This is a genomic window from Parahaliea mediterranea (genome assembly GCF_003402235.1).
Taxonomy (GTDB): domain Bacteria; phylum Pseudomonadota; class Gammaproteobacteria; order Pseudomonadales; family Halieaceae; genus Parahaliea; species Parahaliea mediterranea.
This window is the reverse complement of record NZ_QEWO01000001.1, coordinates 736,850-1,198,222: the sequence shown is the minus strand read 5'-3', so window position 1 is coordinate 1,198,222 and position 461,373 is coordinate 736,850. Positions and strand designations below refer to the sequence as shown.

At 64.3% G+C, this 461,373-nt stretch carries 374 protein-coding genes and 2 tRNA genes (2 of these 376 only partly in view); 227 read left to right on the top strand and 149 right to left on the bottom strand.

Translation table 11 applies throughout. The features are described from left to right. Positions 1-245: the start of an alpha/beta hydrolase gene (locus DDZ17_RS05085; RefSeq protein ID WP_116364814.1), read on the bottom strand. Its footprint begins 670 nt before the window's first position; the window shows 245 of its 915 coding nt (coding positions 1-245); the start codon lies at positions 243-245; its stop codon lies beyond the left edge, outside the window. Positions 246-379: 134 nt separating this feature from the next. Here DDZ17_RS05085 and DDZ17_RS05080 point away from each other — a divergent pair, with 134 nt between their 5' ends. From DDZ17_RS05080 to DDZ17_RS05055, 6 genes are all read left to right on the top strand, one after another. Further along, positions 380-1,297: a LysR family transcriptional regulator gene (locus tag DDZ17_RS05080; protein WP_116364813.1), complete on the top strand. Its 918-nt coding sequence runs from the start codon at positions 380-382 to the stop codon at positions 1,295-1,297. A 200-nt stretch (positions 1,298-1,497) separates the two neighbouring features. After that, positions 1,498-1,950 (top strand): MaoC family dehydratase, encoded by a 453-nt coding sequence (locus DDZ17_RS05075; RefSeq protein ID WP_116364812.1) that lies wholly within the window; start codon positions 1,498-1,500, stop codon positions 1,948-1,950. Positions 1,951-2,007: 57 nt separating this feature from the next. Then, complete coding sequence (locus DDZ17_RS05070; RefSeq protein ID WP_116364811.1) at positions 2,008-2,703, top strand: NUDIX hydrolase; 696 nt, start codon at positions 2,008-2,010, stop codon at positions 2,701-2,703. 43 nt (positions 2,704-2,746) lie between these two features. Beyond that, positions 2,747-4,300 carry an FAD-dependent oxidoreductase gene (locus tag DDZ17_RS05065; protein ID WP_116364810.1) on the top strand — a complete coding sequence of 518 codons (1,554 nt, stop codon included), beginning with the start codon at positions 2,747-2,749 and terminating at the stop codon, positions 4,298-4,300. Beyond that, the gene (locus tag DDZ17_RS22665) at positions 4,297-4,836 is read left to right on the top strand and encodes a c-type cytochrome (RefSeq protein ID WP_193940542.1); all 540 of its coding nucleotides are present in this window, start codon (positions 4,297-4,299) and stop codon (positions 4,834-4,836) included. Before DDZ17_RS05065 ends, DDZ17_RS22665 begins: the two co-directional genes overlap by 4 nt. Next, positions 4,829-5,692 (top strand): HpcH/HpaI aldolase/citrate lyase family protein, encoded by an 864-nt coding sequence (locus tag DDZ17_RS05055; RefSeq protein WP_241505786.1) that lies wholly within the window; start codon positions 4,829-4,831, stop codon positions 5,690-5,692. Before DDZ17_RS22665 ends, DDZ17_RS05055 begins: the two co-directional genes overlap by 8 nt. Before the next feature lie 78 nt (positions 5,693-5,770). On the opposite strand, the gene DDZ17_RS05050 is transcribed toward DDZ17_RS05055, so the two are convergent. Together DDZ17_RS05050 and DDZ17_RS05045 are read right to left on the bottom strand one after the other, a co-directional pair. Continuing rightward, positions 5,771-6,958 carry a lipid-transfer protein gene (locus DDZ17_RS05050; RefSeq protein WP_116364809.1) on the bottom strand — a complete coding sequence of 396 codons (1,188 nt, stop codon included), beginning with the start codon at positions 6,956-6,958 and terminating at the stop codon, positions 5,771-5,773. A gap of 27 nt (positions 6,959-6,985) precedes the next feature. Further along, entirely contained in the window at positions 6,986-7,429 is a 444-nt protein-coding gene (locus DDZ17_RS05045) for a Zn-ribbon domain-containing OB-fold protein (RefSeq protein ID WP_241505785.1), read from the bottom strand. 160 nt (positions 7,430-7,589) lie between these two features. Here DDZ17_RS05045 and DDZ17_RS05040 point away from each other — a divergent pair, with 160 nt between their 5' ends. From DDZ17_RS05040 to DDZ17_RS05030, 3 genes are all read left to right on the top strand, one after another. Then, positions 7,590-8,294 carry a TetR/AcrR family transcriptional regulator gene (locus tag DDZ17_RS05040; protein WP_116364983.1) on the top strand — a complete coding sequence of 235 codons (705 nt, stop codon included), beginning with the start codon at positions 7,590-7,592 and terminating at the stop codon, positions 8,292-8,294. 150 nt (positions 8,295-8,444) lie between these two features. Next, positions 8,445-10,946: a TonB-dependent receptor gene (locus tag DDZ17_RS05035; protein WP_116364808.1), complete on the top strand. Its 2,502-nt coding sequence runs from the start codon at positions 8,445-8,447 to the stop codon at positions 10,944-10,946. Between the two features lie 208 nt (positions 10,947-11,154). Then, the gene (locus DDZ17_RS05030) at positions 11,155-11,919 is read left to right on the top strand and encodes an SDR family oxidoreductase (protein ID WP_116364807.1); all 765 of its coding nucleotides are present in this window, start codon (positions 11,155-11,157) and stop codon (positions 11,917-11,919) included. Between the two features lie 25 nt (positions 11,920-11,944). Here DDZ17_RS05030 and DDZ17_RS05025 read toward each other — a convergent pair whose 3' ends face one another. The 5 genes from DDZ17_RS05025 to DDZ17_RS05005 all read right to left on the bottom strand — a co-directional run bounded on the left by DDZ17_RS05025 (position 11,945) and on the right by DDZ17_RS05005 (position 16,038). Next, entirely contained in the window at positions 11,945-12,553 is a 609-nt protein-coding gene (locus DDZ17_RS05025) for a PqiC family protein (RefSeq protein ID WP_116364806.1), read from the bottom strand. Continuing rightward, the gene (locus tag DDZ17_RS05020) at positions 12,550-13,518 is read right to left on the bottom strand and encodes an MlaD family protein (protein WP_116364805.1); all 969 of its coding nucleotides are present in this window, start codon (positions 13,516-13,518) and stop codon (positions 12,550-12,552) included. The genes DDZ17_RS05025 and DDZ17_RS05020 overlap by 4 nt, the downstream gene beginning before the upstream one ends. Then, entirely contained in the window at positions 13,515-14,288 is a 774-nt protein-coding gene (locus tag DDZ17_RS05015; protein WP_338322791.1) for an ABC transporter ATP-binding protein, read from the bottom strand. The genes DDZ17_RS05020 and DDZ17_RS05015 overlap by 4 nt, the downstream gene beginning before the upstream one ends. Before the next feature lies 1 nt (position 14,289). Continuing rightward, positions 14,290-15,420, bottom strand: a complete 1,131-nt coding sequence (locus tag DDZ17_RS05010; RefSeq protein WP_116364804.1) for an MlaE family ABC transporter permease — start codon at positions 15,418-15,420, stop codon at positions 14,290-14,292. 114 nt (positions 15,421-15,534) lie between these two features. Continuing rightward, positions 15,535-16,038: a DUF3806 domain-containing protein gene (locus tag DDZ17_RS05005; protein WP_116364803.1), complete on the bottom strand. Its 504-nt coding sequence runs from the start codon at positions 16,036-16,038 to the stop codon at positions 15,535-15,537. 209 nt (positions 16,039-16,247) lie between these two features. On the opposite strand from DDZ17_RS05005, the gene dapA reads away from it, so the two are divergent. Genes dapA through DDZ17_RS04990 form a run of 3 tightly spaced genes read left to right on the top strand, consistent with a single transcriptional unit; the run spans position 16,248 to position 18,985 of the window. After that, positions 16,248-17,120 (top strand): 4-hydroxy-tetrahydrodipicolinate synthase, encoded by an 873-nt coding sequence (gene dapA / locus DDZ17_RS05000; RefSeq protein WP_116364802.1) that lies wholly within the window; start codon positions 16,248-16,250, stop codon positions 17,118-17,120. Continuing rightward, positions 17,121-18,182, top strand: coding sequence for an outer membrane protein assembly factor BamC (gene bamC, locus DDZ17_RS04995; RefSeq protein ID WP_116364801.1), 1,062 nt, complete (start codon positions 17,121-17,123; stop codon positions 18,180-18,182). 44 nt (positions 18,183-18,226) lie between these two features. Beyond that, positions 18,227-18,985, top strand: coding sequence for an MBL fold metallo-hydrolase (locus DDZ17_RS04990; RefSeq protein WP_116364800.1), 759 nt, complete (start codon positions 18,227-18,229; stop codon positions 18,983-18,985). A 28-nt stretch (positions 18,986-19,013) separates the two neighbouring features. On the opposite strand, the gene DDZ17_RS04985 is transcribed toward DDZ17_RS04990, so the two are convergent. Together DDZ17_RS04985 and DDZ17_RS04980 are read right to left on the bottom strand one after the other, a co-directional pair. Further along, positions 19,014-19,892, bottom strand: coding sequence for a lysophospholipid acyltransferase family protein (locus DDZ17_RS04985; RefSeq protein WP_116364799.1), 879 nt, complete (start codon positions 19,890-19,892; stop codon positions 19,014-19,016). Positions 19,893-19,902: 10 nt separating this feature from the next. Continuing rightward, the gene (locus DDZ17_RS04980) at positions 19,903-20,406 is read right to left on the bottom strand and encodes a leucine-rich repeat domain-containing protein (RefSeq protein WP_157976451.1); all 504 of its coding nucleotides are present in this window, start codon (positions 20,404-20,406) and stop codon (positions 19,903-19,905) included. A gap of 169 nt (positions 20,407-20,575) precedes the next feature. On the opposite strand from DDZ17_RS04980, the gene DDZ17_RS04975 reads away from it, so the two are divergent. From DDZ17_RS04975 to DDZ17_RS04960, 4 genes are read left to right on the top strand one after another with little or no spacing between them, the layout of a single operon-like run. Beyond that, complete coding sequence (locus DDZ17_RS04975; protein WP_193940540.1) at positions 20,576-21,910, top strand: hypothetical protein; 1,335 nt, start codon at positions 20,576-20,578, stop codon at positions 21,908-21,910. Between the two features lies 1 nt (position 21,911). Further along, a complete protein-coding gene (locus DDZ17_RS04970) occupies positions 21,912-22,808 on the top strand; it encodes a hypothetical protein (RefSeq protein ID WP_116364797.1) in 897 nt (298 codons plus the stop codon). Between the two features lie 4 nt (positions 22,809-22,812). Next, positions 22,813-23,607, top strand: coding sequence for a class I SAM-dependent methyltransferase (locus tag DDZ17_RS04965; RefSeq protein ID WP_116364796.1), 795 nt, complete (start codon positions 22,813-22,815; stop codon positions 23,605-23,607). 32 nt (positions 23,608-23,639) lie between these two features. Further along, positions 23,640-24,389, top strand: a complete 750-nt coding sequence (locus DDZ17_RS04960) for an SDR family NAD(P)-dependent oxidoreductase (RefSeq protein WP_116364795.1) — start codon at positions 23,640-23,642, stop codon at positions 24,387-24,389. On the opposite strand, the gene dapE is transcribed toward DDZ17_RS04960, so the two are convergent. Genes dapE through DDZ17_RS04945 form a run of 3 tightly spaced genes read right to left on the bottom strand, consistent with a single transcriptional unit; the run spans position 24,378 to position 26,966 of the window. After that, a complete protein-coding gene (gene dapE / locus DDZ17_RS04955; RefSeq protein WP_116364794.1) occupies positions 24,378-25,517 on the bottom strand; it encodes a succinyl-diaminopimelate desuccinylase in 1,140 nt (379 codons plus the stop codon). The two genes, DDZ17_RS04960 and dapE, sit on opposite strands and share 12 nt — an antisense overlap. 13 nt (positions 25,518-25,530) lie before the next feature. Further along, on the bottom strand, positions 25,531-26,586 hold the full coding sequence (gene dapD, locus DDZ17_RS04950) for a 2,3,4,5-tetrahydropyridine-2,6-dicarboxylate N-succinyltransferase (RefSeq protein WP_116364793.1): 1,056 nt from the start codon (positions 26,584-26,586) through the stop codon (positions 25,531-25,533). 23 nt (positions 26,587-26,609) lie between these two features. After that, entirely contained in the window at positions 26,610-26,966 is a 357-nt protein-coding gene (locus tag DDZ17_RS04945) for an ArsC family reductase (RefSeq protein ID WP_206613441.1), read from the bottom strand. Positions 26,967-27,109: 143 nt separating this feature from the next. Between DDZ17_RS04945 and DDZ17_RS04940 the strand changes: the two genes are divergently transcribed. Together DDZ17_RS04940 and DDZ17_RS04935 are read left to right on the top strand one after the other, a co-directional pair. Beyond that, positions 27,110-27,541 carry an MAPEG family protein gene (locus DDZ17_RS04940; RefSeq protein WP_116364791.1) on the top strand — a complete coding sequence of 144 codons (432 nt, stop codon included), beginning with the start codon at positions 27,110-27,112 and terminating at the stop codon, positions 27,539-27,541. A gap of 56 nt (positions 27,542-27,597) precedes the next feature. Next, positions 27,598-27,930 (top strand): SMR family transporter, encoded by a 333-nt coding sequence (locus DDZ17_RS04935; protein ID WP_116364790.1) that lies wholly within the window; start codon positions 27,598-27,600, stop codon positions 27,928-27,930. A 76-nt stretch (positions 27,931-28,006) separates the two neighbouring features. On the opposite strand, the gene DDZ17_RS04930 is transcribed toward DDZ17_RS04935, so the two are convergent. The 6 genes from DDZ17_RS04930 to map all read right to left on the bottom strand — a co-directional run bounded on the left by DDZ17_RS04930 (position 28,007) and on the right by map (position 36,163). Next, a complete protein-coding gene (locus DDZ17_RS04930) occupies positions 28,007-28,657 on the bottom strand; it encodes an adenylate/guanylate cyclase domain-containing protein (protein ID WP_116364789.1) in 651 nt (216 codons plus the stop codon). A 123-nt stretch (positions 28,658-28,780) separates the two neighbouring features. Next, positions 28,781-30,769, bottom strand: a complete 1,989-nt coding sequence (locus tag DDZ17_RS04925; RefSeq protein WP_116364788.1) for a sodium-translocating pyrophosphatase — start codon at positions 30,767-30,769, stop codon at positions 28,781-28,783. A gap of 73 nt (positions 30,770-30,842) precedes the next feature. After that, positions 30,843-31,499 carry an endonuclease III gene (gene nth / locus DDZ17_RS04920; protein ID WP_170150150.1) on the bottom strand — a complete coding sequence of 219 codons (657 nt, stop codon included), beginning with the start codon at positions 31,497-31,499 and terminating at the stop codon, positions 30,843-30,845. Between the two features lie 3 nt (positions 31,500-31,502). Next, on the bottom strand, positions 31,503-32,693 hold the full coding sequence (dapC, locus tag DDZ17_RS04915) for a succinyldiaminopimelate transaminase (protein ID WP_116364787.1): 1,191 nt from the start codon (positions 32,691-32,693) through the stop codon (positions 31,503-31,505). Positions 32,694-32,706: 13 nt separating this feature from the next. Continuing rightward, positions 32,707-35,373, bottom strand: a complete 2,667-nt coding sequence (gene glnD / locus DDZ17_RS04910) for a [protein-PII] uridylyltransferase (RefSeq protein WP_241505784.1) — start codon at positions 35,371-35,373, stop codon at positions 32,707-32,709. Between the two features lie 16 nt (positions 35,374-35,389). Next, positions 35,390-36,163: a type I methionyl aminopeptidase gene (gene map, locus DDZ17_RS04905; RefSeq protein WP_116364786.1), complete on the bottom strand. Its 774-nt coding sequence runs from the start codon at positions 36,161-36,163 to the stop codon at positions 35,390-35,392. Between the two features lie 331 nt (positions 36,164-36,494). Between map and rpsB the strand changes: the two genes are divergently transcribed. The 16 genes from rpsB (at position 36,495) to dnaE (ending at position 54,779) form a co-directional block, all read left to right on the top strand. Continuing rightward, positions 36,495-37,241 carry a 30S ribosomal protein S2 gene (rpsB, locus tag DDZ17_RS04900; RefSeq protein WP_116364785.1) on the top strand — a complete coding sequence of 249 codons (747 nt, stop codon included), beginning with the start codon at positions 36,495-36,497 and terminating at the stop codon, positions 37,239-37,241. A gap of 126 nt (positions 37,242-37,367) precedes the next feature. Further along, positions 37,368-38,225 (top strand): translation elongation factor Ts, encoded by an 858-nt coding sequence (tsf, locus tag DDZ17_RS04895; RefSeq protein WP_116364784.1) that lies wholly within the window; start codon positions 37,368-37,370, stop codon positions 38,223-38,225. A gap of 188 nt (positions 38,226-38,413) precedes the next feature. Beyond that, on the top strand, positions 38,414-39,139 hold the full coding sequence (pyrH, locus tag DDZ17_RS04890; RefSeq protein ID WP_116364783.1) for a UMP kinase: 726 nt from the start codon (positions 38,414-38,416) through the stop codon (positions 39,137-39,139). 31 nt (positions 39,140-39,170) lie between these two features. Further along, positions 39,171-39,728, top strand: coding sequence for a ribosome recycling factor (frr, locus tag DDZ17_RS04885; RefSeq protein ID WP_116364782.1), 558 nt, complete (start codon positions 39,171-39,173; stop codon positions 39,726-39,728). A gap of 12 nt (positions 39,729-39,740) precedes the next feature. Continuing rightward, positions 39,741-40,520: a polyprenyl diphosphate synthase gene (uppS, locus tag DDZ17_RS04880; protein WP_116364781.1), complete on the top strand. Its 780-nt coding sequence runs from the start codon at positions 39,741-39,743 to the stop codon at positions 40,518-40,520. Then, positions 40,513-41,349 (top strand): phosphatidate cytidylyltransferase, encoded by an 837-nt coding sequence (locus tag DDZ17_RS04875; protein WP_116364780.1) that lies wholly within the window; start codon positions 40,513-40,515, stop codon positions 41,347-41,349. Before uppS ends, DDZ17_RS04875 begins: the two co-directional genes overlap by 8 nt. 7 nt (positions 41,350-41,356) lie before the next feature. After that, the gene (gene ispC, locus DDZ17_RS04870; protein WP_116364779.1) at positions 41,357-42,550 is read left to right on the top strand and encodes a 1-deoxy-D-xylulose-5-phosphate reductoisomerase; all 1,194 of its coding nucleotides are present in this window, start codon (positions 41,357-41,359) and stop codon (positions 42,548-42,550) included. Then, positions 42,550-43,905, top strand: a complete 1,356-nt coding sequence (gene rseP, locus DDZ17_RS04865) for an RIP metalloprotease RseP (RefSeq protein WP_116364778.1) — start codon at positions 42,550-42,552, stop codon at positions 43,903-43,905. The genes ispC and rseP overlap by 1 nt, the downstream gene beginning before the upstream one ends. Positions 43,906-44,032: 127 nt before the next feature. Further along, a complete protein-coding gene (bamA, locus tag DDZ17_RS04860; protein WP_241505796.1) occupies positions 44,033-46,609 on the top strand; it encodes an outer membrane protein assembly factor BamA in 2,577 nt (858 codons plus the stop codon). Between the two features lie 31 nt (positions 46,610-46,640). Further along, a complete protein-coding gene (locus DDZ17_RS04855; protein ID WP_241505783.1) occupies positions 46,641-47,159 on the top strand; it encodes an OmpH/Skp family outer membrane protein in 519 nt (172 codons plus the stop codon). A gap of 3 nt (positions 47,160-47,162) precedes the next feature. Then, positions 47,163-48,191 (top strand): UDP-3-O-(3-hydroxymyristoyl)glucosamine N-acyltransferase, encoded by a 1,029-nt coding sequence (gene lpxD / locus DDZ17_RS04850; protein WP_338322790.1) that lies wholly within the window; start codon positions 47,163-47,165, stop codon positions 48,189-48,191. Positions 48,192-48,214: 23 nt separating this feature from the next. Further along, positions 48,215-48,652, top strand: coding sequence for a 3-hydroxyacyl-ACP dehydratase FabZ (gene fabZ, locus DDZ17_RS04845; protein WP_116364977.1), 438 nt, complete (start codon positions 48,215-48,217; stop codon positions 48,650-48,652). Positions 48,653-48,660: 8 nt separating this feature from the next. Next, on the top strand, positions 48,661-49,431 hold the full coding sequence (gene lpxA, locus DDZ17_RS04840; RefSeq protein WP_116364776.1) for an acyl-ACP--UDP-N-acetylglucosamine O-acyltransferase: 771 nt from the start codon (positions 48,661-48,663) through the stop codon (positions 49,429-49,431). Between the two features lie 10 nt (positions 49,432-49,441). Further along, positions 49,442-50,620, top strand: a complete 1,179-nt coding sequence (gene lpxB / locus DDZ17_RS04835; RefSeq protein ID WP_116364775.1) for a lipid-A-disaccharide synthase — start codon at positions 49,442-49,444, stop codon at positions 50,618-50,620. Further along, positions 50,613-51,212, top strand: a complete 600-nt coding sequence (gene rnhB, locus DDZ17_RS04830) for a ribonuclease HII (RefSeq protein WP_170150121.1) — start codon at positions 50,613-50,615, stop codon at positions 51,210-51,212. The genes lpxB and rnhB overlap by 8 nt, the downstream gene beginning before the upstream one ends. Before the next feature lie 78 nt (positions 51,213-51,290). After that, on the top strand, positions 51,291-54,779 hold the full coding sequence (gene dnaE / locus DDZ17_RS04825) for a DNA polymerase III subunit alpha (protein WP_116364773.1): 3,489 nt from the start codon (positions 51,291-51,293) through the stop codon (positions 54,777-54,779). A 64-nt stretch (positions 54,780-54,843) separates the two neighbouring features. Here the strand turns inward: dnaE and DDZ17_RS04820 are convergent, their stop codons facing one another. Beyond that, a complete protein-coding gene (locus DDZ17_RS04820; protein ID WP_116364772.1) occupies positions 54,844-56,541 on the bottom strand; it encodes a hypothetical protein in 1,698 nt (565 codons plus the stop codon). 574 nt (positions 56,542-57,115) lie between these two features. Here DDZ17_RS04820 and DDZ17_RS04815 point away from each other — a divergent pair. From DDZ17_RS04815 to DDZ17_RS04775, 9 genes are all read left to right on the top strand, one after another. Beyond that, the gene (locus DDZ17_RS04815) at positions 57,116-58,057 is read left to right on the top strand and encodes an OmpA family protein (protein WP_157976450.1); all 942 of its coding nucleotides are present in this window, start codon (positions 57,116-57,118) and stop codon (positions 58,055-58,057) included. Between the two features lie 18 nt (positions 58,058-58,075). After that, positions 58,076-59,863, top strand: coding sequence for a serine/threonine-protein kinase (locus DDZ17_RS04810; RefSeq protein WP_116364770.1), 1,788 nt, complete (start codon positions 58,076-58,078; stop codon positions 59,861-59,863). A 128-nt stretch (positions 59,864-59,991) separates the two neighbouring features. Then, entirely contained in the window at positions 59,992-62,214 is a 2,223-nt protein-coding gene (locus DDZ17_RS04805; RefSeq protein ID WP_157976449.1) for a CHAT domain-containing protein, read from the top strand. A 21-nt stretch (positions 62,215-62,235) separates the two neighbouring features. Further along, positions 62,236-65,475, top strand: a complete 3,240-nt coding sequence (locus DDZ17_RS04800) for a two-partner secretion domain-containing protein (RefSeq protein WP_157976448.1) — start codon at positions 62,236-62,238, stop codon at positions 65,473-65,475. Continuing rightward, positions 65,457-67,301 (top strand): ShlB/FhaC/HecB family hemolysin secretion/activation protein, encoded by a 1,845-nt coding sequence (locus DDZ17_RS04795; protein ID WP_116364767.1) that lies wholly within the window; start codon positions 65,457-65,459, stop codon positions 67,299-67,301. The genes DDZ17_RS04800 and DDZ17_RS04795 overlap by 19 nt, the downstream gene beginning before the upstream one ends. A gap of 175 nt (positions 67,302-67,476) precedes the next feature. Next, positions 67,477-68,268 (top strand): SDR family oxidoreductase, encoded by a 792-nt coding sequence (locus DDZ17_RS04790; RefSeq protein ID WP_116364766.1) that lies wholly within the window; start codon positions 67,477-67,479, stop codon positions 68,266-68,268. Between the two features lie 69 nt (positions 68,269-68,337). Further along, positions 68,338-69,489, top strand: a complete 1,152-nt coding sequence (locus DDZ17_RS04785; RefSeq protein ID WP_157976447.1) for a helix-turn-helix transcriptional regulator — start codon at positions 68,338-68,340, stop codon at positions 69,487-69,489. Between the two features lie 91 nt (positions 69,490-69,580). Continuing rightward, entirely contained in the window at positions 69,581-69,820 is a 240-nt protein-coding gene (locus DDZ17_RS04780; protein ID WP_116364764.1) for a DUF1244 domain-containing protein, read from the top strand. Between the two features lie 9 nt (positions 69,821-69,829). Then, positions 69,830-71,029 carry a cytochrome P450 gene (locus DDZ17_RS04775; protein WP_116364763.1) on the top strand — a complete coding sequence of 400 codons (1,200 nt, stop codon included), beginning with the start codon at positions 69,830-69,832 and terminating at the stop codon, positions 71,027-71,029. 18 nt (positions 71,030-71,047) lie between these two features. On the opposite strand, the gene DDZ17_RS04770 is transcribed toward DDZ17_RS04775, so the two are convergent. Together DDZ17_RS04770 and DDZ17_RS04765 are read right to left on the bottom strand one after the other, a co-directional pair. Further along, the gene (locus DDZ17_RS04770; protein ID WP_116364762.1) at positions 71,048-71,443 is read right to left on the bottom strand and encodes a PilZ domain-containing protein; all 396 of its coding nucleotides are present in this window, start codon (positions 71,441-71,443) and stop codon (positions 71,048-71,050) included. Continuing rightward, on the bottom strand, positions 71,424-73,283 hold the full coding sequence (locus tag DDZ17_RS04765; RefSeq protein WP_116364761.1) for a DUF1631 family protein: 1,860 nt from the start codon (positions 73,281-73,283) through the stop codon (positions 71,424-71,426). Before DDZ17_RS04765 ends, DDZ17_RS04770 begins: the two co-directional genes overlap by 20 nt. 280 nt (positions 73,284-73,563) lie before the next feature. Between DDZ17_RS04765 and DDZ17_RS04760 the strand changes: the two genes are divergently transcribed. Continuing rightward, positions 73,564-75,333, top strand: a complete 1,770-nt coding sequence (locus DDZ17_RS04760; protein ID WP_116364760.1) for an amidohydrolase — start codon at positions 73,564-73,566, stop codon at positions 75,331-75,333. Between the two features lie 147 nt (positions 75,334-75,480). Here DDZ17_RS04760 and DDZ17_RS04755 read toward each other — a convergent pair whose 3' ends face one another. Further along, positions 75,481-75,939, bottom strand: a complete 459-nt coding sequence (locus tag DDZ17_RS04755; protein ID WP_116364759.1) for an Hsp20 family protein — start codon at positions 75,937-75,939, stop codon at positions 75,481-75,483. A 212-nt stretch (positions 75,940-76,151) separates the two neighbouring features. On the opposite strand from DDZ17_RS04755, the gene DDZ17_RS04750 reads away from it, so the two are divergent. Beyond that, entirely contained in the window at positions 76,152-78,554 is a 2,403-nt protein-coding gene (locus DDZ17_RS04750) for an acyl-CoA dehydrogenase (protein ID WP_116364758.1), read from the top strand. Between the two features lie 66 nt (positions 78,555-78,620). Here DDZ17_RS04750 and DDZ17_RS04745 read toward each other — a convergent pair whose 3' ends face one another. Together DDZ17_RS04745 and DDZ17_RS04740 are read right to left on the bottom strand one after the other, a co-directional pair. Further along, on the bottom strand, positions 78,621-79,871 hold the full coding sequence (locus DDZ17_RS04745; RefSeq protein WP_157976446.1) for an MFS transporter: 1,251 nt from the start codon (positions 79,869-79,871) through the stop codon (positions 78,621-78,623). A gap of 251 nt (positions 79,872-80,122) precedes the next feature. After that, positions 80,123-80,686, bottom strand: coding sequence for a PEP-CTERM sorting domain-containing protein (locus tag DDZ17_RS04740; protein WP_116364756.1), 564 nt, complete (start codon positions 80,684-80,686; stop codon positions 80,123-80,125). Positions 80,687-81,131: 445 nt separating this feature from the next. Here DDZ17_RS04740 and DDZ17_RS04735 point away from each other — a divergent pair, with 445 nt between their 5' ends. The 4 genes from DDZ17_RS04735 to DDZ17_RS04720 all read left to right on the top strand — a co-directional run bounded on the left by DDZ17_RS04735 (position 81,132) and on the right by DDZ17_RS04720 (position 86,473). After that, the gene (locus DDZ17_RS04735) at positions 81,132-82,040 is read left to right on the top strand and encodes a THxN family PEP-CTERM protein (RefSeq protein ID WP_116364755.1); all 909 of its coding nucleotides are present in this window, start codon (positions 81,132-81,134) and stop codon (positions 82,038-82,040) included. A gap of 287 nt (positions 82,041-82,327) precedes the next feature. After that, complete coding sequence (prsT, locus tag DDZ17_RS04730; RefSeq protein ID WP_116364754.1) at positions 82,328-85,108, top strand: XrtA/PEP-CTERM system TPR-repeat protein PrsT; 2,781 nt, start codon at positions 82,328-82,330, stop codon at positions 85,106-85,108. Between the two features lie 100 nt (positions 85,109-85,208). Next, positions 85,209-85,970: a S1C family serine protease gene (locus tag DDZ17_RS04725; RefSeq protein ID WP_157976445.1), complete on the top strand. Its 762-nt coding sequence runs from the start codon at positions 85,209-85,211 to the stop codon at positions 85,968-85,970. Next, positions 85,967-86,473 carry an arsenate reductase/protein-tyrosine-phosphatase family protein gene (locus DDZ17_RS04720; RefSeq protein ID WP_157976444.1) on the top strand — a complete coding sequence of 169 codons (507 nt, stop codon included), beginning with the start codon at positions 85,967-85,969 and terminating at the stop codon, positions 86,471-86,473. The genes DDZ17_RS04725 and DDZ17_RS04720 overlap by 4 nt, the downstream gene beginning before the upstream one ends. A gap of 9 nt (positions 86,474-86,482) precedes the next feature. Here the strand turns inward: DDZ17_RS04720 and prsR are convergent, their stop codons facing one another. Both prsR and prsK read right to left on the bottom strand, forming a co-directional pair. Beyond that, complete coding sequence (gene prsR / locus DDZ17_RS04715; protein ID WP_241505782.1) at positions 86,483-87,838, bottom strand: PEP-CTERM-box response regulator transcription factor; 1,356 nt, start codon at positions 87,836-87,838, stop codon at positions 86,483-86,485. 22 nt (positions 87,839-87,860) lie between these two features. After that, positions 87,861-89,951 (bottom strand): XrtA/PEP-CTERM system histidine kinase PrsK, encoded by a 2,091-nt coding sequence (prsK, locus tag DDZ17_RS04710; RefSeq protein WP_157976443.1) that lies wholly within the window; start codon positions 89,949-89,951, stop codon positions 87,861-87,863. A gap of 189 nt (positions 89,952-90,140) precedes the next feature. Between prsK and DDZ17_RS04705 the strand changes: the two genes are divergently transcribed. From DDZ17_RS04705 to DDZ17_RS04575, 27 genes are all read left to right on the top strand, one after another. After that, on the top strand, positions 90,141-91,187 hold the full coding sequence (locus tag DDZ17_RS04705) for an SDR family oxidoreductase (RefSeq protein ID WP_116364749.1): 1,047 nt from the start codon (positions 90,141-90,143) through the stop codon (positions 91,185-91,187). Then, complete coding sequence (locus tag DDZ17_RS04700) at positions 91,184-92,479, top strand: nucleotide sugar dehydrogenase (RefSeq protein ID WP_116364748.1); 1,296 nt, start codon at positions 91,184-91,186, stop codon at positions 92,477-92,479. The genes DDZ17_RS04705 and DDZ17_RS04700 overlap by 4 nt, the downstream gene beginning before the upstream one ends. Positions 92,480-92,711: 232 nt before the next feature. Beyond that, positions 92,712-93,224, top strand: coding sequence for a hypothetical protein (locus DDZ17_RS04695; protein WP_157976442.1), 513 nt, complete (start codon positions 92,712-92,714; stop codon positions 93,222-93,224). Between the two features lie 216 nt (positions 93,225-93,440). Beyond that, a complete protein-coding gene (locus DDZ17_RS04690) occupies positions 93,441-93,659 on the top strand; it encodes a hypothetical protein (protein ID WP_116364746.1) in 219 nt (72 codons plus the stop codon). Next, complete coding sequence (locus tag DDZ17_RS04685; RefSeq protein WP_206613440.1) at positions 93,656-94,576, top strand: HprK-related kinase A; 921 nt, start codon at positions 93,656-93,658, stop codon at positions 94,574-94,576. Before DDZ17_RS04690 ends, DDZ17_RS04685 begins: the two co-directional genes overlap by 4 nt. Position 94,577: 1 nt before the next feature. Then, positions 94,578-95,687: a nucleotidyltransferase domain-containing protein gene (locus DDZ17_RS04680; RefSeq protein ID WP_116364745.1), complete on the top strand. Its 1,110-nt coding sequence runs from the start codon at positions 94,578-94,580 to the stop codon at positions 95,685-95,687. Between the two features lie 133 nt (positions 95,688-95,820). Then, complete coding sequence (locus tag DDZ17_RS04675; RefSeq protein WP_116364744.1) at positions 95,821-96,894, top strand: ExeA family protein; 1,074 nt, start codon at positions 95,821-95,823, stop codon at positions 96,892-96,894. A gap of 215 nt (positions 96,895-97,109) precedes the next feature. Beyond that, positions 97,110-97,859 carry an OmpA family protein gene (locus tag DDZ17_RS04670; RefSeq protein WP_116364743.1) on the top strand — a complete coding sequence of 250 codons (750 nt, stop codon included), beginning with the start codon at positions 97,110-97,112 and terminating at the stop codon, positions 97,857-97,859. An 82-nt stretch (positions 97,860-97,941) separates the two neighbouring features. After that, positions 97,942-98,595 carry an XrtA/PEP-CTERM system exopolysaccharide export protein gene (locus tag DDZ17_RS04665; protein WP_241505781.1) on the top strand — a complete coding sequence of 218 codons (654 nt, stop codon included), beginning with the start codon at positions 97,942-97,944 and terminating at the stop codon, positions 98,593-98,595. Between the two features lie 25 nt (positions 98,596-98,620). Next, positions 98,621-100,162, top strand: coding sequence for an XrtA system polysaccharide chain length determinant (locus DDZ17_RS04660; protein ID WP_116364742.1), 1,542 nt, complete (start codon positions 98,621-98,623; stop codon positions 100,160-100,162). Between the two features lie 31 nt (positions 100,163-100,193). Continuing rightward, positions 100,194-101,204 carry an XrtA-associated tyrosine autokinase gene (locus DDZ17_RS04655; protein ID WP_116364741.1) on the top strand — a complete coding sequence of 337 codons (1,011 nt, stop codon included), beginning with the start codon at positions 100,194-100,196 and terminating at the stop codon, positions 101,202-101,204. Then, positions 101,201-102,706, top strand: coding sequence for a TIGR03016 family PEP-CTERM system-associated outer membrane protein (locus tag DDZ17_RS04650; RefSeq protein ID WP_116364740.1), 1,506 nt, complete (start codon positions 101,201-101,203; stop codon positions 102,704-102,706). The genes DDZ17_RS04655 and DDZ17_RS04650 overlap by 4 nt, the downstream gene beginning before the upstream one ends. Positions 102,707-102,716: 10 nt before the next feature. After that, complete coding sequence (wecB, locus tag DDZ17_RS04645) at positions 102,717-103,853, top strand: non-hydrolyzing UDP-N-acetylglucosamine 2-epimerase (protein ID WP_116364739.1); 1,137 nt, start codon at positions 102,717-102,719, stop codon at positions 103,851-103,853. A 29-nt stretch (positions 103,854-103,882) separates the two neighbouring features. Continuing rightward, on the top strand, positions 103,883-104,725 hold the full coding sequence (locus DDZ17_RS04640; RefSeq protein WP_241505780.1) for an XrtA system polysaccharide deacetylase: 843 nt from the start codon (positions 103,883-103,885) through the stop codon (positions 104,723-104,725). Beyond that, positions 104,722-105,753, top strand: coding sequence for a FemAB family XrtA/PEP-CTERM system-associated protein (locus DDZ17_RS04635; RefSeq protein ID WP_116364737.1), 1,032 nt, complete (start codon positions 104,722-104,724; stop codon positions 105,751-105,753). Before DDZ17_RS04640 ends, DDZ17_RS04635 begins: the two co-directional genes overlap by 4 nt. Before the next feature lie 10 nt (positions 105,754-105,763). Continuing rightward, a complete protein-coding gene (locus tag DDZ17_RS04630) occupies positions 105,764-107,017 on the top strand; it encodes a TIGR03087 family PEP-CTERM/XrtA system glycosyltransferase (RefSeq protein ID WP_116364736.1) in 1,254 nt (417 codons plus the stop codon). Further along, the gene (gene xrtA / locus DDZ17_RS04625) at positions 107,010-108,524 is read left to right on the top strand and encodes an exosortase A (protein WP_170150148.1); all 1,515 of its coding nucleotides are present in this window, start codon (positions 107,010-107,012) and stop codon (positions 108,522-108,524) included. The genes DDZ17_RS04630 and xrtA overlap by 8 nt, the downstream gene beginning before the upstream one ends. 1 nt (position 108,525) lies before the next feature. Next, positions 108,526-109,737: a TIGR03088 family PEP-CTERM/XrtA system glycosyltransferase gene (locus tag DDZ17_RS04620; RefSeq protein WP_116364734.1), complete on the top strand. Its 1,212-nt coding sequence runs from the start codon at positions 108,526-108,528 to the stop codon at positions 109,735-109,737. Between the two features lie 7 nt (positions 109,738-109,744). Beyond that, positions 109,745-111,649, top strand: coding sequence for an XrtA/PEP-CTERM system amidotransferase (locus tag DDZ17_RS04615; RefSeq protein WP_116364733.1), 1,905 nt, complete (start codon positions 109,745-109,747; stop codon positions 111,647-111,649). Further along, entirely contained in the window at positions 111,649-112,857 is a 1,209-nt protein-coding gene (locus DDZ17_RS04610; RefSeq protein ID WP_206613437.1) for a TIGR04063 family PEP-CTERM/XrtA system glycosyltransferase, read from the top strand. Before DDZ17_RS04615 ends, DDZ17_RS04610 begins: the two co-directional genes overlap by 1 nt. Further along, positions 112,854-113,927: a glycosyltransferase family 4 protein gene (locus tag DDZ17_RS04605; RefSeq protein ID WP_206613436.1), complete on the top strand. Its 1,074-nt coding sequence runs from the start codon at positions 112,854-112,856 to the stop codon at positions 113,925-113,927. The genes DDZ17_RS04610 and DDZ17_RS04605 overlap by 4 nt, the downstream gene beginning before the upstream one ends. Then, complete coding sequence (locus DDZ17_RS04600) at positions 113,888-115,273, top strand: phenylacetate--CoA ligase family protein (RefSeq protein ID WP_206613435.1); 1,386 nt, start codon at positions 113,888-113,890, stop codon at positions 115,271-115,273. Before DDZ17_RS04605 ends, DDZ17_RS04600 begins: the two co-directional genes overlap by 40 nt. A gap of 18 nt (positions 115,274-115,291) precedes the next feature. Beyond that, positions 115,292-116,623 carry a putative O-glycosylation ligase, exosortase A system-associated gene (locus DDZ17_RS04595; RefSeq protein ID WP_116364731.1) on the top strand — a complete coding sequence of 444 codons (1,332 nt, stop codon included), beginning with the start codon at positions 115,292-115,294 and terminating at the stop codon, positions 116,621-116,623. Positions 116,624-116,650: 27 nt separating this feature from the next. Continuing rightward, positions 116,651-117,619: a polysaccharide deacetylase family protein gene (locus DDZ17_RS04590; RefSeq protein ID WP_116364730.1), complete on the top strand. Its 969-nt coding sequence runs from the start codon at positions 116,651-116,653 to the stop codon at positions 117,617-117,619. A gap of 49 nt (positions 117,620-117,668) precedes the next feature. Further along, the gene (locus tag DDZ17_RS04585) at positions 117,669-118,709 is read left to right on the top strand and encodes a sulfotransferase domain-containing protein (RefSeq protein WP_116364729.1); all 1,041 of its coding nucleotides are present in this window, start codon (positions 117,669-117,671) and stop codon (positions 118,707-118,709) included. Between the two features lie 98 nt (positions 118,710-118,807). Beyond that, complete coding sequence (locus DDZ17_RS04580) at positions 118,808-119,869, top strand: sugar-transfer associated ATP-grasp domain-containing protein (RefSeq protein ID WP_157976441.1); 1,062 nt, start codon at positions 118,808-118,810, stop codon at positions 119,867-119,869. 60 nt (positions 119,870-119,929) lie between these two features. Further along, the gene (locus DDZ17_RS04575; protein WP_157976440.1) at positions 119,930-120,526 is read left to right on the top strand and encodes a GNAT family N-acetyltransferase; all 597 of its coding nucleotides are present in this window, start codon (positions 119,930-119,932) and stop codon (positions 120,524-120,526) included. 32 nt (positions 120,527-120,558) lie between these two features. Here DDZ17_RS04575 and DDZ17_RS04570 read toward each other — a convergent pair whose 3' ends face one another. The 4 genes from DDZ17_RS04570 to DDZ17_RS04555 all read right to left on the bottom strand — a co-directional run bounded on the left by DDZ17_RS04570 (position 120,559) and on the right by DDZ17_RS04555 (position 126,544). Further along, a complete protein-coding gene (locus DDZ17_RS04570; protein WP_116364726.1) occupies positions 120,559-121,443 on the bottom strand; it encodes a GNAT family N-acetyltransferase in 885 nt (294 codons plus the stop codon). Then, on the bottom strand, positions 121,440-122,444 hold the full coding sequence (locus DDZ17_RS04565; protein WP_116364725.1) for a polysaccharide deacetylase family protein: 1,005 nt from the start codon (positions 122,442-122,444) through the stop codon (positions 121,440-121,442). The genes DDZ17_RS04570 and DDZ17_RS04565 overlap by 4 nt, the downstream gene beginning before the upstream one ends. Further along, positions 122,441-124,282, bottom strand: a complete 1,842-nt coding sequence (locus DDZ17_RS04560) for an asparagine synthetase B family protein (protein WP_170150147.1) — start codon at positions 124,280-124,282, stop codon at positions 122,441-122,443. Before DDZ17_RS04560 ends, DDZ17_RS04565 begins: the two co-directional genes overlap by 4 nt. Positions 124,283-124,501: 219 nt before the next feature. Beyond that, a complete protein-coding gene (locus tag DDZ17_RS04555; RefSeq protein ID WP_170150146.1) occupies positions 124,502-126,544 on the bottom strand; it encodes an HzsA-related protein in 2,043 nt (680 codons plus the stop codon). Between the two features lie 782 nt (positions 126,545-127,326). Here DDZ17_RS04555 and DDZ17_RS04550 point away from each other — a divergent pair. The 4 genes from DDZ17_RS04550 to DDZ17_RS04535 are packed head-to-tail and all read left to right on the top strand — an operon-like array spanning position 127,327 to position 130,483. Further along, on the top strand, positions 127,327-128,355 hold the full coding sequence (locus DDZ17_RS04550; protein ID WP_157976439.1) for a glycosyltransferase family 2 protein: 1,029 nt from the start codon (positions 127,327-127,329) through the stop codon (positions 128,353-128,355). Positions 128,356-128,415: 60 nt separating this feature from the next. Further along, positions 128,416-128,661 (top strand): acyl carrier protein, encoded by a 246-nt coding sequence (locus DDZ17_RS04545; protein WP_116364721.1) that lies wholly within the window; start codon positions 128,416-128,418, stop codon positions 128,659-128,661. A gap of 47 nt (positions 128,662-128,708) precedes the next feature. Next, entirely contained in the window at positions 128,709-129,584 is an 876-nt protein-coding gene (locus tag DDZ17_RS04540) for a serine aminopeptidase domain-containing protein (protein WP_116364720.1), read from the top strand. After that, positions 129,581-130,483: a hydrolase 1, exosortase A system-associated gene (locus tag DDZ17_RS04535; protein WP_116364719.1), complete on the top strand. Its 903-nt coding sequence runs from the start codon at positions 129,581-129,583 to the stop codon at positions 130,481-130,483. Before DDZ17_RS04540 ends, DDZ17_RS04535 begins: the two co-directional genes overlap by 4 nt. Before the next feature lie 44 nt (positions 130,484-130,527). Here the strand turns inward: DDZ17_RS04535 and DDZ17_RS04530 are convergent, their stop codons facing one another. From DDZ17_RS04530 to DDZ17_RS04500, 7 genes are all read right to left on the bottom strand, one after another. Continuing rightward, a complete protein-coding gene (locus tag DDZ17_RS04530; RefSeq protein WP_116364718.1) occupies positions 130,528-131,316 on the bottom strand; it encodes a sulfotransferase family protein in 789 nt (262 codons plus the stop codon). 3 nt (positions 131,317-131,319) lie between these two features. Further along, entirely contained in the window at positions 131,320-132,168 is an 849-nt protein-coding gene (locus tag DDZ17_RS04525) for an alpha/beta hydrolase (protein ID WP_157976438.1), read from the bottom strand. Positions 132,169-132,247: 79 nt separating this feature from the next. After that, entirely contained in the window at positions 132,248-134,005 is a 1,758-nt protein-coding gene (locus DDZ17_RS04520; RefSeq protein WP_116364716.1) for an arsenate reductase/protein-tyrosine-phosphatase family protein, read from the bottom strand. Next, positions 133,986-134,864: a sulfotransferase domain-containing protein gene (locus DDZ17_RS04515; protein WP_157976437.1), complete on the bottom strand. Its 879-nt coding sequence runs from the start codon at positions 134,862-134,864 to the stop codon at positions 133,986-133,988. Before DDZ17_RS04515 ends, DDZ17_RS04520 begins: the two co-directional genes overlap by 20 nt. 1 nt (position 134,865) lies before the next feature. Continuing rightward, positions 134,866-136,329 (bottom strand): lipopolysaccharide biosynthesis protein, encoded by a 1,464-nt coding sequence (locus DDZ17_RS04510; RefSeq protein ID WP_116364714.1) that lies wholly within the window; start codon positions 136,327-136,329, stop codon positions 134,866-134,868. Between the two features lie 71 nt (positions 136,330-136,400). Beyond that, a complete protein-coding gene (locus tag DDZ17_RS04505; RefSeq protein WP_116364713.1) occupies positions 136,401-137,093 on the bottom strand; it encodes a tetratricopeptide repeat protein in 693 nt (230 codons plus the stop codon). 145 nt (positions 137,094-137,238) lie between these two features. Then, complete coding sequence (locus tag DDZ17_RS04500; RefSeq protein WP_157976436.1) at positions 137,239-139,170, bottom strand: hypothetical protein; 1,932 nt, start codon at positions 139,168-139,170, stop codon at positions 137,239-137,241. Between the two features lie 148 nt (positions 139,171-139,318). On the opposite strand from DDZ17_RS04500, the gene DDZ17_RS04495 reads away from it, so the two are divergent. The 5 genes from DDZ17_RS04495 to DDZ17_RS04480 all read left to right on the top strand — a co-directional run bounded on the left by DDZ17_RS04495 (position 139,319) and on the right by DDZ17_RS04480 (position 144,536). Further along, complete coding sequence (locus tag DDZ17_RS04495) at positions 139,319-140,956, top strand: acyl-CoA ligase (AMP-forming), exosortase A system-associated (RefSeq protein ID WP_206613434.1); 1,638 nt, start codon at positions 139,319-139,321, stop codon at positions 140,954-140,956. A gap of 2 nt (positions 140,957-140,958) precedes the next feature. After that, positions 140,959-142,197 carry a pyridoxal-dependent decarboxylase, exosortase A system-associated gene (locus DDZ17_RS04490; protein ID WP_116364710.1) on the top strand — a complete coding sequence of 413 codons (1,239 nt, stop codon included), beginning with the start codon at positions 140,959-140,961 and terminating at the stop codon, positions 142,195-142,197. Between the two features lie 40 nt (positions 142,198-142,237). Then, positions 142,238-143,644, top strand: coding sequence for a TIGR03013 family XrtA/PEP-CTERM system glycosyltransferase (locus tag DDZ17_RS04485; protein ID WP_116364709.1), 1,407 nt, complete (start codon positions 142,238-142,240; stop codon positions 143,642-143,644). A gap of 237 nt (positions 143,645-143,881) precedes the next feature. Beyond that, positions 143,882-144,145 carry a hypothetical protein gene (locus tag DDZ17_RS22245; RefSeq protein WP_157976435.1) on the top strand — a complete coding sequence of 88 codons (264 nt, stop codon included), beginning with the start codon at positions 143,882-143,884 and terminating at the stop codon, positions 144,143-144,145. 142 nt (positions 144,146-144,287) lie between these two features. Beyond that, the gene (locus DDZ17_RS04480; protein WP_116364708.1) at positions 144,288-144,536 is read left to right on the top strand and encodes a hypothetical protein; all 249 of its coding nucleotides are present in this window, start codon (positions 144,288-144,290) and stop codon (positions 144,534-144,536) included. 82 nt (positions 144,537-144,618) lie between these two features. Here DDZ17_RS04480 and DDZ17_RS04475 read toward each other — a convergent pair whose 3' ends face one another. Further along, a complete protein-coding gene (locus tag DDZ17_RS04475) occupies positions 144,619-145,137 on the bottom strand; it encodes a carboxymuconolactone decarboxylase family protein (protein WP_116364707.1) in 519 nt (172 codons plus the stop codon). Then, positions 145,134-145,583, bottom strand: a complete 450-nt coding sequence (locus tag DDZ17_RS04470; protein ID WP_116364706.1) for a carboxymuconolactone decarboxylase family protein — start codon at positions 145,581-145,583, stop codon at positions 145,134-145,136. Before DDZ17_RS04470 ends, DDZ17_RS04475 begins: the two co-directional genes overlap by 4 nt. Before the next feature lie 178 nt (positions 145,584-145,761). On the opposite strand from DDZ17_RS04470, the gene rarD reads away from it, so the two are divergent. Then, a complete protein-coding gene (gene rarD, locus DDZ17_RS04465; protein ID WP_116364705.1) occupies positions 145,762-146,664 on the top strand; it encodes an EamA family transporter RarD in 903 nt (300 codons plus the stop codon). Between the two features lie 152 nt (positions 146,665-146,816). Further along, a complete protein-coding gene (locus tag DDZ17_RS04460) occupies positions 146,817-148,241 on the top strand; it encodes a spinster family MFS transporter (RefSeq protein WP_116364704.1) in 1,425 nt (474 codons plus the stop codon). 61 nt (positions 148,242-148,302) lie between these two features. Here the strand turns inward: DDZ17_RS04460 and DDZ17_RS04455 are convergent, their stop codons facing one another. Continuing rightward, complete coding sequence (locus DDZ17_RS04455) at positions 148,303-149,091, bottom strand: SDR family NAD(P)-dependent oxidoreductase (protein WP_116364703.1); 789 nt, start codon at positions 149,089-149,091, stop codon at positions 148,303-148,305. 158 nt (positions 149,092-149,249) lie between these two features. Between DDZ17_RS04455 and DDZ17_RS04450 the strand changes: the two genes are divergently transcribed. Then, positions 149,250-149,792 carry a cupin domain-containing protein gene (locus DDZ17_RS04450; protein ID WP_116364702.1) on the top strand — a complete coding sequence of 181 codons (543 nt, stop codon included), beginning with the start codon at positions 149,250-149,252 and terminating at the stop codon, positions 149,790-149,792. Positions 149,793-149,817: 25 nt separating this feature from the next. Here DDZ17_RS04450 and DDZ17_RS04445 read toward each other — a convergent pair whose 3' ends face one another. Continuing rightward, entirely contained in the window at positions 149,818-150,822 is a 1,005-nt protein-coding gene (locus DDZ17_RS04445) for an AraC family transcriptional regulator (protein WP_116364701.1), read from the bottom strand. 135 nt (positions 150,823-150,957) lie between these two features. Between DDZ17_RS04445 and DDZ17_RS04440 the strand changes: the two genes are divergently transcribed. Together DDZ17_RS04440 and DDZ17_RS04435 are read left to right on the top strand one after the other, a co-directional pair. Further along, positions 150,958-152,469: a flavin-containing monooxygenase gene (locus DDZ17_RS04440; protein ID WP_116364700.1), complete on the top strand. Its 1,512-nt coding sequence runs from the start codon at positions 150,958-150,960 to the stop codon at positions 152,467-152,469. A 21-nt stretch (positions 152,470-152,490) separates the two neighbouring features. Then, a complete protein-coding gene (locus DDZ17_RS04435) occupies positions 152,491-153,447 on the top strand; it encodes a 3-hydroxyacyl-CoA dehydrogenase (protein ID WP_116364699.1) in 957 nt (318 codons plus the stop codon). Between the two features lie 79 nt (positions 153,448-153,526). On the opposite strand, the gene DDZ17_RS04430 is transcribed toward DDZ17_RS04435, so the two are convergent. The 3 genes from DDZ17_RS04430 to gcvP form a co-directional block, all read right to left on the bottom strand. After that, complete coding sequence (locus tag DDZ17_RS04430) at positions 153,527-155,032, bottom strand: VanZ family protein (protein ID WP_116364698.1); 1,506 nt, start codon at positions 155,030-155,032, stop codon at positions 153,527-153,529. 129 nt (positions 155,033-155,161) lie between these two features. Then, complete coding sequence (locus tag DDZ17_RS04425; protein ID WP_116364697.1) at positions 155,162-156,052, bottom strand: alpha/beta hydrolase fold domain-containing protein; 891 nt, start codon at positions 156,050-156,052, stop codon at positions 155,162-155,164. A gap of 36 nt (positions 156,053-156,088) precedes the next feature. After that, positions 156,089-158,980 carry an aminomethyl-transferring glycine dehydrogenase gene (gcvP, locus tag DDZ17_RS04420; protein ID WP_116364696.1) on the bottom strand — a complete coding sequence of 964 codons (2,892 nt, stop codon included), beginning with the start codon at positions 158,978-158,980 and terminating at the stop codon, positions 156,089-156,091. A gap of 135 nt (positions 158,981-159,115) precedes the next feature. Here gcvP and DDZ17_RS04415 point away from each other — a divergent pair, with 135 nt between their 5' ends. From DDZ17_RS04415 to DDZ17_RS04405, 3 genes are all read left to right on the top strand, one after another. Then, positions 159,116-159,715, top strand: a complete 600-nt coding sequence (locus tag DDZ17_RS04415; RefSeq protein ID WP_241505779.1) for a uracil-DNA glycosylase family protein — start codon at positions 159,116-159,118, stop codon at positions 159,713-159,715. 118 nt (positions 159,716-159,833) lie between these two features. Continuing rightward, entirely contained in the window at positions 159,834-161,051 is a 1,218-nt protein-coding gene (locus DDZ17_RS04410; protein WP_116364695.1) for a serine hydrolase domain-containing protein, read from the top strand. 163 nt (positions 161,052-161,214) lie between these two features. Further along, positions 161,215-163,329 (top strand): TonB-dependent receptor family protein, encoded by a 2,115-nt coding sequence (locus tag DDZ17_RS04405; RefSeq protein ID WP_116364694.1) that lies wholly within the window; start codon positions 161,215-161,217, stop codon positions 163,327-163,329. 51 nt (positions 163,330-163,380) lie between these two features. Here the strand turns inward: DDZ17_RS04405 and DDZ17_RS04400 are convergent, their stop codons facing one another. Beyond that, positions 163,381-164,709, bottom strand: coding sequence for a spinster family MFS transporter (locus DDZ17_RS04400; protein WP_116364693.1), 1,329 nt, complete (start codon positions 164,707-164,709; stop codon positions 163,381-163,383). A 43-nt stretch (positions 164,710-164,752) separates the two neighbouring features. Then, positions 164,753-165,256: a transcription elongation factor GreB gene (greB, locus tag DDZ17_RS04395; RefSeq protein WP_116364971.1), complete on the bottom strand. Its 504-nt coding sequence runs from the start codon at positions 165,254-165,256 to the stop codon at positions 164,753-164,755. A 100-nt stretch (positions 165,257-165,356) separates the two neighbouring features. On the opposite strand from greB, the gene DDZ17_RS04390 reads away from it, so the two are divergent. The 7 genes from DDZ17_RS04390 (at position 165,357) to DDZ17_RS04360 (ending at position 171,176) form a co-directional block, all read left to right on the top strand. Then, positions 165,357-166,025 (top strand): class I SAM-dependent methyltransferase, encoded by a 669-nt coding sequence (locus tag DDZ17_RS04390; protein ID WP_157976434.1) that lies wholly within the window; start codon positions 165,357-165,359, stop codon positions 166,023-166,025. A gap of 80 nt (positions 166,026-166,105) precedes the next feature. Next, a complete protein-coding gene (locus tag DDZ17_RS04385) occupies positions 166,106-166,291 on the top strand; it encodes a Trm112 family protein (protein WP_116364691.1) in 186 nt (61 codons plus the stop codon). Between the two features lie 10 nt (positions 166,292-166,301). Further along, a complete protein-coding gene (locus DDZ17_RS04380; RefSeq protein ID WP_116364690.1) occupies positions 166,302-166,649 on the top strand; it encodes a histidine triad nucleotide-binding protein in 348 nt (115 codons plus the stop codon). A gap of 31 nt (positions 166,650-166,680) precedes the next feature. Next, the gene (gene alaS / locus DDZ17_RS04375; RefSeq protein ID WP_116364689.1) at positions 166,681-169,284 is read left to right on the top strand and encodes an alanine--tRNA ligase; all 2,604 of its coding nucleotides are present in this window, start codon (positions 166,681-166,683) and stop codon (positions 169,282-169,284) included. 98 nt (positions 169,285-169,382) lie between these two features. Next, the gene (locus DDZ17_RS04370; RefSeq protein ID WP_116364688.1) at positions 169,383-170,624 is read left to right on the top strand and encodes an aspartate kinase; all 1,242 of its coding nucleotides are present in this window, start codon (positions 169,383-169,385) and stop codon (positions 170,622-170,624) included. Positions 170,625-170,794: 170 nt separating this feature from the next. Further along, positions 170,795-170,995 (top strand): carbon storage regulator CsrA, encoded by a 201-nt coding sequence (gene csrA, locus DDZ17_RS04365; RefSeq protein ID WP_116364687.1) that lies wholly within the window; start codon positions 170,795-170,797, stop codon positions 170,993-170,995. A gap of 90 nt (positions 170,996-171,085) precedes the next feature. Continuing rightward, a tRNA-Ser gene (locus DDZ17_RS04360) sits at positions 171,086-171,176 on the top strand. 383 nt (positions 171,177-171,559) lie between these two features. On the opposite strand, the gene DDZ17_RS04355 is transcribed toward DDZ17_RS04360, so the two are convergent. The 11 genes from DDZ17_RS04355 to DDZ17_RS04305 form a co-directional block, all read right to left on the bottom strand. Then, complete coding sequence (locus DDZ17_RS04355) at positions 171,560-173,806, bottom strand: PQQ-dependent dehydrogenase, methanol/ethanol family (protein ID WP_241505778.1); 2,247 nt, start codon at positions 173,804-173,806, stop codon at positions 171,560-171,562. A gap of 9 nt (positions 173,807-173,815) precedes the next feature. Further along, entirely contained in the window at positions 173,816-175,375 is a 1,560-nt protein-coding gene (locus DDZ17_RS04350) for a GMC family oxidoreductase (RefSeq protein ID WP_116364686.1), read from the bottom strand. Next, positions 175,372-175,911 carry a hypothetical protein gene (locus DDZ17_RS04345; protein WP_116364685.1) on the bottom strand — a complete coding sequence of 180 codons (540 nt, stop codon included), beginning with the start codon at positions 175,909-175,911 and terminating at the stop codon, positions 175,372-175,374. Before DDZ17_RS04345 ends, DDZ17_RS04350 begins: the two co-directional genes overlap by 4 nt. 10 nt (positions 175,912-175,921) lie before the next feature. Then, positions 175,922-176,860: a ketopantoate reductase family protein gene (locus DDZ17_RS04340; RefSeq protein WP_116364684.1), complete on the bottom strand. Its 939-nt coding sequence runs from the start codon at positions 176,858-176,860 to the stop codon at positions 175,922-175,924. A gap of 78 nt (positions 176,861-176,938) precedes the next feature. Next, positions 176,939-179,308, bottom strand: coding sequence for a TonB-dependent receptor (locus DDZ17_RS04335; RefSeq protein WP_116364683.1), 2,370 nt, complete (start codon positions 179,306-179,308; stop codon positions 176,939-176,941). Further along, positions 179,305-180,339, bottom strand: a complete 1,035-nt coding sequence (locus tag DDZ17_RS04330) for a 3-hydroxybutyryl-CoA dehydrogenase (RefSeq protein WP_116364682.1) — start codon at positions 180,337-180,339, stop codon at positions 179,305-179,307. The genes DDZ17_RS04335 and DDZ17_RS04330 overlap by 4 nt, the downstream gene beginning before the upstream one ends. A 15-nt stretch (positions 180,340-180,354) precedes the next feature. Then, entirely contained in the window at positions 180,355-181,443 is a 1,089-nt protein-coding gene (locus tag DDZ17_RS04325; RefSeq protein ID WP_116364681.1) for an NAD/NADP-dependent octopine/nopaline dehydrogenase family protein, read from the bottom strand. A gap of 49 nt (positions 181,444-181,492) precedes the next feature. Then, positions 181,493-182,878 carry a spinster family MFS transporter gene (locus tag DDZ17_RS04320; RefSeq protein WP_206613433.1) on the bottom strand — a complete coding sequence of 462 codons (1,386 nt, stop codon included), beginning with the start codon at positions 182,876-182,878 and terminating at the stop codon, positions 181,493-181,495. A gap of 260 nt (positions 182,879-183,138) precedes the next feature. Next, complete coding sequence (locus DDZ17_RS04315; RefSeq protein WP_170150145.1) at positions 183,139-184,044, bottom strand: LysR family transcriptional regulator; 906 nt, start codon at positions 184,042-184,044, stop codon at positions 183,139-183,141. A gap of 483 nt (positions 184,045-184,527) precedes the next feature. Then, a complete protein-coding gene (locus tag DDZ17_RS04310; protein WP_116364679.1) occupies positions 184,528-185,820 on the bottom strand; it encodes a type II toxin-antitoxin system HipA family toxin in 1,293 nt (430 codons plus the stop codon). Beyond that, positions 185,810-186,148: a helix-turn-helix transcriptional regulator gene (locus DDZ17_RS04305; protein WP_116364678.1), complete on the bottom strand. Its 339-nt coding sequence runs from the start codon at positions 186,146-186,148 to the stop codon at positions 185,810-185,812. Before DDZ17_RS04305 ends, DDZ17_RS04310 begins: the two co-directional genes overlap by 11 nt. Before the next feature lie 557 nt (positions 186,149-186,705). Here DDZ17_RS04305 and DDZ17_RS04300 point away from each other — a divergent pair. Beyond that, on the top strand, positions 186,706-187,167 hold the full coding sequence (locus DDZ17_RS04300; RefSeq protein WP_116364677.1) for a hypothetical protein: 462 nt from the start codon (positions 186,706-186,708) through the stop codon (positions 187,165-187,167). A 362-nt stretch (positions 187,168-187,529) separates the two neighbouring features. Next, on the top strand, positions 187,530-187,868 hold the full coding sequence (locus DDZ17_RS04295; protein ID WP_116364676.1) for a NirD/YgiW/YdeI family stress tolerance protein: 339 nt from the start codon (positions 187,530-187,532) through the stop codon (positions 187,866-187,868). Between the two features lie 34 nt (positions 187,869-187,902). On the opposite strand, the gene DDZ17_RS04290 is transcribed toward DDZ17_RS04295, so the two are convergent. Next, a complete protein-coding gene (locus DDZ17_RS04290) occupies positions 187,903-188,826 on the bottom strand; it encodes an oxygenase MpaB family protein (RefSeq protein WP_116364675.1) in 924 nt (307 codons plus the stop codon). 193 nt (positions 188,827-189,019) lie between these two features. Between DDZ17_RS04290 and DDZ17_RS04285 the strand changes: the two genes are divergently transcribed. The 4 genes from DDZ17_RS04285 (at position 189,020) to DDZ17_RS04270 (ending at position 194,228) form a co-directional block, all read left to right on the top strand. Then, entirely contained in the window at positions 189,020-189,700 is a 681-nt protein-coding gene (locus tag DDZ17_RS04285; RefSeq protein ID WP_116364674.1) for a CerR family C-terminal domain-containing protein, read from the top strand. Between the two features lie 195 nt (positions 189,701-189,895). Continuing rightward, positions 189,896-192,274, top strand: a complete 2,379-nt coding sequence (locus DDZ17_RS04280; RefSeq protein WP_116364969.1) for a glycoside hydrolase family 127 protein — start codon at positions 189,896-189,898, stop codon at positions 192,272-192,274. A 110-nt stretch (positions 192,275-192,384) separates the two neighbouring features. Continuing rightward, positions 192,385-193,752 carry a peptidase MATCAP family protein gene (locus DDZ17_RS04275; protein WP_116364673.1) on the top strand — a complete coding sequence of 456 codons (1,368 nt, stop codon included), beginning with the start codon at positions 192,385-192,387 and terminating at the stop codon, positions 193,750-193,752. Positions 193,753-193,868: 116 nt separating this feature from the next. Beyond that, entirely contained in the window at positions 193,869-194,228 is a 360-nt protein-coding gene (locus tag DDZ17_RS04270; protein ID WP_116364672.1) for a DUF3192 domain-containing protein, read from the top strand. Positions 194,229-194,287: 59 nt separating this feature from the next. Here the strand turns inward: DDZ17_RS04270 and DDZ17_RS04265 are convergent, their stop codons facing one another. Then, positions 194,288-194,707: an HIT domain-containing protein gene (locus DDZ17_RS04265; RefSeq protein WP_116364671.1), complete on the bottom strand. Its 420-nt coding sequence runs from the start codon at positions 194,705-194,707 to the stop codon at positions 194,288-194,290. Positions 194,708-194,876: 169 nt separating this feature from the next. On the opposite strand from DDZ17_RS04265, the gene DDZ17_RS04260 reads away from it, so the two are divergent. From DDZ17_RS04260 to DDZ17_RS04250, 3 genes are all read left to right on the top strand, one after another. Continuing rightward, a complete protein-coding gene (locus tag DDZ17_RS04260; RefSeq protein WP_116364670.1) occupies positions 194,877-196,289 on the top strand; it encodes an amidase in 1,413 nt (470 codons plus the stop codon). 13 nt (positions 196,290-196,302) lie between these two features. Continuing rightward, the gene (locus tag DDZ17_RS04255) at positions 196,303-197,502 is read left to right on the top strand and encodes a pyridoxal phosphate-dependent aminotransferase (protein WP_116364669.1); all 1,200 of its coding nucleotides are present in this window, start codon (positions 196,303-196,305) and stop codon (positions 197,500-197,502) included. Between the two features lie 178 nt (positions 197,503-197,680). Then, positions 197,681-198,130: a hypothetical protein gene (locus tag DDZ17_RS04250; protein ID WP_116364668.1), complete on the top strand. Its 450-nt coding sequence runs from the start codon at positions 197,681-197,683 to the stop codon at positions 198,128-198,130. Positions 198,131-198,340: 210 nt separating this feature from the next. Here DDZ17_RS04250 and DDZ17_RS04245 read toward each other — a convergent pair whose 3' ends face one another. Beyond that, entirely contained in the window at positions 198,341-199,420 is a 1,080-nt protein-coding gene (locus DDZ17_RS04245) for a CNNM domain-containing protein (RefSeq protein ID WP_116364667.1), read from the bottom strand. A gap of 114 nt (positions 199,421-199,534) precedes the next feature. Between DDZ17_RS04245 and DDZ17_RS04240 the strand changes: the two genes are divergently transcribed. The 3 genes from DDZ17_RS04240 to DDZ17_RS04230 all read left to right on the top strand — a co-directional run bounded on the left by DDZ17_RS04240 (position 199,535) and on the right by DDZ17_RS04230 (position 201,112). Beyond that, entirely contained in the window at positions 199,535-199,951 is a 417-nt protein-coding gene (locus DDZ17_RS04240) for a hypothetical protein (protein WP_157976433.1), read from the top strand. A 97-nt stretch (positions 199,952-200,048) separates the two neighbouring features. After that, a tRNA-Arg gene (locus DDZ17_RS04235) sits at positions 200,049-200,125 on the top strand. Between the two features lie 138 nt (positions 200,126-200,263). After that, the gene (locus tag DDZ17_RS04230) at positions 200,264-201,112 is read left to right on the top strand and encodes a phytanoyl-CoA dioxygenase family protein (protein ID WP_116364665.1); all 849 of its coding nucleotides are present in this window, start codon (positions 200,264-200,266) and stop codon (positions 201,110-201,112) included. Between the two features lie 21 nt (positions 201,113-201,133). Here DDZ17_RS04230 and DDZ17_RS04225 read toward each other — a convergent pair whose 3' ends face one another. Together DDZ17_RS04225 and DDZ17_RS04220 are read right to left on the bottom strand one after the other, a co-directional pair. Then, a complete protein-coding gene (locus DDZ17_RS04225; RefSeq protein ID WP_116364664.1) occupies positions 201,134-202,468 on the bottom strand; it encodes an aspartate kinase in 1,335 nt (444 codons plus the stop codon). Between the two features lie 160 nt (positions 202,469-202,628). Continuing rightward, entirely contained in the window at positions 202,629-203,045 is a 417-nt protein-coding gene (locus DDZ17_RS04220) for a group II truncated hemoglobin (RefSeq protein ID WP_116364663.1), read from the bottom strand. A 92-nt stretch (positions 203,046-203,137) separates the two neighbouring features. Between DDZ17_RS04220 and DDZ17_RS04215 the strand changes: the two genes are divergently transcribed. Together DDZ17_RS04215 and DDZ17_RS04210 are read left to right on the top strand one after the other, a co-directional pair. Next, entirely contained in the window at positions 203,138-203,815 is a 678-nt protein-coding gene (locus DDZ17_RS04215; protein WP_116364662.1) for an AzlC family ABC transporter permease, read from the top strand. Beyond that, complete coding sequence (locus DDZ17_RS04210) at positions 203,812-204,123, top strand: AzlD domain-containing protein (RefSeq protein WP_116364661.1); 312 nt, start codon at positions 203,812-203,814, stop codon at positions 204,121-204,123. Before DDZ17_RS04215 ends, DDZ17_RS04210 begins: the two co-directional genes overlap by 4 nt. A 10-nt stretch (positions 204,124-204,133) precedes the next feature. Here the strand turns inward: DDZ17_RS04210 and DDZ17_RS04205 are convergent, their stop codons facing one another. After that, entirely contained in the window at positions 204,134-206,422 is a 2,289-nt protein-coding gene (locus DDZ17_RS04205) for a diguanylate cyclase domain-containing protein (RefSeq protein WP_157976432.1), read from the bottom strand. A gap of 211 nt (positions 206,423-206,633) precedes the next feature. Here DDZ17_RS04205 and DDZ17_RS04200 point away from each other — a divergent pair, with 211 nt between their 5' ends. The 4 genes from DDZ17_RS04200 to roxA all read left to right on the top strand — a co-directional run bounded on the left by DDZ17_RS04200 (position 206,634) and on the right by roxA (position 211,323). Then, a complete protein-coding gene (locus DDZ17_RS04200) occupies positions 206,634-207,464 on the top strand; it encodes a M90 family metallopeptidase (protein WP_206613432.1) in 831 nt (276 codons plus the stop codon). Positions 207,465-207,644: 180 nt separating this feature from the next. Beyond that, positions 207,645-208,094, top strand: coding sequence for a DUF4334 domain-containing protein (locus tag DDZ17_RS04195; RefSeq protein ID WP_116364658.1), 450 nt, complete (start codon positions 207,645-207,647; stop codon positions 208,092-208,094). A 5-nt stretch (positions 208,095-208,099) separates the two neighbouring features. Beyond that, entirely contained in the window at positions 208,100-209,209 is a 1,110-nt protein-coding gene (locus DDZ17_RS04190; RefSeq protein ID WP_116364657.1) for an NAD(P)-dependent alcohol dehydrogenase, read from the top strand. A gap of 74 nt (positions 209,210-209,283) precedes the next feature. Beyond that, positions 209,284-211,323: a rubber dioxygenase RoxA gene (gene roxA / locus DDZ17_RS04185; RefSeq protein WP_206613431.1), complete on the top strand. Its 2,040-nt coding sequence runs from the start codon at positions 209,284-209,286 to the stop codon at positions 211,321-211,323. A 116-nt stretch (positions 211,324-211,439) separates the two neighbouring features. Here the strand turns inward: roxA and DDZ17_RS04180 are convergent, their stop codons facing one another. Then, positions 211,440-212,111 (bottom strand): TetR/AcrR family transcriptional regulator, encoded by a 672-nt coding sequence (locus DDZ17_RS04180; protein WP_170150144.1) that lies wholly within the window; start codon positions 212,109-212,111, stop codon positions 211,440-211,442. Between the two features lie 115 nt (positions 212,112-212,226). Between DDZ17_RS04180 and DDZ17_RS04175 the strand changes: the two genes are divergently transcribed. The 3 genes from DDZ17_RS04175 to DDZ17_RS04165 are packed head-to-tail and all read left to right on the top strand — an operon-like array spanning position 212,227 to position 216,372. After that, positions 212,227-213,324 (top strand): HlyD family secretion protein, encoded by a 1,098-nt coding sequence (locus tag DDZ17_RS04175; protein WP_206613430.1) that lies wholly within the window; start codon positions 212,227-212,229, stop codon positions 213,322-213,324. Then, a complete protein-coding gene (locus tag DDZ17_RS04170; protein WP_116364654.1) occupies positions 213,312-214,877 on the top strand; it encodes a DHA2 family efflux MFS transporter permease subunit in 1,566 nt (521 codons plus the stop codon). Before DDZ17_RS04175 ends, DDZ17_RS04170 begins: the two co-directional genes overlap by 13 nt. Before the next feature lies 1 nt (position 214,878). Next, on the top strand, positions 214,879-216,372 hold the full coding sequence (locus DDZ17_RS04165) for an efflux transporter outer membrane subunit (protein WP_116364653.1): 1,494 nt from the start codon (positions 214,879-214,881) through the stop codon (positions 216,370-216,372). A gap of 68 nt (positions 216,373-216,440) precedes the next feature. Here the strand turns inward: DDZ17_RS04165 and DDZ17_RS04160 are convergent, their stop codons facing one another. Beyond that, positions 216,441-218,306, bottom strand: a complete 1,866-nt coding sequence (locus tag DDZ17_RS04160) for a DUF3604 domain-containing protein (protein ID WP_157976431.1) — start codon at positions 218,304-218,306, stop codon at positions 216,441-216,443. Positions 218,307-218,570: 264 nt separating this feature from the next. Beyond that, a complete protein-coding gene (locus DDZ17_RS04155; RefSeq protein ID WP_116364651.1) occupies positions 218,571-220,700 on the bottom strand; it encodes a molybdopterin-containing oxidoreductase family protein in 2,130 nt (709 codons plus the stop codon). Between the two features lie 204 nt (positions 220,701-220,904). Here DDZ17_RS04155 and DDZ17_RS04150 point away from each other — a divergent pair, with 204 nt between their 5' ends. Next, positions 220,905-221,465 (top strand): outer membrane beta-barrel protein, encoded by a 561-nt coding sequence (locus DDZ17_RS04150; RefSeq protein WP_116364650.1) that lies wholly within the window; start codon positions 220,905-220,907, stop codon positions 221,463-221,465. Positions 221,466-221,480: 15 nt separating this feature from the next. On the opposite strand, the gene DDZ17_RS04145 is transcribed toward DDZ17_RS04150, so the two are convergent. After that, positions 221,481-222,668 carry an acyl-CoA dehydrogenase family protein gene (locus DDZ17_RS04145; protein WP_116364649.1) on the bottom strand — a complete coding sequence of 396 codons (1,188 nt, stop codon included), beginning with the start codon at positions 222,666-222,668 and terminating at the stop codon, positions 221,481-221,483. A 107-nt stretch (positions 222,669-222,775) separates the two neighbouring features. Between DDZ17_RS04145 and DDZ17_RS04140 the strand changes: the two genes are divergently transcribed. The 11 genes from DDZ17_RS04140 to DDZ17_RS04090 all read left to right on the top strand — a co-directional run bounded on the left by DDZ17_RS04140 (position 222,776) and on the right by DDZ17_RS04090 (position 239,440). After that, positions 222,776-223,474: a TetR/AcrR family transcriptional regulator gene (locus tag DDZ17_RS04140; protein ID WP_157976430.1), complete on the top strand. Its 699-nt coding sequence runs from the start codon at positions 222,776-222,778 to the stop codon at positions 223,472-223,474. Positions 223,475-223,476: 2 nt separating this feature from the next. Then, on the top strand, positions 223,477-224,439 hold the full coding sequence (locus DDZ17_RS04135; protein WP_206613429.1) for a bifunctional MaoC family dehydratase N-terminal/OB-fold nucleic acid binding domain-containing protein: 963 nt from the start codon (positions 223,477-223,479) through the stop codon (positions 224,437-224,439). Then, a complete protein-coding gene (locus tag DDZ17_RS04130; RefSeq protein WP_116364646.1) occupies positions 224,439-225,506 on the top strand; it encodes an acyl-CoA dehydrogenase family protein in 1,068 nt (355 codons plus the stop codon). Before DDZ17_RS04135 ends, DDZ17_RS04130 begins: the two co-directional genes overlap by 1 nt. Continuing rightward, positions 225,503-225,928, top strand: a complete 426-nt coding sequence (locus tag DDZ17_RS04125; RefSeq protein WP_241505777.1) for a MaoC family dehydratase — start codon at positions 225,503-225,505, stop codon at positions 225,926-225,928. The genes DDZ17_RS04130 and DDZ17_RS04125 overlap by 4 nt, the downstream gene beginning before the upstream one ends. Then, the gene (locus tag DDZ17_RS04120; RefSeq protein WP_116364645.1) at positions 225,925-227,121 is read left to right on the top strand and encodes a lipid-transfer protein; all 1,197 of its coding nucleotides are present in this window, start codon (positions 225,925-225,927) and stop codon (positions 227,119-227,121) included. The genes DDZ17_RS04125 and DDZ17_RS04120 overlap by 4 nt, the downstream gene beginning before the upstream one ends. Before the next feature lies 1 nt (position 227,122). Next, a complete protein-coding gene (locus DDZ17_RS04115) occupies positions 227,123-228,730 on the top strand; it encodes an AMP-binding protein (protein WP_116364644.1) in 1,608 nt (535 codons plus the stop codon). Positions 228,731-228,879: 149 nt separating this feature from the next. Then, a complete protein-coding gene (locus DDZ17_RS04110) occupies positions 228,880-231,327 on the top strand; it encodes a TonB-dependent receptor (protein WP_116364643.1) in 2,448 nt (815 codons plus the stop codon). A 298-nt stretch (positions 231,328-231,625) separates the two neighbouring features. Next, complete coding sequence (locus DDZ17_RS04105) at positions 231,626-234,454, top strand: autotransporter family protein (protein WP_116364642.1); 2,829 nt, start codon at positions 231,626-231,628, stop codon at positions 234,452-234,454. Between the two features lie 34 nt (positions 234,455-234,488). Continuing rightward, on the top strand, positions 234,489-236,342 hold the full coding sequence (locus DDZ17_RS04100) for a calcium-binding protein (RefSeq protein ID WP_116364641.1): 1,854 nt from the start codon (positions 234,489-234,491) through the stop codon (positions 236,340-236,342). 51 nt (positions 236,343-236,393) lie between these two features. Next, entirely contained in the window at positions 236,394-238,112 is a 1,719-nt protein-coding gene (locus DDZ17_RS04095) for a type I secretion system permease/ATPase (RefSeq protein WP_116364640.1), read from the top strand. Further along, the gene (locus tag DDZ17_RS04090) at positions 238,109-239,440 is read left to right on the top strand and encodes an HlyD family type I secretion periplasmic adaptor subunit (protein ID WP_116364639.1); all 1,332 of its coding nucleotides are present in this window, start codon (positions 238,109-238,111) and stop codon (positions 239,438-239,440) included. Before DDZ17_RS04095 ends, DDZ17_RS04090 begins: the two co-directional genes overlap by 4 nt. Before the next feature lie 3 nt (positions 239,441-239,443). Here DDZ17_RS04090 and DDZ17_RS04085 read toward each other — a convergent pair whose 3' ends face one another. The 9 genes from DDZ17_RS04085 to DDZ17_RS04045 all read right to left on the bottom strand — a co-directional run bounded on the left by DDZ17_RS04085 (position 239,444) and on the right by DDZ17_RS04045 (position 245,916). Further along, positions 239,444-240,607, bottom strand: coding sequence for a glycosyltransferase (locus DDZ17_RS04085; protein ID WP_116364638.1), 1,164 nt, complete (start codon positions 240,605-240,607; stop codon positions 239,444-239,446). A gap of 6 nt (positions 240,608-240,613) precedes the next feature. Then, entirely contained in the window at positions 240,614-241,339 is a 726-nt protein-coding gene (locus DDZ17_RS04080; protein WP_116364637.1) for an SIMPL domain-containing protein, read from the bottom strand. A 4-nt stretch (positions 241,340-241,343) separates the two neighbouring features. Then, positions 241,344-241,523, bottom strand: a complete 180-nt coding sequence (locus DDZ17_RS04075) for a PLDc N-terminal domain-containing protein (protein ID WP_116364636.1) — start codon at positions 241,521-241,523, stop codon at positions 241,344-241,346. Positions 241,524-241,636: 113 nt separating this feature from the next. After that, entirely contained in the window at positions 241,637-242,053 is a 417-nt protein-coding gene (gene arfB, locus DDZ17_RS04070) for an alternative ribosome rescue aminoacyl-tRNA hydrolase ArfB (RefSeq protein ID WP_116364635.1), read from the bottom strand. 44 nt (positions 242,054-242,097) lie between these two features. After that, the gene (locus DDZ17_RS04065; protein WP_116364634.1) at positions 242,098-242,784 is read right to left on the bottom strand and encodes a type II secretion system protein GspG; all 687 of its coding nucleotides are present in this window, start codon (positions 242,782-242,784) and stop codon (positions 242,098-242,100) included. A gap of 61 nt (positions 242,785-242,845) precedes the next feature. Further along, a complete protein-coding gene (locus DDZ17_RS04060; protein ID WP_116364633.1) occupies positions 242,846-243,292 on the bottom strand; it encodes a DUF2721 domain-containing protein in 447 nt (148 codons plus the stop codon). A 20-nt stretch (positions 243,293-243,312) separates the two neighbouring features. Further along, complete coding sequence (locus tag DDZ17_RS04055) at positions 243,313-245,205, bottom strand: DUF3604 domain-containing protein (RefSeq protein WP_116364632.1); 1,893 nt, start codon at positions 245,203-245,205, stop codon at positions 243,313-243,315. 68 nt (positions 245,206-245,273) lie between these two features. Beyond that, complete coding sequence (locus DDZ17_RS04050; protein WP_116364631.1) at positions 245,274-245,495, bottom strand: hypothetical protein; 222 nt, start codon at positions 245,493-245,495, stop codon at positions 245,274-245,276. Then, the gene (locus DDZ17_RS04045; RefSeq protein WP_157976429.1) at positions 245,473-245,916 is read right to left on the bottom strand and encodes a hypothetical protein; all 444 of its coding nucleotides are present in this window, start codon (positions 245,914-245,916) and stop codon (positions 245,473-245,475) included. Before DDZ17_RS04045 ends, DDZ17_RS04050 begins: the two co-directional genes overlap by 23 nt. A gap of 243 nt (positions 245,917-246,159) precedes the next feature. On the opposite strand from DDZ17_RS04045, the gene DDZ17_RS04040 reads away from it, so the two are divergent. From DDZ17_RS04040 to DDZ17_RS04005, 8 genes are all read left to right on the top strand, one after another. Further along, complete coding sequence (locus DDZ17_RS04040) at positions 246,160-246,441, top strand: hypothetical protein (RefSeq protein WP_116364629.1); 282 nt, start codon at positions 246,160-246,162, stop codon at positions 246,439-246,441. 102 nt (positions 246,442-246,543) lie between these two features. Beyond that, the gene (locus DDZ17_RS04035) at positions 246,544-247,104 is read left to right on the top strand and encodes a CBS domain-containing protein (RefSeq protein WP_116364628.1); all 561 of its coding nucleotides are present in this window, start codon (positions 246,544-246,546) and stop codon (positions 247,102-247,104) included. 201 nt (positions 247,105-247,305) lie between these two features. After that, on the top strand, positions 247,306-249,006 hold the full coding sequence (locus DDZ17_RS04030) for an acyl-CoA dehydrogenase family protein (RefSeq protein ID WP_116364627.1): 1,701 nt from the start codon (positions 247,306-247,308) through the stop codon (positions 249,004-249,006). 124 nt (positions 249,007-249,130) lie between these two features. After that, positions 249,131-249,472, top strand: coding sequence for a YegP family protein (locus DDZ17_RS04025; protein ID WP_116364626.1), 342 nt, complete (start codon positions 249,131-249,133; stop codon positions 249,470-249,472). A 232-nt stretch (positions 249,473-249,704) separates the two neighbouring features. After that, complete coding sequence (locus DDZ17_RS04020; protein WP_170150143.1) at positions 249,705-258,005, top strand: isopeptide-forming domain-containing fimbrial protein; 8,301 nt, start codon at positions 249,705-249,707, stop codon at positions 258,003-258,005. Positions 258,006-258,100: 95 nt separating this feature from the next. Continuing rightward, complete coding sequence (locus DDZ17_RS04015; RefSeq protein ID WP_157976428.1) at positions 258,101-258,751, top strand: putative ATP-dependent zinc protease; 651 nt, start codon at positions 258,101-258,103, stop codon at positions 258,749-258,751. A gap of 12 nt (positions 258,752-258,763) precedes the next feature. Then, positions 258,764-260,287: an inactive transglutaminase family protein gene (locus DDZ17_RS04010; protein ID WP_193940538.1), complete on the top strand. Its 1,524-nt coding sequence runs from the start codon at positions 258,764-258,766 to the stop codon at positions 260,285-260,287. Continuing rightward, entirely contained in the window at positions 260,284-261,270 is a 987-nt protein-coding gene (locus DDZ17_RS04005; RefSeq protein WP_193940536.1) for an alpha-L-glutamate ligase-like protein, read from the top strand. The genes DDZ17_RS04010 and DDZ17_RS04005 overlap by 4 nt, the downstream gene beginning before the upstream one ends. A gap of 111 nt (positions 261,271-261,381) precedes the next feature. On the opposite strand, the gene DDZ17_RS04000 is transcribed toward DDZ17_RS04005, so the two are convergent. Continuing rightward, the gene (locus DDZ17_RS04000; RefSeq protein WP_206613428.1) at positions 261,382-262,158 is read right to left on the bottom strand and encodes an SDR family NAD(P)-dependent oxidoreductase; all 777 of its coding nucleotides are present in this window, start codon (positions 262,156-262,158) and stop codon (positions 261,382-261,384) included. 279 nt (positions 262,159-262,437) lie between these two features. Here DDZ17_RS04000 and DDZ17_RS03995 point away from each other — a divergent pair, with 279 nt between their 5' ends. The 6 genes from DDZ17_RS03995 (at position 262,438) to DDZ17_RS03970 (ending at position 273,444) form a co-directional block, all read left to right on the top strand. Beyond that, positions 262,438-263,292: an endonuclease/exonuclease/phosphatase family protein gene (locus DDZ17_RS03995; RefSeq protein WP_116364622.1), complete on the top strand. Its 855-nt coding sequence runs from the start codon at positions 262,438-262,440 to the stop codon at positions 263,290-263,292. A gap of 178 nt (positions 263,293-263,470) precedes the next feature. Further along, positions 263,471-268,003 carry an EAL domain-containing protein gene (locus DDZ17_RS03990; protein WP_116364621.1) on the top strand — a complete coding sequence of 1,511 codons (4,533 nt, stop codon included), beginning with the start codon at positions 263,471-263,473 and terminating at the stop codon, positions 268,001-268,003. A gap of 208 nt (positions 268,004-268,211) precedes the next feature. Next, positions 268,212-269,603, top strand: coding sequence for a DEAD/DEAH box helicase (locus DDZ17_RS03985; RefSeq protein WP_116364620.1), 1,392 nt, complete (start codon positions 268,212-268,214; stop codon positions 269,601-269,603). 114 nt (positions 269,604-269,717) lie between these two features. Beyond that, entirely contained in the window at positions 269,718-271,178 is a 1,461-nt protein-coding gene (locus DDZ17_RS03980) for a glycosyl hydrolase family 79 N-terminal domain-containing protein (protein ID WP_116364619.1), read from the top strand. 159 nt (positions 271,179-271,337) lie between these two features. Further along, the gene (locus DDZ17_RS03975; protein WP_116364618.1) at positions 271,338-272,993 is read left to right on the top strand and encodes an AMP-binding protein; all 1,656 of its coding nucleotides are present in this window, start codon (positions 271,338-271,340) and stop codon (positions 272,991-272,993) included. A 4-nt stretch (positions 272,994-272,997) separates the two neighbouring features. Next, complete coding sequence (locus DDZ17_RS03970; RefSeq protein ID WP_116364617.1) at positions 272,998-273,444, top strand: YaiI/YqxD family protein; 447 nt, start codon at positions 272,998-273,000, stop codon at positions 273,442-273,444. A gap of 7 nt (positions 273,445-273,451) precedes the next feature. Here DDZ17_RS03970 and DDZ17_RS03965 read toward each other — a convergent pair whose 3' ends face one another. Continuing rightward, positions 273,452-274,822, bottom strand: coding sequence for an MFS transporter (locus DDZ17_RS03965; protein WP_116364616.1), 1,371 nt, complete (start codon positions 274,820-274,822; stop codon positions 273,452-273,454). Positions 274,823-274,972: 150 nt separating this feature from the next. Continuing rightward, on the bottom strand, positions 274,973-275,812 hold the full coding sequence (gene hexR / locus DDZ17_RS03960; RefSeq protein ID WP_206613427.1) for a transcriptional regulator HexR: 840 nt from the start codon (positions 275,810-275,812) through the stop codon (positions 274,973-274,975). 320 nt (positions 275,813-276,132) lie between these two features. Here hexR and DDZ17_RS03955 point away from each other — a divergent pair, with 320 nt between their 5' ends. From DDZ17_RS03955 to DDZ17_RS03910, 10 genes are all read left to right on the top strand, one after another. Further along, positions 276,133-276,768 carry a bifunctional 4-hydroxy-2-oxoglutarate aldolase/2-dehydro-3-deoxy-phosphogluconate aldolase gene (locus tag DDZ17_RS03955; RefSeq protein ID WP_116364615.1) on the top strand — a complete coding sequence of 212 codons (636 nt, stop codon included), beginning with the start codon at positions 276,133-276,135 and terminating at the stop codon, positions 276,766-276,768. Between the two features lie 15 nt (positions 276,769-276,783). Then, on the top strand, positions 276,784-277,806 hold the full coding sequence (locus tag DDZ17_RS03950) for a glyceraldehyde 3-phosphate dehydrogenase NAD-binding domain-containing protein (protein WP_116364614.1): 1,023 nt from the start codon (positions 276,784-276,786) through the stop codon (positions 277,804-277,806). Next, positions 277,807-278,805, top strand: a complete 999-nt coding sequence (gene gap, locus DDZ17_RS03945; protein ID WP_116364613.1) for a type I glyceraldehyde-3-phosphate dehydrogenase — start codon at positions 277,807-277,809, stop codon at positions 278,803-278,805. 13 nt (positions 278,806-278,818) lie between these two features. Continuing rightward, entirely contained in the window at positions 278,819-281,488 is a 2,670-nt protein-coding gene (ppc, locus tag DDZ17_RS03940) for a phosphoenolpyruvate carboxylase (RefSeq protein WP_116364612.1), read from the top strand. A 112-nt stretch (positions 281,489-281,600) separates the two neighbouring features. Further along, entirely contained in the window at positions 281,601-282,173 is a 573-nt protein-coding gene (locus DDZ17_RS03935; RefSeq protein WP_116364611.1) for a YSC84-related protein, read from the top strand. Positions 282,174-282,409: 236 nt separating this feature from the next. Next, positions 282,410-284,224, top strand: coding sequence for a M2 family metallopeptidase (locus DDZ17_RS03930; RefSeq protein WP_116364610.1), 1,815 nt, complete (start codon positions 282,410-282,412; stop codon positions 284,222-284,224). Between the two features lie 136 nt (positions 284,225-284,360). Further along, positions 284,361-286,517: a TonB-dependent siderophore receptor gene (locus DDZ17_RS03925; RefSeq protein WP_116364609.1), complete on the top strand. Its 2,157-nt coding sequence runs from the start codon at positions 284,361-284,363 to the stop codon at positions 286,515-286,517. Between the two features lie 33 nt (positions 286,518-286,550). Next, positions 286,551-287,261, top strand: a complete 711-nt coding sequence (locus DDZ17_RS03920; protein WP_116364608.1) for a response regulator transcription factor — start codon at positions 286,551-286,553, stop codon at positions 287,259-287,261. After that, complete coding sequence (locus tag DDZ17_RS03915) at positions 287,258-288,604, top strand: sensor histidine kinase (protein ID WP_116364607.1); 1,347 nt, start codon at positions 287,258-287,260, stop codon at positions 288,602-288,604. The genes DDZ17_RS03920 and DDZ17_RS03915 overlap by 4 nt, the downstream gene beginning before the upstream one ends. A 96-nt stretch (positions 288,605-288,700) precedes the next feature. Then, positions 288,701-290,668 carry a TonB-dependent receptor domain-containing protein gene (locus DDZ17_RS03910; RefSeq protein ID WP_116364606.1) on the top strand — a complete coding sequence of 656 codons (1,968 nt, stop codon included), beginning with the start codon at positions 288,701-288,703 and terminating at the stop codon, positions 290,666-290,668. A gap of 40 nt (positions 290,669-290,708) precedes the next feature. Here DDZ17_RS03910 and DDZ17_RS03905 read toward each other — a convergent pair whose 3' ends face one another. From DDZ17_RS03905 to DDZ17_RS03875, 7 genes are all read right to left on the bottom strand, one after another. Further along, positions 290,709-291,089 (bottom strand): DUF1428 domain-containing protein, encoded by a 381-nt coding sequence (locus tag DDZ17_RS03905; protein ID WP_116364605.1) that lies wholly within the window; start codon positions 291,087-291,089, stop codon positions 290,709-290,711. 190 nt (positions 291,090-291,279) lie between these two features. Continuing rightward, entirely contained in the window at positions 291,280-292,896 is a 1,617-nt protein-coding gene (locus DDZ17_RS03900) for a PepSY-associated TM helix domain-containing protein (RefSeq protein ID WP_116364604.1), read from the bottom strand. Beyond that, positions 292,893-293,156, bottom strand: a complete 264-nt coding sequence (locus DDZ17_RS03895) for a hypothetical protein (RefSeq protein WP_157976427.1) — start codon at positions 293,154-293,156, stop codon at positions 292,893-292,895. Before DDZ17_RS03895 ends, DDZ17_RS03900 begins: the two co-directional genes overlap by 4 nt. Next, on the bottom strand, positions 293,146-293,430 hold the full coding sequence (locus DDZ17_RS03890) for a hypothetical protein (RefSeq protein WP_116364602.1): 285 nt from the start codon (positions 293,428-293,430) through the stop codon (positions 293,146-293,148). The genes DDZ17_RS03895 and DDZ17_RS03890 overlap by 11 nt, the downstream gene beginning before the upstream one ends. 145 nt (positions 293,431-293,575) lie before the next feature. After that, positions 293,576-295,849 carry a hypothetical protein gene (locus tag DDZ17_RS03885; protein ID WP_116364601.1) on the bottom strand — a complete coding sequence of 758 codons (2,274 nt, stop codon included), beginning with the start codon at positions 295,847-295,849 and terminating at the stop codon, positions 293,576-293,578. Positions 295,850-295,942: 93 nt separating this feature from the next. Then, positions 295,943-298,717 (bottom strand): M1 family metallopeptidase, encoded by a 2,775-nt coding sequence (locus DDZ17_RS03880; protein WP_116364600.1) that lies wholly within the window; start codon positions 298,715-298,717, stop codon positions 295,943-295,945. A 113-nt stretch (positions 298,718-298,830) separates the two neighbouring features. Continuing rightward, on the bottom strand, positions 298,831-300,366 hold the full coding sequence (locus DDZ17_RS03875; protein ID WP_116364599.1) for a peptide MFS transporter: 1,536 nt from the start codon (positions 300,364-300,366) through the stop codon (positions 298,831-298,833). A gap of 288 nt (positions 300,367-300,654) precedes the next feature. Here DDZ17_RS03875 and DDZ17_RS03870 point away from each other — a divergent pair, with 288 nt between their 5' ends. The 3 genes from DDZ17_RS03870 to DDZ17_RS03860 all read left to right on the top strand — a co-directional run bounded on the left by DDZ17_RS03870 (position 300,655) and on the right by DDZ17_RS03860 (position 305,006). Further along, positions 300,655-302,769, top strand: coding sequence for a dipeptidyl-peptidase 3 family protein (locus tag DDZ17_RS03870; RefSeq protein ID WP_116364598.1), 2,115 nt, complete (start codon positions 300,655-300,657; stop codon positions 302,767-302,769). 204 nt (positions 302,770-302,973) lie between these two features. Beyond that, a complete protein-coding gene (locus tag DDZ17_RS03865) occupies positions 302,974-304,146 on the top strand; it encodes a TAXI family TRAP transporter solute-binding subunit (protein ID WP_157976426.1) in 1,173 nt (390 codons plus the stop codon). 104 nt (positions 304,147-304,250) lie between these two features. After that, entirely contained in the window at positions 304,251-305,006 is a 756-nt protein-coding gene (locus DDZ17_RS03860) for an SDR family NAD(P)-dependent oxidoreductase (protein WP_116364963.1), read from the top strand. A 19-nt stretch (positions 305,007-305,025) separates the two neighbouring features. Here DDZ17_RS03860 and DDZ17_RS03855 read toward each other — a convergent pair whose 3' ends face one another. The 4 genes from DDZ17_RS03855 to DDZ17_RS03840 all read right to left on the bottom strand — a co-directional run bounded on the left by DDZ17_RS03855 (position 305,026) and on the right by DDZ17_RS03840 (position 310,141). Further along, positions 305,026-305,649: a peptidylprolyl isomerase gene (locus tag DDZ17_RS03855; protein WP_241505776.1), complete on the bottom strand. Its 624-nt coding sequence runs from the start codon at positions 305,647-305,649 to the stop codon at positions 305,026-305,028. Between the two features lie 105 nt (positions 305,650-305,754). Next, on the bottom strand, positions 305,755-307,998 hold the full coding sequence (locus tag DDZ17_RS03850) for a TonB-dependent receptor (protein ID WP_116364961.1): 2,244 nt from the start codon (positions 307,996-307,998) through the stop codon (positions 305,755-305,757). 146 nt (positions 307,999-308,144) lie between these two features. After that, complete coding sequence (locus DDZ17_RS03845) at positions 308,145-309,173, bottom strand: helix-turn-helix transcriptional regulator (protein ID WP_116364596.1); 1,029 nt, start codon at positions 309,171-309,173, stop codon at positions 308,145-308,147. After that, the gene (locus DDZ17_RS03840) at positions 309,170-310,141 is read right to left on the bottom strand and encodes a tRNA dihydrouridine synthase (protein ID WP_116364595.1); all 972 of its coding nucleotides are present in this window, start codon (positions 310,139-310,141) and stop codon (positions 309,170-309,172) included. The genes DDZ17_RS03845 and DDZ17_RS03840 overlap by 4 nt, the downstream gene beginning before the upstream one ends. Positions 310,142-310,384: 243 nt before the next feature. On the opposite strand from DDZ17_RS03840, the gene DDZ17_RS03835 reads away from it, so the two are divergent. The 16 genes from DDZ17_RS03835 (at position 310,385) to rpoS (ending at position 326,585) form a co-directional block, all read left to right on the top strand. Further along, positions 310,385-310,639: an OadG family protein gene (locus DDZ17_RS03835; protein WP_116364594.1), complete on the top strand. Its 255-nt coding sequence runs from the start codon at positions 310,385-310,387 to the stop codon at positions 310,637-310,639. Positions 310,640-310,680: 41 nt separating this feature from the next. Beyond that, positions 310,681-312,483 carry a sodium-extruding oxaloacetate decarboxylase subunit alpha gene (gene oadA / locus DDZ17_RS03830; protein ID WP_116364593.1) on the top strand — a complete coding sequence of 601 codons (1,803 nt, stop codon included), beginning with the start codon at positions 310,681-310,683 and terminating at the stop codon, positions 312,481-312,483. A 6-nt stretch (positions 312,484-312,489) separates the two neighbouring features. Further along, positions 312,490-313,791, top strand: coding sequence for a sodium ion-translocating decarboxylase subunit beta (locus DDZ17_RS03825; RefSeq protein ID WP_116364592.1), 1,302 nt, complete (start codon positions 312,490-312,492; stop codon positions 313,789-313,791). A 97-nt stretch (positions 313,792-313,888) separates the two neighbouring features. Then, positions 313,889-314,836, top strand: coding sequence for an acetyl-CoA carboxylase carboxyl transferase subunit alpha (accA, locus tag DDZ17_RS03820; protein ID WP_116364591.1), 948 nt, complete (start codon positions 313,889-313,891; stop codon positions 314,834-314,836). A gap of 20 nt (positions 314,837-314,856) precedes the next feature. After that, a complete protein-coding gene (gene tilS / locus DDZ17_RS03815; protein ID WP_116364590.1) occupies positions 314,857-316,224 on the top strand; it encodes a tRNA lysidine(34) synthetase TilS in 1,368 nt (455 codons plus the stop codon). 129 nt (positions 316,225-316,353) lie between these two features. Beyond that, a complete protein-coding gene (locus DDZ17_RS03810; RefSeq protein ID WP_116364589.1) occupies positions 316,354-317,997 on the top strand; it encodes a CTP synthase in 1,644 nt (547 codons plus the stop codon). Positions 317,998-318,046: 49 nt separating this feature from the next. Then, a complete protein-coding gene (kdsA, locus tag DDZ17_RS03805) occupies positions 318,047-318,898 on the top strand; it encodes a 3-deoxy-8-phosphooctulonate synthase (RefSeq protein ID WP_116364588.1) in 852 nt (283 codons plus the stop codon). 37 nt (positions 318,899-318,935) lie between these two features. Continuing rightward, positions 318,936-320,222, top strand: coding sequence for a phosphopyruvate hydratase (eno, locus tag DDZ17_RS03800; protein WP_116364587.1), 1,287 nt, complete (start codon positions 318,936-318,938; stop codon positions 320,220-320,222). A gap of 11 nt (positions 320,223-320,233) precedes the next feature. Next, positions 320,234-320,626 carry a cell division protein FtsB gene (gene ftsB / locus DDZ17_RS03795; RefSeq protein ID WP_116364586.1) on the top strand — a complete coding sequence of 131 codons (393 nt, stop codon included), beginning with the start codon at positions 320,234-320,236 and terminating at the stop codon, positions 320,624-320,626. Continuing rightward, positions 320,623-321,327: a 2-C-methyl-D-erythritol 4-phosphate cytidylyltransferase gene (ispD, locus tag DDZ17_RS03790; RefSeq protein ID WP_116364585.1), complete on the top strand. Its 705-nt coding sequence runs from the start codon at positions 320,623-320,625 to the stop codon at positions 321,325-321,327. The genes ftsB and ispD overlap by 4 nt, the downstream gene beginning before the upstream one ends. 28 nt (positions 321,328-321,355) lie before the next feature. Continuing rightward, positions 321,356-321,829: a 2-C-methyl-D-erythritol 2,4-cyclodiphosphate synthase gene (gene ispF / locus DDZ17_RS03785; protein ID WP_116364584.1), complete on the top strand. Its 474-nt coding sequence runs from the start codon at positions 321,356-321,358 to the stop codon at positions 321,827-321,829. Then, the gene (gene truD, locus DDZ17_RS03780; protein WP_116364583.1) at positions 321,826-322,881 is read left to right on the top strand and encodes a tRNA pseudouridine(13) synthase TruD; all 1,056 of its coding nucleotides are present in this window, start codon (positions 321,826-321,828) and stop codon (positions 322,879-322,881) included. The genes ispF and truD overlap by 4 nt, the downstream gene beginning before the upstream one ends. After that, positions 322,874-323,536 (top strand): protein-L-isoaspartate(D-aspartate) O-methyltransferase, encoded by a 663-nt coding sequence (locus DDZ17_RS03775; protein ID WP_241505775.1) that lies wholly within the window; start codon positions 322,874-322,876, stop codon positions 323,534-323,536. The genes truD and DDZ17_RS03775 overlap by 8 nt, the downstream gene beginning before the upstream one ends. Before the next feature lie 6 nt (positions 323,537-323,542). Next, a complete protein-coding gene (locus DDZ17_RS03770; protein ID WP_206613426.1) occupies positions 323,543-324,460 on the top strand; it encodes a DUF368 domain-containing protein in 918 nt (305 codons plus the stop codon). Between the two features lie 38 nt (positions 324,461-324,498). Further along, positions 324,499-325,338 (top strand): peptidoglycan DD-metalloendopeptidase family protein, encoded by an 840-nt coding sequence (locus DDZ17_RS03765; RefSeq protein ID WP_206613425.1) that lies wholly within the window; start codon positions 324,499-324,501, stop codon positions 325,336-325,338. A gap of 167 nt (positions 325,339-325,505) precedes the next feature. Then, the gene (gene rpoS / locus DDZ17_RS03760) at positions 325,506-326,585 is read left to right on the top strand and encodes an RNA polymerase sigma factor RpoS (protein WP_241505774.1); all 1,080 of its coding nucleotides are present in this window, start codon (positions 325,506-325,508) and stop codon (positions 326,583-326,585) included. A gap of 64 nt (positions 326,586-326,649) precedes the next feature. Here the strand turns inward: rpoS and fdxA are convergent, their stop codons facing one another. Beyond that, complete coding sequence (gene fdxA, locus DDZ17_RS03755) at positions 326,650-326,973, bottom strand: ferredoxin FdxA (protein ID WP_116364582.1); 324 nt, start codon at positions 326,971-326,973, stop codon at positions 326,650-326,652. 125 nt (positions 326,974-327,098) lie between these two features. Further along, entirely contained in the window at positions 327,099-329,654 is a 2,556-nt protein-coding gene (gene mutS / locus DDZ17_RS03750) for a DNA mismatch repair protein MutS (RefSeq protein WP_116364581.1), read from the bottom strand. A 175-nt stretch (positions 329,655-329,829) separates the two neighbouring features. Between mutS and DDZ17_RS03745 the strand changes: the two genes are divergently transcribed. The 5 genes from DDZ17_RS03745 (at position 329,830) to DDZ17_RS03725 (ending at position 333,549) form a co-directional block, all read left to right on the top strand. Continuing rightward, positions 329,830-331,071 (top strand): RNA polymerase sigma factor, encoded by a 1,242-nt coding sequence (locus tag DDZ17_RS03745; RefSeq protein ID WP_116364580.1) that lies wholly within the window; start codon positions 329,830-329,832, stop codon positions 331,069-331,071. A gap of 91 nt (positions 331,072-331,162) precedes the next feature. Further along, entirely contained in the window at positions 331,163-331,960 is a 798-nt protein-coding gene (locus tag DDZ17_RS03740; protein ID WP_116364579.1) for a VOC family protein, read from the top strand. Between the two features lie 10 nt (positions 331,961-331,970). Further along, a complete protein-coding gene (locus DDZ17_RS03735) occupies positions 331,971-332,339 on the top strand; it encodes a YciI family protein (RefSeq protein ID WP_116364578.1) in 369 nt (122 codons plus the stop codon). A gap of 97 nt (positions 332,340-332,436) precedes the next feature. Beyond that, positions 332,437-333,096, top strand: a complete 660-nt coding sequence (locus tag DDZ17_RS03730; RefSeq protein WP_116364577.1) for an MBL fold metallo-hydrolase — start codon at positions 332,437-332,439, stop codon at positions 333,094-333,096. 48 nt (positions 333,097-333,144) lie between these two features. Next, the gene (locus DDZ17_RS03725; RefSeq protein ID WP_157976424.1) at positions 333,145-333,549 is read left to right on the top strand and encodes a YceK/YidQ family lipoprotein; all 405 of its coding nucleotides are present in this window, start codon (positions 333,145-333,147) and stop codon (positions 333,547-333,549) included. A 65-nt stretch (positions 333,550-333,614) separates the two neighbouring features. Here DDZ17_RS03725 and DDZ17_RS03720 read toward each other — a convergent pair whose 3' ends face one another. From DDZ17_RS03720 to DDZ17_RS03700, 5 genes are all read right to left on the bottom strand, one after another. Then, the gene (locus DDZ17_RS03720) at positions 333,615-334,727 is read right to left on the bottom strand and encodes a Wadjet anti-phage system protein JetD domain-containing protein (protein ID WP_116364575.1); all 1,113 of its coding nucleotides are present in this window, start codon (positions 334,725-334,727) and stop codon (positions 333,615-333,617) included. 3 nt (positions 334,728-334,730) lie between these two features. Continuing rightward, positions 334,731-338,378, bottom strand: a complete 3,648-nt coding sequence (locus tag DDZ17_RS03715) for an ATP-binding protein (protein ID WP_116364574.1) — start codon at positions 338,376-338,378, stop codon at positions 334,731-334,733. A gap of 9 nt (positions 338,379-338,387) precedes the next feature. Next, a complete protein-coding gene (locus DDZ17_RS03710; RefSeq protein ID WP_206613424.1) occupies positions 338,388-339,050 on the bottom strand; it encodes a DUF4194 domain-containing protein in 663 nt (220 codons plus the stop codon). Next, the gene (locus tag DDZ17_RS03705; RefSeq protein WP_116364572.1) at positions 339,034-340,473 is read right to left on the bottom strand and encodes a Wadjet anti-phage system protein JetA family protein; all 1,440 of its coding nucleotides are present in this window, start codon (positions 340,471-340,473) and stop codon (positions 339,034-339,036) included. Before DDZ17_RS03705 ends, DDZ17_RS03710 begins: the two co-directional genes overlap by 17 nt. A 108-nt stretch (positions 340,474-340,581) precedes the next feature. Then, complete coding sequence (locus DDZ17_RS03700) at positions 340,582-341,892, bottom strand: MFS transporter (protein WP_116364571.1); 1,311 nt, start codon at positions 341,890-341,892, stop codon at positions 340,582-340,584. 166 nt (positions 341,893-342,058) lie between these two features. On the opposite strand from DDZ17_RS03700, the gene DDZ17_RS03695 reads away from it, so the two are divergent. From DDZ17_RS03695 to DDZ17_RS03650, 10 genes are all read left to right on the top strand, one after another. Next, complete coding sequence (locus DDZ17_RS03695) at positions 342,059-342,907, top strand: hypothetical protein (protein ID WP_116364570.1); 849 nt, start codon at positions 342,059-342,061, stop codon at positions 342,905-342,907. Beyond that, entirely contained in the window at positions 342,904-344,145 is a 1,242-nt protein-coding gene (locus DDZ17_RS03690) for a hypothetical protein (RefSeq protein WP_157976423.1), read from the top strand. Before DDZ17_RS03695 ends, DDZ17_RS03690 begins: the two co-directional genes overlap by 4 nt. Positions 344,146-344,304: 159 nt before the next feature. Further along, positions 344,305-346,776: a TonB-dependent receptor gene (locus DDZ17_RS03685; RefSeq protein ID WP_116364568.1), complete on the top strand. Its 2,472-nt coding sequence runs from the start codon at positions 344,305-344,307 to the stop codon at positions 346,774-346,776. A 26-nt stretch (positions 346,777-346,802) separates the two neighbouring features. Next, a complete protein-coding gene (locus DDZ17_RS03680) occupies positions 346,803-347,693 on the top strand; it encodes a tyrosine-protein phosphatase (RefSeq protein ID WP_116364567.1) in 891 nt (296 codons plus the stop codon). A 189-nt stretch (positions 347,694-347,882) separates the two neighbouring features. Beyond that, positions 347,883-348,923, top strand: coding sequence for a recombinase RecA (gene recA, locus DDZ17_RS03675; protein ID WP_116364566.1), 1,041 nt, complete (start codon positions 347,883-347,885; stop codon positions 348,921-348,923). 202 nt (positions 348,924-349,125) lie between these two features. Then, on the top strand, positions 349,126-349,737 hold the full coding sequence (locus DDZ17_RS03670) for a regulatory protein RecX (RefSeq protein ID WP_241505773.1): 612 nt from the start codon (positions 349,126-349,128) through the stop codon (positions 349,735-349,737). Between the two features lie 137 nt (positions 349,738-349,874). Then, positions 349,875-350,324 carry a hypothetical protein gene (locus DDZ17_RS03665; protein WP_116364565.1) on the top strand — a complete coding sequence of 150 codons (450 nt, stop codon included), beginning with the start codon at positions 349,875-349,877 and terminating at the stop codon, positions 350,322-350,324. Between the two features lie 287 nt (positions 350,325-350,611). Beyond that, on the top strand, positions 350,612-351,895 hold the full coding sequence (locus DDZ17_RS03660; protein ID WP_116364564.1) for an alginate export family protein: 1,284 nt from the start codon (positions 350,612-350,614) through the stop codon (positions 351,893-351,895). A gap of 66 nt (positions 351,896-351,961) precedes the next feature. Next, the gene (locus DDZ17_RS03655; RefSeq protein WP_116364563.1) at positions 351,962-352,564 is read left to right on the top strand and encodes an ANTAR domain-containing response regulator; all 603 of its coding nucleotides are present in this window, start codon (positions 351,962-351,964) and stop codon (positions 352,562-352,564) included. A gap of 3 nt (positions 352,565-352,567) precedes the next feature. Further along, positions 352,568-353,770: a CmpA/NrtA family ABC transporter substrate-binding protein gene (locus DDZ17_RS03650; protein WP_116364562.1), complete on the top strand. Its 1,203-nt coding sequence runs from the start codon at positions 352,568-352,570 to the stop codon at positions 353,768-353,770. A gap of 49 nt (positions 353,771-353,819) precedes the next feature. Here DDZ17_RS03650 and DDZ17_RS03645 read toward each other — a convergent pair whose 3' ends face one another. Continuing rightward, on the bottom strand, positions 353,820-355,589 hold the full coding sequence (locus DDZ17_RS03645; RefSeq protein WP_116364561.1) for a bifunctional protein-serine/threonine kinase/phosphatase: 1,770 nt from the start codon (positions 355,587-355,589) through the stop codon (positions 353,820-353,822). Further along, entirely contained in the window at positions 355,589-357,055 is a 1,467-nt protein-coding gene (locus DDZ17_RS03640) for a NarK family nitrate/nitrite MFS transporter (RefSeq protein ID WP_116364560.1), read from the bottom strand. The genes DDZ17_RS03645 and DDZ17_RS03640 overlap by 1 nt, the downstream gene beginning before the upstream one ends. 592 nt (positions 357,056-357,647) lie before the next feature. On the opposite strand from DDZ17_RS03640, the gene nirB reads away from it, so the two are divergent. The 7 genes from nirB to DDZ17_RS03605 all read left to right on the top strand — a co-directional run bounded on the left by nirB (position 357,648) and on the right by DDZ17_RS03605 (position 369,152). Then, positions 357,648-360,173 (top strand): nitrite reductase large subunit NirB, encoded by a 2,526-nt coding sequence (nirB, locus tag DDZ17_RS03635; protein WP_116364559.1) that lies wholly within the window; start codon positions 357,648-357,650, stop codon positions 360,171-360,173. Between the two features lie 15 nt (positions 360,174-360,188). Next, a complete protein-coding gene (nirD, locus tag DDZ17_RS03630; protein ID WP_241505772.1) occupies positions 360,189-360,557 on the top strand; it encodes a nitrite reductase small subunit NirD in 369 nt (122 codons plus the stop codon). A 15-nt stretch (positions 360,558-360,572) separates the two neighbouring features. Beyond that, positions 360,573-362,771, top strand: coding sequence for a molybdopterin oxidoreductase family protein (locus tag DDZ17_RS03625; protein WP_116364557.1), 2,199 nt, complete (start codon positions 360,573-360,575; stop codon positions 362,769-362,771). Then, positions 362,771-364,684: a DmsC/YnfH family molybdoenzyme membrane anchor subunit gene (locus tag DDZ17_RS03620; RefSeq protein ID WP_116364556.1), complete on the top strand. Its 1,914-nt coding sequence runs from the start codon at positions 362,771-362,773 to the stop codon at positions 364,682-364,684. Before DDZ17_RS03625 ends, DDZ17_RS03620 begins: the two co-directional genes overlap by 1 nt. A gap of 369 nt (positions 364,685-365,053) precedes the next feature. Continuing rightward, a complete protein-coding gene (locus DDZ17_RS03615) occupies positions 365,054-366,571 on the top strand; it encodes a phospholipase D-like domain-containing protein (RefSeq protein WP_170150142.1) in 1,518 nt (505 codons plus the stop codon). A 2-nt stretch (positions 366,572-366,573) separates the two neighbouring features. Next, positions 366,574-367,881 (top strand): hypothetical protein, encoded by a 1,308-nt coding sequence (locus tag DDZ17_RS03610; RefSeq protein ID WP_116364554.1) that lies wholly within the window; start codon positions 366,574-366,576, stop codon positions 367,879-367,881. After that, positions 367,878-369,152, top strand: coding sequence for an LssY C-terminal domain-containing protein (locus tag DDZ17_RS03605; RefSeq protein WP_116364553.1), 1,275 nt, complete (start codon positions 367,878-367,880; stop codon positions 369,150-369,152). The genes DDZ17_RS03610 and DDZ17_RS03605 overlap by 4 nt, the downstream gene beginning before the upstream one ends. 24 nt (positions 369,153-369,176) lie before the next feature. On the opposite strand, the gene DDZ17_RS03600 is transcribed toward DDZ17_RS03605, so the two are convergent. Genes DDZ17_RS03600 through DDZ17_RS03590 form a run of 3 tightly spaced genes read right to left on the bottom strand, consistent with a single transcriptional unit; the run spans position 369,177 to position 371,977 of the window. Then, positions 369,177-370,067, bottom strand: a complete 891-nt coding sequence (locus tag DDZ17_RS03600; RefSeq protein ID WP_157976422.1) for a hypothetical protein — start codon at positions 370,065-370,067, stop codon at positions 369,177-369,179. An 8-nt stretch (positions 370,068-370,075) separates the two neighbouring features. Then, a complete protein-coding gene (locus tag DDZ17_RS03595; protein ID WP_116364551.1) occupies positions 370,076-371,017 on the bottom strand; it encodes a hypothetical protein in 942 nt (313 codons plus the stop codon). 39 nt (positions 371,018-371,056) lie between these two features. Next, positions 371,057-371,977 (bottom strand): glutathione S-transferase family protein, encoded by a 921-nt coding sequence (locus DDZ17_RS03590; RefSeq protein ID WP_116364550.1) that lies wholly within the window; start codon positions 371,975-371,977, stop codon positions 371,057-371,059. A gap of 256 nt (positions 371,978-372,233) precedes the next feature. Here DDZ17_RS03590 and DDZ17_RS03585 point away from each other — a divergent pair, with 256 nt between their 5' ends. From DDZ17_RS03585 to DDZ17_RS03570, 4 genes are all read left to right on the top strand, one after another. Continuing rightward, positions 372,234-373,739, top strand: coding sequence for a tetratricopeptide repeat protein (locus tag DDZ17_RS03585; RefSeq protein ID WP_157976421.1), 1,506 nt, complete (start codon positions 372,234-372,236; stop codon positions 373,737-373,739). A gap of 40 nt (positions 373,740-373,779) precedes the next feature. After that, on the top strand, positions 373,780-375,291 hold the full coding sequence (locus DDZ17_RS03580) for an FAD-binding oxidoreductase (RefSeq protein WP_116364955.1): 1,512 nt from the start codon (positions 373,780-373,782) through the stop codon (positions 375,289-375,291). Positions 375,292-375,378: 87 nt separating this feature from the next. Continuing rightward, positions 375,379-376,506 carry an Rv3169 family protein gene (locus DDZ17_RS03575; RefSeq protein ID WP_116364548.1) on the top strand — a complete coding sequence of 376 codons (1,128 nt, stop codon included), beginning with the start codon at positions 375,379-375,381 and terminating at the stop codon, positions 376,504-376,506. A gap of 21 nt (positions 376,507-376,527) precedes the next feature. After that, positions 376,528-377,406 carry a ThuA domain-containing protein gene (locus DDZ17_RS03570; protein ID WP_116364547.1) on the top strand — a complete coding sequence of 293 codons (879 nt, stop codon included), beginning with the start codon at positions 376,528-376,530 and terminating at the stop codon, positions 377,404-377,406. Here DDZ17_RS03570 and DDZ17_RS03565 read toward each other — a convergent pair whose 3' ends face one another. The 7 genes from DDZ17_RS03565 to DDZ17_RS03535 all read right to left on the bottom strand — a co-directional run bounded on the left by DDZ17_RS03565 (position 377,407) and on the right by DDZ17_RS03535 (position 386,900). After that, a complete protein-coding gene (locus DDZ17_RS03565; protein WP_116364546.1) occupies positions 377,407-377,829 on the bottom strand; it encodes a nuclear transport factor 2 family protein in 423 nt (140 codons plus the stop codon). It lies immediately after the preceding gene. 115 nt (positions 377,830-377,944) lie between these two features. Continuing rightward, complete coding sequence (locus DDZ17_RS03560) at positions 377,945-379,129, bottom strand: hydroxymethylglutaryl-CoA reductase (RefSeq protein ID WP_116364545.1); 1,185 nt, start codon at positions 379,127-379,129, stop codon at positions 377,945-377,947. Between the two features lie 239 nt (positions 379,130-379,368). Then, on the bottom strand, positions 379,369-381,180 hold the full coding sequence (gene recQ, locus DDZ17_RS03555; RefSeq protein WP_116364544.1) for a DNA helicase RecQ: 1,812 nt from the start codon (positions 381,178-381,180) through the stop codon (positions 379,369-379,371). A 77-nt stretch (positions 381,181-381,257) separates the two neighbouring features. Next, positions 381,258-382,739: an acyl-CoA carboxylase subunit beta gene (locus DDZ17_RS03550; protein ID WP_116364543.1), complete on the bottom strand. Its 1,482-nt coding sequence runs from the start codon at positions 382,737-382,739 to the stop codon at positions 381,258-381,260. A 92-nt stretch (positions 382,740-382,831) separates the two neighbouring features. After that, on the bottom strand, positions 382,832-384,112 hold the full coding sequence (locus DDZ17_RS03545; protein WP_116364542.1) for a sulfotransferase family protein: 1,281 nt from the start codon (positions 384,110-384,112) through the stop codon (positions 382,832-382,834). 18 nt (positions 384,113-384,130) lie between these two features. After that, positions 384,131-385,318: a DUF1214 domain-containing protein gene (locus DDZ17_RS03540; RefSeq protein WP_116364541.1), complete on the bottom strand. Its 1,188-nt coding sequence runs from the start codon at positions 385,316-385,318 to the stop codon at positions 384,131-384,133. Positions 385,319-385,421: 103 nt separating this feature from the next. Next, complete coding sequence (locus tag DDZ17_RS03535; RefSeq protein ID WP_116364540.1) at positions 385,422-386,900, bottom strand: flavin-containing monooxygenase; 1,479 nt, start codon at positions 386,898-386,900, stop codon at positions 385,422-385,424. Between the two features lie 149 nt (positions 386,901-387,049). On the opposite strand from DDZ17_RS03535, the gene DDZ17_RS03530 reads away from it, so the two are divergent. Then, a complete protein-coding gene (locus DDZ17_RS03530) occupies positions 387,050-388,102 on the top strand; it encodes a helix-turn-helix transcriptional regulator (RefSeq protein ID WP_116364539.1) in 1,053 nt (350 codons plus the stop codon). On the opposite strand, the gene DDZ17_RS03525 is transcribed toward DDZ17_RS03530, so the two are convergent. Next, positions 388,081-389,619 carry a DUF1254 domain-containing protein gene (locus DDZ17_RS03525; RefSeq protein WP_116364538.1) on the bottom strand — a complete coding sequence of 513 codons (1,539 nt, stop codon included), beginning with the start codon at positions 389,617-389,619 and terminating at the stop codon, positions 388,081-388,083. The genes DDZ17_RS03530 and DDZ17_RS03525 overlap by 22 nt on opposite strands. Before the next feature lie 233 nt (positions 389,620-389,852). Between DDZ17_RS03525 and DDZ17_RS03520 the strand changes: the two genes are divergently transcribed. After that, the gene (locus tag DDZ17_RS03520) at positions 389,853-390,308 is read left to right on the top strand and encodes an SRPBCC domain-containing protein (protein WP_116364537.1); all 456 of its coding nucleotides are present in this window, start codon (positions 389,853-389,855) and stop codon (positions 390,306-390,308) included. 9 nt (positions 390,309-390,317) lie between these two features. On the opposite strand, the gene DDZ17_RS03515 is transcribed toward DDZ17_RS03520, so the two are convergent. Then, positions 390,318-391,577 carry a serine hydrolase domain-containing protein gene (locus tag DDZ17_RS03515; protein WP_116364536.1) on the bottom strand — a complete coding sequence of 420 codons (1,260 nt, stop codon included), beginning with the start codon at positions 391,575-391,577 and terminating at the stop codon, positions 390,318-390,320. Between the two features lie 112 nt (positions 391,578-391,689). Here DDZ17_RS03515 and DDZ17_RS03510 point away from each other — a divergent pair, with 112 nt between their 5' ends. Beyond that, positions 391,690-392,292 (top strand): pyridoxamine 5'-phosphate oxidase family protein, encoded by a 603-nt coding sequence (locus DDZ17_RS03510; RefSeq protein ID WP_116364954.1) that lies wholly within the window; start codon positions 391,690-391,692, stop codon positions 392,290-392,292. Positions 392,293-392,411: 119 nt separating this feature from the next. On the opposite strand, the gene DDZ17_RS03505 is transcribed toward DDZ17_RS03510, so the two are convergent. Together DDZ17_RS03505 and DDZ17_RS03500 are read right to left on the bottom strand one after the other, a co-directional pair. Beyond that, positions 392,412-393,548 carry a hypothetical protein gene (locus DDZ17_RS03505; RefSeq protein WP_116364535.1) on the bottom strand — a complete coding sequence of 379 codons (1,137 nt, stop codon included), beginning with the start codon at positions 393,546-393,548 and terminating at the stop codon, positions 392,412-392,414. Beyond that, positions 393,545-395,020 (bottom strand): GMC oxidoreductase, encoded by a 1,476-nt coding sequence (locus DDZ17_RS03500; protein ID WP_116364534.1) that lies wholly within the window; start codon positions 395,018-395,020, stop codon positions 393,545-393,547. The genes DDZ17_RS03505 and DDZ17_RS03500 overlap by 4 nt, the downstream gene beginning before the upstream one ends. A 161-nt stretch (positions 395,021-395,181) precedes the next feature. Here DDZ17_RS03500 and DDZ17_RS03495 point away from each other — a divergent pair, with 161 nt between their 5' ends. Then, the gene (locus DDZ17_RS03495) at positions 395,182-395,490 is read left to right on the top strand and encodes an SET domain-containing protein (protein ID WP_116364533.1); all 309 of its coding nucleotides are present in this window, start codon (positions 395,182-395,184) and stop codon (positions 395,488-395,490) included. A 40-nt stretch (positions 395,491-395,530) separates the two neighbouring features. Here DDZ17_RS03495 and rapA read toward each other — a convergent pair whose 3' ends face one another. From rapA to DDZ17_RS03475, 4 genes are all read right to left on the bottom strand, one after another. Then, positions 395,531-398,293, bottom strand: a complete 2,763-nt coding sequence (rapA, locus tag DDZ17_RS03490) for an RNA polymerase-associated protein RapA (protein WP_116364532.1) — start codon at positions 398,291-398,293, stop codon at positions 395,531-395,533. A gap of 91 nt (positions 398,294-398,384) precedes the next feature. Next, on the bottom strand, positions 398,385-399,197 hold the full coding sequence (locus DDZ17_RS03485; RefSeq protein ID WP_116364531.1) for a TatD family hydrolase: 813 nt from the start codon (positions 399,195-399,197) through the stop codon (positions 398,385-398,387). Positions 399,198-399,305: 108 nt separating this feature from the next. Then, the gene (locus DDZ17_RS03480; protein ID WP_116364530.1) at positions 399,306-400,253 is read right to left on the bottom strand and encodes a LysR family transcriptional regulator; all 948 of its coding nucleotides are present in this window, start codon (positions 400,251-400,253) and stop codon (positions 399,306-399,308) included. A gap of 249 nt (positions 400,254-400,502) precedes the next feature. Beyond that, positions 400,503-401,495, bottom strand: a complete 993-nt coding sequence (locus tag DDZ17_RS03475; RefSeq protein ID WP_116364529.1) for an aromatic ring-hydroxylating oxygenase subunit alpha — start codon at positions 401,493-401,495, stop codon at positions 400,503-400,505. A gap of 243 nt (positions 401,496-401,738) precedes the next feature. Between DDZ17_RS03475 and DDZ17_RS03470 the strand changes: the two genes are divergently transcribed. The 3 genes from DDZ17_RS03470 to DDZ17_RS03460 are packed head-to-tail and all read left to right on the top strand — an operon-like array spanning position 401,739 to position 404,218. Next, positions 401,739-402,509 (top strand): SDR family NAD(P)-dependent oxidoreductase, encoded by a 771-nt coding sequence (locus tag DDZ17_RS03470; protein ID WP_116364528.1) that lies wholly within the window; start codon positions 401,739-401,741, stop codon positions 402,507-402,509. A gap of 3 nt (positions 402,510-402,512) precedes the next feature. Beyond that, complete coding sequence (locus DDZ17_RS03465; protein WP_116364527.1) at positions 402,513-403,154, top strand: nuclear transport factor 2 family protein; 642 nt, start codon at positions 402,513-402,515, stop codon at positions 403,152-403,154. Positions 403,155-403,156: 2 nt separating this feature from the next. Further along, on the top strand, positions 403,157-404,218 hold the full coding sequence (locus DDZ17_RS03460) for an alkene reductase (RefSeq protein WP_116364526.1): 1,062 nt from the start codon (positions 403,157-403,159) through the stop codon (positions 404,216-404,218). On the opposite strand, the gene DDZ17_RS03455 is transcribed toward DDZ17_RS03460, so the two are convergent. The 7 genes from DDZ17_RS03455 to DDZ17_RS03425 all read right to left on the bottom strand — a co-directional run bounded on the left by DDZ17_RS03455 (position 404,215) and on the right by DDZ17_RS03425 (position 412,392). Then, entirely contained in the window at positions 404,215-404,652 is a 438-nt protein-coding gene (locus DDZ17_RS03455; protein WP_116364525.1) for an ion channel, read from the bottom strand. The two genes, DDZ17_RS03460 and DDZ17_RS03455, sit on opposite strands and share 4 nt — an antisense overlap. Further along, positions 404,646-405,683, bottom strand: coding sequence for a DUF2955 domain-containing protein (locus DDZ17_RS03450; protein ID WP_116364524.1), 1,038 nt, complete (start codon positions 405,681-405,683; stop codon positions 404,646-404,648). The genes DDZ17_RS03455 and DDZ17_RS03450 overlap by 7 nt, the downstream gene beginning before the upstream one ends. Positions 405,684-405,685: 2 nt before the next feature. Continuing rightward, on the bottom strand, positions 405,686-406,801 hold the full coding sequence (locus DDZ17_RS03445; RefSeq protein WP_116364523.1) for an HlyD family secretion protein: 1,116 nt from the start codon (positions 406,799-406,801) through the stop codon (positions 405,686-405,688). Between the two features lie 14 nt (positions 406,802-406,815). Further along, the gene (locus tag DDZ17_RS03440) at positions 406,816-408,345 is read right to left on the bottom strand and encodes an efflux transporter outer membrane subunit (RefSeq protein ID WP_241505771.1); all 1,530 of its coding nucleotides are present in this window, start codon (positions 408,343-408,345) and stop codon (positions 406,816-406,818) included. Then, positions 408,342-409,445: an AI-2E family transporter gene (locus tag DDZ17_RS03435; RefSeq protein WP_116364522.1), complete on the bottom strand. Its 1,104-nt coding sequence runs from the start codon at positions 409,443-409,445 to the stop codon at positions 408,342-408,344. The genes DDZ17_RS03440 and DDZ17_RS03435 overlap by 4 nt, the downstream gene beginning before the upstream one ends. A 75-nt stretch (positions 409,446-409,520) precedes the next feature. After that, positions 409,521-411,650 carry an outer membrane protein assembly factor BamB family protein gene (locus tag DDZ17_RS03430; protein ID WP_206613423.1) on the bottom strand — a complete coding sequence of 710 codons (2,130 nt, stop codon included), beginning with the start codon at positions 411,648-411,650 and terminating at the stop codon, positions 409,521-409,523. Continuing rightward, positions 411,634-412,392, bottom strand: a complete 759-nt coding sequence (locus DDZ17_RS03425; protein WP_116364520.1) for an SDR family NAD(P)-dependent oxidoreductase — start codon at positions 412,390-412,392, stop codon at positions 411,634-411,636. The genes DDZ17_RS03430 and DDZ17_RS03425 overlap by 17 nt, the downstream gene beginning before the upstream one ends. Positions 412,393-412,509: 117 nt before the next feature. On the opposite strand from DDZ17_RS03425, the gene DDZ17_RS03420 reads away from it, so the two are divergent. The 4 genes from DDZ17_RS03420 to DDZ17_RS03405 all read left to right on the top strand — a co-directional run bounded on the left by DDZ17_RS03420 (position 412,510) and on the right by DDZ17_RS03405 (position 417,514). Further along, positions 412,510-413,610 carry an AraC family transcriptional regulator gene (locus DDZ17_RS03420; RefSeq protein ID WP_116364519.1) on the top strand — a complete coding sequence of 367 codons (1,101 nt, stop codon included), beginning with the start codon at positions 412,510-412,512 and terminating at the stop codon, positions 413,608-413,610. Between the two features lie 100 nt (positions 413,611-413,710). Beyond that, a complete protein-coding gene (locus DDZ17_RS03415) occupies positions 413,711-414,463 on the top strand; it encodes an SDR family NAD(P)-dependent oxidoreductase (RefSeq protein WP_116364518.1) in 753 nt (250 codons plus the stop codon). Between the two features lie 137 nt (positions 414,464-414,600). Further along, positions 414,601-416,955 carry a TonB-dependent receptor gene (locus DDZ17_RS03410; protein ID WP_116364517.1) on the top strand — a complete coding sequence of 785 codons (2,355 nt, stop codon included), beginning with the start codon at positions 414,601-414,603 and terminating at the stop codon, positions 416,953-416,955. A gap of 133 nt (positions 416,956-417,088) precedes the next feature. Further along, a complete protein-coding gene (locus DDZ17_RS03405; RefSeq protein ID WP_241505770.1) occupies positions 417,089-417,514 on the top strand; it encodes a PaaI family thioesterase in 426 nt (141 codons plus the stop codon). A 12-nt stretch (positions 417,515-417,526) separates the two neighbouring features. On the opposite strand, the gene tauD is transcribed toward DDZ17_RS03405, so the two are convergent. From tauD to DDZ17_RS03390, 3 genes are all read right to left on the bottom strand, one after another. Continuing rightward, the gene (gene tauD / locus DDZ17_RS03400; protein WP_116364516.1) at positions 417,527-418,351 is read right to left on the bottom strand and encodes a taurine dioxygenase; all 825 of its coding nucleotides are present in this window, start codon (positions 418,349-418,351) and stop codon (positions 417,527-417,529) included. Positions 418,352-418,434: 83 nt separating this feature from the next. Beyond that, positions 418,435-419,802 carry an ATP-binding protein gene (locus tag DDZ17_RS03395; protein ID WP_116364515.1) on the bottom strand — a complete coding sequence of 456 codons (1,368 nt, stop codon included), beginning with the start codon at positions 419,800-419,802 and terminating at the stop codon, positions 418,435-418,437. Next, on the bottom strand, positions 419,799-420,503 hold the full coding sequence (locus DDZ17_RS03390; RefSeq protein WP_116364514.1) for a response regulator transcription factor: 705 nt from the start codon (positions 420,501-420,503) through the stop codon (positions 419,799-419,801). The genes DDZ17_RS03395 and DDZ17_RS03390 overlap by 4 nt, the downstream gene beginning before the upstream one ends. A 186-nt stretch (positions 420,504-420,689) precedes the next feature. On the opposite strand from DDZ17_RS03390, the gene DDZ17_RS03385 reads away from it, so the two are divergent. Continuing rightward, on the top strand, positions 420,690-421,220 hold the full coding sequence (locus tag DDZ17_RS03385) for a Spy/CpxP family protein refolding chaperone (protein ID WP_116364513.1): 531 nt from the start codon (positions 420,690-420,692) through the stop codon (positions 421,218-421,220). Between the two features lie 68 nt (positions 421,221-421,288). Here DDZ17_RS03385 and DDZ17_RS03380 read toward each other — a convergent pair whose 3' ends face one another. The 3 genes from DDZ17_RS03380 to DDZ17_RS03370 are packed head-to-tail and all read right to left on the bottom strand — an operon-like array spanning position 421,289 to position 426,478. Next, positions 421,289-424,405 (bottom strand): error-prone DNA polymerase, encoded by a 3,117-nt coding sequence (locus DDZ17_RS03380; protein ID WP_241505769.1) that lies wholly within the window; start codon positions 424,403-424,405, stop codon positions 421,289-421,291. Between the two features lie 19 nt (positions 424,406-424,424). Then, positions 424,425-425,738 carry a Y-family DNA polymerase gene (locus DDZ17_RS03375; RefSeq protein WP_157976420.1) on the bottom strand — a complete coding sequence of 438 codons (1,314 nt, stop codon included), beginning with the start codon at positions 425,736-425,738 and terminating at the stop codon, positions 424,425-424,427. Further along, positions 425,738-426,478 (bottom strand): recombinase RecA, encoded by a 741-nt coding sequence (locus DDZ17_RS03370; RefSeq protein WP_116364510.1) that lies wholly within the window; start codon positions 426,476-426,478, stop codon positions 425,738-425,740. Before DDZ17_RS03370 ends, DDZ17_RS03375 begins: the two co-directional genes overlap by 1 nt. Before the next feature lie 101 nt (positions 426,479-426,579). Between DDZ17_RS03370 and DDZ17_RS03365 the strand changes: the two genes are divergently transcribed. Further along, the gene (locus DDZ17_RS03365; protein WP_116364509.1) at positions 426,580-426,879 is read left to right on the top strand and encodes a BrnT family toxin; all 300 of its coding nucleotides are present in this window, start codon (positions 426,580-426,582) and stop codon (positions 426,877-426,879) included. Further along, positions 426,866-427,135 (top strand): BrnA antitoxin family protein, encoded by a 270-nt coding sequence (locus DDZ17_RS03360; protein ID WP_116364508.1) that lies wholly within the window; start codon positions 426,866-426,868, stop codon positions 427,133-427,135. Before DDZ17_RS03365 ends, DDZ17_RS03360 begins: the two co-directional genes overlap by 14 nt. Positions 427,136-427,293: 158 nt before the next feature. Here the strand turns inward: DDZ17_RS03360 and DDZ17_RS03355 are convergent, their stop codons facing one another. The 8 genes from DDZ17_RS03355 to mnmC all read right to left on the bottom strand — a co-directional run bounded on the left by DDZ17_RS03355 (position 427,294) and on the right by mnmC (position 437,844). Beyond that, on the bottom strand, positions 427,294-427,974 hold the full coding sequence (locus DDZ17_RS03355; RefSeq protein WP_116364507.1) for a DUF899 domain-containing protein: 681 nt from the start codon (positions 427,972-427,974) through the stop codon (positions 427,294-427,296). A 360-nt stretch (positions 427,975-428,334) separates the two neighbouring features. Beyond that, entirely contained in the window at positions 428,335-428,622 is a 288-nt protein-coding gene (locus DDZ17_RS03350) for a HigA family addiction module antitoxin (RefSeq protein ID WP_116364506.1), read from the bottom strand. 590 nt (positions 428,623-429,212) lie between these two features. After that, the gene (locus DDZ17_RS22240) at positions 429,213-429,632 is read right to left on the bottom strand and encodes a hypothetical protein (RefSeq protein ID WP_157976419.1); all 420 of its coding nucleotides are present in this window, start codon (positions 429,630-429,632) and stop codon (positions 429,213-429,215) included. Between the two features lie 185 nt (positions 429,633-429,817). Beyond that, positions 429,818-430,993, bottom strand: a complete 1,176-nt coding sequence (locus DDZ17_RS03340; protein WP_116364505.1) for a hypothetical protein — start codon at positions 430,991-430,993, stop codon at positions 429,818-429,820. Positions 430,994-431,121: 128 nt separating this feature from the next. Beyond that, a complete protein-coding gene (locus tag DDZ17_RS03335) occupies positions 431,122-431,532 on the bottom strand; it encodes a hypothetical protein (protein WP_116364504.1) in 411 nt (136 codons plus the stop codon). Positions 431,533-431,953: 421 nt separating this feature from the next. Continuing rightward, positions 431,954-434,899, bottom strand: coding sequence for an insulinase family protein (locus DDZ17_RS03330; protein WP_116364503.1), 2,946 nt, complete (start codon positions 434,897-434,899; stop codon positions 431,954-431,956). Between the two features lie 48 nt (positions 434,900-434,947). Beyond that, positions 434,948-435,796: a glutaminyl-peptide cyclotransferase gene (locus DDZ17_RS03325; protein ID WP_157976418.1), complete on the bottom strand. Its 849-nt coding sequence runs from the start codon at positions 435,794-435,796 to the stop codon at positions 434,948-434,950. Further along, positions 435,793-437,844: a bifunctional tRNA (5-methylaminomethyl-2-thiouridine)(34)-methyltransferase MnmC2/FAD-dependent 5-carboxymethylaminomethyl-2-thiouridine(34) oxidoreductase MnmC1 gene (gene mnmC, locus DDZ17_RS03320; RefSeq protein ID WP_116364501.1), complete on the bottom strand. Its 2,052-nt coding sequence runs from the start codon at positions 437,842-437,844 to the stop codon at positions 435,793-435,795. Before mnmC ends, DDZ17_RS03325 begins: the two co-directional genes overlap by 4 nt. A gap of 224 nt (positions 437,845-438,068) precedes the next feature. Between mnmC and DDZ17_RS03315 the strand changes: the two genes are divergently transcribed. Continuing rightward, the gene (locus DDZ17_RS03315) at positions 438,069-438,596 is read left to right on the top strand and encodes a hypothetical protein (RefSeq protein WP_193940533.1); all 528 of its coding nucleotides are present in this window, start codon (positions 438,069-438,071) and stop codon (positions 438,594-438,596) included. 13 nt (positions 438,597-438,609) lie between these two features. On the opposite strand, the gene DDZ17_RS03310 is transcribed toward DDZ17_RS03315, so the two are convergent. Next, a complete protein-coding gene (locus tag DDZ17_RS03310) occupies positions 438,610-439,086 on the bottom strand; it encodes a MaoC family dehydratase (protein ID WP_116364500.1) in 477 nt (158 codons plus the stop codon). A 110-nt stretch (positions 439,087-439,196) separates the two neighbouring features. Here DDZ17_RS03310 and DDZ17_RS03305 point away from each other — a divergent pair, with 110 nt between their 5' ends. The 8 genes from DDZ17_RS03305 to DDZ17_RS03270 all read left to right on the top strand — a co-directional run bounded on the left by DDZ17_RS03305 (position 439,197) and on the right by DDZ17_RS03270 (position 449,518). Next, positions 439,197-440,888 (top strand): AMP-binding protein, encoded by a 1,692-nt coding sequence (locus tag DDZ17_RS03305; RefSeq protein WP_116364499.1) that lies wholly within the window; start codon positions 439,197-439,199, stop codon positions 440,886-440,888. Further along, positions 440,872-444,735, top strand: a complete 3,864-nt coding sequence (gene hrpA, locus DDZ17_RS03300) for an ATP-dependent RNA helicase HrpA (RefSeq protein ID WP_241505768.1) — start codon at positions 440,872-440,874, stop codon at positions 444,733-444,735. Before DDZ17_RS03305 ends, hrpA begins: the two co-directional genes overlap by 17 nt. A 221-nt stretch (positions 444,736-444,956) precedes the next feature. Beyond that, complete coding sequence (locus DDZ17_RS03295) at positions 444,957-445,313, top strand: HvfA family oxazolone/thioamide-modified RiPP metallophore (protein ID WP_116364497.1); 357 nt, start codon at positions 444,957-444,959, stop codon at positions 445,311-445,313. Continuing rightward, complete coding sequence (locus DDZ17_RS03290; protein WP_116364496.1) at positions 445,313-446,170, top strand: HvfB family MNIO-type RiPP peptide maturase; 858 nt, start codon at positions 445,313-445,315, stop codon at positions 446,168-446,170. The genes DDZ17_RS03295 and DDZ17_RS03290 overlap by 1 nt, the downstream gene beginning before the upstream one ends. Then, positions 446,170-446,940 carry an HvfC family RiPP maturation protein gene (locus tag DDZ17_RS03285; RefSeq protein ID WP_241505767.1) on the top strand — a complete coding sequence of 257 codons (771 nt, stop codon included), beginning with the start codon at positions 446,170-446,172 and terminating at the stop codon, positions 446,938-446,940. Before DDZ17_RS03290 ends, DDZ17_RS03285 begins: the two co-directional genes overlap by 1 nt. A gap of 46 nt (positions 446,941-446,986) precedes the next feature. Further along, positions 446,987-447,721, top strand: a complete 735-nt coding sequence (locus DDZ17_RS03280; RefSeq protein WP_116364495.1) for an MlaA family lipoprotein — start codon at positions 446,987-446,989, stop codon at positions 447,719-447,721. A 128-nt stretch (positions 447,722-447,849) separates the two neighbouring features. Continuing rightward, positions 447,850-449,034, top strand: coding sequence for a PP2C family protein-serine/threonine phosphatase (locus tag DDZ17_RS03275; protein ID WP_241505766.1), 1,185 nt, complete (start codon positions 447,850-447,852; stop codon positions 449,032-449,034). A gap of 1 nt (position 449,035) precedes the next feature. Next, positions 449,036-449,518, top strand: coding sequence for an STAS domain-containing protein (locus DDZ17_RS03270; RefSeq protein WP_116364494.1), 483 nt, complete (start codon positions 449,036-449,038; stop codon positions 449,516-449,518). A 61-nt stretch (positions 449,519-449,579) separates the two neighbouring features. Here DDZ17_RS03270 and DDZ17_RS03265 read toward each other — a convergent pair whose 3' ends face one another. The 3 genes from DDZ17_RS03265 to dusA form a co-directional block, all read right to left on the bottom strand. Beyond that, on the bottom strand, positions 449,580-450,032 hold the full coding sequence (locus DDZ17_RS03265; RefSeq protein WP_116364493.1) for a tellurite resistance TerB family protein: 453 nt from the start codon (positions 450,030-450,032) through the stop codon (positions 449,580-449,582). Continuing rightward, entirely contained in the window at positions 450,029-450,982 is a 954-nt protein-coding gene (gene tal, locus DDZ17_RS03260) for a transaldolase (protein WP_116364492.1), read from the bottom strand. Before tal ends, DDZ17_RS03265 begins: the two co-directional genes overlap by 4 nt. A gap of 77 nt (positions 450,983-451,059) precedes the next feature. After that, positions 451,060-452,052, bottom strand: a complete 993-nt coding sequence (gene dusA / locus DDZ17_RS03255; protein ID WP_116364491.1) for a tRNA dihydrouridine(20/20a) synthase DusA — start codon at positions 452,050-452,052, stop codon at positions 451,060-451,062. A gap of 119 nt (positions 452,053-452,171) precedes the next feature. Here dusA and DDZ17_RS03250 point away from each other — a divergent pair, with 119 nt between their 5' ends. Further along, complete coding sequence (locus DDZ17_RS03250; RefSeq protein WP_116364490.1) at positions 452,172-452,504, top strand: antibiotic biosynthesis monooxygenase family protein; 333 nt, start codon at positions 452,172-452,174, stop codon at positions 452,502-452,504. Positions 452,505-452,542: 38 nt separating this feature from the next. Continuing rightward, on the top strand, positions 452,543-453,595 hold the full coding sequence (locus DDZ17_RS03245) for a YncE family protein (RefSeq protein WP_157976417.1): 1,053 nt from the start codon (positions 452,543-452,545) through the stop codon (positions 453,593-453,595). On the opposite strand, the gene DDZ17_RS03240 is transcribed toward DDZ17_RS03245, so the two are convergent. From DDZ17_RS03240 to DDZ17_RS03215, 6 genes are all read right to left on the bottom strand, one after another. Continuing rightward, positions 453,588-454,646, bottom strand: coding sequence for an ABC transporter ATP-binding protein (locus tag DDZ17_RS03240; protein ID WP_116364488.1), 1,059 nt, complete (start codon positions 454,644-454,646; stop codon positions 453,588-453,590). The genes DDZ17_RS03245 and DDZ17_RS03240 overlap by 8 nt on opposite strands. A 20-nt stretch (positions 454,647-454,666) precedes the next feature. Beyond that, positions 454,667-456,265: an ABC transporter permease gene (locus tag DDZ17_RS03235; RefSeq protein ID WP_116364487.1), complete on the bottom strand. Its 1,599-nt coding sequence runs from the start codon at positions 456,263-456,265 to the stop codon at positions 454,667-454,669. Between the two features lie 65 nt (positions 456,266-456,330). After that, positions 456,331-457,359 carry a Fe(3+) ABC transporter substrate-binding protein gene (locus DDZ17_RS03230; RefSeq protein WP_116364486.1) on the bottom strand — a complete coding sequence of 343 codons (1,029 nt, stop codon included), beginning with the start codon at positions 457,357-457,359 and terminating at the stop codon, positions 456,331-456,333. Between the two features lie 111 nt (positions 457,360-457,470). Beyond that, a complete protein-coding gene (locus tag DDZ17_RS03225; protein ID WP_170150140.1) occupies positions 457,471-459,426 on the bottom strand; it encodes a pyrroloquinoline quinone-dependent dehydrogenase in 1,956 nt (651 codons plus the stop codon). 130 nt (positions 459,427-459,556) lie between these two features. Further along, positions 459,557-460,807 carry a sulfotransferase family protein gene (locus tag DDZ17_RS03220; RefSeq protein ID WP_116364484.1) on the bottom strand — a complete coding sequence of 417 codons (1,251 nt, stop codon included), beginning with the start codon at positions 460,805-460,807 and terminating at the stop codon, positions 459,557-459,559. A 13-nt stretch (positions 460,808-460,820) separates the two neighbouring features. Next, positions 460,821-461,373 carry the 3' portion of a TetR/AcrR family transcriptional regulator gene (locus DDZ17_RS03215; RefSeq protein ID WP_116364483.1) on the bottom strand. Its footprint extends 170 nt past the window's final position, so 553 of the gene's 723 nt are visible here — the last part of the coding sequence; the start codon falls outside the window, past its right edge; its stop codon occupies positions 460,821-460,823.

The following is a 461,373-nucleotide window of genomic DNA, read 5'->3' as shown; positions in this document are numbered from 1 at the left end:
TCCAGTTGCCGCGGCTCACCGCTGCTGGCCCCCTGGAAGGAGCGGTCAAAGGCAATGGTCACCAGCCCGTGCGAGGCCAGGTGTCTGGCGTACAGGCCCGCGGTTTGCTCCTTCACGCCACCACCGGGGTGAGAGACAACCAGCGCCGGGTATTGCTGCGTGCTGTCGAACGCATCGGGCAGGTAGAGATTGGCGGCGATGGTGGTGCCGTAGCCGTTCAGCGTGTTGATTTTAATGGTGTCCATGGAAAAGCTCCTTGTGGTGGGGCCGGGTAGTACGCGCTGCCCAGTGACTACAAGAATAGGTGAGCGACTGTTGTTGATAAATGTGGTAAAAGTAAATTGACTGTTAAGATTTTCTAAACAATAAAGCGATTTCAATGCCCATTGAACCGACCCAGTACCCCGCGCTCGCCTGGTTTTACCATATTGCGCGCCACTGCAGTATTACCCGGGCTGCCGCGGAGCTAGGTGTCTCTCGCGCTGCACTGTCGCAGCAGTTGAAGGCCCTTGAACAGCATCTGGGGGTGCGCCTGATGCACCGGACAACGCGACATATGTCGCTCACCGATGAGGGCCAGCGGTTGTTCGATGCCTTAAAACCCGCCCTGGGGGCGATCGAGTTGGCGGTGTCGGCAGTAGGCCAGGCGGCGGATCAGCCTACAGGAGTTCTCAGAATCAGCACCTCCCGAGTGGCCTCGCGGCTGCTGCTGGAGCCTCATCTGGCAACATTCCTGGGTATGTATCCGTCCCTTGGCATTGAACTCATTGCCAGTGACGGCCTAAGCAATATTGTCTTTGAAGGCGTTGATGCCGGGATCCGTCTGGGGGAGAGCCTGAACGAGCACATGGTAGCCGTGCCTGTCACACCGGCTATGGAGATGGCGGTAGTCGCCTCGCCGGCCTATTTACAGGCGCATGGCGAACCGCGTATGCCGTCGGAGCTTGCCCATCACCACTGCATGGGCTATCGCTTTTCATCCAGCGGCGCCATCGACCGCTGGCAATTCACCTCGCCCGAGGATGGCGGGGCGCAGTTCTTCGAGCCGAAGGGGCGGGCTGTTTTCAATGATGACGACAGCATGCTGTCCGCCGCGCTACAGGGGCTGGGTGTGATCAAGCACCTGGATCTGTGCATTAAAAAGCACCTCGATGACGGCTCGCTGGTGCGCGTGCTGCGCCCCTGGTGCAAGCCCTTTCCCGGCTTTTATCTCTATGTGCCATCGCGCGCGCAACTGCCCGCCAAGACGCGGGCGCTGATTGATTTTCTGGTGGAGCAGCGCTCCCGGTTTGTGTGAAAGGCGCCTTTTTAGGGTGCTGGAGCGGTTGTTTTATAGCGTTGGAGCCTGCGCAGCAAAAACGTGTATTGCCGCGCGGCTTCGCCCTTTCCCCGGAAACTGCCCACAGTGAACAGAGTTAAACCGCAACGGCTGCCCGCTGTGGGAGCCGGTGCTATAGTCCCCGCACGTTTTTTTGCCAACGACAATGGAAGACCGTCATGAAAAGCTTTGCCAACCCCGCCGCCCTGCTCGGTAGCGAGGGCACCCAACTCGGCCACAGTGAGTGGGTGGAAGTGACCCAGGAGCGCATCAATCAATTTGCCGACGCCACGGGCGATCACCAGTGGATTCACGTGGACCCGGTCAAGGCCGCCGATGGCCCCTTTGGCAAAACCATTGCCCATGGCTATCTCACCCTGTCGCTGGCCAACCTGTTCCTGCCGGAGGTGCTGCAGGTGGAGAACTTCTCCATGGGGGTGAACTACGGCTGCGAGAAGGTGCGCTTTCCGGCGCCGGTGCCGGTGGGCAGCCGCCTGCGCGGTGCGGGTGAGGTGGTCAGCGCCGAGGAAGTGAAAGGCGGTGTGCAGGTGGTGGTGCGCATGACAATTGAGGTGGAAGGCGGCGAGCGCCCGGCCTGCGTGGTTGATACCATCAGCCGTTTCTTCCCCTGAGTACCGCGGGGAAATAGCCACCGAAACGCCTGAACAGCGCACAAAGGAGAGTACAGGGTGATAGAAACCAGCGACGAGGTCACACCGGTCTACCCGGCCGCCACGGTAATCCTGATGCGCGATGCGCCCACCGGCCCGGAGGTGCTGCTGGTGCAGCGCAGCACCGCGGTGCGCCACATGGGCGGGCAGTGGGTGTTTCCCGGCGGGCGGGTGGACCCGGCGGACATCACGGTGCCCGGGGATGACTACCGCAGCGCGGTGAATGCCGCCATCCGCGAAACCCAGGAAGAGGCGGGCCTGGTCATCACCGAGGACCAACTGGAATACCTGTCTCACTGGACCACCCCGGAGGGCGCCAAGAAGCGCTTTTCCACCTGGTTCTTCCTGGCGGTGCTGGAGGATGACCAGGAGGTACAGGTGGATGGCGGCGAGATAGCCCTGCACCGCTGGGTATCGCCGGCCACGGCGCTGGCGGAAATTGACGACCCGGACAACCCCTTCAACCTGATGCCGCCCACCTTCGTCAGCTTGGTGGACTTGGCGTCGCACCTGGACTGCAACGCGGCGCGCTGCGTGGTACGCGAGCGCCAGGCGATGATCTACGCGCCCAACATGGTGTTTATCGACGGCGGCATCTGCTTTTTGTACGAGGGCGATGCCGGCTACGCCAGCGGCGACGAGCAGGCCACGGGCCCGCGCCATCGCACCTACATGGTCAACCAGAAGCTGCAGTACATCTGCGAATTGAACTAGCGAAAAGCTGGCCTCACGCAATAACAACACGGAGGGGCAGGGGATGGATAAACAGGGCAAGGGCGCAACGGCCATCGGCCGGCGGCGCGTGTTACAGGGGCTGGCGGGCGCCGCTGGCCTTGGGGTGGCGGCGGGCAGCGCGGCGGCGCCGGCGCTGCTGTCGCGCAGCGAGATAAAAAGCTGGGACGTCACCACCGATGTGCTGGTGGCCGGCTCCGGCTCGGCCGGTGTCAGCGCGGCGCTGGAGGCACGGCGAGCGGGGGTCGAGGTGCTGCTGATTGAATCGCTGCCGAAACTCGGGGGCTCCTCGGCCATGTCCGGCGGGGTGGTGTACGCCGGGGGCGGCACTGCCCTGCAGCGCGCCCTGGGGGTCGAAGACAGCGCCGAGGCCATGTACAACTTCATCGTATCCGCCGGTACCCTTCACCCCCAGCTCGATAAAATCCAGCTGTACTGCGAAGGCAGCCCGGCCCATTTCGACTGGCTGGTGGCGCAGGGCGTGCCGTACCAGGAGAAAATGACCAAGGCCAAGGGCCTGCCCTTTGGCGATGAGTCGCTCTACTACTCCGGCAACGAGCTTGCCTGGCCAGCGGTGGATGCCGCCCGTCCCGCGCCCCGGGGCCATGTGCCGGGGGTGTCCGGCATGAATGGCGGGCGCACCCTGATGGAGGCGCTGCTGGCGCGCCTGGCGGAATCCGGCGTGGCCACCCGTGCCGGGGTGTCTGGCCGCCAACTGGTGGTGGAGAGCGACGGGCGCATTGCCGGCATGGTGGTGCAGGACGATGCCGGCCGGTTCCAGCGCATTCGTGCCCGCCGCGGCGTGGTGCTGGCCTGCGGCGGCTTTATTCACAACCGCGAGATGTTGCGGCGCTACGCGCCGCAGCTTTACGACTGTTCGGTGCCCTGGGGCAACGCCGGCGACCTGGGCGCGGGCATCAACATGGGCATTGCCGCCGGGGCAGAGGCCCTGCGCATGCACCAGGGTTTTGCCATCGCCCCCATGTACCCGCCGGAGAATGTGCTGTCTGGCATTGTGGTCAACCAGTTTGGCCAGCGCTTTATCTCCGAGGAGTCCTATCACGGGGTGCTGGGCGATGCCATTGCCTTTCACCAGCAGGGCCGGGCCTACCTGATTACCGACGATGACAGCGCCTACAAAATGCACCAGGACAACTTTCCGCTGGTGGCCGAGAGCGCAACCATTGGCGATTTGGCCGCGCTGGCGGGCTTCCCCCAGGGGGCGCTGCAGCACACGGTGGCCTACTACAACCGCTTTGCCAGCGTCGGGCGCGACCCACTGTTCCACAAAAGCCACCATTACTTGCGGCCGCTACAGGGCCCGCCCTACCGGGTGTGGGATCTGTCGGTCAACCGCGCCTTCTTCCCGGCGCACACCTTTGGCGGCCTGCACACCGACGTGGACGGCCGCGTGATCAACAGCTTCGGCGAGGCGATCCCCGGCTTGTATGCCGCCGGCCGCACGGTGGCCGGCCTGCCCACCGCCCCTTATATCGCCAGCGGCCTGTCGGTGGGTGACTGCACCTTCTTCGGCCGCCGCGCCGGCCGCAGCGTGGCCCGCCAGGAGGTAAGCGCATGACCCTGTACCGATCCGTCCTGTTGCTGGCGTGCCTGCTGCCGCTGGGTTGTATTGCCCAGCCGGCGGAGCAGGGCGATGGCGCTGGCACCGTTACGCTCTCTGCCACGCCTAGCCAAACACCGCTCCCCACCAGCGCAGGCACCGCCCTGACCGGTGACGTGGAGCGCGGCCGGCTGGTGTTTGGCCCCTGCCGTACTTGCCACTACCCGGACCCGGCCCTGGGTCACAACAACGGCCCCAACCTGTACCGGATTTTTGGCCGGGTGGCGGGCAAGCAGCCGGGTTTTGACTATTATTCAGACACCTTCAAGAACGCCGAATTTGTGTGGACGCCACAGTTGCTGGATTTGTGGCTGGCCGACCCCCGCGCCATGTTCCCCGGCTCCACCATGATGAGCCTGGGGGTGCCCGACCCGCAGCGTCGCGCCGACCTGATTGCCTACCTGAAGCAGGCCAGCGTGCGCGGCAGCGCGGCGAATGACACCGGCGATGACATTAGCCATGACAGCGAAAACAGCGAGGATACCCGTGACTGAAACAGCCCTGCGCTCGGTACTGTACATGCCGGGCGCCAACCAGCGCGCCATGGACAAGGCCCGGGATTTGCCTTGCGACGCGGTGGTGTTCGACCTAGAAGACGCCGTGGCGCCGGATGCCAAGGCCGCCGCCCGCGACGCGGTGGTGGCGCAGCTTGCCGCCGGCGGTTATGGCAAGCGCCAGCTGGTGGTGCGCTGCAACGGCCTGAACACTCCCTGGGGGCGGGATGACCTGCGCGCCATGGCCGCAGCCGGCGTGGGCACCCTGTGCCTGCCCAAGGTGGAGAGCGACGAGGAGTTGGACAGCGTCGCCACCCTGCTGGCCGAGGCCGGGCGCCGCGACATTCGCCTGTGGGCCATGCTGGAAACCCCGGCGGGTATTGCCGCCGCCGACACCATTGCCCGTCATGCCGCGGTGAGCGTGCTGGTGATGGGCACCACCGACCTGGCCGCTGAGCTGCGCGTGCCGCACCGGCCGGATCGCCTGGGCCTGCAGTACGCCCTGGGCCGCGCCGTGATGGCGGCGCGTCTGGCCGGCGTGGCGGTGCTGGATGGCGTGTACCTGGATCTGCAGGACGCCGATGGCTTTCACGCCATTTGTGAGCAGGGCAGGGCGCTGGGCTTTGACGGCAAAACCCTTATCCACCCCAGCCAGATTGCCGCCGCCAACGCGGTATTTGGCCCCAGCGCCACCGCAGTGGACTGGGCCGAACGGGTACTGGCCGCCTGGGCCGAGGCGGAGCAGGCCGGCAAGGGCCTGGCGGTGCTGGATGGCAAACTGGTGGAAACCATGCACGTGGATGAAGCGCGGCGGGTACTGGCCACCGCGCGCTACATCGAGGACAACACGGCCTGAAGCAGACGTTCAGGCAGGGGTAAAGCAGGTGTAAGAGAGGGGCCGATGGCCGGCCCCCGGTGAGCAGATGCGCCCGGCTCAGCGCTTGATGATGACGGAGCTGCCGTGGCCGAACAGGCCCTGGTTGGCGGTAATGCCCACCTTCGCGCCCTGCACCTGGCGCTCGCCGCTCTGGCCGCGCAGCTGCCAGGTCAACTCACAGACCTGGGCCAGGGCCTGGGCCGGCACCGCCTCGCCAAAGCAGGCCAGGCCGCCGGAGGGGTTAACCGGAATGCGGCCGCCGATGCTGGTGTCGCCGGCGCGCAGCAGCTTGGCGGCGTCGCCGCGCTCGCACAGGCGCAGGTCTTCAATCCAGTCCAGCTCCAGGGCGGTGGACAGGTCGTACACTTCGGCCACGTCCACGTCTTCCGGGCCGATGCCCGCTTCCTCGTAGGCCTTGATCGGCAGGGCGGCGCGGAAGCTCTGGGCGTCAATGCCCTCGGCTGCGGCGGAGTCGGTGGCAATGTCGGGCATTTCCACCACGCCGCTGGCAAAGCTCGGGGTGACGGTGGAAATGGCGGCAATGCGCGGGGCGTCGCCCTTGCCGATACGCTTGGCGTAGTCGACGCTGGAGACGATCAGCGCCGCGCCGCCGTCGGAGGTGGCGCAGATGTCCATCAGCCGCAGCGGGTCCGCCACCATGGCCGAGGCCGCCACGTCTTCTTCGGTAAAGCATTTTTTGTAGCGCGCGCGGGGGTTCTTGCTGCCGGCGGCGGCGTTTTTCACCTTCACCTTGGCAAAGTCCGCCTGGGTGTCGCCGTAAAGGTCCATGCGGCGGCGGGCGTACAGGGCAAAGTAGGTGGGGTTGGTGATGCCGAGGTAAAAGCGCACCCAGTCCGGGTCCTCCGGGCGATAGCCGCCGGCCGGGGCCAGAAAGCCCTTGGGGGTGGTGTCGGCGCCAACCACCAGCGCCACTTCGCACTCGCCGGCCAGGATTTTGTTGCGCGCCGCCGCCAGGGCCTGGGAGCCCGAGGCGCAGGCGGCGTAGGAGGTGTTCACCTCGGCGCCCTGCCAGCCAAGCGCCTGGGCGAAGGTGGCGCCGGCCACATAGCCGGGGTAGCCGCAGCGCACGGTGGCGCCGCCGGACACAAAGCGCACGTCGCGCCACGGCACGCCGGCGTCTGCCAGTGCTTCGCGGGCGGCGGCCACGCCGTATTCGACAAAGTTGTGCCCCCACTTGCCCCAGGGGTGCATGCCGGCGCCGAGGATGGCGATTTCATTGGACATAATATTCTCCGCTTACCGTTGGCGCCCTCAGGCGACCGGCTTCCATTTCCAGGTGACTTTGATGTCGTCCTCTGTCTCGTGCAGGGTCTCCAGCACCAGCTCCATCGGCATGCCAACCTTCAGGTCTGCCGTCGAGACGCCTTCCACCACCTGGCCCAGCACCGTCATCTGCTCCTTCTCCAGTTGCACGGCGGCAATGGTGTAGGGCTCGAAGGGCTCGGCGGCCACAAAGGGCGCCGGCGGCTTGTAGCAGGCGTTGGTGTAGCTCCACACCGTGCCGGTGCGGCTCAGCTCCACTTCCTCGAACTCGCTGCTGTCGCAGTCCGGGTTCTTGCAGTAGTGGGTCTGCTTGGGGAAGAAGTAAGTACCGCAGCCACAGCAGCGGGTGCCGATCAGGTGGGGTTGTTCACCCAGGGTATGCCAGCCCTCAATGGCGGCTGCGTGGGGTTTGTTGCTCATCGGGTCGCTCATCGGGCTGCCTCCTGAAAAATCGCGGCACAGAGTACTACCGGGCCTGCCCCGGCGGAAGGTGCCGCCCAAGGCCCTGAGCCGGGGGTTTATCAATGCAGACCTGCCCCTGCCAACTTGCCCGCGCTTGCGCCACCGGGCGCTTCGCGGCACAGTGCGGGGCATGCCAGAAGCCAGTATCAAACGTAAACAGGGTGGCCGTCAGCGTCGCGCCGAGGGGCGCCTGCGCCACCAGCAAATTCTCGAAGCCACCCTGCGCCTGATTGCCCGGGAGGGTATTCGCGCCGTGCGCCACCGGGCGGTGGCCAGGGAGGCCGGCGTGCCACTGGCGGCCACCACCTATTACTTCAGCGATATCGGCCAGCTGCTCAGCGAGGCCTTCACCCAGTTTGCCAGGCAGCGCGCGGGAGCGGTGGTGGCCCTGCAGCAGCAGTTGCTCGACTGCCTGCAGCGCGCGGAGGCGGGCGAAGACGGGGGGCAGCAGCAGGAACCGCCGACGCAGCGAGAGCAGCGTGAGCAGCTGGTGCGGGAGATTGCCGGTGTGCTGGCGGAGCACGTGATCAGCCAGGCGGCGGCGGTGGAAGATCGCAGCATTGAGCTCGCCTTCAAGCACGAGGCCCGCCGCGACGCCGGCCTGCGCGCCCTGAGCGAGGCCCAGGAGCGGCAGTTTGCCAGCGAGGTCAGCGCCCTGCTGGAGCGGGCGGGCAGTGACGACCCCGCCTCCGACGCCCAGATTGGCCTGGGGCTGATCTATCGCCTGGAGGCGGAACTGACCTTCGGCGAGCTGGGCGAAGAAGAGGCCCGGCGGATTCTGCACCGCCATGTCAGTCTGCAGCTGGGGGCCCGGGGCGCCACCGGCAAAAGCTAGTACAAACGTACCAATTCCTGTTGCCGCCGCGCCCGGCTCTGGGGCAAACTGCGTTGGCAGCCGGCCACCCAGCGCGCCGCTGCGGCTGGCCGGCGGGCCGGCAATGAACTAAAAACAAGCGCCACAGGGCGCAAAAGCCAGGGGGTTGTCATGTCTGTATCCGCTCGCGGAAGCCGGCAGCGTACGCTGCTCGCCACCGCTGTTTTCGCTACGGTTTATTCCACCATCGCCGGCCCGGGGGCCTGGGCTCAGGGCCTGGAAGAGGTACTGGTAACCGCCCAGAAACGCGAAGAGGGCCTGCAGGATGTGCCTATTTCCGTCGAGGCCTTCGGCGAGCAGCGCATTGACAACCTCGCCGCCCGGGACATTGGCGACCTGGGCGCCTTTACCCCCAACGTGGATATTTCCGGCGGCGCCAACCAGCCCAACTACGCCATTCGCGGCATTGGCACCGACGACTTCGGCATCGGCGCCGACCCGGCGGTGGGCGTGTACGTGGATGGCGTGTATGTGGGGCGCTCCGGCGGCTCCAAGGTGGCCTTCAACGACATCGCCCGGGTGGAGATTCTGAACGGCCCTCAGGGCACCCTGTTCGGGCGCAACGCGGCGGCGGGCGCCATCCAGTACGTGACCAACAAGCCGGTGAACGAGACCGAGGGCTGGGCCCGGGCCACCCTTGGCAACTACGACCGCCGCCAGCTGGAGGGCGTGTTCAACCTGCCCCTGACCGATAGCCTCTACTTCCGCACGGGCCTTTTGTACGACAAGCGCGACGGCTGGGTGGACAACCTGTTCAACGGCGACGACCTGGCGCGGCGCTACAACAAGTCCGTGAACGCCCAGCTGCGCTGGTTGCCCACCGACAGCCTGGACATCATCCTGCGCGCGGAATACGACGAGGTGGACCAGGATTCCCGCCCCGCCTCCAGCGCCGTATGGGGGCCGCGGGACAACGGCCCGGGCTTCACCAAGGTAGAGAGCGAAGAGCGCCTGGCCGAAACCCGCTACCTGTTTGGCAGCTCGCTGCACGTCACCTGGGATTTGGGCGCCGCCACCCTCACCTCCATCACCGCCTGGCGCAAATACAGCACCTTCAACCCCGAAGAGAAAGACGGCTCCGCCGAGTTGCTGTACCGCTTTAACGACCTCAACCGCGAGCGCAACAAGCAGTTCAGCCAGGAATTCCGCTTGGACGGTGAATTCGGCGAGCGCTGGCGCTGGACCACCGGCGTCAACTACACCTGGGAGCACGCCCGCCAGCAGAGCGGCATTACCCTGGGGCCGGAGTCCCTCGACAAGCTGATTGCTGAGCGTGAAATTGGCCTGCCCTACAGCGCCCTGATGCCGGGCCAGCCGCTGGATATTGCCTTTCAGGTGATTGCCGACCCGTACAATCGCCGCGCCTTCGACAGCGGCTTTGACGCCTACAATTCCGGCGTCGATTTCAACGAGAACATCTTCATTGACGGCGAGTACGAATCCTACGCCGCCTTTGCCGACGCCACCTTCGACCTGACCGACACCCTCTCCCTGACCGCCGGCCTGCGCTACACCGACGACAACAAAGAGTTTGGCCGCTACGTGGAATTCAACGAGTACGTGCTGGCCTTTGCCTTCCCCACTGAAACCCGCATCGACGCCAACGGCAACTACGACCCGAACGGCGAGCTGGGCTACCTGGTGTCCGAGGAGAGCTGGTCCCAGGTAACGCCGCGCTTCGTGGTGGACTGGGCGGTGGCCGACGATGTGCTGCTTTACGCCTCCTACTCCGAAGGCTACAAGGCTGGGGGCTTTAACAGCGCCGGCGAAATCCTGGCCCCGGCCTTCGACCCGGAAGAGGTCACCAACTACGAAATCGGCATGAAATCCAGCTGGTTCGACAACACCCTGCGGGTGAACGCTGCGGTGTTCCGCTACGAATACGACAACCTGCAGGAACTGCGCTTTATCGAGGGCGCCTGCCTGAATTCAAGCACCGGCGCCTACCTGTTCGAGACCTCCGACGTGGAGGGCGACGGCGCCGAGATCAGCATCAGCTGGCTGCCCATTCCCGCGCTGGAGCTGTTCTTCAACACCGGCCTGCTGGATGCCGAATACACCCGCCGCGCCGACCGCACCGTGGTGGACGGCGCCTGCCAGGTGATCGACCGCTCCGGCGAGGACTTCGCCCGCTCCCCCGACCTGAACTTCAGTGTGGGCGGCAACTACACCTGGGACTTCGACAGCGGGGCGCGGCTGGAACTGTCCGCCGCCTACAGCTACGCCGACGGGGTGGAGCGCGACAGCTGCACCTTTGTGGTGAACAACGCTGCACAAGGGCGCTCCTCCGACATCTACCGCTTTACCGAAATCGACGGCCAACTGGTGCTGTCGGATGATTCCGCCACCGGCGACCTGGAGGGCCTGCCCTTCAGCAGCTGCCCGGATTCCGATGAAAAAGAACAGCTCAATGCCCGCCTCACCTACTACAGCCCGAGTGACCAGTGGGAAATGGGCGCGTTTGTGGTGAATGCCACCGACTGGGAGCCGGAGAACGTGGACCCGGGCGGCCTGGGTGGCGAAACCGCATCGGTCTTCTCCGATGGCTCCCCGTCCTGGGACCGGCGCAGCGAGCCGCGCATGTACGGGGTGGAGCTGCGCTACAACTTTTGATGCAACGCGGGGGCGGGCAGCGGTGGCGGAGGGCGCCGCTGCCACGCCCCGGGCCCGTGATGTGGATTAACGGTCATCGCGCGGCTGCCGGTACAACCACTTGAGCCAGCGTGATGGCGCCGCGCCGCGCCACCTGGGCCCCCTTCATCCCCCGCCCCGAATAGGCAACAATCCAGCCCTCAAAAACCAGGACATCAGGAGCAACACCATGGGCATCTATGCAATGACCGGCGGCGCCACCGGGATTGGCGGAGAACTGCGCAAGCAACTGGTCGAGGCCGGGCATCAGGTGATATCCGTGGATATCAAAGAGGGTGACATCATCGCCGACCTGTCCACCGCCGAGGGGCGCCAGGCGGCCGTGGCTGGCGTCACCGAGCGCGCGCCGGATGGCCTTGATGGCTTTATTGCCTGCGCCGGCCTGCCGCCAGTGGCCCGGCCCCTGAGCCTGATCGCCCAGGTGAATTACTTTGCCGCGGTGAAAACCATTGAGGGCCTCAAGGACCTGGTGGCCAAGCGGCGCGGCACGGTACTGATTGTTGCCTCCAACTCCGCGCCGATGATGCCGGCGGAGAACGCCTTTGTTGAAGCCTGCCTGTCGGGCGATGAAGCTGCCGCCTGCGCGGCGGTGGAGCAGGCCGACGGCCACACCGCCTACGCCGGCTCCAAGCGCGCCATTACCATGTGGATGCGGCGCAACGTGGTGGCCTACGCCAAGGCCGGGGTGCGCCTGAACGCGGTGGCGCCCGGCATTACCCAGACGCCCCTCACCGACCAGGTGTTTGCCGACGAGCAATTGGGCCAGACCATGCGCGACTTCCAGGCCAGTGTGCCCTGGGGCGGCATGGCCAGCCCGGCGCACATCGCCAATGTGATGCGCTTTATGCTGAGCCCGGAGGCGGATTTTGTCTGCGGGTCGGTGTTCTTTGTGGACGGCGGCTCGGACGCCATGCTGCGCCCGGACGCGTTCTAGTCGTAGCGGCAGATGCCGCCCGGTCTTACCGGGCGGCTGTTTCGCCGCTGTGCGCAGCAGCGGTGTCTGCGCGCACGGCGGCGGCGATGTCGTCGCTCAGGCGTTGCAGCAGGCGGCTGTAGGTGGCCGCCAGGGTGGCGCCGTCGTCGCTGCCGCTGTCTTCATAGCGCCCCATGCGGCGCACAATTTCCCGCTGCCGGGCCGGGTCGTGCAGGCGCCATTCGGCCACCAGGGTGGTGCGCTCGGCGCTGGCATCCAGCGCCAGCAGCCACACCTGCACGGCGTAGGCGGGCCGATCGCTGGCAGCCCAGGGGAAGGGGCGCACGTTCTGGGTGTCCAGGGCGCTGGCCAGGTTGAGGCCCAGCACCCGGGTAACACCTTCACCCAGGGGCTCGGCCCAGCGCTGGTAGCTGGCAATGCGCAGCTGGTTGTCGCCCCGGGCAAACACCAGGCTGTTGCGATCCAGATACTCCGGAATGGTCACCGGGCCAATGCCCAGCGACGGCGCATCGGCGCTGCCGCCCGTGCCTGTGGCGCTGAGCCGGTAGTAGTCGCTCTGGGGGGTGCTGCCGCAGGCGCTCAGCAGCAGCGACAACAGTAGCGCGCCCAGCAGGTGGGGTTTGGCAGCGGTCATGGGGCGTCCTCGTTCTTGCCGCGCAGCAGCGCTTCGGGTTGTTCTTCGAGTGTCTTGGCCAGCAGTTGCAGGGCGCGGCCGGCCTCGGCCAGCTCGGTCAGGGCCCGGTTCAGTTCGTAGGTGGTGGGGGAGTCCTCGGCGATCAGGTTGTCCACGCCCTTGAGGGTGCGGTCAAAGTTCTGCAGCGAGGCTTCCACCACGTCCAGTTTCTCTTCCACCAGGGTCACCAGCCGCGGCAGGTTGTCGTCCACGGTCACCAGGGTGCTGTTGGCGCTGGCCAGCAACTGGTTGATGTTGGGTTCGATACGCCCCAGGGTCTGGCGGATGTCCTCGCTGAGTTCGGTGATCGACAGGAAGGTGGCGTTGACCTGCCCCGGCAGGCTCTGGAACTTTTCGTCGGTGATCACCGACTTGAGCCCGGTGGCGATGGCGGTGAGATCGGATGCCACCTGGGCGAAATCAATGTCGTCAATCTGCCGGCTGAGTTTTTCCAGGTTGGTGGGAATGGTGGGAATCTGCAGGTGGGGCGAGTCTATCTCCGGCAGCTCGATGGCGGTGTCGGGGTGAAAATCCAGCTGCACGTACAGCAGGCCGGTGAGCAGGCTCTGGGTATTGAGCTGGGCGCGCATGCCGCGCTCAATCAGCATTTCGGTCAGCTCCTGGGGGTTGGAGCCGCGCTTTTGCACGTTGTCGGCATCCAGCACCGCCTCCACCAGCATGATCAGCTCGTCGTTGTCGCTGTCCAGGATCAGGTTGATGTCGGTCACCTGGCCAATCTGCACGCCGCGCAGGGCCACCGGGGCGCCCACCGACAGGCCCTTGACCGAGCCGTCGAACACCATCACCACCCGTTCCTGGCCGCTGCCGATACCGTTGCCCAGGATAAAAATGGCCGTGGTGACGGCAATCAGCAGCGCCCCGAGGATAAAGGCGCCGATGGCGACACTGTGGCTGTTTTCACTCATTGCGCGTTCTCCGCCGCTGCGCTGGCCTCTCTGGCCAGAAATTGTCGCACAACGGGCTGGTCACTGTGGTCGCGCAGTTCGCGCGGGTTGCCGTAGGCGATCATGGTTTTGCTGTTGGCGTCCAGGTACACGGAATTGCTGGCGATACTGAAAATGCTGGGCAGTTCGTGCGTCACCATCACCACGGTGGCGCCGATGGATTCCTTGAGCTGGACGATCAGTTCGTCCAGCAGGCTGGAGCTGATCGGGTCCAGGCCCGCCGAGGGTTCATCAAAGAACAGGATTTCCGGGTCCAGGGCGATGGCCCGCGCCAGGGCGGCCCGCTTGCGCATGCCGCCGCTGATCTCCGACGGGTAGTAGCCCTGGTAGCCGGACAGCCCCACCAGGGCCAGCTTGTAGTCCACCACCTCGCGGATTTCCGCCTCGCTGTAGTTGGTGTAGAGCTGCATCGGCAGGGTGACGTTCTCGCCCACGGTCATGGCGCTGAACAGCCCGCCGGACTGGTAGGTGATGCCCCAGCTGCGGCGCATGGCGTCGCGGGCGGCGGGGTTGGCGCGGGTGAAGCTTTGGCCGTTGAACAGGATGTCGCCGGCGGCGGGCTGGATCAGCCCCAGCATGTGCTTGAGCAGGGTGCTTTTGCCGCAGCCCGACCCGCCCATGATCACAAAGATATCGCCGCGATTGACGTCGAAGTTCAGGTCGCGCTGGATCAGTCGCGCGCCGTAGGCCATGGTGACCCCGCGGATGCTGATGTGGGCCTGTTCGCTCACCTCAGATACCCACCTGCTGGTAGAAGATGTTCATCGCCGCATCGGCCACGATCAGGTAGACGATGGCCGTTACCACCGCGTCGGTGGCGGCGTTGCCCACCGCCGCCGAGCCGCGCCCGGACTGCATGCCGGAGCGGCAGCCCGCCACGGCGATCAGAATGGCGAACACCACGCTCTTGGACAGCCCCACCAGCAGGTGGGTGAGGGAGATGGCGTCCTGTATCTGGGAGACATACTGCAGCATGGTAATGCCCATGCCGCCCGCCACAATGGCCCCGCCCAGCACACCCAGCAGGTCGGCGTAGATGGTCAGCAGCGGCAGCATCACCAGCAGGGCCAGCACCCGTGGCAGCACCAGGAATTCCACCGGCGACACGCCCATGGTGGTAATGGCGTCGATCTCTTCGTTGGTCTGCATGGTGCCGAGCTGGGCGGCGTAGGCGGCGCCGGTGCGCCCGGCCATGACCACGGCGGTCATCAGCACGCCCATCTCCCGCAGCATGCCGATCAGCACCAGGTCGGCCACGTAGATTTCCGCCCCCAGCAGCTTCAACTGCACCGCGCCCAGGTAGGCCAGGATCATGCCCACCAGGATGCTGGTGAGGCTGATGATGCCGAAGGCGTTGGGGCCGGCCTGGTAGCAGAAGTGGCGGAAGTCGCTGAAGCGGGTGTTGGCCCGCCCGGTGACCAGGCGGGCCAGGCCAATCCCCAGGTCACCGAGAAAGGCGATGGATTCGCGCAGGTCGCGCCACAGGGCTCTTAGCGCCTTGACCGGGTTGAGGCGTTCCAGCAGCGGGGCGCGCGCCTCCTGCGGGCGCTGGTGGGGCGGCACCGCGGTGGCCACCTCCAGCAGGCGGTTGGCGCTGCCCGGCAGGTGTTCGGCGTTGAAGGGAATGTGCTCGGCGCTGCACAGGCTGTGGCACTGCAGCAAAAAGGCCATCAGCAGCGAATCCCAGTCCCCCAGGCCGCTGCCATCCACCGTCAGCGCTTCCGGCGAGCAGGCCAGCAGTTCGCTGCGCAGGGTGGGAAAGTCGGGAATGGCCTGTGCCTGAACCCAGTCGCCCGTGAGGGCCAGCCGGAGGGCATGGGGAGCGTCTTCGATCAACTCATACGCGGGCGCTGTGGAATTCATGCCGTCGCTGTGACTCACTGGAAGCGGCCAGTCTACTGGCTGGCGCGCGGCACTGGCAACTGCCGCCCGGTTCTGGCGGAAGGGCCTTGGGGAAAGTGCTTTCGCAAAAGCGCCCTAGCGGAAGGGCAGTTCCTCCCGCAGCGGGTCGATGATGTCGTAGGCCTTTTGGTAGATATCCGCCACCGGCAGCTGGTTGCCGGCTTCCCGGCGCCGCGACACCATGGTCATCGGGAACAGGTAATTGTCGCTGTCGCGGTAGCGCAGGGCACGGCTGCGGCCAAGGTTGTCTTCATAGATGACCCAGTGCATGTCCAGCTCATTGGCCAGCAGGTCGCCCATCACCAGCCCCATGGCCTGCAGGTTGGCGGTGTCGTCGGTGCCAACCACGCGGTCGTCCAGCAGCCGTTGCAGCAGGGTTAAATCCTGCGCCCGCTGGCCACTGAAGCCTTGGCCGTAGTGGCGGCGGGCCAGGTCTTCCAGGTTCTTGCGCTGCTGTGTCATGAACTGGCGGTCGAGGAAGGAGAGGTCATCGATGCGGGGCGGCTCCTGGGCCAGGGCGGCGGCGCAGGCCAGCAGCCCGGCGAGCAGTACTGGCAGCGCGATTCGCGCGAGTGTCATAATGTCCTCCTCTTGCTTGCCTGTCCGGGTAGGGTCGCATACCCGGGATGTTCTTTCAGTTTAGCGTAATCAGGTTGTCATCCGGCCCCCTACATGGATAATTGCCCACTTTCCCGCCGGCACTGCCCGCCCGGTGCCCTCGGCGCCAGGCCAGCCCCGGCCGGCCCCCGCCAGCACCGGGGCCAAACCCGCAGATCTGGAGAGCACGCATGATAACCGGCAGTATTGTCGCCCTGGTCACCCCGATGCAGCCCGACGGCAGCCTGGACTGGGAGGGTTTGGCGCGACTGCTCGACCTGCATATAGAGGCTCGCACCAGCGCCATTGGCGCGGTGGGCACCACCGGCGAGAGCGCCACCCTGAGCGTGCCGGAGCACTGCGAGGTGATCCGCTACTGTGTGGATTACGTCAAAGGGCGCATTCCGATCATCGCCGGCACCGGCGCCAACTCCACCCGCGAGGCCATTGAGCTGACCGCCGCCGCCGCGGACAACGGCGCCGATGCCTGCCTGCTGGTGACGCCCTACTACAACCGCCCCACCCAGCGCGGCCTGCTGCAGCACTTCAGTGCCATTGCCGGCGCGGTGAAGGTGCCGCAGATCCTTTACAACGTGCCCGGGCGCACCGCGGTGGACATGCACAACGACGTGGTAGTGGAACTGGCCGGGCTCGACAACGTGATTGGCCTCAAGGACGCCACCGGCGACCTGGAGCGCCTGCCCGACCTCAAGGCCCGCTGCCCGGCGGATTTTGCCCTGTATTCGGGGGACGACCCCACCGCGCTGGAATTCATTCTCGGCGGCGGCCACGGCAATATCTCGGTGACCGCCAACGTGGCGCCCAAAATTGCCGCCGACCTGTGCCGCCTGGCTCTGGCTGGCGAGCGCGCGGCGGCGGCCGCCGAAGATGCCAGGCTGGCCGCCCTGAACGCGGCCCTGTTCCTGGAGGCCAACCCCATCCCGGTCAAGTGGGCCCTGCAGCAGCGCGGCCTGATCCAACGCGGCATTCGCCTGCCGTTGACCGAACTCGATGCCCAGTACCACGCCCAGGTGCTGGCTGCCCTGGAAACCGCGGGAGTCTGAATGAGCAAGTTCCTGACCATAACAGCGAAGGCCGGCCTGTGCGCCGCGCTGCTGGCGAGCGCCGGCTGTAGCTACCTGTTCGGTGACGGCGGCCCCTTCCGCGACAAGTCCGAGGACTACAAGCAGGCGCGGGAAACGCCGCAAATTCGCGTCCCCGAGGGGCGCGAGGCGGGCGGCATGGAGGAAATCTACCCCATTCCGCCGGTGAACGAAGAACTGGTGCTGGCGGGGGAATTTGAAGTGCCCCGGCCAACGCCGCTGGTGGCCGGCGCCGCCGATGAAGTGGTGCGCATCCAGTCCCTTGGCGATAACAGCTGGGCCCTGATTGCCATTCCCCCGGGGCAGCTCTGGCCCCAGGTGCGCGGCTTCCTGTCCGCCGCCGGCATTCAGGTGGGGCGCATGGATGCCCGCGCCGGGATCATGGAGAGCATCTGGGTGGAGCTGGAAGGCCAGCCGGTGCCCTCGCGCTTTCGCTATCGCATTGAGCAGGGCGTGCAGCGCGGCACCAGCGAGCTGCACGTGAAGCAGATGAACCAGCGCGGCGCCGCCCCGGCCGACAATGCCTGGCCGGAGGTGTCCGACAACGTGCCCCAGGAGCGCGAGATGCTCAAGGCCGTGGCCCAGTACATCGCCAACAGCGCGGATTCCGCCCCGGTGTCGATGATCGCCGACCAGGCCATGAGCGCCTCCGGCAAAATCGCCCTGCAGGAATCGCCAGAAGGTTACACCTACATTCACGTGGGCCTGCCCTTCGACCGCGCCTGGGCCTCGCTGGCCAAGGCACTGGAGGATTCCAGCTTCGAGATCACCGACCGCGACCGCAGCGCCGGCACCTACTACGTCACCTTCCTCGGCCCCCAGGGCGAAGAGGAAGACGGCTGGTTCGACTGGCTGTTTGGCGACGAAGAACACCCCCTGGCGGGGCAGCCCTTTGAAGTGCGGGTGGCGCAGGATGGCGACAACGCGGTCAACATTCGCCTGGTTCCCCAGGGTGATGCGGACGCCTACGACAAGCGCCAGGAACAGGCCCTGCTGGCCATCCTCAAAGGTAACATCAGCTAGGGCGCCTGCCGCCCAGGGCGCTCAAGCAGTGTGAGAAGCTCCTGATGCGATTCGCCTCCATCGGCAGCGGCAGCAAGGGCAATGCGACCCTGGTGTCCGTTGCCGACACCCTGCTGCTGGTGGACTGCGGTTTCTCGGTGCGCGAAACCGAACGCCGCCTGGCCCGCCTCGGAGTGAGTGCCGGCGATATCGACGCCATTCTGGTTACCCACGAGCACAGCGACCACAGCGCGGGTGTTGCCCGCCTGTCGCGCCGCCACCGCATTCCCGTCTATCTCACCCACGGCACCCTGGGCAGCGGCCGCCTGGAGGACTGCTTTGAAACCCGCTGCATTCACAGCGAGGCCGCGTTCCGGGTCGGGGTGATCGACGTGCAGCCGGTGGCGGTGCCCCACGATGCGCGTGAACCCTGCCAGTACCGTTTCTCCCACGCTGGCCGCTCGCTCGGCGTGCTGACCGACCTCGGCAGCATCACGCCCCATGTGGTGCGCCACTACCGCGGCTGCGACGGCCTGGTGCTGGAGTTCAACCACGACCTGGAGTTGCTGCAGGCGGGCAGTTATCCGCCCTCGCTCAAGCGGCGCGTGGCCGGCGACTGGGGCCACCTCAACAACCGCCAGGCGGCGGCCCTGCTGGGCGAGATTGGACACGCCGCCCTGCGCTACCTGGTGGTGGCTCACATCAGCGAGAACAACAATTGCCGTGATCGCGCCGCGGCGGCGCTGGCGGAGGTGTACGGCGAACTGGACGAGCGTGTGGTGTGGGCAGACCAGCAGGGCGGCTTCGGCTGGCTGGAGCTATAGCGTTAGCGCTGCCATCGTCTGAAGCCGGCTAGCGGGCATTGCCCGCCGGGCTGGCGGCTTCTTCCTGCTGGCGGTCGCGCTTCCAGCGGCGGTTGCTCCACAGCCAGCTCTCGGGCTCCTCGCGAATGGCCTGCTCGGCCAGCGCCACGTAGCGGTCGATGATGGTGTGGCTGCCCTTGTCGTAGGGCGGATCGCCCACCTCGTGGAAGGTGATGGCATAGTGCCCCGGGCGCTGGCGCCGGCACTGGGCGAACAGCACAGGGAAGCCGGTGAGCTGCGCCAGGCTCTCGGCGCCCTGGTAAAAGGCCGCCTCGCGGTTGAGGAAGGTGGTCCAGTAGCTGCGCTCGCTGCGAATGGGCGATTGGTCGGCCACCATTACAAACACGCGGAACTCCTTGCGCCGGCGCAGAATATCCCGGGTGGACTCATCCATGGCCAGCGGCCGCGAGCCGAACTGGCTGCGGATGCCGTAGATCAGCTCGTCCACGGTCTTGTTGTGCAGCGGTTTGTAAACCGGGTCGATGGGAATGCCCAGGGCCGTGGTGGCGCCGTGCAGCATCCACTCCCAGTTGCCCTGGTGAATGGTAAGCACAATCACCGAGCGGCTGCGGCCCTCGCTTTTTGCCAGCAGCAGTTCGGGATTGTTCAGCGTCACCCGCTGTTTGAAGTCCTGCGGCTGCATGCGCCTGGCCTTTACGATCTCCAGTGCCACCTGGCTCAGTTGCCGGTAGAACTTTTTTGCCAGAACTGTGATTTCTCTCGCGTTTTTCTCCGGAAAGGCGTGCCGCAGGTTCTGATAGACGACCGCTTTGCGATAGCCTGCGAGGTAATAGAGGATCAGGTATGCCAGCCAGGCCAGCGCGTACAGCAGCGGAAAGGGCAGGTAGGCAACAGCGCGGTAGAACACGTTCGGCGCGCTAGTTGTCGCAGTGTACCGGCAGGCGCAGGTGGCTCACCCGCAACAGGGCCTGCCGATCCGGGCAGCGCAGGCTGCGGTTGCCGGCCAGGTCAACGCTGTTGAGGGCCTGCAGTTCGGCCAGCGGCAGCGGGTCGACAATCTGGTTGTCGGAGAGATAGACCGACTCCAGGTTGAACACCTCGGCCAGCGGCGCAATGTTGTCGATCTGGTTGCCGCTGAGGTCCAGGCTGCGCAGGCTGCTGAAGGTGGCCAGCCCGTCGAGGCTGCGGATGCCCGCGCTGCGGCAGGACAGCTCCTGTAGCTGGCTGGCGCTGGAAATTTTATGGCTGTTGATGGTGCTCTCAAGGCAGCGTTGCAGTGACGGATCGGCGGCGCTGAAATCAGTGAACAGGGGCAGGGGTGTGTACACCCGACGCTCGTTGACGGTGACGTCGTACTGCTGGCAGGCGCCGAGCAGACAGGACAGAAGCAATACCAGAACGCCAGGGATGGGGTGTCGCATGAGGATACTCTTATTAAAAGCCTTGCAAGCATTGACAGCCTTGCACGTATTAACCGCTTTGCACGTGGCACCGGGATGAATGCCACCTGGCATGGTCAGGCGCATCGCAGCAGTGGCGGGCCGCTATGGCCAGTCGCCGCCGTGACGCCGCCGCCGGCCGGGTAATATAATGCTAGCTCTTCAGACGGCCAATTACGAGCACCCCATGGACGAGCAACCTGCAAAACCCAGGGCAAGCGACGCGCCGCGGAAGGACGGCCCGCCCGTCATCAGCCTGGTTCAGCGCGGCAACCTCAAATCACTGGAATCCACCCTGCGCAAGCAATGGCGACTGGGGCAGAACATCGTCCTGTGCTGGAGTGCCGACGAGCGCGGCCTGCTGGTGCTGTTTGTTCCTCATTACTTCCTTGGCAACTACTGCGCCCACCCCGGCGACGACGGCAGCGACAACGAACACTTTGTGCGCCAGCTGATTTCCGGCAACCGGCGTAAAAACCGCGAAGAACTGTTCGCCATTGCCGAACGGCTGGACGTGGCCCCCAGCTTCATCAAGCTCGACACCGCCCTGACGGAGGAACCTGCGGTGCAGGATGCGGTGGAGCAGCTGATCAAGCGCTATGGCATCAGCTACGTGGACTGCCGCGGTGTGCTGCTGTTCGATATTGCCGAGTTCTCCCTGTTCACGCCCTTTGAACAGGCCAGTCAGCTCAACAGCCTTTCCTACTCCATGAACTCGGCCTACAACAAGCTGCAGGGCAAGGGCGTGGACATCAACTTTGCCCGCACCACCACCGGTGACGGCTACTACGTGTGGAACCGCGACACCGGCCTGCACGCCAGCCAGGACCTGTTCACCTTCCTGCTGCTGGTGGTGGCCGACAACGCCGTGGCCCGGGCCGCGTCGCGTGGTAACACGGTGCCGGTGATTCGCTGCGCCTACCATGCCGGTAGCCACTACGAGCTGTACCAGGCCGAGGGCGTGAACCCCACGGTGTTCAGCTACATCGTGGGCGATGTCACTATCGACCTCGCACGCATGGTGGACCTGGCCCGGCCGCACCAGGTGCTGGTGGGCAACTTCAGCGCCCAGGTGCAGCGCGAGGATGGCCGTGTGGAGCCGGTGCAGGCACCGGCCTTTGTCAAACACTGCAGCCAGGCCCTGGCCACCGTGGAGGGTATCCAGCTGTCCGGCAAATCCATTGTCAGCATGCGCTGCGCGCTGACCGGCGAGGGCGAGGCGGGCGAGCGCCGCGCCGCGCGCCGCTTCCGTGTGACCGACAAACACGGCCTGTCGCGCACCGCCTACAACCTGGAATTGAATATCGAGTTTGCCGATGGCGAACTGCAACTGGGCCTGGCCGGGGACAACCTAGCCCTGGAAGATGGCCCCGGCGAGGAACTGACCGAGGCCCGGCGCCAGCCCGCGGCATCGGTTGACCAATCCATTGAAGACCTCGCCAGCCTGCTGCGCAGCCTGCCGAGGGACACGAGGCCAAACGACTAGCATGGCAAAACGTCGGGCCGCGCATCTGGACGTGACTGCCACCGTGGATGTGACGGATCCCGATGCCGTAGCGGGCGAGATTTGCCGCCTGTTCGGCCAGCGTTTTCCGCAGCTTGCACAGGCCACCATCCAAGCACTGGTGGGAGATTTTGTGCGCCTCTATCGCGGGGATTACCCCGGCTTTCGCGCCTGCGACGTGGGTTATCACGACATCCAGCATGTGCTGGATGTCACCCTGGCCATGGTGCGGCTGATCGACGGCCACGAGCAGAGCGTTGCCGAGCACGAGCGCCTGGGCGCCGACCTGGCGCTGGCCGGGCTGTGTGCCGCGCTGTTTCACGATGCGGGCTACATCCGCCGCACCCGCGATACCCGCCATCGCAACGGCGCGGCCTACACCCGGGTGCACGTCAACCGCAGCGCCCGCTGGCTGAAGGAGTACCTGCCCACCGTGGGGCTGGGGCATTTGGCGGAACCGGCGGCGCGGGCGGTGCAGTTCACCAATTGCTCACGCGCGCCTGACCAGATGCCAGCCCAGGCCGGGGGCGAGCGGCGGCTGGGAGAATTGCTGGGCACTGCCGATCTCATCGCCCAGCTGGCCGACGTCAACTACGTGGAGAAGTGCCGCGACCGGCTGTTTGCGGAGTTTGTTGAAGGCGGGCTGGCTGGCGTGCAGGCGGAGGGCTATCTGGGCGCCACCTACCGCACCCCGGACGACCTGCTGGATTCCACCCCGGCCTTCATGCGCTGGGTGATTCGCGAGCGCCTGGAAGATGGGTTTCACGGCGCCTACCACTACGCCGCGCAACACTTCGGCGGCACCAACCCCTACATGGATGCCATCGCCGCCAATTACGCCCGTCTGGAGTCACGCCAGGCGCGCGGCAACAAGGGCTGAGCCGGTGAGCACGCCGCGCCTTGCGGTTGTTTGCGACAGCGACGACGACCGCCAGCACCTGGCGCAGGTGGCCGCCGAACTGGGCCTGCCCCTGCTTGAATCCACCGACGCCCTGGCGGCGGACCTGCTGCTGCGCTTGGATCAGGGCCGGCTGGCCCTGGTGCAGGGCGGCCCGGCGGCGCCGGGGCCGGTGAGTGTCGATTTTGGCGGCGGGCGCATGCGCCAGCGCCGTCGCGGCGGCCACAACGAACTGCTCGGCAAGGCTCTGGGGGTGGGGCGCAAGTCGCCGCTTCGGGTGCTCGATGCCACCGCCGGCCTGGGCCGCGACAGCTTTGTGCTGGCGGATCTGGGGTGCGAGGTATTGCTGTGCGAGCGCCAGCCGGTGGTGGCGGCGCTGCTGGGGTCGGCGCTGGCGCAGGCCAGGGGCAGCGACGACGACTGGCTGTGTGCTACCGCACAGCGCATGCAACTGGCCCCCGGCGATGCGCGGCAATTGCCGGCGTCGTCGCTGGCGGGAATCGACGTGATCTACCTCGACCCGATGTTTCCCCATCGCGGCAAAAGCGCCGCGGTGAAGAAGGACATGGCCCTGTTCCAGCGCCTGATTGGCATACCCGAGGACGAGACCGACAGCGAGGCGTTGTTGCAATGGGCTCTGGCCCAGCCGGTGGCGCGGGTAGCGGTCAAGCGCCCACTCAAGGCACCGCCGCTGGCCGGGGGCAAGCCGTCACACCAGATTCGTGGCAAAGCCGTGCGCTTTGACGTGCATGTGCTCGCAGCCCTCGGCGCCAACGGGTAAGCTGGGCGTTTTCACCGCTTGGGATTATCACCATGGACAACAACTGCGCGCTGGTGACTGGCGCCTCTTCGGGCATTGGCGAACAGTACTGCCGGGTACTGGCAAACCGCTGCGATCGCATCATCGCCGTGGCGCGCCGCGCCGAACGGCTGCAAGCGCTGGCCGGGGAACTGGCTGACCAGTGCGAGATTGTCCCGGTGGTTGCCGACCTTGCGAGCGTGGAGGGGGTGGCCCGCACCATCGAGGCCCTGCGCCAGAAGGGGCCGGTGAACTACCTGATCAACAATGCCGGGTTCAGCACCCTGGGGCCTTTTGCCAGCGTGGCCATCGAGGACGAGATGGCCATGATTCGGGTACACGTGGACGCCAGTGTGCAGCTGTGCCGGGCGGCGCTGCCCTTCATGCAGGAAGCGGGACAGGGCAACGTCATCAACGTGGCCTCCATTGGCGGGCTGCTGCCCATGCGTAACACGGCGGTGTACGGCGCCTGCAAGGCCTTTCTGGCCAGTTTTTCCCGCTCCTTGCAGGAAGAAGTGGCGGGGCAGGGCATTCGCGTGCAGTGCCTGTGCCCGGGCTTCACCCACACCGAAATCCACCACACTGAACATTTTGCCGGCTTCGACAAGTCGCGCTTTCCCGAGGATATGTGGATGACGGTGGAAGAGGTGGTGGATATCAGCCTCGACCGCCTGGACGGCGGCGAGGTGGTGGTGGTGCCCGGCGAGATGAACGTGAACCTAGTGCGCAGTGCCCTGGCGCAGCAGCTGGACTCAGTTAAGTAGCAGCCGCTCGAGAATGCCCCGGTACATGGCCGCCAGCCGGGGCAGGTCGTCGGCGCGCACGCACTCGTCAATTTTGTGGATGGTGGCGTTCACTGGCCCCAGCTCCAGCACCTGGGCGCCGGTGGGGGCGATAAAACGCCCGTCGGAGGTGCCGCCGGCGGTGGACAACTGGGTATCGATGCCGGCTACCTCACGGATGCTCTCTACAGCGGCTTCCACCAGTGCGCCGCTGGGGGTGAGAAAGGCCTGGCCGCTCAGGTTCCAGTCGATGTCATAGTCCAGGCCGTGGGCGTCGAGGATGGCCTCGGTGCGTTGGCGCAGCTCGGTGTCGGTGACTTCCGTGGAGAAACGGAAGTTAAACAGCACCGTCACTTCACCGGGGATGACATTGGTGGCCCCGGTGCCGCCGTTGATGTTGGAGATCTGGAAGCTGGTGGCGGGGAAGAAGTCGTTGCCCTCGTCCCACACCTCCCGGGCCAGGGCATCCAGTGCCGGCAGCGCCCGGTGAATCGGGTTGTCCGCCAGGTGGGGGTAGGCGATATGGCCCTGCACGCCTTTGACCGTGAGGGTGGCGCCGAGGGAGCCGCGGCGGCCGTTCTTGACCACGTCGCCCAGTTCGCTGGTGCTGGAGGGCTCGCCCACGATGCACCAGTCGATGGCCTTGCCCTGGGCGCCGAGGGCCTCCATCACCTTTACTGTGCCGTTGACCGCGGGGCCTTCTTCGTCGGAGGTGATGAGAAAGCCAATGCGGCCCTGGTGATCGGGGTGGGCGGCGACAAAGGCTTCGCAGGCAACCACCATGGCCGCCAGGCTGCCTTTCATGTCGGCCGCGCCACGCCCGTAGAGCAGGCCGTCGCGCAGGGTCGGCTCAAAGGGGGGCGATTGCCACTGGGTCTCGGGGCCGGTGGGCACCACGTCGGTGTGGCCGGCGAAGACGACGATGGGGCCTTCGGCATTTGACCCGCTGCGCTCGGCCCACAGATTCCGCACGTCGCCGAAGGGCATGTCGGTGCAGGTAAAGCCGATGGCCGTCAGGCGCTCGCTCATCAGTTGCTGGCAGTCGGCGTCCTCGGGGGTAACCGAGGGACGGCGGATCAGTTCACAGGCCAGGGCCAGGGTTGCTTCCACGTCAGTATCCGCTTCAGTTGTGGGCGTGCAGCTCGTGGTTGAGCTCGATGGCGCTGCGGTTGGTCAGGCATTCCACCGCGCCGTTGGTGGAGTTGCGACGGAACAACAGGTCCGACTTGCCGGCCAGGTCCCGGGCCTTGGCGGTTTCCACCACCTTGCCCTCGGCGTCCAGCATCAGCACCTTGGTGCCGGCGGTGAGGTAGAGGCCGGCCTCCACTGTGCAGCGATCCCCCAGGGGGATGCCAATGCCGGCATTGGCGCCCAGCAGGCATTCCTTGCCGACGGAGATGATCACATTGCCACCGCCCGACAGGGTGCCCATGGTGGAGCAGCCGCCGCCGAGGTCGGAGCCCGCGCCCACGCTCACGCCGGCGGAGATGCGGCCCTCGATCATGCCCGGGCCTTCGGTGCCGGCGTTAAAGTTGACGAAGCCCTCGTGCATGATGGTGGTGCCCTCGCCGAGGTAGGCGCCCAGGCGCACGCGCGCGGTGTGGGCGATGCGCACACCGGTGGGCACCACGTAGTTGGTCATCTTGGGGAACTTATCCACGCAGCTCACCTCCAGGGTGTCGCCGCGCAGCCGCGCCGCCAGCTGGCGCGCCGGTAACTCGTCCACGGCAATGGCGCCCTCGCTGGTCCAGGCCACATTGGGGAGCACGCCGAACATGCCATCGAGCACGGTGCCGTGGGGCTTCACCAGCCGGTGCGACAGCAGGTGCAGCTTGAGGTAGGCCTCGGGCACGGTGGCTGGTGCGGCGTCCTCACGCAGCACCACCGCAACCACCGGGCGCTGGCTGAGTGCCAGTTGACCGGCCAGGGCGGCCTGCTCCGCTTCTCCGGCGGCGGCCAGCGCTTCCTGCAGGGTAGTCAGGGCGGCGCTGTCTAGGGTGCTCTGGTTGTCGCTATGGTTGTTGCTCTTGTTGTCACTAGGGTTGTCACTATCGTCCAACGCCTGTACCAGAGCGGCGGAGGGCTTGAGCAGAGGCTGGGGGAAGTAAACCTCCAGCCATTCGCCCTTGCTGTTGTGGGTGCCAATGCCGAGCCCGTAGGCGAAAGCCGAATCTGTCATGGTGCGGGGTGTCCTGTTCTGAATCAGAGGGTGTGGCGACTGAACAGCGCCTGGTAGTCGTCGGCCTTGAAGCCGGTGCGCCGCTCCTGGCCGGTGTCCAGCAGGGGGCGCTTGATCAGGGTGGGTTGCTCAAGCACGGCGGCCACGGCGCTGGCGTTGTCCATGCCCTCGCGCTGGGCCGGGCTCAGCGCCTTCCAGCTGGTGCTGCGCTTGTTGATCAGGTTTTCCCAGCCGAGTTCGCTGACCCACAGCGCCACCTGCGCCTGACTCAGCCCGTCTTCGCGAACATCGTGGAAGTGGTAGTCGATGTGGTGATCGTCCAGCCAGCGCCGGGCTTTCTGTACGGTGTCGCAGTTCTTGATGCCGTAGAGGGTAATCACGGGGAGCTCCTGCGGAAGTGGTCGGAAGGGGGTGCTGCAGCGGGCGCGTAGCATAGCAAATTGGCTTGGCCGGTTGTAGCGCGCCGGCGGCGCGCTTTGCTATCGTGGTGCCACCCGATCATAACCAGAATAAGGATCTACCGATGAACGCTTCCCTGCAGGGCCTGGCGGCCCCCATGATGGTCATGTTTTTGCTGACGATGGTGGTGTGGCTGGTGATGTTTGCGCGCCGCATGGCCTACCTGGGCGCCAACAAGATTGACGCCGAGCAGCTGAAGGCGCCGGGGGATGTGGAGTCCCTGCTGCCGGCCCAGGTGCAGGCCCCGGCCAACAACCTGCGCAACCTGGTGGAGTTGCCGGTTGTCTTCTACGCCCTGTGCCTGTACCTGACCTTCTATACCCAGGTGGATGGCTTTTACGTCGTATGCGCCTGGGTTTTTGTGGTATTTCGCTGCCTGCACAGCCTGGTGCACTGCAGCTACAACAGGGTGATGCACCGCTTCCTGGCCTACCTTATTGCCTCCCTGGCGTTGTGGGTAATGGTGATTCGGGCGGCGCTGGCGCTGCTGTTGTAGATGCCTGCTGGCGGGCGGGAACCTGCGCCCCGGCGGTAAAGCATGAGGATGTAAAAGTGAAGAACTGGCTGTTTCTGGGCGTCGCGATTGTCGCCGAGGTGGTGGCGACGTCCAGCCTGAAGGGGAGCGAGGGCTTTACCCGCTTCTGGCCCAGCCTGGTGGTGGTGGCTGGCTATGCCATTTCCTTTTACTTTTTGTCACTGACTCTCAGGGCCATTCCCATCGGCATCGCCTATGCGATCTGGTCGGGCCTTGGCATCGTGCTGATATCCCTCGCCGGCTGGCTGCTGTTCGGCCAGAAAATTGACGCCGCGAGCGCCCTGGGCATGGCGCTGATCATTCTCGGCGTGCTGGTGATCAACCTGTTTTCCCGAATGAGTGTGCATTGACCGGTGCGGCGGATGCTGCGCCTGGCCAATGCGGCTCACGACGGCGTGCGGCAAACGGCCCGCGGGTGCTGTGGCTTTAGCGGCCGCTCGCCCGCACTTCCCGCACACTCGGGGATGCCGGCTGGAAGCAGTAGCGGTAGTAGTTCAGGGTGATGCCCGAGATGTCGGTGTGGCAGGCCTTAAGGCCCTGGGGCATGGCTTCTCGCGCGGCCCGGTAGACTGCCTCCGACAGCAGTATTTCATCGCCGCAGGCAAGGTCTTCCCCGAGCTTGGAGGCGATGTTCATTTCCTCCCCGAAATAGCCTTCGAGGGTTTCCGAGTACAGGAGCCTGCCGTAACCGATACCCGCGCTGATGCGAAAGCGCTCGTTCTCGTTCAGCATCAGGCCAGAGCGGTAGACCGCCTGCTGCAGGGTGAGGGCGGCGCGTACTGCATCGGTGGGTGAATTGAAGGTGGCGAAGGCGTTGTCTGCCTCGAAGTGCAGGTGTTTGCAGTGGTGCTGCTCCATGATCGCCTCGCAGATGTGGCGCAGCTGCATGAGGCGGGCCAGGAAGTGCACAATGCCGTGGCTCTGGGAGGTGCGGGAAAAGCCGGACGAATCGATGATGAGAATGGCCACGGTTTCGCCGTAGCGATCCCAGAGCAGTTGCTCGTTTTCGGTGGGCTCGCAACCCTCGGCTATCATCCGTGACATGCACTGAAACAGGTTGTCACCGTCTACAATCATGGTGCCTCCTTGCCCGTTTATTATTCAAGGCTAGTCCAAAACCCCGATTCTAGACAGTCAGCGCGCTTTCTCCCGGAATCTGGCCGACGCTGGGGCCACTTTGGCCCCAGCTTGTGACCGGGTTCACAGTAAGGGGGCGATCACCAGGCTGACGATGGCCATGACGTTGATCAGGATGTTCATGGAGGGCCCCGAGGTGTCCTTGAAGGGGTCGCCCACGGTATCGCCCACCACGGCGGCGGCGTGGGTGCTGGAGCCCTTGCCGCCAAGGTTACCTTTTTCGATGTATTTCTTGGCGTTGTCCCAGGCGCCGCCGGCATTGGCCATCATCAGCGCCATCAGCACGCAGCCCAGCAGGGCGCCGCCGAGCATGCCGCCAAGGGACGCCGCCCCCAGCCCAAAACCCACCAGAATCGGCGCGCCCACGGCGATACTGCCGGGCAGGATCATGCGGCGCAGGGCGGCGCTGGTGGCAATATCCACACAGCGGGCGGTGTCCGGCTCCGCCTTGCCCTCCAGCAACCCGGGGATTTCGCGGAACTGCCGGCGAATCTCGTTGATCATGTCAAAGGCGGCGTCGCCCACCGCGGTCATGGTGATGGAAGCGATCAGGAAGGGAATGGTGCCGCCGATGAACATGCCCACCAGCACCGTGGGGTTGGACAGCTCCAGGGTGAAGCCCGGGTTGTGCACCTGCACGGTTTCCACAAAGGCGGCGATAATCGCCAGCGCCGCCAGGGCCGCGGCGCCGATGGCAAAGCCCTTGCCGATGGCGGCGGTGGTGTTGCCCACCTCGTCCAGCCCGTCGGTGATTTTGCGGGTTTCTTCCCCCATGCCGGCCATTTCGGCAATGCCGCCGGCGTTGTCCGCCACCGGCCCATAGGCGTCGATGGCCATGGTGATGCCCACCGTGGACAGCATGCCCACCGCCGCAATACCAACACCGTAAAGGCCCGACAGGTGGGTGGAAATAAAGATAATGGCGGCCAGGAACAGGATGGGCAGCACCACCGACTGCATGCCCACCGCCAGCCCGGTGATCATCACCGTGGCGGGGCCGGTTTCGCCGGAGCGGGCAATTTTGCGCACCGGCGCGGCGCCGGTGTAGTACTCGGTGATCAGGCCGATCAGCACGCCGCCCACCGCCCCGCACACCACCGACCACCAGATATTGCCTCCCAGCCCCATCGCGTCGATCAGCAGCCAGGCCAGGGCCACAAACACCACCGGCGCGAATATGGTGCCGGTGCGCAGGGCCGCCTCTGGCGCCGCGCTGCTGCGCAGGCGCACCAGGGCAATGCCGGCAAAGGATGACACAAGGCCCAGTGAGGCCAGCGCCAGGGGCAGGAACATCAGTTCATTGGCGTGGGCCACATGCAGGGTGGAGGCAATGGCGATACAGGCGATCATGGCGCCGCAGTAGGACTCGAAAATATCCGAGCCCATGCCGGCGATATCCCCGACATTGTCCCCCACATTGTCGGCGATCACCCCGGGGTTGCGCGGGTCGTCCTCGGGAATGCCGGCCTCCACCTTGCCCACCAGATCGGCCCCCACATCGGCGCTCTTGGTGTAGATGCCGCCGCCCACCCGGGAAAACAGCGCCACGGTGGAGGCGCCCATGCCAAAGCCGTGAATGGCGTGGGCGGTGGCCGGGTCGCCCCCGAAGTACCAGTACAGGCCCCCGAGCCCCACCAGCCCCAGCGAGGCCACGCACAGGCCCATCACCGAGCCGCCGTAGAAACTGATGGTCAGTGCCAGCGGCGCGCCGTGGGTATGCGCCGCCACCGCGGTGCGCACGTTGGCCTTGGTGGCGGAGAACATGCCGAGGTAGCCGGCGGTGGCAGAGGCCACGGCGCCCACCAGGAAGGACAGGGCGGTGTTGAAGCCCAGGGGGGAGACATACAGACCGATAAGCAAAACGAGGGCGAACAGGCCGAGCATTCGGTATTCGCGCTTCATGAAGACCATGGCGCCCAGGTGAATCTGGTCGCCGATCTTTTTGACTTGCCCCTCGCCATGGTTGTGCCGGGTCATTACGTGATAAATCACGAATGCCACCACCAGTCCCACGACGCCCAGTACCACGGGTATTGCAAGATACTCCGTCATAGCTGACACCCATTGTTATTTAGTTGGGAGGCCTACCGCATGCTAACCGGGTTGGTCGGGGCCTTACAAGGGGTCAGGGCTTCAGGGTTTTCTTCGGGTGCTTGCGCTCGGGGTAGCAGGTGCGGCAGATCTCACATACCCGGCCGTCGCAGCCGCGGGCGGTACAGTACTCCCGGCCGTAAAAAATAATCTGCAAATGCAGGCGGTTCCAGTACGCCTCGGGGAACAGGCGCTTCAGGTCGCGCTCGGTCTGCACCACATTCCTGCCGTTGGTCAGCCCCCAGCGCTGGGCCAGGCGGTGGATGTGGGTATCCACCGGAAACGCCGGCACGCCAAAGGCCTGGGACATTACCACGCTGGCGGTTTTGTGGCCCACGCCGGGCAGGCGCTCCAGGGCCTCCATGTCTGCCGGCACCTCGCCGTTGTGTTCTTCCAGCAATATTTCCGACAGGCGCTTGATGGCCTTGGACTTCTGCGGCGACAGGCCGCAGGGGCGGATGATCTCGCGAATCTGCTCTACTTCCAATGCGGCCATGTCGGTGGGATTGTCGGCAACGGCGAAAAGGGCCGGGGTCACCTGGTTGACGCGCTCATCGGTGCACTGGGCCGAGAGCAGCACCGCCACCAGCAGGGTGAAGGCGTCGCTATGGTCCAGGGGCACCGGGGTCTCGGGGTACAGTTGCTGCAGGCGCTCAAGAATGTAGGCAACCCGCTCGGCCTTTTTCAGCATGCTTTACAGGCCCCGGATGACGTCGATCATGCGCCGGGCGGCCTCGACACAGGCATCGGGCTCGGCCACCAGCGCCATGCGCACGCGGCCCTCGCCGGGGTTGCCGTTGCCGGCGTCCCGGGCCAGATAGCGGCCGGGCAGCACGGTCACGTTGGCATCGCGCAGCAGGGCGCGGGCAAAGTCGGTATCGGGCACCGGGGTGGCGGGCCAGAGGTAAAAGCCCGCGTCGGGCCGACTGACGTCAAGGTGCCCCGCAAGCACGTCCAGCACCGCGTCAAACTTTTGCCGGTACAGGCGGCGGTTTTCCACCACGTGGGCCTCGTCGCCCCAGGCGGCAATGCTGGCGTACTGGTGGTGCAGGGGCATGGCGCAGCCGTGGTAGGTGCGATAGCGCAGGAAGCTGGCAATCAGCTCGGCATCGCCGGCAACAAAGCCGGAGCGCAGCCCGGGCAGGTTGGAGCGCTTGGACAGGCTGTGGAACACCAGGCAGTTGGCGTAGCTGCTATCGCCCATCGCGGCGCAGGCCTGCAGCAGGCCGGGGGGCGGGTTGTTCTCGTCCGGGTAGATTTCCGAGTAGCACTCGTCGCTGGCAATCACGAAGTCGTGTTCTTTGGCCAGCCCTATCAAGCGCTGCAGGGTTGCCAGTGGCAGCACCGCGCCGCTCGGGTTGCCGGGGCTGCACAGGTAAAGCAGCTGGCAGCGCTGCCACTGCTCGGCGCTGATGCTGTCGAAGTCGGGCACAAAGTGGTTGTCGGGCCGGCAGTCGATGAACACCGGCTGCGCCCCCGCCAGCAGGGCCGCGCCCTCGTAAATCTGGTAGAAGGGATTGGGGCAGATCACGCTGGCGCCGGAGCCCGGTGCAATCACCGCCTGGGCGATGGCAAACAGCGCCTCCCGGGTGCCGTTCACCGGCAGGACTTGGCGCTCGGTATCCACGCCCGGCAACTGGAAGCGCCGTGTCAGCCAGCTGGCAATGGCTTCGCGCAGGGCGGCAATGCCCGCGGTAGCCGGGTAGTTGGCCAGCTTGTCCAGGTGCTCGGCCATGGCCTTTTGCACAAACGCCGGCGAGGTGTGGCGCGGCTCGCCAATGGACAGGGCGATCGGGCTGTGGGCGGTGCTGGGGGTGATGTCGGCGAACAGCGCGCGCAGTTTTTCAAAGGGGTAGGGGTGCAGCAGCTCTAGCTGTGGATTCATCGGTGGTGTTGCCTTAAAGCTGTTTGTCGAGGCGGTCGCGAATGGCCTGCTGGATGGCTTCGCAGCGCGCCGGGTCGGTAATGGGCTGGTCGTCTTCGTCGGTGATAAAGAACACGTCTTCCACCCGCTCGCCCAGGGTCTGGATCTTGGCCGCCTGCAGCACCACATCCTGCTCGACAAATACCTGGCCGATGCGCGCCAGCAGGCCGGGGCGATCCGGCGAGGCCACCTCAAGCACGCTGACATGCTTGATGCTGTCCACGCTCATGCGCGTTTCGGTGGGAATGGCGAAGGACTTCATCTGCCGCGGCGTCAGGCGCTGCACCACGCTGGGTTTGCCGCCCTCCGGGCCCAGGCTGTGGGACAGGTGCTCTTTGATGTGCCGCAGGCGCGCGCCGTCCTCGGCAATGGAGCCGCCGTCGGAATCCAGCACGAAGAAGGTGTCCAGGGTCATGTTGTCGTTGGCGTTGTAGATGCGCGCATCGTGTACGCTGAGGTCCAACTGTTCCAGTTCGGCGCACACGCGGGAGAATAACTGGGGGGTGTACACCGCGTGGATGAAAATCTGGGTGGCATTGGCCACGCTGGAATCATTGGACGAGCGGATCAGTACCAGCGGCTGGCTCTTGTCGTGGTGGCCGGCAATGGCCTCGGTGTGCCAGGCAATATCCTCGGCCCGCTCGCGCAGAAAGTAGTCCTCGCCGCGCTCCTGCCATAGCTCGTCCAGCTCCTCCAGGGTAAAGCCCCGGTATTCCAGAATATCGATGGCGGCGTTGCGCGCCTCGTCAATCCACACCTGCTTGTCCACCGGGTTTTCCAGGCCCCGGCGCAGGGCGCGCTTGGTTTCGGTGTAGAGCTGGCGCAGCAGGCTGCCGCGCCAGGCATTCCACAGGTTGGGATTGGTGCCGTTGATATCCGCCACGGTCAGGGAGAACAGGTAATCCAGCCGGTGCTGGTCGCCCACGTGCTGGGCAAACTGCTGGATCACCTCCGGGTCGGAGATGTCCTTGCGCTGGGCCACTGCCGACATCAGCAGGTGGTTCTGCACCAGCCACACCACCAAGTTGGTGTCGCGCTGCAGCAGGCCGTGTTGCTGGCAGAAGCGCTCGGCATCCACCGCGCCAAGCTCCGAGTGGTCGCCGCCGCGGCCCTTGCCGATATCGTGGTACAGGCCGGCAATGTACAGCAGTTCGATTTTCGGCAGCCGCCGCGCCACCCGGCTGGACACCGGAAAGCGCTCTTCATAGTCCGCCTTCTGAAAGCGGCGCATGTTCTGGATCACTTCCAGGGTGTGGGCGTCCACCGTGTAGGCATGGAAGAGGTCGTGCTGCATCTGGCCGACAATGCGCCCGAACTCCGGCAGGTAGGTGCCGAGGATGCCGTAGCGGGTCATGCGCCGCAGTTGTCGGGTGACCTTGTAGGGCGCGCGCAGAATGTCGAGAAACAACTGGTGGTTGCGCGGGTCGGCGCGGAAGTGGTCGTCAATCAGGTGGCGGTTGTCGCGGATCAGCCGGATGGTGGGCGCGCCGATGCCGAGAATGGATTTGTCCTGCGCCCCCAGCAGGAATACCTCCAGCAGGGCCGAAGGGTAGTGCTGGAACAGGTTGGGGTCGATCACCTCCAGGTAGCCGTTGCGGGTGCGAAAGCGCTCGTTGATCTCGCGCAGATCGTCGTCGCCGCTGGCGGCAAGGATGGACTGGTCGAAGTTCTGGATCAGCACTTCATTGAGCTGGCCCAGGGACAGGGCCCAGCGGTAGTAGAGCTGCATGAACTGCTCCACCGCCAGTTTGTCGCCGTCCTCAAAGCCCCACAGCTCGGCCAGGGCGCGCTGGTGGTCGAACAGCAGGCGGTCTTCCTCGCGGCCGGTGACCATGTGCAGGGCGTAGCGCACCCGCCACATGAACTCACGCCCGCGCTGCAGGATGCGGCGCTCGTCGGGGGTGAGGAATTCGCCGGAGGGAATGTCGTCGATACCCGCCACGCCCAGGTGGCGCTCGGCGATCCAGCCGATCACCTGCAGGTCGCGCAGGCCGCCAGGAGAGCCCTTCACATTGGGTTCCAGGTTGTACTCGGTGTCGGCGTACTTGTTGTGGCGCGCTTCCTGCTCCGCCATTTTGGCGCGGAAGAACTCGCCGATGGGCCACATGTTGTCCGGCGCGATGGCCTCGGCCACGGCCGCCATCAAGGCGTCGCTGCCGCGAATCACCCGGGCTTCCATCAGGTTGGTGAGGATGGTGATGTCGCCAGCGGCAGCCTCGCGGCACTCGGCCACGCTGCGCACGCTGTGGCCAATGTCCAGGCCGATGTCCCAGAGCAGGGTCAGAAAGGCTTCGATAGGTTCGCGGCAGTGTTCGCTGTCGTCGCCCACCAGCAGCAGGATGTCCACGTCCGAGCGCGGGTGCAATTCGCCGCGCCCGTAACCGCCCACTGCCACCAGGGCGAACTGTTCAGGCCACTGCTGGCGGTCGCAGAGAGTGCCGAGCAGGGCGTCCATAAAACGGGCGCGCAGGCGAATCAGGTCACCGGCTTCCACCCCAGCGTGAAACTGCCGGTCGAGATACGCGCCGGCATTTTTCAGCGCCGCCTTGCAGCGCGGGATGGGCTGGGCGCCCTCCAGGTCGGCGGTAAAGGCCGCCACATCGAACATTGCCTCGGGCAGTGAAGGGTGGGCGGCGGTCATCGGGGCTGGGTCTCCCTCAGAAGCTTTCGTTGCTGCGGCGGGTAAAAATTTCGCAGCCGTCCTCGGTCACCCCGATGGTGTGCTCCCACTGGGCCGACAGGCGGCCATCCTTGGTGGTGACCGTCCAGCCGTCCTTCTGGTTGAGCTTGGTGTGGCGGCGGCCGGCATTGATCATCGGCTCGATGGTAAAGGTCATGCCAGGCTCCAGCACCAGCCCGGCGCCGGGTTTGCCGTAGTGCAGCACCTGGGGGTCTTCGTGGAACACCTCGCCAATGCCGTGGCCGCAGTATTCGCGCACCACCGAATAGTAGTTTTTCTCGGCGTGTTGCTGGATGACGTGGCCGATATCGCCCAGGGTGGTGCCGGGGCGCACGATGTCCAGGGCCTTGTACAGGCACTCCTGGGTGACGCGCACCAGGCGCTGGGCGTGCTCCGGCACGTCGCCCACCAGCACCATGATGCTGGTGTCGCCGTGAAAGCCTTCTTTGATCACCGTGACATCAATGTTGATGATGTCGCCGCTTTTCAGCTTCTTGCTGTCGGAGGGAATGCCGTGGCACACCACCTCGTTGATGGAGGTGCAGATGGAGCGCGGAAAGCCGTGGTAGCCGAGGCAGGCGGGAATGGCGTTCTGGACCTGGGTGATGTGCTCGTGGCAGATGCGATCCAGCTCACCGGTGGTGATGCCGGGTTCCACGAGGGGTTCGATCATTTCCAGCACTTCCGCGGCCAGCCGGCCGGCCACCCGCATGTGTTCCAAGTCCTGGGCTGATTTAATGGATACCGCCATTGCTAACCTATTGAAAATTCAGACTTTAGTGCCGGGGCGCAGGCCGATGTGGCCGGGGCCTGGGCGGCAGAGGGCCGCTATTCTACCGCAAGCGGCCGACAAAAGCGCAGGCGTGTCGCCAGAAACGGCAGTTTGGCGCCAATTTCGCCTTTAATCGGGGGTGGCGCTGTGGTATAAAGCGCGCCTCGCTGCGGGCGGCCCTCTGGTTTGGGGTTGTCGACGCTGGCGGGAACTAACGCCGCACACATATCGCAACCTCTCCCAGGGTGCCGGTTCGCCGGTTTGGGGCGGGGGATATGTGGAGGACTAACCCAAATACAAGGTATTGATTATGTCGCAAGTAAGCATGCGCGACCTGCTGCAGGCGGGCGCACACTTTGGTCACCAGACCCGTTACTGGAACCCCAAGATGGGCAAGTTCATCTTTGGTGCCCGTAACAAGATCCACATCATCAACCTCGAGCACACCGTGCCGGCCTTCAACGAAGCGCTGACCCTGGTGAAGCAGATGGCTGGCAACAAGAACAAGATCCTGTTCGTGGGCACCAAGCGCGCCGCGGGCAAGATCATCAAGGAGCAGGCGGAGCGCGCCGGCATGCCTTACGTGAGCCACCGCTGGCTCGGCGGCATGCTGACCAACTACAAAACCATCCGCGCCTCCATCAAGCGTCTGCGCGAGTTGGAAGCCCAGCAGGCCGACGGCACCTTCGCCAAGCTGACCAAGAAAGAAGCCCTGATGCGCACCCGCGACATGGAGAAGCTCGAGCGCTCCATCGGTGGTATCAAGGACATGGGCGGCCTGCCTGATGCGCTGTTCGTTGTCGACGTTGACCACGAGCGCATTGCCATCTCCGAGGCCAACAAGCTGGGCATTCCGGTGATTGGCGTGGTGGACACCAACTCCAACCCGGACGGCGTGGACTACGTTATCCCCGGCAACGACGACGCCATCCGCGCGATCAAGCTCTACGTGACCGCCGTGGCCGACGCCTGTGTGGCCGGCCGCTCCGAAGCAGGTGAGGCCGTGGTAGCCAAAGACGAGTTCGTCGAAGAAACCGCCGAAGCCGCCGCCGAGTAAGTCTCGCCCGCCCCGGTCACGATACTGTCACCGGGGCCCCTCATCATCCCCGGTGGCCACAGCGTCAGGCGGGGATGTTTCGCATGACAGGAATTTTCCCCCGAGGGGGACAAGCAGGAGGACACTATGTCTGCAGCACTGGTTAAAGAACTCCGCGAGCGCACCGGACTGGGCTTGCTGGAATGTAAAAAAGCCCTGGCCGAAGCAGGTGGCGACGTTGAGAAAGCCATCGAAGAACTGCGCAAGTCCAGCGGCATGAAGGCCGCCAAGAAGGCTGGCCGCACCGCCGCCGACGGCGTGGTTGCCACCCGTGTGGCCGAAGACGGCTCCTACGGCATTGTGCTTGAAGTGAACAGCGAAACCGACTTCGTTGCCCGCGACGCTGGCTTCCTGGCCTTTGTCGGCAAGGTGGCCGAGGCCGCCTTCACCGCCAAGCAGACCGACGTTGCCGCGCTGATGGCCGGCGAGCTGGAAGCTGACCGTGAAGGCCTGGTGCAGAAAATCGGCGAGAACATTGGCGTGCGCCGTGTCGAGCTGATCACGGCCGATGCCGGCGTGGTTGGCCAGTACGTACACGGCAACAACCGCATCGCGGTACTGGTTGAGCTGAAAGGCGGCGACCAGGATCTGGCCAAAGACGTTGCCATGCACGTGGCCGCGGTCAACCCGCGCGTGGTATCCCCGGCTGACATGCCGGAAGAAACCATTGCCAAAGAGAAGGAAATCTACACCGCCCAGGCCGCCGAATCCGGCAAGCCGGCCGAAATCATCGAGAAGATGATTGGTGGTCGCGTGAAGAAATTCCTGGCCGAAAACTCCCTGGTGGAGCAGGCCTTCGTCAAGGACCCCGATATCACCGTTGGCAAGCTGGTTGCCAACGCCGGTGCCGAGGTAGTTTCCTTCGTTCGCTTTGAAGTGGGTGAGGGCATCGAGGTCGAGAAAGTCGACTTTGCCGACGAGGTGGCAGCCCAGCTCAAAGGCTGAGTCCACAGCGCGAATCCAACGGGGCCGAACGGCCCCGTTTTTCGTTGTGGGGGCGGGAGTGGGAAGTGGGATTGGAGAGAGAATGGAGCGTGAACGGAGCGTGGACGGAGCAAGAGAGGCGCCAAATAGCACTGGGGTGTAACACTAATGTCCTGTAATATACGCCCCCAGCTCAGGAGACCAGATTCATGCCCCAAGGCTCAGGCGACAAAAAGTACAAGCGTATCCTGCTGAAACTCAGCGGTGAGGCCCTCACCGGGTCGGAAAAATTCGGCATTGACCCCAAAGTCCTCGATCACATGGCCCTGGAAATCGGCCAGCTCGTCGGTATCGGCGTGCAGGTGGGGCTGGTGGTGGGCGGCGGTAACCTGTTCCGCGGCGCGGCACTGCAGGCGGCCGGTCTGGACAGGGTCACTGGCGACCACATGGGCATGCTGGCCACTGTGATGAACGCCCTTGCCCTGCGCGACGCGCTGGAGCGCTCCAACATTGCCACCCAGGTCATGTCCTCCATTCCCATGAGCGGGGTGGTGGATCACTACGACCGGCGCAAGGCGATTCGCGCCATGGGTAATGGCGATGTGGTGATTTTCAGCGCCGGTACCGGCAACCCCTTCTTTACCACCGATTCCTCCGCCTGCCTGCGTGGCATTGAAGTAGAGGCGGACCTTGTACTGAAGGCCACCAAAGTGGACGGCGTGTACTCCGCCGACCCCTTCAAGTACCCGGACGCGGTGAAGTACGAGCGCCTGAGCTACGACGAGGTGCTGGATAAAAAACTGGAAGTGATGGACCTGACCGCCATCTGCCTGTGCCGGGACCACAATATGCCGGTGCGAGTGTTCGAAATGGAAAAGCCCGGCGCGCTGCTGAACATCGTTCGCGGCGGCCAGGATGGCACCCTGATCGAATAAGCCCGCGCCAGGCATAAAACAGGAGAGAAACATGATTGAAGATATCAAATCGGAAGCGGCCGAGCGCATGGACAAGAGCCTGGAAGCGCTGACCCACAACTTCAACAAAATTCGCACCGGGCGCGCCCACCCCAGCCTGCTGGATGGCCTGAAGGTCAGCTATTACGGCGCCGAAACGCCGCTCAACCAGGTAGCGAACGTGAACGTTGAGGATGCCCGGACCCTGGTGCTGACCGCCTGGGACAAGAGCATGATCCCCGACATCGAGAAGGCCATCTACAAATCGGACCTGGGGCTCAACCCGGCCACCGCTGGTGAAGTGATCCGTATTCCCATGCCGATGCTGACCGAGGAAACCCGCAAGGGCTATATCCGCCAGGCCCGTGCCGAGGCGGAGGCTGCCCGGGTTTCCGTGCGCAACGCCCGCCGCGATGCCATGGGCATGCTGAAGGAAATGGTCAAGGAAAAGGAAATCAGCGAGGACGATGAGCGCCGTGGCCAGGACGTGGTGCAAAAGCTCACCGACCAGTACATCGCCAAGGTGGAGGCCATGCTCTCCACCAAAGAAGAAGACCTGATGGAAATCTAAGCCATCGCGTCCATGCCTACAGTTGAGGGGTCTGACAAGGGAAATTCCACATCAGACCGGGTCGTTCCCCGCCACGTTGCCATCATCATGGACGGCAACAACCGCTGGGCCCGTCGCAACGGTGTGCCGGGCCCCGCCGGCCACCGCGCCGGTGTTGAAGCGGTGCGGGGAGTGCTGCGCGCCTGCCGCGACAGCGGTGTGGAAGTACTGACCCTGTTCGCTTTTTCCAGCGAGAACTGGGGGCGCCCCCAGCCCGAGGTGCGGGCCCTGCTGGCCCTGCTGTCGCGCTACCTGCGCAATGAAGTGCGCGAACTCCACCGCGATAATGTGCGCCTGCGCTTTATCGGCCGGCGCGATCGTTTCAGCGAGCGCCTGCAACGCCTGATGCGCCAGAGTGAACAGCTCACTGGCAACAACACTGCGGCCACCATGGTGATTGCCGTCGACTACGGCGGCCAGTGGGATATCGCCCAGGCGGCACGCAAAGTGGCGGAGCAGGTGCAGCGCGGGGAACTGGCCGTTGACGCGGTAACGCCAGAGCACCTGGCGGCGCACATCGCGGTGGCAGACCTGCCGCCCCCGGATCTGTGCATTCGCACCGGCGGCGATGCCCGCATCAGCAACTTCATGTTGTGGCAGTTTGCCTACAGCGAGCTGTACTTCACCAATACCCTGTGGCCGGATTTTGGTGAACTCGAATTTGCCCGCGCCCTGTCGGATTACAACCGCCGCGAGCGGCGTTTTGGCCTGCGCCCCACCGGGGATCTGGTTGCCGGAGGTGGCGATGCTTAGACAGCGCGTGTTTACCGCCCTGGTGATGGCAGGTTTGTTTCTGGCGGCCATGGCCTTTTTGCCGCTGCCGGGTCTGGCGCTGTTTTTTGCCCTGGTGGTTTCGCTGGGCGCCTGGGAGTGGGCCCCGCTGGCGGGCTGGCGGCCGGCGCTGGCGCGCAGCGCCTATGTCCTTTTGAACCTGGGCCTGCTGGCCGGCCTGTACGTTTACTGCGGCCTCGGCCGCCAGCCAAGCCCTGACGATGTACAGCCGATTTTGGGGCTGGGCTGTTTGTGGTGGTCCTTCCTGCTGCTGTGGGTCAAGGGGTATCCCACCAGCGCGGTGCTCTGGGGCAGTGTGCCCGCGCGCACGCTCATGGGCTTGCTGGTGATGGCCTTTGCCTGGGTGGCGGCGGTCTATCTGCTGAGCTTCCCCCGCGGCGGCATCGTTATGGTATGCATGGTGTTGGTGGTGGCGGCGGCGGACATCGGCGCCTACTTTGCCGGCAAAACCTTTGGCAAGCACAAACTGGCGGCGGCGGTCAGCCCCGCCAAAACCTGGGAGGGCTTCTGGGGTGGCATGGCGTCGGCATTGCTGCTGGCGGTGGTGTTCTGGTATCTGCTGCCGCCGCAGATGGCCCACGTCAGCCTGACGGCGGTGATCGCGGTGACACTGTGCACCGCCCTGGCCTCGGTGGTGGGGGACCTCACCGTGAGCATGGTCAAGCGCGAGAGCGGGGTCAAAGACAGCGGTTCCATCCTGCCCGGCCACGGCGGCGTGCTGGACCGCCTGGACAGCATCTGCGGCGCCGCCCCGGTGTTTGCCCTCGGCCTGCTGCTGGCGGGCTGGTAGTTCGACTATGACCCACCCTGCGCAACAGGCCGTATCGGTGCTGGGTTCCACCGGCTCCATCGGTGTCAGCACCCTCGACGTGATTGCCCGCCACCCGGATCGCTACCGCGCCTGGGCGCTGGCGGCCCATACCTCGGTGGCGGCATTGCGCGACCAGTGCTTGGCCCACCGCCCTGAATACGCCGTGATGATGTGCCCCGACAGCGCTGAACAGCTGCGGGCCAGCCTGCCGGCGGAGCTTGGCACTACCGTCCTTGCCGGCGAAGAGGGCCTGCTGCGCATTGCCACAGACGCCGCGGTGGACGCCGTGATGGCGGCCGTGGTGGGTGCTGCCGGCCTGCCCTCGGCGCTGGCGGCGGCGCGGGCGGGCAAGCGGGTGCTGCTGGCCAACAAGGAATCGCTGGTGATGGCCGGCCACCTGTTTATGGAGGCGGTGCGTGAATCCGGTGCCCTGCTGCTGCCCATAGACAGCGAGCACAACGCCATCTTCCAGTGCCTGCCGGTGGATCGCGGCGGGCGTCCCGGTCGCGCCGGTGTCAGCAAAGTGCTGCTGACCGCATCCGGCGGGCCGTTTCGCACCTGGAGCGCGGCGCAGATTGCAGCGGCCACGCCGGCCCAGGCCTGCGCCCACCCCAACTGGGATATGGGACGCAAGATTTCGGTGGATTCCGCCACCCTGATGAACAAAGGGCTGGAGCTGATCGAGGCCTGCTGGCTGTTCGATCTGCCGGCGGAGCAGGTGGAGGTGGTGGTGCATCCCCAGAGCATTGTGCATTCCATGGTGCAGTACGATGACGGCTCGGTGCTGGCCCAGCTGGGCAACCCGGATATGCGCACGCCCATCGCCTATGGCCTGGCCTGGCCCGAGCGCATCGACGCCGGGGTGGCGCCGCTGGATTTGATCGCCCAGGGGCGGCTGGATTTCGAGGCGCCCGATACCGGGCGCTTCCCCTGCCTGCGCCTGGCGCGGGAGTCGGCCAGTGCCGGCGGCACGGCCATGGCGGTGTGCAACGCCGCCAATGAGGTGGCGGTGGCGGCCTTCCTGGCCGGGAAGGTGGGTTTTGACGCCATTCCTGCAATCATCGAGCAGACGCTGGCGGACATCCCGGTAGTTGAACCCGACTCACTGGCTGTGGTCGAATCTGCTGACGCGCAGGCCAGGGCCCGCGCGCAAGCCCTTGTGGGACAACGGAACCGTTAATGGAATTGCTGTATACCATCGCCATTACCCTCGCCACCCTGGCTGTGCTGGTGGCCGTGCACGAATACGGGCACTTCTGGGTGGCCCGGCGCTGCGGGGTGAAGGTGCTGCGCTTTTCCATCGGTTTTGGCAAGTCCCTGTGGACCTGGCGCGACCGCCAGGGCACCGAATACAGCGTGGCGGCCATTCCCCTTGGCGGCTACGTAAAAATGCTGGACGAGCGCGAGGGTGAGGTGGACCCGGCCGAGGTGCACCAGGCCTTCAACCGCAAGCCCGTATTGCAGCGCATCGCCGTGGTGGCCGCCGGCCCGCTGGCCAACTTCGCCCTGGCCATCGTCGCCTTCTGGTGTCTGTTCATGGCGGGGGAGAGTGGTTTTGCCCCGGTGATCGGCGAGGTCAAGCCCGGCTCGGTGGCCGATGTGGCCGGCCTTGAGGCGGGGCAGGAAATTATCGCCGTGGACGGCCGCGAGACCCCCACCTGGCAGGCGGTGAACTTCCAGCTGCTCGATCGCATTGGCGACAGCGGCCCGATTGCCTTCGCCGTCAAATACCCCGACTCCGATGTCATTTACGAATCCGAGGCCATCGTCAGCGAATGGCTGGCGGACCAGGAGCAGCCGGATCTGTTCGGCGGCCTGGGCCTGACCATGTACACCCCGGATATTCTGCCGGAAGTCGGGGAGATCACCCCGGACAGCCCCGCCGAGCGGGCCGGCCTGCAGAGCGGCGACGTGGTGCTCAGCGCCGACGGCATTGCCATGCCCCTGTGGCAGGACTGGGTGGAATACGTGCGCGCGCGGCCACAGCAGGCCATTGAACTCAGCCTGCGGCGTGGCGATGGCACGGTGGAAACCACCATCACGCCAGAGCGTATCCTCGACGAAGACGGCGAGGCCTTCGGCCGCGTTGGGGTGGCGGTGGTAATGCCGGAGATGCCGCCGGAACTGGTGCGCAGCTTCTCCCGCGGGCCGCTGGAAGCACTGGCCGCGGGTGCCCAGCGCACCGCCGACCTGACCGTGTTTACCCTCAATTCCATCAAGAAAATGCTGCAGGGGCTGATCTCGCCAAAAAACTTGAGCGGCCCCATCACCATTGCTAAAGTGGCCACCGCGTCCGCCAAGTCGGGCCTGGAGTCCTACATTAGCTTCCTGGCTTTGCTCAGCGTCAGTCTGGGTGTTCTCAACCTGTTGCCGATCCCGGTGCTCGATGGTGGACATCTCCTGTACTACACAGTGGAGCTGCTGGCCGGGCGCCCCGTACCAGAGAAAATACAAGTGCTGGGGTATCAACTGGGTCTGTTCCTGGTCCTCTCGATCATGGCGCTGGCCCTGTATAACGATTTCGCACGCCTTTAATCAGACCGAGTGTGGCGGGATAAAAGCAAAATCAATCAATTTGACTTCGGGCAGGCCCATACCGGTGTTTGACAAGACTACGAGCAAGCGACTCCCCCTCTGGCTGGCGCTCAAGCTGGCAATTGCTGTGCCGACGGCGACGGTGGCACCGCTTGCGGTGGCACAGACCTCGTCCTCCTTTATTGTCAGCGATATCCGCGTCGAGGGCCTGCAGCGTATTTCCGCCGGCAGCGTGTTTGCCGCCATGCCGCTGGCGGTGGGCGACATTGTCAACGAGGATGCCCTGCGCGCGGCCTCCCGCAGCCTGTTCGCCACCGGCAACTTTGACGACATCCGTATCGGGCGCGACGGCAACGTGCTGGTGATTGTGGTGGCCGAGCGCCCCAGCATCAGCGAGATCAACATCGAGGGCAACAAGGCCATCGAGACCGAGGCCCTGATGGACGGCCTGAAGAGCGCCGGCCTCGCCGTGGGCCAGGTGTTCCAGCGCTCCACCCTGGAAGGCATGCAGCTGGAACTGCAGCGCCAGTACGTGCAGCAGGGGCGCTACGACGCCAACATCGAAACCGAAGTACTGCCGGAGCCGCGCAACCGGGTGTCCATCAACATCGATGTGGACGAAGGCACCGTGGCCGCCATCAAGCACATCAACGTGGTGGGCAACGAGGTCTTCGACGACGAAGAACTCACCGACCTGTTCGCCCTGAAAACCACCGGCTGGTTTTCCTTCTTCACCAACGACGACAAATACTCGCGGGAAAAGCTCACCGGCGACCTGGAAACCCTGACCTCCTACTACATGGACCGGGGCTACCTGCAGTTCACCATCGACTCCACCCAGGTGTCGGTGTCGCCGAACAAGGAAGCCGTCTACATCACCGCCAACGTCACCGAGGGCGAGAAGTTCACCGTGGGCGAGGTGGACCTGTCCGGTGACCTGGTGCTGCCGGAATCGGACCTGCGCCGTTTCGTGCTGGTGTCCGAAGGGCAGACCTTCTCCCAGCAGCTGGTCACCTCCACCGAGGAATACCTGACCCGCCGCCTGGGCAACGAAGGCTACAGCTTCGCCAAGGTCACCGGTATTCCCGAGGTGAACGAAGACGACAACACCGTGGCGATGAAATTCTTCATCGACCCCGGCAAGCGCACCTACGTGCGGCGGGTGAACTTCAAGGGCAACATGAAGACCGCCGACGATGTACTGCGCCGGGAAATGCGCCAGATGGAAGGCGCGCCGGCATCGGCCGCCGCCATCGAGCAGTCGCGCGTGCGCCTTGAGCGCCTGGGCTACTTCAGCAAGGCCGAAGTGGAAACCCCGGAAGTACCCGGCCACGATGACCTGATCGACGTGGACTTTGCCGTAGAGGAGCAGTCCTCCGGCAGCATCGGCGCCAGCTTCGGCTACGCCCAGGATGCCGGCCTGATCCTCGGCCTGAACCTGCAGCAGGACAACTTCCTCGGCACCGGCCGGCGGGTGGGCATTGCCCTCAACAGCTCCCGCTACCAGGACCTGTACAACTTCAGCTACACCAACCCCTATTACACCGAAGACGGTGTGAGCCGCGGCTTCAACGTGTTCTACCGCTCCACCGACCTGTCGGAAGTGAACGTGGCCAGCTACACCACCGACACCCTCGGCGCGGCCCTGAACTTCGGCTACCCGATTGGCGAAACCCAGCGCCTGGGCTTCAGCTTTGGCGTGTCCAATACCGAGATTACCGCCGGCCGCTATGCGGTGCAGGAGATCAAGGCCAGCCCGCGCCTGATCGACGGCGTGGACTTCTACTACGACAGCACGGTGCAGGAAGACGGTACCTACGCCGCCATCGAAGAGCTGTACCCGATCGACGCCCTGCCGGACGGGTCACTTACCATTCCCACCGAACCGGGCTTCCTGGATATTCACGGCGATGAGTACCTGAACTGGACGGTAACCGGCAGCTGGACCCAGTCCACCCTGAACCGTGGCCGTCTGGCGACGCGTGGCGCCAGCCAGTCGGTAGCGCTGGAAGTGGCGGTGCCGGGCTCAGACCTTGAGTTCTACAAGCTGACCTACCGGGGCGAGATCTACTTCCCCATCGTCAATGAGTGGACCCTGCGCTTGCGTACCGAGCTGGGCTACGGCGATGGCTACGGCGACACCCAGGGCCTGCCCTTCTACGAAAACTTCTTCGCCGGCGGCTTTGGCTCCGTGCGCGGGTTTGAGAACAACACCCTGGGCCCGCGCAGTACCCCGCCCGAGATTTACGACGTGAACCAGCCGGTCACCGAGATCGACGAAGACGGCAATGCCACTGAGCGCGGTGGCCCCGACGGCCGCCAGTTCGGTTACGTGCGCGACCCGGAAACCGGCAAGCTGGTGTTCAACACCTATCGGCCCAACCGCGATTCCGATCCCTTCGGTGGCAACGTGCTGATCGAGGGCAGTGCCGAACTGCTGTTCCCATTGCCCTTTATCAAGGATCGCAGCAAACTGCGCTCCGCCTTCTTTGTGGATGCGGGTAACGTGTTCAATACCCAGTGCTCGTCGAACCAGATCAACTGCTTCGATATCGACGGCGACGAGTTCCGCTACTCGGTGGGTGTGGGCGTGAGCTGGATTACCGGCTTTGGCCCCATGACCTTCAGCCTTGCCAAGCCGCTGAACGCGGGCCCCGAGGACGAGGAAGAGGTCTTCCAGTTTACCCTCGGCCGCGGCTTCTGACCTTTTTTACTACTGATAATTGGAGTGTATTGTGTCCAGACTGTTGAAAATTGCCCTTGCCACCCTGGCTCTGAGCCTGCCCACCCTGGGCTGGGCGCAGGGCAAGATTGCCGTGGTCAACCTCGAGCAGGCCATCCTGCAAACCGACTATGCCCAGAAGCAACTGGCGGCGGTGCGCAACCAGGATGACTACAAGGCCGACAAGGCCGAGTACGACAAGCTCAAGGAAGAGTTCGACAAACTGCTGAAAGACTTCCAGAAAGACGCCGCGGTGATGAGCCCCGAGCAGCAGGTGGCCGCGCGCCAGAAGCTGCAGAGCAAGCAGTCCGACCTGGAGCATGTGACCGGCAAGCTGCAGAAGGCCGAGCAGGCCGCCGGCCAGGTGCTGTTGCAGGAAATGTCACCCAAGGTGCAGGAAGTGCTGCGCGAGCTGATCACCACCGAAGGCATTGGCCTGCTGCTGCAGCGCCAGTCTGTGATTCATGCCGACGCCGGCTACAGCATCACCGCCAAGGTTACCGACAAGCTGAACCAGCAGCCTGCGAACTAAGCTGTGATCACACTCGGGGAGCTCTCAGAGAAGCTGGGTCTGGCTTACTCGGGTGATGCGCAGCGCCAACTCAGGGGCCTGGCGACGCTCACTGCCGCCGGCCCCGACCAGCTGGCCTTTCTGGCCCAGCGCAAGTACCGCGACCAGCTGGCCGCCACCGGTGCCGGTGCCGTCATTGTGCCGCCGGATATGGCCGACGCCTGCCCGGTAGACTATCTGGTGGCGGACGACCCCTACCTTTGCTTTGCCAGAGTCAGCGGCCTGTTCGACCGCGCCCCGGTGCCACCTGCCGGCGTGCACCCGGCGGCGAGTGTGGCGGCGGATGCCCAGGTCGATGCCTCGGCGTCGGTGGGCCCCAATGCAGTGGTGGAAGCCGGCGCGGTGATAGGCGCCGGCGCGGTGATAGGCGCCAATGTCTACATCGGCCAGCGCAGCCGGGTGGGGGCGCGCAGTCGCGTGCATCCCAATGCCGTGCTCTACCACGATGTACGGGTGGGCGATGACTGCACCATCCACTCCCAGGCGGTGCTGGGCGGCGATGGCTTCGGCTTTGCGCCGGGCCCCCAGGGCTGGGAGAAAATCCACCAGCTCGGCGGGGTGTGGATCGGGGATCGCGTGGAAGTGGGGGCTTGTACCACTATCGATCGCGGTGCGATTGAAGATACGGTCATCGAAGACGGCGCCATCATCGATAATCTGGTGCAGATCGCGCACAACTGCCGCATCGGAAAAAATACCGCGATAGCCGGTTGCACCGGCCTCGCCGGTAGCACGATTATAGGGGCCAACTGCACCCTCGCCGGCGGCGTGGGTGTAGTGGGGCACGTCGAGATTTGCGACAACGTTCACGTGACGGGCATGACCATGGTCACCAAGTCCATCACCGAGGCGGGCTCGTATTCCTCCGGCACCCCGATGTCCACAACCAGGGACTGGAAGCGCAGCGCGGTTCGCTTCGCCCAGTTGGACGCCATCCAGCGGCGCCTGGCCAGCGTCGAGTCGCGGCTCGATGACGGGTCGGAACACAGTTAATACAGAGGACATCCTGCTTCATGTTGTTGGACATCGCAGACATTCGCAAATACCTGCCCCACCGTTACCCCTTCCTGCTGGTTGATCGCGTGGTGGAATTCAACCCCGGTGAATCCATCGTCGCCTACAAGAACCTCACCATCAACGAACCCTTCTTTGATGGCCACTTCCCCGACAAGCCGGTGTTTCCCGGCGTGTTGCTGGTGGAAGCCATGGCCCAGGCGGCGGGCATTCTGGGCTTTAAATCCCAGGAGAAAACCCCGGCGGACGGCTCCATCTACTACTTTGTCGGCGCCGACAACCTGCGTTTCAAGCGCCCCTGCGTGCCGGGGGACCGGGTAATGCTGCGGGCGAAAATCCTCGGCGACCGCCGCGGTATCTGGAAGTTTGAAGTCAGCTCCGACGTGGACGGAGAGCTGGCTGCCTCCGCCACCATTCTCTGCGCAGACCGCAAGGCCTGAGCCACGCCATGATTCACGAGCAGGCCATTGTCGATCCCGGTGCGAAACTGGCGGCGGACGTTCGCGTCGGCCCGTGGAGCTATATCGGCCCGGGGGTGGAAATTGGCCCCGGCACCATCGTGGAGAGCCATGTGGTGATCAAGGGGCCAACGACGATTGGCGAGCACAACCACATCTACCAGTTTTCCACCGTGGGCGAGGCGACGCCGGACCTCAAGTACCGCGACGAGCCCACGCGGCTGGTGATTGGCGACCACAACGTGATCCGCGAGAATGTGACTATTCACCGCGGCACCGTGCAGGACCGCTCCGAAACCACCATCGGCAGTCACAACCTCATCATGGCCTATGTACACATCGGCCACGATTGCGTGCTGGGCGACCACATCATCATGGTCAACAACGCCGCCCTGGCCGGGCATGTGCATGTGGGTGACTGGGCGATTCTGTCCGGCTACACGCTGGTGCACCAGTTCTGCAAGATCGGCGCTCACAGCTTCAGTGGCATGGCCACCGGCATCGGCAAGGACGTGCCGGCCTTTGTCACCGTCAGCGGCCAGCCCGCCGAGGCCAAGACCATCAATGTCGAGGGCCTGCGCCGGCGCGGTTTTTCCAACGAAACCATCAGCCAGTTGCGGCGCGCCTTCAAGATCCTCTATCGCCAGGGCCTGACCCTGGAACTGGCCCTGCAGCGCCTGGAAACGATGCTGCGGGAAACGCCGGAAGTGCAGATGCTGATCGACTCCGTACGCGCCTCGGAGCGCGGTATCGTCCGCTAGCGAGCCGCTGATGCGCATCGGCATCCTGGCCGGGGAGGCCTCCGGCGACATCCTCGGCTCCCGGCTTATTGCCGCGCTGCGTGAACGCCACCCGAATCTGGTGGTGGAGGGCATCGGTGGCCCGCTGATGGCGGAGCAGGGCCTGGACAGCCTCTTTCCCATGGAGCGCCTGTCGGTGATGGGGTTTGTGGAACCCCTCAAGCGCCTGCCGGAACTGCTGCGCATTCGCGGCACCGTCTACCGCCACTTCCGCGACAACCCGCCGGATTTGTTCCTTGGCATCGATTCCCCCGACTTCAACCTCCACCTGGAACGCAAACTGCGCCGGGCGGGGGTGACCACCGCCCACCTGGTAAGCCCCACGGTGTGGGCCTGGCGCGCGGGGCGCCTGAAGGGTATCGCCCGGGCGGTGGATCGCATGCTGTGCCTGTTTCCCTTTGAGCTGCCCATTTATGCCGGCCACGGCGTGGCCGCCAGTTTTGTTGGCCACCCGCTGGCCGATGAAATTCCACCCGAGGTGGATCGCGCAGCCGCCCGCGCTGCCCTGGGCCTTGCGCAGCAGGGGCGGCTGCTGGCCCTGTTGCCGGGCTCCCGTGGCGGCGAGGTGGGCCTGCTGGCGCCCCTGTTCCTGCAGGCGGCCTCGCAGCTCTCGCTGCTGCACCCGGATTTGCGCTTTGTGCTGCCTGGCGCCAATCGCGAGCGCGAGGCGCAGGTGCGCGAGCTGCTGGCGGCCTATCCGGGCCTGCCCTTGACGCTGGTCAGCGGGCGCTCGCGCGAAGTGATGGCGGCGGCCGATGCGGTGCTGCTCGCCTCCGGCACCGCCACCTTGGAAGCCACCCTGCTGAAGCGGCCAATGGTGGTGGCCTATCGCATGGCGCCACTGTCCTGGGCGCTGGTCCGGCGCCTGGTAAAAACCCCTTTTGCGGCGCTGCCCAACATTCTCGCAGGCCGGGCCCTGGTGCCGGAGCTGATTCAGGACGACGCCACCGCCCAGGCCATGGTGGAGGCCATCGAGCCGCTGCTGGCGGGGCAGGGGGCGGCCGCCGAGCAGCGCGAGGCCTTCGATGCCATTCACCGGGAGCTGGCGCTGGGTTTTGCCGGGCAGGCCGCCGAGGCCCTGCTGGCGACCATTCGCGACAAGGCCGGCCCTGCCGCGGCGAGCGCACCGGGGGGCAAAGGCCGTGGATGATCTGTTCCGGGTCGACTACGACGGCCCTGGCCTGGCCGGCGTCGACGAGGTGGGCCGGGGGCCGCTGGCCGGTGACGTGGTTGCCGCCGCCGTTATTCTCGACCCTGAGCGGCCCATTGCCGGGTTGCGCGATTCCAAGAAACTCAGCGAGGCCCGCCGCGAGGCCCTGGCCGAACTGATCCGCGAACATTCCCTGGCCTGGTGTGTGGCGCGGGCCAGCGTCGCCGAGATCGACGAGCTGAACATCCTCCACGCCTCGCTGCTGGCCATGCAGCGGGCGGTGGCCGGCCTGGCCGTGCAGCCGGGCTATGTGCTGGTGGACGGCAACCGGCTGCCGCGCTGGGACTATCCCTCCGAGCCGGTGGTGAAGGGCGACGACCGGGTGGCGGCTATTGCTGCCGCGTCGATCCTGGCCAAGGTGCAGCGCGATAGCGAACTGGTGGCGCTGGAGGCGCAGTACCCCGGCTACGGTTTCGCCAGCCATAAGGGCTACCCCACGGCAAAACACCTGGCGGCGCTGCGGGAACTGGGCGTAACGCCCGTGCACCGGCGCAGTTTTGCCCCGGTGCGGGCCTTGCTGGCGGGGCCGTAAGTCGCCATCGGCGGCCCCGCCGCGCAATAATCCGGCCGCTCAGTGGCCACACTCCAGCGCCGGCGTTAAACTCCCCCCATGACCGAATTCGTCCATCTCCGCGTCCACACCGAATACTCCCTCGTCGACGGCCTCGTCCGCGTCAAGCCCCTCATCAACCGCTGCGCCGAACTCGGCATGCCTGCGGTGGGCATCACCGACGTGGCCAATTTCTATGCGTTGATTAAAGTGCACAAGGCCGCCTTCGGCGCCGGCGTCAAGCCGGTGTTTGGCGTGGATCTGCACATTCGCGACAGCGAGGAAGACGAGCGCAGTGTGGTCATCAGCCTGTTCGCGATGAACGATACCGGCTATCGCAACCTCACCGAGCTGATCTCCCTGGCCTACCTGGAAGGGCAGTATCTCGGCCACCCCTATGTGAAACGCGAATGGCTGCAGCAGAAGGCCGAGGGCGTGCTGGCCCTGTCAGGTGGCGCCGCCGGTGACGTGGGGCAGGCGATTGTCGGCGGCAAGCCGGAGTTGGCCGAGCAGCGGGCGCGCTTCTGGATGCAGACCTACCCCGGGCGCTTTTACCTGGAGCTGCACCGCACCGGCCGCGCCGGCGACGAGACGGCCCTGCACGGGGCGGTGGCGCTGGCACAAACGCTGGAACTCCCGGTGGTGGCCACCAACGACGTGCGCTTTCTGGACACCGAAGAGTTTGAGGCCCACGAGGCGCGGGTGTGCATCCGCGAGGGGCGCACCCTGGACGACCCGCGGCGCCCGCGCAACTACACCGAGCAGCAGTACCTGCGCTCGCCGGAGGAGATGGCCGAGCTGTTTGCCGACATCCCCGAGGCGCTGGCCAATTCGGTGGCGATCGCCCGGCGCTGCAGTGTCACCCTGGAGCTGGGCAAGCCCTACCTGCCGGATTACCCGGTGCCGGAGGGGCTGACCATGGATGAGTACTTCCGCCAGTTGTCCCACGAAGGTCTGGATGCACGACTCGCGGTGTTGTTCGATACGGCGGCGCCGGATTTCGCGGCGACCCAGAAAACCTACCGCGAGCGCTTGGACTTTGAGCTGGACACCATCATCCAGATGGGCTTCCCGGGTTACTTCCTGATCGTGATGGACTTTATCCGCTGGGCCAAGCAGCACGACATTCCGGTGGGGCCGGGGCGGGGCTCGGGCGCCGGCTCGCTGGTGGCCTACGCCCTGGAGATTACTGATCTCGACCCGCTGGAATACGACCTGCTGTTCGAGCGCTTCCTGAACCCCGAGCGGGTGTCGATGCCCGACTTCGACGTCGACTTCTGCATGGAGAAGCGCGACAAGGTGATCGAGTACGTGGCCGACACCTACGGTCGCGACGCCGTATCGCAGATCATCACCTTCGGCACCATGGCCGCCAAGGCCGTGGTGCGCGACGTGGCCCGGGCCCAGGGCAAATCCTATGGCCTGGGTGACAAGCTGTCGAAGATGATTCCCTTCGAGGTGGGCATGACCCTCTCCAAGGCCATCGAGCAGGAGGAGGTGCTGCGGGACTTCCTGCAGGAGGACACCCAGGCCCAGGAAATCTGGGACATGGCAGTCCAGCTGGAAGGTATTACCCGCAACGTCGGCAAGCACGCCGGGGGCGTGGTGATCGCGCCGTCGAAGCTCACCGACTTCTCGCCCCTGTACTGCGACGAGACCGGCTCCGGCCTGGTGACCCAGTACGACAAAGGCGACGTGGAAGACGCCGGCCTGGTGAAGTTCGACTTCCTGGGCCTGCGCACCCTGACCATCATTCACTGGGCGGTGAAGATGATCGACGAGGTGCGCGCCGCCGCCGGTGAGGATCCGCTGGACATCATGCAGATTCCGCTGGACGACAAGCCCAGCTTTGACCTGCTGCAGTCGGCGGAGACCACCGCCGTGTTCCAGCTTGAATCCCGCGGCATGAAAGACCTGATCAAGCGCCTGCAGCCCGACTGCTTCGAGGACATTGTCGCCCTGGTGGCCCTGTTCCGCCCCGGGCCGCTGCAGTCGGGGATGGTGGACAACTTCATCAACCGCAAGCACGGCCGCGAGGCCATCTCCTACCCGGATGCCCAGTACCAGCACGAGTGGCTCCAGCCCATCCTGCAGCCCACCTACGGCATCATCCTGTATCAGGAGCAGGTGATGCAGATCGCCCAGGAACTGGCGGGTTACACCCTGGGTGGCGCCGACATGCTGCGCCGGGCCATGGGCAAGAAAAAGCCCGAGGAGATGGCCAAGCAGCGCAGCATCTTCGAGGAGGGTGCCAAGGCCAAGGGCGTCGATGGCGACCTGGCGATGAAAATCTTCGACCTGGTGGAGAAATTCGCCGGCTACGGTTTCAACAAGTCCCACTCGGCAGCCTACGCCCTGGTGTCCTACCAGACCGCCTGGCTCAAGGCCCACTACCCGGCGCCCTTCATGGCGGCGGTGATGAGTTCGGAACTGGACAACACCGATAAAATTGTCCTGTTTTATGAAGAGTGCAACCGCATGGGGCTCACGGTGAAGCTGCCTGACGTCAACGTCGGCCAGTACATGTTCACCGTCAACCCGGCGCAGGAAGTGATCTACGGCCTTGGCGCCATCAAAGGGCTGGGGGAGGGGCCGATCCTCAATATCCTCGCGGCACGGGAAGCGGGTGGCGCCTTCAGCGACCTGTTCGACTTCTGCGCCCGCACGGACCCGCGCAAGGTGAATCGCAAGGCCATCGAGGCCCTGATCAATGCCGGCGCCTTCGACGCCCTCGGTGTGGAGCGCTGGGTGCTGATTGACAGCGTGGACGATGCCCTGAAGGCGGCGGAGCAGAGCGCCAGCAACCGCGACAGCGGCATGACCGACCTGTTCGGCGAGGTGGTGCCGGCGGCGGGCAACAGTGATGAAGACGTGTACGCCGGCTTTCGCAACGCCCGCCCCTGGAATGGCAAAGAGCGGCTGGGGCGTGAAAAAGAGGCCCTGGGCCTGTTCTTCAGCGGCCACCCTATTGACGATTACGAAACCGAAGTGCGCAAGTTCGCCCCCACCCGCATTGCCGATGTGCGCGGCGACAAGCAGGGTAGCCAAGTGTTGGCGGGCTTGATTGTTGCCACCCGCACCATGAAAACCAAGCGCGGCGATACCATGGCGGTGATGCAACTGGATGATCGCTCGGCCCGTATTGAAGTCACTGTGTATGCCGACACCTACGCCGAATACCGCGACCTGCTGGTGAAAGACAGCATTGTGATTGCCGAGGGCAGCGTGGCCCACGACGATTACTCCGGCGGCCTGGCCATGCGCGCCAAGACAGTGCGCAGCCTGGAGCAGGCGCGGGAGGCCTATGCCTCGTCACTGACCATTGAGCTGCGCCAGGACATGGTCAACGACGCCTTCACTGAATGGCTGGCGCAAACCCTGCAGCAGGCAGGACGTGGTGCCTGCCCAGTGGCCCTGCATTACTTGCAGCCCGGCAACTGTGCCCGGGTGCGCCTGGGGGAGGTCTGGCAGGTCATGCCGTCGGATGAATTGCTGCAGGCCCTGCGGGACCGGGTTGGCGTGGAGCAGGTGGTGCTGGAATACGGCTGATGACCCCGTTCGGGGCCATCGCCGCTGGCGGGCCGTGAGGCGCCGGCAAGTGCCGGCGGGCGCGCTACTTGGCCTGGCGCGACCGGGCAGACCGGGCAGCAGTAGAGCGGCTGGCAAGGCCGGCCATCAAGGCCGCCAGCAGGGCCATGAGGGGCAGTGGCATCACCGGCACCGGCTTGGCCAGCGTTCCGCTTTCAGTTTCCGGTTCTTCTGGCTCCACCGGTGCCTGCCTGCTCTGCAGATACCAGTTCTGGCCATCCGCCTGAACCAGTGAATATTCAAAGCCATTGACCGTAAAGGGCGTCATGGTAAAGGCGCCGGGCGGCGAGCTGCCACTGACCTGAACCACTGGAATGCCAAGGCCCGTGGTCAGCGCACCCGCACCACCGGCATTGGTAATGCTGATGTCGACCGGCCCGCTGCCTTGCGCCACATCTTCCAACGTCAACAAATCGCTGGCGCTGCTGCCGTCACCTGCTACCACATCCAGTCGCAGCGAGCCCCCTTCAGTGGTAAAGGTGCCGGAAATCTGCAGGTTGTCGCCGGCCACCGGCGCCGCGCCGCCGCCGTCGGTGTCCAACAGGCTGATCACGCCGCCGGCAGCGAAGGCTTCCAGGGCCACGATACTGGCCGATTCAATGCCCGGTGAGGGGGCGATATCGAGGGAGGCCAGCACCAGGTTGCCGGTGTTCACGAAGCGATCGTCACCGCCGCCAAAGTCCACCTGAGGGTCGCTTTGGGTATCCCGCGTGCCGTCGAGGTCGTCGTCGGCGTAGTCCCGCAGCAGCAGGGTGCCGCTGTTGTTCAGCACATCGGCGTTGCCGTAGGTGTCGTCGCCATCCCCCAGCAGCAGCCAGCCGACGATACGGCCCTGGTTGTTGATGGTGGTGACCCCGCCCCCGGCCGTGGCACGCGAGCGCATATCCACAATCGCCAGATCATTGAGGCTTTCCACCACGCCGGTGGGGCCGATGTTCAGGATGGCCGCGCCGCTGGTGGCATCCAGCAGCACGCCGGTGGCCCAGGGCTTGAAGGGGTCGTTGCTGGGGTATTCAGTGCCGCCCATCACCGTGCCGTCCACGTTGATCACACTGTCGCCGCTGCCCTCGTTGCCCAGGTACAGCGCCTGGTTATCGCCGCGCGCGCTGGCGCCACTGCGCAGGTTGATGGTGGTCAGGGTGGTATCGGCGGTATTGTTGTTGGACAGGTGCACAGCGCGGGATACACCGGCGGTCAGGTTGCCCGACACATCCACTGTGCTCGGGCCGACGGACACATCCCGCAGCCACAGCGCTGTGGCGTTGCTGTTTACAACGCCGGTGGCGCCGACCACGATGCTGTGGGGCGCGGTGCTGTCGGCCAGGTTGGTCTGGTGCCGCACGCCGCCGCCCTGCAGGGTGCCGTTAACAAAGGCATCGGTGGTGCCGTAGCCGCGGTTGCGGATGTGAAAGATAAAACTGCTGCCCGTGATGGTGCCGGAATTGAACTGGATGGCGAGGTCGTGCGATTCCGCTACCGCGTTGTTGAACAGCCCGAAATTCGCCGTATCTGTCACGCTGTTGAGCACCAGGGTGTCGACGATCTCGGGTGCCTGGGCGTCGTAGCTGACGCTGCCCGGTGCGCCGGTACAGGTGGCGACCGTGCCTGCCACCGTGCACTGGCCCATTGCCGACTGGCCAAACAGGGCGCCTGCCACGCCCAACACCAGGGTGCAGACCCTGGCAAAGCGTGGTAGCGGGAGGCTGGTGTGGGTGTACTGCATAGTGTGTCCTTGCGCCGGGCGTGCGAGTGCCTGGCGGTGTCGCCCAGGCGAAATTAAGTGGTGATGGAAAGCGGGTTCGATAACAGGCCAGGGGCCTGTCAGCTACCGGTTGAATCTATGTGACGATTGGCTTGGGTCGCATAGGGGCCTTCACATTCGCTGTTAGCGGTTGGGTTTGTTGTCGTGTTTAAACGTGCCTGCCCGGTTGTCGGGGTCACCGGGCAGGCACCCGATGGCTGGAAGATTCATGGGGGAAGACCAGCCAGTCATCACGATGCACCAGTGCCCCGGCTGCTGGAAAGTAAGCGACAGTAATTTTTACAAAGTTACTACAATGCTTTATTTGTAGGCTTTGGTGAGATCGCGGTTGTGGGAGCGCCTGTGTTTTCCTTTGCAAAGGGAATGGAAATTCATGCGCGGCAGGATGCGGCAGGAAAAGGGCAAGCGCGCCGCCCCGGTGTGAGCGGTTAAAATTCCGCAAAGCGTTAACTGCGTCAAACTTTTCGCTTCCCCTGTGGGATTCCCCGGTGGTTAGAGCTAGGCTAATGGCATGTCACGCCCGCGGGGGTTGTTCATGCACAAGCATAATCTGGCGGGCCTGGCCCCTGTTCCTCAGCTGCTGTTCTCGCTGGCATTGATATTTCTGGCGCTCAGCAAGCCCGCGCTGGCCAGTCAGGCCGGTATTCCCTGTGACGATGGCAAGCGCTACTACGGGCTGGCCCAGCAGGCGGGTGCTGCCCAGGACTTCGACAAAGCAGCCGACTGGCTGCAAAAGTCCATCACAGCCTGCGATTCCTACGCCGCCTGGCACCTGCTGGGCACCGCCTACCAGAAGCAGCGCCGGCTGGAAGATGCCCTGGCTGCCTATGAGCAGGCCACCCTGCACGCTACCCGCCAGGACCAGGCCGCCCTGTCCATGGCGCGCTACGGCCAGGTGCTGGCGCTCAATGGGCAGCGGTTTGAAGCCCTCACCATGCTGGAGCGCGCCATTGAGGCCCACCCCAATCCGCCCTCGTGGATGCGCGAGAACGCAAGGGAGCTGGACCAGAGCCTGGTGGAATCACCCATCAGTAGTGACGCCATCAAGCGCAGCCTGGCGACCCAGCAATTTGGCCTGCTGGCGATGAATGCGATTGAGGGCCAGAACGGCCCGCAGCAGCAGGAAAAGGCGACGGTCCGCATTCCTATCAATTACAAGCTGGACAGTGTGGAGATGGACGAACTGACCGGCGGCAATATCGATGAACTGGGCAAGGTGCTCTCCAGCGCTGACTATGCCGACAAGACCTTTACCCTGGTGGGCCATACCGATGTGCGCGGCAGTTGGGATCACAACCTGACGCTGTCGCAGCAGCGCGCCGACGCGGCCAGGCAAGTGCTGGAGCGCCGCTACCCATCGCTGCAGGGGCGCCTGCGGGTGACCGGGGCGGGAGAGGCCCGGCCCAAATACCCCGGTGAACGCCTGCCGGAAGCTGACCACCGCCTGAATCGCCGGCTGGAGGTGATCGTCAACTAGTGTGACGCCGCGAATAGAATGACAATAACAGCAGCGCAAGACAGCCTGCCGTCCATTCCGGGCTACACCATCCAGCGCTTGCTGGGCGCAGGGGGGATGGCCCAGGTTTACCTGGCTATCCAGCAGGGCTTTGAGCGCCCTGTGGCCCTCAAGGTGATTCTTCAGGAACTGGCCAGCAACCCGGAGTTCGGGCGCCGCTTCCTGCGCGAGGCGCGCATTGTGGGTGGCCTGTCGCACCCGCATATCGTGTCGGTCTACGATGTGGGGGAGCACAACGGCTTCTATTATCTGGCTATGGAACTGCTCACCGCCGGCGACTTGCGCCAGCGCATGCGCTCGCCCATCAGCCAGCGCGAGGCCCTGGACATTGCCCGGCAGGTGGCCGCGGCCCTGGGCTTTGCCCACCAGCGCGGGTTTATCCACCGGGATATCAAGCCAGACAACGTCTTGTTCCGCGATTCTGGCGAAGCGGTGGTGACAGACTTCGGCATTGCCCGCCCGGCCCATGATTCCGGTGAGCTGACGGAAATCACCCAGGTGGAATCGGTGATTGGCTCCCCCAAGTACATGAGCCCCGAACAGTCGCTGGGCCAGCCACTGGATGGCCGCTCGGACATCTACAGCCTTGGCGTCGTGCTGTACCAGATGCTGGTGGGCGAATTGCCCTTCACCGGTCGCACTTTGGCGGAGCTTTCGCTGCAGCGTCTGCAGAAGCAGGTGCCAAACATGCCAAACCGACTGCAATACCTGCAGCCGCTGATCAATGGCATGCTGGCCTATGATCGCGAGCAACGTTTTGGTGACTGCGCTGCCCTGCAGACGGCGCTGGAGCAGGTGTTGCCCCAGGCGGGCGCGGCCGCAGGTGCCACCTCGGCTCCCGGCGCTGCCCCGTCCGCGGACCCGGATGCAGAAACCCTGGTGGATCAGGCATCCGCAATCGCATCGGCAACAGTCAGCCAAAGTGCGCCTGCCAAGTCGCCCATTACTGTGCTGGCCGTCATCGCGCTGCTGCTGGTGGGTGGCGCTCTGGCCTGGTACTTCGCCGCCACTGATGATGCCGGTAGCGTCCACCAGAGCGACAGCGCCGGGTCAGTGGCTGGTGCCGCTTCACCCGAACAGCCGCCGGAGTCACCGGCGGCCAGCGGCGTCCTAGACCTGCCTCCACCGGGGGAATTCTTTGCCTTCTACGACGCAGTGAACGCCGGGTTAGAGGACCGGGAACAGGACTTTGTGGCGGCCTTTCCGGACAGTGTTTTTACCCCGATGCTGCAATTCAAGCGGGGCCAGTCCCCGGAAGCTTTTGCCGCCCTGCGCCAACGGGCGATAGCGGGTGACAACCGGGCGCAGCTGATTGTGAGCGAGCTTTACGACACCGGCTGGGGCGTAGCCGAGGACCCAGCACAGGCGTTGCAATTCGCCAGGCAGGCCGCCGCCAGCGGCAATGCCTTTGCCCGCTACCACTACGCCATGTTGCAGCTGGCCCAGGCCCGCAACGACGAGCAGCGGCGCGAGGCCTTGGGCGCCCTGCAGGCCTCCGCTGATGCCGGGTTCTACCTGGCCCAGACCGTGCTTGGCAACGAGCGTCTGGAGGGGCGAATGCTGGGGCGGGATATCGACGATGGACTGGCCCTGTTGAGCAGGGCTGCCGAACAGGGTGATCGCAACGCCCTGTTTAACCTGGCCCGTATTCTGGACGGGGGGCTCTACGGGCAACCGGCCGACCCCGGGCGCGCCCGAGACTTTTTCCGGCAGGCGGCGGCCCTTGGCCATCCCGGCGCCAAAAGCTACCTGGAAGATCCCTTATGATTCCCTTTATGGCCTGGCCCCCGATTTTTTTTCATCCATTTGGGCTGCGAACGAGATGGGTGCGGCGTCTTCCTGATTGGGAGCAATGCTTCTGCACGCTATTTCTGGCCATCGTGCTGGCAGCGATTGTGGTCCCTGTCCGCGTAGCGCAGGCCGATCCGGCCCTGCCCCTGGGGCAAGCCCAGGCCCTGGCTGATCGCGGCGAACTGAACGCGGCACTGGCTGTGTTGGAGCAGTACCCCGCCGGCGAGTCTGGCGGTGAGGCGCAGCCCCTACCGCCCGCCGCCGCGCTGTTACGTGTGGATGTGTTGCGCCGGCTGGGCCGGGTGAGCCGTGCCGAGCTTGCTCTGTCGCAGCTGCAGGCGCAGCTGGCCGCCGGCGCCAGGCCAGAGCCCGCGCTCACCGCACAGGCCCTGCACCAGCAGGCCCTGCTGCATCTGCTCAAAGGCGAGCTGGCTCCGGCGGAGGGGGCCATTACCGAGGCCCTGCAGTGGCGGCAGGCGCTGGCGCCCACCCTGCGCGCCAGCCTGCTCAACGACGCGGCGATCATTCAGCAGCGCCGGGGCGACAGCGCCGGCGCGCTGGCGGACTTTGCCGCAGCGGCACAGGCTGTGGCGGGCACGCCCCAGGCGCTGGTTTACCGGGTCAATGCTGCCAGGGCCCTGCTGGAGGATGGGCAGGTGCCCGCGTTTCTGGACGCTGCCCAACGCCTGGCGGATGAGCTGCGTGCCGTTCCGTCGCAGCCGTCGCCACCGGCGCCGGTGCTGCACAGTCGCATTGCCCTAGCGGCCCTGTACCGGGAGGCAGTTAACCGCTTTGGCGCGGATCAGGGCTATCGCCTGCAGGCGCTGCAATTGCTCGAACAGGCCGGGCGCCAAAGCCCGCTGGCGGCGCGGGATGAATCGCTGGTCAAGGGTTACATGGCCGGGCTCTATGCGGATGATCGCCAGTTCGACAGCGCCCTGCGCCTGGCCCGCGGTGCGCTGTTGGCGGCCTCGCGGGCCGGGTCGCAGGATCTTGAATATCGCTGGGAGTGGTTGCTGGCTCAATCCTTCAGTAGCCTTGGTGACAACACTGCGGCCATCGACGCCTACGGGCGCGCAGTGGCGTCGCTGCAAACCTTGCGCGCCAACCTGGAGGTATTCGACCAGGCGTCGCTGGCCACGGTGATCCAGCCCCTGTACTACGAATACGCCGACCTGCTGCTGCAGCAGAGCATCGCCCTGGAAGAGGGCGCCGAGAAGCAGGCCCTGCTGCAAACCGCCAGAAGCGCCCTGGAAGGTTTGAAACTGGCGGAGGTGGAAGACTACTTCCAGCAGCAGTGCCTGGGTGACCAGGCGGTACAGTTGGATGCCCTGGCAGGGCGTACAGCGGTGCTGTATCCCGTGCTGCTGGAGGATCGCCTGGAGCTGCTGCTGAGCACCGGTGATGATATTCACCAGCTGGCGGTTGCCGTGGATCGCGCAACCCTGGTGACACTGGTGCGGGATTTTCGCCTTAACCTTGAAGCCGATACCGGCACCGACGACTATCTCGACCAGGCGCGTCGGCTCTACGGCTATCTGGTCGAGCCTTTACTGGCGACCTTGGAACAAGCTGGTGTGGATACGCTGGTGTTCGTGCCCGATGGCCCTCTGCGCACCATCCCCCTGGCGGCACTGCACGATGGCAAGCGCTTTCTTATCGAGCGCTTTGCCCTGGCCACGGCCCCGGGGCTCACCCTGATTGACCCCAAACCCTTCGCCGGGCGCAGCTACACCGCCCTGGCCGGGGGGCTGTCGGAATCGGTGCAGGGCTTTCCCGCCCTGCCGAGTGTGAGTACCGAACTCGACAACCTGAACCGGCTGGTGGATGCCAGTGTGCTCGCCAATGGCGCCTTTACCCTCAACCGCGTGGAGGGGGAGTTGGCCAGCGGCGATTACAGCGTGGTGCACTTTGCCACCCACGGCCAGTTCGGCGGCAGCTACGACGATTCCTTCCTGCTTACTTACGACAGCCGGCTGCGCATCAACGAACTGGGGCGCACCATCCAGTCCCGGGCTGGCAGCAGCGACCCTCTGGAATTGCTGGTGCTAAGCGCCTGCGAGACCGCCGCCGGGGATGACCGAGCGGCGCTTGGCCTGGCCGGCGTGGCCCTGAAGGCCGGTGCGCGCAGTGCCCTGGCCACCCTGTGGGAGGTGGATGACAAGGCCACCCTCGACATCATTACCGAGTTCTATCGTTTGCTGTCCACCGCCGGTGAGTCCAAGGCGCGCAGCCTGCAGCGGGCGCAACGCAAGTGGATTCAGGAGGGCGGCAACCCCCACCCCAGCCAATGGGCGCCGTTTTTGTTGATTGGCAACTGGCTGTAGCGCATGGCAAGGAGGCAGGACATGGCTGAGAGAAAACCGTTGGGCGCTGCGCTGCCGGGACAGCGCCTGATGCTACGGCGCGCAGGCCTTGGGCGGCTGCTGCCGTTGCTGGCGGCGGCCTGGGCCCACAGCGCCTGGCCGGATGCCGTGTTCGACGGCAGCATCGGCCCCAACGCGGCGGGCACCCTGCGGGGCGGCCAGTTCGAGATTCGCGAAGGCGACGGTGCGGTTGCCGGCAACAACCTGTTTCACAGCTTCTCCGCCTTTGGGGTGGGCCGCGACGAGGTGGCCACCTTTAGCCATCAGTCCGCCAACATCAACCACATCATTGCGCGGGTCAGCGGCAACACCGCAACGGAAATCTACGGCGGCATGCAGGTGCGCCAGGACCTCGGCAGCAGCCTGGTGCCCACCGCTGCGGCCCTGTGGCTGATCAACCCCAACGGTATTGTGGTGGGCGACGGCGCGCTCTTTGATACCCAGAGTACCTTTGTGCTTTCCACCGCCAACCGGCTGGGCTTTGCCAACGGCGAGAGCTTCTATTCCCACGAGCCGGTATTGTCCTCGGTCCTGTCGGTGGCAGAACCTTCAGCCTTTGGCTTTCTCGACCGGCAGGATTTGCCCGCCGGGGTTACCGCCCGGGGCATTACGGTGGCGATTGCCGACCCGGACAACACGAATATTCCGGTGCTGTTACCCAACCTGACCCTGGTGGGCACCAGCCTGGACCCCGCTACACCGGCCCTGCAACTTTCCGGCGACATTGGCCCTGCCTTCAGCGCCAGCGCCGGTTTGGCGCCTGAAGAGGGCACGTCCCTGCGCGCCAACAGCCTTGGCCTTGGGGCCCTGGCTGCCGGCGGGGTGATGCAGGTCGATGCCGCCATGCCGCATGTGTTAAGCGCCGAGGCGGGAGCGGCGCTGGGCGGTATCCGCATCGACGGCATACCGCTGGATGTTTCCGATTTTGGCTTTGCCGAGCGGGTTGGCCTGACCCTGCTGGCAGACAGTGTCGAGATGTCCAATACCTACATCAATGCGGTGTCGGCCACCCAAACGGTGCCGATCACCCTGCGCGCAACCAGTGGCACTGCCCTTCGCAATACCCTGCTGCAGAGTGGGGCCAGTGGTGAGTTGGCCGGCGGAGACATTCGCATCGACAGCCAGCAGGTGATGTTGAGCGACAGCATCGTCCTCAGCCAGGGCAGTGCCAGTGCCCCGGGCAATATCCTGCTTGGCACCAGCGCCTCGTTGCCACTGCAGCGCTTCAGCCTGAGTGACAGCCAACTGCAGTCCTTCAGCTTTGGCGCTGCACCGGCGGGGGACATCCTGCTGAACGTGCAGGATGAACTGTTGCTCACCGGCCAGCCGGGCGTTGTGTCGGGCATCAGCAGTATCAATTCCGCCGGCGGCGCCGCCGGCGATATTCTGCTCCGGGCGAACCGCATTTACGGTGATGGCGTGCAAATGCTGTCTGCGGGTGTTCACCCGGGGGATGAGCGCTTCATCGGCCTGCAGGCCGGTGCTGGCGGCCTGGAACTGCGCAACAGCAGCTTGACCGGTTTGATTGGCCAGGGGCGTAGCGGCGCATCCATTCTGCTGGATGCCGCCGGCGACATTACGCTGGCCGCCGACGGTGACGGGGTGTCGCGCCTTGCTACCGGCACCAGCAATGCCTTCAACGGCGGCAACATCTTTGTCACCGCCCAGGGGGATCTCAACCTGCGCGGCAGCCTGGAGATTAATTCCAGCAGCGACAGTGATATCGCTGCCACCGGCGCCGCGGGCACCATTGCCCTGACGGGCCGCAATATCCGTATGAGTGACATTGCCGACGGGGCCCTGCGGGGCAGCATCAGCAGCTTTACCTCATCGTCCGGCGACAGTGGCAATATCGTGCTGTCCGCGGCGCAGGACCTTCTGATCAGCGCCCCCTACGATCTGGCCAGCAATACGCTCGGTGCCGGTAACTCAGGGGCCATTATCCTGCAGGCGGGCCGCATCGCCATTGATTCCCCCCTGTCGACCAGCGTCTCGACCGCTTCTGTGGATACCGGCCAGGCAGGCATCATTTCCATGGCGGCACTGGATTCGCTCGAACTGTCCAACGTCTTTGCCAGCAGCCTGGCCAGTGACCAGGGTGCCGCCGCCGGCTTCATCCTGCTCGATGGCGCCAATGTGCAGGTACAGGACAGCGTGCTGAGCACCTCCACGCTATCTCTCGATCCCAGTGATACGCCGGCGCAGATCAGCGTATCCGCCAGCACCGAACTGAACCTGCGCGACAGCACGTTACAGAGCAACTCGGTGGGCCTGGCGCCGGCGGGGCAGGTGTTGCTGACGGCGGGCGAACAGCTACGGGTGGAGAATGTGTCCATGCAATCCGCCACCACCGATGCCGGCATCACCGGCAGCATCCTGCTGATCAGTGGCGGCGACATCGCCCTGTCCGGCGTCGGCACAGAGCTGCTCAGCAATGCCCTGGGCAGCAGCGATGCCGGCGATGTGAGCCTGGTGGCCGAGGGCTCGCTACTGCTGGAAGACCGGGCGGTTATCCAGACCATATCCGCCGGCTCCGGCGACGCCGGTACGATTCTGCTGCGCGCCGATGAGGTGCGTATCGATAGGGCGAAGGTCGAGGGCACCTCGGAAAACGGCGGTGGCGGCGACGTCAACATCTTTGGCCGCGACATCCAGATTGACGGCGAACCCAGTGTTGAGGGCATCGTTGTGATTACTGCCGATTCCCAGTCCTCCGACGCCGCCGGCAACGGCGGCTCCATCACCCTGGGCGATCCGCTGGCGCCGGCGGAGCTGGTGCTGGTGCGTTACAGCGCCCTGTTGGCCAGCGCCAATGCCGGCAACGGCGGGCGTATCAATATCAATGCCGACAACTTCCTGCGCGACGCGCTGTCGACCTTCCAGGTCACCTCCACCCTGGGCGATGCTGGAAGCCTGGAAATCAATGCCCCCGAGCAGGACATCAGCGCGGCGGTGGCTGAGCTGGACGTGGCCCTGCTGGATGCCACCAACCTGATACAGGACCGCTGCGCCATCAATCCCGAGGATGCCAGCAGCCTGGTGGTGCGCGGGGAGGGCGCCATGGCCGAGCGCTACGACGACTACCTCACCAGCGGGATGAGCACGGCGGGCGAGGCCGCCGGCGCGCCGCCGGGCGCGCGCGCCTGGCCCGGAGCCAGTGCCCCAACCGGCCACAGCATGATTGCCCTGCGCCAGGAGGCCCCATGCAACGTGCGCAACTGATTGCGGCGCGCCTGCTGGTGCGGGCTGTGTTGAAAGCGTTGGGAGCGTCGGGAGCGCTGGGCCTGCTGGCCCTGACCGGCCCGCCCGCCCTGGCCCAGAACCCGCCGGCGGGCTCAGCCATTTCCTCCTTCCGCGACAATGTGGGGCGTGGCTTCAGCGATGCCGAAGACCCCTTCGCCGAACCCGGCTTTACGGTGGACGCCGAGGCCGCCCGGCCGCCGGTACACCGGCAGGTGCTGCCGGCGCCGCCAGCGGGTGCCGCCGAAGAGCCGGTGCCGGCCGCTCACGGCATGCGCGTCAGCGACATTGTGGTGGAGGGCAACACCGTGTTCCCGGCCCAGGCGATCGCCTCGGTCACCGAACCCTTTGCCAACCGGGCGCTCAGCCCGGAGCAGCTGCGCGAACTGCAGCGGCGGCTATCGCTGCTGTACTACAACGCCGGCTACGTGAATTCCGGGGTGGTGTTGCCACAGCCCCTGCCCGAGCAGGGCACCCTGCGCATGCAGGCCATCGAAGGCGAGCTCAGGCACATCGCCCTTGATTCCAACGGCCGCTATCCCCAGCAGCGGCTGGAGGCCCGCCTGCGCCGCGATGTCGGCCAGCCGCTCAACGTTTACGACTTGCAGGACAGCCTGCTGGGCCTGGAGCTCAACCCGCTGATCCGCAAGGTGAATGCGTCTTTGGTGCCCGGGTTGACACCGGGTGAGGCCGACCTGCAGTTGCAGCTGGAAGAGGAAAAGGCCCTGCGCCTGGCCCTGACGGCCGATAACTACCGCTCGCCCAGCGTCGGCGCCGAGCGCGGCGTGGTGAGCCTGGAGCACCTGAACCTGACCGGGCAGGCTGACCGCCTGGCCTTTGCCGGCAGCGCCAGCGAGGGGTTGAAAGATCTCTACATCGATTACACCCGCCCGCTGACCGATGGCGATACCCGGCTGTGGGTGGGCTACCGGCGGGGCGAGTCGGAAGTGGTCGAGTCGCCCTTTGACGAGCTGGATATCGAGAGCGACACCGAATCCTGGGGCATCTCCCTCACCCACCCGCTGGTGGATGAGCTTCAGCGCAGCATCGAAATGTTTGTGGGCCTGAACTACAGCCATTCGGAAACCACATTGCTGGGTAAACCCTTTTCGTTTTCGCTGGGCGCCCGGGACGGGGAAATCACCGCCACCAATGCCAGCATTGGCGCCGAGTGGATTGAGCGCAGCGACAACGCCGTGCTGGCCCTGCGCAGCAGCGTGCGCTACGGCCTGGACTGGTTTGGGGCCACCACCATCCCGGACGATGCCCCAAGCCGCCAGCTCGATACCGGCGCGCGCATTCCCGAGAGTAGCTTTACCGCCCTGCTGACCCAGTTCCAATACGCCCGCCGCATGCCCTGGCTGCACAGCCAGCTGGTGTTCAGCAGCGTGTGGCAGCAGGCCTTCGACCCCCTGCTGTCGGTAGAGAAAGTGGCCATTGGCGGGGTGTACTCGGTGCGTGGCTTTCGAGAAAACCAGCTGGTTCGCGACAGCGGCGTGAGCGCCTCCCTGGAGTGGCGCATTCCCCTGTTCACCAATGACGCCGGTGTCAGCCGCTGGAACCTCACCGCCATTCCCTTTGTGGACTACGGCCGCAGCTGGGACTACGACGACAAGCTGTCCACCCACAGCCCGGCGGAAATCAGCAGCATTGGCCTGGGCCTGCGCTGGCTGCCGAGCGCCCATACCTTCTTCAGCCTGTACTACGGTGAGCGCATTGCCGATGACGACGTGCCGCCGCCCCCCGAAAAAGACCTGCAGGATGAAGGCTTTCACATCGCCTTCGGGGTGAACTGGCCCCTCTGGTAGCGGCCACTGCCAGCCCCGCCGGCTGCGGGTGGGGTTGGAGGGGGCCGGGCTGATTCAAACCTCTATACCAGAGCGTTTTCTCTGCCCGTCTCGCCCTTTCGGGTGGTGCCGCGGCCGCGGCCTGCTGGCAGTCTTTAAGCTCACTGCAACAACATAACAACTGAGGAGCTAGCCAATGCTGTTGAAAGACAAAGTCGTGATCGTCTCCGGGATCGGGCCCGGGCTTGGGCAGGAACTGTCCACCCTGGCCGCCAAGGAGGGCGCCGCCGCTGTGGTGCTTGCAGCGCGCACCGAAGCCAAGCTGGACATCGCCGAGCAGGAAATTGCCGAATTGGGCCTTGGCACCAAAGTGCTGAAGGTACCCACCGATATCAGCAACGTGGATCACTGCCGCAACCTGGCGGCAAAAACCGAAGAGGCGTTCGGCCGCATTGATGTGCTGTTCAACAGCGCCTACGATCCGGGCAGCTTCGAGCCCATCGACGTGGCCGACCTAGACGGCTGGCGGCGCAGCATGGAAGTGAACTTCTTTGGCACCATGCAGCTCACCCAGGCCTGTATTCCCGCCATGCGCAAGGCCGGTGGCGGCGCCATCGTGATGATTGCCACCATGGTGGAGCACAAGCCGTTGGCGACCCAGGGCGGTTACGGCAGCACCAAATCGGCGCTGCGCAATGCCACCAAGCACCTGGCGCTGGAGCTGGGCAAGGACAATATCCGCGTCAACAGCGCCCACATGGGCTGGATGTGGGGTCCCTCGGTGGAGGGCTACTTCGACTGGCAGGTAGCTGAAACCGGCCGCAGCAAGGAGGAGATGATCGCCGAGGTTTGCCGCAGCATTCCGCTGGGCAGCATCCCCGACGATGCCGATTGCGCCAAGGCGGCGATCTTTTTGGCCTCGGACTACGCCGCATCCGTGACCGGCGCCGGGCTGGATGTGAACGGCGGGGAGTACATGCCGGTCTGACCCGCAGCGCGGTGTGGCACCGGCCGCACCGCGTTGACCCCGCTCCCTGCTCACCGGACAATGCGTTTTTTGCACGAGTTGTTGCCGGTGCCCCGCGACTACCAGATTTCCGCTGCCATGAACGAACTGCTGCTGGCCCTGTCCCGGGGGCCAGTGGCGGACCCGCCGTGGCAGGAATTCCTGCGTTTGCTGGGGCAGGCTCTGGGGGCGGACTTTGTCACCCTGATCCTGCGCGCGCCCAAGGCCGGCGATGCCGGGGTGGTGATCAATTCGGTGGTGCTGTCCTCCGCCATTTTTGATTCCTACAACGAGAGTTACTTCGCCATGGACCCCTTCGTCAATCTGCCGGCGGGAGAGGTCTACACCATGGATGAGTTCATGGCGCCCGATGAGTACTACGCATCGGACTACTACCAGCAGTACGTGAAGGGCACCGGGGTGCGGCACCTGATGGGGGCGGACCTCGGCGACGACCTCGGCAACAGTGCCCGCCTGCGTTTTGCCCGGGTGGAGGAGAAAGACAACTTCTCCAGCGCCGAGCGCGCCCTGTGCCAGCAACTGTTGCCGCATATCCAGCAAACCATTCGCCTGCAGGCGCGCATTGCCCGGGTGGAGAGCGAACGCTCCCTGTTTGCCAACGCGGTGGACCGCATGGCGGTGGCGGCCATTATCCTCGACCAGAGCGCCCGCATACGCCACAGCAACCGGGCCGCCGAGCGCTTGCTGGGGGAGGGGCGCTGGATGCAGTCGGAAAACGGCCAGCTGCGGCTGGCCGACCGTGCCGACAACCAGGCCTTTCGCGCCTGCCTGGAAGAAGTGATGCAGGCCCATCTGCGCGGGGAGCCGGCGTTCATTCGGGCCCTGCGTCTGTCCGGGCCACAAACACCCGGTGCCGGCGTGTTATTGCGCCCGCTGCCGCTGGTGGCGGCGCCGGATGGCAGCCGCAACCCCTCGGTGGCGATTTTCATCTCCGACCCCAGCCAGCCCCGCGAGGCGCCCCAGGCGGTGCTGATGACCCTGTTCGGCTTCACCCGCGCCGAGGCCAACCTGGCCCTGCTGCTGGCCAACGGCGCCACCCTGGACGAGGCCTGCGAACAACTCAATATTTCCCGCAACACCGGCAAATCGCACCTCAGCGCGGTGTTCTCCAAAACCGGGGTGACACGCCAGACCCGTCTGGTACAGTTGATCCTGCGGAGCGTGGCCCACATGGGTGATTAGCCTGGATAGCCCAGATAGACAGCAATAGCCACTCGCCGCCCGCAAGCCGAATAAGAAGACGCAAATAAAGACGTTAAAAAGGAGAACCGCCGTGTCCAACATCAACAACATTGAGGCAGGCGCGTTTCGCCGCCTGCTGGAACACCTGGACAGCCGCAAGGATGTGCAAAATATCGAGCTGATGGAACTGGCCGGCTTTTGCCGCAACTGCCTGGCCAAGTGGTACATGGCCGCCGCCGAGGAAGAGGGCCTGGACATGGATTACGACACCGCCCGGGAGCGGGTGTACGGCATGCCCTACGAGGAATGGAAGGCCAAGCACCAGAAGTAGGGCACTGTCGTGCAAGCCCCTGTTGCCGTGCAAGCCCCTGCCGCCGCGCCGGGGGTGGAGGATCTCGCCCAGGCCACCCTGCCCGGTGCCACCTTCCATCGCTGGCTGGCGGACTGCCGCCAGCGCGGGCCGCTGACTCTCACCCGCTATGCCGGCCAGACCGCCTACCTGATCAGCGGCCATAGCGCACTGGCCGCCGCCTTTCGCGACAATCCGCGCTTTCCGCCTGCCGAGGCCTACCGGCGCACCATCGAGCCGGTGCAGGGCCTCACCTTCCAGACCATGGAGGACGATGAGCACCGCCTGTATCGTCGCCTGGCCACCCCGGCCTTTCGCTCCACCGCGGTGGCGCGCATGGAAGTGGAGGGGCTGGCGGCCCTGGCGCGGGAGTTACTGGCGCAGCTGCCCCCCGGTGGCGGGGATTTTGCCCACCACTTCAGCCACCGCTATCCCTTCATGGTGATCAGCCGCATGCTGGGTATCCCGCTGGCCCGGGAAGAGGCCTTTCGTGGCTGGGCCAGCGGCTTTCTGGCGTTTACCAGCGATCCTCAACACGCCGCCCAGTGCGCCCGGGACATCACCGATTACCTGCTGCCCCTGCTGGCCGAGCGCCGCTCGCAGCCGCAGGAGGATGTTATCTCTGCCCTGCTGCACACCGATGTGGATGGGCAGTACCTCACCGATGAGGAAGTGCTGTCGCACATTCGCCTGCTGTTTACCGCCGGGGCCAGCACCACCGTGGATGCGCTGGGCAACCTGCTGTACCTCTTGCTCAGCCAGCGGGAGCGCTGGCAGCAACTGCGGGAACAGCCCGCCCTGCGCGCGGGCGCCATCGAGGAAGTGCTGCGGCTGGAGTCGCCGGTGGCCATTTTGCCACGGGTATCGGCGGAGCAGGCGGTGAGTTTTGCGGGGGTGGAGATTCCCGCCGGCAGCTTCTGCCTGTTTGCCATTGCCGGGGCCAACCGCGACCCGGCGGTGTTCGCGTCGCCGGATCACTACGACCCCACCCGCGACACCAGTCGCACCCTGCTCAGTTTTGGCCCCGGCCCGCGCCTGTGCCCGGGCATGCACCTGGCCCGGCGCCAGTTGCGCGTGGTGCTCGATACCCTGTTGCAGGAGCTGCCGCAGCTGAGCCTGGCGAACGAGGAAGCCGCCCGGCCCTGCGGCACGGTGCTGCGCGGCCCGCCGGTATTGCCGCTGCGTTATTGAGTATCGCGGCTTTATCGCCTAGTTGGCGCCGCGGGTTTCTTCTTCGGTGAGTAGATCGTGCCAGCGCTGGTACTCGGTCTGGGCAACGTCAAGAAAGCGAATACCGGCGCAGAAACTGCCGGGTGCAGCGGCATCCGCTCGACACCACACCACCTGCCCGACCAGGAACACGGGCGCCTCGGCATCCTGGTGTTCCAGTCGCACCGCCAGCTGCACCAGCTGGTCGGGCTGCAGGGCGCGCCCCAGGGTGATCCGTAACCCGCCCCGGGAAACATCCTGTGCCGAGCATACGTCAACGGCGGGCTCGGCTCCCGGCGCGGCGGGGCCTTCGACATCGATAAAGACGGTGGCCGCCACCGGTAGTCGCAGGTGACGTCGCTCTGTCGCCGGGGTGTTAATGTCCAGGTCCGACATTGAGGAACACCATGTCCACGGCGGCAACCTGGCCGCCGTCTATCAGTTCTGTCAATTCTGATAGTAGCAGCTTGCGGATCAGGTGCCCCTGGCGGTTGGTGAACAGGAATTGCCCGGAGCCCTGCTCGAATCCCGCCAGTTTCGCCAGCAGGGGAGTGCGGCTGTCGTGGAATGCATACCAGGTGCCAAGGGTGGCCTTGACGGCTTCGGCGGCCTGTTCAGCGGGGCGCATCACCGGTTCGCTGGCGGATGCGTGGGGGCTGGCGTGGGAGCTAGCGTGGTCGGGAGTTTGCAGGGCCTCTGTCGTCAGACTGGCGGCGGCCTCGGCGGCGGGTAGTGCCTGCGCGTAAAAATGCTTGCGGTGTTCGCGGTAGGCGGCAAGGTCTTGGTCGTGCTTGGCGGTTGGCTGCGGGGCTGCCTCGTCCAATGGCTGGCCTGCTTCGCGGGCCTCGCGGCGCCGGCGCTGTTCGGCAATGGCGGCCCGCGCCCGGGCTTCAAAGCGCTTGCGGTAGGCGATCACCTGCGCCTCCTGGCGCGCTGCCTCGGCCTGCATGGCTGCTTCGGCCTGTTCCCGCTGCTGCGCCTGCCGGGCGGCCTGCTGTTCCTGCTCCCGGACCCTGGCCGCCTGGGCATCCTGGCGTTGCCGGGCCTGCGCCTGCTGTTGCTGTTCCTGCACCCGCCGTGGCGGCACGCCAAACACCCGGCGGTAGTCGTCGCTGGTGGCGATGCCGGCGGCTGCGGCCAGGGCCAGGCTGAAGGCGGCGTGGCGGGTGGCCACCGGCGCCAGCTGCCCATGCTCGAACAGCCTTTGGGCATTGAGGGAGGTGATGTCCAGTTGCCGCTCGCCATCGAAGCGGTAAAACCACAGGCGGTCTTGCGCGATATCCACCGCGCCCAGGCGCAGGCGCTGGGGCGTGGCTCCCTCTGTGCAGCGATACCAGGTATTGAGGGAGTGAAAATACTCGGCGGCGCCGGCGGCAGCGGGCGAGCCATCGGGCAGCGGTGGGTTGTCCTGCGCAACCGGTTCAACGCCCCGGGCAATCTGCAGTAACACCTGCTCCACCCCGAACAGGGCCTGGATGAGGTTCGGGTCAGCAGCGCTGTCAATGTCGCCAAGGCGCTCGATGATACGCGGCAGCGCGCTGGCGAGCTCCAGCGCCTGCCGGCGCCGGGCCTGGGTCATTTCGCCAGCGCTGGCAACGCGCACCAGGCGTTCGGTGGTGGCGGTGAATAGCCGCCAGAGCTCGCTGGTGCGGCCCCGGCTTGCCAGTGTTGTGCTGCCGCAGGCATGCCAGGGGCCTGCCAGAAAGGTCGCCACCGCTGCCGGCAGCGGTGTGCACAGGTGGTGGTTCAGCTGTTCGGCCACCTGCTGCGAGGCCAGCTGTTGGCGCGACTGGCGGTTGACGCGCTGGCAGGCCTCGTCGGCGCCGCGCTGGAAGTCGCCGGCCAGCCGCTGCAGGCGGTCCTGGGATACGCGCAATGCGCTGGAGAGTTTGTGCCGGGCGTCGCTGTCGGCGTGCAGCATCCGGCACAGGGCCTGCAGAATCGACAGCGCAGTGCGCCCCGGGGCGGTGGTATCGTCCACCCCGGCAAAGGCTACGCCGGCCCAGTCGAGCAGGCGGTGCAGCGGGTGGTGCCCGGGTGCCAGAAAGCCCTGGTCCGACTCGGCCAGGGCCAGGGCAGTGGGCTCCAGCAGGGCAAGGGGCGTTTTGACGCTGGTTGCCACATCCACGCTGTCCAGCCAGTTGCGAAAGGCGGATTGGGTCAGTGCCGCAAGGTCCGAGGTGGCCACCGGGAGATTCGCGGGCAGCGGCAGGTCGTTGGCACTGAGGGCGTTCATCTGGCGACAGGCTGGGCGTCAGGCACAGGCGAAGGGGAGGCAAAAATGAGGGGCCGATGATACAGGAAGCATGAGGATGGCGGCCACCGGCGCCTTGGTGCAGTATCCCCTGCGGGGCTGCTCAGGATTTAAGCAGGCGCCGCGAGGGGTGGTGGTTGTTGCCCTGGGCAAACTTGCCCCTGTTTAACTCACAGGATTGTCCACAGATTATGGGGATAACCACCCATTGATGCTGTTCGGGACGACGATAATGTTCGGGATGAAAATAGCGAGAGAACCTATGAACCCACATGACAACCAACCCACGGGCCGCGCGCAGCCGTTGATACGGTGGCCCGGCCGCTGGGTCGCGCTGCTGGGCTGCGCCGCCCTGGCGCTGCCGCTGTACAGTGCGGCAGCCGACAAGTTGCTCTACAACGGCCGCATTTACACCCAGGACGAGGCCCAGCCCTGGGCCGAGGCCATGGTGCTCGATGGCGATACCCTCACCTTCGTCGGCAGCGACGCTGATGCCCTGGCCAGGGTGGATGCCGGCACCGAGACCGTGGACCTGGGTGGCAGGCTGGTGCTGCCGGGCTTTATTGATACCCATATCCATGTGGGAGATACCTTTCCCTGGGTGTACGCCGTGTCGCTGAGCCCGGACATGAACCCGGAGCAGGTGCTGGCGGCGGTGGCCGAGTACGCCAGGGCCAACCCCCAGCAGACCCCCCTGGTGGGCTACGGCTTTCTGGGCGCAGCCTTTGGCGAGCAGGGGCCGACCGCAAAAATGCTGGACGAGGTGGTGCCCGACCGGCCGGTGATGTTGTTTGACGAAGGCTTTCACACCGCCTGGGTCAATAGCAAAGCCATGGCGGCAGTGGGCCTTACCGCCGATACGCCAGACCCGGTGCCCGGCCGGCACTACTACAAGCGCTATGACGACGGCCAGCCCACCGGCTGGCTGATCGAGGGCGGCGCCTTCAACTGGATCAGCGAAAAGCTGGGGGTGGTGAACGCCGCCAATCTGGCCCGCGGGGCTGCGTCCTTCCTTGGCACCATGTCGTCGATGGGCATCACCGCCGCCTTCGACGCCGGCATGGTGGATGGCGGTGAGGCCACCTTTGCGCTAATGGAGGAGCTGGTGGCCGAGGATCGCCTGCCGTTGCGCATTGTCGGCTCCCTCTACACCAATACCGACGCCAAGCTGGACAGCGCCCTGACCACCCTGGCCGGGCTGAACGAGCGCTTCCACTCGGAGTTTTTTGACCTGCGCATGTTAAAAGTGTCGCTGGATGGCACCGTGGAGGCCAAGACGGCCTACCTGCTGGAGCCCTACATCACGCCGCCGGGGCACCGGGGTGATTCACTGGTGTCCGCCGAGAAGGCCGAGTCGGTGATACTGGCCGCCGCCGCTGCCGGGGTCGACCTGCACCTGCACACCCTTGGCGACGCCGCCGTGCGCATGGGGCTGGACCTTGCCGAGCAGGTGCGCACCGAACTGCCCGATGCGGATGTGCGCATCACGCTTTGCCATTTGCAGATTGTCGCCCCGGCGGATGTGCAGCGCTTTGGCAAACTGGATGTCATCGCCCAGTCCACACCGAGTTGGTACGTCTACGATGATGTGGCCGAGGAATTTCTCGGCAAGGATCGCCTGCAGCACTTCTATCCCCTGCGCTCGATTGCCGCCGGTGGTGGCCGCATCACCCTGGGTACCGATTACCCGGCCAGCTGGATTGGCCTGGACGGGCTCAACCCCCTGTTCAATATCGAGATGGCGATGACGCGCCAGCCCGCGGGCGATGCGGACTTCAAGGTGCAGCCGCCGCTGTCGGAGCGCATTACCCTGGAGCAGGCCATTCGCGCCTATACCCTGGATGCCGCTTACCAGTTGCGCCTGGAGGACCAGGTGGGTTCGTTGCAAGCCGGCAAGCAGGCGGACTTTGTCGTGCTCAGCGACAACCTGTTCGAGATAGACACTTATGCCATTCACAAGGCGAAGGTGCAGATGACGGTGGTGGATGGCAAGGTGGTGTTCGATGCCGCCCGCTCGGGCGCGCACGATTAGCGCGAACCACATGCAGGCACGCCAAGCGCACCTTCACATGCGCACAGGCAGGGCCCGGCGCAATGCCAGGCCCTGTGTTGGGGGTTGTTCAGCGTGGCCCGGTATCACCCATCAACTAGCACCCAGGCCCCTGATCAGTCGCGGGATTCAGGCCGCGTGGCTGGTATCGCGTTGATGCTCCAGCGCATCGCTGCCAATGCTGATCCGGCGGGGCTTCATCGCCTCGGGGATTTCCTTCACCAGGTCGATGGTCAGCAGGCCGTTGGCCAGTTTTGCACCGGTCACCTCAATGTGCTCTGCCAGGTTGAACTTGCGCTCGAAGGCGCGGTTGGCAATGCCGCGGTGCAGGTACTTGCGCTCGCCTTCCTCCTGCTTGCGCCCGCTCACGGTGAGCAGGCCGCCCTCTACATTGATTTCCAGGTCACCTTCGGTAAAACCGGCCACCGCCAGGGTAATGGCGTAGCGGGACTCGTCCAGCGACTCGATATTGTAGGGCGGATAACCACTGCCGGCGGCGTCGCTGCGGAAGGCGGCATCCAGCAGGTTGGCCATGCGGTCGAAGCCGATGCTATTGCGGTACAAGGGGGTCAGATCGATAGTATTCATCACATATTCTCCAATAGAAGCAACACGTCGTCGTTGATGTCTGCCCGGCCGGCGCTCTGAGTCAGACACGCCGGGGGCAGGGAAAGAGATAGGGTCGGGCCCGGAAATTTCAAGAGGAGCTTCAAGGGGAACGTCAACAGGAGCGCACCGGCAACAAAAATGTGCCAAAGTGGGAGGTGAGTTTCCGAACCGGTTTCTGCCTGGAGGTTTCGATGTTGGTGGCCCTGATCCTGTTCATCGCCGTGCTGACGGCCCTGCTGTACTACCGGGTGAGCCTGTTGGCAGGCTCGGTACTGCTTCTGCTGACGGTATTCGTGCTGGCCCTGTTTGCCGGTGGCATGTGGTGGCTGTTCTGGCCCCTGTTGGCCGGCGCGGTGGTGCTCAACTACACCCCGCTGCGCCAGCAGTGGCTGTCGCGCCCGGTTTACGGCCTGCTGCAAAAGGCCATGCCGCCCATGAGTGATACTGAGCGGGAGGCCCTGGAGGCCGGCACCACCTGGTGGGAGAAAGACCTGTTCTCCGGGCGCCCCGACTGGCGCCGCTTCCAGGCCATCGACCCGCCGCAGCTGAGCGAGGCGGAACAATCCTTCCTCGACAACGAGGTGGAGACCCTCTGCGGGATGATCGACGAGTGGGAGGTCTACCAGCAGCAGGACCTGAACGAGGCCACCTGGACCTACCTCAAGGAGCAGGGCTTCTTCGGCCTGATCATTCCCGAGGAATACGGCGGCCGCGCCTTCAGCCCCTACGCCCAGAGCCGGGTGATGAGCAAAATCGCCAGCCGCTCCATTACCGGGGCGGTGACCGCCATGGTGCCCAACTCCCTGGGCCCCGGTGAACTGCTGATGAAGTATGGCACCGACGAGCAGAAGCAGCGCTGGTTGCCGGGCCTGGCCAAGGGGGAGGAAATCCCCTGCTTTGGCCTCACCGGGCCGGAGGTGGGCTCCGACGCCGGGGCGATCCCTGATACTGGCGTGGTGTGCCGCGGCACCTTCAAAGGCGAGGAGGTCATCGGCCTGCGGCTCAACTTCCGCAAGCGCTGGATTACCCTGGCCCCCATTGCCACCGTGGTGGGGCTGGCCTTCAAGCTGCGCGACCCCGAGGGCCTGATGGGCGACCCGGAAAAGGAGGACTACGGCATTACCTGTGCCCTGCTGCCGGCCGACACCGAAGGGGTGCAGATTGGCACCCGCCACAACCCCGGCACACCGTTCATGAACGGGCCGATTATTGGCCGCGACGTATTCATTCCGCTGGACTGGATCATCGGCGGGCCGGAAATGGCCGGCCGCGGTTGGCGCATGCTGATCGAGTGCCTGGGGGTAGGGCGGGGCATCTCCCTGCCTTCGCTGGCCACCGCCAGCGGCGAAATGAACTACCTCACGGTGGGGGCCTACGCCCGTATCCGCCGCCAGTTCAATCTGGAGGTGGGCAAGTTCGAGGGCGTGCAGGAGGCCACCGCCGACATCGCCGCCACGGCGGTGACCCTGGAAGCCATGCGCGAGCTGGTGACCCGCGGCCTGCAGGACGGAGCGCCCTCGGTGGTGACCGCCATGGCCAAATACCACGCCACCGAACTGATGCGCACCAGCGTCAATCACGGTATGGACGTGGTATCCGGCCGCGCCATCCAGTTGGGTCCGCGCAACTTCATGGCCTTTGCCTATCGCGGCGTGCCGGTGGCCATCACCGTGGAGGGGGCCAACATCCTCACCCGCTCGCTGATGATCTTCGGCCAGGGCGCCCTGCGCTGCCACCCCTACTTGTTCGACGAGATGCAGACCCTGCAGGCCAGCGACAGCGAGGCCGGCCTGCGCGCCTTCGACGAGCTGCTGCTGTCCCACCTGGGCCATGTGTTCAGCAACATCACCCGCCTCAAGCTGTTCGGCTTCAGCGGCTCCCGCTTTAGCCCGGTGCCAGAAGGCTGCGACGACTTCAGCCGGCGCTGGTACCAGCACATCAATCACATGAGTGCGGCGCTGGCGGTGTGTGCCGATGTTGCTTTAGGCGTGCTGGGCGGCGCCCTCAAGCGGCGGGAGATGCTCTCGGCCCGCCTGGGGGATGTGCACAGCCAGTTGTTCATCGCCTGTAGCCTGCTCAAGTTCCGCGAGCACGAGGCGCCGAGCGAAGCGCTGGATTTGCACATTGACGTGGCCCTGGCGCAGGCGCTTTTTAAAGCGCAGACCGCCCTGCTGGGGTTCCTGGAGAACTTCCCGGTGCGCGCGCTGGGCTGCGCATTCCGCCTGGCCTGCTTCCCGCTGGGGCGCATTCACAAGGGCCCCAGCGACGAACAGCTGCGCCGCCTGGGGGACATGATCATGGAGCCCAACCCGGTGCGCAGCCTGCTGGCCGGGCGCATCTATCTGCCCCAGGATGCCGACGACGCCGTGGGCCGGGTGGAGCGCACCTACCAGACCCTGCTGCAGGTGGACGGCCCCTTCCAGCGTTTCCAGCGGGCCTGGCGCAAGGGCAAGGTGGCCGGGGAGGATCTGGACAGCGCCCTGGCGGACGCGGTGGCCGAGGAGGTGATCAGCGAAGAAGCCGCCGCCGGCATTCGCCAGTACGACGCCCTGCGCTTTGACTGCCTGCTGACGGACGATTTCGAATCGCTGTAGCCGCCGCGACGGCCAGTGCAGGCCCGGGCGCTGCCCGGGCCTGGTTAATCGTGCTAGTGGATAGCGTTAGTCGGTAGCGGTTGTGGCGGCAGCAGTGGCGGACGCGGGCGCGCCTTCAGGTGAAGGCATCTTCAGGCGCCCGAGAATGGCCGCTGCCACCACCAGCACGCCGCAGTAGAGCCAGAAAGCGCCGTGGTAGTGGCCGCTCTGGTCGTAGAGATGACCGGTAATCACAAAGCCCGGCATCACCAGTAGGGTGATCAGCGGGTTCATCAACCCCATCACCCGGCCGTAACTGGCTACACCGAAGATCACCGCCAGCAGGGCGCCCCACACCGGCAGCATGCCACCGGCAGCGAGGCCAATGCTGATACAGGCGAGCACACTCAGGGGGTAGCTGGGCTCAGTCTGCAGGATCAGTAGCCCCACCAGCACCAGGCCGATGGCAATCCACAGGCCCAGTCGCAGGCTGATGCGATCGGCTGCCATGCCAAACAGAATCTTGCCCACCAGGCCCGAGCCCGCAATCACCGTCATCAGGGCGCCGGCGGCTTCCAGGCTGATGCCGGTGCCCTGGGCATAGGGCACCAGGTTGGCCATCAGGGCCGAATAGACGCTGAACAGCAGGCCGATGGTAAGCCCGATGCTCCAGTAGGCCGGGTGGCGAATGATGTCCTTGAGGCCGATGGCGGGAGGCGCCTGGGGCGCGCTGCCATCGGGCGCCTGCCCATCCGGGTGAAGGCCGAGGTCCGACGGGTAGCTGCGCATCACCAGCAGCAGGAGCGGCAGCAGCATCACCAGGGCGATCAGGGCCAGGTTTTCCAGGGCGCTGCGCCAGCCGTCCTCGGCAATCCACTGCCCCAGTACCACCGGCAGCACCAGGCCGCCCACCGACGTACCCACCGCCGCAATGCCCAGCGCCTTGCCCCGGGCGCGGTTGAACCAGCGCGAGATCACGGTGGAACCCACCAGCGGCCCCAGCAGCAGGGCCGAGAAGCTCATGGAAATGCCAAACAGCGTGACGAACTGCCAGATACTCTGGCTCAGCGACATGCCGTACAGGCCGCCGCAGAAAATCAGCGTGCCGGCCGCCATCAGCAGGCGGGCCGGGAAGCGGTCGGTCATGGCCCCCAGGATCGGGGAAATAATCAGCCCCGTGAGGGTGGCAATGGTCATGCCGAGGTTAACCTGGGCCCGGGTGGCGCCAAAGGTCTCCTGCAGCGGCACCATGAAGGAGCCGAAGGAATAGGTCATAAACCCCGTGACAAAAAGCTGGGCGAGAAATACGCCCCCGACAATGCGCCAGCCGTAGAACATGAACCACTCCATCAGGTTGTTTTGGAAGGGGCACTATAGCCCAGCCATCGCCCTGCCATAGTCCAGTACGTGTGGCTTTCCCGGTGCGGGAGGGTAAAACCTTACCGTGGTTCAGAAATGTGTATGTCGGTGGCCGGTGCGGGGGGGCAGGCAGGGCCGGCAAAGGCTGGGGGCAACAAAAAAGCGGCCATCGGAGCCGCTTTTTGTGATCAGGTTGCTGAGCGCCGGCAGGGGCGCTCAGCCAGGGTGCATCAGGCGCGCTGCTTGCGACGGCTGGCGACACCAAAGCCCAGCAGGCCGAGGCCCATCAGTGCCAGGGTGGCGGGAACCGGTACATCGGCAACGATGCTCAGGCTGGAGCTGTTGATGTAGAGGTCATCAGCACCCAGGAAGCCCCGGACGTCAATATTCAGAATACCGTCAGCGTTCAGTGCGAGCAGCGCTGCAGTATCCAGGTTGGGAGCGAACAGCGAACCACCGGGAGAAACCGGGATGCCAGCAGCGCCAGTGTCAAAATCAAACAGCTCCACCACAACCGTAGCCAGGTCGGTGCCGATGAATTCAAAGGCAGCTTCGAGCAGGCCGGCAAAGCCGCCGGGTACTGAGTTGTCATCAGTGAGGCTGATAGTCAGCGTGCCGGAGGTTGCAGTGCCCAGCAGGAACTGGCCGCTCAGGTCGTGGCTATAGCTGAAGGTTTCACCGTAGCCGATGTAATCCGGGCCGAAGGTGATGGTGTCAGTGATCACAGCCGCATTGGCCGAAGCACCAAAAATCACGCCAACAGCCAGAGTGAGTTGTTGAAGCAGTTTTTTCATTGCGAGTCCCCCATGGGATTGTTGTTTCTAGGTTGAGTCCCGACGTGCGTAGCCGGCTGGCTCGCAGAATGCAAAGCAGGCATCGTGCCAGAAACGTTAAGCTATTGAATTCACAAAAATTTTGGAAATTAGCTGGCGATGATTCTTTGGCTCTCTGGCGACTTTGTAAATTTCTCCGACAGTGAACTGCGTCGCACTTTTTCGGTTGTTTATCCGTGCTGGGCGGCAGGCGCGAGAAGCCGCCTACCCTGTCAGCCATTTTTACAATTGCCTTGTAACTATCAATTGATCAAATTTTAAGCTATTGAGAAACGGGGATTTTTCGGGATTGGCACTGGCTTTGCACCCCTCTGACTGCAAGCAGCGATCACCGCTTGATGGTTGTTGACTGATCACGGAATGAACGGTACTGACAGCACCTGGCAGCCAGGTGGAGGATAGAGAAATGACACTTCTACACAAGCAAGACAGGCAAAATCGCGGCTCACCTGGCCTTGGCACCGCCCTCAAGGGCTTGGGCCTGGGTGTGGCCATGTTGTTCAGTGGCAGCGTTGCCGCCGCGCCAATTACCCTGTGGGACTGGGCATTGTTCGCGGCCTGGACCGGCGGAACCGTCGAAGGTGGCGGCGCGGCCGATGCGGCCAACCCGATTACTGCCGGCCCGCTGGCCGGTGATGCCACCCTGCTGTGGCCTCCCGGGAGCAGCAGCCAGAGCTTTATCAACATTGTAAACCCCAATGTGGGTACCACCGCCCTAGCGGGCATGGGGGCCGACGGCAGCGCTACCCAGCTGCTGCTGAACAACACTGCCCCGGGCTTCTGGGAGGGTTCCGCCTCGGCCACGCTGTACCAGCACCAGAATAATGTGGTGAATGGCAATACCCTGGTGCAAGCCTTCCTGGATACCCTCTACTTCATGCAGCCTGCGGCTGGTGCCGGCCCGGCCGGGGTCTTCCCGACCAGTGGCACCCAGACCATCAACTTCCTGGAAACCGACAACGACGCGGTGCCCTGTGAAGCCGGTGGTGGCAACCCCTGCCAGGATGCCTTTGTCGTGCAGGGCGCAGGCCCGCTGGATACCAGCTTTTTCTTCAACGGGTATTTCTATAACTTCTTCGTCTCCCAGGCTGACGGCTCCCCGCTGGATGTGCTGCCCGACGAAGCCTGTGAAGCCGTCCTCGGCGCTGGCGCAACCGGCTGCGTGGGCCTGCTCACCCCTGAAGGTGGCCTGAACGAGTTCCAGTTCCTGGTGAACCTGACCGCCCGGGTGCCGGAGCCTTCCATTCTTGCCCTGTTCGGCTTTGGCCTGAGTGGCCTTGCCCTGATCGGCTGGCGTCGGCGTCGCGCCCACTGAGGCGTGTCGCGCGGGTAATGCCCCGCGTACTACCCACTCAATCCTCCGGCAGCTGCTGTCGGGGGATTTCTTTTTTCAGGCCCCGGTCGGCAGGTGTGGCGGCGGTCTATACTCCAGCACACGGTTATCGACATTCCTCACCTTCTGTGAACCAGCGCACGCTGCAGCGCACCGCGGCGGTTTGCCCCCCGTACGGGATACATTAGAGTGAGTTGAGCCGATTAACAGCTGCCGTCAGAAAGCTGCCGTCAGAAAACAGCCGTCAGAAAACAAGGAGTACACGGGCGATGAAGGATTTCTCATACAGGAACTGGCTGGCTTGCCTGTCGCTGGCAGCGGTGTTGCAGGGCTGCTCGGACGCCACCTCGGATGCGGATTACCTGGCCCAGGCCAGGAGCGCGGTGGCCGCGGGTGAAAGCCCGGAAGCGATCATTCTGCTGAAGAACGCACTGCAGCAAAATGGCAGCAACTGGGATGCCCGCTACCTGCTGGGCAAGGTCTACTTCGAGACGGGCGACCTGCTGTCGGCGGAGAAAGAACTGGAACGCGTGCAATCATCCAGCCCCGAGGGCCGCGATGAACTGGTGTCCATGCTGGCCAAGGCCTGGGAACAGCTCGGGCGCACCGACGCGTTGCTGGATATTGAAGTGCAGGGCCTTTCGGACAGAGAGCGCGCGGCGGTCACCACCGCCAAGGCCCTGGCCTACACCAGCCAGGGCGAGACAGAGCGCGCCGCGGCCCTGTTGGCCCAGGCCGAGAAGATCGCCCCCGATTCCACCTACCTGCGTTATGCCAAGGCGCGCAATCTGGCCGCCTCTGGCGATATGGCAGCGGCCAGCGAAACCCTGGCGCCGCTGCTGGCAAGCGACGCCGCCGATGCGCGCGCCTGGGGCCTGGGCGCGGCCCTGGCCAATAGCGCCGGGCAGCAGGCGCGCGCGCTGGAAAGCTACAGCAAGGCGGTTGAACTGGCGCCGCGCAACCTGGAGTACCGCTTGCAGCGCGCCTTCACCTATATCAGCAGCGGTGACCTGGATGCCGCCGAGGACGACATCGATTGGCTGTTGAAGCACGTGCCCCAGAGCACCGCCGTGAACTACGCTCTGGGCCTGCTGCGGGTCAACCAGAAGCAGTTCGAGGCGGCCAACTCGGCCCTGCTGATTGCCGAAGCCGATAAATTCAAACTGCCCAACACGCTGTTGCTGCTGGCCATGGCCAACCTGCAACTGGGCGAGCAGGACAAGGCTTACCGCTACGCCCAGGAGTTTTACGCCCTGGTGCCCGAGAACACCACCGGCCAGCGCCTGATTGCCTCCCTTTGGGTGCGCCACGGCAAGGCGGCAGAGGCCGAAGCGCTGGCCCGCGAGCTGCTGGCGCAAAACCCCAACGATGTGGAGGTGATGAATACCCTGGCCAATGCCCTGGTGGCCCAGCAGCGCGCCGACGAGGCCATTGGCATCCTGTCGCAGGTGGCCGAGATGCAACCGGATTCCGCCTCGGCCCGGGTGCGGCTGGGGGCGGGCTATGCCAGCACCGGTCGCGATGCCGAGGCCGAGCAGCTGGTGGGCGAAGCCATCGCGCTGGACCCGGAATCCTCCAGCGGCGATACCCTGCTGGTGGCAACCCGCCTGCGGGAAGGGGATATCGACGGCGCCCTGGCCGCCGCCCGCGACTACCAGGCGCGCAACCCGAAGGAGCCCTATGGCCACGCCATGATCGGGCAGGTGCTGCTGGCCGATGGCAAGCGTGAGCAGGCGCGGGACGAGTTTATGCGGGCCGTAGAACTGGAGCCCGGTTACCCCGCCGCCCGCCACCAGCTGGCGGCGCTGGCCTTTGGCGATGGTGACATCGACGCCGCCCGGGGGCACTACCTCGAAGTGCTCAAAGTACATGAAGATCCCCTGGGCACACTGCTGGCGCTGGCCGCGCTGGAAGGGGTGTCCGAGAACCAGGCGCAGATGACTACCTACCTGGAGCGTGCCATTGCCGCCCACCCGGACAACGCCCAGCCGCGCATTATTCTGGCCCGTACCTACCTGGCCACCAGCCAGCCCGAAAAGGTGGCGGTGGCCTTCACCGGCTTGCCGGCGGAGACGGCGGATTCCGCCACGGTACGCCGGCTGAACGCCCGGGCCCTGATGGAGCTGCGCCGCTTTGACGATGCGCTGGCCCAGATGCAGCCGGTGCTGCAGTCCGGGCAGGGCAGCGCGGTGGATTACCGCCTGATGGCCCGGGCCTACGAGGGCAAGGGCGACCTGAACAAGATGCAGGCCCAACTGGAGCAGCTGGTGGAACTGGCACCGGATGACGTGGATGCCCGGGTCAGCCTTGGCCGCTACGCCATGGAGACCCAGCAGTTACCGCTGTTGGAGCAGCAGATTGAGGCCCTGCAGCGGCTGGCGCCGGACGATGCCAGAACCCAGCTGATGCTGGCCGGCAGGGCTAAACTGGCCGGCGACGAGCAGGCGGCCCTGGATATCCTGCAGGCACTGTTCGAGCAGCGGCCTGATACCTTCAGCGTGCTCAACCTGCAGCGCCAGTACGAAGCGCTGGGGCAATCGGCAAGCGCCATGGAATTGCTGGAAACCTGGGTGGCGCAGCGTGAGCAGGACATTCCGGCGCGGCTGGCCCTGGCGGCCAAATACCTTGAATCCGGCAAGGAGGACACGGCGGTGGCCGAGTATGCCACCGTGCTGGAGCAGGACCCGGACAACATCATTGCTCTCAACAACCTGGCCTGGATGCTCAAGGACAGCGACTCCGCCCGGGCCCTGGCCTACATCGAGCGCGCCAGCGAGGCCAGCAACCGCGCACCCACCGTGCAGGACACGCTGGCCATGGTGCTCTCTGCCAGTGGCGATCACGACCAGGCGCGCCGGGTGATTCGCGAGCTGGTGCGCAGCCACCCCGACAATCCGGAGTTTCTTTACCACGGCGCTGTAATCGCCAATGCGGCCAAGGCCCAGGGCGAGGCGCTTGAAAACCTGCGCCAGTTGCTGGACAACCACCCCGACTTTGCCGAGCGCGATGCGGCAGAAGCCTTGCTCAGGGAAATTGACACGGCACCCTAGCATGCGTCTGGGCAGGGTAAGCGAGCGCGCCTGGCCCGCCGTCAATGCGCTGCTGCTGGGTAGGTTGCGGTGGAAGGTACTGCGGAAGGTGCGGTGGAAGGTGCTGTGGCTGGTACTGTGTACAACGCTGTGCCAGGCGCCGCTTGCCACAGCTGGCGGGCGCATCGACACCGTGCGCACCACAGCGGCCGCGGCGGTGGGGGTTGGCACCCTGTCCAACAAACCCTCGGGCCACGGCGGCCAGCCGGCGGGGCGGTTTCTCGGCTCGGGCTTTGTGATTGCCCCGGGCTCCCGCATTGTCACCAGCGCCCATGTTGTCGACCAGATAGAAAGCGCCCGGGAGCGGCTGGTGATCTTCACCGGCGATGGCGAGCGGGTGCAGGCCCGCCCGGCGCTGGTGTTGTACCGGGATGTAGAGCACGACCTGGCCGTGTTGCGTGTGTCTGGCGAGCCGCTGCCGGCCCTGTCGCTGGCCGATGGCCGGCACCGCCCGGTGGGCACGGCGGTGGCATTTTCCGGCTACCCGGCGGGCATGACCACCGGCGCCTACCCCATCACCCACTTTGGCTACATCTCCGCCATTGCGCCGGCGGCGGAGCCCATTCGCGGCGGCGAGAAGCTCACCGCCGCCCAGATTCGCGCCCTGCGGGACGGCTTTCTGATCTACCAGATGGACGCCACCGTGCTGCCGGGGCACAGCGGCAGCGCCGTTATCGACGTGGAGACGGGGCAGGTCATCGGCGTTATCGTTGGCGCCCTGACCCGGCGCGCGGCCTTCAGCAAGAAGATGGAACTGGTGGGCATGTCCTTCGCCATTCCGGTGACTTACCTGCATAGCCTGTTGCCGGATGCCAGTCCGTGAGACTTGCCGACATGGTGGGCCTTGGGCGCGCCCCCGAGTGCGAGGTGCTGGTGGTGTGCCGGGCCAACCTGTGCCGGTCGCCCATGGCGCAGTTGATGCTGGCCGATGCGCTTCGCCAGCGGCAACTGCAGCGGCGGGTCAGGGTTGCTTCGGCGGGGGTTGAGGTGGCAGTGATCGGGCGGGCCATGGATCCGCGTGCCAAGAAGGTGCTGGCCCAAAAGGGCGTGCCCATCAAGCGCGTGACATCGCGCGCGGTGGATGCCGGTGATTTCCAGCGCTACCGCCTGATTGTGGGGCTGGATGGGCGGGTGGCCGCCAGGCTGCGCAGCCGCGCGCCGGAAGATTTCCAGGACCGGGTAGTGGCGCCTGAGCAGTTGGGGGCGTCGCTGGCCGACATCCCGGATCCTTACTTTGGCCCGGAGGCGGGTTTTACCCGGGTTTACGACCTGCTGCGGCCGCTGGTGGGCGCCCTGGCCGACCGCCTGCAACAGGCGCTGGACTGAGCCTGCCCGTCAGGGCTTGAGCTGGTATTTCTCCATCAGGTTGTACAGGGTCGGGCGGGTGATGCCGAGCAGGGTCGCGGTCTCGGAAATATTGTCCTGACAGTGGCTGAGCGCCCGGCGGATGGCCTTGCGCTCGACCTCCTCGCGCACCTGCTTGAGGTTGAAGGGGGTCTCCTCAAGGTGGTCTTCGTCAAGCTCCAGATCCTCGGCGGTGACATTGGCGCCATCAGCCAGAATCACCGCGCGCTTCACGCGGCTTTCCAGCTCCCGCACGTTGCCGGGCCAGGTGTGGGCCTCGATGGCGCGCCGGGCCTGTTCGTCAAAGCCCTTGATGTTGCGGCCCATTTCCTTGGCAAAGCGATCCAGGAACACGGTGGCCAGCACCAGGGCGTCGCCGTCGCGGTCGCGCAGCGGGGGGATGTTGATAACCAGCTCGCTGACCCGGTAGTAAAGGTCTTCGCGGAAGCGGCCCTCGCTGATATGGGTGGTCAGGTCCTGGTGGGTGGCGCACACAATGCGTACATCCACCGGGATTTCCTTGCGGCCACCGATGCGCTCCACCACCCGCTCCTGCAAAAAACGCAGCAGCTTGGCCTGCAGCTCCATGGGCAAATCGCCAATTTCATCCAGGAACAGGGTGCCCCCGTCGGCGTACTCGATCTTGCCGGGGGTGGTCTGGGTGGCGCCGGTAAAGGCGCCTTTTTCATAACCAAACAGCTCCGATTCCAGCAGGTTCTCCGGAATGGCGGCGCAGTTGATGGCGATCATTTTGCCCTTGGCACGCTGGCTCAGCTCGTGCAGGGCCCGCGCAAAGCGCTCTTTGCCGGTGCCGCTGGCGCCAAGCAGCAGGGTGGTGGCGTTGGTGGGGGCCACCTTTTCGACCGTGCGGCACACCTTTAGCATCTGCGGGCTGGTGGCGATGATGCCGTTTAAGGGCATCTTGTCTTCAATGCGGGAAAAACGGCGGTTGTCCCGCTCCAGCTCGTGCACGCGATAGGCGCGATCCACAATGAGCCCAAGCAGCTGTGGGTCCACCGGCTTCTGGTAAAAATCGTAGGCGCCAAGGCCAATGGCCTTGACGGCATTGGCGCGGTCGTTGTCGCCGGTGACCACCACAATCTTGGTGTCCGGCGACAGCGACAGGATGGCCGTCAGCGTCGCCATGCCCTCGGTGACGCCGCCCGGGTCCGGCGGCAGCCCCAAGTCCAGAATGACGACGCCGGGTTCGAAGCGGCGCAGGTGGGCAATGGCTTCCTCCCGGTCCCCGGCAATGGCAACCTCAAAGTCCTCAAAGGCCCAGCGCAACTGGCTTTGCAGGCCTTTGTCGTCTTCCACTACCAACAGGTGTTTTTTTTCCACCGCCACTGCAACTCCTTTTGGTGAGGCCTCAGGCCGCCTCGTGTTCGTTGTCCTGCTGCACCGGAATGCGAACATAGAAGGTTGAACCGTGTCCGGGCTCGCTATCCACGGTGATGTCGCCCCCCAGGCCGCGTATGAAGTCGCGACTTTCGAAGGCGCCGATGCCCATCCCGGTCAAACCCTTGGTGCTGTCGAAGGGGGTAAACAGCCGGTTGGCCACAAACTCGCGATCCATGCCCTTGCCGGTGTCCTTTATGCAAACCATGAAGGACGCGCCGGCGCGGCTCAGTGTAATGGTCACCGAATCCTGCTTGCCACAGGCCTCCTGGGCATTCTGGATCAAATGATTGAATACGGTGGCCAGGCGTTCACGATCCGATTGTAATGTAAAATCCCCCGGGCCGATGTCCAGGGTCGGGCAGGGCGTTTGCGCGGCCCGGTTGGCGACAATTTGGCGCAGCAGGCCTGCCAGGTCCAGCGGCTCGGGCTGGTTGTCCCTGAGGCCGCTGCGCATCTGTTCCATCAGGCGCGTCATGCGCGCCACCGAATTGTTCACGGTGGCAATCATGTCATCGACAAAGGCGGGGTTGTGCTTGTGCTTTTCGGCATTGGCCACCATGAGCGATTGCTGGGCCAGAATGTTTTTCAGATCGTGAATCACGTAGGCCGACAGGCGATTGAAGGCATCAAACTGCCGCGCCTGCACCAGCGCCTTGCGCGCCATGAATTGCGCCAGATGGCTGGCGGCCTGGCGGCCCGCGGTTTTGAGCAGGTCCCGCTCTTCCCAGTTGATGGTGCTCTGCAGGTCTGTGCGCCGAATCACCAGGATGCCGGCAAGGCGCGCGCCAAACAGCAGGGGCACAATCAGCCAGGGGCGGTCTGTGCGCTGCACCCAGGCCGGCATGTCCAGATGCTGGTACAACTCGGGGGTGGCAGACCATTCATCCAGGTCGATGACCCACTGGGTCTCCTCCAGCCAGCCGGGCAGTGTGCCCATGTCGTGCTCGCCCTCGGGGGCGGGCATCTGGTAGTTGGCAAGCAGCACATAATGGCCGCCATCGGCGGCAAACAGCAGGCCCGCCTGGGCGCCTACCAGTGGCACCATGGCGCTGACAATACCCTCGGGGACGTTGTCCTCGGTGTCGGCCAGGGCCCTGGTAAAGCGCAGCCATTGTTCGCGGTAGTCGTAGCGGTAGCTGAAAAAATGCTTGCTGAGAAACACCCGCGTGCGGGCGCGCAGTTTGCCGGACAGCAGCAGTGCTACCAGCATGGCAATGGCCGCCACCAGGAAGGACGTTTGCAGCACGCCGCCCCAGGTGCCACCAAAAAGGCGAATGGCATAGCCGACCACCGACATGGCCACCAGGTACAGCCCGGCGGCGATCAGGGTTACCGAGTGGAACACCACCTGGCGGGAAACATGCAGGCTGGATTGCCAATCGGCGTTGCGGGCAATGGCTACGGCCAGTAGGGGCGCGGCAATGGTGCTGGCCAGGCCCCGCGCCTGCCAGATGTTCGGGTCCAACTGCTGGAACAGCAGGCCCTCGGCGTACATGAAAAAGTCGTAGCCGAACAGGATCGCCAGGCCCATGCACAGGTATTTCATCGACCAGCGCTGGCTCTCGGAGGCATTGCGGAACAGGTGTTCGACAAACACCAGCCCGGCAATGGCGATGCTGAGCCAGGTGATCAGGTTGATACTGCGCGCCGTGCTGGCCGCCGCTGGCGCCAGGGTGGCCAACTGGTCCGGCACCAGCAGCAGGCACAGGGCGAGGCCGGCGATCAGGGCAAAAATCAGGTTCCAGTGCCGCGTGGGCTTGTTCGCCGCTTCCGGGCTGGCGCCTGCGGTATTGTCGAACTGGCTGGCGCTGAGGCGCATCAACAGAAACAGCCAAAGGGCGTTGCGGCAGAACTCGGCCAGCTGTATCCAGGTGACGGGGGGGTACTCGGCCAGGGTACCCAGGGCAACGATGCCGGCCCACAGGGCGGTGAATAAACTGGCGCTGATCAGCAGGGCGGCGTAGGGACGCTTGCGGCCGGAAGCCAGCAGTAACAGGGTCAGCGTGCCAAAGGTGGCGCAGGCCGAAAGGTAGCTGTAGAGGCCAATATTGGCTGGCATGGCATGCCCCTGCTGTGGCCCCGGGGTCGCAATCTGCATCGCGGAACTGCGGGCCGAATCACGCTTTGCATTGGTTCGAATTTGCCCTAGACACTATACTCTGGCCTCAATCCTGTAAATGTCGACCTCGCTGTATTGGGATGCAGCACACAGTAGGGTCAGCAGTAGCAACCCGGAGACAACCCTGATATGAGCACGGAAGACGCCCTGGCGGCGCAGCTCCAACATCAGCGCACCTGGCTGGTTACCGGCGCCGCCGGTTTTATCGGGTCCCACTTGATAGAAACCCTGCTGGCCCACGGGCAGAAAGTGGTGGGGCTGGATAATTTCAGCACCGGGCACCGCTCCAACCTGGACCAGGTGCGCCGCTGCGTTGGCGAGTCGGCCTGGAGCAACTTCCGCTTTGTTGAAGGCGACATTCGTGCCATGGACGATTGCCGCCGGGCCGTTGCCGGCTGTGACTTTGTCCTGCACCAGGCGGCGCTGGGTAGCGTGCCGCGCTCGCTGGAAGACCCGCTCTGCACCCACCAGTCCAATGTCGATGGCTTTTTGCACATGCTGGTTGCCGCGCGGGATGCCGGCGTACAGCGCTTTGTGTATGCGGCGTCGTCCTCCACTTACGGCGATCACCCGGCTCTGCCCAAGGTAGAGGCGCAGATTGGCAAGCCCCTGTCGCCCTACGCGGTGACCAAGTACGTCAACGAACTCTACGCCGAGGTGTTTGCCCGCAGTTACGGCCAGGACTGTATCGGGCTGCGCTACTTCAACGTGTTTGGCCCGCGCCAGGACCCATTCGGCGCCTATGCCGCCGTGATACCGCGCTGGATCGAGCAACTGCTGCGGGGCGAAGCCTGCGCCATCAACGGCGATGGCGAAACCTCGCGCGACTTCTGCTACGTGGATAACGCCGTGCAGGCCAACCTGCTGGCGGCGCTGGCAACAGACAGCGCCGCCGCCAATCAGGTTTACAATGTCGCGGTGGGCGGGCGCACCACCCTCAACGAACTGTTCGCCCTGATCTGCGCCAATCTGCAAGCCCTTGGCGTTGCCGTGGCCGAGCCGGCGCCGCACTATCGCGAATTTCGTGAGGGGGATGTCCGTCATTCCCAGGCCGATATCAGTAAGGCGCGGGATTTACTGGGCTACGCCCCGGCCTATACCGCCGCACAGGGGCTGCAAGCCACCGTGCGCTGGTTTTGGCAACAACACAGTCAGCAGAAGGTGGTAAACCAGTGAGTGAGACAATTGCCATCGTTGGACTCGGTTACGTGGGCCTGCCCCTGGCGGTGGCCTTCGGCGGCCAGCGCAGGACTATCGGTTTCGATGTCAACGAGACCAAACTGGCCCACTACCGCGAGCACTACGACCCCAGTGGCGAAGTAAAAGCGGCCGAATTTGCCGCGGCCGCGAAGCTGGAACTCACCGCCGACCCGGCGCGCCTGGCAGAGGCCGCGGTGATCATCGTGGTGGTGCCCACGCCCATCGACAATGCGCGCAGGCCCGACCTCACGCCGCTGCAATCCGCCTGCTATACCGTTGGCCGGCACCTTCGCAAGGGCACCACAGTGGTGTTTGAGTCCACCGTGTATCCCGGCTGCACCGAGGAAGTCTGCGTGCCGATTCTGGAGCGCGAATCCGGCCTCAAGTGGCAGCCGGGCGCTAGTGAGGGCTTCAGCATCGGTTATTCGCCGGAGCGCATTAATCCCGGCGACAACGAGCACAAGCTGCAAACCATCACCAAGGTGGTCTCCGGTGACTGCCCGCAAACCCTGGACCAACTGGCCGAGTTGTACGGCAGCGTAGTGCACGCCGGGGTGCATCGCGCCGCCAGTATCAAGGTGGCGGAGGCGGCGAAGGTGATCGAGAACACCCAGCGCGACCTCAATATCGCCCTGATGAACGAGCTGGCGATGATCTTCAACCGGCTGGAAATCGACACCCTGGATGTGCTGGAGGCCGCCGGCACCAAGTGGAATTTCTTGCCCTTCCGGCCGGGGCTGGTTGGTGGCCACTGCATCGGCGTGGACCCGTATTACCTGACCTACAAGGCCCAGAGCGTTGGCTTTCACCCCCAGGTGGTCCTGGGCGGGCGCCAGACCAACGACGGCATGGGCAAGTACATTGCCGAGCAGACCGTCAAGCAATTGGTGCGCGGCGGCCATCCGGTCAGCGGTGCGCGGGTTGCGGTGCTCGGGCTGACCTTTAAGGAAAACTGCCCCGACCTGCGCAATTCCCGAGTGGTGGATATCGTGCGGGAGCTGCAGGACTTCTGTTGCGATGTGCGTGTGCACGACCCGCTGGCCAGCGCGGAAGAGGCCATGCACGAATACGGCCTGGCGCTGGCGGACTGGGACGAACTTGCCAATGCCGAGGCGGTGGTGCTGGCGGTTCCCCACCGGGCCTACCTGGCCAGCGGGCTTGATGGCATCAGTGAGTTGCTGGCGCCCGACGGCGTGGTTATCGACGTGAAGTCAGCCCTGGAGCGGCGCCCCGCGGAGGCGGGCGGCGCTGTGGTGTGGCGTCTATAATCCTGGGGCTGGCAGGCGTGCGCGTGTGGAAACAACGCCGAAAGAGTGTCGATATTTTTTACAAACCCGGTGCTGTGCCCCTCGACACGGCAATGCACCGCAAAAAAAGGCCCGTGGAATCATGGGCTTGTGTGGATGGCATGGTATGTGCTTCACCATCGTGCCTGTACGGCAGCAGCGCATACGGATTGATTTCGCTGCCGTGACGGGCCTCAAGGACAGGTAATTGGGCATGGATAAGGATCTCGACAGTCAGCAGGACACAGGCGCCTCCCCGGGCGCTGCGCCAGCCAGCGCAGCCCAGGGCCAGTCGCGCCGTCGGTTTACCCGCTCTGCGGCCATAGGTGGCGCCGTGGTGCTCACCTTGGGCAACCGGGTGGCATGGGGTGGCGGGGACCGGCATGGCGATGGTGGTAAAAAGGTCTGCGTTTCGCAGCATGTGTGGGATTCTTACGTCAACGGCGATGGCAGCGCGTCCTCCGCGCCGACGGATGAGCAGCGCCGGGAAGTGGAAAAGTTCAAGAAGTACCTCGAAAAGTCCGATCGTCCCTACGAACTGGATGCCTCCAAGGGCGAGTACTGTGTGCGCAAGTCCAAGTCCCGTGATCACGACGACGATCATAAACAGGGTGGCGGCAATCACTTTAGCCTGGGCTCCGGGCGCGACTACAAGCAGGAATTCATGAACTGGGGCTACGAAAGCGGCAAGGGCGGCAAAAACGACGACCACGGCAAGCCCTGGTAGCTTGTTTTAATGATAAAGATGCCCAGTGCATTGATGCTGGGAGCAGTAATGCCGGACGCAATACCCCGGCACAGCCCGGTAAGGTCGGTAGGTAAGCCCGGTAGGTAAGCCCGGTACAAGATAGCCCCGCTGTGACCGGACTGTGAACGACTTCCACCCCCTTTGATCCTCACTCTGCAATAATGCCATTGTCTGGCCTTAGCAAGGAGCAATGGCATGCCGCTATGGGAGCTGACTGGCCCCCTACAATTCTATGATCGCAGCGAAGGCGTTGTGGTGTGTTATCACGCGGACAGCGGCGATACCCATCTGATCAGCGCCGATGCGCAGCAGCTTCTTTTGCAGTTACGCGACGGCCCAGCGGATGCTGCGGTCCTGGCCGCAGACGCGCTGCTGGCCGAGCTGGCTGCCGCCGGCCTGGTCTATTGCCAGTGAGCTACGCCCGGCTGGCCGATCTTGGTAGCGATGCCCTGGGCGAGCAACTGTCGGGCGACGGTTTGCGCCTGCGGGTTGGCCCCTACTGTTATGCCATCCAGAGCCCCGAGGCCGTGGTGGCCAGGGGGCTGGCCACCCTGTATGGGGATTTCCCGCTGGTGCCTGCCGGTGGCTTTGCCGACTTCCATGTGACCTTTGGCCCCACCGGCTGGCGCCAGCGGCTGCGGGGCCAACTGGATTTCTTCCTCGACGAGCGCCGCCCCTTCGGCAGCGTGCCCCGCAGCCAGGCTTATGCCTTTCTGGAGTGGGGGCTCAACTGGTGCCTATCGGTGACCATGAACGAGTACCTCAAGCTGCATGCGGCGGTGGTGGCCAAGGACGGCATTGCCCTGGTTATGCCGGGGCTGCCCGGGGCCGGCAAAAGCACCCTGTGCGCGGCGCTGGCGCTGCGTGGCTGGCGGGTGCTGTCGGATGAGCATGCCCTGATTCCCCCCGGCCGCCGGGAAGTGGTGCCGGTGTATCGCCCGGTCAGCCTCAAGAATGCGTCTATCAACGTTATTCGTGGGCGGGATGCGGCCGCTGTGATCGGGCCCGTTTCAAATGATACCCACAAGGGCAGCGTGGCCCACCTGAAGGCAGACCTTCACCCCGACAGCCACTGCCGCGCGCCGGTGGCCGCCCGGTTGATGGTGTTCCCAGAATTCCAGGCCGGTGCGCCGCTTGAACTGCGACCCAAGGGGCGGGCGGAGAGCTTCCTGTTTGCCGCGCACCACGCCTTCAACTACAGCCTGCTGCGCGAAGCGGGCTTTGACGCCATGTGCCATTTTATCGATGGCCTGGACTGCTTTGACCTGCGCTACAGCGACCTGGATGCGGCGGTGGCGCGCCTGGATGCTTTGGTCGGAGAGTTTGCCTGACATGGCGCTGCTGGTTGAGTTGCTGCGCGACCCCGGTTGCGCTGCCGGGCTCACCCCGGCGCAGTGGGACGTGGTTGTCCCACAGGCCCGGCAGGCCCATCTGCTGGCCACCCTGGCGGCGCGGCTGTGGGAGGCGGGCGTGAGCGGGGCGGTGCCGCCGGAGGTGGCGCGCCACCTCGGGTCTGCCGTTGTGCTGCAGCGCAAGCAGTGCCAGGGACTAACCTATGAGCTGCGCCACCTGGTGCCGGCGCTGGCCGAAGCGGGCGAACCCCTGCTGCTGCTCAAGGGCGCGGCCTACATCGTGGCGGCCCTGCCGCCGGCGGCCGGGCGGCTGATGTCCGACATCGACATTCTGGTGCACGCCGGCAGCCTGCCCGCTGTCGAGGCCGCGCTGGCGGCCCACGGCTGGTCGGCGGGCAAGATCGACCCTTACAACGAGCGCTATTACCGCCAGTGGATGCACGAAATCCCCCCCCTGGGGCACCGTGATCGGCGCAGCACACTGGATGTGCACCACAGCATTTTGCCCCCCACATCCACGGGCCGTATCGACGTGGATGCGCTGTGGGCGCAGGCGGTGGCCATACAGCCCGGCGTCTGTGTGCTGGGGCCGGAAGACATGGTGCTGCACAGCGCCGCCCACCTGTTCCACGAAGGTGAATTTGGCCACGGCCTGCGTGACCTGCTCGACCTTGATGGGCTGCTCAGGCACTTTGCCGAACAGGGCGGCGAAGGTTTTTACGCCCGCCTGACTGACCGGGCGCGGCACATGGGCTTGCAGCGCCCCCTGTATTACGCCTGTGTGCACGCGACGCGGGTGCTGGGAACGCCGCTGCCGCCGGCCCTGGTGCGCGGGCTGCGGCCGCGGGGCTTGGCAGCGCTGAAGGCGCCATTTATGGACTTTCTGTTTCGGCGGGCCTTTACCCCGGATCACAGCAGTTGCCGCCTGCCGCTGACCGGCTTTGCCCTGTTTTGCCTGTATGTGCGCTCCCACTACCTGCGCATGCCCTTGCATTTGCTGCTCCCCCACCTGCTGCGCAAGGCCTGGATGGACCTGCGGCCCGAGGCCGCGTCCACCCCCGGGCGCAAAGCGGCGGGGCAGGGTGGGTGAGGCCAATTTGCGACAGGCAATTTGCGACAGGCTTGGCAGTCTCCGCAGGTCCTGGCAGGCCGGACTTGCAAAGCCTCGGCCGCTCTGCAAAGCTCCCTGCACCTGCGCTGTGTACCGGTAGATCCGTTTCACCATGTACGAACGCCATTTCAACCTGACCGCTGAGCCCTTTCGGCTGAGTCCGGATCATCACTTCCGCTACGAGCATGCGGCCTACGCCAAGGCGCGGGCCTACATGACCTACGCCTACATGCGCGCCGAAGGCTTCGCCATGATCACCGGGCGCCCCGGCACCGGTAAAACCACGCTGATTGGCGATTTGATCGACAGCCTTGCGGACGAATCGGTGACCACCGCCAACCTGGTGTGTACCCAGTTGGAGGCCAACGACCTGCTGAAAATGGTTGCCTACAGCTTTGGCATCAGCAGTGCGGTGGTGGAGAAGGGCGAGTTACTGCAGGGGCTCACCGAATTGCTGCACCGCTGGAACCGTGAGCAGCGCAGGGCGCTGTTAATTGTGGATGAAGCGCAGGACCTGTCGTTAACTGCGATGGAAGAATTGCGCCTGCTGACCAACATCCAGAGCAAGGGCCAGCCCTTGCTGCAGGTATTCTTGCTGGGGCAGCCGGAACTGCGGGAACTGGTGCTGCGGCCTGAAATGGAGCAGGTACACCAGCGGATTGTCGCCGCCAGCCATCTCACCGCCCTGCAGGCCGACGAAACCGAAGCCTACATCCGCCACCGGCTGGAGCAGGTAGGGTGGCAGAACGACCCGGCCATCAGCCGCTCGGTGTATCCGCTGATCCATAAATTCAGCGAGGGCGTGCCGCGGCGCATCAACCTTATCTGCAGCCGGCTGCTGCTGCACTGTCTGGTGGAGCAGAAGCACCAATTGGGCAGTGCCGAAGTCAAGGCGGTCATCCATGAACTGCAATCCGAGCACCTGGCCGCCGGCCAGGCATTCAGTGACAGTGATTTTGCGGTAGAGGACGAGTTCGACGCCCCGCCGCGCAGTGAGGCCACTGCGGCTGATGATGCCCCCGCAGCGCCGCCGTTGCCCGGTGATGACGGTGGCGGTGAGGCTAGCAGTGAGGATAGCAGTGCAGGTGGCAATGAAGGTATCAATGCGGGCGATGATGCCAGGGTGGCCGCTACCTCCCAGGTAGTGCCCCTGATAAAGGCGCCCCTAAAAAAAAAGCTGAACTAGAAACCGGGGCGCGACAACCGCGCCCAGCGCCAGCGCCTGTGGTCAGTCCAGCGCCTGTGGCCAGTCAAAAACCGGATCATCCAGATACACCGCCCGCCCATGCCCCGGCCAAATCGGCACCGTCGCGGGCCAGAAGCCGGCGCAGGCAGCGCCGCTCCCGGGGGCGCTGGGGGCTGGTAACCTTAGTAATACTGCTGCTGGGCGCGGCCGGCGTGATGGTTGTTCGCCTCTGGCCCGCCCTGGGGGATGCCGTGGGCCGCAAGGCGACGCTGCCTGATCAGGTCTCGGCTTCACCCAACACCACCGCCGAGCCGGTAAGGCCGACAGCCAGCGCCTTTGGCCCCGAACGCCTGGCGTTGCAGCCCGTTGTCGTCAGTGCAACGCCGGTCGCCCCTGTGGACCTGGCTGCGTATAGCCCGGTGGCGAGCACGGCCGGCGAAGTGGCTTCAAATGCCGCGCTCGCTACGGTCGCAGACGCCCTGGGCGATGCCGATGGCATCTTTCATGAGGTTGCTGCTTCCCATGCAGGGATCGATACAGGAACCGATACAGCCCTCACTCCCATCCCCCTGGCCAGTATTCGCTTTGCCTTCGACAGCGCCGTCCTCAGCGCCGCCGGGCGGGCGCAGGTGGCTGAGGCGGCCCGCGTCCTCGGTAAGGCCGATGCGGGCACACCGGTCACGGTGACCGGTTTTGCCGATACCGTGGGCTCTGATGACTATAATCTCCAGCTATCCCAGCGGCGCGCCGGCGCGGTGGCGGCGGCGCTGTCAGCGCTGGGGGTTCCCCGTGATCGCATGCAGGTGCTGGGGCGCGGCAGTGGTGCAGCGCCAGTCGACGGTGGCAGTCACGACAGCGAGGATGGCAGTGGCGAGCGCATGGTGTGGGTGGAGCTTGGCGCAGCGCCGCAAAGCCCGGTCGCCAGCCGCTCCGATGCGCCTGTGACGCCTTTCACAGATAGGTAGGGCAGATGCAGCGTTATTCGGGCTGCGTGCTATGCTCATTGGGATAACAGACAGGGTGCAGGTTGCCCACAAGGAGGTAGAGATGTCCGAGCAAAAGGGAAAAATGCGGGCCGGTTTGGTAAGGGGAGTGATTCATGCAGGCGTTGCGGGTTTGCTGTCGGTGTTGCTGGCAGCCTGCGCCGGCAACAGCAGCCCGCCCATGTCGGATGCGCAGCGCACCGCAGCGGCGGATTTTGACTATGTCATCGGCCCTGGTGACACCCTGGAAGTCTTTGTGTGGGGTAACGAGGAGCTTTCCTCGGTGGGTGTTGTCCGGCCCGACGGCAAGTTCACCACCCGGTTGGTGGAGGACCTCGAGGCGAGCGGCAAAACCTCAACCCAGTTGGCCCGTGATATCGAAAAGTCCTACGGCGAATATGTGCGTCAACCGGTAGTCAGTGTCATCGTCAACGGCTTTGTCGGCGTGCCCTCCCAACAGGTGCGGGTGGTGGGCGAGGCTGCCCAGCCGGCCAGTGTGCCGTATCGCAAGCACATGACCCTGCTGGATCTGATGATCGCCGTGGGTGGCATGACCGAGTTTGCCGACGGCAACGGTTCGGTACTGGTGCGCACCGATGACGGCGGGCAGACATCCTACAAACTGCGCCTGGATGATTTGCTCAAGGACGGCGATATTTCTGCCAACCTGGCGCTGATGCCAGGGGATATCGTGATCATCTCGGAGTCCTGGTTCTAGCAGTTCGTTTCGCAGGAGCAGGCCTATGCAGGATGCATTAGCTCAAATCTGGTCCTACGCGCTGGGCGTATGGCGTCATCGCTGGCTGGTACTGATGGTGGCCTGGCTCATTGCCATTGCGGCGTGGGTCTGGATCTGGCGCCTGCCGGAGGCCTACGTGGCCACCGCCAGAATTTACGTGGATACCAACAGCGTCCTGCGGCCGTTATTGCGGGGCCTGGCCATCCAGCCTGACATCGATCAGCGTATCGCGATGATGAGCCGCACCCTGCTCAGCCGGCCCAACCTCGAAAAACTCATGCGCATGACGGATCTGGACCTCAACGTCAGCACCGAGCTTGAGCGCGAGGAAATGGTGGCCGACCTGCGCGATGCCATCAGGCTCAGCGGCGACCGTGGCAACTCCTCCCTGTATTCCATCTCCGTGCGGGATTCGGACCGCGACATGGCCAAGCGCATTGCCCAGTCGCTGATCACCGTCTTTATCGAAAGCTCCCGCAGCGACAAGCGGGACGACAGCTCCGGTGCCCAGAGCTTCATCGATGAGCAGATTGCCGATTACGAGCAGCGCCTGGTTGAGGCGGAGAACCGGCTGGCCCGCTTCAAGCAGGAGAATGTCGACGTGCTGCCTGGTGCCGGCGGTGGTTATTACAGCCGCCTGGAAGCCTCCAAGGCCGAGTTGGCGTCGGCCCGACTGTCCCTGCGCGAGGCGGAGAACCGGCGCAGCGAGCTGAAGAGCCAGCTCGCTGGCGAAGTGCCGGTCTTTCTGGCCAGTGGCGCCGGTGGCTCGCCGCTGGATGCGCGCATACAGGCGCTGCAGTTGCAGCTGGACGCGTTGAAGTCGCGCTATACCGAAAAGCACCCCGAAGTGCGCCAGCTGCAGGGCCTGCTGGAGGAACTGCAGCGCGAGAAGGCCGCCGAAATGGAGTTGATGCTGGCCACCGGAGGGGCCGGTTACACCGAGCTGTCCAGCAGCCCGGTCTACCAGGGCATGCGCAGCATGCTGGCGGAAACGGAGGCGCGGGTTGCCGAGCTGAAGGTGCGGGTTGCCGAGTTCGAACGGCGGGTTGGCCTGCTGGAAGACAAGGTCAACAGCATTCCCGAGGTGGAAACCGAGCTCAAGCAACTGGATCGCGATTACAACGTGCTGGCCGGCCAGCACCAGGAACTGCTGCAGCGCCGCGAATCTGCCCGTCTGTCGGAAGACGTGGAGCAGCAGGCATCCAGCGTGACCTTCCGGGTGATCGATCCACCCTTTGTTCCCACCAAGCCCAGCGACCCGAACAAGCCGCTGCTCAATGCCGGGGCATTGCTGGTGGGCGTGGGCGGTGGGATTGGCGCGGGCCTTTTGCTGTCTATCCTGTCGCCGGTGGTGTCGGATCCGCGCACCCTGGTGAACGTGACGGGCCTACCCCTGCTGGGCACGGTGACCCTGGTGCAGACACAGCAGGAACAGCGCAGAGACCTGTTTGCCTCGCTGACCTATGCCTCGCTGGTGATTGCGTTGGTCGCGGCCTATGTCGGGCTCAGCCTGGGCCAGAGTTCCCTGTTTGGGTTGTCGGTCTGATGGCGGTTGAGATGATTGGGAGCCCGGGACTATGAGCATCATTGAGAAGGCCGTCAGCGAGCTCAGCAAAGCTCGCTCGTCCGAGCGCAGCGAAAAACGCGGCGACGATACCGTGCACAAGGCGGGAGCGAGGGTGAGTCCCACCCTGCCCGAGCAACAGGTAACGCAGGCCCCCGGGGCCCCGGCGACAGAACCGGGCGCTGCTCTGGCAGGCCCCGGGGCAAGCCCCAAGGTGGTGGACATTCCCTTTGATGACCTGCACCAGCGCGGCATGCTGACGCCGGCCACCCCGCGCAGCATGATTGCCGAGGAATATCGCACCATCAAGCGCCCCATCCTGCGCAACATCGACGGCGAGACCGCCACCGACATTCGCTTTGCCAACCTGGTGATGGTGACCAGCGCCCTGGAGGGGGATGGCAAGACTTTCTCCTCCATCAACCTGGCCCTCAGCATTGCCATGGAAATGGACAAGACCGTGCTGTTTGTCGATGCCGACGTGGCCAAGGCCACCGCCGGGCGGTTGCTGGGCGTGCCGCGCAACAGCCCGGGCCTGATCGACCTGCTGGAAGACCGAAGCCTGGAAGTGTCCGACGTGCTGTGCCGCACCAACATGGAGAAGCTCAGCATACTGCCGGCGGGCCGCGTGCATGCCAAGTCCAACGAACTGCTGGCCAGCGAGGGCATGAAACGCCTGATGGTGGAAATGTCCCAGCGCTACAGCGATCGCGTCATTGTGTTTGATTCGCCGCCCCTGCTGATGACCACCGAAGCCGGTGTTCTCGCCAGTTTTGTCGGCCAGGTGGTGTTTGTGGTGGGTGCCGGGCGCACCCCGCAGCAGGCCGTGGTGGAGGCCATTGAACACATCGGCCAGGACAAGGCGGTCGGCGTGGTACTAAACGGCAGTCGCCGCCGTCGTATGGGCTTCGGTTATGGCTATGGATACGGCTACGGGTACGGCTATGGATACGGTCACGAGGAATTTGAGCGGCGCAGTGCGGCACAATCCGCTGATGCCGAAGGGGCGTCGGTGAGGTCATGAGTCGTCGATTGTCCCGGATAGGCAGGCTGGCGCAGCCAGGGGCCCTGACCGCTGTGGGGCTCGCGGTATTTTGCGCGCCCACCATGTCCGCCGAGTGGACGCGCGGCGCGGGCATCACCGCCGGCGCTATCTACACCGACAACGTCTGCCTGCGCAGTAACGACAAGCTTGACGATACCATCGGCATCGTTACGCCCAATGTGCGGCTGAAGGGCGAGGGCGCCCGGGCCAGCATGGACCTGTACGCAGCGGCCCAGTTCAACACCATGGAAAACAGCGGCGTGGACTGTGGTGTGGTCGGCGCCGACAACATCTCGCCGGCTCCCCGTATTCGCTTCAACGGTGATGCCGAATTGCTCAGTAACTGGTTGTATGTGGACGCTACCGCCTTTGCCGACCAGAACCGTATCAATCCTTTTGCCGCCGGCGGCGAAGATGCCCTCGATGGCCGTGGCAACCTGAACACCAGTTACCAGTACGCCATTTCACCCTACATTGCGCGCCGCCTGGGCGATGACGCGGCCCTGCTGGTTCGCTATCGCTACAGTGAAGAGTACAACACCGAAGACGCGCTGAATGACAACCAACTGCAACAGGCCCAGTTCGATTTGGGCACGGTGCCTGAACTGGCGCGCTTCAGTATAGGCGTGAGTGGCACCTACAGTGAGATCGACTACGACGAGCGTTTCGGCGGTGAAGAGCCCTTCAACAACCAGCTGTCATCGGCCCAGGTTCGTGCCGCCTTCCAGTTGAATCGCAGTGTCCAGTTCAATGGCTACATTGGTGAGGAATGGAACGACTATGTCAGCGTGTTCCAGGATGACGAAGGTAGCTTCTGGGACGTGGGCCTGCGCTGGACGCCCAACACGCGGGTCACGGTGGACCTTGGCACGGGCGAGCGTTTTTTTGGCGAAACCCCCCGCGCCTCCATCGCCTATCGCCACAAGCGCAGCACCCTGCGGGCGAGCTACCAGCGGACCCTGACCTACGACAGGACACTGCGCGGTACGGACCCTTTCGCCGATGACGTGGACGAGCTGATTGACGGTGGTTTGCCGGATGACCAGGGCATTATCGGTGAAGGTGGAGAAGAAACCACCATCACCAACAGCCCGATTCTGGACGAGCGTTTTTTGCTGACCTATCGCTTTACCACGCGCAGAACGACGTTTTCCGTTAATGCCTCGCACTCCGAACAGACCCGCTCCGAGGATGGCCTGGAAGACACCTTTATTGCGGCGGGTATCGGGGTGGAGCGCGCACTGGGCGCACGCCTCAGCAGCTATGTGCGCTTGACCTGGACCCGCAGGGAGGCTGATCAGCGACGTGATCTGCTGGCGCCGGATTCGGATAACGGACGCGCGACCCTTGGTTTCGACTATCAGCTCGGCCAGCGCACCAGCGTAGGCCTGGCCTACCAGTACAACGAGCGGCAGTCCGACAATCCTCTGGATGAATACGAGGAGAACCGCGTTCTTCTGCAGTTTCGGTATCAGATTTAGGTAATCAGCAATGACTCAGAAAAGTACGCGGGGGCACGTACTTTGCGTGGTGGGTGCCCGGCCAAACTTCATGAAAATCGCCCCCATCATGCGTGCCTTCAGTGCGGCGGCGGTGCCTGTCCCCAGCCGCCTGGTGCATACCGGCCAGCATTACGACGCGGCCATGAAGGCCTCCTTCTTCACCCAGCTGCGCATTCCAGAGCCCGACCTGGACCTGGGGGTTGGCTCGGGTAGCCACGCCGTGCAGACCGCCGAGATCATGAAGCGCTTTGAGCCGGAGCTGGATGCCAACCCGCCACGGGCGGTGCTGGTGGTGGGCGATGTAAACTCCACCATTGCCTGTTCGCTGGTGGCGGTCAAAAAGGGCATTCCGGTAATTCACGTGGAGGCCGGCCTGCGCAGCGGCGACCGCGCCATGCCCGAGGAGATCAACCGTATTCTCACCGACCAGCTGTCGGATCTGCTGTTCACCACCGAACAGGACGCTGCGGCCAACCTGCAGCGCGAAGGCATCGACGCCGGGAAAATCCACTTCGTGGGCAACGTGATGATCGATTCGCTGTTGCAGAACCTGTCCCTGGCCATCCCCGCAGAGCATACCTTTGAGCGTTTTGGTGCGCCGCCCGCGGCGGAAGAGCCCTTCGGCCTGGTGACCCTGCACCGGCCGTCCAACGTGGACGATCCGGCGGTGCTGGAAGCACTGCTGGGCACGCTCTGCGACATCGGCCGTGACATGCCGCTGGTGTTCCCTATGCACCCGCGCACGCGCAACAATATCGAGCGCTTTGGCCTCGACAAACAGCTGGCGGACTCAGGCATCTGCGTGACCGGGCCCCTGAGTTACCTGGAGATGCTCGGCGTGATGCAGCGCTCTTCATTGGTGCTTACCGATTCCGGCGGCCTGCAGGAAGAGACCACAGCCCTTGGCATTCCCTGTTTGACCCTGCGCCACAGTACCGAGCGGCCCATCACAGTAACCGAGGGCACCAATACCATTGTGGGCACCTCCGCCGAGCGAATCCTGACGGCCTACCGGGATTTTCGCCAAACCGGGGGCAAGGCGGGGCGTATTCCGTCCCTGTGGGACGGGCGCGCCGCAGAGCGCATTGCGGCCAACATCAGCGACTGGCTAGTGGCCGGCACATGAACACGGCGGGCAGCAACGGATTGCATCCCATGCGTAATGCCATGACAGTGGATGTTGAGGATTACTATCAGGTCTCTGCCTTTGAGTCGGCGGTATCCCGTTCCGAGTGGGACGACATGCCGTGCCGGGTAGAGGCCAATGTTGATCGTATTCTGGCCTTGTTTGACACAGCCGGCATCAAGGCGACCTTCTTTACCCTGGGCTGCGTGGCGTCAAAACACCCCGAAATGGTGCGCCGTATCGTGGCGCAGGGGCACGAACTGGCCAGCCACGGTTGGTCCCATGTGCGGGTGACCCAGCAGGCACGGAGCGAGTTTGGCGCCGATATTCGGCGCACCAAGGCAACCCTTGAAGAGATTGGCGGCTGCGCCGTGCAGGGCTACCGGGCGGCCAGTTACTCCATCGGCGGGGCCAACCTCTGGGCCCTGGATGAACTGGCCGACGCGGGCTATCGCTACAGTTCCAGCATTGTGCCCATACGCCATGATCTGTACGGCATGCCCGAGGCGCCGCGCTTTCCCTTTGCCGCTGCCGAGGGCCGCTTGCTGGAGATTCCAGTAAGCACCGTGACCCTTGCCGGGCGCAATTTCAGTTGTGGTGGCGGTGGCTGGTTTCGCCTGTATCCCTACGCCCTGTCGCGCTGGTGCCTGCGCCGTATCAACGAGGTGGAGGGCGAGTCGGGAATTTTCTATTTCCACCCGTGGGAAATAGACCCTGCCCAGCCGCGCATAGCCGGCTCCAGCGCCCGCGCGCGCTTTCGCCACTATCTCAACCTGCACCGCATGGAGTCGCGGCTAAAGCAACTGCTGAGCGATTTCACCTGGGATCGGGTGGACAGGGTCTACCCGGTGGACGCGGGTGCAGTGGCATGAGCTTGCAGGTGCGCCAGGCCACCGCCGCCGATGCCGCCCGCTGGAACGCCTTTGTGCTGGATCATGCAGCGGCCACCTTCTGCCACCGCTTTGAATGGGCGCCGGTGCTGGAGCAGGCCTTTGGCCACCGCCCGCGGCCCCTGCTCGCCGAGCAGGATGGCGAGGTGGTTGGCATTCTGCCGCTGGCGGAAGTCAAAAGCCGGCTGTTCGGACACTCGCTCTCCAGTTTGCCCTTTTGCGTGTACGGGGGCGTGGTGGCCACCAACGCGCAGGCCGACCATGCCCTGCGCCAGGCGGCTTGTGACCTGGCGGAGCAACTGCAGGTTGATGCGCTGGAGCTGCGCTCCACCCGAGCGGGCAACAGCGGCTGGCCGAGCAAGGACCTGTACTACACGTTTCGCCGCGAATTGTCGCGCGATCACGACAGCAACCTCAAGGCGATACCCAACCGCCAGCGGGCGATGATTCGCAAGGGCATTGGCGCCGGCCTCAGCAGCGAGCAAACCACCTCCACCAAGCGGCTCTACCGCGTTTATGCCGAGAGCGTTCGCAACCTGGGGACACCCGTTTTTGCGCGCCGCTACCTGGATGTGCTGAGGCAGACCTTTGGTGATGATTGCCGCATGCTCATGATCCGCGAGGGCGGCGAGGACGTGGCTGGCGTGCTCAGTTTCTACCATCGCGGCGAGGTGCTGCCCTATTACGGCGGCAGCGTTGCGCGCGCCCGTGACATCAAGGGCTGCAACCATTTCATGTACTGGGAATTGATGCGGCGCTCGGTGGATGAGGGAGTGCTGGGGTTTGATTTTGGCCGCAGCAAGATCGACACCGGCCCCTTCAGTTTCAAGAAGAACTGGGGTTTTGAGCCACAGCCGCTGCCCTATGAATACCATCTGGTTCGCGCGGCGGCCATGCCGAACCTGAGCCCGGCCAACCCGCGCTACCGGCTGCTGATCAACACCTGGCGGCGCCTGCCACTGCCCATTGCCAACCGGATTGGGCCGTTGGTGGCAGGCAGCCTGGGATGAGGCGGCCACAATGACCCAGTCTTCGTCCACCGCACGCCGGCCGCTGTTGCTGCTGTGCCACCGCATTCCCTATCCGCCCAACAAGGGCGATAAAATTCGCTCCTTTCATTTGCTGCGCTACCTCAGCGAGCGTTTTGACGTCCACCTGGGGGCCTTCGTGGATGACGCGGATGACTGGCAACATGCCGATGCCCTCTCGCGCTTGTGCCGCAGTTGCCGTCTGCTGCCAAGGCCCAAGGTGCCGGCCCCGCTGCGCCTGGCGCGCTGTGTTGCGCAATCCGAGCCCCTGACCCTGCCGCTCTACCACCAGCCGGCTATGCAGGACTGGGTCGCAGACACGGTGCGCGCCGAAGGCATTGATATCGCGGTGGTATTTTCCGGCGCCATGGGGCAGTACCTGCTGGATGGGCGCTTTGACGACCTCCGCCGGGTGGTGGATTTTGTGGATGTGGACTCCGACAAGTGGCGCCAGTATGCCCAGGGCAAGCCCTGGCCCCTGTCCTGGCTGTACCGGCGCGAGGCGGCGACATTGGCAGCCTTTGAACAGCGCCTGCACCGCCGGTGCCAGGCCAGCCTGTTTGTGTCAGCGGCCGAGGCGGCGCTGTTCCGACGCCAGGTGGTGGAGCACCCCGAGCGGGTCGATCATGTGAACAACGGGGTAGATCACGAATTTTTCTCACCGGATCACGCCTTTGCCAGCCCCTTTGCGGCGGGCGAAACCGCGCTGGTGTTTACCGGCGCCATGGATTACTGGCCCAACATCGATGCGGTGAGCTGGTTTGCGCGCGAGGTGTTGCCGCCGCTGCGCCAGCGTTTTGCCGATCTGCGCTTTTATATTGTGGGCAGCAAGCCGGCGTCTGCGGTGCAGAAGCTGGCGGCGCTGCCCGGCGTGGTGGTGACCGGACGGGTGGCCGATGTCAGGCCCTACCTGCAGCACAGCCTGGCGGCTGTGGCGCCGCTGCGCGTGGCCCGGGGGGTTCAGAACAAAGTGCTGGAGGCAATGGCCATGGCGCGGCCAGTGCTGGTGAGCAGCGCCGGGCTGGAAGGCATAACCGCACAAGACGCACGCGAGGTGTTGCTGGCAGAGAGCGCGGATGATTACAGCCGTCACCTCACCGCAGTGATTGAGGGGCGCCATGCCGGCCTTGGTGCGGCAGCGCGCGCGCGTGTGCGGAACGACTATAGCTGGGACACCGCCTTTTTGCGCCTGGCGCAGTGGATGGGCCTGCCCGGCGAGCCGTCCAGGGTGGCAAACCATGGTTAGTGTGGCGACAGGCAGCGCCGGCACGGACGGCCGCAGCCGCTGGCCGGCTGCCGTGGCGGGCATCGCGGCCTACTGGCTGGCGGTACTCTGGCTGTTTCGCGACACGGCGCTTGGCATGGAGGCGATCTGGGCGCGCTCGGATACCTTCGCCCACGGCTACCTGATTCTGCCGATCTGCTGCTGGCTGGTGTATCGCCAGCGCGAAGCGCTGCGCCAGGCGCAGCCGGCGCCTGGCCTTTGGGGGCTGGCCTGGATGTTGCCGGCGGCGGCTCTCTGGCTGGCGGGCTACCTGGTGGATATCAACGTGGCGCAGCAACTGGCGCTGGTGGGTCTGCTGGTCGCCGGCTCCTGGGCCATTGTTGGCAACAGCGTCGCACGGCTGATCGCCTTTCCCCTGGGCTACCTGTTTCTGGCGGTGCCGATGGGCGAGGCGCTCATTCCGCCCCTGCAGGAATTTACCGCCTTTGCCACCGTGCGGCTGGTTGAGCTGTCCGGTGTGCCGGTGTTTCGCGACGGCATGCTGTTCAGCCTGCCGACAGGCAACTGGCGCGTGGTGGAGGCCTGCAGCGGCGTACGCTATTTGATTGCCTCCTTCACCCTGGGCGTTCTGTATGCCTACCTGAATTACACCCACTGGCGAAAGCGGCTGCTGTTTGCCCTGGTATCCCTGGTGCTGCCGATAGCGGCCAATGCGGTGCGCGCCTACCTGATTGTGATGCTCGGTCACCTCAGCAGTGGCGAGCTGGCAGCCGGAGTGGATCATCTGATCTACGGCTGGGTGTTCTTCGGGGTGGTGATGCTCCTTCTGTTCTGGGTCGGGTCTTTCTGGAGCGATGACCCCCACAGCGCCAACGCACCGCAGCCAGCGCCACAGGCACCCGGCTCAGCGTGGGCGCTGGCTGGGGTAACGCTGGCGGCCATTGCCCTGGCCTGGAGCCCCTGGTGGTTGCTTGCCGGGCGCTACGAGGCGCAGGGCCATAGCAGCACGCCGCCTGCGCTGGCGCACCAGCAGCGCACCGCCGACTGGCCCTGGGTGGCCCGCAGCGAGGGGGCGAGCCGCCTGACCCGCAGTGTGAACAACCTGGACGGGACGCCGGTCTTCCTCGATATCCAGCAGTTTCCGCCACAGCCGGGTGTTGAGGCAGCGGTGCGCTTTCGCGAGTTGAACCCGGTGCCCGATGAGTGGGAGGTGCGCCGACTGCGCGCGCGGGAACTGGTGTTGGCGGACGACACCGTCACCGTAATGGAAGTGATCTTAAAGGCTAAATCCCAGGCCCAGGGTCAGGAGCAGCGCCTGCGCATCTGGTACTGGTTCCGGGTGGGCAACACCAACACCGCCAGCCCCGCCGAAGTCAAACTGCTGGAATTGTGGCAGCGCCTTAAACCGCACGGGCAGGGCACCGAGCGCGTGATTCTGGCGACCGCCGATGACGAGCAGGGCAGCGCTGCCGCCGTGCTGGAGCGCTTTGTCGCAGCGCAGGGCGCGACGCTGCTGGGGGGCGGCTGACATGGCGAGCGAACAGCCGCCGCTGGTGCTGCACATCATCTATGCCCTGGGCACCGGCGGGCTGGAAAACGGCCTGATACACATCATCAACGGCACTCCCCCCGGGCGTTATCGCCATGCCATTGTCTGCCTGACCCAAGCCGAAGGGTTCCAGCGCAGGCTGCAGGATGAGCAGGTGGCTGTGTATGAGCTGCACATGCGCCCGGGCACCGATGTGTCTGCCTACCGCCGCCTGCGGCGCCTGGTGCGCAGGCTGCGCCCGGACATTGTTCACAGCCGCAATCTCGCGCCACTGGAAGCCCAGTTGGCCACCCTGGGGCTGGCCGGCGTGCGGCGCGTACACGGCGAACACGGCCGCGACATGGCCGACCTCGATGGCAGCAACCGGCGTTACCGCCTGTTCCGCCGGGCCATGCGCCTGTTGGTGCATCACTATATTGCGGTCAGCCAGGATTTGGCGGGCTGGCTCAGGCACAGCATCGGCGTAAAGCCGGATCGGCTGACGCAAATTTACAACGGGGTGGACATCCAGCGCTTTCAGGGGGCGGCAAGTGCAAGCCCCGCCCTGCGCCGCCAGCTGTTGCCCGCGGGCCTGTTGAGCGCCGCGGAAGACGATGTGCTGGTGATTGGCAGCGTGGGCCGGCTTGCCGAAGTAAAGAGCCAGCACACCCTGCTGGAGGCCGTTGCAGCGCTGCGCCAGATGCTGCCGGCCCTGGCCCCGCGCCTGCGCATTGTGCTGGTGGGGGAGGGCGTGATGCGCGACAGGCTGCAGCGCAGCGCCTGTGACCTGGGCGTGAGCGATATTCTGTGGATGCCCGGCGACCGGGATGACATCCCCGAACTGCTGGGCTGCATGGACCTGTTTGTACTGCCGTCCCTGGGGGAAGGGATTTCCAACACCCTGCTGGAAGCCATGGCCAGCGGGCTGCCGGTGGTGGCCAGCGACGTTGGCGGCAACCCGGAACTGGTGCGCCCCGGCCAGCATGGCGAGCTGTTTCCGGTGGGCGATGCCCAGGCACTGGCGGCCGTGCTGGCACCGCTGTGCAGCGATGCCGCCCGGCGCGCCCGCTACGGGCAAAACGCCCGGCGCTTTGTGAGCGAGCGCTTTTCCTGGCCGGCAACCATCGACAATTACCTCGGCCTCTATGACCGCCTGCTCGGGCGGACGCCCGCCGGCGACGTGGCTGTCGCCACAGCAGATTACAGGGAGTAAATGCGTTATGTGCGGTATTGCGGGCATTTTCGATACGCGGGGACGGGCGCCGGTGGATGCGGCGCAGCTGGCCGCGATGAACCTTGTCCAGTTTCACCGGGGCCCCGACGAAGACGGGGTTCACATTGAACCCGGCATCGGCCTGGCCCACCGCCGCCTGTCCATCATCGATCTGTCCAGCGGGCAGCAGCCCATGTTCAGTGCCGATGGCAACGTCTGCGTGGTGTACAACGGGGAGATCTACAACTTCCCGGAACTGACCCGGGAGCTGCGCGCGCTCGGCTATGCATTCCGTACCCGCTGCGACACCGAGGTGATTCTGTACGCCTGGCAGGCCTGGGGCGAAGCCTGCGTGACGCGCTTTCGCGGCATGTTTGCCTTCGCCCTGTACGACCGCCGGGCCGACAGCCTGTTTTTGGCCCGCGATCGCTTTGGCATCAAGCCGCTGTTCTACAGCCTGTTGCCGGACGGCCGGCTGCTGTTTGGCTCCGAACTCAAGGTGCTCAAAGCCCACCCGGCCCTCAGCCGGCGTATTGACCCGGAAGCGGTGGAGGACTACTTCGCCCTGGGTTACATCCCCGAGCCCAAAACCATCTACCGCGACACCCACAAACTGTCTCCGGGGCATACCCTGCTGTTCCGGCGCGGGGCACCGCCGCCCGTGCAGCGCCAGTACTGGGATATTCCCTTCACGCCGCTGGCCGGGGCGCAATCCGAAGGCGACCTGGCGGGTGAGCTGGTGGAGCGCATGCGCGAGGCGGTGCGGGTGCGCATGATCGCCGAAGTGCCGCTGGGGGCCTTTCTTTCGGGCGGTGTGGATTCCAGCGCCGTGGTGGCACTGATGGCCCAGCAGCAGGCGGACCCGGTAAATACCTGTGCCATCGGTTTTGATGTGGCCGACTACGACGAAACCGCCTATGCCCGCTCCGTCGCCGAGCGCTACCACACCAATCACGCCGAACACAGCATCGACAGCGCCGACTTCTCGTTGTTGGATACGCTGGCGCAACTGTACGACGAACCCTATGCCGACAGCTCCGCCCTGCCCACCTACCGGGTGTGCCAACTGGCACGCCAGCGGGTGACGGTGGCCCTGTCCGGCGATGGCGGCGACGAGAATTTTGCCGGCTATCGGCGCTATCGCTGGCACATGAACGAGGAGCGGCTGCGCTCGAGGCTGCCGCTGGGCATGCGCCGGGCCGTCTTTGGCCCGCTGGGGCGGCTCTACCCCAAGGCCGATTGGGCGCCGCGGGTGCTGCGCGCCAAAACCACCTTCCAGGCGCTGGCGCGGGATGCCGTGGCGGCCTACCTGCACTCTGTCTCGCTGACCTCCAGCGAGCAGCGCGCGGCCCTGTTCAGCCCCGCCCTGCGCAGCGCGCAGCAGGGCTACCGGGTGGATGCGGTGTTTGAGGAACACGCCCGGCGCTGCCCGAGCAGTGACCCGCTGTCGCTGATCCAGTACCTGGATATGAAAACCTACCTGGTGGGGGATATTCTCACCAAGGTGGACCGGGCCAGCATGGCCCATTCCCTGGAGGTGCGGGTGCCGCTGCTGGATCACCCGCTGTCGGAGTGGGTGTCGGGCCTGCCGTCCTCGGTCAAGCTGAAGGGGCAGGAGGGCAAATACCTGCTGAAAAAATCCATGGAAGCCCATCTCCCCCACGACGTGCTGTATCGGCCCAAGATGGGCTTTGGGGTGCCCATTGGCCAGTGGTTTCGCGGCCCGCTGAAGCAGCGCCTGCGGGCGGCGCTGCTGGAAGGCGGGCTGGCCGACAGCGGCCTGTTCAACCCCGAAACGCTGCGCAAAATGGTGGATGATCACCAGTCGGGGCGGCGTGAATACAGCGCGCCGCTGTGGTCCCTGCTGATGTTCCAGGCGGCAACGCGCGACGACGACCTGGGGGTGGCGTGATGGCGCCTCTGCATATTCTGCACGTGCTGGATCATTCCATCCCCATGCACAGTGGCTATACCTTCCGCACCCGCAGCATCCTGCGCGCCCAGCGCGAGCGGGGCTGGCACACCAGTCACGTGACCGGGCTCAAGCACACCCAGGCAGGCCCTGCCGAGGAAGAGGTCGACGGCCTGCGTTTTTACCGTACCCCGGCTACCGGCGCTGTGCTGGAACGGCTACCGCTGGCCAGCCAGTGGCAGGTGGTGCGCACACTGGCCCGGCGTATCGACGAAGTGGTTGAGCGCGAGCGCCCCGACGTGCTGCATGCGCACTCGCCGGCCCTGAACGGACTGGCCGCCTTGCAGGTCGGGCGTCGCCGGGGCCTGCCGGTGGTGTATGAATGCCGCGCCTTCTGGGAGGACGCGGCCGTTGACCATGGCACCAGTGTTGAAGGTGGCGCGCGCTATCGCCTGACCCGGGCGCTGGAATCCCGGGTTTTTCGCAAGGCCGATGCGGTGACTACCATCTGCGAAGGCCTGAAGTCCGATATTGTCGGGCGGGGCATCGACGCGGCGAAGGTCACGGTGATCCCGAACGCGGTGGATGTGCAGGCCTTCGCCCTGGACCGGCCGCGGGACGAAGCACTGGCCGCCCAACTCGGCCTGAGCGGGCGGCGGGTTACCGGTTTTATCGGATCCTTCTATGCCTACGAGGGCATTCCCCTGTTGCTGGATGCCATGGCGGCCCTGCGCGAGCGCCACCCGGATTTGGCCCTGCTGCTGGTGGGCGGTGGGCCCCAGGAAGGGTTGATCAAACAGCGCATTGGCGAGCTGGGCCTGGACGCCCAGGTGGTGTTCACCGGCCGGGTGCCGCACGAGGAGGTGCAGCGCTATTACAGCCTGGTGGATATCTTCGCCTACCCGCGCCAGTCCATGCGCCTTACCGATCTTGTTACACCGCTCAAGCCCCTGGAGGCCATGGCCGAGGGCAAATTGGTGGTGGCGTCGGATGTGGGGGGGCACCGGGAGCTGATACGCAACGACGACAACGGGGTGCTGTTTAAGGCCGGCTCCGCCGAGGCGCTGGCCGACGCCCTGGACCGCCTATACAGTGCCCCTGAAAGCTGGCCCGGCCTGCGCGCCGCCGGCCGCGAGTATGTGGAAACAGAGCGCAACTGGGCGGCGAGTGTCGCCCGCTACCAGACAGTGTACGGGGGGCTTACGTGAAGCTCGGCCTGGTGGGGCCGCTGCCGCCGCCCAACGGCGGCATGGCCATGCAGACAGAACAGCTGGCCCGCCTGCTGCGCGAAGACGGCGTGCAGGTGGACGTGCTGGCGGTGAATGCGCCCTATCGCCCCCGGTGGATTGGCCGGGTGCGCGGCGTGCGGGCCCTGTTTCGCCTGCTGCCCTACCTGTGGCAGTGCTGGCGCTTGCTGGGGCGGGTCGATCTGGTGCACCTGATGGCGAACTCAGGCTGGTCCTGGCAGTTGTTCGCCACGCCGCTGATCTGGCTGGCCAGCTGGCGCAGGGTGCCGGTGATCGTCAATTATCGCGGCGGCGGCGCGGCCGAGTACCTGGAGCAGGCTGCACCCCGGGTATTGCCAACCCTGCGGCGGGCATCGGTGCTGGCTGTGCCTTCGGGTTTTTTGCAGGCCGTGTTCAACGGCTACGGGGTGCCCAGCCAGGTGGTGCCCAACATTGTCGATACGCGCTGCTTTGCACCGGTGGAGCGGTTACCCGATCGCGCGCTGCCCCTGCGCTTGGCGGTCACGCGCAACCTGGAGCCCATCTACGGCCTGGACACCGCCATCCGCGCCCTGGCCCACCTGCAAAAGGCCCGGCCCGGCAGCACGCTGACCATCGCCGGCAGCGGCCCGCAGCGCGCTGCCCTCGAGGCCCTGGCCGCCGAGCTGGGCCTTGCCGGCGCCGTCTACTTCGCCGGGCGTCTGTCGCGGGAGGAGATCGCCGCGCTGTACGCCCAATCCGATGTGCTGCTGAACCCGGCGCGGGTGGACAACATGCCCAACTCTGTCCTTGAGGCGATGGCCTGTGGCCTGCCGGTGGTGTCGACGGCAGTGGGTGGGGTGCCCTACATCATTGACGATGGCGCCACCGGGCTGCTGGTGGCGCCCGATGCCCCCGAGGCAATGGCCGAGGCGGTACTGCAGCTGGTGGATGATGCCGCGCGCTATCGGGCCATCGCCGCCGCCGCCTTGGCGCAGACCCGCGCCTACACCTGGCCCGCGGTGCGAGAGCAGTGGCTCAATCTGTACCGGACTACGGTGGCCGCGGCATGAGCCTGTATACGCGCCTGGTCAGCGGGGTGCTGTTTCCCTTGCACGAGCGCCTCAAGGGGCATTCCACCGTGGCCCTCCGGCGGCAGATGGAAGAAGACCAATGGCTGGCGCCCGAGGCCATTGCCGCCAACCAGCTGCTGCGCCTGCGCGACTTCCTGAGCCATATCGGCCAGCACGTGCCCCACTACCGGGACTTATTCCAGCGCCTGGACTTTGACCCCCACAGCCTGCAATCGCTGGATGAACTGGCCCGCTTGCCCCTGCTGGACAAGGCCCGGATCCGAGCGGCCGGCGACGCCCTGCGTTCAGAGCTGGCCGGCAACCTGCAGCGCTTCAACACGGGGGGTTCCAGCGGCGAGCCGCTGGTGTTCTACCTGGATAACGAACGGGTGAGTCACGACGTTGCCGCCAAGTGGCGCGCCACCCGCTGGTGGGGCGTGGATATCGGCGATCGCGAAGTGGTGCTGTGGGGCTCGCCCATCGAGCTGGGGGCCCAGGATCGTGTCCGGCTGTGGCGCGATCGCCTGCTGCGCACCCGGCTGTTGTCGGCCTTCGAGATGTCGCCGGCGCGGATGGATGCCTACCTGCAACAAATCCGCCGGCTGCGACCGCGCATGCTTTTTGGCTATCCTTCGGCCATCAGCCTGCTGGCGGCGCGGGCGCAGGCGCAGGGCATCGCCATGGGGAATGTCGGGCTGCAGGTGGTGTTTGTGACTTCCGAGCGCCTCTACGACCATCAGCGCAGTGCCATTGAAGCCTGCTTTGCCTGCCCGGTGGCCAACGGCTACGGGGGCCGCGATGCCGGCTTTGTGGCCCACCAGTGTCCCGCCGGCAGCCTGCACCTGACGGCGGATGACCAGATTGTGGAAATTATCGATGAGCAGGGCAATGCCGTGGCGCCCGGCCAAAGTGGCGAAATTGTGGTGACCCACATGGCCACCCGGGCCTTTCCCTTTGTGCGCTATCGCACCGGGGATATCGGCCGGCTGGGCACACAACCCTGTGCCTGTGGGCGCGGCCTGCCCGTGCTGGCGGAAGTGGAAGGGCGCAGCACCGACTTTCTGGTGGCCCAGGACGGCACCCGCGTGCACGGCCTGGCGCTGATCTACATTCTGCGCGACATGCCCGAGGTTAGCGCATTTAAGATTATCCAGCACACGGTGGATCAGGTGGCGGTGGAACTGATTCCCGGCCCCGGTTTTGGCCAGGGGCAGATCACCCGCATCCACGAAGGCTTCCGCCGCCGGTTGGGGCAGGGGGTGCAGGTGGATGTGCGGCAAGTCGCCGAGCTGCCCGCGGAAAAATCCGGCAAGTTCCGCTACGTCGTCAGCCGGGTTGGCCAGTGATGCGGGGCGCCTGAGGTCATGGGAATACGCGACCTGCTGGTGACCGCCCTGGTATTTGGCAGCCTGCCGCTGATCCTGTGGCGGCCCTATATCGGCATTCTGGTGTGGTCCTGGCTCAGCTACATGAACCCTCACCGGCTGACCTACGGCTTTGCCTACAACATGCCCTTCGCGCAGATTGTCGCCCTCACACTGCTGGTGGCGCTGCTGTTCTCCAGCGAGAAAAAATCCTTCCCGCTGACCGGCACCACCGCTGTCTGGCTGCTGTTTGTTATCTGGATGTGCCTGACCACAGCGCTGGCGGTGTATCCCGATGCGGCCATGATCCAGTTGACCAAGGTACTGAAAATCCAGCTGGTGGCGCTGCTGACCCTGGTGTTGATCAATGACCGGAAAAAGCTGGACCACCTCATTATCGCCATTGTTTTTTCAATCGGATTTTTTAGCGTTAAGGGCGGGGTCTTTACCATTCTCACCGGTGGCGCCTTTCGTGTTTGGGGCCCCACCGGCAGCTTCATCGAAGAGAACAATTCACTGGCTGTGGCGGTGTTAATGATCATTCCGCTGATGGTCTATTTACACCGGCTTTACGGTGGCAACCGCAAACTGAAGTGGTTGCTGGGTGCGGCTATTGGCCTTAGCACGATCGCGGCTATTGGCTCTCAGTCCCGCGGGGCACTGGTGTCTATTCTCGCAGTGGCCGGTTTCTACTGGTGGAAAAGCAGCTCCAAGATTGTCACAGGGCCAGCTGTGGTATTGGGAGCCGTACTTTTTCTGACGTTTATGCCGGACAGCTGGCACCAGCGCATGCAGAGCATTAAGAACTACGAACAAGATGATTCGGCGATGCAGCGTCTGAACTCCTGGGAGTATTCAGTTAATGTGGCCAATGATTCCGTGGTCGGGGCTGGGTTCTCATCCTGGACCAGGGAGATGTTCGAGCGCTATGCACCCCGGCCCGAGTGGGTGTTTGTGGCCCATAGCATCTACTTTGCCCCCCTTGCCGACCACGGTTGGCCGGGGCTGTTGATGTTCTTACTGGTTCTATGGCTCACCTGGCGATCGCTGTCGGTGGTCATCGCCAACCGCGCGAGCACCTGGTCGGATGACGACGTTTTTCTGGCCAAGATGCTGCAAGTCAGCCTGGTGGCCTATTTGTCGGGAGGCGCCTTCCTCAGCCTGACCTATTTCGATCTGCCGTGGCATATTGTGGCCATGGGTGTCATTTTACGTGCGTTGGGACAAGGGAAGAGCCTGCGGGCAGAAGGCCCTGCCGCGCAAACAAGGCCAGCAAAACATGCGCCGAATGGGCAATATGGCAATAGGCTTTCTAGCCGTGCGGCGACGTAATGGGTGTGGTTGTATGAGGAAAGCCATATGTCTAGGATAGCCGCGCCATTGTATCGTGCGGCACTGAATTTAGCGGGCGATAGCCGGCGGCGGCCGTTGTCCGTGCTTATTTACCATAGAGTGCTAGCCGCCCCAGATTTTATGCGCCCGGGCGAGCCAACTACGGCACAGTTTGCCTGGCAAATGCAGTTGCTGCGTCGCTATTTTAACGTCCTGCCTTTGGTGGAGGCCGCGCAAGCCTTACGCAATGGCACCCTGCCGCCCAGGGCTGTCGCGATTACTTTTGATGATGGTTATGCCGATAATGCGACACTGGCGTTGCCCATTCTGCGACGACTGGGGCTGCCGGCCACGGTATTTGTGGCTACGGCATACCTGAATGGCGGTCGCATGTGGAATGACACGATTATTGAAACTTTCCGCACGGTTGCCAGCGATAAACTTGACTTGTCGGCCGAGGGGTTGCCGGTGCTGCGCCTGGACGATGAAGCCAGCCGATGCCGGGCGGCGGAATTAGTGATTCGTCACGCGAAATACCTTGGCAGCGCCGAACGGGAGCGTCTGGCGACGACGCTGGCCAAGCACGCGAGGCGGCTACCGGATGATTTAATGATGACATCCGAACAACTGCGATCGCTGCGCGTTGGGGGCGTTGAAGTTGGTGGCCATACCCACAGCCATCCCATCCTCTCGGGCCTGGACACTGCGGCCTCGGCGGCGGAAATTGCCGGAGGCAAGGCCAGGCTCGAATCCATGGTAGACGGGCCTGTACAGGCCTTCGCCTATCCCAATGGGCGACCAGGGCAGGACTACGACGATGAACACGTTGCCCAGGTCAGGGCGGCCGGCTTTAGCACTGCGGTGAGCACCCGTGTTGGGGTTGCCGCTGGCGCTACAGATACTTTCCAATTGCCGCGTTACACGCCATGGGATCAGACTGTGCCACGCTACTTGTTGAGAATGGCGCTGATGCGCCGTCGGTTGGTAACGTGCTAATGGCGCTAGCGGGGCACGATTCTTTGTCGCCGGTTGGTGGGCGGGTGAAATGGCGCTGAAGGAACTCTGGTCAGAACTGTGCCGGGGGGAATGGGAGTTTGTTGCGAACAAGGTTCGCAACAACCTATTCCACAACTATCTGCCAACCCTGCAGGTGTCCCAGTCGCTGCCGACGGTGCTGGTTGCCAGCTCGGCGCGCAGTGGGAGCACCTGGCTCATGGAACTGTTGCTGAAAACGGCGCCGTACAGGGTTCTGTTTGAGGCGGTGCCAAATGCTGAATTCAGCCTCCGGGACTTTGAGACCCCTCGCTATGTGCTGTCTGCGGGGCACTCGCTGGATGAGCGAACAGACTTCGTGACTTCCCTACAGCACTGCGACCGGCGTGACTGGAGTCAGCAGCACCGCAATTCCAGGAATATCCACTGGCTGGCGCGGGGTGTGCTTATCAAATCCACCCGCGCCAATTTTTGCCTCGACTTCTTACAGACGCACCTCGGTGGTCAAACGCTGCGGGTTATTTACCTGATACGCAACCCCTTCGATGTCATTCGTTCTAAAATTCTCAAAAAATCGGTGGCCGGAGGACAATTTGTCAGTAAATTCTGCTACGACCCGCTACAGCTGTTTGCTACCGACGATCCCTTCTTTCAGGCTTACTTTGAACGCTATCGTCCCTTGCTAGGGAATGCGCCCAGCGACGTCCAACAAGAGGCTTTTATTTGGTGCCTGGAGAATCGGTGGTTGCTGGATGTTTGGCATGAACGTGGCTGGTCGCTAGTGGTTTACGAAAACCTGGCCCTGGAGTTCGAACAGACCTTCTGCCAACTGTTGGACGACATCGGTCTACCCTTCCGGCAACGGGTACTGGCCAGCAGGCAAGTCAGGAGTTCAACCGCCTATGCAGGGCGTGGTCGTGAAATGGTTGCCTCCGCAGAGTTCCGCAACATCGGCGACAGTCTCACCAGGTGGCGGGACTTTTTTTCTGTCAGGCAGCAGCGCGAGATAGCCGCTGTAATGGATGGATTTGGCATCGACTACAATGTTCTGCTGGATAACAGTGTGCGCGAGCGAGTGGATTATTCGGCTTGATATCGGTAAGGCTGTTGAAAGTGGGCTATTGTTGGCGTTGGTTTGCAGTCTTGGCGTAGCCTTAGGACGCTAATTTACGCACGGAGTGCATGTTCTGTATGGATACAGTCGAAAAAATTCGTCTGGCCTCGTTTATGATTAACAAGGCGGCCAAGGACTACAGGGCCAATAGATTGGTAGTTGCCTGGCGTTTTCTCCAGGCTTTGCGACAAGGTTTTTCACCCACAGAAATAGCAGAATGCGACCTACTCAATACGGCAGAGGCCGGTACGCGTCTGCGCGATTTTGTCAGTAATGAAGAACTGCTCGACTTCCAGCGCGGTCTAAATCCAGAATCTCACTATACCGACACGGAAGACAAACAGGTTTTCGCCAGGCTCTGTCGCCAGCACCACCTCCCCATCGCAAAACAAGTCGGCCAATTCGATTTTGGCTCACAAGTTGACCCTGTCATGATAGAGCCAATCAGGCAACTGGTGGCTAGACTGCCGTCGGGTGATTATATTCTCAAACCCACACGCGGCTGCCACGGCAAGGGCGTTTTACCCGTTGTCCATCAGCAGCAACCGGAAAGCGAAGAAGCGTTGGTGGAGCAGCTTCGCCACCACTGTGCGACGCACCGCGAATTTTGCCACTGGCTGATAGAAGAGCGGCTTGCCAATCACCGCGACGTGTTGGCTTTGAGCCCATCTCACGCTCTACAAACGGTGAGGGTGGTTACCTTTGTCGATTGTGATGACAAGGTACAATTGGTCGCCGCCCAATGGCGTTTGGCCAGTGTTCATGCCTACGTTGACAATTTCTGTTTTGGCACTCGCCTCGGGTTGCTGTGCAATATTGTGCCTGAAACAGGCCGGATAGAAATTGCCTACCGAGGTAAGAATTTCCCTCGTGAGTTTGCGCTTGATGCCGTCGACCGGCACATTGAAACCGGCAAGATCCTGGTGGGGGAGCGAGTGCCGCTGTGGGATGAGGTAGTGGCGCTAGCGGAGCGTGCGGCGCTGGCGTTTCTTCCCTCGCGCGCTATTGGCTGGGATATTGGCCTTAGCCCGGCGGGGCCTGTTCTCATAGAAGGTAACCGTTACTGGGACGCCCACAACGAGGACGGCCGGATGCGCGAACGTATGGCTCGGATGCGTGATGTATCGCCCACGACCTGAGCTTGGCAGCTTGCCTGCGCCAGAGGTTTTTGTTGTTTGTGGCGTTATGAAGGGGCGGCTATGGCTTGGCTGAGGCGTCTGGCGCGGCAGTTGCTGTCTTTTCGTTCGCACCATCTCTACGGTATTGATTGCCGATCACTCGCGCCGCCGTCGCCACCAGATGGAGAACTGATCACCCTGGTGGATCGCGACTCCGCCGCAGCGTACCCCGATCTATTGTCGGCGCTGGTGAATATCAATACTCAGAACCGTGATTACCTGCGGGAAATCCACAGAGGGCGAATGGCCTGTGCATTGATTACGGTGGATGGGAAGCTGGCCCACTATGGTTTTCTCTACCTGAAGAATCGCAGTGCCCTGTTGTTGGGTCTTCCCGTTAAAACCGCGTTGGCTGGAAATGCCTTTACTGTGCCGGCATTCCGTGGCCGTGGCTGCCAGGGACGCTCCCTGCTAAAACGGGCATGCTATGCCAACAAACTGGGTTTCGACCAGGTGGTGGCAGAAACCTCTGTTGACAATATCGCTTCCGGCAAAGGATTGCGAAAGGCGGGTATGGTGTTCTTGGGTAGAATGGACTACTTGGTGCTTTTACGAGTGCTGGTGATTCGCTGGCGCCGCCCCCCTGGTTTTCCCTTGTTTAGTATCTGCCTGGGTTGAGAGGTATCCGGCGCTGTGGTGGTTGCGACGTTCTATGGCCTTCGTCGCCAGCGCTTAATCCGTTCCACCAGTTGATCCCAGCGATAATGCGCCCACAGCAGTACGCGGTAGTACCAACTATCGCGGAGATAAAGCTGGTTGCGTCGCTCGTACTGCTCGCTTGCAAATAGCGCCTTGTGCGCCCCCTCTCCCTCGGTAAAATCAAACCAGTCCACCTCGGGGTCGGAAAACAACCGTTCGTGCACCAGGTACTGCAGTACGGTGCCGGGAGAGAGCCTGGACAACTGCTTGTCGTAGCCTAGGTAGGCGTAGATTGCTGTGCGTTCTTGTAGGGGAGCATAGAGATAGGCCGCCGGTACATCATCCATGAATAGCAGGTAGCAGCGCAGCGCGCCCATAGACGCCAGTGCTTTGGCGCTGCTCCGGAATGCCGTGTCCAGCGGGAGGGCGCCATCGAACAACTGCGCCTGGTAAGTGCGTTGGGCCAATGGCCCTGCCAACCTGAAAAACTCATCAACGGCTTCGGGTGAGTGGTATTCCCTGCAGTCTATTTCGTTAGAGATGGAGGCTTCGACAAATTTGCGCACTTTTCGGCGCAATGTCGACCGGGTCTTACTGGATTTTAGCTGCAGGAAGTCTTCAAAGCTGCTTCTGAGGTCGGTCCGATAGTGTGTGTAACTGGGCAAGTGGTAGCACAGGCCATGAGCGGTTCGCTGTAGGGTAGGTGGCTGGTCGGTGGCCGGTACACCGTGTAGTAAAAAGCCATCAGTAGATGTTGGCCAGTGCTGGGGCAGCAGTTGATTTGCCAGGTGCCCCTTGTCCAACTCAAAGGCACTGAGGTGAATAATGCGTAGTGGCCACGAGACAAGGGTTCGGTTGGCGACGGTAAAGCGTAGTGAAAAGCGGGTGCTATTCATCGAATATGGGTGGCTCTGTCAAGAAGCCGTCTCGCGGACCGCCAAGGGGGTACGCGTAACGGTACCTCATTGGTGATGTCGTCCACCTGCGCAGCCAGTTCGCCGATGGTTACAGCATTCAGGTCTGGGGTACTACACAGTTGCTGGCAGAGTCGCTCGAATTTGAGTTCAGTCAGCCGGTTGCGGCGATAGGCGCCGTCGTTTGTCGAGTGATGGAACTCGCAGACGTGGGAAAGCAGTACCAAAAAGGGGGTCGACTGCCGTTGCGCCGCTTCCAGCAGGGCGGCCTGTTCATCCAGCCCCATCCCGATCAGTGTGGCCAGTCGTGTTTTTGGCCTGAGTAGGTAGTCGCTGCCTTGATAACTTGACACAGGCAGCTCGATAACACCCTCGCGATTCAACGCTGCGTGATAGCGGTGCAGACTCTGTGACTGGGGTGTTTGATGCCCGAGTCCGATTGATGAGGACAGCCGCAGCCCGCAGGCGTAAAAGGCCGGATACAGATGGGGTTCAATCATCAGGTTGCCGGTTCGCACGGCGCTCGGTGCGGGCAGCCCCCAGTCCTTAAATACCGAAAGGCCGTGGCGGATGATGTCGGCGGCTTGCTCCGTGCTGCGGCTTGCGAGATTGTCGTGTATGTCGGAGCGAGGTGGGTCCTCGCGCGCAAGTTCTGCCCAGTTCGGGTGCTCGAATTGTAGCCAGGCGGGGTGTAAATGCAGTTGTAGCTCGTGGCCTCGCCCGGCGATGCGGTGGGCCACCGCTCCCATTTCCTCCAGCCCAAACCAGCAGGTGTTCAGGGTTTCTATAAAAAACGTGGCGCGCACGTTATGCCGTTCAAGGGTATCGAGAATATGTGATAGACCGGTGGGAGGGTGGTTGCCTGGGTGGCCGAGCAACGTGATTGCACCCTTGGGTGCGCGCAGCGCGGGATGAGTGAAGGCGCCATTGATATCGAATTCGATATCGAAGGTGATCGCAACGCTGGTCGCGCTTGTCATCATCTTTTGGAACTGGGGCTTGGAGAGGAAGACCCGTCATTGGCGCCAAGCCACAACTCCAGGCAGGTTAATACCCACAAAAGCTCCCCGTAGTATGCGGCATGCCCATCGCGGTGCAGTGCCACTGACTGGGACAGGAAGTCAGGCTGGAAAATATCCCGCTGGGCAAGGTCTGAGATGCTGTCATAAACCAGATCCTGTAGGGGCTTGTGCTCCCGCATCCAGACCCCGAATGGCAGGCCGAAACCGTGTTTGGATTTGTCCAGCGTCGCGTCTGGCAACCACCCGCGCAGGGCCTTTTTGTAGAAGCCGCGCAGGGTGCCATTTTGCAGCAGCACTGTGTCGGGAATGCCAATGGAAAAATCTGCCAGTTCCGAGTCGAGAAGGGGGTAGGCAACCTGTACGCCAGCCACCTGGCAGGCGTGCCCAACCTTGCGTAGGTCGTTGTCGGCCAGTGTGACCTGCCAATCATGATAGAGCAGGCGATCCAGTTCTGTGCCCTGCGCAGGCCGGTTGTAGAGCTCCCGCAACATGTTCAAGGGCTGGTTCAAGTCAACACCTTTGAGGAAAGCGGGTTGGAACATCTGCGCCGGATCGAAGCGATGCAGGAAGTTATAACTCTGCAAACGGTCGGGCAGGGGGGTGGCAGCCTGCTCAATATAGCTGGCGATTTTGCGTGTTGCCCCAAAGCGTTCAGGTAGGTGCCTGGCAAGTGGCTCCAGCAGGTTGCGGCGCAATCCGGCCGGCAGCCTGTGATAGGGGGCGAACACACGCTGGCGCAGATAGCGCTCGTTGCCGGCAAACAGTTCGTCGCCGCCATCCCCGGCCAGCATGAGGTCGACCCCGTCTTCGGCTGCCCGTTTTGCGCAAAAATACGCGGGCAGCATGGATGAGTTGCCAAAGGGCTCCTGGGTCGAAGAGGCTAACTTGGGCAGGGTGTCAACGATATCTGCGGGGCTGAGGTAATACTCCTTTAGATGCAGGCCAAAGTGAGCCGCGGTAATGCGCGCAAAGGGGGTCTCGTCATAGCCCTCGGCATCAAAGCCGATGCAGTACGCCGTTGCCTCGCTCTGTAGCTCCGCCAGAAATCCGGCCACTGTGGAGGAGTCCAGGCCACCGCTGAGAAAGGCCGCAGGGCGCTGGGCGTGTTCGCAGCCGCGCCGGACAGCCGTGCGCAACAGGTGCCGCAGATTGGCCTCTTGTTCTCCGGATGCTGCACATTGAACCTTGGCGCGAAAATCCGGCAGCCAGTAGGGGGTGATGCGAGTATCGCTCGCTATCGACACCAGTGCATGTGCGCCAGGTAATTTGCCGACGCCTGTGGCGATCGAGGTAGGGGAGGGAACAAAATGAAAATAGCAGTAATTGAACAGTGCCTGTTTATCGAGAGCGGCCCCCTCCCGTGCCGCCGGCAAGTCCGCCAGATGGGTGGCGGCGGCGACTCCGCTGTCCTGGCAGCAGTAATAAATTGGTACCGAGCCAAAGCGATCGGTGGCGGCGATGAGTATGGCGTTGGCACTATCCACCAGGGCGAAGCCGAATTGGCCCCGGATGTACTTGAGCATGTCTGCCCCATGCTCTTGGTAGGCAGCATAGAGTGCTGCCACGTCCCCTTCCCTGGCCGCGATGGATGCCAAATCGGCACTCTGCCACTGGTAGCGGCCGAGTGAAGCGATAAGCACTTGTCCGTCCGGTGAACGGTAGACCTGCTCAGGGGCTGATACGGTGGCATTGGTGCCGGCGAGGGTAGTATGCCAGTGTTCTTTTTGAGGCGCGTCGCTAAGGGGGGGATGAGGCGCGTTGAGGGTAGCGAGAAAACCAGGTACTTCCGCATCGGCCAAGGATTGGTCTTCTGATATACCCATCTTTTGCTGCGCCTGTCGCTATCCTTTGCGGTGATTGTCCAAACTGGTACGCGATGACAATACTGGCGATAGTGTGGTCACATAGCGAGTGAAACTCAAGCGCTGGGCCACCAAACTGCGACGCAGTGCCACGTTCACGGCGGCCTCCCGCCAAGGGTGATGAGGCACGTGGTGCTCGACGCGCTCAGGGGGCAATCAGTCCGCCAGGAGGTGGGTGGCACCGGAGTCTATCCACTCTGCGAGAATTCGCAGCTCCTCGTCGGTGATTTGCGTAGGGTGGGATGGCCCAAAATCGATGTCGTCACGGTAGGTGGCGTCACTACGACCATCCGTTCGTCTATTCGCCGCCTTCCAGTACAGTAGGCTTTCCCTGGCGAACATGCTGTTGACATATTTGCTGGTATAGGGTCGCTGCAGGCCAAAGCGGCGTTTCTCATTGTCCGATTCGCTGACTTGAAGGCGGCGCTCTGGCGCCACGGTTTTCTGGAATTGATCCCAGACCAGGCTGTCATAGTCCATCAGCGGCACGTCACTGACGTGGCAGGTGAGGCAGCGGCGGGCGAAGATGGGCTTGATATCGCGCTCGTAGACAGGAACTGCGGTGGCATTCATCAGTGGCAGCGGTTCGGCGCGGAATGCCAGGCTGTCCTCATAGGGACGCCCCTTGCGCGAATGCAGGTGGCACCCGCCGCAAACCCGCTTTTCGCCGGGGCGCAGGGACTGAGGGACTTGATCGCGCTTAATGACACGACCCTCGGCGTCGATACCCGCCATGATATATGGGGTTTCGCAGGGTAGCGACACCTTGAAGGACTTATCGGGCAGTAGTGGAACGTCGCCTAGCATGCGCAGGCGATTCCCACTGAAATTGGAAAAATTGCGTTTTTGGCTGTTGGGTATCACCTCCCAAAAACGGATGCCGGCAAGTTGGGAGTGGGGTACACCATCGATCTCCCCGCCGTTATTGGCGGATGTCCAGTAGTTGTGGTTAAACCGATAGGGTTGTTGCGGACTGGTCTCAGCCGCGCCTGCATTGCTGCTGGCCAGCTGGCAGCTGCCATCGTCCGTATTGGACAGTTGCGGTGCTTCTATCTGCCGGGCCACCACCGCGCGGGCGCCAAACTCGTGCCAATCGGGTTCATCGACAACTCGTCTTAAGTCATCCATGTGCCTGGATGGGATGCGGGTAGTGAGGTACAGGCCGACATCACAGCCGAGCTTTTGTGGTTGATTGGCGACATTTTTCTGAAAGCTCTCGACAGTCCCAGATACCTGGGTGCAGTAGCCCCGGCCCACGCTAAGCAGTAACTGGTTGTTAGGTGCCCCCTCCGGATAGCCGATCTTTCCCTGATAGATGCCATTCACACGTATTGAAGGGTTGTCGTCAGAGCGCGACCAGTCCGCCACGTTGTACAGTTTGCGCGGCTGGAAGTTTGGCAGCTTACCCTCCACACCAACGGGTTCTGGCCCCCAGCAAATGACATCACCTAGCCCAAGGTTGTTGCCGCGATAGTAATTGGCAACACACATATCGCCATTGCGACGCTGGCCGAGAAAGTGCAGGGCCTTGGTTGTCTTGGTGCGCCCAGTGGTGGTCCGCAGTGACGCTCGGTGGGCGCCGTAAAGCGCAGTCATGTCCCCCCCGCGGTAGTCCATGTCCATGACCACCCACATATTATCGAGTGTGCCCGGCCAGTTTATGGCGCCGTTGGTATGCATATAGGCAAGGTTGTGGCTGAGCCACTGCGAGCCGTAGGCAACCCTGCCGTTGCGCATCAGGTAGGGGTGCATGGCTGTGCTGATCTCGTGATGGGTGGCCAACTGCACGTCGCTGCCATCAGCATTGGCGATGTAAAGCCTGGGGTCTGGCCGATTGTTGGAGGTAATGCGATCGAGGTAGGGCTCGCGCTGAGGGTTTCGGTTGGAGGCGAACATGATCCGGCCATCGGGTAGCCAAGTCGGGCTGATATCCAGGGCTCCCTTGGGCTGCGGCAAGCGTTTCAGTTCGCCCGTCGCCATATTGATGATATGCAACTGTGCGCCGGATATTGGTCCCAGTCGCCGGTTGGGTAGCTGCGTCCTACCCCAAGTGGCGTTTACCAACTTATTGGAGCGATACACGGAAAATAGGATACTGCGGCCATCCAGCGATACCGCCGGGTCCAGGGGAACACAGGGCTGCGCCTCTTTCATGCAATCAAAAAGAATCCGCTCATCGCCGTTGGTGTCCCGGTACACCAATTGGCCGGGCGCGTTAAAGCCGTCGAAGATATGCTTGGTATCTGGCAGCCGATCCCAGATGTCAGGGCTGTTCAGTGTGTAGGGCGAGCCATCCTTTAGCGTGGCGCGGCGCTCCCCGTGTGTGCGAGCTACTCGGGTATAGACAATGGGCTCCAGCGCATTGGCCGGCGCCGGTTGTGGCGCAACGACCTCGCCGGGGTGCGGCTCTGCCGGCTTCACCGGGCCCCCACTACCGGAGTCCGGATTGGAGTCCACTATGGGTGGCGGTGCCTCTGGAGTGGCTGGGGGTGCCGGTGGTGTTGGCGGGGAGACTGGCAGGGGTGCCGGTGGAACCCCGCCATTTTGCAGGGCGCGTCGTATTTTGCTTAGCCAGTCCCAGAATGCCGTTTCACCTATGGCGAGGGGATGCTCCGGGGCTGTCGACGCCGTTGTTATGCTAGGGGAAGCAAAAACGCCAACCAGCACAAGGCACAGAGCCAAGGCACCGGCAGGTAGCATTCTGCGATGATGTGACATGAGGCAGCCTCGTCTGAAACGGCGGTTTCGCTGCTGGTCAGAATGATGCAGCTTGCGCCGCCGCTATCAGCTGATCTGGCCTCGAAGTATAGCCTATTGTGTGAGCAAGGTACCAATGTGAAGCTGCGGAACTCAACTTTTTGCGCGCTGTGTACAACAATCGAAGCGGTTTTCTACACTGATAGGGTATGGATAGTCGAAAATGAGCATTATTCGGAGCGTTAGAGTGCCATTGGCGTCGTGTCCGCGATGGGATGGGCTGTGTGGTTACCAATACTGTGGCGGCTGACAAGGTGGATGAGGTCGGTCCATTTTTCAGCGTGGTAATCCCTACTCGCGACAGAGCCGAATTACTATCGCGCGCGCTGGCTTCGGTGGAGGCTCAGCGCTTTCGCGATGTTGAAGTGCTGGTGGTGGACGACGGCTCGAAGCCGGCGTGTGCAAATGCCTGTGGGGCGTTGGTCAAAGCCTGCCGCATCCCCGCTGAGTATCTCCACCTGGGCAGCTACCGACGCGGCCGTGGCCCTGCCTATGTCCGCAACGTGGGTGCTTGGCGAGCCCGCGGCCAGTATCTGGCCTTCCTGGATGATGATGATGAGTGGAGTGATGCTGCCTACCTTGAGAAAGCCCACGCAGCGCTGCGCGCCGGGGCGGCGGACATCCTCTTTGCCAATCAGGTAGCCATAGAGGCCAGCAGCGGTGAATCTAAGCCCCTGTGGTTACACCGCCTGGCTGAGAGAATGCGGCAAGCGGGCAAAGTGCAGCGGGAGGGTTGCTACGCACTGACCGTTGCCAATCTGGCGGCATTCAGTGGTTTTTGTCACCTCAATACAACTGTTGTCAGGCGCGACCTGTTCAACTCCATCGGCGGCTTTGACGAATTTTTATTGTATGAAGAAGACCTTGAGTTTTACCTTCGTGCCGTGGATTCAGCGCAGGGCATTCTCTTGCTGCCTGACACGGTATCGCGGCACTATACCGCCAGTGGTGAGGCGCGAGACAGCGTGTCCCAGGGGTTGAGGCGTATCGAACGTCTGATCAGCCGTCGCCAGTTGTTGAGCAAGTCGCTGCTAAAGCTGCACTCTGCCGCCCTGAAGCGGCAGTGCCGCAAGCGACTCTCCCATGTCAACCGCGACCTGGCTCGGCTGATGGTTGACCGAGGTGATAGCGGTTTGGCTTTCAATTTTGCCGCGGAAGCGGTGGTCAACGGCGCTACCCTGAGATGGTTTTTGTTTACCCTGCTTCTCGCAGGCCGGGCATTGTCGGACGCGTTGGTAGGCCGGCGCGAATAAATGGCACAGCGCAGTGCCCGATAAGTACACACACGAATATTTTTAGGAGCAGCAACACGTATGGACACCCTGGCACTGACAAGACGTATCCTGAAAACCAATTTGCAACTGGAGGAAGCCGCGCACTTTGATCGTGACGTGGCGCTGCTGGGTGCGCTGCCGGAATTCAATTCCCTGACCATCACCTCCATCCTGGCGGCGATCGAGGATGAAACCGGGTGCGAGATCCACGACGATGAAATCTCCGGGGAAATTTTTGAGAGTGTCGGCTCCCTGGCCGACTTCATTGATGAAAAGTTGGCCTGAATGATGGCGCCGCAAATCCTTTGTGCAACGCAGCGCAGCCGCCCGCAATGACAGCGGTAGCGACGGGTGAACAACTGAGTGCCCGCTACCTGGGGGTGCCGGGCGAGCGGGTTTTTACCCTGTCATTCCAGCCGCAGCAGGCTGCGCGGGGCCAGGTGCTCTACCTGCCGCCGTTTGCCGAAGAGATGAACCGCTGCCGAGCGCTAGCCGCTGCCCAGGCCCGGCAGTTCGCGGCGGCGGGCTATGGCTGCACCCTGATGGATTACCGCGGCACTGGCGACAGCGATGGCGTGTTCGAAGCGGTATCGCTGCAGGACTGGCTGGCCGACGTCGGCCTGGTGCTTGATGACATCGCGCAGCGTTACAGCCAGCCGCCGCTGCTGTGGGGCATTCGCAGTGGCTGTTTGCTGGGGGCGTGTACTGCCGGTGCCGCCAATGCCAGTTCCACTGTCACCAATTCCACTGCCGCCAGCGCAATCGGGACGCGCATTGCCGGTCTGCTGATGTTGCAGCCGGTGGTGTCCGGGCGTCGATTTGTGCGCCAATTGGTGCGCCAGCGCATAGCGGCCGCTGTCGAGCGCGGGGCAGGCGAAACAAGCAGCGAGGACATTCAACAGCGCTGGCAGGCCGGTGAGTCGGTGGAAATCGGCGGCTACCAGCCATCGGCCCGGCTGATGCTGGAACTGGAGCAAATGGAACTTACGGATTTCAACCTGGCAGGCCTGCCCCTGCGCTGGCTGGAACACCTCGGCGAGGGCCAGGACGAGCCCGGGCTAGCTGTGCAGCGTATGTTGGACACGCTCCGCGAAGGCGGTGCCCAGGTGGAGCTGCACGGCTTTGCTGGCCCGGCCATTTGGCAATTGAACGAGCGGGCGGCGACGCCTGAACTGCTTGACGTGCTGGGGGCACTGTACCGTCCATGACCCATCCGCAGAAAGAACCGCTGCTGTTTGACTGCGAGGGCAGCACCTTGGTGGGCATTGTGCATCGCCCGGTCCAGGTGAAAAACGTCGGCCTGATTACCGTGGTTGCCGGCGGCCCCCAGTATCGCGCTGGTGTTGGGCGAGGGCTGGTGGAAATGGGCGATGCGCTCGCCGAACAGGGCTTCCCTGTCTTGCGTTTTGACTACCGGGGCATGGGCGACAGCGATGGCGTGTTTCAGGGCTTTGAACACATTGGGGCGGATCTCGCCAGCGCGGTAAAGGCGTTTCGCAGCGCCGTGCCGGAGCTTGAGCACATTGTGCTGTGGGGTGGCTGCGATGCCGCCTCGGGTATTCTGATTCACGCCCACACGCTGGAGCGTGTTGTGGCCATCGCCGTGGGCAACCCCTGGGTATCCAGCCGTGAAACCCAGGCCGCGGTGGTGCGCCGCCACTACCTGCAGCGGTTGGGCCAGGCGTCTTTCTGGTTGAAGTTGCTGCGCGGCGAATATCAGCTGATGGGCTATGCCCGCTCCGCAGCCAGCGCACTCGGTAGCCGACTGGGGACCTCGGGCGGTGGCGGCGGCGCGGCGCGCTCCGAAGGTGCAAGACCGGCTCAGCAAGCGCAGGGCTCCTTTATGGATCGGATGCGCCGCGGGCTCGACGCGTTTGACGGGCCAGTGCTACTGCTGATGAGCGGACGCAGCCTGATCAGTCGTGAATTTGATGCCCTGGTGCAACAACAGCCCGCCTGGCAGGCGGTAACCGAGCGCAAGATCACCGCCCGCGAAGTGTTGCCGGATGCCGACCAGGCGTTTTCCAGCCGCTCGGCGCGCAAGACGGTCACCCAGCTGCTGGGAAACTGGCTGGAGACGGTGGCGGCCAGGAGTGCGGGAGGCTGAGCGGCCCCGGCCTCTCTGTCTCAATCCCCGTCTCAACAACTGTCTCAACCCCTGCCTGAATCAATGCGCTCCAGCGATTTAAGGCTGTAGCCCAGGCGCCGTGCCCGCTGCTCAAGGCTTGAGGGCAGGCGCAGCGGTGCGGACTTCCAGAACTTCCAGCGATCGGCCCGCCACCGGGCAAAGTAGTGCTCGTTGATGGCCTGTTTCACCGGGCGGTCCAGGTCGATGGAGGGCAGGCCGAGGAAGGTGAGCAGTTCATCCAGATGACGCTGCGGTGCCTGCACAAAATCTTCGTAGTACAGCAGCAGGGAGTGGCGCAGGGCGGGCTGGTCCTGCAGGAATTGCTCGTAGGCCGTAAGGGTGTGATCTATCAACGACCCGATGGAAGTGTGGCTCCATTTCTGGGTGGCATAGGCCACGGCCACGGGGTGGCGCAGAATCACAATGAATCGCGTGCGGGGAAAGAGCGCCTGCAGAAAGCGCGTGCGCACGATATTGGGGGGCGATTTCTCTATCAGCACCGGGCGGCTCAGGTCCCAGTATTCACTCCACTGGGTGAACAGTGCCTGCGCATTGTCCGCGCTCACCAGTGGGTGGGTTTCGGTCATGTGCGATGCCGCATCAAAGGCAAAGCGCCCCGGCCCGCCAAACACTTCGCCGCGCGGGTACACCGTTTGCAGAAACTGGCCCTCATCTTCCATGTAGGCCGGGGTGTCTTTGAAACCACTGATCATCGGATGCGCACGCAGCAGCTCGTGAATCAGCGATGTGCCACTGCGATGCACGCCAGCGATAAATACGAAGTCGTGATGGTCAAGTGCGTTTGTCGGCATGGCTCAGGGTCTGTTGGCGTTGGCGGCGTCGCGCTGCGGAGCTTGCGGGTTGAGTCTACCGCTGCGCTGCAAAAAATCCGCGATAAGTTCGTTGGTTTGCCGGGTATAGGGCGGTTCATTGAAGAACCCGTGGCCGACGCCCTCCCAGGTGGCGACGCCCAGGGGCACTTGTGGCTCGCCAGCATCACCGCAGGGCTGCGTCAGGTAATGCCGGTACAGCGGGTCCTGGTCGCCATAGATCAGCAGCCGGGGTATCGGCAGTTCACAGAGGGGCTGGCTGGCGGCGCGGCCGGAGTGGTGGCCAGGTGCATGACCCGGAGCACGCCAGGGAGAAAGCCGCTCCCTTTCCTCCGCTGTCATCTGCCGGATCAGGTCCATTTCGCCGGTCGAGAAGCCGTCCTGCGGCCTCGCGGCGACTAGGTCCAGCACCGGGTTGTAGAGCACCAGCGCCCTGGGTGGTGGCGAGAGCGGCGCTGTGCCGCACCCACTCGCCATGCAGGCGGCGAGATGCCCGCCGGAGGAGCCGCCGGCCAGCACCATCTGGCGCGGGTCGATATCGAATTGCCCGGCCCGGGACTGTAGCCAGGCCCAGGCATCGCGGGCATCCGCAAGAGCGTCCTGGGGCGTGCTGCCGTGACGGCTGGCAACACGGTAATCAGCGACTACGCTCAGCCAGCCCCGGCTGGCGAAAAAACGCGCCTGGGGCAAAAATTGCTGGCGATGCCCGGTAACCCAGCCGCCCCCAAACAGGAACAGGATGGCCGGGCGCTCGGGGGCTTGTTGGGCGGGGTAAAGTGCCTCCAGATACAGTGCGCCAGAGGGGGTAGTTTTATAGACAAACAACTTAGTCACAGGCCTGGCCTTGATGGCGTAGAGAACCGTGCCAAGGGCGAGGCAAAACAGTATCAGCAGGGCCAACGAAAAGCCCAATTTAGTCACTGCCTGCCCCTGTCAGCCGGGCAGCGATCAGATTGTCGATCGCACCGGTAACCTGTCGGAAGGCTTGCTTGTAGGTATCCTCAGAGCGGTTGTAGGGGTCAGGGATCTCCCTGGCGAGCCAGCCAGTCTCCAGCAGACCTCCGAGTAGCAGGACTGGCCTGTTGGGAAAGCGCCGCTTGATCTCAAAAACTTGCCCCGACTCCATCACTAGAATCAGGTCCGCCCAGTGCGCCATCTCTTCATCCAACACCCGTGAACGAAGGTGCGACATATCAATGCCCTGAGCCGCCGCCAATGCCACCGTGTGTGGGTCGGGCGCCCTGTCAGCCTCGGGGTGAAAGCCCGCCGAGCGGAACTCAATATTGTTGAGGCTGCCCGCTTTGTCTCGTGCAGTGGCTTCGGCAAGTGCGCTGCGATTGATGTTGCCATAGCAGATAAACAGAATGTGGCGAGCTTGAGCCACCCGCTTGTCGATCACCGACCGACGGCTACCGAACCGGCAGATTGTCTGCCTTGTAGTGGCTGCTATCGCACCGCCAGCACGCCGGGCGTAGCGAGAGGCTGTCCGCCAAAGGTCAATCAGCCCGGGCAGCGGGTCGGACCAGGATTGAGCATCGAGGTGGTGACCAGGCAATAGCATGGAGAGTGTTTCTCGCAGTGCCTCGAATCGCGACGGCAGTGCAACCAGGCGAGTGTCGGCCTGGCGCCGCATTACCGCCTCGCACCAGCTTAGCTCCGAAGATAACTTGTGGCACAGCACACCCCGGCGGTAGGCAGGCAGTGCGGGGAGCGGTAGCCCGCACTGTAGGTGCCACAACAGTAAGGGAAAGTCGGCACCTGCCGCCAGGGCAAGGGGGAGTGAGCCCCAGAAGCGGCCGTTGATTTCAACCAGAATGTAGCGGCCACTGTCTGTCTGAACCTTGAATTCGACCATGGCCACACCGGTCCAATCAAGGGCTGACAGTAGCCTCCGGCTCGCTTCGAGCAGTTCGGGGTTAACCTCTTCGCTTCGCCTGAGGCTACTGCCGCCCCCACTCAAGGGGACCTCGTGCAGCCGCCGATGCTGAAACGCATAGAGAATCTCTCCGCGACTGGCCAGTACCTCAATGCCGACGCCGTCACCGTAGAAATACTCCTGCAGGATCAGATCGGTGTGGGGCAGCGTGGTGCGGGCACTGCGTCTCAAATCGTCTAGGATGTGGGCGTAGTGCACACTGTGGTGCTGGCGTGTGTCACTATCTGAGATGGAGCGTGCCGGCTTGATAACAAGGGGAAACGGCAATTCAGTGACTATTGAATCCAGCGCCTCGATACTGTTGATGAGCCAACTGCGGGGCTGGCTCACCTGAACGCGTGCGGCCAGTGCCGCGGTTTGCGATTTATCCAGCACCTGCTCAAGAGCCTGGTCGTCCGCCATTGCGAATAGGGCTCTACGATCACTTGTTGCAAAGTGCCGGGAAAGTGGCACCAGGCTGCGTTCGGTTACAGGAATCACCATGGCGAGGCCAGCGATGTCAGTGAGTTTCCCCTCCATCCAGTTGAGAAAGGCCTCTGTCTGTGACATCGGGTCGGGATAGTGCAGGTGTTGCAGGGCATAGCGAGAGTAGCTGCCGATAGATTTGCTTCGGCTCGACGCGGCCAACACCCTGACACCCGAGCGGCCCAGAGATCGAATAATGGCAAGCGCTGGAAGCGTATCTGCGTCCAGCACCAGCACCGTTGCCAAGGTGTCAGACCGGGTCATCAGCATAGCGCTGGTAAGTCTTGGGTAGGCTGAAGCCTCGCTGTTCCAGCAGGCCAAGGAAAGCGTTAGTCATCGCCTGTCTATCGGCCATGGACAACGGCGCTTGCCGCTTCTGGTGCGCGCGTTGGTGGCGACGAACGGTAATCATGGATTCAATTTGCTGATCACTCAGAACAATATTGAGTCCCGCAAACAGGCGCCTGACGGCTTGGTGAGAACTGAAATCTTCGGTGTGGAATGTGATAACGGGAAGGGACGGCCAGCGTTCGCGCCAATGCTGGACACGCGCCTCTATCTCGAACCAATACCATAGCCCTTTGTAGTAGGGGTGGGAGTAATTTGGGTGGTTCTCCAGTTCGTCGGCCAAGGGAATCAGGTTGGTTGGTGCCTTGTAGTCCAGCCACCAGCGATTACCTTCTATGGTCCCCGGTTGATCCTGTAGTTGGTAAATGGAGTGGGCGACACTGGCCGGGTCTCGTATCAGGTGTATAACCCGAAGACGATCACCGAAGTCTGAAGCTGCCTGATCGCCGAAGGACTTTATGAACAGGTGATTTGCCTCTAGGTATGTCTTTGCGCCCACGGCACTGCGGCGAATATTTATCGCTTTTCGCTTGCGATAGAATTGTTCAACGCTTGCGGTGTCTCGGTAACTTGCACTGTGAAGCAGATGGTCGTGCATGACGGGATAGGGTTCATGTAGCGCAACACAATGCGGAACTTGCGAGAACAAATCGACCAGGGTAAGTGTGCCACTGCGGCCGGTGGTGGCAACAAAAACCCACTGTTCTACCCCGCGAGTCCTGAAGCTATACCACCAGCGTGCAAGCGCTACGACCGGGGCAGAGTATTTTAGCGCCTGCATATTAAACGCCTGCTGTAATTGCGCGTAGACCGGGAAGTTTTGAGGCCATGGCATAGATTTCCAATCTAAAGGGGTGTTTGCTACAGACCAGTCCCAGTAGCCAGCCGGTGGTGGCGACAGCACCAATCAACAGCATCGCCGGCAGGTCTCCTAAAGAGCCACCGAGCAAATATTGTCCCAGTATCGCCGCTGGTAGCATCGAAGCAATAAGGCAAGGCAGGGTATGTAGAACCGCTCGAAAAACCGGCTTGAGGCCAATACCTAAATTGCGTCGCAGATAGTAGAGGGTTGCCGTCAGCTTAATGACCTGAAATCCAACTAGCGCCAAGCACACTGCTTGCAGATCAAACTGGCAAGCGAATGCAACCAGTGCCAGCTTGGTAAAATTGGCGGTGGTGCCAATTTTGAGAGTGATGTCGGGTCGACCGAATGCTATAAAGAGGTTGTCACTGAATAGGATGGGTGGCAGTAGCAGGCCGCCAATACACAGCACTTGTACCATTGGTACCGCTTGCGCCCATTGATCGCCATAGAGCAAAAGAATGATCTGTCCAGTGAACAGATAGAGAAAAACGAAGAACGGCCAGGCGAAAATCATCGCGTAGTTGAGGGATTTTAGGTACCCATTCGCCAGTGCATCGACATTGTGGTTGTCTCGTGCAAATAGCGGCAGGATGATGCCGCTAACACTACTTGTGAATAAGCGGCCAAACAGCGAAAAGGTCCCGTAGGCTCTGGAAAAATAGCCCAGTGCGGGAAGCCCCATGAAGCGCGCTACCATCGCGTCGGTACCACTAATTGATAGCTGGTTGATGATATTGCCCGCGCCAATCATTGAGCCGAACCTCAGTATGGGGCGTGCGCCGCGTAGGGTGGGGCGGAATGGGAACTGGGAATCCCGGAACCACAGGGCGAGGATCACCGTGCAGAGGCTTTCAGCAATCGCACCGTAGGCAAGGCTGAAGTAGCGCGCTCCCATCAACGCTGTGGTGATGGAAACAGCGATCGATACCAGCGATGCCGTTACCGCGATACTGGCGGTAATGTGGAAGCGCAGTGACTTGCGTAGCAGGGCCAGGGTGACGGCGCCGAAGGGAATGACAAAGAAGTTGATTGAGAGCAACTTCAGCAGTGGCGAAATACTAGGCTCACTGAAAAAACGCGCGACGGCCGAGCTGCCGAGCAAAAGTGAGGCGCCTAGAAGCCAGGACAGGATGAGCGTGAGCGTGAAGGCACTGCCAACCTTATCGCGATCCAGTTCGCGCTCCTGAATCAGGTATTGATTAAGCCCAAAGTCTCGAAATAGTTGTGCAAGGGCAACTACGGAGAATCCCGCAGTGTAGATGCCTATGTCTTCTGGCGTCAGTAGGCGCGCCAGTACCATGGTGGAGGCGAATTGACACAGCAAGCTGAAGTAGCGTGCCACGATGCTAAATGCGATGGATTTTCGCGTTGTAAACGGCATGAACCTTGGTCAAAGATAGTGTCGGGAGTGACGCTCCCGCAAGATTAGGCTGGCGGTGCCAGCAATAGGGTTTAATCCGGGCTCGCACTATTGTTCGATAAAACCCCCTGCCACTGATTTGCGCTTTGCAATCTTTCTCTAAGGCCTGCCAGTGGGAAGCCGGCATTATATACCTGTCTGGCGTACTCCCTTGCGGCTACATAGTCGCCTTGCCGGGCAAACAGTAGGCCGAGGTTGTATTTAACCTGCATGTTCATCGGGTCAAGCTTCTCCGCCTGCTGATACATTTTCATGGCCTGCTCGGTTTTGCCCTTGCGCTGCAGATAGATGCCAAACAGCATGTGAGCCACTGGATCCTCGGGGCTGTAGTTCAGGGCGCGCTGTAAATAACACTCAGGCGTACTGCCTTTGTGTTGGCCAAGTCGCACATTCCCCATAAGGTAGACGCGAATAATTGAATAGAGTGCGCGATGGTGGTTGGGCCAGGCGCGTAGGGTGTAGTCTATATTCGGCACGACCTTTTCGCCGGCAACCAACTGCTCAATCGCCGGTGTGAAATGATGCCTCTCAACAATTGTTAGCTTTTCGGGTATCGCATTGCGCTGGAGGTAATCGTAGGGGCCGTAGTTCATCCATTCGCCACGGCAGGGTGTGCCCCTGAAGGTAGTGCCCACCCAGGGAGCCGCGTTGTTTGCCGACAGGGCCGGCACGGCGCCCGTCACGCCAATGAGGCCGCCGAGGCAAAGTGTGGCGAGCAATCTCATGGTGGCGTGCCAATCCTCACAGGTAAAATGACGGTTTCCGTTCCAGTCGCAGTGGCAACAAAGTGCCTATGGGCATTCAACACCATCTGGCCACGAATGCAAGTGACCCAGCTCTCAAACCCGGTAACTGGTGCTTGGCGGGGCGTCAGGCGTCGGCGCGCAACGGCCGCAGGGCGATCAGGTTGGCAAACAGAAACGCGTAAAACAGCAGGGCGACCCGCGGCGACAGTAGCGGCGAGGCAAACAGGCCCAGCAGGGCAATGCCGCACGCCGCCGCGGCAAAGGCCGGGGCCAGAGAACTGGCAGACCGGGCGCCATAGGCCCGGTTCAGGGACAGCAGCAGCAACCCGAGCAGGGTAGCAACCGACAGGGCGCCCGCTTCATAGAGCAGGTCGGCGTAGAGGTTGCTGCCAATGCCCAGCCTGCCGGGTGCATGGTGCAGCCACAGGTCAAAAGCGTCGGTGAAGGAACTGTTCCTCAGCACATTCAATTCGTCGGTAATAAAGGCCACGGAGTCCAGCGTTATTGCCGCACCCTGGCTGTCGTTGCGCAGCAGCAGCAGGTTGGGGCGCTTGCCGCCTGGCAGGGCGGCGGTAATGTCGGCCACCTCCAACTCGGCGCTGTAGCGGTTCATCTGGCCGGGCAGCCCTTCAAGCGCCCACTCGGTGAGGTGGCAGTTCTGTGGGTTGTGCCGGCTTTGGCGGGGCAGCCCGTCACACAGCAGAAAGGCCAGCCTGGCCGGCTCGTCGGCGCGGGCATTGAAAGCCAGCGTGTAGGGATCATCGCTATCCAGCCGTATGCGCTGGCCGATCAGGCTGCGTAACTCGGGGGCCGAGGCGGGGTGAAGTTGCAGCAGGCTCTTGCCGTCTTGGTCGGCAATGTCGATATCGGCGAATGACCGGCTGTCGCGTTGCTGGATGGCGCCCGCTCCATGCCCGAACAGCAAGCCCAGCACCGTTGATGCTTCCGCTGCCGGCGGGGCGGAGATGGGCGCAGCGGCGTCGGGCGCGGTGACCTTTCCGGGTGCCAATACACTGGCCACAAACAGCAGGGCGATGGCTGGCAGTGTGAGCAGGGCCGTTTGCGTGCAGCGCCGGCGCAGCGCCGGGGCCAGGCTTTCCAGCCCCAGGTAAATCAACACAGTGGCCGCCGTTGCGGCCAGTGCCAGCGGCTGGCCGTTCAGGAACAGTAGCAGGCCGTTGGCGATGACAACGCCGCAGGCAACCGGCAGCAGGCCGGACTGGTGCACGGCGTTGTACAGCACCAGCGGTATCAGCAGCAGGGCCAGGGCGCCCGGGGTGCCGGCATAGTGGCCCAGGTAGGCACTGGTGGCATACAGGGCGGCGGCCGGCGCCGCCTGGCCTGCAGTGTTGCTGGCGATAAACTCTGCCGCCCCCACTATCAGCAAAAGGCATGCCGCCGCGGTGCATCCGGCCACCAGGTCCCGGGTGGTGGCGGCCTTGTTGCGCGACATGGCATGGCCGTAGACCGGCATGAGCAGTAGCGCCCAGAGCATGCCTTTGACCGCCATGTAGGCATTGGCCGACGCGCTCCAGGGCGCGCTGGTCAGGGCGCCGGGGGGCGCGACGAAGGTGTGCCAGGCACCGTAGCCGATCAGGCTGAACACCAGGAGGATCTCGATGCCGAGCACCGCTGGCGAGGGGCGCAGCACCTGAAAGTGGTAGCGATTGAAGCACAGGCTGCCGGCTATCGTCACCAACACCACAAGGTCGAGCAGGGTGTAGAACTCGCGGCCAGTGTAACTGGCAAAGTCCGGAAAGACAGCGGCAAGGGGGATGGCGTACAGCCAGAGCCGAGGGAACAGGAACAGCAGACCGAGGTAGAGCAGTGCAAACACTGCGCCCCCGGCGCCAATCAGCGGGTAGTCCAGGAAGGGAGCCAGTGCCAGTGACAGCAGCGACCAGGCGAGAATCAGACGGGTGACAACAGCGGGTGTCAGGCGCAGCGCGGAACGTCGCCGCCAGCGCTTCAGGCTCTGCGGCCCAGACGATGCCGTGGCCTGCCCCTGGCCCGCCACGGGGAAAAGCGGACGATTTCGGCCTGTCTCTGGATCCATATCAGCGACTGCGTCACAAATTGATAAGCCTGCGGCTACAATCTCTTAGCAGGGCCGCAGCTAGCATATACAATTTTTTCCATTGCCCCAACAGGATGGATCCGGGCCGGGAGCCAAATCACGCATGCTTTCTCAGGTACATCATCTTGTGCAGCGCAAAGCAGAGCAGTTTGGCTCTAGCTGTGCGCTGTACTACCGCGATACCACGCTGGACTATCAAACGCTGTGGGATGCTTGCCAGGCCTTCGCCCAGGGGCTGCGCCGTACAGGCTTGTCTGCCGGCGCACGGGTGGCGTGCTTTCTGCCCAAACAGCCTGAGACGGTGTTTACTCTGTTTGGTACCTCTGCCGCGGGCGGTGTATTTGTGCCGGTAAACCCGCTGCTGAAACCGCGCCAGGTGGTGCATATCCTCAGTGACTGTAATGTGCAGGTGTTGGTGACCTCCGCCCAGCGCCTGAAGGGCCTGCAGGACGTGCTGCAACAGTGCCCCGATTTACAGCTCGTGGTGACAGTGGATGCGCCGCTTGCAGCAAGTGCTGCTGCAGGGGCCAATGCAAGCTGCACAGAACACTACCGAGAAAGCCTCGCCACAAAGATCACAGGCTGGCCAGACTTCGTTGATGCCGATGCGCCAATAGCTGCGGTAGCTGAGCGTATCGATGCCGACATGGCAGCCATTCTTTATACCTCCGGCAGTACCGGGCATCCGAAGGGGGTGGTGCTGTCCCACCGCAACCTGCTGGCCGGTGCCGAGAGTGTTGCCAGTTATCTGGGCAACACCGCCAGTGACAGGGTGCTGGCCCTGTTGCCGCTCAGTTTCGATGCGGGCCTCAGTCAGCTTACGACCATGTTTTTCTGCGGCGGCAGCGCCGTGCTCATGGACTACCTGCTGCCGGGTGATGTGCTGCGCGCGCTGGAGCGTTTCGAGGTGACGGGATTGGGGGCCGTGCCACCAATCTGGAACCAGCTGGCGGGCCTTGAATGGCCGAGCGCCGTGGTGCAGCGCCTGCGCTACATCACCAATACCGGCGGCGCCATGCCCACCGCCACCACGCGCAGCCTTGCCGCCCGGCTGCCGCATACACAGATCTTCCTCATGTACGGTTTGACCGAAGCGTTCCGCTCCACCTACCTGCCGCCCGATCAGGTGGCGCTGCGTCCGGATTCCATCGGCAGGGCCATTCCCAACGCCGAAATTCTGGTGGTTGATGCCAATGGGCGGGAGTGTGCCCCGGATGAACCCGGCGAACTGGTGCACCGAGGGCCATTGGTAGCCATGGGGTACTGGAACGCCCCGGAACTGACGGCCCGGCGTTTTCGCCCCGCGCCAGGGCGGCCACCGGAGCTGTCCACGCCGGAGCTGGCCGTGTGGTCTGGCGATAGAGTCAGGCGCGACCGCGAAGGCTATCTCTATTTTCTCAGCCGCGAGGACGACATGATCAAAACCTCCGGCTACCGGGTCAGCCCCACCGAGGTGGAGGAGGTGGTCTACGGCGCCGGCAACATCGCCCAGGCGGCGGCCATGGGTTTGGCTCATCCTTCCCTGGGCCAGGCGATACTGGTGCTTGTCAGCCCCGTGAGCAATGCAGGCACAGGTACAGACACAGAAATCGACGACAGCGGCCACGCTCTGCAGCAGGCGGTGCTGGGGCACTGCCGCCGGGAATTGCCGAGCTTTATGGTGCCCCAGGCGGTCATTGTGCTTGCCGAGCTGCCGCTGGGCCCCAACGGCAAACTGGACAGGAAGTGGCTGGCGAGCGAATACAGCCACTATTTTCAGGAGTGAACATGGTTGCAAGGACGCCACCGCTACATGCGCCGATGACGCAGTTTTCCACCCGCGACAACCAGCTCGTTGTCGGCGGCCAGACAGTGACTGAGCTGGCCCGCCAGGTGGGGGGCACACCCTTTTATGCCTACGACAGTGGGCTGATACGCCAGCGGGTGGCAGCGCTGCGGGGGATCATGCCGCCGGCGCTGCACCTGCACTACGCGATCAAGGCCAACCCCATGCCGGCGGTTATTGCGTTGCTGGCTACCCTGGTGGATGGCCTGGATGTCGCCTCGGCGGGTGAGGTCCAGCTGGCGTGCGCTAGCGGAATGCAGGCCGGGCGCATCAGCTTTGCCGGCCCTGGCAAAACAGACGGTGAGCTGGCGGCAGCGGTTGCAGCTGGCGTGGTGGTGAACCTGGAATCCGAGGGCGAGATGCGCCGGCTTGCGGTGCAAGGCGAACGTCTTGGCATCACCCCGCGGGTGGCAGTGAGGGTCAACCCTGCCTTCGAACTGAAAACCTCCGGCATGAAGATGGGCGGCGGCCCCAAGCCCTTCGGTGTTGACGAAGAGCGCGTTCCGCAGATGCTGGACGAACTGGCGGCCCTGGGCCTTGCCTTCCAGGGCTTTCATATCTTCGCCGGCTCCCAGAACCTGAAGGCACAGGCCATTATTGAGGCCCAGAACCTGAGCCTGGAGCTGGCGGCCCGTCTTGCCGAGGGGCTGCCAGTGGCGCCAAGTTGGGTGAACATCGGCGGCGGGCTGGGTGTGCCGTATTTTCCCGGCGAGCAGCCACTGGAGCTTGATTCCATTGCCGCCAACCTGGCGCACTTGTGCGAGGTGGCCGCGCAGCAGCTGGGCGGCGCCCACTTGGTGATGGAGCTGGGTCGCTATCTGGTGGCCGAGGCCGGGGTGTACGTGGCCGAGGTGATCGATCGCAAACAGTCGCGCGGCGAAACCTACCTCATCACTAACGGCGGGCTTCATCACCATCTGGCCGCCTCCGGCAACTTCGGCCAGGTCATTCGCAAGAACTACCCGGTGTGCATCGCCAGTTGCATGCAGGCCGGCGAGCAGGAGACGGTCAACATCGTCGGTCCGCTGTGTACCCCGCTGGATATTCTCGCTGACAAGGTCACTCTGCCGCGGGCCGGTGTGGGTGATCTGGTGGCGGTATTCCAGTCTGGCGCCTACGGCTACAGCGCAAGCCCCCACGGCTTCCTGAGCCATCCCTCACCACGGCAGATACTGGTATGAGTGCCCTCATGGCAGCAAGGCCCGCGGGCCGGGACATCCCATGCGTACGGTAAGCCTGTTCAACCATCATGTGCATTCGGTCTACTACCTGCTCGCGGTGATAGAAGGCCTGCTGTTCATTGCCGCCTTTTACCTGGGGGCACAGCTGTACTTCTTGCAGGAACAGGCAGAGATGGCGGAGCACATCACCTCCATCCTGCCCCGGGCGCTGGTGTTTGCCCTGGTCAGCCTTGCTGCAATGGTAGCGGTGGGCCTGTACAAACCCCATCTCCGGGAGGGCTCCAGTGGCGTATTGCTACGGCTGATGAGCGCCTTTGTGCTGACCATTTTGGGCATGTCCTTGGTATTTTACCTGCTGCCCAACCTCCACCTCTGGCGCGGTGTGTTTGCCCAGTCGCTGCTGGTTGCCTTTGTTTTCAGCCTGCTCAGCCGCGCCACGTTTTCGCGTTTGGTCGACAACGAGCAGCTCAAGTCCCGGGTGCTTGTGCTGGGCACCGGCTGGCGCGCCAATACCGCGCTGGGCTGGCTGCGTCGCGACAGTGATCGCCGCAGCTTCCGCTTTGTCGGCTTTGTGCGCAGCAACGGCGAGCCGGTGCAGGTGGAGGGGCAGAACATTGTCGAGTCGGATGTGCCGCTGGAGGCGTTGGCCGACTCGCTGGACATAGACCAGATAGTGGTTGCCCTGGATGACCGGCGCAACGCCCTGCCCATTGACGCGCTGGTAAAATGCCGCCTGGCCGGTATCGAAGTGCTGGATGTCGCCACCTTCTTCGAACGGGAGGCGGGCAAGATCATGCTGGACTTTGTCAGCCCCAGCTGGCTCGTCTTTTCCGACGGCTTCAAGCAGAGCACCTGGCGCCAGGCCAGCAAGCGTCTCTTTGACATCGTCGCCAGCCTGGCACTGTTAATGATTGTATGGCCGGTCATGATGCTGACCCTGCTCGCCATCTGGCTTGAGGATGGTTTTGGCACCCCCGCCATTTACCGGCAGCAGCGGGTGGGGCTGTATGGGCGGGTGTTCGACCTGCTGAAGCTGCGCAGCATGCGCGTGGATGCCGAGGGTGATGGCAAGGCGCGTTGGGCGGCCAAAAACGACGGCCGCATCACCCGCGTTGGCTCCGTTATTCGCCGGCTGCGCATCGACGAATTACCGCAGATTCTCAACATCCTGCGCGGGGATATGTCGCTGGTAGGCCCCCGGCCGGAGCGCCCGGAGTTTGTACGGCAACTGGAGCAGGGCATCCCGTTTTACTCGGCCCGCCACCAGGTCAAGCCGGGCATTGCGGGCTGGGCCCAGTTGCACTATCCCTATGGCGCCAGCGAGGAAGACGCGCGCCAGAAACTGCAGTATGAGCTGTACTACATCAAGAACCACAGCGTCTTCCTCGACTTCATGATTATTCTCAGCACTACCGAGGTGGTGCTCTTTGGCGAGGGCGTGCGCTGAGTCGCTAGTGGTTGTCAGCTTTTCTGACAGTCCGGGCGATGATGTCAGCCTTGGCGTTGGCTTGCGATAGCCAAGCCCCTGATTTGAACGAGCAATTTCGAGTTGGTGCAATAGTTGCTTGCAACGGTTGCTGCCGGCTGGACTTCCTGTCCTTGCTGTAGGACAGTGGTATTAAAGGCACAGGTCACACACAGAAAGACCAGCCAATAAGAAGAACCACCGTGGGGGAAATGTCACATGGAGTTTACACTCGGCATCCTTGCCGTTTTGCTGCTCGTGGCCTTGGGGCTAGCTGTTTTCGTTTTTACCTATTCGGCGCGATCCTATGTCTCGGAGTGCTATTGCAGCCCCGACGAGCGCCGGCCGCCGCGTCACCCACGCTATCACGTGAGCCGGGCCACCGCCGACCGCAGGCGTGAGGCTGGTCACAGTTTCCCATGCGAAATCAACGGGCTGTGGGTGGTGAAGGATCGCCGCTCCAGGCGCGAGCGACGCGGCTAAAGCAGCTAGTTACCACAGTTCGGGCCCGCCTTTGCGAGCTGGCCCACATTTTTACAATCTGGACACTGCAATCCCCGGGGATTTGGCTATGCTTCAACTCCCCCAACAGGCAATCAACGGATGATGCAGGGACGGATGTTCAATGAGATCGATAGGTGAACTGCTGCCGGGCACCGGTAGCCAGACAAAGGATTCATCGCGCAAAAGCTACGGCCGCCTGCTGGCGGTGGGGTTGTTGCTGCTGACTATCTACCTGGTAATGCGCTGGGCACCACTGGAAGGCTCCGGCGGCGTTGGCGCAGCCGAGCTCGGCCTGCTGGCACTGTGGTGCCTGGGCGGTGTGGTGACCCTGGGCTTCCTGGCCTTGGCGGGCCGTAAATCCTCTTCATAAATACCCCTGCCGGGCGCAGCCTGCCACCATTTGGCGCTGCGGCCCCGGCATCCCTCTTACCGATCACATAGCCGCGTGCCCCTCAGGCCGGCGGCAGTGACACCTCCATCACGGGCAGGCTCTCGGGCATGCCGCCAATGGTGACCGCGCAGCGCGAGAAGGTGTTGAACAGCAGCAGGGCCAGTGACAGATGGGCGATTTCCTGCGCCGTAAAGGCATCGGCCAGCTCCGCCTGATGCTCACTCGACAGGGTGTCAGGCCCGTCCAGGTAGGCGTCGGCAAAGGCCAGCGCCAGGCGCTCCCGCCGGGTGAGTTGCTGGCGGCCCTGGGCGCTGCCCATCCATTCAATCTGCTGTTCGGTCAGGCCGTCTTCTTTGGCGATGTCGTAGCGGGCATTGCGGCAGAACACGCAGTTCACCCGCTGGGCGTTGCGCAGGCGCACCAGTTCCAGCAGGGCGGGGCCGAGGGGGCCCTCCAGCCAGACAGCGCGGGACAGGGGAATGTAGGCATCGAGCACCGTGGGCACCAGGGCCAGGGCGGAATCGCGTACCGGGTCACCGGTTTGGGTGCTGGGGCCATGGGCGCGGGGTTGGCTGCTCATTGTGCGGCCTCCGGGGGCAGTTGCCACAGCAGGCTGAGGCGGGTCAGGCCAAAAAACAGGCCCATGGCTTCCGTCAGGGCGACAAAGCCGGGTTCACCCACGTGGGCTTTTACGGCATCGGCCTGGGCATCGGTGATAGCCGCCGGGTCGGCGGTGTAAACCTCGCACAGATCGAGGCAGGCCCGCTCCACCGCGCCAAAGGCCGGGTGGCGGTGCCAGTGCTGGAGGTTTTCGCGCTGAGCCTCGGGTACGGCGATGGAGGGGCGCTGCCACTCCACGTCACAGCGGTGCAACTGGGCAATGCGCAGGCGGCACAGCTCCAGCAGCGCAGGGGGGATGGCGTCCTGTGACCACAGGCTGGCGTACAGGGCGTCAAAGCCCGGCTGGAAGGCCGGTAGCGTGGCGAAAACGTCGTCCCGGGTGGTGGCTTGGCTGAACCAGGTCATGGGTGCCTCGTATCGTTATGTGTATAGCGTGGCTTGGCTGACACCATTGAAGTGCCAGGCGACCAAGCAGGCAAGGGCTGCCGCCTGCGCGGTGGCCGCTGGTTCAGGCAATCAGCCTGTGCCGGTGGCCGTGCGGGCGTTAGAATGCAGCGGCCCCTCCCGCCGCTGAGATGCCCCGATGACAGACAGAGATGCCGCAACCGGCCTGCTTGCAGGTATCGTCGCCTTTTTAATCTGGGGCCTGGCCCCGCTCTACTTCAAGGCCCTGCAGCACATTCCGGCCACCGAGATCCTGGCCCACCGCAGCCTCTGGTCGCTGGCCCTGGCCCTGCTGGTGCTGCTGGCCGTTGGCAAACTGCCAGACCTGTGGGCAACTCTTAAGGACCGGCGCCGGCTGGCGGTGCTGCTGCTGTCCACGGCGCTGATCGGCAGCAACTGGCTGGTGTTCATCTGGGCCATCAATAGCAACCGGGTGCTGGAGGCGAGCCTGGGTTACTACATCAACCCCCTGCTGAACATTGTGCTTGGCATTGTGTTTTTGGGGGAGCGTTTTCGCCTGCTGCAATGGGCCGCCGTGGCCCTGGCGGCGGTGGGCATTGCCCACGAGTTGTGGCAGTTCGGCCGGTTGCCGCTGGTGGCGCTGTTTCTGGCCCTGTCCTTTGGCTTTTACGGCCTGGTGCGCAAGCAAGCCCCGGTGGAGAGCCTCACCGGGCTGGCGGTGGAAACCCTGTTCATGTTCCCGCTGGCACTGGCCTACCTGCTGTGGAGCGACAGCCCCACCAGTAACCTGCTGCACAACAGCGCCCCGTTGAATGCGCTGCTGCTGTTTGCCGGCCCCCTGACCCTGGTGCCGCTGCTGCTGTTCAATATCGCCGCCCGGCGGTTGAACCTGTCGACCGTCGGGTTCCTGCAGTACCTGGGCCCCACCCTGATGCTGGTGCTGGCGGTGCTGGTGTTTCACGAGCCGTTTTCCGAGGGCAAGCGGCTGACCTTCGCCCTGGTATGGCTTGGCCTGCTGCTGTACACAGCCGACGCCCTGCTGCAGCGCCGGCGCCTGCGCCGGCAGCGGGATATCGGCTGAACCCGGTCGGGCAAAAAAGATACCCGAAATTCGAAAATAGGCCTCGGCAGACGGCAGGGATTTCCGTAGTATGGACCCTGGCTGGTGGGCAGGTGCCGCTATCGGCGCCGGGCAGTGCCAGCGAACGGATAACAATAAGCAAGGATCCGACTATGGCTTCCATCCCGGCAGCGGCAGCGCCCGGCTCGTACACCGGCGAGGGCTTCGGCACCCCCGGCTATCGCAATTTTGTGCTCTACACCCTTACCCTGGTGTACACCCTCAACTTCATCGACCGGGTGCTGATCGGGGTGGTGGCCCAGCCCATCATTGAGGAGTTCCGCCTGCAGGACTGGCAGTTTGGTCTGCTGTCCGGCTTTGGCTTTGCGCTCATGTATACGCTGATGGGCATCCCCATCGCCCGACTGTCGGAGCGCTACAACCGGGTGCGGATCATCGCCGCCAGCGTCATCCTGTGGTCGGGCATGACGGCCCTGTGCGGTGTGGCCGGCGGCTTTCTCTCGCTGCTGGTGTTTCGCATCGGGGTCGGGATTGGCGAGGCGGGCTGCACGCCGCCGGCCAATTCGCTGATTGCCGATTATTTCCCCCCGCGCAGCCGCGCCCGCGCCCTGGCCATTTACTCCATGGGCATCACCATTGGCGGGGTGCTGGCCAACGCCTTTGGTGGCCCGGTGGCAGAACTGTTCTCCTGGCGCGAAGCCTTCCTGGTACTGGGCATACCCGGCGTTCTGATTGGGGTGATTGTGCTGTTTGTCATCAAGGAGCCGCCGCGGGGCTATGCGGACCCCCCAGGTACGCCGGTGGTGGCGCCGCTGGGCTTTCGCGACACCCTGGCGGAACTGGCGGGCAAGCCCAGCTTCTGGGTGAATACCATTGCGGCTGCGCTGGTAGCCTTCGTGGGCTACGGCATCATTAACTTCCAGGCGGCCTTTTTCCAGCGGGTGTACGGCATGTCGGTGGCGGAGGTGGCCATGGAGGTGGCGGTGCCGCTGGGCCTGGCCGCCTCATTCGGCGCGTTTTTTGCCGGCTACCTCACCGAGCGTATCAGTGTGCGCTTTCCCAACGCCGTGGCCTGGCTGCCTGGCCTTGGGCTGCTGCTGTCGCTGCCCCTGTATTACGCGGCCCTGACTGCCGCCAGCGCTAGTATGGCCCTGGCGTTGATGATTGTGGGTGCCATCCTGCATTACAGCTATCTCGGCGCCCAGTACACTATTTGCCAGGGCGTGGTAAGCACCCGCTCCCGGGCCACCGCGGTGGCCTTCTTCCTGTTTATTGTGAACCTTGTGGGCTATGGCCTGGGGCCGCTCTGGGTGGGGCTGCTGAGCGACCTGCGCATGGATGCCCTGCTGCAGGCCGGCCCCTGGGCGGCGGAGCTGTCGCTTGCGGCCTGCAAGGCCGGTGAGAGCGAGCTGCTGGCGAGCCTTGGTGAAGCCAAGGCCCAGGCCTGCCTGCAGGCCAGTGCCCTGGGCCTGCGCCAATCCCTCACGGCCACGGTGTTCGTTCTGGGCGTGGCGGGCCTGCTCTACCTCTACCTGTGCCGGGGTCTGCAGCGGGACCTGGTGGCCAAGTTGCACTGACTGGCACGCCGTTTTTCCGGCCTGGCCGGGGGCTCCGGGCCAGGCACCAGCGCCCTGCGGCTTATTGCATAGCCGCCAGAATCCTCGGCAGGTTGGGCTGGTTGTTGCTGCTGCCGAGCCCCCCGTCAATCACCACCTCGGTGCCGGTGATGTAACTGGCGCCGGGGCAGAGCAAAAAGGCCACCAGGTTTGCCACTTCCTCTGCGCGCCCGCTGCGCCCCAGGGCAATGGCGTCTACCCAGGGTTGGTGAATGTCGTCTATGGATGCGCTGGCCGCCGTTAGCGGGGTGTCGATGAGCCCTGGGCACACTGCCACGGCGCGGATACCTTCCGGCCCGTGATCCAGCGCCAGGGTGCGGGTGTAGTTGATCACCCCGGCCTTGGCGGCGTTGTAGGCGGCAAAGCCATGGTCGGCGCGCACACCGCTGAGAGAGGCAATATTGACAATGCAGCCACCGCCCCGGCGGCGCAGGTGGGGCAGGGCCGCCCGGCAGCTGTAGAACACGCCGTTCAGGTCGATATCAATCACCCGGGCCCAGTCGGCCAGCGGCAAATCCACGCTGTTGCCGAGGCTGCCGATACCGGCGCTGCACACCAGCCCGTCCAGCCCGCCGAAGGTATCCGCCGCCAGGGCGCAGGCCGCTTCCAACTGGCCGATGTCACAGACATCGGTGCGCTGGTACAGCACCTGGCCGGGCCAGCTAGCGGCCAGTTCGCTGCCGTGTTCGTCGTTGATATCGGCAATCACCACCCGGCCGCCGTGCCCGGCGAGGTAGCGAACCACCGCCGCGCCAATGCCTGATGCGCCACCGGTCACCAGGTGGGTTGTGCCGCTAAAATCAATGTCCATCGTTGCCTCCTGTTATTTTGCCGCAGCATACCGGAAGCCCCTGTTGGCCCCAGTCTAAGCACCTGTACCGGATACCGATCATGCCGCCGGCGGTGCATTGTCATTGCCGCGCGCGGGCGGCAGTATCAACCCATCCCGATAACAAAGGAGTTTTCGCCATGCCTGAGGTGACACCCGAGCAGAAAAAGGCCGTGGATGGCATTCGAATTTTTCGCGCCGCAGATGCCACCGCGCTGACCGAAGAACAGATGCCGATGATGGGCATGGACGACAGTGTGATTGCCGGATTCACCAAGGTGGTGGAAGCCGGTGCTGCCGAAGGCGGCGGAGAGCAGGTACAGTGCCTGTTCCGCGACGAAAAGCCCGGTGGCTTCAGCCTCTGCAGGGCCTGGTTCAAGAGCGGCTTTGTGTTGCCCCGGCACTCCCACGATGCCGACTGCCTGTACTACGTGCTGGGGGGAGAGATTCACCTGGGTCGCAAAGTGCTGGGCAAGGGCGATGGCTTTTATGTCCCGGCCGATGCTCCCTACAGTTACGAAACCGGGCCGGAGGGGGCCGAAGTGCTGGAGTTTCGCAACGCGCCTTTCTTTCACATCCTCTTTACCAACAACAGCGAAGCACACTGGGACCGGGTGGCCAATGCCTACCGCGAGCGCAGCGAGGCGTGGAAGGAAGAGCGCGTGCCGCCCACCGAACGCTGACGCTGAGCGCCAGCGGCAGTGCGCGCTACCGGGCGCGTGCCCGGTACGCCCTGGGGGTGGTGTTGAACCAGCGGCGGCAGGCCCGGTTGAAGGCGCTCTGCTCGGAATAACCCAGCAGGCCGCTGACCTGGCTCAGGTACAAGCCGGGCTGGCTGAGGTAGTAGGCCGCCTGGTCGCGGCGCACACCGTCCAGCAGGGCATCGTAGCGCTGGCCCTCATCCGCCAGGCGGCGCTGCAGGGTGCGCGGGTGCAGGGCCAGGTGCTCGGCAATATTGCGCGCCGTGCACTGCCCGGTGGGCAGCAGCTGTTCGATCAGCCCGCGCACCTGCCCGGTCAGGTGACGCCCCCGCGTGGCAAAGTGTTCCTCCAGGTAGGCGGTGGCCAGGCGATGGGTTTCTGCATCGGCCTGGTCGATGGTCTGGTTGGCCAGGCTGGCATCAATCAGAAAACCACACCAGTCGCGGTCAAACTCCACGGTGCCGCCAAACACTTCCCGATACGCGCTCACTGGCGCCATGCGGCTGTGGCGAAAACCCACCCGGCGCAGGCGCAGCTGCTTGCCGGCGGGCAGCCGCAATAGCTGCAGCCCGTTAGCCAGGCTCAGCTCGTAGGCCTGGCGGTTCTGTTGCAGGCTGAGTTCGCTGATGCGGTAGTCGAATTGCAGGGAGCCGTCTTCGGGGTGGGTGCGCAGCGCCAGCGACAGGGCAGGGGAGTGGGTGTACAGGTAGCGGGCGATACTGCGGCAGGCATCCAGCACCGTGCGCGCATTGCGCGCGATCACGGCAACCGGCCCCAGCGTCTCCCAGCCCTGGTAGCGCGCCAGGCGCAGGCCAAAATCCGGGCAGTCAAAGGCCGCCGCGCTGGCTTCAAACAGCAGCGCCGCGTTGCGGTAGGGGATAAAGCGCTCGATATCGTGCTGGCCAGCGCTTGGCAGGTGATAGCGCCGCAGCAGGGGGGCCGGGTCGCCGCCGAGCTCCCGGATGAGCTGTTCATAGCCGCGCAGGGTGGTGGCGCGAATCAGGCTGTTCATAGTGGCCGCTGCTGTCGGGGTGACGCTCTAAGATAAAAAACTGTCGCCTAAAGTCAATTCTGCCTGGCAGCAAGGGGCTATGCTCAAACCCACTCATGCAAAGAATAACCATGGCAAAGCCAGGAGTACCGCGACATGCAGGCAGTCAATCGCGATGACATCTACGACGTACTGATTATTGGCGCAGGCCTGTCGGGCATTGGCACGGCCTGCCACCTGGCCCGGGAGTGCCCCGACAAGCGCGTTGCCATCGTCGAGCGCCGCGAATGCATGGGCGGCACCTGGGACCTGTTCCGCTACCCGGGTATTCGCTCGGACTCCGACATGCTCAGTTTCAGCTACGACTTCCGGCCCTGGAACAAGCTGCGCACACTGGCCGACGGGCCGTCGATTCGCGAGTACATCCGCCAGACCGCCGCCGAGCACCGGTTGGAAGACAAAATTCACTACGGCCTGCAGGTGCGCGAAGCCAGCTGGGACAGCCGCGAACAGTGCTGGACCTTACAGGCCGTGTGCCAGCGCAGTGGCGAGCCCCGCCACTTTCGCAGCCGCTTCCTGATGAGCTGCACCGGCTACTACAACTACGATAGCGGCTACCGCCCGGCCTTTCCCGAGGAGCAGCGCTTTCGCGGCACCATTGTGCATCCCCAGCACTGGCCGGAAGACCTCGACTACAGCGGCAAGCGGGTGCTGGTGATTGGCAGCGGCGCTACCGCCGTGACACTGGTGCCGGCCATGGCCGGCACCGCTGCCCATGTCACCATGCTGCAGCGCTCCCCCAGTTACGTGTACTCCCTGCCCGGCAGCGACCGCCTGACCGGACTGCTGGCCCGGCTTTTGCCGGGCGACCTGGCCTACCGCTTTGCGCGGCGGCGCAACATCCTCCTGCAGCAGCTGACCTTCAAGGCCTGCCGGCGCTGGCCGCAATTCATGCGCCGCCACCTGCTGCGCAAAGCCCAGAAGCAGCTTGGCCCCGATTTTGATATGCGCCATTTCAGCCCCGCCTACATGCCCTGGGACGAGCGCCTGTGCGCCGTGCCCGACGGCGACCTGTTCAGGGTGCTGCGCGAAGGCAGCGCCTCGGTGGCTACCGGCCATATTGAATGCTTCACCGAAAACGGCGTAAAACTGCGCTCCGGCGAGGAACTGGCGGCGGACATCATCGTAACCGCAACAGGCCTGGACCTGCAGATGATGGGTGGCATGGCGGTGCGCGTGGATGAGCAGGAGCTGAAGCTCGAAGAGCAGATGACCTACCGCGGTGCGCTGGTGCAGAACCTGCCCAACCTGGCCTGGTTCTTCGGCTATACCAACGCCTCCTGGACCCTCAAGGCCGACCTTGCCGGGCGCTACCTGTGCCGGCTGCTCAAGTACATGGATGCCCGCGGCCTGGCGTCGGTCACCCCGCGCGCGCCGGCTGGTGAGAGCATGGAAGAGGGCATTCTCGATTCCCTGCAGGCCGGCTACGTGCAGCGCGGCCGGCGCCAGCTGCCGCGCCAGGGGCGCACGCCGCCCTGGGAGGTCAAAATGGACTACCGGCACGATGTGCAGCAGCTGCTGGAGCGGCCGGTGGATGACCCCTGTCTGGTGTTTGTTGCCGCTGCCGATAAGCCGGCTAGCCCTGCCTCAACGGCTCACGCCGCCTGACCGAAAAAGGAAAGCAGAACAATGACAGAACTGAACCGTGTCACGGTGCTCGGCTGCGGTGTGCTCGGCGGGCAGATCGCCTGGCACAACGCCTTTCGCGGCAAGCAGGTGGTGGTGTACGACCTCGCCGAGGCCGCACTGGCAGCCTGCCGGCAGACCCACGCACTGTACGCGGATATCTACCGGGCGGAACTGGGCGCCGGTGACGGGGACATCGACGCCACCTGGGCGCTCCTGCGCTATACCACCGCGCTGGACGATGCCGTGGGCGATGCCGACCTGGTGATAGAGGCGGTGCCGGAAGACCCGGACATCAAAGCGGCGGTGTACCGGGACATGGCGCCCTTGCTGGCGCCCCACACCCTGCTGGCCACCAACTCATCCACCCTGCTGCCCAGGGATTTTGCTGAGTACTGCGGGCGCCCCGACAAATTCTGTGCCCTGCACTACGCCAACCTGATCTGGCGTGCCAACCTGATCGAGATCATGGCCCACCCCGGCACCGCCGAGGCTACGCTCACGGCAGTGACCGGCTTTGTGATCGATACCGGCATGGTGCCCATCCCGGTGCGCAAGGAACAGAACGGCTATATTCTCAACACTTGGCTGATGGCCCTGCTGATGGCATCGCAGACGTTGGTGACCAACGAAGTGGCAACCCCCGAGGATGTAGATCGCACCTACCTCATTGCCAATCGAGGCAGTGCCGTGGGCCCCATGGGCATGATCGACATCATCGGCATGAAAACCGTATGCGACGTGCTGACGCACTGGGCTGGCGTTACCGGCGATGCGCAAATGCAGGCCAACGCCAGCTACCTGAAAACCCGCTATCTGGATCGCGGCCTGCTGGGTACCCAGAGCGGCGAAGGGTATTACCGCTACCCGGATCCTGCCTTTATGGCGCCGGATTTTCTGGCGGTGCCGGCGCACTCCGAGGTGGCGGATATTGTGGCCAAAGTGCGGCTGGCCAGCTAGCCGCCAGGGCCTGGGACGCGGCCACAAACACCGCCGCAGTCAAAGCGCTGCGCCGTGAAGCAGGAGGCAACGTCCACCCTCAGGCGTTCGACAGGCGGGTGATCTCGGCGTCAATCAGGTGCCTCAAAGTGCGCGACTCGCTACGCTCGCCTGCGCGGGCCAGGGCCTTCAACTGGGCACTGGCCCGCGTGTTGAGCGTGACCGGCAAAACCACCCAGCGCGGCTCCCGTGCCAGCACATCAGGCCCAAGGGTCATGTGGCGCAACGCACTGGCGGCGGCGCTGGATTGCGGGTCGTCGCTGGCCGCGGCCAACAGCACTTCGCACAACTGTTCCCGGTTCCAGCCCAGGCTTGCCACGCAGTCTTCGACAAAGGCTGCCTGGTAGTAATGCAGGTTCAATTGCAGGGTTGGCTCGCCTTGTTCCTGTTTTTGTGCGGGCGCTACGTCCCGCGCAGCCGCATATGGCGCATGGACGCTGGCTGCCGAGCGGTAAGCGTGCAGGGTGGCGCCGGCAATCAGCGCCAGCAGCGGGTCGGTAATTTCCGGGGTGGGGCCCTGGAAGTAAACCTGTAGCCACTCGCTCACCAACAGAGCGGCGGCAACGGCCAGGCTGGCATTGCGCAGGGCCATGCCGGCCTCCACCAGCAGCCAGGTCAGGCTGGCGTACATCACCAGCTTGCTGAAGGTCGCCATCACATTGATCAGCATATTGCCGTCCAGCGCGCCGCTGAAAGGAATCCACCGGAAGGTAGCGGGCGCCTGCCGCAGGTCGAAGGGGGCAAAGGTGGTGGCCAGCAAGGTGATGGCCAGCAACAGGGCAAGCCCGGCGGGGCGGCGCCGCCGGCGAATCGCGTACCAGGCGGGAACCGCCAGCACGCCACCGGCGACATGCTCGATGGTGGTGGCGTGGCCCACAATAAACAGGCCGCCAACCAGCGTGGCCAGCACCAGCAGGGGGTAATAGCGCTCCCGCGCCCACAGCCCCCCCGCGCTGTGCAGAAAGTGAAAGATCACCAGCCACATCACCACCTTCTGGCATACCCAGACAAGCTCGGGTGACGACGCGATCAGCTTCAGGTTGTTTTTCAAAAGTTGCAGGTCGATGGACGGCACAAAGGGCGCCCAGTTGTAGGCCAGCCAGAGCAGGCCCAGCGCCAGGGGGATGGGTGGCCATTGCCCCCCCGCAGGCGCCAGTGCAGAGAACAGGCGCGGCAGTGGCAGGTGGGCGAGGGCGCAGCCGATGGCACAGCCCAGCAGGTTCCAGATGGCATCGCTGCCGCTCGGGGTGCGCCCGGGCACAATCAATTGCGCCACCTGCAACAGGTAGGCCAGCGCAAAGCCAAGCACAAGAATCAGTGTCATCCTGCTGGCCGGGCGCAGGGCGGAATAGCCCAACATCGCCAGAAAGCCAAAGGGGACAAACAGCAACAGGTTGGCCACGATGTCGCCCCGGCCGGTATGGCCCGGGTGAAAATCAAACAGCGGCGCCAGCAGGGCGGGGTGATAGGCACCCGGGTCAAAGGTGAAGGGATACAGCGAACCGTAGGTGATCAGAATGATGAAGAACCAGAGTAACGCCCGCATTGTTCACCCTTGAACCCGCTGCCTGGGGTGATACTAGCACCAACGCCGCCACCATAGAGCGGGGCAGGCCATGCTTCAGGGGGCGAGCACGCTAAAACGCTGGGCACGATCACCTCGGCGCGAACGGTGTCAGGAACTGCAATCCAAGGCGCTGACGTATCTTTGTATATCGTTCCACGCTGCCTCGGCTTCGGGTACACCCGCACCCACTAACCCATGCCAGCCCTGAATCATCCCGGGCCAGCTATCCACCCTGACCTGAACGCCCGCCAGCGTGGCGTTGTGCGCCAGTTCCAGCGCACCGGGCGTCATCGTGTCGAATTGCCCTACCTGCAGATACAGAGGCGGCAGGCTGTGCAAATCGGCCCGGCTTGGGGACACTCTCGGGTCATCCAGTGGCAGCTTTCCACCAGTGTATTCCCGCCCCCGGTTGCGAACCCACTCGGGGGTAAGAAATGGCTCTCTACCTACCGGTGGCGTTGCTACGGAGAGGTCGTACCACCCGGTTAGCGAGACAAATGCGGCGGGCATGGGTAGCCCGCTGTCTCTGGCCAGCAGCAATGCGCAAAGCCCCAGACCACCGCCGCAGGACTCGCCGAGCATGATAATTCGATCGGCCGGCATTCCTGTGTCGATCAAGCCTTTGTAGGCAGCCAGGCAATCGTTGGCCGCGGCCGGATACCGTGCTTCCGGCGCCAGGCGGTAGTCAGGCATCACAACCTGGTGACCGAGCTGCCGCAATATGATTTCTGCGTAGAAGTGGTAGTGGTCAAGCGGGCAGGACACCAGCGCGCCGCCGTGAATGTGAAGAAAGCACCACCGCTCGTCACTGCTATCCCGCAGACGGTAGTTGCCGCAGCGAATACCACCCAGGTGTGTCTCCCGGAATATCACATCGTCGCTCAGGGGCTGACCATGGAACGGAGCCATGGTCGCCCGCACCTCTCGATAATCAGCATCGGGCGAGGCGAAATTGTCGGGAATTGTTGCAACGACTGCCTGAAACTGGGGACTCGTCATGCGATAACCTCAGGCTGATTCTCCCCAGGCTGGGGCTTACTCCTCCCGATACAAATCCACACTGGGGCAACTGCAATGCAGGTTGCGATCCCCGTACACGTTGTCGACGCGGTTCACCGAGGGCCAATACTTGCCGGCGCGCAGTGATTCGACGGGGTAGGCGGCCTGCTCGCGGCTGTAGGCGTGCTCCCACTCGCTGTTTACTACATCCGCCAGGGTGTGGGGGGCGTTCACCAGGGGGTTGTCCTTGGCGTCGAGCTTGCCGTCCTGCACGGCGCGAATTTCGTCGCGAATGGCGATGAGTGCGTCGCAGAAGCGGTCCAGTTCCCATTGGGATTCGGATTCGGTGGGCTCCACCATCAGCGTGCCGGGCACCGGGAAGCTCATGGTGGGGGCGTGGAAGCCGAAGTCCACCAGGCGTTTTGCAATGTCTTCCTCACTGATGCCGCTTTCTTCCTTCAGCGGGCGGATGTCCACAATGCATTCGTGGGCCACGTTGCCGGTAGTGCCGGTGTAGAGAATCTTGTAGTGATCCTTCAGCCGGTGGGCGATGTAGTTGGCGTTGAGAATGGCGACCTTGGTCGCCTGGGTCAGCCCTTCGCCGCCCATGAGGGCGATGTAGGCCCAGGAGATCGGCAGGATGGAGGTGCTGCCGTAGGGGGTGGCGGACACAACGTCGTTGTTGGCATCCAGGCCCGGCACCGGGCGCACCGGGTTGGTGGGCAGGAAGGGGGCCAGGTGGGCACCCACGCCAATCGGGCCCATGCCCGGGCCGCCGCCACCGTGGGGGATGCAGAAGGTTTTGTGCAGGTTGAGGTGCGATACATCCGCGCCAAACTTGCCGGGGGCGGCCAGGCCCACCAGGGCGTTCAGGTTGGCGCCGTCCACGTACACCTGCCCGCCGTGTTTATGCACCACGTCACACAGCTCGATGATGGATTCCTCGAACACGCCGTGGGTAGAGGGATAGGTGACCATGATGCAGGACAGGTCGTCGGTGTGGCGCTCGGCCTTGGCCTTCAGGTCGGCCATGTCGATGTTGCCCTTGCTGTCGCATTCCACGATCACGATCTTCATGCCCGCCAGCGCGGCGCTGGCCGGGTTGGTGCCGTGAGCGGAAGAGGGGATCAGGCACACGTTGCGCTGGTGATCGCCACGGCTCTCGTGATAGCGGCGAATGGCCAGCAGGCCGGCGTATTCGCCCTGGGAGCCGGCGTTGGGCTGCATGGAGATGGCGTCGTAGCCGGTGCACTCCTTCAGCATGTGTTCCAGCTCCGCCAGCAGGTCGGCGTAGCCCTCGGTTTGCTCGGCCGGTGCGAAGGGGTGCAGGGCGCCAAATTCCGGCCAGGTGACGGCCAGCATCTCGGTGGTGGCGTTGAGCTTCATGGTGCAGGAGCCGAGGGGGATCATGGCCCGGTTGAGGGCGATGTCTTTCTCTTCCAGGCGGCGCATGTAGCGCAGCATTTCGGTCTCTGAGTGGTAGTCGTTGAACAGCGGGTGTTGCAGGTAGTCGCTGCTGCGGCGCAGGCTGTTGGGGATGCCGTCCAGTTCGGCCACTTCGGAATCAAAGCTGGTGCAGGGGCTGGTGGGGGCCTTGCCGGTGAAAATTTCCACCAGCAGGTCCACGTCTGCCGCGCTGCTGGTTTCGTCCAGCGACACGCCCAGGCGGTCCTCGCCAATCAGGCGTAGGTTGCAGCCCTTGTCCAGTGCGCGCTGCACGATGTCGTCGCAGCCCTCTCCCACGGTGTAGGTCAGGGTGTCGAACCAATGGTCGTTGTCGGGCGTGAGGTTGGCGCTGGCTAGGGCGCGCTGCAGCAGGCTGGTGAGGCGCTGCACCCGCTGGGCAATGCGTTGCAGGCCAACCGGACCGTGATACATGGCGTAAAAGGCCGCCATGATGGCCAGCAGGGCCTGGGCGGTGCAGATGTTGCTGGTGGCCTTTTCGCGGCGGATGTGCTGCTCGCGGGTTTGCATGGCCATGCGCAGGGCCGGGTTGCCGCGGCGGTCGACAGAAACTCCGATGATGCGGCCGGGGGTGGAGCGCTTGTAGGCGTCGCGGGTGGCGAAGAAGGCCGCGTGCGGCCCGCCAAAGCCCATGGGCACGCCAAAGCGCTGGGTGTTGCCCACCACCGCGTCGGCTCCCAGTTCACCGGGGCTTTTCACCAGCAGCAGGGCCAGGATGTCGGCGGCCACGGTAACCAGGGTCTCGGCCTCGTGGGCCTTCTCGATCAGCGGGCTGATGTCTTGGAGATGGCCGTAGGTGCCGGGGTATTGCAGCAGGGCGCCGAAGGCATCGGTGGAGCCGATCAGCTCCGCCGGGTCGCCGATCACCACATCGATATCCAGCGCTTCGGCACGGGTTTTCACCACGGCGATGGTTTGGGGGTGGCAGTCTTCGGCGATAATGAAGGTCTGGCTGCGGTTTTTCTTATTCACCCGCTGCAGCAGGGTCATGGCCTCGGCGGCGGCGGTGCCTTCATCCAGCATGGAGGCGTTGGCCAGCTCCATGCCGGTCAGGTCCATCACCATTTGCTGGAAGGTCAGCAGGGCTTCCAGGCGGCCCTGTGAAATCTCCGGCTGATAGGGGGTGTAGGCGGTGTACCAGCCCGGGTTCTCCAGCACATTGCGCTGGATCACACCCGGGGTAAAGGTGTTGTGATAGCCGGTGCCAATGAAGGATTTGAACACCTTGTTCTTCTGCGCGTGCTGGCGCAGCTGGGCGATAACCGCCTGCTCGGTCTGTGCGCCGGGCAGGTTCATGGCCTGTTCGCGACGGATGGCCGCCGGCACCGTGTCTTCGATCAAAGCGTCCAGCGAGCTGTAGCCCAGCAGCTCCGCCATGGCCTGCTGCTGTTTGACAGTGGGCCCGATGTGGCGTTGGATGAAGTCCTGGTGGTTTTCCAGTTCAACGAGGGACGGACGGCTCATGGGGGCTCCGGAATATCGAAAAACAGTGGGTTTGGGGGGCGGTGATTCGAGGGCGCGATATTATCAGCAGGGCCCCGGGCGGGCAAACCATTGCGCGCTTTTTGAACAGCCGCCGCGGACCCCGGTGAGCCACCGGTGAAACCTTCCCCGCAGCGGGCGCTGGCGGATTTGCTGGCCGAGGTGCGCCGCTGCCGCTACTGCGCCGATCGCCTGCCTTTGGGGCCGCGGCCCGTGCTGCGCGCCAGTGCGACAGCGCGACTGCTGATTGTCGGCCAGGCGCCGGGCACCAAGGTGCATGCCAGCGGCATACCCTGGGACGACCCCAGCGGTGACCGCCTGCGCGACTGGCTGCAGCTGGACAAGGCGGCTTTTTACGACGAATCGCGTATCGCCATCATGCCCATGGGCTTTTGCTACCCGGGGCGGGGCAAATCCGGCGACCTGCCGCCGGACCCGGCCTGCGCGCCCAAATGGCACGGCCCCCTGCTGGAGCACATGCCCGCCATTGAGCTGACCCTGCTGGTGGGCAACTACGCCCAGCAGTACTACCTGGATGCGCCCCGGCTCTCGCTGGCCGAGCGGGTCCAGCGCTGGCGCGACTTTGGCCCGCACTGGCTGCCGCTGCCCCATCCCTCGCCGCGCAATAACCTCTGGCTGCGGCGCAACCCCTGGTTTGAGGCCGAAGTCATTCCCGCCCTTCGCAAGCGGGTTCGCGCGCTCAAATTGAAGCAATGAATTGAGTCTTTAATTTAGGCCATTGATACGCAATGGACAGTTCCGCCCTTGCGCCGGCGCCCGCCATTTCTGACACTAGGCGGCCACCCCTCGCCCCCTGACAACGCAAGGACACAGCATGGACCTGGTTACACCGGAAAGCGTCGGCCTGGATGGCCGCCAACTCAGTCGCGTGGGGCAGCACCTGCGCCAAGCCTACATCGAGCCCGGCAAAATCCCTGGCAGCATCACCCTGGTGGCCCGGGCCGGCCGGGTCTGTTACCTGGATATCGCTGGCCAGCGGGACCTAGCCCGTGGCGAGCCCATGGCAGAGGACACGCTCTTTCGCATCTACTCCATGACCAAGCCCGTCACCTCCCTGGCGCTGATGACCCTCTACGAGCGCGGCCTGTTTTCCCTGGATGACCCGGTGCACCGCTTTATCCCGGAGTTTCGCCACTTGCAGGTGCGCAAGGCCGGTTCCTTCCCCCTGTTTGAGACGGTGCCCTGCCAGGGGCCGATGACCATCCGCCACCTGCTGACTCACACCTCGGGCCTGACCTACGATTTCCTGCGCGAATCCAACATCGACTACGCCTACCGCAAACTGCAGGTGGGCAACCCTGCGCCCGGCTATACCCTGAAGGGCATGATCGACCAGCTGGCCCAACTGCCGCTGGAATTCTCCCCCGGCCAGCGCTGGAACTACAGCCTGGCTACCGACGTGTGCGGCTACCTGATCGAAGTGATCAGCGGCAAGCCGCTGCCGGAGTACCTGGAGGAGGTGATCTTTGGGCCCCTCGGCATGGTCGACACCACCTTCAACGTGCGGCCCGAGCAGCTGCCGCGCTTTGCCAGCTGCTACGAGCGCAACCTGAAAAAAGAACTGGTGATGAACGACGATGGCCAGAGCAGTCGCTTTGCGGATCGCGAGTTCTACTCCGGCGGCGGCGGTCTGTTGTCCACCGCCAGCGATTATTACCGCTTCTGCCAGATGCTGCTGAACGGTGGCACTCTGGACGGCCAGCGTATCATCGGCAGCCGCACCCTGGACTTCATGACTCGTAACCACCTGCCGGGGGACGTGGACCTGTCCCAGTTTGCTATTGGCAGCTTCAGCGAAACGGGCTACGAGGGCGTGGGCTTTGGCCTGGGCTTTGCCACCAAACTGGACCCGGTGGCCAACGGCTATCCCGGCTCCGCCGGCAGCTTCTTCTGGGGTGGCCTGGCCAGCACTCTGTTCTGGGTGGATCCGGCGGAGGACCTCACCGTGCTGTTTTTGACCCAGTTGATGCCCTCCAGCACCTTCAACTTCCGGGGGCAACTGGAGGCCATGATCTACGCGGCGCTGGAGTAAAAATCCTGCCTGCCTCCGGGCGCAATTTGGTGATATGACCAGTTTTGGCCAAAAAACCAGCTATCAGTATTGATAGTGAGAATGAATCGCAATAGCTTTCGCTCAGGATAACGAAGGCGATGGGGTCGCAAGCCCAACTCGCCGCAACCTGTGGGGAAGTCACATGCAACAACGCATTCTTGTGCTGGCGCTGGCCGGCCTGGCAACACCTGTTATGAGCGCGCAAACGCTGGAAGAGCTGACTATCGTTGGCAGTCGCGATGCCGTGCGTGAGCTGCCCGGCTCCGCCGCACTGGTGGACAACGAGCAAATCCGCATCGAGGCGGCCAACGATATCAACCAGCTGCTGAAAACCGTGCCTGGCATTTATATCCAGGAGGAAGACGGTTACGGCCTGCGGCCCAACATCGGCATTCGTGGCGCCACCTCCGAGCGGGCGTCAAAAGTGACGCTGATGGAGGATGGGGTGATGATTGCCCCGGCGCCGTATTCCAATCCGGCGGCTTACTACTTTCCGACCACCCTGCGCATGCACAGCGTGGAAGTGCTCAAGGGCGCGCCCCTGCTGCGCTATGGCCCCCAGACTACCGGTGGCGTGATCAACCTGGTGTCGACCCCAATCCCGCAGGAGAACCAGGGCAGCATCAGTTTCCGCTACGGCGAGAACAATGAAACCGACCTGCTGGCGTCGTTCGGCGGCCGCGCCGGTGACTTCGGCTTCCTGCTGGAAACCGCCCAGCGCCGCAGCGACGGCTTCAAGGACATTGACCGCAGCAGCCGCGACTCCGGTTACGACATCCAGGACTACCTGCTGAAACTGGGTTGGGAAGGCGAGCGCCAGAGCCTGCTGTTCAAGGCCCAGTACTCCGAGGAGACCTCCGACGAGACTTACCTTGGCCTGACCGACGCCGATTTTGACCGCGACCCCAATCGCCGCTATGGCCTGTCCAGCATCGATGAGATGGACAACGATCACCAGGGCTACAGCCTGGTGTACCGGCTGGCGCTGAATGAGCGGGTCAACCTGACGGCCACGGGCTATTACAACGAGTTTGCCCGCGACTGGTTCAAACTGGGCGGCGGTGGCAGCCTTGTGAGCGCCGCCAACGGTGGCGACGCAGAGGCCCAGGGGATACTCGATGGCACTGTGGATGCCTTGGGACTGGCCTACAAACACAACAACCGTGAGTACGAATCCCGCGGCGTCGATCTGAACTTCGACCTCGACCTCGGCGCCCACCAGGTGGCCGTCGGCGGCCGCCTGCACGAAGACGAGATGGACCGCTTCCAGCCGGAGGAGATTTACGACCAGATCAATGGCCAACTGGTGTACGTGGAGACCGAGGCCGCCACCGGTAGCGACAACCGGCTGGAAGAGGCGGACGCCACCAGCCTGTGGCTGGTGGACACCTGGCAGGTAAACCCGGTGATGGAAGTGAACCTGGCCCTGCGCTACGAGGACGTGGAATCCAGCCGCCGCCAATATGCCACCGAAGATCGCAGCGACAGCCCCAGCCGCCGCAGCAACAACAGCGACGAATGGCTGCCCGGCGCCTCCTTCACCTATGAATTGGGCAACCACTGGCAGCTGCTGGCGGGTGTGCACCGGGGCTTCTCGCCCCTGGGTGGCGGCGCGGTGGACAACGAAGAGCCCGAAACCAGCGTCAACTGGGAAGCCGGCTTTCGCTACAACGGCGACTGGTTCCTGGAAGTGATCGGCTTCTACAGCGACTTCGACAACAAGACCGAGAACTGCTCCAACGCCAGCCCCTGCAGCAATGGCGATACCTCCGGCTCCTTCAACACTGGCGAGGCGCTGATTCAGGGCGTGGAGCTGCAAGTAGGCGCCGCCCTGGACGCCGGCGGCATCAGCATCCCGCTGAACCTGATGTACACCTATACCGACGCCACCATCAGCGAAGACAACCCCACCGAGGGCTTTGAGGACGGCGACCAGCTGGCCTCGGTGCCGGAAAACACCCTAAGCCTGCGCGCCGGCCTGGAAACCGCCATGGGCTGGAACAACTACGTGGTGGCCAAGTACATCGACGAGATGTGCATGGACATCGGCTGCAACAATGGCGGCAGCCGCTTCGACCGCAGCGAAGACCTGTTCGTGATGGACTTCATCAGCCGCTTCGAATTCAACCCGCAGACCGCGGTGTACCTGAAAATCGAGAATGTGTTTGACGAGCAGGCCATCGTCTCCCGCCAACCCGACGGCGCCCGGCCCAACAAACCGCGCACGGCATCGGTGGGGGTGGAGTGGGTATTTTGAGGGCGGTGCCCAGGCTGCCGGCGCGGCGTGGGCCTGTACCTGCCCACCGGGCTAGCTTGCAGGAGCCTCTGCTGTGACGGCTGCCTCGGCGGCGCGAAATGCCTGCAGGCTGGCCAGCGCCAGCACCGCTGCCGCCGGGCAGACCAGCAACGGCAGCAATGCCAGTGACTGGTTGAGCGCCTGTTCGTCCTGAAACAGGAAGTCGGTTAGCGCCGCCACCGCCGTGGGGCCCAGCGCCAGGCCGAAAAAGTTGGTGCTAAACAGCAGCAGGGCGGACACCTGGGCCCGCATGGGGTTGGGAGTGATGAACTGCAGGGCAGCCACCCCCACGCCATAGTAGGCGTTCAGGCAGAACACAATGGGCGCCGCCGCAGCCAGGGCCAGCCCGGCCGAGGGCGACAGTGGCCCCAGGCTGGCCGGCACAATCCACAGCAGGGCAATCAGCCCGATCAGCCGCACTGGCGCATCGGCATAGCCGCGGCGGTGCAGCGGCTCCACGCACCAGCCCGCCGCCAGTGTGCCGATGCTGCCGGCCACCAGGAACAGGGTGCCGAAGGTGCTGCCGGCGTTTTCCCGGGCCATGCCAAAGCTGCGTATCAGGTATTCCGGGTACCAGGCCATGGTGCCGTAGCCGAGCACCGCCAGCAGCGACAGCGGCCCGATAATGCCCAGGTAGGCCAGCCAGTGCCGCCGCATTTGCCGGCCTACCTCGGCCAAGCTCGCGCCGGTATCCGGGCCGGCGGGCAGGGCACCGCGCCGCGGCGGTTCCTTCAACAGCAACAGCAGCAGCGTCAGCACCAGGCCCGGTGCACCCACCGCGATAAAGGTCATCTGCCAGGGGGAGACCGCGCCGAACAGCGGCAGGCGCAGCTCGCCCATGCCGGCAAACCAGGCATAGGCCGCGCCGCCCAGCACGTAGGCCAGGCCGCCGCCTAGGGTAATGCCCAAGCTGTAGATGGCCAGGGCGCGGGCCAGCTTTTCCTTAGGGAACAGGTCGCTCAGCAGTGAAAAAGCCGCTGGCGACAGCGCCGCCTCACCTACGCCCACGCCAATGCGTGCCATAAATAGCGTGCCAAAACTGCGCGCGGCGCCGCACAGGCAGGTCATCAGGCTCCACAGGAAAATGCCCACGCTGATAATGCGCACCCGGTTGTGGCGGTCGGCCAGGCGGGCAATCGGCAACCCCAGCACAATATAGAACATGGAGAAGGCGAAGCCGTGCAGCAGGCTGTACTGGAAGTCGCTGATGGCAAACTCGTCGCGGATGGGGCCAATCAGCACCGCCATCACGTTGCGATCGACAAAGGACAGGATGTAGGCCAACAGCAGCAGGGCCAGGGCGTAGTGGGCCTGGCGGGAGTCGGGGGTATCGCGGGTCACGGGGCGCTCCTTGTTCTTGTTATAGCGGTGGCGCAGTCCGGATTCAGGCAGGCTTATAGCGGATGGCCGTAATGTAGAAGTGGCGCTCCCCGGTGGGGCTGCGCACGGTCACCTCGTCGTCCAGGGCGCGGCCCAGCATGGCCCGGGCCATGGGGGAGTCCATGCTCAGCTTGCCGGCGGCCAGGTCGAACTCGTCGGGCCCGACAATGCGCCATTGCTGTTCCTCGCCGGCCTCGTCCTCCAGGGTCACCCAGGCGCCAAAGTACACCTTGGCGGTATTGTCCGGCGCGCGGTCCACCACCTTCAGCTCGTCCAGGCGCTTGTTCAGGAAGCGCACCCGGGCGTCGATCTCCCGCAGGCGCCGCTTGCCGTAGATGTAATCGCCGTTCTCGGAGCGGTCGCCATTTTTGGCGGCTTCGTGCACGGCCTGGGTCACAGTGGGGCGCTCGATCTTCCACAGCTGGTGCAGCTCCGCCCGCAGGGCGGCCTCCCCCTCGGGGGTGATGTAGGTGGAGCCGCGGCGGCGTGGTGGTCGGTATCTGCTCATGGCGGGCATTCTAATTCCGGCTTGTACTTTGGTGCCAGCGCTTGCCTTCCTCCCGGGGGAAGGTTTTAGCCTGTGGTTGACCAACATCAGGAGTGTACACATGCCACAACCTCAGGACCCCGCCGTGACCGCCCGGCAACTGAGCTGCCCCCAGGGCGCATTGGCCGATGCCACGGCGCAGCGCATGGCTCGCGCCAATGCCGGCCTGATTGACTCGGCACTGGCCTGGCTTGGCCCGCAAGACGGAGAGCGCCTGCTGGAAGTAGGGCCGGGTGGTGCTGAGCATCTGGAGCGGCTGCGGGCCCGGGTGGCGAACATCCACTACACAGGCCTTGATATCTCCCCGGCAATGGTGGCGCGGGCCCGGGGCAGCCATGCCGGCCTGGTCGCCGCCGGCGAGGCCGACTTTCGACTGGGCAGCTCCCACGCTCCGCCCTTTGCCAGCGACACCTTCGACCGGGTGCTTTGCGTCAATACCCTGTATTTCTGGGCGCGCCCGCTGGACCACCTGCAGCAGCTGCGCCGCTGCCTGCGCTTCGGAGGAGCGCTGTGCCTGGCTTATGGTGATGCCGGCTTCATGTCCACCTTGCCTTTCACGCGCCACGGTTTTCGCCTTTATGACGCCGCGCAGGGCATCTCGATGCTCCAGGCGGCGGGGTTCGCCGCTATCGACCACCAGGTTTACCGGGAGGCGGGTGAGAGCAATAGCGGCGAGACGGTGCAGAAGGTCTTCCACCTGCTGCGTTGTTTGGCGCCGGGGCCGGCTTGAGGCGAGCTGCCGCCGGGCACTGCCACCGGAGGGCAAAACCCGTATAATGGCCGCCCATTTTTTGACCCGCAGAGGCCGTCATGATTGACGACAAGCTGTTGAGTATCCTGGTGTGCCCGGTGAGCAAGGCGCCCCTGGCGTACGACCGCGACAAAGAAGAACTGGTGTGCAAGGCCTCTGGCCTGGCCTACCCGGTGCGCGACGGCATTCCGGTAATGCTGGAGAGCGAGGCCCGCCAACTGACCGCCGACGAAAAGCTCGGCTGAGGGGGGAAGCATGTCAGACACCATCTTCGGCAAGATCATCAGCGGCGAAATTCCCACCGATTTCGTCTACGAGGACGAACACTGCGTGGCGATCAACGACATCCACCCGCAGGCGCCGGTGCATGTGCTGGTGATCCCGAAAAAGCCCATCGTCAAGCTGTCCGACGCCGAGCCCGACGACCAGGCCCTGCTGGGGCATTTGATGCTGGCCGCCGGCAAGGTGGCCAAACAGCTGGGGGTGGGTGATGCCTTCCGCCTGATCGTCAACAATGGCAGCGGGGCGGGGCAGACGGTGTTCCACCTGCACCTGCACATCCTGGCCGGCTCGACCCTGGCCGAAGCGCGCATGCTGGGCTGAGCCCGCACCTTAAATCCGGTAGAGATCCCCTATGAAGACCGTAGCGATACGCGAAGCTTTCCTGAGTTACTTTGAGCGCCAGGGCCACACCCGTGTGCCTTCCAGCTCACTGGTGCCCGGCAACGACCCGACCCTGCTGTTTACCAATGCGGGCATGAACCAGTTCAAGGACACCTTCCTTGGCAACGACCCGCGCCCCTACAACCGCGCGGCCAGCAGCCAGCGCTGCGTGCGTGCCGGCGGCAAGCATAACGACCTGGAAAACGTCGGCTACACCGCCCGCCACCACACCTTCTTCGAAATGCTGGGCAACTTCAGCTTTGGCGATTACTTCAAGCGCGACGCCATCCGCTTTGCCTGGCAGTTCCTCACCGAGGAGCTCAAGCTGCCGAAGGAACGCCTGTGGGTGACCTGCCATATCTCCGATGACGAAGCAGAGCAGATCTGGATTGACGACATAGGCTTTCCGAAAGAGCGCATCTCGCGCCTGGACGAAGACAACTTCTGGCAGATGGGCGACACCGGCCCCTGCGGCCCCTGTTCCGAGATTTTCTACGACCACGGTGAGGACGTGCCCGGCGGCCCCCCCGGCAGCCCCGACGACGACCTGGATCGCTACATTGAGATCTGGAACCTGGTGTTCATGCAGTTCAACCGCGACAGCAGCGGCGAAATGCACCCGCTGCCGGCGCCCTCGGTGGACACTGGCATGGGCCTTGAGCGCATCGCCGCGGTCATGCAGGGCGTGCACAGCAACTACGAGATCGACCTGTTCCAGGCCCTGATTCGCGCCGCCGCCAAGGTGCTGGGCGTGAGCGACCTGGAGCACAACTCCCTCAAGGTCATCGCCGACCACATCCGCTCCTGCGCCTTCCTGATCTGCGACGGCGTAATGCCCGGCAATGAAGGCCGCGGCTATGTGCTGCGCCGCATCATTCGCCGCGCCATTCGCCACGGCAACAAGCTCGGCGCCACCGGCCCCTTCTTTTACCAGCTGGTAGCTACCCTGGCCGAGCAGATGGGCGAGGCCTACCCGGAACTGGTGAAGCTGCAGCCCCAGGTGGAAAAGGCCCTGCTGAACGAAGAAGAGCAGTTTGCCAAAACCCTGGACAACGGCCTGGCCATCCTCAACGACGCACTGGAAGGCTTGCAGGGCAGTGAGATTCCCGGTGCCGTGGTGTTCAAGCTGTACGACACCTATGGCTTTCCGGTGGACCTCACCAACGACATTGCCCGCGAGCGCGACCTGACTCTGGACATTGCCGGCTACGAAGCCGCCATGGCCGAGCAGCGCAGCCGTTCCCAGGAAAGCGGCAGCTTCAAGGTGGATTACAACGACGTATTGAAGCTGGAGGGCAGCACCGAATTCACCGGCTACGACAGCCTGGTGGGGCAGGGCAGCGTGACCGCCCTGCTGAAGGATGGCGAACCCGTTGGCGCACTGGGCTGCGATGACACTGGCGTCGTGGTGCTGGACCGCACGCCCTTTTACGGCGAATCCGGCGGCCAGGTGGGCGACACCGGCTACCTGAGCGCCGATGGCCTGCGCCTGGAAGTGCACGACACCACCAAAGTGCAGGGCCACCACCTGCATCATGTAAAAGTGCTGGAAGGGTCCGTGGCGACCGGCGCCACCTTGCAGGCAGCGGTGGATGGCAGTGTGCGCCAGCGCACCCGCCTCAATCACTCCGCCACCCACCTGCTGCATGCGGCCCTGCGCCAGGTACTGGGCGAGCATGTCACCCAGAAGGGCTCGCTGGTGGACTCCGAGCGCCTGCGCTTTGATTTCTCCCACTTCGAGGCCGTCAAGGCCGACGAACTGAAAGCCATCGAGCAGTTGGTGAACGCCCAGATTCGCGCCAACACCGCCGTATCCACCCGCCTGATGAGCATGGAGGCCGCCATGGAAGCCGGCGCCATGGCCCTGTTCGGCGAGAAATACGGCGACGAAGTGCGGGTGCTGGCCATGGGCGAGGACGACTTCTCGGTGGAACTGTGTGGCGGTACCCACGTGGCGCGCACCGGTGATATCGGCCTGATGCGCATCACCTCGGAATCCGGCATTGCCTCTGGCGTGCGCCGCATCGAGGCGGTTACCGGCGCCGGTGCCCTGGCGGCCATCGCGTCGGTGGACGAGCGCCTGGCGCAAGTGTGCGACGCCGTCAAAGGCAACCGCGACAACGTGGTTGCCAAGGTCGGTGCCCTGCGCAATGAGGCTCGCGAGCTGGAAAAAGAAGTCGCACGCCTCAAGCAGAAACTGGCTACCTCCGCCGGCGGTGACCTCACCAGCTCCGCCGTGGAGGTGGACGGCGTGAAAGTGCTGGCCGCCAACGTGGAAGGGGCGGATGCCAAATCCCTGCGCGACACGCTGGACCAGGTCAAGAACAAGCTCGGCAGCGGCATCATCCTGCTGGCCGCGGTGGACGGCGACAAAATTGCCCTGGCCGCCGGCGTCACCAAAGACCTCACCAGCCGCGTGAAGGCCGGCGACCTGATGAAGGAGTTTGCCGGTCGCCTGGGCGGCAAGGGCGGCGGCCGCCCGGACATGGCCCAGGGCGGCGGCACCGATGTGGCGGCCCTGGCCGATACCCTGAACACCGTGCCCGACTGGGTGGCGGCTACACTGGCGGGCTAAAGCGGACCCTCATCCCATTTCGCACTATTGCCGGTTTTCACGGGCGTCCTATTGGTGTTAAATGGCGCCCCTTTGCCACCCGGGCCCAGAACGAGCGCATGAGCCTGATCGTACAAAAATTCGGCGGAACCTCTGTCGGCACCATCGAGCGCATCGAGCAAGTGGCCGACAAGGTTGCGCGTTTCCGCGGCGACGGCCACAGCGTGGTGGTTGTCGTGTCGGCCATGAGCGGCGAAACCAACCGCCTGATTGCCCTGGCCCACGAAGTGCAGGACCGCCCCGTGCCCCGGGAACTGGACGTGCTGGTATCCACCGGCGAGCAGGTGACCACCGCCCTGTTGTCCATGGCCCTGAACGAGCGCGGCGTGAAGGCCAAAAGCTACAACGGCAGCCAGGTGCGCATCCTGACCGACGATGCCCACACCAAGGCCCGCATCCGTGACATTGACGACGAGCGCCTGCACGCCGAACTGGACGAAGGCTACGTGGTTGTGGTGGCCGGCTTCCAGGGCGTGGACGAGCAGGGCAACATCACCACCCTTGGTCGCGGCGGCTCCGATACCACCGCAGTGGCCCTGGCGGCGGCGCTGAAGGCCGACGAGTGCCAGATCTACACCGACGTGGACGGCGTATACACCACCGACCCGCGTGTGGTGGACGGCGCCCGGCGCCTGGACCGCATCACCTTCGAGGAAATGCTGGAAATGGCCAGCATGGGCTCCAAGGTCCTGCAGATTCGCGCGGTGGAATTTGCCGGCAAGTACAACGTTCCGCTGCGGGTTCTGCACAGCTTCCAGGAAGGCCCGGGCACACTGATTGCGCTGGAGGACAGTTCGCAAATGGAAACCCCGACAATTGCAGGCATTGCCTTCAATCGCGACGAAGCCAAGCTGACCGTCGTCGGTGTACCCGACATGCCGGGCATCGCCCACCGCATCCTGGGCCCCATTGGCGATGCCAACATCGAAGTGGACGTCATCGTCCAGAACGTGGCGGACGACAAAACCACCGACTTCACCTTCACCGTGGCCCGCGGCGACCTGACCCGCGCCCAGGACGTGCTGAAGCAGGTGGCCGAGGACATCAACGCCCGCGAAGTGCGTTCCGACAGCAAAATCGCCAAAGTCTCAGTGGTTGGCGTTGGCATGCGCTCGCACGCCGGTGTTGCCAGTCAGGCCTTTGCCGCGCTGGCCGAAGTTGGCATCAATATTCAGATGATCACCACATCCGAAATCAAGATTTCCGTGATCATCGAAGAGAAGTTCCTGGAGCTGGCGGTGCGTGCATTGCACTCATCCTTTGGCCTGGCCAAGGAACCTCAGGACCAATCACCTGCCTAACACCCCGGGTAGGTGGTCGACGAAAGTGACAGTTTTGCTATCTTGGGAAACTGAACTACAACTAAGTTTATGACCAAACAGATTTGCCCCGCGTCACCCGGATCGGTGCCGCGGCATATGTTGCGTTACACCCACAACCCAACAGGCACAAGACTGGAGAAAAGGACATTATGCTGATCTTGACACGCAGGGTTGGAGAATCACTGATGGTGGGCGACGACATTACCGTCACCGTCCTCGGTGTAAAGGGCAACCAGGTGCGAATCGGCGTCAACGCGCCCCGAGATGTGGCCGTTCATCGCGAAGAAATTTACAACCGCATTCAGGACGGCGGCGAAGACGAGCCGAAAAAAGAAGAATCTTCCAGCTGAACTCGCCGCAACACTTTGAATTTACAGCCGTTGTGGTATCATGCCGCGCCTGTGTTGGAGGTCTGACAGCCCCCTCAACATAGACACCCCGGAGAGCTGGCCGAGTGGCTGAAGGCGCACCCCTGCTAAGGGTGTATAGGCTTATCCCCTATCGAGGGTTCGAATCCCTCGCTCTCCGCCATACAGGCCCCAATCAGTTGATAGCTTCAATTGATTGGGGCTTTTTCGTATCTGGCTTCCCATATCCCCTCCCATACTTTTGGAGCCCTACCGGCTCTACCCCATAAACTGGGGACGGGCATCAATCCGTAGCAGATGGGTAATAGTGGTGGTGCGCATCGAGACGGTCCCGGCAATCTGACAATGTCAGTAGCGATGCTACGCAGGCCTGCCGAAAAGCACCCCTCGGATTCCGACAATATGTCGACGAAAGACGCCACGTGTCCGAAGGGTTGTGTTGTAAGCTGGTCTCGGACCACTGAGAGTCATCAATGAGAGGCGTATCATCAGGTGCCACGAGGGGAGACGGGCTGCGATTCTTCCTGTGGCGTGGTGAAAATATGCTCACTCAGTAATGGTGTCTGTTGGGGGTGAATGCGCTGGTTCATTGACTTCGTCGAGATCGAGCGTGTCGTGAGTCCGCTTGATGACATAGGCCTGGATGTCGTGGGAGTCCTGCTCGCTGAGGATGCTGGCGAAGGACACCATGCCGGCGTTGGTGAGTAGGCCCTCAAGGACGATCCGGTCCCACAATTTGTGGGTCGCCTTGTTAGTATAGCGCAGGTCTGGAAGCACACCGCCACTCACGACCGCGTCGCCATGGCAGGCGAAGCAGGTGCGGTGGTAGAGCGCCTTGCCCCGGGCAACCTGCTCTTCGCTCGCCGTGTTGGCAGGCGGGTCCAGGATCTTTTCGACAGGCGGCAGTTCGGGCAGTGCCTCCTTGCCGCCCAGTTTGAACGCCAGTACGCGGCTGACATTGCGGTTGGCGGCGTTGCCGTCCTCAAAGGCGCCGCCCTGCACCAGCGGCATAGACCCGCCCCAGCCAGCAAGTACGGTAATATACTGCTCGCCATTGACGGTGTAGGTGATTGGGGGGGCTACGATGCCGGTTTGCGCGGGGAATGACCACAGGCGCTCGCCGCTATCGGCGCGATAGGCCACCAGGTCACCCTCACCGTTCCCCTGAAACAACAGATTGCCCGCAGTGGAAACCACACCGCCATTCCAGGGTACCTTGTGGCGAACTGTCCAGGCGGGACCGCTCTTTACCGGATCCCAGGCTATCAGCAGCCCCTTCAGGGTCGCTTTGGCGGCCTGACGTGCCACCGGATCCTCGGGCCAGGAGACTTTTTCGCCATCCACACCCACATTCACACCGACACTCAAGAAGCGGAAGTTCTCCTCTATAACGTAGGGGAAGCTGGAGTCGAGAGCGGGGATATAAACCAGGTTGTTGCCAGGGTGATAACTCATCGGCTGCCAGGTGTGCGCGCCAAAGGTACTGGGCTGGCCCATGAACATCTCGTCCGTGTAATAGGCTCGGGGGTCAATGTCCGGGCGTCCCGTTGCAGGGTCGAAGCCCCTGATCCAGTTGACGGTCACAAAGGGATTCCCGGAGATGAACTGCCCTGTCTCCCTGTCGAGTACATAGAAAATGCCATTCTTGGGCGCCTGCATGATGACCTTGCGCTCGACACCGTCGATTTTCAACTCGGTGAGGATCATGTGTTGGGCGGAGGCGTAATCCCAACTGTCGCCCGGCGCTGTCTGGTAGTGCCAGACATACTCGCCCGTGTCCGGGCGCAGGGCAATGATGGAAGAGAGGAACAGGTTGTCGCCTCCGCCGGGGCTGCGCAGCTTGCGACTCCAAGGTGAGCCATTTCCGGATCCGATGTACAGCAAATCGAGTTCTGGGTCGTAGGACATGGAATCCCATACGGTGCCACCACCGCCATTTTTCCACCACTCGCCACCGGACCAGGTCTTGGCAGCCATTTCCAGGGCAGGATTTTCAAAGGGTTCATCGGGATTTCCAGGTACCGTGTAGAAACGCCAAGCCTGGTCCCCAGTGTCAGCGTTGTAGGCGGAGACGTATCCCCGGACGCCCATTTCTGCGCCACCGTTGCCGATGATCACTTTGTCCTTGACCACTCGCGGAGCACCGGTAATGGTGTAGGGAGGTTCGGTGGGCGTAGTCTGCACAGACCACGCCAGTTCGCCGCTGTCGGCCTCAAGCGCGATCAGACGGCCATCAAGGGTACCTACGTAGACACGTCCTTTCCACACAGCGACACCGCGATTGACCACGTCGCAGCAGGCTTTTGCGCCTGTTGCTGGCGGCACTTTGGGATCATACTCCCACAGCAGTTCTCCATTGGCGGCGTCCAGGGCGTAAACCCGGCTCCAACTTCCGGTGAGGAACATCTTCCCGTCTACGACGACCGGGGTGGCTTCGAGGCCACGGTGGGTTGGCAGGTCATAATGCCAGGACAGACCGAGATTGCGCACATTTTCGGTATCGATCTGGGTGAGTGGGCTGAACCGTTCCTCATCGTAGGTGCGACCGTGGCTCATCCAGTTGCCGGGTTCACTGTCAGCATTGATGATGCGTTCTCCATCCACATAGGCTGGCGCTTTCGCAGCCGTCGGTGCGGTAGCGGTGGCCGCAGCGACAGATGGCTTGCCGGCCGTACTGACCGACTCATCGCGGGCACAGCCGAAGGCGCACAGGCCTGCGAGCAGTAGTACGCTGGCTGTGCCAAGTTGACGATCGTTCGGTTGGAAAACAGGGCAGAGTTGCTTCCTGGTCACGGAATTCTCCTAGAGTATATTTTCCTGCAACTGGCGGGTAAGGTAGTCTGCCTGGCGCAGTGCCAGTGCGACGATGGTCAGTGTTGGATTGCCGCAGCCGACGCTAGGGAACAGGCTACCATCACAGACGAAAAGGTTTGCAATATCATGGGTCTGCCCCCAGGGGTTACAGACGCTGGTTGCCGGATCGTTACCCATGCGGGCTGTACCCATATTGTGGGTAGCCGGTAGCATATCGACGATAGCGTGTACTTTTTTTGCGTTCAGCGCCCGGTAAATCGCCTTGCCACACTTCAAGGCATACTCTTTCATACGCCGGGTGTTGGGGTGCTCCTCATAGTGAACGATAGGTACGGGCAGTCCGTAGCTGTCTCTCTCGGTCGGGTGTAGCGTGATGCGATTGCTCTGTTGGGCAAGGTCCTCGCCGTGAATCAGCATGGCCGCCAGGTGATCGTAGTTCTCCAGCGTGCTCGCATAGTCTTCACCCCAGCCATTCGGGTCGAGGAACTTGGCAAACATCTCCGGTGCGAAAGGGACTGTCAGCATTAGGATGCCACCAGCGAAACCCCGCTCGGGATTGTGACCGGCTTCGTCTCGGATGATGCCAGCTTGGTGGGCGCCCCGGTGTAAGTTGACCGGCCCGGGCATTTCTCCGACCACACTGGCGATAAAGTGTCGCATGTAGTTGCGTCCCACCTGATCACTGCTGTTGGCGAGACCATTGGGAAACCTGTCGCTGGTTGAGTTGAGCAGCAAGCGGGAAGTTTCTACCGCGTTGCATGCGACACAGACGGCGCGCGCCTTCTGGATCCTGAGCGTTCCCTCGCTGTCGAGATAGTGGACCTCGTCGACCCGCCCTTGCGCATTGTGTCCTATGCGCACCACCATCGACTCCGGACGCAGTTCGAAGTGTCCACTGCGCTCCGCCTGTGGAATCTCGGTGTAGAGAGTTGACCACTTGGCCTGAATTACACAGCCGCTGGTGCAGAATCCGGATTGCACACAGGCCGGCCTGCCGTCTCGTGCCACGGAGTTGATGGCCACATGATTGGTGTCGATGTCGGTGTAACCCAGCTTACGTGCGCCAGCTTCCAACACCTTGTAATTATTGTTACCCGGTAGAAGAGGTATGTTGTGGGTGCCGGTGACGCCCATGCGGTCTTCCGCGAGACTGTAGTAGGGACTCAATGTTTCCAGATCGAAAGGCCAGTCCTGCAGGTTAGTGTCGGGGATGTCACCGTACAACGAGTCGGTGCGGAATTCATGCTCCTGTAGCCGCGGGCACGAGGCCGTCCAGTGCATTGTGGTGCCGCCGACTGTCTTGCAGGTCCACACCGGTAATCCTGGCACCGTTTGGCCGCTACTGATGCGTGGGTCCAGCCAGGTCAGTTTGCCGAACATTTCGGTTTCGTCGTTGACGACGTCCGCGGGCGACAGTCGTCGCCCGGCTTCCAGGCAGACGACATCGACGCCATTCTGGGCGAGTTGGTTGGCCAATACGCCGCCTCCGGCTCCAGAACCGATAACCACGACAACGGAGTTGTCGGTCAGTGCGAATTGCTTGTTCATTTATCCTCCAGCCAGTCAATGTCGTCGAACCCCCGGTGCAGGTAGCCGCCGTACTCGATGGAGGAGCCCTCATAGCCAACGAGCTTCCACACCGCAGGGTTGCGATAAAGAGATTCAATGGTGCGGTTGCGCAGGTAGCCGAAAACGCTGGCGTCCTCGATGGCGGCCAGGGCTTCAATCTGCGCGTCATGACTCATCTGCATCCAGTTTCTCGCTACCGCCTTATTTAGCAGGATTGGTGTCTCGGCTACGGAGTGCAGGAGGCCCTCGTTGGTTGAAATGTCAGCCTCGATGTCTTTCACCACGCCGAGGTAGATCTCATCCGCCAGGCCTTCGTGAGGAAACAGCAGTCGGGCTACTTGGACAAGTGCCAGGCTGGTTGCGGGAGAAAGGTGCTCCAGTCCCATTGCCTGGGTATCGTGGGTTGTAAGAGACAGCGGGGCAAGCGAGAGCGCAGGCGCGCTCAATAGAATTTGGAGCAGGGCGCGCCGGCTCAACGTCGTGCTGGTGGCTGGCGAAAGTTCTGAGTGTTTCATGATCTGATCCTCAATCGATCTCCCAGGATGTCTCCAGGCCCCCAATCAGGGCCACGATTGTCCGGTTCAATGGGCAGGGAATTTGCAATCTGGTAGCGAACTGTACGATGCCGCCATTCAGGGCGCCGACCTCGGTGGGCTTGAGGTGACGTACATCTATCAGCATGCTGGGTGCATGGTCGTAGGCCTTGAGCGCTGCCTTGTTCAGCATGTCCAGTGGATCGCTGTGCAGGCTGATTCCCAGGGCTTTGGCGACTGTGATGCCCTCGCGGGCTATCCCGTACATGAGTTCCCGCAGTTCTGGTTGCTGATACATACGGCCAAAGGTCAGCCCGGTGAGCGCGCAAAGCCCGTTGGCGGCTGAATTAAAAATCAACTTGCTCCACTTGATACCCCGGGGATCTGGCACAGCATGACTTTCAATACCCTTGTCGTTGAGTAGGTCGGTAAGGGTGCGTGCATCTTCTAGAGTGGCCTGTTTGCTGGCGGGGCCGATCCAAGTTGTCCCGTCGGTATCGAAATCGATGCTGCCGGGTCGGACGATATGTCCCCCAAGCATGGTCGTGCCGCTGAGAATGCGGTCGACGTATTCGCCCATGATTTCTTCGTTACCGACGCCATTTTGCATACTGCAAACGATACCGTTCCTCAGCAAGTGAGCTGTATCCGCGATTGCCTCGCGGGTATTGGCGAACTTGGTGACCACGATGCCGATGTCGCAGGGCGGAATGCAGCTGGGATCTATCGTGGCGTGAACCACGGCCCGGTACTGTTTGCGGCCAGCCAGTGTCAGCCCGTTCTCGTTCAACGCGCGAACGTGGCTTTCATTTCTGTCGTAGGCCCAGACGGTTACATTCTCGTGCATGGCCAGATGGGCGCCGAAAATTCCGCCCAGGGCGCCGCAGCCTACAATACAAACATTCATATGCAAGGGGCCTGGGGTGAACATGCAGGCGTTAACACTCCCTTAGTTGCGCCAGCCGGAGTGGAGGAAGGTGTTTTGCCCTGGGTGATGGATGCCATACGACTAGAACGCATAGCCCAGAGTGAGGAACCACTGGCGGCCTCGGTCGTAGGCTTGCATGTCAAATCCGAAGCCGGGCTGGTAGTCGCCGAATATCCGGTAGTTCTCATCATTGAGGTTGGTGACGCCCGCGGTGGCGTGGAAGCGCTCCGAGGGGCTGTTCCAGCGCACGCTGGCGTTGACTACATGATAGTCAGGCTGGAAGAGGGGCTCCGCGATGCCGGGACGGAAGGGAATGCCATTGGCGTTCGTGTAGAACTCAGACCGGTAGTTCACGTCGACCCGGGGCAGCAGTGTAGAGCCGCCGGGCAGTCTGAACGTTTTCTCAAGCGAGGCGTTGATGTTCCATTCTGAAATCAACGTAAACGGTGAGTCCAGTGTTAGGCCGGTAGCCTCGGCTCCCGGATTGATCTTGTCGTAACTGGCATCGAGATAGCCCAGCCCAAAGTCTACGCGCCAGTCGGCTGCCGGAACCCAGGACAGCTCCAATTCAACACCCTGCATGGTTGCTTCACCGGCGTTCGTAGTGAAGGGACCGATACGGGATGCGTCCGCTACCAGCAATTGCATTTCGGTGTACTCGGTGTAAAACAGCGCCGTATTGAGTCGCATCTTGCCATCCATCAGTTCTGCCTTGGCGCCGAGTTCATAGGAATCTACGTACTCAGGGTCGAAGCTGGGCAGGGAAGGCTCTGGTGGGAACACACGCTGGGTGAAGCCGTCGCTCTTGTAACCTTCGCTGTAAGTTGCATATACCATCGTGCTTTCGCCGATGTCATACGATAAGTTCAGATAGGGAGTTACTTCCTCAATAGAATTATTGACCGTTTCGTAGGGAACGATGCGATCGCCTACTTCACAGGGGATGTGGAAGGACGGCACGAAGCATGGGAAAGCCTGGGGGCCTAGTGGTAGCGCCTGAATATACTGGTCAGGTAGGTAGTCGCGGTCGTCCTCTGTGTAACGCAGACCGGCGGTGACTCTCAGTGCGTCGGTGATGTTGTAGGTGGTCTGGCCATAGACAGCGATACTTGTATAGTCGAAGTAACCGCCACTTTGGATGCTGACGGGGAAGAAGTTGTTCGGATTCAGGTTTTCGCCGTCTTCCTCGAAATAGTAAAGGCCGACGTTCCACTGCATGCGATCGTTGAATGCATCGCCCAGTAATTGGAATTCCTGGGAGAACTGGTCCTGTACAAACGTGTCGCTAACGTGGTTGATCGGGTTCCGGTAGGGGCCGTCTGGGTCGGGCGTCAGCGGGGTTCCAACTTCCTGATGGCCGCCGTCGCGGTCCTGGGCGAAAGAACCGTCGATTGAGCGATAGGCGGTGATCGACTTGAAGGTGAAATTGTCAGCTTCCCACTCAAGGGTGAAGTAGGCGCCCTCGGTATCCAAATCGGAGTAATTGGGGCCGGTGCCGAGGTTGGTGTTATTGCCAGTCACCACGGTATCGTTGGTGTAGCAGGCCGGGGAGGCTTCCGGGCCAAAGCAGTTGTAGGGGTTGCCGCCGCCTGCGAAGGCGTTGTGGCCGGTGACAAAGCTGCGAGGCGTTTGCTCAGGGGTGTCGACCCGAGTGATCAGAATGGGCGGACCATTGGTCTTGTCTGTGCCGTACTCCATGGCGAGATCTATGGTCAGGCGCTCTATCGGTTCCCAACGAAACGCGAGACGGCCATTAACGTTGTCCTGGTTGCCGAGGTCCTTGCTGTCGAATGGACGTTTCACATAGCCGTCCTGCTCGAAACTCGCTAGCGAGGCGCGCATGAAGAAGTTGTCTGTTAGCGGGATGTTGATAGCGCCGCGCACATCTATACGATTATCGGTGCCGAGGGTGGTATCGATCTTGCCGGAAAATTCGTCGTTGGGTTTTTGTGTGGTGATGCTGATAGCGCCACCGATAGTGTTGCGTCCGAACAGTGTGCCCTGTGGCCCTCGCAAGATCTCGACTCGATCAATATCGATCATGTCGAACACTGAACCCACGGTGCGGCTCAAATAGACGCCGTCGACGTAAATGCCAACACCGGGCTCAGTGGTGGGAGCGAAATCCTTCTGTCCAATACCGCGTATGAATACGGCTGCATTGGAGCCCACGCCGCTGTTAGAGGGCGTATTCTGGAAAACCAGGTTGGGCGTCAGATCCTGCAAACGGTTGATCTTACTGATGCCCTGCGCCTCAAGACGATTTGACGAAAAGGCGGAGACTGCAATGGGCGTATCCTGCAAGCCCTCTTCACGCTTGCGTGCGGTGATCACGACCTCCTCAAGGGCGCTGGCCCCACCCTGGGCAAAGCTGAGGCTTGCCGGATAGGTACACGTCAAGCACAGTGCCGTGCGAAGTAATATGCGTCTGGTTTGAGAGTTGGATTTCATGTCCGCTTTCCCCCGGTCGGAAACTCAATGTGTTGACGCCGCGCCTCTTGTGGAAGGCTGGCCTGGTTGAACTTGGGTAGAACATTTTTATGTGTCAGTAAGGCAACGAAGTCGCGCATACGCTGTTCACGGTAGGCGTCGACATCGATGTTTTGATAATTGAAAAAGCCGACGCCATCCCTGATTCCGTTGCGGCCTTCTTCCATGTTGCTATTGATGATCGCGGGTGCCCGGTAGCGTTCATCCAGAGCGCCCGAGAGATATTTCGATGCGTAGTACAGAATGTCGCCACCACCCCAATCGATGAACTCCAGCAGGCCGAGTACGGCAAAGCGCAAGCCGAAGCCGTAATTGACGGCTTTGTCGATGTCTTCGGGTGAGGCCACACCTTCTTCCACCAGCCGTGCTGCTTCGTTCATCGCCAGGGCCTGGATGCGTGGGACGATATAGCCCGGCGATGCCGAGCATACGACAGGTACCTTGCCGATACTCTCCAGGGATGCGACCAGATCGTCGACAGACTGCTGGCTGGTATCGTCGCCCCGGGCAATTTCCACCAGAGGCATGAGATGTGCTGGATTCAGCCAGTGGGCGTTGAGAAAGCGGCTGGGCTGGTACACCCATGTGGCCAACTCTGTCACCAAAAATGTGGAAGTGGTTGAGGCGATAACGGCATCGGGACTGGCGTTTTCTGCCAGGTATTTGAGGCACTCCACCTTGGCCGTCATTACCTCGGGCACTGCCTCGAAGATGACATCACACTGGGCGAGCGCTTTGCCGGGGGCTTCGCGATGGCTAAATGTGAGGCGTTCCAACACCTGGTCGACTGCGTTTTCCTCTAACAGTCCTATCTTTGTCAGAAATTGCAGATCAAGGGTCAACTCTTTCAGTGCCGCGTGATACAGGGCTTCCCGGTCTGCTTTCGATCGCTGTTTGATGTCCACAAGTAGCACCGGGATACCGGCGAAGATGTAGCTGAGTGCGATTCCTCGCCCCATGCGTCCAACTCCAATAACACCTACGCTTTTCATCTGGCGCTTCCCTCCTCAGAATTGTCCGGTTTGCAGCAACGTGTACATTTGCTCCCGGTTCAGTCCGACCAGGCCCAGGTTTTCCAGAGTTCGACCCTCTCGGTACAGATCTCGCCCGGTGACGCCGCTTGCCACGTTCAGCAGGCCTTCCGCTACTGGGGTAGAAACGCCAGCCCAGCGACCCACCGATACCAGCAGGGACAGTCCCAGCCGGGTGTCTTCCAGCATGTATCTATGCCTTTCTAGGTCGATATCCTCGCGCCAGTCGCCGCTATCGGTCAGTTTTTCGTGTGCCGAGCGGCCGTACATCCACTCATCGCCTTCGCCTTCCTTGTTGTAGTGATCCGCCAGTGGGAAATGTGGGGCGCCGTAGCCAAGCGCTTCACGCAGGGCTATGCGCTCTCCATCCAGTGCCGTGGTCACTCTGCGGATAGAGGGCTGAGTGCCTTCGTTGTGAATGTCCCAGGCATCGAAATGCTCCAGTGGTCCAGCATTCATCAGGATCAGCGGAGGATGAATGATCGGGCCCGCATTCATCAGGGCGCCACTCAGAGCATCCTTGCAGTGCTCGATCGGGTATATCTCCTTCAGTCGATTCAGCGCATAGTCCGAGTTGATGGCGGGAAAGACACCTGTGGGTAGGCGAGTGGCGTAGCCGCTGATCACCACGCGTGTCGGCCCGTGTTTGCGCGCTAGGTAGGGAAGGGTACCCGTCTCGGCAAAACTGACATCGGCGTTATTTTCCGCGTCACGCATCGCGCGATAGAACACATAGCTGCCGAAGGTGCCGGGGGGAAGGTAAACCGCTTGTCCGTCGACCAGTAGCGGCGCCAGATCTTTTGAGAGAGCCTCATGGGTCGTTGCAGGCAGGGGTATGACGATAATGTCAGCGCCCGTGACAGCCTCTTCCAGGGAGGTGGTGGGCTTGGCAATGATGATGTCACGCTCGCCATTGAAGTCGACGACCGTAATGCAGCGTGACTGGATAAGTGGCTGCAAAGCCTGGTTATCCCGCCGCCAAAAACGTACCGTGTGGCCTTTCTCGGAGAGTTCGGCAGCTGCTGCATAGCAGCCGTGCCCCCCACCCAATACTGCTATTTCCATAAACTGCTTCCTTGTAGATCCATTCTGGAGAGGAATGACCTTTGTGCGATCAGGTCATTCCGGCTTCCGCTAGAGGAGTGCGATTCATTGGTGGCACATTCGAAACCTGCCTGGCTGTAGCCCGGTAGTATTTGCAACCACAGGCGGTAACGACTACCGCCAGCACGGCCCCGATACCGGCGACCAACGCCATCGAATACCCGACCAGATTCTCTTCGCGGAAAAGGTAGTCAGTGCACAGTGCCACGAGAGTTGCACCGCCGGTGATGCCAAAGAGGTTCAGAAAAAGGAAGAACACTGCGGTCACCTGGGCGCGCATGCGGTTGGGTGCTGCAATTTGCAGCGCAGCGGCTGAGGTGGCCAACGGAAAGCTGGCAAAGAAAAAGGCCACAGCCAGGACCGCGATGGTTGAATCCAGTCCTGGCATGAACGGAAATGCCAGTGCCGGAAGCAGGGCACCGATGCCGCCAGTCATGCCAGATTTCATTGCCGCGTCGGTGTGTCCGCGGCGACTCCAGAAGTCGGTCAGGCAGCCGCTGGCGAGCACCCCCAGAGCATTGCAAACCAGCACAATGGAACCGAGATACAGTCCCACCTCTCTGGTAGCCAGCTCGAAATTCCGCAAGAGGAAGGCAGGGGACCAGGAAAGCAGTGCAAACAGCACCATTGAAAGCAGACCGAACCCGAGATTGAGGGAGAGGAATGTCTGCCAGTTCAGGCGCATGTAGGCGCCAACCTCAGCCAGCGAGTAACCGCTGTGACCTTCCTCGACGCCCTTGCGAGCAGGGTCCCGCACAGTCAGCTGAAACAGGGCTGCCAGTAGAAGGCCTGGCGCGCCGACAATAAAGAAGGTCATCTGCCAAGGCTTGATTTCACCTATTACCGGAATCGTAATTGTGCCGATACTGGAGACTACCCATTCAATGGCGACACCGCCGACCATGAACGCAATGCCGGCACCAAAAAATGAGCCCATCGAATAGATACCCAGTGCCAGGCCTAACCTGGATTTGGGAAAGGCGTCGGTGATCATCGAGTAGGCCGCCGGCGAAAGTGCCGCTTCGCCGACGCCGACACCCATACGGGCGAAGAACAGGTGCCAGAAATTTTTCGCTAGGCCACAGACCATGGTGGCTGCGCTCCATACCGCTACACCTATAGCGATAATGGCCGGGCGCGATCGCGTGTCCGCCATGCGTGCAATCGGCAGGCCCATCAAGGCGTAGAACAGGGCGAAGGAAAAGCCGTGAATCAGGCTGAACTGAGTATCGTTCAGGTCAAAGTCAGCCCGGATGTGCTCGACTAGCAAGGCCAGGATCTGCCGGTCGATGAACGAAAAGACGTAGGCGACCATGCACAGCACCACCATGTACCAAGAGCTGGCTAGCACGTTATTTGTGTCGAGATGGGCTGAGCTGTCTAGGGAGCTGTTCAAGTGATGGTCTCCGGTGGTGGAGCGCTGGCTTGCGTTGGTGATGCGTTATAAGTTAATCGGATATTTGCGGTGAACCGTCAAATGCCGATTTATAGATACCTTTTTTTTGAAAGCCTTTTATTCAAGTGATTTCTGGCTTGGCGTTAATTTATACCTAAAATGTTGGCAAATAAAAATCAAATGATTTTTTGTCTGATATACAAAAAACAAATAATATGAGGGGGTTGCCGGGGTGCGGCGAGAGGGACGCGTGCGCAGTATTATTCCTGCCGGCAAAGGTTCAGCAGTATTTCCTGCATCCAGCGGTGCGCGGGGTCATACTCCAGTCCGGCGTACCACATGAGGTAGTAGTCGACCTTGAATCCGGGAACGGGAAGGGGGAAGAGGTTGAGGTCGTATTGCGCAGCATAGATTCGGCCAACCCTGGAGGGTAGGGTGCAGATGAGGTCCGTACTGCTGACAATGTATGGATAGTTGAGAAAACTGGGGACCACCATCGTGCGGTGGCGCCTCACGTCCATGGCGGTGAGGAATTCCTCCATCACTGACACCCGCTGGCCGTAGGGATAGACCACCACCTGTTGGGCATCGAGGTACTGATCCAGCGTAAGTTCGTCGCGAATAATCGGGTGAGCCTTTCTGACCAGGCAGGAGGCGGTTTCGGTGATAACGTGCGCATTGTGGAAGTCCTCTTCCACCATCTGCATATAGTCAATATTGAAGTCGACCGTACCGAACCGCATCTTGTCGATGAGCCTGGCATCATTACTCGAATGTATATTGATTGTTACCGGGGAGCCGAGTTGCTGCAGGTAATACATCAGCCGGGGGGCGATGAGTACGCCGCCATAGTCCATGGACGCTATGGTAAATGAGCGGTTGCTCGCCGTGTAGTCGAATTCCTCGGGTTGGGTCAGGGTGTTGCGAATCATCTCGAGAATCTGCCGAACTGGCTTCTCGAGCTCCTGGGCGCGGGGAGTTGGTCGCACGCCGCGCCCAGTGCGGATGAAAAGCTCATCCTTAAGGATCAGGCGTAAGCGCGACAAGGCGGCACTGGTCGCAGGCTGGCTCATGCCGATCTTTTCGGCTGCTCTTGAAATATTACCCTCGGTGATGACCGCATGGAATACGGTGAGGAGGTTGAGGTCGATACTCCGAAGATTCATGGCGTAGGTCCGGAAATTTCCAGTCGATCGGAGGTACGTCTGCTCAGATGGCCGTTTGGTGGGCAACAGGAGCGCCGCAGGGCGTTGTGATCTGTCAGGGCGTACCGACAGTGACGATAGCATGAATTTGGCGTCGCGGAGTTCGTGTTCTCCCCCGGTTCCCCTGCGACGCGCGGTCCTGATAAGTGGATTGCGGTGCTACCTTCGCCGACCCCGGACGCCTGGAAGGTGGGTGCAATGTCTACGAGTCCGCCTGCGCGGGCTGTCATGCGTTGGGAGCAGCCCGTACGCATGTGATGTCAGCAATCGAATATCGGATCGACGAATCGTTGAGGCAAGCGGCCATATGCTGATGCACCGGTGCTCAATGCTGTAGCGGAATTCTAACCTAATGGCTTGTAGGCTGGCCGCGCTAATCTTTGGCCTTGATTGCACCTTCGACACCGCCCTTACCTTCTGCCCATTGTTCCCATACGGTGGGGGCTAATTGCGTTGAGCTTTGATACTGGATGGCGCTCCCTCGAAGACAAAATCATTCAGAAACATACGCTGGCTGTAAAGCTTACGCTCAATCGCGGTCAGTTCTGCTTCTCCACTAATGTCATCCCAAGTGCTGCGGATAACCTCGATTTGTCGCTTGATAATCTCCTTCGCTGCATGGTCATCAAGTTGAAAGCTAGGTGCAGCTTCAAGGCAATTTTTCAGTGTGCTCGCTCTATTATCTCCAACGATCAGCATGGCTTGGCTGGCCACATTCCCCGTGCGGCTCTGTGGGCAAATGTCGTAGGCGGGTGTCAGGGACAGTTGCTCACCGTTCCAAAATGCCGCGTGGTTGCGTGCATGGTCGTCGGTGTTTCCGCACAGGATGTTAAACACCAGGCGACCAAATAGCTCCTGCAGGGTCGACTTTGGGGAAGTAAATCGGTGTCGGACAATCTCCGCGAGGTCTTCATAGCTGGCATAGCGCGCCATCATTTCATCAAGACCGAAGAGGGTTAGCGCTGACATCATGGATTTGCGTGTCCAGCCGTTCTCTGTCCGGGTGCGGTCAAATCGCTCAATCAGCAACACGTCTTTTTCGGCGACGCGGGCAATTGTGACTGGGGCGACACTGAGGCCGACTTTTTCAGCAAGGCGCATGGCGACGTACTCAGCCTTTACCACGTTGTAGGTGTCTGTTGATGAGGAAAACTTTGCAATCAATTTCCTGTCGCCATCCTGAAGCAGTGCCTTGGGGCGGGCTCCGCCTAACGATGAGCCGTGAAACAGTGCTTGATCCAGGTCGGGCGAAAGAGGGACGCCTTGTTCAACCTTCTCAGCAGCGCTCAATAGCTCTTCGAGTGTTGCTGTCTCTATCGTACGCGGCACGTATTTTGAGGGAGAGGGCTGGAAGTCGAGTGCCCCCACGCGGTCTGATCCAGACGCCAACAGATAGGTTAGTTCATCAAGTGCGGCTATGTCGGTATCTTTACCTTTGCGCCCGAAGGTTCGGTTCAGGATAACCCGGCGCCCCCATGCGTCGGGGGCAGCGTCGCGCAGGCAACCGGCCATGCTCAGGCCGGCCTCGGGCGGAATGGCGCCGCGGCGCAGGGGAAGTTCCGGGAGATAGATGGCCATACAGTTATTGCGCTGCAGATAGCTTTGGCCGTAGTTATAAATCAGCCGTTCGCCGTCGCGCGAAATTCTTCCAGCGACCACTGGCTCTGTCGCCCCCGGTAACCAAAGCCAGACGAAGGCCTCATCTGGCGTAGATAGTCGTGGGCGATCAGAAGTCATCGTTGATATTCTGCTTTTTTTTGCGTGCAGCCTGCGGGAGCAGGGTGAGTTTATTGTGCTCAATAGCAAGGTGTCGTGTCAGGGTGGTTGGTTCGGCTTCAAACAGGTGTATCCCCAGAATTGCGGCCAGTTCAAACGCCGCGCCAATGGATGTGCCCATTTCGCCCTGTTCTATCCGGTGTACGAGGCCGCGCGAAACGCCCGCCCGCTCGGCGATATCCGCCACTGTCAGGCTGCGCTCAATGCGCGCGTTGCGGATCATTAGTCCAAGAAGTTTGACGGCTTCTCGGGCGTAGCGGGAATAGCTTCTGTGCGCTGGTTTTGACATGGGCGATAGATCTATAAATAGGGTTTAAAGATGCTTTGCGCTTCATTTATGCACCATATTGGCAGCAAGGTGCTGGTCTTGCAAGGTTGTTCAATATGGTAATGATCTTTAAGCGGGTCATAAATAACTATAGTGACCTGTTAATGGCTCTATTCCTCGCATGCTGGTAGTGCGGCGTTTGTCGATGTTGAGATTTAAGCAATAGATACAACGCTTCAGTCCCGGAATTTCAAAAGCCGCCGCCGTTGGAGCGCATGCAGCAATTTGGTGTTGTGGCACAGTTCAGCCAGCGCGTTATGCTCGCTTCGAGTGCCCCAGCGCTATCCGGTGGACCACTTTGAAGCATGTTCGGAAGCTTCCTGATCGCAGGCGGCTGATTCCCATCAGTGCAGTTTTTGGGAACTTGGAACCGTGCTGTACTTACCACAATTCCTATTCGACGCTACAGCCGTTAATTCTTAAGATGATGGCCTGGACAATTCCATTCGCATGCATCGGTAAGGGCCAATAACCACGTGAGAACGCGCCGGCATCAGTTTTTTTCATCCCAATTCACAATGGCCCTTGCCGCCTTGATGGGCGCGGCAATTGCTGTGAATGCCTGTACCAAGGTGGGGCCCGCGCTGGATTCGAGCGCGGAGCGTGATGCCAATCAGGCGCCGGAATTTACGACACCGGTGGCCGAGTTGAGGCTGGCGGACGGACGGGTCACGCTGTTCGGCATCAAAGCCTGCAAGGTCTATCAGTCTGTGATGTCCGGTCAAGCCCGGCAGGGTTGGGAACTGCTATTCAAACCCGCGCCTTACCCGTTGCCACAGCAATGTGTGAGAGAGCGGCTAGAGTTTGACGGGGAGTATATTCAGGTGGAAATTGGCACCCAGGCGATGGGGGCGGGCGGGTGCTGCACTCACTATGCGGCCTATCGCAGCCGGGATGGCGAGCACTGGGAGGTGCGCCCGGCCACTTCGATCACGCAATGGCAGCCGCTGGAGGCAGCAGGCGCAAACAGCCCCGAATAGGAGTGGGTGTGGCTATAGGGAAAGGCTCCACCATTGCCGCGCTCGCCCAATGAGGACCCGTTTGCCGATGCGGTAAGTTGGCGCGGCTGCGCAATCAAAAGCTTCGCAAATTTCAGCTTCAGCCTGGACTCTTTCCGGTGCTGCTGTTTCCCCACCTGAAAATTTACATGAACTTTTGCGGATGAAAGCCAACCAACAACTGACGCACGGTGCTTTCGCAGCTTTCGGTGTTTCCCCTGCGAAAGCCTGTGACGGCCCTCCCGGCCAGTGTGCGGAATTTGCAGTGGCGGGGCGGTGTTGAACGGATAGGCCGAAACGACTTTGGCATTACGACAAGTACAATCCAACGAGAGGACTTTCGAATGAAGATTGCCAAGTACATTGGCCACTGGATGCTGGTTCCCGCCATTGTGTTGCTTGCCGCATGTGCGACAACGCCCACAACTGCGGTGACGATCGCCGAAGCCCAGGCCGTTGCGGATGGCACGGAAGTGGTGGTCGATGTCAGGATCGCCCAGAAACTGGATGATGAGGAATATCTGGTGGCAGACCCGTCCGGCGAAATTACCGCGGTGATTGATGAGGACATTCTGGGCAAGGTGCAATTGTCTCCCAGCGCGACAATACGGCTGTACGGTGTTATCGACCGCGATGAAGACGCCAGTACGCTGGAGGTTGAAAAGCTCCAGGTGCTCAACTAAGCCGTTGCTGAGGGGGCAATAATGCCCCCTCGTTTTAACCCGTTTGGGTCTCTGCTGTGGCCGGGCGAGCCGTGCCTAGAAGCCTCTGCTGCTCTGCGGCGCTGCGCCACAGGAAGTTGCCCGGCAGGCCCAGGCGTTCGCTGGCCCTGGCCGGCGCGGATGCCGGGTCGTATTTGCGCTCGGCCACAAATCCCATGCAGCGAAGTGTCATCCTGTCCAACAAGGTCAGGTTGTAGTCGGGCCCCAGCGCCAGTTTTTCCCGCACGATGGGCGGCAGCAGCGAGACGGCGCCGCGTGCTATGGCGCGGCGAATGAAGCGCGGTACGCCCGGGGCGGAGTCGCTGGATTCGATAATCTGCAGGAATTCGCGGTTGATCGGGTGGGGTTCAAAGCCCGGGGCCAGGCCTTCCATCATCGCCAGAAAGTCATCTTCGGATGTTGGGGTTTGTGTCACGCCGTACAGAGCGGCAATGTCTTCGCCGCTGTTCCAGAAGCGCGCCTGTTCTTGGTCGCTCAGGGGCGTCACAAAGCGGTTGTAGGCTTTCAGGAAGCCGTAGGCCGCTGTCGCGTATACCCAGTTCAGCAACTCCGGGTCCATGGCGCGGTAGGGCTGCCCATCCGGCGTGTGGCCTTCTACCCGGCTGTGCATGCGGGTAATGCCGGCAATCATTTTCTCGGCGGTTTCTTTTGGCCCGTACACACCCACCATGGCAGCCAGGCCGGTGCGCTCGGAGCGGCCAATGGGGTCGATTTTGTAGGTGGAGTGGTCCCACACGCCGCTGCGTATGCGCGGGTCGGCAAATTCCAGCAGCACCGCGCAAACGCCGCCGACCGTCAGCGCCACCGGGTTTTTGTAGATGCGCCACTGCAGGGATTGCGGCCCCAAAAAGGCCGGTGCACCTGGCGGGTTGGCGAAGTCAACGCTTGTGCCCTTGCGAGCGCTGGGACCGGTGCGCATAGTGTTGCCTCTTGCGTGGTTGGTTGAGCTATCTACGGATGGGCGCCGATGGGCAGGTGCCTGTTGGTAAGAGCCCGGCGATACGCATCGCTTGAAATGTATCGCTTGATAGGGTTAAGTTTATATCAGTTGATATAGTTATACGCAACACGCTGCGCGCCTCGCGGTATATCGCGCGCCCCGAGGAGAAGCCATGCCCAAGCAAGCCAGCGCTTTTGCCACCAGCCAGAGCCGGGGTGAGGAATCCCGCGCCCGGATTCTGCAGGCTGCCCTGGGGATATTCGGCCGTGAGGGCTTCGCCCAGGCGACTACGCGCCGTATCGCCGATGCGGCGGAGGTTGCCTTACCGGCCATCAAGTATTACTTCGACAACAAAGAGGGGCTCTACCTCGCCTGTGCGCGGGAGATTGTGCGCCGCTACGAGGCGGGCGTCGGCAGTTTTGTGGCAGAGGTGGGGCAGGCGCTGGCTGATGGCATGTCATCGGGTGAGGCGCGCGAATCATTGAAGCAGGTGATGCGCCGGGTGAGCGCGGTTACCGGTGATGATGCCGATGCCGACCTGCGCACCGGTTTTGTACTGCGCGAGTTGACCGAGCAGGGCCCCGCCTTTGAGGTGCTCTACCAACAGCTGTGGCAGCCAGGCGTGGCTATTACCGCCCGCCTGATTGCCCGTATTGAAGGCAAGGCCAAGCCGGACGGGGCGGCGCATACACAGGCCCTGATGCTGCACGCCAGCATGACGGCGTTCAGTACCACCCGGCCGGTGTCGCTGCGCTATCTCAAGGACAACAAGGTATCGGCCACCCGCAAGGCATCGGGCGTGGCGGCGGCGCTCTCGGCACTGGAAGCACAGATTGATCGCATGGGTGGCTGACCTTTATCAGTTATAACAGGCCGGATGGGTTGTGATAACGATAAGTAGCGGGTTGAGGCAAAGCGGATGAAGGCAGGTCAGCAATATGAAGGCCCTGTCTCATGCCGGCGCTTGTGTTACGCCCTGTGTTTGCAGCCCTTGCATCTGCAGCTGTAGCGCCAAACAATGGTGGTCTGTTTGATTGAGGATCGCCCCATGCCACTGCACTCACCCCGCCGCCAGTTTCTGTCCGCCATCGGCCTCGGGGCGACCCTGGGCGCCTTTTCGCCCCTGTCTCGCGCGTTGCAAGAAGGCGCTGCCGCCAGCCTGCCCAAGCGTGCCACGCCACTACCACTGGCGGCGGTGCGGCTGCTGCCGGGGCCCATGCTGGATGCGCTCAACACCAACTTGCGCTATCTGCTGAGCCTGGAGCCAGAGCGCCTGCTGCACAACTTCTACACCGGTGCCGGCCTGCCGCCAAAGGGCGAGGTGTACGGCGGCTGGGAGAGCGACACCATCGCCGGGCATACCCTGGGCCACTACCTGTCGGCGCTGGCCCTGAGTTACGCACAAACCGGCACCGCCGAGTGCTGCGCGCGGGTGCAGCGCATTGTGGATGCGTTGCAGCACATTCAGGCCAAGCGCGGCGATGGCTATGTGGCAGGGCTGACCCGCAAGCGCCCCGACGGCAGCGTTGTCGACGGGCAGGAAATTTTCCCCGAAATCATGCGCGGGCAGATCATCTCCGGCGGTTTTGACCTGAACGGTGCCTGGGCGCCCCTGTACACCATTCACAAACTGTTCGCCGGCTTGCTGGATGCCCAGTACTACTGCGGCGTGGAAAACGCCCTGCCAGTGGTGCTTGGCTTTGCTGCCTATCTGGAGAAGGTGTTTGCTGCGCTCGATGATGCACAACTTCAGCAGGTGCTGGCCTGCGAGTACGGCGGGTTGAACGAGAGCTTTGCCGAACTGTATGCCCGCACCGGCGATGAGCGCTGGCTGGCGGTGGCACTGCGCCTTTACGACAAGCGAGTGCTGGACCCGCTGATGGCCGGGCGAGATGAGTTGGCCAACTTCCATGCCAACACCCAGATTCCCAAACTGATCGGCCTGGCGCGGATTGCCGAACTCAGCGGCGACAGTGAGCGCGCCGCGGCGGCCCGGTTTTTCTGGCAGCGGGTGACGGACCATCACAGCTATGTGATTGGCGGCAACGCGGACCGGGAGTACTTCTTTGAGCCCGACCATATCGCCCGGCATATCACCGAGCAGACCTGTGAGCACTGCAACAGCTACAACATGCTGCGCCTTACCCGGCGCCTGTACGGCGAGCGGCCGGATGCCGCCCTGTTCGACTATGTGGAACGCACCCACTACAACCACATTCTTGCCGCCCAGCACCCGGATACCGGCATGTTCACCTACATGACCCCGTTGATGGCGGGCAGCGCGCGGGTGTATTCCACGCCAACCGATTCCTTCTGGTGCTGTGTGGGCAGCGGCATGGAAAGCCATGCCAAGCACGGCGAATCGATTTTCTGGGAGTCGGAAGGGGTGCTCTTTGTGAACGAGTACATTCCCGCCGAGGCGCAGTGGCGCAGCCAGTCCGCCACCGTGCGGCTGACCACCGCCTATCCTTACAATGGCGAGATCACGCTGGCCCTGTCGATGCTGGCGGCACCGCGCACCTTTACCCTGGCCCTGCGCATTCCCGGCTGGGCCGGCTCGGCCGAGGTGAGCGTGAACGGCGATGCGGCCGCGGTGGTTGTGGAAAGGGGCTACGCCCTGTTGCACCGCCGCTGGGCCGAAGGTGACGTTGTGGTATTGCGCTTGCCGCTGGTGTTCAGGGAGGAGGCTACCCCCGGTGATGCCACCACCGCGGCCCTGCTGCGCGGGCCGCTGGTGATGGCGGCGGACCTGGGCCCGGCCGAGGGCAGCTACGAGGGGCTGGCCCCGGCCCTGGTGGGTGAGGATGTGCTGGCCGGCATTTCTACGGTGGATGCCGCCAGTGCCCGCTTCAAACTCAGTGCGGTGGTGGCGCGCCCCGAAGCGCTGGCCCTGGTGCCTTTTTATGGCCAGTACGAGCGCCGCAGCGCGGTGTATTTCAAGCGCTTCAGCGACGAGGACTGGGCGGTGGAAGAGGCGGCATTGCTTGCCGCCCAACGTGCAGAGCAGGCCCTGGCCAGGCGTTCGGTGGCGGTGATTCACCTCGGTGAAATGCAGCCCGAGCGCGACAGCAACCTGACATCGGCCATCTCCTACCCGGTGGTGTACCGCGGGCGACACGGCCGCGATGCACGGATGGAAGGCTTCTTCGAGTTCGACCTGCCGGTGGTGGCCGGCCCGCTTGTCTTCCAGGCCACCTACTGGGGTGGTGAGCGGCGGCGCAAGTTTCGCATTCTGCTGGATGGGCAGGAACTGGCGCGCCAGGAACTACAGGCGCCACAGCCCGGGGAGTTTGTCACCCTGTCCTACCCGGTAGAGGAGCACTTTACGCGCGACAAGGCACAGGTGCGCGTGCGGTTTGAGCCCATAGGCCGGCATACCGCCGGGCCGGTGTTTGGCGTTCGCTTGCTGCGCCCGGAAGCCACCTGAGGCCCGCCATTGTGCGGTAAATTGCCAAAAACCCGGACTGGGGTGGCGCCTGTTCCAGTTCTATACTCCAGCCAATTGCCTAGGCTGACTGGGAGCACACTCAATTTTTTATGCAGGAATTTTCCCCCGACCCTGATGCCAGTCCAGGCGCCGGTGCCACCGGTGTCGATCGTGGCATTCATCGCGATATTGATCGCAGTGCTGATATAAGCCCTGAACTCGCGCCCTTTGCCCGCTGGGATGAACGCCTGGTGGCCAGCGTGCAGGAGATCAAGCTACTCAGCAGCCTGAGTTGGCCGCGGGAAGTTCAGCTGGATTTCCTCCAGGACTGGCGCGCCGGCAAGCCGCGCCTGCCAGAGGTGAGCTACGAGCGCCAGAGCCACGCCGATACCCTGCACGCCCTGGATGCGCTGATGGCCGAGGTGGATACCGACCACCCGCTGGGGCGCTATCTTTACAGCACCGCACGCTCCTATCACGATGCCGCCCGCCTGCTGGAAGCGCGGGGCACCGCCGCGATGACGGCGCGCTCCCTGTCCCTGTATGGCAAGCCCGGAGATGCCATTGCCGGCGGTACGGTGCACAACATCGATGCCGCCCGGCATTTTATCGAGGTTACCGCCGCCTACGAGCAGGAGTACAGCCTGCACGAGGTGGATTACTGTCTGTCGGCAGAGGTGCTGCAGAGGGAGTTGAGCGAGCGCATTCGCAAGGTGATCGACCGCCACGCTATCGAGGTGGTGATCGATGAAAACCTGGCCTCCAAGGCCGCCGCCGGCGCTACCCGCATCCGCTTGCGGGCGGGCACGCCCTTTTCGGAATACGACCTGAACCAGTTGCTTGAGCACGAGGCCTTTGTGCACAGCCTTACCGCCATCAATGGCCGAGAGCAGCCCCACTTTCGCAGCCTGAGCCTGGGGGCGCCGCGCACCACCGGCACCCAGGAGGGGCTGGCGACCTTTGCGGAACTGGTGACCGGGGCGGTGGACATTCGCCGCCTGCAACGCATTGCCCTGCGTATTATCGCCATCGATATGGCCCTGCGCGGTGCGGATTTTATCGATGTGTTCCGCTACTTCCTCGACGCCGGACAAACCGAGGTGGAGAGCTTTAACTCCGCCATGCGCATTTACCGGGGGGCGCCGCTCACCGGCGGCAGCGCCTTTACCAAGGACACCGTTTACTTGCACGGCCTGATGGAGGTACACACCTTCTTCCGCTGGGCCCTCAAGCACAATCGCCTGCGCCTGTGCCGCCACCTGTTTGCGGGGCGCATGACGGTGGGCGATGTGGTGCGCCTGGCGCCGCTGTTCGAGGCCGGCGACATTGCCGCGCCCCTGTACTTGCCGCCCTGGATGCTGCGCACCAACGGCCTTGCCGCCTACCTGGCCTTTTCCGTGTTTGCCAATCGCATTCGTATTTCCGAACTGGGCGCCAACTACAGCTTCGCCAGCGACGATTCCGACCCCCTTCGATAGAGCGAGTGCTGGCTGCGACGAGTCGCATTGTCGCCGCTGGTGCTATGGTCGACTATATCACCTGTCCGGTGCGGCAATGGTGCCGCCCCCCGAAGAGAGAGTTGGAGGATACGACGGTGATTTCCCTGGCCCCTTACCTGGCAGTGTTGCTGCTGGTGCTGTCTGCCGCAGGATGTGTGGTGATCCAGTCGGATGGCGATGGCAGCCACGACTGGCGAGAAGAAGAGCGGGACAACCGCAGTGCCATCAGCGGCCTGCAGATTGGCATGACCCGGGATGACGTGCAGCAGCGCCTGGGCAGCCCGAGGGATTCTGAGTCCTATCGCCGCGGGGACAGCACCATGCTGGTCTGGTTCTATCGTACCCACCGCAGCCAGGCCGATGGCGAGACCACACGCGACGAGATGACGCCGCTGGTGTTTCGCGACGGCATCCTGATCGGGTGGGGGGAGCCGGTTTACCTGTCATCCCGCTAGCCTTCAAGTGCGCCCTGGCTGGCCCATTGCGGCCGCCGGGCCCGTTGCAACCCTGTGGCCTATGCGTTGCAGGGGCGCAGGCCGCAGGTGGCGGACAGAGCATCCCGCAGTGCCTGCACTGCGTGCTCTGGCCAGGGCCCGCTCTCCGGCAGTTGCCCCCACACGGGCAGGGGCCAGCAGACGTCACCCTCACGCCGGCCAATGATGTGCAAGTGCATCTGTGGCACCACATTGCCAAGCCCGGCGAAGTTCACCTTGGGGTAACCCAACTCGCTTTTCAGAAACCCGGACAGCGCACGGCAGTCGGCCATCACCGTCTGCAACGCTGCGGCGGGTAAATCCAGCAGGTCGGCGCAGTCGGTGTCCGGTACCAGAATCAACCAGTGCAGGTGGGCGTTTTTTGACAGCAGCAGGGTGGCGCTGTTCAGGGTGCCGAGCCGGTGACAATCGGCGGCAAGTTGCGGGTGAAGGGCGGGCATGGTGGCGTCTCCGGTTGGCGCTTGGCGGGGCAGGGCAGTGTACTGTTGCGCGGGGCGAGCGTCAGCCACTGTAAGCAACGCGTGTTTGACGCTGCCATCGACATGCTTGTAGGGTCAGCTTAGGGCGGGTGTCGTCCACTCGCCGCCAGACACTGCTGAGGAGTACCCGATGAGCCAGGACATTCTCTCCCTGACGGCAACGGAACTGGTAGCCCACTACAGCGATGGCAGGTTGTCGCCGGTGGAGGTCACGCGGGCCATGCTGGCGCAGATCGAGCGGTTGGATGGCGAGGTGAATGCCTACTGCCTGGTGGATGAAGAAACCACCCTGCGCTATGCCCTGGAGAGCGAACTGCGCTACAACAACCGGGCACCCAAGGGGATTGTGGACGGCGTGCCGGTGGCGGTGAAGGACGTTTTCCTGACGCCCATGTGGCCCACCCTCAAAGGCTCCCGCACCATCGATGGCAACAGCACACTGGGCAAGAGCGCCCCCTGTGTGGCGGCCCTGGATCGACACGGCTATGTGCCACTCGGCAAAACCACCACGCCCGAGTTCGGCTGGAAGGGTGTTACCGACAGCCCACTCTGCGGCCCCACCAACAACCCCTGGGACCCAACCCGCACCGCCGGCGGTTCCAGCGGTGGCAGCGGCGCCGCGGTGGCCCTGGGCATGGGGGCGCTGGGGCTGGGCACAGACGCCGGCGGCTCCATCCGCATTCCGGCCGGCTTTTGTGGCATCGTCGGGTTAAAGCCGTCCTTTGGCGAAGTGCCTCACTGGCCCGCCAGCCCCTTCGGCACCCTGGCGCACGCCGGGCCCATGACCTGGACCGTGGAAGACTGCGCCTTGCTGATGAACGTGATGAGCGAGGCTGACCACCGCGATACCAATGCCATACCCCGCCGTGGCGTGGACTACCTGGCCACGTTGCGCGATGGCGTAGAAGGCATGAAGATCGCCTTCAGCCCCAACCTTGGCCATGTGGAGGTGACCCGGGAAGTGGAGGCCAGCGTGCGTGAAGCGGCGAAAGTGTTCTCGCGGCTGGGCGCCACCGTGGTGGAGGTAGACCCGAGTTTCAGCGACCCCCTGGGCGCCTTCGGGCACCTGTTCTACGGGGGCGCGGCCAACGCCATGCGCGACCTGGGCGCGCGCAAGCGCGAGCAGATGGACCCGGAACTGGTGAAGGTGGCCGAGAAGGCCGCGCGCCTGTCCATGCTCGACTACATGGGCGCCATGAACGAGCGCATGGCCCTGTGCGAACGCATGGCCGGCTTCCACCAGAAGTACGATTTGCTGCTCACGCCCACCCTGCCGATTACCGCCTTTGCCACCAACCGCGAAGTACCAGAGGACTGGCCCAGCACCCGCTGGCCCACCTGGACGCCCTTTACCTATCCTTTCAACCTCACCGGCCAGCCGGCCCTGTCGGTGCCCTGCGGCTTCTGCGCGGATGGCCTGCCCATTGGCCTGCAACTGGTGGGGGCAAAGTTCGACGATGCCCGCGTATTGCAGGCGGGCTACGCCTATCAGCGCGAGGCGCCGCTGACCGACAAGCGCCCGCCGCTGTTCAACCAAGGCTGAGGGGAGGGCGACGATGAGCGATCTCGATATCGATTTTTACGAGTCCGAGGATCCGGTCTGGAACCCGGCCCTGCTCACCATTCCTATGCCGGGCATCCGTAAGATGGTCAATCTGGCAACCACCATGGACGACGTGGTGCATCTGTCCATCGGCCAGCCCGACCTACCCGCACCCCAGCATGTGGTGGATGCCACGGTGGAGGCCCTGCAGGCGGGCCAGACCGGCTACACGCTGGACGCCGGCCTGCCAGAATTGCTGGAGGCCCTGGCCGACTATTACAGCGCCCGCTATAGCCGCCCGCTCACCGCCGACAACATCCTGGTGACCACCGGCGCCACCGAGGCCATCTACCTGGCGCTCACCTCCACCTCCTCCGCTGGCCGTGAGTTCATCATCCCGGACCCGTCCTTCATGCTGTACGCGCCGCTGGTGCGCATGAACGGCGGCACCGTAAAAACCGTGCCGACGCGGGCCGAGAACAACCACCAGTTGGACCCGCAGGATGTGATTGACGCCATCGACATGAACACCTGCGCCATTGTGCTGAACTCCCCCAGCAACCCCACCGGCACCCTGTACCCGCGGGAGACCATCGAGGCGATCGTGGAGGAGGCGGCCTACCGCGGCGTGTATGTGATCAGCGACGAGGTGTACGACCACCTGGTCTACGACGGCAAGACCTATCCCAGCGTGCTGTCCTGCTGCTCCGACCTCGATCACGTCATGGTGATCAGTAGTTTCTCCAAAACCTTCAGCATGGCGGGCATGCGGGTGGGCTGGCTGATCGCCAGCCAGGGGGCCATCAAGAAGCTGCGCCGCTACCACATGTTCACCACCACCGTGGCCAACACACCCTGCCAGTGGGCCGGCGTGGCGGCCCTGCGGGGCGAGCGCGATTTTGTGGACAACATGCTGGACATTTACACCCGCCGGCGCGACCGGGTGGTGGAACTGGTGGAGCAAACCCCGTTCCTGGAAGGCTATAAACCCGAGGGGGCGTTTTACCTGTTTCCGGCCTTGCCCGAGGGCATCAACGGCAACAACGTCGCCCTGCGCCTGCTCAAGGAAACCGGCGTATGCACCATTCCGGGCCAGACCTTCGGCGATGCCTGTGGCAACGCCCTGCGCATCAGTTACTCCACCTCCATCGAGCAGATTGAAGAGGGCTTTCGACGCCTGATCCCCTGGATGGAGCGCCAGGATTTTGCCTGAGCGTTTTTATGGCCGGTGGTATGGCAGGCCGGCCGGCTCGCCAATTTCCCGCTTTACTCATTTGCTGCCCCTGTGTAGTCTAAAACGCGACCGTGCCCAATCTCTGCTTGGGCTTGGGCCTGGACGGGCTGGCGCGAGGCCACTCCGCAATAGCAATACAAATGTGAGGGGAACAACAATGAAGATTCAATCACTGACCGCCGCTGTGGCTGCTGCGATGCTGGTGCTGGGTCTGTCTGCCTGCTCCAAGGAAGACACTGAGAAGGCCAAGAGCTCCATGTCCGAGGCTGCAGAAACCGTCAAACAGAAAACCGGCGAAGCGGTAGACGCCGCGGGTGACATGGCCGACGACGCGGCAGATGCCACTAGAGACGCCATGGATTCAGCCGGTGACGCCATGTCTGACGCAGGTGATGCTATTTCCGACACCGCTGACGACGCGATGGATGCCGCGGGCGATGCCTGGGATGACACCAAGGATGCCGTTGGCGACATGGCCGACGACGCGGAAGACGCCGCTGACGATGCGGCCGATGCCGCAGGCGATGCCGCTCGGGACGCAGCTGATGCGACCGAAGACGCCGCCGAAGATGCCAAGGACAAAATGAACGAGGCAATGGGTAACTGATTCAGCCACCCCGCAGTAGAAAAGGCCGGTATCCCCGGCCTTTTTTCGTTGAGGCCCGCTGCTCGTGCAGCTTGGGTTTTCGCGCTGCTATTTTAGGGTGAATGGTTCGGGGCGAACGGTTCAGGGCCAACCTTTCATTCGCAAACTCTCAAGCCAATTCCTCAAGGCTAAGCCCTCACCCAAGGTAGGCCCTCACCCAAGGCTAATTCCTCAAGATAAATCTCCACCGACCTCCGCCGCAGGGGAGGTGGCGGTCAGCCCCATGGCCTTGGCGCGTCGGGCGGCCAGGCGGCGGGCCAGCTGCTGCAGGTCCACCGTGCGGTCCATTTCATCGACAATTTCCAGCCCCAGCAGGGTTTCAAAAATATCCTCCTGGGTGAGCAGGCCATCGACCCCGCCGTACTCGTCCACCACCAGCATGATGTGCGTGCTCTGATCCAGCATCACCTCAAAGGCCCGCAGCAGATCAATGGCGGCAACCAGGGCGGGAATTTCCCGGCGATAGTGGCTGAGGGGCTGGGCACCTTCGCCGCGCCCCTGCGCCAGAATCAGGTCGCTGCGCAGCACAAAACCGGTCACCTGATCCTGGTTGGCGGCGTACACCGGAATCCGGGAAAAGGGGTTGTCCGCGTGGTCGGCAATGTAGTCCGCCACACTCAAGTCCTGGGGCAGGGAGAACACCACCGGCCGTGGCGTCATCACATCGCGCACCCGGGTTTCCCGCAGTAGCAGCAGGTTGCGCAGAATACGCGACTCGTGGTCTTCAAGTTGACCTTCAATCTCCCCCAATTCGGCCATTACCGCAAACTCCTCCCGGCTGAGCCCACGCAAGGGCTTGCGCTTGGAAATCAGGCGGGTGAGCCAGTTGGACATTTTCACCAGCGGGTACAGCAGCACAATCATCCACTGCAGCATCACCGAAATGGACGGCGCCAGCTGGCGCCAGTAGAAAGCGCCCAGGGTTTTGGGGATGATCTCCGAGAACACCAGAATGAGAAACGTCAGCACCGCCGAGAACACCCCGAGCATGTGGTTGCCGAACACCACCGCGGCCTGGGCACCGGCACCGGCCGCACCCACCGTATGGGCAATGGTGTTGAGGGTGAGTATGGCCGACAGGGGGCGGTCGATATCCTGCTTCAGGTGGCGCAGGCGCTTGCCCGCAGGTCGACCCTCCTGCTCCAGTAAATGGGTATAGGCGGTGGTGACACTGAGCAGAACGGCCTCGGCGACAGAGCACAGGAAGGACACGCCAAGCGCCAGGCCGACGTAGATGATCAGCAAAGTCATGGGCCCATTGTAGCCAGCTGCAGGGGCAAATCCAGCGCCTTCGCGGGCGACTCCCGCCACGCGGTAGGCTACTATTGAAACGGGGTTTCAAAAATCAGACGCAATGGGGGTACCGTGAAATTATCCAGCACGTATTTGAAGGGGGCAGCCCTGGCGCTTGCCCTGATCGCACCGGGGGCGCTGGCCGATGGCGCCACCCGGCAGACCGACTGGATGCAACTGGTGAAGGGCTACAAAGACCAGCAGGTCGGCGCCGAACTGCGTGACATCCAGGTGGAAGACACCTTTGGCGGCCAGAAGGTCACCATCGCCATCCCCAAATCCGCCATGGCCCATCCGGATACCATGGAAGAGGTGAGGGTCGTGGGCCAGCGGCCCGAGCGGATGGAATTCGAGTTCCCGATCGAGTTTCGGCACGAATGGGTGGACGACTACGACAACGACTTTTATGGCCTGGTCCTCTACCTTGGCAAAGACGCCACCATGCCGATTCGCCTCTATATGGAGTCCAGCAGCGGGTTCACCCAGTAGTGCGCCGCGCGGGGGTTGGCAGTGAATTTTTTTCACAACTTCCACGCCTAAGCGCTTGACGTATAACGGTTCGATCCCTATAGTACGCCACCTCAACGCGCCTGTAGCTCAGCTGGATAGAGTACCTGGCTACGAACCAGGCGGTCGCACGTTCGAATCGTGCCAGGCGCGCCATCTTGTGTAAGGGCCACCCCATCGGGGTGGCCCTTTTTCGTTTTGCGGCGGAGATAGTTCGAGAATTGACCCGCGCGCTTCGCAAACTTACCCTCACCGGCTGAACAATAATAAACAGAACCTGTGCAGGTGAACCGTATGGCCACTCCACTACAGCGCCTCAGCATCGACACTGACCCCGACCGGATTGCGGACACGTTGCTGGAAACTGGCGCGTTGATCATCGAAGGCTTTCTTGGCGACGATACGCTCGGGGCTTTCAACCGTGAGGTGGATGGCGCTCTTCGGCGGGAGCGCCCTGAGCGACGCTTCATGAGTCCGGTCTACGACGCTTTTTTTGGTACCAGAACGCGGCATCTCACAGGACTTTGTGGTCGCTCTGGCGTGTTTCGCGAGCAGATCATGTGTCATCCGCTTTACCTGGCGCTCTGCGATCGTATTCTGTTGCCAAACTGTGCCCGCTATCAGTTGAATTACGGCCATATCTTCGAGATTACCCCCGGCGGCCAGCGGCAGTTTTTGCACCGCGACGGTGATTGCTGGTCCTATCTGCGCGCCGACTATGAGATAGAGGTGGCATCGATACTGGCACTGGGTGATTTCACCGCCAGCAATGGCGCCACGCTGGTGATTCCTGGCAGCCACCGCTGGCCGCGGGACAGGGTGCTGGATTATGCCGATGCGGTACCGGCTGAAATGCCGGCCGGTTCGGCCCTGCTGTATCTGGGGGGAACGGCCCATGCCGCGGGAGAAAATCGCACGCCAGACACTTTGCGCCGCGGCATGCACGTGAGTTATTGCCTGGGTTGGCTGCGCACTGAGGAAAATAACTATCTATCCGCCTCGCTGGAGTCGGTGCGTGAGTATCCCAGGCAAGTGCAGGAGCTGATGGGCTACGCGGCTCACGATGCCGCTCCCGAGGGCGGCTGCCTCGGGGTATACGACATGCTGGACCCAGTGACGCTGCTTAACTCCGGACGGCTGTAATTTCGCGCTGGAGCGCTTTACTCAGCCCACAAATTCCCCATAGATGACCCGCACGGCCTCGGCATAGTCCTCTGCCGCCACGCCGACGATGATGTTCAGCTCGGACGCGCCCTGGTTGATCAGCCGCACGTTGATGCCGCCCTGTGCCAAAGCGCGGAAGACGCGGGCGGCGATGCCGGGGGTGTGGGCCATTTCCTCGCCGACGATGGCGATGAGAGCGATGCGGGGGACGTAGTCGATTTCGTCGGGTTCGAGGGTGCGGCGGATTTCGTCCATCAACTGCTCGGCCCGATCCTCCAGCCAGCGCGCTTCCACGATGACGCTGACGCTGTCGATGCTGGAGGGGCAGTGCTCGAAGGGAATGTCGTTATGCTCCAGCACCCCCAGCAGGCGATAGACAAAGCCCACTTCGCGGTTCATCAGGTTTTTGCCGACGGTGATCATGGCAAAGCTGTCTTTGCCGGCAACCCCGGCAATCTGGGTGCCGGACAGGGTCTCGGCGGACAGTTGGGCGACGATGCGGGTGCCGGGGTGTTCCGGTGCGTTGGTGTTGCGGATGTTCACCGGAATGCCCACCTCACGCACCGGGGCCATGGCTTCGTCGTGCAGGACGCTGGCGCCCATGTAGGCCATCTCGCGGATCTCGGCGTAGGTCACCTCGGCCATGGGGCGCGGGTTGTCGACGATGCGGGGGTCGGCCATCAGCAGGCCGGACACGTCGGTCCAGTTTTCGTACAGTTGCGCGCCGGCGGCCCGGGCCGCCACGGCGCCGGATACGTCGGATCCGCCGCGGGTAAAGGTGCGCACCCGGCCCTCGGCGTCGCGGCCGTAGAAGCCGGGCATGACATAGCGGCGCTCCGGGTCGGCCAGGCGCTGGCCGAGCAGGTCCCAGGTTTCGGGCTCAACCAGGCCACTGCTGCCGATGACCACGCAGTCGATGGGGTCGACAAACTCTGCGTCCAGCCAGGCGGCCAGCAGGCGGCCGCACAGGTATTCGCCACGGGAGGCGGCGTGATCGGCGCTGACGCCGCGCTGTAAGTCGGCGCGCAGTTGCTCCAGCTGCTCCGCCAGGCCGGCGTCGACCCCCAGTTCCTGTTCCAGGCCGGTGAAGCGCTCCACAATCTGGGCAAAGGAGTTGCTGAAGTCGGCGCCGAGTTGGGCGGCGTGATGGCACAGGTAGAGCAGGTCGGTAATTTTGGTGTCGGCGCTGTCGCGCTTGCCGGGAGCCGAGGGCACGATGATGCGCCGGCGGCTGTCGGCGTCGATGATGCTGCGGACTTTGCGCAACTGGCCAGCCCCCGCGAGGCTGGAACCGCCGAATTTACTGACAATGCGAGCAGAAGTGCTTGGCTTCATGGTGTGGTTACCGGAGCAGAAAGAAAACGTCAAAGTGCATGGTGATGCCCGTTCGGGGCGACAATACTACCGGAGGCCATCCCGCGCTGGATAGAGGCTCTGGTACGGGCTCTGGCGCCGGTTGGCGCAATCGGCGCCGGGCCAAGGGGTGGGGCGGGTGCTAGCCCACGGCGATAACGCCTGGGCCGAGGTCGGTGCCGCTGTCCTGGCGGTTCTGGATGGCCGCGGCAATGCGCTGCAGGGGGACATTCAGCAGGGTTTTCAGTTCTTCGCTGGCGCCGGTCTGTTGCAGCGCCTGCTGCATGCACCACAGCCACTGGTCGCGCTCCACCGGCCCGATGCGATAGGGGGCGTGGGGCTCGGTCATGCACACCGAGCCGTATTTATCGGCATAAACCGGTGGGCCGCCCATCCAGCCGGTCAGGTATTCGGCCAGCTTGACCTTCATCGGGCCGAGGTCCGCGGCGTGCATGCGGCGGATGGTGGCGGCCTCGGGGGCGCTGTCCATGATGTCGTAAAAGGCGTTGCACAGCGCGCGAATGCCGTCGTCGCCAAGCATCTGGTAGGGGGTGCTCATGGGCGGGTTCCATTGCAGGGTTGTTCGGGTGTTTTGTAACACAGACGCCGCGTCGCTGCCCTGGCGGCGGCTCAATCGGCTAAACTGCCGCGATGAACGATACCGCGCCTTCCATTCGCCAGGGCATCACCGACGCTCTGCCCATTTTTCTGCCCGCCGTGCCCTTTACCCTGGTGCTGGGCATTGCCATTCTCGAATCCGGATTGCTGCCCGCCCTGGGCTGGAGCAGCTCGCCCATTATCTTCGGCGGCGCCTCACAGCTCACTCTCATCACCCTGCTGGGCGATGGGGTAGCGGTGGCGGCGGCAGTGACGGCGACTCTCATCGTCAATGCCCGGCACCTGATGTACTCGGCGGCCATGGCGCCCACCTTCCAGCGGCAGCCGGCCTGGTTCCGCTGGGTGGGGGCCTATTTTCTGGTGGATCAGGTGTTTGCCCTTGGCATGCTGCGCATCAACGACGATCCGCGCAGCTTCCGCGCCTATTATTTGAGCGTGGGCATTACCTTCTGGCTGTGCTGGGTGCTTGGCACGGCGGCCGCGCTGTTCATCGGGCCGGTGATTCCCGCGAGCTGGGGCTTTGGCTTTGCGGTGCCGGTGATGTTCATGGGCCTGCTGGTCACCGGCATCGACCGCTGGCCCAAGGCGGTAGCCGCGCTCATCGCCGCTATGGTGACCCTGCTGGCGGCGGGCCTGCCCCACCGCGCGGGGCTGCTGGTTGGGGCGCTGGCGGGCGTGCTCGCCGGCCTGTTGCTGGAGCGCCGCCGATGACGGCGCTGCTTGCCATTGTGCTGTCTGGCCTGGGCACGTATTTCAGCCGTGCGGTATTTATTATTGCCCTGGCCAATCGGCGGATTCCCTCGCGCCTGCGGTTGGCCATGGAGTACGTCGGCCCCTCGGTGATGGCGGCGCTGGTGATGACCATGCTGATCAGCCCCCAGGGGGAGGTGATGCTGGGGCTGCCGGAGGGGTTGGCCCTGGTGACGGCGGCGCTGGTGGCCTGGCGCACCCGCAATCACCTGCTCACCATTGTGCTGGCCATGGCGGTGTTCTGGGGCCTGCGGGCGCTGCTGGGTTGATGCCGCCGGCCTAGGGGCCGGTGCCGAGTTTGCGAATCTGCTCGATGAAATGCCAGGGCGCCAGCAGGTGGGCGGCCTGGTCGGCAGGCAGGTGCTCACCGAACAGCGCACCGCTCATTTGCCGCACGCCCTGCGGCGCCAGGTAGTGGTAGTGGGCGGCGCTGGCCACGCCGTTGGCCACTGGCTCCATGTTGTGGCTGCGGGCAATGGCCACCAGCGCCCGCACGGCGCCGTTGTCGCTGTGTTCGCCGTAGCGGGGCGCAAAGGCCGGGGCGATGTGCAGGGCCTGCAGGTGGGCATCGCCCAGCTGCTGCAGGGAGGTCGGCCCAAGGCCAAAGCCCGTCACACTCAGGTAGACGCCCAGGGCCTGGAGGTTGGCCAGCGCATCAAGGGAGCGCCCCTGCGCCAGTATGGCTTCATCCAGGCACAGCTCCAGCTGGGCGGCGGGCAGGGATGTTTGCTCCAGCACCGCCTGTACCTGCGCCACAAGCGCTTCGCTGCACAGGCCAGGGCCAAGCCACAGTGCTACTCGCGCGGGCTGCCGGCTGCTGCTGCCATGGTGGGCCAACTCGGCGCAGGCCTGCTGCAGTTGCCAGTGGAAGAGGGCGCGGGTCAGTTCGCCATCGTGGCACCGGCCGCCCCACAGGTGGGGTGCGGCCTCGGCGGCGTTGTCCGCCGGCGTGGCTTGCAGGCTGAGCGTCGCGTGCAGGCACACCACCGAGCCCATCACGGTATCCACCACCGGGGTATAGCGCAGCGCCAGGCCGTGAGTTGTCAGGGCCTCCCGCCAGGGCGCATCGGCATCGGTGTCGCCGCCGGCATCCAGCCAGCTTGCCTGGCACAGGGCAATGGGGGTGTCCGGCGTTGCTTTGGCCCTGCCCAGGGCAATGGCCGCGGCCTTCAGCAGCGCCTCGGCAGAGTCGCCATGCTCGGGAAAGCAGGCGATGCCGATGCGGGTTTTGACCGTCACCAGGTGGCCGTCCACGGCAAGGGGGGCGCCGAGCTGGCCAAGGATACGCCCGGCCACCACTTCGGCGGATGCCGGTGTGTCCAGATGGTTCAGTATCACCGTAAATTCGTCGCCGCCGAGTCGCGATACCGTGATGTCATGGGCGCTGCCGGCCACGGTGGCCACGGCGTCGCTGTCGCGCACGCAGGCTTTCAGGCGCCGGGCCACTTCCCTCAGCAGCAGGTCGCCGGCGTGAAAACCCTGCACCTCATTCACCTGGCGGAAGTTGGCGAGGTCCACATGCAGCAGCGCCAGGTGCTGGCCGGCGCGGCGGCTCAGGCGCAGCAGCAGGCCCAGTTGTTCCAGAAACAGTTGGCGATTGGGCAGGGTGGTGAGGTGGTCGTAGTAGGTCAGTCGTTGCAGGCGCGCGCGGGATTCGCTGACCGCCTCGCTGGCCCGGCTCAGCTCCTGGTGGCTGCGCGATAGCTGGTGGGTGCGCTCTTGCACCTTGCGGCTCAGCAGGTTTTTGCCGGTTTCAATTTCCTGCGTATAGCGGCCGAGGCTGTGCACCAGACGATGCAGGGCGTTGTTGATGTCGCTGCCGTCGACGGCAATGGCAATCTCCCGTTCGCCCTGGGCCAGGCGGTCGATAATGCCCGTGGCGCGGCGCAGCTGGGCCGCCCGGGCGCGGCTGTCGTACAGCAGCACCAGCGCCGCAATGCCGGCCAGCAGCCAGCAGCCCAGGGTGATCAGCAGCGCCTGCGTCAGGCTGGGCCGGTGCAGGGCGGCGGGGTCGATGGCGAGGTCGACATAGCCCATTACAATATCGCTGCCGGCGTGGCCGGCACTGCTGGCGGCGCGCAGGAAATCATCGCCACTGAGACCCTTGGCGTCGGGGTTAAGGCGGGTAATCACCGGCACGTTGAGGTGGATGCGGGTACCAGGGCGCAGCAAGGTACTGAAAAACCCGCTGCCCTGCCGGCTGCCCTGGCTGTCGATACCCTGTAGCACCGTGGCGTTCAGCGAGGCATCGCCACGCACGGCATCCAGCGCGGCCGCGCGCCCGGCCGGGTGGCTTGCCAGCAGGTCTTGCGTGCCGCTGTAAATGTCGCCACGGGCGATGGCCGGGTGACGGGTAAGGTGCTGCAACAGGCGCTGCAGGGCCGGTGTGTCCTGCTGGTAGATCAGCCATTGCAGGTCCGCCCGCCGGGCAAGTTGGCCTTGCCCCAGGGCGCTGAGCTGATCCATCGATTGCTGGTAGAAGCGCTGTGCGCAAAAAGTGGCCAGCAGCAGGCCGCCGAGGAGTATCACCGCCACGGCGGCGACACGGGTTCGTGTTGTTGTGGTCATGCCCCGACCGCGCGGGCTGGCCGCCCGACGCCCCTGTCTGCTTTTCTGTTGGAGTGTTCGCGCCCTTGCCCCTGCGCAAACCTGTGCCGATGACGTTAGCACGCAGGCCCAGGTGGGGCAATTGGGCTGCGTGTCTTGGGCCGCGCGTTTTGGCGCGCGCCAGCGCTGGGGTAGACTGCCGGCCGCCGTCACGGTGAAAAGGAGAGCAGGTGTGAACAACTGGATTTGGCTGGGCCTGGCCATCGCGGTACTGGGGCTGGTGTTCTGTCTCAGCCAGGCGCTGCCGCGCTGGCGCTTCGAGCGCGCCATGGCCAGGCCCTTTCCCGCCGACTGGCTGCCAATGCTGCGTCGGCTTCCCTTTTACGCGCGCCTGGACGAATCACTGCAGGCCGAGCTGCGCCGTAAAATACAGGCCTTTCTTTACCGCAAGCGCTTCGTTGGCTGCGAGGGCCTGGAAGTGACCGACGAGATGCGGGTGCTGATTGCCGCCGAGGCCTGCCTGCTGATTCTGAATCGGCCCAGCACCCTGTACCGCGACCTGAAGTGGATCTACATCTACCCCAGTACCTTTCGCAGCCGCCAGCCAGAGCGCGACGAGGTGGGGGTGGTGTCCCAGCCGTCGGGCAGTTTGCTCGGGGTGTCCTGGAGCAACGGCCGGGTGGTGCTGGCCTGGGACAGCGTGAAGCGCGGCTGCGCCGATTTTGAAGACGGCCAGAATGTTGTGCTGCACGAATTCGCCCACCAGCTAGATCAGGAAGGTGGTGGTGCCGACGGCGCGCCCCTGCTGGCAACCCGGGCCGCCTACGGTGTCTGGTCCCGGGTGCTGGGGCGGGAGTTTGAAGAGCTGCAACGGGCCGTGGAGCAGGGCCACCCGACCTTGATCGACAGCTACGGCGCCACCAACCCGGCGGAGTTTTTTGCCGTGATCACCGAGCTGTTCTACGAGCGGCCCGCGGCCATGCAGTCCACCCACCCGGAACTGTTTGCCACGCTGATGGATTACTTTCGCGTCGACCCGCGCAACTGGCGCGCTGATGCCTGAGTCGCTGGTGGGCGTGTAAGCTCGGCCCGGCCTTTTTGCAAAGACAGTCGTTAGTAAAAGACCCGCCCCCGGCTGTCAGTTGTGCTAGCTGGTTGCACCGCAAAGTCCTGTTTTACGCTGTTTCACCATCGGCGGCCCCGATTGCCGGGCCCGCGACAGACGATAACAACAGGTCTAACCATGAGCACACTGCAACAGTTTGCCGCGCTGCGAGACAGCGACAGCACCGTGGCCATCGCCGCGCTGGAGGCCTTCTTCGACGCCCTGCCCGCGGTGCCCGAAGAGGCCATGCTCGGGCGCTGGCGGGGCGGCTGCTTTAACACCGGCCACCCCGGCGAGGGCATGCTCGACAAGCTGGGCTGGTGCGGCAAGCAGTTCAATGCCCGCAACGACGTGAACCCTATCATGGTGCATGCCGCAGACGGTGGCATGACGGTAAGCGACATCATGGGCCAGGCCCAGCTGCGCATGGTGGCGTACCGCGGCGTGGCGACCGCCACCATGGCCTACGACGACAAACCGATCTTCGACCACTTCCGCGCCATTGACGACGACACCGTGCTCGGTGTTATGGACAGCAAAGGGCACGACGTTCCCCTGTTTTTTTACCTGCAGCGCTGCCAGGGCTGAGCGCCATGCAGATACGGGCTGCGGTGGTGCACGAGGCGGGTCACCACTTTGCGCTGGAGTCGTGCGACCTGGCCGGGCCAGGCCCCGGCGAGGTGCTGCTGGCCATGGAGGCGGTGGGCATTTGCCATACCGACCTTGCCGCCAGCGCGCAGGTGTGGCCGGTGCCACTGCCGGCGGTGCTGGGGCATGAAGGCGTGGGCATTGTGCAGGCCGTGGGCGCCGGGGTTGAGCACATTGCCGTTGGCGACAGAGTGTTGCCGGGCTTTGGCAGCTGTGGCCACTGCCGCAACTGCCAGCACCAGCAGCCCGGCTACTGCAGCCATGGCGCTCACTTCCAGGTGCAGGGTCGACGCATGGATGGCAGCAGCCCCCTGCGCTTGGCGGGGCAGGAGATCACCGGGCACTTTTTTGCCCAGTCCGCCTTTGCCTCCCACTGCGTGGCGGCCACCAACAACATGGTGGTGCTGCCGCCAGATGTGCCGCCGGGGCTGATGGCGCCGCTGGCCTGCGGGGTGCAGACCGGTATGGGCGCGGTGTTACTGGCGTTGAACGCGCGCCCCGACCAGGCGCTGGCCGTGATGGGCGTTGGCACCGTTGGCCTAGCCGCGATTATGGCCGCGCGCATTGCCGGCTGCGACCCCATCATCGCGGTGGATCGCAACCCGCAGCGGCTGGCCCTGGCGCTGGAGCTGGGGGCCACCGATGCGGTAGACACCCGCAGTGAGCCATTGCGCAAGGCCCTGCTGGCGCGCAAAGGAGTGGATGCGGCGGTAGACACCACCGGCGCGCCGGACCTGATTCGCGCCGCCCTAGAGGGCACCCGGCAGCGGGGCACAGTGCTGTGTGTGGCGGTACCTGGCCCGGGGGCAGAGCTGTGCGTGGACCTGGCCGGGCTCACCCTGGCCGGCCGCTCGGTGCGCGGCTCCATCGAGGGCGATGCCGACCCGAAAACCTTTGTGCCGCGGATGATCGAGCACTACCGCCGCGGCGAACTGCCGCTTGAGCGCATCGTGACCGAATACCCCTTTGACGACATCAACCGCGCGGTGCGCGACACCATCGCCGGCAGAACAATCAAGCCGGTGCTGCGTTTCACACCGGCAAACAATCCGTAAGGACGATTAACCCGCGGCCCCGCCGCTATGTTCACAACACGTATTGCGACTAAAACCATAAAGGAGGCAAGACGATGTTTCGATCCTCATTGCGCCGCACCTGCGCGGTGTTTGCGAGTGCCCTGTCGGTGGCCGGTAGCGCCCTGGCAGTGCCCGACAACGGTTATCCGCTGCTGGACCAGGCAACGATTCGAGCGCCCTTCGAGGCGGCCTGCGAAGGCCAGCACGATTCGGTACCGCTGCCGGTTGACCCGCGCACCCTGGTGGTGGAAGGGGTGAACACCAACCCCGATGCAGCCATTCAGTTCAACGCCTTCTGGGTGGATTTGCACGCGCCCGAGGCGCCCTTCCTCAGCGGCATGCTGCCGCCGCGGCCGCAAAATTGCGGCGAATACCGGGCGGCGGTGGAGCGTGGCCGCCACAACCTGACCCGCAAAACTTACTTCCAGCCCTTTATTACCTCGGTGGCCTATTACAACCTGTACAAGGTGTGGGGCTATCCCTGGCGGCCCTCGGATTTTGACGAGCAGGTGCAAAAGCGCTACGGCTATTACGCCGCGCCCTGGAATAACCCCTATCCCTACCCCTGGGAAGACCCCAACAAAACCAACGGTGGCAGCGGCCAGCTGCCCCTGGGCATGGTGCAGGACCGCGACGACAACGGCCGCTGGACCGGGCTGATTTCGGTTACCTGTTCCGGCTGCCACGACTCGCGCCTGGGCAGCGAACAGGAGGCCACCTTCGCCTGGGGGCGTTCGGCGGATTCCAACGACGCCGGCCTGATCCAGTCCGACTTCTTCCGCGCCAACGTGGTTACCGTTCCCCTGCAGCTGGCGCCCATTCCCTGGAGCACCGGCCGTGGCACCACCGACGCCATTGGCATTGTGGATTTGTTACCGGCCCTGTTCGACGTGGAGACCATGCAGCTTTATCCAAGCCTGCTGGAATATTTCCCGAGCCACGCCGGCGGCATGTCCAAGGCGCCGCACTGGTACCACCGTGCCTGGAAGCCTCGCCAGTTCTGGGACGGTGCGCTCACCTCCGACAACGTGCGTTCGGAACTGGCCTTTGCCATGGCCAACATCATGAAGACCGGCCAGCAGCGCCGTGCGGTGTATCCGGAGTTTGAGGATAACAACCTGTTCATGATGTCCCTGTCGCCCAAGCCCTATCCGGGCGCCATCGATATTGCCCTGGCAGAGCAGGGGGCGGTGCTGTTTCACGAGCGGGACTTGTGGGCTGAGGGCGCCAATGCCGACATACCCAGGGCGCCGGGCAATGGCTCCTGCGCCAGTTGCCACGGGGTGTACTCGCCGCGCTATGCCCACGACACCAACTTCCTGCCCGATCCGCGCCTGAAAGGCGTGGCCGGCGTGATCACGCCCACGGAGACCATCGGCACCGACCCGGCCCGTGTCGGCCTGATGGAAGATGAGCGCAAGCGCCGCGCCTGGGATACCTCCTGGCTGGCCTACAACGAGCTGAGCCCGGACCACGACGGCTTCCACGATGACTTCATCACCAGCGAGTTGCGGCGCATTCCGCGGGCCGCCTACGACCGTGGCCAGGGCCCGATCTTCTCGCCGGAAGGCCCCAACACCTGGATTGACCCCTTCGGCTACGTGGCGAGCCCCCTGTACGGTGTGTGGCAGAACGCGCCCTTCTTCCACAACGGCTCCGTGCCGGATGTCTGGAGCGTGCTGCAGCCCGAGGAAAACCGCCCGGACGTCTGGCAGCGTCCCTATAGCGAGCCGGGCATATTCGGCAAGAACCGCGGCTACGACTTCAGCTTTGCGTCCTACGATATGAACCGCCTCGGCTGGAAGTATGAAGAACAGGCCTGCAGCAACTGGGCCTCGCTGTTCAGCCCCTTCCTGCCCTGCACCCAGAACATGGCGACCATCGACATTCTGTTTGCCAACATCGCCAACAAAGCGGCGGAATTCAACTCACTGGCCTACCAGTCGCCGCCCCCGGTGACCGACCAGCAGATCAAGTCGCGGATGATTTTTAACACCCACCTGTACGGCAACGGCAACCAGGGTCACAACTTCGTCAAATCCCTGACCGACGCCGAACGCTGGGCGCTGATTGAATACATGAAGACCCTGTAGCCACGGTTGCGGGGTGATCCCACCAACACTGGCCTGGCCGGTGGCGCAAGCCCCGGCCTTTTTTGTGCGTGGCTCGCCGGTGTTCCTGGGCGCTCAGCAAACCGGGCGGGGCTGGCCTAATCCGCCGGTGGCGTGCTTTGCCGATGTTTGCTGGGCAGCGTGCCCGAGAGGAATATCGTTACAGCAGACTGCACATGCCGCTTTTGCAGTGCCGCATCGGCGCTCTCGCCGTAGAACAGGGCCCGGAAGTGCAGGTCGCCTTTTACCATTTCCAGAAACTGTGACGCACCGATTTCAAGATCATCCATCTCCAGCTTGCCTGCCGCCACGGCCTTGCCCAGATAATCGCAAACCAGCGCGTGAGCGCTATCTGGCCCGGCTTCCATAAATAGCCGCCCGAGCTTGGGAGCGTGGGTGGATTCGGCGACCACCAGGCGAAAAAGGGCGGCTCGTTCCGGCTGCATCAGCACCGCCAGGAAGCGCTCTGCGATATGGGTGAGCGCGGCTTTCGGCGACAGGGAATCCAGCGCCGTAGCGGACATTTGCGCCAGGATTTCCCTGCAGCTTTCCGTCACCACTGCCTCCAGTAGCCCCTCCTTACCGCCGAAGGTCTGGTAGATCGTGCGTCGCGACCCGCCGGCGCGCTCGATGATCTTGTCGAGCGATGTGGCAGCAAAGCCCTGTTCCAGAAACAGCGCCAGCGCTGCATCCAGTACGGCCTGGCGCCGCTGTTGGCCGCGCGGGGTGGGCGCGATCGGCGAAGGGTCAACCGTGGTGGGCTGCGGCATGGCTGACGAGCTCCTGCGAATGATTTGCAATTGACACCTTAAGGTACTGGTTAGTACCATGCAACACAATAAATGGTACCAACCAGTACCTTTTGTCGATTTACAGGAGACGCATATGACCAAGCCATCAGCGGGGCGCAGTCTGGCCCTGATTCTCATGATTCTTGCGGTGACGGTGGGGCTGCTGGGAGCCTACTGGTGGTTCCATAGCCGGTTTATACAATCCACTGACAACGCCTATGTTGAAGCCGAGATGTCAGTCATTGCGCCGCGCGTTGCCGGCTACGTTGCCGAGGTGCTGGTAGAGAACAACACGCAGGTGCGGGCGGGGGATGCGTTGCTGCGCCTGGTTGCCGACGATTACCAGGCGCGCGAACGCAGGGCAGGCGCCCAACTTCAGGCCCGCACTGCGGCATTGGATACACTGGCCACTCAGGTGCAGCTGCAGAAGGCACTTATCAAGGAAGCCGAGGCCGGTGTTGCCAGTGCAAAAGCAGAACTGGCGCGCGCCCGGAGCGACAGCAAACGCTACGCCGAACTGGTTGATGACCGCGCTGCCAGTCGCCAGCAGCTGGAGTCTGCCGTGGCGGCTTTCCAGCAGGCTGAATCCGCTGTCAATGCCGCCAGCGCGGCCTTGTCGGCGCGCACCAGTGAAATGGCGGTACTGACCGCCCGTCGCAGCGAGATTGAGGCACAGCTGAGCGAGGCCGAGGCGGCCTTGACCCTGGCGCAAATCGACCTCAGCAATACGGTGGTGCGCGCCCCCATGGATGGCGTGGTGGGTAACCGACACGTTCAGGTGGGCCAGTATCTCCAGCCGGGCAGCGCGGTGCTGAACCTGGTGCCTCTGCAGGCGGTTTATGTCACGGCCAACTTCAAGGAAACCCAGGTTGAAAACATGGCGCCAGGCCAGGTGGTCGATCTGGAAATAGACGCCTATCCCGATACGCCGATTCAAGGCGTTGTGGAGAGCTTCTCACCGGCGGCAGGCTCGCGCTTCAGCCTGCTGCCGCCAGAGAATGCCACCGGCAACTTCACCAAGATTGTGCAGCGCATCCCGGTGCGCATCCGCATTGGCGCAGACAGCCCGCTGGCCGGCATGTTGCGGCCGGGGATGTCGGTGATTGCCTCCGTGGATACCCGAAGCGCACAGCCTAACGATGAGGCCCCAGTTGCGCCTCGTGTCGCGGGGGCCGGACCATGGCCGCTCTAGCCGGCGCCGCCTCACCGGCGGAGGTGGATGCCGCGCCCATCGACCCGCGCATGCTGGCCGGCTGGATTGCCATGGTGGTCGGCATGTTCCTGGCCATTTTGGACATCCAGATTGTGGCCAGCTCGCTGAATGAAATTCAGGCCGGCCTGGCCGCCAGCCCGGACGAAATCAGCTGGGTCCAGACCAGCTACCTGATTGCCGAAGTGGTGATGATTCCGCTCTCTGGCTACCTAGCGCGCATGTGGGGCAGCCGTCGCCTGTTTGTGGTCTCCGCCATCGGTTTTACCCTGACCAGCCTGGCCTGTGCCTTTGCCTGGTCACTGCCGTCGCTGATTGTATTGCGGGTGCTGCAGGGCTTCATCGGCGGCGGCATGATCCCCTGTGTTTTCTCGTCGGTGTATCTGGTATTTCCGCGCTCGCGCCAGCCCATGGCGAATGTGGCGGTCGGCATGATAGTGACCTGTGCGCCGGCGGTGGGGCCGACACTCGGTGGCTTCATCACGGAATGGCTTTCCTGGCACTGGTTGTTTGCCATTAATGTGATACCTGGCCTGATCGTCGTCACGTTGGTTGCCTCCATGCCGGACTTCGACCGCGGCGATAGTCGCCTGGCGCGGGGCTTTGATATCCAGGGGCTGATACTGATGGCGTTGTTCCTGGGTGGGCTGGAGTTCGTTCTGGACGAAGGGCCGCGTGACGACTGGTTCGACGAACCTGTCATCACCGTCTGGACCGCGATTGCGGTATCCGCCGGGGTGCTGTTCCTGTGGCGCTGCTTTAGCTATCGCCAGCCCATAGTGGACCTCACCATTTTCAAAGACCGCAACTTCACCCTGGGCTGTTTGCTGGCCGCCGTGCTGGGGTTTGGCCTGTTTGGCGGCGTTTACGTAACACCCCTTTTGCTCTCGCGCATTCACGACTTCAACGCCCTGCAGATTGGCATGGTAATGAGCGTGACCGGGATCTTCATGTTCCTGGGAGCGCCGGTCGCGGGCAAATTGGCGGAGCGTTTCGGGCCGCGGTTGGTGCTGACCTGTGGCATAGCGATGGCGGGCCTTGGTTTCATCAGCGCCGGCTGGTTTAACGCGCAATCCAAGTTCGATGCCTTGTTCTGGCCTCAGGCCATTCGCGGCGTCGGGCTGGTGTGGATGATCATCAGCGTGAACACCATTGCGCTTGGCACACTGCCCCCGGAGAAGTTGAGCAATGCCAGCGGGCTGTACAACCTGGCGCGCAACATGGGCGGCGCGGTCGGGCTGGCGGCTATCAACACCCTTCTGGATAGCCGCTTTGCTCTGCACATGGCGCGCCTTGGTGACTGGATCAATCCGGCGCGCCCGGCCTATCAGGCCCTGGCTGCACAGGTGGCTTCTGCAACGGCGGGCGCAGACAACATGCCGGTGCTGGAGATTGCGCGGCAAATGGCCGCGCGCGAAGCCATGGTCATGACTTTCAACGACATCCACCTGGTGATGGGCGCCTGTTTTGTTGCGGCGCTGCTGCTGGCACCGCTGCTACGCGCACCTCGCCAGCAAGTGACGGTAGGACATTAATATGATTCGAAATGAAAAAGTGCTGCGGCATTGCATGTTGCTTGCGGCGCTGTTGGTGACGCTCTCTGGCTGTACGGTTGGCCCCACCTATCAGGCGCCGCAGCCGGCACTACCGGCGCAGTGGCAGGGCGCAAGTGGTGCAAGTGGGGCGATAGCGCAGCAGGATAACCTCTGGTGGGAGCGCTTCAACGACCCGGTGTTGACCCGTTTGATAGAGCAGGCGCTAGCCGCCAACCACGATGTGCGTATTGCCGGCTTGAAAGTCCAGCAGGCGCAGGCCATGCGTGCTGCAGTCAGTGGCGCACTGTATCCGGGCGTTGATGCGCTCACATCGACAAACCGGGATTCATTCAGCGAGAACGGGCCGGACCCCATCGCCTTCCTGCCCGGGGTGCCACTGGATCAGCACGGCTATCGCATGGGGCTCAACATGGCCTGGGAGATTGACCTTTTCGGGTATACCCGGCGCCAGGTCGAGGCAGCGGATGCCCGCATCGGGCAGAGTGCGGCGCTGGCACGAGGCGCCCAACTGGCGGTGGTGGCCGAGGTTGCCTCCAGCTACTTTGAATGGCGTGGCCTGCAGAAGCGCATGGCCATCATGCGCCAGAACATTGCGCTGCAGGAATCCACCGTTGATCTGGTGCAGCGCCAGCTGAATGCCGGCCTGGTCAGTGACTTTGATTTGCAGCGCGCAGAAGCTCAATTGCAAGGGACCCGGGCGGCATTGCCCACCCTGCGCTCGGCCAGTGCCGCAGTGCAGAACCGCCTGGCGGTGCTGATCGCACAGATGCCGGCGCAGCTGGATCGAGAGTTGGCCGCATCGGAGGCCCTGCCAACGCCGCCTGAGCGCATTCCGGTTGGCCTGCCATCGGAGGTGCTGCGCCAGCGTCCGGATATTATGGCGGCAGAGCGGGCGATGGCATCGGCAACGGCGCAGGTGGGTGTGGCAACCGCCGCATTGTTCCCGCGCTTTTCGCTGACCGGCAGTGTGGGTGTTGCAAGCAGCCACAGCGATAACTGGCTTGACGCAGACAGCAGCTTCCATGGCCTGGGGGCGCGTCTTGACTGGCCGCTGTTTGCAGGTGGTGCCCTGCGCGCCAACATCGCCGCGGCCAGCTTGCGTGATGACGAGGCGGCGCTGCGATACGAGCAGGTGGTGCTGCAATCGCTGGCGGAAGTGGAGTCCGCTTTGGTGGCCTTCAGGGAAGCCCACCAGCGCCGCCAGGGTCTTGCCCGGGCGGCCAATACCAGTGCCGATGTTGTGCGTCTTGCAAGGCGCCAGTATACGGCGGGGGTTGCCGACTTCCTGGCGGTGCTGGATGCCGAGCGCGAACTGCAGTCTGCGCAGGATCAACTGGCGCAGGCAGAAACGGCCAACCTGCTTGAGTGGGTGCTGCTGTACCGCGCCATGGGCGGTGGCTGGACAGATTCAGCAGCCGTGGCCCGGGCAGACCAGGCGCCTGTCGATAACCTTTGGCCCGCCCCCGGCAACTAGATGTGTGTTGGTTGCCGCTGGCCTTCGTCGCGCATCCGGCTAAGGGCGCTGGGTCCTGATGCGGCTGGTCAAGGGGTATACCAGATGGGCGATGTCCAGGCGCGTTCCTGCAGGCTGACTGGCACGTCAGTCGGCCGTTTCAGGCCGGTGCGCGCTGCGTCATAGGTTGACCAGCGCGGGGTGGGTATCTGCAGAATGCGCGCGTAGTAAAGCGCCGGGCGCGCGGCGTCAAAATCCGGGTCGGTCCAGAACGCATGCAGTTGTACGGCGCCAATATCGTTGGTGTAGGTGGCATCGGCTTCGTTCACCGTGTTGCCCACTGGTGCCACCTTGCCGTCCTCGCCCGGTTTGCGCCCGCCAGACAGGGCCACGTTGTAGATTTTTGAGCGCGGCTCTCCTTTGGCGTCGACCCAGCCCTTGATGATTTGAATCCGGTCGAGGTTTGCGCCGTCGGTTTCCTTGATGGCGTGAACCACAAAGGTGGGGGCCGCCCCCTGCGGGGCCGCTGTCAGGTCGCCGCCCATCGGCACGGCGCTGGTGTAGGCCTGTTGCAGGGCGTGTTGTGCTCCGGGTTTGAAATCCGCCAGGCCAAAGCCGCCAAACATGCGTACTTTCAGCCGTGGCCCGGATGTTGCGAAGGTTTCACGGCGCTTGAGCGCGTCAAAAATGCCGTCGCGGGTGTTGGAGATGGCCCACACACCGGCCACACCGCCGGTACTGAACTGGCGCACCTGGCGGGCTGCCGCCGCGCCCACCCCGGGCGGCCCCTGCAGCCGGTGTTTCGCTTCGCTCTCAAAGCCGAACTTGCCGGTGTAATTGTCCTCTTCGATGGTGGATGCGCCATTGTGCGTATCCGAATCGCCAATGAATCCGTATTTAAAGGGGTTTCCATTGCCCTCGGTGGCCAGTTTGAGCCCGCGTATTAATGCCTCCCTCGCGTATCCGCCACGCTTGTGCTCAGGGGGCGTGGCGGTGGCGGCAAGGGTGTAGTCCCACAGCTCGAAGCTGCCAAACTCGTCATTGGGATAGAGGGCCGGGTGTGTTTCTGACGTGCCCTTGATCTGGGTGATTTCATACAGCGGTTCGTTGCGCATCCGGGCGGCGGCATAGGTCGCATCCAGTTTGCTGCCGCCATAGGATTCTCCCACCGGGAACATGATGCCATCACTGGCGTTGCCGTTGTGCGGCACCGCCAGCAGATCGTTGCCGGCGGCGCGCTGTTTGTCCATCCACTGCCACAAGTCTTCTGGCTTGCTGGAGTCCAGGGCAGAAAAGGGGGCGTCTGGCACGCTGGCGGTGTCGCGGAAGAAAACCACCCGGTGGATATTTCGCCAGTCCGGTGCCGAGGTCCATTCGTAGCCCGCCATGGTGGTGAAAACGCCGGGCTCATAGTGCCTGTCGACAATCTCGACAACCTGCGACCACAGGTTCTGTGCCAGCTTCGTGTCGCCGAGAATCGGGTCGACCTTCGGCGGCACGCTGTACATGCCGTTGCTGATGGTGGTGTAGGCGGCAAAGGACTTTTGCGCGTCGTCACCGGTGATGTCCGCCGCCAGCGGGTGCCGGCTGACAGGGCTGTCGGGGTCTGCCATCAGCGGGAGTGCCCCGAGGTATTCGGCGTGGTCGGAGACGATGTACCAGTCCAGGGGCACTTTGATCTGCAGTGCGTCTCCGCTGCCAGGGTTGGGGATCCGTTCGCCCTTGGCCCAGCGGTAGGCGGAGTCGGGCTCGGTGAAGGCGCCGTTGATAAAACCGTCGAACGACCAGCCGGTATGGACATGGAGATTGCCGAAGTACACATCGCGCACCGGGTTGGTTGCCATGGCACTGTTACCATCATTGCCACTGACAGGGGCAGCGCTTTGCGCGATGGCCTGGCCACCGGCGGCAAGCGCTAGCGGCAACAAACCCAAAAACTGGCCTAGACGTCCCATAGCGTTGTACTCCTTTGTTGCTGCTGGCTGCCGATTAGCGGGTTGATCCATCCGATCGAGACCGACCGCAGGCGAGCGGCACTTTTGCCGCCACCTGTATCCCGCTTGCGGGGCGGAACCGAGGGGCGCCCCAAAATAGGTAAACCGGAGTATAGCGCAGGGGCGCCGGGTTAAGTTCAGCCCAACGGCCGCTCTCTTCTGGCAAGGGCAAGGGCAAGGGCAAGGGCGGGGCAAGGGCCCGGTGCGGCTTCTGGCACCGCGGTGTTAGATGGCGCCGGGCCGGGCCAGCGACACGCGAATGCCGGTCATGTGCGCCTGGTTGGACAGGCGCTCGTAGCTGCCCGGCCCCCTGGGCAGCAGGCGGTTGACGTTGGCTCCCGGGTGGCGGCTGGCCACGCCCAGGCTGTTGGCGCTGCGGTGGCCCCAGCCGTGGGTCATGGCCACCACGCCCGGGCGCAGGCTGTCGTCGATGTGTACCCGGGCCTGCAGGTGGCCCCATGCGCTTTGCACGGTCACTTCGTCGCCTTCTGCCAGCGCAAGGCGTGCCGCATCCTCGGCGTTGATGTGCAGGGGGTTGTCCAGGAAGCCGCTGCGCTTTAGATAGGGCGCGTTGTGAAACCAGCTGTTCAGCATGTGGTTGGTGCGCAAGGTGATCAGCTTCAGGGTGTCGGCGGGCTCGGTGGCCAGTTCGTTAAAAATCCGGCTGGACTGGGAAATGGCGGCGTCAAACAGGGGCGGACAGCAGTCTACCCGCTGCGAATCCCGCTGCAGCCAGTCGCTGAAGAAGCGGCCGGTCTGGTGGTCTGGCAGCAGGGCGCACTGCCCCGGCGCCGTTTTGAGTTGGGCGATGTCGAGGCCGGCATGGCGCAGCATGCTGTTCAGGCGGGCAAACGGGTCGGGGGCCTCGTCGGCGTCGAAGGGGGAGGGCAGGCCCATGGCCTGTGCCAGTTTGCCGAGTATCCACCACTCCTCGCGCCGCTCGGCGGATGGCGGGACCACGGCGTCGGTGTACTGGACGTGGGGCACAGACTGCATGCCAAGGCCACAGAGGTTCAGGTCGGCCCGCTCCAGCATGTCGGTGGCGGGCAGGGTGTAGTGGGCCAGTTCGCCGGTGACATTGCGGAAAATGTCGATCACCACCAGCAGTTCCAACTCGGTGAAGGCGTGGCGCAGCGCCGCCTCGCCGCCAATGGACAGCAGCGGGTTGCCGGCAATCACAAACAGTGCCTTCACCGGCTTGTCTGGCTGGCCGATGAAGTCTGCCATCAGGTTGGCGGGCAGTGCGCCGCGGATATGGCGCAGTTCCCCGTAGCTGGAATCGAAGAAGGGGCTATGATCAACGCTCACCCGGCCGGCGCGGGCGGCGGGATAAAAACCCAGTGAATAGAGATTGCCGCCGCGCCTGTCGAGGTTGCCGCTGACCAGGCTCAGCATCTGCAGCAGCCAGTAGCACAGGGTGCCCTGGCGGCCCATGTTGACCCCGGTGCTCATGTGCACGCAGGCCGAGGGCGCGGTGCCAAAGTCGTGTGCCAGGGTGCGAATGTCCCCGGCATCAAGGCCCACCACCGGGGCGACGCGTTCGGCGCTGTAGGGGGCAATAAAGTCCCGCAGGGCATCCACGCGCTCGCCGTGGGCCGCCAGGATGTCTTCGCGCCACAGGCCGGCGCGCTGCATTTCGTGCAGCAGGGCCGCCATCAGGTAGAGGTCGGTGTCCGGCTTGATCTGCAGCACTTCGCCGGTGCGGGGGCTGGCGGATTCGATGCGCCGGGGGTTGACGTACACCACCCGCCCACCGCGGCTCACCACAGCGCGCAACGCCGCCATCGGGTCGAAGATGGACAGGAAGCTCATGTGTGAAACCTTGGGGTTTTCGCCAAAAATCAGGCAGAAGCTGCTGCGGCCGATGTCGGGAATCGGGTGTAGGGTGCTGGTGCCGTACACCGCCTCGGCGCCGGCAAATTTGTTGGCGCAGTCCTGGGTGCCGGAGTTGAACACATGGCGGGTGCCAAGCTGGCGGAAGAAGTGCACGATGGCCTCGCCGCCCAGGGCGTTGAAGGCGGTGGGGTTGCCGATGTAGCCGGCGATGACGTCGTTGCCGTGGCGCTCGCGAATGGCCCGGGTTTTGTCGGCAATCTCCTGCAGGGCCTGGGGCCAGCTCAGGTTGGCCCACTGCTTGCCGTCGCGGCGCTGGGGGTGGTCGAGACGGTCCCGGTCCAGGTGTATCTGGGTGAAGTTGACCCCCTTGTGGCAGGCAAAGCCGCCGCTCAGTGGGTGGTCGCGCTGGGGGCTAAGGCCCAGCAGGCGCTCGCCGGTGGCGGATTGCTCCACTTGCGCGTCCAGGGGGCAGCCGGGTTCGCAGACACGGCAGAAGGTTTTCTTGTGGATGATCGCCATGTGGTTGTCCTCAATACAGGTGGGATGTAAGCACCCGCTGGCCGCCCGCTCAAGCTATTGGCACTGATAGTGGCTGTGGCGGCGGTGGTGAGGAGTGTTTGCGTCGCCGTGAATATTTTTGGCGAATTTCCGGGCGAAGCTGACGGCAGGTGCTATGTTTTTGGCTGTCGGCAGCGCCGGCACAACACCCTATGGAGAGAACACATGAAAACGAGAATGACACTGGCCGCGGCCCTGGCTGCAGGGCTTGCCCTGCCGGCACAGGCGGATGATACCGGCTTCTATATCGGTGGCAGCGTCGGCCAGGCCTATACCGAGGCCGAAGCCCGCGACATTATTGAAAACAGCGACTACGACCTGGACGACGACGACTTCGGCTACAAGGTGTTCGCTGGCTGGCAGTTCCTGTCCATCCTGGGTGTGGAAGCGGGCTACGTGGACTTTGGCGAAGTGGAGGGTGACTCCACCTTCTCCCGCGCCCGGGTGGCCACCGATGCCTGGGATGCGTTTTTGGTGGGTAACCTGCCGCTGGGCTTTATCGACCTGTTTGCCAAGGTGGGGGTGGTGTACGCCGATACAGACTTTCGCATTGAGCAGGGCGGCGTCAGTTTCAGCGACAGCGACAGCAGCACCGACCCGGCCTACGGTATCGGGGCAGATCTGGAACTCGGCAACTTCGCCATCCGTGGCGAGTGGGAGTACTTCGATGTCGACAACCTCGACGACCTGTCCATGTTCAGCGTGGGTTTGACCTACCAGTTCTAGGTGTTTACAGCGCCATCAGGTGGCGGCCCGGCGTCGGCCGCCGCCCATTCCCAGGCCGAACTGGGCCACCAGGTCGCGCATCACTTCCAGCACACCGCCGCCGAAGGTATTGATCTGGCAACGGCGGTACTCCGCTTCCAACTCGCCCTGCAGCAGGGCGCCCGCACTGTCGGCGCGCAGGTTGGCCGCCGGGCCCAGGGCGTCGATCAGCAGGCGATAGATTTCAATCTGTGACTCGGTGCTGAAGGTCTTGATGGCCGATGAGTAGGCCGGGTCCGGCTCTTCGTTCTCCATTCGCGACACCATGCGCCAGGTGGTGAGCCGCATGGCCTCCAGCCGGGCGTAGGCCTGCCCCAGCAGGGTTTGCACCACCGGGCGGTCGATGGGGCGCTCGCCGCTGGCTTCTGCGGTGCGGGCCCAGGCCAGGGCCTGCTCGTAGAGCTTCCAGGCGTAAACGCCGATGGCCGCCAGCCCCACCCGCTCGTGGTTGAGCTGGGAGGTAATGAGCTTCCAGCCGCCGTTCAGCTCGCCGCAGATCATGTCGTGGGGGCAGCGCACGTTGTCGTAGTAGGACATGTTGGTGCGCACATCCCCCACGGTGTGAATGGGGGCGTAGCTGAAGCCCGGCTGTTTGGCATCCACCATCAATACGCTGATGCCGGCGTGGGGGCGTGCTGCCTGCGGGTCGGTGCGCGCCGCCAGCCAGATGTAGTCCGCCGCTTCGGCGCTGGAGGTGAATACCTTGGTGCCGTTAATCACCCATTCGTCGCCTTCGCGCACCGCGCTGGTTTTCAGGCTGGCCAGGTCGGTGCCCGCCTGGGGTTCGGAATAGCCGATGGCAAAGTGCAGTTCGCCGGCGGCGATTTTCGGCAGGAAGAACTGCTTATGGGCCTCGGAGCCGTGGGCGATGATGGCCGGCCCCACTGTGTTGATGGTGACAAAGGGCAGGGGGGCGCAGGCCAACTGGGCCTCTTCGAACAGGATCATCTGATCCATCGGGCCGCGGCCCTGGCCGCCGTAGGCCTCGGGCCAGCCCAGGGTCAGCCAGCCGTCCTTGCCGATCTGGCGGATCACCGATTTGTAGGCGTCGCCGCCCTCGTTGCCGCGGGTTTCGCGGATCAATGCCGGTGTCATCAGTTGCTGGAAGTAGCTGCGCAGTTCCTGGCGCAGGGCTTGCTGCTGGGGGCTGAGTTCGAGATGCATGGCGTGCTCTGTCGGGTGTCGGAAGTCGAATTATTGTTGAACTTGAATTTAAATTCAATAATACTGCCGCCACAACGGAGCCACAGAATAAGCGAGCCTCAACCACCGTGAGTCCAGCCAGCCCCGCCAGCGAAAAGTCCCCCCGGCGCAGCGCCCGTGGCGAAGCCGCCCGTCGCCGACTCATGGACGCGGCCATCCGGGTGCTCGACCGGGTGGGCGTGCACCAGATGCGCATCAAAGACGTCACCGCCGAAGCGGGGGTGGCGGCGGGCCTGTTCTACCACTACTTCAAAGACCTGCGGCAGCTGGTGGACGAGGTGCTCGAAGAGCACATCGCCGAGTTCGAGGCGGTGGATGTGATCGAGAAGGACGTGGGCAAGGGCGACTGGTTCAACCGCCTGCGCGCCCACTACGAAATCTGTGTGCGGGTGCATGCCGAGCACCCGGGCATCATGCGCTGCATCGCCCAGTTCAGCGCCGACGACCCGGCCTTTCGCGAGCGCTGGAAGCGCTCCTTCAACCGGCGCCTGGACCTGCTGGTGGAAGTGTTTCCCTTTGTCTTCCCCGACTGCCCGCTGAACAAAGCCCAGGTAGAACTGCTGGTGCACGGCCTGTCTGGCGTCGGCAAAGACCTGATGACCGAGTACTACATTGACCGCGACCCGGCCCTGCGCGCGGTGGCGCTGAGCCAGGAGGCTATGGCCGAGTGGTTGGCAGCCCTGTTGTACCGTGGCCTGTTCGCCTGTAACCCCCCGCAATCGCAGCTGCGCCACGCGCTGCCGATTCTCACCATCACTAGGAAATGAGCATGTCTGACGCGACCCCCGACCTCTCCGCCTACCTGGGCGGTGATCGCGGCCCCTACCGCAGCTGGGATGCGGTCAACCGCCCGATGATCCGCCACTGGTGCGAAGCCCTGGGCGATGACAACCCCATCTACCACGATGCCGACGCCGCTCGCGCTGCAGGTTTTGACGGCATCGTGGCCCCGCCCACCATGCTGCAGGCCTGGACCATGCGCGGCTACCGCGAAGCGCGCCCGCCAGGCTCGGACACCAGTGACCCCTTCGAAGTGCTGGTGGCGCTGGAGGAACTGGGTTACCCCGCGGTGGTGGCGGTGAACTGCGAGCAGGAATACACCCAGTACGTTGGCGAGGGTGACACCCTTTACCACCGCTCAACCATCGAATCCATTTCCGAGCAAAAGAGCACCGCCCTGGGGGTGGGCTTTTTTGTCACTGAGCTGTCCACCTACTACAACCAGCGCGACGAAGTGGTGGGCACCATGCGCTTCCGGGTTTTTAAATTTGCCCCCCACGCCCGGGACGAAGCCGCCGCGCCAGTAGAGGCCGGCAGTGCGCCGCCGGCAGTGCGCCGCATGCGCCCGGTGCGCAATGAAGACACCCGCTTCTTCTGGGAAGGCGTGGAAGCCGGCGAGCTGCGCGTGCAGCGTTGCGGCGGCTGCCAGACCCTGCGCCACCCGCCGTCGTCGGCCTGCCCCCACTGCCAGTCGCTGGAGTGGACGCCCCAGCGGGTCAGCGGCCGCGGCACCGTGTACAGCTTTGTGACCATGCACTACCCCGAGATTCCCCCCTTCGACTACCCCAACCTGATTGCCTTGGTGGAGTTGGAAGAGGGCACCCGCCTGGTGAGCAACCTGGTGGGTGTATCGCGCCACGATGTGCGCATTGGCATGCCGGTCCAGGTGGAATTTGCCGAAGTGGAGCCGGGCTTTCAGTTGCACCAGTTCCGCCCGCTGGAGGGCTGCTGATGGACTTCACCTACAGCGACGACCAGCAGGCGATAGCCGCTCTGGCGAAGCAGATCTTCCGCGACAAAGTCAGCAACGGCCAGGCCGCCCCGGACCTGTGGGCAACCCTGGCCGAGGCCGGCCTGCTGGGCGTGGCGCTGGATGAACACAGTGGTGGTGCCGGCTTTGGCCTGCTGGGTGCCGGGCTGGTGCTGAAGGAAATGGGCGCGGTGCTGGCACCGCTGCCCCTGCTGCCGGCCACGGTGGCGGCCCTGGCCCAGGCCGAGGGCGGCGATACAGCAGGCGCATCGCGCCTGGCATCCGGCGCTGGCTACAGCGTGGCCTGTGCCGACAGCGGCCTGACGCTTGAGGACGCAGCGCAGAGCGATGGGGCGAGCGATGGGGCGAGCGATGGGGCTAAGGTCGTCGTGAGCGGCGAACTCGTTTCCGTGCCCTTTGCCGGTGACGCCGATGCCCTCATCGCCATCGCCGGTGAGCACCTGGTGCAGATACCGCTTGACCAGCACGAGATACAGCGCGATGCCCAGCTCACCACCAACCACCTGCCAGCGGCGCGCATCACATTGCAGCGTGCCAGCGCCCGGGTGCTTGGCGGCGGCGACGCTTGCACCCGGCTGCGCCAGCGCCTGCAGGCACTGACCGCCATGCTGCAACTGGGAGTGGTAGAAGAGGCGTTGGCGCGCACCGCGGCCTTCACGGTGGAGCGCCAACAGTTTGGCCAGCCCCTGGCCCGTTTCCAGGCGGTGTCGCAGCGGGCGGCGGATGGCTACATCGACATTGAAGCCCTGCGCGCCACCGCCGAGAGCGCCCTGTGGCGTTTGCAGACAGGGCAGGATGCCACCCTGGAGGCGGCCACCGCCCTGTGGTGGGCGGCGGAGGCCGGCCACCGGGTTGGCCACACCGCCCAGCATTTGCACGGCGGCATTGGCGCCGACATTGACTACCCGATCCATCGCTATTTTCTCTGGGCCAAGCAACTGGAATTCAGCCAGGGCGGCGCGGTGCACACCGCCGCGGCCATGGGCGAGCAGTTGGCCCTGCATTCCGCCATCGGAGGACGCAAGTGAACGAGCTTACCCTGAATGCCGTGAAGGTGGGCGACACCCTGCCGGAGCTGGTTATCGACATTACCCCGCGCCTGATTGTGGGCGCCGCCATCGCCACCCGGGATTACCAGAACGTCCACCACGACAAGGCCGGGGCCCAGGCCCTGGGCTCGCCGGACATCTTCATGAACATCCTGACTACCAACGGCCTGGTGGGGCGTTATGTCACCGACTGGGCCGGCCCCCGGGCGCGCCTTGGCAAAGTCGCCATCAAGCTCGGCGCGCCCAACTACCCCGGCGACACTATGACCTTCCGCGGCGAAGTGCTGGAAGTGGACAGTGGCAGTGGCCGCGTGGTGCTGGATATCAAGGGCAAAAACAGCATGGGCTATCACGTGACCGGCAGCGTGGAACTGACCCTGGCACAGGAGGCAGCGGCATGAGCAAGCAAGGGCAGGGCGATCACTTCCTTCGCGACAAGGCCGCCATCGTCGGGGTTGGCGCCACGGAATTTTCCAAGCAGTCCGGGCGCACCGAAATCCAGCTCGGCGTAGAGGCCATTCTGGCCGCCCTGGCCGATGCCGGCATCGACCCGGTGGAGGTGGACGGCATGGCCACCTACACCATGGACAACAACCCCGAGATTGAACTGCACCGCCTGATTGGTGGGCGCGCGTTGCGCTTTTTCTCCCGCGCCCACTACGGCGGCGGGGCGGCCTGCGCGCCGGTCATGCACGCCGCCATGGCGGTGGCCACCGGGGTGGCCGACGTGGTGGTGGTGTACCGGGCCATGAACGAGCGCTCCGGCTTTCGCTTTGGCCAGGGTGGCCTGCTCACCGAAGACCCCAACGCCTTCGAGACAGTGGACTTTGGCTGGTACTTCCCCCATGGGCTGATGACCCCGGCCAGCTGGATTGCCATGTTCGCCCAGCGCTACCTGCACGAAACCGACGCCACCACCGAGGACTTCGGCCGGGTGGCGGTGGGTGGGCGCGACTTTGCCTCCACCAACCCCAAGGCCTGGTTCTACCAGCAGCCCATCACCCTGGAGGAACACCAGGCGGCGCGCTGGATTGCCGAGCCCCTGCGCCTGCTGGACTGCTGCCAGGAAAGCGACGGCGCGGTGGCCATGGTGATCACCTCCGCCGAGCGCGCCAAAGACCTGAAGCGGCCCCCGGTGCTGGTGCGCGGCGCCTCCCAGGGCGCGGCGGACGACCAGCGCATGATGACTTCTTTCTACCGCAAGAGCCTGACCGGGCTGCCGGAAATGGGCGAAGTGGCGCGCAATCTCTATGCCATGTCCGGGCTTGGCCCCGCCGACATGCAGGCGGCGGTGCTCTACGACCACTTCTCGCCCTTTGTGCTGCCCCAGTTGGAGGAGTTCGGCTTTGCCGAGCGCGGCAAAGCCTGCGACTTCCTGCGCGAAGGTCACCACCTGCGCGGCGGCAAGCTGCCGGTCAACCCCCACGGCGGCCAGCTGGGCGAAGCCTATATTCACGGCCTGAACGGCGTGGCCGAAGCGGTGCGCCAGGTGCGCGGCGAAGCGGCCAACCAGGTGGCGGGCCTGGAGCACATTCTGGTGACCGCTGGCACCGGCGTGCCCACCAGCGGACTGATTCTTGGAGGAGCCTCCTGATATGCACCTGATCGATTACCCCGAACGTAGCCAGCGCCACCTGGGTCGGGCCCTGCGCGACCAGGCCCAGGCCATAGGCGACACGCCGTTTTTGCTTTACGACAGCGAGCGTTACACCTACGCCGAGGCCAACGACAAGGTCAACGAGCTGGCCGCCGGGCTGGCGCGGCGCGGCCTGGCCGTTGGCGAGCGGGTGGCCTTCTACATGGATTCAACCCCCGATGTGATCTTCCTGGCCCTGGCCGCCAACAAGCTGGGGGCGGTGTGGGTGCCCATCAACAGCGACTACAAGGGCGACTGGCTCAGCGACAGCATTGCGCGCAGCCGCCCGACCCTGCTGGTGACCGACGCCAAACACGCGCCGCGGGTGGCCGAGGTGCGCGACAAGCTGGGTGAGCTGGCCATGGCCAGCGCCGGCCACAGCGACGCGCTGCCGGACGCCGAGCCGTTGGCGCAGCTCTACGAGGCCGGTGCCGGAGAGCCGGACATGAGCGGTTTCAGTGCCGGCGATACCTGCGCCGTACTGTGGACCTCTGGCACCACCGGGCGCTCCAAGGGCGTGATGCAGAGCCACAACGTCTGGTTCGACGCGGTGATCTCGGCCAACAACCAGTTCGGCATGGAAGCTGGCGATATCATTTACTCGGTGCTGCCCCTGTACAACTCCGCCGCCTGGGTCACCTCAGTATTTCGCGCCATGCTGGCCGGGGTGCCGCTGGCCATGGATTCGGCCTTCTCGGTCACCACCTTCTGGGACCGGGTGGACTATTACCGCGCCACCCAGAGCTTCACCCTGGGGGCCATGCACATGTTCCTGTGGAACGCACCCGCCAGGGCCGATGATGCCGACCACTGCCTGAAAAAGCTGATGGCTGTGCCCATGCCGCCGCAGCTGGCCGGCCCCTTCAGCGAGCGCTTTGGTGTGCAGCTGATGCCCCAGGGCCTGGGCCAGAGCGAGGCATTTACCGTCATCAACCAGGACGAATGTGACCGCAGCAAAGTGCCCCCCGGCAGCTGTGGCACCCCGGTATCGCGGGTGGATGTGCGCCTGGTGGGCGACGACGGCGAGGACGTGCCGGTGGGCGAGCCCGGCGAACTGTGGGTCAGGCCGCGCCAGCCCCACTGCATTTTCAACGGCTATTTTGACGACCCCGAGGCCACTGCCGCCGCCTACAGTGGCGAGTGGTACCGCACCGGCGACCTGGCCCGGCGCGACGAGGCGGGCTACTACTATTTTTGCGACCGCAAGAAAGACGCAGTGCGCTATAAGGGGCGCAACATCTCCACCTTTGAAGTGGAAATGGCGGTGCGCAAGCACCCGGCCATTGCCGATTGCGCGGCCTACGGCATTCCCAGCGACGAACTGGACAGCGAAAGCGAGATCAAGCTGGACGTGATCCTAAAGCCCGGAGAGCGCCTGGAACCCGAGGTGCTGGCGCGTTTTGTCAATGACAACGCGCCCTACTTTTTTGTGCCGCGCTACATTGAAACGGTAAAACAGTTGCCGTATACACCTACCAACAAGGTGCAGAAATTCCGCCTGCGTGAACGGGGCCTCACCCCCCAAACGTGGGATGCGCGGGCGGTCGGGTTCAAGGTAAAACGCTAGGAGTCGGGGCGCTAAACCCCGCTTTCTCACCGTGAATGGAGAGCAATAGCAGTAGCCACAACATAACAAGGAAGCAACATCGCTGAGCGGAACAGCAGATCGACGAAGTACGTTTCAATAACCCAAAATAAAAGCATTGGAGCAACACTATGTCATATCTCGGCCGTAGTACCCGCAGTACTCTGACACCCCTCGCCGCCGCCCTGGCCCTGGCTGGCGCCAGCCAGGCCCCTGCTGCCCTCGGGCAAGAACTCATGCTGGAGGAGATCGTGGTCACCGCCCAGCGGCGCCAGACCATGTTGCAGGACACCCCCATCGCGGTGACCGCCTTCAACACTGAAAAAATCGCCGACCTCGGTATTTACGACATTACCGATATTGGCGGCCTGGCCCCCAACACCAATATCCAGAAGCAGCCCTCATCCAATTCCAACATGTCGATCTACATTCGCGGCGTGGGCAGCGGCGAAACCTCATTGATGGTGGATCCGAAAACCAGCTTCTACCTCGACGGCGTTTACATGAGCAAAACCGTGGGTGCCGTGTTCGACATTGTCGACCTGGAGAGTGTGGAAGTGCTGCGTGGCCCCCAAGGCACCCTGTTCGGGCGCAACAGCACCGGCGGCGCCCTCAACGTCACCACCGTCAAGCCCACCGGGGAGTTTGGCGTCAAACTGGAGGGCAACCTGGGCAATGACGGCTACCAGCGCACCGCCGTGTCACTGGACTTGCCGAAAATTGGCATGATGTCAGCCAAGATATCCGGCATGACCATGGACTACGACGGCTGGGCCGAGAACGACTTCCCCGGCGGCGAGCGCGACCTGGGCAGCGAGAACAACGACGCCTACCGCATTGCCCTACGCTTTGAACCCACCGACAGCATCACCGTCGACTACGTGTACGATCGCACCAACAACGCCGGGGTGCCCACGCCCTTCCAGATATCTGCGGTCAAGAACAGCATCTACAACGGCTTTACCGACACGCCCTTCCCCTATACCTTCCTGGGGGGTGAACTGTACCAGCAGATGGCGGCCTCGGTGGGCGATCCGGACGAGCGGCGCGAGGACTACACCCTGGACGGGGTCACCGAGGAGTGGCTGGATGTCACCGGCAACACCCTCACCGTGGCCTGGGAACTGGACCCCTTCACCATCAAGTACATCTTCGCCAACCGTGATACCAGCTCCGGCTACGGCTCCACCGACCTGGACGGCGGTGCCCTGACGGCACGGGACCTGTTCTACGGCGGCGGCATGGAGATTCCCACCCCGGGCTTTCACGCCACCATCGACGAGGGCAGCATTGAGCTGACCACTAACGAGGTGCAGATCATTGGCGATGCCTTCGACGATCGCCTGCAGTACACCGTGGGCTACTACCAGTACCGGGAGGAGATTTACCAGAGCAACCCGCAGACCTTCTCCCTGCCGATCCAGTTCCTGCTGGGCGGCGCGCTGGATGCAGCCTATGCCGCCGCCGGCTACTGCCCGGAGATTCCCGGCGCCGGCCCGGTGTGCCAGGGCAGCCAGCGCCTGCCCCTGCCGTTCCCGTCCCCGGGGGCCGACCCCAACCTGAACGGCCAGGTGGACTTTATCTACGGCCAGACCACCGAATCCTGGGCGGCCTACAGCCAGGCGACCTTTTCCTTCACCGACAACCTCGATTTGACCGCCGGTATTCGCTACACCGAAGATGACCGCGACGGCTTCCTGTTTAACGAGAGTATTGGCCAGACCTCGTTTGACGAGCGCTTCACTAACAGCGATACCTGGGACAACATCAGCTACCTGCTGACCCTGAATTATGCCTTCAGCGACAATGCCCGGGTTTACGGCACCTATTCCACCGGCTACAACAGCGGTGGCTTTAACTCCCGGGCCTCCACCCTCAGTTCCTGGGAAACCCCCTTTGACGAGGAGGAGCTGTTCTCCTACGAACTTGGCCTCAAGTCGGACTGGTTCGACAGTCGGGTGCGCCTGAACGCCGCGCTGTTCTACAACGACTACCAGGATATCCAGGTGGCCCAGTTCGAAGCGGGCTCGGGCGGTGCTTCCAGTCGTATCGTCAACGCCGGCGAGGCCACCTACCAGGGCCTGGAAATCGAGCTCACCGCGCTGATTACCCAGGGCCTGATGCTGGAGGCCACCTACGGCTACCTGGATGCGGAGTTTGACGAGTACCTGGCCCGCAACCCGGCTACTGACATGGAGGAGAATATTGCCGATGTCACCACCGTCAGCCGGGCGCCGGAAAACAGCGGCAGCCTGGGCCTGCAATACGACTTCGACCCCTTCAGCTGGGGTGCCTTGTCGGCGCGGGTGGATGTGGTGTACACCGACGGCTTTACCTTCCACCCCTTCCAGTACCAGTTCGACAGCGCGGATGACCGCACGCTGGTCAACGCCCGGGTGAGCCTGAAAGACATCGCCCTTGGCGACAAGGGCAACCTGCGCATTGCCGGCTGGGTGAAAAACGCCACCGACGAGGAGTACCGCGAGTGGGGCATTGACTTTGGCACCCTGGGCTTTGCCGGCAACACCTACGGCCGCCCGCGCACCTACGGTGTGGACGTGGTGTACGAGTTCCGCTAGCGGGCGGTCGCCTGGCCAAAGGGCCGGTGCGAAGGCGCAATCCAGGCGGCCCGGGGTTCCGGGCCGCTTGCGTTTTGCGGTAAAAAGCCAGGGGAAAGCCCGGGAACAGGGGCTCAAGCTGTGAGCCAGTGGGCGTTTTGAGCGGGCAGTGGCGAAATCTTGCGCACAGGCGGCAATGTGCATTGACCCTTGCGGTAATCGTGACAATACTGTGATGGCATAGTACCAACCGATAAATGGATTTAGTCACGGGCGCTTGCCACTGGCGCCCGATAACACGGTGTACAGGGGAAGAGTCATGGGTAAGCGTGTAGCGTCCGCGTGGGCAGCGGGTTTGTTGTTGGCGGGCGCGGTGCTGCCAGTTGCGGTACAGGCGGCGGCAGTCACCGTGGGGCGGGATCAGGCGCAGCAACTGGGCGACCCGTCCATTGTTCGCGTTGAAGTGCTGGATTTTGAGGACACCGGCAGCAGCTCGGGCGTGTTGCTGTCTCCCTTCACCGGGCAGGGGGCCTGCCTCACCTACGCCTTCGACGATGCTGGCGACTTAAACTACGACGTTCGCCTGGCCCTGTTTGACGCCAACGACAACGTCGTCGGCCTGCCCATCGTGGCCATCAGCAACACCTACTACAACACCGTCGACACCAGCTGCGGCGCCATAAACGAAGCCCCCATTGCTGTTGACGATAACTTCGGCACTAACTATGTCGGCGCCAATGTGCTGGCCAACGACATCGACCCGGACGGTGACCCGCTGGTGGCCACCTTGCTGAGCCCGCCCAACGTGGGCAGTGTGGTGCTCAATTCCAACGGTACTTTCGTCTATACAGCGCCGGCAGGCTTCAGCGGCAACGTGACCTTCAGTTACGAGGCGTCTGATGGCACCAACAACAGCACCAGCCCGGGGATTGTGACCCTCACCGTGGAGGCCGCCAATGGCGCGCCGGTGGCCATGGATGACAACCTAGGTACCGGCTTTGCCGGGGCCAACGTGCTCGCCAACGACACCGACCCGGACGACGACACCCTGAGCGCGGTGCTGGTATCTGGGCCGAGCAACGGCACCCTGGTGCTGAACCCCGACGGCAGCGTGCAGTACAGCCCCAACCCCGGCTATGTCGGCAGCGACAGCTTTACCTACCTGGCCAACGACGGCGAGCTGGACAGCAACATTGCCACCGTTACCCTGCAGGTTGATGAGCCGGTGAACACCGGCCCCCGGGCGGTGGATGACAACTTCGGCGCTGATTATGCCGGCCGCAATGTGCTGGCCAACGACAGCGACGACAACGGCGACCCGCTGTCCGCCGTGCTGGAGAGCCAGGCGAGCCGCGGCGTGGTGGAGCTGAATGCCGACGGCACCTTCACCTACACGCCGGAAGCGGGCTACACCGGCCCGGACAGCTTCACCTATCGCGCCTCCGATGGCACGTCGCTCAGCGACGTTGCCACGGTGTCCCTCGTCGCGCAGCTGCCCGACGACAACCTGCCGCCGGTGGCCAGCGAGGACGATTTCGAGGGTGACTACAGCAACGGCAACCTGCTCATTAACGACCAGGATCCGAACAACGACACGCTGATCGCCATTCTGGTGACACCGCCGGAGAACGGCGAGCTACAGCTCAACCAGGACGGTACTTTCCGCTACCGGCCCTTTGCCGGCTACGCCGGCCCGGATTCCTTTAGCTATAAGGTGCGCGACCGCCCGTTGGATGACCCAGAGGGTCTGGAGTCGGCACCGGCGCTGGTGCGCCTGCAGGTGGACGCCAACCGCCAGGCCGATGGCGGGGTGACCAACAAGGTGGATGCCGATGGCACCTCGGTACTGGCCAATGCCTCGTCCAATGAGCTGCGTACCTCCCGCCGTATCGACCGACTGTGCCCCACGCTGGAGCCGGGTGATGCCGACCAGACGGACCTGTTGAACCTGTGCACCAACCTGCGGGCCCAGGGCACCACCGCCAAGCAGGCACTGGATGCCCTGCGCGCCATCACCCCGGAAGAGCTCAGCGCCATCAGCAAGGCCTTCCGCGTGTTGTCCTTCTCGCGCTTTCGCAACATTGGCGCGCGCATTTCGCGCATGCGCGAGGGTAAGGCCAAGGGCATCAGCATTGCCGGATTGAACGTGCGGGCGGGGGATACCCTGGTCAGCGGCTCGGATATCGAGAACGCCCTGGCCGAGGGGCTGTCTGCCATGGGCCTTGGCGCCAGCGCCGATGAAAACAGCGGTGGCGAAGACCTGCTGCGTGACTACAGCCGCCTGGGCCTGTTTGTGCGCGGCGACCTCAACTTCGGCGACCAGGACACCACCGAACTGGAATCCGGCTTTGATTTTGACGCCCAGTCCCTCACCGTGGGGGCGGATTACCGCATCACCGACAATGTCTTTGCCGGCGCCTCCATCAGTGTCGGCCAGTCGGATGTGGAGTTCGCCAACAACGGCGGTGAGACCCGCACCGACAACTACTCCCTGGCGGTGTACGGCAGCCTGTATTCCGGCAGCGGCTATATCGACGGCATCCTCAGCTACGGCTGGGCAGATGTGGAAACCGAGCGCAACATCGTCTACACCGACTTCGGCGGCACGGTGGATAGGGTGGCGGAGGGCTCCTCCGATGGCGACGAGTACTACATCAGCTTCAACGCCGGCTACAACTTCAACTGGGGCGGGCTGAATGTCGACCCGCTGGTGCGCTTCTTCTACCTGGACGGCGCAGTGGACCCCTTCAGCGAAACCGGCGCCGGGGGCTGGAACCTGGATATCGACGAGCAGGCCTTTGAGTCCATGAGCATCAGCGCCGGCGGCCAGATCAGCTACACCTTCCTGCCCAGTTGGGGGGTGATCACCCCCTACCTGCGGGTGGAATACACCCGCGAGTTCGAGGATTCCGCCGGCGGCGTGCGCTATCGCTTTGCCAACGACCCGCTGGGTGAATTCAACGATACCAACGGCATGATGATTGAAGCGGACGACCCGGACACCGGCTACATGGTGTACGGGGCCGGCGTGGCCGCGCAGTTTATCCACGGCATCAGCGGTTTTATCAACTACCAGACCCTGGGCAGTTACGACAATCTCAATGGCGAAATCCTGTCCATCGGCGCGCGCTGGGAAGCGCGCTTCTAACGCAGGCACCGGGGACGATTACAGGTAATACATCATGGCATCACTGACACTTTCCGATTCCGCGTTTGGCACCCTGGGGCTCACCATCACCGAGGCGATTGACCTGGCCGACATTGCCCAGCAGCTCAGCAGCCTGTTGGGCATGACCTTCAGCTTCGAGAGCCTGGATGTGTCGTCGGTGACGCTCACCGGCCTCACAGCCACCGGCATCGGCGCGCCCGGCAGCCGGCTGGCGGTTGGCGACTACGACGTATTCCAGCCGGCGTCTGCGGTGTCGGGCTTTACCAACCTGCAGCTCACCAACGCCACGATCGACAGCCACGGCAGCGTTTACGAGGTGGCCGACGGGGGGCGGCTGATCGGTGAAAACGACAGCCTCGGCTTCGAATTTGGCGCCGGGATCAACGTGCTCGATTTTTCGCGCACCGGCAGCGCCGAACTGAATGTGGCGCTGAACACCGTGGCGCCCTTCGACGACCCCGGCACCCTGTACGGCGGCTACGAATTCATCGGTAACAGCGGCGACAATGTCTTCACCGGCTACGATACCTTCGACCAGGGCGTTCTTTATTTCGGCAGCAACGTGTTTCGCGCGGGTGATGGCGAAGATGCGGTGTTTGGCGGCCTCGGGCAGGAACTGATCGAGGGCGGGGCAGACGATGACCTGCTGTTTGGCATGCTCTATGTCAGCTCCGGCTTCAGTCAGAACGACCCGGGCGACCTGATTTTCGGTGATTTTGAAGAGCCGGAGCCCGGCGCGGAAGGGGGCGACGACCTGCTCTTTGGTGGCCTTGGCGACGATAGACTCGATGGCGGCGCCGGCAATGACCTGGTGTTTGCCAGCGAGGGGGCCGACAGCCTCACCGGGGGCGCGGGCCGGGACCGTTTTGTGCTGGCCGAGGACTACAACATTCGCACCGGCATCATGGTGCCCGATGGCGAAGGTGGCGAGTTCGAGCGGACCGTCTATACCGGCACCGGTGTGGCCGATGCCGACAGCCCCAACCGGGTGGAGGACTTCAGCGCCGACGACCTGGTGGTGATTTACGGATCCAGCAACATGATCACCGATCCCGGCACCCTTTTCGATATCCTCTTTGACACCAACACGGACAACCAGGCCGTGGTCAACCTCGTCGGCGATGCCGAATCGCAGTTCAGCTTTGACTACACGCTGGTGGATATCACCGCCGGCATCACCGAGCGCGATGTCATTATCGCCATCGACCAGGCTCAGTCCGGCGATGACGATATGAACCTCAACTTCCGCTGGAGCAGCCTGGTGGAGAGCCGCGAGGGCGAGATATCCTTTGAGGTGGTTTACGACGCCCCCGGCGACTCGGTGAATTTCAACGATGGCCTGCTCTACGATCGCTTCTTCGACCTGCAACTCACCCCCTTCCAGGACAACGGCGGGCCTGGCGGCCAGGACAAGTTTGACCTGACGGCCTTGGAATTGGGAGACGACAACCCTTCGGCCATTGAGGATATCCTGTTCACCACGCTGGATGAGTACGGCAACTTCACCATTGAGAGCTTCGGCGACCCCGAAGACCCCGCCATCGATGATTTTTTCTTTGATGCCGAGGCCGGGGTTGATCGCGCGGTGAGTGTCGAATGGCGGCCCTCGGGCTTTGCCGATGATGTGATCGCCGTGTATGTGGATGCCAACGCCGACGGGAATTTCCATCCCGGCGATGACCTGTTCTTCACCATCAACGGGGTGGAAGACGGCAATGGCGTTGCCTATGACAGCCTGCGTGAGCTCACCAAGGAAGACCTGTACGCCGACCCGGACGCCGATGGCAGCGGGACCGGCATATTCATCTTCAACGACGATCAGTATGACCTGTGGTTTAACGATATTGCGCCCGATCAAATCCCCTGATGGCGGTAGAGCATTCTTGAACCCGCGGCGGATCGTATTATCGCCGGGCCAGTGACAGGGCGGGCAGATACCAGCGAGCTGAAACAGGCCCTGCAGTTGTGCAGGGCCTCGTTGCTTGTGGTGCTGGGTTTCAGCCTGGCCATCAACCTGCTGCTGCTGACGCCGGCGTTTTACATGCTGCAGGTGTACGACCGGGTGATCCCCAGTGCCAGCCTGCCCACGCTGCTGATGCTGACCCTGGTGGCGCTACTGCTGTTTGCCACCATCGGCGCCCTGGAGTGGGTGCGCTCGCAGATACTGAGCCGGGTGGGCGCCCGCTTCGATACCCTGCTGGAAGACCGCGCCTTCGAGGTGTCGTTCCGCCAGGCGCTGTACACGGCCGGGCAGTCTGCCCAGGCGCGCCCCCTGGCCGACCTCAGTGTGCTGCGCCAGTACCTGTCGGGCAGCGCGCTGCTGGCCTTCTTCGATGCCCCCTGGCTGCCGGTGTACCTGCTGGTGATGTACGGCTTTCATCCCTTGTTTGGCCTGGTGGGGCTGTTGTCGGCCCTGGTGCTGCTGGCCCTGGCCGCGTTGAATGCGCGCCTGGGGCGCGACGTTCAGGCCGAAATGGGCGAGGAGTCCGCTGCGCTGGACGCCTATGTGCTGAAAAACCTGCGCAATGCCGAGGTGATAGAAGCCATGGGCATGCTCATCGATATCCGCGGGCGCTGGCAGCAGCGCTACCGCGGCTTGCTGGCAGCGCAGCTTGCCCGCACCGGGCGCACTGGCCTGCTGGCATCACTGTCGCGCACCTTCCGCCTTACCGTGCAGTCGCTGGTGCTGGGCCTTGGCGCCTATCTGGTGATCGAGCAGCGCCTGACCCCGGGCATGATGATCGCCGGCTCCATTCTGCTCGGCCGCGCCCTCGCCCCGGTGGACCAGATGATCGCCGGCTGGCGGCAGTTTGTGCAGGCGCGGTTGGCCTACCGCCGCCTGGGGGGGCTGTTGCAGCAGATTCCGCCGCTGCCCGAGCGCATGAGCCTGCCGGCCCCCACGGGTCTGATCAGCGCCGAGAAGCTGTCGCTGGCGCCCCCCGGCACCCGCAACCTGGTGCTGCGCAATATCCACTTCCGTATCGAGCCCGGTGACAGCGTGGCGGTGATTGGCCCCAGTGGCTCCGGCAAAACCAGCCTGGCCCGGGCGGTGCTGGGCATCTGGCCGGTAACTGGCGGCCACCTGCGCCTGGATGGGGCCGATGTGTTTACCTGGAACCGCGAGGAACTGGGGCCCCACGTGGGCTACCTGCCACAGGATGTGGAGCTGTTCGAAGGCTCGGTGAGCGAGAACATCGCCCGCTTTGGCCCGGTGGATGCCGGCGCCGTGGTGGAGGCGGCGCGCCAGGCGGGGGTTCACGAGGCCATACTCAGCCTGCCCGGCGGCTATGACATGCAGATTGGCCCGGGGGGCAGCGCCCTGTCCGCCGGCCAGCGCCAGCGCCTGGCCCTGGCCCGGGCGCTGTACGGCAACCCCTGCCTGCTGGTGCTGGATGAGCCCAACTCCAACCTGGACGACCGTGGCGAGTTGGCCCTGATTGCCGCGCTGAAGGCGCAGAAGGCGCGCGGCGCCACGGTGCTGGTGATCTCCCACCGCAAAACCATCCTTGGCGCGGTGGACAAACTGCTGGTGCTGGGCAATGGCGGCATCACCCGCTTTGGCCCCAAGGGCGAGGTGCTTGAGGCCCTGCAGGCCCGGGCGCGCGGCGGCCAGCGCGATACGGCGGTGAGCCCATGAATGCGGGCCTGGTTAGTCGTGCGGGCGTGGTCAACGGCGCGCCGCTGGATACCTCCGATACCCGCTATCGCCGTATTGGCGCTGCCATCGTGTTTGTGGTGTTCGTGGTGTTTGGTGGTTGGGCCGCCCTGGCGCCGCTCGACAGCGCGGCCCTGGCGCCCGGGGTGGTGACGGTCAAGAACTACCGCAAGACCCTGCAGCATCTGGAGGGGGGCATTGTGGATGAAATCCGGGTGCGCGAAGGCCAGATGGTGGGCGAGGGCGATGCCCTCATCGTGCTGGATGCCACCCAGTTTCGCGCCGAGCGCGAGGTGCTGCGCGGCCAGTACATTGCCCTGCGGGCGCTGGAGTCGCGCCTGCTGGCCGAGCGCGATGCGCTGGCGGCGGTGGTGTATCCGGCGGATTTTCTGGCCCTGGATGACCCGCGCGTGGCGTCTGCCATTGCCGGGCAGAACGAGATTTTCAGCGCCAGGATGAGCGCCAACAGCGGCGAGCGGCAGGTGCTGGAGCAGCGCGTGGAGCAGTTGCAATCGCAGATTGCCGGGGTAGAGGCGGTGCGCGACAGCAACGCCCGCCTGCTGGCGTCCTACGAGTCCGAAATAAAAGACCTGCAAAGCCTGCAGGAGCGTGGCTTTACCGGCAAGCAGCGCCTGACGGAAGTGCAGCGGGCCTACGCCAGCCTGGTGGGGGAGAACGCCGAGGCGCTGTCGGAGATTGCGGCCAACCGCATCCGCATCGGTGAGACCCAGCTGCAGATCATCCAGCTGGAACGCTACCAGCGCAGCGAGGTGGTGGACGAACTGGAGGGCATCCAGTCCAGGCTGTTTGATGTGAATGAACGCCTGCGGGCGGTGGAAGACAAGGTGGCCCGGGCCGTCATTCGCGCCCCGGTCAGCGGGGTGGTACTGGGCCTGGCGGTGCACACGGTGGGTGGCGTGGTGCGCCCGGGCACGCCGCTGATGGATATTGTGCCGGAGCAGCAGCAATTGATGGTGGACGCGGAAATCTCCCCGGTGGATATCGACCGGGTGCAGACCGGCGGGCGGGCGCGCATTCGCTTCAGCGCCTTCAAAAGCGCCAGCACGCCGATTGCCGAGGGGCGGGTGGTGAGCATTTCCGCAGATCGCCTGGTGGATGCCAGCAGTGGCGAACCCTACTACCTGGCCCAGGTGGAGGTGGACCCAGACAGCCTGGCCCGCATGGCCGGGCTGCGGCTGGTGCCGGGCATGCCGGCCGAGGTGTTGATCAACACCGGCTCGCGCACCCTGCTGCAATACCTGATGCAGCCGGCCAGCAATGTGATGGCGCGCTCGTTCATCGAGGATTGAAGCTCAGCCGAGTTGGTCAAACAGTCGGCTTGCAGTTTCCGCCAGCAGGCCGCCACCCATGCGCCGGCGCTGCTCTGGCGGGCTGTTGAAGCGCCCCTGGCGGGCCAGCGCCAGCGCGGCCCCCACCGTCTCGGGGGTCAGATCATCGGGGCGCGCACCCACGGCGCGCCCAGCATCCACCAGGCGCCGCACCGTGTAGAACTGCTCCAACCCGCTGGGGATTACCAGCAGCGGCAGCCCGGCCAGCCAGGCCTGGGCGGTGGTGGTGTGGTTGCCCATGGTGATGGCCAGGTCCGCCCCGGCCAAAGCCTGTTCCAGATCAAGGGCGGCGTCGGCAAAACGCAGGTCCGGCAGGTCCGGCCGCTGGCTGGGGGGCAGCTCGGGGGCGTAGGCCAGCACCCGCGCCCCCTGGCGCTGGAGCTGTTCCAGCAGCAGCGCCAGGCCGGCGAAGGGTTGCAGATAGGCCACCACCTGCAGGCCATTGCCTGGCGGCCAGCGGGGTGCGGCACCGGGCCCGGGGGCGCACACGCCGAGGTAGTCTGGCCGGGCGCGGGCGCCAAAGGGGTCGAGTTCCGGCAGGGTCATCAGCAGTTGCTGGTCGGCCTGGGCAAATACGTCGCCAGGGTGCGCAATGGCGCTGGGCTGCACCGTATTGACCAGGGCCAGCCACTCGGCCTCTGCACTGGCCAGCGCCCGGGCATTGCCCGGCGTGTTGCGAATGCGGGGGAACAGGCCGAAGTAGGGCAGATCCATGCGCGGCAGGGTGAAGCCGTTGCCCACAATCCACTTCTGCCAGGGCCCGCCGAGGCTGGCGATAAGGGCCGCCGGAGCAAACTCGTAGATCACCAGGTCCGGCTGGACCTCATCAAACAGGCGCTGCCAGTGCGCCACCAGCGGTGCCAGTTGCCGGGCGCCACCCAGGCGGTGCAGCATGATCTGGGTGAAGGACATTTGCTGGGCCGCCGGCGGGCGGCCCGGGGCAGGGGGGCGGGGTGCCTCGGCCAGCGTGATGTCGAGGTCGGCAAACCACTGGCCGGCACGGGGCCTGTCCGGGGTGGCCAGCGTAATGCGGTGGCCGCGCCGGGCCGCTTCGCGGAGCCACGGAGACAGGTTGGCCAGGTGGCCGCTGGCGCCCCCCAGCTCCCAGATGCACAGTAGCCTGGCCAAGGCCGCTCAGGGCTGGATGGCGATGGTCAGGCTCACGTTGACCCGGTATTCGTTTTCACCGCCGGCCACGGGTACGGCATCGGCCAAGGCCATTTCGCTCATGCGGTACATGGGCGCGGGGGCCGGGCCACCCTGAAAGCTCTGTTCGTGAATTTCAAGGATTTGCCCGGTTTTTACCCCGGCGGCGCTGGCCAGCACCCGGGCCCTGTCCAGGGCATCGCGCATGGCCAACTGGCGCGCCTTGTCGATGGCGGCGGCGGGGTCGGTGTTACCCAGGGTGATCTGTCCGCCCTCGTTGACGCCCTGCTGCACCGCGGTGTCCAGCAGTTTGCCCACCAGGGCGATGTCACGCACCCGCACGGTCAGGCCGTTGCGCACCTGGTAGCCGATAATCCGCGGGCCCGGTTCATCCCCGGCGCGGGGGTCCACCCGCGAGTAGCGCGGCGCAATGTTGAACTGGCTGGTTTGCAAATCCTTGTCGGCGATGCCGGCATCGCGCATGGCAGCCATCACTTTGCGCATGGCCTCGGTGTTCGAGGCCAGCGCGTCGCTGGCGGTCTTGCCCTCGCGGGTGACCGTCAGCTGCAGCGTTGCCATGTCCGGGGCCAGGGCGGCGCTGCCCTCGCCGTTGACATGGATGCGCCCGGTTTGGGCCTCTGTCGCCAGGCCCGGCAGCGACACTGTAGCGGCCCAGCAGAAGAGCCAGCCCGCCAGTAAGACACGCGGTGACATGGCGCTATCCTTTTGGTCCGAACAGGAACCACAGGATCAGGCCGATTACCGGCAGCACCAGGATAACCACGATCCAGATAACCTTTTTCAGCGTGTCTGCCCCGGATTGCAGTACGTTGACAATGGCCCAGATGTCAGCGATCAGAATCAGCAGGCCAAGAATGCCGGAAACCTCTATGTTCATGGTGTTCTCCTGTGCGTCATATCGTCATGCCAGCTGTACCGGCAAGGGCCGGTGGCAGGCTCCAGTTCAACTATAGTGGGGTTTGCCCGAACTACAAGCGCCATGATGTACCCCTAGTCGTCGCTCACCCTGCCGCGCAGGTTTTTAACCTGCCCGCGGCGGTTTTTTTGGTCCATGCGGCGCTTTTGGGAAGAGCGGGTTGGCCGCGTGGCGCGCCGCGCCTTGGGCACATGGTTGGCGCTGCGCACCAGCTCCGCCAGCCGCTCCAGGGCGTCGGCCCGGTTTTTTTCCTGGGTGCGGTGGCGCTGGGCCTTGATCACCACGCAGCCGTCGCTGCTGATGCGTCGGTCAGCCGAGGCCAGCAGGCGTTCCTTCAGCGCATCGGGCAGGGAGGAAGCGCGGATATCGAAACGCAGGTGGATGGCCGTGGCCACCTTGTTCACGTTCTGCCCGCCCGCGCCCTGGGCGCGAATGGCAGAAAGCTCGATGTCGTCGTCCGGGATGGCGATGCCCGGGGCGATTGCTAACACACTGCCTCCCTTTTTACCGGTGAGTTGCCTTGCGCGTTCGGTGCTTATAGCCCGGCGGCAAAGGCCAGGTACTGCAGATGCTTGGCGCTGATGTCTGTGGCGGCCCCGCTGCCCCCCGGCGCGTTGTCGGCCCCGAAGGTCCACAGGCTGTAGGGGGTTTTAACACCGCCCCAGGCGGGCCCTTCGTACTGATAGGGCTGCTGCCACGGGTCTTTTGGCAGGGCGTCAAGATAACCGCCCGCCGGGTAGTTCTTTAGTGGGCGGAAACTCTCGGGTTCGCTGATCAGCGCCTGTAGCCCCTGCTCGGTTGAGGGGTAACTGCCGTTGTCCTGTAAGTAGCGCTCCAGTGCCTCGGCCAGTGTGCTGAGGTCCCCGGCTACGGTGGCGGTTTGTTCAGCGCCATCACCAGTGAGGGGAATACCGAGCTTTTCCTGCACCACCAGTTTGGGGTTGTCGGTGCAGTACACCGTGAGGTCGTCCTGGCTGGGGCGGATCATGGTCTCGCCGTCGAGGTAGATGAAGCTGCGCCGGCTGCTGCTTTCGCCCCAGCGGTCAAAGCGCTCGTAGCGCCCGCACACGGCACCGGAGCGGTAGTGAACGGCATCGGAAACTTCGGTGGTGCCCTTGGGCCCGAGGGCGGCGGTCACGGCCTGCCGCGCGTCCTCCACCGGGTCGCTGCAGGCGGCGAGCAGGGAGACAAGGGGCAGGGTGGTCAGGAGGTGCTTGAACATAGGGAATTCTCGAAACGCTGTGATGCTGTGACAGGAGGTGGCCGGGGAAATTCCCCGGCGGCTAATTGGGAAACTCGCGCCCCACGTGCAGGATCCGCGTAGCCAGCTGGACTTCGCGCAAAAACAGCACCAGGGCAATGATCAGCAGAAACAGGGCGAGGATGAACAGGCCGATGACGACCTCGACGATGTGCAGATCCCAGAGGTGGCCGACAAACAGGCTCACGATAACGCTACACACCAGCAGCCCCGAGGCAGTGCACATGCCGATGGACCAGTTGATCAGGTGTACCCGCCGCCACAGGGTGCGCAGCTCGATACGCACCATCGACAGGCGCGGCTCCTCGGTGACGGTGCTCACCCGAATTTCCACAATGCGGGCCCGGTCGACAATGCGACCCAGGCGGCCCGACATGACATTGAGAAAGCCGGCGATGCCCGCCAGTAAAAATACCGGGGCCACTGCCAGCTGGATGATGGAGGCCAGTAACTGAACAGAATTTTCCATCCAGTTATTGTGCAGCAGCTTTACGGGGTGTACCAGATGGGTGAGCTGAAAGCGCGCTCCTGAATGCTGGTGGGCAGGTTGTCAGGCACCGCCTCGCCGAGGCTGGCCGCGTCGCGGGTGCTCCAGCGCGGGGTGGGAATTTCCAGCACCCGCACGTAGTAAAAGGCCCGCTCGGCGGGGTCGAAGTCCGGGTCCTGCCAGTAGGCGGACAGCTGGGGGCTGCCAATGCTGTTGCTGTAATCGCCCTTGGCGGCGTCGACGGTGTCGCCCACCGGTGGCAGCTGGCCGCGCGCGTCCAGCTTGCGCTCGCCGCTCCAGGCGATGTTGTGGATTTTCTCGTGCTGGCGTCCCTTGGCGTCCACCCAGCCCTTGATCACCTGCACCCGGTCGAGGTTGCCGCTGGCCGGGTCCCGCGCTGCCCACACCAGGAACGATGGAGCATCGCCCTCTGCCGGTGCGCCTTGCAGGGTACTGCCCATGGGCTGGCCCTTGCGGTAACCGATGTCGGCGAAGTCGGGGCGGGTGGCGTCAGCGGTGCTGAATGCCCAGCCGCCGAAGAAGCGCAGCTTGATGCGCGGGCCGGTGGTGCCGTAGGTCTCGCGGCGCTGCATGGCGCCAAAAATCGCCTCGCGGGTGTTGGCCTCGGCCCACACCGCTGCCAGCCCGCCGGAGCTGAATTCGCGGATGGCCTGGGTCTGGGCTTCGGGCTGGCCGGGAAGGCCGTGCAGGCGCTGGCGCGGGCTGTTCTCTACCGCGAACTTGCCGCTGTAGTTGTATTCCTCGTGGGTGGCGGCGGCGTTGTGGGTATCGCTGTCGCCGATGAAGCCATAGGCGAAGGGATTACCCTTGCCCTGGCCGTCTAACGCAATGCCGTCCAGCAGGGCCTGGCGGGCGTAGCTGCCACGGCGGTGCTCGGGGCGCGCGCCCTCGGTGGACAGTAGGTAGTCCCACAGCTCAAAGCTGGCAAACTCATCGTTGGGCGACAGCTCCGGGTGGGTCTCCGAGGTGCCCTTGATCTGGGTGATCTCGTACAGCGGTTCGTTGCGCTGGCGGCGCGCGGCGTAGTCCGCGGTCAGGGGTTCGCCGTCGAAGGTCTGCAGGGAGAACATCAAACCGTCACTGGCGTTGGCGTTGTGGGGAATGGCCAGCAGGGTGGCGCCCGCTTCGCGCTGTTTGTCCATCCACTGCCACAGGTGTTCGGGGTCGCTGGATTCCTGCGACGAAAGGGCGGTTTGCGGCACGCCGTCTGAATCCTGGAACAGCACCACCCGGTGCAGGTTGCGGGTCTGGGGGTTGGAGGTCCACTCGAAGGCCGGGAAGGTGGTGAACTCGCCCGGGCGGTTGTAGGCGTCGGCGGTTTTGACGATGTCCAGCCACACGTTGTGGTTGATGTCGGGGTTGTCCAGGGTCGGGTCGTGCTTGCCCTCGCTGAAGCCCTGCAGCACCTCGCCGAAGGCGCCCATGGCCACCTGCGGGTCCTCCGAGGTGATGCGCGGGGCCAGGGGATGCTGGCTCATCGGGCTGTCGGGGTCTTCCATCAGTTTGAAAACGCCCATCCACTCGGCGTGGTCCGACACCGCGTAAAAATCCAGCGGCGCGCCGATCTTCAGGTCCGGGCCGCCGCCACCGCCGGCAATGGCTTCGCCCTGGGCCCAGCGGTAGGCGTCGGCCGGGGAGGCCAGGGTGCCGTTGGTAAAGGCATCGAAGGAATAGCTGGTATGCACGTGCACGGCGCCAAAATACACCTGGGTTTGCGTCGGCCCGGTCGGCTCCGCCAGGCTGCTGGTTGCTGCCAGCGTAGCGGCAAGGGCCGTGCCAATGGCCAGGGCCAGCTGAGTGAAGTGGAAACGTTTGGCGGGGGCGGAAAACCCGGTGGTGGCAGACGATTGACGGCATTCGTGTAAGGCAGTCATGGCAGTACTCGCTGTGGGTGGTGGCTGTTATTGTGAGGGCAGTATAACGGTACTGGCCCGGCAGGGGGCTAGCCCCTGCCTTTCTTGCAGCTCCCCGGGTGGCCCGGGCAGTCCTTGCAGCTGGATTTGACCGCCCAGCAGCCGGCCTGGTGCGACGCCATATCCAGGCAGCGAAACTCGCAGGCGGCCAGGCTGCGTTCCTGCAGCAGGCGGCACAGCACCGCCAGTGGCAATTCCAGCTGGACGGTTTGCGGCCCCGGCGGCGGGTCAGTGCAGTTGTCGCGCGGCACGGCGGGCCTGTATGTCGATCACCCCCGGCGGCGGGGCGGTGAGGGGGGCCAGCTGCTCGCAGGCTTCCACCGCGCCCACTTCGCTCAGGCCAGCGGCCAGGCACTGCTGCAGGGTGTCGATGGCACCGTGGGCGTAGTGGGCGGCGCGGGAAAAGGCCCCCTGGCGCTGCAGCAGACGGCCCAGCAGCAGGGCGCTGTGGGTGAAGCGGGTGATGTCGTCGCGCTCCGGGCAGCGGCGCCCGCAGAGCAGGATTTCGGCGGTTTCCATGGCGCAACCGGCCTGGCGAATGGCCGGTGCGGGCTGGCCCTGCTGTTCCAGCCGCAGGCCCTGTTCGTAGCACTGTAACCAGGTGTACAGGGCCGCCGCAGGGTCGTTGCACAGCCAGCGCCGGTGGCGCATACAGAGAAAGGACGTTTTCATTATCGGGCTCTTCATCAGACTAATTGGGCATATGTTCGATAAAAATAATGAGAATGATTATCAGTTGCAAGCCTGCTGGTGAACTTTTTGCCTGCCCTGGCGGGGCTGGCCCTGTCGGGGGACTGCGCGGGAGCCAGGTTGGCGTAGGCAAGCGGGGCACCTACCGGGAAATTGGACTTGCCGGGAACTATCACAGTGGGTGACACTCCAAGCTCAACCACCACTGCAAGATGCTGCCCAAGCGTGACCCGTCTCTTATCCATCGTTCTGCTGCTCGCCTCCCTGGGGGTGGTGACGGCCTCGGCCAGTTCACAGGGCGCAGATTGGGGCACCAGCCTGGACGCCATCGGCCAGGAGTGCAGCAGCGACAGTGGCCCGGACGACACCCTTGCCCTGCAAGCGCCCCGGCCCCAGCTGGCGCGAGCCTGGGCCCACCTGCGGCCGCCGGCTGCGTGGGTGCCGGCGCCGCTCAGCAGAGCGTTTACCCACCAGCACATTCGTGCGCCCCCTGTTTTCACCGCCTGATTGCCCTCTGGCGGGCGCGTGCCCGCCACCCTGATCATCGAGGACTGTTTCCCCTCATTGGAAGCGCGTCCCGACGGCACGACAACAAGCAAGGTGAAAACAATGAAAACACTCGAATTGAAACCCGTAAGCGCAGTGGACCACCTGGTGCACCCGGAGGAATTTGCGGATATCGGCTGGGACTCATCCGCGCTGGAGATCTTCACGGACTTCCGCTTCCACAAGCCCCATGTCATCTTCCAAGGCGTTTCGGTGGACGAGGCGGATCGCCGCATGCGGCGCGCCCACGTCAAGCTGATGCTGGTGGTGGACGCGGGCGACGAGTTCGTCGGCACCGTGTCCGCCGCCGACCTGGAGGAGCAGAACCTGATACTGCACACCTCAAAGCAGTACACCCGCAAGGACCTCAGGGTGGTGGACGTGATGCAGCCCCGGGGGCAAATCCAGGCGCTGGAATTTAGCCTGATTGCCGGCGCCCGTATCCGCGATGTGGTGGACACCCTGCGCCAGCGCGGCCAGCAGCACTGCCTGGTGGTGGATTCCGATAACCACCACATCCGTGGGCTGATTTCCGCCAGTGACATTGCACGGCGCCTGCACATGCCGATAGAAATTGCCCGGCACAGCAGCTTTGTGGAGTTGTTCAACACCATCCGTCACTGAGTCATCTGCTACTGAAGCACCCGCCGCCGACCCGGGGGCCCCGGCTTTCGGGTTGTGCCGGCGCAGTGCAGGGCAGGGCAGAACAGCAGGGCAGGGCAAGGAGGACAGCACAGCAGCGCAGGCCCGTGCCAGCCATGCAGCGCGTCGCTGGCCTGTGCTAGCATCGGCGGCCCTTCCCGACGACAACACCCTGGTGGCCCCATGACCGAGCCCAGCCAGCGCGCCGATGCGCCCACACCCGGCAATACCCACGCGGTATTCAACCAGTCAACCGCCTTGGAGGGCTACAACAGCTACCGCGGCGATACCTCCCTGCAGGCGCTGGTGCGGCGCCACGGGGCGGGCTGGGCGGCGGCGGAACTGGATGCCCACGGCGCCCGTTGCGGCAGTGCCGAGGTGTACGAGTGGGGTTTTCTGGCCAATGCCCACAAGCCCCAGTTCGCCTCCCACGACCGCCAGGGCCACCGGGTGGACCTGGTCAAATACCACGAGGCTTACCACCGCCTGATGGCCCTCGGGCTGGAGGCGGGCCTGCACAGCAAACCCTGGACCGACCCGGGCCCTGGCGCCCATGTGGCGCGGGCCGCCCAGTACTACCTGCAGGCCCAGGTGGAGTCCGGCCACGGCTGCCCGCTGACCATGACCTTTGCTTCGGTGCCGAGCCTGCGCCTGACGCCGGCCATCGCCGAGGCCTGGCTGCCGAAAATCCTCAACCGGGCCTACGACCCGCGCAACATCCCCCACACCGAAAAGCAGGCCCTGACCATCGGCATGGGCATGACAGAGAAGCAGGGCGGCTCCGACGTGCGCGCCAATACCACCTGCGCTACGCCCCTGTCTGGCAGCGGGCCCGGCGAGGCCTATTCACTGGTGGGCCACAAATGGTTTACCTCGGCGCCCATGTGCGATGCTTTTCTTGTACTGGCCCAGGCTCCGGGCGGCCTGAGTTGCTTTCTGGTGCCGCGCTGGTGGGAGGATGGCAGCAAAAATCCCATCCAGGTACAGCGCCTGAAGGACAAGATGGGCAACGTGTCCAATGCGTCGTCGGAAATCGAACTGCGCGATGCCCGTGGCTGGCTGATCGGTGAGGAGGGGCGGGGCGTGCGCGCCATCATCGAGATGGTGTCGATGACCCGCTTCGACTGCATGATCGGCTCCAGCGCCGCCCAGCGCCAGGGCGTGGCCCAGGCGGTGAATCACGCCGCCGGCCGTGCCGCCTTCGGCAACACCCTGATCGACCAGCCCCTGATGCGCAACGTGCTGGCAGATCTGCAACTGGAAGTGGAGGGCTCTCTGGCCCTTACCCTGAGAATGGGCGAAGCCCTGGACAAAAGCCTGGCCCCGGGTGGCGACGAGCACGAGAAGCTGCTGCTGCGCCTGGGCCTGCCCACCGGCAAATACTGGATCTGCAAGCGCACGCCGTTTCACACCTACGAGGCCATGGAGTGCCTGGGCGGCAACGGTGTTACCGAGGATTTTATTATGGCCCGCCTGTACCGCGACGCGCCGATCAATGCCATCTGGGAGGGCTCCGGCAATGTGCAGGCGCTGGACATGCTGCGCGCCCTGAGCCGCAGCCCGCAAACTCGGGAGGTATGGTTCGCCGAACTGTCGCGCAGCCGCGGCGATGACCCGCGGCTGGATGCGGCAGTCGCCCAGTTGCAGGCGGAGTTTGCCGACACCGGCGAGGTGGAATATCGCGCCCGCCAGATTGTCGATCAATTGGCGCTGACCTTACAGGCAAGCCTGTTGCTGCGCGGCGACTGCCCGGCGGTGGCGGACGCCTTTATTGCCTCGCGCCTGGCGGGGGGCGGCCAGCGCAACTTTGGCGGCCTGCCCCGGGGGCTGGATATCGACACCCTCATAGCCCGCGCCGACCCTCGCGGCGAACCTTGCGCCTAGCGGGCGCGGGCGGGCGTGGGCGGGTACATCCGGCTGGCACAATCCGCGAAGTTGGCTAAGCTGTTGAAAAGCTGCGCCCCGTACCGGGGCTGGCAACCACTATATCAACAGGGGGAGTGAGGCAATGGCGGGCAAGTTCGAACTCAAGCAGGGCGATAGCGGCAAGTACAGTTTCAATCTCAAATCCGGCAACGGCCAGGTGATCCTGACCAGCCAGACCTACGAATCCCACGACAGTGCCATCAATGGCATCGAATCGGTACGGCGCAACGCCGCCGACGATGGGCGCTTCCAGCGCAAGGTCGCCAGCGACGGCTCCCCCTATTTTGTGCTCACCGCCACCAACGGCCAGACCATCGGCAAAAGCCAGATGTACTCCGGCGACAGTGCCATGGAAAACGGCATTGCCTCGGTCAAGTCCCACGCCGCGGAGGCGGCCTTGAGTGACCTTACCCGAGAAGGTTAGCGATGACTTTTCTATTGGCCGATAGGCCGGTCACCTGGGGTATGCTCGGCGCATGCCGCCAGGTTGAAAAACAAGCACATACAAAATAGCCAACACAAAAAAATACCGGCAGGAACCGGCGCAGGTAGCAGCGGCAAGACCAGCACCTGCAAGGCAAAAGACCGCCTGACAGCCAGGCGGCGATGGGGATACAACAAGAAGACGGTTGGGGTGGGTAATGGGATCGAAGGGTATGGCTTTCGCGCGCAGCACTGTCCGGCGCTGGCTGGTAACGCCGTGTATCACGGCAGTGTCCTGCCTGCTGGCGAGCGCCAGCCTGGCGCAAACTGCGCCCGACCCTGAGGCCAGTGTCGACCCAACCGCCCTGGACCCGCTGATTGGCGAGCAGTTCTGCGTGGACACCACCTTCAGCAACGGCCCGCTGAACACCACCGGCAGCAACGCCACCGGCTTCGGCCCCTACCTGGTGGTGGTGCTGGACCCTGGCATGACCGACGCCTCGGTGGATTTTGTGGATATTCCGCCGAACATCGAGTTTGTCGGGCAAATGGATGCCTCCGGCACCATTGTTGACCCGGTTTCCGGCCAGACGATTACCGGCGACCCCGGTTCCAACGTGTATATCGCCCGCTACCCCATTGGCTCGGTCAACCAGGGCGACCCAGGCCTGACGATTGAGGCCTGCGCCAAGCTGCTGACCACGGTGGAAATTGGCGTTGCACTGAATGTGCAGGTGATTCCCGGCTTTGAATTTGGCGACACCCCCACCGGTGCCAATGGCGGCATTCTCGACCCGAGCGATGGCACCGATATTGTCATCACCCCGCAGCTGGCACGGGTGGAAAAAACCAACACCGCCCCCGAAAGCGAGCGTCCGCCGGGGCCGAGCCACCCCTACAATTACGTCTGGAGCGTGGACATCTCCGACCAGGTGACCCTGGATAACGTCCAGTTGAGTGACACCCTGCCCGGCAACGTCCAGTGGACCGGGGACCCCATCAACATCAACGCGCCGCTGGGGGTAGGCTGCTCCACCACCAGCAACCCCAACCTGCCCGATACCCCCGGCGGCACCGCCACGGTGAGTTGCACCTCGGTTACCGGCGGCCCCGGCACGGACGACTTGGTGGTGACGGTGCCGGTGTACATCACTGACATCCTGTCGAAAACCACCGCCAACAGCCAGCAGACCATTACCAACACCGTGGAGGTGGCCTACGACTACGACGGCCAGAGCGCACCGCCGCAAACCGATACCAGCGATGTACTGGCCCTGAACGCCGCCATCCAGAAGTCCGCCAGTGGCGGCGACCTGCCGGGCGATACAGTGACCTACACTATCAACTTCCAGGTGACAGACTACGTGCAGGGGGCGGATACCTTCAGTATTCAGGACGTGTTGCCGGATGGCATGCTGTTCCTCACCACGGTGAGCCTGACGGTGAACGGCAACGACGCCGGCATTGTGCTGAACCAGGACGACAACACGCCGGGGGGAGGGCAGACCACCCTGACCTGGGACATCAGCGCCGGCAATGGCGGATCGATTCCCGCTGGCGCCGACGGCGTGCTGGTCTACCAGGCGGAGATTCTCGACGCCTACGACAGTGGCGCGCCGGTGCTGGCCAATGACACCCTGACCAACAACGCAGGCCTGGGCTACAGCCTGGCGGATGGCGGTAGCGGCGACAATGGCACCGGTGCCGATGTCAATGTTCGTCCCAACACGCCGGACAAGAGCGTGATCGACCCGCCCCCGGGCACCGAGATCATGCCCGGGCAGGCGGTCACCTTCCGCCTGCAAATGGAGATTCCGGCCGGCAACACGGCCAATGTCGTGCTGGTGGACTACCTGCCGCGGCCGGTGTTTGACGTGGTGGCCCTGCCGCCCACCGCGGTGATTCCCACCGGCGCCGGCATTTACCAGCCGCCGGGTGGCATGCCGCCGCTGGTGACGGACGCCGGCACCAACTCCGTGAGCATGGATTTCGGTGACATCGACCTCGATGCGCCCACCACCCTGATTGTGGATTTGACGGCGACGGTGACCAATGAGCCCTTCGCCGACAACCTCTACCTGACCAACGTGCTGACCGTCAACTACGATGGTACCGACGGCCCGGTGGAAACCGGTGTGGAGGCTGCAGCGCTGTTTGTAGGGGCGCCCAAGCTGACCATCACCAAGGGCGTGCTGGCGGCGGGCAACCCGGCGGCGGAACTGGTGGATCAATCCGGTGCCGTTGTCACCCCGCCGCTGGACCCGGCCACCACACTGGTGGATACCGACGCCCGGGGCGTGGATGCCTTCGACCAGGTGGACTATGTGCTGACCGTGGAGAACACTGGCGGCCAGAGCGGTTTTAACGTCACCGTGACCGACCCGGCCGTGGCCAACCTGAACTGCGCCACAGACGCTGCCTCGGTGCAGGTGACCGACGGCACCGGGGCGGCAATCACCGCCACCGGGGATCTGGCCACCGCCCTGGTGCTCGGCAGCCCCCTGCAGGGCAACGACGACAACCCCGCCGGGGGCGGTGCGCCGTTTGGCGCCGACACGGCCCTGATCCGCTACAGCTGCACCATCGACAGCGCGGTTGAAATCGGTAACGAGATCACCAACACCGCCAGCGTCACCTGGACCTCCACCGCCACCAACGCCAATCCCTTCCCGGCGCAGGAAGACAGCGCTACGGTGGAAATCGCCCGGCCGACCCTGACCAAAACCGTGACCGGCGTGCGCCCCAACTACGCTCCCGCCGGCACCCGCCTGGTGCAGATTGGCGAGGTGGTGGACTACCAGCTGCAGATTGCCGTGCCCGAGGGGGTATCGCCCCAGGTGCTGCTGCGCGACCTGCTGGACAGCGGCCTGTCGATTGCCGACACCGACGGCAATGCCGCCAGTATCGATGCCGCCGACATCACCCTGACGGTGCCGGGCGCCAACTTCACCACCGATACCCAACTGATTGCCGTGACCAGCGAAGGGGGCGGCGGCACCGGCACTAACCGGCGCCTGGACATCGACTTTGGCGATGTCAGCAACAGCAACAACAGCAATGGCACGCCGGAGGTCATCACCGTCGTCTACAGCGCCAAGGTGTCCAATGCCGCCGGCAACGTCAACAGCCAGCAGCGCAACAACCGCGCCGAGTGGAACTGGGTGGAAACCGGCGGCAATGCCGACCCGGCGGACGACGTGGACCTGTCGGTGGCCGTATCGGCGCCCAATGTCACCATTGTCGAACCGCAGCTGTCGGTGAACAAGCAGCTGTCGGTCGCCAGCGGCACCGGCGGCACCGAAACCACGGTGAGCATCGTCATCCAGCACACCGGCGCCTCCACCGGCAACGCCTTTGACCTGCAGATGAACGACATCATGCCGGTGTTCACTGATGCCGGCGGCACCGATTACCGCCTGTTCGACCTGGACCCGGGCTCGGTGGCCACCAGTGGCGCCTGCCCGGGCTTTACCATCCTGCAGAACACCGCCGACGGGCTGGACATTACCCTGAGCGAGCTGCCCCTGGGCCAGGCCTGTACGGTGACCTTTGATGTCACGGTGATCGACAACTTCCCCTCCGGCGCCCAGTTCAACAACTGCGCCAACCTGGCCTGGCAGAGCATGCCCGACGGCGACGCCGCGCTGCCGCCGGACCAGGCGCCCTTCGGCTTTGAGCGCACCGGCGATGTGCCCATTGGCACGCCCAACCCGGAAGGCGAGCTGAACGATTACAACGCCCGCGGGTGCGCCAGCTTCAAGGCGCTGGACATTGGTATCGCCAAAACCGTGGAGACCACCAATCAGTCCCAGACCGACAGCCTGATAGATACCCCCGCCGGCAGCGAGTCGCTGACCATTGGCGAAGTGGTGGACTTCACCCTGATCACCACCGTGCCGGAAAACAGCAGCGCGGTGGAATTCGACATCGTCGACCTGCTGCCCGCCACCGCGGTGGTGATGGCGTTCTACCCGGCGGCCAGTCCGACGGTGACCATTGATGTCGGTGCCAACCTGTACAGCGACCTGGCCGGCACTGTCCCGCTGGACGCAAGCGTTACCCCGGTATTTGCCGACACCAACGGCGATGGCATCCAGGACAAGATGACCCTATCCTGGCCGCTGGTGGTGAACACCGACAGCAGCGGCACGCTGGATGCCAACGACCAGATCCGGGTGACCCTGCGGGCCCGGGTACTGGACCGCGCCGCCAACGCCAACAACGACCAGGCGGACAACACCGGCCAGGTCAGCTACAGGGTGGATTCCGACCCCGGCACGCCGCGCAGCGTGTTCAGCGACACCGCCGGCGTGGACATTGCCGAACCCCTGCTGCAGGTCAGCAAAACGGCGGACCTGACCACCGTTGAGTCCGGCCAGGTGGTGACCTACACCCTGCGGGTCAGCCACACCGGCGCCTCGCGGGTTGACGCTGAAGACCTCAGCCTGAGCGACCTGCTGCCAGACAAGATGACCTACGTGGTCGGCTCCTTCCAGGTTGGCCAGTGTGCCGTGGCGCCCACCACCAGCAAGGACCCGAGCGACCCGTCCAACAGCGTGTTTGCCACCTGGGCCAGCTTCCCCCTGGGGGTGGTTTGCGACCTGACCTTCCAGGCCGAGGTGGATCAGGACGCCCTCACCGGCGAGACCATCACCAACACCGCCAACCTGGCCTGGACTTCCTTGTCCGGCGCCACCAGCAGCGGCGCCAACTTTGACGAGGGCGGCGAGCGCGACTACGCCGCCAGCGACCTCTGGGACGTGGTGGTAAGCCTGCCGGGCCTGGGCAAGGCCATCGTCAATACCAGCAGCGCCGACACGCCCTTTACCCTGGGCGAGCCGGTCACCCAGCTGACCATCGGCGAGCAGGTGACTTTCTGGATCAGTGCCGACCTGCCGGATGCCACCACCCGCAACGTAGTGGTCACCGACCAGTTCTCCGCAGCTACGGCCCTGCGGGTGGATGCCACCCGCGTGGTCAGCATCGGCAGCGACCTGAGCCTCAGCAGCGGCCTGGCGGTGGGGGATGCAGCCACCTGCACACCGGCGCTGCCGGCGGTGCCAACCACCCGGTGCGCCTGGACCGTCGGTGACGTGGTGAACCTGCCCGATAACCGCCCGCCCCAGGACATTCAGGACCGCATTGTGTTCGAGGTGGTGGCCACGGTGCTGGACGATGCGCTTAACTCAGGCGTGCCCGGCCAGGATGACCAGGTGCCCAACACCGTGCAGCTCACCAGCCCAGACGCCAACCTGAGTGCCATTGCCAACTACGACATCGTGGAACCGCTGCTGGCCATCGACAAGTTCACCCAGAACGGCAGCAAGGCCCAGGCCGAGCTGCCCGGCAACCTGCACGACTTTACCCTGCGCATCAGCCACCTGGCGGACTCCACCGCCACGGCGCGGCAGGTGGTGATTGTGGATACCCTGGCGCCGGACCTGATCTGGCCCAACACCGTCACCCCGGGCAACACCAGTGACTTCACCAGCACCTGCCCCAACACCGTGCTCGATAGCGCCAGCGGGTCCACCGTGACCTTTTCCATCGACAGCCTGCCGGTGGGCGTTGGCAGCTGCGAGATCACCCTGGAGGATGTGGAGCTGGTCAGCGGTGCGCCGGTGCCCGGCATTTATCCCAATGCTGTTGAGCTCGGCTGGGCATCCATGGACAGTACGGCCGACAATGATGCGCGCAGCGGTCTGGACGACAGCGAGGCGCGCCTGCTTACCGTGCAGCACACCTCGGTGATCAAGGAGGTCACCGCCACCTCGGTGGCCGATACCAGCGCCGCCCAGGCCGACGGCGATGTGCCCGATGCCACCATCGGCGAGGTGGTGGAATATGCCATCACTGCCTACCTCACCCGGGGCACCACCTTCGGTGTGGTGATGACCGATGATTTACAGCGCGATGGCAGCGGCATTCTTGAATTCATCTCCGGCGAGCTGCTCTATGTGGGCAACCACCTGAGCTACACCGGCACGCCCCTGCCGGCCACCTGTTACAGCGCCGCCGAGCCCGCCGGCGCGCCCTGCACCTCCCTGGCAGCCGATGACATGCTGACCGTTACGCAAATCGAGGTGGACTTTGGCGACATCACCAACGACGGCGGCAATACCCCGGCCGACCCTGACCAGCCGGTGGTGCCTACCGAAGACGACGCTATTGTGTTCCGCATGCTGGCCCGGGTGGCCGAAGACAGCGCCCCCACCAACCAGACCGGCGATACCCTGCTGAACGATGTCACCCTGGACTACCAACTGGTATCCGGCACCCCCGGCGTGCCGCGCAGCGATGCCGCCGCCGTGAATGTGGTGGAGCCGCTGCTCGGCGTGAACAAGCAGTTCACCGACTTTACCGACGGCGTGGCCAGCGTTGAACTGGTGGTGACCAACACCGGCACCGCCCCGGCCTACGACCTGGTGATTGGTGACGACTTTGACGAAACCCTGTGGCAGGCCGGCGAATTCAGCGAAGGCACCGTGCCGGCGGGCTTTGTCTACAGTGCGGTGAGCAACGCCGGCACCACCCGGGTCGAGTTTGCGGTGGACGCCGCCAACCCGGCCGTGCCGAGCGAAGATCAGGTGTTGCTGCCGGGCGAGAGCGTAACCTTTTCCTTCAGCGCCAAGCCGGTGGTGCCCTATACCCAGGGCAGCCTGCCCAACACCGCCATCGCCGAGGCGTCCTCCCTGCCTGGCGCTGTGCCACCGTTGCCAGGGCCCGTGGAGCGCACAGTGACGGCCATGGGCAGTGACGTGCTGGAACTGCCGGTACTGGCGCTGGATAAATCCGTCTCCAGCGCCACGGCTGCGCCGGGTGATGTGCTGACCTATACCCTCACCTTCAGTAACACCGGCGATGCCCCGGCCACCAATGTCGTGGTGGAGGATGCGCCGGATACCAAAGGCGAGTTCCAGGCCGGTTCCGTGGCCGCCACAGGCACCGCAGAAACCGCCACTGTGGAGATCGGCAACGGGGTGGGTGACACCAGCCTCCGCGTGAGCGTACCGGCCCTGGCGGCGGGGGAGTCCCTGGCGATCAGCTACGCGGTGAGGGTGCCCCTGCCTTACCCGGACGGCAGCGTCGCCGCGGGTGAGCAGCTGCTGCTCAACCAGGCCAGCGCCGACAGCGCTGAAACCGAGCCGCAGCTATCCGATGGCGATGGCAGCACGCCAGATATGGCGGAGCCGACCGAAGTGGTCATCATTGCCGACCCGGTCATGACCATCAGCAAGGACGATCAGCGGGTCGGGGTGCTGCCCGGGGAGACCATCACCTACCTCATCACCTACGGCAACGCCGGCAGGCAGGACGCCAGCGGCGTGGTAGTTACCGAAACGGTGCCGTCTTTCACTGTGTTTAACGCCGCAGCCAGTGCGCCAGGCTGGAATTGCAGCGGCATGGCCGGCGGCTCCACCTGCACCTATAACGTGGGCAACCTGGCAGGCTCCACCAGTGGCACAGTCACCTTTGCGGTGGATGTGGACGCCGCCGTGCCCTCCGGCATCGATGTCATTCCCAACGAGGTGTACGACGAAGAGGACGGGCACGAGTTCAATGCCCCGCCCAGCCCGCCCCTGCTGGCGGCCACCCTGGTACTGACGCCGCTGGACCCCCTGCGTACCGGCCCGCAGCTGGTGATCAACAAGGATGACGGCGGTATCTCGGTGATGCCGGGCCAGGTGTACTTCTACAACATCAGCTACGGTAACTCGGGCAACCAGGACGCCACCGGGGTGGACCTGAGTGAAACTGTGCCCATGTACACCACCTTCAACGCTGGCGCCAGCACCCCCGGCTGGAGCTGCCCCAATGGCAGCGGCCCGGGTACGCCCTGTACCTTCAACGTGGGTAGCCTGCCGGTGGGGGCGTCCGAAACAGTGCGCTTTGGCCTGCAGGTGATGGCGCCGCTGCCCTCCGGGGTGGACATCACCAGCAACACGGTGATCATTACCGATGATGGCGCCAACTCGGTACAGCCCTTAAGCGATGCGGATGACGACGATACCCCCATCATCGCCGCGCCGGACCTGGTGATCACCAAGGCCACCGACACCACCGTGACCCAGCCAAACCGGGTGATTGTCTACAGCATCGACTACCGCAACGACGGCAACCAGAACGCCACCGGCGTGGTGGTGCGCGAGGTGGTGCCGCCGGGCTCCACCTTCAGCGAGGCAGACAGCCAGCCCACCGTATGGAGCTGCGCCGACGGGGCCGGCCCCGGTTCGGTGTGCACCGTGGCGGTTGGCGACCTGGCCGTGGGTGACGGTGGCAGCCTCACCTTTGCGCTGCTGACGGAGGCGGCACCCCAGGTGGCGCGCATCCTGAACGTGGTGGAGATCAACAACGATGGCAGCAACGGCATCGACCCCACCCCGGGCAACAACATCGACCGCGTTTCCACGCCCTTCCCGGCGGCGGGCATTCCCACCCTGCCCCCCTGGCAGATGCTGCTGAGCGCCCTGGCCCTGCTGGCCCTGGGGGCTCACGCGGTACGCCGTGGCGCACTGGCGCGGGCGCCTCGATAGCGCTCGGGGGCGCCAGCCGGCTATACTGCTCGGCCGGCCTATGGTCGGGCCGGGCCCATCGCCCGGTTGCAAGCCCCTGTTAACGAGAGGTCGATGTGAAACGCTTACTGCCACTGATGATCCTGCTGGCCACCATTGTGGCTGGCTGTAGCACGGTCGCCGTGGAGCCTGTCGCCGGCGAGGCCCCCCAGGCCCCGGCCTGCCCACCGGTGGCTGTGGATGAATGCCCGGTCTGTGACGCCCGCGCCTGCCCCGGCCCGCCAGTGGTGGAAAAAATTGTGACCCGTACGGTGCCCGCCCCGGCGCCGGCGGCCCCGGCCCGTGCCGGTAAGCTCAACCTGCCGGTGTTCGGCTCGGAGGAGTGGGCCACCGTGGAGCCGCCTGGCCTGAAACTGCGTGCGCGCATGGATACCGGCGTGGACACCACCTCGCTGGATGTGCTCAACCTGCGCCAGTTTGAAAAGGACGGCCAGAGCTACGTGATGTTTGAGCTGACCTCTGCCGAAGGGGAGGGCACCCTGGAAGTGGAAGCCCCGGTGGAACGCAAGGTATCGGTCAAACGCCGCGACGGTGGCAGCGAGCGCCGCTACATTGTGCAGCTGTGGCTCAGCGTCGGCGACAGCCGCTCGCTGATCGACGTTGCCCTGGCCGAGCGGGAAGACAGTGAATTTCCCCTGCAGATCGGCCGGAACTTCCTTACCGATGTCGCCATTGTCGATGTCGGCCAACGTTACCTTGCCGATTAGGACGCCAGCACGGTGATAGCCTCGCGACTCAAGATTGGCCTGGTGGCCTCTTTCCTCATTATTTTTGGCCTCGGCCTCACCCTGTACAAGGCGGCCCGGCTCGGGCTGCCGCTGCTGCCTGGCGAATCGCGGGAGGTCTGGACGATTGAGTCCAAGATCAGTTTCAAGCCCGCCAGCGGCCCGGTGGAGGTGGACCTGAAAACGCCCCAGGCCCTGGGCGGCTGGGTGATGCTGGACGAGCACTTTGCCTCCTCCGGCTTCGGCTTTACCGTGGAGGACGAAGTGGGCCGCCGGGAGGCGCGCTGGACGCGCCAGACCCTGGAGCACCCCACCACCCTCTACTACAAGATCCAGGCCTACCGGGCCAATGTCGACAGCCTGCCGGATTATCCGGTGCAGCTGGAATCCCGCCCGCGCCTGCAGGCCGACCAGCTCACCGCCATGGAACGCCTGGTGGAACTGCTGCGCGAAAAGTCCACCGGGCCTGAAACCCTGGCGCGCCTGCTGATACAGGACCTGAACCGCGACGAGCCCGACCCGGACACCGCGTTTCTGATCGACAGCTACTCCGGCTCCACCCAGCAACTGATGCTGGACGCCATGACCTTCGCCGGTATCCCCGCCCACCTGGTGCGCGGCATCCAGCTGGAGGACGGGCGCCGCCGCCAGACCCTGAGCGCCATGCTGGAAATTCACGACGGCCAGCGCTGGGTGCTGCTCAACCCGGTCAACGGCGAGGCCGGCCTGCCGGACGACTTCCTGGTGTGGCAGCGCGGCCCCGGTACCGTGCTGCGTGTGGTGGGTGCGCGGGATTCGCGGCTGGAATTCGCCCTGGTCAGCAACAACCTGCCCGCCAAGGCGGTGGTGTCGATGGAGCAGCAGAGCGAGCAGTTCGCCCTGCTGGACTTTTCCATCTATGCCCTGCCGGTGGAGCAGCAGGGCATCTTCAAGGGCCTGCTGCTGATACCGGTGGCCACCTTTATGGTGGTATTGCTGCGGCTGCTGATTGGCGTCAAAACCTCCGGCACCTTCATGCCGGTGCTGATTGCCCTGGCCTTCACGCAGACCACCCTGTGGGTGGGACTCGCCATCTTCCTGGTGATCGTCAGCGTCGGCCTGTGGATACGCTCCTGGCTGTCGCACCTGAACCTGCTACTGGTGGCGCGGGTGTCGGCGGTGATCATCGTGGTCATCCTGCTGATGGCCACCATGGCGATCATTGCCTACAAGACCGGCATCGACCAGGCCCTCACGGTGACCTTCTTCCCCATCATCATCCTGTCCTGGACGGTGGAGCGCATGTCCATCCTGTGGGAGGAAGAGGGCGGCCACGAGGTGCTGATGCAGGGCGGGGGCAGCCTGCTGGTGGCGGTGCTGGCCTATCTGGTGATGTCCATCCCGCTGGTGGCCCACCTCACCTTCAACTTCCCGGAGCTGCTGTTCAGCCTGCTGGGCGTGGTGTTGCTGCTGGGTAAATACACCGGCTATCGCCTGTCCGAGCTGTACCGCTTCCGCGAGATGGTAAAACCCCAGTGATTCACCTCGTTTCGCCACGCACCCTGCGCAAGCTCGGCATTCTCGGTATGAACCGCCGCAACGTCGGCTACATTGGGCGCTGCAACGACCGGCGCAACTACCGCCTGGTCGACGATAAACTGCTCACCAAGCACGCCGCCCTCGACCGCGGCGTGCCCACGCCAGAGCTCTACGGCGTAGTGGAATACCAGTTCGAAATCAACGGCATGGTGGAAGAACTGGCCGAGCGCGAAAGCTTTGTCATCAAGCCGGTGCAGGGCTCTGGCGGCAAGGGCATTCTGGTGATCGTGGGCCGCGACGGGCAGGATTTCGTCAAATCCTCCGGTGCGGTGATCGACGCCGACGCCCTGCGCCGCCACGCCTCCAATATTCTCGCCGGCCTGTACAGCCTGGGCGGTCGCAACGATAAGGCCATGATCGAGGCCCTGCTGGATTTTGACCCGGTGATGGCCCCCTACAGCCACGAAGGCGTGCCCGACATCCGGGTGATCGTCTACCGCGGCGTGCCGGTGATGGCCATGATCCGCTGCGCCACCCATGCCTCCGACGGCAAGGCCAACCTGCACCAGGGCGCCGTGGGGGTGGGTATCGATATCGGCAGCGGCCGGCCGGTGGCGGCGGTGCAGCAGGGGCGGCTGGTGACCCACCACCCCGATACCGGCGCCCGCTTCACCGAGCTGAAAATTCCCCAGTGGCAGAAAATTCTGCAACTGGCCGCCGGCTGCGCCGAAATGTGCGGGCTTGGCTACCTTGGCGCCGACATCGTGCTCGACCGGGTGCGCGGCCCCATGCTGCTGGAGCTGAATGCCCGGCCCGGGCTGTCCATTCAGGTGGCCAACCAGGAGGGCCTGATCGGCCGCCTGAAAAAAGCCGATGCCATTGCCGACAGCTGCCACACCGACGACGAGCGTATCGCCGCCGCCATGGATGCCTTCAGCGTGGACCGCATGGTGCCCTTGGCGGAGCAGGCGGCGGCGCTGTAGTTGCTGCTGTAGTTTACCGTACAGTAGTGCGGCGCCACTCCCCGGTAGCCGTGGGCCCCACTTGAGGGGGCCCGGTAGCCGGCCGAGAGCCTAATCGATAACGAAATCACACTAGCCCCGCTGCGAAGACAGGTTGCCGCCATCCACCACCAGTTCGGTGGCGGTGATGTAGCTGGCCTCGTCCGACAGCAAAAAGCGCACGGCGGTGGCGACTTCCCGCGGCTCTCCCAGGCGCCCCAGCAGAATGCGGCGCTCGAAGGCTTCCTTCTGGCCGGGGGCGTGTTCCAGGCCGCCCAGCAGCATGGGGGTGGCGATCTGCCCCGGTGATACCGAATTGATGCGCACCCCGTAGTTGGCCAGTTCATCCGCCAGGGCGCGGTTCATGGCCAGCATGCCACCCTTGGTGGCGCTGTAGGTGGGGTTGAGGGCATTGCCCTGGGTGGCGTTGATGGAGGCAATGCCGACAATCGCGCTGCCGGGGGTGGCCTTCAGGTCGTCCAGCATGGCCTGGATGATGAAGGGCTGGGCGCGCAGGTTGATATCCAGCACCCGCTGCCAGTTCTCGCTGGTCAGCTGCTCCAGGGTGGCCACGCCACTGACGCCGGCAGCGTGGACCAGCCCGCCCAGGGTGCCCAGGGCGTCCCGGCTGGCGGCAACGCCAGCGCTGATGGCCTCCAGGCTGCCGACATCCACCGCCAGGCCTAGGGCCTTCACGCCGTGATCGCGGGTAATACTTGCTGCCAGCGCTTGTGCCGCATCGGCGTCTAGGTCCCAGATGGCGACGGGGCGGCCGGCCTCGGCCAGCACCTCGGCGCAGGCGCGGCCGATGCCGGAGGCACCGCCGGTGATGATAACGGGGCTGAGGGGGGTGGGTTGTGCTGTGGCCATGGCGATCTCCCTTGGATGCGGCAAAGACATGTTGGTGTGGTGGCTGTGCCCCAGAGCCGCTGCTGCCAGTGCTGACATGGCAGTGGGAGCGCGGCGCAAGCGCAGAGTGAACCCAGTCTACCTGCGTGCAGGTAGGAGGCAAGGCTTGATGTCGCCGTGACGTCAATGGCTGGCGCCTGGTTTATTTTTGTACGATCCGTCCCCGCCCTGTCCAATACGGGGGCGGACTGGGCTATAGTGTGTCCCGTTTTTTGCCGCTGAAGTGGAGCGCTGTTACTGATGGAGTTGCGGGAGGCAGGCCGGGTGGACAGTGCTCGCCAGCCGGATGCCAAAAGTGCCGGAACACCGGCCGCGGGCGGCGCCATCGAGGCCCTGCCGCGCCTGCACATCCTCACCTACAATGTGCACAAGGGGTACTGCGCCGGCAATCGCCGCTTTATGCTGCAGTCCATGCGTGAGCGCATCGCTGAGACCGGCGCCGATGTGGTGTTCCTGCAGGAAATTCACGGCTTTGCGGAAAAAAGCGCGCGCAAGCGCCGCCGTGCCTCCTACCCCGACCAGCCCCACTTTGAATACCTGGCCGACCAGGCCTGGCCCCACTACGCCTATGGCCGCAACGCCATCTACCGCAAGGGTGACCACGGCAACGCCATCCTCAGCATGTATCCCTTCACCCGCTGGGAGAACATCGACGTAGCCCTGTTTCCGCGCTCCTCGCGCAGCATTCTGCACGGGGTGATCGACGTGCCGCGTTACCAAAAGCCGGTGCATGTGCTGTGTGTGCACCTGGGCCTGCTGGAGCGGGAGCGGCGCGCCCAGATTCGTACCCTGGTGGAGCGCATTGAGGAACACGTGCCCCGTGACGAGCCAATGATCATCGCCGGCGACTTCAACGACTGGCGCATGCAGGCCGAGCGCCACCTGCGCAGCGACCTTGGCCTGACCGAATTGTTTGTGCACATGACCGGCCGCCACGCCCGCACCTTTCCGGTGTGGGCACCGGTGTTCCCGGTGGATCGCGTGTACTACCGCGGGCTGCGGCCGGTCTCCTGCGCCTGCCTGGGGGAGGGTAGCTGGCGGGAACTGTCGGATCATGCTGCCCTGCTGGGCGAGTTCGAACTCATTGGCAGCTGATGCCGGCCGGCACCGGTTGCGTTCATTCTTGTTTTCCCGCGCTATCCGGTCTTACACTGGCCGTTCTGCCCGCTCGCTGGCGAGCCATGAGGTGGTTGCCAGATAGCCGCTGGTCGTGCTCGGGCTGGCGTTGATCGCAAGTCGTCGCTGATCGCAGGTTGCAACAGGGGGGACATGGATGGTTTCCAACCCGCTGCGATATTTGAAGCTTGTCGTGCCTTGTTGCCGGCTTGTGGCCGCCTATTGCCTGTTTGCCGTGTTACTGCAATGGTTGCCGGCAGGCGCGAGCGCGCACGAGCTGGTTCACCGCTCTTTTTTTAGTGTAAGCGCGCGTGGCGAATTGCCCGGCACCGACGTCAGGCAGTTCCTGTTCGACGACAGTGGCTTGGTGTGGGCCGCCACGGAGCAGGGGCTGTATCGCATTAGCGGCTCTGTGGTGCGCCGGGTCGACCGCCCCGGCGCCGGGATGGATGCGGCGGGTGTGGCGCATGCACAGGGCGGAATAGACAGCGCCTTCCATTGCCTGGCCGACCTTGGGCGCCACGGTATTCTGGTGTGCGGTGCCCGCGGCACCTATCTCTACCAGCCGCAAGCGAACCGCTTTCAGCCATTTAGCCCGGCCCTGTCCTTGCCATCGCCCACAGCGACAGGGGATGTCATTGTCCGTGCACTGGATGATAGTGGCGATGCCATCCACCTGTTGCTCGACGATGGCACGGTAGTGTCCCTGGACCGGGAAAGCCTGCGGGTATCGCTGCGGTTTCGTTACCCCCCGCGTTACCCCTTGCGCGAAGCGCGCGCGGATTTTCACCGGACCCGGGATGGCGGCTTTCTGGTGGCCTATCACGACCATGTTGACTATCTCGACAGTGCCGGCCAGGTGCAACAACGTATTTCCTGGGATGTAACTAAGGGGTTGGTGCGAGGTTTGTTTCGCGACCGGCAGCAGCGATCCTGGTTGTATGCCAGCAGTGGGCTCTACCGCTTTGATTCTGATACGCAGAGGCTTGTGCAACACGAGCGCTTCTCAAATGACATTGTCAGTATGGCCCAGGACGCCTACGGGAACTTCTGGTTTGCGGGCTACACATCCCTGTTTTATTGGAACGAAAGTGAGAATCTCGTTCACGATTTAACTGCCGATCTGCAGGAGATCGACAACCTGCGCCTGTTGAAAAAGGTGGCGGCGGGCCCAGGTGATCTGGTCTGGGTCAGCGATGCGCATCAGGGTGTCGCTGCCTTGAAGGTACATGCCCTGTTTATGCCCGGTCAGCATCACCGGGATCTGGATCTGCTGCCGCTGGATGAACGCATGGTCTGGTCGATCTTCGTCGAGGAAGACGTTGTCTGGCATGGTGGTTCCGAACATCTTTACCGTCTGGATCTCTCCCGCGATAGTGCCACCCGGATCAATCTGGATGGCCACGAAGCGCCGGGTTTTATCTACGCCATCGCGCCTCTGCCGGAGCAACGTCTGTTAATTGCCGGTTTCAGCGGTGTCTATGTTCTTGACCTCCCGATACCAAGCACTTTTGCCAGCGCAGGGGCGGAATTGTCTGTGCCCACCACCCGCTTGCTGCAATGGCAGGTGTTCAGCGTGTATCAGGACCCGGCGAACGCCGGGGTAATCTGGCTGGTGACAATAAAAGGCCTGTACCGGTTGCAAGTGTCGACACTCCAGCTCGAACACGTTCCGGTAACGGACGCCCGTAGCGGCGGTAAGCTGGACGATGCAGCCATTCGCTTCATGATGCGCGCCGACGATGGGCGAATCTGGGTAGTAGGCCCGGGAGTTTTTGGTTACTTGTCCGGGCAGCGCCTGGTATCACTGGCGGACACTATCCGTATCGATGGCATGATGCCGCGCTTTAGCCACCTGCGCCAGGTGGCGCCAGATACCCTTTGGCTGGGTACTTACGACGTGGGCTTGTTGCAGTACCAGATATCCACCGGCGAAGTGCAGCGTTTCAGTGAGTCTGTTGGTAAACAGTGCACAAGTGTTATTTTTCTTTCGCAAACAGATCAATACGACGTTGCAGGCTGCCTTCACAGTCTGATTCGACGCGACCGATCCGTTGGGCACGTGGAAATATTCGGCCCGAAGGATGGTGTGTTTGACGAGGAACTCAACGAGGGTGCAGTTTACTATCACCCCGAGGAAGGACTCTATCTCGGCACGCCAGATGGCATCGTGCAGGTCGATCTGGATGAGGTTGTTGCCACTGCAGAAGCAGATAGCGTGATGATCGAGTCCGTCAGAGCTGTTTATCCCGATCGTGAGCGTTTATCCCTGAGCCCGGCGCCATGGGTGTATCTGGAGCCGGGTTTGACTACGCTGATTATTCAGCTGACAAGCCAGAGTATTGTTGAAGGGCTTGGCTATCGGTTTCGCTATCGTTTTTTACTGGACGGCCAGCCCCAATCGGCAGACCTGATTGATCTCGGCCAGCAGAGCCAGATCTGGTTAACCGATCCACCCCTGGGACAGCTGGTCCTGGAGGTGCAATCCCGGGGGCACACCGATACCCGCTGGGGACCCCTGCAGACCTTTACCTTTCAGATTGCACCTTACTGGTGGCAGACGCGTTGGTTTCAGATGCTGGCATTGCTCACGGTGCTTTTGTCTTCTGTGGCGTTTGCAATATCGCGGCAGCAAAAGCTGGTTCGCGAGCAAGCCATCAACCGGGCCCTGAAGGAAAGCGAGGAGCGACTGGACATAGCGCTGCTGGCCAGTCGTTCAATAATCTGGGAGTGGTGGCAGGGTGATACCCAGGCCGAGGGGCGACTGCATCTGCGCGATCCGCAGGACGCTGAACCTGGCAGGTTGGCTAATGTTCAGGTGGCCGCCCCTGATCGGGAACGCTTCGAGCGGGATTGGCAGAAAATGCTGACCAGTCAATCCAACGCCATTGACGGCGAATACCGCATGATCGGAGCCGGGGGAAAGCCTCGCTGGTACCGGCTTTCGGGGCGCGCGATCGAAATGGACCGGGACGGGCAGCAGATTAAAAAAGTTGCGGGCATAGTTTCGGATGTCTCCGAGCAGCGCGCGATCAAAGCCCGGCATGATCAGCTGGCGCGTGCCATTGAGGCGTCCGCTGACGGCACCCTGATGCTCAACGAAGGCGAGCGTGTGGTCAGCTCCAACTCTGCGGCGCGATCCATTCTGGGCTACGCCGAAGGCGCTCTGGAGGCGCTGTCGCTGGCGGCGCTGATTGGCCGCGATGCCAGCGAGGGCGGCAAGGTCCTGGCCAGCGATGATTGGTCGGGGGAGTTCCGCCTGCATAGAGCCGACGGCAGCACTTGCCCGGTCTGGCTAAGCATCTCCAAGGTGTTTGACGCGCAGGAAAACGTCAGCCTGTATGTAATGACCTTCTCCGACCTTTCCGAGCGCAAGGCAGCACAGGAAGCGGTGATGAAGCTGTCGAACTTTGATAGCCTCACTGGCCTGCCCAACCGCCGGCATTTCATCGAACTGCTGGAGGGCGCAATCGCCACCGCTGGCGGCAAGCAGCAGAAGCTGGCTCTGCTGGCGCTGGAGATTGACAACCTCAACGTCATCAACGAGGTATATAGCTACAGTACGGGTGAGCGTATCCTGGCGATGCTTGCGGAGCGCCTGTCACTGGTTGCCGGCGAGTTCGCCGTGCTGGGATTGTTTTCCGAGACTGAATTGTTGCTGCTGAGCCGCGAGCGCACCGAGGCCAGCCAGGTGGCGGCCTTCTGCGAGGCGCTGCTGGTAGAGGCGAGCCGGCCATTGGATATTCTTGGTGAAAAGCACCGGATAACGGTGAGCATTGGCGTCAGTCTTTTCCCCCAGAATGGCAGGGCAGCACGGGAACTCATTCAGTTCGCGCAGATTGCCCGCACCCAAGCTGCCCAGCGGCCCGGTAGCTCCTTCACCTTCTTCAGCCCGACCGATGCCGCCGACGCCGCCTTCCGGTTGCAGCTGGAAAATGAACTGCAGGACGCCCTGCGCAAGGGAGCGTTACAGCTGCATTTTCAGCCCCAGGTCGCCGTGAACGACGAAGGCCGCTGCTGCGGCGTAGAGGCCTTGCTGCGTTGGCAGCACCCGGAACACGGCTGGGTGGCGCCGCACTACATTATTGCCGCAGCGGAGTCGCGGGGCATGTCCTATCAGCTGGACGGCTGGATTCTGGAACAGGCCTGCTGGGTGGCCACCCGGTTATTCGCAGCGCAGCCGCAGGTCTTCCGTCTGGCGGTGAACTTCTCCGCCAGCAGTTTTCTGGCGGACAATGTCGTCGAGATGGTTGCCGCCACCCTGGCTAAAACCGGCATGCCGGCGCAACAGCTGGAAATCGAAATGACCGAAAGCGCGCTGGTGAAAGACTACTCCATTGCCAGCAAAAACCTGAACCGGCTCCGTGATATTGGCGTGCGGGTGGCCATCGATGACTTTGGCACCGGCTACGCCTCGCTGGAATACCTGCGCCACCTCGACGTGGATGTGCTGAAAATCGACAAGTGTTTTATCGATGACATCATCGACAGTGCCGGCGACCGGGCGATCGTCAACAGCCTCATCGCGCTCGGCGAATCCCTGGGGCTGGAGATTGTCGTGGAGGGGGTAGAGCACCAGGAGCAGTTTGACTACCTGGCGTCGCGCTACGGTGGGCGTATCGCCGTGCAGGGGTATTTCTTCTCCCGGCCGCTGCCGGAGGAGGGGCTGCTCGCTTATCTGCTCAACTAGCTACCCGGTGCGATGGGGCGGCGGGCCGTGGGTAGCGGGCAGCACGCAGCAGGGCACGAGTGGCAGGGCATGAGCGGCAGGGAATGTACAGCTCGGAGCATGCTTGCAACTGGCGTCGATTCGCGTATAGTCGGCGCCCTTCGCACCCGCTGACAGTGCCCAAGTCCCTTGTCAGCCTTCCCTTTCTGTCCTAACGAGAATGTTGACCATGACTTTCCAAGACCTCGGTCTGTCCGAGGCCCTGTTGCACGCTATTGCCGATCAGGGCTACGACAAACCCTCACCCGTCCAGGCCCAGGCCATCCCCTTTATTCTGCAGGGCCGCGACGTGATGGCCGCCGCCCAGACCGGCACCGGCAAAACCGCCGCCTTTACGCTGCCCATGCTGCAGAACCTGTCCGGTGGCCAGCGCGCTCCCAAGCGCGGTTGTCGCGCCCTGGTGCTGACACCCACCCGCGAGCTGGCCGCCCAGGTGCACGACAACGTCACCGAGTACAGCCGCTATCTTGAGCTGCGTTCTGCCTGCGTATTTGGCGGGGTAAAAATCAACCCGCAAATCGACCGCCTGTCCCGCGGCGTTGATGTGCTGGTGGCAACCCCCGGCCGCCTGCTGGACCTGCACGGCCAGGGCGCGGTGAACTTCGACGCACTGGAGTTCCTGGTGCTGGATGAAGCCGACCGCATGCTCGACATGGGCTTTATTCACGACATCCGCCGGGTGATGAAGCTGCTGCCGGAGAAGCGCCAGACGCTGATGTTCTCCGCCACCTTTGCCGGCGACATCCCGCGCCTGGCCGGCGGCTACCTGAACAACCCGGCCAAGGTGGAAGTGTCGCCGCCCAACGCCACCGCCGATACGGTGCAGCAGTGGGTTTACCCGGTGGACAAAAAACAGAAGCCGGCCCTGCTGAGCTACCTGGTGAAGACCAACGACTGGCACCAGGTGCTGGTGTTTACACGCACCAAGCACGGCGCCAACCGCCTCAGCCAGCAGCTGGAAAAATCCGGCATTCCGGCCGCCGCCATCCACGGCAACAAGAGCCAGAATGCCCGCACCCGCGCCCTGGGCGACTTCAAGCTGGGCAAGGTGCAGGCCCTGGTGGCCACCGACATTGCCGCCCGTGGCCTGGACATCGAGCAGCTGCCCCAGGTGGTGAACTTCGATTTGCCCAACGTGGCCGAGGACTATGTGCACCGCATTGGCCGCACCGGTCGCGCTGGCGCCGCCGGGCGCGCCTACTCCCTGGTGAGCGCAGACGAAGTGGACTACCTGCGGGACATTGAAAAGCTCATCCGCAAAAACCTGCCGCGCGAAGCGGTGGACGGCTTTGTGCCGGACCACACCGTGCCCGATACCCCGCCGGCTCCCACCGGGCCGCGCCAGCCCAATCGCGGGCGCCGCTCTGGCGGTGGCCGTGGCGGCCAGAACGGCAGCGGTCAGCAGGCACGCCAGCGCAGCGCAAGTGGCAATGGTAATGGCGGTGGCAATGGCCGCAGTTCTGGCAACGGCAACGGCAACAACAACGGCAGCCGCCGCCGTCGCGGTGGACGCGGGCGGGGCAACGGCGCTGCCCCCAACGGTAACCGCGCCGCCAGCTGATCGCCAGGAGGCGCTGTTACATTGCTGTCACATTGGTGCCGCATACTGCGGCGCCATGATCACTATCGCCGCCCCGCACTTGCCGGTACAGGTGGCAGGTAAGCGCCTGCCCTGATGGCATTCTGGCCACTGCGTCGTTCGCACAGCGGGGAGGCCGATGCACCGGCCACGGCGGAAGTGCTGTTTTTGCATCATGCCCCCCAGCGCCGGGTGGATGCGCGCTACCTCTCCTGGTCCATCGACATTTCCGTATTTGCCGGCGGTTTGTGGTGGGAGGGCGCCGGCCGCGCCCGCCGCGGCGTTGGCACCCTGCCGGTGCCGCCGCTGGCGCTGGACAACAAGGCGCTTAACCGCCTTGCCGGTGCGCTGGGGCCAGCCTACCTGCGCATTGGCGGTTCCGAGGCGGACCGCATCCACTATTTTCAAGCGCCCCCCGGGGAAACCGATGCCCTGATGCTGACGCAATCCCAGTGGGATGCGCTGCAGGACTTTATCGCCCGCCACGACCTCGGCCTTATTTTTACCTGCAAGTACGGCCTGTTCCGGCGCAGCGAGCACGGCAGCTGGGACGGCAGCGAACTGGAGCGCCTGCTGCAGCACGCCTGCGAGCGGGGCCAGCGCATTGATGTGTTTGAGCTGGGCAATGAGCTGAACGCCTACTGGGCCTTCCACGGCCTGCGCGCCCAGCCGGGGGCGCGGCGCCTGGCCCAGGACTACGATCGCTTTGCCGCCCTGGTGCGCCAGTATTTTCCCGCAGCCCGCATCTCCGGCCCCGGCAGCGCCTTCTGGCCGCGCCTTGGCGAAACCTTCCGGCCTTTCACCCGCATTACCCCGCGCTTTCTCGCCAGCCTGCAGCAGTCGCTGGACATTGTCGACTGGCACTACTACCCCTTCCAGAGTGAGCGCAGCCCGCTGCGCACCCGCAGCGCGCGGCTGGAATCCATGCTGGACCCACGGGCGCTGGACGACTTCGCCCGCTACAGCGCCCAACTGGCGCGGCTGCGTGATCGCTTCCAGCCCGGGGCTGAGCTGTGGACGGGCGAGACCGGCTCGGCCCAGTGTGGCGGGCAGCCTTTTTTGTCCGACCGCTGGGCGTCCAGCTTCTGGTGGGCCGACCAACTCGGCCAGGGCGCGGTGCTGGGGCAGCGGGTGATGGTGCGCCAGGCCTTGATTGGCGGCGACTACGGCATGATCGACCGGCTCACCTTCAAGCCACGGCCGGACTACTGGGTAAGCTGGCTGTGGCGGCGCCTGATGGGTGAGCGGGTGCTGCGGGTGCGCAGTTCCGACCCCTACCTGCGCGCCTACCTGCACGATCGGCCAGATGGGGCGGGGCGCACACTGCTGCTGATCAACCTGCACAGCCAGGCTCTGCCGCTGCGCCTGCGCGGCTTTGGCATTGCCAGCGGCTGTTACATCCTCACTGCCAAGCAGCCTGGGGCGCGCAAGTTGAAGATCAACGGCGAGCGGCCGCGCCTGCGCAAGGGTGACCTCAGCCTGGCGGACTTTGCGCTGGCGCCCCTGCCGGATGCGCTGCCGCCCCTCAGCATTACCTTCTGCCTGCTGCCGGCATAAGGCCGCGCCACGCACACACAAGGCCGCGCCACGCCTACCAGTTGCTTAAACACGGCCGCGCCGCAGACTGTCAGCCGCAAGACTTATTCGCCACGGCGGCCTCTGGTAGTCTTGACCCTGGCTCAACCATCCTTCGAATAATCACAATCAGGAGTTGTCATGTCGCTGGAGACTATTCCCTCCCTGCTTAACCACTGGGCCGATACCTGCCCGGATACCGTCTGGATGCGCACCCTGCAGGGCGAAGGCGCCCGCGACTGGACCTGGGCCCAGGCGCGCGACGAGGCCATGGCGGTGGCCAGTGCCCTGGAAGACCGCTTTGGCAGCGGCGTGAGCATGGCCATTCTCGCGCCCAATGGCCCCCACTGGTTTTTGGCGGACATGGCGGTGATCGCCTCCGGCAATGTCACCGTGGGCCTGTTTACCACCCTGCCGCCGGATACCGCCGGTTACATCCTCGATTTTGCCGGGGCGAAGGTGGTGTTTGTGGGCGCCGCCGGCAACTGGGCGTCGGTCAGCACTGTTGTGCCGGATGACGCCGTGCTGGTGGCCCTGCCCGGTGTCGAATTGGAGCAGGATCACCTGACCTGGGATGAGCTGCTCGCCAGCGGCAGCGGGCGGCGCCCGGCGCACCAGTGCCAGCCCTCGGATCTCATGTCACTGGTGTTTACCTCCGGCACCACCGGCAAGCCCAAGGGCGTGATGCAAACCCACGAGAGCAACCTGATCCCCATCCGCCGCTTTACCGCCGCCTTTGGCGCCGAAGAGGGCACCCGCTACTTCTCCTATTTACCGCTGTCGCATATTGCCGAGCGCCAGATTGTGGAATTCTCCTCCCTGGTGGTGTGTGGCGAGGTCACCTTCAACAGCGGCCTTGAAAACCTGCTGCCGGAGCTGCAGCAAACCCGGCCCCATATATTCTTTGGGCCGCCGCGCATCTGGGAGCAGTTCCAGCAGGCGGTGATCGGCAAGCTGGGCGGCCAGGCGGCACTGGATGCGGCCCTGGCAGCCGATCGTGAAGGCACCGGCGCATTGATTGTGCAGACCATGGGGCTGGACCAGGTGCGCTATTGCCTCACGGCGGCGGCCCCGACCCCGCCGCCACTCATTCACTGGTTTGGCGAACTGGGCCTGACGCTGATGGAGGGCTTTGGCCAGACCGAGGCCATGGGCCTGATTGTCAGCAGCATGGAGCAGCGCCGCATCGGCTCCGTGGGCAAACCCCTGCCCGGCGTGGAATACCGCATCACCGAGGAGGGCGAGCTGGTGGTGCGCTCCGACGGCAATACCCCCGGCTACTACAAAGACCCGGAAAAAACCGCCGAACTGCTGCGCGACGGCTGGTTGCACACCGGCGACAAGGCGCGAGTGGATGACGATGGCTTTATCTACATCACCGGCCGTGTGAAGGACTACTTCAAAACCATCCAGGGCAAGTTCGTGGCGCCGCCGCCCATCGAGGGTGCCTTTGCCAAGAATCCCCACACCGAACAGCAGTGCCTGCTGGGGCGTGGCTATTCCAAAACGGTGATGGTGGCGGTGCTCACCGAAGAGGCCAGGGCCCTGCCGCCAGAGGTGGTGGAAGCCTCGGTGCGCGAGATGGCCGAGAGCGTGAACGACACAGTGGAACACCACGCCCGCATTGGCGCGGTGATCCTGAGTCGCGAACCTTGGAGCATCGACAACGGCATTCTCACCCCGACCATGAAAATCCGCCGTGACCAGGTAGAGGCCCGTTTTGGCGAGCTGGCCCAGAACCTGGCCCGCCAGGCGGCAGAGCAAAAGCAACTGCTGATTCACTGGCTGGAGGATTAAGGCAGTGCACATCTGGGTGGACGCGGACGCCTGTCCGGTGGCAATCAAGGAGATTCTGTTTCGCGCCGCCCAGCGCACCGGCATTGGCCTGACCCTGGTGGCCAACCACGCCATGCAAGTGCCCAAGGCCCCCAACATCCGCTTTGTGCAGGTGGAGCGGGGCTTTGATGTGGCAGACAACCTGATTGTCGGGCGCGCCGAGGCGGGGGATCTGGTGGTTACCGCCGACATCCCGCTGGCGGCGGAAGTGGTGGAGAAGGGTGCCTGCGGCCTGAGTCCCCGGGGTGAGCGTTACACCGCCGACAACATTCGCGCCCGCCTTAACATGCGCGATTTCATGGCCACATTGCGCGACAGCGGCGTCGAGACCGGCGGCGCGGCGCCGCTCAGCCAGGCAGACCGGCAGCTGTTTGCCAACCGCCTGGACCAGATGCTGGCCCGGGCCCGCTAGAGCCCGCCTAAAACTCCCTGTCCTCGGGCCCCAGGCGAATGGGCGCTGGCGCTGGTTTCTCTTCCGATTCGGCCTTTTCGGCACCGGCCTCGCCGGTTCCCGCGTCTGCAGCGTCTGGCGCGGGCTCTGCCTCTTCCGGCACCAAGTCGCCCACTTCATCCTCCAGCCCGCGCGGGTCCAGGTCGAAGGCCGTTGGCGCCGCTTCCATGCCGGCGGCGGAGAAGGGTGTTTGTTCTTCCACGGTCACCGGGCGCCGACGGGTGCACTGGTAGCCGACATACAGGGCGAACAGGCCGCACAGTGCCGACGAGGCCCAGAACAGGGCAACCGGGCTCAGGGCCGTCATCAGCTGCCCCAGCAGCAGGGGGGCCGCCGCCGCGCACAGGGCGTTCAGCATCAGCACCGAGGTGCCGATTTCCACAAACTCGCTGCTGCTGGAATTGTCCGCCGCCATCGCCAGGGAGATGGCGTACATGGGCATGGTAAAGGCGCCGAACAAAAACACCGCCCCCATGTGCCAGGGGGTGCCCACGCTGGCGGCCACCGCGGCGGCAGAGGCCGCCCCCAGGCAGCACAGGGCCAGCATCACCCGGCGCCGGTCCACACGGTCAGACAGCCAGCCGATGGGGTACTGGAACAGGGCGCCGCCGGCGATAGTCACAGTGATGAACAGGGTGACATCCGACAGCGACGCGCTGTAGCGCTGGGCAAACACTGCCCCCAGCGACCAGAAACCACCCACCACCAGCCCGGACACAATGGCCCCGGCAAAGGCCGAGGGCGAGCGTTCGTACAGCAGGCTGAAGCGGATGCGGGTGGATTCCAGCGGCGCCGGGGCCAGGCGGCTGGTGAGGCCCACCGGCACAATGGCCAGGGCCAGGAACACCGCCGCCAGCATGAAGGGCGCGGCCTCACTCACCGGGCCAACGTTGATCAGGCCCTGGCCGGCGGCCATCGACATCAGCACGATGAAGGTATAGATGGCCAGCACCTGGCCGCGGGATTCCGGCGTGGCCTGGTTGTTGAGCCAGCTCTCGATCACTGTGTACAGGCCGCAGATCATGGCGCCGGTGGCAAAGCGCAGCACCAGCCAGGCGCCCCAGCTGTCCAGCATTTCCAGCCCCAGCAGGGCGGTGATGAAAATGGCGGTCAGCACCGCAAAACTGCGGATGTGGCCCACCTTGGCAATGATGCGCGGAATAACCAGCGCGCCGCCCACAAAGCCAAGGAAGTAGGCGGAGGCGCTCATACCCACCTGGAATTCCGAGAAGCCGATGACCGAGCCGCGCAGCGGCAGCAGGGTGATTTGCATGCCGTGGCCGATCAGCAGCAGCGCAGTGGAAATCAGCAGGGAGGTTACGGTCATCAGTGTACGCATGGTGCCGCCGTCGCTTGTTGTTGAAATCGTGGAAATCGGGTGTGGCCCAAGGGTACTAGGAATTGCCCATCACACAAGGGTATTGCTGCAACCGGGTTTAGCTGAAACAGGGCCGTGAGCCAGCGCCAAAGGATGGGCGGGATGCCCCGCTCAGCGCGAGCGGGTGGCCGCCACGGCTTGCTTTACCGCGTCCAGGTGGTCGGCAAAGGCCTGGCCCTTGCGCAGGGCGAGGGTAGTCACCAGCACGTCGATCATCACCAACTGGGCAATGCGGGAGGTCATCGGGGTGTAGAGGTCGGTGTCTTCACCGCCGGCCACGCCCAGCACCAGGGTGCAGGCCCTGGCCAGCGGCGAGCCCGGGCTGGTGAGCCCGATCACAGTGGCGCCGCTGTTTTGTGCCAGTTGGGCGATTTCGGTAATGGCCCGGGTGCGGCCGGTGTAGGAAATACACAGCAGGCAGTCGTCCGGCTGCAGGCTGGCGGTGAGCATGCGCTGGTTGATGATGTCGGTGTGCGCCACCACAGGCGTCTGAAAGCGCAGCAGCTTGTGCTGGGCGTCCAGCGCCACCGAGGCCGAGGCGCCAAGGCCGCACAGGGCGATGGAGCGGGCCCGATCCAGGGCGTCCACCGCCTGTTCCAGGGCGCTGGTGTCCAGGGCGTTGTGGGCGCTGGCCAGGCTGGCGGCGGTGGCTTCAAAAATTTTGGCCGCCACGTGGCTGCCGGAATCGCCCGGCTCGATGTCGCGGGTCATGCTGGGCCGGGCGCGGGCGAGTTCGCCAGCCAGCTGTAATTTGAAATCCGGAAAGCCCCGGGCGCCCATGGCGCGGCAAAAACGGTTGACGGTGGGCTCGCTCACGCCCACTGCAGCAGCCAGGCGGGCGATGGGGGTGTTCAGCACCGCCTCTGGCGCGCGCAGGATATGCTCGATGAGCTTGCGCTCGGACTTGCTGCGCCGGGCCTCCGTGTCGCGCATTTCCGCCAGCAGGCTCACTGTGGTTGCTTCCTGTGCATGGTGTCGGCTCCGGCGGTGCTTGGTTCGTCTTTCTTAAAAATGTAATAAAACAACAATATAGGTGCAAGCCTCTTTCGCAGATTTTTCGGATTCTGTGGGGTGGGTGGGGTTGCTTCCGGGGCTGTCGTGCAGAAAAGGCATAAAAACAGCGAGTTCAATAACATTTTTCTGTCCGCACTTCTTCCTGCACTACCGGGCTTGTCGGCTTGCCTGAATGGGTGGCGCAGCTTGCCAATTCCCCGGGGATGGCCTAGAGTGTCAAAAATGTAATAAAACAACGTTTTGAGGTTGAGGCGGACATGCAGCCATCCGAGATCAGAGCCACCCTGAAGCCCTGCCGCGTCTTGCCGGTGATTACCGTGGAGGATGTGGCGCGCACCGTGACCCTGTCGCGCACCCTGCTGGAGGCGGGCATGCCGGCGGTGGAGCTGACCCTGCGCACGCCTGCGGCGCTGGAGGGCATTGCCGCGGTAAAGGCAGAGGTGCCGGGCCTGCTGATTGCCGCCGGTACGGTCACCAACGGTGCCGAGCTGGACAGGGCCATGGCGGCCGGGGCGGACTTTGCCGTTAGCCCAGGGCTCACCAGCGGCCTGCTGCAGGCGGCGCGCCAGAGTGGGGTGGGGCTGGTGCCTGGCGTGGCCTCGCCGTCCGACATCATGCTTGGCCTGGATTACGGCCTGGACACGTTCAAACTGTTCCCTGCCGCCGCGCTGGGCGGCATACCCATGCTCAAGGCTCTCGGCGGCCCCTTCCCCCAGGTGAGCTTTTGCCCCACCGGGGGGCTGAACCCTGACAACTTCCGCGACTACCTGGCCCTGCCCAACGTGATCTGCTGCGGCGGCTCGTGGATGGTGGCGCCAGCGCTGGTGGCCGAGGGGCAGTGGGATCGCATTGCGGCCCTGGCGGCAAGCGCCATGGCCACGGACAACAACTGAAACGGAGAAATGACAATGGCACAACCTGCGCCCATTCGCGTTGGCATCATGGGTTTTGGCCAGACCGGCCGGCAGATTTACGACCTGGCATCGCGCAGCGACGATGTGGAAGTGGTGGCGATTGCCGACATCGGCAAGGCCGACATCCTGCACTACCTGCTGTGCTCCGAGGTGGCAGAGCCCGAGCGCCATACCCTGCAGGGTAACTTTCTGGTGAACCCGCGTTTTCGCTCGCGCCTGATGCGCATCGACCAGCCGGCGGAAATGCCCTGGGATATGTTCGGCGTGGATGCCGTGATCGATTCCACCGGCAAATACCGCAGCGTAGCGGAAATGCAGGACCACCTGGGCAACGGCGCGCCGCGGGTGCTGCTGCGCACCCTGCCGCTGGATGGCATCGACCGCATTGTGGTGCCTGGCATCAATGGTGACACCATTGCCGCCGGTGACCGCATGGTGTCCGCCGGCTCCGCCACCACCACCGCGCTGGCGCTGCTGCTGCACATCCTGTCGCAGCGTTTTGACATTGAATGCGGCAGCATGACCACCGTGCACGCTTACACCTCCGACCAGGCCCTGCAGGATTACGCCGGCTCGGATTTTCGCCGCAGCCGCTCGGCCGCCGAGAACATCATTCCCAACAGCCACGAGGCGGGGCAGTGGCTGGACCACATCCTGCCGGCCATGGCGGGCAAAATCACCACTGCCGCACTGAATGTGCCGATTCACGAGGGCTGCCTGCTGGATTTGAACCTGGTGATCAGCGACCCGAAGGTAACGCCAGAGGCCATCACCCAGGCGGTGCGCGATGCCGCCGGCGACTACCCGGGGGTGGTGGCGGTGGCGGAAGACCCGATTGTGTCCTCCGATGTGATCGGCAGCGCCCTGTCCCTGCTGTTTGATGCCAGGGGCACCATCAAAGCCGGCAACCACATCATCAAGTGCCTGAGCTGGTACGAAAACCTGGGGCACGCCGCCCGTCTGCTGGACGTGGTGCGCCTCTACGCCGAACTGGACCGCAAGCAGGAGGCCGCGTAAATGAAAGTCGCCATCAATGGGTTTGGCCGCATCGGCCGCTCGGTATTTCGTATTCTGGAAAACGTGGAAGGGGTGGACGTGGTTGCCATCAACGACCTGTTCGACCCGGATGCTCTGCGCTACCTGCTCAACTACGACACCGTCATGGGCCCCTTCGGCAAAAGCCTCAAGCTTGAAGACGGCCACTTTGTGACTCCCAAGAGCCGCGTCAAGCTGCTCAGCGAGCGCAACCCCGCCGACCTGCCCTGGGCGCAGATGGGCATTGACGCGGTGGTGGAGTCCACCGGCGTGTTCCGCAAGCGCGAGCAACTGAAGCAGCACCTAGAGGCCGGCGCCAAGCGGGTGATTCTCACCGTGCCCGCGGCGGACCCGGTGGACTACACCGTGGTGCTGGGGGTGAACGAAGACGGCCTGAGTGCCGATCACCGCATTATTTCCAATGCCAGCTGTACCACCAACTGCCTGGCGCCCATGGCGCGGGTGCTGAACGATGCCTTTGGCATCGAAGAGGGCGTGATCAACACTGTGCACGCCTACACCAATGACCAGCGCCTGGCCGATGTGCCCCATTCCGACTGGCGCCGCAGCCGGGCCGCCGCCGAGAACATCATCCCAACCTCCACCGGCGCCGCCAAGGCGGTGGGGGAAGTGCTGCCACAGCTCAAGGGCAAGCTGCACGGCATTGCCGCCCGGGTGCCAGTGCCGGACGGCTCGGTGGTGGATCTGTTCGTCAAGCTGGGCAAGGCCATTCGCGTGGACGATGTTCACCAGGTGGTGCGCGAGGCGGCGGCCTCCGAGCGCCTGCATGGCATTTTACAATTCAGCGACCAACCGATCGTGTCTTCCGATATCATCGGCAACTCGCACTCGTCGATCTACGATTCAGGGTTCAGCGCCGTGACTGGCGATCGCTACCTGCGGGTGCTTAACTGGTACGACAACGAATGGGGCTATTCCAGCCGCGTATGTGACCTGCTCTCCCGGGTAGGTAGCTGGTAAGAAGGAACCGGGTATGGGAACGGTAGAAGCAGCAGTGGAAAACGAAGAAGGACAGGCCGATTACAGCGGCCTGCGCAGCAACGTCAGCTTTCTCGGGCGCCTGCTGGGGGAGACCATCGCCGATGCGGAGGGCCCCGAGTTTCTGGCGCTGATCGAGAAAATTCGCGGCCTGTCGAAAACCGCGCGGCTGGCCTCCGGCGATGATTCCAGCGTCGAGCGCGAGCAATTGCTGGCGGTGTTGCGCAATCTCGACAACGCCCAGCTGGTGCCGGTGGCGCGGGCCTTCTCCCAGTTCCTGAACCTGGCCAACATTGCCGACCAGCACCACACGGTGTCGCGGCAGATGGACCCGCTGTTTTCAGCGTCCCGTGCCCTGTCGGCCACCCTGGCGGAGCTGACGGAGGAGGGCATCTCCCGGGAGCAGCTTGTCGACACCATCGACAATCTGCGCATCGAGCTGGTATTGACCGCCCACCCCACCGAGATCATGCGTCGCACCCTCATCCACAAGCACACGGAAATTGGCCGCTGCCTGTCCCAACTGGAACTGGGCGGGCTCACCGAGCGCGAGCAGCAGCGCCTGCACACGCGGCTGCGGGAGCTGATCGCCCAGATCTGGTACGGCGACGACTTTCGCCTGCAGCGCCCCACCCCGGTGGACGAGGCCAAGTGGGGCTTTGCTGTGGTGGAGGATTCCCTGTGGCGGGCGGTGCCGGAATTTTTGCGCCGCCTGGACAGCGCCCTGCAGGAAGCCTGCGGCCAGGGCCTGCCGCTGGAGGCGGCGCCGGTCACGTTTGTGTCCTGGATTGGCGGCGACCGCGACGGCAACCCCAACGTTACCCACGAGGTGACCGCCGAGGTCATGTGGCTGAGCCGCTGGCAGGCCACCGACCTCTACCTCAAGGATGTGGAGCAGCTGGTGGAAGAGCTGTCCATGACCCACTGCAACGAACCGCTCAGGGCGCTCTCTGGCGACGCCCACGAACCCTACCGCGCGGTGCTTAGGGATCTGCGCGCTACTTTGCGCGACCACCTCGCTGCCATCGAGGCGGTGCTGGACAATGGCGGGCGCGGCGATCTGGCACCACTGGACGAAGCGGTGCTGTGGGCCCCGCTGAAAGCCTGTTATGACTCCATGCTCGACTGCGGCATGCAGGCCATTGCCAATGCCGGCCTGCTGGATTTGCTGCGCCGGGTGCGCTGCTTCGGGGTTCATCTGCTGCGTCACGACATCCGCCAGGACAGCGCCCGCCACACCCAGGTGCTGTCGGAGCTCACCAGCTACCTTGGCCTGGGAGATTATGCCGAGTGGGATGAAAAAGCCCGCTGCGCCTTTTTGCTGCAGGAGCTGTCCAGCCGCCGGCCGCTGATCCCGGCCCGCTGGCAGCCCTCCGAGGACGCCGCGGAAGTGCTGGCCACCTGCGAAGTGGTGGCGCGCCAGCCCGAGGACGCCCTGGGCGCCTACGTGATTTCCATGGCGCGCCAGGCCTCGGACATTCTGGCGGTGCATCTGCTGCTGCGCGAAACCGGCTGCCCCTTCGACCTGCCGGTGGCGCCGCTGTTTGAAACCCTGGACGACCTGTCCCGGGCGCGGGAGGTGATCGCCAGCCTGCTGGATGACGCCTGGTATCGGGGCCACATCGACGGCCGGCTGATGGTGATGATCGGCTACTCGGATTCCGCCAAGGACGCCGGCGTGCTGGCGGCCTCCTGGGCCCAGTACCGGGCCCAGGAAGAATTGCTGGCGGTGTGCGACGAACACGGCGTCAAGCTGACCCTGTTTCACGGCCGCGGCGGCACCATTGGCCGTGGCGGGGCGCCGGCCCACGCGGCTTTGCTGTCGCAGCCGCCGGGCTCGCTGGAAAACGGCCTGCGGGTCACCGAGCAGGGCGAAATGATTCGTGCCAAGCTGGGCTGGACCTCGCTGGCGGTAAAAACCCTGGCCACCTACACCACCGCCATCTGCCGCGCCAACCTGTCCACCCCGCCGGCGCCGAAGCCCGAATGGCGGGAGGTCATGGAGGCGCTGTCGGCGGATTCCTGCGAGGCCTACCGGGCCGTGGTGCGCGGCGAGCCGGAATTTGTGCCGTATTTTCGCTATGCCACGCCAGAGCAGGAACTGGCCGGCCTGCCGCTGGGTTCGCGCCCGGCGCGGCGGGCCAAGGGCGGCGGCATCGAGAGCCTGCGCGCCATTCCCTGGATATTCTCCTGGTCGCAGAACCGACTGATGCTGCCGGCCTGGCTGGGGGCGGGCAAAGCCCTGCAGGCGGCGATTGACCGCGGCCAGCGGGCACTGCTGGAGGAGATGGCGGCCAACTGGCCTTTTTTCGCCACCCGCCTGTCGATGCTGGAAATGGTGTTCGCCAAGGCCGACGTTGGCCTGTCGGCCCACTACGACGACTGCCTGGTGCCCCGGGAACTGCAGCGCATTGGTGCAGACCTGCGCACCCAGCTGGCCCACGATAACGCCACTGTACTGGCCCTGCACGGGGTGGATGCGCCGCTGGAGGACAGCCCCTGGATTCGCCAGTCCATCCAGCTGCGCAACATTTACACCGACCCGCTCAATGTACTGCAGGCGGAACTTTTGCAGCGCCAGCGTGCCGAACCTGAAGCGCTGCTGGAACAGGCCATCATGGTGACCTTTGCCGGCATTGCCGCCGGCATGCGTAACACTGGCTAGCTTTCTTGACCGCTGGCAGTGCCATGCACACAATGATTGACCACCGCCGGCGCATGCCGGCGGTGTTTCGGCAAACGCACTTTCCCCCTGTGACCTCAAGAGGCCCGCAACCATGAAGAACCTGTTTAAATCCCTTGCCGTTCTGCTGGCAGTCACCTTTGGCGCCGCCGGCGCACAGGCCGACAGCTACAGCGAGGCAATGGAATCTTTCAAGCGCGCCGGTGAAAGCGGAGAGTTCTTCAAATCCGCCTACGGCTACGCCCTGTTCCCCACCATTGGCAAAGGCGGTATCGGTATCGGCGGCGCCCACGGCAAGGGCAAGGTCTATGTGCACGGCAACCCGGTGGGTGAATCCACCATGACCCAGGTGACCGTTGGTTTCCAGCTGGGTGGCCAGGCCTACAGCCAGATTATTTTCTTTGAAGACCAGCGCGCCTTCGAGGAATTCACCTCCGGCAACTTCGAGTTCAGCGCCCAGGCCACCGCCGTTGCCATCACCGCCGGCGTGTCCGCCGAGGCCAACACCGGTGGCGGCGCTGCGGCTGGCGCCAGCGGCGGCAGCAACAATGCCAAAACCTCCCACGGCGGCTACCGCAAGGGCATGGCCATCTTCACCATCGCCAAGGGTGGGTTGATGTACGAAGCGGCACTGGGCGGCCAGAAGTTCACCTACAAGCCCCTGTAATCTCCTGCCAGTAATTGTGCCGGCACGTGGCCGCTGGGTGGGCCACGCTGCCGGTTCTGCTCTGTTCTTTCCTCTCTTTCGTCCCTCTCCTTTTTCTCCTGCTCTTCCTCCTGCTTTTACATCGCCTGCCCCGGCGCCGGCGGCACCATTGATGATTTCGGTCTACTGTTCGTTATACACAGGTCAGGCGATGCGCAGCGCGCGCCCGCCACCGGAATCATCGCAGGAGAATAAATATGTTGAAACGTAACGTCCGCAGCGCTCTGGCGCCCGTGATGCTTGGGGCGGCTGCTACCGTATCGGCCGCGCCGGCCACCGAGCAGGCAGTGCGCGCGTTTATCGACCAGGCTGGCCAGCGCAGCGCCGAGTTGTCGGTAAAAAACAGCCGCGCGGAATGGGTATTCCAGAACTTCATCACCCACGACACCCAGGCCATGGCCGTGGATACCCAGAAGGCCCTGACCATTCTTGGCGGCGAACAGGCCCGCCAGGCGCGGGATTACCTGCAGGTGCCGGGGCTGTCGGCGCAAACCCGCCGCGATCTGGAGCTGATACGCCACGATGTGTCGGTGCCATCGCCGGCAGACGCCGCCAGCACGGCGGAGCTGGTGGAGATTGGCGCGCAGCTGAAGAGCCTCTATTCCACCGGCAAATACTGTAACGAGGCCGGCGAATGCAGTGTGCTGCGTGACATGGAGCTGCGCATGGCCAACAGCCGCGACGCCAGCGAGCTGCTGGCACTGTGGCAGGGTTGGCGCGAGGTGTCGCCGCCCATGCGCAAACTCTATGCGCGACAGGTGGAACTGGCCAACCAGGGCGCCCGGGACCTGGGTTACAAGGATCTCGGTGATTACTGGCGCAGCCGCTACGACATGAGCGGTGACGCCTTTGCCGGCGACATGGAGCGCTACTGGCAGGAGGTGAAGCCGCTGTATGAATCCCTGCAGTGCCACGTGCGCGACCGCCTGCAAGACGTTTACGGGGAGGAGGTGATGCCTGATGACGGCACCATTCCCGCCCACCTGCTGGGTAATATGTGGGCCCAGGGCTGGGGCAATATTGAGGATGTGGTGATGGGCGGCGCCTGGAAGGCGCCCTATGATCTGACCGCCATCCTTGAGCAGCGCGATATGGACGCCCTGGACATCGTGAAAATGGCCGAGGGCTACTTTACCTCCCTGGGGCTGGAGCCACTGCCGCAAACCTTCTGGGAGCGCTCCCTGTTCACCCGCCCCGAAGACCGTGACGTGGTGTGCCATGCCAGTGCCTGGAACGTGGATGCGGTGGACGATCTGCGCATCAAGATGTGCATCCAGCGCACCGGCGAAGAGGTGAGGGTGGTGCATCACGAGCTGGGCCATAACTATTACCAGCGCGCCTACAACCAGCAACCCTATTATTATCGCGGTTCCGCCAATGCCGGCTTCCACGAAGCGGTGGGGGATGCCATCGCCCTGTCGGTTACGCCCTCCTATCTGGTGAAGATCGGCCTGCTGGACAAGGAGCCCGCCACCACCGAAGAGAACACTATCGCCCAGCTGATGCAGATGGCCCTGGACAAGGTGGCCTTCCTGCCCTTTGGCTACATCATGGACAAGTGGCGCTGGCAGGTGTTTTCCGGCGAGCTGAGCGAAGCGCAGTACAACGACGCCTGGTGGCAATTGCGCAGGGAATACCAGGGGGTTTCCAGCCCGGTGGCACGCGATAGCGAGGCCTTCGACCCGGGCGCCAAGTACCACATTCCGGCCAACGTTTCCTACAGCCGCTATTTCCTCGCCCACTTGCTGCAGTTCCAGTTCCACCGCGAAATGTGCGAGCAGGCCGGCTTTAAGGGGCCGCTGTATGCCTGCTCTGCCTACGGCAGCGAACAGGCTGGCCAGGCGCTGAACGCCATGCTCAGCGCCGGCAAGCGCCTGCCCTGGCAGCAGACGCTGGAGAATTTCACCGGTAGCGACGATGTGGATGTGTCCGCCATGCTGGAATACTTCGCGCCCCTCAAGGACTGGCTGGACGAGCAGAACCGCGACCGCCAGTGCGGCTGGCAGAGCTGAGCTTCTGGCAAAGCTGAGTCTCTGCAAAAGCTGAGCCTTTGCCAAAGCCGGGCGGGGGTGTTGCCTGCTTGCAAATGATAATGTTTGTCATTATCGTTCCTGACCCTTTGCAAACTTTCGGTCAGGAGCCAAGTCCATGCAACACCGCCCGCCACTGCGTCGCCACCCACTGGCCGTCGCTCTCGTTTTGCTCGGTAGCCAGGCGGCACTCGCCCAGCAAACAACGCAGTCGGGTAATGCCGCCCGGCCAGAGCGCCTGGAAGAGGTGGTGGTCACCGGCCAATACACCATCTCCGAACGTATCGACACCGCCACTGGCCTCGGCCTGACCCTGGCGGAAACCCCCCAGTCGGTGAGCGTGGTCACCGCCCAGCGCATCATCGACCAGGACCTGCGCTCCCTCACCGACGTGGTGAACAACGCCGCCGGCATTTCCGCCCGGGCCCAGGACAGCAGCCGCTACACCTTCTCCGCCCGTGGCTTTGCTATCGACAACTACCAGATTGACGGTATTCCCATCAGCTGGGAGCCGGGCGGCAATGCCGGCGAAACCCAGACCGACACCACCTTGTTCGAGCGGGTGGAAGTGGTGCGCGGGGCCACCGGCCTGCTCACCGGCGCCGGCAACCCGTCTGCCTCCATCAACCTGGTGCGCAAACACGCCGACAGCCGCGAACTGACCGGCTACACCACCGTGAGCGCCGGCCGCTGGAACAGCTACCGGGCCCTGGCCGATGTCAGCAGCCCCCTGAACGAAAGCGGCAGCCTGCGCGGGCGGGTGGTGGCCAACTATGAAGAGAGCGATTCCTTCCGCGATTACGCCGGCGAGGAAAAGTCCGTATTTTACGGCGTGGTAGAGGCCGATCTCGGCCAGGCCACCCTGCTGCGTGTTGGCGGCAGCTACCAGGACAACGCGCCCACCGCCTCCACCTGGGGCGGTTTGCCGGTGTGGCTGGCCGATGGTAGCCAGGCGGACTGGAGCCGCTCCAAAACCGTGGCCGCCCGCTGGACGAGCTGGTCCTCTACGGTGGAGAACTACTACCTGGACCTGGTACATGATTTTGGCAGCAGCTGGCGCGCCAAGCTCAGCGTGAACCACAACACCAATGCCTCCGACCAGTTGCTGCTGTACCTGTCTGGCGCGCCGGACCCGGTCACTGGCCTTGGCATGCGCGCCTCGCCGCGCAAGGCCGATACCGAGCGCGAACAGCTCAATATCAGCGCCCAGCTGAACGGCAGCTACGCCCTGTTTGGTCGCGAGCACGAGCTGACCTTTGGCGCCATCGACAGCGAGCAGGACGAAACCGCCTTCTCCCACGCCCGCAGCAATATTGCCGAACCCGGCAATTTCTTTGAGTGGGACGGTAACTACCCGCAGCCGGACTGGGGCGCTAAGGGCCAGGATGTAGACATGACCACAGAACAGAGCGGTGTTTATGCAGCCACCCGCCTGTCCCTGGCAGACCCGCTCAAAGTAATCCTCGGCGCCCGGGTGGCCGACTGGGAGCAGAGCGGCAGCACCTACGGCGTTGCGGTGGATTACGGCGATACTGGCGTGGTGGTGCCCTACGCCGGGGTGCTCTACGACCTGACGGAAGACCACCGCCTGTACGCCAGCTACACCGAGATATTCCAGCCCCAGGCCCGGCGGGACCGCCGCGGCGACTTCCTCGACCCGATCACCGGCAAGAGCTATGAGATCGGGCTCAAGAGCCAGTTCCTGGACGGCGCCCTGCAAACCACCCTGGCCGTATTCGACGTGGAGCAGGATAACCTGGCCCAGGCCGATGGTGTCAACATTGTGCCGGGCACCGACAACGAGCAGGCCTACTATGGCGCCGAAGGGGCCACCAGCACCGGCTACGAACTGGAAGTCACGGGCCTGCTGGCGGAGGGCTGGGATATCAGTGCCAGCTACACCGATTTCGACGCGGAGGATGCCGACGGCAACGAGGTGAACACCGATATGCCGCACAGGCTGTTCAAGGTGTTCACCACCTACCGCCTCCCCGGTGATTGGAGCCGCCTCACCGTGTCCGGCGGCGTGAACTGGCAAGACAGCAACTACACCGACACCTTCAACGTGGTAACCAATGCGCCGGAGCGGCTGGAACAGGACGACTTTGCCCTGGTCAGCCTGATGCTGCGCTATGACTTTACTGACCGTCTGTCGGGCCAGCTCAACGTGCAGAACGCCCTTGATGAAACTTACTACAGCCAGATCGGTTTCTACCGGCAACTGGAGTACGGCACACCGCGGGATTACCGCCTGTCCTTCAACTACCGCTTTTGAGCGGCGGCGAGGGCGCCAGGTGGGGGTAACGCCATGCAGGCTCAGTTGATTCGCCCAGCGCCCGGCCCCCGGGTGCTGGTGGTGGAGGACGACGCGGCCCTGGGTCAGCAGCTCGGCGAGCTGCTGGCGGCCAACCGCTTTGTGACTCGCCATGCCAGCGACGGGGCCGCCGGGCTGCGGGCCGCGCTGGAGGAGCCCTTCGACCTGATTCTGCTGGATGTGCTGCTGCCCGGCATGGATGGCTACACCGTGCTACGGCAGCTGCGCCAGACCCGCCAGACGCCGGTGGTAATGCTCACCGCCTGCAATGCCGAGGAGGAGCGCATCCGCGGTTTTACCAGCGGCGCCGATGACTACGTGGCCAAGCCCTTCAGCTTCACCGAACTGCTGCTGCGCATTGAGGCATTGCTGCGCCGCGCCGGCGGCGAGCCGGTGCAGCCGGCCACCCAGGCGCTGCATGCGCCGCCTTTGACCCTGCACCGGGTGCAGCAGCGGGCCTGCGTGTCTGGCGCCGATCTCAAGCTCACCCCCATCCAGTTCAAGCTGTTGTGGACGCTGGTGGCCTTTCGCGGCGAGGTGATGTCCAAGGCCTACCTGTATCAGCTGGTGCTGCAGCGCGAATTCAGCCGCTACGACCGCAGCATCGACATGCACCTGAGCCGGGTGCGCCGGCGCCTTGGGGCCGCGGGCTTTGATGTGTCGCGGCTGCAAACCCTGCACGGGCGGGGTTATCGCTTCACGTGAAGCGGCGTCTGCTGTGGAAGCTCTGCATTGCCGTGGGCCTTGGCACGGTGTCCCTGTTCGCCGTGATCAGCTGGCTGGTGACCAACACCGAAGAGGGCATGAGCATGCTGGCGCAAGAGCACCAGCAGCAAATTCTGGACTATGGCGCCCAGGCGGAGCGGCTCTACCTGGCGGGCGATGAACAGGCCCTTGAGCGCTGGCTGCGCGAGCTGCAGCAGCGCGAGCACACCTGGGCGGCGGTGGTGCGCTCGCAGATCACCCCGCTGGCTGGCAGTGTGCTCACCGAACGCTTCACCGAGGGCTTTCGCCTGGGCCGGGACGTGGGCTGGAAAATCCACCTGTACTTTAAAGCCAACCCCATCATGGAAGTGCCCTTCGCCGGTGGCGACACCCATTTTCTGATGATTTTGCCGGAGCGCATGCGCCCCGGCGCCTACTGGCACTACACCCGCCTGCTGCTGCAGATCGGGCTGCCCCTGGCCCTGCTGTTGCTGCTGTGCTGGTTTCTTTACCGCCACGTGGTGGACCCCCTGCGCGCCCTGCAGCGCGCCACCGAGCAGATCAGCTCCGGGGATTTTGACGTGCAGGTGCGGGCCAGCCTGGGCGGGCGCAATGATGAAATTTCCGCCCTGGCGGATCACTTCGACCGCATGGCGGCGCGCACCGGCCATGTGATTACCACCCTGCGCCAGTTGATGGCCGACCTGTCCCACGAGCTGCGCACCCCGCTGGCGCGCATCGACATGGCTGTGCACAGCCTGCAGCAGGGCCTGCAACCCGAGGCCTCCCTGCAGCGGATTCGCCGCGAGGCCGACCTGATGCGCAACCTGGTGGAGGACAGCCTGGCCCTGGCCTGGCTGGAGAACGAGCACGCCCAGCTGCGCGGCGAAACCCTGGATCTGGTGGACCTGCTGGACACTGTCATCGACGATGCCGCCTTTGAATTCCCCGACCGGCGCATTGTGCCGCAGCTGCCGGAAGAGGCGCCGCTGGCCGGCAGCGACCACCGGGCCCTGGCCCAGGCCATCGAAAACCTGCTGCGCAACGCCCTGCGCCACAGCCCCGTCGACGGCTGCGTCCGCGTGACCCTCGTGGCGCAGGGCGGTGGCTACGCGCTGGCGATTGATGACCAGGGCCCCGGCGTGCCCGATGAACACCTGGAGGCCATCTTCCAGCCCTTCTTCCGCCTGCCGGCGGCGGCCAATGACCCGGACAGCGAGGGCTTTGGCATTGGGCTGGCACTGGCGCGGCGCCAGATCGAGGCCACTGGTGGCCAGGTGCGGGCCGAAAACCTGCCGGGTGGCGGCCTGCGGGTGCGGGTGTCTCTGCCGCACACCGCCTGAGCGGCGGTGTAACAAATGTAAATCCCGTTTCAATCCCCTCCCATGTAAACAATAATCATTATTATTTAATGCATCCAACAAAGGGGGAGGGTTTTCATGCAGTGGTTTATTCGTAGCAAGATGGTGCGCGGCCTGTGCAGTGCAGGGCTGGCGGTGGCGCCGGTGGCGGCACTGGCCCAGAGCGCGGTGACCGAGGTGGGCGACAACCAGGAACTGGAACACGTGCTGGTGATGGGCGAGAAGATCGACACGGTGCTGTCCACCCTGGATATCGAACGCCGTCAGGCCAACGACCTGGACGACCTGTTTGCCAGCGTGCCCTCGGTGATGGTGGGCGGCTCGGTGGGCGCGGCGCAGAAGATCTACGTGCGCAACCTCGGCGAAGACACCCTGAACATCATGATCGACGGCGCCACCCAGTCCGGCGTGACCTACCACCACACCGGCCGCATCGCCGTGGAGCCGGAACTGCTGCAGGCGGTGGAGGTGTCGGTGGGGGCTGGCGAGGCTACCAATGGCCCCGGCGCCATGGGCGGCGCCATTCGCTTCACCACCAAGGACCCGGCAGACCTGTTGGCACCGGGTCAGCAGTTTGGCGCCATGGTCAAGGGCGGCTACTTCGATAACACCGAAGGCTACAAAACCAGCGTGTCCGGCTACGGCCGCCTGGGCCAGGACTGGAGCGCCATGGCCAGCTACGTGTATTCCGACCAGGACGAGATGGTGGACGGCAACGGCGACGCGATGGCCGGCACCGCATCCGAGCAGACCCTGGGCTACGGCAAGATTGTGGGGAACATCGGCGATGCCCAGAAAATCAGCCTGAGCTACGAACAGCTGGACGAGGAGGGCGAGAAGCTGCGCCGCCCGGAGTGGGCGCCTGGCCCCGCCAACCCGGTGTGGGACTTGGAATTCACCCGCAAGACCACCACCGGCAAATACCTGCTGAATCCGGCCGGCTCCAACTGGCTGGACCTGGATTTGACCGCCTACGTGACGGACTTCGACATCTACCGCCCCATCGACAACTACACCAGCGCAGTGGAAACCTGGGGCCTGGACCTGCGCAACACCAGCCGCCTGGGTAACCATAAACTGGTGTACGGCATCGACTACCGCGACGATGAAGTGACCGCCGGCGATGCCAGCTTCAGCGATGAAGAAAAGGAAACCAGCTCGGTACTGGGCTACTACGTGCAGGACCACTACCGCCTCACCGACAGCTTCCTGCTCAGCTTTGGCACCCGCTTCGACCAGTTCGAGCTGACCGACGAGGCCAACGACGATTTTGACGAGAGTGGCTTTTCACCCAACGCTGGCTTCAGCTGGGACATTGCCAGCGGCGTGACCCTCAGCGGCGGCTACGCAGAGGCCCTGCGCGGGCCGGAAACCAACGACGGCTTCAAGCTGTTTGGCACCACCAACGACCCGGACATTGAAGCCGAGCGCGCCAAGAACCTGGAGTTGGGCATCAGCTGGCAACTGGGCAGTTACATCCTCTCCGCCGGCGCCCACGACATGACCATTGAAGACGCTATCGGCAACGCGCTGCCCTGGTCGCGCCACTACGAAAACATCGGCGATATCGACTCCGACGGTTACACCCTGGGCCTGCAGTACCTGGGCGAGCGCCTGAACGTGAACCTCAACTTCGTCAGCACCGATGCCGAACTGGATGGCGAATCACTGACCCGCTACGCCTACGGTTACCTGGGCACCACCACCGGCGATCAGGTGACGCTGGACGTGTCCTACGCCATCACCGAGACCCTGGTGGCGGGCTGGCTGGGGCAGTTTGTGGATGACGTCAACGACATCTACGTGGCCTCCGCCGATGCCAGCATCGACAAGGACGGCTACAACGTGCACGACGTGTACCTGCAATGGCAGCCCCGCGCCTTCGACGCCCTGCAGCTGACCCTGACGGTGAAAAACCTGTTCGACGAACAGTACCTGGACCACGGCAGCGTGGAGGACTTCACCCACATTCCCGGTTATGAGGGCATCATTGGCCAGCCCGCCCAGGGGCGTGACGTGCGGGTGAGCGCGCGGCTGATGTTCTGAGGCGGTAGCGCCGCGCCGCAGGACATGCGGCGCGGCCTGCCTACGGCGCCAGGTCCACCACTGGGGTAAAGCCGCCGAAGATCATCCGTTTGCCATCAAAGGGCATGGGGTTTTTCACAGGGTCCATGCGCGGGTCTGGCGCATCGCCCTCCATCATGTGCTGCATGGTCTGCATGGCCTTGTCGCGGGTGGCCTTGTCGGGCCACTCCACCCAGGAAAACACCACCGCTTCGTCGTCGGTGGCCTGCACCGCCCGGCGAAAGTCGGTCTGCTTGCCCACCGGCACATCGTCTTCCCAGCACTCAATCACCCGCAGGGCGCCCCATTCCAGGAAAATGCTGTCCGCCGTTTCGGCGTGGTGGGTGAATTTTTCCCGGTTGGCCCGGGGCACGGCAATCACAAATCCATCGATGTAGCTCATAGTGTTGTTCTCCTGTGGAACATGGCGTGGGCGGTGCAAAGCGCAGGTGACAAGGATTGGTGCTGCCACACCCGTCTTTACACCCGTCTCTGAACGGTACTGCTACACCCTAGTCGCTGTTGGGAGCGGCGTATCGACAGGCGACACCTCTATTTATGCAGGCGAGAGTTTTGCAGGCGCGTGCTGGCGCTCAGTCCGGCAGGTTAAGCGGGGCGTTGTCGCGCGGGGGATGCTCGGCCGCCGGCGCGGGGGGCTCTGACCACACACTGTTGCCAACCCCATGGCGGGAGCGTAGATGCACAGCCCTGCCCATACGCCAGAAGGCCAGGGCACCGCCAATGGCCAGCAGCTGCACGAAGAACAGGTCCCAGTAACCCTGGCCCGCGGCGCGCCACAGGGGCATGTTGATGTCGATCGCATCCAGCACCGGGATGGCGGCGGTGAGCAGGGCGCAGAGGTAGAGCAAATCGCGCGCGCCGGCCGCCACCGGGCGCAGCAGGCACCAGCCGATGGCGGCAAAGAACACCGCGAAGTAGGCCAGTTCGGTGAGCTCAGGGCGGTTGTCCAGGCCGGCACTGGCGCGGCTGGCCAGGAAGGCGGCGGACACACCGGCCATGCAGCCGATGCACACGCCACTGTTCAGGCGCGCCATGAACACAGTGGCCGGGGACTGCTCCGCGCTGCGCCGGCGGCGGCGGGATTCCACCCACAGCAGGTTGCCGGAATAGAACAGGAAGGCCCCCGCCAGCCCCAGGACGAAATAAACCCACTTGGCCGGGTAGCCGCCAAACTCCACGTAGTGCAGGGCTAGCAGGCCCTTGTAAAAAGTGGCCCCGCCGCTGGCGCTGGCCGGGTGGTTCACACCGAGCACGGTGCCGCTGGTGGCATCGAGGGTCACGTTGACCCCGGAAGCCAGGGTGTCGGCATTGGCCTTGCCGCGCACCATCACCGTGCTGCTGGCGTCGCCCGGGTGGTTGTAGCGCAGTTGGGTGGGTGTCATGCCCGGGGCCTGCGTTTGGGCGATGGCCAGCAGCTGTGCCACCGGCAGGGGCGCCGCCGCCTCGCCGCTGGCCTGGCGCTGCTCCATAAAGCCCAGTTGCGGCCCCACGGTGGCCATCAGGTCGTCGTCGAACACCAGCCACTGGAAGGGGGCCAGCAACAGCAGGCCAATGCCGATGACTGCGCTGCTCCAGGCGTACATGATGTGCCAGGGCAGGCTGAGCACGCCCACCACGTTGTGGGCATCCAGCCAGAAGCGTTTTTTGTTGCGCCCTGGGCGCACGACAAACAGATCCTTGAGGGCGTTGGGCAAAAACAGGATCACCCCGGATACCAGGGCGATGCCGTAGATGATGCAGACGAAACCGAGCACATAGAGGCCGAAGCTGTCTGGCAGGCCGGCGGTGTAGTGCAGGCGGTAGATAAAGCCCGGCAGGTGGGAGGTGTCCAGGGCGGTGTCGAGTTCGCCACCGGGGGCCAGGCGAAATTCGTGGCGCTTGAAGTCGCCGTCATCCTGCCGTTCAAACCAGCGGGCCTGGTGACGCGGGTGCTCGGGGCTGGCCAGGTCGAGGCGCAGCACTTCCATCTGCGCGGCGTAGGGTGTTTGCAGCACCTGATCCAGCAACTGCTGGGCCTGCGCCGGCGGCTCCAGCGCCTGGGCCTGGTCGGTGTAACTGTCCCAGGCCTCCAGTTCGTGCATGAACACCGTGATGGCGCCGGTGTAGAAGGCGATGAACAGGGCCAGGCCGGCGCCGAGGCCGGTCCAGCTGTGCACATCAAGGAAGCTCTTGAGCGTGCTGTTTTTCATACCGCCGATACCCCGGCCAGCTTGAGTAAGGTCAGCAGCGCGAAGCTGATGCCGGTAATGGCCAGCAACACCAGGGCTGCGGGCAGCGCCCGGGGAATGAGGTAACTGGCCGAGGCCAGGGCCACCCACAGCACAAAGGCCATCAACAGGGCGGGCAGGGCCAGTGCGTTGCTGGCCGGCACCAGCGCCAGGAACAGGCCGATCAGGGCCACGGTGGCCGGCAGCGACAGCAGCACCGCCACCAGCGACCTAGCGAGCACGGTAGCGCCTCGCCAGCAGGTCGACCCAGGGGGCGGCAATGCACGCCAGGAAATACAGGCTGAGCAGGGTGTAAAAGCTGGCCCAGAAGCCGCCCAGGGTGTAGGCCCCAAACCAGCAGGCAACGGCAAAGCCGGCACCGGCCAGGCCCAGCGCTAGGCCGCGCGCCATACCCTGGCAGTAGCGCACGGCCACATGGGTGAGGGCGGCGGCGAGCAGGGTAGCAGTGATGGCGGCGGTCGTGGTGGTAAGCGTGGTGCCAAACGGGGTGATCATTGCGCGTTCACTGTTGGGTATCGGGAGTCGGCCAATGCCGGCACCCATTGTAGATGCACGGGCGCGACAGTACGACTGCGGTTTTGCGTGGCTGGCTATTCAGGGCGACAGGACCGCAGGGCATTGACCCACAGGACGCCGCCACCTACAGCGCCAGCGCGATAGCCCCCAGGGTGCTGGCCAGCAGGATGCCGGCGGTCTGTGCCAGCGGGTGGCGGCCTTCGATCAGGCGCGCCAGCAGGCCGCGCCGCCCCATGCGCTGGCCGTGCTCCACCAGGGGCACAATGTGCTGCTGTAGCGCGCTGGGCACAAAGGCCGGCAGGTAGCTGGGACCGGTGTACACCAGCACATCGTCGATCATCAAAAACCAGCCGCGGTAGAAAATACGGCCATCGCGCCCGGTGTGGTAGACATTGCGGTGGTCTACCAGCAATAGTTTGCCCTCCAGCACGGCGATATGGCCGGTGGGGCTGCGCAGATACAGCCACAGGGCCAGGGCTGGCCCACCCAGCAGCAGGGTCAACGCGGCCAGGCTGGCCGGACTGATGTGCGCCAGCACTGCCAGCACCAGCAGCAGGCAGCTTGCCGACAGGTACAGGCGCGCCAGGCGGCGCAGCCGCGCCTGGCGCTGGGGCGGTTTTGCCACCCAGTTGGCCGCTGAAGCGGTGTAGTCCACCGGCTCTGCCCCGCGCAGGCTGTCGGCCACAAAGGCCTGCTGGCGCAGCCCGTGCAGTGCGGCCAGGGCGGCACAGCCGATCACCAGCAACCAGAGCAGGGTATTCAACCCGGTGCTGATGGCGGCATGGCGCGCAAGGGCCCCGTTGCGCTCGTTCGTCAGCGCGTCCAGCAGGTCGGACTGCAGGGGCGCCTCCGGCTGGCCGTCGGCGCCAAAGCGCTGCAGCGCGCTGCGGTTTGGGTCCAGCACCAGCAGCTTTCCCCCCCAGGTCATGAGCTGCTCGGGCACAAAGCCCGCCGGCAGTGGCAGCGCCCGCTCAAAGCCAAAGCGGGCGTCAAACTGGTACAGGCCACGTGCGCCGGATGCGGGATGGGCGAGCACAACCCACCAGTGGCGGTTGTTGGCGGCAAAGGTGTGCACCTGTTGGAAACCGGCCTCCAGCGCCGGCGGTGCCATGAAAAACACCTCGTCCAGCTGCCGGCCGAGTGCGCCGTCCTCGTAGCGCAGAATGCTGAGGGCCGGGCCCTCGGTGCTGCCAATGTACAGCAGCCCGTCCCGGGCCAGCAGGGCGGGGCGTGGGCCAGGGCCAGAGAGGGTTTCGGTGCCGGGGTCGGAGCTGGGGTCGGAGCTGGAAGAAGAAGCGCGAAAATCTCGCTCCACCTCGGCCACCACCGCCCCGCTGGCATCGAGTTTGCGGAGCACGCCGGCCGTGGGTAGGGCCTGCAGCATCATGCCGCTAGCGGGGTGCACGGCAATGCCGGTGGGCAGGGTATCCTGCGGCCCGTGTGGCGCGCATACCGCGGTGGGCAGGTGGCAGCGGAACAGTCCCGGGGCGCCGCTGGTGTTTGTTTCAGCTCCGCCTGTTTCAGCACGGCTTATTTCAGCGCCGTTTATTTCAGCGCTGTTTATTTCAGACGCTGGGTGGGCACCTGTGCTGCGTGCCAGCAGGAAGTGGCTGGCCGAAGCTGCGCCTGCGGTGATGGCGCGCGGGTCACTGAGTCCGAGGGCGGCGAGGGGCAGGGCAGTCTCGCCAACGCCGGCGCGGTCGTGCAGCAGCAGTTGATCCGGTAGCAGCAGGGCCAGGCCGCCATCCTCCAACGGGGCCGCCGCCAGTGGGCCGGCGGGGGGCGGCGCGGGTGCCAGGGCCGGCCCGGCCACCTGCCATGCTAGCCACAGCAGCAGGGCGGCCAGGGCACCGGCGGTGTAGCGCCGGGCCAGCTGGCGGGCGCGGGCGGGCCGCTCGCGCAGTGCGGTGGTCACCCGAAAGGGGGCCAGCGCGTAGAGGTTGGGGCAGTCGGCATGGATGGGTGCGCGGCCTCGGGCCAGTCGGGCCCGGTGCTGCGCTTTCTGCTCGCCGGCAAGCTTGCGCTCTAGCGCGATGGCCCGGCGGCGCGCCTCGGCCCGGCGCTGTTCGGCATTGCCGCCACTGTCGATACCTTCCACAGGCGAGGCGTTAACGACAGGCAGGGCATTAGCGACAGGCGGGGCATCACCGTCGGCGGGGCTTTCACCGTGCAGATGGGTCAGATGAACAGCGGCGCCGATCTGGTCGAGCCGGTGATAGAGGTCGGCGGCGGTTTTGCGATCCAGGTCGCTGCACAGCACGATGGGGGCGCCGCTAAAGCAGGCGTCCAGACGGGCGGCGTCCTCAATGCCCAGAATTTCGGCAAACTGGCGCCTGACCCGCTTGCGGTCACGGCCTGGTTGTATGTCCCCGTTGAACGTGAGGTTAAAGCGCTGCACCTCGCGTCGTGCGCCCCTGGTGTTGTTATTAAAGGCCTGAAAATGTACGGGCTTTTGCCCGGCTTGGCCAGTGCCGGGCAGGGCAAAGACGACTTACTGCGCCGGGCGGTGCAGCTCGGCAAAGGCGGCGCAGAGGCGAATGGTTTCCAGGCTGTTGGCCAGGTAGCGGGGGCCGGATTCCAGGCTGTCGATGATGGGCGCGAAGGTGGCTTCCACCCGTTTGGCATCGCGCTCGGAACAGAACTGGTCAAAGTAGGCCGGCAACTGGCCCTTGCGCCAGCTGTCCACCCGGCCGAGCAGGGCATCGAGATTGGCATCCACCCAGTCGAACAGGGCATCGCGGGTTTCGGCGTGGGCCATCTGGCTGTCGAGGATGTCGAAGATTTCGTTGTCCCTGAGCTCGGGCGAGAGGATGCGCTCGCGCATCAATGCCGCCACCTCTGCATCGGTGCTCCAGGCCATGGCGCCCAGCAGGTATTCGCGCAGCAGGGCGTTGTCGGAGGCCAGAAAGTGCTGCCACAACAGGTCGGCGAAGGGTTTGCCGTGGGCCTCAATGCCGGCGAGCAGGGCGATGTAGCGGATGTTGGCATCGATGGCATCGGGGTGCAGCTGTTCATCCGCGCCAAAGCCGGTAAAGGCTTCGCCGGCGCTCACCAGGCGGGCGTGGATGTCGGCATCGTTGGCGCCAAGGCCCAGGGTAGACAGCAGCAGGGTGCGAAACTGCTGCTGGTCCGGGTTCAGCTCGGGCAGCGCTTCCAGGTCGGCCAGTACCGGGCGGTACCAGTCGCGCATGCGCCCCAAAAGGGCTGCGCGGTCGTCACCGGCGAGCACGTGGTCCTTGAGTTTGTAGAGGTCGGCCCGCGGTGCAATGGCCACCCGCCAGGAGCTGACCCGGGTAATGGGCCCGACGGCGGCAAGATACTCATCCAGCGACAGGCTGCCGTTGTTGAGGGCCGCGCTCAGGCTGCCGGCCACGGAAATCTGCTCGCTGCTGCTGAGTGTGTCAAAGCGCGCCAGCAGGTCTTGCCACTGCTCGCCGGGCAGCGACCAGCGGTAATAACTGGCCCCGCCGGTGTTGGGCAGCACCGCGCCCGGGCACTGCTCTGTGTCCAGTTCAACGGTTTGCTCGGCGTCTTTGATCAGGAAGCACTGGCTGCTGCTGCCGTCTGCCTGCAAGGCGCTGATACAGGCGGGCACAATCCAGCGCTGGTCGCTGGAGCCGGTGGAGCCCGCCGGCAGGTAGCGTTGCTGGCTGATGGCAAGGCGCGGCGCGCCGCTGCTGCAGTCCAGCGTGGTGTTCAGCATGGGCAGGCCGGGCTGCTCGATAAAGCTGCGGAAGGCGGCTTTGAGGTCGTCGCTGTTGACCTGGGGGTTGGCCTCGGCAATGGCGCCGATAAAGTCGTGGGCGGTGGTGTTGCCGAAGGCGAAGGCCTGCATGTAGTGGCGAATGCCGTCGCGGAAAGAGTCGCGGCCCAGGAAGGCCTCGAACATGGACAGCACGCCGCCGCCCTTCTGGTAGGTAATGCCATTGAAGGCGGAGCCGATGTCTTCGTGGCGAGTGATGGGCTCGCGGATCTGGCGGGCGCTGGCCAGGCTATCGTTCACCATGACGTTGGCGCTGCTGTTGAGCAGGGCCTCGCGGTAGTGCTCATCCGGGTACAGGCTGTCCAGGATGATGTAGGCGTTCCAGGTGGCAAAGGATTCGTTCAGCCAGATGTCGTCCCACCACACCGGGGTCACCAGGTTGCCAAACCAGTGGTGGGCCAGTTCGTGGGCGTGGGTAACGGCAAAGCTGCGCTTCTGGCTCACTGGCGCACCCTCGTCCAGCAGGATCAGCTGCTCGCGGTAGGTGATGGCGCCGGCGTTTTCCATGGCGCCGGCGGAAAAGTCCGGCACCGCGATGATGTCCAGTTTGGCGTAGGGGTAGGGGGTGGCGAAGTAGTCTTCCATGGCCTGCACGATGGGGGCGGTGTGCGCCAGGGCGTAGCGGATTTCGTCGCCCTTGCCTTGGGTGGTGATGCCGCGCAGGGGCAGGGCCTGCTTGCGCTGGGCGGTGGCGGGGATGGGCTCGTACTCCACCACATCAAAGGGCCCCACCGCGAAGGCAATCAGGTAGGTGGGCAGCGGTTTGGTGGTGGCGTAGGTGATGGTTTTGCTGCCATCGCCGTTGTCTGCCACGCGCTGCTCGGGGGTGTTGGTAATGGCGCTGAATTCTGCCGGCACCGTGAGCTGGATATCAAAGGGCACCTTGAACACCGGCTCGTCGAAGGCGGGGAAGGCCAGGCGGGCGGAGGTGGCCTCAAACTGGGTGAAGGCGTAGCTCTCGCCGCCGCTGTCCACTTTGTACAGGCCCTCCAGGCTGGTGTTGAAGGGCGCGCGGTACTCAAATTCCAGGGTGGCTGCGCCGTCTATCGCCTCTGGCGCGGTGATTTGCACCGTGCCGGTGGCCAGGGCCTGTTCCCAGGTGAGCGGCACTGCGCGGCCGTCCGGCAGAATGGCCCTGGCGCTGCTCACCTCAAGGCCGTTGCCGTGCATCCAGAAGTTGTCGCGCCCGGCGATATTCACATCGATGCGCACCCTGCCGCTGAAGGTGTCCTGGCGGGGGTCGATGCTCAGCTGCAGGTCGTAGTGGCTGGGCTGCACCCAGTCCGCCGGCAGGCGTGCCGAAGGCGCTGCGTCGGGCTGTGTGGAAGACTGTGTGGAGGGCTGCGATGCGACGGGTGCGGCGGCGGTTGCTGCCGCACTTGCCGCTGCTTTGTCGGCAGGTGCCTGTTCGGGGCTGCAGGCCGCCAGCAGGGCGGCGCCGCACAGGGCCAGGCTCATGCGCAGCGCCTGGCGCAGGCGGGTCATCGAGTGCAGGGTGGTCATGGGGTTCTCTCGGGTGGGTGTAACGGTTGGCGGGTTGGTTGGAGCAGGTTTGGCGGTGGGGTGGCCCCGGCGGCCGAGGGCGCGGCCGCACAGGGCCGCGCCCGCGAGGCGCGCTAGGGTGTATCGGTGGCCACAGCCACAGCGGGTTTGCCGCCCAGGCCCTCCCACTGTTTTGCCTTCAGGCTGATCAGGGCAATGATGATGCCGATGCCAATGCTGAACAGGCTGATCTGCAGGTAGAGATTGGGCAGCTCTTCAACGTTGTTGGGGTCGAAGTTGCCCGCCAGCAGGCCGGAGATGATATTGCCGATGGAGTAGGTGAGCACAAAGACCCCCATCATCTGGCCGGCGAAGCGCTTGGGCGAGAGCTTGCTCACCGCCGACAGGGCCACCGGGCTCAGGCACAACTCGCCCACGGTGTGCAGGAAGTAGGTGGTGATCAGCCAGTAGGGCGCCACTTTCAAGCCCTGGGCCGCGTACTGGGCGGCAAAGAACATCACGATGAAGCCGCTGGCCATGATGATCAGGCCGATGGCGCATTTCATGCCATAGGAGGGCGAAACCATGCGCTTGCCGAGGTTGATCCACAGGGCGGCGAAGAAGGGCGACAGAATCACGATGAACATCGGGTTCACGTTCTGGAACCAGGAGGCGGGCATCTCGAAGGAGCCGATGATGCGGTCGGTATAGTCGCGCCCGAACAGGTTCAGGGACGAGCCGGCCTGTTCAAAGCCAGACCAGAAGCAGGCCGACGCGATACACACCAGAAACAGGGCCCACAGGCGCTTTTTCTCGGCGTCGCTCAGGTTGCCCTTGAAGTAAATGAAGCCGTAGTAGGCGAAGAAAATCAGTGTAAAGACAATGGCGGTGTACTGGGCCAGAGCAACGGCGTTGATGGTGAGTTTGCCGGTCAGGGCCAGCCCGGTGATAACGGCCACCGCGGCCACGGCCGCCCAGATACCCATCCAGGCCTTGCGCGCACCGGCTGGCGACAGGGGCACCTCCGGCGCGAGGCTGGCGCCGCCGAGGTTATCGATGGTGCGGCGGTACTGGATCAGGCCAACGGCCATGCCCACGGCCGCGGCGCCAAAGCCCCAGTGCCAACCCACGTTCTCGCCGAAGTAGCCGCAGATGGTGTAACCCAGCACCGAGCCCATGTTGATGCCCATGTAGTAGAGGGCATAGCCGCCGTCCCGGCGCACATCGTCATCGGAATAGAGCTGGCCTACCAAGGCGCTGATGTTGGGCTTGAGCAGCCCGGTGCCGGAGGCCACCAGAATCAGGCCGATAAAAAAGGTGCTGCTACTGGGAATGGCCAGCACGATGTGGCCGCACATAATGATCACGCCGCCCCAGAACACCGTGCGCTGCCCGCCCAGCAGGCGGTCGGCAATCCAGCCCCCGGGCAGGCCGAGGAAGTACACCGAACCGGTGTACAGGCCGTAGATGGCGGTGGCGGTGGCCACGGTGAAGGCCAGGCCTTCCTGCTGCAGGCTGGCGGTCATGAACAGCACCAGCAGGGCGCGCATGCCGTAATAGCTCATGCGCTCCCACATTTCGGTAAAAAACAGGGTAGAAAGCCCCTTGGGGTGTCCAAAGAAGCCGCTGTCGGCGGGGTTGGCCGCGGCGCTCGCTGTCGCATTGGTCATGCTGAGACGTTCCTTTTTGTGATGGGCCAGGCTTGTGGCCAGTGGCGTCATTATAGGGATTATCGCCATATGACGAAAAAGTGACCGCTGCCCTCAACCGAATGGCGAAAAAGCCGGGTGGCCCGACGGCTGTGCCACCGTGCGCGGTGGGGCAATAGTGGGTATCATAGCCGCCTCGCCGCAACTGGCGAAAGTTTGATCAGGAGAGGGCGGCGCAGCCTACCGGGGCCCGCACTCTCTTCCCGGCGCCCATCCCCGCGCCCCCATCCAGAAAAATAGCAGGATCCTATGAAAAAATGCCTTCTGGCTCCCATCGCCGCCGCCCTGTTGGTGGCCTGTAACGACAGTCAATCACCCGTCACCTCCGCCAGCGCGCCGCCCCCGGCACCCGCTGTGCAGGCCGAGCCCGCCAAGGCGGCCGAGGCGCCGGACGAGGACTTCCGCTACGTTATCGACCGCTTTGCGGACATCCAGGTGCTGGCCTACCCGGTGCCGGGCTTCGAGGCATTGAGCGCCAGGCAGAAGGAATTGCTCTACTACCTGCACCAGGCCGCCTACGCCGGCCGCGACATCATGTGGGACCAGAACTACCGTCACAACCTGCGCATTCGCCGCACGCTGGAAGCGGTGGTGCGTAACTACCCGGGCGATCGCAACACCGAGGCCTTCGGCCAGTTTATGACCTACGCCAAGCAGGTGTGGTTTGCCAACGGTATCCACCACCATTACTCCACGCTGAAATTCCAGCCTGAATTCAGTGAGCAAGACCTTGCCGGCTTTGTGACCGCCGTGGCAGAAGCCGGTGACCTGCCGCTCCGCGAAGGCCAGGACGTGGCCGGGCTGATCAGTGAGCTGACGCCGATACTCTTCGACCCCGCCATCGCCCCGAAGAAGGTGAACACCGCCGCCGACGTGGACAAGGTGGCCGCCTCGGCGGTGAACTTCTACGGTGAGGATGTCACCGAGCAGGAAGTGCGCGACTTCTACGCCGCCCAGTCCGCCGACGACGGCGACCAGCCGGTGTCCCACGGGTTGAACTCGCGGCTGGTAAAAAACGCCGACGGTGAACTGCAGGAGCAGGTGTGGAAAGTCGGCGGCCTGTATGGCGAGGCCATTGCGCAGATTGTGGTGTGGCTGAACAAGGCCATCGCCGTGGCCGAGAATGACAGGCAGCGCAAGGCCCTGGAACTGCTGGTGAAATACTACGAAACCGGCGACCTGCACACCTTCGACGAATACAGCATCGCCTGGGTGGAAGACAGCGACTCGCGCATCGATGTGGTGAACGGCTTTATCGAGGTCTACAACGACCCCATCGCCTACCGCGGCTCTTTTGAATCCGTGGTGTCCTTCCGCGACGAACAGACCAGCAAGCGCATTGCCGCCATCGGCGCCCAGGCCCAGTGGTTCGAGGACAACTCCCCGATCATGGACGAGCACAAGCGCGCCAATGTGAAGGGCATTCTCGGCAAGGCGATTACCGTGGTGGCCGAGAGCGGCGACGCCTCGCCCAGCACGCCTATCGGCATCAACCTGCCCAACGCCAACTGGATCCGCGCCGAGCACGGCTCCAAATCGGTGAACCTGTCCAACATAGTGTCGGCCTACAACGCTGTGCCCAGCAAGGCGCTGCACGAGTTCGCCTGGGACGAAGCGGAGATCGAGCGCGGCGAGAAGTACAAAGTGGTCACCGGTGCCCTGCACACCGACATGCACGAGGTGATCGGCCACGCCTCCGGCAAGATCAACCCCGGCGTGGGCACGCCCAAGGAAACCCTCAAGCAGTACGCCTCCACCCTGGAGGAAGGCCGCGCCGACCTGGTGGCCCTTTACTACATGATGGACCCGAAGCTGGTGGAACTGGGCGTCATGCCGAACATGGAAGCCGGCCAGTCCGAGTACGATGGCTACATTCGTAACGGCATTATGACCCAGCTGTACCGCTTGAAGCCGGGTGAGCTGATCGAGGAAGCCCACATGCGCAACCGCGCCATGGTGGCGCGCTGGGCGATGGACATGGGCAAGGACAACAATGTCATCGAGCGCCGGGTACGCGAGGGCAAGACCTACTTTGTCATCAACGATTACGCCGCCCTGCGCGACATTTTCGGCCAGCAACTGCGGGAACTGCAGCGCATCAAATCTGAGGGTGACTTCGAGGCCATCCAGCACCTGGTGGAAAATTACGGCACCCAGGTGGACCCAGCCCTGCACGCCGAGGTACTGGAGCGCTTCGCCAAACTGGACGTGGCGCCCTACAAGGGCTTTGTGAATCCCTACCTGGAGCCGGTGGTGGAAGACGGCAAGATTGTCGATGTCACCATCAGCTACCCCCAGACCTTCGAGGAACAGATGCTCTACTACGCCGAGCACTATTCCTTCCTGCCCAACGAAAACGGCTGAGTCAGGCCGGCGTGCGGCCTGCCGGCAGCGGTGGCCGCGCCTTTGCCTGCGCGGGCCGGCGCTGCCATTGCCGGTCCGCCTGGCTGGTTATTTGCCCGGGCTCGCACTATGCTCGGGCGCATGATCCCGCACAGTGTTCGCCATATCTTCCGAGCGTTGCGCCAGCGTCCGTTGTGCGCTCTGGCGCTGTGCGTCGCGTTGTTGGTGCTATCTGGCTGTGAGCGCGGTGGCCCGCTGCGCCTGCATGCCCTGACCTACCAGCAGATTGACGTGACAGCCCTGCAGGCGGCCATCGCCAGCGAGGGGCACTTCGACATCGTGCCCGGCGGCGGCCCCGCCGACCTGTCATCGCTGCAGGCGTTGACGGAGGGCTATGCCGACCTCGGCATTATCGATAACAGCACCCCCTTCCAGAGCGGTGTGCGCACGGTGATTCCACTCTACCGCAGCGTGCTGCACCTGCTGGTGCGCGACGGGGTGAGCCTGGCGCAGAAGCGCCAGACGGGGGAGGACATCAGCGTCTACGTGGTAAATGATTCCCACGCCGGGCAGACCTTCCTGTCACTGGCGGCGCAGCGGGCGGGCATTCTGGCCAATCGCCTGCACCGGGTAAATCAGCTGCAAAGCGGGGTGACCGATGTCATCGTGTACTTCGGGCCGATCAACCCCCAGTCGACCCCCTGGTACCAGCCCGGCTATTCCCTGGTCTCGCTGGCGGATGCCGGCGAGGCGGCGGCGGAGTTTTTGCGCGAGGGGGTCAGCTTGCTGGTGCCCCAGCTGAAGTCGATGGAAATCCCCGCGCTTACCTATAACCTGCCGGGCAACGAGCGGCCGCTGCAATCCCTGTCGGTTGCCACCCTGCTGGTGAGCGCCAAGGCCATCGATGAAGAGCGCATCTACGCCCTGACCCGCCTGCTGGTGGAGCAGAAGCCCCTGTTCGCCGCCCTGGAGCCGGATATTTTCAGCTGGGTGAGCGAGCGTTTTGACCGGGAGAAGCTCAACTTTCCCCTGCATCCCGGCGCTCGCCGCTACTTTGAACGGGACGAGCCGACACCGCTTGAGCGCTACGCCGACAGCATCAACCTGCTGGTTTACTTGGCCATTCTGCTGGCGACGGGGGTGGTTGGCCTGCTGCGCTGGCGCACCCAGCGCAAGAAAGACCGGGTGGATACCTTCTACAGCCGCCTGCTGGTGATACGCGAGCGCTCGCCGCACGAGCCCGCCGCCGAACTGCTCGAAGAAGTGCGCCAGTTGGAGCTGGAAGCCTATCGCCTGCTGATCCACGAAAAGCTGTCGGCGGACGAGAGCTTTCGTATCTTCACCGATCTGTTGGGTAGCATTCGCGCCGAACTGCAGGCGAAGGCCGCTGCGGTTTAACTTCTGCTGCTGCTGCCGGCTTTCCGGCGCCACCACCCTGCCTTGGCCGGCCGCCACCGCTACACTGCGCGCCTCTTACTTATAACGTGATTGTGGAGGGCAGCATGCAACGATTCGACAACAAAGTCGCCTTTATCACCGGCGCGGCATCCGGCATTGGCCTGGCGAGCGCCAAGCGCCTGGGCGGGGAGGGCGCGCGCCTGTTTGCCTGCGACATCAACGCCGAGGGCCTGGCGAGCGAGATGGCGGTCCTGCGGGACAGCGGTGTGGAGGTGACCACCCGCGTGCTGGACGTGAGTGACGATGCCGATTGCGCCGCCGCCGTGGCGGAGTGCGTGGCGGCCTACGGCCAGTTGGACATCCTGTGCAACATTGCTGGCATGGTGTGCACCAGCCACTTCGCCGAACTCACCGTGGAGCGCTGGCGCCGGGTGATGGACGTCAACATCAACTCGGTGTTTGCCCTCAGCCTGGCCGCCATTCCCCACCTGCTGGAAAGCGGCGGCAATATCGTCAACATTGCCTCCACCGCCGGTATCGCCGGGCTGCCCTACAACTCCGCCTACTGCGCCAGCAAGGCCGCGGTGCTCAACTTTTCCCGCGCCCTGGCCACAGAATACGCCGGCCGTGGCGTGCGGGTGAATGCGGTTTGCCCGGGCGGCGTGAACACGCCGTTGATTCGCAACGCCCAGGCACCCGAGGGCGCCGACCTGGCCCTGTTTGGCCGCATGTCGCCGCTCACGCCCTACATGGCGGAGCCCGAGGAAATTGCCGGCGCCGTGGCCTACCTGGCGAGCGCCGAGGCGCGCTTTGTGACCGGCTCTGCGCTGGTGATCGACGGCGGCCAGACTGCTATCTGATGATGTTCCGGCGCGAGGCTCAGTGGGCCTTGCGCTGGACGTTAGCGATACGCACCGGCTGCAACAGCATCTGTCCGCCGGCATAGCTCGGATGATTGGGGTCGGGGGTGTCGGTATCCAGCTGTTGTATGCGTGATACCACGTCCATGCCATCAATTACCTGGCCAAAGGCCGCGAAACCCTGGCCGTCGGGATAGCGTTTGCCACTGAAGTCGAGCTCCGGTTGGTTGGTTACGCAAATAAAGAACTCGGAGCTTGCACTGCCCGGCTCCAGTCGTGACATAGAGATCACGCCGCGGTGGTGTGTGAGTCCGGTTTCCTGCGTGGTTTCGTGACGGATGGGCGGGAAAGGTGGTGGTGTGTCACTCATTCCCCGGCCTCCCTGGATCACCTCGATTTTTACCGGTTGGTGGGATTGGTTGTCCAGGGTGACTACACGGTAAAAGCTGCTGTCGCGGTAGAGCCCGGCATCCACGTAGCGCAGAAAATTGGCGACGGTTACCGGCGCTGCATCTGGATAGAGTTCGACAGTGATGTCGCCGATGTCGGTGTGGATAACGACTGTGGGGTTGTTCGCCCAGGCGGCAAAGGTAATACACAGTGTGACGAGGGCTGCCAGTTGCCTAATGCGTTTAAGTGCCACGGGATTCTCCTGTGAACAAAGGTTGGCAGTTGATGGGGCTGGCGCCAGGGGGCGCCAGCGGGTGACGTCGCTCCCGCAGCAAACTGGCCGGGGGAGCGCAGGCTATCAGAAGTGAATGCGGCCGGTAACGCCCAACGTTCGGGGTTGGATTCGGATTTGGGCATCGGGATCGAAGGGCGGGCGGCGCAGGGCACGGGTCACACCGCGGTCGTCGAACAGGTTGTCGGCGAATAGCGACACTTCCCAGCCTTCGGTTTGTACGCCCAAGCGCATGTTGGCCACGGTGTAGGCGTCCATTTCCCGGTAATTGGGCTGCTGCTTGCTGAACTCGGTACCGCGGTCGCCGGTATAGATGGCGTTCGCCCAGACGAAGCCGTCGAGACCGTTGCCCAGTGGGTGCCGGTATTCAACGCTGGCGTTGGCGCTGACATCGGCCACGAAAGGCGCCGGGTCACCGTTTTCTGCGCTCAGGTTAGGTACGTCCTCCGCCAGTTGGGAGTCGACATAGGTGCCGCCCAGGGTCAGGGTCAGGCCGTCGATCGGACGCGCGGTGAATTCGACTTCCACCCCTTCGCTGGTGGCCTTGCCCACGTTTTCACGGAAGCCAAAACCACACTCGAAGCTGCGCTGGGTCTGCATGTCGTCCCAGTCAATATAGAAGTAGGTCAGGTTGTACTGCAGTCGGCCGTCGGCAGCGGTGCCCTTGGTGCCGATCTCGTAGTTCCACAGTTTGTCAGGGTCGAAGAAGCGGGTGTCGCCGCCGCTGCGTTCAACTTCGTCGAGTTCGTCGGCACACACCGAGCGCGGGATGTTGCCGTTGATGCCGCCGTAGCGGAAGCCGCGGGCCGCCTGGACATAGACCAGAGCGTTGTCACCCAGGTCGTAGCTCAGGTTGACCTTCGGATTGATGCCGTCCTCGGTGCCTTCCGGGCGCGGGTCGCTATTGGAGCCGCCGTTGAACAGGCCGGACTGGTAGTACTTGATTTCCTGCTTCCAGTTGAAGTAGCGCAGGCCAGCGGTCAGGGTCCACTGCTCCCAGTTGTAGTAGGCCTCGCCGAAGAAGGCGTAGGTCTCCACCGTGAGGTCGTCGTAGCCGTAGTACAGGTTGTCCTTGGGGGCACCGAAGTCACCCGAGTCGATACCGATGGCGGCATCGGCACCCGGTACCGGGAAGGTGTTCTCGTAGAACACTTCTTTCCTGTCGGCGTAGGCGCCCACAGTCCACTGCAGGGGGGAATCGTAGGTGGACGCGAGGCGAATCTCCTGGGCGTAGACCTCGGAGTCGGTCATGTCTTCCAGTTCGTGCGGGGTCACAGTCGGGAACTGGCTCTGCAGCAGCAGGTCCAGCGAACGGCGGTTGATCACGCTGCGGTCGAAGTAGGAGGTGGAACTCACCAACTGTGCCCAGCCCAGGTCGTAGTCCAGGGTCAGGTTGTAGATATCCATCTCGTCGTCGTAGCCGTCGAAGGAGGGGTAGTCACGGGTCAGTTCCGGGGTGTGGTCGAGGTCTTCCGGGCGACCGCCGTCGGAGTACTCGTGGTGCAGTACCGAGAAGTCGGCGATTAGCCGGTCGGTGGCCTGCCAGCGGGCGACGATGCGGCCGCCCTTGGAGGTGGCTTCGTTGAGGTCGTCCTCGCCGGTGAGGATGTTGTCGATGTAGCCGCCTTCTTCCACGTAGTAGGCGCTGGCGCGTACGGCGAACTTGTCGTCGACCACTGGCACATTGACCAGGCCCTTGTAGGACTGGCCGTTGGAGCCCTCATTGATGCTGGAGAAGCTGGTTTCGAACTTGCCGCCGAATTCGGCGAGGTCAGGTTTGTTGGTCACCTGGCGAATGGTGCCGGTCATGGAGCCGGCGCCGTAGAGCGTGCCCTGTGGGCCGCGCAGGACTTCCACCCGCTGCAGGTCGAACAGGCTGATCTCTGGGTTCATGGCGCCCATGGAGATCGGAATCTCGTCCAGGTAGATGGCCACAGTCTCCTGGTTCTGGGTGTCGTTGTCGTTGCCGCCGCCATTGGCGACACCGCGAATGGACAGCCGGGTGCGCCCGGGGCCGTTCTGGTAGGCGGTCAGGCTGGGGACGGTGCCCAGCAGGTCGGAAAAGTCCTTGGCGCCCATGTTGTCGATGGCGGTTTCCGATAGCACGTTGATGCTGATCGGTACGTCATACATCGACTCGGTCCGCTTGCGCGCGGTGACGACGACTTCCTCGAACACCGCGTTGGCGCCGGCGGCCTGGTCCTGGGCGGCTGCGGGCAGGGCGGCAGCGCCGGCCAGCAGCAGTGCAGTTAGAGACGTTTTATGGTCGCAGTACAGAGCGCGCCGAACGTGGCTTGCGAGAATTGACATGGTTCGTTTCCCCGTCTTGTTCATCATGTGGCCGGCTGGGCCGGGCCAGGTGGTTATGGTTTGCTGGCGCACATTATCACGAGGCAGTAGCGCTTGAATGATGCGATCGTCCAAAGGAATGATGCAGCTGTACGCCCGCGGGCGGGTCAGGACGGGGTGCGCAATTCCTTGGGCAGGTAGCCGAAGTGGCGCTTGAAGGCCGCCGTAAAATTGGTTGGGTGCTGGTAGCCGACCGTCTCGGCGACCTGGGAGATGGCCAGTTTGCCGTCGTGCAGCAGCTCCCGGGCCTTGTTCATGCGGTAATCCTGCAGGAACTCGAACACCGAATTGCCGAAAATCCGTTTGAACTCGGCGCACAGGGTGCTGCGGTTCAGCCCCACCTGGCGCGCTAGTTCGGCCACCGTGGGTGGGTTGGCGTGGCGCTCCACCAGGATCTTCTGGGCGCTAAACAGCTTGCTCTTCAGCGCCAGTCCCGGCGCATCCTCCTCGTCCTGGTGCTGGTCACCGGCCTCGGTTTCCTGGAAGAAGCGGCACACCAACTCGGCGATTTTGGCCTCGGTGAACAGGCGCCGGCGCACGCCCTGGTAGGGCATGTGGATGAGGTCCAGGGTGATGTGCATCATGCCCGGGGTGAGTGGAAAGCTGCAGAAATTGTCGGCCGGATCGGCGCCGAAGATCACGTCCCCCAGGCGCCGGGGTAATTGCGCGCGCTGTAGGCCGAAGTGCCGCCGCAGAAAGCCAGGCTTGATGTGGATGGTGACCGAGCAAAGGTGGCTGCCCTCTTCAATGCAGACATTGAAGGCGTGGTCCTTGCGCGTGTGCATCACCGATACGCTGGCAGAGGGTACCTGTACCCGGCTGTCGCCGGCAAAGGCGACCTGCAGGCCACTGGACAGCATGAAGCGCAGGGTAATCAGGTCCTGGCGCGGCAGGACCCGCTGCTGGTAGGTCTTTTCGTAGCGGCCATCGATGATACACACCAGCAGGTCGCGGTTGGCGCGGTACAGCTCCCAGAAACCGCGGTCGTCGGTGCTGTCCAGTTGCAGGCGCACGCCGTTGTGGTTGTCGCCGACCTGCTTGAGGTTGAGGAAGTCAAAGTGCGCCGGGTCTTCCAGGCAGGCTTCGTTGAAACCCTGGTATATGCGATCGAGGTCGGCGCGGGTGGCGGTGTTCACGCGGCCAGCCGGGTGTGGCGGTCGTACTCCTGCAGCAGCCGCTGGTGCAGCAGGGGCGGGGTGCGCAGGCGCTTGATGTCCTCGAACAGCAAAGCCGCCTGGGGATAGTAGCAGCGCAGGTAGACCAGCCACTGTTTCAGGGGGTTGCCGACGCAGTCGGCGTCGTAGTGCTGCAGGGTCAGTTCGAAGAACTGCAGCAGCAGGGCGCAGATGTCCGGCCAGGCCATGGCCGGCAAATCCCGGCCCTCGCTGGCGGCGCGCAGCAGGCGCGGTAAATCCGGCCGGCACAGGGCGCCGCGCCCCAGCATTAAATCGTCACTGCCACTGACTGCCCGGCAGCGCCGGGCGTCCTCGACACTCCAGATTTCACCGTTGGCGACCACCGGCATGGTGAGCCAGGCCCGGGCGCGGGCGATTTCGTCCCAGTGGGCCGGTGGCCGGTAGCCCTGGCGCTTGGTGCGGGCGTGAATGGTGAGCTCGCTGGGCCCGCCGGCGGCAATGGCCTGGATGTTCTCTCTCAGCAGGCCCGGGTCGTCGTAACCCAGGCGGATTTTGACCGTGACCGGGATGGCGGCGGGCACCGCCGCGCGCACCGCTGCCACAATGCGGCCCACCCGCTCCGGCTCGCGCAGCAGGATGGAACCGCCATCGGAGCGATTCACCGTTTTGGCCGGGCAGCCGAAGTTGAGGTCGATGCCCGGCGCGCCAAGCTCTGCGCCGCGCGCCGCATTCTCGGCCAAAGGCGCCGGCTGGCCCCCCAGCAACTGCAGGTAAACGGGCACCCCGGCCGGGGTGCGGCCCCCCGCTGCCAGTTCCGGGCAGATGCGGTGAAACACCCGCGGCGGCAACAGCCGGTCCGATACCCGCAGAAATTCAGTGACACAGCGATCCAGCCCGCCCAGGGAACTGAGCAGGTGGCGCATGGTGTGATCGATAACCCCCTCCATGGGGGCGAGCATCAGGCGCATGGCACGTATCGGATCGGTCGGGGTGGATGAAGGGCGCTTGCGCCGCCCTGAGCGCGGGCGCAGCGGGTGATTATACGCTGTGCCTGCCGCCCTGCGGAATGCCACCTTGGCGTTATTGGTCAGCGGTGGTGATCCTGCTTTATGATAGCTCCCTTGTTTTGGGTACAGCGGTTTTGGGTACAACGGTTTTGGGCACAACGTTTTGGAGCCTGCGTTTCGGGCGCAGCGGGCGAAGGGAGCAGCATGCAGGCCGGTATCATTGATCAGGGACTGGAGCTGATGCTCTATGGCATGGGCACTGTGGTGGTTTTCCTGGCCCTGCTGGTGGTGGCCACCACCTTTATGTCGCGCCTGGTGGAGCGCTTCTTTGCGGAGCCGGAAGTGGAGGCGCCCCCCGCTCGTCCTGTCGCCAACGCCGCCAGCGCCGTGCCATCCGGCGATGCCCAGCTGCTGGCCGTTATCTCCGCCGCCATTCATCAACACCGCAAACAGCGCTGATTCCAGCGTCGCATGCATTCGCGTTAACGAGGTTCGCTGCTATGGAAGCCAATCAACGCCCGCTGGGCATTACCGACGTGGTACTGCGGGACGCCTCCCAGTCGCTGCTGGCAACCCGGGTTCGCCTGGACGACATGCTGCCCATTGCCGAGCTGCTGGACAGCGTCGGCTTCTGGTCGCTGGAATCCTGGGGCGGGGCCACCTTCGACGCCTGCATCCGCTACCTGGGTGAAGACCCCTGGGAGCGCATTCGCGAGCTGAAAAAAGCCATGCCCAACACGCCCCAGCAGATGCTGTTTCGGGGCCAGAACATCCTCGGCTACCGGCACTACGCCGACGACGTGGTGGAAAAGTTCGTGGAGCGCGCGGCGGCGAACGGGGTGGACGTGTTCCGCGTGTTCGACGCCATGAACGACATGCGCAATATCGACGTGGCGCTGAAGGCAGTGAAACAGGTGGGCAAGCACGCCCAGGGCACCATCTCCTACACCCTGAGCCCGGTGCACAACATCGACACCTGGGTGGAGCAGGGCAAGCGCATCGAGGACATGGGCGCCGACTCCATCGCCATCAAGGACATGGCCGGCCTGCTGCGCCCCTACGAGGGCTATGAGCTGGTCAAGCGGCTCAAGGCCAGCTGCGACATCCCCATCCACATGCAGTGTCACGCCACCACCGGGCTGTCCACCTCCACCATTCTCAAGTGCGTGGAGGCGGGTATCGACAACGTGGATACCTCCATTTCCTCCATGTCCATGACCTACGGTCATTCACCGACAGAGACCGTGGTGGCCATTCTCGAAGGCACCGAGCGCGACACCGGGCTGGATATCACCAAGCTGGAGACCATCGCCGCCTACTTCCGCGAGGTGCGCAAGAAGTACGCGAAGTTTGAAGGCTCCCTGCGCGGGGTGGACTCGCGCATTCTGGTGGCTCAGGTGCCCGGCGGCATGCTCACCAACATGGAAAACCAACTGCGCGAACAGGGTGCGGCGGATCGCCTGGACGAAGTGCTGGAGGAAATTCCCCGGGTGCGCGAAGACCTGGGTTTTATCCCCCTGGTCACCCCCACCTCGCAGATTGTCGGCACCCAGGCGGTGCTGAACGTACTCACCGGCGAGCGCTACAAGTCCATTTCCCGGGAGACCGCCGGCGTATTGAAAGGCGAGTACGGCGCCACCCCGGCCCCGGTGAACACCGAGCTGCAGCAGCGCGTGCTGGAGGGGGGCGAGGCCATCACCTGCCGCCCGGCGGACCTGCTGAGCCCGGAGCTGGACAAGCTCACCGCCGAGCTGCGCGAGCTGGCCAAGGAAAAGGGCATCAAGCTGAGCCGCGGCGACGGCGAGGTGGACGATGTGCTGACCTACGCCCTGTTCCCCCAGGTGGGGCTCAAGTTCCTGCAAAACCGTGGCAACCCGGATGCCTTCGAACCGGCGCCGGGTAGTGAACCCGCACCGGCCCCGTCGCCCGCGCCGGCTGCCGCCCCCGCCAGCGAGGACGGCCCGGCGGTGTACACCGTGTCCGTCAACGGCCAGTCCTATGTGGTGGAGGTGGCCGAGGGCGGCGATGTGTCCTCGGTGCAGGCGGCGCCCGCTGCCGCGCCTGCCGCCGCGCCGGCTCCGGCGGGCGGTGGCGAGCCCCTGCCCGCGCCGCTGGCGGGGAATATCGTCAAAATCAACGTTGCCGCCGGTGACGCCCTTGCCGCCGGCGATGTGGTGCTGGTGCTGGAGGCGATGAAGATGGAAACCGAGGTGCGCGCCCCGCGCGACGGCACGGTGGGCGAGGTGTGCATTTCGGTGGGCGATGCCGTGAAAGTGGGCGATGCCCTGATCAAACTGGGATAAGCCCCGATGGACAACCTGCTCACACTCTGGCATGCCTCCGGTCTGGTACAGATGGAGGCGGGCCAGGCGGCGATGATCGCCATCGGGCTAATGCTGCTGTTTCTCGCCATTCGCAAGGGCTTTGAGCCCCTGCTGCTGGTACCCATCGGCTTTGGCGGCATTCTCGCCAACATCCCCGGCGCGGGCCTGGCCTATTCGGCGGTGGAAAATGCCCTGCACCACGCTAACCCGGCGGTACTGGCGGAGGTGGCAAGGCTGTTTGAACTGCCCGCCGACGCCGGCATCAAGGCCATCATGGCCGCCGTTGACGACGCCGGGCCAGTGGTGCAATTGACCCTTGAGCGTCTGGCGCAGAGCGCCGGCTACAGCAACGGCATGCTGTACAACTTCTACAACGTGGCCATCGCCTCCGGCGTGGCGCCGCTGGTGATCTTTATGGGCGTGGGGGCCATGACCGACTTTGGCCCGCTGCTCGCCAACCCGCGCACCCTGTTCCTGGGGGCCGCCGCCCAGTTCGGCATTTTTGCCACCGTGCTCGGTGCCGTGGGGCTCACTGCCCTGGGCTGGATGGACTTCAGCATTGCCGATGCCGCCGCCATCGGCATTATCGGCGGCGCCGATGGCCCCACCGCCATCTATGTGTCCAGCGTGCTGGCGCCGGATCTGCTGGGCGCCATTGCCGTGGCCGCCTATTCCTACATGGCCCTGGTGCCGATGATCCAGCCGCCCATCATGCGCGCCCTCACCACAAAGGAAGAGCGGGCCATCGAAATGAAGCAGCTGCGCCACGTATCCAGGCGGGAGAAAATCGTATTCCCCCTGGTGCTGCTGATCCTGGTGGCCCTGCTGCTGCCGGACGCGGCGCCCCTGCTGGGCATGTTCTGCTTCGGCAACCTGATGAAGGAATGCGGGGTGGTGGATCGCCTGTCGGACACGGTGCAGAACGCCCTGATCAACATCACTACCATCTTCCTCGGCCTGTCGGTGGGCTCCAAACTGGTGGCCAGCAAGTTCCTGGATGTGCAAACGCTGGGTATTCTGGGCCTTGGCATCATCGCCTTTGGCATTGGCACCGCCTGCGGCGTGCTGATGGCCAAGCTGATGAACCGTTTCAGCGCGGTGCCCCTGAACCCGCTGATCGGCTCCGCGGGGGTGTCCGCCGTGCCCATGGCGGCGCGGGTGTCCAACAAGCTGGGGCTGGAGGCCAACCCCCAGAACTTCCTGCTGATGCACGCCATGGGCCCCAATGTGGCGGGGGTGATCGGCTCCGCAGTCGCTGCGGGCGTGATGATCAGCCTGGTGGGTTAAGGCGGATTTAGCGCACCGCTCGCGTGCCACTAGGTATCCGCCCCGTATTTTTTGTACACTGTGCGGCCACGTTGAATTACCCGGGCCCTGATTGCGAATGAACCCCAACTATCTTGATTTCGAACAACCCATTGCCGAGCTGGAAGTAAAGATCGAGGAACTCCAGCACGTGGGCTCCGATGCTGATATCAACATCAGTGAAGAAATCGAGAAGCTGCGGGAGAAAAGCACCAAGCTCACCGAGAAGATTTACGGCAACCTCAGCCCCTGGGATATCGTCAAGGTGGCTCGCCATCCCCAGCGGCCGTACTCACTGGACTACATTCCCCGGGTCTTCACAGAGTTCGACGAGTTGCACGGCGACCGCCGCTTTGGCGACGACAAGGCCATTGTGGGCGGCGTGGCCCGCCTCGACGGGCGGCCGGTGATGGTGATCGGCCAGGAGAAGGGCCGGGCGGTGAAAGACAAGGTGCTGCGCAACTTCGGCATGCCCAAGCCCGAGGGTTACCGCAAGGCCCTGCGCCTGATGGAAATGGCCGAGCGCTTCAAGATGCCGGTGATCACCCTGATCGACACCCCCGGGGCCTACCCAGGCATCGACTCGGAAGAGCGGGGCATCAGTGAGGCTATCGCCCAGAACCTGGCGGTCATGTCGCGCCTGGCCACGCCCATCCTCTGCGTGGTGATCGGCGAGGGCAGCTCCGGCGGCGCCCTGGGCATTGGCGTGGGCGATCACCTGGCCATGTTGCAGTACGCCACCTACTTTGTGATTTCCCCGGAAGGCTGCGCCAACATTATCTGGAAGAGCACCGAACACGCCCCCGATGCGGCCCAGGCCATGGGGGTGACCTCCAGCGTGCTGGAAGAGCTGGGCATTGTCGATGCCACCATCGCCGAGCCCCTGGGCGGTGCCCACCGCAATGTCGGCCTGATGGCGAGTCGCATCCAGGATCACCTGATTGGCCAGCTTGACCGCCTGCAACAAATGCCGGTGGATGAAATGCTGGAACAACGCTACGCCCGCCTGATGTCCTACGGGAACTGACCACGGGCCGGAGTCCGGCCATGGCGCACCGCCCACTCAGCCCCAGCCACCTCGCCGACGACCTGGCGGCGCTGGCGCGCGCGCCCCGCTGGTGGCTGGCCTACAGCGGCGGGCTGGATTCCAGCGTGCTGCTGCACCTGCTGTGCCAGGTGCGGGCCCTGCAGCCCGGCTTGCCGCCACTGACTGCCCTGCATATCAATCACCGCCTGCACGCCGATGCCGCGCAGTGGCAGGCCCACTGTGCGGCTCGCTGTGCTGAGCTCGGCGTGCCCCTGGTGGCGGCGACGGTGGATGTCGCCAGTGATGGCGATGGATTGGAGGCCGCCGCGCGCCGGGCCCGCCACCGGGTGTTCAAGCAGCACCTGCAGGCCGGCGAGGTGCTGTTCACTGCCCACCACCAGGACGATCAGGTGGAGACCCTGCTGCTGCGCCTGTTGCGCGGCGCCGGGGTTGAGGGCATGGGTGCCATCGCGCCGGCGCGCCCGCTGGGGCAGGGCACCGTGCACCGGCCTCTGCTGGGCGTGCCGCGCAGCGCACTGCTGGCCTACGCCCGCCAGCACGGCCTGGGCTGGGTCGACGACCCCTCCAATACCGATACAAACCTTGACCGCAACTACCTGCGCCAGCGGGTGCTGCCGCTGCTCGCCGAGCGCTGGCCGGGCTATCGCGCCACCCTGAGCCGCGCCGCCGGTGCCCAGCGCGACGTGGCGGCACTGCTGGAAGAGAGCCTGGGCCCGCTGCCGCGAGTGCACAATACCTTCGGCGACCCGGGGCTGGCCCTGGCGCCTCTGCTGGCCCACTCCGACGCGGCGGCGGCGGCGCTGCTACGCCGGTGGTTTGGCGAACTCGGCCTGCGCGCCCCGGACCGGGTGGCCCTGCTGGAGCTGCTGCGCCAGTTGCGTGCAAGCGATGCCGGCGCGCCCCGCCTGGTAGTGGATGGCGCCGAGATCCAGCGCTTTGGCGCCGGCCTGTACCGCCTGCCCGGGTCGGATGGCCCGGCAGCTCAGGCCGCCGGCCAGTCCCTCGGTCCGGGGCAAACGCTGGATATCGGGGCGCTGGGGCGGCTGGCCCTGGTGCCGGCGCCGGCCGGCGCGCCGGGGCTGTACCTTGGCCCAACTCAGTTGCTTACGCTGGGCTTTCGGCGCGGCGGCGAGCGCTGCCGGCCGGCGGGCCGCGGCGGCAGTTGCCCCCTCAAGCAGTGGCTGCAGGAGCAGGGGGTGCCCCCCTGGTGGCGGGCCCGCCTGCCACTGCTGTATCTGGATGGCGAACTGCGGGTGATTGGCGATCGCTGGTACTGCGACAGCGCCGCTCCCCAGCCAGCGCGGGACGGCGGGGCGGGGCGCTGGCAAGTGCGCTGGGAGCGAAATTGTCCCACCGCTGCCGATTGAGCCAAATGGTGCTTTCTGCTAGTCTGGCTACCCATCTTTTCGCAGTACCCGCGCTCCGTCCAACGCCCCTGAAGGCAAGACAGAGTGCGGGTTTTGTGTGTCCCGAACAACAGCGTAAATAGGCTTTTCATGACGCGATATGTCTTCGTCACCGGTGGTGTGGTTTCGTCTCTAGGCAAGGGGATCGCAGCCGCATCCCTGGCGGCGGTGCTGGAGGCCCGGGGCCTGAAGGTCACCCTGCTCAAGCTCGACCCCTACATCAACGTCGACCCGGGCACCATGAGCCCCTTCCAGCACGGTGAGGTCTTTGTGACCGAAGACGGCGCCGAGACTGACCTGGACCTCGGCCACTACGAGCGCTTCACCCGCGCCACCATGCGCAAGAGCAACAACTTCACCACTGGCCGCGTGTACAATGCCGTGCTGCGCAAGGAGCGCCGCGGCGACTACCTGGGCGGCACGGTGCAGGTGATTCCCCACATCACCGATGAGATCAAGCGCCGGGTCATCCTCGGCGCCGGCGATGCCGATGTGGCCGTGGTGGAGATTGGCGGCACCGTGGGTGACATCGAGAGCCAGCCCTTCCTGGAGGCCATCCGCCAGCTGCGCATTGAAGTGGGTGCCAGCCGCGCCCTGCTGATGCACCTGACCCTGGTGCCCTACATTGCCACCGCCGGCGAAACCAAGACCAAACCCACCCAGCACTCGGTGAAGGAGCTGCGCTCCATCGGCCTGCAGCCGGATATCCTGCTGTGCCGCTCAGAGGTGGAAATCGACGACAGCGCGCGCAAGAAGATCGCCCTGTTCACCAATGTGGAAGAACGGGCGGTGATCGCCCTGCCGGACGCCGATTCCATCTACCGCATCCCCGGCATCCTGCACAAGGCGGGCCTGGACGACATCGTGGTGGAGCGCTTTGGCCTGACCGCCGACACGGCCGACCTGTCCGAGTGGGACGAAGTGCTGCGCCGGGAGTTTTCCGATACCCGCGGCAAGGTACGCATTGCCATGGTCGGCAAGTACATGGACCTGCTGGACGCCTACAAGTCCCTCAATGAAGCCCTCAAGCACGCCGGCCTGCAGACCCTGGCCGAGGTGGAGGTGGACTATATCGACGCCGAGGACATCGAGCGCGACGGCACCGGCGTGCTCGAAGGCGCCGACGCCATCCTGGTGCCCGGTGGCTTTGGCGACAGGGGCGTGGAAGGCAAGATCACTGCGGTGCGCTACGCCCGCGAGCACAAAGTACCCTTCCTTGGCATTTGCCTGGGCATGCATGTGGCGCTGATCGAGTACGCCCGTAATGTCTGTCACCTGGATGGTGCCCACTCCACCGAGATGCAGCCGGCCACCCCGCACCCCATTGTCGGCCTGATTACCGAGTGGCAGAACGTGGACGGGAGCACCGAGACCCGCGACGAAAATTCCGACCTCGGCGGCACCATGCGCCTGGGCGCCCAGCTGTGTCACCTGGAGCCCGGCTCCAAGGTGCGCGAAGTGTACGGCAGCGAATCGGTGATGGAGCGCCATCGCCACCGCTACGAAATCAACAACAACTACCTCCAGCAACTGCAGGACGCCGGCGTGCGCGTTGGCGGCTGGTCTGCCGACCGCTCCCTGGTGGAGATGATCGAACTGCCGGACCATCCCTGGTTTGTGGCCTGCCAGTTCCACCCGGAATTCACCTCCCGGCCCCGCGGCGGCCACCCGCTGTTTACCGGCTATGTGGAGGCCGCCCTGGCCCACGCGGCCGCCAAGGCCCCCAAGGCTTGACAAGACTGACCGCCCGGGCCCGGCCCGGGTCGATGGAGGAACCCACGCGGTGAGCACCGAAACCCTGACCCTTGGCGATATCAGCATCGCCAACCACGCCCCCTTCGTTTTGCTGGGGGGCATCAACGTGCTGGAGAGTCGGGAGCTGGCGCTGACCGCCGCCGAACACTACGTGGCAGTGTGCGAGAAGCTGGGTATTCCCTATGTGTTCAAGGCCTCCTTCGACAAGGCCAACCGCTCCTCCATTCACTCCTTCCGCGGCCCGGGCCTCGACGAGGGGCTGAAGATCCTGGCGGAAGTGAAGGCCACCTTTGGCGTGCCGGTCATTACCGATGTACACACCCCGGAACAGGCCGCCCCGGCGGCGGCGGTGTGCGACATCATCCAGCTACCGGCCTTTTTGGCGCGGCAGACCGACCTGGTGGCGGCCATGGCGGCCACCGGTGCCATCATCAACATCAAAAAGCCCCAGTTCCTGTCGCCGAGCCAGATGGCCAACGTGGCGGAAAAATTCCGCGAGTGCGGCAACGACCGCTTGATGCTGTGCGAGCGCGGTAGCAACTTCGGCTACGACAACCTGGTGGTGGACATGCTGGGCTTTGGCGTAATGAAGCAGACCTGTGGCAATGTGCCGCTGATCTTTGACGTGACCCACGCCCTGCAGTGCCGCGACCCGGGTGGCGCAGCCTCTGGCGGGCGCCGCAGCCAGGTGGTGGACTTGGCCCGTTCAGGCATGGCCACCGGCTTGGCCGGCCTGTTCCTGGAGGCCCACCCGGACCCGGGCAAGGCCCTGTGTGACGGCCCCAGCGCCCTGCCGCTGGATTTGCTGGAGCCCTTTCTGGCCCAGGTCAAGGCGGTGGATGACCTGGTCAAGAGCCTGCCACAACTGAGTATTTCCTGACCCTTCTTCTCACCAAAACGCGAACACGGAGCACAGCATGAGCAATATCGCCAACATCCAGGCTTTCGAGGTAATGGATTCCCGGGGCAACCCTACGGTCATGGCCGAGGTCACCCTTGAATCCGGCCATGTTGGCGCCGCCTGTGCGCCCTCCGGTGCCTCGACCGGCTCCCGCGAAGCGCTGGAGCTGCGCGACGGCGACAAGGCCCGCTACTTGGGCAAGGGCGTGCTGAATGCCGTGGCCAACGTCAACGGCCCGATTCGCGATTTGCTGCTGGGTAAGGACGCCACCGACCAGCGCGCCCTGGACGCCGCCATGATCGAGGCCGACGGCACCGACAACAAAGCCAAGTTCGGCGCCAATGCCATCCTGGCCGTGTCCCTGGCCGCCGCCAAGGCTGCCGCCAGTGCCAAGGGCGTGCCCCTGTACCAGCACATCGCCGACATCAACGGCACCACCGACTTCACCATGCCGGTGCCGATGATGAACATCCTGAACGGCGGCGAGCACGCCGACAACAACGTCGATATCCAGGAGTTCATGGTGCAGCCGGTGGCGGCGCCGACCTTCGCCGAGGCCCTGCGCGTGGGCGCCGAGATCTTCCACCAGCTGAAGAAAGTGCTGTCTGCCCGTGGCCTGAACACCGCAGTGGGCGACGAGGGCGGCTTTGCCCCCAACCTGCCCTCCAACGAAGCCGCGCTGGAAGTGATTGCCGAGGCGGTGAAGGCCGCCGGCTACGAGCTGGGCAAGGACGTGACCCTGGCCCTGGACTGCGCCGCCTCCGAATTCTACAAAGACGGTGTCTACGACCTGGCGGGGGAGGGCAAGCAGTTCTCCAGCGCCGAGTTTTGTGACTACCTGGCGGCGCTCGCTGACGCCCACCCCATCATCTCCATTGAGGACGGCCTGGACGAGTCCGACTGGGACGGCTGGAAACTGCTCACCGACAAGATCGGCAGCAAGGTGCAGCTGGTGGGTGACGACCTGTTCGTGACCAACACCAAAATCCTCAAGCAGGGCATTGAGCGCGGCGTGGGCAACTCCATCCTGATCAAGTTCAACCAGATCGGCAGCCTGTCCGAGACCCTGGATGCCATCACCATGGCCAAGGCCGCCGGCTACACCGCGGTGATCTCCCACCGCTCCGGTGAGACCGAAGACACCACCATTGCCGATCTCGCCGTGGCCACCAGCGCCGGGCAGATCAAGACCGGCTCCCTGTGCCGTTCCGACCGGGTTGCCAAATACAACCGCCTCCTGCGCATCGAAGCCGAACTGGGCGCCGCCGCGCCCTACCGCGGCCTGGCCGAATTCAAGGCCTAAGCGCGCCTCCGATGCGCTGGCTGCTCGCGGTTCTGGTTGTTCTGCTGCTGGTATTGCAATACCGGTTGTGGATCGCCGAGGGCAGCCTGGCGGAAAAACACCGGCTGCAGCAGCAGGTGGTGGAGCAAACCGCCATCAACGAGGAACTGCGCTCGCGCAATGCCGTGCTGGAGCGTGAAGTGCTGGAGCTGCAGAGCGGCAACCGCAGCGTTGAGCAGCGTGCCCGCGAGCAACTGGGGCTGATTCGCGAGGGCGAGGTGTTCTACCAGTTCGTAGAAGACAAAGACGCCCCAGCGGCCAGGCCCCAAAGGCCGGCGGCTCAGGCCGCCCAGCCGGAACAGGCTGCGCCGTCCAGCTCCCCGGGTGCACAAGCGCAGCAGGGCGCGGCAGCGAGCAGCGATTGAGCCCGCCCGCCCTTTACGCCGTTATTCCCGCCGCCGGTATTGGCCGGCGCATGGGCAGCGAGCTGCCCAAGCAGTACCTGCGGGCGGCCGGCGAACCCCTGCTGGCCCACAGCCTGCGGGCGCTGCTGAAGTGCGCCGCCATCCGCCGGGTGGTGGTGGCCCTGCACCCGCAGGACCAGTGGGCCGACGGGCTTACCGAACTGGCGGACCCGCGGGTGATGCGGGTGGATGGGGGCGCCGAACGGGTCGACTCGGTTATGGCCGGCCTCGATAGCTTGCAAAAAATTGCATATGAAGATGACTGGGTGCTGGTGCACGATGCCGCCCGCCCCTGCCTGTTAGCGAAAGACCTGCAGGCACTGATCGACAGAGTCAGTGCAGGCGCCGGGGGAGGAGGCATTCTTGCCCAGCCCGTGGTGGATACCCTAAAGCGCAGCGCCGATGGTCGGCGGGTGCAGGCCACTGTCGATCGCCAGCACTACTGGCGCGCCCAGACCCCGCAGATGTTTCGCCTGGGCGAACTGCGCGCTGCCCTGGCCGCCGCCCTGGCCGCCGGCGTGGCAGTGACCGACGAGGCCTCGGCCATGGAGTGGGCCGGCCATCCAGTCCAGCTGGTAGAGGGCAGCGCCGCCAACCTCAAGGTGACCGTTCCGGCGGATCTGGCCCTGGCCGAGTGGTATCTGCAGGCAACCCGCACATGACGTCCAGACACAGCAGCGAGAGAATGTGATGCGAATTGGCCACGGCTACGATGTCCACCGTTTTGGCCCCGGCGACCACGTGGTGCTGGGGGGCGAGCGCATTGCCTTCGAGCAGGGCCTGCTGGCCCACTCCGATGGCGATGTGCTGCTGCACGCCATCTGTGATGCCCTGCTGGGCGCCATTGGCGCCGGCGATATCGGCCGCCATTTTCCGGATACCGACCCGGCCTACGCCGGTGCCGACAGCCGCGCGCTGCTGCGCCAGGTGATGGAGCAGGTGGCCGCCGCCGGCTGGCAGCTCGGCAATCTCGACGCCACGGTGATTGCCCAGGCGCCGAAACTGGCGCCCCACATTGCCGCCATGCGCGCCAACATCGCCAGCGACCTCGGGGCCCGCGAGGGGCAAGTGAACGTGAAGGCCACCACCACCGAAGGGCTGGGTTTTGCCGGCCGCAGGGAGGGTATTGCCGCCCACGCGGTGGTGCTGCTGCAAGCGCAATGAGTGAGACCTGGCCCACCGCCGGCCCGGCGCCCAGCGTCCGCGGCCTGATCCGGCAATCGCCGGAGGATTTTATCGTCCGTGAGCAGCTCGGGTTTGAACCGGACGGCAGCGGCGAGCACGCCTTTTTGCACCTGGAAAAACGCGGCCTGAACACGTCGGACCTGGCCCAGCGCCTGTCGGAACGCTCCGGTGTGCCTCTCAAGGACATTGGCTTTAGCGGCATGAAGGACCGCCAGGCGGTCACCAGCCAGTGGTTCAGTGTGGGCCTGGCCGGGCGGGCCGAGCCGGACTGGGCTCAGCTGGAGGAGCGCGGCGATGTGCGCGTGCTGGAGGCCACTCGCCACGGCCGCAAACTGCGCCGCGGCGTACACCGGGCCAACCAGTTTGTGCTCACCCTGCGCCAGATCGAGGGCGACCGCGACGCACTGGAGACGCGGCTGGCCCAGGTGCAGCGCGAGGGGGTGCCCAACTATTTTGGCGAGCAGCGCTTTGGGCACGGGGGCAACACCCTGGCCCAGGCCCGGCAGTGGGTAGAGCGTCCCCGGCGCAAGCTGTCCCGTGCCCGCCGCAGCCTGTACCTGTCGGCCCTGCGCTCGCAGCTGTTCAACCGTCTGCTGGCACAGCGGGTGGAGGAGGGCAGCTGGAACACCGTGCTGCCGGGGGATGTGTGCAGCCTGCAGGGCACCCGCAGCCGCTTTGCCTGCGAGGTGGTGGATGACGACATTCGCGCCCGCGCGGCCGCGGGCGATGTACACCCGGCCCTGCCGTTGTGGGGGCGCGGCGCGCCCCTGCAGGGGGCGCAGCAGCTGGCCAGGCAGGCGATGATTCTGGCGCCAGAAAGCGCTGCCTGCGACTTTCTGGAAGCGGCCGGATTGAGCCTGGACTACCGCCCCGCGCGGGCCCTGCCGGATGACTTTTGCTGGCAGTTTTGTGATGATGGCAGCTTGCAGCTGGCGTTCAGCCTCGGGGCCGGGAGCTACGCCACCGCCGTGCTGGCGCAGATAATAGATTATTCAACAGGGGACTTTGCGTTTGGTGACGGCAGTGAGTAGCGTCGACCTCAACGGTATTGGCATGACTTCCCGGCGCACCCGGGAACGCCTGGTGCAGCGCCTGCGGGAGCAGGGCATTCGCGACCAGCAGGTGCTGGATGTGATGAGCACCACCCCGCGTCACCTGTTCCTCGACGAGGCCATGGCCCATCGGGCCTATGAAGATACCGCGCTGCCCATCGGTTACCAGCAGACCCTGTCCCAGCCCTATATTGTCGCCCGCATGACCGAACTGCTGCTGGCGGATGGCCCGCGCAGTAACGTGCTCGAAATCGGCACCGGGTCCGGCTACCAGACGGCGGTGCTGGCCCAACTGGTGGGGCAGGTGCACAGCGTGGAGCGCATCAAGCCCCTGCTGGACAAGGCCCGCCCGCGCATGCGCCAGCTCAAGCTACGCAATGTGCAGTTGCGCCACAGCGACGGCACCCTGGGCTGGGCCGACAAGGGCCCCTTTGACGGCATTCTCAGTGCCGCGGCGCCGGAGGAAATCCCCCGCGAGTTGCTGGCTCAACTGGCCCCCGGCGGCCGCCTGGTGATTCCCGTGGGCGGGCAGACCCAGCACTTGCAGGTGGTGTGCCGCCGCCCCGAGGGCTTTGTCACCGAAATTGTCGAAGCCGTGCGCTTCGTTCCCCTGCGCCCCGGCACGGAGCGTTAGCCCCTCGTGAACTGGCTTGCCATTTACCTTCGCGGCGTGCTGATGGGCGCCGCCGACATCGTGCCCGGCGTCTCCGGCGGCACCATCGCCTTCATTACAGGCATCTACGACCGCCTGCTGGGCGCCATTCGCGCCTTCGATCTGGCACTGGTGGAACTGCTGCTGAAAGGCCAGATCAAGGCCGCCTGGCGCCATGTGGACGGTGGCTTTGTGCTGGCTTTGGTGGCGGGCATCGCCACCAGCATTCTGTCGCTGGCGCGCCTGATCGCCTGGCTGCTGGTGACCCACCCGGTGCCCCTGTGGGCCTTTTTCTTTGGGCTTATTCTGGCCTCGGCCCTGGTGCTGTTGCGCCAGGTGGGCGTCTGGAACCCGGCCCGGCTGGCCTGCCTGCTGGTGGGCATCGCCTTTGCCCTGGCGGTTGCGCTGTCGCCGGTGCTGGGGCTGGAGAGCGCCGGCTTGCCGGCGGTGTTCGGTGCCGGCTTTATCGCCATCTGCGCCATGATCCTGCCGGGTATCTCCGGCAGTTTCATTCTGGTGCTGCTGGGCATGTACGCGGTGGTACTGAATGCGCTGAAAGCCTTCGACCTGCTGTTTATTGCGGTGTTTGGCGCCGGCGCCGCCTGCGGCCTGCTGTGTTTTTCGCGCCTGCTGCACTGGCTGCTCAGCCACCGCCGGCCCGGCACCCTGGCCCTGCTGACAGGCTTTCTGTTTGGCTCGTTGGCGGTGGTCTGGCCCTGGAAAGAAGCCCTGGACTGGGCCCCTGGCTCCCACGGCGAACTGCGTCCGGTGCAGCAGGTACCGGTATTGCCGGGGCGCTATCTGCAGCTCACCGGGGACGACCCCCAGCTCTGGCTGTGCCTGGCCCTGGCGCTGGCCGGCGGCCTGGCGGTATGGCTGATCGACACTCGCTGGAATCGGGCCTGAAACCGCGACGGAGTATCACCTGAGGCAAAGGAGGGGCCGTGTCAGACAAGCTGTACTGTTGCCTGCTCCTGTGCTGCCTTAGTGCCTGTGGCAGTGCGCCGCGGGCGCCCATAGAAGACCGCAACAGCCCCGCGGCGCGGCATAACCCGCCGGTGTATCGCTCATCCCAGGCGCCTGCGCCCGGCACCTACCGGGTGCAGCGGGGCGACACGCTGTATTCCATTGCCTGGCGCAATGGCATTGACTTCCGCGCGCTGGCGGCGGCCAATGGTATCGCCGCGCCCTATACCATCTATCCCGGCCAACTCTTGCAACTCAAGGCCGGCGCTGTGGCCGCCGCTCCAGCCCCAGCCCCGGCCTCTGCCTCGCGCAGCACGGCAAGTCGTTCAGTGCCCCCCGCCGGCAAAGCCCCGCCCCGGCCCCCTGTCACACAACCGTCACCGGCCTCCGGTAAAAAGGTGATTGCCGTCGATGCCTCGCCGCCTCCGGCCCCGTCGCCCCCGCAAAAGGCGGTTGGTGCCTGGCGCTGGCCGGCCAGTGGCCCCTTGGTACGGCGCTACTCCAGCACCGTGCACAAGGGCATCGACATCGGCGGCAACCGCGGCGAACCCGTGGTGGCGGTGGCCGATGGCGTGGTGGTGTACGCCGGGACGGGTATTGCAGGCTTTGGCGAACTGCTGATCGTCAAGCACAACGATACCTACCTCAGCGCCTATGGCCACAATGACCGGCTATTGGCTAAAGAAGGGCAGAGCGTGAAAAGCGGGCAGAAAATAGCCGAGAAAGGCAGCTCCGGCACGGATACGGTGAAGCTGCATTTTGAGATCCGACGCAACGGCAAACCGGTCGATCCGCTGCAGTTGCTGCCCCGCCATTAGAGCTAGCGATAATTAGGAAAGTCGCAGAGACATTCCAATTGGCATATTGTTGGCCAATAACAATTAGTAGCAGCTCGCTTGAACTGCCAGGGGAATTGGGAGTAACCTGAACGGCCGGCGAGAAATACTCTCAATCGTTCCATCGGATGATAAAAGAGGTATAGCCCATGGATGTGGAAGCGCCAAAGAAATGCTCGAAAAGGATTTCGAAAAAAAGCAGTACAGGGGGCAAGGGTAGAACACCTGAAACCAAGCGCGCAGGGGGTAACAGCGCCAAGGCCGAGCCCGGCATCAACGCCGGGGCCAGTTCGGCCATCAAGGTCAGGAAGTCCCAGGCTGACAAGGACAAACTGCGCAAAGGCAGCGACGAGGATGCGGCGTTCGAGCGCGCCAAGTCCAGCCGCGCGGTCGATAAATCCCTCGACCCGACCCAGCTTTATCTGAACGAGATTGGCTTTTCGCCACTGCTCACTGCCGACGAGGAAAAATACTTCGCCCGGCTGGTGCGCAAGGGTGATGCCGATGCCCGGCGCCGGATGATCGAAAGCAACCTGCGCCTGGTGGTGAAAATCTCCCGCCGCTACATCAACCGGGGCCTGACCCTGCTGGATTTGATCGAAGAGGGTAACCTCGGTTTGATCCGGGCCGTGGAGAAGTTCGACCCAGAGCGCGGCTTCCGCTTTTCCACCTATGCCACCTGGTGGATCCGGCAGACCATCGAGCGGGCCATCATGAACCAGACCCGCACCATTCGCCTGCCCATCCACGTGGTGAAGGAGCTCAACGTCTACCTGCGCGCTGCGCGCGAGCTGACCCAAAAGCTCGACCACGAGCCCAGCGCGGAAGAAATCGCCGACATGCTCGACAAGCCGCCGGAGGATGTAAAACGGCTGCTTGGGCTGAACGAGCGGGTCACCTCGGTCGACCTGCCGGTGGGGCAGGATTCCGACCGCACGGTGGTGGATACCATCGCCGACCTGCAGGTGTCCGACCCGTCCCAGCTGCTGCAGGAAGACGATATCAACGACAACATTGCTGTGTGGCTGGACGAGCTGAGCGAGAAGCAGCGGGAAGTGGTGTCACGTCGCTTTGGCCTGCGCGGCTACGAAAGCAGCACGCTGGAGGAAGTCGGCCGGGAAATCGGCCTCACCCGGGAGCGGGTGCGGCAGATTCAGGTGGAGGCGCTGCGCCGACTGCGGGTGATCATGGAAACCCAGGGCCTAACCGGGGATTCCCTGTTCAGCTGATTGCCGCCAGAACGAAAAACCCCGTCAGCAGGCGGGGTTTTTTGTGGGGCATTGCCGGGGCTGATCAGCGCTCAAGCAGCTCCAGCTTGTTGGGCTTGCCTTCCCACTCGGCGGCATCCGCCGGGGCGTCCTTCATCTCGGTGATGTTGGGCCACACCTCGGCCAGCTCGGCGTTCAGCTCCAAAAAGACCTGCTGGTCTTCGGGCAGCTCGTCCTCGGAGAAAATGGCGTCTACCGGGCATTCGGGTTCGCACAGGGCGCAGTCGATGCACTCATCCGGGTGGATAACCAGGAAGTTGGGGCCTTCGTAGAAGCAATCCACCGGACACACCTCGACACAGTCGGTGTGTTTGCACTTGATACACTGCTCGCCAACAACGAATGTCATGCCGTTTCTGCCTCTGCTTCCGTGGGGCCGGTGTTGAAAGGGCGGCCATTCTAACCGTTAAGCGACTGTAATTGAAGCCTTTTTATTGCTGGCGGGGGAGGGGGCATGGCCCCGGATGGCCGCCGTCAGTTGAGCAGTGACTTCAGCTGGTAGAGGGTGTCCAGCGCCTGGCGCGGGCTGAGTTCATCCACCTCCAGCGCCTCCAGAGCGGTGACTGCCGCATGGGGCTCGGCGCTGGCAAAAAGCTCGGTCTGGGCCGGCTGCGCCGCCGCTGGCAGGAGGTGCGCTGCGGCGCCGGCGGCCGAGGGCGTCGCGGCGCTGCCTTCCAGCTCCGCCAGCTTGTCTGCGGCGGCGGCCAGCACCGGTGCCGGAATGCCCGCCAGTTTGGCCACCTGCAGGCCAAAGCTGCGGTTGGCCGGGCCCTCCTGGATGTGGTGCAAGAACACCACATGATCCTGGTGCTCGGTGGCGTCCAGGTGAACGTTGGCCATGGTGGGGCACTGTTCTGGCAGGGCCGTCATCTCGAAGTAGTGGGTGGCGAACAGGGTAAAGGCGCGCACCCGCTGGGCCAGGGCCACCGCCGCCGCCCAGGCCAGGCTCAGGCCGTCGAAGGTGCTGGTGCCGCGGCCCACTTCGTCCATCAGCACCAGGCTGCGGGGGGTGGCGTTGTGCAGGATGTTGGCGGTTTCGGTCATCTCCACCATGAAGGTGGAGCGGCCCGAGGCCAGGTCGTCCGAGGAACCAATGCGGGTGAATATGCGATCCAGCGGCGCCATGCGGCAGGCGCTGGCGGGTACAAAGCTGCCGATGTGGGCCAGCAGCGCAATCACTGCGTTCTGGCGCATGTAGGTGGATTTACCGCCCATGTTGGGGCCGGTGATCAGCAGCATGCGGCGCTGGTCGTTGAGCAGGGTGTCGTTGGCGATGAAGGGCTCATCCAGCACCTGCTCCACCACCAGGTGGCGGCCGGCGCTGACTTCAAATACCTGCTCGTCGCAAAACTCGGGGGTGCACAGGTTGAGCTGGTCGGCGCGCTCGGCCAGGCAGGCCAGCACGTCGATTTCCGACACCGCGGCGGCGGTGTCCTGCAGGTCTGCCAGTTGTTCGTTGAGCTGCTCCAGCAGGTCGTCGTAGAGCGCCTTTTCCCGGGCCAGGGCCCGGCTCTTACTGGACAGGGCCTTGTCTTCAAAGGCCTTCAGCTCCGGGGTGATGAAGCGCTCGGCGTTCTTCAGGGTCTGGCGCCGCACATAGGCGTCGGGGGCCTGGCCGGACTGGGCGCGGCTGATCTCGATGTAATAGCCGTGCACCCGGTTGTAGCCCACCTTGAGGGTGGAAATGCCGGTGGCCTCGCGCTCGCGCTGTTCGATTTCCAGCAGGTAGTCGCCGGCGTTGCCGCTGATTTGGCGCAGCTCGTCCAGCTCCGCATCGTAGCCCTCGGCAATCACCCCGCCATCGCGAATCACCACCGGCGGGTTGTCGATGATGGCCCGCTGCAGCAGGTCCACCAGCGCCGGGTAGTCGCCGGCCTGCTGCGACAGCCGCGCCAGCAGTGGCGCTTCGCAGGCGCCCAGTTCGCTGCGCAGCCGGGGCAGGGCGGCGAGAGAGGCGCACAGGCGCGACAGGTCCCGCGGGCGGGCCGAGCGCAGCGCCACCCGGGACAGGATGCGCTCCATGTCGCCAATCGGCTTTAAGGCCTCGCGCAGTGTTTCAAAACGGTAGTTGTGGCACAGCTCGGCAATGGCCTGCTGGCGCTCGCGCAGCACCGACACATCGGTCAGCGGGCGGTGCAGCCAGCGGCGCAGCAGGCGGCTGCCCATGGCGGTAACGCCCTTGTCCAGCACCGACAGCAGGGTATTGCTGTCACCGCCTGAAAGGTTGATGTCGATCTCCAGGTTGCGCCGGGTGGCGGCGTCCATGATCACGCTTTCGGCGCGGCTTTCGTGGCTGATGGCGCGGATATGGGGCAGGCTGGAGCGCTGGGTGTCCTTGACGTACTGCAGCAGGCAGCCGGCGGCGCCGATGGCAAGGTCCAAATCGTCACAGCCAAAGCCCTTGAGGTCGTGGCTCTGGAACTGGGTGTTCAGGGCGCGGCGGGCGCTGTCCAGGTCGAACTCCCACTGCGGCTGGCTGCGCGCCCCACGGCGGCCGGTCACCACCGGCAGGTAAAGGCTCTCAATGTACAGCGTCTCCGCCGGGTTCAGGCGCTGCAACTCGCTGGCCAGGGCTTCCTCGCCGGTCACTTCCAGGGCCCGGAAGCGGCCGCTGGACAGGTCGAGGTAGGCAATGCCGAAGTGCTCGCTGCGGCTGTTGACCGCCAGCAGCAGGTTGTCCACCCGCTCCTGCAGCAGGGCCTCGTCGGACAGGGTGCCGGGTGTCACCACCCGCACCACCTTGCGCTCCACCGGCCCCTTGCTGGTGGCCGGGTCGCCGATCTGCTCGGCGATGGCCACCGATACGCCGGCGCGCACCAGGCGCCCCAGGTAATTCTCTGCCGCGTGGTAGGGCACCCCGGCCATGGGAATCGGCTCGCCGCCGGACTTGCCCCGGGCGGTCAGGGTAATGTCGAGAATGTCCGCCGCTTTCTTGGCGTCGTCGTAGAACAGTTCGTAGAAGTCCCCCATGCGGTAGAACACCAGGTCGTTGGGGTGTTCCGACTTGATGCCGAGGTATTGCTGCATCATCGGGGTGTGGCTAACAGGTTGATTCAACGGGACTACATCTCTATTGCGTGGTGGCCGGTTTGCGCCTGTGGCGAGGCACTATGATAAGGAATGTAACCGCCGTAGGACAGGGGCGCGGTCCCGGAGGCGGCTATCCTGGTCCATACTGTGCGCGGGCCAATTACCGATAGCCGCCATGAGTCAGCACATCAACCACACCATCGAAACCCTGTATCGCGAGCAGTCCCGCCGGGTGCTGGCCACCTTGCTGCGCCTGCTGCACGGCAACTTCGAACTGGCCGAGGAGGCCCTGCAGGATGCTTTTGCCGCGGCGCTCAAGCAATGGCCCGATCAGGGCGTGCCGGATAACCCCCGCGCCTGGCTGGTGTCCGCCGGGCGCTTCAAGGCCATCGACCAGCTGCGCAAGCGGGGGCGCCAGGATGTGGTGGCCGCGGAACTGGCCCGTGAACTGGATGCGCAGGATGATCAGCTGGATCTGGACGAGGACCGCTTCGGCGATGACCGCCTGCGGTTGATCTTCACCTGCTGCCACCCGGCCCTGTCCATGGAGGCGCGGCTGGCCCTGACCCTGCGGGAGGTGTGCGGCCTGACTACCGAAGCCATCGCCGCCGCCTTTCTGGTGCCGGTGCCCACCCTGGCCCAGCGCATCGTGCGCGCCAAGAACAAGATTCGCGATGCCGCCATTCCCTATGAAGTGCCCGAGGCCGATGCACTGGCCGAGCGGCTCGATGGCGTGCTGCAAACCATTTACCTGATGTTCAATGAAGGGTATTCCGCCTCCAGCGGCGAGCGCGTGCTGCAGGCAGAACTGTCGGCGGAAGCTATCCGCCTGGGGCGCCTGCTGCTTGCGCTGCTGCCGGCGGCGGAGGTGCGCGGCCTGCTGGCACTGATGCTGTTGCACGATGCGCGCCGCGCCGCCCGGGTGGATGACGACGGCGACCTGGTGCCGCTGGAAGAGCAGGATCGCAGCCTGTGGCACCGGGGCCAGATTGAGGAGGGCGCAGCTTTGGTGGTGGCGGCCCTGCAGGGCCAGCGCCCCGGCCCGTTCGGGCTGCAGGCCGCCATCGCCGCCCTGCACGCCGAGGCGCCCAGTGCCGATGCCACCGACTGGGCCGAAATTGCCGCGTTGTACACGCTGTTCCTGCAATTGCAGCCCTCGCCGGTGGTGGAGCTGAACCGGGCGGTGGCGGTGGCCATGCGCGACGGCCCCGCCGCGGGCCTGGCGCTGGTTGAGCAACTGGCGGCAAAGGGCGACCTCAAGGACTACCATCTGCTGCACGCGGCCCGCGCCGACCTGTACCGCCGGGCCGGGCAGGTGGCGCAGGCGCGCGAGGCCTATCGCAGCGCCATCGAACGCACCCGTCAGGCTCCGGAGCGGCGCTTTCTGCAAAAGCGCCTGGCAGCCTTGGGTGATTGATTCAGAAAAAACCGGCCGCGATGACAAATGGGTGTCGAAAGCACCGCCGGCCGGGCGACTAGGTACAAAACCTTCAACAGGAGAGAGCAACATGGCCAACAAACACGGTGAATTCATTTGGTACGAGCTGTGTACCACCGATGCTGACGGCGCCCAGCGCTTCTACAGTGACGTGCTCGGCTGGGAGATTGCCGACAGCCAGATGCCGGACATGGACTACCGCATTGTGCACGCCATTGACGGAGCCAGTGGCGCGCGCGAGCCCATCGGCGCCTTGATGCCGTTGACCGAGGAAATGACCGCCGCCGGCGCCCGGCCAGTGTGGCTTGGCTATATCGCCGTGGACGATGTGGATGCCAGCGTGGCCAGCATCAGCGCCCGTGGCGGCAGCGTGCACATGCCGCCCACCGACATCCCGGAGGTGGGGCGTATTGCCATGGTCACCGACCCCCAGGGCACGCCCTTCTACCTGATGAAGGGTATTCACGACACCTCCAGCCTGGCCTTTGCCTACGACCAGCCACGGCTGGGCCACTGTGCCTGGAACGAACTGATGACCAGCGACCCGGAGGCCGCCAAGGCCTTTTATTTTGACGAATTCGGCTGGACCAAGGACGGCGAGATGCCCATCGGCCCGTTGGGCATGTACGAGTTTATTCGCCACAACGGGTTGATAGGCGCCATCATGCGCAAGCCCGACGAAGCGCCCGCGCCGCTGTGGAACTACTACTTCCGCGTTGCCGACATCGACGCCGCCATTGCCACCATTGGCGCCAGTGGCGGCAGCGTACTGCAGGGCCCCGATGAAATTCCCGGCGGGGAGTTCACCATCATCGGCCTGGACCCACAGGGCGCCCCCTTTGCCCTGGTTGGCGCCCGCAAAGCCTGAGGAGCGAACGATGAAATACCTGTGCCTGGTTTATTACGACGAACAGAAAATGGCGGAATTGTCCCAGGCCGAGTGGGATGCCTTGAACCGCGAATGCATGGACTGCGTGGGCGGCCTGCAGGCAAGCGGCCACTTTCTGGAAGGGGCGCCCCTGCTGTCCACCGACACTGCAACCACACTGCGGGTGCGCGACAGCAAGGCCGTGGTCACCGATGGCCCCTTCGCCGAAACCAAGGAGCAGCTGGCGGGCTTTTACATGCTGGAGGCGCGAGATATGAACGAGGCCATTCGTCTGGCGGAGAAAATCCCGCCGGCACGCTACGGCTGTGTGGAAATCCGCCCGGTACGGGACCTGATGGCCGATGGCAACCTGCGCTGACGGCTGCTAACGCCAGCTCAAGATTGCAGCTTGACCTCAAGCTAAGATGAGGTTCTACACTGCGGCGCACTGTCCATGAACAACAGGAGCCAAAGTGATGCGCCAGATTCAACCTGACCTGTGGGAAGCGGCCACCGAAAGTCCTTTCCCTGGATTGACCACCCACGCCTACCTGCTGCGGCGCGAACAGGGCAATGTGCTGTTCTATGCCACCGCAAACAGCGACGAACTGGCCGCCATGGCGGATTTGGGCGGCGTGGCCTACCACTTCCTCAGCCACCGTGACGAATTCGGCGACAGCCTGGCCGAGGTGCGCGAACGCTACGGCGCCCAACTGGGCTGCCATCGGCTGGAGCAGGACGATTGCGCCCGGTACTGCCTGCCCGACAGACTGTTCGGCGAACGCGCGCTTCTGCTGGATGATGTTGAAGTGATTCCCACCCCGGGCCATTCCCCGGGCAGCGTCTGTTTTGTGGCGCGCGGCCACGGCAACAGGCGCTACCTGTTTACAGGCGATACGTTGTACTGCGCCGGCCCCGGGCGCTGGCGCGCTGGCTACATTCCAGGGCACAGCACCCGCGACGACGCTCTTGGCATGATCAGCAGCCTGGCGGTGATCCGCGAACTGGCGCCCGACCTGGTGATTTCCAGCGCCTTTTCGGGGGATACTGGCTACCAGGCGATGGCGCCGGGTGACTGGCCCGGCTATGTCGATGAGGCGCTGGCAGGCCTGCAGGCGGTGCTGGACGCCGATTGACGCCAGATGGAGCAAAGCATAGATGCAGACGCACAGGGAGCAATAACCATGAAGCGATTTCGGTTACAGGCACAGTTGTTCAAGGCACTGGCATCTAAGGCGCTGGCATTAAAAGCATTGGCATTAAAGTCATCGCCGCGCGTGTTGGCACTGACCCTGCCGGCGATCCTTGCCGGGTGCGGCACGCTGAACACCGCACCCAAAAGCAACGCCGACATCGGCCGGCAACTGGCGGGCAATGGCAGCTATTGCTCCTCGGTACCGAGGGTTTACAGCGGTGTGGCTTACGACCTCTGCCTGCTGAATGCCGAAGAGCGCTACCTCACCAGCAACACCTTCTTGCAGTACGGCATTCTCGCCGACCTGCTTGTTCTGTCCCCCGTTGCCGACACCGTGCTGCTGCCGGTCACCATCATGCAGCAGGCGAAGGTGGGCTCGGCCCCGGTAAACTGAGGGCACTGGTTCTGCGGGCAGGTGCAGTTGCCCGAAGCTGCCGCCAGAAGCTGCCTCAGCTGTGCTCAGGCATCAGGCCGCACGCCCTCCTGGTCAACAAAATGCCCGTACTGGCGCAGGGCGGGCAGCAGCGTGTTGTCGGCATAGGGGCAGCCGGTCGCCAGCGGGTCGGCTTGGCGGGATTTACCGGGTTGCCCGGGCGGGTGCCCCAGGCCGCGCTGCAGCTGACGCAACAGGGGTGCATAACCCGGCCGCCACGCCGTGAGGGACGGCAGGCTCTGGCGCAGGGCCTTGAGAATGCCGAGGCCAGCAAAGTCCAGATCGCCCCAGAAATAGACCGGCAGGCTGTCGCTTAGCCACCGCTGGTGGAAACGATCCGCATGGCTGCCGGGTAAAAATGCAAAGCGGGTGTGGCGGCTGCCGAGGCGCTCGGCACTGGCGCGAAAGCCACCGCTGTACAGCAGGGCATGGCCGGGCGGCGGTGCATCCGACAGGCGCAGAAAGCTGTCCTGGTTCTCAACTATTAGTAATTGTTCAAAGCCCTCCGGTGCAAAGGCCATCAGCAGCAGTGGCCGGGGCAGGATGGCCGCGGCCTGCTCGCCATAGAGCTTGTGCAGCAAGTCCTGCCGCTGGTCGAGAAACTTGGAGTCGCCCCGGAAGCAGCGCGCGGCAATCTCCCGCAGGGTCAGTGTGCCGTCGAGGGCCGTGCCAACGGCGGCGAAGCCGGCAATGAGTGCCGCAGGGTCATAGTCGGGATGGATCTGGCGCAGGGCCAGCAAGCTGGCGCCACCGTCGGCAAAGTGCGCATGATGCCTGGCGAGCGCCTGCTCCCAGGCCTGTTGCAGCGGGTCGATACGCGGTCGGTCCAGCCACTCGCGCAGCAGGTTTTCGGCATCCGGGTTCAAGCGCAACTGGGCATTCTGGTAGGGCTGATCAAAGGCGGCGACGTGGCGATCGAGCTGCAGGGTGAAGACCGGGTATTCGTCGACGAGTTTTTCGATCAACTGCCAGCGATAGTCGTTGTCCTCATCCTCACCAGAGCGAAAAAGCGCGGGTAGGGTGCCTGGCCTGACCCGCAGGGTGACGTCGCGTTGGCGCGGCTTCTCCAGCCGGGTGAGCAAATCATCCAGCAATTTGCGCAGCCAGGGTTCCTCGGCCAGCCAGCCCGGCGCCGCCACGCGCTACACCTCTTCCATAAAATCCAGTGCCCCCTGCTGGCGGATCACCCGCCGGTGCTGGGCCCACAGTTCCGCCACGCGCTCTTGGTTCAGTTGCTGGCGGTCCACCAGCACGCGGGTATTCAGCTCGCCCACGGGCTGGGGGCTTGGCACTTTGCTGAACACGAACTGGTTGCTGACCAGATCGATGAAGGGGCCGGCCTTGGAGGTGGGCATGATGAAAATGAGCTGCAGGCCCAGGGTCTGGGTGAGGTAGCCGATCACTTCCCGCGAGCGGGTTTCGTCCATGTGCATGAAGGCTTCGTCGACAATCACCATGCGCAGGTGGCTGTCGCCCTCGCTGAAGCGGAAGGCGCTGGTGATGGCGGCGGCGCGGATGATGTAGGCGGGGGTTTCCAGCTGCCCGCCGGAGCCGGTGCCGTACTGGCTGAGGCGAATGGGCGCTTTGTTTTCCGGGTGTTTGAGGATGTCGTAGCGGCGGTATTTACGGTAGTCGCTGATGCGCTCAAGTTCGCGCAGGGCCTGCTGCTCGTCGCCATCCAGTAGCAGGGCGAGCAGGCGGTCGCGCACGGCGCTGGCTTTGTCGGACAGGCTGGCGTCGAACAGGCTGCTGCCATCGCCCAGGTTGGGAATATCGATGATTTCGCGGAAAAAGTCCCAGTATTCCTTGTACTCCGGCAGCCAGCTCCAATCGAAGGCGAAGCGTTCGCGGTCGGCGCCAAAACGGTGGTGCTCCAGCTCTTTGTTGAGGCTTTTCAGGGTGCGCTCGCCGTCGCGAATGGCCTGGTGGATTTCGTGGCAGAGGTCGCTGACGAAGGTGGTGTTGAAGGTGTCCCGCAGGGTGGCGAGCTGTTCCTGTTTTTCCAGCAGCACGTTGTTACGCAGGCGGTTGTGCAGGTTGTCGAGCTGCTGTTGCAGGCCGCGCACGTGGCCAAAGAAGGGGGCGCTGTGCAGGGCTTCGGCGCTGTCCAGCAGCACCTGGTCGGCGGGCTGCCCCTGGGCGTTGTAGCTGCGCACGGTTTGCTCCAGCGCCACGGCCTGCTGGGTGAGGGTGTCGCTGAGCTGGCGCTCTTCGCTGGCAAAGTCGATGTCTTCGTGGCTGGCGGCCAGGCGCTGTTCCATGGCATCGATGCGCGGCTGCACATCCAGCCCCGGCCAGTGGCGCTCGCCCGCCAGCAGGGCTGCCTCGGCATCGTCCCGGGCCTGCTCCAGCGCTTCGCTGCGATCGGCAAAATCGCGCAGGCGTTTTTCGGCGATTTTCAGCTGTTCTTCAAACTGCCCGCTGCGGCTGTCCTGGTCGCGCTGTTCCTGCTCCAGCGCCGCGTAGCGCTGTTCGGCCATCTCGCGCTCCTGCTCCAGGTCGCGGTGGGCGCTGAGGTCCAGGCTTTGCAGGGCGCGTTCCAGTTCGCGCAGCTGGCGCTGATGGTCGAGCAGGTTGCCCACGGTTTCCACCCACTGCAGGGGGCGAAAGCGACCGACCTGCTGCTGCAGCTGCTTTACCGCCTGGTAGGCATCGGTGGCCTTCTGGTAGTGGGTCTGTACCTGCTCCAGGGCCTGCTGCTGGGCGCGCAGGTTGCGTTCGCGGGCGGCTTCGCCGAACACCAGTTCGCTGTCGTCCATGTCGCAGCGGAACAGGGCGTAGTTGCCGGATGCCAGGCCATCGGCGGTGATGCCGCGGCGGGTCAGGCGCAGGGTGTCGGCATCGGGCACCCGCTGTACGCTGCCGTAGGACGCCTTGAGGTAGTGCTCCGCAATGCGGTGGGAGAAGCGCAGCACGTGGAAGATGGAGTCCTCCGCCAGGGACTGCCGCTCGGCATCGCGGCGGGCCTGTTCGCCCTGGATGACCCGCGCCCGGTTGCGGCGGCTGCCGGCCAGCCGGCGCACAATGCGGATGGCCTCGGCCTCGTAGTCGGGCTCCACCAGAATGCCGAAGCGGGCGCCGCCCAGGTAGCCTTCGATGGCCATCTGCCATTGCGGGTCGCTCACGTCCACGTGGTCGCACAGTACCCGTGGGTCGGCCTGCGGGCACTGTTGGCGAATGGCGGCCAAGGCGTCTGAGACATCCCGTGGGTAGCTGACCCGGTGCGCCCTGAGGGTGCTGATTTGCTGTTCGATGCGCTGCTGTTCCTGTTCGGCGGCGCGCATCTCCCGCTCGCGCTCTGCCACCAGCCGGTCCAGCCGCTGGGCCAGACTCAGGCGGTCGCTGTCGGCCTGCTCGTCCTCGCTGCCGTGCAGGATGGCGGCGAGCTGGTTGTGCAGGGGTTGTTCGCTGCGGCTCTCGTCAAGGCCGGCTTCCAGCGGGCTGAGGTCAATCCAGTCACGGGCCAGCAGCTGGTTGAGGTCTGGCAGGCTGTGGTCGGCGCGCCCCAGCAGCGCCTTGGTGCCATCGCGCCAACCGCGTCCGGCCAGCTCCGGCAGGGCCAGCGCCAGGCTGTGGCGATTGAGCAGGTCGCGGATGTTCTGCAGGGCGCTCAGGTTGGTGTTGCGCTGCTGATCCTGCTCCAGCAGGGGGCGCGCGCCGGCGTGCAACTGGGCGGTGATCTGCTGGTGTTTGTCTTCCAGCTCGGCCTTGGTGCGCAGGGCGGGCACGCCCTGGATGCGCGCTTCCAGCGCCACCAGTTCCCGGTGTACCTGCTGCAGGCGCTTGTGGGTTTCGGCCCGCTCGCTGGCCAGGGCCTTTTGCTGCTGGCGCAGTTGCAGTTGCTGGTCCTGCTCGCTCACCAGCAGTTTCTGGTTGCGCTGTTGCTGCTGGGCGGCGGCGCCGTAGGCCACCGCCTGGTGCTGCAGCCAGCTTTCCAGGTAGTCGTCGGCCCTGTTGCGGGCCTGCGCCAGCAGCTCCACGCTGTCGCGCAGCTGGCGCGCCTCGGCCTCCATGCCGTGCACGGTGCGCAGCAGGTCGCGGATGCGGCGGATGGTGTCGCCAAGCTCCCGGGCCTCCAGCACTTCGCCGGCCACAAACTGGTCGATGGAATCCACCGGTTTGTAGGCCATGAAGCGGGCAAAGGTGCGCGCGGCGTTGCTGCCTTCGCGCTGGGATACGGCGTCGCGCTTGCCGCGCAGGGCGCCGTACAGGCGGGCGAGGTAGGCGCCCTTGCGCTCGTAGGTTTCCACGGCTTTTTTGCCGAATTCCTGGCGCAGCAGGTTGGGCAGCTCGGTGACCGGCACCACGTGGTCGCCATCCGGGTAGCTGCGCACGAAGTGCGATTTCAGCAGCATCTCCCCCGGTACAATCATCAGCAGCAGCTCGTCCTGCCGCGCCTGGGCGCTGGCGCCGGCCCTGTCCAGGTGGGCGCGCACGCCGATCACCGCGGTGAAGGGTTCGGCGGTTTCGCCCTTGGTGGGGTGGAACACGCCGGCAATGTAGCCGTCGCAGTCCCAGGGGCGGGCGAAGGCGCCGTCGTCGCAACCGAGTATGTAGGAGGCGAGGGTGCGCACCTGTTTGCCGCCGCGGCCGCGCTGGGTGGTTTCGTCCTGGCCGGGGTTGAAGGTAAAGAGGTTGTCCCGGGCCGCTGTCATCAGGGTTTGCAGGGCGTCGGCGGCGGTGGTTTTGCCGGAGCCGTTGCCGCCGGAGAACAGGTTCACCGGGCCAAATTCCAGCGCTTGCGGCGGCAGGTTGCCCCAGTTCACGGTGATGGCGCGTTTCAGGTACATGGGTGGCGGTTATTCCTGTTCGTCGTCGTCAGGGCTGTGCGCGTCTGGCGCCGCGGGGCCGGCCAGTTCCGCCAGCACGGTGTCGGTCACCAGGGCGGTGATGTCGGGGCGCACCACCAGCCAGGATTCGCCGTCTTCCAGGGCTTCGTCGCCGGCGCTGCGGATCAGGCGCAGCTGGCGCAGGCGGCGAAACAGGGCGCGGCGCTCGGTGGCGGCCTCGGGCAAGGGCTTGCCCAGCAGGTTTTTGCTGGCCAGGCTCACCGCCTCCAGCGGCAACACCGCCTGGCCCTGCTCGTCGATCTGACCCTCCCGCAGGGCCTTGTCGTACTCGGCTCGCAGCACCAGAATCAGCGCCACCTCCTGCTGGTTCAGGCGTTCGCGCAGGCCGCTGTTGAAGCTGTCGCCGGCATCGCCAAGGCCGGGCACTTCGGCGCCCGGGGGGAACAGGCGCAGGGAGTGAAAGCGCGGCTCGTGCAGCAGGCGCACTTTCACCACGGACAGGTAGTCCTCCACCAGATCTGCCACCTGCAGGTAGCGGTCGTAGAGCTCCGCCTCGCGTTTGCTTTCGTCGCGGCACAGCACGCCGTTGTCCAGCAGGCGGATCATCAGTTCGGAGAATTGCTCGGGGCGAAGGCCGCGGGCCTCCAGCGCCGCTTCAAGGGCGTTGCGCATCGTCATCCTGTTCCAGTTCCAGCAGGAAGCCGTCCCTGCGCTCAAAATAGTGTTCGCCGCTGATGTCCCCGGTGGGTTCCACCTTCAGGCGAAAGCCCGCCTCGCCGTGGTCCGCGCTGCCCAGTTCGATGACGTGGCTGAGGGCCAGCAGGTCGGCGGCGTTGTCGATGGGCAGGTCGCGGTTGTCGATGCGGCGGCTGGCGCCAAGGGCCTGGCGCAAATAGTCGCGCAGGGCGCCGCCGTTGATGCTGAAGGCTTTTTCCAGTTGCTGCTGAAGGTACAGGTCGCGCAGGGTGGCGGCGTCCGGGGCGTCCATCTCCGTTACCCGGCTCTGCACCGGGCGCGGCTGGCGGCGCTCGCGCAGGCGGTTGTGGGCCGGGTCCACCAGGCCCACCCGTAGCCCGGCCATGGCCTGTCCGGCGGCGGCCAGGCGGGTGTTGAAGGTGTCTTCGTCCAGGGCCGACAGGGTGCGGCACAGGCCCACGATGTCGTTGTGTTTCTGGCTGTGGATGTAGCTGAGCTGGCGGATGATGATATCGGCGCGCCGGGTAAAGCCCTGCAGGGTGCGGCGCAACGCCGGCAGCATGATGTCGGCCGCGCTGCGCATGCGCTGGTCGATGCTGTCCAGCACCTGCCACAGCACCGAGGCGTCGTCGCTCACTACCAGGTCCGGCGCCAGCCGGCGCAGCTCGCGCTCGGCCCGGGCCTTCCAGTCCTTTGGCCTGCGGCGGATTTTGCCGATGGTGCTCTGGATGCGGTCGCGGTGTTTTTCCACGCTGTCTGCCGACAGGCGAATGGCCACGTCGGGCTGGAAGCGTTTTTCCATGAAGTCAAAGAACTGGTCCGACGCCTGCTGCACCAGTTGCTGGGCTTCCACCTCCCGCACCAGTTCCCGCTTGCGCTCTTCCAGCTCGGCGATGATGTCGGTGAAGTCGGCGATGATGCGCTCGGAGTGTTCATGGGCGTCCAGCAGGTCGTAGACCTCGCCGCGCTCCAGGAAGGCCGCCAGGGCGTTCAAGGTGTTGCGGGTGTTGCGGTGGCGGGTGCGCACGCTGCGCCCGTCCACCTCCGCCAGGGTCTGGGTAAACAGGCGGCCGCTGCGGCTGAAGGGGTAGGTGGACTGGAAGGAGGCCTCGTCCTTGTCGCGCTTGAGCCAGCCGTAGTCCACCAGCTGGTTGAGAATCCACCCGGCCTGCTCGCGGTTGTTGTGAAAACGGCCCTCGTCGTCGCCCTCCAGCAGGGGCGCGCGCTCCAGGGCCTCGCAGAACAGGTCGATCACCTGTTCCCGGCGCAGGGATTCGCCGTAATCCGCCTGGGCGCTGTACAGCCGCTCGTGCAGCAGGCGCAGGCATTCGGCAATCTGCTCGCGGTACTTGCCGGTGAGCGGACGGAAGAACTGGCTGCGTTCGTCGCTGAAAAACATGGTCCCGGCGGGTTCTCTGGGGCTGGCGGGCGGCGGGGTGACGGTGAAAGACGGCACATTACCAGAACTGCGCCGGCGGCAGTAGAAGCCGGCGCCGCTTCTGCGGTTTTAAGTGGCTCCCGGCCGGCCCCGCCCGCGCGCCAGCGCCGCCAGGGCAAGCAGTGCCAGCAGGCCAAAGCCCACCAGCACCGGCGCAAAGCCGATGCGATCCGCCAGGGCGCCCATGATCAGGCTGCCGATGGCCGGGGAGCCCATGGTGAGCACCGTCCACAGGCTGAGCACCCGGCCGCGAAAACGCTCCTCCACGCTTAGCATGGCCAGTGCCTGGCAACCGGTGCCCACCATGGTGGTGGCCAAACTGAGAATGAGCACAATGGCGCCCACCGCCAGCAGATCGTCGGCCCAGGGGCTTGGCAGCAGCGCCAGGGCGGCGCAGGCCAGGCTGGCGAATACCATGCGCGCCAGCACAGTTTCGCTGCCGCGCTGGCGGGTGAGGGCCAGGCCGCCAAGGATGGAACCGGCGCCGGCGGCTGCGGTGAGGATGGCCAGGGTGTGTGGGTCGCCAGCGAGCAGTTTGCCCGACAGGGCCGGCAGCAGCTCGATCACCGAGCGCCCCAGCAGGCCGTTGGCCATGGTCAGCAGCAGGGTCAGGCGAATGGCGGGGCGCGCCAGGGCAAAGGCCAGGCCGTCGCGAAACTGCTGCCAGACAGGGGCGCTCTGCACCGGGGGGCGGTTGTCCTGGCAGTGCACCCGCAGCATGGCCAGGGCGCCGGCGGCAAACAGCAGCCCGCCGGTGGCAAAGCCCAGCACCAGGCCTGCAGCAGCCAGCAGGCTGCCCGCCAGCGCCGGCCCCAGAATGCGGGCCAGGTTGAACACCACCGCCGACAGGCCGATGGCCCCCGGCAGGGCGCCGCGGGATACCAGCAGGGGAATCAGGGTCAGGCGCAGGGGCTGGTGGGCGGCGCTGATGGCGCCGGTGGCCAGCGCCACCAGCAACAGGGCGGGAATGGCAAAGGCATCCAGCGCCACAGTCGCGGCCGCGCCCAGCCCCAGCAGGGCCTGGGACGACAGTGTAAACAGCAGCCCGTTGCGCGGGTTGATGCGATCCGCCAGTACACCGAACAGCGGCGAGAGCACAAAAGTCGGCACCAGCATCACCGCGCTGGCAATGCCCACCCACAGGGCGGCGTGGGTCAGCTCCCAGGCGCTCCAGCCAATCAGGAAGCGGGTGACCCAGGTGCCCATGGTGGACAGGCACATGGCCAGGAAATAGCGGCGAAAGGCGGGCTCGGCCAGGGGCGAGCTGCGCTCATCCCGGTGATTTTCTGTGGGCGGGTCGGCGGGGCTGGCTGTGGTGGCGTTAGCGGGCCGGTTGTCGCCCGGGGCATTGGGCCTGGGGTCGCTTGTGGATGGCGGCATGGTGTCTCGGCTGTCGGGGCAGGGGCGGGCAGGGCGCGCGGGGCCACTGTAGCGAGTGCGCCAGCATCTGACAATGTAAAGGAGGTTGAGCGCCACGCCACAGTCACATGGGTGTCATAAAACTGTCTTAGTCTGGCGGCTGTTGCACAGAGGGCCGTTCGGGGTTTTGCATCTTCCGCTATCCATTCGTGACCGTGCCAGGTGGCTTGGCCTGTTTGCCCTGCTGCTGGTTGCTTTGCTGGGCGCCAGCCTGTGGCTGTCGCGCCAGGGTCTGGGCACGCTTCGCCTCAGCGACTACGAGAGCGCCACCTGCAGCACCGGCCGCGCCGACGGGCCGCGCCTGCAATTGCTGACACTGACCCCGGTGCGGGCGGAGCAGGTGGTGCAGCGCCTGTGCAGCAACCCGGTGGTGGGCGAGCACTACGCCGGGGTGGAGATTCGCTGGCGCAGCCGCGGGTTTCTTACCGCGCGCCACATTCTGGAGGGCCAGTACGACCTGTTCTGGAACCGGGAGCACCTGCTGCTGGGCATGGTGCCGGACTTTTACGACTACTACCGCCCCCTGCTGCAAACGCCGAGTTACGGGGTTTACTGGCTCAGCCGGGGCGCGCCGGTGGAGATGACAGCCGCCTACTTCGAGGGCCGCACGGTGGGGCTGGTGGAAGATACCCGCAGCCAGACCTTCTACCTGCAGCCGATGAACGCCCTCACCGGTGCCGGCATTCAGCTGCGCCCGGATCAATTGCGCCACTACCGCGACTCCCAGAGCCTGTACCGGGCCTTTGCCGAGGGCGAGGTGGATTTGATCAGCAGCCCGGCGGATTTGGCCCGGCGCCTGAACATGCCCCACGACTACACCACCTTGATTGACGCCGAGGTGCCATCCGGCGCCTGGTACGTGAAGCAGCGCCTGTGGGGCAGCGGGGTGGAGTGCGCCCTGCTGGACGCGCTGATGGCGCTGGAGCCGCTGATTGGCGGGCGCCACTCACAGCCGGTAGCGGCAAGCTGCCCGTGAATAGGGCGACGACGGGGCGCCGCTGGCGCCTTTGGCTGGCGGGGCTTGCCCTTTTTGCCCTGTCCCTTGCCTGCGGGCAGTGGGTGGCCCTGCGCGATATCAGCCGCGGCCTGGTGCAACAGGTGGAGGCCGGATTACCGCCGCAGGTGTCCTGGGTGAGCGAGGACTGGGACGGGCGCGGCCAGTTTCTTGACCACTTCGTGCAGACCGTGAATGCAGACCTGGCCAGCCTGCCGCTGGCCAGGCCCCTGGGGCCCTTCCGCCAGTGCAGCGCCCGGGTGCTGGCCCTGGAAGGGGAGGCCTACGGCACCCGCCAGACTGGCGAGAAGCCGGTGCCGCTGACCTGGCGCCAGGGCGAACACCGGCGCAGCATGGCGCTGGGCCTGCGCTGCCAGCGCAACTGGCCCTGGCTGCTGGCGGTGCATGGCGGGCTGGCAGCCCTGGCATTGCTGCTGCTGGCGGTGCTGCCGGTGCCGGTGTCCACGCGGCGCCAGGATATGCAGGGGCGGCTGGCTGCACAGGGAGTCAGCGCCCGGCAGGCCCGGCAGCTGTGCGCAGGCCTGGATCATCTGCGGGAGGGCCACCTGCAGGCACTGGATGTACTGCTGGGCGCCGCTCCTGAAGACGGGCATCGAGCCGTGGCGCAGGACTTTGCACTGTTGCTGGCGCAGGGCGATTTGACCACCACCCAGGTGCCCTGGTTCGAGGCGGGGTTGCGGCACTATGCCGGCGACTGCGAGCGCGCCCTGGCCGTGGCCCGCCACGATGACGAACTGGTGCTGCAGGTGCCGTGCTGCACCGTGCGCGTCCACGGGCTGGCCATTGGCCTTTCCACCACGCCCTTCTTTTATTACCTGTGGTATGCCCGGCTGCGCCTGGTGGACACGGCGGCCGGCGGCTGGCTGGTCAACCCGGCCACCCACCGCGCCGACCCGGCGCAGGGGGCGGCCCTGGCGGACTTGATGGCGGCATCTGGCGGGCACAGCAAGGCCATTCGCGATTTGCGCGAAAAGGGCCTGCGGGCCAAGACCCTGGACCAGAACCGCAGCAAGATCAAAGACCAGCTCTGCGCCGTGCTGGGAGAGCCGCTGGCCGCCCCCTACCTGTTCGAGATGGAGCGCGACGAGCGCACCGCCCGTTTTCGCTGCCGCCTGGCCCTGACGCCGGCGCGCATCTGCATCGAAGGCGCTTCCGGCGCGCTAAAAGAGCCTCACGATATCCTGCCGGATGCTCTGTAACCTGCTGAAAATGAAGGAAAAGTATTTTAGAGACATCTCCAGGGCCCCAATGTGGTGCCCTGTAACAAAAACATCATTGACCATCCCGATACTGCTGCCCCGCGAAGCCTGACAACACCGTTCAGACCGCCAATTCAGACAGCTTTGGAGTATGGGGAAATGAAACGTCACACTTACCATCGAGCGCCGCTGGCGCTGGCCGTTGCCGCCGCCGGATTCTCGTTTGCCGTACAGGCCCAGGACACCATCATGCTTGAGGAGGTGGTGGTGACCGGCACCCCCATCCGCGACAGCCAGCAAGCCTCGCTAGATGCCAAGCGCCTGGCCGACAACTATGTGGACATTGTCTCTGCCGACACCATCGGCCAGTTTCCGGACCAGAACCTGGCCGACTCCCTGGGCCGCCTGCCGGGCCTTGCCATCGAGCGCGACCAGGGCCAGGCCCGCTACATCAACCTGCGCGGCGCACCCTTTCGCTACACCACCATCGCCTTCGATGGCATTGACGTACCCGGGGCCGAGAACGGCCGTATCCCGCGTTTTGACAGCTTTCCCTCGGTGATTACCCGCCGCATTGAAGCCAACAAGGCGGTACTTGGCAGCATGCCGGGTGAATCCGTGGCGGGCTTTATCAACATCCACACCTTCAGCCCCTTCGACAGCGAAGGCTTCTCCATGGCGGCGGATGTGGGCACCGGCCAGCAGGACCTGGGCGATGGTGACATCGAGAAGTACGCCCTGCGCGGCTCCTGGTCCAACGATAACTTCGGGGTGATGGCCTTCGGCTCCGAGAACAGCCGCGAGCAGGTCACCGACAACCGCGAATACGACCTGGACCACGACGCCAACGGCCAGCTACTGGTGAACGAGCTGGACTTCCGCAGCTACAAGATCAAGCGCGAAGACAAAAGCTATGGCGGGCGCATTGAATACCGTGGCGATGGTGCCATTCAGCGCCTGTTTGCCTCCACCCTCTACAGTGAATTCCAGGACCACGAAGAGCGCAACCAGTTCGCCTTCGCGCCTCTGGAGCCGGCGGTGGGCACCACCGGCGAGAACATCCCCATGCTGGTATCGCGCAACCTGGAGGAGGGGCTGTACGAAAACTCCACCGACACCACCACCCTCGGGCTGGATGTACAGGCCGGCCAGTGGTTTGTGGAAGGGCGGGTGAATTACACCGAGACCACCTCCAGCATGGACCTGCCCATTCCCTACAGCGTCGGCGGCTTCACCCTGGCGGGCTACGATGTGACCGACCTGGAAGACTCCAAGGTCTTCCTGCCCGGCCCGCTGTCGGACATCCAGTACGCCCAGACCCTGGGCCTGCACTATGTGCAGTCGCTGGATATCGAGGCCACCCAGTACAAGCTCGACGCCAGCCGCGACCTCACCCTGTTCGGCCGCTCCTCCACCCTGTCCTTCGGCGCCAAGTGGGATGACCGCGAAGCCGACGGCTTTATTGCCCAGCCCGTGCTGGGGGCCTTCCCCGGCGACATCAACATTGAGGACTACAACACCGGCGAGCGCTGGGACGCCAACACCAGCAACACCATCGGCGGCACCTACTACGACAACGCCGGCCTGTACAACGCCTGGGCCAGCGCGGCGGATTTGTCCACCGACGGCCTGATCTCCCCGGAGAACCAGATCGCCATCGAAGAGGACATTCTGGCGGTGTACGGCATGGTGCGCTCGGAGTTCAGCTGGGGCAACATCGTGGCCGGCCTGCGGGTGGAGCAGACCGACTACACCAGCAGCGGCACTCAGGACGACACGCCGGTATCGGTGGAGGACGACTTCACCCACTACCTGCCCAGCGCCCATATCAACATCGACCTGGCGGAAGACCTCAAATGGCGCATTTCCGCCTCCACCGGCGTTAACCGCCCCACCTACAACGAGTGGCGCGCCGCCGCCAGCGTGGATGTGGCCGAGCAAACCGTCACCGGTGGCAACCCGACCCTGGAGGCCGAAGAAGCCATCGGCTTTGATACCTCGATCGAGTGGTACTTTGCCCCGGCCAGCATCCTCTCCGCCGGCGCCTTCTACCGCGAAATCGACAACGTCATCTACACCGACGTGTCCACCATCGACGGCGGCATCTACTTCCCGGCGGCCGCTGGCGAGCGCTGGGAATTCCAGGGCGCGGTTAATGGCAAGGACGGCATGATGCAGGGCCTGGAGCTGAACGCCATTGCCCTGGCCGAGGACGTGCTGCCGGCGCCCTTCGACGGCCTTGGCATCAGCGCCAACCTCACGGTAATGGAATCCGAGTTCAAGACCCTGGACGGGCGCACCCTCGACCTGCCGGGCACCTCCGACATGGTGTACAACGCCTCCCTGTTTTACGAGAAGTACGACGTGTCGGTGCGCCTGAACTACCAGTACCGCGACGAGTGGATCTCCCCCATCGAGGACCCCAGCGAATACTGGGGCGAGCAGGAACGGGTTGACTTATCGGTGGTGTACACCCTGCCCTTTGCGTGGGAACAGACCGCCGTGTCGGTGTACGCCAACGCCAACAACCTTACCGACGAGACCGACGTGCGCTACGCTGGCAACGGCACCATCAACCAGAGCGAGAGCTACGGCCGCCGCTACCTGGTGGGCGTGCGGGTCAACTTCTGATCAGGGACTTACACAAGGAATACCCTATGAAACCACTGAAAATACTCGCACTGGCCGTGAGCCTTGCGACCCCGGTTGCCGCCCAGGCGGACATCGCCCAGGCCCAGGCCCTGCAGGCGCAAACCGGCGCCCTGGACACCTACCGCAACGTGCTGCCGCTTGAGGGCGGATCCAACTTCCGCGACATGGGCGGCTACCAGACCCGCGACGGCCACACCGTGCGCCGCGGCCTGCTGTACCGCTCCGGCGTGATGACCGGCCTGACCGCCGACGACGTGGACTACCTGGCCGACTTTGACTTTGCCACCGTGGTTGACCTGCGCAGCTCAGAAGAGCGCGAACTGTTCCCCAACCGTTGGGCGAAGGCGGCCGAGATCGACTACATCAGCCTTGACTACAGCATGATCGACATGATGAAAGCTGGCATGCAGGACGGCGAACGCCCCGACATGGCGACCCTCTACAAAAGCCTGCCTTACAGCATCAAGCCCCAGCTCAAGCAGTACTTCGCCCAGGCCGTGGCCGGCCACGCTCCGCTGGTGGTGAATTGCTCCGCCGGCCAGGACCGCACCGGCATCGCCTCGGCCCTCATGCTCACCGCGCTGGACGTGCCCCGGTCGCGCATCGTGCAGGACTACGTGCTGTCCACCGAATACCGCCGCCCAGCCGTGGAGCGCGGCGGCGTGGACATCGGCAAAGCCGCCGAAACCAACGCCTTTGCCAAAATGATGCTGCGCTACGCCGACAAAGAGCAGAGCATGGCAGCCCCGCTGATCACCGAAGAGGGCGTGCCCTACCTGGTGTACGCCCTGCAGCAGATTGAGGCGGACTACGGCTCGGTGCTGGCCTTTATGGACAAGGAACTGGGTGTGGGGGATAAGGAAATTGCGGCGCTGAAGCGGTGGTATTTGCTGTAGCGTTGACAGTTGGCCGGGCTGCAGGGAGGTGCGCACTGCCTTGCGGTCCAGCCACCTGTCGCCCAGACGCACAGGTATTTCCGGCCGGGTGCTATTCGTTGAAATTGGTGCTTGCAATTTCAGGAGCGACCACTGAGTATATATACAGTAGTTTTACTGTATGACTTAGTGAGCACCCGGAGGCACAACATGGACGCCAACAAACAGAAAGCACTGGACGCCGCCCTGTCCCAGATCGAACGCCAGTTCGGCAAGGGCACGGTAATGCGCATGGGCGACAACGAGCGCGTCGCCATTCCCGCCATCTCCACTGGCTCCCTGGGCCTGGACATTGCCCTGGGTATCGGTGGCCTGCCCAAGGGCCGTATCTGCGAGATTTATGGCCCGGAATCCTCCGGTAAAACCACCCTTACCCTGCAGGTGATCGCCGAGGCCCAGAAGGCCGGCGGCACCGCCGCCTTTATCGACGCTGAGCACGCCCTGGACCCGATCTATGCCGAAAAGCTGGGCGTGCAGGTGGATGACCTCATCCTGTCCCAGCCGGACACTGGCGAACAGGCCCTGGAAGTGGCGGAGATGCTGGTGCGTTCCGGCGCGGTGGATGTGCTGGTGGTGGACTCCGTGGCCGCCCTGACGCCCAAGGCCGAGATCGAGGGCGAGATGGGGGATTCCCACGTTGGCCTGCAGGCCCGCCTGCTGAGCCAGGCCATGCGCAAGCTTACCGCCACCATCAAGCAGACCAACTGCCTGGTGATCTTCATTAACCAGATCCGCATGAAAATCGGCGTCATGTTCGGCAACCCCGAAACCACCACCGGCGGTAACGCTCTCAAGTTCTATTCCTCTGTGCGCCTGGACATTCGCCGCATCGGCGCAGTCAAGGACGGCGACGAGGTCGTGGGCAACGAAACCCGGGTCAAGGTGGTGAAAAACAAAGTATCGCCCCCCTTCAAGCAGGCCGAATTCCAGATCATGTACGGCAAGGGCATTTACCACATGGGCGAAGTCATCGACTGGGGCGTCAAACTCAACCTGGTGGACAAGTCCGGCGCCTGGTACGCCTACAAGGGCGACAAAATTGGCCAGGGCAAGGCCAATGCCGCCAAATTCCTAGAGGACAACCCGGCGGTGGCCAACGAGATCGAGACCGCCATCCGTAGCCAGACCATGACCTCGGCAGCCCCGGCCAAGGCCGCAGAGGCAGACGCCGAAGAATCCACAGCGGAATAAGGCAATCCTGCCCGCTTACCTTCGGGGCGGCGGGCACAAGGCGGCTCTGGTTGCCTGTCGAGTTTCAACGTGAATCTACTGTTTTCCCCCCTCGGCGCCGGGTCCACTGAACCCACTCTCGCTCCCGGCGCCTTTTTTAGCCCCCGTAACCTGCCATGCGGCGCCACCTTGTGCCTGCAATCTCACGCCGGTAAATGCCCCCATGCACGCTGAAGCCTCGATGGAAGAAGCGGCTGAAGAGCCGGCCGACGAACTCACTGGAGCACCGGCCGAACAGTCTCCCGAGGCGGCAGATACCGTGATGCAGCACAGTGACGGCGTCGACCCCGCCGCCATCCGCCGCGCGGCCATGGATCTGCTGGCCCGGCGGGAGCACTCCCGCAAGGAGTTGCAGCAGAAGTTGTCCCGGCGCTTCGGCTCGGCTGCGCTGGGGCCCGATCTGGAGCAGAAGGTCGAGCAGAAGGTCGGGCAGAAGGTCGGGCAGAAGGTCGAGCAGGAACTGGAGCGCCTGCAGGCGGAAAACCTGCAAAGCGATGCCCGCTACGCCGAGAGCTTTGCCCGCCAGCGCATGCTGCGCGGCTACGGCCCCCTGCGCCTGCGCCAGGAAATGCGCCAGAAGGGTATTCCCGATGCACAGGCAAACCTGGCGCTGGAGGCTCTGGATGTGGACTGGTTCGAGCAGGCCCGTGCGGTTTGCGAGAAGAAGTTCGGCGCCGCAGCGGCGGCTGACCTCAAGGAAAAAAGCCGCCGCCAGCGCTTTCTGCAGTACCGGGGCTTCAGCCAGGATCATATCAGCGCCTGCCTGCAACCCTAGCCCCGTTTGCTAAGCTGTGTAGGGCGACGGCCGGCCCTCGCTGCGCTGTTGCCGACGAGGGGGCTGGCGGGTGCCATCCACGCTGGTGGACAATATCCCGGGCACAACAACACTGAGTAACGACAAGAGGACAGGCCATGTCGATCCTGACTGATTCGCGCGCCAGTGCAGCACCCTGGCATCTTTGGGTAGTGGGTGTGGTGTCGCTGCTGTGGAACGCGGCAGGGGCCTTTGACTTCACCATGACCCAGACCCGCAATGCCGAGTACATGAGCGCCTTCACCCCGGAGCAACTGGACTACTTTTACGGCCTGCCCCTGTGGGTACTCATCTGCTGGGGCATTGCGGTGTGGGGAGCCGTGCTCGGCTCGATTCTGCTGTTGCTGCGTAAGCGCCTGGCGGTGGCAGTATTTTTGGTATCGCTGGTTGGCATGGTATTGACCACCGTACACAGTTACGTGCTGTCCAACGGCCTGGAGGTGATGAATGATCCCTTTGCCCTGTGGTTTTCGGGCGCGATTTTTGTCGTTGGTCTGTTTCTGCTTATCTATGCGGGCAACCTCAGCCGGCGCAACATCCTGCGTTGACCGGCGCTCCCCGTTTCGGTGCGGCCCTGCACCAGCCTGAGGCCCGTTTGGAGTGCAGGTTTGCGCTTGTCGAGAGGAGATATGGGCTCGTTGCCGGTGAATACCGGTCTTTTCAAAAGTTGGCCCGTTGATTGCATTGGTCAGGGAGTACCACCAGGTCTACAATTTTCGGCAACGAAGCCTGCACCTCATCGCGTTGAAAAACGCGCTGGCGTGCAGGTTTTTTTTGGCAGGCATGTTTGAAGGCCTCACAGTTTGATACGCATGCAGTTGGATAGGAGAACAGAATGGGCAAGCAGGGGCGGTTTGGCGTTTGGCGGAGTGGGGTGCTGCTGGGCATGGTGGCCTTGCTTGCCGCGGGTGCCCGGGCCGAAGGGGGTGCCGATAGCTATGTCGATAGTCATGTCGATAGCGGCGCCGCCTCCATCGACGAAATGCTGACCAAGGGTGATGTCGAGTTGGACCTGCGCTACCGCTTTGAGCATGTGGATCAGGACGGCTTTGACCACAATGCCGACGCCTCAACCCTGCGCACCCGTATCGGCTTTACCACCGCTGCCTGGAAAGGCCTCAGCCTGATGGCGGAAGTGGACAATGTCACCGCCATCGGCGCCGAGGATTACAACTCCACAGAAAACGGTGAAACCCAGTTCCCGGTGGTGGCAGACCCGGAGGGCACTGATATCAACCAGGTATGGGCCCGTTACAGCGCCGGGGATGCCTCTGGCACCTATGGGCGCCAGCGCATCCTGCATGGCAACGAGCGCTTTATTGGCGGTGTGGCCTGGCGCCAGAACGAGCAGACCTATGACGGTTTTCGCCTGCAGTGGCAGGCCCAGGCCCAGGCCGTGGAACTGGACTATGCCTACGTGTACAACGTCAATCGTATCTTCGGCCCCGATGATGGCGCGCAGCCGGCCGACTGGCACGGCAAAAATCACTTCCTGCGACTCAAGGCCAGCCCCTGGGACGGTCATACCGTGGCGGCCTTTGGCTACCTGCTGGACATCGACCCGCAGTCCGCCTACGGCGACAACCTGACCCGCAATAACGGCGCCGACACCTGGGGTATAGAGTACAGCGGCAAACTCGGCCCGGTTGCCGCGCGGGCGGCCTATGCCCGCCAGAGCGACGCCGGCGACAGCCAGCGCGATTACAGCGCCGACTACTACCTGCTGGAAGGCGGCATGGCCCTTGGGCCGGTGAACGCCCTGGTGGGCTACGAGGTATTGGGCGCCGGGGACGGGGTGGGTTTTGCCACACCGCTGGCCACCCTGCACAAATTCCAGGGCTTTGCCGATCTGTTCCTCACCACACCGGGGGATGGCATCGAAGACCTCTACCTCACCCTCAGCGGCGCCCTGGGCCCGGTCAAGCTCGCCGGCACCTGGCATGACTTCAAGGCCGAGGACAGCAGTGCGGATTTTGGCTCCGAGCTGGATCTGGTCGCCACCTGGCCGATCAATACCGCGTTGAGTTTGCAGCTGAAGTATGCAAATTTCTCCAGCGACGCAAGCGCCCGCTACGCCGACACCGAAAAGGCGTGGCTGATGGTGAATTTCAATATCTGACGACAAGGACGTACAGCTACCGCGGGCCGGTGGCTGTGTGCATTCGTGGTGAACACAACGCAACAGATGCCTTCTACCGCCGCGCTGCGGGTCATTCTGGTGGATGACAATGCCGAGCGCGCCAATGCCGTGGCCCGGGGCCTTGCGCTGCCGGGGCTGGAGATTATCTCCGTCATTCCCACCGCGTCCGGGTTGCTGTATCAGATGGCGCAGCAGGAGCCCGACGTGGTGGTGATCGCCCTGGACTCGCCGGACCGCGACGTGCTGGAGAGCCTGTCCATCGCCTCCAGCCACAACCCGCGCCCGGTGGTGATGTTCTCGGGCAGTGGTGATTCCGGCTTTATCGGCGATGCCATTCGCGCCGGGGTGACCGCCTATCAGGCGGAGGACATCCAGCCGGAGCGGGTCAAGGCGGTGATCGATGTGGCCATGGCCCAGTTTTCCGCCTTCAACGACCTGCGCCAGGAACTGGACCGCACCCGGGCCCAGCTGGCCGATCGCAAGCGGGTGGAGAAGGCCAAGGGCCTGATCAGCGCCATTCATGGTGTGGATGAGGAGGAGGCCTTTCGCACCCTGCGCAAGCTGGCTATGGACCAGAACCAGACCCTGGGTGAGGTGGCGCGTAATGTAATTGCCGTACTGGAAAAATCCCGACCGGAGCGAAAATAGCCGATGACTGATGCACTGCGCCTGCCCGTGGCGGAAAAGCGCGACCTGCGCCTGGGTTACCTGCGCCTGAACGACAGCGCCCCCCTGGTCATGGCGCAGGAGCTGGGCCTGTACGAGCGCTACGGCCTTGCAGTCCAGTTGGAACGGGAAATTTCCTGGGCCAACCTTCGCGACAAGCTGGTGATTGGCGAGCTGGACGCCGCGCAGATGCTCTCGCCGCTGCCGCTGGCCACCGCCATGGGCGTGGGCGGCATGCGGGCGGAGGTGATGTCGGGCCTGGCCCTTAGCCTGAACGGTAACGCCATTACTGTGAGCCGCGAGCTGTCGTCGGAACTTGAGCGCCATGGCGGGCGAGTCGCCGAGGGCGCCCGCAGCACAGCGCGGGCGCTGGGAGACTACTATCGCAGTGCCCGGCAGCCCCCGGAACTCACCTTTGCCGCGGCGCACTCCTTCTCTTGCCATATATTCTTGCTGCGCCTGTGGCTGCAGTGTGGCGGCATCGACCCGGAGCGGGATGTGCGCATTATCGTGCTGCCGCCGGAGCAGATGGTGGACAGCCTCGCCCGCGGCATTATCGATGGTTACTGCGTGGGCGAGCCGTGGAACAGCATGGCGGTGCACCAGGGCATCGGGGTCATTCCCGCCACCGGCTACCAGCTCTGGAACAACAGCCTGGAAAAGGTGCTGGCGGTCACCGAACACTGGCACCGCCAGCACACCGCCACCCACCTGCGCCTGCGCCTGGCGCTGATGGAGGCCTGTCGCTGGCTGTCGGACCCAAGCCATCGCCTGCAGGCCGCCGACGTGCTGGCACAGCCGCAATACCTGAACCTGCCGGTTGAGTTTTTGCGTCCGGCCCTGGCCGGGGAACTGGTGACCAGCCGCGGCCAGCCGCCGTTGCCCATGCCGGACTTTCACGTGTTTGGCCGCTATCAGGCCGGCTTCCCGTGGCGCTCCGACGGTGAATGGTTGGCGAGTCAGACCAGCGCGCTGCTCGGCAAAACCCTGCCCGCCGAGCGCTGCAAGTCGCTGGTGCAGCAGACCTACCGCACCGACCTGTATCGCGAAGCGGCCCGGCACCTGTCGCTGCCGGCGCCGGCCACCGATTACCGCCCGGTGAATGCCCACGATGCCAGCTGGGAGCTGAGCCCCGGCATCCTGCTGGGGGCAGACCAGCGCCTGGCGCCCGCCGGCGGCGCTGTTTAGCCCGGGCGCATTGCGCCCAGCCAGCAGGCCAGCGCAAACAGCGCGTTGGTCAGTCGCCGCCCCGGCTCAGTAACAGCGTCAGGGTAAGCAGCTCCAGCAGGGCGAGGGCGATGGCAATAACCTGCCAGGTGCGCACCGGGTTGCGCTCGATCAGGGGGCGCTGGTGAAAGGCCAGGTAACCCGGGTTGGGGTGTAACAACTCGTAGGCGAACTCCGCCACATCGCCGTGCCTGCGCTCGGGGTGAAAGCGCAGGGCCTTGCGCAGGGCGCCGTCAATCCACTGGGGCACCAGTGGGTTGATCTGGTAACTCGGCGTGTAGCTGGTACCAAGAAACTCGCGCGGGCTATTGCACTGTTCCAGCTTGCCCTGAAAGGGCAGGGTGCCGGTGAACATCTCGAAGCAGACCACCGCCAGCGAGAACAAATCGGCACGAGCGTCCACCGCGCCGCCCAGGCGGCATTCGGGTGCGGCGTAGGTGGCGGTGCCCAGCACCGTATCGCGCTGCAGGGGGCTGGCTATCTCGTTAATGCCGGCAACCGAGCAGGACCCAAAGTCGATCAGTTTCACCTGGCCCTGGGCGTCGATCAGGATGTTGTCGGGCTTCAGGTCCTGGTGCAGGGTTTCCCGGCGGTGCAGGGCCCGCAGGCCCTTAGCCACCTGCCCGGCAAGGTACACCACATCCTCCACCGCCGGGCGCGGGTGCTCGCGCATCCAGCGCGCCAGCGAGATGCCATCGACGTACTCGGTCAGGTAGTACAGGCAGGAGCGCGGCTGCGGAGGCTCCAGCACGCGCACCACATAGGGGCTGTGGATGCGCGAACCAATCCAGCTTTCCATCACAAAGCGCTCGATGTAGGCGGCGTCGTCCTCGAAATTGACCGACGGGGTTTTCATGCAGTACAGCTGGCCTGAATCCACGGCGCGCACCAGATACACCTGGCTGCGATTGCTGGCGTACAGCTCGCGCTCGATGCAAAGGCCATCCACAACCGCGCCGGGTTGCAGAAAGGGCGGAAAGCGCAGCTGTGTCAGGCGCCCCACCACGTCGTCGATGTCCGGCCGGGGCAGGGCGCTCACGCAGAGCAACTGGCAACTTAAGTTGTCCTGGCTGCCGGCGGCCAGGGCAGCGCTGTTAAGTTGCTGGCAGCGCTGCGCCAGCGAGTGTGTTGGGTTGGCGATGGTGGCGCGCAGCTGCTCCAGGCTGAGCACGTCGTGCACGCCGTCGGTGGTGAGCAGGAACATATCGCCTTCTTCCAGCGCCAGGCACTGGTAATCCACCTCCAGGCGCACGTCCAGCCCCAGGGCCCGGGACAGGTAGCTCTGGCCATTGCCCACCGGTACGGCGTGGTCGGTGGTGAGCTGCTCCAGATTGCCGCCGCGCAGCAGGTAAATACGGCTGTCGCCGGCGTGAAACAGGTGGGCGTGCTGGCTCTTGAGCACCAGCGCGCTCAGGGTGGTGATGAAGCCCTTGCTGCTGTCGGGCAAGTGGGCGCCGCTACGGTACAGCCAGCGGTTGAGGGCGGTCAGAACCTGCTGCACCGAATGGCGCACCGTCCAGGATTCGGGGGTCGAGAAGTAGTCCGACAGAAAGCCGGTAACGCAGCTCTGGCTGGCCTCCCGGCCCGCTTCGGCGGCGCTGACGCCATCGGCGATAATCGCCGCCGCCCCCTTGGTGGCCAGCAGCGCAGCGTCGGGTATGCGGATGCCAATGGCGTCTTCGTTGAGGGCCTTGGCGCCGGCGCTGCTGGCCTGCCCCACCTCCAGCTGCAGGCGCGCCTGGAGGTGGGGGGCGTCGGTGCTGGCCTGGGCGGCGGTCATCAGGCCACGTCAATCAGCTGCACGCTGCCATCGGGGAGTACTTCCTGCATCTGGCCCTGGGGCTCCTCCACAAACTGCACGATAAAGAAGCACACCGCGGCGCTGCCGGCAATGATCAGGAAGAAGGTGGAGGCGTCCACGAAGGTGAGGGCGGTGAGGTAGACCACCGCGCCCACGTTGCCGAAGGCGCCAACCATGCCGGCTATCTGCCCGGTCATGCGGCGCTTGATGAGCGGCACCATGGCAAACACCGCGCCTTCGCCGGCCTGCACAAAGAAGGAGCAGGCCATGGTGGCTATCACGGCGCCCGGTATCCACCAGCTGCTGTCCACCTGGGCCATCACCAGGTAGCCCACCGCCAGGCCGGCAATCAGCACCGACAGTGAGCGCTTGCGGCCAAACACATCGCTGAAATAGCCCCCGGAGGGGCGCGCCACCAGGTTCATGAAGGCAAAGCCGGAAGCCAGCAAACCGGCGGTGACCGCGCTCAGCGCGAAGGTTTCCATGAAGAACAGGGGCAGCATGGACACCACCGCCAGTTCCGAGCCGAAGGTGACGAAGTACGCCCAGTCCAGGGCTGCCACCTGCTTGAATTTGTAGCGGTCTATCTCCGGCACGCCGCTGTTCAGGTGCTCCCGGTTAACGCGCCAGATCTGGCTGATCTGGAACACAAACAGCACGCCAAGCACGGCGTACATGCTGAGGGTGGCTGTTTCGCTCAGCAGGGCCAGGTTGGCCGGCGACAGGCGCCAGCTCATCACGGCCAGGGCAATGTACAGGGGCAGGGTCATGGCGATGTACAGGTAAAAGTCGCCCCAGCTGCTCACCTCCAGTCCGCCGGTGCGCTTGGGCTTGAAGTAGGTAGAGCCCTTGGGCGTGTTGCGCGCCTTGATGTAAAAGAAGATGCCGTAGAAAAAGGCCAGCACGCCGGTGCTGGCAATTGCGTAGCGCCAGCCATCGTCGCCGCCGAACAGCAGGGCAACGCTTGGCAGGGTCATGGCTGCCGCGGCGGAGCCAAAATTGCCCCAGCCGCCGTAGATGCCCTGCGCCATGCCCACCTGGCGGGCCGGGAACCACTCGCCGATCAGGCGAATGCCAATCACAAAGCCGGCGCCAACAAAGCCGCCCAGAAAGCGGAACAGCGCCAGCATTTCGTAGCTGGTGGCAAAGGCAAAACCCCAGCAGAAGAAGGCGCTGATCATCAGCAGGCTGCTGAATACCAGCCGCGGGCCAAAGCGATCCACCAGCATGCCCACCACGATGCGGGCGGGAATGGTCAGCGCAACGTTCAGGATCAGCAGGGCTTTCAACTGCTGGTCGCTGAGGTCGAAGGCTTCGCGGATGTGGGCCATCAGCGGGGCGTGGCTGAACCACACCACAAAAGTAATAAAAAACGCTACCCACGCAAGGTGGAGGGTACGGATAGGCGGACGCGATACGTCCAGCACGTTGACCGGGCTACTCATCGATAAATTCGCTCTTGGAGAAAAACTAAGGTGAGGTCCGGACGCGCCGTTACGCCCGCGATAGTCACAATGCAATGTGTATGCCAAGCGCTGGTACGCGCCAAAACACTGTAAATGCAGGCCTATGCGCCGTTTGCGCAGGGTGCCTTGCACGCTGCAAACGCCACAATTGCACCTAACTGAAGCGATGGCCCGCAGCGCCTGCCCTAATTTGTGGCGCTGCCGGGCGGCGCTGGTGCAGCGGCAATAGTGCTGCGCTACAGCAGGGTGCGCGTTGCCCGCGCCTTGCTGTGGCCGGCAGCGCACCAAAACAGTTCGCCAGAGTGCCGATTGCACTGTCCTGATTCAGCGCGGGCCCGGCAAGTTGCTGGCAATGGCGCTGCCTTTTTCGCTAACTCATTGAAAATAAAGCGCTAACTATTTTGTGGCACAGGGTTTGTATTAGCCCTGGTGCACATCCCCACATCGCTGTCTTTCCTTCACGAGCAACGTCGCTCCTGTCGTCCGCCAACGCGGATCGCGGAGGCAACGGTGTGCGTGGACGCCAAGTTGCGCGCCCTGCGCGAGATGAATGAGCGGAGTAGGTAGATCGATGAGCACACGCAAAATCCTGGTAGTTGGCAACGGCATGGTGGGCCACCACTTTGTCGAAAGCCTGGTGGGCCTGAACACAGCCGATGAGATCACCGTGATTGGTGAAGAGCCGCGCCCGGCCTACGACCGTGTTCACCTGTCCGAGATTTTCTCTGGCCGCGAGCCGGCTGACCTTGCCCTTGCCACCCGCGAGACCTACCAGAGCTGGGGCGTGAAGGCGCATTTTGGCGACCCTGTGCAGCGTATTGAGCGCACCCGCCGCGAGGTGGTGACCCAGGGCGGGCGCCGTTTCGCCTACGACAAGCTGGTGCTGGCCACTGGCTCCTTTCCTTTTGTGCCGCCGGTGAAGGGTGCCGACGACAAGCGCTGCCTGGCGTATCGCACCATTGATGACCTCGGCCACATCAAGGCTACCGCCAAAGACAGCGAGATTGGCGTGGTGGTGGGCGGCGGCCTGCTGGGGCTGGAGTGCGCCAACGCCCTGCGCAACCTGGGCTTGAAAACCCACGTGGTGGAATTTGCCCCGGGGCTGATGGGCGTGCAGCTCGACGAGGGCGGCTCGAAAATGCTGCGCCGCAAAATCGAGGCATTGGGTGTATCGGTGCATACCGGCAAGAACACACAGCAGATAGTGCAGGACGAAGCCACTGCCCTGCGCATGGACTTCGCCGACGACAGTGCCCTTGGCACCGATATGATCGTGTTCTCCGCCGGCATTCGCCCCCGCGACCAACTGGCCCGGGAGAGCGAGCTGGCCGTGGGCGAGCGCGGCGGCATCGTGGTGGACTACAAGTGCAAAACCTCCGACTCCGACATCTTCGCCATTGGTGAGTGCGCCCTGTTTGGCGGGCGCATTTACGGCCTGGTGGCCCCCGGCTACCGCATGGCGGAAGTGGTGGCCAACCAGCTGGCCGGCCAGGTGGACGCCACCTTCCAGGGCGCCGACATGAGCACCAAGCTGAAGCTCCTGGGTGTGGACGTGGGCTCTATCGGCGACGCCCACGGCCGCACGGAGGGCAGCATCTCCTATGTGTTCAGCGACGAGCGGGCCGAAGTGTACAAGCGCATCGTCACCAGCGGCGATGGCAAAACCCTGCTGGGCGCGGTGCTGGTGGGTGACTGCGAAGACTACGACACCCTGCTGCAGTACTTTCTGAACGGCATCGAACTGCCGGACGAACCGGAAAGCCTGATTGTGCCGGCCGCCGGCGACAAGCCGCTGCTCGGCGCGGCGGCGCTGCCGATGACGGCCACCGTGTGCTCCTGCCACAACGTCACCAAGGGCTGTGTGATAGAGGCCATCGACGGCGGCTGTTGCAGCCTGGGTGATGTAAAAAGTGAGACCAAGGCCAGCACCGGCTGCGGCGGCTGCGCCGCCATGCTGAAAAACGTGGTGGAAACCGAGCTGTCTGCGCGCGGTGTGGTGGTGGACAAGAGCCTTTGTGAGCACTTCCCCTATACCCGCCAGGAGCTGTTCCACCTGGCCCAGGTGGGCGAGGTGAAAACTTTCCAGCACATGCTGAACCAGCACGGCAAGGGGCGCGGCTGCGATATCTGCAAGCCTGCCGTGGCTTCCATCATGGCCTCCCTGTGGAACGACCACGTGCTGGAGCTGCCCCATGTGGGCCTGCAGGACACCAACGACACCTTCCTGGCCAACATGCAGAAAGACGGCACCTACTCCATCGTGCCGCGCATTGCCGGCGGCGAAATCACCCCGGAAAAACTCATTGTGCTGGGGGAGGTAGCCAAGGAATACGGCCTGTACACCAAGATCACCGGCGGCCAGCGTATCGACCTGTTTGGTGCGCGGCAGAACCAGCTGCCAGACATCTGGCGCAAACTGGTGGACGCCGGTTTCGAGACCGGCCATGCCTACGGTAAATCCCTGCGCACGGTGAAGTCCTGCGTGGGCAGCACCTGGTGTCGCTACGGCGTGCAGGACAGCGTTGGCATGGCCATCCGCCTGGAGAATCGCTACAAGGGCCTGCGCTCGCCGCACAAACTCAAAAGCGCCGTTTCCGGCTGCACCCGCGAGTGCGCCGAGGCCCAGTCCAAGGACTTTGGCGTGATTGCCACCGAGAACGGCTGGAACCTCTACCTCTGTGGCAACGGCGGCATGAAGCCGCGCCACGCGGACCTGTTCGCCACCGATCTGGATGACGACACCCTCATCAAGTACATCGACCGCTTCCTCATGTTTTACGTGCGCACCGCCGATCGCCTGCAGCGCACCTCGGTGTGGATGGACAACCTGGAAGGCGGCCTGGACTACCTGCGCGAAGTGATCATCGACGACAGCCTGGGCATCTGCGCCGAACTGGAGCAGCAGATGGCCGCCGTTGTGGGCACCTACCAGTGCGAGTGGACCACCACCATCAACGACCCGGAAAAACTCAAGCGCTTCCGCCAGTTCGTCAACTGCGACGATGAGGACAGCGGTGTGGTGTTTGTTCAGGAGCGCGGCCAGATTCGCCCGGCTCGCGCGGAAGAGAAAATTCGCCTTGTGGCCAGCAGCAAGTAAGCCGGAGGCCCAGCAATGACCGGAGTAAAGGGGATGGAAGCGGTGAAACAGGACGAGTGGCAGGTGGTGTGCACCCGGGATGACCTGGTGGCAAATTCCGGCGTGTGCGCGCTGGTGGCGGGGGAGCAGGTGGCTATCTACTACCTGCCCGACACCGACAGGCAGGTTTACGCCCTGGGCAATCGCGACCCGATCGGCAAGGCCAATGTGATGTCGCGGGGCATTGTGGGCGACCTCGGCGGCAAACTGGTGGTGGCATCGCCCCTGTACAAACAGCACTTTGAGCTGGAAACCGGCGCCTGCCTGGAGGAAGAGGGCGTGTTCCTGCCGCGCTTTGACGCCCAGTTGGACGGCGAGCTGGTACACATCAAGGTAGCGGGCTGAGCGGAACACAAGTCGATGCTGTTTGGACGACGTAAGAAGAACCCCATCATCCTGCGCGACAAGGGCGTGGTGGACTGGAAGTACGCCACCTGTGGTTACTGCTCTACTGGCTGCGCCATGGAAGTGGGGCTGGATAAAAACGGCGTGGCGGTCACCACCCGCGGGGTGGCGGATGCCCCGGTCAATCGCGGCAAGCTCTGCATCAAGGGCATTACTGAGGCGGGCATTCTCAACGCCAGTGGCCGTGGCACCGAGCCCCTGCTGCGCAGCCACACCTACAACCCCTGGCAAACCGCGAGCTGGGACGAGGCGCTGGATAAAACCGCCGCCGAGTTCCAGCGCATCCAGCAAAAATACGGCCGCGATGCGGTGGCGGTGGTGTCCACCGGGCAGATCCTCACCGAGGAGTTCTATACCCTGGGCAAGCTGGTGCGCGGCGTGATCGGCACCAACAACTACGACGGCAACACCACCCTGTGCATGGCCTCGGCGGTGTCTGGCTACAAGCGCTCCTTCGGGGCCGATGGCCCGCCGGGCTGCTACGACGATTTCTCCCACACGGACTGCCTGCTGGCCTTTGGCTCCAACCTGCCCGAGCAGCACCCGGTGATTTACTGGCGCCTGAAGGAAGCACTGGAAAACCGGCGCTTTCCGGTGATTGTGGTGGACCCGCGGGTGACCATGTTCGCCCAGTTCGCCGATATTCACCTGCCCATTACCCCCGGCACCGATCTGGTGCTGCTGAACAGCCTGTGCCATGTGATCCTCAAGGAGGGGCTGGCGGACGAGGATTACATTGCCGCCCACACCAACGGCCGCGAGGAATTCGCCACCCTGGTAGAGGCCTACAACCCGGCCATGGCGGCGCGGATTACCGGCATCGACGAAGACACCATTCGCCACGTGGCGCGCCTGTACGCCAGGGCCGGCGCGGCCATGAGCATCTGGACCATGGGCATCAACCAGAGCACCCACGGGTCCGACGGGGTGTGCGCCATCAACAACCTGAACCTGATTACCGGCAATATTGGCAAGCCAGGTGGCACGTCGCTGTCCATCACCGGCCAGTGCAACGCCATGGGCACACGGGAGTGGTCCTCCTGCTCCGGCCTGCCGGGTTACCGGGTGCTGGAAAACCCCGACCATCGGGAGGAGATCGGTAAATTCTGGGGGGTGGATTCGGCGTTCTTCCCCACCCAGCGCGGCCGCTTCATGACAGACATCTTCCCGGCCATCGAAACCGGGGAAATCAAGGCCCTGTGGCTGGTAGCCACCAACCCCATGACCTCCATGCCCAACACCGCTCGCATGCGCAAAACCCTGGAAAAACTGGAGTTTTGCGTGGTGCAGGATGCCTACCAGGACGTAGAGGCCACCCAGTACGCCCATGCCTACTTTCCCGCCAGTGTCTGGGCAGAGAAGGACGGCTGTTTTACCAACACCGAGCGGCGGGTCAACCGGGTTACGCCGGTCACCACGCCCTATGCCAACTCCAGGCCAGACCTGTGGATCTTCAACCAGTTGGCCAGGCGCTGGGCGCAGGGCGCCGCCATGTCCTTTCCCGAGGCCGCCTCGGACGTGTTTGAGGAAATGAAGGCGCTGTCGGTGGGCACCGGTGCCAACGGCGCGCCGCGCACGCTGGATATTTCCGGCATGAGCCACGCCCTGATCGAACAGCAGCGCGGCATCCAGTGGCCCATGCGCAAGGGCGATGCCACCGGCACGCCGCGCCTGTACAGCGACGGTGTGTTCCCCTACCCGGATGGCAAGGCCAAACTGCTGGCCCTGCCCTGGACCGACAACAACGAAAAGCCCGACAGTGACTTTCCCTTCTGGCTGAACAGCGGCCGGGTGGTGGAGCACTTCCACACCCGTACCCGCACCGGCAAGGTGGGCAACTGCAACAAGTTCAGCCCCACCGCCTACATGGAAATGAACCCCGATGCGGCCCGCGAGATTGGCGTGGAGCATATGCAGTACGTGCGGCTGGTGTCGCGCCGCGGCGATGCCATTGTGCTGGCCCAGCTCACCCAGCGCGTGCCGCGCAACATGGTGTTTGTGCCCTTTCACTTCCACGACTGTGTGAACCGCGTGTCGCTCGGGCTGCTGGACCCGCACTCGCGCCAGCCCGCCTTCAAGCAGGCGGCAGTGCGCATCGAGCAGGTGGATCAGGCAGAGGCGGCGCGGCTCAACCGCGAGATGAGAACCTACTGATGACCGTCAAGCTGTTTGAACCCATCGCCAATGCGCGGCCGTCACAGTCGCTGTTTCCGCTGCGCGATAACGAACCCGACTACGCCCTGCTGAAGGACCCGCACAGCGCCGAGCGCAATCGCTATGGCAAGCCCATCGCCCTCATCGACCTGGTGGAGGAGGCCTCGTCCCTCAACATCAACGGCGTGACCGAGAAGGGCTTTAACCCCAACCGCAACAAACAGCACGCCTTTCATTTTACGGCGGACAACTGCATTGGCTGCCACGCCTGCGAATCCGCCTGTTCAGAGAAGAACGACCTGCCGGCCCACTTGAGCTTTCGCAGCGTGGGTTATGTGGAGGGGGGCACCTACCCCAACTTCGTGCGCATGAACATTTCCATGGCCTGCAACCACTGCGACGACCCGGTGTGCCTGAAGGGTTGCCCGACCCGCGCCTACACCAAGCACCCGGAGTACGGCGCCGTCATCCAGGACCCGGACATCTGCTTTGGCTGTGGCTACTGCACCTGGGTGTGCCCCTACAACGCACCCCAGCTGGACCCGGTGGCCGGGCAGGTGGAAAAGTGCAACATGTGCGTGGACCGACTGGAAGTGGGTCTCAAGCCCGCCTGTGTATCGGCCTGCCTGGGCAACGCCCTCAACTTTGGCGTGGTGGAAAACACCCCGGAGCGCCGCGAGCAGATCGACACCCGCATTCCCGGCTTCCCCGACCCGTCGATCACCCAGCCCAACATCCGCTTCCAGCAAACCCGCAATATGCCGCGGGAGCTGACCCGCACCGATTCGGCGCCCATCAAGTACCGGCGCGACGACGCTGCCGGCCACTATCGCCCGGCGGTGGATAAAAAAAGCGGCACGGTGAAGCTGTGGAGCGTGTCGCGCCTGTCCAGCCGCGAGAACCCGCTGGTGCTGTTCACCCTGGCCGCCCAGGCCGCCATTGGCCTTTTCGCCATGCTGCTGCTGGGCGAGCTGGCCGGCAACGGTATCGTCTCGGCCATCCGCGACTCGGTGGTGTACCCCGGCGCCGTGGCCCTGTGCCTGGCGCTGGTGGCCTTTGGGCTGTTTATGTCCACCGTGCACCTGGGCAAGCCCATCCGCTTTTATCGCGGCTTTAACAACCTGCGCCACTCGCCGGTGGCCCGGGAAGGCGCCGGCGTGGCAGGCTTTATGGCCTTCGCCGGCCTGCACCTGCTGGCCGTGCTGGGGCAGCAGGGCTGGGTGTCTGAGCGAGTTGATGAGAGTGCCCTGTGGCTCGCGGGCCTGCAGGGCACGCTGGCATCGGTGGCCACGCTCAGCGGCCTGCTGGCCGTCGCCAGTTCAGCCATTGGCCTTTACTACATGTATCGCTGCTACCGCATCAAGGCGCGGCCCTTCTGGAACCACGGGCAAACGGCCTTTGCCTTTGTGGGCTGCAGCCTCTACCTGGGCGCGCTGGCGCTGGCGGCGGTGGGCAGTGTTGCCGCCTACCTGCAGGGCGCACCGGTTGCGCCGCTGCTGGGGCTGTGTGGCCTGGTGATGGGGCTTGGCCTGCTGGTGGAGGGTGTTGGGCTGGTGCTGCACGCGCGGGATATGAATGCCGCGAACAATGAGGGCGCTGTTTCCCACTATGTGCAGTGCACCACCTTCGGCAAAACCTATTGGCTGCGCAACGCCCTGCTGGGCCTGTGCGCTGGGGGCCTGCTGCTGGCGCCGCTGTACAGCGCAAGCAGCACTGGGGTGCTGCTGTGGTGCCTGCTCGCCGCCGGCGCGGTGGCGGTGGCGGTGGTCGGCCGGGCCCTGTTCTACGTGCTGGTGGTGCCCACCACCATGCCCGGCGCCTTCTTCTGGAAAAACAAAGGCTTTGAGCAGCACGCCCGGGACATTGGCCTTGCCGCCATGCCCCAGGTGGGCGTGGTGCCAGACCGGCACTGATTGCATGGCTCCTTGTTTGCGCCGGGGTTTGCCTGCACCCCGGCGCTTTTTTATGGGGGCGGTGGCCAGGGTGGCGTGGATACAGCCTGCCAGGCGGGGTGAGCGGGGCGCACTTGAGGGCTGGGCGCGCTCGGGTAATCTGGTCTAGGATGGAGCTAGACAATGCACCACCGGCCGCATGGCTTTTTATGACCGGCTAGCGGCGGGTTTATGGCGGGCCCAGGGCTGGTGAGTGCGCCCAGAGAGAATTGCGCGGGAGTAGCGATGCCCCAGTCCCTCACTGTGAACAGGGCCGGTTTGCGGCCAAACTCCGGCCGGCGTCCTGGCACTGTGCCGCGCCTTGCAATGGCCCGGCCCAGGTCGGTGACGATGGCGTTGGCAATGATGCTGTGCTGCGCGCTGCTGGCAGGCTGTTCCAGCCGCTCCATCGAACAGCACGGGCCGGCCCTGCCGGGCTACGCCTTGCCGCCGGCGCAAAGCGGTATCCTGGCGGCACTGGCGGATGACATCACCCGCCAGCACGGCGAGCAGTACTCCGGCTTTCGTATTCTCGACAGCAACTATTCCGGCCTGTACTGGCGCCTGGCGCTGATCGACTCCGCCACCACCTCCCTGGAGATCCAGACCTACCTCTGGTACCCCGATGCCAGCGGGCGCCTGATGCTGGAGCGGGTGGTGCGCGCCGCCCAGCGCGGGGTGCGGGTGCGGCTGATTCTTGACGACCTGCTGATGCAGGGCCACGACCAGCTGATTGCCAACCTACAGGCCCAGGAGAACATCGAGTTTCGTCTGTTCAACCCCTGGACCCAGCGCGACAGCCTGGTGCACCGGGCCGGCGAGATGGTGGCGCAGATGGAGCGGCTGAACACGCGCATGCACGACAAGCTGCTGATTGCCGATGGCCGCGCCGCAGTGATTGGCGGGCGCAACATTGGCGACCATTACTTCGGCCTGGCCGAGCCTTACAACTTCCACGACACCGACCTGCTGGGCATTGGCCCCATCGGCGAGCAGGCCAATGTCATGTTTGACAAGTTCTGGAACAGTCCCTGGGTGGTGTCGGCACAAAACCTGTCTACCGCGCCGGATGCCGCCAGCGCCAGCGCACAGTGGCAGGCCCTGGTGGCCGCCAATGCCGCCGAGCCGAAGCTGGCGCAATTGCCCCGCCAGCCAAAAGACTGGACGGCACAGCTGCGGGCCGAGGCGGCGGACCTGCGCATCGGCCGCAGCCAGCTGGTGTACGACGAAACCGGAACCAAGCAGATCGACCAGAACGTCCTGCCGCAAATGTTCAACTTTTTTGGCCTGGCCCAGCGTGAGCTGCTGATTATGAACGCCTATGTCATCCCCTCCACCAAGGTGATGGACTTCATGGCCGAGCTCACCGCGCGCGGGGTAAGCACCCGCCTGCTCACCAACTCCCTGGCCTCCCACGATGTGCCGGCGGTGAACAGCCACTACGAACCCTGGCGGGATGATTTTCTTGACGCCGGTGTGGCGCTGTATGAACTGCGCTCCGACCCGGCCATTGCCGCCACCGTGGTGGACTCGCCTCCGGTGCGGGCAACTTTTACCGGCCTGCACAGCAAAACCGCCGAGGTGGACCGGCGCTATGTGTTCATCGGTTCCATGAACTTTGACCCGCGCTCGGCACGCATCAACACCGAGATGGGCGCCTTTGTGGACTCCCCGGCGCTGGCCCAGGACATGGCCGCCATCATCGAGCGCGACATGCAGCCCGAGAACGCCTGGCAGGTACTGCGCAACGATGCCGGCCAGTTGTACTGGCGCAACAGCGAAGAAACGGTGGATCGGCAGCCGGCCCGGGATGGCCTGCAGCGGGTGATGAACCTGTTGATGAAACTGGGGCCCCAGGACCAGTACTGAGCATGATGAGACAGCGGCGTGGCAGGGTAGGCACAGCCGGCCAGCGTAGCTGGCGCTGTGCGCTGCTGGCGGCCCTGTTCACAGCCCTGCTGGGCGCCTGTAGTTTGCAGGGTTACCACAGCGGCACCCTGAACGAACAGGCCGGCTTTATCGCCCGTGGCGTGAGCCAGCACCAGGGCCCCGTGCGGGTTACCGCTGCCGTGCCGGATGCCGGTGAAACCCGGGCGCTGACGGGCCTTGACCTGTACCAGCAGGGCATTCAGCCCCTGTGGCTGCAGGTGCAGAACAACAGCGAGCACACCCTGCGCCTGGCCCTGGCCAGTATCGACCCGGATTACTTCTCGCCCATTGAAGTGGCCTACATGAATCGGTCGCGCTTTAGCGCGCAGGGCTACCACGACATGGAAGCCTGGTTCAATCGCCACGGCATGGTGCGCAGCATTGCCCCTGGCGAGCGGCGCAGCGGGCTGGTGTTTACCCATCTCACGCCCGGCACCAAGGCCTTCAATCTCGACATTTACGCCAGCCAGCGCGCCTGGAACTTCACCTTCTTTGTGCCCCTGCCGGGCTTCACCGCCGATTACCGCGTGGTGAACCTGGATGTGCTGTATGCACCAGCGGCCATGCAGACCTTCGACGAGGCGGGCCTGCAGCGCTGGCTGGAGCAGGGCGCTGCCTGCTGCGCCACCGGGCCCGATGGGGCGGGCGATGGCGGCCCGCTCAACGTTGCCGTGGTTGGCACACCGCTGGCCGTGCGGCGGGCCCTGTTTCGTGGTGGCTGGCGCGAAACCCAGGCTGATAGCGCCGACACCCGCCAGGCGCGCCAGCACCATTTTCAAGGGCGCGCGCCGGATACCATCTTCCTGCTGGAGCGCGGCGACAGCAACGAGCGCCTGCAATTGCACCTGTGGCGTGCCCCCTGGAATGTTTCCGGCGAGCCGGGCTGGATAGGCCAGGTGGTTTATCGCCGCCTGCAGTCCGGGCGCGTGCTGCCGGGCCTGGAGGAGTGGCTGGGCAGCCGTGGGCAGTTGTCACTGTTCGCCAAAGAGAGCGTAGAGGCCGACGTGGATACTGCCCATCGCTTTTTGATGCAGAACCTGTGGTACAACCAGAGCCTGAAGGCGGCGGGTTTTGTGGGCGGTGTCGGGGTGTCCGACGCCAATGCCCCGCGCACAACCTTCGACGGCTTCCCCTACGTGACCGAGGGCTTTCGGGCTGTGCTGTTCCTGTCGGAACAGCCGGTGGCGATGGACCGCACGCGCCTGCTTTACGCCCCCGAGGGCTGGCGTCCCGAAGAGGGCCGGCCATGAGGCGGTGGGCATGGCTTGTCACCTGCCTGCTGCTGGGGGCGCCGCTGCTGGTGCAGGCCCAGGCGCAATCCCAGCCTAACCCCTGGACGCCCGGCGAGGCCGTGCCGCCGCCCAACGACCGGCTGCACCGCCAGCAGCAGGGCAACCTGGTGTTGACCTCTGCCGTCGCCAGCGCCGCCGAGGCCGAGGCGGTGTTTGGCGCCGACCTCTACCAGCGCAACATCCAGCCAGTATGGCTGCAGGTGGAGAACCGCGGTTCGCGCACCCTCATCCTCACGCCCTACGGGCTCGACCCGGCCTACTTCAGCCCGCGCGAATCCGCCCAGCGCCTGCGCGGCAACGCGGCGGCCGGCGGCGGGGTGTCCAGCACGGCCTTTGAACGCCGCGCCATCAATCGCCTGCAGGTGCCGGCGGGCACCACGCTGTCGGGCTATGTGTTTACCCGGGTCGACGAGGGCACCAAGTCCTTTAATGTGGATGTGGTTGGCGATGGCGAGCCCTATCTGATGACCTTCGTGGTGCCGGTGCCCGGCCTGCAGCTTGACCACCACCAGGTGGATTTGTCATCGATCTACCAGGCAGATGACTGGCAGGACGTGGACTTGCCCGGGTTGGTGGCGGCCCTTGAGCAAATGCCCTGCTGTGTGCGCGACGCCGCGGGCGTTGACAAAGGCGACCCCCTCAACCTGGCCTTTGTGGGTGACGTGGCCGACCTGTACTACGCCTTTTTGCGGGCCGGTTGGGATGAAACAGAAACCATCTACGCCGCATCTCTGTGGAAGACCGCCAAATCCGCTGTTGCCGGCGGGCGCTATCGCTACTCTCCGGTCAGTGCTCTTTATGTGTTCGGCCGCCCACAGGATGTCGCCTTCCAGCGCGCCCGGGGCAGCATCAACGAGCGCAACCACTTCAGGCTGTGGCTCACGCCCCTGCGCCACAAGGGCAAGCCGGTGTGGCTTGGGCAGATCAGCCGGGATATCGGCGTGCACCTGACCTGGCGCACTGTTACCACCCACAAGATCGACCCCGACGTGGACGAGACCCGCGAATACCTGCTGGAGAACCTGGCCTATGCCCAGGCGGTCAGCGCCTTTGGCTATGTGGGCGGCGTGGGCCCCGCTCCCTACAACGCCCCCCGGGGCAATCTGACCGGCGACCCTTACTTTACCGACGGCCGCCGCCTGCTGTTCTGGATCAGCCGCGAACAGACCGCCATCGATGACATAGAAGTGCTGGACCTGGCGCCGTATTCCAGCCAGGTGCTGCATTAATGCGCTCAGGCAGCCGGCGCTGCCTCAGTGAACAGTGACGATTACAACGTCCTGCCTCACCTTTCCCTGTGCATCCACCAGGAACCACTCGTGAGTGAGCGCCGTGCTCCCGTCTGCAAGGGTGTCCTCTGTAAGGGCAATGGGGTGTTGAAGTTCCAGGCCCACGCTCCAGAGTGTTTCCAGCACCCGATGGCGGCCGGGAATCACAGTTTTTGACACACGATGTTTGCCCCGGCTTTTGAGCCGGGATTGCTCGGGTGTGAGAAAGGGCGCCTTCACGTACGGGGAATCCGGCGGTGGGTTTTGCTTGAAGTGCATCACCTTGCGCAGCGCGGTGTGCCTGTCGTCCGGGTGGGATAAATCAAGCGTTGCGGTGAGCGGCAATGCCCCCTGGATTTGCAGTATTCGTCGGGTGGCAGCGCTCACGATCAAGGTCAGTGGCATGCGCACCTGGGCATCGCCCGCCCACAGGTAAATGCGGTAGTGGTCAGCGTCCTGGTGGGATACTTTATCCGCCACCCTCAGGGTGTCTTGCGCACTGAGTCCGTACAAGCGGGACAGGGTGGGCAGGATGATGGCAAGGTCACCAACATCCTGTATCTCGACATCCTTGATCGGGTAGGGCACGGCGGGCAGCGCCGTGTAGGTGACGCCGTGTTGCTCGAACCGCTCCACCCATCCGTCAGGCAGCGTGTAGGCACTGCCTGGTGAGCCCTGGCGCACGGCGGTGTCGGTGTTCGATGCCGCGTCACCGGCCTGATCTTCTACTGCTCCTGCTCCTGCTCCTGCTCCTGCTCCTGCTCCTGCCCCTGTCACAAGCGCAGCCAGCACAACCAGCCAGCGTGGCAGGCCCGGCGCAGCAAGCGGTGGTTGCCTGCGCGGGGCGGGTTGCGTTGTTGAGAGCCGGTTGTTCATGTGCCCGGCTAGAATACAAGCGAATCCGAGACGGGCCCCTGGATGCTTATGTTGGTGCCCTCAACGGATAGCGGATACTGGATGTCCACTCCCAGCGGAACCAATGGCAGGACAATGCCCTCGCCGTTTTCTGCCGTCAGGCATTCGCGCTCTGCGCTGTCCCAGGTGGTTGTCCAGGCCTTGCGCGAGGGGCTCTCCACCGGGTCGGGGATGTACAGTTGTGCGCCGGCCCCCACCACCAGCGGCAGGGGCGTGTCCGGCCCCGCCACTGCGCCAAGGGTCGGCCCTGAGCTTTGCAGGATCAGTGCCGGCACGTCATCGGATGAGCACCTTGGGTTGGTGTGGCCCAGGTTATTTTTCGCGTTGGACACCTTGATCATCATGCTGCCATCAAACTCAATCGGTAGACGGTAACGTTGCGCATAACCCTTCAGGCGAATGTTAATACCCTGCCAGTGGGTCCAGTTTTCGGGCGGGAGCCCTTCGCCGGGGGCAATCGTGCCGATGAGGCGGCCGCGCGCGTCGCTCACCCGTGGGTTGCCGTCCTGAAAGGCTTGCAGTGCAGCCCGTTCCTTGCTGCCTATGCGTTCAAAGCGCGGGACAAGATAGAAAGCGGCATCCGATTCAATGATCGACATCAGCGCGGGATTGTCGGCAAAGTTCTCTGTGCTCAAGGAACAGGCTGCTGTCATACCGCCGCACAGGTAGCGGGGTCCCGCTTGCCATTCCTTAAAGCGGTAGTTGGGATGGGATGCCACCCCCGAGAAGCGATCGCGGAAGTAAATATCGAGAACATCAAACTCACAGAGTTCACCCGCCGGGCAATTCCGCACGTTGGATTCTGAAGCCACCCCGCCCACGTTGTGCGACAGCACGACAATCTTGCAGCCCGCCAGCAGGTAGGCGAGCGCGGCTAGCAGTAGCCATTTTGCACAACGGAAATTTGCCATGAATGCTCTCCCGGGTGGTCCTTTGGTGTTATCGCACGGCTAGTCAGCCAATGCCAGACTAAAGCGCTCCCGGGGGAAGTGCACATGCAGGGTGCCTGCCTCGGGGCTTTGCCTGCGCAGGATGAAGCGCCCCGGCAGGCTGGCCACCAGTTCGCCGGTCACCGCCTCCTGGGCGTAGTCGGATGGTGCAATGCACACGGTGCGGCCGAGGTGCGTGTGCTGTTCGGTGTGCTCGGCCAGGGGGCGGGGCGTGTTGTCGCGGGCGGCGGCCAGGCAGTCGCTGGCGGTGATGGCAAGTGCATCGTTGCGGTGCAGGTGGTTGATGCGCCCGGCCCAGTCGGCCACAGCGGGGTGGCCGCCCAGCAGGGTTTTGCCGCCCACCTCGGTGGCAAACCACAGGCCGTGCCAGGCACTGAAGTCCATGATGCCCGGCTGCTCGCCGTGCAGGTAGGGGGCTGCAAGGCGCGCTTCGAGCTCGTCGAGATGGGCCTGCAGGGTTGCCGCGCCGTCTGCCGGTGGCAGCACGGCGGCGTTCATTTTTGCGCGCATGGCCTTGCGGTCACCTAGCAACCGCAGCAGGCCCAGGGGGCCGACATCCGCCACCACCTTGCGCACCAGCGGCCAGCCGGTTGCCTTGCCAACCAGGGTGAAGAACACGCCCAGTTCCGCCTTGTCCACAAAGGCCTGCTGCTCGCTGTCCAGGGTGGCGGGCGACAGGCTTGCCCGCCCGCTGAGAGCGGCAATCTCTTCGCAGATGATGCGCGAGTCGCAGAAGATATCCGCGCCCAACTGCGCCACCGGAATGCGCCGGTAGCCGCCGGCCAGGGCATCGACCAGCGGCCGCGGCGGCATGGGCGTGGTGGTGGCCGAGCGCCAGGGCAGCTCGGCATAGCCGAGCATGGCGCGGATTTTTGCCGCGAAGGGCGAGATGGCGTAGTGGTGCAGGATAAAGTCGGTCATGTTGTTGCTCTTTTTTATGGACGATGAACGGCCCCGTTGCCTGTGTGGCGGGTGGCTGGTGCGGGCAGCGCCTGGGTACAGGGTAGCACCGCCGGGCGGCGGGCAAACCTGTCAGTTCTGGTCTACGCTGTGGAGGTTAAACACCTGCGCGCGCAGGGGAAGGCCATTGCGAAACCGGCTTGCCACAACACCGTGCCTGCTGCTGGCGGCGACGCTGCCAGCCACGGGGGCTGCTGGTCGGGCCGTGGTCTTTACAGTGGTCTTTACAGTCGCCTTTACAGTAGCCCTGATTCTCGCTGCCGCCCGGGCCGAAGGCGCCCACCCCAACAATTCCATCCTGCCACAGGCGAGCCCTCCAACCCGCTATGGCCTGACCCTGCTGCGTGCCGATGCGCAGCCACCGGTGGCTGCGCCGCCGCAAGCGCCACCCGCGCCGGGTGATGGTGATGCCTATCGCGCCCGGGTTGAGGCATTGGAACTGCGCGGCGGGCCCTATGCCCCGGCCCTGGTGGAGCCGCTGCAGGCCCTGGGCCAGAGCCTGCAGGCCCAGGGGCGAACGCAGCAGGCACTGGGCCATTATCGCCGGGCGCTGCACCTGCAGCGGGTGAATGCCGGCCTGTACGACGCGGCCCAGGTACCCCTGCTGCAGGCTCTGGCCGAGAGCCAGCTGGCCCTGGGGGATAGGGCCGGGGCCGACCGCACCCGCGACCGCTTATACCGGGTGCAGCAGGCCAACCTGGCTCCGGGCAGTGCAGCGATGGTGCAGGCGGCCATTGAGCATGCCGAGTGGAAGCGCTCGGCCTACCTGGCGGGTGAGGGCGCTGCCAACTACCAGCGTCTGCTGGCCATGCACCGCACCCCGGATGAACTGGCCGAGCGCCTGGCTGGGGAGTCGCCGGACGATCCGGCCCAGTTACCCTATCTGTACCAGCGCATGCGGGCGGAGTATCTGTTGTCGCGCTATGAAAGCGAGCCCCGGGCGATAACCGGCCGCTTCGGCTATGGGCCGCTTCGCCATCCTGCCAGTGGCTTTTCGCCCGGTGCCTATGCGGCCAGCGCCAACGCGCCCGGCCGGTATGTGCCCCGCATCGCCGCCGCCGGCACCCACATCCCCGGCACTTATGCAGCCGGCACATATGAACCAGGTACGAGCCTGGATGCCGAGGCCTTCCGCCTGCTGCGCAAGCACAACTTCCGCAATGGCCGTAAGACCCTGGAGCGGATTATCCACGTGCTGCAGCAGCAGCCAAAGGTAGACGCCGCCGAACTGGCCCGGGCCCATGTGGCGCTGGGCGACTGGTTTATGTGGTGGCACCAGCCGGCGCGGGCCATTGGCGCCTATGAGCAGGCCTGGCAAGTCTCCGGTGGCGCCGCCGGGGCCTGGTTTGCAACGCCAGTAGAGCTGCCGGCGGATGCCGTGTTCCAGCCACCGCTGCCAAGCGGGGAGGGCAACCTTAACGCCCGCGCCCGGGTGCGCTTTGATGTGTCGCGCATTGGCCAGGTGCGCAATATCGAATTTGTTGCGGTGGAGGTGCAGGTGGATACGCAAGCGCAGGAGGTGACAAAGGAGAAGCCGAAGGCAGGGCCAGTGACCAGCACAGAGGCCAATACAGAGGCCAATACAGAGGCCAGCGACAAACGCGAAACCGCGCGCCTGGCCCTTTACCGCCTGCTGCACGATGCGCGCTTTCGTCCCCTACTGCAGGACGGTGAGGCGGTGGCTGCCACCGGCATCGAGCGGGAATACCGCTTTGCCTATTGACCCAACGGGATAGAACAATCATCAACACAGGGAGTGGTTTATGTATCGTCGTCAGTTTGTGGGGGCGGGCCTTGCCGCCTGGTTGGCTGGGCAGGGCATGTCGGCGCGGGCGCTGGCCGGCGTTTATGCCGGTTTGCAGGCGGTGGATGCGGACGTTCAGGCCCTCACCCTCGACCAGCGGGAACAAATCATTCCACGCTCTGTGGCCCAGGGCCTGGCCGACAGCCTGCGCGGCCGCCTGCTGCTGCCGGGCAAGGCCGGGTACGATACGGCGCGACAGGTGCTGAACCCGGCCATCGACAAACACCCGGCACTGATCGTGCAGCCCAGCGGGGCCAGCGACGTGCAGTCGGCGGTGCAGTTTGCCGCCGCCAATAATCTGGTGATTGCGGTCAAGTGCGGCGGCCACAGCTTCTCGGGCAAATCCACCTGCGACGGTGGGCTGTTGATTGACTTGTCCAGCTATCGCAACGTGCAGGTGGATGCCACCCGCAAGCTGGCCTATGTCACCGGCGGCAGTCTGTTGGGGGCAATGGATCATGAATGCATGGCCCGGGGCCTGGTGACCACCGCCGGCACGGTGTCGCACACTGGCGTGGGTGGCCTGGCCACTGGCGGCGGTTTTGGGCGGGTGGCGCGCCGTTTCGGCCTTGCGCTGGACAACATTCGCGCCGTGGACGTGGTGAGCGCCGACGGCCAGCTGCACCACGCCAGTGCCGAGCACAACCGCGAGCTGTACTGGGGCGTGCGCGGCGGGGGTGGCAATTATGGCGTGGTTACCCACTTCGCCTTTGGCCTGCATCCCATGCAGCGCCAGGTGATTGGCGGCTCGCGCATTTACCCGCTCGATAGGGCGCGCCAACTGCTGACGCTTTACGCCGAGCATTCGATGCGCGCCCCGCGCGAACTCTATCTGGATTGCAGCGTGGGATACCCGCCCGGGGGCGGGCCGGGCTTTGCCTCCCTTGACCTCTGCTACAGCGGCCAGGCGGCGGGTTTCGAGGCGGCCATGCGCCCCTTCGAGGCGCTGGGTGAGCCGCTCAGGGACAGCGTGGCCAGTGTCGATTACGTGGGCCTGCAGCGCAGCACCGATCTGTCGGACCCACGGGCCATGGTGTCCTACGTGAAGGACGGCTTTGTCGAGGGCATCACCCCTGCGCTCATCGACAGCATTCTGGATGGCCTGCAGGGCAACCCGGACCGCTTCACCCAGTGCTACTTCCAGCACGCCGGCGGCGCCATCGGCGACGTGGACCCCACGGCGACGGCCTTCTCCCAGCGCTACGCCAGCCACGACCTGATGGTGATCCTGGCCTGGCCGCCGCAGGCCGATGCCGAGGCCCACACCGCCTACATTCGCAGCTACTGGGCTACGCTGGAGCCACACACCCGCGGCTACTATTCGGTGGTGGCGGAAGACAAGGCAGGCACCGCGGCCATTCGGGCCAATTTCGAGGGTAACTTCCAGCGCATGGTGGCGCTCAAGGATCGCTACGACCCGCGCAACCACTTCCGCCTTAACGCAAATATCAAACCGTCGGCGCCGAGTTGAGGGCAGGGCGTTCCGTTGTGTGGCAGATTGCTATACAGTCGTACAGTGACAGTCTGAAAGCCACCATAACAACAGCGGAGACCCACCATGCTCAGTCGCCTGGACGATTACCCGATCCACCAGACCGCCGAACCCATTGCCCTGACCGCCAGCAGCGACCGCTGCGCCTACGACCGCTACTGGTACAACGGCCACGACAGGGACGGCGGCTTTTACTTTGGCGTGGTGCTGTGTCGCTACCCCAACCTCGGCATTATGGATTGCAGCCTGAGCGTTGCGGTGGACGGCCAGCAGTACGCCTTCCACGGCTCGCGCCGCGCCCCGGTGGAACCCACCGAAACCGAAGTGGGGCCCTTCAAGCTGGAGATTCTGGAGCCCATGGGGCGCCACCGGGTGAGCATTGCCGACAACGAAACCGGCATCAGCTGCGACCTCACCTTCACCCCGCGCACCGCCTGCATTGAAGAAGGGCGCCAGACCCTGCGCAACGAGCGCCACATGATCATGGACGCCACCCGCCTGGACCAGTTTGGTTTCTGGCAGGGCTGGATTCGCTTCGACGGCCGCGAGGTCAAAGTGGACGGGCGCAGCACCCTGGGCCTGAAAGACCGCTCCTGGGGCATCCGCCCGGTGGGCGAGAGCTACCCGGGCGGCGCGCCCATCGCCAGCTTCAAGGCTACGCACTTCTGCTGGTTGCCGGTGCACTGGGAGGACGAATGCACCCTGGCCGGCTGGTTCGAGGACGACGCCGGCCACCAGTGGCACACAGACCAGTGCATCCTGCCGCACTACCCGCAGATGGCCGACATTCCGGGCACCAATGACCCGGCGGCCAAGGTCTGGCACGGGGAGGTGGGCCACGCGCTGGATTTCATCCCCGGCACCCGCCGCGCGCGCAGCGCCACCATCACCATGCGCGACCGCAGTGGCGAGAGCCGCGAAATTACCGTGGAACCGCTGATGCTGCACCGCATGAAGGGGCTGGGTTACCAGCACCCCGAGTGGGGCCACGGCAAATGGCACGGCGAGTTGGTGATTGCCGGCGAAAGCTGGCGCGAGACCGACCTGGACCCGCTGGCGCTGGAGAATATTCACGTGCAGCAGGTGGTGCGTGCCACCTGTAACGGCAAAGTGGGCCACGGCGTGCTGGAGCAGATGCACATCGGCCCGTCCAGCAGCTACGGGTTCAAGGACTGGTTTGATGGCGCGGCCTGACAGCGCTAGAAGGGGAGCATCATGGCAGTGAGTGCTGCGCGATGGGGTAAATACCTGCTGATTGCCGTGGTGTTGCTGGTGCTGGCGGGCCTGGGGACGGTCTACGCCATCGGCGCCTGGAACCTGCTGTTCACCAACACCGACCACGACACCCAGCCGCCGGCCATCGCCGCGGACCTGGGCTCACCGGCGGTGCTGGTGTTCAGCAAAACCAACGGCTTTCGTCACCGGGACGGCATCAGCGGCGGCCTGAAAGCCATAGAGGCGATTGCCGGGCAGCGCGGCTGGGCCGTGTTCGCCACCGAAAACGGCGCGGTGTTCAACGAGCAGGACCTGTCGCGCTTTGCCACGGTTGTCTTCCTTAACGCCACCGGCGATATGCTGAGCCACCCCCAGCGGGAGGCGTTTCGCCGCTGGTTTGAACGAGGCGGTGGCTGGGTGGGTGTGCACGCCGCCGGCGATGGCTCCCACCGCTTCTGGGGCTGGTACCTGGAGCACCTGGTGGGGGCGGAGTTTACCGCCCACATCCTGGGGCCGCAGTTCCAGGTGGCCACTGTAGAGAGGGAGGCGCCCGACCACCCGGTGAATCGCGGTTTGCCCGCGCGCTGGGAGCATGGGGAGGAGTGGTATTCCTGGGCGCGCAGCCCGCGCAGCAAGGGCTTTACCATTCTGGCCACGGTGGATGAAGACAGCTACACCCCGGTGCAGAAGTTCCTCAACCACGAGCGCGACCTGCGCATGGGCGATCACCCGGTGGTGTGGGCCAACTGCGAGGGCAAGGGTCGGGCTGTGTACACCGCCATGGGGCATCGGGCCGAGGCCTTTGATGCGCCCAACGTGCAGCGCCTGTTGGAGAACGCGATGGACTGGACCATGGGCCTGACCGAGGGCGGCTGCTAGTCAGTCACCGCCGAAGGGAGGGCGCATGCCACTGCAGAGCACGTCGGTGACGTGCTCGGTGTCCATATATTCTTTCAGCTTCAGCAATTTGCCGTTCTGAAATTCGAACAGAAAGTGGTAGTCGTTTTCGTAGCTCTGGCCGGATACGTGCTCGCCCTGGCTGGAGGCTTCCACCGCTACCTTCTCGCCCTCGGCCACCATGTCGTGAACAATAAAGCGCAGGCCGTCGGGGAACACGGTAAAAATCTTGCCGATGGCGTCGTGCAGTTCGCTGTAGCCGGCCTCGCCGGAAATCAGCGTATTGCCCATGGTTTGCACGCTGCCCTCGGGGGAATAGGCGTCCACCACGGCGTTTACATCGCCTGCGTTCAGCGCCTCAAAAAATTGTCTGACAATGGTTTTATTGGTTTGTTCTGTGCTCATGTTGGCGCGCCCCCGTGCTGCTGCCCCCCGTTGCTTCCCTGCATGATAGCCCCCGTGCGCGGTGCTGCCACGCCCGGGGGTTCAGCATTCTGAGCCGCAGTGCAGCTTGTTTTTACTAGCGATTGCGGCCGAGCCGTTCGTGGGCGTCAACCCATTCGTTGCGCCGGGTGGTCTTGTCCACGCGGCTGGCGGCGCCCAGTGACAGCTCGCCGGCTACCACCAGCGCGGCGGCAATTTCCGCCAGCTTCAGCGCCTTGCCGGGGCCGTAGCAGTCCATGATTTCCAGGCATTCGCGCTGGGTGGGCAGGGCGGTGCCGCCGCCGTAGGTGGCCACGATCAGCGCCGGCAGGGTGATGGAAAAATGGTAGTCGCCGCTGCGCGTTACCTTGTTGTAGGTGGTGCACTGGTTGGATTCGCCGATGTTGGCGATGTCCTGGCCGGTGGCCAGGTACAGCGCCGCCAGGCCATTGGCCGGGTGGGCGGCATTGTTGGAGGAGTCGGTCAAAAAGGCGCTGAGGGTACTGATGCCCTGGCCGTAGTGCATTTGTTCGGGGGTGATGCGCAGGTTGTCGATCAGCACCTGCCGGGGAATGGTGATCTCGGCGGTGACGCGCCGGCCGCGGCCCTTGAGCAGGTTGACGGACGAGGTTTTTTTCTCGGTGTCGAAGTTGCCCGACAGCAGGTAGTGGGACAGTGCCGGGTATTCGCTGTTGATCCATTCGCAGGCGGCAAAGGTGGCCTTGCTGGTCATGTTCTGGCCGGCGGCGTCGCCGGTGCTGTAGTCGAAGCGGGTAAAAACCATATTGTGAGCAATGTAATGCTCAATCTCGCGCAGCTTGCCGACGCTGGTGGTGGCCTCGGCCACGGCGCGGATACGCTCGCTGTTGCCCACCAGCCACCGTTCAAAGTCGCGGGCGTCGCGGGCGTTCTTGAACACAAACACCGGGGCCCGCTGCATGGCTTCGCCGCACACGGTGGTCATTACGCCGCCGCTTTCGCGGATCACCTTCATGCCGCGGTTGTAGCTGGCCAGCATGGTGCCCTCCACGGTGGCCATGGGCACGTAAAAGTCGCCCTGGGCATGTTCACCGTTGACCCGCAACGGGCCGGCCAGTCCAACCGGCACCTGGGCCACGCCGAACAGGTTTTCGATGTTGCCGGACATGACCGCCGGGTCAAAGGAGTAGCGGCGGGTGTGGTCGAGCCTGGCGGCGGTGTTGTCCTCGATGAATTGCTGGCGCTGTGCGATGGCATCGGGGCTGTAATCGGCGTCCGGGGAACGGGGGATGGATTTGCTCACGGTGACTCCACAGTTTGCGGCCGGCCCTGCCAGCCATTTTTAGAAGAATGGGTATGGATAACGGAAAGCAAGTTACCGCGCCAGAGCCCATTGGTCAATGCTGGGGTTTGGCTGGGGTTTGGCTTGGGCTTGGCTTGGGCTTGGCTGGAGGAAGGCGCCCGCCTGGGCAGGACGAGGACGGGAAGAGGGCAGGTAGCGCCTGGCCGCCCGCGGGCGAGCGAGCCGCAGGTGGCTGCGGCTCAGGCCGCGCCGGGGCTGAGGTGCTGGCGAATCACGTTCAGGAATTCGGCGCCGTACTTGTCCAGCTTGCGCTCGCCCACGCCGGAAATATGGGCCATTTCCGCCAGGTTCTGGGGCAGGGCTTCGCACATTTCCTGCAGGGTGCGATCGGCAAAGATGATATAGGGCGGCACGCCCTGTTCTTCCGCCAGGCTGCGGCGGCAGTCGCGCAGCGCCTCCCACAGGCCCACGTCGATTAACTCGGGCAAGGGCCCTTTGGTGTGGCGTTTGGCTGTTTTTTGCGGCAGGTCCCGGCGCAGGTCAAGGCGCTCTTCGCCGCGCAGCAGGGGGCGGCATTTTTCCTGCAGTCTCAGGGCGCCGTAGGCCATGTCCACGCTCAAATAGCCCCGGGCCACCAGCTGGCGGAACACCGAGCGCCACTGGTTGCCGTCCAGGTCCTTGCCAACGCCAAAAGTGGGCAGGTCGCGGTGGCCCAGTTGCTGCACGCGTTCGCTGTCGCTGCCGCGCAGCACGTCAATCAGGTGGCTCACGCCAAAGCGCTGGCCGGTGCGGTAGGCGGCAGACAGGGCCTTCTGGGCGGCCTCGGTGCCGTCCCAGGTGTTTACCGGGTTCAGGCAGGTGTCGCAGTTGCCGCAGGGTCCCGGCAGGCTGTCGCCAAAATAGTGCAGCAGGGCCTGGCGGCGGCAGCTGGTAATTTCGCACAGCCCGAGCATGGCGTTCAGGCGCTGCTGTTCGGCGCGCTTGTGCTCTTCGCTGCCCTCGGAGCCTTCCATCATCTGGCGCAGTTTCATCACATCCTGCAGGCCGTACACCATCCAGGCATTGGCGGCGCCGCCGTCGCGCCCGGCGCGGCCGGTTTCCTGGTAGTAGGCCTCGATGGTTTTGGGCATGTCCAGGTGGGCCACAAAGCGCACGTCCGGCTTGTCGATGCCCATGCCAAAGGCAATGGTGGCCACCATGATCAGCCCCTCCTCGCGCAGGAAGCGGGACTGGTGGGTGGCGCGCAGGCGGGCGTCCAGGCCGGCGTGGTAGGGCAGGGCGTTAAAGCCCTGCTGGCACAGCCAGGCGGCGGTCTCTTCCACTTTGTTGCGCGACAGGCAGTAGACAATGCCGGCATCGCCGGGGTGTTCCTCGCGCAGAAAGCGCAGCAACTGCTGGCGCGGGCTCTGCTTGAGGGCAATGCGGTAGCAGATGTTGGGGCGGTCGAAGCCGGCGATAAACTGCCGCGCTTCACCCAGGTCCAGCCGCTGCACAATCTCCGCCCGGGTGCGGGCGTCGGCGGTGGCGGTAAGGGCAATGCGCGGCACCGCCGGGAAGCGCTCGTGCAGCAGGCTCAGCTGCAGGTAGTCGGCGCGAAAGTCGTGCCCCCACTGGGAGACGCAGTGAGCCTCGTCGATGGCGAACAGGGCCAGCTCGGCGCGCTCCAGCAGGGCCAGGCAGCGCTCCTGTATCAGCCGCTCCGGGGCGATGTACAGCAAATCCAGCTGGCCTGACAGCAGGGCGCGCTCCACCGCCACCACTTCCTCCAGGGGCAGGGTGGAGTTCAGGAAGCTGGCGCGCACACCGAGCTGGCGCAGGCTGTCCACCTGATCCTGCATCAGGGCAATCAGGGGCGAGATCACTACCGCGCAACCGGGGCGCACCAGCGCCGGCACCTGGTAGCAGAGGGATTTGCCGCCGCCGGTGGGCATCAGCACCAGGGCATCGCCGCCGGCAATGACGGTGTCGACGATATCCTGCTGGTGGGCGCGGAAGTGTTCGTAACCGAAGACGGATTGCAGGGTGTGCAGGGCGGTGCTGGTGTCACTCATGGCGCGCAGTATACCGGAGCAGCCCGCCGCCGCTAATGGCTGATTGCCCCCAGTTGCCGGTTTTCAGTTGCGGGTTTTCAGCTCCCGGTTTTCAGCTGCAGTGCCCTGAGGATTTCGTTGCGCAGCTGGCGCGGGTCGATCACCCGGTCGAAGGCCATGGCGTCTGCCGGCACCCAGGCGCCGGCCTGCAGGGCGGCCATTTTTTCCGCCTCGCTGGCATCGGCGCCGCTGGCGGCGGCACCGCCGATGGCCGGCACGCCCCCCAGGCTCACGCAGGGCAGGGCCAGGCTCACGGTCTGGTGGTCGAAGGGGTTCATGCCCATTACCGAGCTGCCAAAGCCAAAGGCCTTGCGCAGGGTTACCACCACTTTGCGCCCGCGGTGGCGACGCTGGGCCAGGAACATGTGGCCGGCGGCGCGCAGCACGCCGCTCTGTTCCGAGGCAGGCCCCGGCATCACGCCGGGGTTGTCCACCAGGCTCACCAGGGGCAGGTTGAAGGCCGCCGCCACGCTCAGGAAGTGGCCGGCTTTTTCGGCGGCCTCGGCGGTGATGGCGCCGGCCTGCACCGCCGGCTGGTTGGCCAGCAGCAGGCAGGGGGTGCCGCCAATGCGGGCCAGGGCGGTGATGAGGTTGCGGCCGTAGTCCGGCTGCAGCTCCAGCAGGGAGCCAGCATCTACCAGAGTCTCCAGCACGCGCCTCATGTTGTAGGCCTGTTGCGGTACAGGTGGAATAATATCCAGCAGCTCGTCCAGTTCCCTCGTCTGCTTGGTGGGGGCGGCCTGATCCAGCGGCAGCGGGGCGCCGGCCCGGGCCGGCAGGTAGCCAAGGAAGCGCCGGGCCAGGTCCAGGGCCTCGGCCTCCGAGGCGCAGAGGTTGTGGGCCACGCCGCTCTGGCGGGTGTGCATGCCGGCGCTGCCCAGTTCCTGTGGGGTGACCTCGCGCCCCAGGGCCGCCGCCACCAGTGGGGGGCCGGCGCTGAACAGGGTGGCGCCCTCGCTCATGATGATGAGGTCGGCAAACATACCGGTGAGCGCGCCGTGGCCGGCGGAGCTGCCAAGCACCAGTGAAACCACCGGCACCTGGCCTTTCAGATCCGCCACCAGTTGCAGGTCGCCGGGGGCGTGGGGGTAGCGCTCGCCCTGGTTGCTGGCGCGCTCGCCGGCGCCGTCCAGCATCAATACCAGCGGCAGCTGCTGCTCCAGCGCCAGGCGCACCAGGCGGGCCCGCTTGGCGGCGTTGGGGTGGCCAATGGAGCCGCCCTTCACGGTAAAGTCCTCGGCCACCACCACCACCGGGCGCCCGTCGATATACCCGGTGCCGCCCACCAGGGCGTCGGCGGGCACCGGCGGCTCGCCGCCCGGGTGGTTGCCGCCGGCCAGGGCGCCGTATTCGCAGAAGCTGCCGGTGTCCAGCAGCTGGTCGATGCGCTCGCGCGCGGTGAGGCGGTTGCGGCTGTGCTGGCGGGCGATTTTATCCGGCCCGCCCATGGCGGTGGCGATGCCGTGGCGCGTATCGAGCTGCTCCAGCAGGGCGCTCCACAGGGTGCGCGAATCAGTCATGTTGGTGCCTGTACAGGAATGGGTTGTCGTTTGCCAGGGGTGGGCGGTTGCTTAAGTGTGGCCGGCGGTTCAAGCGTGGCCCGCAGCGCCGCTCAGGCTTCATCGGGCACGCCGTAGCGCTGCTGGTAGCGGGCAAAGTAGCGCCGCTCGGTGGCGCGCTCTTCGTCCACAGTGTAGCGGTGCTGGCCGAACTTGCCCCGGGGCTTGGCTTGCAGATAGGCAAGCATAGCCGCCCGGGTTTCGGCGCTCAGCGGCATGTCGAAGTGGCGGTAGATACGCTCGATGCATGCCAGTGGTTCGTCCATCAAATCCTGGTAGCGGGAATCGGCAATGTTGGCCTCGGGGATGATGCCGGCATCGCGCAGCGCCATCACGCGTTCCAGCCGCGCGGCGGTGGCCTCGCCCATGATGATGTTCTCGAACAGCTCGGCGTTGAAGGGCTGGTTGCTGCGCATGCGGTACAGGGTGCCCATCAGGCTGGTGGCCGAAGACATGCACTTAATGGGGTCGCGGTGGGTCTGCACGATGCGCGCGTCGGGGTAGGTGGCCAGCAGGGTGTCCAGGTGAACCTGGTGTTCCGGCGCTTTCAGCAGCCAGCGCCGGCGCGGGTTTTTCCACTGCAGGATCTGCAGGATACGCTTGTGCCAGGCGTACACCGGGGCAAAGTCGGCGCCGGCGCACCAGGCGGCGTAGCTCGGTGTCTGGTGCAGGGAGGCAATGTGATCGCTGATGAAACTGCCGGCCATCAGCAGGCCGCATTCGGCGGGAATGTCGCCGCGCATTTCGTGCATGCCGGCAAATTCCGGCGCCACCCGGTTCCACTGGGTGAACAGTTTGTCGGCCCAGCCGATGCGCGCATCGCTGTTGTAGCTGGCGGCCAGTGGCGGTGGGCAGGGTTGCAGGGCCTCCCACATTTGCGGCACGCCCACGTCGGCGTCCTGGGCGAGCAGCTCGAACAGGATGGAGGTGCCGGAGCGGGGCAGGCCGACAATCACCATCGGCGCGCGAATCTCCTCGTCCAGGATTTGCGGGTGGCGCTGCAGCAGGTCGGCCACCATCAGGCGGGTGCGCAGCCACAGGAAGATATCGTGGCGGGCCATCAGGCGGCCCATCAGGGTCAGTTCGGCTTCTTCCTCCAGCGCGCGCAGCAGCACCCGGAAGGGCTCGCGCCAGCCGTCTTCGCCAGAGTCGCCAGAGTTGCCACAGTCGCCAAAGTCGCTGAGGCCGGTGGCGCGGCGCGCCTGCGCCAGCAGGGACTCCTCGTCCAGTGGCACTACCGCGCTCAGGTCAAAGTAGCTGCCCTCGGTGTTCATGGCTACCAGCCAGTCGGGCTGGGGCGGTGCGGTCCAGTTGGGTTGGCTTGTCTGGCTCATGATGCTGCCTCCACCGGCTCAGGCACGAAAGCGCCGCAGAACGCCCCGGCGCCGCCCGGCGAGCTGTTCGCGCCGCGCCTTGGCGCTGATGCGTTTGGCATTGGCCGGCAGGTACTCCTCCAGCTCTGCCCGCTTCACCTGCTGGCACTGGGGCACCGGGCAGCTGCTGGCGCCCATCCAGCGGGTGGTGATGTAGCCCTCCACATGGCCAGAGGGATCGAGCCAGTTGGGCAGGCCCGGGTCGGTGTGGGATACCACCAGTAACAGCTCGCCATTGTCTTCCAACTGGGCGTGGTGGCAGTTGGTGCTGCACAGGCGGTAGCGGTAGTCCATGGTTTCCCACCAGTAGTTGCCGAACTCCACTGCCCAATAGTTGGCCTTGGGCGGGGTAACGCGCACGATCAGCGCCTCGTCCCGGGGCAGCTGCCAGTAGCAGATCAGCGGTTCGCCGCCGGGGGTGGCGTCGATCTTGTTGTCATCCAGCTGGCGGTAGGAGAGAAAGCGGTTGGGCTGGCACTGCCACTTGTCCAGCATGTCGGCCCAGTAGTGGGTGGAGTCCTTCACCCAGGCGGCGCTCGCGGCCAGGCCGCGCTGCAGGGTGTCGATGTCAAACTCAGGGGAGGGCAGGGCCTCGCCGTGGCGGTCGATGCGCGCATCCATCGGCGCTTCGTTTTCCCAGTCGGCAAAAAACTGTCGCACGGTCACGCGCCAGGCACCCGGTGTGGTTTTGATCCAGTTGCCGGGCATCGGCTCGGGGCCCAGGTGCACCTCGAAGTAGCCCTGCTCGTCCACATCGATCTGATGGTCGATAAGGTTGCCCACCACGCCGCCGCCCCAGGGGGTGGCGCCATCTTCGAGCACGGTGATGGCGAAGAATCTGGCGCCGCCGCGGTAGCCGCTGATGGTGTAGCTGTGCTCGCCGTTGATCGGGGCGCCTACGTAGAGGGCGTCGGTGTTGTCGCCGCCCTGTTTGCGCAGGGGGTCGAAGTAGCGCAGCAGTTCGGGGAAGTCGGGGTTGTTGTTTTCCAGGTTGAACTGCAAGCCCAGCGCGATATTGCGCGCTAGCATGCGCAGGCCCTTGGCGCGGTCGATGTCGTGGGCGGGGGTGGTGTCGCGAAAGATAATGTCGCCCGCTGCCTTGAGCTCATCGCAAAAGGCCGCCCAGGATTGCTTGAGGGCCGGATCGTTGGGGTTGTCGCCGTACATGCTGCTCGCCTCCCGAATGGTATGCCTGGCGGCATCATACTGCCGCCGGTAGCGGGCAGGGCAAGCGCGGAGGGGGTGGAGAGCGCTCGCCCTCCGTTTCGGTTCAAGTATTCGCCGCAACCGGGGCGCAAAGGTCAAAGGCCTCCCACTTTGGCGTGGCCATTTCGTCCACAAAACGGCCGTAGTTCCAGGGCCAGCTGGAGGGGATGCCGTCTTTGTCCAGGTACCAGCTGGCGCAACCGCCCTGGTACCACACGGTTTGCTTGGCGGCTTCCACCCGCGCCGTTTCGTACTGCTGCATGGCGTTCACGGTGGGGGCGATCTCGGGGCATTCACCGCTGCGAATACGGTCCATCAGCTGCTCAATGTAGATCCACTGGTTTTCGGCAATGTCGATCAGCGAGAAATTGCCCACCGGGCCCGAGGGGCCGTTGAGCATGAACAGGTTGGGGAAGTCCGGCATGGAGATGGCGAGGTAGGCCAGGGGGCGGTCCTTCCACAGGGTTTCCAGGTTCGCGCCGTTGCGGCCGGTGATGGTCATCGGGCGCATAAAACAGTCCGGGTGGAATCCGGTGGCGAAGACAATGATGTCCAGCTCGTGCAGCTGCCCGTCGCGGGTGCGAATGCCGGTGGGCTCGATGCATTCGATGCCGGCGGTCACCAGCTCGCTGCCCGGCTGCTGGATGGCCTGGTAGTAGTCCGGCGAGAAGATCAGCCGCTTGCACAGGGGAGCGTGGTCGGGGCGCAGGCGTTCGCGCAGCTGTGCATCCTGCACGTTCTCTTCCAGGTTCTGCAGGCAGGCCGCCGCCATGTGCTGGGAGCCGGGCGAGCTGGAATCGGTAATGGCCTGGGTGTATTGCTCCACCGCCTCCATATAGCCCTTCAGGTCCAGCACCTGCTCCATGACTGCCGGATCGCGGAAGGCGGCGCGCTCCTCTTCGCTGAAGTAGCCGTTTTCCACCGGCATGATCCACTGGGCGGTGCGCTGGTAGTGTTCCAGCTTGGCCACCTTGCCGGCCAGGGCGGAGATAATCTGCACCCCGGTGGAGCCGTTGCCGATCACACCGATGCGCTTGCCTTCCAGGGTTACGCTGTGATCCCAGCGGGCGGAGTGAAACAGGTGGCCGGCGAAGGTGTCGGCGCCGGGAATGTCCGGAAAGCGCGGCTTGTGCAGCACGCCGGTGGCGGCGATCAGCACGTCGGCCACATCCTGGCGGCCGCTTTTGAAACCCAGCTGCCAGCGCCCGTCGCGCCACTCGGCGCCGCTGGCCTCTTCGTTGAAGCGGATCACTTCATTCAGGCCGTACTTCCCGGTGGTGCGTTCAAAGTAGGCCTGGATTTCCGCCCCGGGGGGCAGGTGGCGGGTCCAGTCCGGGTTGCGCTCGAAGGAGTAGGTGTAGTGGTGCGAGGGCACGTCGCAGGTCAGGCCCGGGTAGGTGTTCTCCCGCCAGGTGCCGCCAACGCGGTCCGCCTTTTCGTAAATATTGATGTCGCGGTAGCCGCGCTCCAGCAGCTTGATGCCGGCGAGAATGCCGGCCATGCCGGCGCCGAGTACGACAACGCGAAGATCCTGTTCTGCCATGGCGAATGTTCCTGTGTTGGTGCGCTTGTGGGAATGCCCCTGTTCAGTGCAAGCAGCTTAGCCAGCTTTGGCCCAACAATGCATATCACAAATGACAATTCGGGATGACATTATTGTTCGCCTTTCCGCCCCGGGTGTAAGCTCTGCCCATGACTGCTTCCCCGCCTGCCTCATCGCCAGGTTTACCACCCGGCTATAGCGCCAGCACCGCCTTTGATACGGTGCGCGCCTCCTTCATGCCGCTGGTCAACCTGCTGCAGGGCGAGTTGCGTGCCGGGGGCGACGAGGCCGGCCCGGCGCCGCGCAACCTCGGCGAGTTCACCCGCTGGTACCTGCAGGTAGTGCAACAGCTGGAAGCGGAGGTAGCGCAGGATTTTGAGCGCCCCTCCATGGCGCGGGAGGCGGTGGAGCTGATGTGTCGCAGCGCCATCAGCGCCGCCAGCCTGGATGAGGCCATCGGGCTGTGCCGCCGCTTTATGGCTTTGCTGCACCCGCGCGCCGGGGCGCTGACCCTGAAGTGCCGGGACGATACCGCCAGCCTGGTGCTGGATTCACTGCGCCCGCGCACCACCACTGCCAGCAGCCTGGTGGACATCACCGGGCTGTTTGCCTTCTGCCAGCTGCTGCAGTGGCTGGCCGGGCGCGAATTGCCGCTACAGCAGGTGCGCATTGGCCCCATTCAGCGCGATGACGTGCTGCCCTTTCTCAAGCTGTTCCGCGCCCCGGTACTGGCCGGCGGCGAGTGTTACTCGCTGGACTTTGACCGCGCCGCCCTCACCTGGCCCTGCGTGCGCGGGCGCACCGAGTTCGATGCCTTTTTTGAGCTGTTCCCCTGCGCCGTGTTCGGGGTGCGCGCCCACGACCTGGGGGCCCAGGTGAGCGCCATGATGGTGGCATCGCTGGAGCGGGGCGAAGGCGTACCCTCCCAGGAGCAGTTGGCGGGCATTCTGGAGGTGCCCCTGTCCACCCTGCGCCGCCGCCTGCGCGAGCGGGGGGCGGGCTACCGCGACTTGCGCGAGCAGTGTTTGTCGGAAGTGGCGGCCCAGCTGTTAAAGCGCGGCGACCTCGGGGTGGCCCAGGTGGCCGCGCAGCTCGGCTTCAGTGATGCCGGGGCATTTCGCCGCGCCTTTCACCAGTGGTACGGCTGCTCGCCCCGGGCCTGGCTGGCGCAATCAAAGACTCAGTCCGAACGCATTACCTGAGGCATGGCGTAGCGGCCGTCGATCAGCGGCGCCATCGGGCCGTAAAAGCGGGCGGCGAACTGGAATTTGCCCTCGGCCGGCAGCGGCAGCCAGTTGCGTTTTTTATCCGGGTCGGTAGGCGCTTCGCGCTGCAGGTAGAACACCAGCTTGCCGTCCTCACTGACGTGATAGTCGCCGGCCCGATACTGGTAACTGGTGGCGTTGTAGCGGTTGATGGGGTTGTCCACCAGGTAGCCCTGGGCGTCGTACACCGGCAGCTCCCAGAATTCCGTGACCGGCGGCAACTGGTCCACATCAAAGGTCAGGGTGTAGTGGTAGTCGCTGTCCAGGGGCTGGCCGCGGCTGTCGTCAAACAGGTAGGCAATGCTGTGGGACTGGTAGTGCACCGGGCTGCCCCAGGCCACATCCTGGGCGCCGGCGCGGCCGCGGTAGTCGAGGTCGTCGTAGAACAGGCTGGACTGCAGCTGCCAGCCGTTCATATCCACCAGCGCCTCGTTCATCGCCTGCCGGGCAATGGGGCGAGCCGTGCGGTAGCCGTCCTCCACCGCCGCGCGCTGGGCGCTGCTGAGGGCCGCCGGGTCAAAGCGCTTGCCGGGGGCAATGCCGAGGGGAGCAAGCCGGGCCAGGGTGTCGGTTTCCTGGCGGGAATCGCGCTGCAGCGTCATGGCGCTGTCGTTCACCGCCAGGCTCAGCAGTTGCAGCAGGTCCACCCCGGTCATCGATTTACTGATATCGCCAATGGCCGCCATGCGCGGGAAGTGTCGGTAGTCGGCGCGGATTTTGGGCTGTTCGGCCAGGGGCGGGAAGGCGCCGCCGTTGGCCTGCCACAGGGACAGCGGGCCGGCACTGAAGCTGTCGATGACCTTGCGCGCTTCGGCCAGGTCCTGTGGGTCGTTGCGATCCAGCACGGCAACCCGCAGGGTGGCGGAAAAGGCGGCGGAGGGCGCCTTGATGATCTGGGTGGAGGCAAAGCCGGCGGGCAAATCGCCCTGCCAGTCGGGGCCCACAATCAGGTAGCGCTGGGCGTGGTTGCCGGTGAACTGGGGGCCGGCCAGCAGGAACCAGCGGGGGTACTGATCCAGTGTTTGCAGGCTCCAGTAGCGGCCCGGGGCGATGGCGGTGGTCTCCAGCACCACAGGCTCCTGCGACACATCAAACATGCCACCGGAATACAGGGTGGAGGCGTTCACCGTGGTGGCATAGCGGTCCTTCGCGTCCATTAGCTTGTACAGGGGGTTGAGCCGGTTCACGCCGCTGTAGATCGGGTTGCGCGGGTCATCAAGCTGGGTGTAGAGGTAACGCAGCTCATAGAAGCCGGCGATATTCAGGCCCCAGTAGTAGGCCTCGGCGGTCAACGCGCTGATCTCGGCGGGGCTCAGGTCGGCATGGATGCCCGTGGGGGTGAGATCCCGGGCTTGCGAGGCCAGCGGCGCGGCCAGCAGGGCCAGTAAAGCCAAGTACAGGGTGGCAAGGGCGGTCCGTGGCGCGCAGGCGGCGCGAAGGGGGCGGCAGGGCATGGTTGGTTACCTCTGGTTGTCTGTTATGCGTTATGCGATCGGTGTGAGAGCCCGGAGTATTCCCGGCCGCCCGGGGCATGAACAGGGCGGTAGTGTCCAGCCACCGCTGCCCGAGTGCTCAATGGCTGGCGATTCAATTGCCTGAACCAGCGGCACCGCTGGCCGGTGCCTGGCTTTACCCCCCCGGCGGGTGAGGCGCAGTATCAGCCCTGACGATAACAAGGAGATTTGCGATGATCGACGGTTTGACCGTGAGTTCGGACGTGGTTGAGATCGAGGCGCCGGCGGCCCTGGTGTGGCAGGTGCTGGTGGACTTCGATCGCTACGGCGACTGGAACACCTTCTGCCCGGTGGCCGATGCCGAGCTGGCGCTGGATACCCCCATCCGCATGCAGGTGGACCTGGGCTTTGGCCTGCAGGAACAGGTGGAATACATCTGCCGCATCGAACCCGAACGGGTGGTGGCCTGGCGCATGGAGAACAAGCCCGACGACCCCATTCACGCCGTGCGCACCCAAGTCATCACGCCGCTGGGCGACGAGCGCTGCTCCTACGTGTCCATCGATGAATTCGGCGGCCCCGGCGCCGCCGAGATGATGGACATGATGGGCAAGCCGGTGGAGACCGGCTTCAACCGCTGCGCCCAGGATTTAAAAGCCCATTGCGAGGCCTTGCACCGGCGCGGCTGAGCAGGCGCCCTACCGGTCGGTGAGGGATTGCGCCAGGTCCTGCAGGTAGTCGATGTAGGCCAGCTTGTAGCGCGGATCGAAATTTTTCTGGTCTGCCGCCAGCTTCACAATCACCACCCGGTTGCCCGGGTGTACGTAGATATTCTGGCCCCAGATGCCCCGCGCCAGGTAGTCGCCGTCCCAGTCGCGTGGGGTCCACCACTGGTATTGGTAGCCGGAGACACTGGATGACGCGGGGTTGTCCCCGGGCATCAGGTGGGGCTCATCCGGCGTGACGGACGCCTTTACCCAGCCCTCGGGCAGGATGCGCTCATCGCCTCGCTTGCCATCGTTGAGGTACAGCAGCCCGAGCTTGGCGTAGTCCCGTGCGCTGGCGGCAAGCCCGCCCATGGCCAATTCCTGTCCTTGTGCGTCCAGCGTCCACAGCCCCTGGTGTTCCATGCCAAGTGGCTGCCAAAGACGGCGGCTCATATAGTCGGTGAGGCTCTCGCCGGTAACCCGTACCAGTAAAATGCCCAGCAACTGGGTATTGATGCTGGCGTAGTGGTTGTACGTGCCTGGCTCGTGGTCGCGGCCCAGGGTATTGATGTATTCCAGATAGGTCATCGGTGGCACGCGTGTTGTCATGCGGTTGATGTCCGATTCGGGGTCGGTATAGGTCTCGTCAAAGCGCACGCCGGAAGACATCTGCAGCACATGCTTGACCGTCACACCGTCGAAGGTCGGGCTGTCCAGCTCCGGCAGGTAACGACGGATGGGGTCGTCCAGACTTTCGATGTCGCCGTCGGCCAGGGCCATGCCAAGGACAGCAGACGTAAAAGATTTAGCCACCGAGAACGAGACGTGCAGGCTGTCGCGGCTGTCGCCGTGACGGTATTGCTCGTAGATTACCCGGCCGTCCTTGATCACCAGCAGGGCCGAGGTGCCAGAGCGGTCGATAAAGTCTTCCAGCGTTGTCGCTTCACCCAGAAAGTCGCCGCTGTAGCGCAGCGAATTGCTGCTTGCGCCAAGATCCCAGGGCTGTGCGGCGGGCGGCATGACAGAGGTCGGTACAAAGCGCTCCATGTGGCGGAAGTTCTCAAAGCGATCCCCGGCGAACATCGCGGTAAAGCCCGTGCCTTCCTCGCCTGAGTCGGTGCCGCCAATGGTGACCCCGGCGGCCTGGGCAGTGCCCGCGCCCTGGCCGAGCAGACAGGCACAGAGAAAAACGGTCGTGCTCAGAAAGCGAGAAGAAAACACGGCGCAGAGCCGCTGGCGTGAATTATCCATGGTAAGTCCTTATCGTTGTCGTGCGCGGAAATGCCAAAAGCTAGCGTACCATGCGCCTGGGGGCACCGGGATCAGGTATATTCCCCAGGCAATGCCTTTGGAGGTTCGCCTGATGAACAGGATAGAAACACTGGATGCACTGGAGCAGATATACGACGCCGCTGTGCCGATTGCGCTGGATAAAGTGCAGACCCGGCTCACTCCCAGGTATCGCCAGTGGATAGCCTCGTCGCGGTTTCTCATTCTGGCCACCGTGGGTAAGGCGGGCACCGACGCCAGCCCGCGGGGCGACGCCGGCCCCGTGGTGCAAGTGCGGGATGACACAACGCTGTTGCTGCCTGATTGGCGTGGCAACAACCGCCTGGATTCATTGCGCAACATTGTCGAAGACGGGCGGGTGAGCCTGCTGTTCATGGTGCCTGGCTGCAACAACGTGGTGCGAGTCAATGGATCGGCAATCGTCACCGCGGATGACGACATCACCTCACAGTTCAACCAGCAGGGCAAAACGCCGCGAACCGTCATCGTGGTGACCATTGCGGAAGTCTATTATCAATGCGCCAAGGCACTCATGCGTTCATGCCTGTGGCAAGCTGGCGACGAGAGCGAATCGGTACCAACGGCAGGCCAGTTTGTGCAGGAGATCGATGCTGATTTTGATGCGGCGTCCTATGACACCGGTTATGCCGATTATGCGAAGGGTCGCTTGTGGTAAAGCGTTGCCGACAGTGGCATCCGTGGCAAGGGCCCGCCTCAGGACGTTGGTAATCTGCGAGAACTCGTTACGGCCCGCCGTGGTTTTGCATGAAACTCGCCGTTGAGGTGCCGGGTCATTTACTCCGGCTCCTCAATCAGCAGATTGCCGATGGCCAACTCCTGGCCATCGCCGGGTGTCACCAGATGCAGGGGCATGTTCTGGGGGGCTTCCAGCAGGGGCTTGGGGATGGCGGTGGTAAAGCCGAACTTGGTGCGCGTGATGGGCAGGTCGTCTTCGCCGATGCGCAGCCGTGCCCCGTGGGGTAGGCAGCTGATATACACCCAAACGCCCATGGCACCGTCGGGCTGCTCGTTAAGGGCAACCCCGACCTGGGTTTTCTGGGGGCCCCATTTGCCCACGGTACAATCGCTGAGCTGGATCGACTCACCGCCGGGCAGCTGCCCCGCCGGGCTCTCTTCCACCAGAAACTCGCCGATCGGTTGCTTCACCTTGCGGATGGGGTCGATAAGCGCAATCTCATAGGTGCCCGGCGTCGAGAGTATGTGATCCTTCTGCTTGCCAAACAGGCCGGATGTGACGACTTTGCCCTTGATGGTGGTTCGCGCGATCTCACCGTCAATCATGATTTTCGCGTGGGCCGGAGCGCCGGCAATCTGGAACCAAAGGCCGCAGTGGCCGTCGGACTGCACATTGAATGCCAAGCCCTTTGCCGTTTTCTTCGGCCCCCAGTTCTGTAGCGGCGCGATGGTGCCAACGGTGTAGCCATCGGGGCTGTTCGCCGCCGCTTCTGGCGTGGCTTCGTTCGCGGCAAGAACGGCCCGGTTGGCCGGGTTTGCCTCGATCGCCAGTACTCGCAGCGCGGCAAGCTGGCATTCGGTGAGGCTCAGCTGCCAGCCTTCAATGTCGCACAGTGTGCCCTGTGCAAAGTCCTGCTGGATGCGGGTGGCCGTCGCGGCGGCGATATCAGCGGCGCTGCCGTCGATGCGCTGCGCCACCGTGCTGGCCAGTTGTGCAAGGCCAATGCCGCTACCGTCGCCCGCGAGCCACGCCCGGCCCAGGGTATCGGTGTGTTCGAGTGACAGCAGGAATTCATCCATCGCCGGGCTGATACCCGTATCGATACGCAGCGCTGTTGCCTCGGGAGCAGGTGCCGGCACTGTGTCCGCTGAATCGCCCGGCACCAGGGTGTAAGTGATGGCCGCCGCGCCACCGGCGGCTGCTCCGCCAATGACAAATTGTCGCCGGTTGATCATGCCTGCGCCTCCTTCTGTCCGGCCAGGTGTTGTGCCAGTCGCACAGACAGCGCGGCAATGGTCAGTGTCGGGTTGGAGTAGCCGTAGCGGGGAAACACAGACGAACTTGCTACATACAGGTTCTGGCTGCCGAACACCTTGAGGTCTGTGTCGACAACACCGTCTTCAGGGCGCGCCGCCATGCGCGTGGTGCCAAGGTGGTGGCATGCGCCAGAGGCGCGCGCCTGATGTTCGGCGGTGTTCTGCCGGGTAATCTGAAAGCGCCCCAGGCCGGTACGACTCAGTTCACCGCCCAGCGTTTGGTAGAACGTGTAGGCGGAATCGAAATCGTCCCGGTGAGGCTGCCAGTCGAGCTTCAGGCGCCGCAAACCCAGGGCGCAGCGCTCGTTGGTCAGGTGTATCCGGCTGAGCGGGTTCGGGCGCGGCTCAACAATCATTTGTACCTGGTACTGCCAGTAGTTGCCCGGTTTGAAATTGAGGCCGCTCTGGCTCCCGTACTGGTGCAGCACCGAGCCTTCGCCACTGCTGGCGTTCAGCGTCATGCAGGTATTGTGCTGGCGTTCTTTACGGATATGGTCCGCGGAAAAGGTCAGCACGGGCATGATGGGTTGGCCGTCGTTGGAAAAGCGGTGGTACTTCAAGCCCTCCGGTGCCAGCAGGTTCCCCGCCCGGGGGCCGTAGTGGTCGGCAAAATAGCGCCCCAGGTGGTCGGAGAAAATACCCTCGCCATCAGCGGCGGCCTCACCGCGCAGGTTCAGCAGGTGACGGGTGGTTTCCAGGCCGCCCATGGCCAGCACAAAGTGTTCGGCGGTGATCAGCGCAGCGGCGCCGTCCAGCGGTTTGACCTCGGCCTGGGTGATGCGCTCGCCTGCGCGATCCAGCCGCGTGAGGTTGGCGTGCAGCAGGCAGGTGAGGTTGTCCTGCTGGTTGATGTCGTTGTAGTAGCGGGTGCCAAAGCGGGTCGGGGGACTGAAGCGAAAAGCGTGTTCGGTAATCGGGCCGTCGACACGCAGTGGCAGCAGGTGCTGGGCGATGGTATCGCGCACCCGGGAGAGGTCGAACTCGGTGCTGGTGATCTCGGTCCACGCCAGGGCGCTATCCATATAGCGCTGCACCTCTGCCTGGGTGATTGGCCAGGCCGGTACATCCCAGGCGGGGTTGTCCTCATAGTCGGTGGCGTCCAGGGGTTTGCTCCAGCCACCCCAGTGTGCGGTGGTCCCCCCCAGTCGGCGGCGCCGGCAGATATCCGCCACCGAGTAGCTTTTTTCCCCGAGGGCCATCCGGTAAATGTCGCGCTCGGCCTCGGTGGCGTTGCCGGTTCCCCCGGCTTCACACAGTACGATGTGCCAGTCGGGGCGGGCCCTTGCCAACTCCAGTGCCAGCACGATGCCGGCGGGCCCGGCCCCGGCGATGCAGACATCGGCGCGCAGGGCGTTGTGTTCCAGTGCTTGTTGTTCCAGGTCGATAATCACGCGTGCTACTCATTCCTTGGCTTGCCGGCGAGCGCTGGGGCCGCAGCGGGGCGCTGGCAGTTTACACATTTTTTTCTGTTATATCTTTTCCGGCGCGGTTACCCGGTCTTTCATGCCTGTGCAAGAATGGCCGCCCATTCTTTTGGCAGGTCAGGCACAGCATGACGATGAAACGGCAATTGCGCGTCGGCGACAGCGGCATTCATGGCAAGGGCCTGTTTGCCGCGGTGGACATCAAGGCGGGCACGTTGCTGGGGGTGTGTCAAAGCCGGCCCACTCGCGAGCCCACGCCCTATACCCTGTGGCTGGACGAGGACACGCTGGTGGATGTGACCTGCCGCCTGCGTTTTATCAACCACAACAAGTCTCCCAACGTGATCTACTACGACGATCTGTCGGTGGTGAGTTTGCGCGACATCAAGGCCGGGGAGGAGCTGACCCACGACTACGGCGAGGCGTGGGCGGAGTAAGGCAGGGCCGGGGTTGGCATCAGGCCCCGCAGGGCCTGGCTCAGGTGGTGAGGATGAGCCGCAGGGCCTGCAATTGCAGGCTGGCGTGGCGGATGTGTACGGCGCATTCTTCGATGCGGTAGTCCAGGTGGTCCAGCTCTTCCTGGCGGATGGAGGGGTTTACCTGCTTGAGGGCCGCCAGGCGTTCGCGCTCGGCGCCGAGCTGGGCGCGCATGTCGGCCTCGGCGTCGGCCAACACGGTTTTAAGGCGTGATTCGGCCTGGCGGGTGGCCTGCAGCATTTTCGCGTCCACTTCCTTTTGCACCTGTTTGATGATGGCCAGGGCCACGGGCTTTTTCACCCGCTCCACCAGTTCGTTCAGCCGGGCGTGGGGCACCAGGTGGGCCAGGTCCTTGCCGCGGGCGTCCACCAGCAGGCGGGTGGGGGTGAGGGGCAGGAAGCGCTCTACCTGCAGCTCCTTTGGCGCTACGCAATTCACGGTGTACAAACATTCCAGCATCATGGTGCCGGGGGCAATGCCCTTGAGCTTGATGGTGCCGATGGCGGCGTTGCCAAGCTCGGTGGAATGCACCATGTCCATGGCCTCCACCAGCATGGGGTGCTCCCAGGTGAGGAAGGCCAGGTCTTCCCGGGCCAGGCCCTTGTCGCGGTCGAAGGTGACGGTGGTGCCCTCGTCGCGCAGGTAGGGGAAGTGCCCGGTCAGCATGTGCTCGGAGGGGCGCAGTATCAGGGCATGCTCCGAGTGAAACTCGGTGTCTACGCCAAAGGCCTCGCACAGGGCTTCCAGGTAGTTTTGCAGTACGTCGGTACTTTCATGCTCGACAATGCTGTCGATCAGCGCCAGCGCCTCGGCCGGCTTGCAGGAGTTGCGCTCCAGCAGGCGGTCGCGGCCCTCGCGCAGTTCGCGGCGGGTTTCGGCGGTAAATGCCGCGGTGTCTGTCAGCAGGGCCGCCAGCGCATCGTCGGGGGCATTCAGCTGCTGCTCCAGGGGCTCGCGGAAGCGCTGGTAAATCATGTGCCCGGCGGAGCAGCTTTCGCTGAAGGCGCCAAGGCCACGCTCGTACCAGTCCAGCAGGGTGTGCTGGGCGCTGCCCTCCAGATAGGGCACGTGAATGTCCACGTCGTGCTGCTGGCCAATGCGGTCGAGGCGGCCGATGCGCTGCTCCAGCAGGTCCGGGTTCAGGGGCAGGTCGAACAGGATCAGGTGGTGGGCAAACTGGAAGTTGCGCCCCTCGCTGCCGATTTCGGAGCACACCAGGGTCTGGGCGCCATTGACCTCGTCGGCAAAGTAGGCGGCGGCGCGGTCGCGCTCGATGATCGACAGCCCTTCGTAGAAGGCCGCCGAGCGGATGCCGGCGCGCAGGTGCAGGTGGTGCTCCAGGGCCACGGCGGTGGTGGCGCTGGCGCAGATCACCAGCACCTTGGCCGGGCGCAGCTGCTTGAGGGTCTGCTCCAGCCAGTTGACTCGCGGGTCAAAGCTCAGCCAGCTGTCGTCGTGGTAGGGCCGCTCCGGGTGCAGGCGCGACTCCAGGTCGGTGCTGGAGTAGCGGTATTCCTCGGGGAAGGGCAGCGGGTGGCGGTGCAGCACGCGCTGGGGGAAGCCGCTGACGGCGGCCCGGGTGTTGCGAAACAGCACCCGGCCGGTACCGTGGCGATCCAGAATCTGGGCGATGAGTTGCTCTGGCGCGGTGTCGGCAGACAGCCCCTCGGGCAGGTCGCCCGGTATCTCGCCGGCTTCAATCTGGCTCACCATGTCGCTCCAGCGGCGGTACTGCTGCTCTTCGCGGGTGAAGGTTTCCAAATCGTGGAAGCGGGACGGGTCCAGCAGGCGCAGGCGGGCAAAATGGCTGGCCTGGCCCACCTGCTCGGGGGTGGCGGTGAGCAGCAGCAGGCCGGCGCTGCGCTCGGCCAGGGCCTCCACCAGCAGGTAGTCGTCGCTGGGGGCCTGTTCCGACCAGGCGAGGTGGTGGGCTTCGTCCACCACTACCAGGTCCCAGGGCGCCGCCAGCACCTGCTCGCGGTAGGCGGGGTCGGTGTGGAACAGGCCGGTGCTGCACAGCACCAGCTGCTCCGCCTCGAAGGGGTTGTCCACCGGCAGCTCGGCCAGCCGCTCGGCATCGAACAGGGCAAAGTGCAGGTTGAAGCGGCGCAGCATTTCCACCAGCCACTGGTGCAGCAGGGTGTCCGGCACCAGCACCAGCACCCGCGAGGCGCGGCCGCTCAGCAGCTGCTGGTGCATGATCATGCCGGCTTCGATGGTTTTGCCCAGGCCCACCTCGTCGGCCAGCAGCACGCGCGGGGCAAAGCGCTGGCCAACTTCGTTGGCAATGTAAACCTGGTGCGGCAACAGGGAGGTGCGCGAGCCCATCAGGCCGCTCACTGGCGAGCGCTGCTGGCGGTCCAGGTGTTCGAAGGTGGCGACCCGCAAGGCAAAGTCGTCGTTCTTGTCGAAGTGGCCGTTCAGCAGCCGTTGCTGGGGCGTGGTGAGCTGCACGTAGGCGTCCAGCTCCAGTTCGGACACGGTCAGCTCGGCCTCGTGGTGGTCAAGGCCCGTGTACAGCAGCAGCCCCTGGTGCTCTTCCACCCGGCTTACCACCAGTTCCACCCCGTTCACGGTGGAGATATGGTCGCCCTCCTGAAAGCGCAGGCGTGTGAGGGGTGCGCCGTCGATGGCGTAGGTGCGCTCCTCGCCCACGGCGGGAAAATTCACGGTGACCCGGCGCTGTTCGATCTCGACGATGATGCCCAGCCCCAGCTGGGCATCGGCGTGGCTGACCCAGCGCTGTCCGATTTGGTATTCCATAGACTTCCTGTGATGCACGGCCGCGGCGCGGGCCGGGAAGAAAAAGGCGCGTAGTTTAGCACCGAACGGCGCTGGTTTGTGCGGCGCCTGGCTATTTGCCGTTGAAGAACAGGGCCAGGCTGTTGGCGTGGGCCTGTCGCAGCAGTTCTTCCACTGCCACGCCCTTCACCTCGGCAACCTTTTCCGCCACGAAGGGCAGGTAGTAGGGGGCGTTGGGCTTGCCCCGGTAGGGCACCGGGGTCAGGTAGGGGGAGTCGGTCTCCAGCAGCAGTTGCTTGATGGGCGTGGCGGCCACTACCTCGCGCACATTGTCGGCGCGGTTGAAGGTGGTGATGCCGTTGAAGCCGAGCATGAAGCCCTCGCCCAGGCAGTATTCCGCCAGCGCCAGGCCCGAGGTGAAGCTGTGGATGACACCGCGCCGGCGCAGGCTGTGGCGGAAGTTGGCGAGAATGGCGCGGGTGTCTTCGTCGGCCTCACGGGTGTGGATGACCACCGGCAAATCCACCTCCACCGCCAGCTGCAGCTGGGCTTCGAACACCTGGCGCTGCACGGCGCGGTCGGCGTGGTCGTAGAAGTAGTCAAGGCCAATTTCCCCCACCGCCAGGATGCGCGGATCCGCGGCGCGCTCGTGGATGGTCTGGGCCACGCCGTCATCAAAGCCCTCGGCCTCGTGGGGGTGAATGCCCTGGGTGCCCCACACATCCGGCGCGCTGTGGGCAAGCTGGAACACGCGGTCGAGGTTGCCTGGCGCCACTGCGATGGTGATTATGCGTTCCACGCCGACTTCCCGGGCCCGCTCCAGGGTGTGCTCCAGCTGCTCCTGATCCAGATAGTCCAGGTGGCAGTGGGTTTCAATGAGGGGAGTCTGGAAGTGGGGAATGTCGCGGCGCTTGCTTCTGCTCATGATCCTTGTCGCGGGTTGGGGCCGGCGGCTGGCCCGCTAGCATAGGGCAGGGCGGGCCGCGGTGGAAGGGGCGCCCTGCGACAGTGGTGCCCCGCGATGGCGATGGCCCTAGCCCGCAGCGTCTTCCGCCTGCTCCAGCGATTGCAGGGTGTCTACAATCTGCCGCCACATCCACTGGTGCAGGGGCGAATTGGCGCCGCGCTCGTGCATGACCAGCATGTATTTCATGCTGTGGTCGGCGCCTTCGGGGGTGGGCAGGGCCACAATGCCCCGGGCGGTGGCCTCGTTCTGCAGCATGTAGGCCGGGCCCGGCAGGAAGTAGTCGGTGCCGCGCAGCACCTCCAGCGCCGTCATCAGGTGGGAGGTTTCCAGCGAGCCCTGGTGGGGGTTGCGCATGCGGTTGAAGGTCTCTGAATTGCGCACCAGCTCCGCCTGGCCAAGGTCGGAAATATACAGGCGAATCAGCGGGTAGCTGGCCAACCGCTCCCAGGTGATTTCGCCGTGGGTGAGGGGGTGGCCCTCTCGCACCAGGATGGCCGGGGGCGAGCTGCCCACCGCGTGCACCCGAAACTCCGCCGGGTAGTGGGACTGGGCAATGTGAATGGCAAAGTCCAGGTTGCCGCTGGCCAGCTGCTCCAGCTGGTTTTCCACCCGGGTGATGGTGCGAATGGACAGCCGCGGGGCCTGTTCATGCAGGCGCCGGATCAGCGGCGGCAGCAGCGCGACACCCACGTATTCCGACAGCGCCAGCACCACCTCGCCGGTGGTGGCCCAGGGGTCGAATTCACTGCCGGTAACCAGCCGCGAGATATCCGCCAGCAGCACCGGCAGGGTTTGCTCCAGCTCCAGCGCCCGGGGAGTGGGCTGGATGCCGCGGCTGTTGCGGGTGAACAGGGCGTCGCCGAACACGCTGCGCAGCCGCGACAGGGTTTTGCTCATGGCGGGCTGGGTGATGTGCAGGCGCTGGGCGGCGCGCGATACCGAGCGCTCCTCCAGCAGGGCCTCCAGGGCGATCAGCAGGTTGAGGTCGATCTTCTGCAGGGGGCGGGTGTCCATGGGTGGCGGCCATTGATATAAATTGAATTCATGTGTTACATGAAAACAATACATTAGAAATATATCAATGCCGGGACTACAGTTAGCACAACTCCGAAATGTTGTGGCTGCTGTTAAAGCCGGCCACAGGCGCCAACCCCTGAAGGCGCCGATGGAACACCCATCCAGGTCCAACGAGTTACTTTCAAACCCGCCGCAAGGCGGGTTTTTTTATGGCCGGGCGAAACCCGGCCAGTTTGCTCGCTGTCCTCAGGCGGCGGAATCCACCAGGAACTGCCCGTACCACTTGCGGAACTTGGCAAAGGGGCCGTCGTTATCGCACAGCATGGGCTTTTCAAAGTACTTCTTGCGCGCCCAGATGATGCGGTCTTCTTCCATCTGCTTGCGGATGTCCGCCACGATGGCATCGGCCACGCCGCCCACCGGCTCCTCGCCGTTCACCTTTTTCTGGATGAAGGCGTAGAAGGCCTTGCAGTTTTCTTCATCCACCGGGGTCAGGTTGGCCATCAGCACGGTGTCGCAGATGCCGCTGAAGCGCACCACGGCCATGCCCGGGCCGGTATTGGCGTTGTCGATGATGCCCTTGATCTCGCCGCGGGGGGTCTGCATTTTGCTCACCAGTCGGCTGCGGCGGCGAATGCCCTCAAACTCGGTAATTTCCGGGGTCGGAATGTTCTGGGTGCCGTGCACGTACAGGAAGTGCGCCGCGTCCACCGAGTTTTCGCCCACTTCCTGGGTGTGGGTGGCAATGTCCCACTCGTGGATTTTCAGCGAGCCCCACTCCTCGTTGTCTGGCGCTGCCTCGGGGATGACTTCGGGCTCGAAGGTGGGCGCCACGTCCTCGGGGTGATACCAGACGAAAATGCACTGGTTCAGCTCGCGCACCTGCCAGGGTTTGATCACGGTTTCGCAGCGCGCCACCTTGGGCGGCAGGTTGTTGGCGTAGGGCACGTCGGTGCACTTGCCCTCGCCATTGTAGGCCCAGCCGTGGAAGGGGCAGACGATGGAGTCGCCGCGCACCTCCGAGCCGCCCCCGGCCTGGCTGCGAATGCCATAGCCCAGGTGGGCGCCCATGTGCGGGCAGTAGGCGTCCAGCACCTTTACCTCGCCGCTTTCGGTGCGGAACATCACCAGGTCGGTGTCGAAGTAGCGCAGGGGCTTGGATTCGGCCACGCCCAGTTCGTGGGAGTAGGCCACCTGGAACCAGCCGAAGGGCATCGGCAGCGGGATGCGTTTGCTCATTGTCTTCACCTCTAGGGTTGTGATGTGTCAGTGGCGAAAGGGTAGGCGAGGCCCGCGGCGGTTTGAACGACTTGCAAAAACTGTCTGCCTCGTTACCCGCGCAAATAGCTATACTCCGGCTGTTAATCGGGCCGTGTAGCGTCAAAACGCCGCCGGCGCAAGGCCCGGATTCATTGACCCTGGCGGCGGCGGGCGCCTAAGCTTCCGGCACTTCCATCCACTCGTAAAAAACCGGAAAACGCCATGAGACTCAAGGACAAGGTAGCCATTATTACCGGGGCCAGCCAGGGTATCGGCGAGGCCACTGCCCGCCGTTTTGCCGCTGAGGGCGCCAAAGTGGTGCTGGCGGCGCGCCGCCAGGAACAGCTGCAAGGCATTGTCGATGACATCGAAGCCGCTGGCGGCACCGCACTGGCCCACGCCACTGACATCTCCGACGAAGCCGCGGTCAAGGGCCTGGTGGAAGCGGCCGTGGCCGCCTTCGGCAAGCTGGACATCGTGGTCAACAACGCCGTGCTGATGGTGCCGGGCATGCTGGCCAGCCACAGCACCAAGGCCTGGCGACAGAACTTCAGCGTGTCACTGGACGGCGCCATGTTCCTGATGCGCGAAGCCTTCGCCGAGCTGTCCAAGCACAACGGCGCGGTGGTGAATGTGTCCTCCGTGTGCGGTCTGGCGGGCTCCGTGGGTACCGCGGGTTACTCTGCGTCCAAGGCCGCCATGCTGGGCCTGTCGCGCAACGCGGCCATCGAGTGGGGCGGCAAGGTGCGGGTCAATACGGTGATTCCCGGGGCCTTCCTTACCCCGCCCACCCAGTCCCTGATGCCGGATGAACAATCCCAGGAGGCCACGGCCAAGTCCATCCCGGTCAAACGCATTGGCGACCCGGCCGAGTGCGCCAATGCCATTCTGTTTTTGGCCAGCGACGAAGCCTCCTACATTACCGGCGCAGAGCTGGTGGTGGATGGCGGGCGCACCGCCGAGCTGAATACCGGCACCGCCGCCTGGGACTGAGCCATGAGTGAGCACAATCTTGCCGCGCGCATCGACCGCTTGGAGTCGCTGGACGAAATCCGCCAGCTGGCGGCCAAGTACTCCCTGTCGCTGGACATGCGCGACCTGGACGCCCACGTAAACCTGTTTGCCCACGACATCCGCGTGAGCCGCGAGCACAGCGGCCGCGCCTACCTCAAGCGCTGGCTGGATGACACCCTGCGCCTGCAGTTCACCGGCACCTCGCACCACATCGGCAACCACATCATCGAGTTTGACGATGCCGACCACGCCCACGGCGTGGTGTACTCCAAGAACGAGCATGAGACCCCCTGTGAAAACGGCGACACCGAGTGGGTGATCATGCAGATGCTGTACTGGGACAACTACGAGCGCATCGACGGCCGTTGGTACTTCCGCCGCCGCCTGCCCTGTTACTGGTACGCCACCGACCTCAACAAGCCGCCAGTGGGCGACAACAAGATGCGCTGGCCAGACCGCGACCAGTACGAGGGCGCCTACCATGAACTGTGGCCGAGCTGGGCCGAGTTCTGGGCCAAAGCGCCGGGCGACAACGCGCCGGAAGTGGCCGCTCCCGCACCGCTGGAGCAGTTTTTGACCACCATGCGCCGCGGCGCACCCGAACCCAAGATACGTGTGAGATAGGCATGGATTTGTTTTCCCCCCTGAAACTGGGCGACCTGGAGCTGCGCAACCGCGTGGTGATGGCGCCGATGACCCGCAGTCGCGCGGATACCGACGCCGTGCCCACCGCCGACATGGTTGACTATTACCGCCAGCGCGCCAGTGCCGGCCTGATTGTCAGCGAGGGCATTGCCCCCAGCGCCGATGGCCTTGGCTATTGCCGTACACCTGGCATTTATAACAATGCCCAGGTGAAGGCCTGGCAACAGGTGACCGGCGCGGTGCACAGTGAAGGCGGCCTGATCTGCGCCCAGCTGATGCACGTGGGCCGCGTGGCCAGCGCCCTCAACAAGCCCGCCGGCAGCGAAACGGTGGCGCCGTCCGCCATTCGCGCCAACGCCGAGATGTACACCGACCAGCAGGGCATGCAGCCCATGGATGAGCCCCGCGCCCTGGCGCTGGAGGAAATCCCCGCGGTGGTGGAAGAGTACCGCCAGGCAGCCATCAACGCCTTTGAGGCCGGCTTTGACGCCGTAGAGTTGCACTGCACCAGCGGTTACCTGCCGGCCCAGTTCCTGTCCACCGGCAGCAATGCGCGCGACGACGCCTACGGCGGCAGCGTGGAAAACCGCGCCCGCTTTGTGCTGGAAGTGCTGGATGCCCTGTGCAGCGTGCAGGGCCCCGGCCGGGTCGGCATGCGCATCTGCCCGGGCAACCCCTTCAACGACCTGTCCGACGCCAACCCGCAGGAAACCTTTGAATACCTGCTGGGCGAGGCGACCAAGCGCGGCATGGCCTACCTGCACGTGATCCGCATGCCCAAGGGCGGCGTGGATAACATTGCCCTTGGCCAGCGTTACTTTGGCGACCGGCTGGTGGTGAACGAGAGCTACAGCTTTGAGGAAGGCCAGGCGGCGGTGTCTTCCGGGGCGGCCGCGGCGGTATCTTACGGGCGGCCCTTTATCGCCAACCCGGATCTGGTAGAGCGCTGGCGGCGCGGCGTGGATCTCGCCGAGTTCGACCTGTCACGCCTGTACACGCCGGGGCCTGAAGGCTACTCCTCCTACCCGCCGGCAACCGCCTAGGGTGCTTCCTGCGGCGGGGCGATGCGCACGCGCATGGCCTCGCCAAAGGCCCGCGACAGGGCGCCGGTGGAAACACCGATCATCAGCGCGCCGTGAATCGCTTCCAGCGGACCCAGCAGGCGGTGCGCGTCGGACATCACAATATCGCCATAGCCCAGGGTCGCGAAGTTGACCGCCGAGTGGTAAATGGCCAGCGACAGCGTGTCGAACTCCCCCAGCAGGTAAAACAGCAGCGCCCACACGGTTACCTGGCCGATGTTGCCGACAATCAGGATCAGCATCACCCCGGTCATCAGCCGCATGCCCCCCAGAAAGGCCGAGCCCAGCCAGTCAGTGCGATGGCTGAAAAAGCGCAGGGCGGCAATGATCAGTGCAATCTGCAGCATCAAACACACCGCCATGGTGGTCAGGCCCAGGGTGAGGTTGGCTAGCATGCCGGTAACTCCTTCATCGATTGGCGCAGGCGCCGCTCACGCCAGGATTGCAGTACCCCCACCGCCAGCACGGCATACACCGCCACCGCCAGGAACAGGCCCATGCGCACGGCAAAGGCCTGGTACACATCCTTGCCGTTGGCGCTGTCCTGCACCGCGGCGCCCAGCAGAATCAGCAGGGTGGTGAGGGTGTTGATCCAGAACGTGGGCGGCAGGCGGCTGGGCAGGGCGCGGTAGGCCCGGGCGCCCAGCAGCAGGGCAAACAGCCACGCCCAGGCGGCAAAAAACCACAGCTCCACCGCCAGGCTGAGCAGGCTCCACAGCAGTATCGCGCACACACCGCCCAGGGCCGTGGAGCCGATCATCTCCCGTGCTGCCCCTTTCAACTGCAGGCCGGAGGCCTCCCGGCCGAGCAGGATGCTCTTTACCGTCAGCGGCAGGTAGGCGCCGGGATTGGTGAGGGTCAGCACAAAGGCCGGCAGCACAATCAGGGTGGCCCGCAGCGAGCGCCAGTGGCCATCATCCGCGTTGGGCGCCGGCGCCGGGGCCTTGCTGGCGGCCGCCTCTTCCGGGAACAGCGGGTAGGCCAGCCACAGGCCGACAACGGCAATCACCGTGCTGGCGATCAGGGTGGTAATCAGCGCTGTTGCCAGGGCCTGGCTTACAGTGCTGGCAGCCGGAATCACCGTCAGCCCCAGGGCCAGCAGGGTGGCGGGGCCATCCCTGCCGCCGACAATGGCCAAACGGCTGCTCAAGTACAGCCCGACCACAATCAGCAGCAGCGCCGAGGTGGGCGCGTACTGCAGCAGCGGCCCCAGCAGTACCCCCACGCTGAGGGTGAGTGCCAGCACCAGCAGCAGCACCAGCAATTGCTTTGGCCCCGGCGGCGGGTTGCCGGCACCGCCCAGAATGACCACCAGCAGCGGCGCAATAAAGGGGATGGGCAGGGCCAGGCCGTAGCCCGCCGCCAGGGCGATGGCAACGGCGGTGGCCAGGCGAAAGGCGCGACGGGCGGGCAGGGGCGCTCGCATGCTCAATAGGCGTAGGAAAAGACGCTGAGCACGCGAATGTACAGTGCGCCGAGCAGGCCCAGCAGGCCGTGGCCGTCGGTATAGGCGATCACCGAAGCCTGGCCGCCAATGCGCAGCTGGCGAATTACCTCGGCTGGTATCGGTTTTTCAAATTCCACCTGTACCGGAAAGCGCTGGGCCTGGCGCAGCCAGTCGCGGTCGTTCTGGATGTTGGGCAGCGAGCCAGGTGGCGTGCTCTGGCTGGCGTTGATGCCCACGCCAATGTCGCGAACCTTGCCCTTGAACACCTGGCCGGGCAGGGCGTCCAGCAGAATCTCCACCGGCGTACCGGGCTTCAGGTGGCCCAGGTTGTTTTCGGTGTAGTCGGCGTTGATCCACACGTCCCCCACTGCCACCAGGGTCAGCACCGGGTTGCCGGTGCCGGCAAACTGGCCCACTTCCGCCAGCAGGTTGGTGATCACCCCGTCGGACTGGGCCACCACCGTGGTGTTGTCCAAATCCAGCTGGGCCTTCTCCACCCCGGTGCGGGCCACCTGCAGTACGGTGTTGTTCTCCTGGGAGGCGCCGCCTTTTTGTTCAATGGCGGCCTGAATCTGGGCCCGGGCCGCGGCCACCTGGGCGCGCGCCGCCTGCAGGTTGGCGGCGGAGACTTCCAGCCGCCGGGCGGAGATGGTGCCGGGGTCGTCACTGCGTAGGCGATTGAGGCGGGTGTAGTCCTGCTCTGCCTTGCGCTGGCCGGCCAGGGCGGCTTCCAGGCCGGCTTCGGCCTGGGTGACCGTGGCATCGCCGGCGGCCACCTGCTGACGGGCGTTGTCCAGGTCGGAGTTGGCTTTCTGCAGGGCAATCTCGTACTGCGAGCGGTCGATCTGGAACAGCTTCTGGCCGGCTTGCACCCGCTGGTTGTTGCTTACCCACACCTCGGTTACCAGCCCCGCCACCTTGGGCGCCACGCCCACCACATAGCCCTGCACCCGGGCCTGGGAGGTATAGGGCGTAAAGCGGTTGGCGGCCAGGTACCACAGCAGGCTCAGGGCGATCAGGGCGGCGATAATGATGGCCCCGCGATTGACCGAGCGGGCACTGTCCTGTGGGGCGGGGGTGGTTGAATCTCCACTCATGGCTGTTTCCTGGCTCACGGCTGCTCTTCCTCAGGTTGTGGCAGGGGGGCCTCCAGCAGGTCGCCCCAGTTGCTGCGCTCGCCCATGCGCTCGCGGGTGGCCGCCGGCAGCAGGGTGTTGATGTCGCTCTGCTGCCAGCCGCCGCCCAGGGCTTTGTACAGGTTGATGATGGCCGCCACATGGTTGCCCCGGTTGACCGTGGCGCGGTCGGTCTGGGCGAAGGTGGCGGCCTGGGCGTCCAGCACCCGCTGAAAGTCTGAATAACCCTCGCTGTAGCGGCGGGTGGCAATGGCCAGTGAGCGTTCGGCGGCGGCGACGGACTCGTCGAGAATGCCCTGGCTTTCGGCGGTGGTGGCAATCTGGCTGGCGGCGTCGTCAATCTCACGCGCCGCGCCGAGCACGGTGTTGCGGTAGTTTTCCAGCGCCTGTTCCAGGCGGGCGTCCTGCACCCGCACGTTATTGCGGATGCGGCCGTAATTGAAAATGTTCCAGCTCAGGGCCGGGCCGCCGGCCAGGGTGCTGACATCGCCCACACTGTCCAGGCTGTTGCCAGACCAGCCCAGGGTGCCCACCAGGCTCAGGGAGGGGTAGAGGTCCGCCTCGGCAATGCCGATCTGGGCCGACTGGGCCGCCGCCTGCCAGGCCGCGCTGCGCACATCCGGGCGGCGCGCCAGCAGGGCCGCCGGCAGGGTATTGCTGCTGATGGTGTGCGGCACCGGCAGGTCGCTGTTCACGTCCTGCAGTTCCGCCAGCGGCCCCGGTGGGCGGCCGAGCAGGGCGCACAGGGCATTGCGCTGTTGGGTCAGGGCCTGCTGCAGGGCCGGGATGGTGGCGCGGGTGGCCAGGTACTGGGCGCGGGCCTGTTGCAGGTCCAGCTCCGAATCCTGGCCGCTGTTGAAGAGCTTCTCGGTAATCTCAAAACTGCGTTTTTGCAGGGCTTCGTTGCGCCGCGCCAGTTCAATGCGCTGCAGGGTGGTTTTGTAGCCGTAGTAAAGGCTGGCCACCTGGCTGGTCAGCAGCACCTGCACGTCGCGCTGGTTGGTCACCGAGGCGAAGTACGCGGCATCGGCGGATTCCACCCCGCGGCGAAAGCGGCCCCAGAAGTCCATCTCCCAGCCGATGTCGAAGGAGGCATCGGCGGTGCTGACTTCGCTGCTGCGATCCAGCGCGCCGCCGTGGTTTTCCTGCCGGGCGTAGGCGGCGGAGGCATTGATCTGCTGCACCTGCGGATACTGCAGGCCAGTGGCAATGCCCTGCAGCGCGCGGGCTTCCAGAATACGCAGGCCGGCGATGCGCAGGCCGGGGTTTTCGCTGCGGGCGCTGGCAATCAGAGCGTTCAGCACCGGGTCGTCAAAGCGCTGCCACCAGTTGGCCAGGGCATCGGCCTTGGCACCGGGCACGATGTCGACCTGCTGGTACAGGGCGGGCTGCCACTGGGCCAGCCAGTCCGGCGCGGGTTCGCGAAAATCCGGCCCCAGGGGCGTGCAGGCGGTGGCCGCCAGGCCCAGCAGGGCGGCAAGCCGGCGGGCCCTGGCAGCGTTCACGGTTGGGCGCTGTCCTCTGTGGCCACTGGCTCTGGCTGGCCGTCGTTCACCCAGGCCATGAACAACTGGTAGGCCACCGCAAGGATCACCGCGCCCACAAACAGCCCCACCAGGCCGCTGCTGATCATGCCGCCCAGCGCGCCGATGAGGATGATGGGCATGGGCACCGACAGGCCGCGGCCCAGCAGCAGGGGCTTGAGCACGTTGTCGGCAAGGCCGGCCAGAATCAAATAAATGCTGACGACCACATTGAGCAGCATGGAACCGTCGCCGGCCACCCATATCCACGCCACCGCGGGAATCACCACCAGGGCGGCCGGTATCTGGGCAATGCCCAGGAACAGCACCACCACCGCCAGCACCCCGGCGGCGGGGATGCCCGCCACCAGAAAGCCAATGCCCAGCAGCACGGCCTGGATAAAGGCCACGCCCACCACGCCAACGGCCACCGAGCGCACGGTGAGCACCGACAGTTCATGCAGTTCCGGGCCCACCTTGGGGCCGCAGATACGGGTAAAAATACGGTCGGTGCTGCGCGCGCCCGGCTGGGCGTAGGCCATCATGATGCCGGCCACGATAAAGGCGGCAATGAACGACAGCACCGTGGTCATGGCGCCGCCCACCGCGCCGGCCGCATCGCGGGTGAGTTCGCGCAGCTTGTCCTGGTTCTGGGCGGCGAAGGCCTGCAGGTTGTCGGCGGCGGCGGTCCAGGCGCTGAACACGCGCTCGCCTATCACGGGCCAGTCCTGCACGCCTGGGCGGGGTGGCGGTACAGTGAGGGTGCCGGCGGCCATGCCTTTGTAGATGTTCATCAGGTGATCCACAAAGGAGATACCCAGCAGCACCGTGGGCACGCCCAGCAGCACCACCAGCGACAGCACCATGAGGGTGGCGGCCTTGCCGCCGGAGCAGCCCAGCGTCCGGGCGATCCTCTCGTTCAGGGGGTACAGGGCAATGGCCAGCACCATGGCCCACACCATCAGGCCGAGGAAGGGGCTGAAGACCCTGACCGAAAACCAGGCCAGCAGAAACAACAGGCCCAGGCGTACCGCCGCGTCGATCAGGTGGGTTGGGGTACGACTGGCATCCTTAGATTCCATGGTGTGCGCTCCGCAAAATGTTTGGCTGACATTATGGCGGCACAATGGTGTACCTGCCAGTTGCGAAGCGTTTTTTCAGGGGTTTTGCGCAGGCAGGGCAAAGGCCATGTAGGCATCGCCAGTGGGCGTGCCGAGCTTGCCACCACTGCAGGTGATGACTATGTACTGGCGCCCGTCGATCTCGTAGGTGGCGGGGGTGGCGTAGCCCGCCGCCGGCAGCGGGTAGCTCCACAGCAGCTCGCCGCTGTGTTTGTCGAAGATGCGCAGCCGGGCATCCGAACTGGCGGCAATGATTAGCAACCCCCCGGCGGTGACTACCGGGCCGCCGTAGTTGCGGGTGCCGGTGGGGGCAATGCCCTCTTTGCTGAGTTGCTCGTACTCACCCAGTGGAATCTGCCAGCGGCGCTTGCCGGTGGCGAGGTCGATGGCGGTGAGGGTGCCCCAGGGCGGCTTGACCGCCGGGTAAAAGCGCTGGTCGACAAAATCGCGGTAGCCCGCAAACACATAGCGGGTTTCTTTTTCCGCGCTGTCATCCTCGGGCACCGTTTCGCCGCGGCTGAAGGCAAACAGGTAGTCGATAATCGCGTCGCGCTCGTGGCGATTGAGGTGGCTGAAGGGCATCATGCGGCCCTTGCCTTCGGCCACGGTGCGGTGGGCGCTGCGTTTGTCCAGCCGCTCGGCCACATCTTTCAAGGCCGGCGCGTAGGGGTAAAAGCCCTCCAGGTTCACGCCGTGGCAGCCGCTGCAGTGCTGGCGAAACAGAAACTGCCCCATGCCCAGCTCGCTGCCCTTGTTCACCTCCACTGCTTCCATCTGCACCAGGTGGGGCGCTTCCATGGCGTTGATGTAATAGGTGTTGGTGGCCGGGTCGAAGGCGCCGCCGCCCCAGTTGGCGCCGCCGTAAAAGCCGGGAAACAGTACGCTTGGCTTGAGACCGGGCGGGCGCAGATAGGCAAAGGATTCCGCCTGCTCCCACTGCGCCTTCACATAGGCGTGGGCCTCGGGGCTGATGTCGCTGAGGTCGTCAACGCTCATGTGCTGGCGGCTGAAGGGCTCCGGCAGGGTCACCGCGGGCTGGGTGGGGTAGGCCTGCTCGTCGGGCACCGCCGATGCGGGCACGGGCACTTCTTCGACCGCAAACACCGGCTCGCCGCTGTCGCGGTCCAGCAGGTAGAGCACGCCCTGTTTGCTGGCCTGGGCCAGCCACTGGTGCTGCTTGCCGTCGCGGGTGACCTCCACCAGGGTGGGGGCAGAGCTCAGGTCGCGGTCCCACAAATCGTGATGCACGGCCTGGTAGTGCCACAGGCGCTTGCCGCTGCGGGCGTCGAGGGCAATGATGCTGTTGCCGAACAGGTTGGCGCCGCTGCGGCCGGAACCGTCAAAGTCCGGCGCGGGTGAGCCGGTTGGCACGTAAACCACGCCGCGCGCCTCGTCCACGCTCATGCCGGCCCAGGCATTGGCGCCGCCAAAGGTTTTCCAGGCGTCTTCGGGCCAGGTGTCGTGGCCCACTTCACCGGGGTGGGGAATGGTGTGAAAGGTCCACACCAGCTTGCCGCTGCGCACATCGTAGGCGCGGATGTCGCCGGGCGCGGCGCCGGCGGTTTCTGTCACCGCCGAGCCCATAATGATCAGGTCGCCAAACAGCACGCCGGGGGAGGGCGCGTTGATGCTGACCAGTGCCGGGTCGCGCCCCAGGCCTTCGCGCAAATCGACCCGGCCCTTATCGCCAAAGCTGTCGATCAACTGGCCGTTGGTGGCGTTCAGCGCCAGCAGGAAGTGGCCGGTGGTGAACAGAATGCGCGGGGCTTGTTTGTCACTGCCGGGCCAGTAGGTAAGGCCGCGCATGTTGGACAGGCCCACATGCTCCAGCGGCGGGTCGTAGGTCCAGCGCACCTTGCCGCTGGCGGCATCCACCGCAAACACGTTGTACAGCGGGTTGCGCCCGTAAAGCACGCCGTCCACCACAATCGGGTTGACCTGCAGTTCCGAGCTGGCGGGCAGGTCTTTGCCGGCGGCGCTGTGGTAGGTCCAGGCCGGTTGCAGGCTGGCCACGTTGTCGCGGTTGATCTGGCTCAGGCTGGAGTAGTGGGTGTTGCCCGGGTCGCCGCCGTAGTGCTGCCAGGCCTCGAAGTCACCTGCGGCGGCCACCGCCGGGGCGGCCCCCAGCAGTAGCGCCAGCAGGCGCGCCTTACTTGACGGCGCCACCGCCATCCACCGAGAGAATCTGGCCGGTGATGAACGAGGCCCGGTCGGAGCTGAGGAAGGTGACGGCTTCGGCAATCTCCTCGGGTTCACCCAGGCGGTTCATCACCGCGGCCTTTTTCAGGCCCTCGGCGATTTTGGGCTGTTCTTCAAAGTATTTTTCCACGCCGGGGGTGCGGATGACGCCGGGCGACACCGCATTGATGCGCACGCCCAGGGCGCCGTACTCGGCGGCGGCGCTCTTGGTGAGAATGTTCACCCCGCCCTTGGCCGCGGCGTAGGCGGTGTTGTAGGCCTGGCCCTTCAGGGAGGAGTTGGACGAAATGTTGACGATGGCGCCGCCGCCGTTTGCCAGCATGGCGGGAATCTCATACTTCATGCACAGCCAGGTGTTGGTGAAGCACATCTCCACGGTGCGGTCGAACTCTTCGCGCTCGAATTCGTGGATGGGGCCGTGGCCGCGACTGAGGGCGGCGCTGTTGCAGGCAATGTCCAGGCGGCCGTAGGTGCTGACGGCGGTTTCCACCATGGCGCGCACCGATTCTTCCACGCTGACATCGCCATGCACAAACACGGCGCTGCCGCCGGCTTCGGTAATCAGCTTGACGGTTTCCTCGCCGGCTTCGGCGTTAAAGTCCGCCACCACCACCTGCGCGCCTTCGCGCGCGTAGGACTGGGCGATGGCCCGCCCGATGCCCTGGCCTGCGCCGGTCACAATACCTGTCTTGCCCTGCAGTAGGCCCATGTCTGTCTCCTGTTGGGATGTAAGCGTGAGAGGGAGCACTATGCTACGCTCTCGTGCGTTGCGACCAAGCGCGACAACCTCCAGATTACTAGACATAAACCGCCAGTGCCCGACGCTATGAAAGACATTACTGTCAATGCCTATCAATTCAGCCGCCTGGTTGCATATCTTGAACGGCTGGGCCTGGATACCGAGACGCCGCTGACCCGCGCCGGCCTGGTGGCCGCCCGCCTGGCGGCGCTGCCGCCGGACTATCCCCTGTCGGCGCTGCAGTATTCGCGCCTGTACAAAGCGGCGGCGGAGCAGATGCAAACCCTCAAGCGCACCCTGCCCTGGGGCGCCGGCATCGGCACCGAGAGTTTTGAGCTCAAGTGCCACTGCCTGATTGGCGCGCGCACCCTGGGAGAGGCCCTGCGCCTGGCCGAGCGTTTTGATGAACTGCTCTACCCGCTGCTGGGTTATCGCATTCACCTTAAGGAAGACGGCGCCGGCCGCGCCCGCCTGTGCTACGACTTCGACAACGACGACGATGCCGAAGCGCTGATGCTGGAGCAGTGGGATCGGGAAGGTTTTTTGCAGCCGGTGAGCCGCGCCTCGGGCCTGCTGGTGTGGCATGCCCTGTGCGGCTGGCTGACCGGCCAGCCTTTGGAGTTGAGCGCGGTGACCATTGCCGCCCCCGGGCGCAGCGACACCTACACCCGGCGGCTGGAAGATGTGTTCCACTGCCCGGTGCAGTTTGGCGAGCGCGACAGCGCCATTGAATTCCAGCGCGACGACCTGGGCCGGCGGGTCGTGCAGACGGCGGAATCCCTCAAGGAATTTCTGGCCAACGCGGTGTACCAGCTGATCGCCATCGACCGCCAGCAGGCCAGCACCAGCGCCGCCATCAAATCGCTGATCACCATCGACTTGCCCGGGCCGCTGCCCTCGCTGGAAACCGTGGCTGGCCAGCTGCTGATGTCCGAGTCCAGCGTACGCCGGCGCCTGCAGCGCGAAGGCACCAGCTACCAGGCACTGAAAGACGAGGTGCGCTGCCAGGTCGCCATCGACAAGCTCATCAACGAAGACGCCAAGGTGGCGGAGGTGGCCGAGTACCTGGGCTTTACCGAGCCGAGCTCCTTTGTGCGCTCCTTCAAGGCCTGGACCGGGCAGACCCCGCGCAGCTACCGCGACGGCGTGCGCAGCCTGGGCGAAGTGTGGGATGGTAGCGCTGGCTGAACCAATGCCCTGAAAGCGGTGGCTGTTTTTTGCGGTGGTGCGCGGGGCGGGCTTAGGCTTGCCGCCACATTCACTGTATCCACCGAGGGAGGAGGGCAGCATGCTGCTGGAAAACAAAATCGCACTGGTAACCGGTGCCGGGCAGGGCGTGGGCCAGGGCATTGCGCTGGCGCTGGCCGCCGAGGGTGCCAAAGTGGCGGTGACCGGGCGCACCCTGGAGAAGCTGGAAAACACCTGCGAGCAAATCCGTGAGCGCGGCGGCGATGCCCTGCCGCTGGTGTGCGATGTGAAATCTGGTGAATCCCTGCAAACCACGGTGGAGGCCGTTGTGGCCCATTTCGGCGGCCTGAACATCCTGGTCAACAATGCCCAGGAGGTGCCGCTGGGCACCCTGCAACAGGTGGACGAAGACGCCTTCCAGCGCGGCTGGGAATCTGGCCCCCTGGCCACCTTCCGCCTGATGAAACTGTGCTATCCCCATCTCAAGGGCGACGGGGTGATCGTCAACCTCGCCAGCTCCGCCGGCAAGCGCTGGGACATGACCGGCTACGGCGCCTATGCCGCCACCAAGGAAGCCATTCGCTCCCTCACCCGGGCCGCGGCCAGTGAGTGGGGCAAGGACGGCATTCGCACCAACGTCATTCTGCCCCACGCCACATCCCCCGGCCTCGCCTGGTGGATCGACAACAACCCGGAAGAGGCCGAGGCCTTTATCGCCAGCATTCCCCAGCGCCGCATTGGCGATTGCGAGGCGGATATCGGCCGTTACGTGGCGTCGCTGTGCAGTGATTATTCCGCCTACGTCAACGGCCAGAGCATTGGCCTGGACGGCGGCCAGGCCTACCTGGGCTGACAGAAAATGTTTATGACGGTGAGAGTCGCGGCCATGTTGTAAGCCTATCTGCTCCGAAATAATGCGCGGCTCGCAAAAACTGCCGTGCGGGCCCTTGCGGCTTGCAACTTATAACGCATTACACCGGAGCAGAAAGTATGTCGCGATTCCCCCGTAAACCCACATCCCTGTTGGCCCTTGCCGTGGTGGCCGCCATTGGCACCGTGGACAGCGCCCAGGCGCAGCTTGAGGAAGTGGTGGTTACCGCCCGCAAGCGCACCGAGAGCCTGCAGGATGTACCCATGGCGGTGAGCGCCTTCACCGCCAACCAGTTGCAGAACGCCCAGGTCGATAACATTCTCGACCTTGAGCGCATGACCCCCAACGTCACACTGACCGATACCGGTGGCCTGGTGGCCGGCGCGGTGTCGGTATTCATGCGCGGCATCGGCAACGACCCCGGCTTCCCCCAGGGCATTGGCATCTACGTGGACGACGTCTACCTGAACCGGACCAGCGGCTCCCTGCTGGAGGTGTACGATGTGGAGCGCATCGAAATCCTCAAGGGCCCGCAGGGCAACCTTTACGGGCGCAACACCATTGGCGGCGCCATCAAGTATGTCTCCCGCGAGCCCAGCGAAGAATTCACCGGCAACGTAGAGCTGAAAACCGGCCGCTTTGACCTGAGGCAGGCCAAGGCGAGCGTGTCTGGCCCGCTGATCCAGGACAGCCTTTACGGCAGCTTTGGCGCCATGGTGAAAGCCCAGGACGGCATTCAGACCAACGCCTTCGACGGCGAGGACTTCTGGGGCGCCGACAACCAGGCCTATCGCGGCAGCCTGCTGTGGCGCGCCACCGACGCCTTGTCGGTGAAGCTCTCCGCCGATTACTCCTCCGACCACTCCGACCCCCGCGTGCCCAACCGGGTGGCGGTCAACCAGGCGACACTGGATGGCATCAGCTTTGTGATCAACGGCGCCAACCAGTTCCTGGGCCAGGGCCTGGGTGTGGTGGACAGCCCCGACGATGCGTCCCTGCCCACCGACATCGACCGGGTCAACACGGAATTTACCGACGGTTTTGAGCAGTTTGAGGTGGACGCCACCACCCTGGCCATGACCGTGAACTGGGATGTGTCCGACAGCTGGACGGTGAAGTCGGTGACTGCCCAGCGCGACATCGACAACACCCAGCCCTTTGATTTTGACGGCAGCGACCAGGTGTTCATTTACTCCATGCGCCCGCGCGAGGCCTCCGACTTCAGCCAGGAGTTCCAGTTCAACTACTCAGGCGAAAACCTGGAAGCGGTGATGGGTCTTTACTACCTGAAGGCCGAGGAAGACCTGCAGAACTACACCTTCCAGGGTCCGCGCCTGCGCGCCATCCAGTTCCAGGAGAAAAACACCTACAAGGATCACCAGGAACTGGAATCCAAATCCGCCTATGCGTCGCTGGACTGGGACTTTACCGAAAGCTGGCAGCTTTCCGTTGGCGCCCGCTACACCGAAGACAGCAAGGAAGAATTCCAGCGCGCCGACGTGACCCAGGGCTTTTACGCCCTGGCGGGCTTGCAGGGCTTTCCCCCCGGGGCCATTGTGGCGATTCGCCCGGGCATGGAGGCGGTGGCCGAGCAGAGCCCGCTGTTTGCCTACTGGGCCGGCAATTCCCGCTACACCGAAGTGAGCTACGCCGAGAACACCGACGCCAGCGACAGCTGGAGCGAGTTTACCCCCAGCGCCAAGCTGACCTGGTTTGCCGGCGATGACCTGATGTTCTACCTGGGTTACTCCACCGGCTTTAAATCCGGCGGCTTCCAGCGCAACGGCGGCGTCACCACGCCCTTCGAGCCGGAAGTGGTGGACAACTACAACCTGGGTGTGAAGAGCACCTGGCTCGACGGCGCCCTGCGCCTGAACGCCGAGGCCTTCTTCAACGACTACACCGACAAGCAGCTCACCTCCATCACCCTGGACACTGTGACCGGCGACCTGGAAGAGCGCGTTGGCAACGTGGGTGAACTGGAAACCTCCGGTGTGGAAGTGGAGCTGAACTGGCTGCCGCCGGTAGAAGGGCTGACCTTCGCCCTGAACGTGGGTTACCTGGACACCGACATGAAGGAGTACGAGTCCAACGGCCAGAACATTGCCAGCAGCACCGGCATTGGCTTCTCGCCCGAGTGGACGGCACAGGCGCGCCTAGCCTACGACATGACCCTTGGCGATTACGGCTTTTTGCTGCTGGGCACCGACGTATCCTACCGCTCCGAGTCCTTCACCAACTCGCCGGTCAACCTGAACGACCCCATCCAGGCGCAGCAGGTGCAGGATGAACATGCCATCTGGAATGCATTGGCGGCATGGTCTTCACCCTCTGAGCGCTGGCGCGTTGCCCTGGAGGGCCGCAACCTGGAAGACACCCGCGTGCTGACCAACAGCTACGTGGTGGGCCCCTTTGTGACCGGCGCCTACAACATGCCGCGCACCTGGGCGGTATCGGTGGGCTATGAATTCTGAGCCCCGCCTAATCTAAGGCGCGCTTGGCACCTTTGTTACCCGCGCCCCGGTCGCCCTGTCGACCGGGGCGTTTTTGTTTAGAATGCCGGGGCATGCGCACACAACCAGTCAACACACAGAAAAGGACGTCATTGTGAGTGAATCCCAGCAGGGCATGAGTGCGGCAGCGCTGGAGGCGTTTTTTCGCCGCGAATTTCCCCATTCCACCATGGTGGTGGAGAGCGTGGGCGGGCTCGGCGCGCGCCTGCGCCAGCCGGTGGACACCGCGCACCTGCGCCCGGGGGGCACGGTTTCCGGCCCGACCCTGATGGCGCTGGCCGACGCGGCGCTGTACGCCGCCATTCTCGGCGAAATCGGCCAGGTGGCACTGGCGGTTACCACCAGCCTGAATGTGAACTTCCTGCGCAAGCCCGCCGCCGACTGCGCGGTGATTGCCGAGTGCCGGCTGCTCAAGCTCGGCAAACTGCTGGCGACGGGTGAGGTAAGTCTCTATTCAGAAGGCAGCGACGCGCCGGTGGCCCACGCCGTGGGCACCTACGCCATACCGCCCAGAAGCTGAAGCGCGCCCGGCTCAGTAGGGCCGGTCGCCGTCCACCACAATGCGCTCCATGCGCCGGTGCTGGGGAAAGTAATCGTTAACCGGCTTATGCTGGGTGCTGCGGTTGTCCCAGATGGCAATGCTGTGGGGGCGCCACTGGAAGCGGCAGGTGAACTCGTCGGTGCGGGCGTGCTGGAACAGAAAGTCCAGCACCGCGCGGCTCTCGGCCACCGGCAGGCCCAGAATGCGGGTGGTGAACAGGCTGTTCACAAACAGCACCTTGCGCCCGGTTTCCGGGTGGGTGCGAATCACCGGGTGCACCACCGGCGGGTTGGCCGCCACGGCACCTGCCAGGCGCTCGCGCCCGCCGGGTTCGGCCAGGCTTTCCTTGAAGCCATGGCTGAAGTCGTGCTCGGCGCTGAGGCCGTCCAGAAACTGCTTCATCGGCGCCGACAGCGCATTGTAGGCGGCGGTCATGCTGGACCACAGGGTATCGCCGCCCCGCGCAGGCACAATCACCGACTTCAGGAACGTCGCCATCGGCGGATGGGCCCGGAAGGTCATGTCGGTGTGCCAGGCCTCGATTTTGGTGGGCTTCTCGGGGGTGCTTTCGAGAATGGTGATCTCGGGAAAGCCCTCCACCGTGGCGTAGGCCGGGTGGGTCTGCAGGGGGCCAAAGGCGCTGGCCAGGGCGTGTTGGCGGGCCGGGCTGATGTCCTGGTCGCGGAAGAAAATCACCTCGTGTTCGTTCAGCAGCTGGCGCAGGGTGTCTACGTCGCTGCCGCTCAGGTCGCGGGACAGGTCGATGCCGTGAATTTCGGCGCCGAGGGCACCGGCCATGGGTTTGATATCGAGCATGTGTTTGGGGTTAGCAGGCAAAAAGAGGGCCGATTCTAGCACCGCTGGCAGCCGCTGCCACGCTATGCTTGCCGGGTGCTGGCTCAGGGCAGGTCGGTACTGGCTGGTAGTTCAACAGTCACTTCCAGGCCGGGGTTGGCATTGCGCGCGCTGATGCTGCCGCCGTGCTGTTCCACCGCGCGCTTGGCGATGGACAGCCCCAGGCCGTGGCCGCCGGTGTCGCGGCTGCGCGCGGTGTCCACCCGGTAAAAGGCGTCGAATACCCGCTCCAGTTCGGCCTCGGGAATGCCGGGGCCGGCATCGCGCACCCGCACCCGGTAGTGGGGGCCGTGCTGGGCCAGGGTGACCTGCACCCGGCTGTCGGGCGGGCTGTGATGCACGGCGTTGCGCAGGATGTTCTCGAAGGTCTTGCGCAGCAGGTCGCCACGGGTGGCCACCAGGGCCTGTTCAAGTGGGTCGTCCAGGTTCACCTGGCGGTTGCCGGCACGGGCTTCAAAGTCGGCATCGGCGCACAGTTCGCGCAGCAGCACGCCGAGGTCGATGTGCTCGTCTAGGCTGCTGTTGGTGCTCTGGGCGCTCAGCAGTTGCCCCACCAGTTCATCCAGGCGCTCCACTTCGCGCTCCAGCCGATTCAGCTGGGCGCTGGGCGGGCCGGGTTGCTGCTCGGCCAGGGCGATGGCGATTTTCATCCGCGCCAGGGGCGAGCGCAGTTCGTGGGATACATCGCTCAGCAGGCGCTTTTGTGCCTCTACCCGGCGCTGCAGTTGCTCGGCCATGCTGTTGAAGCTGCGGGCCAGCTCGTCGGCCTCGTCGCCGCCCTGGGGGCGCACGTTGATGCGCGTGTCCAGCTCGCCCGCCGCCAGCGAACGGGCCGCCTGGCGCAGGCGTTCCAGGCGGCCTGTCATCAGCCGCGACAGGAAGTAGCAGAGCAGGCCGCTGATCACCACCGCCAGCAGAATGCGCAGCCACAGCTTGTCGCTCAGGGTGCGCAGCAGGCTCCTGTGCTTGTCGTCGCGCCCCACCATCACGGCGCGCAGCAAGCCCTGCCGCTCCCGGTAGATGAGGTGGGCGGCAATGGGCGGAGCATTTTCGCGCCGCAGCAGAATGCGGCGCTGGCCGCGCCCGAGCTGGTCGGCCGCCAGCTGCACGCCCTCCGGCACCTTGCGCCCGAGCAGGTCTTCGCCGTTGTTGTTCAGCAGGTAGATGCGGGCGTGGTGGCGGCGGTCGCCGCTTTTCAGGGTGTCTAACAGTTCGTCGTCGCTGGCATTTTGCAGCTGGTAGATCAGCCGGAGCACCGAGCGCGGCGGCGGGCCGGGGCGCTCCACGTCGACAATCTCCGCCGGCAGGGATTCAAAGTAACTTGCCGCCAGCATCCAGCTGGCCAGAATGCCGGTGCTGATCAGCCAGAAGCCGACAAACAGCTTGATATACAGGTTGTTGCGCAGCCTCACGCGGGCGCTCCGCCGGCGTCGGGGGCGTACTGGTAGCCGGCGCCGCGCACGCTCAGGATGAGGTTGTCGCCGCCGCAGTCCGCCAGCTTGCGGCGGATTTTACTGACGTGCACGTCTACGCTGCGGTCGTAGGCCGACAGGGGCCGGCCCAGGGCCTCCTGGCACAGGGTGTCTTTGTCCACCACCTGGCCGGCGCGGGCCAGCAGGCTGTGCAGCACGTTGAATTCGGCGCTGGTCAGGTTCAGCGCCGCGCCGTTGTAGCTGGCCTGGCGCTGGCTGCTGTTCAGGTGCAGGCGGCCCACCTGCAGTTCGCGGCTGGGGCTGGCCTCTTCCTGGGCCTGGGTGCGGCGCAGAATGGCCCGCAGCCGCGCCGCCAGCTCGCGCGGGTTGCAGGGTTTGGGCAGGTAGTCGTCGGCGCCCAGCTCCAGGCCGACAATGCGGTCGGTGTCTTCGCCGCGGGCGGTGAGCATCAACACCGGGGTGTGGCTGAAGGCGCGCAGCCGGCGCAGCACTTCCAGGCCCTGCAGGCCGGGCAGCATGATGTCCAGCACAATGGCGTCGTAGGGCTGTTCGTGGCAGTGTGCCAGGGCCTGTTCGCCGTTGTGCCGGGCCTGCACCCGAAAGCCCTCAAGGCTCAAAAACTCCGCCAGCAGTTCGCACAGTTCGGTGTCGTCGTCGATGATGAGAATGTCGGCGTCCATGGGCCCGTCCCTTGGGGTTCAGGCTGGATTGTCAGCGTTTGCACCGGCCCTGTCACGCCACTTAACCCGCCGTGGCGCTTCTTAACACTTCTTTACTGGTGTGGTGAGGAGTTTAACCGGGGCGCTGCCTACACTGGCTCCCAGTCCTGCGGCATCAGCGAGCGGGGCACACTAAAGGAGACTGCCATGAAACACCTGTTAAAACAGACCCTCACCGCCACCGGCCTCAGCATTGCGCTGCTTGGCGCGGGGGTCAGCGTGGCGGGCCCCGGTTTTGATCGCGGGCCGGGCCCGGAGCACATGATCGAGCGCATGAGCGAGAAGCTGTCGCTGAGCGAAGCGCAGCAAACCCAGATCCGCCAGATTCTGGAGAGCCAGCGCAGCCAGAGCGAGGCCGACCGCCAGCGGCTGGGCGAACTGCGCGAAACACTGCGCAGCAATAGCAACAGCGGCGACAGCTTTGACGCCGGCGCAGTGCAGGCCGCCGCCGACGAAATTGGCCAGATCACCAGCCGCATGACCTATCAGATGGCCGAATCCCAGCATCAGGTGCGTGATGTGCTGACCGAAACGCAGCTGGCCGAGCTGGACCAGATGATGGAGCGCCGTAAACAGCGCGATGGCCGTGGCTCTCACAAGCACGGCGAACACAAACGCGGCGAACACAAGCGGGGCGAAGGCCGCTCCGCGCCGGATGCCGGCGACGACGCGAACTGAGCAGGGACTCCCGTTAACCCTGTAGCCTGGGGTGGCCGCCGCCACCCCTTTTTTTCGTGCTTCCTGAATTAACGAAAGTCCCGCGAATCCACGGTAAAGCCAAACAGGTGCTGCGAACAGTCCTCCAGCGCCCCGGCAATCACATGCACCACCTCGCCGTTGCTCTCCACGGTGCCCTTCACCAGCAACAGCTGCGCCCGTAGCAGGGGCTCGCGAAAGTGGGCCTGGGTGGCCTTCCACACAATCACATTGATGTTGCCCGTTTCGTCCTCCAGGGTGAGGAAGAGGGTGCCCTTGGCGGTGCCCGGCCGCTGCCGGTTGGTGACCAGCCCGGCCACCCGCACAAACCGGCCGTGGCCAATGCCGGCCAGCTCGGCCTGGGTTTTGCAGCGGCGGAAGGGCAGCTGCGAGCGCAGCAGGGCCATGGGGTGGGGGCGCAGGCTGAGGCCGGTGCTGCGGTAGTCGGCGGCGATGTTCTGGGCCAGGCCGGGGGCGGGCAGCTCAACGGGCTGCTGGGGCGACTCCCCGACATCACCCAGCAGCGGGCGGTGGGCCTCGATGCCGGCCACCTCCCAGTGAGACTGGAAGCGGTGGCCGCTGATGCCGCGCAGGGCGTCGGCCGCCGCCAGCAGTTGCAGCGGGCGGCTGGCCAACTGGGCGCGGCGCGCCAGATCCCGGGTGTCGCTGAAGGCGTGCACCTGCCGCGCGGCAACAATGCGCAGTCCGGCGGCTTCCTCCAGCCCCGACACGCTGCACAGGCCCAGGCGCAGGGCGAGTGCGGGCGCCTGGCCCTCCAGGGTGTTTTCCCAGTCGCTGTGGCGCACATCCACCGGCCGCACGGTGAGCCCCCGGCGGCGGGCGTCCTGCACCAACTGCGAGGGCGTGTAAAAACCCATTGGCTGGCTGTTCAGCAGGGCGCAGTAAAAAGCCGCCGGGTGGTGGCACTTGAGCCAGGAGGAGAAGTAGCACAGCAGGGCGAAGCTGGCAGAGTGCGATTCGGGAAAGCCATAGCCGCCAAAGCCCTTGATCTGCTCGAAGATGCGCTCGGCAAAATCCCGCGCGTAGCCGTTGCCGGTCATGCCGTCGATAAAACGCTGCTGGAACTGCAGCAGGTTGCCGTTTTTGCCCCAGCTGGCCATGGCCCGGCGCAGGTTGTCGGCCTCGCCGCCGGAAAACTCCGCCGCCACCATGGCGATGCGAATGGCCTGCTCCTGGAAAATGGGCACCCCGAGGGTGCGCCGCAGCACCTGGGTGAGGGGCGAGGCGGGGTCGCCGCCAGTGCTTTTGCCCGCGCGCAGTTCGGCCCGGCGCTTGAGATAGGGGGTGACCATGTCGCCCTGGATGGGCCCCGGGCGCACGATGGCGATCTCGATTACCAGGTCGTAAAAACAGCGGGGTTTGAGCCGTGGCAGCATGGACAGCTGGGCGCGGGATTCCACCTGGAACACGCCGATGGCATCCGCCCGGCACAGCATGTCGTAGGTTTGCGCATCCTCCCGGGGGATGTCCGCCAGGCTGGCGATGCCCGGCTCATAGCGGCTCACCAGCGCCAGCGCCCGGCGCAGGGCCGACAACATGCCGAGCGACAGCACATCCACCTTCAACAGACCCAGGGATTCAAGGTCGTCCTTGTCCCACTGGATGATGGTGCGCTCGGGCATGGCGGCGTTTTCCAGCGGCACCAGGTCGCTCACCTGATCCTGGGCGATCACAAAGCCCCCCACATGCTGGGACAGGTGGCGGGGAAAGCCGCAGAGCGCCTGCACCAGCGCCAGGTAGTGGGGCACCAGGTCGCTGCTGTTATCCCCGGCACCGGCCCCCAGCAGCTCCCGGGCGCGGCTGGCCAGGTCGCCGCCGCGATCCCACCAGGCCAGGGATTTGGCCAGTGCGTCCACCTGCTGCGGGGCAAACCCCAGCGCCTTGCCCACATCGCGCACCGCGCTGCGGGTGCGGTAGGTGATGACGGTGGCGGCCAGGGCGGCGTGCTTGCGGCCGTACTTGCCGTAGATGTACTGGATCACCTCCTCGCGGCGCTGGCTTTCAAAGTCCACGTCGATATCCGGCGGTTCGTTGCGCTCTTTGGAGATAAAACGCTCGAACAGCACATCCACCACCTCGGGGGAGACTTCCGTAATGTGCAGGCAGTAGCACACCACCGAATTGGCGGCGGAGCCGCGACCCTGGCACAGAATGCCGCGCTCCCGGGCGAAGCGCACCACATCGTGCACGGTGAGAAAAAAGTACTCGTAGGCCAGCTCCTCGATCAGCGCGAACTCCTTCTCCAGTGCTGCGTTCACGCTTGCCGGCATGCCGCCCGGCCAGCGTGTGCGGGCGCCCTCAGCCACCAGATTGCGCAGGTGCTGGATGGGGCGCAGGCCGGCCGGCACCAGCTCGGCGGGGTACTGGTAGCGCAGTTCATCGAGCGTGAAGGTGCAGCGGCGGACGATGGCGATGGTCTGTGCCAGCAGCGCCGGCGGGTAGAGCCGCGCCAGCGCCGCGCGCGGGCGCAGGTAGGCCTCGGCATTGGCCGCCAGCCGGGTGCCCAGGGCCTGCACCGGCCGCCCCAGGCGAATGGCCGCCAACACATCGTGCAGGGGCTGGCGCGAGCGGCAGTGCATTTGCGCCTGGCTGCAGGCTACAAGTGGCACCTGCAGTTCCTTGCCCAGCGCCAGCAGGTGCTGCCAGTGCTCCGCCTCGGCGCCGCTCAGGTGGCGGCTGGCGCCAATCCACAGGCGCTCGCCAAAACTGCGCTTGAGCTCGACGCCCGTTTCTCTGTCTGCGCTGGCATGCGCCGCGCCGGGCTGTGGCAGCCACAGGATCAGGCAGCGCTTCAGGCGAAAGCGTAAATCCTCCCGGTGCAGGCGGTATTGGCCCTTGGGGCTGCGCCGCCGGGCCAGGGTGATCAGCCCGGACAGCTCGGCATAGGCGGCGCGGTCGGTCACCAGGGCCAGCAGGCGGCAGTGATCGTCCACCTGAAACTGGCTGCCGATAATCAGGTGCAGGCCCAGCTCCCGGGCCCGCACATGGGCGCGCACCACCCCGGCCAGCGAGCATTCGTCTGCCAGCGCCAGGGCGCGATAGCCAAGCCGGTGAGCCTGCTCCACCAGCTCGTGGGGGTGGGATGCGCCGCGCAAAAAGGTGAAATTGCTGAGGGCGGCCAGCTCGGCGTAGGGTGGGGCTCTCAACGTATTCGCCGCGGGCGGCTCAGGCAAAAAGGCCATGCAGATACCACTGGCCGCTGTGGCCGTCGCGATACACCCAGCAGTGCCGGGCGTCGTTGCTGCGGGCGATAAAGTAATCCCGCGCGCGCTCGCCCTCGGGCTGCCACCAGTAGCCGCGAATGCGCTCTGGCCCGCGCAGCAACTGCAGGGGGCCGTGCCAGTACAGGCGCCCGCCCCAGTAACGCAGGGGGCGGGGCGCTTCCAGCAGCCAGCCGGGGCGGGGGGCGGTGGCGGGCTCGGCCGCTGGCCGCGGGGCAAAGGGCGGGGCGTTCTGCTGGCTGTATTCCGGCAGGTGCTCGGGGCACAGCTGTATCTGGTACAGGGCATCGGCCCCCAGGCGGGCCTGCAGGCGTGCCACCAGGGCGCGGGCCTGTTCATCCGCCCGCTCGCCACCGCCCACCTCAAACAGGGGCTGGCTGCGCAAATCCACCGCCACCGTGTGCTGGCAGGTGAGCTCCAGGCGCTCCACATCAAAGTCCAGCTGGACTCTTTCAAAGTGCAGACGGGTCAGCTCCAGCAGCGCTTCCCAGTGGCCGTGCACCCGGTTGCCACTCACCGGCACCGCCAGCCGCTGTTGCCGGGGCGAGCACAGCTGCCAGCAGATTTGCTGGCACTGCAACTGCCGGCTCACCAGCCAGGTTGCCAGCTGTTGCAGCAGCGCGCGGGCCGGCACCAGCAGCTGCTTGCTGTCGCGCAGGGGGAAGTTGAACTCCACCTGGCGGTGGAAGGTTTCGCGGTGATGGAAGGTTTCGCGGTGATGGAAGATTTCGCTGCTGTGGAAGGTGGGCGCCGGGGCACTGGCGCTGCCCTCGATGCCGGCCAGAAAGGCGCTGAACTCGCGCCCGAAGCGCCGCCCCAGCTCCGCCCGGGGCAGGTCCAGCACCTCGCCCAGCTGGCCCAGGCCCATTTGCCGCAGGCTGCCCACCGCCCGGGGGTGCTGGGCCTCCAGCAGGTGCAGGGGCGCCGCCCGCAGGCGCTGCACAAAGTCTGCCCGGCTATCGCCCGCCGCCGGCGGGTGCTGCTGAAAACTCAGCAGCCAGGCCCCCGGCGCCGTGTGCGCCAGCCCCGGGTGATAGCGGGGGGCGAGGTTGTCCAGGTCGGCAAACAGGAGCTGGCACAGCGCCTCCACCCCGCCGAACAGGCGCAGGCAACGGGAGATTTCCAGCAGCAGGCTGTCGCCCTGGCAGGTGCCGATATGGGGCGTGTAGTCATAGGCCCAGGCCGCCAGCTCATCCAGCGCCGCGGCGCCTTCCGGCGCCGGGGGCAGGGCGGTAAAACGCAGTGCCAGCCACAGCATCAGCCCGGCGCCTCCAGCGGCAGAATGGTGGCCGTGGCCGGCGCCGGCGCTGCGGGCAGGGGCTGCAGGACAGAGGGCTCCACTGTGTGCAGCGCCCAGTGGGCCGGCCAGGGCAGGGTGAGGCGCATGTCCGCCTCGCCGCCGCGCTGGCGGCGGATGTGCACCTGCACCCCCGTTTTTTGCGCCTGCAGTTCCAGGCGCAGCGCCGCCGGGCTGTGGCCGCGCATCCTGCCCGTGCTCAGGCCCACACAGAGGCTGCGCCCCTGAGACGCCGCCAGCTGCACCTTGCGCAGCTCCGCATAGGACAGGGCGCGCTGGCCCTCCCAGAACATCAGGGCCTCAACGCAGCCTGCGTTCAGCCCCTCCAGCACCGCCGCCAGCAGCTCCCCCCGCTGGGCCGCGCGCACAACCAGCAGGCGCTCCAGTGCAATGCCGAGCCCGGCCAGCGCCGCGCCGCAGGGCAGGGCGGGCGGGTTCACCAGCAGCAGATAACCGCCATCGGCCATGCTTGCGCGCAGGCCGTGCGACAGCAGCAGCCACTCCCCACTGCCCAGCTGCGCCGCGCCCACCTCCACCAGCGCCCCCACCGGCCAGCCACCGCCTACCAGGTGGCCGTCCAGCCCGACAAAGCCCGTGGCGCGCACATCCCCCAGCCGCTGCGCCCGGCGCCCGCGCCAGACATCCCGGCGGCGCAGCAGTTGGGTGAGGGTAGAGGGATTGGGTGTGGGGAGTGTTTGCATATACTGTATATTTGTACAGTATTGGGGTGAGGTCAAATGGTTGGTGTGCGCGCCGGCGTTGGGTGTTGCTCCATCATGTATATCATGGAAATATACACGCCATGGTCGATCTCAGAAGAATAACCGGCTTTAACTGGGATGATGGCAATGCCAGGAAAAGCCAGGAAAAACATGCTGTCAGTCAGGCTGAGGCTGAACAGGTATTTTTTAATGACCCGCTGCTGCTGTTGCTCGATGAAAAGCACAGTCAGGATGAAGCCAGATACCACGCTTACGGTAAAACCAGTGGTGGTAGGAAGCTGCACATCGCATTTACCCTTCGGGAGCAGGGCGCTTTAATCCGCGTCATTTCCGCACGGGGTATGCACCGGAAAGAGAGAATGATTTATGAAAAAGCGTAAAGAAATCCCGGATTTCCAGTCAGAAAAAGAAGAGCGCGAATTCTGGGAGAGCCACGATTCAAGCGAATACCTCGACTTGAGAAAAGCTGAGCGCGCCGTCCTGCCGAACCTCAAGCCCTCAACCAAGACCATCTCATTGAGGCTTCCCGAAGGTTTGCTGGACAGCATCAAAGTTGAAGCCAACAAAAGAGACATGCCCTACCAGTCGTTGATAAAGGCCTGGCTGGCGCAGGATGTTCAGGACAGTCGTCGGTGAGGGTTGGTGCTAATTGGCTTTGGGAGAGTTAACCGCCCAAACCTTCGCGAATAACTTCCGGATGCCTGAAAGCAATTTGGATTAACGCCTTTGCTGCTCCCGATGGCTCGCGCCGGCCATGCTTTTGGAGTCTATACTCATATTTAATGGCCGCGTACTCATCCCTCGTACTCATCATGGCGGCGGTTCCATGAATACGGCGGCGTTTGCGGCCAGCCTTCCGGCGAATCCTCCCAGGTTTCCTGGCGACCAAAGGGCGTGAGATCCAGATACGTCCAGTGGCTGCCGAGGTATTCCACGCCGCGCGCCCCGGTGTAGTAGGTGCGGTAAATATCGTCGCCATCACGCAGGAACACACTTGCGCCGTGCTGCTCGCCCTGTTCCGTGGTTGCACCAAAATCGACGTTAAAGTCGCTCCCCAGCGACGAATACCACGGAATCGTCCAACCCATGCGCGCCTTGTAGCCATCGAGCTTGTCCAGCGCCGCCCGCGACACCATCACCAGTGACGTATCCCGCGCATGCAGGTGGGCAGGGTGGGACATGGCATCCGCTACCCACGAACAACCGTCGCAGCCGGCCTTCCAGTCCGGCCCGAACATAAAGTGGTAAACAATCAGCTGGCGGCGGCCTTCGAACAGATCGAGCAGCGTAACCGCGCCTTTTGCGCCCTGAAACGTGTAGGGCTTACCCACCTTCACCATCGGCAACCGGCGGCGTTCCGCGTTCAGGGCGTCGCGTGCGCGGGTTAACTCCTTCTCCTTGATCAGGAGTTGGTCGAGGGCGGTTTGCCATTCTGCGGCAGAGACGGATTTTGGGAGTGGCGGTTTGGTGGGCATGTGGTGGTCTTCCCGGAAGTGGTGTAGTACTGATTGCCTAATCTACGCCTGAATTCGGTGGTAAAAAAACCCGCCCCGGCTTTTTTCACTGCAATGATCGGTTAGGTATCAGGTTCACCATTAGGCCTATTCTTTTTTGAACGTAGCAGAGCGAAGGAAATTGGAGCAAGGGCGCAAAGAAAAACAAGGAAACCAATGAATGCAGAGATTCGTGCTTTGCCGCCTTGTTCGTCGGTTGGCATGAATTCGAGAGAGCCCTGAAAGAAATAAATAGCAAATGCCGCTGACCCGGCTAGTGCAACTACCAATAAAAATCTCAAAAACATAGCGTTAAGGATCGTTAAGGGGTCAGATCCCTTTTCAGGCCGCAACAAGCTTTTTGACGTTAAGCTCTTTGCGATGTTGCTCGGCATGCCAGAGTTCATATTGGGACTGTTGAATCAGCCAGCTTTCTGCGGAGGTATCAAAAGCGATAGAAAGTCGGATAGCCATTTCGGGACTGATACCTGCCTTGCCATTTAACACTGCACTCAGAGTTTTTCGGCTAACGCCCAGAGCCTCTGCAGCCGCTGTAACAGAAAGGCCTAGGGGCACAAGGCAAAGTTCTCTCAATACTTCGCCGGGGTGAGGAGGGTTGTGCATCAACATTTGAGGGTACCTCAGTGGTAATCTTCGTAGTTCACTATCTCAGCATCTCCGTCGACGAACCGGAACGTCACCCGCCAGTTATCACTGTTAAGGGGGCAGGGCCCTTTTTCAGGCCCCCGCGTAGTACCTGCCCAGTTCGTAAAGTAAGGGTGCGTCCGACTTCGTCCTGAAAGCACCTGGTATTAGCAAGTGCATATGATTGGTCATAAGTACGTAAGCGTGGATCACGCATTCCCTTCTTGCAGGTACTCTGCGTACTTGTTCAGTGCGCTGTTGTACATGTTATGGCCCCGATCATTTCTCTCCTGATAAATCGGAAGCTTTCCGATGTCGGCAGCAATTGACTCGAATCGACTGTGGCTGAGAATTGAGGTAAGAAGTCCGTCCGTGAATCCACCATCAACAGCCCATTCGGACATGACCCCGCTAACCGCGCCCTCGTACTTTTTAACTGAGGATTCAGGTAAGCCTCGGTGTCTCATCTATTCTTCGAGCGTCACTTCACCACTCTGATTAGTGACACATAACGCTTCAAGCAGCGGCGAGCGTTAGCGAGTCCGGCGGCGACAGCCGTGTACTACTTTGCCTAGTTATGCGAATTTGCTTGGATCAATGCTGACCTCGGCCTTGAAGATTCCCTTTTTCTTCCAACCTCGCAAAAAGCCTGAGCGGAGATTTCGACTGACGTCCGAAGACTCCGAAAATTTACGGGCTTCCCAACTCTTTGTCTCGGATGTGCCGTCAGTTTTATGAAGTTTCACATAAGCTTTTCGGCTTTTAAGTAGCTCGCGCTTAAATCTCTCCTCGCCTGGCGGATAGAAAATGAGGTCGAGATCTGCGGGTATGGCCGTAATTTGAGCGGGGCGATCAGGGAGAGGGAGTGATTCGCCCCCATTTTGTCCGTAATACTCAAGCAATCGCTCGATCACGTTGTTGGGTGTATCAAAGCCCTCTGCTAGTGCTTCTAGACGTCTATATAGCTCATCCGAAATTCGTATCACTTGGCTCATCGGTTATTCTCCCTAGTATCGACACACCAAGAATTGTAACCATGTTACCAACTATGTCAACTGCGCTGTCGCATAACGCTTGAGTTCACCGGCATTTGAGGCGATGCCTGTTTTTGCTGTAGCAAAAATGGGCAGCGGGTCAAATGTCCGGTGCAACGATTTGTTAGATTTTCGGCGCTCCGCGCTCATGGCAGTGAAGCTACTATGCTATCTGCAGTATTTATAGTTGCCTTAATCTCAGCAACAACTTCGTCAAGTGACTTCACAACGCGGCGCTTCGCCCGATTCAAGTCCGATATCAGGCGAGGTAGCCCGCCAACCGTAGCCCTGAAGCCCTGCATGCTAACTAATGAGCCACTGGCAGCATCGACCATTGAGCGAAGGGACTGTCTCAGTTCATCTATTTGTGAGTTATCTTCATTGTAAAAGTCCTCGTAGAGGGACAGCGCCTTGCTTATAGCTTCAAAAGCCTCCTTGCGCGAACTAGTAAGAAGAGGTAACTGGCCATCCAAGATGTCGGCATATCTGTTCATGTCTTCAGCCGAAGCCTTGACCGCTCTCCGAGCATCTTTCATTCGCTGAGGATCGTTAATCTCTCCAATTTCTTGAATTTCCGCCGTCCGGCGATTCATCTGTTCTCCCATCGAAACGGTTGCATCTGAAATTGCATGTAGCCCCGCACTCATTTGCTCCATAGACATTCCGAAACGATCAAGGTGGTCTAGAAAGCCAAAGTCATCGTCGCTCCCAGCATCGGCAGAGATGTCTACATCAATTCCCGATAGCGCCGCAGGTGGTGAAGCCAAGCCTGGCGGGGAAGAAGGCTGCCCCTTGCTCCATTTTTGAGCTACTGCACTCAGATGTGTTCGTACCAATGATTCAAAATTCTCAATCCCCTCAAATGTGCGATGAAGTACACCCTCGTTCCCCAACGAGCGTTTGAAATGCTGAACGCGATTATTCTGGTCTCCATCGATCTCTGAGGGCTTTATTGCTTTGTCTTTGAAATAGACCATGATTTCAACGGAGCTAGGATCAACTTTCCATCGAGCACGCGCCCTCTCAAACTCTTCCAATGTGCCCGAATCAGCTTTAGATGTTGGAGTTCCAATTCGCCCCCAAAGAATCCCGATGAATACGTCGTACTCATCTCCAATTTGCGAGTTGATGACATCTTGAGGTTCGCTGCCAATGCCGGGGCGTGTAGAGGTCTCCCAGCGCAGCAGCTCTAGACGTACACCTAATGATTTTGACCATGTGCGATTAAGTTCGGCTACTACCGACTCAAGCACCTCCCGTTCGTCGGCAACATCGCCCGGAGATGCAACAAATACTTGTAAAACTGTCTCTGACCTAGGCACTTTGTCTCCCCGAAAATCTAACGCCAACCGCAGCGGCGCACAGACCGCGCAGCGGTGTGGGCGTCCGGCCCCATAGGGGCGAACTGCCGGTTCTTGTTAGGCGACACATTAGAGCAAGTACACTCTATTCATTTGCCACGTAAATGGCCAAATATCTCGATACGCGTTGAATCCTCAGTGCAGGGCTTTCCGCTAAGAACGATATGGCGGACATGATTAAGCCCGTCATCTGGATATAGACCCAACTCTACATGAATTGAGTTGTCTCGTTCTATCTGACGCGAGCAAAACGAATCAACTATGGGTTTTGTAATATTATCGAGATCAAGCTGCCTGCCTGTTTTAGTGACGAATATTCGAAATGCCCACCAATCTATAACCTCCGTTTTTGTCGGTTGGAAGACCATCAGTGCCGCTTTGCGAAAATTTTCACGACGCTCAAGATCTGTTTTTCCAGGTCGCATATCAGCCCATGTGTGTGCCCAAGGCACACAAAGATCCAAGACTTGGATGAACTGATTCTGGTCGTCGAGCTTCATGGCGCCTAACAGCTACTTAATTTGAAAAATTCTGATATCACCTTTTCCCCTTACTTAAAACGACATCCAATCCACTGAAGCTGTCCGCCCGCATCTTCCCCCGCTTCCACAAAATCTGGGCGGTATTTATCGCCGCGGCTCACTGAAAAATTCAGTGTTCACACTGACGGTGTTGGACCATTGTCAAAAGCGACAAGGCGTCATCCTCCAGCTATGGCGCTGGGTGTGGCAGGCTGCCCCAAGGATAAATGGAAATTGTCCCATTAAAAACGATCAATGCCTGCGATGCGGGCCGAGCACCGAGGGAACTTCGCAATAATGTGAACTGGATGGGATTGACGCAGGGATAGCGCTAGAGGAAGGCAGCCCGACCGCCATCTAACTACGCGGCCGAGGCTGTTTTTCAGAAGGGTGCGGTGCCTTACAACGTCAAACTCTCCAGCCCCAAGCTCTCCGCAACCCCCGCCTGACTGGCACTGGTAATCACTGCCACGCTCGCCAGCTCGGGCTTGAGGTAGGTCTCCGCCACGCGCCGCAGGTCGTCGATGCTCACGTCCAGAATCCGCTGGCGGAAGGCTTCGCGTTGGGCGTGGTCGCGGCCGAACAGGCGGTTGTGGAAGTGTTGTTTGGCTTCGCCGGCGGGGGAGCTGGGTTTGTCCATGCTGCCGATGACGCCGAGGATGGCTTCTTCGACGGCGCGCTCGTCGTGTTTTGTATCCAGCAGCCAGCGCACGGAGGCGCCGAAGTCGTCCAGGGTGCCGGCCAGGCGCGGGTCGCGGTAGGAGTAGAAGCGGAAGGCGGCCACGCCGCTGTCCTGGGTGGCGCCGCCGCCGTAGGCGCCGCCTTTTTCGCGGATGGCGCGGTGCAAAAAGCCGTTGCGCAAAAAGCCGCCCAGCACGATGAGGGCGGCGGCGTCGGGGTGGCCCACGGGCACGGTGGGGAAGGCCTGGGCGCAGAAGTTCACCTGGGTGTTGGCCACCCACAGTTGTTTGACGGTTTCGCGGCGGGGCGGCAGCTGGAAGGGCTCGCCGCCGCTGGCGCTGGCCAGGGCGCTCCAGGCGGCCAGGGTGTCGTTGGCGAAGCTGTCGATGTGCTGTTCGTCGGCAATGCTGAGTAACTGGCGCGGCATGGCGGTGATGCGCTCGTGTATTTCAGCCAGCTGGTCGGCAAAAGTGGACAGGGCCTGCGGTGTTTTCAGTGACTGGTCGAGTTCGCGCAGGGATTTGATGCCAGACAGGCCAGAGAGCTGGTGGTTCAGCGCTGCCAGGGGGCTCATGCCGGCGCAGGCGGCGGCCATGGCCAGGCCGTGGCCGTTGCCGGTCACGGCCTGTTCGCGGCGGGCGCGCTGCTGGCTGATGAGTTCGCGGATGCGGTTGTGTTCGCCAAAGCCGGGGCTGGCGAGGGTGTCCTGCATCAGTTGGGTCTGGGCGCTGGCGTTGCGCGCCAGGGCCTTGGAGGACAGCACAAAGTTGCCATCCAGTTGCTGTTCGTCGTCTACCCGCCCGCGAATGGAGGTGAAGGCGTTGAGGGAGCCGACGGTGGCCGAAAGGCGCTGCTGGGTGGCCAGGTAGTCGTCGCCGCCCACGCCAAGCTCGGTGAGGATGTTGGTGTACAGGGGCAGTATCTGCAGCTGTTCGTCCGCCAGTGCCGGCAGGGGGGAGATGACCTGCTGGTACACCAGGCCGTTGGTGCCCTGGGTGTAGCGGGTCTGGCGCAGGCCGCCTGCTGCTGTTTCCTGGTAGTCCAGCTCTGGCAGGCTGGCGGGAATGTCGCTGCGCTCTACCCGTGGCAGCACGTCGGGGTCGTCCACCTGCATCTGGCGCTGTTCCAGGGCGGCGGCGCGCTGGATGATGCGCTCGGCCTCGCCCTCGGCCAGGTCGGCTTTTATCTCGCTCAGGCGCTCGGCTTCGGCTGCGGCACGTTGGGCGGATAGCGCCTTGTCGGGGTGCATCACCAGGGTCACCCGGTGGGGGTTGTCCAGCAGCAGGCGGCGGGCCAGCTGTTTGATGAAGCCGGGGTCGGCAATGTCGTCGCGCAGCTGGGCAATCACCGGTTCCAGGTCCAGCACGCCGATAGGGTCGGCGTAGTGGGTGGCGCAGCCCAGGGCCTGCAGGATGAGTTGCAGGCCGTAGGGGTAGGAGTCGCCGCTGATTTCCCGCTGGTGCAGTTCCAGCTGGTGCAGCACGGCTTCCAGCCGCTCGCGGGCAATGCCCTGGTCTGCCAGTTTGCTGATCACCTCCAGCACCAGCGCTTCCACGGCGTCGGCGTGTTCGGCTTCGGAGCCTTCCAAGCCGCAGCAGAACACCATCTGGCGCATGGAGTCCTCCAGCCCGCACAGGGGAGAGGGGGCCTGGCCCAGCTCGGTGGTTTCCAGGGCCTGCATGAGGGGCGATGCGCTGTTGTCCAGCAGCACGCTGGCCAGCAGCTGGGCGCGCAGCATCTGCAGCAGGTCGGTGCTCTCGCCCAGTATCCAGCCCACCACGATGTGGGTTTTGTGCTCGGTGGGGCCGCTGTCGTCAAAGGCGTAGGGGCGCTCGATGCGCAGGGGCGCGGGCAGCGGTGCCTCTGGCGGCACTTCTATGCGCAGGTCCTGTTTGCTGAAGCGGCAAAGGGCGCGCTCTTCAAAGGCGGCCTGGTGTTCGCTGGCGGGAATGTCGCCAAAGGTCATGAAGATGGCGTTGCTGGGGTGGTAGTGGCTTTTGTAGAAGGCCTTGAGCTGCTCGTAGCTGAGGTCGGGGATGCGCTCCGGGTCGCCGCCGCTGTTGTAGTGGTAGGTGGTGGTGGGGAACAGGTGTTCGCACAGGCTCTGCCACAGGGTGCTGCTCACCGAGCTCATGGCGCCCTTCATTTCGTTGAACACCACGCCCTTGTACACCAGCGGGCTGTTGCTGTCGGTGGCGTCTTCAAACTCTACGCGGTGGCCTTCCTGGGCAAAGTCCAGCTCGTCCAGCTTGGAGAAAAACACCGCATCCAAATACACGTCCAGCAGGTTGTTGAAGTCTTTGCGGTTCTGGCTGGCGAAGGGGTAGGCGGTCCAGTCGGAGCTGGTAAAGGCGTTCATGAAGGTGTTCAAGGAGCGCCGCAGCATCATGAAGAAGGGGTCGCGCACGGGGTAGCGTTCGGAACCGCACAGGGCGGTGTGCTCCAGGATGTGGGCCACGCCGGTGGAGTCCATGGGCACGGTGCGCAGGGCCACCAGGAAGACGTTTTCGCTGTTGTCTGCCGCCAGGTGGTAGTGCACGGCGCCGGTGGCGCGGTGGCGGTACTCCTGCACCCGCAGGTTGAGGGAGTCGATCTCTACCTCGCGAACGGCGTCGAAGGCCGGATGGGCTGCGGTGGGGGCGGCATTCTGGGGGGCTTTGCTCATAGCATTCCTGGCAGGGCGCGCGCTGGCGCGCCGGTTGATGTCGGTGGTTCAGTTGCGGGCGCTGATGGCGCGGGGCTGTGGTTCAATGCGGTACAGCCAGGGCCAGCGCTTGCCGGTGACCCAGATGGCCCCGTCCGCGGGATTGACGGCAATGCCGTTGAGGACATCGGTGCCGCGCAATCGGTCACTGTCGGGCAGCAGGCCCGTGAGGTCAAGGCGGGCTTCTACTGCGCCGGTGGCCGGGTCAATGATAACAATGTCATCGCTCTGCCACACGTTGGCCCAGATGCGCCCGTCTATCCACTCCAGTTCGTTCAGTTGCGTGACGGGCCGGCCGGCGGCGGTAACCGGCAGGCTGCGGGTAATTACGCCATCGGCGGTGTTCATGAAGAACAAGCGGTCGCTGCCGTCGGAATACACCAGCTGCTCGCCATTGTAGGTCAGGCCCCAGCCCTGGCCGGGAATGCGCCAGTGGCGCTTGGGGGTGAGGCTGGCGCGGTCGTACACCAGCACCACGCCGGCGCGCCAGGTGAGCTGGAAGATTTCGTCGCCCACCACGGCCAGTCCCTCGGCAAACAGGCGCCGGTCCAGGCGCTGGCCGTCCAGCAGCTGGCCGCTGGCAAAGTCGTAGCGCAACAGGCGCGATTCGCCGTAGCCGCCGGCGCTCAGGTAGAGCGCACCGTCCACAATCTGCAGGCCCTGCACAAAGTTGTCGCGCGAGTGGGCCTTGCGCTCCAGCACCCGGTAGCCCAGCAGCTGAACGCCTTTCTCGGTAACACCCAGCTCGGTAACACCCAGCTCGGCAACGCCGGTCGCCGGCTGGGCCGGGGCCACGCTGGCGCACGGGACGGCCAGCAGGGCCAGCAGCGCGCAGCACAGGCGTGTGGCGGTGTTCACTGTTTGTTGCGGCCTAAGTCGCGAATCAGAAAGCGCGCCGGCGCCAGGGCGCGGCTCAGGTAGCGGGGCAGGGGCGGCGGTTCGTTGCAGGCCTGGCTGGCAATGAGTTCGGCGCACAGGGGGGCAGAGCTCAGGCCGCGGGAGCCGTGTCCGGTGTTCAGGTAGAGTCCTGGCATGGTGGGTGCCGCGCTGTTGATGGTCTTGCGGGCATTTTGGCGCAGCGCGACGTAGGTGGCCAGCAGGGCGGGGGCGTCGGGCACCGGGCCTGCCAGGGGCAGGTAGTCCGGCGTGGTGCAACGAAAGCCCACCCGGGCCGGCAATGCGCTGCCATCCAGGGCTGCCAGCGCCGAGCCCCAGTCGGCAACGGCACTGGCCAGACGCTGCAGGTTCTGCTGTTGGTCTGCGGCGCTGGGCGCGGTGCTGTGCTCGCCCAGGTTGAAGGTGGCGCCAATGCAGTGGCCGCTGCCTGTGGGGGCCGGGGCAATGTAGCCCTCGTGGCAGAAGGCGGCCCGCAGGGTGTCAAAGGGCGGGCCCGGCGGCAGGGTGGTGGTCTGGCCGCGAATGGGTTGCAGGGGCAGCCAGTCGAGCCCGCTGTGCTGTGCGCTGCTGTTGCCGCAGGCGATCACCGCGCAATCGGCCTCGGCAATCACCTCGCCCTGTGCATTCAGCGCCTGCCATTGAGAGCCTGCGCGCCGCAGTTGCAGGGGGCCGCAGTGTTCGCGCAGTGTAATGCCTGGCTGTTGGCTCCAGTGGCGGCACAGGGCCTGCGGCGACAGCCAGCCGGAGCCCGGGAACCAGTAACCCGGTGCCGCCTGGCTCACGCCCAGCAGGGCGCTGGCCTCGGCGGCATCCAGCACCCGGGCCAGCTCCGGCAGGTGCGCTAGGCGCTCGGCCATGTCGGCCAGTTCATCGGCCTTGTGGTGCTGGTGGAAGCAGCCGCACAAGGCGCCATCCAGGCCATCGCGCAGCGCGCCGGTATCCAGCAGGTGCCGGTAGTGGCGGCTGGCATCGCTGAAGCTGGCCAGGGCAAAGTCGCTGAGGGCGGAATGGCGCCGGGACAGGCGCGTATACAGCACGCCCTGGGCATTGCCGGAGGCTTCGCCGGCCAGGCTGGCGGCCTCCAGCAGCTGCACCGTTACACCGCGGCGGGCCAGGGCGGCGGCGGTGGCGCAGCCGGCAAGCCCGGCCCCCAACACCAGGGCGCTGCGCGGCGCGGGGGCGGTTTGGCGGGGCAGGTCCCAGGGGGTGTCGGTGGGGCGGTTGTCAGTGACGTTTTCGGTGCTGTTTTCGGTGGCGTTCTCGGCGAGGTCGTCGGGATAGGTACCCAGCAGGCGCTCGCGCTTGCGGCCAAAGCCCGGCCCCTTGTGCATGCTAAAGCCCGCTGCCTGCAGGGCCCGGCGCACGGCGCCGGCGGCGGTAAAGGTGGCCAGGGTGGCGCCGGGGCGGCTGAGGGCGCCAATCTGCCCAAGCACCGCACTGGACCACATGCTGGCATTGCGCGCCGGGGCGAAGCCGTCCAGGTACCAGGCGTCTACCCAGCGCTGGCGGTGGCTGGCCAGGTCTGCCAGTGCCGTTTCGGCGTCGGCCCACCATAAATCCAGGGTGATCTGCCCGCCGGCCAGCAGCAGGCGGTGGCAGCCGGGCACCGGGGACGGGTAGTGGGCGAGCAATTCGCTGGCAAATTCCGCAAGGCCGGGCCAGGCGGCCAGCGCCCGCTGCAGGTCCTGGCGGCGCAGGGGGTACTGCTCTACCGACAGGTAGTGCAGGCGGGGTTTGGGGGTGGGGCAGGCGGCCCAGGCCTGCCAGGTCAGCAGGAAGTTAAGGCCGGTGCCAAAGCCGGTCTCGCCAATCACAAACGCGGGCGCCGGGTGGCTGGCCCAGCGCTGGGGCAGGGCGTTGCCGGCAAGGAACACAAAGCGGCTTTCGGCCGCGCCGTCGTCGCGGGAGAAGTAAATGTCGCCAAAGGCGCTGGAACCCGGCACGCCGTCGTCACCCCAGTCGAGGCGGGGGGCGGGCATGGCTTGCCAGGGCTGGTTGTTGCGCTGCATCGGGGGCTGCTTGTTTGTGGGTGAGTGGCTGTTGGGTGGTTGCTGGTTTGCTGTCAGCTTGCTGTTGGCTTGCTGGTTCGGTGCGGGCTGGCCCGCTGCCCCGGCCGGTTGGCGATCATAGCAGATGGCGTGCGGCGCGGGGCGGGCCGGCTGGTTTTTGACCGGCCCAGGTATTAGACTTGCGGCCCTTTATCGGTACAGATTGCCTCCATTTCGGAATCATCATGGCGCGAGAACAAACCCAGTCCATCCCGCGGGAGAAATTCCTGCTGATGTCCGTCAACCTGCTGCACAAGGCCTTTCTGGAGGCCAACCGCACCCAGGCCAAAAACCTCTATCGCGACGTGGCCGAAGGCCGCACGGCGGCGCTGACCAACGTGCAGATGGAAGACAAGTCGCTGGTGCGCTTTGACCTGGCGCTGGACCACAGCGAATATCGCGGCAAGCTCAACTTTGGCAGCTTTCGCGATTCGCTCACGGTGCTGATTGCGCAGCTGAGCGACGCCCTGCGCGAAGGCCGCAACATTACGGTGTTCACCGCGGAAAACGACCCCAACGTGATGATTTTCGGGGTGACTGGTGTCACCTACAACGAGGGCGAACCCAGCGTGCTGGTGCTGGGCGCCGATGCCGGCTCGGGCCAGCCGTCGGTGATGCTGAAGCTGATGTATCTGGATCACAGCCAGTTCGGCGAGCCTCGGGAAGAGCGTCTGGCGGCGCGGGAAGCCGCGGCCGCCGACGATCGGGGCTAAAGAGCCCGGGCGCTCAATCCGCCGGGCTGAAGCGTGGCTCCGGTGGCAGGGTAAGGGTGGTTTTTTCCGACGGGGCCATCACCTCGGCGCTGCCGCTGGCAACCACCTTGTCGTGCTGGTTGCGCACGGTGCAGTCCAAGCTCACCCACTGCCGCCGCTCGCGCAATTCGCTCACCACCAGTTCCACGGTGAGGGTGTCGCCCACCTTGACCGGCGCGCGAAAGCGCAGGGACTGGCCCAGGTACACGGTGCCGGGCCCGGGCAGTTCCAGGGCCAGGGCGGCGGATACCAGGGCGCCGGTGAGCATGCCGTGGGCAATCGGCTCGCCAAAGGGCGTGCCCGCGGCAAAGGCCGGGTCCAGGTGGACCGGGTTGGTGTCGCCGCAGGCGGCGGCGAACAGGCGAATGTGCTGCGTGTCGATGCGGCGCTGGTAGCGGGCGCTCTGGCCAAGGCTGAGTTCGTCGAAGGTATAGTTAGTGCGTGTGCTCATGGGGCCTCCTGATTGCGGCGCCCATCATAGCCCAGCCGGCCATCAAGCGGGGCCGGCGCCCATCATCAACGCTGTAGCAGTAGATAGAATTCAACAAGGGAGTCCGCAAGATGTCCGAACAGGTGCTGGAACAACAGGCGCAACTCTACGCCAGACTCGATACCGAACTTGGCATTGACACCCATTGTGACCTGGGGCGCTTTGAGCACCTGATGGCCATGGTTGAGCACAGCTTTGCCGAATACCCCGACCGCCCCGCCTTTTCCAGCCTTGGCCACACCCTCACTTACCGCGACCTGGACCGCCTGTCGCGCCAGTTTGCCGGCTGGGTGCAGCACTGCACCGACCTGGAGCCGGGCGACCGCATTGCGGTGCAGATGCCCAACCTGATTCAGTACCCGGTGGTGACGCTGGGGGCCATGCGCGCCGGGCTGGTGATCGTCAACACCAACCCCCTGTACAGCGAGCGGGAGATCGAGCACCAGTTCAACGACGCCGAGGTAAAAGCCTTGGTTGTGCAGGCCAACGTGGCCCAGACCGCCGCCAAGGTGCTGCCGCGTACCGGGGTGAAGTACACCATTGTCACCGAGCTGGCCGACCTGCATCCGCCGCTGAAGCGTTTTTTGATCAACAACGTGGCCAAGCACATCAAGAAGATGGTGCCGCCTTTCGACATCCCGGGCGCCATTCCCCTCAACACCGCCCTGAAAGAGGGCACCGACCGCCCCCTGTTGCCGGTGGCGGCGGCGCGGGACGGCCTGGCCATGCTGCAGTACACCGGTGGCACCACCGGGGTGGCCAAGGGCGCCATGCTGAGCCACAGCAATCTAGTGGCCAACGTGCTGCAGGTGGATGGCATGCTGGAAACCCAGCCCCTGGACAAAGACCATTCGGTCACCGCCCAGCCGCTGCCGGTGTATCACATCTACGCCTTTATGACCGCCATGTACTCCATGCTGCACGGCGCCCATATGGTGTTCATCCCCAACCCGCGTGACCTGCCCTCGGTGGTGAAAACCCTGCGCGACTACAAGCCGGATATTTTCTGCGGTTTGAATACCCTGTTCATGGGGCTGTGCAACAACGAGGCTTTTCGCGCGTTGGATTTTTCCAACCTCAAGCTGACCCTGTCCGGCGGCATGGCCCTGACCCACGCCGCCGCCGAGCGCTGGCAGGAAATCACCGGCTGCCCGGTGTCCGAGGGCTACGGCCTGACGGAGACCTCGCCGGTGGTGTCCATGAACCCCGGCAACCGCATTGTGATCGGCAGCATCGGCCTGCCGGTGCCGGGCACCCTGGTGAAAGTGGTGGACGACGCCGGCAACGCGCTGCCGGTGGAAGAGCCCGGCGAGCTGTGCGTGAAGGGCCCGCAGGTGATGCAGGGTTACTGGCAGCGCCCCGAGGAAACCGCCAAAGTGATGGATCCGGAGGGCTACTTCCGCACCGGCGATATCGCCAAAATCCGCGAGGACGGTTTTATCCAGATCGTCGATCGCAAGAAGGACATGATTGTGGTGTCGGGCTTTAACGTCTATCCCAACGAGCTGGAAGACGTGCTCTACGAACACCCCGACGTGCTGGAGTGCGCCGCGGTGGGCGTGCCCGACGACACCTCCGGCGAGGTGATCAAAATGTACGTGGTGAGCAAGTCCGGCAAGCTCACCGCCGAGGAAGTGCGCGAGTTCTGCCGCCGCAGCCTCACCGCCTACAAGGTGCCCAAGCTGGTGGAATTCCGCAGCGAACTGCCCAAAACCAACGTGGGCAAAATCCTGCGCCGGGAGCTGCGTGACGGCACGGCCTGAAGCCCTGGGGGCACCGTCGCGCGGTATGCCAGGTAGCGACACCAACGAACGACCCATCCCGCCCATCCGCTACCCCGCCGAGCTGCCGGTGGCGGAGCGGCGTGACGAGATCATGGCCGCCATTGCCAAGCATCAGGTGGTGGTGGTGGCGGGGGAGACCGGCTCCGGCAAAACCACCCAGCTGCCCAAAATCTGCCTGGAACTTGGCCGCGGGCGGCGCCAGCGCATCGGCCACACCCAGCCCCGGCGGCTGGCGGCGCGCACCGTGGCCCAGCGCATTGCCGCCGAGCTGGAGACACCGCTGGGCGAGGTGGTGGGCTACCAGGTGCGCTTCACCGACCAGGTGAGCGAGGCCAGCGCCGTCAAGCTGATGACCGACGGCATTCTGCTGGCGGAAATCCAGCGCGACCGCCTGCTGCGCCAGTACGACACCCTGATCATCGACGAGGCCCACGAGCGCAGCCTCAACATTGATTTTCTGCTGGGCTACCTCAAGAACATCCTGCCCCAGCGGCCCGACCTCAAGCTCATCATCACCTCGGCCACCATCGATCTGGAGAGCTTCTCGCGCCACTTTAACGATGCGCCCATCATTGAAGTGTCCGGCCGCACCTACCCGGTGGAAACGGTGTACCTGGACCCAGTGGAAGACCGCGACCAGGGCGTGCAGGCGCAGATTGTGCAGGTGGTGCAGGAGATTGCCGCCGGCCGCTACGGCGAGCGCGGCGATACCCTGGTGTTTTTGCCCGGCGAGCGCGACATTCGCGAACTGGCCAAGGCCCTGCGGCGCGATACCGAGCTGGACATCCTGCCCCTGTATGCCCGCCTGAGCCAGAACGAGCAGCAGCGGGTGTTCGACGCCTCCGGCCGGCGCGGCCTGCGGGTGGTGCTGGCCACCAACGTGGCGGAAACCTCGGTGACCGTGCCCGGCATTCGCTACGTGATCGACCCCGGCGAGGCGCGCATCAGCCGCTACAGCTATCGCACCAAGGTGCAGCGCCTGCCCATCGAGCCCATTTCCCAGGCCAGCGCCAACCAGCGCAAGGGGCGCTGTGGCCGGGTGGCGGCGGGGGTCTGCATTCGCCTGTACAGCGAGGACGACTTCCTGCGCCGGCCGGCCTTCACCGACCCGGAGATTCGCCGCACCAACCTGGCGGCGGTGATTCTGCAAATGTTGAACCTGCGGCTGGGTGAGCTGAAGCACTTCCCCTTCATAGACCCGCCGGATACGCGCATGGTGCGCGACGGCTACAAGCTGCTGGAAGAACTCGGCGCGGTGACCCCCGCCGGCAAGCTCACCGCCACCGGCCGGCAGATGAGCCGCCTGCCGCTGGACCCGCGCCTGGGGCGCATGATTCTTGCCGCGGCCGACCAGCACTGCCTGGCGGAGATGCTGGTGATTGCCAGCGCCCTGTCCATCCAGGACCCGCGCGAGCGCCCGGCGGACAAACAGCAGCAGTCGGACCAGAGCCACGCCCGTTTCAAGCATGAAAAATCCGACTTCATGGCCTGGCTCAACCTGTGGCGCTACTTCGAGGAGCAGCGCCAGGCCCTGAGCCAGAACCAGCTGCGCAAGCTGTGCCAGAAGGAGTTCCTGTCCTATTTGCGCCTGCGCGAGTGGCGTGACATTCACTACCAGCTTACCGTGGCCTGCCGCCAGCAGGGGCTGAAGCCGGCCCGTGAACTGCCGCCGGAGGAAAACTACGCCGGCGTACACCAGGCCCTGCTGGCCGGGCTGCTCGGCAACATTGCCCAGTTCCAGGAGGGCAGGGAATACCTTGGCGCGCGCAACCGCAAGCTGCAGATATTCCCCGGCTCCTCCCAGTCGCGGAAAAAGCCCAAGTGGCTGGTGGCCGCGGAGATTGTGGAAACCTCCAGCGTGTTTGCCCGCGTGGTGGCTGGCATTGACCCGCGCTGGGCCCTCACCGTCAACCCGGGCCTGCTCAAGCATCACTATTACCAGCCGCGCTGGCAGCCCCGCAGCGGCCGCGCCGTGGCCTACGAGCGCATCACCCTCTACGGCCTGACCCTGGCCGACAAACAAACCGTGAACTACGGCCCCATCAACCCGGTGGAAGCGCGGGAGCTGCTGATTCGCGAGGGCCTGGTGGCGGGACGGATGCAGCCGCCGCCGGCGTTTCTCAAGCGCAACCAGCGCTTGCTGCGGGAGCTGGAGGATCTGGAATCGCGCACCCGGCGCCGGGACATCGTGGCCGATGAAGAAGTGCTCTACCAGTTTTACGACGAGCGCCTGCCGGCGGATATCACGACCCTGCGCCACCTCAACAGCTGGTTGAAGAAAAGCCCGGTGGCAAAAGGCCCGGTGACGAAAGGCCCGGCGGACGACGCGGCCGACCAACAGCGCGGCCGCGGTAGCAATGAAAGCCGCGGCAGCAACGAAAGCCTCCTGCACATCCCGCGGGAACTGCTGCTGGCGCGCGACCCGGGCCAGCTGGAAAACCAATTTCCCGACCACCTGGCCTGGGATGGCCTGGCATTGAAGCTGAGCTACCAGTTTGAACCCGGCGGCGAGGCCGACGGGGTCACCGTTACCGTGCCGGTGGCACTGCTGAACCGCGTGCCGCGCCACCTGTTCGACTATCTGGTGCCCGGCCTGCTGCGCGACAAGTGCATCGCCCTGGTGAAGGCGCTGCCCAAGTCCCTGCGCAAGCAATTGGTGCCTGTGCCGGATTATGTAGACCGCGCCTTGGCGCACCTGCGCCCCGGCGAAGCACCCTTGCTGCAGGCGCTGGCCGCGGCGCTGTCAAAGGCCGCTGGCCTGCGCCTGTCGGCCGACCACTGGCAGGGCGTGACGCTGGAGGGCTTCTACCACATGAACATCCGGGTGGTGGACGGTCGCGGCAAGCTCATGGCCCAGGGGCGCGACCTGGAGGCGCTGGTCACGCGTTTTCGCGAAGACACCAAAGAGAGCGTGGGCAGCGCCGGCAAACATTCACCGGCGCGAGGCAAGGTCACCCGCTGGGAAATGGGCGAGCTGCCCCGGGAATGGCGCTTTCGCCAGGCGGGGGTGGAGATTGTGTCCTACCCGGCCCTGGTGGATCGCGGCGAACATGCGGCGGTGGAACTGCTGGACTACCCCGGCCAGGCCATGCTGGCCCACCGCCAGGGGGTGCTGCGCCTGCTGCGGCTGCACAACGCCCGGCAGGTGAAATTCCTGCGCAAGGAACTGTTGCGCAGCAACGCCGACCAACTCGCCCTGGCCGGCGCCGCACTGGAACGCGAAGCCCTGGTGGACGACCTGATCGATGCCGCCTATGTGCAGGCGCTGGATTTGCAGCAGGGGCCGCGCAGCGAGGCTGAGTTCAACGCCTGCCTGCAGCGCGCCGGCGCCCCGGTGGTGGAGGCGGCCAACACCCTGGAAACCCTGCTGCGCAATGCGCTCACGCCCCTGAGCCAGGCGCGCCAGGGCCTGGCCAGGCTCGCGGGCGGCCAGTTCGTCCCGGCGCGCCGGGACATTGATGCCCAGCTTCAGGTGTTGCTGGCCCCCGGTTTTTTGCGCGACACCCCCGGCAACTGGCTGGCCCAGTACCCGCGCTACATGAAGGCCCTGGCGCAGCGGGTAGAGCGCCTGAATGGCCAGCTGGACAAAGACCAGCGCAACAGCGCCCTGCTGGCAGGGCTGTGGCAACCCCTGGCCGAAGCGCTGGGCGCGCGCCCGGGCCTGCTGCTGTTGTGCGATGCCGCCAGTGAATACCGCTGGATGCACGAGGAGTTCCGGGTGTCCCTGTTCGCCCAGCAGCTGGGCACCCGCCTGCCGGTGTCGGAAAAGCGCCTGAGTAGCCAGTGGCAGGCGGTGCAGCAGTGGCTGGCGCAGCACCCGCGCTGATGTGAGGGCGGCACATTGACCCACTGCTTGACCCACCGCCTTTGTAAAAAATTACCACACGCCTGCCGGGCAGAATGAAACTTCACCAGCAATACTGAGTCTGAGCACTAGCGAAGTGCTGGTTGCTCATTCGTGTCGCTGATGCTTCGCCGTGTCGAGCACGAATCTGACACAACAACGATTAAAGCAATTACAGATACCGTAACTACAGGGAATTCATCATGGCTCAGATCAAGAAACCTCTCAGCGCAGCACTGGGTGCCGCCTTCCTGGCGAGCGCCATTGCCCCCATGGCCTCTGCCGACAGCAACCCCTTCTCTGCCCAGCAGCTCTCCGGCGGCTACGATCTCGCCAGCTACGACAAGCACGAGGAAGGCAAGTGCGGCGAAGGCAAGTGTGGCGACAAGAAAGCCGAGGGCAAATGCGGCGAAGGCAAATGCGGTGAAGGCAAGTGCGGCGACAAAAAAGCCGAAGGTAAATGTGGCGAAGGCAAGTGCGGCGACAAGAAAGCCGAAGGCAAATGTGGCGAAGGCAAATGCGGTGACAAAAAAGCCGCTGAAGGCTCCTGCGGCAGCTGATGCCAGGCACAGCACGTGAGATCCGCGGAGCGGGTCTCGGATTGAGGCGGGCCCTGTTGGGCCCGCTTCTGTCTCGCCCCACGGGCGACATCGATTTTATGGAAGTGGCGCCGGAGAACTGGATTGGCGTGGGCGGCCGCTTTGGTCGCCAGTTTCGCGAAATCGCCGAGCGCTACCCGTTGGTATTGCACGGCCTGTCGCTGGACATTGGCGGGCCGGATGCCCTGGACCTCGACCTGCTGCGCGCCGTGCGCGCCCTGATGGATGAGCTGCAGGTGGGCTTTTACAGCGAACACCTCACCTACTGCGCCGCCGAAGGGCATCTGTACGACCTGCTGCCCATTCCCTTTACCGAAGAGGCGGTGGGCCATGTAGTGGCCCGCATCCAGCAGGCCCAGGACATCATCGGCCAGCCGCTGGTGCTGGAGAACGCCAGCTACTACGCCCAGGCCCACCGCGACATGAGCGAGGCGGAGTTCATCAGCGCAGTGCTGCAGCGCTCCGGCGCCGAGCTGCTGCTGGATGTGAACAATATCTACGTGAACAGCATCAACCACGGTTATGACCCGGTGGCCTTTTTAGCAAGCCTGCCCCTGTCGCGGGTGCGCTATCTGCACATTGCCGGCCACTACGACGAGGCAGACGACCTCAAGGTGGATACCCACGGGGCCGATGTAATCGACCCGGTGTGGGCGCTGCTGTCGCGCGCCTACGACTTGCTGGGGCCCCTGCCGACCCTGCTGGAGCGCGATTTCAACCTGCCGCCACTGCCGCAGCTGCTGCAGGAGGTGGCCGAGGTGCGCCGGCGCCAGGGGTGTGCGCTGCCCGGCGGGCGGGCGGTGGGCGAGGGCGCCTGATGAGTGAACTGCGCACGGCCCAGGTGGCCATGGGGCGCTACCTGCGCAACCCAACACCGGCCACCGCCCCGGCGGGCATTGAAGAGCGGCGCCTGAAGGTTTACCGGGAGCTGGTGTACAACAATATCGAGGGTTTTATCAGCAGTGGCTTTCCGGTGCTGCGGACCCTCTACGACGATGCCCAGTGGCACGCCCTGGTGCGTGAATTTGTGGCCGTACACCGCTGTGCCACGCCGTACTTCCTGGAAATCAGCCAGGAGTTCATTCGATTCTTGAGCGAGGACTTCCTGCACCGGGATTGCGACCCGCCCTTTATCGTGGAGCTTGCCCATTACGAGTGGGTGGAACTGGCCCTGGATATTGCCGAAGACAGCCCGCCCCCGCTGCCCCAGCACCTGGACCCGCTGCACGCGGTGCCGCGCTTCTCGCCGCTGGCCTGGCTGCTGAGTTACGCCTGGCCGGTGCACCGCATCGGTGCGGACTTCCAGCCCCGGGAGCCGGACGAGCCCACCTTCCTGCTGGTGTATCGCGACCGCGAGGAAAACGTGGGCTTTATGGCGCTAAACCCCGCCACCGCGCGGCTGGCGGAGCTGCTGCGGGACAATACCACCGACAGCGGCGAGGCGCTGCTGGCGCGCCTGGCAACCGAACTTGGCGGTGATGCCGAGGCCACTCGCAGCTTTGGTGCGGAGCAATTGAACCAGTTCGCCCGCTGCGCCATTATTGGCCTTCAGCCGCTGCCCGCGGCCACGGCGGACGCTTGTCCCTAGGCGGGCAGGGGCGTACCATCTGCCACCGCTTTAGGAACTGCCACCTATGTTTCGCCAAAATTTCCTACTGTTGACACTACTTTTATTGCTGACTGTGCCGGCGCAGGCCCAGGAAGTGATCGAGGACGATGCCGGCAGGGACCCCTTCGAATCCTGGAACCGGGCCGTGTTCACCTTCAACGACGGCCTGGACACTTGGCTGGTGCGCCCGGTGGCCCAGGGCTATCACTTCATCATGCCGGACTTTGCCGAGCGCGGGGTGAGCAACTTCTTCGCCAACCTGTACGACGCCAACTCGGTGTTGAACGCCACCCTGCAGGGGCGCTTCAACCACGCGGCGCGCGGCAGCGGCCGTTTTCTGGTCAATACCACCTTGGGCGTGGCGGGGCTGTTTGATGTGGCCACCCGCATGGGCCTGACCCCCTACCCAACGGATTTCGGCCACACCCTGGCCATTTGGGGCGCGCCGTCTGGCCCCTACCTGATGGTACCCCTGCTGGGGCCGCGCACAGTGCGCAGCGGCGCCGGTTCCATCGTGGACGTGTACGGCCTGCCCCAGACCTATGTGGATAACGTGGCCCTGCGCAACTCCCTGTACGGCCTGGAGCTGATTGAGGCGCGGGCACGGCTGCTGGAGGTGGATGAATTGACCTCCGGTGATCGTTATATCTTCATCAGGGACGCCTATCTGCAACAGCGCGAGGTACTGGTGAATGACGGCAAGATCCAGGACGACTTTTCCGATTTCGGCGCCGAAGGCGGCTGGGAAGAGGACTTCTGAGCTGGTTTGGCACCCTGGCGCGCTGCGCCGGGGCAAAACTGTGAAATCCTGCCCAAAGCCCACCGCCCACTGTTGCCCCGGGCATACAAGGGGCGTAGTGTCTCGCCCAAATATCCACCTGAAATGACATGATGGCCAGCAACGGTAACGTGCTAGTAATCGACGATGATCGGGGCCGCGCAGAGGGGCTCGCAGACATCGTGGAATCGGCTGGTTTTCATGTCGATGTTGTCAGCGATGTTAACAATTCGACCTACTCCCTGGCGGGCAGCTCCGACCTCGACGTGATTCTTTGCGAGATGGACATGAACGGCGTGTCCTGGGGCGAGGCGCGCCGCACCCTGCGGGAAATGGATATCCAGGTGCCCGCCATCATGCTGTCGGACCAGGCCGAGGCATCGCAGATGATGACCGCCCTGCGTCTTGGCGCCAGCGACTTTTTTGTGCGCCCGGTGGAGGATGCCGGCGCCCTGATCAAGTCCATTGAGCGCTGCGTGCGACAGCGCCAGCTGCGCCGCGAGCTGGACGAGTCGCGCAAGCGACTGGAGGCGGCCAATACCGAACTGCGCGGCACCGTGAAGGTGCTGGAGCAGGACCAGCAGGCCGGCCGCCGGGTGCAGCTGTCCATGCTGCCCGCCACCCCCCTGATTCTCGACCAGTACAGCTTCAGCCACAGCGTTATTCCCTCCCTGTTTCTCAGCGGCGACTTCACCGATTACTTCACCGTGGGCAACCGCCATGTGGTGTTTTTCATGGCGGATGTGTCGGGCCACGGTTCGTCGTCGGCCTTTGCCACGGTGCTGCTGAAAAACCTGTTTGCCCGCAAGCGCTCGGACTTCACGCGCAAGAACGACGATACCGTGCTGAATCCGGTGGCTATGTTGCACCGGGCCAACCAGGAGCTGCTGCGGCTGGATGTGGGTAAGTTCGCCACCATGGTGGTGGGCCTGCTGGACATGGAACTCAACACCCTTCGCTACAGTATTGCCGGCCACCTGCCGCAGCCGGTACTGGTGTCAGCGGAGGGCGCCCGCTATCTCGATGGCAGCGGTTCCGCCGTGGGCCTGATGGCAGAGGCCGAGTACCAGGAGCACGATGTCAGCCTGCCGGACGCCTTTACCATCGCCCTGTTTTCTGACGGTATTCTGGAAATCCTGCCCTGCCAGGATTTGATCGAAAAAGAGGCCTATCTGCTCAAGGCCTTTGACGACGTTGCGGATTCCCCGGAGGCCATGGTCGATCGCCTTGGCCTGGACCGGGTGGATGTTGCACCAGACGATATTGCGGCACTCTTCATCAGCAAGCGGAGTTGAAGTGTCTGAAGGCCGGATTCTAGCTGCCAGCCAGGATGGCGCCTATGTCGTACGCATGGAAGGCGATGTGCGGCTCAACCTGTGCACCACCATCGACGAATTCATGCAGCGCATGTTCGCCGACCCGGAGTTTGCCAGCGTGTGGGTTGACCTGTGCGATACCGAGGGTATGGACAGCACCACCCTGGGCCTGCTCGCCAAGCTGGCCCTGGAAGTGCACGAGCGCTATGGCTTTCGTCCCGCAATCTACTGCTGCAACCCGGGCATCAACCGCCTGCTGACCAGCATGGGCTTCCAGCAGCTGTTCGACTTGCACGAAGAGGTTTGCGAGCGCACCCCGAGCATTGAGGAAATCCCCCATGTGGAGGGCAGCGAGCAGGCGGTGAAAGACAAGGTGATTGAGGCCCACCGGGTGCTGATGGGCCTGTCAGAAGATAACCGCGACCGCTTCAAGGACCTGATGGCCGTGCTGGAGTGCGGCTGAGCCTTAAGCCTCAACGCAGAAGCCTTCAGCTTTCACTCAGCCCTCAGCCTTCACTTAGCCTTCAGTCCGCGTCTGCCGGCTGCGCCGCGAGCTTGGCGCGGATGTAGTCCCCGTGGGGCACGTAGGTGAGCTCCGCCACCTGCCGGATCAGCGCCTCTTCGTACTTGTCCAGATCGCCATCGGCCCAGGCCACCTGCCACATAGCCTCGATCAGCTGCTGCTTGTTGGCGGGGCTGAAGTGGTCGTTCACCAGGCGGGTGAACTCGTACAGCGAGGTCGCCTGGCTGGCCTGCTGCTCCGCCTCGGCCAGTAGAGCCTCCACCTCATCCGGTGACAACCCCAGCGCCTGCTGCAGCAGGTTGGCCATGGTGCTGCGTTCTTTGGCATCGGCGCCAAAATCGGCGCGGGCGGTTTCCACCAGCAGGGCCGCGGCCGCCAGCCGCAGGCGGTGCTGCAACTGCGCTTCGTTCTCCCTGGCGGGCGCTTCAAACAGGGCCTTGAGTGCGCGCATCATGCCTGGCTGATCACCTGTTCCAGTTTCACCTGGTCGGCGATGAAATTGCGGATGCCCTCGGCCAGTTTTTCCGTGGCCATGGCGTCCTGGTTCAGGTCCAACCGGAACGCGCTCTCGCCGGGGCTGTGGGCGGCCTGGTCGCTGCGGGCGCTGGCCGGGTCCAGGCGGCGGGGTAGCTCGCCGCTGTCTGCGGCCAGTTCTTCCAGCAGGGCGGGGCTGATGGTCAGGCGGTCGCAGCCCGCCAGGGCCTCGATTTCACCGCAGTTGCGAAAGCTCGCGCCCATGACCACTGTGGCGTAGTTGTGCTGCTTGTAGTAGTGGTAGATGCGACTCACCGACTGCACGCCCGGGTCGTCATCCGGGCTCTGGATGGCAAGCTCGGTGTTGGCCTTGTACCAGTCGAGAATGCGCCCCACAAAGGGGGAAATCAGGAACACGCCGGCGTCGGCGCAGGCGGCGGCCTGGCCAAAGCCGAACAGCAGGGTCAGGTTGCAGTTAATACCTTCCTTCTCCAGTTGTTCGGCGGCGCGAATGCCCTCCCAGGTGGCGGCGATCTTGATCAGGATGCGGCCGCGGTGGATGTCGGCGTCCTCGTACATCCCGATCAGCTTGCGAGCCCGGGCCAGGGTGGCGTCCACATCAAAGGACAGGCGGGCATCCACCTCGGTGGAAATACGCCCGGGGATGATCTCAAGAATCTCCCGGCCCACGTCAACGGCAAAGCGGTCGCAGCTGTTGGCCAGCTGCTCGCTGTCAGAGCCGCCCTGCTCGGTGGCCCAGGCGCGGGCCTGCTGCAATAGCCTGGCGTAGTGGGGCAGGCCGGCGGCCTTCAGCAGCAGGGAGGGGTTGGTGGTGGCATCCTGTGGCTGAAAGCGGCGAATTGCCTCGATATCGCCGGTGTCGGCTACCACATCGGTCATCGCTTTCAGGCGTTCGAGTTTGTTGCTCATGGGCTCTCTCTTTACAGCGTTCTTTACAGCTTTGTTACCGCTTTATTGCGGACCTTGTTGCAGGCCTGTGCCTGGCCTCAGGCGGCGGAATCGGCGGGCGTGCGCACCAGGGCATAGGCATCGCGCAGCACCTCAATGCCCGCATCGGGTTTGTAGGCGTTTTCGCTCAGGTGGCGGCGGAAGCGTCGGGCGCCCGGCACGCCCTGGTAAAGCCCGAGGATATGCCGGGTCATGTGGTTCAGCCGGGCGCCGCGGGCCAGTTGCTGCTCAACGTAGGGCAGCAGCGCTTCCACCACATCATCACGCGCACTGGCGGGTTTGTCCATGCCGAACAGCACGCTGTCCACCTCCGCCAGGCACCAGGGGTTCTGGTAGGCCTCGCGGCCCAGCATCACGCCGTCCACCTGCTCCAGGTGGCGTTGGCACTCGTCGAGGGTCTGGATGCCGCCGTTGATGACTACCGTGAGCGCCGGCATATCGCGCTTGAGCTGGTACACCCAGGGGTAATTGAGGGGCGGGATCTCGCGGTTTTCCTTGGGCGAGAGGCCCTGCAGCCAGGCCTTGCGGGCGTGCACGATGAACACCTCGCAGCCGGCATCCGCCACCGGCCCGACGAAATCCAGCATCTGCTGGTAGCTTTCCATGTCGTCGATGCCAATGCGGTGCTTGACCGTCACCGGAATGTCGCAGGCATCGCGCATGGCGCGCACGCCCTCGGCCACCAGCGCCGGGCGCGCCATCAGGCAGGCGCCGAACATGCCCGACTGCACCCGGTCCGAGGGGCAGCCGCAGTTGAGGTTGACCTCGTCATAACCCCATTCTTCAGCCCAGCGCGCGCACTGGGCCAGGTCGGCCGGGTTGGAGCCGCCCAGTTGCAGGGCCACCGGGTGTTCTTCGTCGTTGTAGTGCAAAAAGCGCTCGCGGTCGCCGTGAATCAGCGCGCCGGTGGTGACCATCTCGGTGTAAAGGCGTGCCTGTTTGCTGATCAGGCGCCAGAAAAACCGGCAGTTATGGTCACTCCAGTCCATCATGGGGGCTATGCTGAAGCGAAAGGGGCTGGTGGGTGTCATCTGCTGGTGGGTTCGGCTGCTGGGCTGGCGGTGGAGTGCGCTCGCGCGCTGTGGTTTGAAAGGCTATTGTGCCAGTAATGGCCGCGGCCTGTCCTGTTTGCCGCGGCGGGAGGCCGAGCATGCATTTTATTTTTGAGGTTCATATCAAGCCGGGCTACAGCGCCCTGCAGTACGCCGACGCCTGGTTGCGGGCGAGCCGCCTGATCCAGCAGGCGCCCGGCGCCCAGGGCACCCGCCTGCACCGCAAGATCGGCGAACCGGACGTGCTGCTGGCCATTGCCACCTGGGAGAGCAAGGCCCAGCGCGATGCCATGGAGGGTAAGCCCTCGCAGCAGGTGAAAGACATCATCGCCGCCGAGGCGCCCTTTGTGGATATTCGCGTGATCGGCGAGTTTGAAGCGCCGGAATGGGAAGTGATTCCGGGGCGCGATTGCAACAAGGCTGGGTTATGATGGTGTCACTTCGCGGCCCCCGTTGTATGAGGAATGTCATGCGTCGACTCATGGTGTTACTGCCTGGTTTATTGCTCAGCTTATTACCCGGCCTGTGCCTGCTGCCTGCGGCACAGGCAGGCACTTTGCTGGTGGCCAACAAGGCCGAGGGCTCGGTGACGCTGCTGCGCACGCCGGGCTTTGAGCGCATTGTGACCCTGCCGGTGGGAGAGGGGCCCCATGAGATTGCCCTGTCACCCGAAGGGCTGCGGGCGCTGGTGAGCAACTACGGCACCGCTGGCCGCCCCGGCAACACCCTGACCCTGATTGACCTGGCCAGCCTGCGGCCTGCGGCCACCATCGAGCTGCCACCGGGGGCCAGGCCCCACGGCATCGCCTGGGTGAAATCCGATACCGCGGTGGTGACCACCGAGGGGCTTGGCAGTGTGCTGCTGGTGGACATGAACACGCTGACGGTGCGCAAGCGTATCGAGGTGGATCAGGATGTGGCCCACATGCTGGCGGCGGCGCGCGACGGCAGTGGTGCCTGGGTGGCGAGCATGGGCTCTGGCACTGTCGCCGAGCTGGACCTTGAGAGCGAAGCCCTTGCTGGCGTGTCGGCCTCGGGTGCCGGCAGCGAGGGTATCGCGCTGGTGAACAAAGGCAGCGAGGTGTGGGTGAGCAACCGCGAAGCGGGCACCATCTCGGTTTTTTCCGTGCGCCCCTTGCACAAGCTGGCGGAGATCGAGGTGGGTGGCTTTCCCATCCGGCTGGCCGCCGACGATACGCGCGGGAGAGTGTTTGCCACCCTGGCGGCAGACGATGCCCTGGTGGTGATGGACAGCGACAGCCGCGAGGTGATTCGCCGTATCGACTTTGACATACCGGTGCCCGAGAACGCCGATTCCATCCTGGCCGGGCGCGGTGTCAGCGGTTCCATTCCGGTTGGATTGTTATTGTCTCGCGACTACGAGATGCTGTTTGTGGCGCACACCCAGGCGGATGTGATTTCGGTGCGCGAGGCGCGTGATCTCAAACAGGTGGCTGTGTTCTCTGCCGGCAGTGAGCCGGACGGCATGGCCTGGACCTGGATGGACCTACCGCTCAAATAACCGTGCTTTCTGCGGCGTCGAACACCACCACGTGCTGCAGGTTGATGCGCACCGGCAGCCGCCCGCCCAGGGCGATATCCACATGGCTCGGGGCCAGGCAGGGGGCGTGCTGGCCGTCTGGCAGTTGCAGGTCGTAGAGGTAGTGCGCGCCACGGAAGGATTTACCGCAAACCCGCAGGCTGAGCTGGCTCAGCTCGTCGTATTCAATGTCGTCTGGCCGCACCAGCAGCCGCAGCGACTCGCCGGCACGCCAGTGGCGGTGGCCCATATCGAGAAAGCCCAGGCCATCATTCAGTTCGCCGGCCTCATTCACCGTCACCGATAAAATGCTGCCCTGGCCGATAAACTCCGCCACAAACTCGCTGGCGGGGTTGTGGTAGAGGTTGTAGGGCGTATCCAGCTGGGCCACCTGGCCACTGCGCAGCAGGGCAATGCGGTCGGCCATGGCAAAGGCCTCGTGCTGGTCGTGGGTCACCAGGATGGCGGTGACGCCGTTGCGCTTGAGCAGCTCGCGCACCTCAGCCGCCAGCTGTTCGCGCAGCTCGCTGTCGAGGCTGGAGAAGGGCTCGTCCAACAACAGGATTTCCGGCGCCGGGGCCAGCGCCCGGGCCAGGGCAACGCGCTGTTGCTGGCCGCCGGACAGTTCATGGGGGAAGGCATCGGCATGATCCGCCAGTGCCACCAGCTCCAGCATCTCCTGCACCCGCGCCTGGCGCTCGCTCGCACCCAGGGCCGCCAGCCCGAAGGCGATGTTGCGGCGCACCGACAGGTGGGGGAACAGGGCAAAGTCCTGGAACACCATGCCCACCCTGCGCTGCTCGGGGGGCAGTAGGCCGCCTGGGTGGCTGATGGTGTGGCCGCGCAGCTGGATGTGCCCCTGCGACACCGGCTCGAAGCCGGCGATGGCCCGTAGCAGGGTGGTTTTGCCGCAGCCGGAGGGGCCCAGCAGGCAACCGATTTCGCCGGCCTCCAGCGACAGTGATACGCCGCTCACGGCGGTGAAGTGGCCGTAGCTGACGGCGACGTTGTCCAATGCCAGTTGGCTGCTCATGGATGCTTCGGCTCGTTGGTTCACGCTGACGGTTCGCCGCTGCCGGCGGTGCGGTTCATCAGGATAACCGGCAACAGGCCAATTACCACAATGGCCAGGGCGGGCAGGGCCGCGTCGGCAAGGCGCTCGTCGGAGGCCAGCTCGTGGGCGCGCACTGCCAGCGTGTTGAAGTTGAAGGGGCGCAGGATCAGGGTGGTGGGCAGTTCTTTCAGTACGTCCACAAACACCAGCAGCAGGGCGGTGGCCAGGGAGCCGCGCAGCATGGGCAGGTGTACCCGGCGCAGCACCGCCATGGGCTTCAGGCCCAGGGAGCGGGCCGATTCGTCGATGCTGGGGCGGATGCGCGCCAGCCCGGACTCCACACTCTGCAGCGACACCGACAGAAAGCGCACCACATAGGCAAACACCAGCGCGGTGACGGTGCCGGAGAGCAGCAGGCCGGTGGAGTAGTCGAAGTGGGAGCGCATGAAGCCGTCGATGCGGTTATCCAGCCAGGCGAAGGGAATGAGCACGCCCACGGCAATCACCGTGCCCGGCACCGCATAGCCCATGGCGGCAATGCGCGTTGACTGCTGCTCCAGCTGCCCGGGGTGCAGGCGCTTGCCGTAGCCCAGCAGCAGGGCAATCAGCAGGCAGGCCACGGCGGCCATGGCGGCCAGGCTGAAGCTGGAGCGAATCAGCTGCCAGAACAGGGCAAGGTCGGTATCGGCCCAGCGCTCGATGGCCCAGCTGGCCAGTTGCAGGGCCGGCAGCACAAAGCCCGCGGTGAGAATCAGGCCCGCCACCGCGCAGGCCAGCAGGGCGCGCCAGCTGCGCAGTTGAATGCGCCGGGGTTGCTGGCGGGCGGAGTTGTGGTGAAAGCGCAGGCGCCGGCGCGACAGGTGCTCCAGCAGAAACAGACTGAACACAAACAGCAGCAGGAAGGCGGCGAGCTGGGCGGCGGTCTGTAGTTCTCCCAGGCCGTACCAGGTGCGGAAGATACCCGTGGTAAAAGCGTTCACGCCGAAGTAGGCCACGGTGCCGTAATCCGCCAGGGTTTCCATCAGGGCAAGGCTCATGCCGGCCACCAGCGCCGGGCGCGCCATGGGCAGGGCTACCTGGAACAGAGTTTGCCAGGGGCCTTTGCCCAGGCTGCGGCTGGCTTCGAGCACGGCGGTGCTCTGCTCGCGAAACGCCACCCGCACCAGCAGGTACACATAGGGGTAGAGCACCAGCGACAGCATGCACACGGCGCCGCCCAGGGAGCGGATGGCGGGAAAGTAGTAGTCGCCGTAGCCCCAGCCGAAGGCCGCGCGCAGGGCGCTCTGCACCGGGCCTGCGTAATCCAGCATGCCGGTGTAGGTGTAGGCAATGATGTAGGCGGGAATCGCCATCGGCAGCAGCAGGGCCCAGTTGAAAAAGCGCCGCCCGGGAAAGTCGCACATGGCGGTGAGCCAGGCGCCGGTGACGCCCAGCACCAGGGTGCCGGTGCCCACGCCGAGCATCAGCAGCAGCGAGTTGACCACATAGTCCTGCAGCACGGTTTGCAGCAGGTGTTCCCACACCGGGCTGAAGCCGCCGAACAGGCTGGCGACAATCACCAGCACCGGCACCGCGATGATGGCGGTGGCCAGCAACATGCAAACGCGCCAGCCGGAGCTGGCGCGTCGGTGGTGACTGACAGTGAGGGGGGTTGCGGGGGTGCCTATTTCCAATTGGCCCGATCCATGATCATGACTGCCTGGGCATTCAAGCGCCCGAGCTCGGTCACGTCAACTGAATCGGCCTTGAATTCGCCCCAGGCGCGCAGGCGCTCGCTGGGCTCGATGTCTTCGCGCACCGGGTATTCGTTGTTGGTTTCGGCGTACCAGTGCTGGGCTTCCTCGCCGGCCAGGAACTCGATCAGGGCCTTGGCCTGCTCGACGTTGGTGGCGGCCTTGGTGATGCCGGCGCCGCTCACGTTGATGTGCGTGCCGCGGCCGTCCTGGTTGGGGAAGAACAGGGCGACTTTTTCCGCCGCGGCCTGTTCTTCGCCGCCGGCCTGCAGCATGGCGCCGTAGTAGTAGCTGTTGACCAGGGCCAGGTCGCACTGGCCGGCACCCACGGCCTTGATCTGGTCGCGGTCGCCGCCCTGGGGCGGGCGGGCAAAGTTGACGACAAGGCCCTGTGCCCAGTCGGCGGCGGCATCGGCGCCCTCGGTGGCGATCATGCCGGCCATCAGCGATTGGTTATAGATGTTGCTGGAGGAGCGCACGCACAAGCGGTTGCGCCATTTCGGGTCGGTGAGGTCCTCGTAACTGCCAAGCTGCGCCGGGTCGATACGGTCGCGTGCGTAGGCGATCACCCGGGCGCGTACCGACAGGCCGTACCAGTAGTCCTGGCTGTCGCGCAGGTGGGCGGGCACCACTTTTTTCAGGAAGTCCGAGTGCAGCGGTTGCAGCACGCCGGCTTCCCGCGCCCGGTACAGGCGGCCTGCATCCACGGTCAGCAGTATGTCCGCCGGGCTGTTGCGGCCTTCGCTGCGCAGGCGGGTGAGCAGGGCGTCACCGCCGCCGGTAATCAGGTTGACCTTGATGCCGCTCTCTTCGGTAAAGCGGTCGAGAATCGGCTTGATCAGCGCTTCCTGGCGGGCGGAATAGACGTTCACAACGTCTGCCGCCAGGCTGGCGGGGGCAATCAGGGTGGCGGCGACAAAGGCCGCCGCGCGGCACAGAACCGAACGGGAAAAACGCATGGGGACCTCGCGGTTGATTGTAGGTGCCTGCAAATGCAAGCAATTCTCATTTAGTAGAACACAGTCCGACCGCCGATACTACCTCAAGTTCCGCGCCTGAAGTTCCGCGCCTTAGTCCGCCAGCGCGTAGGCCACCAGGGCATCGCCGGTTTTGGAACCCATCATTTCAAACAGCCCCTTGCCGCCGGCGGCGATCACCACAAACTGCTTGCTATCCGGGCGCAGGCGGTAGGTCATGGGCATGGCGTGGCCGGAGTAGGGAAGGCCGGTGCTCCAGAGTTCTTCGCCGGTACTGGCGTTGAAGGCGCGGAACTGGGTGTCCATGGTGGCGGCGATAAACACCAGGCCGCCGGCGGTTTGCAGGTTGCCGCCCAGGGCCATGCCGCCCCAGGGGAAGAACTGCCCCAGCGGCGCCAGGTTTTCCAGGGTGCCAAAGGGCGCCTGCCACAGGTGCTCGCCGGTGTTCAGATCCACCGCCGCCAGGTAGCTCCAGGGGGGCTCGATGCAGGGCGCGCCCAGGGGCGAGCCGAACAGGGTAGGCTGCATGGCGTAGGGCGCGCCTTCCATGTTGTAGGCATAGTGCTGACCCGGCTCGCGCTCCACCATTTTCAGCATGAAGGGAAAACGGTGAAAGCTCACCACGGCGCGGTTGTTCACCGGGTCGATGGACACACCGCCCCAGTTGACCCCGCCCACAAAGCCGGGAAACTGCAGGCTGCCCTCCAGCGAGGGCGGGGTGAATACGCCTTCGTAGCGCAGCTTGGCGAACTGTTCGCGGCAGGCTTTTTCATCGTAGAAGCTGAGCAGACCCCAGAGGTCATCCTCGGTGAGGTCGGGTAGCAACGGCGCCGGCTTGGTGGGGAAGGGCTGGGTGGGCGACGACACCTCTCCGGGCACATCGGTCTGGGCCACCGGGCGTTCTTCCACCGGGAACAGGGGTTCGCCGGTTTCACCGTTGAGCAGGAAGATAAAGCCGGTCTTGGTGGCCACCATTACCCCCGGCACCGGGCCGGCCTCGGTCTGCTGGGTGAAGGGCACCGGCTGGGCTGCCAGGTCGTAGTCCCAGAGGTCGTGGTGCACGGTCTGGAAGTGCCATTTCACCGCGCCGGTGGCGGCGTCCAGTGCCACCAGTGACGAGCCGTAGTAATCCAGGTCCTTGCGCACCTGGCCGCCGTAGAAGTCGTTGGCCGGGTTGCCCATGGGCACATAGACAATGCCCCGCTCGCTGTCGCCGCTGATAAGCGACCAGGCGTTGGGGGTGGAGGGGGTAAACGCCGCGCCGTTTTTGACATCCTCGGCGGTGACCGGCGTCATCGACGGCGGCACCGGGTCAAAGGCCCAGCGCAACTCGCCGCTGCGGGCATCAAAGCCACGCACTACACCCGGGGCTTCCTTGCTGCTGCGGTTGTCGATCACCAGGGCGCCGGTGACCAGTACATCGCCAATGGCCAGGGGCGGGGAGGTGGGGTATACGCCGCTCTGGCGAAAGTCCTCCATGCCCACCATCAGGTCGATGGCGCCGGCGCTGCCGAAGTCCGCGCAGGCGCGGCCGGTGTCGGCATCCACGCCCACCATGCGCCCGTCCACGGTGGACATGAAAATACGCCGGGCGCAATCTGCCCCGGGGGCTGCCTGGGTATCCTCCCAGTAAGTGACGCCGCGGCAAATGTGCGACTGCACGCCGGTGGAGTCGATCTCGGCGTCGTAGACCCAGCGCTCTTCGCCGGTTTCCGGGTCCAGCGCGAAGATGCGGTTGTAGGGCGTGCAGTAATAGAGTGTGTCGTTCACCACCAGGGGCGAGGCTTCAAAGGCCGTCACCTTGCCGCTGCCATCGCTGGCGCGGGCGAAATCGCCAGAGTGGTGCGTCCAGGCGACCTCCAGCCGGTCGACGTTCTGCGGCGTGACCTGGTCCAGGGCGGAATACTGGCCACGGCCAATAGTGCCGCCCACCACCGGCCAGTCGGCGGTGGGGCCGCTGTAGTTGATGGGGGTGTGCTCGCTGCAGGCGCTGAGCAGGCAGAGGCCGCCCAGCAAAGCGGCAAGTGATGGAAGCGTGATGTAGCGCATGGGCCGGCCCTGTGGTTTCGTTGCGGCGGGCATTGTCTTGGCCGCCTCACTGGAAGACAAGTTTGCCCGCCCTGGCAGCGCCCGATGTGGCGCCGGGGCTCAATTAGGTGAACCCCGGTAGCGGCCCAGCCTAGACTTCTGCTTTCACCGGAAACTGCTCAAAGTAAAACCCAAAGCGCTCGCGCAGGGCGGCGGGGTCCACGCCAAAGTCCTCCTTCAGGCGATAGATCACCCGGCCTTCCTTGCCCCGGGGGTGGTCCACCAGAAAGGCCTGCATCTGTTCGCGCGCCTTGGCGTCGAGGGGGGTGCCGGCTTTGTCGTAGATGCGCTCCACCATGGCCATGTCGTCGGCCATAAAGGCGTGAAAGGGCACGTCGATGGTCTGGGCCTCGGGCAGCGCGGGGCGGTCTCGCACGCAGGCCCTGAGCAGGTGTTCCACCCGGTCGCTCCAGTAATTCACCAGCGCCGGCAGGTCGATGCGCTTGCGGTTCATGCGCTGGCCGTAGGCGACCATGGTTACCGCCGACTGGATGACGGCCACCGGGTCGCGGTGGGTCACCACGATGGTGGCATCGGGGAAAGTCTCGTGCAGCACGGGCAGTTGTTCCAGGTGCTGGGGGCATTTCAGCACCCAGCGGTGGGGGCCGCGGCGCCACTGCAGCAGCTTGAGCACGTCGCGCATGTAGGCATAGTGGGGGCGCTGGTCGCTGGCGTAGTAGTGGTCGCGCCAGCGTGGGCTGGGGCTGAGCCACTCGAAGTTGTAGGAGGCAAAGTCCGGTCCCATGAGTTCCAGTTCTTCATGGATGTGGTCGGGGTTCATCGGGTGCATGGCAGCCAGCAGCGGCGTGGTCTGCTGCATGCCCTGCCACTGGGCCTCGCAGCGCTGGTAGCGCGGGTCGCTGGCATCGTCGCTGGCGTGTTCGCCGGGCAGTGGCAGGGGCTCGTAGGATTCCCACAGCGGCAAAGAGCGCAGGCGGGTATCCGCCGCCAGCAGGTTCAGCAGGTGGGTGGTGCCAGAGCGCGGCAGGCCGGCCACGATAATGGGGCGGCTGATGGGGTTTTCCAGCGCCTGGGGGTGGCGGCGCCAGAAGTCCTGAATCAGCAGGCGGTTGCTGGCGTAGCGCACCAGGTAGCCAAACAGGTTGGCGCGTTGCAGGGCGGTCATGTCGCTGTCGCTGCCCCATTCATCCAGCAGCAGGTTCAGGCGCTCGCGAAAATCATCGGGGCCAAAGTCGGCAAGCCCGGTGCGCTCCCTGGCCGCCGCCAGCACGGCGGCTTCTGAAAAGTCCACCTGGACGGCTTCGCCGTAGGCAACGGCGGCTTGCTGGGCGGCGCTCAGTTGCGGCGCGGCGAGGTCGGTGATGTGTATGTCCTGGCTCATGGGCTTGGTCCGGTTATTGGGGCGGTGGCGCCACGCTGTCGAGGCGGGCGGCGGTGGGTGCCGAAGGCGCGCTGGCTAGCAGCGCGCAGATGGCGTCGATCAGGCTGTGGGTAAACAGCGTGTTGTCGTGGCGCGCGTCGTGCTCGCTGCCGGCGAGGGATTCATGTACCCGCGAATGATCCGCCAGGCCATGGAACAGCAGGCTGGAGGCAAGCTGCAGGCGCTGGGCGCGAATGGGGGCGGGTATGTGGGCCAGGGTGGCCTGCAGGGCCCGCGCCAGGCGGTCGGCGCCCTCGGCGCGCAGGGCGATGCGATCCGGGCGCAGCATGGCCAGGGTGTGGGTGGGCGTCAGCTCGGCATTCACGCGAATGAAGTCGCGGCCGCCGTCCGGGTCTTCCAGCTTGGCCGCCACCGGCTCTACCCAGGCCCGTACCACCGCCTCCAGCGACAGGGCCTGCTCCTGTTCCAGCGCATCCAGCAGGCGGTTACGCCGGCTGGCGATGCCCGGCACGTGCTTGTCGACAATCGCCTGCAGCAGGCCTTCCTTGCTGCCGAAGTGGTACTGG

Excerpts from the sequence above, each read along its gene's own strand:
- DDZ17_RS04165 (WP_116364653.1), top strand. The coding sequence starts at position 214,879 with ATGATTCGAAATGAAAAAGTGCTGCGGCATTGCATGTTGCTTGCGGCG.
- DDZ17_RS04470 (WP_116364706.1), bottom strand. The coding sequence starts at position 145,583 with ATGACCTGGTTCAGCCAAGCCACCACCCGGGACGACGTTTTCGCCACG.
- DDZ17_RS03520 (WP_116364537.1), top strand. The coding sequence starts at position 389,853 with ATGATCGACGGTTTGACCGTGAGTTCGGACGTGGTTGAGATCGAGGCG.
- DDZ17_RS03650 (WP_116364562.1), top strand. The coding sequence starts at position 352,568 with ATGACTGATGCACTGCGCCTGCCCGTGGCGGAAAAGCGCGACCTGCGC.
- DDZ17_RS04800 (WP_157976448.1), top strand. The coding sequence starts at position 62,236 with ATGGCTGAGAGAAAACCGTTGGGCGCTGCGCTGCCGGGACAGCGCCTG.
- ppc (WP_116364612.1), top strand. The coding sequence starts at position 278,819 with ATGGGAACGGTAGAAGCAGCAGTGGAAAACGAAGAAGGACAGGCCGAT.
- DDZ17_RS03995 (WP_116364622.1), top strand. The coding sequence starts at position 262,438 with ATGGAGTTGCGGGAGGCAGGCCGGGTGGACAGTGCTCGCCAGCCGGAT.
- DDZ17_RS03575 (WP_116364548.1), top strand. The coding sequence starts at position 375,379 with ATGCTCAGTCGCCTGGACGATTACCCGATCCACCAGACCGCCGAACCC.
- DDZ17_RS03310 (WP_116364500.1), bottom strand. The coding sequence starts at position 439,086 with ATGAGCACACGCACTAACTATACCTTCGACGAACTCAGCCTTGGCCAG.
- DDZ17_RS03425 (WP_116364520.1), bottom strand. The coding sequence starts at position 412,392 with ATGGGCCTACTGCAGGGCAAGACAGGTATTGTGACCGGCGCAGGCCAG.
- DDZ17_RS04815 (WP_157976450.1), top strand. The coding sequence starts at position 57,116 with ATGCACAAGCATAATCTGGCGGGCCTGGCCCCTGTTCCTCAGCTGCTG.
- nirD (WP_241505772.1), top strand. The coding sequence starts at position 360,189 with ATGACCGGAGTAAAGGGGATGGAAGCGGTGAAACAGGACGAGTGGCAG.
- DDZ17_RS04115 (WP_116364644.1), top strand. The coding sequence starts at position 227,123 with ATGCACCTGATCGATTACCCCGAACGTAGCCAGCGCCACCTGGGTCGG.
- DDZ17_RS04620 (WP_116364734.1), top strand. The coding sequence starts at position 108,526 with ATGGCGAGCGAACAGCCGCCGCTGGTGCTGCACATCATCTATGCCCTG.
- dapA (WP_116364802.1), top strand. The coding sequence starts at position 16,248 with ATGATAACCGGCAGTATTGTCGCCCTGGTCACCCCGATGCAGCCCGAC.
- DDZ17_RS04175 (WP_206613430.1), top strand. The coding sequence starts at position 212,227 with ATGACCAAGCCATCAGCGGGGCGCAGTCTGGCCCTGATTCTCATGATT.
- DDZ17_RS03740 (WP_116364579.1), top strand. The coding sequence starts at position 331,163 with ATGGCCAACAAACACGGTGAATTCATTTGGTACGAGCTGTGTACCACC.
- DDZ17_RS04300 (WP_116364677.1), top strand. The coding sequence starts at position 186,706 with ATGGCCCTTGCCGCCTTGATGGGCGCGGCAATTGCTGTGAATGCCTGT.
- DDZ17_RS04580 (WP_157976441.1), top strand. The coding sequence starts at position 118,808 with ATGGATACAGTCGAAAAAATTCGTCTGGCCTCGTTTATGATTAACAAG.
- tsf (WP_116364784.1), top strand. The coding sequence starts at position 37,368 with ATGTCTGCAGCACTGGTTAAAGAACTCCGCGAGCGCACCGGACTGGGC.
- DDZ17_RS03625 (WP_116364557.1), top strand. The coding sequence starts at position 360,573 with ATGCTGTTTGGACGACGTAAGAAGAACCCCATCATCCTGCGCGACAAG.
- DDZ17_RS05075 (WP_116364812.1), top strand. The coding sequence starts at position 1,498 with ATGAAAAGCTTTGCCAACCCCGCCGCCCTGCTCGGTAGCGAGGGCACC.
- DDZ17_RS04565 (WP_116364725.1), bottom strand. The coding sequence starts at position 122,444 with ATGATGACAAGCGCGACCAGCGTTGCGATCACCTTCGATATCGAATTC.
- DDZ17_RS04035 (WP_116364628.1), top strand. The coding sequence starts at position 246,544 with ATGAAAACACTCGAATTGAAACCCGTAAGCGCAGTGGACCACCTGGTG.
- DDZ17_RS04405 (WP_116364694.1), top strand. The coding sequence starts at position 161,215 with ATGCAACAACGCATTCTTGTGCTGGCGCTGGCCGGCCTGGCAACACCT.
- recQ (WP_116364544.1), bottom strand. The coding sequence starts at position 381,180 with ATGAGTGACACCAGCACCGCCCTGCACACCCTGCAATCCGTCTTCGGT.
- ispF (WP_116364584.1), top strand. The coding sequence starts at position 321,356 with ATGCGAATTGGCCACGGCTACGATGTCCACCGTTTTGGCCCCGGCGAC.
- DDZ17_RS03265 (WP_116364493.1), bottom strand. The coding sequence starts at position 450,032 with ATGATGCGCGCACTCAAGGCCCTGTTTGAAGCGCCCGCCAGGGAGAAC.
- DDZ17_RS04640 (WP_241505780.1), top strand. The coding sequence starts at position 103,883 with ATGCGTAATGCCATGACAGTGGATGTTGAGGATTACTATCAGGTCTCT.
- DDZ17_RS03655 (WP_116364563.1), top strand. The coding sequence starts at position 351,962 with ATGCCTTCTACCGCCGCGCTGCGGGTCATTCTGGTGGATGACAATGCC.
- DDZ17_RS05040 (WP_116364983.1), top strand. The coding sequence starts at position 7,590 with ATGCCAGAAGCCAGTATCAAACGTAAACAGGGTGGCCGTCAGCGTCGC.
- DDZ17_RS04610 (WP_206613437.1), top strand. The coding sequence starts at position 111,649 with ATGGCGCCTCTGCATATTCTGCACGTGCTGGATCATTCCATCCCCATG.
- DDZ17_RS04430 (WP_116364698.1), bottom strand. The coding sequence starts at position 155,032 with ATGCGGGCGTTACTCTGGTTCTTCATCATTCTGATCACCTACGGTTCG.
- DDZ17_RS04225 (WP_116364664.1), bottom strand. The coding sequence starts at position 202,468 with ATGAAGCCAAGCACTTCTGCTCGCATTGTCAGTAAATTCGGCGGTTCC.
- DDZ17_RS03330 (WP_116364503.1), bottom strand. The coding sequence starts at position 434,899 with ATGAGCAAAGCCCCCCAGAATGCCGCCCCCACCGCAGCCCATCCGGCC.
- DDZ17_RS04245 (WP_116364667.1), bottom strand. The coding sequence starts at position 199,420 with ATGACTTTGCTGATCATCTACGTCGGCCTGGCGCTTGGCGTGTCCTTC.
- DDZ17_RS03385 (WP_116364513.1), top strand. The coding sequence starts at position 420,690 with ATGAAACACCTGTTAAAACAGACCCTCACCGCCACCGGCCTCAGCATT.
- DDZ17_RS04930 (WP_116364789.1), bottom strand. The coding sequence starts at position 28,657 with ATGATTGTAGACGGTGACAACCTGTTTCAGTGCATGTCACGGATGATA.
- DDZ17_RS03510 (WP_116364954.1), top strand. The coding sequence starts at position 391,690 with ATGAACAGGATAGAAACACTGGATGCACTGGAGCAGATATACGACGCC.
- DDZ17_RS04350 (WP_116364686.1), bottom strand. The coding sequence starts at position 175,375 with ATGAACAAGCAATTCGCACTGACCGACAACTCCGTTGTCGTGGTTATC.
- DDZ17_RS03645 (WP_116364561.1), bottom strand. The coding sequence starts at position 355,589 with ATGACCGCCGCCCAGGCCAGCACCGACGCCCCCCACCTCCAGGCGCGC.
- DDZ17_RS03240 (WP_116364488.1), bottom strand. The coding sequence starts at position 454,646 with ATGAGCAGCCAACTGGCATTGGACAACGTCGCCGTCAGCTACGGCCAC.
- DDZ17_RS03905 (WP_116364605.1), bottom strand. The coding sequence starts at position 291,089 with ATGAGCTACATCGATGGATTTGTGATTGCCGTGCCCCGGGCCAACCGG.
- DDZ17_RS04750 (WP_116364758.1), top strand. The coding sequence starts at position 76,152 with ATGTTGGTGGCCCTGATCCTGTTCATCGCCGTGCTGACGGCCCTGCTG.
- DDZ17_RS03890 (WP_116364602.1), bottom strand. The coding sequence starts at position 293,430 with ATGATCACCCCGTTTGGCACCACGCTTACCACCACGACCGCCGCCATC.
- DDZ17_RS04810 (WP_116364770.1), top strand. The coding sequence starts at position 58,076 with ATGACAATAACAGCAGCGCAAGACAGCCTGCCGTCCATTCCGGGCTAC.
- DDZ17_RS03730 (WP_116364577.1), top strand. The coding sequence starts at position 332,437 with ATGCGCCAGATTCAACCTGACCTGTGGGAAGCGGCCACCGAAAGTCCT.
- DDZ17_RS04110 (WP_116364643.1), top strand. The coding sequence starts at position 228,880 with ATGTCATATCTCGGCCGTAGTACCCGCAGTACTCTGACACCCCTCGCC.
- DDZ17_RS03640 (WP_116364560.1), bottom strand. The coding sequence starts at position 357,055 with ATGAGTAGCCCGGTCAACGTGCTGGACGTATCGCGTCCGCCTATCCGT.
- DDZ17_RS04280 (WP_116364969.1), top strand. The coding sequence starts at position 189,896 with ATGCCACTGCACTCACCCCGCCGCCAGTTTCTGTCCGCCATCGGCCTC.
- DDZ17_RS03615 (WP_170150142.1), top strand. The coding sequence starts at position 365,054 with ATGGCGTTGGCAATGATGCTGTGCTGCGCGCTGCTGGCAGGCTGTTCC.
- rpsB (WP_116364785.1), top strand. The coding sequence starts at position 36,495 with ATGTCGCAAGTAAGCATGCGCGACCTGCTGCAGGCGGGCGCACACTTT.
- DDZ17_RS04585 (WP_116364729.1), top strand. The coding sequence starts at position 117,669 with ATGGCGCTGAAGGAACTCTGGTCAGAACTGTGCCGGGGGGAATGGGAG.
- DDZ17_RS04760 (WP_116364760.1), top strand. The coding sequence starts at position 73,564 with ATGAACCCACATGACAACCAACCCACGGGCCGCGCGCAGCCGTTGATA.
- DDZ17_RS03660 (WP_116364564.1), top strand. The coding sequence starts at position 350,612 with ATGGGCAAGCAGGGGCGGTTTGGCGTTTGGCGGAGTGGGGTGCTGCTG.
- DDZ17_RS03610 (WP_116364554.1), top strand. The coding sequence starts at position 366,574 with ATGATGAGACAGCGGCGTGGCAGGGTAGGCACAGCCGGCCAGCGTAGC.
- DDZ17_RS03920 (WP_116364608.1), top strand. The coding sequence starts at position 286,551 with ATGCAGGCTCAGTTGATTCGCCCAGCGCCCGGCCCCCGGGTGCTGGTG.
- xrtA (WP_170150148.1), top strand. The coding sequence starts at position 107,010 with ATGGTTAGTGTGGCGACAGGCAGCGCCGGCACGGACGGCCGCAGCCGC.
- DDZ17_RS03275 (WP_241505766.1), top strand. The coding sequence starts at position 447,850 with ATGATGGCCAGCAACGGTAACGTGCTAGTAATCGACGATGATCGGGGC.
- DDZ17_RS03540 (WP_116364541.1), bottom strand. The coding sequence starts at position 385,318 with ATGTACGGCGACAACCCCAACGATCCGGCCCTCAAGCAATCCTGGGCG.
- DDZ17_RS04410 (WP_116364695.1), top strand. The coding sequence starts at position 159,834 with ATGGACCTGGTTACACCGGAAAGCGTCGGCCTGGATGGCCGCCAACTC.
- wecB (WP_116364739.1), top strand. The coding sequence starts at position 102,717 with ATGACTCAGAAAAGTACGCGGGGGCACGTACTTTGCGTGGTGGGTGCC.
- DDZ17_RS03935 (WP_116364611.1), top strand. The coding sequence starts at position 281,601 with ATGAAGAACCTGTTTAAATCCCTTGCCGTTCTGCTGGCAGTCACCTTT.
- DDZ17_RS04665 (WP_241505781.1), top strand. The coding sequence starts at position 97,942 with ATGTCCGAGCAAAAGGGAAAAATGCGGGCCGGTTTGGTAAGGGGAGTG.
- DDZ17_RS04635 (WP_116364737.1), top strand. The coding sequence starts at position 104,722 with ATGAGCTTGCAGGTGCGCCAGGCCACCGCCGCCGATGCCGCCCGCTGG.
- DDZ17_RS03450 (WP_116364524.1), bottom strand. The coding sequence starts at position 405,683 with ATGCGAGCGCCCCTGCCCGCCCGTCGCGCCTTTCGCCTGGCCACCGCC.
- DDZ17_RS04105 (WP_116364642.1), top strand. The coding sequence starts at position 231,626 with ATGGGTAAGCGTGTAGCGTCCGCGTGGGCAGCGGGTTTGTTGTTGGCG.
- DDZ17_RS04735 (WP_116364755.1), top strand. The coding sequence starts at position 81,132 with ATGACACTTCTACACAAGCAAGACAGGCAAAATCGCGGCTCACCTGGC.
- DDZ17_RS05010 (WP_116364804.1), bottom strand. The coding sequence starts at position 15,420 with ATGAATTCCACAGCGCCCGCGTATGAGTTGATCGAAGACGCTCCCCAT.
- uppS (WP_116364781.1), top strand. The coding sequence starts at position 39,741 with ATGCCTACAGTTGAGGGGTCTGACAAGGGAAATTCCACATCAGACCGG.
- DDZ17_RS03735 (WP_116364578.1), top strand. The coding sequence starts at position 331,971 with ATGAAATACCTGTGCCTGGTTTATTACGACGAACAGAAAATGGCGGAA.
- DDZ17_RS03315 (WP_193940533.1), top strand. The coding sequence starts at position 438,069 with ATGGCGCGAGAACAAACCCAGTCCATCCCGCGGGAGAAATTCCTGCTG.
- rseP (WP_116364778.1), top strand. The coding sequence starts at position 42,550 with ATGGAATTGCTGTATACCATCGCCATTACCCTCGCCACCCTGGCTGTG.
- DDZ17_RS04575 (WP_157976440.1), top strand. The coding sequence starts at position 119,930 with ATGGCTTGGCTGAGGCGTCTGGCGCGGCAGTTGCTGTCTTTTCGTTCG.
- oadA (WP_116364593.1), top strand. The coding sequence starts at position 310,681 with ATGGAAGCCAATCAACGCCCGCTGGGCATTACCGACGTGGTACTGCGG.
- DDZ17_RS04515 (WP_157976437.1), bottom strand. The coding sequence starts at position 134,864 with ATGCAGGCGCTAAAATACTCTGCCCCGGTCGTAGCGCTTGCACGCTGG.
- DDZ17_RS03305 (WP_116364499.1), top strand. The coding sequence starts at position 439,197 with ATGTCCGAACAGGTGCTGGAACAACAGGCGCAACTCTACGCCAGACTC.
- DDZ17_RS05050 (WP_116364809.1), bottom strand. The coding sequence starts at position 6,958 with ATGTCCAATGAAATCGCCATCCTCGGCGCCGGCATGCACCCCTGGGGC.
- gcvP (WP_116364696.1), bottom strand. The coding sequence starts at position 158,980 with ATGAGCCGTCCGTCCCTCGTTGAACTGGAAAACCACCAGGACTTCATC.
- DDZ17_RS04290 (WP_116364675.1), bottom strand. The coding sequence starts at position 188,826 with ATGCGCACCGGTCCCAGCGCTCGCAAGGGCACAAGCGTTGACTTCGCC.
- DDZ17_RS04535 (WP_116364719.1), top strand. The coding sequence starts at position 129,581 with ATGACCCATCCGCAGAAAGAACCGCTGCTGTTTGACTGCGAGGGCAGC.
- DDZ17_RS04530 (WP_116364718.1), bottom strand. The coding sequence starts at position 131,316 with ATGCCGACAAACGCACTTGACCATCACGACTTCGTATTTATCGCTGGC.
- DDZ17_RS04045 (WP_157976429.1), bottom strand. The coding sequence starts at position 245,916 with ATGAAAACGTCCTTTCTCTGTATGCGCCACCGGCGCTGGCTGTGCAAC.
- DDZ17_RS04630 (WP_116364736.1), top strand. The coding sequence starts at position 105,764 with ATGACCCAGTCTTCGTCCACCGCACGCCGGCCGCTGTTGCTGCTGTGC.
- DDZ17_RS04055 (WP_116364632.1), bottom strand. The coding sequence starts at position 245,205 with ATGACTGCCTTACACGAATGCCGTCAATCGTCTGCCACCACCGGGTTT.
- DDZ17_RS04155 (WP_116364651.1), bottom strand. The coding sequence starts at position 220,700 with ATGGCGATCATCCACAAGAAAACCTTCTGCCGTGTCTGCGAACCCGGC.
- recA (WP_116364566.1), top strand. The coding sequence starts at position 347,883 with ATGGACGCCAACAAACAGAAAGCACTGGACGCCGCCCTGTCCCAGATC.
- DDZ17_RS04705 (WP_116364749.1), top strand. The coding sequence starts at position 90,141 with ATGAGCACGGAAGACGCCCTGGCGGCGCAGCTCCAACATCAGCGCACC.
- DDZ17_RS03620 (WP_116364556.1), top strand. The coding sequence starts at position 362,771 with ATGACCGTCAAGCTGTTTGAACCCATCGCCAATGCGCGGCCGTCACAG.
- DDZ17_RS03840 (WP_116364595.1), bottom strand. The coding sequence starts at position 310,141 with ATGCGCCTGATGCTCGCCCCCATGGAGGGGGTTATCGATCACACCATG.
- DDZ17_RS03725 (WP_157976424.1), top strand. The coding sequence starts at position 333,145 with ATGAAGCGATTTCGGTTACAGGCACAGTTGTTCAAGGCACTGGCATCT.
- DDZ17_RS03715 (WP_116364574.1), bottom strand. The coding sequence starts at position 338,378 with ATGTACCTGAAACGCGCCATCACCGTGAACTGGGGCAACCTGCCGCCG.
- DDZ17_RS03605 (WP_116364553.1), top strand. The coding sequence starts at position 367,878 with ATGAGGCGGTGGGCATGGCTTGTCACCTGCCTGCTGCTGGGGGCGCCG.
- DDZ17_RS04305 (WP_116364678.1), bottom strand. The coding sequence starts at position 186,148 with ATGTCAAAACCAGCGCACAGAAGCTATTCCCGCTACGCCCGAGAAGCC.
- DDZ17_RS03955 (WP_116364615.1), top strand. The coding sequence starts at position 276,133 with ATGCAGCCATCCGAGATCAGAGCCACCCTGAAGCCCTGCCGCGTCTTG.
- DDZ17_RS03335 (WP_116364504.1), bottom strand. The coding sequence starts at position 431,532 with ATGAAGCTCGACGACCAGAATCAGTTCATCCAAGTCTTGGATCTTTGT.
- DDZ17_RS03990 (WP_116364621.1), top strand. The coding sequence starts at position 263,471 with ATGGTTTCCAACCCGCTGCGATATTTGAAGCTTGTCGTGCCTTGTTGC.
- DDZ17_RS04505 (WP_116364713.1), bottom strand. The coding sequence starts at position 137,093 with ATGAGATTGCTCGCCACACTTTGCCTCGGCGGCCTCATTGGCGTGACG.
- dnaE (WP_116364773.1), top strand. The coding sequence starts at position 51,291 with ATGACCGAATTCGTCCATCTCCGCGTCCACACCGAATACTCCCTCGTC.
- DDZ17_RS04275 (WP_116364673.1), top strand. The coding sequence starts at position 192,385 with ATGCAGGAATTTTCCCCCGACCCTGATGCCAGTCCAGGCGCCGGTGCC.
- DDZ17_RS04145 (WP_116364649.1), bottom strand. The coding sequence starts at position 222,668 with ATGCATCTCGAACTCAGCCCCCAGCAGCAAGCCCTGCGCCAGGAACTG.
- ftsB (WP_116364586.1), top strand. The coding sequence starts at position 320,234 with ATGCGCTGGCTGCTCGCGGTTCTGGTTGTTCTGCTGCTGGTATTGCAA.
- csrA (WP_116364687.1), top strand. The coding sequence starts at position 170,795 with ATGCTGATCTTGACACGCAGGGTTGGAGAATCACTGATGGTGGGCGAC.
- DDZ17_RS04435 (WP_116364699.1), top strand. The coding sequence starts at position 152,491 with ATGACAGAACTGAACCGTGTCACGGTGCTCGGCTGCGGTGTGCTCGGC.
- DDZ17_RS04790 (WP_116364766.1), top strand. The coding sequence starts at position 67,477 with ATGCTGTTGAAAGACAAAGTCGTGATCGTCTCCGGGATCGGGCCCGGG.
- DDZ17_RS03535 (WP_116364540.1), bottom strand. The coding sequence starts at position 386,900 with ATGGCAGAACAGGATCTTCGCGTTGTCGTACTCGGCGCCGGCATGGCC.
- DDZ17_RS03445 (WP_116364523.1), bottom strand. The coding sequence starts at position 406,801 with ATGAGTGGAGATTCAACCACCCCCGCCCCACAGGACAGTGCCCGCTCG.
- mnmC (WP_116364501.1), bottom strand. The coding sequence starts at position 437,844 with ATGCAGCGCAACAACCAGCCCTGGCAAGCCATGCCCGCCCCCCGCCTC.
- DDZ17_RS03375 (WP_157976420.1), bottom strand. The coding sequence starts at position 425,738 with ATGCTGTGGCTGGCACTGCGTTTTACCGCCCTGCCCCCGGCGCCGGAA.
- DDZ17_RS03225 (WP_170150140.1), bottom strand. The coding sequence starts at position 459,426 with ATGCGCTACATCACGCTTCCATCACTTGCCGCTTTGCTGGGCGGCCTC.
- DDZ17_RS03530 (WP_116364539.1), top strand. The coding sequence starts at position 387,050 with ATGACTGCTTCCCCGCCTGCCTCATCGCCAGGTTTACCACCCGGCTAT.
- DDZ17_RS05045 (WP_241505785.1), bottom strand. The coding sequence starts at position 7,429 with ATGAGCGACCCGATGAGCAACAAACCCCACGCAGCCGCCATTGAGGGC.
- DDZ17_RS04330 (WP_116364682.1), bottom strand. The coding sequence starts at position 180,339 with ATGAAAAGCGTAGGTGTTATTGGAGTTGGACGCATGGGGCGAGGAATC.
- DDZ17_RS03475 (WP_116364529.1), bottom strand. The coding sequence starts at position 401,495 with ATGAGCAAACGCATCCCGCTGCCGATGCCCTTCGGCTGGTTCCAGGTG.
- DDZ17_RS03390 (WP_116364514.1), bottom strand. The coding sequence starts at position 420,503 with ATGGACGCCGACATTCTCATCATCGACGACGACACCGAACTGTGCGAA.
- DDZ17_RS04150 (WP_116364650.1), top strand. The coding sequence starts at position 220,905 with ATGAAAACGAGAATGACACTGGCCGCGGCCCTGGCTGCAGGGCTTGCC.
- tal (WP_116364492.1), bottom strand. The coding sequence starts at position 450,982 with ATGAGCAACAAACTCGAACGCCTGAAAGCGATGACCGATGTGGTAGCC.
- DDZ17_RS04090 (WP_116364639.1), top strand. The coding sequence starts at position 238,109 with ATGAATGCGGGCCTGGTTAGTCGTGCGGGCGTGGTCAACGGCGCGCCG.
- DDZ17_RS04500 (WP_157976436.1), bottom strand. The coding sequence starts at position 139,170 with ATGGATCCAGAGACAGGCCGAAATCGTCCGCTTTTCCCCGTGGCGGGC.
- DDZ17_RS03435 (WP_116364522.1), bottom strand. The coding sequence starts at position 409,445 with ATGGAATCTAAGGATGCCAGTCGTACCCCAACCCACCTGATCGACGCG.
- DDZ17_RS03460 (WP_116364526.1), top strand. The coding sequence starts at position 403,157 with ATGGATTTGTTTTCCCCCCTGAAACTGGGCGACCTGGAGCTGCGCAAC.
- DDZ17_RS04455 (WP_116364703.1), bottom strand. The coding sequence starts at position 149,091 with ATGGACATTGATTTTAGCGGCACAACCCACCTGGTGACCGGTGGCGCA.
- DDZ17_RS04975 (WP_193940540.1), top strand. The coding sequence starts at position 20,576 with ATGCTAGCTCTTCAGACGGCCAATTACGAGCACCCCATGGACGAGCAA.
- DDZ17_RS03350 (WP_116364506.1), bottom strand. The coding sequence starts at position 428,622 with ATGTTGATGCACAACCCTCCTCACCCCGGCGAAGTATTGAGAGAACTT.
- DDZ17_RS04485 (WP_116364709.1), top strand. The coding sequence starts at position 142,238 with ATGCGTACGGTAAGCCTGTTCAACCATCATGTGCATTCGGTCTACTAC.
- rarD (WP_116364705.1), top strand. The coding sequence starts at position 145,762 with ATGACAGACAGAGATGCCGCAACCGGCCTGCTTGCAGGTATCGTCGCC.
- DDZ17_RS05080 (WP_116364813.1), top strand. The coding sequence starts at position 380 with ATGCCCATTGAACCGACCCAGTACCCCGCGCTCGCCTGGTTTTACCAT.
- DDZ17_RS04000 (WP_206613428.1), bottom strand. The coding sequence starts at position 262,158 with ATGGCCACAGCACAACCCACCCCCCTCAGCCCCGTTATCATCACCGGC.
- DDZ17_RS04255 (WP_116364669.1), top strand. The coding sequence starts at position 196,303 with ATGAGCGATCTCGATATCGATTTTTACGAGTCCGAGGATCCGGTCTGG.
- lpxB (WP_116364775.1), top strand. The coding sequence starts at position 49,442 with ATGCGCATCGGCATCCTGGCCGGGGAGGCCTCCGGCGACATCCTCGGC.
- DDZ17_RS04655 (WP_116364741.1), top strand. The coding sequence starts at position 100,194 with ATGAGCATCATTGAGAAGGCCGTCAGCGAGCTCAGCAAAGCTCGCTCG.
- DDZ17_RS03850 (WP_116364961.1), bottom strand. The coding sequence starts at position 307,998 with ATGTCAATTCTCGCAAGCCACGTTCGGCGCGCTCTGTACTGCGACCAT.
- rpoS (WP_241505774.1), top strand. The coding sequence starts at position 325,506 with ATGGATGTGGAAGCGCCAAAGAAATGCTCGAAAAGGATTTCGAAAAAA.
- DDZ17_RS03365 (WP_116364509.1), top strand. The coding sequence starts at position 426,580 with ATGGTCGATCTCAGAAGAATAACCGGCTTTAACTGGGATGATGGCAAT.
- DDZ17_RS04445 (WP_116364701.1), bottom strand. The coding sequence starts at position 150,822 with ATGAACAGCCTGATTCGCGCCACCACCCTGCGCGGCTATGAACAGCTC.
- DDZ17_RS22245 (WP_157976435.1), top strand. The coding sequence starts at position 143,882 with ATGGAGTTTACACTCGGCATCCTTGCCGTTTTGCTGCTCGTGGCCTTG.
- DDZ17_RS04160 (WP_157976431.1), bottom strand. The coding sequence starts at position 218,306 with ATGGGACGTCTAGGCCAGTTTTTGGGTTTGTTGCCGCTAGCGCTTGCC.
- DDZ17_RS04315 (WP_170150145.1), bottom strand. The coding sequence starts at position 184,044 with ATGAATCTTCGGAGTATCGACCTCAACCTCCTCACCGTATTCCATGCG.
- DDZ17_RS04195 (WP_116364658.1), top strand. The coding sequence starts at position 207,645 with ATGAGCACACTGCAACAGTTTGCCGCGCTGCGAGACAGCGACAGCACC.
- DDZ17_RS03285 (WP_241505767.1), top strand. The coding sequence starts at position 446,170 with ATGAGTGAACTGCGCACGGCCCAGGTGGCCATGGGGCGCTACCTGCGC.
- DDZ17_RS03250 (WP_116364490.1), top strand. The coding sequence starts at position 452,172 with ATGCATTTTATTTTTGAGGTTCATATCAAGCCGGGCTACAGCGCCCTG.
- roxA (WP_206613431.1), top strand. The coding sequence starts at position 209,284 with ATGTTTCGATCCTCATTGCGCCGCACCTGCGCGGTGTTTGCGAGTGCC.
- DDZ17_RS04130 (WP_116364646.1), top strand. The coding sequence starts at position 224,439 with ATGGACTTCACCTACAGCGACGACCAGCAGGCGATAGCCGCTCTGGCG.
- DDZ17_RS04670 (WP_116364743.1), top strand. The coding sequence starts at position 97,110 with ATGGTTGTTCGCCTCTGGCCCGCCCTGGGGGATGCCGTGGGCCGCAAG.
- DDZ17_RS04740 (WP_116364756.1), bottom strand. The coding sequence starts at position 80,686 with ATGAAAAAACTGCTTCAACAACTCACTCTGGCTGTTGGCGTGATTTTT.
- DDZ17_RS04490 (WP_116364710.1), top strand. The coding sequence starts at position 140,959 with ATGGTTGCAAGGACGCCACCGCTACATGCGCCGATGACGCAGTTTTCC.
- nirB (WP_116364559.1), top strand. The coding sequence starts at position 357,648 with ATGAGCACACGCAAAATCCTGGTAGTTGGCAACGGCATGGTGGGCCAC.
- DDZ17_RS03600 (WP_157976422.1), bottom strand. The coding sequence starts at position 370,067 with ATGAACAACCGGCTCTCAACAACGCAACCCGCCCCGCGCAGGCAACCA.
- DDZ17_RS04060 (WP_116364633.1), bottom strand. The coding sequence starts at position 243,292 with ATGGAAAATTCTGTTCAGTTACTGGCCTCCATCATCCAGCTGGCAGTG.
- DDZ17_RS04595 (WP_116364731.1), top strand. The coding sequence starts at position 115,292 with ATGGGAATACGCGACCTGCTGGTGACCGCCCTGGTATTTGGCAGCCTG.
- DDZ17_RS03495 (WP_116364533.1), top strand. The coding sequence starts at position 395,182 with ATGACGATGAAACGGCAATTGCGCGTCGGCGACAGCGGCATTCATGGC.
- DDZ17_RS04170 (WP_116364654.1), top strand. The coding sequence starts at position 213,312 with ATGGCCGCTCTAGCCGGCGCCGCCTCACCGGCGGAGGTGGATGCCGCG.
- DDZ17_RS04310 (WP_116364679.1), bottom strand. The coding sequence starts at position 185,820 with ATGACTTCTGATCGCCCACGACTATCTACGCCAGATGAGGCCTTCGTC.
- DDZ17_RS03825 (WP_116364592.1), top strand. The coding sequence starts at position 312,490 with ATGGACAACCTGCTCACACTCTGGCATGCCTCCGGTCTGGTACAGATG.
- DDZ17_RS03810 (WP_116364589.1), top strand. The coding sequence starts at position 316,354 with ATGACGCGATATGTCTTCGTCACCGGTGGTGTGGTTTCGTCTCTAGGC.
- DDZ17_RS03280 (WP_116364495.1), top strand. The coding sequence starts at position 446,987 with ATGTTTCGCCAAAATTTCCTACTGTTGACACTACTTTTATTGCTGACT.
- DDZ17_RS04795 (WP_116364767.1), top strand. The coding sequence starts at position 65,457 with ATGCAACGTGCGCAACTGATTGCGGCGCGCCTGCTGGTGCGGGCTGTG.
- DDZ17_RS04370 (WP_116364688.1), top strand. The coding sequence starts at position 169,383 with ATGAGCCTGATCGTACAAAAATTCGGCGGAACCTCTGTCGGCACCATC.
- nth (WP_170150150.1), bottom strand. The coding sequence starts at position 31,499 with ATGCTGAAAAAGGCCGAGCGGGTTGCCTACATTCTTGAGCGCCTGCAG.
- DDZ17_RS04755 (WP_116364759.1), bottom strand. The coding sequence starts at position 75,939 with ATGAATACTATCGATCTGACCCCCTTGTACCGCAATAGCATCGGCTTC.
- DDZ17_RS04615 (WP_116364733.1), top strand. The coding sequence starts at position 109,745 with ATGTGCGGTATTGCGGGCATTTTCGATACGCGGGGACGGGCGCCGGTG.
- DDZ17_RS04695 (WP_157976442.1), top strand. The coding sequence starts at position 92,712 with ATGGATAAGGATCTCGACAGTCAGCAGGACACAGGCGCCTCCCCGGGC.
- DDZ17_RS04460 (WP_116364704.1), top strand. The coding sequence starts at position 146,817 with ATGGCTTCCATCCCGGCAGCGGCAGCGCCCGGCTCGTACACCGGCGAG.
- DDZ17_RS03525 (WP_116364538.1), bottom strand. The coding sequence starts at position 389,619 with ATGCCCTGCCGCCCCCTTCGCGCCGCCTGCGCGCCACGGACCGCCCTT.
- DDZ17_RS04260 (WP_116364670.1), top strand. The coding sequence starts at position 194,877 with ATGAGCCAGGACATTCTCTCCCTGACGGCAACGGAACTGGTAGCCCAC.
- DDZ17_RS04335 (WP_116364683.1), bottom strand. The coding sequence starts at position 179,308 with ATGAAATCCAACTCTCAAACCAGACGCATATTACTTCGCACGGCACTG.
- DDZ17_RS03235 (WP_116364487.1), bottom strand. The coding sequence starts at position 456,265 with ATGTTGCTGGCCACCGCCATCATCGCGGTGCCGGTGCTGGTGATTGTC.
- alaS (WP_116364689.1), top strand. The coding sequence starts at position 166,681 with ATGAAGACCGTAGCGATACGCGAAGCTTTCCTGAGTTACTTTGAGCGC.
- glnD (WP_241505784.1), bottom strand. The coding sequence starts at position 35,373 with ATGACCGCCGCCCACCCTTCACTGCCCGAGGCAATGTTCGATGTGGCG.
- DDZ17_RS03595 (WP_116364551.1), bottom strand. The coding sequence starts at position 371,017 with ATGGCAAATTTCCGTTGTGCAAAATGGCTACTGCTAGCCGCGCTCGCC.
- DDZ17_RS04440 (WP_116364700.1), top strand. The coding sequence starts at position 150,958 with ATGCAGGCAGTCAATCGCGATGACATCTACGACGTACTGATTATTGGC.
- DDZ17_RS03965 (WP_116364616.1), bottom strand. The coding sequence starts at position 274,822 with ATGCGTACACTGATGACCGTAACCTCCCTGCTGATTTCCACTGCGCTG.
- DDZ17_RS04660 (WP_116364742.1), top strand. The coding sequence starts at position 98,621 with ATGCAGGATGCATTAGCTCAAATCTGGTCCTACGCGCTGGGCGTATGG.
- DDZ17_RS04545 (WP_116364721.1), top strand. The coding sequence starts at position 128,416 with ATGGACACCCTGGCACTGACAAGACGTATCCTGAAAACCAATTTGCAA.
- dapD (WP_116364793.1), bottom strand. The coding sequence starts at position 26,586 with ATGACAGATTCGGCTTTCGCCTACGGGCTCGGCATTGGCACCCACAAC.
- DDZ17_RS04205 (WP_157976432.1), bottom strand. The coding sequence starts at position 206,422 with ATGACCACAACAACACGAACCCGTGTCGCCGCCGTGGCGGTGATACTC.
- DDZ17_RS04345 (WP_116364685.1), bottom strand. The coding sequence starts at position 175,911 with ATGAAACACTCAGAACTTTCGCCAGCCACCAGCACGACGTTGAGCCGG.
- DDZ17_RS04940 (WP_116364791.1), top strand. The coding sequence starts at position 27,110 with ATGAACGCTTCCCTGCAGGGCCTGGCGGCCCCCATGATGGTCATGTTT.
- DDZ17_RS03470 (WP_116364528.1), top strand. The coding sequence starts at position 401,739 with ATGAGACTCAAGGACAAGGTAGCCATTATTACCGGGGCCAGCCAGGGT.
- DDZ17_RS04295 (WP_116364676.1), top strand. The coding sequence starts at position 187,530 with ATGAAGATTGCCAAGTACATTGGCCACTGGATGCTGGTTCCCGCCATT.
- DDZ17_RS04030 (WP_116364627.1), top strand. The coding sequence starts at position 247,306 with ATGACCGAGCCCAGCCAGCGCGCCGATGCGCCCACACCCGGCAATACC.
- DDZ17_RS03710 (WP_206613424.1), bottom strand. The coding sequence starts at position 339,050 with ATGCGCAACGCCCTTGAAGCGGCGCTGGAGGCCCGCGGCCTTCGCCCC.
- lpxA (WP_116364776.1), top strand. The coding sequence starts at position 48,661 with ATGATTCACGAGCAGGCCATTGTCGATCCCGGTGCGAAACTGGCGGCG.
- DDZ17_RS03565 (WP_116364546.1), bottom strand. The coding sequence starts at position 377,829 with ATGAGCACAGAACAAACCAATAAAACCATTGTCAGACAATTTTTTGAG.
- DDZ17_RS03670 (WP_241505773.1), top strand. The coding sequence starts at position 349,126 with ATGCACGCTGAAGCCTCGATGGAAGAAGCGGCTGAAGAGCCGGCCGAC.
- DDZ17_RS22665 (WP_193940542.1), top strand. The coding sequence starts at position 4,297 with ATGACCCTGTACCGATCCGTCCTGTTGCTGGCGTGCCTGCTGCCGCTG.
- DDZ17_RS04675 (WP_116364744.1), top strand. The coding sequence starts at position 95,821 with ATGTACGAACGCCATTTCAACCTGACCGCTGAGCCCTTTCGGCTGAGT.
- DDZ17_RS04520 (WP_116364716.1), bottom strand. The coding sequence starts at position 134,005 with ATGCTGATGACCCGGTCTGACACCTTGGCAACGGTGCTGGTGCTGGAC.
- DDZ17_RS04075 (WP_116364636.1), bottom strand. The coding sequence starts at position 241,523 with ATGAACATAGAGGTTTCCGGCATTCTTGGCCTGCTGATTCTGATCGCT.
- DDZ17_RS04215 (WP_116364662.1), top strand. The coding sequence starts at position 203,138 with ATGAACGATACCGCGCCTTCCATTCGCCAGGGCATCACCGACGCTCTG.
- DDZ17_RS03515 (WP_116364536.1), bottom strand. The coding sequence starts at position 391,577 with ATGGATAATTCACGCCAGCGGCTCTGCGCCGTGTTTTCTTCTCGCTTT.
- DDZ17_RS04925 (WP_116364788.1), bottom strand. The coding sequence starts at position 30,769 with ATGACGGAGTATCTTGCAATACCCGTGGTACTGGGCGTCGTGGGACTG.
- DDZ17_RS05025 (WP_116364806.1), bottom strand. The coding sequence starts at position 12,553 with ATGACCGCTGCCAAACCCCACCTGCTGGGCGCGCTACTGTTGTCGCTG.
- DDZ17_RS03415 (WP_116364518.1), top strand. The coding sequence starts at position 413,711 with ATGCTGCTGGAAAACAAAATCGCACTGGTAACCGGTGCCGGGCAGGGC.
- DDZ17_RS03985 (WP_116364620.1), top strand. The coding sequence starts at position 268,212 with ATGACTTTCCAAGACCTCGGTCTGTCCGAGGCCCTGTTGCACGCTATT.
- DDZ17_RS04080 (WP_116364637.1), bottom strand. The coding sequence starts at position 241,339 with ATGTCACCGCGTGTCTTACTGGCGGGCTGGCTCTTCTGCTGGGCCGCT.
- DDZ17_RS03980 (WP_116364619.1), top strand. The coding sequence starts at position 269,718 with ATGGCATTCTGGCCACTGCGTCGTTCGCACAGCGGGGAGGCCGATGCA.
- DDZ17_RS03900 (WP_116364604.1), bottom strand. The coding sequence starts at position 292,896 with ATGAAAAACAGCACGCTCAAGAGCTTCCTTGATGTGCACAGCTGGACC.
- DDZ17_RS05005 (WP_116364803.1), bottom strand. The coding sequence starts at position 16,038 with ATGACACTCGCGCGAATCGCGCTGCCAGTACTGCTCGCCGGGCTGCTG.
- DDZ17_RS03485 (WP_116364531.1), bottom strand. The coding sequence starts at position 399,197 with ATGAGCAGAAGCAAGCGCCGCGACATTCCCCACTTCCAGACTCCCCTC.
- prsK (WP_157976443.1), bottom strand. The coding sequence starts at position 89,951 with ATGCCAGCCAATATTGGCCTCTACAGCTACCTTTCGGCCTGCGCCACC.
- DDZ17_RS03835 (WP_116364594.1), top strand. The coding sequence starts at position 310,385 with ATGCAGGCCGGTATCATTGATCAGGGACTGGAGCTGATGCTCTATGGC.
- dusA (WP_116364491.1), bottom strand. The coding sequence starts at position 452,052 with ATGACACCCACCAGCCCCTTTCGCTTCAGCATAGCCCCCATGATGGAC.
- DDZ17_RS04120 (WP_116364645.1), top strand. The coding sequence starts at position 225,925 with ATGAGCAAGCAAGGGCAGGGCGATCACTTCCTTCGCGACAAGGCCGCC.
- DDZ17_RS04745 (WP_157976446.1), bottom strand. The coding sequence starts at position 79,871 with ATGTTCTACGGCTGGCGCATTGTCGGGGGCGTATTTCTCGCCCAGCTT.
- DDZ17_RS04380 (WP_116364690.1), top strand. The coding sequence starts at position 166,302 with ATGTCAGACACCATCTTCGGCAAGATCATCAGCGGCGAAATTCCCACC.
- DDZ17_RS03870 (WP_116364598.1), top strand. The coding sequence starts at position 300,655 with ATGAAAAAATGCCTTCTGGCTCCCATCGCCGCCGCCCTGTTGGTGGCC.
- DDZ17_RS04230 (WP_116364665.1), top strand. The coding sequence starts at position 200,264 with ATGGCCACTCCACTACAGCGCCTCAGCATCGACACTGACCCCGACCGG.
- DDZ17_RS03230 (WP_116364486.1), bottom strand. The coding sequence starts at position 457,359 with ATGCGTTTTTCCCGTTCGGTTCTGTGCCGCGCGGCGGCCTTTGTCGCC.
- DDZ17_RS04960 (WP_116364795.1), top strand. The coding sequence starts at position 23,640 with ATGGACAACAACTGCGCGCTGGTGACTGGCGCCTCTTCGGGCATTGGC.
- DDZ17_RS04570 (WP_116364726.1), bottom strand. The coding sequence starts at position 121,443 with ATGAATAGCACCCGCTTTTCACTACGCTTTACCGTCGCCAACCGAACC.
- DDZ17_RS03355 (WP_116364507.1), bottom strand. The coding sequence starts at position 427,974 with ATGCCCACCAAACCGCCACTCCCAAAATCCGTCTCTGCCGCAGAATGG.
- DDZ17_RS03665 (WP_116364565.1), top strand. The coding sequence starts at position 349,875 with ATGTCGATCCTGACTGATTCGCGCGCCAGTGCAGCACCCTGGCATCTT.
- DDZ17_RS04325 (WP_116364681.1), bottom strand. The coding sequence starts at position 181,443 with ATGGAAATAGCAGTATTGGGTGGGGGGCACGGCTGCTATGCAGCAGCT.
- DDZ17_RS05030 (WP_116364807.1), top strand. The coding sequence starts at position 11,155 with ATGGGCATCTATGCAATGACCGGCGGCGCCACCGGGATTGGCGGAGAA.
- prsT (WP_116364754.1), top strand. The coding sequence starts at position 82,328 with ATGAAGGATTTCTCATACAGGAACTGGCTGGCTTGCCTGTCGCTGGCA.
- DDZ17_RS03580 (WP_116364955.1), top strand. The coding sequence starts at position 373,780 with ATGTATCGTCGTCAGTTTGTGGGGGCGGGCCTTGCCGCCTGGTTGGCT.
- DDZ17_RS04390 (WP_157976434.1), top strand. The coding sequence starts at position 165,357 with ATGCCACAACCTCAGGACCCCGCCGTGACCGCCCGGCAACTGAGCTGC.
- DDZ17_RS03480 (WP_116364530.1), bottom strand. The coding sequence starts at position 400,253 with ATGGACACCCGCCCCCTGCAGAAGATCGACCTCAACCTGCTGATCGCC.
- DDZ17_RS04385 (WP_116364691.1), top strand. The coding sequence starts at position 166,106 with ATGATTGACGACAAGCTGTTGAGTATCCTGGTGTGCCCGGTGAGCAAG.
- DDZ17_RS03570 (WP_116364547.1), top strand. The coding sequence starts at position 376,528 with ATGGCAGTGAGTGCTGCGCGATGGGGTAAATACCTGCTGATTGCCGTG.
- DDZ17_RS03975 (WP_116364618.1), top strand. The coding sequence starts at position 271,338 with ATGTCGCTGGAGACTATTCCCTCCCTGCTTAACCACTGGGCCGATACC.
- truD (WP_116364583.1), top strand. The coding sequence starts at position 321,826 with ATGAGTGAGACCTGGCCCACCGCCGGCCCGGCGCCCAGCGTCCGCGGC.
- tilS (WP_116364590.1), top strand. The coding sequence starts at position 314,857 with ATGGCGCACCGCCCACTCAGCCCCAGCCACCTCGCCGACGACCTGGCG.
- DDZ17_RS04765 (WP_116364761.1), bottom strand. The coding sequence starts at position 73,283 with ATGAACGCCCTCAGTGCCAACGACCTGCCGCTGCCCGCGAATCTCCCG.
- DDZ17_RS03505 (WP_116364535.1), bottom strand. The coding sequence starts at position 393,548 with ATGATCAACCGGCGACAATTTGTCATTGGCGGAGCAGCCGCCGGTGGC.
- dapC (WP_116364787.1), bottom strand. The coding sequence starts at position 32,693 with ATGAATCCACAGCTAGAGCTGCTGCACCCCTACCCCTTTGAAAAACTG.
- DDZ17_RS03545 (WP_116364542.1), bottom strand. The coding sequence starts at position 384,112 with ATGAGCCAGACAAGCCAACCCAACTGGACCGCACCGCCCCAGCCCGAC.
- DDZ17_RS04210 (WP_116364661.1), top strand. The coding sequence starts at position 203,812 with ATGACGGCGCTGCTTGCCATTGTGCTGTCTGGCCTGGGCACGTATTTC.
- DDZ17_RS04190 (WP_116364657.1), top strand. The coding sequence starts at position 208,100 with ATGCAGATACGGGCTGCGGTGGTGCACGAGGCGGGTCACCACTTTGCG.
- DDZ17_RS04770 (WP_116364762.1), bottom strand. The coding sequence starts at position 71,443 with ATGTCGGACCTGGACATTAACACCCCGGCGACAGAGCGACGTCACCTG.
- DDZ17_RS03295 (WP_116364497.1), top strand. The coding sequence starts at position 444,957 with ATGGCTCAGATCAAGAAACCTCTCAGCGCAGCACTGGGTGCCGCCTTC.
- DDZ17_RS03370 (WP_116364510.1), bottom strand. The coding sequence starts at position 426,478 with ATGCAAACACTCCCCACACCCAATCCCTCTACCCTCACCCAACTGCTG.
- DDZ17_RS04020 (WP_170150143.1), top strand. The coding sequence starts at position 249,705 with ATGGCTTTCGCGCGCAGCACTGTCCGGCGCTGGCTGGTAACGCCGTGT.
- DDZ17_RS03685 (WP_116364568.1), top strand. The coding sequence starts at position 344,305 with ATGAAACGTCACACTTACCATCGAGCGCCGCTGGCGCTGGCCGTTGCC.
- greB (WP_116364971.1), bottom strand. The coding sequence starts at position 165,256 with ATGAGCAGATACCGACCACCACGCCGCCGCGGCTCCACCTACATCACC.
- DDZ17_RS04285 (WP_116364674.1), top strand. The coding sequence starts at position 189,020 with ATGCCCAAGCAAGCCAGCGCTTTTGCCACCAGCCAGAGCCGGGGTGAG.
- DDZ17_RS03930 (WP_116364610.1), top strand. The coding sequence starts at position 282,410 with ATGTTGAAACGTAACGTCCGCAGCGCTCTGGCGCCCGTGATGCTTGGG.
- DDZ17_RS03465 (WP_116364527.1), top strand. The coding sequence starts at position 402,513 with ATGAGTGAGCACAATCTTGCCGCGCGCATCGACCGCTTGGAGTCGCTG.
- frr (WP_116364782.1), top strand. The coding sequence starts at position 39,171 with ATGATTGAAGATATCAAATCGGAAGCGGCCGAGCGCATGGACAAGAGC.
- DDZ17_RS03290 (WP_116364496.1), top strand. The coding sequence starts at position 445,313 with ATGCCAGGCACAGCACGTGAGATCCGCGGAGCGGGTCTCGGATTGAGG.
- eno (WP_116364587.1), top strand. The coding sequence starts at position 318,936 with ATGAGCAATATCGCCAACATCCAGGCTTTCGAGGTAATGGATTCCCGG.
- DDZ17_RS04820 (WP_116364772.1), bottom strand. The coding sequence starts at position 56,541 with ATGCAGTACACCCACACCAGCCTCCCGCTACCACGCTTTGCCAGGGTC.
- DDZ17_RS03360 (WP_116364508.1), top strand. The coding sequence starts at position 426,866 with ATGAAAAAGCGTAAAGAAATCCCGGATTTCCAGTCAGAAAAAGAAGAG.
- DDZ17_RS03880 (WP_116364600.1), bottom strand. The coding sequence starts at position 298,717 with ATGACCACCCTGCACTCGATGACCCGCCTGCGCCAGGCGCTGCGCATG.
- DDZ17_RS03745 (WP_116364580.1), top strand. The coding sequence starts at position 329,830 with ATGAGTCAGCACATCAACCACACCATCGAAACCCTGTATCGCGAGCAG.
- fdxA (WP_116364582.1), bottom strand. The coding sequence starts at position 326,973 with ATGACATTCGTTGTTGGCGAGCAGTGTATCAAGTGCAAACACACCGAC.
- ispC (WP_116364779.1), top strand. The coding sequence starts at position 41,357 with ATGACCCACCCTGCGCAACAGGCCGTATCGGTGCTGGGTTCCACCGGC.
- DDZ17_RS04265 (WP_116364671.1), bottom strand. The coding sequence starts at position 194,707 with ATGCCCGCCCTTCACCCGCAACTTGCCGCCGATTGTCACCGGCTCGGC.
- DDZ17_RS04340 (WP_116364684.1), bottom strand. The coding sequence starts at position 176,860 with ATGTTCACCCCAGGCCCCTTGCATATGAATGTTTGTATTGTAGGCTGC.
- DDZ17_RS04025 (WP_116364626.1), top strand. The coding sequence starts at position 249,131 with ATGGCGGGCAAGTTCGAACTCAAGCAGGGCGATAGCGGCAAGTACAGT.
- DDZ17_RS04540 (WP_116364720.1), top strand. The coding sequence starts at position 128,709 with ATGACAGCGGTAGCGACGGGTGAACAACTGAGTGCCCGCTACCTGGGG.
- gap (WP_116364613.1), top strand. The coding sequence starts at position 277,807 with ATGAAAGTCGCCATCAATGGGTTTGGCCGCATCGGCCGCTCGGTATTT.
- DDZ17_RS04425 (WP_116364697.1), bottom strand. The coding sequence starts at position 156,052 with ATGACGAGTCCCCAGTTTCAGGCAGTCGTTGCAACAATTCCCGACAAT.
- DDZ17_RS04475 (WP_116364707.1), bottom strand. The coding sequence starts at position 145,137 with ATGAGCAGCCAACCCCGCGCCCATGGCCCCAGCACCCAAACCGGTGAC.
- DDZ17_RS03950 (WP_116364614.1), top strand. The coding sequence starts at position 276,784 with ATGGCACAACCTGCGCCCATTCGCGTTGGCATCATGGGTTTTGGCCAG.
- DDZ17_RS03420 (WP_116364519.1), top strand. The coding sequence starts at position 412,510 with ATGAAAGACATTACTGTCAATGCCTATCAATTCAGCCGCCTGGTTGCA.
- DDZ17_RS04510 (WP_116364714.1), bottom strand. The coding sequence starts at position 136,329 with ATGCCGTTTACAACGCGAAAATCCATCGCATTTAGCATCGTGGCACGC.
- DDZ17_RS04450 (WP_116364702.1), top strand. The coding sequence starts at position 149,250 with ATGCCTGAGGTGACACCCGAGCAGAAAAAGGCCGTGGATGGCATTCGA.
- DDZ17_RS03700 (WP_116364571.1), bottom strand. The coding sequence starts at position 341,892 with ATGCCGCCATCCACAAGCGACCCCAGGCCCAATGCCCCGGGCGACAAC.
- DDZ17_RS03860 (WP_116364963.1), top strand. The coding sequence starts at position 304,251 with ATGCAACGATTCGACAACAAAGTCGCCTTTATCACCGGCGCGGCATCC.
- DDZ17_RS04990 (WP_116364800.1), top strand. The coding sequence starts at position 18,227 with ATGCGATTCGCCTCCATCGGCAGCGGCAGCAAGGGCAATGCGACCCTG.
- DDZ17_RS03455 (WP_116364525.1), bottom strand. The coding sequence starts at position 404,652 with ATGCTAGCCAACCTCACCCTGGGCCTGACCACCATGGCGGTGTGTTTG.
- DDZ17_RS03705 (WP_116364572.1), bottom strand. The coding sequence starts at position 340,473 with ATGTTTTTCAGCGACGAACGCAGCCAGTTCTTCCGTCCGCTCACCGGC.
- DDZ17_RS05065 (WP_116364810.1), top strand. The coding sequence starts at position 2,747 with ATGGATAAACAGGGCAAGGGCGCAACGGCCATCGGCCGGCGGCGCGTG.
- mutS (WP_116364581.1), bottom strand. The coding sequence starts at position 329,654 with ATGATGCAGCAATACCTCGGCATCAAGTCGGAACACCCCAACGACCTG.
- DDZ17_RS04220 (WP_116364663.1), bottom strand. The coding sequence starts at position 203,045 with ATGAGCACCCCCTACCAGATGCTTGGCGACGACGGCATTCGCGCGCTG.
- DDZ17_RS03550 (WP_116364543.1), bottom strand. The coding sequence starts at position 382,739 with ATGACTGATTCGCGCACCCTGTGGAGCGCCCTGCTGGAGCAGCTCGAT.
- DDZ17_RS04065 (WP_116364634.1), bottom strand. The coding sequence starts at position 242,784 with ATGTTCAAGCACCTCCTGACCACCCTGCCCCTTGTCTCCCTGCTCGCC.
- DDZ17_RS04135 (WP_206613429.1), top strand. The coding sequence starts at position 223,477 with ATGTCTGACGCGACCCCCGACCTCTCCGCCTACCTGGGCGGTGATCGC.
- DDZ17_RS04480 (WP_116364708.1), top strand. The coding sequence starts at position 144,288 with ATGAGATCGATAGGTGAACTGCTGCCGGGCACCGGTAGCCAGACAAAG.
- DDZ17_RS04690 (WP_116364746.1), top strand. The coding sequence starts at position 93,441 with ATGCCGCTATGGGAGCTGACTGGCCCCCTACAATTCTATGATCGCAGC.
- DDZ17_RS03925 (WP_116364609.1), top strand. The coding sequence starts at position 284,361 with ATGCAACACCGCCCGCCACTGCGTCGCCACCCACTGGCCGTCGCTCTC.
- accA (WP_116364591.1), top strand. The coding sequence starts at position 313,889 with ATGAACCCCAACTATCTTGATTTCGAACAACCCATTGCCGAGCTGGAA.
- pyrH (WP_116364783.1), top strand. The coding sequence starts at position 38,414 with ATGCCCCAAGGCTCAGGCGACAAAAAGTACAAGCGTATCCTGCTGAAA.
- DDZ17_RS04180 (WP_170150144.1), bottom strand. The coding sequence starts at position 212,111 with ATGCCGCAGCCCACCACGGTTGACCCTTCGCCGATCGCGCCCACCCCG.
- DDZ17_RS04970 (WP_116364797.1), top strand. The coding sequence starts at position 21,912 with ATGGCAAAACGTCGGGCCGCGCATCTGGACGTGACTGCCACCGTGGAT.
- DDZ17_RS04100 (WP_116364641.1), top strand. The coding sequence starts at position 234,489 with ATGGCATCACTGACACTTTCCGATTCCGCGTTTGGCACCCTGGGGCTC.
- DDZ17_RS04980 (WP_157976451.1), bottom strand. The coding sequence starts at position 20,406 with ATGCGACACCCCATCCCTGGCGTTCTGGTATTGCTTCTGTCCTGTCTG.
- DDZ17_RS04590 (WP_116364730.1), top strand. The coding sequence starts at position 116,651 with ATGTCTAGGATAGCCGCGCCATTGTATCGTGCGGCACTGAATTTAGCG.
- DDZ17_RS05035 (WP_116364808.1), top strand. The coding sequence starts at position 8,445 with ATGTCTGTATCCGCTCGCGGAAGCCGGCAGCGTACGCTGCTCGCCACC.
- rapA (WP_116364532.1), bottom strand. The coding sequence starts at position 398,293 with ATGGAATACCAAATCGGACAGCGCTGGGTCAGCCACGCCGATGCCCAG.
- tauD (WP_116364516.1), bottom strand. The coding sequence starts at position 418,351 with ATGCTCGATATCAAACCCATGGCCGGTGCCCTCGGCGCCGAAATTCAC.
- DDZ17_RS04875 (WP_116364780.1), top strand. The coding sequence starts at position 40,513 with ATGCTTAGACAGCGCGTGTTTACCGCCCTGGTGATGGCAGGTTTGTTT.
- DDZ17_RS22240 (WP_157976419.1), bottom strand. The coding sequence starts at position 429,632 with ATGAGCCAAGTGATACGAATTTCGGATGAGCTATATAGACGTCTAGAA.
- DDZ17_RS04250 (WP_116364668.1), top strand. The coding sequence starts at position 197,681 with ATGAAGATTCAATCACTGACCGCCGCTGTGGCTGCTGCGATGCTGGTG.
- DDZ17_RS04680 (WP_116364745.1), top strand. The coding sequence starts at position 94,578 with ATGGCGCTGCTGGTTGAGTTGCTGCGCGACCCCGGTTGCGCTGCCGGG.
- DDZ17_RS03875 (WP_116364599.1), bottom strand. The coding sequence starts at position 300,366 with ATGACCAATGCGACAGCGAGCGCCGCGGCCAACCCCGCCGACAGCGGC.
- DDZ17_RS03245 (WP_157976417.1), top strand. The coding sequence starts at position 452,543 with ATGCGTCGACTCATGGTGTTACTGCCTGGTTTATTGCTCAGCTTATTA.
- bamC (WP_116364801.1), top strand. The coding sequence starts at position 17,121 with ATGAGCAAGTTCCTGACCATAACAGCGAAGGCCGGCCTGTGCGCCGCG.
- DDZ17_RS03680 (WP_116364567.1), top strand. The coding sequence starts at position 346,803 with ATGAAACCACTGAAAATACTCGCACTGGCCGTGAGCCTTGCGACCCCG.
- DDZ17_RS05020 (WP_116364805.1), bottom strand. The coding sequence starts at position 13,518 with ATGAGTGAAAACAGCCACAGTGTCGCCATCGGCGCCTTTATCCTCGGG.
- DDZ17_RS03220 (WP_116364484.1), bottom strand. The coding sequence starts at position 460,807 with ATGAGCCAGGACATACACATCACCGACCTCGCCGCGCCGCAACTGAGC.
- DDZ17_RS04650 (WP_116364740.1), top strand. The coding sequence starts at position 101,201 with ATGAGTCGTCGATTGTCCCGGATAGGCAGGCTGGCGCAGCCAGGGGCC.
- map (WP_116364786.1), bottom strand. The coding sequence starts at position 36,163 with ATGGCGGTATCCATTAAATCAGCCCAGGACTTGGAACACATGCGGGTG.
- DDZ17_RS03410 (WP_116364517.1), top strand. The coding sequence starts at position 414,601 with ATGTCGCGATTCCCCCGTAAACCCACATCCCTGTTGGCCCTTGCCGTG.
- DDZ17_RS03910 (WP_116364606.1), top strand. The coding sequence starts at position 288,701 with ATGCAGTGGTTTATTCGTAGCAAGATGGTGCGCGGCCTGTGCAGTGCA.
- DDZ17_RS03590 (WP_116364550.1), bottom strand. The coding sequence starts at position 371,977 with ATGACCGACTTTATCCTGCACCACTACGCCATCTCGCCCTTCGCGGCA.